The following is a 461,373-nucleotide window of genomic DNA, read 5'->3' as shown; positions in this document are numbered from 1 at the left end:
TTCGATCAGGCCGATCACGTCCTTCAATTGCTGGCCGACCACCGGGTAGGTCCAGCTAGCGGTGTTGTCGAATTCGGCAGCCAGCGCGTAGCGATTGGTGCGGCCCGGATAGCCGGCCACCATCACGAAGTCGCCAGCGCCCAGCGGCTGGTCGGCGAACTTCAGGAAGTGCTTGGGCTGATAGGGCACATTGTCCTTGGCGTAGGCAGCAGGCGTGCCGTCCTTGCCGACATAGGCGCGATAGAACGAGAAATCGCCGGTGTGGCGCGGCCACATCCAGTTGTCGATGTCGCCGCCGAACTTGCCCACGCTGCCGGGCGGTGCATAGACCAGGCGCACATCCTTGATCTCCAGGTTCTTGAACAACCGGTAGGCGTTGCCCCCGGCAAAACTGAAGAACTGGCAGCGGTAACCGGGCTGCGCTTCGCAGGACGCGATCTGTTGCTTGCTGAAATCCTCCAGGGCCAGCGTGCGCTTGAGCGCATCGTCGCCTGCAGTGGCCATCGCTGCCCTTGCCGGTGCCGTGACGTCGGTAATGGCATCAAGCACGTAGATACGCGCACTGGGACCTGCGCTGAGCTCGTCGGCGGGACGTGCAGCGTTGAACCCGTCCTTGATCAGGTTCTTTTGCGCGGTGGAGTTGAGCTGGATCGCGCCATAGGCACAGTGGTGGTTGGTGACGACCAGACCCTGCGGCGAGACGAAGCTGGCGGTGCAACCACCCAGGGCGACCACGGCGCCCATCGGATCGCCGGTCAGGTCGGCCAGCTGCTGCGGCGAAAGCCGCAAGCCTGCTTGCTGGAGGGGCCCGGCGATCTCGGGCAGCTGTTGTGGAACCCACATCCCCTCGCCCGCCTGTGCAGACGAAACGACAGCCAGCGTGGCCAGCACGGAAACAGCGAACAGGTTCGGACGCATCGACAGCCCCAAGGGTTAGTGTCGTTACAGTGTAACGCCAACGTCTGCTGGCAAACCCATGACCGATGACAGGATCGGCGCGCGCCCTTTCCCCACGCACGCACGTGTGCCGCACAGCAGGCGCCCGCGGTTCGCCTGCAGCTACCGCGGCCGGGCGCCCGCCTAGACGCGGCCGAACGCGGGGTCGCTGCGGCTGGGCCTGCCGGTTTCCAGATGCCCGGCCAGCCGGCGGCGGAACGCGCTGCCCGGCTGTTCCACCACCAGGTCGTACCAGTGATCGCTGGCGGCAAGCGCCAGGCGAATGGTCTCGCGCTGACCTGCGGCCAGCGGCAAGGTGCGCGCATCTGGGTCTGCGTAGTCCAGCGCACGCAGCTGCACGGTGCAGGCGCGCTGCCCGGCATTGCCGATTTCCAGCACCAAGGCGTCGCCCTCCTGCCGCGCCTCCACCCATGGCGCGGCCGATGGCGCAGAGGCACTTGGCACCTGCCCGGCGAACTCGCGCAAGAAGCCATTCGGCCCGTGCACGCGCAAGGCGTATGCACCCGCGTGCGTGGCCCCAACCGGCGCATCCTCCAGCTGCGTGCCGGGCAGCACCGTGTAATACCAGGGGCCGCCACTGGCCGCGCTGCTGTAGACATTGAACGCCGCGGCCGCCGCGCCGCTGTTGACGAACTGCAACTGCACGGGGGCGCCTTCTTGCACGCGTGCATGCACCTGCAAGGCATACGGCAATGCGCGCGCCGGCCGTTGCCCAGGTTCCTGCCGCGGCATCGCTGCGGCGGCAGGCACAGACGGTAGCGGTTTGTCGCGCACGGCAGCGGTACGTGCGCGATAGTCCTCGACCGACGGCAATGCGCTCAACGCCGAATCGTCCGGTTTGCGGAAGTCGAACACGCTGGTGAGATCGCCACTGACTGCACGCCGCCATGGGCTGATGTTCGGCTCGGCCACCGCGAAGCGGCGTTCCAGCAGACGCAGGACCGAGGTGTGATCGAACACCTGCGAGTTGACCCAGCCACCACGCGTCCACGGCGAGATCACCAGCATCGGCACGCGAATGCCCAGGCCGATCGGCACGCCATCGTAGACCTCGCCACGCGTGTCGACATTGCTGCGCCCCATGCGTGCGTCCACTGCCGGCAACGGCGCGGGCACGTGATCGAAGAAGCCGTCGTTCTCGTCGTAATTGATGATCAGTGCCGTCTTGGCCCACACCTCGGGATTGGCGGTGAGCGCATCGATCAGACGCGCCACCAGCGACTCGCCATAGGCAGGCGGCGCTTCGGGATGTTCGCAGTACGCGGTGGGCGGGATGACCCACGACACCTGCGGCAGGCGATTGGCCTGCACATCGGCAGCGATCGCGGCGACCAGATGCTCGGCCTGGGTGGTGGCGGCATTGTCCGCGGTGGACCCGGGCACGCACGCACGTGCACGCCGGTACCGTTCGTCGTCGGTGCGTAGATCGCGATAGTGCGAGAAGTATGCCAGCGAGTTGCAGCCGAAGTTGTCGTATTCCTGATACACGCGCCAGTCCACGCCGGCAGCCTGCAAACGCTGCGCGTACGTGGTCCACTGCAGTGCAGCGTAGCCGGGCTTGTCGCGCGCCATGTCGGCGGTCCAGTTGCCATCGTCGGCATTGGTCACCGCCTGCGCGCCGACGTTGCCCACGCTTGGGCCGCTGGTACCGGTGAACAGATACATGCGATTGGGATTGGTCGGCCCGTGCAGCGAGCAGTAATAGCCGTCGCAGATGGTGAACGCGTCGGCCAGCGCGTGGTAGTACGGGATGTCGTGACGCTGGAAGTATCCCATCGTCAATTCCCCCTTGTACGGCACCCACGCATCGTATTCGGCCCAGCGTGCCGGGTCCTGCCCGTGACCGGCCTTCCAGGAATGATCCAGGCTCTTGATCAAGGGCGCGCAGGTATTTTGCGAATCGAACGCGAACGGCAGCAAGCGTCGTCCATCGGACGTGGGTTGACTCCATACCGGATGGCCATCGCGCAGTTGCAGCGCGCGCGGATCGCCAAAGCCACGCACGCCACGTAGCGCGCCGAAATAATGATCGAACGAGCGGTTTTCCTGCATCAGGATCACCACATGTTCGAGATCGCGCAACGTGCCGGTCCGCGCGTTGGCCGGCAGCGCGAGCGCACGGCCGATCGAAGACGGCAAGGCGCCGGCAGCAGTGAGCGCAGCGACGCGCTTGAGGAAATCGCGACGCGAAGAGGAAGAGGAAGAGGTCATGGCGGCAGAACCTGCAAAAAATGGTGCTTTTTTCACCGCGCAGCGCGGTTGGACACGACACGTATAGCGGGCGAGCGCTACAGTTTTGCGACAGCGATCGTCATCAATGTTTCATGAGCCGTTGACACCCTGCGTCGCGAAACGCCGGCTTTGCACCGTGCGTCCGCCCTCAGCCGTGGCCGAACAGGACTCCCCCATGACTTCCGCTCGTCGCTTTCATGTCACACCGCTGGCGCTTGCCCTGGCAACGCTGCTTCCCGTCGTTTCGCAGGCCGCGTCGCCGGCTGAGCCGGTTGCCGTTGCTCCGGCAGCGGAGGCAGCGACACCTGTGGCCGACGCCGCCAATGCAACGCAACTGGATGCAATCAATGTGGTGTCGCAAGGCAGCACGCGCCAGGTGCAACGCATCAGCCAGCAGGACATCGAGCAGCTGACGCCCGGCAGCAGCGCATTCAAGGCAGTGGAAAAACTGCCTGGCGTGCAGTTCCAGTCCGCCGATCCATTCGGCACCTACGAATGGTCCACGCAGGTGACCCTGCATGGCTTCGACCAAAGCCGCCTGGGTTACACGCTCGACGGCATTCCACTGGGCAACATGAGCTATGGCGTGACCAATGGCCTGCACATTACGCGCGCCATCATTTCGGAAAACCTCGGTTCGGTGGAAATTGCGCAAGGCGCCGGTGCACTAGGCACTGCGTCCAACACCAATCTCGGCGGCACCATGCAGTTCTACTCGGCCGACCCGCAGACCACGCCTGGCGCACGGTTGGTGCAGACGGTGGGCAGCGATGCAACGCGCCGCACCTTCGTGCGCGCCGACACCGGCGATCGCGATGGGTTGTCGGCGTATCTGTCGTATGCCAATGCCAGCACCGACAAATGGAAGGGCTATGGCGATCAGACATCCGAACAGGCCAATCTCAAGACGGTGTACCAGTGGGGCGACGGCAACCGCCTGAGCCTGTTCGTCGATACCTCGCGGCGCAAGGAATACGACTACATGGATCTGTCGTTGACCAGCCAGCGCGCGCTCGGCTGGGACTACGATTACCTGCAACCGGATTGGGCCACCGCCGTGCAGATGGCGCGCGCCTACCAGAACACCGGGGCCACCAGCGGCGTGGCCAACGGCTACCCGCAATCGCTGGCCGGTCTGCCCAGCGACTACAGCTGGCTCGACGCCAGCTATTACGCTGGCGGCGGACTGCGTCGCGACAACCTGGCAGGCCTGTCGGGCACGTTCGTGTTCGGCGGCGCCACGCTCGATGCCAGCGGCTATTACCACGGCAATCGTGGCGAAGGCCAATGGGTGACACCGTATGTGCCCACCTCCGCACAGATGCCGCTGTCGATGCGCACCACCGACTACGGCCTGGACCGCTTCGGCGGTACCAGCGCATTGAAATGGTCGTGGGGCAACCACGACCTGGAAGTGGGCGCATGGGCAGAAAACGCGCGCACCACGCAGGGCCGCAATTACTTCGCGCTTGGTAACGAAGATTACACCTCGCTGTACAACGTATACGAGGCACAGACCCCGTTCCGTCGCGACTTCCTGCAGCGCTACACCACCCAGACCCGCATGCTGTATCTACAGGACACCGTGCGCTTGCTCGACGACCGTCTGACCCTCAACTACGGCGCAAAGGCGCTCAGCACCACCACGCGCGCACAATCGCTGGTGCCGACCACCGCACTGGCGCAAGGCCGCATTCGCGCCGAAGATAATTTCCTGCCGCAGGTGGGCATCAACTACAAGCTCGACGAACGCCAGGACCTGTACGCGTCCTACAGCAAGAACATCGCGGCGTTCGGCTTCACCCCGTTCGCCACCTCGCAGGCGGCGTTCGACCGCAGCCGCTCCACGCTGGAACCGGAACAATCGCAGACCGTGCAGGTGGGTTACCGCGTGCAGGATGCGCAGTTCCAGCTCTCGGCCGACGCCTATTTCACCAAGTTCTCCAACCGCCTGCTGACCACCTCGCCGTGCACCGCGGTGCAGACCTGCGCCTCGATCCTGAGCAACGTCGGTGCGGTGCACAGCGCCGGCGCGGATCTGGCACTGATGTGGCGCCCGACCGAAGGAGTGAGCTGGTTGAACTCGTTGTCGTGGAATCGCTCGCGTTACCAGGACGATTACCTCAACAACGGCGTGGTCGCCACCTCCGGCAAGGACGTGGTGGGCATCCCGGCGTTGATGTTCTCTTCCAGCGCCAGCTACCAGATCGGCAACCTGCGCCTGGATCTGGACGGCAAGTACGTGGACAAGCGCTACATCACCTTCCTCAACGATTCGCAGGTGCCGTCCTACTGGCTGTTCAATGCCGGGGCACGTTACGACTTCGGCCGTGTCGGCGGGGTGGCCGATGTGGCGCTGGCGCTCAACATCAGCAATATCACCGACAAGCGCTACTTCGCCAGCACCGGCACCAACGGCTATGTCGCCTCCGATCCGGATGGCTACAACCAGACCATGGTGGTCGGCGCACCGCGGCAGTACTTCATGAGCCTGGATGTGAAGTTCTAGGCGCGGCTGACAAGCATTGGAGCGGTGCTGGCGCCGATGACGCACGCCTGCCGTTTGGCCAACGCGCTAGCCCTGGCAGGCGGCGGCAGGTCTGGAGCGTGGCTCTCATCCTGCGCCTAGGTGCCAGCTTCTTCGCAACGGGCACGGGCCGGACCGGCCCTGCCCCACCCCACCGTGGATCCAGGGCGGCATCACGTCCATTCCCGCACCGCCGCATGGCATACAGGCCGCGACGCCTATAATCGCCGGCTTACTTTCACTCAGCAGGTTCCGCCAGATGGCGCAGACGATGAAGGCGCTGGTCAAGCGCGAAGCGAACAAGGGCATCTGGCTGGAACAGGTGCCAGTGCCGACGCCCGGCCCCAACGAGGTGCTGATCAAGCTGGAAAAGACCGCCATTTGCGGCACCGACCTGCACATCTACCTGTGGGACGAGTGGAGCCAGCGCACGATCAGGCCGGGCCTGACCATCGGTCATGAATTCGTCGGCCGCGTGGCCGAGCTCGGTTCGGCTGTGACCGGCTATCAGGTCGGCCAGCGGGTGTCGGCCGAAGGCCACATCGTGTGCGGCCATTGCCGCAACTGCCGTGGCGGCCGTCCGCACCTGTGCCCCAACACGGTCGGGATCGGTGTCAACGTCAACGGCGCTTTCGCCGAATACATGGTGATGCCGGCCAGCAACCTGTGGCCGATCCCGGACCAGATTCCGTCCGAGCTTGCCGCGTTCTTCGACCCCTACGGCAACGCCGCGCACTGCGCGCTGGAATTCGACGTCATCGGCGAGGACGTGCTGATCACCGGCGCCGGCCCGATCGGCATCATTGCCGCCGGCATCTGCAAGCACATCGGTGCGCGCAATGTGGTGGTCACCGACGTCAACGATTTCCGCCTCAAGCTGGCGGCCGACATGGGGGCCACGCGCGTGGTCAACGTCTCCAAGACCTCGCTCAAGGACGTCATGGCCGACCTGCACATGGAAGGCTTCGACGTGGGCCTGGAAATGAGCGGCAACCCACGTGCGTTCAACGATATGCTCGATTGCATGTACCACGGCGGCAAGATCGCCATGCTCGGCATCATGCCGCGTGGCGCCGGTTGCGACTGGGACAAGATCATCTTCAAGGGCCTCACCGTGCAGGGCATCTACGGCCGCAAGATGTACGAGACCTGGTACAAGATGACGCAGCTGGTGCTGTCGGGTTTTCCGCTGCACAAGGTGCTGACCCATCAGCTGCCGATCGACGATTTCCAGAAGGGCTTCGACCTGATGGAAGAAGGCAAGGCCGGCAAGGTCGTGCTGAGCTGGAATTGATCGGCTGACACTGCAGATCTGCGAAAGGCGCCGCGAGGCGCCTTTTGCGTTTTTAAGACATGCGCTTGCTGACAAATGCTGCGAGCGATTTTCAGGAGCTGGCGAAGCGTCTCAAGCAACGCGGGGTGGGCTAGGGTCTGGATAAACGCCTAGTGGGCCGATTGCGCGGTGCCCTCGCCGCTCGCGGGACACGCCGCAAGTACGTCCATGTAGGCGCGATGGCGGCATCCATGCCGCCAACGGTCCCGCAATCGGCAAGGACACCGCGCCGGATAGTTGCTGGTGGATTCATTGAAGAACGAACACACCGCGGCAGATCGTCTACTGAATGCCTCCTTGGAACTCGACGCACCGACCAGCTCAACTGGTCCTTGCCGCTCACCGTCGCGGGACCCGTGGCGGCATGGACAACGCCACGGAGCTTGCACGGACGCACGTGCCGCGTGCTGCGCGATGGTGGGCGGGCAAGGACCCTGCAGACGGTCCGCCGATCGGCAGCTCCACACGTGATCGATCCACAAGCTGCAGTCATTCAAGAATCGAACCAGCCAAGCCACGAGTCTTGACCTGGTTTGGACGCAGAGGCAGACAACCCAGTGCGCCGACGCTTCCCGCATGACGAGGACTCTGCACGTTGTCAGAGTCGCTTCAATCAGTCGCCATCACGGCCAGGTGACGGTCGCCGTTGCCACCAGATGGTTCTGCGAATTCTGACGACCGAAGCCGAATTCGGCGGCTTTGCTGGTGTCGTAATAACCCACGCTCAAACCCAGCGGGCCGAACGTCTTGCCGACGTTGACGCCGAAATCGTTGTAGTCGTGGTCCACCTGACTCAGCGACGAGGTGTAGACGCTGTGCCCTGCGTGCGCGCCGAGCGTAAAGTCGTACGGCAACGTCCAGTTGGCATCGAAGGCGTAGTAATAGCCATCGGTCTTGCTGCCGTACAGATCGTCGGTATAGGCGACCGTCACGCTATAGGTCTTCAGGAACGTGGTCTTGGTGATCAACTCGGCGTAGTTGGATGCGCCCGCTCCCAGATACTGGTAACGGTTGATCATGACGTCGAAGTTCCAGTGGGTGCCCAGGTCGGTGTTGTAGCCGACGAAACCATCCACTTCCCAATCCGGGTCGCCGGCGCCGAAATCGACGTTGGACGACCAGGTCCCCAGGTACAACCCGAATGGCGTCTTGTAGGTCAAACCGGCCTGAAACGCAGGCTCTTCATTTGTCTGCGAAATACCGCGGAACAGGTAATCGCTGGTCACCGCGAAGGTGCCACTGAACGGCGATGTAGACGCATCTTCGTCCTGCGCCTGCGCAAGCGGTGCAACGCCCAACAGGAGTAACGAAAGACAACAAGCGAGCGGGGACGACTTCATGGGCATCTCCTGGAGCGATGAACGGTGGGATGGCGCGAAGCGAGGCTGCAAGGACTTATTAGTCCAACTGTCATTGCAGCGCAACATGAAAGTCGCGTTCGCTTGATCCAGCGCACACACTCAAGAGCCCATGCGCGAATCAGGTGTCGATGTCATCGACCGCTTGCGCCGAATCTTGATGTTCGGGGTTGAAATCGGGCGGTGGGAATTGGTCGCAGCAAAGGCGAAACGCGCCTCGCTCATCCATTCCCGCGCCCTGCGATCTCAGCCGGCGCCCGCTTACGCGGGAAATATCCCGTACTGCCGTGCTGCCAAGCGCACTTGCTGCCCTGGCTGAAAGCTACCGGCAGAGGCCGGCAGTTCCACCTCCACTTCGTTGCCCGCCGGTTCCAGCGTTGCGCGCAGCCGCAGGCGTGGGCCGCTGCGCTGCGACCACGCCACCGTCGCCGGCCAGCCCGCCTCGTCGGGCACCAGATCTTCCGGCCGCACATATACCTCCACCGGCCCTGCAGCCAGCGCGGCATTGGGCAGGGGAAGTGCGTGCCCAGCCACCTGGATCTGCCCCTGCGCCAGCACCCCGGGGATACGGTTCACCGCACCCACGAACGAATACACGAATGGCGAGGCCGGCTTGTCGTAGATCATGGCCGGCGTGTCGAGTTGCTCGATGCGGCCGCGGTTGAGGATGGCCACGCGGTCGGCCAGTTCCAGGGCTTCTTCCTGGTCATGGGTGACGAAGACGGTGGTCAGGCCGGTACGTTCGTGCAACTCGCGCAGCCAACGGCGCAGGTCGCGGCGCACCTGCGCATCCAGCGCCCCGAATGGCTCGTCCAGCAACAGCACGCGCGGTTCGATCGCCAGCGCGCGCGCCAGCGCCACGCGCTGCCGCTGGCCGCCGGAGAGCTGGGTGGGATAACGCTGCTCCAGGCCCTGCAGCTGCACCAGCGCCAGCAATTCCTCCACGCGCGCACGGATGCGCGCTTCGGCCCAACGCGCGTTGCCGCGGCGCACGCGCAAGCCGAACGCGATGTTCTCGAACACGTCCATATGCTTGAACAATGCGTAGTGCTGGAACACGAAGCCGACCCGGCGCGATTGCACGCTCATGCGGGTGGCATCTTCATCGCCGAACAGCACCTGGCCGCCATCGGCATGCTCCAGCCCGGCCATGATCCGCAGCAGCGTGGTCTTGCCCGAGCCGGAGGGCCCAAGCAAGGCCAGCAACTCGCCCTGGCGCACTTCCAGATTGATGTCGTCCAGCGCGGTAAAGGTCTCGAACTGCTTGCGCAGGCGGTGAATGCGGATGCCCATGGTCACCTCAATGGCGGTGGTTGGCGGCCAGCGAATCGCCGTGTCGCCATTCCAGATACGTCTTCAGCGCCAACGTCAGCAGCGCGGTCAGTGCCAGCAGCGACGCGCAGGCAAATGCGGCGCTGTAGGCATATTCGTTGTAGAGAATTTCCACATGCAGCGGCAGCGTATTGGTGCGTCCACGGATATGCCCGGACACCACCGACACCGCCCCGAATTCGCCCATCGCGCGCGCCGCACACAGCAGCACGCCATACAGCAGGCCCCAACGGATATTGGGCAACGTCACCCGCCAGAACATCTGCCAGCCGTTCGCGCCCAGGCTCAGTGCCGCCAGTTCCTCGTCGCTGCCCTGCTGCTCCATCAGCGGCATCAGTTCGCGCGCGATGAAGGGGAATGTCACGAACGTGGTCGCCAGCACGATGCCCGGCAACGCGAACACGATCCGCGGCAGCTGAATTACCAACTCGCCCAGCACCGGCAGCTGCACATGCCAGCCTTCGTCGATCAGCGGCCAGGCCCAGCCGCTGCGGCCGAAGATCAGTACGAAGATCAAGCCTGCCACCACCGGCGACACCGAAAACGGCAGGTCGATCAGGCTGACCAGCAGACGTTTGCCCCAGAACTGATGCTTGCTGATGGCCCACGCCGCGGCCACGCCGAATACCAGATTCAACGGCAGCACGATCGCCGTCACCAGCAAGGTCAGCTTGATCGCCGACAACGCGTCCGGGTCGACCACCGCACGCAGGAAGGTTTCCCAACCGCCACGCAATGCCTCGGCGAACACCAGCACCAGCGGCAGCAGCAAGAACGCCAGCAGAAAGAGCACGGCCCCCAGGATCATCAGCCATTGCACCCAGCGCGGCTCATTGGTGGCCGAATCGCTGATGCGGCGCGCCTGCTTGGTCATGGCGTGGGTAGGCAACATGGAAGGCAGAGATGAAACGGCATCGTTCATACGGGCCTCCGTTGATAGCGCAGCAGCCGTGCCTGCAGCGTATTGACCACCAGCAGGATCACGAACGACAGCAACAACATGGCCGCGGCAATGGCAGTGGCGCCGGCGTAGTCGAATTCTTCCAGCCGGATGGTGATCAGTAGCGGGGCGATCTCGGTGGAATTGGGCAGGTTGCCGGCAATGAAGATCACCGAGCCGTACTCCCCCACGCCGCGCGCAAATGCCAGCGCAAACCCGGTCAGGACCGCTGGCCACAGCCCCGGCAGCACCACCCGCCATACCGTCTGCCAGCGCGAGGCACCCAACGTGGCGGCGGCAGCCTCCATTTCACGATCGCTCTCTGCCAGTACCGGCTGCACCACCCGCACCACGAAAGGCAGGCCCACAAAAACCAACGCCAGCACGATGCCCAGCTGCGTGTAAGCCACCTTGATCCCGATCGCCTCCAGCCAGCGCCCCACCCACCCGTTGCCGCCGTACAGCGCGGTCAGCGCAATGCCGGCCACCGCGGTGGGCAACGCGAACGGCAGATCGATCACCGCATCGAAAAAGCGCTTGCCCGGGAACCTGTAACGCACGAAGACCCAGGCCACCCAGGTGCCCATCACCGCGTTGAAGGCACCGGCCGCAAACGCGGTGCCGAAGCTCACCCGCAGCGCCGACAGCACGCGCGGCTCGCTCCATACCCGCCACAGGCCCTCCCAGCCCAGACCGCTGGTCTTGATGAAGATGCCCAGCAGCGGGATCAGCACGATCAGGCCAAGCCAGGTCAGGGTGATGCCCAGACTCAGGCCCAGCCCCGGCATCACGCGTCGGCGCGATGACGGCGCTGGGTGGGGTGCAACCGACATCGACATCGCCTACTTGTTGGCCTGGATCTGGTCGAACACGCCACCGTCGGCAAAGTGCTCCTGCTGCGCCTTCTCCCATGAGCCGAACGCCTGCTGGATGGTCACCAGCTTGATGTCCGGAAACCGCGCCATGTCGGCCGGGTCGGCAAATTCGGGATGCCGCGGGCGATAGAAATGCTTGGCTGCCAGCTTCTGCCCTTCAGGCGCATACAGATCGCGCAGGTAGGCTTCGGCCACCTCGCGGGTGCCATGCTTGTCGACGTTCTTGTCCACCAGCGCCACCGACGGCTCGGCCAGGATCGACAACTTCGGCACCACGATCTCGAACTTGTCCTTGCCCAGTTCCTCGCGCGCCAGCAGCGCTTCGTTTTCCCAGGCCAGCAGCACATCGCCGATGCCGCGCTGCACGAACGTCGTGGTGGCACCGCGTGCGCCGGTATCCAGCACCGGCACGTTGCGGAACAGCGCCTGCATGTAGCGCAGGATGCGCTGGCGGTCGCCCTTGAAGATGTGGTCGGCATACGCCCAGGCGGCCAGATAGTTCCAGCGCGCGCCTCCGGAGGTCTTCGGGTTCGGCGTCACCACCGCCACGCCAGACCGCAGCAGGTCCGGCCAGTCGTGGATGTTCTTCGGGTTGCCCTTGCGCACCAGGAACACGATGGTCGAGGTATACGGCGCACTGTTGTCGGGCAGGCGCTTTTCCCAATCGGCATCGATCAGCTTGGCCTTCTGCGCGATGGCATCCACGTCGTAGGCCAGCGCCAGGGTCACCACGTCGGCCTCGATGCCATCGATCACCGCGCGCGCCTGCTTGCCAGAGCCGCCGTGCGAGGTTTCCACGGTCACCGTGTCCTGCGGGTGCTGCTGTTTCCACTGCGCGGCGAAGGCGGCGTTGTAGTCGCGGTAGAACTCGCGGGTGGGGTCGTAGCTTACGTTGAGCAGCCCGATCTCGCGCGCGCCAGCCGGCCCGGCCAGGACCAGCAAGGCGCAAAGAAGGGAGGCAAAACGGAAACGGGGGTATGTCACGACGATCTCCTGGCCGGTTGAGCACAGCTGAACAGCAAGCATGCCATGCTGCGCAGCGGCACGCAGGCGGTGAAATGACATCAGCGCCGCCTCTTATGCCGATTTTGCATGACGTAGTGGTATGCCACCGTGATCGTTAAAATTGCGCTTCTTTCTGCCACTGCGACCGCCATGACCACCGCTCCCGCCGCGCTGACTGCCCATTACGCCGCCGAACTGGAGGCCATCCAGGCCCAAGGCCTGTTCAAGTCCGAGCGCATCATCACCGGTCCGCAGTCGGCCGAGATCACCCTGGCCGATGGCCGCCGCGTGCTGAACTTCTGTGCCAACAACTATCTGGGCCTGGCCGACCACCCGGACATCGTCCAGGCCGCCAAGGACGCGCTGGACAGCCACGGCTTCGGCATGGCCTCGGTACGCTTCATCTGCGGCACCCAGGATCTGCACAAGCAACTGGAACGCAGCATCGCCGAGTTCTTCGGCACCGAAGACACCATCCTCTACGCGGCCTGCTTCGATGCCAACGGCGGCCTGTTCGAACCGCTGCTGGGCGAGCACGACGCCATCATTTCCGACGCGCTCAACCATGCCTCCATCATCGATGGTGTGCGCCTGTGCAAGGCCAAGCGCTTCCGCTACGCCAACTGCGACATGGCCGATCTGGAGGCGCAGCTGCAGGCCGCCGACGCCGCCGGTTGCAAGACCAAGCTGATCACCAGCGACGGCGTGTTCTCGATGGACGGCTTCATCGCCCCGCTCGACGAAATCACTGCCCTGGCCCGCAAATACAACGCGCTGGTGCATATCGACGAATGCCACGCCACCGGCTTCCTCGGCGCCACCGGCCGCGGCTCGGCCGAGGTCAAAGGCGTACTGGACCAGATCGATATTTTCACCGGCACCCTGGGCAAGGCCATGGGCGGCGCACTCGGCGGCTTCACCACCGCAAAGCGCGAAGTGATCGAGTTGCTGCGCCAGCGTTCGCGCCCCTACCTGTTCTCCAATTCACTGCCGCCGCACGTGGTGGCTGCCGGCATCAAGGCCTTCGACATGCTGGATGCCGCGGGCGAGCTGCGCACGCAGCTGGTCGAAAACACCACCTATTTCCGCGCCCGCATGACCGCCGCCGGTTTCGACGTCAAACCGGGCGTGCATCCGATCAGCCCGGTGATGCTGTACGACGCACCGCTGGCGCAAAAATTCGCCGAGCGCTTGCTGGAAGAAGGCATCTACGCCATCGGCTTTTTCTTCCCGGTGGTTCCGAAAGGCCAGGCGCGCATTCGCACCCAGATCAGCGCAGCGCATACGCGCGAGCACCTGGATCAAGCGATCGAAGCGTTCATCAAGATCGGGCGCGAACTCAAGGTCATCGACGCCTGAGCATGCGCACGGTGCTGCGCCAACGGCTGCTGCTGGCGGCGCAGACCGATGCGCAGGCGCAGCTGCGCGACGGCCATTGGGAGACACGCTGCCTGCATTGCCGTCGGCATCTGCAAGTGCGCGCCGACGGCGAACCGCTTGGCCACACCACGCTGGAACACGTGGTGCCGCAGGCCTGGTTCGGTCGTCGCGCGGCGGCGGCGCTGTGCGCGCTGGTGGGCGGCGATGCCAACGATGCGCGCAATCTGGCGCTGGCCTGTGCCGGCTGCAATCACGCCAAGGGGCGCCGCCACGATGCCAACGGCGCCGGCGACGCACGCGCTTACGAAGTGGTGAGCGCCCTGCTCAGCGCGCGTCTGGCGCGCTGGCGCGCGCTGCCGGTACCAACGCCCTGACTTCCTCGGCGCTCAGCATCCGCCACGCGCCTTTGCCGAGCTCCCCCATCGCCAGCGGGCCGATCGCCACGCGCACCAGCCGCAGTACGCCGATATCGACTGCGGCCAACAGCCGGCGGATCTGCCGATTACGGCCTTCGTCCAGCACGATTTCCAGCCAGGCATTGCGCTCGCCTTCGCGCAGCACGCTGACCTGTTTGGCACGCAACAGCACGCCCTCCCCCTCAGGATCGGTATCTGCCACACCGGCCTGCAGCTGCGTCAGTTGCGCGGCACTGGGGCGGCAATCGATCTGCACGTGGTACGTCTTGTCCGGCCCTCTCGCCGGGTCGGTCACCGTCGCCGCCCATTGGGGGTCGTTGCTGAAAAGCAGCAGGCCTTCGCTGGCCTTGTCCAGGCGCCCCACCGGCGCGATCCACGGTAGGCCGGCGCCATCGAAGCAACGGTAGACAGTGTCCCTGCCCTGCTCGTCGCGCACGGTGGTGACCACGCCACGCGGCTTGTTGAGCATCAGATAGCAACGCGCCGGCCCCGCGAGCGGCTGCCCATCGACAGTGATGGACGATTGCTGATCGCCGCGGATCGGAAATTCGGGGTCGCGCACCACACGCGCCGACACGCTGACGCGGCCATCGGCAATCCAGCGCGCTGCCTCGGTGCGCGAACACACACCAAGCTTGGACAGCACACGCGCCAGCCCATGGCGTGGCGCGGCATTGGCGGATGGGGCAGCGGAGGTGCGCACTGCACCGGCCGCTCCCGGACCACGCTGACGCTGCCGGGACGTTGCCGGCGCAGGTCGCCGGGGCATGCCGTCCCGACCGCAGGGCTTACTTGTTTTCGACCGACTTGGCTTCGGCTGCAGGTGCTGCGGGCGCTGCCGCGGCAGGTGCCGCGCCAGCGGCCGGGCGTGCCTTGACCACGCGCACACCGCGGGCCTTCATCCAGGCATCGAATTCTTCTGCCGTCATGCGCTTGCCGTTCTGGCTCATGTCGAAGCGCCACGGGGTGTTGTCGAACGCGGTGGTCGCCTTGTAGGCCGCCGGGTCGTTCGGGTTGACGGTGCCGCCAGGCGGAATGACCTTGGCCAGATCCTGGCAGCCTTCCACGCGCAGGCGCAGCAGCACGCGATCCACCGACTGGTCGCTGCTATAGGGCTGTGCCAGCACGCCAGTGGGCATGCCCAGCTGCACGCTGCGGGTGTAGAACTCGGCAGCCGCCGGTGCAACCACGGTGGCGGGCAGCGGCAGTGGCTGGGACACCATGCTGCCGGCGCAGTTCGGAGCGGCGTAGGCGGCGGGGATCAGAGCGAGACAGAGCAGTCCTGCCGTAGCGGTACGCAGCATCGGGTTCTTCCAAGTATGAGTGTGGTATTGACGCGGCGAGTGTAGGCAGCGATGAACGCTGTTTCAACAGGAACCGTGCCTGGATGGCAACACAGACAGGATCGGCAGCGCCTGAGCGCGCTTTTCTAGGGCCTGCATAGACAAAACCCGGCGCAAGGCCGGGTTTTGTATGCAGCAAAGCTAGCGGTCCAATTAGTTCTGGACGTTCAGCTCGGTACGACGGTTCTTCGCACGACCTTCCGGATTGTCCGAACCATCCGGGTTGGTGTTCGGAGCAATCGGACGGCTCTCGCCGTAGCCGATCGGGCCGACCAGACGCGACGCATCGACGCCGTTCTTGGTCAGGTAGTCGTACACGGTGGTCGCACGACGCTCGGACAGCTTCTGGTTGTACGCGTCGGTACCCTTCGAGTCGGTGTGACCGGCAACCTCGACCTTCAGGTCGGGGTAACGCTTCAGGATTTCGGTCGCTTCGCTCAGGATCGAGACGGCATCCGGACGCAGGGTCGACTTGTTGAAGTCGAAGTTCACGCCCTTCAGGTCGATCGAGACAGGAACCGGGCAACCGTCCGGACCGATGGTCTGGCCAGGCTGCGAGTTCGGGCACTTGTCGTCGCAGTTGTTGACGCCGTCACCGTCGTCATCCAGATCGGCGCAGCTCGGAGCAACCGGAGCCGGAGCCGGCGGCGGAGCGGTCGACGGAGCCGGTCCCAACGGGATCACGACGCCGACCGAAGCCAGCACGTCACCGAACCAGTCTTCGCGCGGAGCGGCAACGCTCTGGTCGTTGAAGTCAGCGCGGTAGGCCAACTCGGCACGCACGGCGACGCGCTTGTCGAAGGTGGTCTGCAGACCGACACCAGCCTTGGCGGCAAAGTTGCCGTCCTTCTGCTGGCCCGGCGAAACCGGGTTCGGGGTCGCGTCGAATTCTTCTTCCGAACGCTGGTAGCCCAGGCCGAACAGCAGGTAGGGGTTCCAGCCGCGGCCTTCCTGGATGAAGTGGCGACGCAGGTCGAACGAGATGCCGTACTGGCTCCAGTTCAGATCCTGGTTGGCATCGAAGTTCGGGTTCTGATAGTTCAGCTCACCGTCGATCGACCAGTTCGGGCTGACGAACTTGCCCAGACCCAGGGTGACGAACGGGGCATCATTGGTCAGGCGATCGCTGTCCTGGAAGTTGAAGCCAGCGCTACCGGTCAGGTACCAACGGTCGTCGAACTCCTGCGCGGATGCAGCCTGGGCAACTGCCAGACCGCCGAGCAACGCGGCAGTGAGAATTTTCTTGTTCATTTATACAGCTCCTTCTTTGGGAGATAAAACCGATAGAGGCGTTGTGCTTGGTAAAGATGCTCGTCACATCCAGAGCCATCGGGGCGCAGATTAAGCCGGCCTCGGTGAAGATCGCGTTAACGGTCATATAACATGTGAAAGCAATCACCAGGTCCCGCAACGCCAAGCAATACTACGTATACAGCTTCATGAAGGAAAGGACCGCGCGCCCAATTCGGATAACGCGCCTGCATGAACCGCGGCCCAATTAAGTCACTTGAATACGCTTTCAGGCTGACTGGTTTTTAGCGTCCCAGGCGGCCTCGAAAACTACATTGGTGAACTCCAGGCCCCGTCCGAGCTGAATTGTGGGGTCGGTGGTTGCGGGCGACTTGCTCCACAACGCACCCTGAACCTCCCGCTCTGGAGCGCTCCAATGAAAGCTGTCGCCCTCACCCGCCATCTTCCGATCGACGATCCCGAATCGCTGCTTGACATGGAACTTCCGACACCTGCGGCGCCGTCGGGGTATGACTTATTGGTGCGGGTGGAAGCGATCTCGGTGAACCCGGTCGATACGAAGGTGCGCGCGCCCAAGCCGCAACCGCTGCACGCGCCGAAGATCCTGGGTTACGACGCCGCCGGGGTGATCGAGGCGGTTGGCCCGGAGGTCACCGCCTTTGCGGTCGGCGACGAGGTCTACTACGCCGGCGATATCGGGCGGCCGGGCAGCAATGCGCAGTACCAGCTGGTGGACGCCCGCATTGCCGGATGCAAACCGACCTCGCTCAGCTTCGCGCAGGCGGCCGCGTTGCCGCTGACCACCCTGACGGCATGGGAGCTGCTGTTCCAGCGCATGCCCTTTTCGTTCGACGGTGCACGCAATCGCGGCAGGCATCTGCTGATCATCGGCGGCGCTGGTGGCGTGGGCTCCATCGCGATCCAGCTGGCGCGGCATGCCGGATTCACGGTGATTGCCACCGCCTCGCGCCCGGAGAGCATCGAGTGGGTTCGCCAAATGGGCGCGCATCACGTGATCGATCATCACCAACCGCTGCAGCCGCAACTGCAGGCGCTGGGACTGGACACGGTGGACGCGGCGCTCAATCTGGCCGACACCGACCGCTACTGGCAGCCACTGGGCGAAGTGCTGGCGCCGCAGGGCCATGTGGGCCTGATCGTGGAGCCGCGCGGACCGTTGTCGATCGGCGACCCCTACAAATCCAAGTGCATCGGCATCCATTGGGAGCTGATGTTCACGCGCGCGCGCTACGCGACCGAGGACATGGTCGAGCAGCACCGTATCCTCAACCGGGCGGCCAGCCTGATCGATGCCGGCGAACTGCGCACCACGCATACCGAGACGCTGTCGCCGATCAATGCGCAGCAGCTGCGCGAGGCGCATCGTCGCCTGGAAAGCGGCAGCACGATCGGCAAGCTGGTGCTGGCCGGCTGGTAAGGCGGCCGGCGGGCCGCGGTCGCTGCCCCGATGCCCTGGTGCGAAGGCGCCTGCGCATCGGGGCGCGCCTGTGCGGGCGGCAGCACAGGCGTGGTGCCGAACGGGCGTCTGCAGCATCGGCGCGCCGCTGCATGCACCAGGACTTGCCGCCAGGCCGGTTTGCCGGCATCGTGCGCAATCCGTACGCCAGCGTATCCACATCATGTCTCCCGCCACCGGCCCCTCCGCCTTGTCTTTCCCGCACCTGTTCACCCCGCTCGACCTGGGCTTCACGCAATTGCGTAATCGGGTCCTGATGGGCTCGATGCACACGGGCCTGGAGGACCGCGCGCGCGACTTCCCCAAGTTGGCGGCGTATTTCGCCGAGCGCGCCGCCGGTGGCGTGGGCCTGATCGTGACCGGTGGGTTTTCGCCCAATGTGGTGGGCTGGCTCAAGCCATTCGGCGGCAAGTTATCCTGGCCGTGGGAAGTACGCCCGCATCGCCAGGTCACCCGCGCAGTCCACGAACACGGCGCCAAGATCTGCCTGCAGCTGCTGCACGCCGGGCGCTATGCGTACCACCCGCTGTCGGTTGCGCCGTCCAGGCTCAAGGCACCGATCAACCCGTTCACTCCGCGTGCGTTGTCGGCCGGCGCGGTGGACCGGCAGATCGCCGCGTATGCGCGTGCCGCGCGGCTGGCGCGCGAGGCAGGCTACGACGGCGTCGAGGTCATGGGCTCGGAAGGCTATCTGATCAACGAATTCACCGCCGCGCGCACCAATCGGCGCAGCGACGCCTGGGGCGGCGATGCCAGCAAGCGCATGCGCTTTGCGGTGGAGATCGTGCGGCGCATCCGCGAGGCCTGCGGGCCGGACTTCATCATCATCTACCGGCTGTCGCTGGTGGATCTGGTCGAAGACGGCAACCAATGGCAGGAAATCCTGGCGCAGGCGCAAGCGATCGAAGCGGCCGGCGCGACCATCATCAATTCCGGTATCGGCTGGCACGAAGCGCGCATTCCCACCATCGCCACCTCGGTGCCGCGCGCCGCGTTTGTCGGGGTCACCGCCAAGCTCAAGCCGCATCTGCGCATTCCGGTGGTGGCCACCAACCGCATCAACATGCCGGAGGTGGCCGAGCGCATCCTGGCCGACGGTGCCGCAGACATGGTGTCGCTGGCGCGGCCGCTGCTGGCCGACCCGCAGTGGACCAATAAAGCGCGCGCCGGGCAGTCGCACACCATCAATACGTGTATCGCCTGTAATCAGGCCTGCCTGGATCATGTTTTCGACAACAAGCTGGCCAGCTGCCTGGTCAACCCACGTGCCGCACACGAGACCGAACTCAACTACACCCCGACTGCCACGCCCAAGCGCGTCGCCGTGGTCGGGGCCGGCCCGGCCGGTCTGGCCTGCGCGACAGTGGCGGCAGAACGCGGGCACCGGGTGACCTTGTTCGAGGCTAGCGATGCGATCGGGGGGCAATTCAATGTCGCCAGGCGCATTCCGGGCAAGGAAGAATTCAACGAGACCTTGCGTTACTTCGGCCATCGTATCGAAGCGACCGGCGTGCAGCTGCGTCTGAACACCCCGGTACAGGCGGCCGATCTGAAAGACTTTGACGAAGTCGTGCTGGCAACCGGCATCGAGCCGCGCAAGGTGGATTTCCCCGGTGCCGATCATCCGATGGTGGTGAGCTACCTCGACGTGGTGCTGGGCCGCCACTTGGCCGCCGACAAGGTGGCGATCATCGGTGCCGGCGGCATTGGCTTTGATGTCGGTGAGTTTCTGGTGCACACCGGCCAATCGCCTGCGCTGGATCCGCAGCGCTGGATGGCCGAATGGGGCGTAGACCCGAACTTCGAAGCGCGCGGTGCGTTGACCAAACCGCAACCCGAGCGCGCCGCCCGCCAGGTCTGGTTGTTGCAGCGCAGCTCCGGTAAGCCTGGTGCACGCCTGGGCAAGACCACCGGCTGGATCCACCGCGCGACGCTCAAGGCCAAGGGCGTCAAGATGCTCGGCGGCGTGGAATATCTGGGCGTGGACGATGCCGGCCTGCGCATTCGCGTGGAAGGCAGCGAACAGCTGCTGGATGTCGGTACGGTGGTGGTGTGCGCCGGGCAGGAGCCGCGTCGCGAGTTGCTGGCTGCGCTGCAGGCCAATGGCCAGCAGCCGCATTTGATCGGTGGCGCGGACGTGGCGGCCGAACTGGATGCCAAGCGCGCGATCAACCAGGCAAGTCGGCTGGCCGCGACCCTGTAACGGGTTTTCGAAGACGGCGTCACCACGACGCCGTCGTTGTGTTCGCGTCCTGGCTGCACGACTGACGTGCATGCGGCGCGACCGACGCCGACATGCACGCGGATGTGGCGGTCTGCAACGCCCGTTCTTTTTCTTGTCGTGCGGCTCGGCGATATGTGCCCGATGCATCGTCACCGCGCGCACTGCCGCCTGCCATATTGCGTGCCTGCACGACAGCACATTTCGACACGCGCCTGCCTGGTAGACGGCCGGGCACTTCGCGCACCTGAAACGCGCTCGGGTCGATGCTTGTTTCTTGCGTTGTCGATTCGCAGTTACCGCGTGAGCATCAACGCGGTTATGGGATGCGAATACACCGCACGCTTTGTCACTTGGACAAGGAATTTCGAAAGCTGCATGCGCGCGCTGCCGACAGTGCGTGCTGCACTGACTGCAGCACCTGGCGCCTCATCGCCTCCTTCGCCTTGGCGTCCATTCGTTTTGAAACTTATGTGCCTGGCACTTCTGCACTTGAGCTTCTTCGTGCTCTTGCGCGCATAAGCAGGCGACCTCGGAACCCATCGCAACGCACTAGGGCGCATCCCTGGCGCATCGAATGATCGACGAGCTGTCGAAACATGGTCACGCATCCTCCGAACGTCATGCAGTGACGGAAATCGCGTCGTAATGGCAGATAGCTTTCGCTGCAGCGGATGGCGTCTGTGCTGCTTCCGATGGCGTTATCAGCAAGATGCGTCGAGACCGCGCATCTGTACGCATCCAAGATGATGTCTAAATCGCCAAGACTGCAGCACGACGATGTATCTCGGACACGTAGCACTTGCGCCATCGCTGGCGTCACCGCAACGCTCGTTTTTCTCGCGCATCCGTGGTCGATGTACGAAACCAATTGCGTAACTCAACTGGACAACACAACAACGCGTGACGAGCGCGTGTAAGAAAAATTCGCTTATGCGGAGGGTGCTTTTTTGGCCGCCAGGCGATCTTCCCAAACCAACGCGCAATGCCGCAGCGTGCGCGATGTGGCAAAAAATTCAGGCAACACAACAGTCGCTGCAACGATGCGACGCAGATGCGATGTTGCGATGCACGCGAGGCTTGTGTGCAGCGCCATGCGTTGCGGGCGGTTGCAGTCGTCAACCCCTCTCATTCAGCCGCGATTGTGTGATCGACGCCTACCTTGCGCCAACTTTTTGACCCACCGCATTTGGTGGGCGCCTTCGGCAGATGGTCTTTCGCCGAAGCATTTGGCGACCGGTGGCAGGTCGCCTCCCCATGACGCCAAGCCCTCTGCACTGGTGCATCCACATTGGATGCTCTGCGGACCGGCCCATACGGAGCAAGGAGTTCTATGAAACTTGTTTGGATACTCTGGCTGTCGCATGTGTTGCCGCAGCCAGCCGCAGATTCGCTGTGTTTGAGCACGACCGTCTATCTGGAAGCGCGCGACCAGACCTTGCGTGGCCAACAGGCCGTTGCAGAAGTTGCGTTGCGTCGCCTGGATAGTGGTTTGTGGGGCGATTCGATGTGTCAGGTGGTCACTGCACGCAAGCAGTTCGCGCCGACGATCGTCGCGCCAGGCACGCAGCTGAAGAACGACGATGCCTGGAACAAGGCATTGGGCGTGGCACTGGCGGCGCAGCGCAACTGGGCATTGCCGGTTGGCCAACGCAAGGAGATCGTGCCGGGCGCCAGCCACTTTGCCGCAAGCGCAATTGCGAGCCCCAGCTGGCGTAAGGCCTATCAGGTGGCCACCATCGGCGACCACACGTTCTATCGCGTGCAATCGCTGCGCCCGCGCAACGCGTCCTGAGCGCGGACTGTCGCGGTATCTCTGAGCGTCATACGTCGCTGGGATCGTTGATCATCGAGACGCAGTGCCGCTGCGTTTGACGTGTTTCAAGCGCCTATCTCAAGACGCTCATGCGTCGCATACAACGGACACACTGCACGCATGGCGATCGACCAGCGCGGCAGCAAGCCTTATCAGGCACCGACTCGCTTCCCGCGCCCGGACAGGTTGCAAAGAAGAGCCTGACCAGGCCGGAGCCGCCACGTGCGCGCTGCCAGTTCGGTGATGCCGTTCATATCGGCGCGACACCAGCGCGAGCGAGCCATGGGCCAATGAGCGGCGCCCTGCTGAAGCCCAATTCCCGCTGCGCGCTCCACACGGCATCGTCTGCCCGCTAAGCTTGGGTCTTCATTCCCGCGTGGATCGTCCATGAAGCTGTATACCAAGCCCGGCGCTTGTTCGCTGGCAGATCACATCGTGTTGCGTTGGTCGGGGCTGCCGTTCGACCTGAGCGTGGTCGATGCGGCAACGATGAAATCTCCAGAGTATCTGCGTCTGAATCCGGCAGGCTCGGTGCCATTGCTGATGGTCGACGATTGGGCACTGACCCAGAATGCAGCCATTCTCAATTACATCGCCGACATCGCACCACTCACCGGCCTATCCGGCGATGGCACCGCGCGCAGCCGTGCCGAGATCAATCGGTGGATCGCCTTCGTCAATGCCGACGTGCACCCCACCTTCAAGCCGATCTTCGGCAGCACCGCGTATCTGCAGGACCCGGCGCTGATTGCGCGCAGCCAGGACGATGCGCGCAGCAAATTGCGCACGCTGTACGAGCGCGTCGATGCGCATCTGCAAGGCCGCACCTGGCTCGCCAGCGACAGCCACACCGGTGCCGATGCGTATTTGTTCGTCACCTTGCTGTGGGCGCAGAAAGTTGCGGTGAATCTGGATGGATTGAATGCGCTGCAGGCGTTCGTGCAACGCATGCTGGCCGATGCCGATGTGCAGGCTGCACTCAAGGCCGAAGGCCTGGCCTGACCGCGCAGTCTCTGCCACGCGAGGCGCAATAAAAAAACGCCGGGCAATGCCCGGCGTTTTCATGACAGCAGTGACCGAATAACTCAGCCCAGCAGGTGCGCCACGCCGCTGCGCTCTTCTTCCAGCTCGGCCAGGGTCTTGTCGATGTACTTCTGGCTGAAGTCGTCGATCGGCAGATCCTTGACGATGGTGTACTTGCCATTTTCGGTGGTGACCGGGAAGCCGAACATCACGCCTTCCGGAATGCCGTAGGAGCCGTCCGACGGCACGCCCATCGTCACCCACTTGCCGTTGGTGCCCAGCACCCAGTCACGGATGTGGTCGATGGCGGCATTGGCGGCGGAGGCGGCCGAGGACAGGCCACGCGCTTCGATGATCGCTGCGCCGCGCTTGCCCACGGTCGGGATGAAGGTGGAAGCGTTCCACTCCTGGTCGTTGATCGCATCACCGACGGAGGCACCATCGGCGGTGGCGAAACGATAATCCGGGTACATGGTCGGGCTGTGGTTACCCCACACCGCCAGCTTCTCGATGCCGGCAACCGGCTTGCCGAGCTTGGCCGAGAGCTGGCTCAGCGCGCGGTTGTGGTCCAGGCGCAGCATGGCGGTGAAATTCTTCGGGTCCAGGTCCGGCGCCGACTTCATGGCGATGTAGGCGTTGGTGTTGGCCGGGTTGCCGACCACCAGCACCTTCACGTCGCGCTTGGCGACCTTGTTCAGGGCCGCGCCCTGTGCGGTGAAGATCTCCGCATTGGCCAGCAGCAGGTCCTTGCGCTCCATGCCCGGGCCGCGCGGACGCGAACCGACCAGCAGGGCGATATCAACGTCCTTGAAGGCCACTTCGGCGTCGTCGGTACCGACCATGCCGGCCAGCAGCGGAAACGCGCAGTCTTCCAGTTCCATCATCACGCCCTTGAGGGCGGCCTGGGCCTTCTCAATCGGCAGTTCAAGCAACTGCAGAATGACCGGCTGGTCCTTGCCCAGCATTTCGCCGGAAGCGATGCGGAACAGCAGGGCATAGCCGATCTGGCCGGCAGCGCCGGTCACAGCAACACGAACAGGTGCTTTCATGGGGTGTTTCCTCTGCTAAAAAACGTTGGTGGGGGTCGCACGCTGGCGGGGCGCAGGGCCTGGCGGCGCGCGTTGACAAGCGAACGGCCGCACATGGCGGCCGTTCGACGGGATGCGATCAGGCGGCGAGGATCTTGTTCCACTCCGCAACGCGGTCGGCTTTGGCGGCCAGCACGGCGTCGGTGTCGCCTTCGATGGTGAGCGTATTGATGGTGTCGCCCTGGGCAACGCTATCGACCACGTCCAGGCCCTGGGTGACCTTGCCGAATACGGTGTGCTTGCCGTCCAGCCACGGGGTGGCGGTGTGGGTAATGAAGAACTGGCTGCCGTTGGTGTTCGGGCCGGCATTGGCCATGGACAACACGCCGCGCTCGTGGCCCACGCCGTTGTTGGTCTCGTCTTCGAAACGGTAGCCCGGGCCGCCGCGGCCGGAACCTTCCGGACAACCGCCCTGGATCATGAAGTCGGCGATGACGCGATGGAAGCTCAGGCCGTTGTAGAAGCCGCGCTTGGCCAGGTTAACGAAGTTGGCAACCGTCAGCGGGGCCTTGTCCGGGTACAGCTCGACGACGATCGGGCCGCGGGAGGTGTCGAAAGTGGCGATCAGGGACATAGAAATCCTTGCAGGCTCTGGGGTGATCAATAGCCCGCTAGGATACACCCGGGTGCGTGGCCGGCCGCATGGGTACGACCATCGTTCAACGCTCCCGCCCGCCCGGCGCGCGGCCCGTCACGCTGGCTGAATGGGCGATCTGAATCGACTCCGGGCAATCGGCAACGGCAGCGCAACGAAACCGCTATAATGTCGGGCTTACCTCATCTCAAGACTGGCGCCAGACAGGGGCCCTTTCCGCATGTCTATCGAAAAACTCCGCAATATCGCCATCGTCGCGCACGTCGACCATGGCAAGACCACCCTCGTCGACTGCCTGCTGAAGCAGTCCGGCACCCTGTCCGAACGCACCGTGTTGGCTGAACGCGTGATGGACAGTAACGACCAGGAAAAGGAACGTGGCATCACGATCCTGGCCAAGAACACCGCCATCACCTGGCAGGGCAACCGCATCAACATCGTCGACACCCCCGGACACGCCGACTTCGGTGGCGAAGTCGAGCGCGTGCTGTCGATGGTGGACTCGGTGCTGATCCTGGTCGACGCGATGGACGGCCCGATGCCGCAGACCCGCTTCGTGACCCAGAAGGCCTTTGCGATGGGCTTCAAGCCGATCGTGGTGGTCAACAAGATCGACCGTCCCGGCGCACGCCCTGACTGGGTGATCGACCAGGTGTTCGACCTGTTCGACAAGCTCGGCGCCACCGACGAGCAGCTGGATTTCCCGATCGTCTACACCTCCGCACTGAACGGCTACGCCAGCCTGGATTCGGACGTGCGCGAAGGCGACATGACCCCGCTGTACGAAGCGATCATGCAGCACGTCTCGGCCCCGGACGTGGACCCGGACGGCCCGTTCCAGATGCGCATCAGCCAGCTGGACTACAACAACTTCGTCGGCGTGATCGGCATCGGCCGCATCCAGCGCGGCACGTTGAAGAAGAACATGCCGGTCAGCGTGATCGACCGCGAAGGCAAGAAGCGCCAGGGCAAGGTGCTGCAGGTGCTGGGCTTCCTGGGCCTGGAGCGTATCGAGCAGGACACCGCCGAGGCCGGCGACATCGTGGCCATCTCCGGCATCCAGGAACTGACCATCTCCGACACCGTGTGCGCGCTCGATCATCCCGAAGCGCTGCCGGCGCTGACCGTGGACGAACCGACCATCTCGATGACCTTCCAGGTCAACAACTCGCCGTTCGCCGGCAACAAGGACCTGTCCGGGGGCAAGTTCCTGACCAGCCGCCAGCTGCGCGACCGCCTGGACCGCGAGAAAGTGCACAACGTGGCGCTGAAGGTCGAGGAAGGCTCGGACGCCGACAAGTTCCTGGTCTCCGGCCGTGGCGAGCTGCACCTGTCGGTGCTGATCGAAAACATGCGTCGTGAAGGCTACGAGCTGGCCGTGTCGCGTCCGGAAGTGATCATCAAGGAAATCGACGGCAAGTTGATGGAGCCGATCGAGCAGCTGGTGGTGGACATCGAAGAACAGCACCAGGGCGGCGTGATGGAAAAGCTGGGCACCCGCAAGGGCCAGCTGAAGAACATGGAGCCCGACGGCAAGGGCCGCGTGCGTCTGGATTACATGATCCCGGCGCGTGGCCTGATCGGCTTCCAGAACGAATTCCGCACCCTGACCCAGGGCTCGGGCCTGCTGTTCCACGTGTTCGACCACTACGGTCCGAAGGAACAGGGCGCCATCGCCAAGCGCCAGAACGGCGTGATGATTGCCAATGCACCGGGTGCGACCCCGGCGTATGCCTTGGGGCCGCTGGAAGAGCGTGGCCGCCTGTTCGCCGCCGAAGGCGACAACGTGTACGAAGGCCAGCTGGTGGGTATCCACTCCAAGGACAACGACCTGACCGTCAACGCGATCAAGACCAAGCCGCTGACCAACATGCGCGCCTCGGGCAAGGACGATGCGATCAAGCTGACCCCGGCGATCAAGTACACGCTGGAACAGGCGCTGGACTTCATCGAGGACGACGAGCTGGTGGAAGTCACCCCGAAGGAAATCCGCCTGCGCAAGAAATTCCTGACCGAAAGCGACCGCAAGCGCGCTGGCCGTTCGGGCTGAGTTGTTGAGCTGACGCGTGAGTAACAAACCCTATAGCCCGGATCCGCGCGCGCATCCGGGACTGCATGTGATCGCCTTGCTTGAGGCGGTCAAGGGGACGCTTGCGCTGTTGGCGGCGACGGGCCTGGAAATTCTGGGCCCGCTCCCGCTGCAAAACGCGGTCATCACCCTGATCCGCCGCTTCAACCTGGACCCCGACCACGGCGCACTGCCGTCGTTGCTCAAGACCATCAGCCCCGATGCGGTGCATCTGGCCGCTGCCGCCATGCTGGCCTATGGCCTGCTGCATGTGGTGGAAGCCTGGGGTCTGTGGCGTGCCAAGGCCTGGGCCTCGGTGCTGGGCTGCCTGTCGGCGGCCATCTATCTGCCTTTCGATATCTACGCCATCGTGCGTCATCCCGGCTGGACCGCCTGGGGCGTGCTGGCGATCAACCTGCTGGTGGTCGGCGTGCTGGCACGCGACCTGGTGCGACGCCGCCGTCGCTGAGCCTGCCTGCCCGTTGGCGGGCACGTCCTTACGTTGTCACCCCGACGCAGCGCCGTTAGCCTGCGACTTCTCCCCGGGGACGACCATCCATGCGATCCACCCTTTTGTCCTTCGCGCTGCTTGCCGCGCTGTGCGGCTGTGCGCATGCCGATGATCCGTCGCGTTCTGCGGCCAGCGCTGCCGACGCGTCCACCGCCCACCCTCTCGATCTGAGCGAGGCCGACGTGGCCGGCCTGCAGGCGCGCATGGCCAGCGGCCAGAGCAGCAGCCTGCAACTGACGCGCGCGTATATGCAGCGTATTGCCGGCATCGATCGCGCCGGCCCCTGGCTCAACGCGGTGATCGAACTCAATCCACAGGCCGAAGCCGACGCACGCGCCCTGGATGCCGAACGCAAAGCCGGCCACGTGCGTGGGCCGCTGCACGGCATCCCGGTGCTGCTCAAGGACAATATCGACGCGCTGCCGATGGTCAACAGCGCCGGCTCCCTCGCCCTGGCCGAGTTCCGCCCCGCTCGCGATGCGTTTATGGTGCAGCGCCTGCGCACCGCCGGCGCGGTGATCCTGGGCAAGACCAACCTCAGCGAATGGGCCAATTTCCGCTCCACCCAATCCAGTTCCGGCTGGAGCGGACGCGGAGGGCTCACGCGCAATCCATATGCGCTGGATCGTAATCCCTGCGGCTCCAGTGCCGGCACCGGTGCGGCCATCGCGGCCAGCCTGGCCACCGTCGGCATCGGGACCGAAACCGATGGCAGCATCACCTGTCCGGCATCGGTCAACGGCCTGGTCGGGCTCAAGCCGACCGTTGGCCTGGTCAGTCGCGACGGCATCATCCCAATTTCCGCCAGTCAGGACACCGCCGGCCCGATGACCCGCAGCGTCGCCGATGCGGCTGCAGTGCTGCAGGCCATCGCCGCACCCGACCCGCAGGACCCCGCCACCGCCAAGGCACCGGCGACCAGCGTCGATTATCTCGCCTACCTGAAACCCGACAGCCTGCGTGGCGCGCGCCTGGGCCTGTTGCGCAACCCGCTGCGCGAGGATCCGGCAATCGCCGCGGCGCTCGACCGCGCCGTGCGCACCCTGCGTGACGCTGGCGCCACCGTGGTCGAGACCGCCCTGGTCACCGATGGCAAGTGGGATGCTGCAGAGCAGATGGTCTTATTGGTCGAATTCAAGGCCGGCTTGAACGCGTATCTGCAGAACCACCACGCGCCTGTGGCGAACCTGGAGCAGTTGATTGCGTTCAATCGCAAGCACGCGCAGCGCGAAATGCCGTACTTCAGGCAGGAATTGTTCGAACAGGCGCAGGCAGCGCCCGGTCTCGACGATGCGGGGTATCTGAGCGCGCGCGCCAACGCCAAGCGGTTGGCGGGGCCGGAAGGCATCGACGCAGCCTTGAAGGCAGATCGCCTGGATGCCTTGATCGTGCCCACGACGGGCGCGGCGTGGATCACCACACTCGGCAAGGGCGATACCTTCCCCGGCGCCGGCTATGGTGCCGCGGCGGTGGCCGGCTATCCAAGCCTGAGCGTGCCGATGGGACAGACCCAGGGCTTGCCACTGGGCCTGTTGTTCATGGGCACGGCCTGGAGCGAGCCGCGCCTGATCGAGCTGGCGTATGCATACGAGCAACACAGCCATGCGCGCTTTACGCCTGGCTATGCGCCGAGTGCGCCGGCTGCGCCAGGTGGGGCCACGTCAGGCACGATACCCGTCGCGCCTGCGCCCGGTTCGCACCAGCATGATTGACCGCCGTTATACCTGGCGCCCAAGAAGGATGCCCCGGCGGGTGCTTGTGCAACTGCCTGCCGAACACATTCGATGCCGGCAGTTGCGCAATACCACCCGATAAAAGCAGTCCCACAAACGCAACGAGCGTCGCCAGGCGGCGTGGGCGGCGCGCAAGAACCGCCTGTCCGCGGAATACATGCCGGTTTCGGGCACCGGCCGCACGCGCCTGGCAGGGATGCAGTCGTTTTCTTGGCGCGCTAGATGCTGGCCGCAGGCTCGCCGTCTTCTGCGCCCGGCGAGCGCACGCTCTCCTGTGCAATCGGCTCGGCAGGGCGTGATGGCGTTCTTTCCTGCGTTGCGATTTCGGCGCGCAGCCTCGGCAAGGCATACGCATGCTCGCGGGTCAGGAAATCGATCATGCGTTCGCGCACCAGGCAGCGCAGATCGAAGGCATCGCCGGAATTGCGCGCGCTCACCAGCAGTCGCACCTGGATGGTGTTGTCGCTGGTGTCGGTAATCTGGGTCACGCACACGCGGCCGTCCCATAGCGGTTCGCTGTGGCAGATACGCTCCAGTTCCGCACGTACCGCTGCAATCGGCGTACGGTAATCCAGCCACAGGAACGCGGTGCCGAGCAGATCGGCACTGCTGCGCGTCCAGTTCTGAAATGGGTTTTCAATCCACCAGGTCAGCGGCACCACCATGCGGCGCTCGTCCCAGATCCGCACCACCACGTACGAGCTGCCGATCTCTTCGATGCGGCCCCACTCGCCTTCCACGATCACTACGTCATCCAGGCGAATCGGCTGGGTCAGTGCAATCTGCAAACCGGCGATCAGGTTGCCGAACACCGGTTTGGCCGCGATACCGGCCACCAGCCCGATGATGCCGGCCGACGCCAGCAAGGTCTTGCCGATCTGGCGTACCTGCGGGAAGGTCAGCAGCACCACCGAAATGCCGAGCAAGATCACCGTGCCCATCAGCACGCGGCTCAGCACCCGCGTCTGGGTCTGGATGCGCCGCGCGGTGAGGTTGTCCGACACCTCGATCGGATTGCTGCGCAAGATCGCCGCCTCGCCGGCGGCCACCGCGCGTACCAGCAACCAGGTGACGCAGCCGACGATTCCCAGGTGCAGCAGATGCTGCACCGCTGCCAGCGCCTTGCCGGCCAACGGGGTCGCTTCGGTGGCAACCCCCAGAAACAACAGCGGCAAGATAAACGCCGCCGGTAGCGTGATCACGCGAATGATGCGCGCACGGCGGTAGTCGCGACCCTGCATGCGGCGAAACAGCCACAGCATCAACGACCAGGTGACGATGCCCGCCAGCAGCGAGGCACCGAGCGGAATTGCATATTCGCGGATGACGTTCCAATCGGCAGTCAAACCGTTCCTCCTGTGGGGGGGGAAAGAGGGATGGCTGCCAGAGCATGCCGCACGCGGCATGAGCATCACGTCATGCGCACACGTTGATCATCCGCCCAGCGGCTGCGAAGCCACCTGTTGTTGCTTGCGCACGATCGCCATCGCAATTTCCAGCGACTGTTCGTAGTTCAGCCGCGGATCCACGCTGGAGCGATACGCCCGTTCCAGATCGCGCTCGGTGAGCTCGCGCGCACCGCCGGTGCATTCGGTGACATCTTCGCCGGTAAGTTCCAGGTGCACGCCGCCCAGCCGCGTGCCGGCAGCCGCATGTAGGTCGAAGGAGGTCTCCACTTCGTTGCGGATATTGTCGAAACGCCGCGTTTTATAGCCATTTCCGGTGCTTTCGGTATTGCCATGCATCGCATCGCACACCCACAGCACCCGCCGCCCGTCGCGCTTTACCGCATCCAGCAACGGCGGCAACTTGTCGGCGATCTGCGCCGCGCCCATGCGATGGATGAAGCTCAAACGCCCGGGCTCGTCCTCGGGATTGAGCACATCGATCAGGCGCAGCAGCTGGTCCGGCTGCACCGACGGCCCCACCTTGATCGCGATCGGGTTACGCACGCCACGCAGGTATTCCACGTGCGCGCCATCCAGCGCGGCCGTCCTCATCCCGATCCACGGGTAGTGCGTGCTGAGATTGAACCAGCCCCACTGACGCGGCACCTGACGGGTCAGGCCTTCTTCGTACGGCAGCAACAACGCCTCGTGCGAGGTGTAGAAATCGATGCGATTGAGGTTGTACACCTCTGCCCCGGACAGCGTTTCCATGAAGCGCACGGCGTCGCCGATCGAGGCAACCATCTTCTGGTAGTCCGCCGCCAGCGGCGAATAGCCCACCCAGTCCAGATTCCAGTATTCGGGGTGATGCAGGTCGGCGAAGCCGCCGTCGATCAACGCGCGCACGAAGTTCATCGTCATTGCCGAGCGCGAATGTGCGGTGATCATGCGGCGCGGGTCGGGCACGCGCGCGGCCTCGGTGAAGGCCGGCGCATTGATCACATCGCCGCGATAGCTCGGCAAGGTCACGCCATCGCGCGTTTCGGTGTCGGCCGAGCGCGGCTTGGCGTATTGCCCGGCAAAGCGACCCACCCGCACCACTGGCAAATGCAGGCCGTGCACCAGCACCAGGCTCATTTGCAGCAGCACCTTCAAACGGTTGGAGATGGTGCCCGATTCGCAATCGCTGAAATTTTCGGCGCAATCGCCACCCTGCAGCAGGAAGCGCTTGCCTTCCTGCGCTTCGGCCAGCTGGCGCTTGAGCGCAAAGATTTCCCACGAGGTCACCAGCGGCGGCAGCCGCCCCAACTCGTGCATGGCCGCCTGCAGCGCGTTCTCATCCGGGTACACCGGCAGCTGCAATGCAGGTTTGCCGCGCCAGCTGTCCGGCGCCCACGCTGCGGCGGCCGAATCGGTAGCGGAAGTGGCAGCGGAAAGATTCATGAAAGGACTCCTAGGCAGCCTGCGATGTTCGCAGAGCCGGAACGCTACGCAAAGCGCCTGGAGGCCAATGGCACCGAATTGCCGCCGCGTCCGTCCGACGTGCGGTCGCGCGCCGGCCCTTTCGACCTGAACAGCAAACAACATCGCTCGTCGAGCCATGACTTTCGACCTACGCTAGCGCTCGCCAAAGCGCTCAACGTTACAAAATAACAACACCCTCCCCTCACCCGCCTCGCGAAACTGCCATGACTCCTCGTCTTCTGTCTGCTGCCACCGCCGCCGCCCTGCTGGCCGCCCCCATCGGTGCGGCGTTTGCCGCCGATGCCGACTCCGAACGCACGACCGATCTGGACACGGTCAACGTGATCGCCAAGCTCGAGGCGGCGCGCAATGCCCTGTCACCGGACATCGGCAGCAGCCAATTTGCCATCACCGCTGACGATATCGATCGCCTGCCGCTCGGCGCGGCGACTCCACTCAATCAGGTCCTGCTGCAGGCGCCGGGCGTGGTACAGGATTCCTACGGCGGCATTCACGTCCGCGGCGACCACGCCAACCTGCAGTACCGCATCAACGGGGTGATGATTCCCGAATCCATCTCCGGTTTCGGCCAGAGTCTGGAGCCGCGCATCATCAAGAACCTCAAGCTGCTCGATGGTGCGCTGCCGGCGCAGTTCGGCGACCGCACCGCAGCCGTGGTCGACATCACCACCAAGAGCGGTGCCGAACTCGGCAATGGCGGCAGCGTCGGCATCACCGCCGGCTCATTCGGCACCATCAACCCCAACGCCTCGCTGTGGGGCAGCAGCGGGCGTTGGAGCTGGTTCGTCAGCGGCGATTACGACCAGAACAAGAATGGCCTGGAAAACCCGGTCGACAGCCTCAACCCCATCCACGACAAAACCCATCAGGGCAAGGGCTTCGCCGATCTGACCTACCTGGTCAACGAGAACACCCGTCTCAGCCTGCTGGTCGGCTACGCGAACAACCGCTTCCAGATCCCCAACAATCCGGGGCAGACGCCAGCCTTCGATTACCTGGGCACCACCGATTTCGACTCCTCGCGCCTGGACGAGAACCAGCGCGAAAACACCCGTTTCGGCACCCTGGCCCTGCAAGGCACGCTCGGCGACACCAACTATCAGCTCTCCGCCGGCCAGCGTTACAGCAGCGTCGCCTTCTCCCCCGACGTCGCCGGCGACCTGATCTTCAACGGCATCGCCTCGCGGGTGGACCGCAGCAACCGCGCCAATACCGTGCAGGCGGACTTCGCAACGCCATGGGGCGGCTCGCATACGCTGCGCTACGGCGTGTACGGCAATTTCGAACACGCCATCGCCAGCAACAATTCGTCTGTCTTCCCTGCCAACGACGACGGCAGCCAGAGCAGCAACGTGCCGCTGTTCATTCCCGACGGCAGCCGTTTCCATGCCAGCACCTACGCGCTCTACCTGCAGGACGAGTGGAAGATCGGCGAAGATTGGACCGTCAATTACGGGTTGCGCGGCGACAAGTACAAGGCCTTCGGCACGACCGAAGGTCAGCTCAGCCCGCGCCTGGGCGTCATCTGGCGCGCCACCGACAGCACCACCGTGCATGCCGGATACGCGCGTTATTTCACCCCACCGGCCAGCGAGCTGATCTCCACCAGCGACATCGCGCTCTACGACGGCACCACCAACCAGCAGTCGGCCGGTGACGGTCCGACCACGCCACTGAGCGAACGTAGCGACTACTACGACCTGGGCATCTCGCAAGTGGTCACCGACCATCTGACGCTTGGCCTGGACACCTATTACCGCAAGGCCGACCGGCTGCAGGACGAAGGCCAGTTCGGTGCCGCCTATATCTATTCCACCTTCAATTACCGCTATGGCCGCATCCGCGGCGCCGAATTCAGCGCCGACTACACCAACGGGCCAGTGACGGCATATTTCAACCTCGCCTACAGCAAAGCCATGGGCAAGCGGGTCATGACCAGCCTGTACAACTTCGATCCGGATGCGCTGGCCTACACCTACGACAACTGGATCCACCTGGATCACGACCAGAAGCTGACCTCGTCCGGCGGCATCAACTACGCCTTCAGCGAAGGCAGCAAGGTCGGCCTCAACTATCTGTTCGGCAGCGGCTTGCGCACCGATACCGACACCGTGCCCAACGGCGCCTCGCTTCCGTCGTACTTCCAGTTGAATGCCAGCGTCGGCCACGACTTCGACGTCAATACGCATCCGCTGCATGTGCAACTGGCCGCGGTCAATGTCCTCAACCGCAGCTACCAGTTGCGCGATGGCGGCGGTATCGGCGTCTTCGCGCCGCAGTGGGCGCCGCGCCGCGGCGTCTATGTGAGCCTGCAGCAGGACTTCTGACGCGGTGCAAGGCAGCGAATGGACCGGAACAATACCGGCCCATTCGTTGCCGAAGTCCGATGACCAAGCCTGCAGCACGGCTGGCCACGCTGCGGACCGCCTGCATGGCTGATGCGCATCGTTTGGCAGACACGTAAATATCGGCTTATCGATTGAAGCAATGCCGCGATCCACCAGCGCTAGCCAGCGGAAAGAGCCAGGAATCAGTCACGTCTTCAATGTCGTTCTTGGCGCTCGCGGTCGACACGCCGCAGACGCATGCAAGCGGCAGCAACGGCATCCAGTATCAATGCCAGGAAGCAGACGCGTCGAGCAAGCGCAGCGCAGGGCGGGCGCCTTGCGACGAATCAAGCCGCCTGACCTGCAGCGGATCAGGCGGCCCTTCAACCGCAAACCGCGCAGCAGCCTCGCCTGAGCAGCGCACAGCGCCCGTTGCCCATCACGATCCCACTGCACGCCTACAAGGCTGCCGCAGGGCTTTGCGAGGCGCTAGACCTGCCATGCGTCAGTGATGGACCGAGCTACGCCGCGCCTTGAAGCCCGCGTACAGCGCCCACAACGCCAACCCCACGAACCACACCATGCTCCACATGGGCATGCTCAACCCGAGGAAGCGCCAATCGATATTGCCGCAATCGCCGGTGCCGGTCAGCACGGTGCGGAACACCTCGAAGGGCCCCATGGTCTCGCTCAGAAAGCTCAACGGCGGCCCGCACGAAGACATCATGTCCTTGGGCCGGATCTGCACCCACACATGCCGCGCAGCGATGCCCATGCCCACGCCCGCGGCGATGAAACTCAAGACCCCATAGACCTTGCGCCCGGCGGCGGCACGCGGCCCATGCAGCGCGCCGAGCAGAAAAAACATGGCCAGCGCCGCGAAGGCGATCCGTTGGAAGATGCACAGCGGGCAAGGCTCCAGACCCAGATGCAACTGCACATAGATCGCGTAAGCCAGCAATCCTGCGCATGCAAGAAAGCCCAGCAGAAACTGCGCCCGGAAACTCCAGCGAAATGGATTCATCGTCACTGCTTGCCTTGGGTCAAGTCGTCGATTATCAGCCATCGCCACGGCCGTGACCACGCATGACTGAGCGGGCAGTCCAATCGCGCGAGCGTCTGCTGCTTGTGCGCTGCAGCGCCGCCGCGGCACGGGGTGACACGCATGCGATGTCCGAAAGACCAGGGCCCACCGCACGCCCACCCGCGAGCGGCAATCCAGAGCCCGCAAGCCGTCGTCGACCAAGCGGAAGGAGATTGCAATTGGCCGAGCAAGCAGCAGTAGCTGCACTGGATCATAGGCTTTGGCGGCGTCGCCCTGCTTGCTGCGTAACGCACACATCCACGCGCACGCACGCGTGCCCGTGCAGTCGACAGCCGTCGGCAGACACGCAGTTTCAAGCAGCCTACAAAAAAGCCCGGCGTCAGCCGGGCTTCTTCGAGAATCTGTGCAGCAGCGATCCGATTACTCGGCCACTTCTTCGGCAACGACCGGACGGTCGACCAGCTCGACATACGCCATCGGCGCATTGTCGCCGGCACGGAAGCCGGCCTTCAGGATGCGCAGGTAGCCGCCGGGACGGGTCGCGTAACGCGGGCCCAGTTCGACGAACAGCTTGCCCACGGCTTCCTTGTCGCGCAGGCGAGCAAACGCCAAACGACGATTGGCAACGCCATCGACCTTGCCGATGGTGATCAGCGGCTCGGCGACGCGACGCAGTTCCTTGGCCTTCGGCAAGGTGGTCTTGATCAGCTCGTGCTTGAACAGCGAGGCGGCCATATTGCGGAACATGGCTTCGCGATGCGCGCTGGTGCGGTTGAACTTACGGCCGGATTTCTGGTGACGCATGAGTATGGTTTCCTAGGGAATGTTGAGACTGCTTGAGAAACGTTGTCGCCATCCTGGCGCTGTTGAATGGACTGCGGTTGGTCCGAGCCGGCCGTCCTTGAACCGGATGTCATCGCAGGCTTTAACCCGTCGATGTAGAAAACAAACATGGGCGCCCGAAGACGCCCATGCCTTGATGCATTAACCAAGCATGCCGTGCTGGGCGACACCGGCCGGCGGCCAGTTCTCCAGCTTCATGCCCAGCGCAAGGCCGCGCTGTGCCAGCACTTCCTTGATTTCTGTCAGCGACTTCTTGCCCAGATTCGGGGTCTTGAGCAGCTCGACTTCGGTCTTCTGGATCAGATCGCCGATGTAGTAGATGCTCTCGGCCTTGAGGCAGTTGGCCGAACGCACGGTCAGCTCAAGGTCGTCGATCGGGCGCAGCAGCACCGGATCCACGCCGCTGGCAGCCGGCTTGGCCGCACCGCGATCGCGGTGGGTGAAATCGCCGAACACCGACAGCTGATCGCTGAGGATGTCGGCGGCGGTGCGCACGGCTTCCTCGGCATCGATCGTGCCGTTGGTTTCGATATCGATGACCAGCTTGTCGAGGTCGGTACGCTGTTCGACGCGCGCAGCTTCCACGGCGTAGGCAACGCGACGCACCGGCGAGAACGACGCATCCAGCATCAGACGACCGATGGTGCGGGTCTCTTCATCCGGGCGACGACGCGCAGCAGCCGGCTGGTAGCCAAAGCCACGCTCGATCTTCAGGCGCATGTTCAATGCGGTGTCTTTGGTCAGGTGGCAGATCACGTGGTCGCCGTTGATGATCTCAACGTTGTGATCGGTCCTGATGTCTGCCGCAGTGACCGTACCCGGACCCTGCTTGGACAACGACAGCGTGGCGCTGTCGCCACTGTGCATACGAATCGCCACGTCTTTCAGGTTCAGCAGGACGTCAAGCACGTCTTCCTGCAAACCTTCCACCGTGGTGTACTCATGCAGCACGCCGTCGATCTCGACCTCGGTGATCGCAAAACCGGGGATCGACGACAACAACACACGACGCAGGGCATTGCCCAGCGTGTGCCCGTAACCGCGCTCCAAGGGTTCGATCACGACCTTGGCGCGGTTGTCGGTAAGACGTTCGATCTGCGGACCACGGGGGCGCAGAACCTGGTTGGCGGTAACCGTCATGTTGCGGGGTCTCCTGCGAACCTCCGGCAGTACCGGAGGTTCTCCAATGTGAATTACTTCGAATACAACTCGACGATCAGCGCTTCGTTGATATCCGAAGGCAGGTCAGCGCGATCCGGAACGGCCTTGAACACGCCGCTGAACTTCTTCGAATCGACTTCAACCCACGACGGCGTCATGTCGTGCTGCTCAGCCACGGTCAGGGCTTCCTGCACGCGGAGCTGCTTCTGTGCCTTTTCCGACAGCGTGATCGCATCGCCAGCCTTGATCTGGTACGAGGCCAGATTCACCGACTTGCCGTTGACCAGCACGCCACGGTGCGACACCAGCTGGCGCGCGGCCGGACGGGTGACGGCAAAGCCCATGCGGTAGCAGACGTTGTCCAGACGGGTTTCCAGCAACTGCAGCAGGTTCTCGCCGGTGTTGCCCTTCTTGGTCGAGGCCTTCTTGTAGTAGTTGCGGAACTGACGTTCCAGCAGACCGTAGATACGCTTGACCTTCTGCTTTTCGCGCAGCTGGGTTGCGTAGTCGGAGAGCTTGCCCTTGCGAGCCGCACCGTGCTGGCCGGGCTTCTGCTCAAGCTTGCACTTGGAGTCCAGCGCACGCGCCGGGCTCTTGAGGGAAAGGTCGGCGCCTTCGCGACGCGCGAGCTTACAGGTAGGACCGATATAACGAGCCATTTCTTATCGCTCCCTTTAGACGCGACGCTTCTTCGGCGGACGGCACCCGTTGTGCGGGATTGGCGTCACGTCGATGATGTTGGTGATCTTGTAGCCCACGTTGTTCAACGAACGCACGGCCGACTCACGGCCCGGACCCGGACCCTTGATACGCACTTCCAGCGACTTCACGCCGTAATCGAGCGCAGCGCGGCCAGCCTTCTCGGCGGCAACCTGGGCAGCGAACGGGGTCGACTTGCGCGAACCACGGAAACCGGCGCCGCCGGACGTAGCCCACGACAGCGCGTTGCCCTGGCGATCGGTGATGGTGACGATGGTGTTGTTGAACGAAGCGTGGACGTGAGCGACGCCGTCAGTGATGACGCGCTTGATCTTCTTCTTCGTTTTCTTTTCTGCTGGCTTGGCCATGATCTATCCCTTACTTCCTGATCGCCTTGCGCGGACCCTTACGGGTGCGGGCGTTGGTACGGGTGCGCTGACCACGCAGCGGGAGACCACGGCGATGACGCAGACCGCGATAGCAGCCCAGGTCCATCAGTCGCTTGATCGCGATACCGATTTCGCGGCGCAGGTCGCCTTCGACGACATACTTGCCGACTTCGGCGCGCAGGCGCTCGATTTCGGGTTCGGACAGATCACGAATCTTCGTGGTCGAGGTAACGCCTGCGGATTCGCAGAGCTTCTTCGAACGGGTACGGCCGATGCCGTAGATGCTTTGCAACCCGACCCAGACGTGCTTCTGGGCTGGCAGGTTGACGCCTGCAATACGCGCCATGACGCGATTCTCCAACTGAGTGATGGCCCGACAGCGCCCAGGCGCCATCCGGCAGGATGGATCAAAAGTGAACTCGGAATTATAGCAAGGCCTCGGATTGCTTTGAAGCCCGTGGAACCAGAGGTTCCATGGACCCGGCGTGGGGAGTGTGCCCTCGCTCCGGCGCCGGACGGTGTTGATCCAGAAAACTGCTCCGAATCGCCTGTGCTACTCCCGCACAGGACCACCCCGTCACACCCGCGCGCGAGACGTCGCGCGAGCCGCCCTTCTGATCGGAAGATCGTGGCCCGGGAACCAGGCCGTCTTCACGCAATGACGATCTAGTGTACCACTTAACCGCGCGCAAGACCGCCGCGTGAGCCGCCCTTGAGGTTGGCCTTCTTCAGCAAGCTCTCATACTGGTGCGACATCAGATGCGCCTGAATCTGCGCAATGAAGTCCATCACCACGACCACTGCAATCAACAGCGAGGTGCCGCCGAAGTGGAACGAGGTGCCGAGCTGCGTGCGCATGATTTCCGGCAACAGGCACACGATCACCAGGTACAGCGAACCGGCCGCGGTCAGGCGCGTCAGCACGCCATCGACGTAGTCGGCGGTGGCCTTGCCAGGACGGATGCCCGGAATCAGCGCGCCCGACTTCTTGAGGTTGTCGGCGGTTTCCTGCGAGTTGAACACCAGCGCAGTGTAGAAGAACGCAAAACCGATGATCAGCGCAGCGAAGACCAGCATGTGCACCGGCTCACCGGGCCCAAGCGCGTTGGCGATCTTCTGCAGCCAAGACCCCACCCCACCCGACGCCGCCTGGCCCGACCACATCGACAGCGTCGCCGGGAAAGCGAGGATGCTGGACGCAAAGATCGGCGGAATCACGCCGGCCATGTTGAGCTTGAGCGGCAGGAACGAGGTCTGGTTCATGTACGCATTGCGACCGCCCTGGCGGCGCGCGTAGTTGACCGTGATCCGGCGCTGCCCACGTTCGACAAATACGACGAACAGCGTGAACGCCAGGATCGTGATGACGATCAACAGCAGCGAAATGAAGCTCAGATTGCCTTCGCGAAAAGCTTCGACCGTCTGGATGGCCGCCGACGGCAGGCCAGCCACGATGCCGGCAAAGATGATCAGCGACACGCCGTTACCGATGCCGCGCTCAGTGACCTGCTCGCCTACCCACATCAGGAAAATGGTGCCAGCGGTCAATGCGATCACCGCGGTGAGCACGAAGCCCATGCCCGGCGCATACACCACCGGAGCGCCACCGGGCGCGGTCTGATTCTGCAGTGCCAGCGCGATACTGCCGCCCTGCACCACAGCCAGCAACACCGCACCGATGCGCGAATACTGGGTGATCTTGCGTCGACCCGACTCGCCTTCCTTCTGCATCGCCTTGAGGGCGGGAAAGATATGCGTGGCCAACTGGATCACGATCGACGCCGAGATGTACGGCATCACGTTCAACGCAAAAATACTGAAACGGTGCAGGGCGCCGCCCGAGAACATGTTGAACATGTCCACGATGCCGCCGCCCTGCGCCTGCATCAACGAAAGCATGGCATCGGGATTCACGCCCGGCACCGGCACATAGCAGCCGATGCGATAGACGATCAATGCCCCGAGGACGAACAGTAGCCGCTGGCGAAGTTCCGTGAACTTGCCGAGCCCGCCACCGAGGTTACCAATGCCAGCCTGCGCCATCTGCCGATTACTCCTCTACGCTGCCGCCGGCAGCTTCGATTGCCGCCTTGGCGCCTGCGGTTGCCGCAACGCCCTTCAGCACGAACTTCTTGCTCAGCTCGCCCTTCAGCACGATCTTCGCCTTCTTGGCGCGGCTCGGGACCAGATTGGCCGCACGCAGCGCTGCGAAGTCGACATCGCCGGCATCCAGCTTGTCCAGCTGGTAGGACAACACTTCTGCGGTATCGCGCGCCATCTTGGAGCGGAAACCGATCTTCGGCAGACGGCGCTGCATCGGGGTCTGGCCGCCCTCGAAGCCGGCCTTGATCTTGCCGCCGCCCTTACGAGCGAACGAGCCCTTGTGACCGCGACCAGCGGTCTTGCCGAGGCCCGAACCGATACCACGACCGACGCGGGTGCGCTCGGTACGGGCGCCGTCGGCCGGCTTGAGGTCATTAAGACGCAGAGTCATGGGATTACTCCTCAACCTTGACGAGGTAATGAACCGTATTGATCAGGCCACGCACCTGCGGGCTGTCCTTCAGTTCACGCACATCGTTCAGCTTATTCAGGCCCAACGCACGCACCGACAGGCGGTGACGCGACTGGGTTCCACGCAGGCCACGCACCAGGCGCACCTTCACGGTCTTGTTGGTGTCCTTAGCCATGGTTGAGCTCCTCCACCTTCTTGCCGCGCTTGGCCGCAACGCGTGCCGGCGACTGCACTTCCGACAGACCCTTCAGGGTCGCACGGACCAGGTTGATCGGATTACGCGAACCGACAGCCTTGGCCAGCACGTTCTTGACGCCAACCGCTTCCAGCACAGCGCGCATGGCGCCGCCTGCGATGACGCCCGTACCTTCCGAAGCCGGCTGCATGTAGACGCGTGCTGCGCCATGGCCCGACTTGACGGCATGCCACAAGGTGCCGTTGTTCAGATCGACAGTGGCCAGATTCTTGCGCGCCTGCTCCATCGACTTCTGGATGGCAACCGGCACTTCGCGCGCCTTGCCATAACCGAAACCGACCTTGCCCAGACCATCGCCGACCACGGTCAGCGCGGTGAAGGTGAACTGGCGACCGCCCTTGACCGTCTTGCTGACGCGATTGACCGCGACCAGCTTTTCGATCATGCCATCGTCGACTTTCTCTTCGCGGTTACGGTCGCGATCACGACCCCGCGGTGCACGTTCTTCTGCCATCTTGATTCCTTGATTGATTGAGTATGTACGGCTCGAAGCCGCTTATGGTTGTGAAGTGAAGCGGTGTTCCCGGCACCGTTGCAAAAGAACGGGACGGTCCGGCATCTCCCTGCCGGCGGTATCGCGAAGGTGGTCGATGACCACCTCCGCAGCAGTGCTTTAGAACTGCAGGCCACCTTCGCGCGCAGCGTCGGCAAGCGCCTTGATGCGGCCGTGGTAGCGGTAGCCCGAGCGGTCGAATGCGACCTTCTCGATGCCCGCAGCCTTGGCGCGCTCGGCGATCAGCTTGCCGACCTTGGCGGCCGCATCGCTGTTCTTGCCGTTCTTCAGGCCATCCTTGACGTCGGCCTGCAGGGTGTTCGCAGCAGCGATCACCTTGGAGCCGTCGGCAGTGAAGACCTGCGCATACAGGTGTTGACCGGTGCGCAGCACCGACAGGCGGGCAACGCCGAGCTCACGGATGTGCGCACGGGTGGACTTGGCGCGACGCAGACGGGCGATGTTCTTGTTGATGCTCATGATATTTATCCTACGAAAGCTGAAGGAAAACAGGCTTGTACATTGAAAAGTCCGGCCATTGATGGCCGGGCTCCTCGCAGAGGGACCTGCCTTACGCCTTCTTGGCTTCCTTGCGAATGATGACTTCACCGGCGTACTTCACACCCTTGCCCTTGTAGGGCTCCGGCGGACGGAAACCGCGAATCTTGGCGGCAACTTCGCCGACGCGCTGCTTGTCGGCGCCCTGGACCACAATTTCGGTCTGGGTAGGAGTCGACAGCGTGATGCCTTCCGGCGCCACGAACACCAGCGGGTGCGAGAAACCGAGCGCCAGGCTCAGGTCCTTGCCCTGCATGGCAGCACGGTAACCGACGCCGACCAGCTCGAGCTTGCGCTCGAAGCCTTCGGAGACGCCCTTGACCATATTGGCCAGGATGGCGCGCACGGTGCCGGTGAGGGCGATCTGCGACGGATCGTTAGCCGACAGCGTGGCAACGTCGCCATCGATGGCGATTTCGACACCAGCCGGCTTGGGCAGGGTCAACGTGCCCTTCGGGCCCTTGACGCTGACCAGCTCAGGCTGGACCTTGAGTTCAACACCCTTCGGGAGGGAGACAGGCTTCTTGGCTACACGGGACATGTTCGATTCCTTCCCTTAGGCCACGAAGCACAGAACTTCACCACCAACGCCGGCTTCGCGAGCCTGCGCATCGGTCATGATGCCCTTCGACGTGGAGATGATGGCGATACCCAGGCCACCGAGGACCTTGGGCAGCTCGGTCTTGCCGCGGTACTGGCGCAGACCCGAGCGCGAAAAACGCTTCAGGGTCTCGATGACCGGGCGGCCTTCGAAATACTTCAGCACGATTTCCAGTTCCGCCTTGTTGTTTTCGGTCTGGGTCACGCGCAGGTCGGTGATGTAACCCTCGTCCTTCAGGACCTGGGCGATCGCAACCTTAATCTTGGACGACGGCAATTTCACCGTCTGCTTACCAACCGCGGCCGCATTCTTGATGCGAACCAGCAGGTCGGCGATGGGATCAGTCATGCTCATGTGAGTACCTTTGAGTGCACCGATATCCGCTTTCGCGAAAATCTTGTGTTTTCCTGGGGACGGGCCAGGACCCTTGACGCCATGCCAAGCCCGAACGGGCAAGACAGAAGCGGAAGTATACGACAAAAGAGCCCGACTTGCGTCGGACTCTCTTGTTGAACAGAACCATCCTGTTCAAATCCGGCCGCGAACGGCCGGAATGCTGTTACCAGCTCGCCTTACGCAGGCCCGGAACGTCGCCGTTCATCGTGGCCTTGCGCAGCATGTTGCGACCCAGACCGAACTTGCGGTAGACACCGCGCGGACGACCGGACAGCTCGCAACGGTTGCGATAGCGGCTCGGCGACGAATCGCGCGGCAGCTTCTGCAACTTGGTCGACGCTTCGATCTTCTCTTCGTAGGACGCATCCTGACTGGAGAGGATCTTCTTCAGCGCATCACGCTTGCCGGCGAATTTCTTCGCCAGCTTTGCACGCTTGATGTCGCGGTGGATCATGGAGGTCTTTGCCATTTCGGATGTCCTCGACGGTCAGTTACGGAACGGGAACTTGAACGCTGCCAGCAGCGCCTTCGCTTCCGCATCCGTCTTGGCGGTGGTGGTGATGGCGATATCCATACCGCGAATCGCGTCGACGGCGTCGAAGTCGATTTCCGGGAAGATGATCTGTTCCTTCACACCCATGTTGAAGTTGCCACGACCGTCGAAGGAGCGACCGGACACACCACGGAAGTCGCGCACGCGCGGCAACGAGATGTTGATCAGGCGATCCAGGAACTCGTACATCTTGGCGCGACGCAAGGTGGTCTTGCAGCCGATCGGCCAACCGTCACGGATCTTGAAGGATGCGACCGAAACGCGCGACTTGGTGACCACCGGCTTTTGACCGGAGATCTTGGCCATGTCGGCGACCGCATTTTCCAGGATCTTCTTGTTGGTAGCGGCTTCGCCCACGCCCATGTTGAGCGTGACCTTGACCAGCTTCGGCACTTCCATCGGATTGGTGTAGCCGAATTCCTTCATCAGGGCCGGCACCACGTTTTCCTTGTAAAACTTTTCGAGACGAGTGTTCATGATCTCATTCCTCAGGCGTCGAGCGCCTCACCGCTGGAGCGGAACACACGCAGTTTGCGTCCATCCTCCAGCACCTTGAAGCCAACGCGCTCGCCCTTGCCCGTTGCCGGGTTGACGATATTGACGTTGGAGATATGGATCGACGCTTCACGCTCGACCACGCCGCCGGCAACGCCTGCCTGCGGGTTCGGCTTGGTGTGGCGCTTGATGACGTTGGCGTTGGAGACGATCACGCGATCGCCCTCCACACGCACCACTTCACCCTGCTTACCCTTGTCCTTGCCGGTGTTGATGACGACCTGGTCGCCCTTCTTGATACGGTTAGCCATGTGTATGTCCTCCGCTCACAGCACTTCGGGAGCGAGCGAGACGATCTTCATGAACTTCTCGGAACGCAGCTCGCGCGTCACCGGCCCGAAGATGCGGGTCCCGATCGGCTCCTGCTTATTGTTCAACAGCACAGCGGCGTTGCCATCGAAGCGGATCAGCGAACCGTCGGGACGGCGCACACCCTTGCGGGTACGCACCACGACGGCGTCGTAGACTTCGCCCTTCTTGACCTTGCCACGCGGAATGGCGTCCTTGACGGTCACCTTGATGATGTCGCCAATGTGTGCGTAACGGCGCTTGGAGCCGCCCAGCACCTTGATGCACATCACTTCCTTGGCACCCGAATTGTCGGCGACATCGAGGTAGCTCTGCATCTGGATCATGATTCAGATCTCCCTTATTCGGCCGAACGGGTGACGATTTCCACCACCCGCCAGTTCTTGGTCTTGGACATCGGAGCAATCTCGGTCACACGCACGACGTCGCCTTCGTTGCAGGCATTGTCGGCGTCGTGTGCGTGCAGCTTGGTCGAGCGCTTGATGTACTTGCCGTACAGCGCATGCTTGACCTGGCGCTCCACCAACACGGTGACCGTCTTGTCCATCTTGTTGCTGACGACACGGCCTTCGACCGTGCGCAGCGTTTGCTTTTCGTTATTGTCGCTCATCGCGGCCGTCCTTACTTGGTGCTGCCGAGCAGGTGCTTGACGCGAGCAATCTCGCGGCGCACCCGGCGGGTTTCGTGGGTCTTCGGCAGCTGGCCGGTGACCTGCTGCATACGGAGCGAGAACTGCTCCTTACGCAGATCGGTCAGGTGGGCCTTCAATTCGTCAGCCGACTTCTCGCGGAGTTGTTTGATATCCATCAGCGCACCGTCCGGGTCACGAAAGTGGTGGTCACCGAGAGCTTGGCAGCGGCAAGGCGAAACGCCTCACGTGCGGTCTCTTCGGGGATTCCCTCGATTTCATAGATCATGCGGCCCGGCTGAATCTGCGCGACCCAGTACTCCACGTTGCCCTTACCGGAGCCCATGCGGACTTCGATCGGCTTCTTGGTGATCGGCTTGTCGGGGAACACACGGATCCACATCTTGCCGCCCTTCTTGACGTGGCGGCTGATCGTGCGGCGTGCTGCTTCAATCTGGCGTGCGGTCAGCTGACCGTGCGCCGTGGCCTTGAGGCCGTACTCGCCGAAGCTGACGGCGTTTCCGCTCCATGCCAGGCCGTCGTTACGGCCCTTGTGCATCTTGCGATATTTGGTTCGCTTGGGTTGCAACATTGCCGTTACCTCGCTTCACGAGCCGGGCGCGACGGGCGGTCACCACGGTCGCCGCGATCGTTACGATCGTTGCGCGGGCTGTCGTCCTGCTTTTCCTGGCCAACCTGAGAGAAGTCGAAGACTTCGCCCTTATAGATCCAGACCTTGATGCCGATGATGCCGTACGTCGTGGACGCCTCGGCAAAACCGTAATCAATGTCGGCACGTAGCGTGTGCAGCGGCACGCGGCCTTCGCGGTACCACTCCGAACGGGCAATTTCTGCACCGTTGAGGCGGCCAGCCACATTGACCTTGATGCCCAAGGCACCCAGGCGCATCGCGTTACCGACCGAGCGCTTCATTGCACGGCGGAACATGATGCGACGCTCAAGCTGCTGCGCGATCGACTCGGCGACCAGCTGCGCATCCAGCTCCGGCTTGCGCACTTCGGTGACGTTGATGTGCGCCGGAACGCCCATCAGCTGGCTCACTTCCTTGCGCAGCTTTTCGATGTCCTCGCCACGCTTGCCGATCACCACACCCGGACGGGCGGTGTGAATGGTCACGCGGGCGGTTTTGGCAGGGCGCTCGATCAAGATCTTGCTGACACCTGCCTGCGCGAGCTTCTTGCGCAGCATTTCACGCACTTTCAGGTCGGCTGCCAGATAGGAGGCGAACTCGGCCTTGTTTGCGTACCACTTGGAATTCCAGTCCTTGGCGATGCCGAGGCGGATTCCAGTCGGATGAACTTTATGACCCATGGTCTTTTCCTTTCCGCTTACTTGGCGGCGCCCACAACCACAGTGATGTGGCTGGTGCGCTTGAGGATGCGGGTACCGCGGCCTTTCGCCCGCGCCATGAAACGCTTCAGGGAGGGACCTTCATCAACCATGATGGTCTTGACCTTCAGCTCGTCGACATCCGCGCCCTGATTGTTCTCGGCATTGGCGATCGCCGACTCCACCACCTTTTTGATCAGGTGTGCAGCCTTCTTGTCCGAGAACTTCAGCAGATTGACCGCACGTTCGGCGGACAAACCACGCACCTGGTCAGCGACCAGGCGGGCCTTCTGCGGGGAGATGCGCGCGGTGCGCAGGATTGCTTTCGCTTCCATCGTCATCTCTCCTTACCTGCCCGACTTCTTGTCGCCACCGTGACCCTTGAAGGTCCGGGTGACGGCAAATTCGCCGAGCTTGTGGCCGACCATATTCTCGTTGACGAGCACCGGAATGTGGTTCTTGCCGTTATGCACGGCGATGGTGATGCCTACCATTTCAGGCAGGATCATCGAACGGCGCGACCAGGTCTTGATCGGCTTCTTGCTACCCGCAGCGGACTCCACCTTCTTTGCAAGGTGGTGATCGACGAACGGGCCCTTCTTAAGTGAACGTGCCATGGTCGATTAGCCCCTACGATCGCGGACGATGAACTGCTGGGTGCGCTTGTTCTTGCGCGTCTTGTAACCCTTGGTCGGAACACCCCACGGGGTGACCGGATGCGGATTACCCTGACCAGCCTTCGCTTCACCACCACCGTGCGGGTGATCGACCGGGTTCATGGCCGCACCGCGAACGGTCGGACGAACACCGCGCCAACGCTTGGCGCCGGCCTTGCCCAGCTTCTCAAGGTTGTGCTCGTCGTTGCCGACTTCGCCGATGGTGGCGCGGCACTCGACCGGCACCTTGCGCATTTCGCCCGAGCGCAGACGCAGCGTGGCATAGATGCCTTCGCGAGCGACCAGCTGGACGGCTGCACCGGCGGCACGTGCGATCTGAGCGCCCTTACCCGGCTTCAGCTCGATACCGTGAACCGTCGTACCGACCGGGATGTTGCGCAGCGGCAGCGTGTTGCCGGTCTTGATCGGTGCGTTGGCACCGGCAATGACCTGGTCGCCGGCCTTCAGGCCCTTGGGGGCGATGATGTAGCGGCGCTCGCCGTCGACGTAGCACAGCAGGGCGATATGAGCGGTACGGTTCGGATCGTATTCGATCCGCTCCACACGCGCCGGAATGCCTTCCTTGTTGCGCTTGAAGTCGATGATGCGGTAGTGCTGCTTGTGGCCACCACCGACGTGACGCACGGTGATGCGGCCGTGGTGGTTACGACCACCGGACTTGCTCTGCGAGTCGAGCAGCGCCGCGTGCGGTGCGCCCTTGTGCAGATCGGGAGTAACCACGCGCACGGCGGAACGACGGCCGGGAGAGGTGGGTTTGAACTTCATCAATGGCATGGGATGGACCTCAGGCCTTGGCCGTTACGTCGATGGACTGACCATCAACCAGGCGGACGTACGCCTTGCGCCAATTGCCGCGGCTGCCAGCACGGTTACGGAAGGACTTGCTCTTGCCCTTGACGTTGACCACGTTGACTGCCTTGACCTTGACGTCGAACAGCTGCTCAACCGCGGCCTTTACATCGGCCTTGGTGGCTTCGTTCGAAACTTCGAAGACATACTGGTTGGAAATTTCCTGCAGGCGCGCGGTCTTTTCGGAGACTCGCGGAGCACGCAGCACGCTGAAGATTTTTTCGTTGCTGCTTTTTTCGTTGCTGCTCATGCCAGCCACTCCTCGACCTTCTTGACCGCGTCGGCGGTGATCACGACCGTATCGGCCCCGACCAGAGCGACCGGATCCAGACCCTGCACGTCACGCACCTGCACATACGGCAGATTGCGAGCGGACAGATACAGGTGCTCGGAAGCCTCTTCGGTAACGATCAGCGGGCGCTTGCCCACTTCCAGCCCCTTGAGCTTTTCGATCAAGCCCTTGGTCTTGGTCGCTTCGAGGTCGAACGCGTCGACGATCATCAGACGACCCTGACGGTTCAGCTCGGAGAAGATCGCGCAGATGGCCGCACGGTACATCTTGCGGTTGACCTTCTGCTCGAAGCTGCGCGGCTTGGCCGCGAAGGTCACGCCACCGCCGACGAAGATCGGAGCCGTCAGCGCGCCATGACGCGCACCGCCGCCCTTCTGCTTTTTCGACTTCTTGGTCGTGCCCGCAACTTCCGAACGCGTCTTCTGTGCCTTGGTACCGGCGCGACCGGCATTGCGATAAGCGACAACGACCTGGTGAACCAGATCTTCGCTGAATTCGCGACCGAACACGGCATCGGAGACCGAGACCTTGTTGTTGCTACCCGTGATAACGAGTTCCATCGTCATCTCTCCTTATGCCTTGCTCGCCGGACGGACGATCACATCGCCACCAGCTGCGCCAGGCACGGCGCCGCGGATAGCAATCAGACCACGCTCGACGTCGACCTTGACCACTTCCAGGTTCTGCGTGCTTTGCTGCACTGCGCCCATGTGGCCCGACATCTTCTTGCCCGGGAAAACGCGACCCGGGGTCTGGCGCTGACCCAGCGAACCCGGCGCGCGATGCGACAGCGAGTTACCGTGGGTTGCATCGCCCATACGGAAGTTGTAGCGCTTGATGGTGCCCTGGAAACCCTTACCCTTGGTGACGCCCTGGACGTCGACCTTCTGGCCGACCTCGAAGATGTCCGCCTTGATTTCGCCACCGACGGCGAAATCGCCGAGCTGGGCATCTTCAACACGGAATTCCCACAGGCCGCGACCCGCTTCCACCTTCGCCTTGGCGAAGTGGCCTGCAGCCGGCTTGTTGACCAGCGCGGCACGACGGGCGCCAACGGTGACCTGCACGGCGCTGTAGCCGTCAACTTCGACGGTCTTGATCTGCGCGATGCGGTTCGGAGTTGCTTCGATCAGCGTGACCGGTACCGAGCGGCCATCTTCAGTGAAGACGCGGCTCATACCAGCCTTGCGGCCCACGAAGCCCAACGAATATTTCTTCGTCATGGTCGTAGTCCTCAGGTCAACTTGATCTGGACGTCGACGCCAGCCGCGAGCTCGAGCTTCATCAGCGCGTCCACGGTCTTGTCGTTCGGGTCGATGATATCGAGCACACGCTTGTGCGTGCGGGTTTCGTATTGGTCACGAGCATCTTTGTCAGCATGCGGGGATACGAGGATGGTGTAACGTTCGATCTTGGTCGGCAACGGGATCGGGCCACGCACTTGCGCGCCAGTCCGCTTAGCCGTTTCGACGATCTCGCTGGCCGAACGGTCAATCAAGCGATGATCGAACGCCTTCAGCCGGATACGGATCTTCTGATCCGCCTTCTGACCGGTCTTTTGCTCCGCCATGACGGTGGGTTCCTTCGTTAAAAGAGCGACGGGCAAGGCCTCTGGGATACCTGCCCCGATATTCCTGACGTTGATGAAATCGCCGCGCATCCTGCTGGCGAGGGCATTTCCTCCGCCCAAAAACTGAGGCAGCCCGGTAACCCGGCCTGCCCAGGCGGAAAAGTATAATGCGCAACAAGAGCACGGTCAACAACGTGAGAGTTGTTGAGTGCTCCATGCAACGCGACCTTCCCGGTCTGGCGAACACGAGCGGCATCCTGCCGTTCTTTTCGCTGTAACTCAGCGCCCTACCCAGGGACACCGAGCCGCGCATTCTAGCGGCTCACCTCCGCTCCTGCAAGCGCGCTACTCTGATCCGGAGCTAGCCGGGTAGCAGCTGTGACGCATAAACCCGCCCCGGACACCGCCTTTGTCGGGGCGCTAGTCCGGACTGACCAAACTCAGGGCCGAGAATCAAACACGCCGGACATGGACAATCGCCGGAGTATAGGGCCTTGGTTCCAGGCAATATCGGACCCCAGCGGCGTTGCCGGGATACTGCAGTGATCGTTGCAAGGCTCTACTTTGCCAACGCGTTTGCATCACCGGTGTGCTGTTGCAGGCAAAGCCTGCCACGACTGCAGCAATGCTGCTTCCGAAGATGGCCCTGCAGATAACACCTAAGCAGCACGCCCCCGATCCGCCCGGTGGCAGGGTGTCGACCACCGGCAAGAATCCGCCCACTACACTGGGAACGCCATCCATATCGAACTCACCAAAGACGTCCGTATCCGCGCAAGCGGCGCGCCATTTGACGGCGCTGATGCTAGACCGTATCGCGGTGGACGCTTCCGGTCTCAGCGACATCGACGGCCCCACCGGCGCTTATCGGGTCGACCTCCGTCGCGGACCGGATTACCGACAGCTGCAAAGGCGGCATAAGGTAGACGTATCAACCAATACAAGTAACCAACCTTTCTTTCCCACCCGGCCTCGTCCTTGCAGGATTTCCCCACCGGACACCCCCTATGCCCCGGCACCCTCTCTTGTTTTGCGGCCTACTACTCTTCGGACTCGTCGCCCCGCCTTCCCGCGCTGCCGGCAACGATGGCAAGGCCTGCTCGCGTGCGTTGCACCAGACGTTTACTACCTCCGCCAGCGCGACCACGTTGCCGGTGGCATGCGCGCACATCGGTCCGCTCGCACTTGGAATGCGCAAGCAACAGGTACTGGCCGCGCTAGGGCAGCCTGACGTTACCCACACCGATGCGGTGGATCCGAACAGACTCAGCCTGCTGTATCTATACCCGCGCGACATCAAAGCACAGCTGGCGCAGCATCCGCGTCGAGCTGGCACCCTCGTGCAAGGCGAGCTGGCGGTGGGATTGCGCAATGACCGTGTCAGCAACCTGATCGCCTTCGCCGATCAGAGGGCGCCCCCGCCCTTCCATCTACTCGGCCATCCGGTCGGCACCCAGATCAACCGCATCCTCCAAACCATCGGCGGCAGCCCGCAATGGAATGCCAGCCGCGATTACGTCCAGTTCTCCGCCATGCCACTGGCCATTGACGTGGACCCGGACACTTTGGCCATCGTCGGGCTGAACATCGCAACCACCAAACAGGAGCTGGACAATTTCGAATTGCCCGGCCTGAATCTGCTCAAGAACCCGACAAGGGGCTTGATCAACGGCATTCGCTGAATGTTGCCGGCATCTGCGCGCCATGCCGCCTTACGTCATGACAGCCGGTTCGCCAATCCGCAATCATGCCTCCGATGCGACTTGCTCACGCACCATCTGCCCACCCGACGCAGCGTTATGAGTGGGGCAGGCGCCTGTTTTCTTCATCTCTCTCTTTGCATCGGCAAGCGCATTCTCGCGCCAGGCAGGGTCCCCGCCAACACGTGTACAAAGAAAAAGGCCGGCTCTCGCCGACCTTTTCTTTTCCAGCGACACGGCAGCCGAAGCTGCCGTGCTGCAGGTGTTGCTTACTTGATGATCTTGGCAACCACGCCGGCACCGACGGTACGACCGCCTTCACGGATGGCGAAGCGTAGACCTTCGTCCATTGCGACCGGGTTGATCAGGGTCACGACCATCTTCACGTTGTCGCCCGGCATCACCATCTCCACACCTTCCGGCAGCTGGCAGGCGCCAGTGATGTCGGTGGTGCGGAAGTAGAACTGCGGACGGTAGCCCTTGAAGAACGGGGTATGACGGCCACCCTCGTCCTTGGACAGCACGTAGACTTCGGCTTCGAACTCGGTGTGCGGCTTGATCGAACCCGGCTTGCACAGCACCTGGCCGCGCTCGACGTCGTCACGCTTGGTGCCGCGCAGCAGCAGACCGGCGTTGTCGCCTGCCTGACCCTGGTCCAGCAGCTTGCGGAACATTTCCACGCCGGTGACGGTGGTCTTCTGCGTGTCGCGGATACCGACGATTTCGATTTCGTCGCCCACCTTGATGATGCCGCGCTCGATACGACCGGTCACCACGGTACCGCGACCGGAGATCGAGAACACGTCTTCGACCGGCATCAGGAACGGACGGTCCACGTCGCGGGTCGGCTCCGGAATGAACGAGTCCAGCGCCTCGACCAGCTTCAGGATCGCCGGCACGCCGATGTCGCTCTGATCGCCGTCCAGCGCCAGACGCGCCGAACCGTGGATGATCGGGGTGTCGTCGCCCGGGAAGTCGTACTTGCTCAGCAGTTCGCGCACTTCCATTTCGACCAGCTCGAGCAGCTCGGCGTCGTCGACCATGTCGGCCTTGTTCAGGAACACCACGATGTGCGGCACACCGACCTGACGCGAGAGCAGGATGTGCTCACGGGTCTGCGGCATCGGGCCGTCAGCGGCCGAGCACACCAGGATCGCGCCGTCCATCTGCGCTGCACCGGTGATCATGTTCTTGACGTAGTCGGCGTGGCCGGGGCAGTCAACGTGCGCGTAGTGGCGGGTCGGGGATTCGTATTCGACGTGTGCGGTCGAAATCGTGATGCCGCGCGCCTTCTCTTCCGGCGCCGCGTCGATCGCGTCGTACGCCTTGAACTCACCACCGAAACGCTCGGCACCGATCTTGGTCAGCGCAGCGGTCAACGTGGTCTTGCCATGGTCAACGTGACCGATGGTGCCGACGTTCACGTGCGGCTTGGTGCGCTCGAATTTAGCTTTTGCCATGACTAACTACCTCTAATTGAAAAATTTGTGAGAAGCGGCTGAGCGAACTCAGCCCTTCTTGGTGACGGCGTCGGCGATGTTGGCCGGTGCCTCTTCGTAGTGGTCGAACTCCATCGAGAACGTCGCACGGCCCTGGCTCATCGAGCGCAGCGAAGTGGCGTAACCGAACATTTCACCCAACGGGATCATCGCGTTGATGATCTTGCCCGACGGGCTGTCGTCCTGACCCTGTAACACGCCACGACGGCGGCTCACGTCGCCCATCACGTCACCCAGGTAATCCTCCGGGCTGACGATTTCGACCTTCATGATCGGCTCCAGCAACACCGGGCTGGCTTTCGCGAAGCCCTGCTTGAACGCCATCGATGCAGCCAGCTTGAACGCCATTTCCGAGGAGTCGACGTCATGGTACGAGCCGAACACCAGCTTGACCTTCACGCCCACCACCGGGAAGCCGGCGATCGGACCACTGGTGATCGTTTCGCGCAGACCCTTTTCGACCGAGGGGATGAATTCCTTCGGAATGATGCCGCCGGTGATGTCGTTGATGAAGAGGAAATCGTCCTTGACGTTCTCGCTCTTGCGCTCTTCCTCGGTCATCGGCGACAGCTCGATCACGACGTGACCGTACTGACCCTTACCACCGGACTGCTTGGCGTGCTTATAGTCAGACTTGACGTCGGACTTGCGGATCGTTTCGCGGTAGGCCACCTGCGGCTTGCCGACGTTGGCCTCGACATTGAACTCGCGACGCATGCGGTCGACGATGATGTCCAGGTGCAACTCGCCCATGCCCGAGATGATGGTCTGACCGGATTCTTCGTCGGTCTTGACGCGGAACGAGGGATCTTCCTGCGCCAGACGGCCCAGGGCCATGCCCATTTTTTCCTGGTCCGACTTGGTCTTCGGCTCCACCGCCATCGAGATCACCGGCTCCGGGAACACCATGCGCTCCAGGGTGATGATCTTGTCCTGCGCACACAGCGTGTCGCCGGTGGTGACATCCTTCAGACCCACGGCAGCGGCGATGTCGCCCGCGCGCACTTCCTTGATCTCTTCGCGATTGTTGGAGTGCATCTGCAGGATGCGGCCCACGCGCTCCTTCTTCGACTTGACCGGGTTGTAGACCTGGTCGCCGGAGTTCAGCGTGCCCGAATAGACACGGAAGAACGTCAGCGAGCCCACGAACGGGTCGGTCATGATCTTGAACGCCAACGCCGAGAACGGCGCGGTATCGGTGGCAGCGCGCGTGTCTTCCTTCTCGTCTTCGTCGATACCCTGCACCGGCGGACGGTCAGCCGGCGACGGCAGCAAGTGCACGACGCCGTCGAGCATGGCCTGCACGCCCTTGTTCTTGAACGCCGAGCCGCAGAACACCGGCACGATCTCCACCTTCAAGGTGCGCTCGCGCAGACCCGACAGGATCTCCTGTTCGCTCAGGTCGCCCTCGTTGAGGTACTTGTCCATGAGGTCTTCGCTGGCTTCTGCAGCCGCTTCGACCATGAACGAGCGTGCCTCGGTCGCGACATCGACCAGGTCGGCCGGAATATCGCGGTATTCGAAGGTGGTGCCCTGCGATGCGGTATCCCAATGGATCGCCTTCATCTTCAGCAGGTCGACCACGCCCTCAAAGCCGTCTTCGGCGCCGATCGGCACCTGCATCGGCACGGCGTACGCACCCAGACGGGCCTTCAGCTGCTCAACGACCTTGTCGAAGTTGGCACCGGTACGGTCCATCTTGTTGACGAAGGCCATGCGCGGCACGGAATACTTGTTGGCCTGGCGCCACACGGTCTCGGACTGCGGCTGCACGCCACCGACGGCGCACAGCACGAACACCGCACCGTCGAGCACGCGCAAGGAGCGCTCCACTTCGATGGTGAAGTCGACGTGCCCGGGGGTGTCGATGATGTTGAAGCGGTGCTGCGGCATGGACTTGTCCATACCCGACCAGAACGCGGTAGTCGCAGCGGAGGTGATGGTGATACCACGCTCCTGCTCCTGCTCCATCCAGTCCATCACTGCAGCGCCGTCATGGACTTCGCCGATCTTGTGACTCACACCGGTGTAGAACAGGATGCGTTCGGAAGTGGTGGTCTTGCCGGCATCGATGTGGGCCATGATGCCGAAGTTGCGGTAACGCTCGATAGGGGTGGTGCGGGCCACGGGGAGCCTCTCAATTTCTTGGATTTCGGATGGCCGAACGCCGCCTTTCGGCGGCCTTCGGATTGGATGCGACGCAACATGCGTCGCAAACAGCACTCATATGGTGCTGAAGGGCCCCGTTACCAAGGCCCCCGAGGTCACCAGCGGTAATGTGCGAACGCCTTGTTCGCCTCCGCCATACGGTGGGTCTCTTCGCGCTTCTTGATCGCGCCGCCGCGGCTTTCCGAGGCGTCCAATAGTTCTGCAGCCAGCTTACGCGGCATGGTGTTCTCGCCACGCTTGCGCGCGGAATCGATCAACCAGCGCATTGCCAGCGCCATGCGACGGGAGGAACGCACTTCGACGGGCACCTGATAGGTAGCACCACCGACGCGACGCGATTTAACTTCGACAGCCGGGGCCACGTTGTCCAGTGCCTTCTGCACCAGTTCGATGGCATTCGGATTCTTTTCGCCAATGACGTCCATTGCGCCATAGACAATTTTCTCAGCAACCGACTTCTTGCCACTCTGCATCACCATATTGATGAAGCGGGCAATGGTTTCGCTGCCATGCTTTGGATCTGGCAGGACGGTGCGCTGCGGAGTAGAACCTTTACGGGACATTTGAGTATTTCCTTAGCTCTTCGGGCGCTTGGCGCCGTACTTGGAACGGCCTTGACGACGCTTGGCGACGCCGGCGGCGTCCAGCGAACCACGGACGGTGTGATAACGCACACCGGGAAGATCCTTGACGCGGCCACCGCGAATCAGGACCACGGAGTGCTCCTGCAGGTTGTGACCTTCACCACCGATGTAGCTGATGACCTCTTCCTGGTTGGTCAGGCGCACCTTGGCGACTTTACGCAGGGCCGAGTTCGGCTTCTTCGGGGTAGTGGTGTAGACGCGTGTGCAGACGCCACGGCGCTGCGGACACTTGTCCAGTGCCGGAGAGGCACTCTTGTAGGTGGTCGCTTGCCGAGGCTTGCGGACCAGCTGGTTGATCGTCGTCATCAGTTGATTCTTCTGATTGATAGGCCGAGACGGCCTGCACGAAAACAAAGGCAGGCCGAGACCGGCCCACCGAGACAGAGAAGTATAGCTGGCAGGATGAAACTCCGTCAACTTCACGAAATCTGAACCTGCTGGCCCATCCAAGGCCGGAAAACGGAGGGCCTCCTGCCCTCCTTTTCGCTTGGCTTACGACGGTCTTGCGACCGCCGTCGGAGCGCTTACTCCTCGTCCGCGCCAGCGTCGGCCACTGCAGCGACCGGTTCGGCGGCTGCCGGCTTGCCCGACAGCGTTTCCATTTCCGAGTCGGTCAGACCCGAGGCCTTGCGACGTCCGGCGTGATACGCCAGACCCGTACCGGCCGGGATCAGGCGACCCACGATCACGTTTTCCTTCAGACCGCGCAGGTTGTCGCGGGTGCCGCGGACGGCCGCCTCGGTCAACACGCGGGTGGTTTCCTGGAACGATGCCGCCGAGATGAACGACTCGGTGGCCAGCGACGCCTTGGTGATACCCAGCAACACCGGATCGTACTTGGCCGGCAGTTCGTTGCGCTTGACCAGGCGGGCATTTTCCTCGATGACGCGCTGGCGCTCGACCTGCTCGCCGTTGAGGAACTTGCTGTTGCCCTGGTCAACGATCTCGACCTTACGCAGCATCTGGCGCGTGATCACCTCGATGTGCTTGTCGTTGATCTTCACGCCCTGCAGGCGGTACACGTCCTGGATTTCCTTGACCAGGTATGCGGCCAGCGGTTCGACACCCAGCAGGCGCAGGATGTCCTGCGGACTCGGCTCGCCGTCCACCACGGTCTCGCCCTTGGTCACGTGTTCACCTTCGAACACGATGATCTGGCGGTACTTGGGAATCAGCTCTTCGTGTTCCGAACCATCGGTGTCCTTGATGATCAGGCGCTGCTTGCCCTTGGTGTCCTTACCGAAGCTGATGATGCCCGAGCGTTCGGCCAGGATCGCCGGATCCTTCGGCTTGCGTGCTTCGAACAAGTCGGCAACGCGCGGCAGACCACCGGTGATGTCGCGGGTCTTGGACGCTTCCTGCGGGATCTTGGCCACCACGTCGCCCACGCCGACGGCAGCGCCGTCCTGCAGGTTGACGATGGAGCGCGGCGGCAGCAGGTACTGGGCCGGCAGATCCGTATTCGGAATCGTCAGGTCGTTGCCCTTGGCATCGACGATGCGCACGATCGGGCGCAGTTCCTTGGCCTGTGCACCGCGACGCTTCGGGTCGGTGATTTCACGCGACGCCAGACCGGTCAGCTCGTCGGTCTTCTCGATGACGGTGACGCCGTCGACGAAGTCGATGAAGCGGATGAAACCGGCCACTTCCGACACGATCGGGTGGTTATGCGGATCCCAGTTGGCAACGCTCTGCCCGGCCTTGACCGCATCGCCGTCTTTGGCGGTGATGGTCGCGCCGTACGGCAGCTTGTAACGCTCGCGCTCGCGGCCATGGCCATCGAGCACGGATAGTTCGCCAGAACGCGAGACCGCAACCAGCGAACCGCTGGCATGCGCCACCGACTTGAGGTTGTTGAACTTCACCGAACCGGTGGTCTTGACGGTGATGTTGTCCACCGCAGCAGCACGCGATGCCGCACCACCGATGTGGAACGTACGCATGGTCAGCTGGGTACCCGGCTCGCCGATCGACTGCGCGGCGATGACGCCGACCGCTTCGCCGATGTTGACCTGGTGACCACGTGCGAGGTCGCGGCCGTAGCAACGTGCGCACACGCCGAACGAGGATTCGCAGCTGATGGTCGAACGCACCTTCACCGACTGCACGCTGGCGTCTTCGAGCTTGGCCACCCAGGCTTCGTCGAGCAGCGTGTTGCGGGTGACGATCGGCTCTTCGTCGTTGCCCGGCAGGTACACGTCCTCGGCCACCACGCGGCCCAGCACGCGCTCGCGCAACGGCTCGACCACGTCGCCGCCTTCCACGATCGGGGTCATGATCAACCCTTCGGTGGTGCCGCAATCGATTTCGGTGATCACCACGTCCTGCGCCACGTCGACCAGGCGGCGGGTCAGGTAACCGGAGTTCGCCGTCTTCAGCGCGGTATCGGCCAGACCCTTACGGGCACCGTGGGTGGAGTTGAAGTACTCCTGCACGTTCAGACCTTCGCGGAAGTTCGCCTTGATGGGCGTCTCGATGATCGAGCCGTCCGGACGCGCCATCAGGCCGCGCATGCCGGCCAGCTGACGGATCTGCGCCTGGCTACCACGGGCACCGGAGTCGGCCATGATGTACAGCGAGTTCATCGACTTCTGGTCGATGGTCTCGCCCTTGGCGTTCTCGACCTTTTCGGTACCGATGGTGTCCATCATCGCCTTGGCGATGCGCTCACTGGTACGCGACCAGATGTCCACGACCTTGTTGTAGCGCTCGCCGGCGGTGACCAGGCCCGACTGGTACTGCTCCTGGATTTCCAGCACTTCGGCTTCTGCCTCGGTGAGGATGCCCTTCTTCTCGTCGGGGATCAGCATGTCGTCGATACCGATCGACACGCCGGCGCGGGTTGCGTAGGCGTAGCCGGTGTACATCAGCTTGTCGGCGAACACGACGGTGTCCTTCAAGCCCAGCAGACGGTAGCTGGAGTTGATCAGACGCGAGATGTTCTTCTTGGTCATCTCGGTGTTTGCCAGCTGGAACGGCAGGCCTTCAGGCAGGATTTCGCTCAGCAGCGCACGGCCGACCGTGGTGTCCACGATCGAGGTGCCGCTGCTGCGCTTGCCGCCGGCTTCCACGTCCACCTGGGTGATGCGCACCTTGACCTTGGCGTGCAGTTCGACCACGCGGTTGTCGTAGGCGCGCTTCACTTCGCTGGTGTTGGCGAACACCATGCCCTCGCCCTTCTTGTTCTCCAGGGCGCGGCTCATGTAGTACAGGCCCAACACCACGTCCTGCGACGGCACGATGATCGGCTCGCCGTTGGCCGGCGACAGGATGTTGTTGGTGGACATCATCAACGCACGCGCTTCCAGCTGGGCTTCCAGCGAGAGCGGCACGTGGACGGCCATCTGGTCGCCGTCGAAGTCGGCGTTGAAGGCAGTACACACCAGCGGATGCAGCTGGATGGCCTTGCCTTCGATCAACACCGGTTCGAACGCCTGGATGCCCAGACGGTGCAGGGTCGGCGCACGGTTCAACAGCACCGGATGCTCGCGAATCACCTCTTCCAGGATGTCCCAGACTTCGGCTTCTTCGCGCTCGACCAGCTTCTTGGCGGCCTTGATGGTGGTGGCCAGGCCACGACGCTGCAGCTTGGCGAACACGAACGGCTTGAACAGCTCGAGCGCCATCTTCTTCGGCAGGCCGCACTGGTGCAGCTTCAGGTACGGACCGACGGTGATGACCGAACGACCGGAGTAGTCCACGCGCTTGCCGAGCAGGTTCTGACGGAACCGGCCCTGCTTGCCCTTGATCATGTCGGCCAGCGACTTCAGCGGACGCTTGTTGGTGCCGGTGATGGCACGGCCGCGACGGCCGTTGTCCAGCAGCGCATCGACCGATTCCTGCAGCATGCGCTTTTCGTTGCGCACGATGATGTCCGGCGCATTGAGCTCGAGCAGGCGACGCAGACGGTTGTTGCGGTTGATCACGCGGCGGTACAGATCGTTCAGATCCGAGGTCGCGAAGCGGCCGCCATCCAGCGGCACCAGCGGACGCAGGTCCGGCGGCAGCACGGGAAGCACGGTCATGACCATCCACTCCGGACGGTTGCCCGATTCCAGGAAGGCTTCGATCAGCTTGATGCGCTTGGTGAGGCGCTTGAGCTTGGTTTCCGAACCGGTGCTGGCGATTTCTTCGCGCAGGCGGGTCATTTCCGACTGCAGGTCGATCGTGCGCAGCAGCTCGTACACCGCCTCGGCGCCCATGGCGGCGTCGAAGTCGTCGTTGTACTCCTGGCGTGCGGTCAGGTACTGCTCTTCGGTCAGCAGCTGGCGGCGCTCGAGCGGGGTCAGGCCCGGCTCGGTGACGACATAGGCTTCGAAGTACAGCACGCGCTCGATGTCACGCAGGGTCATGTCCAGCATCAGGCCGATGCGCGACGGCAGCGACTTGAGGAACCAGATGTGCGCGACCGGCGAGGCCAGGTCGATGTGACCCATGCGCTCGCGACGCACCTTGGCCAGGGTGACTTCGGTGCCGCACTTTTCGCAGACCACGCCACGGTGCTTCATGCGCTTGTACTTGCCGCACAGGCACTCGTAGTCCTTGATCGGTCCGAAGATGGCGGCGCAGAACAGGCCGTCACGCTCGGGCTTGAAGGTACGGTAGTTGATGGTTTCGGGCTTCTTCACTTCGCCGTAGGACCACGAACGGATCAGGTCCGGCGACGCCAGCGCGATCTTGATCGCGTCGAAATCCAGCGTCTGGCGCTGCTGATTGAAGAGGTTGAGCAGGTCTTTCATTTGATATCTCCGGGTCGGAGGAATTTCGTATCTGAGATGAAACCGAGGGCGTTACGTTCCGGATCCCGGCAGCGCATTGCGGCGCCGGGATCCGTCTCGATCACTCTTCCAGTTCCATGTTGATCGCCAGCGAGCGGATTTCCTTCACCAACACGTTGAAGGATTCCGGCATGCCCGCGACCATCTCGTGCTCACCATCGACGATGTTCTTGTACATCTGGTTGCGGCCCTGCACGTCGTCGGACTTCACCGTCAGCATTTCCTGCAGGGTGTAGGCCGCGCCGTAGGCTTCCAGCGCCCAGACTTCCATCTCACCGAAGCGCTGACCACCGAACTGTGCCTTGCCGCCCAGCGGCTGCTGGGTCACGAGCGAGTACGGGCCAGTCGAGCGCGCATGCATCTTGTCGTCGACCAAGTGGTTCAACTTCAGGTAGTGCATGTAGCCGACCGTGGTCTTGCGATCGAACGCTTCGCCAGTGCGACCGTCGTACAGCTGGGTCTGACCGCTCTGCGGCAGGTCGGCCAGTTCCAGCATGCGCTTGATTTCCGCTTCGCTGGCGCCGTCGAACACCGGGGTCGCCATCGGCACGCCGTCGATCAGGTTCTTGCCCAGGTTGAGCAATTCCTCATCGCTGAACTGCGACAGGTCCACGCGCTGTGCATTGATCGCGTTGTCGTGGTTGTAGATGTCGTTGAGGAACTTGCGCAGCTCGCTGACGGCGGCCTGGGCTTCCAGCATGCGCTGGATCTTGCGACCCAGGCCCTTGGCGGCCCAACCCAGATGCACTTCCAGAATCTGGCCGATGTTCATACGCGACGGCACGCCGAGCGGGTTCAACACGATGTCGACCGACTCGCCGGTGGCCATGTACGGCATGTCTTCCACGGGCACCACGTTGGAGACCACACCCTTGTTGCCGTGGCGGCCTGCCATCTTGTCGCCCGGCTGGATACGGCGCTTCACGGCCAGGAACACCTTGACCATCTTCAGCACGCCCGGTGCGAGGTCGTCGCCCTGAGTGATCTTGCCGCGCTTGTCGGCAAAACGTGCTTCGAATTCCTTCTCGTGCGCCTGGATCTGCTTCTGCGCACGCTCGATGGCGTCGGCAGCGTCTTCGTCCTTCATGCGCAGCTGGAACCAATCGGACTTCTTCAGCCCGTCCAGGTACGCGTCGGTGACGGTGTCGCCCTTCTTCAGGTTGGCGCCGCCGTTGGCGACCTTACCCACGATCTGCGAGCGCAGACGTGCGTAGATGGCCGCTTCCAGGATGCGGAACTGGTCGTCGAAGTCCTTCTTGACCCGCTTGATCTCGTTTTCCTCGATCTGGCGGGCGCGCTTGTCCTTCTCGATGCCGTCGCGGGTGAAGACCTGCACGTCGATGACGGTGCCGTCCATGCCCGGGGGCACGCGCAGCGAGCTGTCCTTCACGTCGGACGCCTTTTCGCCGAAGATCGCACGCAGCAGCTTTTCTTCCGGGGTCAGCTGGCTCTCGCCCTTCGGCGTGACCTTGCCGACCATGATGTCGCCGGCGCGCACTTCCGCACCGATGTACACCACGCCGCTTTCGTCCAGACGGTTCAAGGCCTGCTCGGACACGTTCGGGATGTCGGCGGAAATTTCCTCCGGCCCCAGCTTGGTGTCGCGCGCAACGCAGGTCAGTTCCTCGATGTGGATCGTGGTGTAACGATCCTCTTCCACCACGCGCTCGGAGAGCAGGATGGAGTCTTCGAAGTTGTAGCCGTTCCAAGGCATGAAGGCGATCAGCATGTTCTGGCCCAGCGCCAGTTCACCGATGTCGGTGGACGGGCCGTCGGCCAGCACGTCGCCGCGCGCGATCACGTCGCCCACATTCACCAGCGGGCGCTGATTGATGCAGGTGTTCTGATTGGAGCGGGTGTACTTGATCAGGTTGTAGATATCCACGCCGGCATCGGTGCCGCCGCCGATTTCTGCCTCGTTGACCTTGACCACGATGCGGGCTGCGTCGATCTGCTCGATCACGCCACCACGCAGCGCATTGACGGTCACACCCGAGTCGCGCGCAACCGCACGCTCGATGCCGGTACCGACCAGCGGCTTCTGCGAACGCAGCGTCGGCACGGCCTGGCGCTGCATGTTGGCGCCCATCAGTGCGCGGTTGGCGTCGTCGTGCTCCAGGAACGGCACCAGCGCCGCTGCGACCGACACGGTCTGCATCGGCGAGACGTCCATGAAATGCACTTCGGACGGCGGCTTCAACAGCGATTCGCCCTGGAACCGGCACGGCACGAACTGCTCGGTGAGCATGTTCTTGGCATCGGTCAGCGCGTTCGCCTGAGCGATCACGTACTCGTTTTCTTCGATCGCCGACAGGTATTCGACGTCGTCGGAGACCTTGCCGTCCAGCACCTTACGGTACGGCGTCTCGAGGAAGCCGTACTGGTTGGTGCGGGCGAACACGGCCAGCGAGTTGATCAGGCCGATGTTCGGGCCTTCCGGCGTTTCGATGGTGCAGACGCGGCCGTAATGGGTCGGGTGCACGTCGCGCACTTCGAAACCGGCGCGTTCGCGGGTCAGGCCGCCCGGACCCAGCGCGGAGACGCGACGCTTGTGCGTCACTTCCGACAGCGGATTGTTCTGGTCCATGAACTGCGACAGCTGCGAGGAGCCGAAGAATTCCTTGATCGCAGCAGCCACCGGCTTGGCATTGATCAGTTCCTGCGGGGTCAGGCCTTCGGACTCGGCCATCGACAGGCGTTCCTTGACCGCGCGCTCGACGCGGACCAGGCCCACGCGGAACACGTTCTCGGCCATTTCGCCGACCGAACGCACGCGACGGTTGCCCAGGTGATCGATGTCATCGACCACGCCGCGACCGTTGCGGATTTCGGTGAGCACCTTGATCACTTCCAGGATGTCGGAGGTGTCGGCGTGCTCGGCGACCAGGCGCTTGGATTCTTCGTCGTTACGCTCGGCAAAATACTTCTTGTCGTACAGCACCGACTCGCCCAGCACGTCCTTGCGGCCGACGCGACGGTTGAACTTCATGCGGCCGACCGTGGACAGGTCGTAGCGCTCGAAGGTGAAGAACAGGTTGTGGAACAGGTTCTGCGCCGCTTCCTTGGTCGGCGGCTCGCCCGGACGCATCATGCGGTAGATTTCGACCAGCGCTTCCAGCTGCGTCTTGGTCGGGTCAATGCGCAAGGTGTTGGACAGGTACGGACCACGATCCAGATCGTTCACCCACAGGGTGCCGACCGCGTCGACGCCGGCCTTGCGGAAGGCAGCCAGCTGGTCTTCGTTGATCTCGTCGTTGGCATTGGCCAGCAGTTCGCCGGTGGAGCCATCGACCACGTCGTGCGACAGGATGCGACCGACCAGGTAGTCGTCCGGCACGGCCAGCGCGGCAACGCCGGCAGCTTCCAGTTGCTTGACGTGGCGCGCAGTGATGCGCTTGCCCGCTTCCACGATGACCTTGTCGCCATCGGCCAGGTCGAAGTTCAGCGTTTCACCACGCAGGCGCTCAGGCACCAGCTCCAGCTGCACGCCTTCGTCCGGGTTGATGTGGAAGGTATTGATCTCGAAGAACTCGGCCAGCATCTCTTCGTTGCTGTAGCCAAGCGCACGCAGCAGGATCGACACCGGCAGCTTGCGGCGACGGTCGATACGGGTGAACAGCGCGTCCTTCGGGTCGAACTCGAAGTCCAACCACGAGCCACGGTAAGGAATGATGCGGGCGCTGTACAGCAGCTTGCCCGAGCTGTGGGTCTTGCCACGGTCGTGGTCGAAGAACACGCCCGGCGAGCGATGCAGCTGCGAAACGATCACGCGCTCGGTGCCGTTGACGATGAAGGTACCGTTGCCGGTCATCAGCGGAATTTCGCCGAGATAGACCTCCTGCTCCTTCACGTACTTGATCGCCTTGGTCGACGACTCGCGGTCGTAGATCACCAGGCGCACGGTCACGCGCAGCGGCGCGCCATAGCTCATGCCGCGCTGACGGCATTCACGCTCGTCAAACACCGGCTGACCCAACTTGTAACCGACATACTCCAGCGCAGCGTTGCCGCTGTAGCTGGAAATCGGGAACACCGACTTCAATGCCGCGTGCAGACCGAGGTCCTTACGCTTGTTCGGCTCCACGTCTTCCTGCAGGAATTCGCGGTAGGAATCCACCTGGATGGCAAGCAGGAACGGCACTTCGAGGATCGAGCGCTGCTTACCGAAGTCCTTGCGGATACGCTTTTTTTCGGTGAACGAATAAGACGTCATGAGGTCTTCACCCTAGGCTGCGGGGGCCACATCGCGGCGGCCCTGAAATAACAAAATTGTCAGTTGGAAGTCGCTGGTATTGCCGGCACCAGCACGCCTTCTCCCGCTACTTCCAACTACCAACTCGGTGAGGCCGGGATCGGGAATCGAGAAATGGGAATCGGATGATCGCGCGATGCTGCACTGCGATTGTCCAATCCCGATTCCCCTCCGAAACGGCCAAAGGCCGGGAGCTTTACGCTCCCAGCCTTCAGTGCATCACCATGAAACGCTGGCGATGCAAGGTGCTGCTTACTTGATTTCGACAGTCGCGCCAGCTTCGGTCAGTTCCTTCTTGATCTTCTCGGCTTCGTCCTTCGAAGCGCCTTCCTTCAGCATGCCACCGGCTTCGGTCAGATCCTTGGCTTCCTTCAGACCCAGGCCGGTCACGGCGCGCACGGCCTTAATGACGCCAACCTTGTTGGCGCCACAGTTGGTCAGCACCACGTTGAACTCGGTCTGCTCTTCAACCACGGCGGCCGGGCCAGCTGCAGCAGCAGCGACCGGGGCAGCGGCGGAGACGCCGAACTTTTCTTCGATGGCCTTGACCAGCTCCATCACTTCCATCAGGGACTTCTCGGCGATGGCGTCGACGATCTGTTCGTTGGTAAGGGACATTGTGATTACCTTTAAATGATTTTCTGGATTGGGGTTCTAGCGAACGCTAGGACATCAAGCTTCGGCAGTCTCGGCGACCGGCGCGGCGGCTTCGTCGCCACCACCCTGCTTGTCGCCAACGGCCTTGACGGCACGGGCGAACATGGCAGCCGGTTCGGACAGCACGCGGGCCAGCATGGCCAGGGCCTGGTCACGGGTCGGCAGCGAGGCCAACACGTCGACGTGACCCGCCGGGAACAATTCCCCGCCGATGGACACGACCTTGGCCTGCAGCTTGTCGTTGCTCTTGGCAAATTCCTTGATCAGGCGACCGGCTGCGCCGGGCTCCTCCATCGAAAACGCATACAGCAAAGGACCGACCAGCTTGTCAGCAGCGACAGCGAAATCAGTACCTTCAACGGCGCGCGCGGCCAGGGTGTTCTTGACAACTTTCAAGAACACGCCGGTTTCGCGGGCCTGCTTACGCATCGCGGTCATCTGGGAGACCGTGGTGCCAGCGTATTCGGCGGCGATCAGGGAGTGGGCCTTGGCGGCGATGTCTGCCAGCTCGGCGACTACTTCTTGCTTCTGGGACAGATTGAGAGCCATTGCACTCCTCCGTTAAAGCCGGGATTCGGGATTGGTACTTCGGAATCCGTCACAGCAATCACGCCGTTGCCAGATCCCACATGCCGAATCGTCATCCCCGCTTCAAACTACTCCGCTCGCGGCTCCTGCCGGTTGCGGTCCAGGGCAGCCTCCTTCCTGGAAGCCGGGAACATCGACCGATGTTCCTTTGGTGGCCGTTCTAGACCTGGAGTGGACTCGATCCGGGATGTCCCAGACGCGCGTAAACCAGAAAGCTCCAGAAGGGCGACACCATCTACGCCGGCCGGTTCGACACGAACCAATTAAGCGATCCCGCTGCATCGACGGCGACTCCTTGCCAGTGCGAGCATCCGTGCCCGTCGTCGATCTGCGCTGACCGCGCCTGCGGTCTTTGACGGCTACCGCCGGACGTGCCGGCGATCGCCTTCAAAATGTCCGTTGCCCCAAAGGAGGGAACGGACTCCCAGCACACGGTGACCCGGGCCGGAAAAACAATGCTGTACTGCCAAATACGTCAGGCGCATGACGCCGGACGCATTCGCTTACTTCAACGACAGGCTCGACTGATCCACCGTCACGCCCGGACCCATGGTCGAGCTGACCGACACCTTCTGCAGGTAGGTACCCTTGGAGGTGGCCGGCTTGGCCTTGACCAGATCGAGCAACAGCGCCTGCAGGTTCGACTTCAGCGCTTCGTCGTCGAAGCTGGCCTTGCCGATCGTGCAGTGGATGATGCCGGCCTTGTCAGTGCGGTAGCGCACCTGGCCCGACTTGGCATTCTTGACCGCTTCGCCCGGATTGGCCGACACGGTGCCGACCTTCGGGTTCGGCATCAAGCCGCGCGGACCCAGCAGGGTGCCCAGCTTACCGACGACGCGCATGGCGTCCGGGGTCGCGATGACCACGTCATAGTTGAGATCGCCGGCCTGCATCTTCTCGGCCAGGTCGTCCATGCCCACCGCCTCGGCGCCCGCAGCCAGGGCTTCGTCGGCCTTGGCGCCTGCCGGTGCGAACACTGCAACGCGCACGCTCTTGCCGGTACCGGCCGGCAGCACGGTGGAACCGCGCACCTGCTGGTCGGACTTCTTGGCGTCCACGCCCAGGCGCACGGCGACGTCGATCGACTCGACGAACTTGGCCTTGGTGGCAGTCTTCAGGATCTTGATTGCGTCTTCGAAGGCATAGGTCTTGCCCGGAACGACAGCGGCCGTGATGGCCTTAACGCGCTTGCTCTGTGCCATGTCTTAGCCCTCCACCGTCAAACCCATGCTGCGGGCAGAACCCGCAATCGTGCGCACCGCCGCTTCCAGCTCGGCTGCCGTCAAATCGGCTTCCTTGACCTTGGCGATTTCTTCCAGCTGCTTGCGCGTCACCTTGCCCACCTTGTCGGTGTTGGGACGCTTCGAGCCGGAGGTCACGCCTGCGGCCTTCTTGAGCAGCACGCTGGCCGGAGTGCTCTTGGTGACGAACGTGAAGGTACGGTCGGAATACGCGGTGATGATCACCGGCGTCGGCAGACCCGGCTCCAGCTTCGACGTCGCGGCATTAAATGCCTTGCAGAATTCCATGATGTTCAGACCGCGCTGACCCAGTGCAGGGCCGACCGGCGGTGCAGGGTTGGCCTGACCGGCCTTGACCTGCAACTTGATGAAAGCAGTAATCTTCTTAGCCATTTCAATACTCTCCGGGTGCTAGCGCCTGACCTGCAGGCTCCCCATCGGACCGGGATTCACGTGTCCCGGCTTCACGTTGTTGACCACACACGCAGATGGCCGCCATGCGGCAGCCATTGGTTCCAGGCGGTTCGCCAGGACAGCCAGCCGCGCACTATAGCAGCATTTGGGGCGAGCGCCTAGCTGGCGCCCGCAGGGTCAGCCCTTCTCGACCTGACCGAATTCGAGCTCGACTGGCGTGGAGCGGCCGAAGATGAGCACGGCAACCCGCAGCCTGCTCTTTTCGTAATTGACTTCCTCGACAACGCCATTGAAGTCGTTGAACGGACCCTCGGTGACGCGCACCATCTGGCCCGGCTCGAACAACACCTTCGGACGCGGCTTTTCGACGCCATCCTGCACTCGCTGCAGGATCGCATCCGCTTCTTCGTCGCGAATCGGCAGAGGACGGTCGGCGGTACCGCCGATGAAACCCATCACCTTCGAAGTCTCCTTCACCAGGTGCCAGCTTTCGTTGTCGATGCGCGGAATACCGCCCTCTTCATGCGTTTCGATCTGCACCAGCACGTAGCCGGGGAAGAACTTGCGCTCGGACCGACGCTTCTGGCCGGCGCGCATTTCGATGACCTCTTCGGTCGGCACCAGCACGTCGCCGAAACGGTCTTCCATTTCGGCGCGCGCGATACGGTCACGCAATGCCTGCGCAACGGATTTTTCGAAGCCTGAATAGGCGTGAACGACATACCAACGCTTCACTGCTTGATTCTCCTCAACGAGCCAGGAACCACTGCGTGAGCTTCTGGATGACAAAGTCGAAGCCGCCCAACAGCAAACTCAGAATGATTACAACCGCAATCACGACCCAGGTGGTGCGGATAGCTTCCTGGCGCGTCGGCCAGACAACCTTACGCAACTCGAACCTGGATTCGGACAGGAATTCGCGGGTCTCCCGGCCCTTGCCGGTACCCAAAAACACAAATGCGCCCGCCACCAACCCAACGATGACAGCCAACGCACGCAACTGCGGCGTCCACGCGCCCAGCTGGGTCGCGCGCTCGGGAGCGGAGAACCAGAACCACACAAAAAGCCCCGCAACCACCAGGGCAGCGGAGACAACGTACTTAACGACATCAGCGCTAGAGGACGCGCTCTTGGAAGGCTCGATTTTGCTATTCATCCGGCTCTAGTTACCGATCTGACCCGAATCGCTGGGCCGGAAAGAGGAGTGGCACGCCAGGAGGGACTCGAACCCCCAACCTGCGGTTTTGGAGACCGCTGCTCTGCCAATTGAGCTACTGGCGTATGTACTCGTTTACCGCAAACCCCAAGACAACGAAGGCGGACCGCGGTTCAGCCGGCCCGCCATTCGTTTGAATCCAGCCGCCCATAGGCAGCTGGATACAGGCACTTACTTGATGATCTTGGCAACCACGCCGGCACCGACGGTACGACCGCCTTCACGGATGGCGAAGCGTAGACCTTCGTCCATTGCGACCGGGTTGATCAGGGTCACGACCATCTTCACGTTGTCGCCCGGCATCACCATCTCCACACCTTCCGGCAGCTGGCAGGCGCCAGTGATGTCGGTGGTGCGGAAGTAGAACTGCGGACGGTAGCCCTTGAAGAACGGGGTATGACGGCCACCCTCGTCCTTGGACAGCACGTAGACTTCGGCTTCGAACTCGGTGTGCGGCTTGATCGAACCCGGCTTGCACAGCACCTGGCCGCGCTCGACGTCGTCACGCTTGGTGCCGCGCAGCAGCAGACCGGCGTTGTCGCCTGCCTGACCCTGGTCCAGCAGCTTGCGGAACATTTCCACGCCGGTGACGGTGGTCTTCTGCGTGTCGCGGATACCGACGATTTCGATTTCGTCGCCCACCTTGATGATGCCGCGCTCGATACGACCGGTCACCACGGTACCGCGACCGGAGATCGAGAACACGTCTTCGACCGGCATCAGGAACGGACGGTCCACGTCGCGGGTCGGCTCCGGAATGAACGAGTCCAGCGCCTCGACCAGCTTCAGGATCGCCGGCACGCCGATGTCGCTCTGATCGCCGTCCAGCGCCAGACGCGCCGAACCGTGGATGATCGGGGTGTCGTCGCCCGGGAAGTCGTACTTGCTCAGCAGTTCGCGCACTTCCATTTCGACCAGCTCGAGCAGCTCGGCGTCGTCGACCATGTCGGCCTTGTTCAGGAACACCACGATGTGCGGCACACCGACCTGACGCGAGAGCAGGATGTGCTCACGGGTCTGCGGCATCGGGCCGTCAGCGGCCGAGCACACCAGGATCGCGCCGTCCATCTGCGCTGCACCGGTGATCATGTTCTTGACGTAGTCGGCGTGGCCGGGGCAGTCAACGTGCGCGTAGTGGCGGGTCGGGGATTCGTATTCGACGTGTGCGGTCGAAATCGTGATGCCGCGCGCCTTCTCTTCCGGCGCCGCGTCGATCGCGTCGTACGCCTTGAACTCACCACCGAAACGCTCGGCACCGATCTTGGTCAGCGCAGCGGTCAACGTGGTCTTGCCATGGTCAACGTGACCGATGGTGCCGACGTTCACGTGCGGCTTGGTGCGCTCGAATTTAGCTTTTGCCATGGGTGCGTGTCTCGGTAATCGTTTGGAGTTGAAGACGATTGAGTAATGGTGCTCACGAAAGGAATCGAACCTTCGACCTCCTCCTTACCAAGGAGGTGCTCTACCGACTGAGCTACGTGAGCGAGTTTTGCATTATGCCATGCATTTGCGTTCAATGGAGCGGGAGACGGGAATCGAACCCGCACCATCAGCTTGGAAGGCTGAGGTTCTACCGTTGAACTACTCCCGCGCCGGGAACTGCATGCCACAACGTGAAACTGGTGGAGGGAGGTGGATTCGAACCACCGAAGGCGTAAGCCAGCAGATTTACAGTCTGCCCCCGTTGGCCGCTTGGGTATCCCTCCAGCTTTTACTACCGGACCGGTGCGCCGCGAGGCATATTCGGTTCGGGGTGAAGCAGCCCGTTATTTTGTTGTGGGACGCATGCAGTGTCAACAAAAATTTTGAGCAATTCTTCACTTTCAACGATACGCGGCGTCAGGCGCCACGCACAGCCGATCACACGTTGAAGCGGAAGTGCAGCACGTCGCCTTCCTGGACGCGGTATTCCTTGCCTTCCAGGCGCAGGCGCCCGGCATCGCGGGCACCTGCTTCGCCGCGGTACCTGATGAAGTCGTCGAAACCGATCGTTTCGGCGCGAATGAAGCCCTTCTCGAAATCGGTGTGGATCACGGCGGCAGCCTGCGGCGCCGTCGAACCGGCCTTGACCGTCCAGGCACGCACTTCCTTGACGCCTGCGGTGAAATAGGTCTGCAGGCCCAACAGCGTATAGGCCGCACGGATGACGCGATTCAAGCCTGGCTCTTCCAGGCCGAGATCGGCCAGGAAGCTGTCGCGATCGGCATCGTCCAGCTGCGAGAGCTCCTCTTCGATGGCCGCCGAGACCGGCACCACTTCGGCACCTTCGACAGCCGCATGCGCACGCACCGCATCCAGGTATGGATTGTTCTCGAAGCCGTCTTCCAGCACGTTGGCGATGTACAGCACCGGCTTGAGCGTCAGCAGGAACAGATCGCGCACCAGTGCCTTTTCTTCATCGTCCAGACCGGCGGCACGCCCCGCCTTGCCGTCGGCCAGCGCGGCCTGCAACTTGGCCAGCACCGGCTTGCGCGCCGCTGCATCCTTGTCGCCGCCCTTGGCGCTGCGTTCGGCACGGTTGAGGGCCTTTTCCACGCTATCCAGATCGGCCAGCGCCAGCTCGGTATCGATGGTTTCGATATCGGCGATCGGGTCGACCTTGTTGTTGACGTGGATGACGTCGTCGTTCTCGAAGCAACGCACCACGTGGGTGATCGCATCGACTTCGCGGATGTGCGCCAGGAACTTGTTGCCTAGGCCTTCGCCACTCGCCGCACCAGCCACCAGACCGGCGATATCGACGAACTCGACCGCAGTAGGAATCAGCTTTTGCGGCTTGACGATGTCAGCCAGCTGATTGAGACGCGGATCCGGCACCGGCACGATGCCGACGTTCGGCTCGATGGTGCAGAACGGGAAGTTGGCCGCAGCGATGCCCGCCTTGGTCAGCGCGTTGAACAGGGTCGACTTGCCGACATTGGGCAGGCCGACGATGCCGCATTTGATACCCATGGGTTTTCCAGTGAATGGAGAATCGGGAATGGAGAATGGCAGGAGCAGCGCCCTGTCCATTCCCTATTCCCCATTCTCTATTTTTTTTCGGTATGCAGGCGTTTCATCGCCTCGTTGAAATTGCCTTCCATCGCCAGCGGCAGCACATCGATGGCGGCATCCACCGCAGCGCCGATCGCTGCGTCGTCCTCGCGCCCTGCCCGTCCCAGCACCCAGGGCACCACGCGGTCCTTGTGACCGGGATGACCGATGCCAACGCGTAGACGGTGAAATTTACCGTGCCCGAGCAGGCGAATGGTGTCGCGCAAGCCGTTTTGCCCGCCGTGACCGCCATCGAACTTGAGCCGCGCGATGCCCGGCGCAAGATCCAGTTCGTCGTGTGCAACGAGCAGTTGCTCCGGCTCGATCTTCCAGAATCGCAATGCGGCGGTGATCGACTTGCCGCTGAGATTCATGAAGGTGGCCGGCTTGAGCAGCCAGACCGGTTGTCCCGCGACCTGGACCTTGGCGGTCTCGCCGAACAACTTGCTATCCAATGCCCAGCGGGCGCCACTGCGCTCGATGAGGGCATCGACGAAACGAAACCCGGCGTTATGCCGGGTTTGCGCGTGTTCCGGGCCGGGGTTTCCCAGCCCGACGATCAGACGAAGTGCAGACATGCCAGTGACCGCAGCCGATCCCGCGCGCAATGCGGGGGACCGGCCAACGGATTACTTGGTCTCGGCGCCTTCGCTGCCTTCTTCGCCGGCAGCGTCGTCTTCTTCGATCCGTACATGCTTGGCAGCCACCACGGCAACGTCGTGTTCCTTGCCCAGCTTCAGCTCCGGAATTTCAACACCGGCCGGCAGCTTGATTTCGGACAGGTGGATCACGTCGCCCACTTCCAGTGCACCGAGGTCCACTTCGATGAACTCCGGCAGATCCTTCGGCAGGCAGACCACCTGGACTTCGTTGAGTTCGTGGGTGACGACCACTTCGCTCGACTTGCCGGCAGGCGAAGACGCTTCGTTGATGAAGTGCAGCGGCACGGCAGCACTGAGCTTCTCGTTGGCGCTGACGCGCTGGAAGTCGATGTGCATGATCAGCTGCTTGAACGGATGGCGCTGCATGTCACGCAGCAGCACCTGCTGCACGTCGCCATTGAGGTTCAGGTCCAGGATGGACGAGTAGAACCACTCGTTCTGCTGGGCGAGCCAGATCTGCTCGTGGTTGAGCTGGATGCTGACCGGCTCGAGTTCGCCACCGTAGACGATGGCCGGGATGACGCCAGCATGACGCAGGCGGCGGCTCGCACCCTTCCCCTCGTCAGCGCGGCGCTCGACCTTGATTTCATGAGTCTTTGCCATTGGATTTCACTACCTAGTTGGAACACCGCCTCGCGGCGATGAAGCGTCTCACCCGCGACCAGGTGAGACGTGTGGCGGCACCCGGGAATCCGGGCACCGGATGGGGCATCAGTCGACGTAGAGCGAGCTGACCGATTCGCCGAAGGCGATACGGCGGATGGTCTCGGCCAGCAGTTCGGCCACGCTCAGCTGACGAATCTTGGCGCAGGTACGCGCCGCTTCGCTCAGCGGAATCGTGTCGGTGACCACCAGCTCGTCGAGCTGCGAATTGTTGATGTTGTCCACCGCCGGACCCGACAGCACCGGGTGGGTGATGTAGGCCACGACCTTGAGCGCGCCGCGCTGCTTCAGCGCTGCGGCAGCGGCGCACAAGGTACCAGCGGTGTCGACCAGGTCGTCGACCAGCACGCAGGTCTTGCCCTGCACGTCGCCGATGATGTTCATCACGGTGGCCACATTGGCGCGCGGACGGCGCTTGTCGATGATGGCCAGATCGGCGTCGTCCAGGCGCTTGGCGACGGCGCGTGCGCGCACCACGCCGCCAACGTCCGGCGACACCACGATCAGGTTGTCGGTGCCGTAGGCGCGCCAGATGTCGGCCAGCAGCAGCGGCGAGGCGTAGACGTTGTCGACCGGCACATCGAAGAAGCCCTGGATCTGGTCGGCGTGCAGGTCGACCGTCAGCACGCGGTCCGCCTCCATGGCGCAGATCATCTTGGCAGCCACCTTGGCAGTGATCGGCACGCGCGAGGAGCGCATGCGACGGTCCTGGCGCGAATAACCGAAGTACGGGATCACCGCGGTCACCGACTGGGCGCTGGCGCGCTTGAGCGCATCGATCAGCACCAGCAGTTCCATCAGGTTCTCGGCACTGGGCGCGCAGGTGGGCTGGATGACGAACACTTCCTGCCGACGCACGCTCTCTTCGATCTCCACCTGCACTTCGCCGTCGGAAAAGCGCGTGACCAATGCTTTGCCCATGCGAACGCCGAGTTCCTTGCAGATGCTCTGGGCAAGCGGCTTGTTGGCATTGCCGGAGAACACCAGCAGATTACGTTGGTCTTGCATGAGATCTCTCGGGCGGCGGCGAAGAGCGTGCGGATCGATGGTGGAGCAGGACAAAGCCGAACCAATGCCGGGCTTTCGTTCGATTCCCGCGCAAGGATGCGCGAGGTGTTGCAGAAGGATCTGCAGTGAAACCTGGTGCAGGCGGACCTGCCTTTCTCGACAAACTGGCAGGGGCGGTAGGATTCGAACCTACGAATGCCAGGATCAAAACCTGGTGCCTTGGGCCTCTTGGCGACGCCCCTGCATCAAACCTGTGTCGCGTCCAGCGCATCGAGCAATGGCGAGTGCGCTGCACCCTCCACCACCCACGCCCGCAGACTGCCCGGCAACTGCGCCAGCGCCTGCTCTGCGGCAGCGCGCGTGGCGAACTCGACGAAACAGCCACTTCCCGACCCGGTCAAACGCGGTGTACCGACCCTGGAAAGCGCCTGGAACACGGCCTCGACGGCGGGTTCGCGGCGCCGCAGGACCGGCTCGAACGGATTGTCGAGCAGGGAACCGGAAGCGAAGTCCGCTATTTTCGCGGGCGCAGCATCCCGCGTCAATTCCTGTGATCGAAATAACGCCGGGGTCGGTACATGAACGCCGGGATCGACCAGCAGATACGCCGCTTCCGGCAGGGAAATCGGGGTCAGTTGTTCGCCCACGCCTTCGGCCCAGGCATTGCGGCCGCGCACGAAGACCGGCACGTCTGCGCCCAGCTGCAGGCCCAGCTCGGCCAGCACATCGGCCGCCAGGCCCAGGCCCCACAAGGCATTGAGCGCCACCAGCACAGTCGCCGCGTCCGAGGAACCGCCACCGAAACCGCCGCCGGCGGGGATGCGCTTGTCGACCCGAATCTCCGCGCCCGCCTGGGTGCCGGCTGCCGATTGCAGCAGGCGCGCAGCGCGGATCACCAGGTCATCGTCTTCGGATACGCCGGGCAGACTCTCGCCGAGGCGGCGGATCTGGCCGTCACGACGCACGCGAAGATGAACGGTGTCCCCCCAGTCCAGCAGCCGGAACACGGTCTGCAGCAGGTGGTAGCCGTCGGCACGGCGCCCGGTGATCTGCAGGAACAAATTCAGCTTGGCCGGCGCAGGCCACGCCGACCAATCAGTGCCCGGCGCGTCCATCAGGGCGACACGGTCCATTGGTCGACCAACAGGCGCACCTTTGCCTCGCCGTTGCGGGCTTCGATCCGCTGCGGCAGCTCGGGCTGGTCGGCGCCGGCTGGTGTCCAGGCCAAAAATTCGATCGTCCAGCCATCCTGCTGCACGGTGCGCGGGCGCCCGGCGGCATCCAGGTCGACGCGTGCGGCACCGGCGTCGGCGATGCGCAGCGCGCGCACCCAGTCAGGCATCTGATTGACCGGGATGGTCCAGCCGGTTGCTTCCAGCAGCACCTGCTCGGCATCAGGACCACTGCGCGGACCGCCGTCCAGCCCTTCCAGCCGGCCGGCGCCGCTGGTGGTGTCGCCGGTGAGCACCCAGCTTTGCCGGGTGACCGGCGCACTGAGTTGCACGCGGTAGCGTGGGCCATCCTGCTGCCAGTCGATGCGGCCGCTGCCGCCATTGCGGTCCTTGCTGATCGCCACCCGGCCCTGGAAGGACCAATTGGGGTGCGCCTGCAACCAGGCCTGGCGAGCGGCTTCGGCCTGGCGCGCACTGTCGGAGACGTGATCGGCCACGGCCGCCCCACTGCCCTGCCCGCGCGGCACGCTGACGCAGGCCGACAGCCCGACCAGCACCAGCCCGCCCAGGGCCAGCGTTCGAACCGCCCTGCTCATAGCCCGAACTTTTCCACGGCGCGCTGCAGCGCACGGTTGTCCGGGTCGAGGCGGCGCGCTTCATCGAAGTAGCGACGCGCTTCGTCCTGCTTGCCGCTGACCCACAGCACTTCGCCCACGTGGGCCGCGATTTCCGGGTCCTTGACCAGCGCCCAGGCGCGGCGCAGCTGCACCAACGCTTCCTTGGTGCGGCCCATCCGGTACAGCACCCAGCCATAACTGTCGACAATGGCCGGGTTGTCCGGGTCGGCGGTGCGGGCACGGTCGATCAGCGCCAACGCTTCCTTGTAGCGGGTGGTGCGGTCGGCCAAGGTGTAGCCCAGCGCGTTCAGCGCGGCGACGTTTTCCGGCTCGGTCACCAGGATCTTGCGCAGATCGGCCTCGGCACGCGGGACGTCGTCGCGCCGCTCCCAGGCCAGCCCGCGGGCGTACAGCAACGCGCTATCGTCCGGGTAGGCGGCCAGGCCACGTTCGAAGGCATCCAGTTCGCCCGGCGCATCGTCGGCCCGCTGATGCAGCTCGGCTTCGAGCACGTAGGCGTCGCGGCGCGCGTCGTCGTCGGCACTGGCGTCGCCCTGCAGGGCGCGGGCTTCGGCAAGCGCTTCGGGCTTGCGGCCCAGTTCGTACAAGGCACTGGCGGTGCGCAGACGCGCCTCGCTGACCTGCGGACCACCCGGCACGCCGCGATACCACTCCACCGCCTCGTCGTAGCGCTTGAGGAATTCGGCGATCTTGCCCAGCAGCAGACGGCGGTCCGGATCGGGCTTGGTAGCGTTGCTCTTGAGCTCGGCGTACAGCGCCTCCAGCGAGCTGCGGTCTTTCTCCTTGGCCAGCATCGAGGCACGCAAGCCATAGGTCTGGGTGTCCTGCGGCCCGGTCGAAAGCACGCGTGCAGCAGCTTCGGTCTGGCCCATGGCGTCGTAGGCAAATGCCAGCGCGCCGCGCAGCTCGGAGTCCTTGACCGCCTGCGGTTCGATATTCTTCAGCAGCGCCAGCGCTTCGTCGTTCTTGCCTTCCTGCTGCAACTGGGTGGCATGCAACAAGGCCACGCGCGGCTCTTCGGGGAAGCGGCGTACCACCTCGTCGACGATGCGCTTGGCCAGCGCGGGGCGCTCCATGCGCAGCGCGAGCCGGCCGAATTCCTGCCAGGCTTCGATCTGATTCGGGATGGCGCCGGCCTTGACCAGGTCTTCGAGCACATCGGCCGAGGCTTCCGGCTCGCGGCCGCCGTTGGCCAGGGCGATCAGCGCAAAGCGCCAGCCACGCGGATCGGGCTCCTTGAGCAAGCCGAGCAAATCGCGGCGCGCGGTGCGCAGGTCGTTGCGGCGCAGCGCCAACGAGGCCTCGGTGCTGCGCATGGACATCGACGACGGCGCGCGGGCGCGCCACAACGCCAGCGCTTCGATCGCGCGCGGGTCGTCGTTGGCCAGCATGGAGATGCGGGCGGCGCGCTCGGCCAGCCCGGCATCGCCGGCTTCGGCCTTGGCGGCGTCCAGGTAGGCGCGCGCGGCATCGTCCAGCTGCCCGGCCTGCAAGGCGAATTCGCCGGCCAGCACGGGTTCCAGCGACGAGGTGCCGGCACTGCCTGGGGGCGGAGCGGGTGGTGCTTTCTTGGGTGCTGCAGTGGCGCTGGCGGAGACTGCGACCAGCAAAAGAACACTCAGGATGCGAATCGGTACAGGCATCGGGGGCAACCGGGCCGTAAAATGGGGCCCTGAATGGCCGCCAGCTTATCGCAAGCAACTGAACAATGACGTTGTGGGTGCTCGGACTGAATCACCAGACCGCACCTGTGGACCTGCGCGAACGCGCGGCGTTCGCAGGTGATGCGCTGCCGCGCGCGCTCGAATCGCTGCGTGCGCTGCCCCAGGTAAGCGAGGCCGCGCTGTTGTCCACCTGCAACCGTACCGAGTTGTATGCAATGGCCGACGAGGCGCACAGCCTGGTCAACTGGCTGGAAACGCACGCGCCCGGGCTGAGCGGTCATCTGTACCAGCACCGGGAAGCCGAGGCGGTGCGCCACCTGTTCCGCGTCGCCACCGGGCTGGATTCGATGGTGCTGGGGGAACCGCAGATTCTGGGCCAGGTGAAGGACGCCTGGGCGGTGGCGCGGGCGCACGGCGCGCTGGGCAGCGGGTTGGACCGGCTGTTCCAACAGACCTTTTCGGTGGCCAAGCGCGCGCGTACCGACACCCGTGTCGGCGCAAATCCGGTTTCGGTCGCATCCACGGCGGTGCGGCTGGCACAAGACTCCTTTGCCCGGCTCAACGAGTCGACGGTGTTGCTGATCGGTGCCGGCGAAACCATCGAACTGGCGGCCAAGCATCTGAGCGAAGGCCGCGTGCGCCGCCTGCTGATCGCCAACCGCACCCTGGCCCATGCCCAGACACTGGCCAGCCAGCACGGCGGCTTCGCCTTGCCGCTGACCGATCTGGAACGCCACCTGGCCGAGGCGGATGTGGTGTTTTCGGCCACCGCTGCGCGTGAGCCGCTGGTGACCCGCGCACAGGTGGAACAGGCGTTGCGCACGCGCAAGCGCAAGCCGATGCTGCTGTTCGACCTGGCCGTGCCGCGCGATATCGAGGCCTCGGTAGGCGAGTTGGGCGACGCCTACCTGTACACGGTGGACGATCTGGAACGCGCGGTCGAAGACAATCGCCGTGGCCGCCGCGAAGCGGCCGACCAGGCCGAAGCCATCATCGACCTGCAAGTGGCGCGCTATGTCGAAACGCTGCAGGCCACTGCGCGCCAGGCACCCCTCAAACGGCTGCGCGCCTTTGGCGATAGCACCCGCGACGAGCTGCTGGCCAAGGCACGCCAGCAGTTGCACAACGGCAAGCCGGCCGACGAAGTGCTGGAACAGTTGGCGCATGCGCTGACCAACCGTTTGTTGCATCCGCCCACGGCCGCATTGCGCAATGCGGCGCTCAACAACGACCTGGAATTGACCACTGCGGCCGACCGGCTGTTTCCGGAAAAGCCGGGTTACCAACACCCCCCCATAGCTACCCCGATCGTGAGGACCGATGACGCCGACCCTGCGCCGTAAGCTCGAAGCGCTGGCCGAGCGCCGCGAAGAACTGCAGCACCTGCTCTCCGACCCCGATGTGGTGGGCAACAACGACACGTTCCGTACGCTCTCGCGCGAACTGTCGCAACTGGAGCCGGTGGCGATGGCGCTGGAAGAGGAGGCGCGCGCTAAGGCCGACCTGGCCACGGCCGAAGCGCTGCGCAACGACCCGGAGATGCGCGAACTGGCCGAAGAGGAAATCGCCGCTGCACAGGCGCGCCTGGAACAACTCGATGCACAACTTGCATCGCTGCTGGTACCGCGTGATCCGCGCGACGACGGCAACCTGTTTCTGGAAGTGCGCGCCGGCACTGGCGGTGACGAAGCGGCGATCTTTGCCGGCGACCTGTTCCGCATGTACGCACGCTACGCCGAGCGCCAGGGCTGGAAGGTGGAAATCGAATCCGACAGCCCCGGCGAGCATGGCGGCTACAAGGAAGTGGTGGCGCGGGTGGTCGGGCGCGGTGCGTATTCGCGCCTGAAATTCGAATCCGGCACCCATCGCGTGCAACGCGTGCCGGCAACCGAATCGCAAGGCCGTATCCACACCTCGGCTGCCACGGTGGCGATCATTCCCGAAGCCGACGACGTGGAAGAGATCACGATCAATCCGGCCGATCTGAAGGTGGACACGTTCCGCTCGTCCGGTGCGGGCGGCCAGCACGTCAACAAGACCGAATCGGCAATCCGCATCACCCACGTGCCCAGTGGCGTGGTGGTGGAATGCCAGACCGAGCGCAGCCAGCATGCCAATCGCGACAAGGCGATGAAGCGGTTGAAGGCGCAGCTGCTGGACGCCGAACGCAGCAAGGCGGCAGCGGCCGAAGCGCAGACGCGCAAGTTGCAGGTGGGCAGCGGCGACCGCAGCCAGCGCATCCGCACCTACAGTTTTCCGCAGGGTCGCATCACCGACCATCGCGTCGACGGGCTGACCTTGTACGACCTGCCCAACATCATCGAAGGCGATCTGGATGCATTGATCGGGCGGCTGCTGCACGAACATCAAGCCGACGAACTGGCACGGTTGAGCGATAGCCCGTGAGTGCGCAAGTCCCGCGCGAGCTGCTGCAGCTGCGCGAGCAAGTGCGACGCCAGCCCGGCGATTTCGTCGCCTGGTTGATGCTGGCCGATGCCGAGCTGGGCATGGGCGTCACCGCTGCCGGCGAGGCGGCCGTGCAGCGCGCGCTGGCGCTGCATCCGGGCCATCCGGAAGCGGTGGCGCGGCTGGGACGGGTGCGCTGGGCGCAGCAGCGCCATGCAGAAGCGGCCACGCTGCTCCAACAGGCCTCGGACCTGGTACCGCAGCATCCGGGGATCGCCCTGTGGCTTGGGCACGCGCTCGAAGATGCAGGCCAACCGGAACAGGCTGCGGCCGCCTACACGCGCGCCCACAAGCTGCTGCCCGACGAGCCCTACATCACCGCACAACTGCTCAACTGGCGACGCCGCTTATGCGATTGGCGCGAGCTGGACTCACTGGCTGCACAGGTGCGGGCCGCAGTCACACAGGGCGAGGCGGCCGTGGAGCCTTTCGCGTTCCTGAGCGAGGACGCCAGCGCCGCGGAGCAACTGGCGTGCGCCCGTACCCGTGCGCACGCCATTGCCTCCTCGGTGCGCCCGCTGCCAGCGTCCACGCTGCGCAGCCGCGGCGCGCTGCAACTCGGGTTCGTGTCCAACGGCTTTGGCGCCCACCCGACGGGCTTACTGACGGTGGCCTTGTTCGAAGCGTTGCAGCAACGCCAACCGGACCTGCACGTGCAGCTGTTTGCAACCAGCCCGGACGATGGCAGCGACATTCGCGCGCGCCTGGCGCAGGCAACGCGCATGCACGAGGTCACTGCGCTGGGGCATCTGGCAACCGCGCAACATATCCGCGACCAGGGCATCGATCTGTTGTTCGATCTGCGCGGCTGGGGCGGTGGCGGACGGCCGGAAGTCTTCGCATTGCGGCCGGCGCCGGTGCAGCTCAACTGGCTGGCGTATCCGGGCACCTCGGGCGCGCCGTGGATGGACTATGTGCTTGGCGATACCGTTGCATTGCCGACGTCGCTTGAGCCGTTCTATAGCGAGCAGGTGCTGCGCTTGCCGCGCGCCTTCCAGCCATCGGACACCTCGCGCACGGTAGCCGAACCGCCATCGCGTGCTCAGTGCGGGCTGCCTGAGCACGCTGTGGTGCTGTGCTGCTTCAACAACAGTTACAAGCTCAATCCACGCAGCATGGCGCGCATGCTGGCGGTGTTGCGCGCGGTGCCTGGCAGCGTGCTGTGGCTGCTGTCCGGCCCGGGTGAGGCGGATGCGCGATTGCGTGCAGCAGCGCAGGCACAGGGCGTGCACGCGCAGCGTTTGGTCTTCATGCCCAAACTGCCGCACCCGCAGTATCTGGCGCGCTATCGACATGCGGATCTGTTTCTGGATACGCACCCCTACAACGCGCACACCACCGCCTCCGATGCGTTATGGGTAGGTTGCCCGGTCTTGACCACACCTGGCCAGACGTTTGCCGCGCGTGTGGCCGGCAGCCTGAATCATCATCTGGGGCTGGATGAAATGAATGTGGCCGATGACGCTGCGTTCGTGGCCACGGCGGTGGCGTTGGCGAGCGATCCAGCGGCACTGGGTGCGTTGCGTGCTCGGGTGGCGGAGCGTCGGCGCGAATCGGACCTGTTCAATATGGACGGGTTTGCGGATGCGTTTGGAGAATTGGTGCGTGGGGTCGCGGGAAAGCATGGCTGGTTAGGGGTTTAGCAACGGCCGCTACGTGATGGATCGCTGTCTGCCGCCGCACCCTGCCCCCAACCTCCGCGCCCCGCCGTGGCCGGCGCTTGCAGCGCGGGCGCTCCGGGGCACGTGCACCCAGGGCGCGCAGCCGTCCTTCCCACCCCGGGCCGGAGAGGATTGAAAGGGCCATCAAGTTTCGTCGAGACCTTTTCAGGCCATGGAAGCCACGCGCCGAGTCGGCAGCGTGACCGGGGATTGGCGGAAAGCGGCACACGGATGTGCCGCGACGGCGAGCCAGACAGGATGTGTGCCGGGCCGAGGAGCCGATCCGCGACCGCGCTGTCGCCCTGACCGACGCCAGCAGCTGCGTTGTGCGGCTTCACGCCGTGGTGCTGTACCCGGTCGTCCCGGCTCGCTAGGCTTGTGGCATGCCTTCCACTCTCGACTTCATTCCCTTGCGCCTGTGCGTGCTGACGGTGTCCGACAGCCGCACGCTGGCCGACGATCGCTCCGGCGATTACCTGGCCGATGCCCTCACCCACGAAGGCCATGTGCTGCACGAACGTGCACTGTGCCCGGACGACCGTTACCGCATGCGTGCGATCGTGTCGCGCTGGATTGCCGATGCGCAGGTCGACGGCATCCTGATCACCGGCGGCACCGGCTTCACCGGTCGCGACAGCACCCCGGAAGCGATCACCCCGTTGCTGGACAAGGTCATGCCTGGCTTCGGCGAGATGTTCCGCGCGATCAGCGTGGAAGAAATCGGTACCTCCTCGCTGCAGTCGCGCGCCTTTGCCGGGCTGGCCAATCACAGCTTCGTGTTCTGCCTGCCCGGCTCCACCTCGGCCTGCCGCACGGCCTGGGAGAAGATCGTGCGTGCGCAGCTGGATGCGCGCACCAGGCCCTGCAATCTGGCGACATTGCGTCCACGCCTGGGGCAATAGCCTGCGCGCTCTCCACTGTTGCTGGAACGCGCATGTCGCATCTGAAACGCAAGGCCTATAAAAAGTTGCTGGCGCCGATGCAGCTGGAGCTGGTGGACATGGCGCGCTGGTTGCGCCACACCAACCAGCGCGCCCTGGTGCTGGTGGAAGGCCGCGACACCGCCGGCAAGGGCGGCGTGATCCAGACCATCGCCAGCCATCTCAACCCACGCCAGTGTCGCGTGGTGGCGCTGCCCAAGCCCAACGACCGCGAAAGCACGCAGTGGTATTTCCAGCGCTATGTGACGCACCTGCCGGCGGGCGGCGAACTGGTGCTGATGGACCGCAGCTGGTACAACCGCGCCGGCGTCGAGAAGGTGATGGGCTATTGCACCGACGCGCAATACGACCTGTTCCTGGAGCAGGCGCCACGTTTCGAACAGATGCTGGTCGACGACGGCATCCTGCTGTTCAAGTACTGGTTGTGCGTGGACCAGGCCGAGCAGGAAAAGCGCTTTGCCGAACGCCGCGAAGACCCACTCAAGGGCTGGAAGCTCTCGCCGGTGGACCTGCAGTCACGCACCAAGTACGACGACTACACCGCCGCGCGCGAACGCATGCTGGAGGCGACGCATACGCCCGATGCACCGTGGACGCTGGTGGATTTCAACGACCAGAAGCGTGGCCGCCTGAGCCTGATCCGCGATCTGCTGGACCGGCTACCGGACACCGCAGTGCCCGACGAGCTGGTGCAGCTGCCGCCATTGCCCGGCAAGCTGCACAAGGAACGCTATGGCGTGCTGGAGCCGATCGACGATTACGCCGCCCAGTCCTGAGAGATTTCGTCGCTGGCCGCGGTGGCACGCGGTAGCGGGTGCAGGCCGGCCTGACGTTCGGCCTGCTCGGCCTGCAGCACCAGCTGGCTCAGGCGCTGACTGAACAATTGCATGAAACCGCGATGCAGCGGGCGCATCGCTTCCATGTAGTCCACATCGTCGGCCTGCGCGCCGAGCGGGCTACAGGACGACAGCAGCACTTCGTCCAGACGCAGCGCGCTGTCGGGCAGGCGCACCAGCGCGGCGCGGCGCAGCCAGTCGCGCATGCCTTCGCGGTATTCGGCGGCCAGGATGTAGGCCACTTCGACCTGGTCCAGGTCCACATCCGGGTTCCATGCCAGCACCTGGATCACCTGCGAACGCTCGTCCAGCATGCGACCTTCGGCGACCAGCGCATGCAATTGCTGCAGCAGGCGCCATTGCACGCCGGCGGCCTCGCGCTGGGCGGTCGGCATGGCCTCGATGGCCAGTGCCAGGCGCCGTGCAAACAATGCCGGCACCTCGGACAGCACGATCGGGCCGGCATCGGCGCCCAGCAGGAAACGTTCGGTACGCAGCGCGGCGGTGTCGGGAAGGTAGCCGTCCTGCAGCGGGCGCATCACGCCGTGGTCGAGCAGCGACAACACCACATCCAGCCAGTAACGGCGCTCCTGCTGCAGCGTGCGGTTGGCGGCAGCGTTATGCCAGGCCTGACGCACATCGTCCAGACGCAGGATGCAGGACTGCGCATCCAGTCCGTCCCACGGCGCACGGGTGGCGTCGTTCGGGTCGAAGGTTTCCGCGCTGAGCATGCCGCCGCCGAAGCGATGCCAGGCTGCGCCACGCTGGGCGCCGGCCGGGTCCGGCCGGGCCGCGGCCATCGGAGCTGCCGTGGCCGGGCGCAGGAGTGCGGCGTAGGCATCGGCCCACGAATCGGGCAAGCGCGCCGACAGCGGGAAGCTTGCCGAGGGCTGACCCAACCCCTGGCGTGCCAGACGCAGGCTCCAAACCACTGCGCCGATCACGATGCCGCCAAAGATCCAGGCCAGCAGCCAGCTGGTTGCCGCCTGTCCGGTTGCTAGCACGCGGGTTTGCGGGTGCAGGAACAACAACCAGCCGCTGCCCAGCAGGACACCGAGATACAACCACGGCGCCAGCTGCGCCATCTGGCGGTGGCGGCGATGCGCGGGCAGGTCGTGCCCGTCGTTGCGGTCTTGAGATGGAGCGGCCATTACATTCCCCGTGCACGCCTGATCGCGTTGACAAGGTTATCGGCGAGGCAACCCAACTCTGTTGCCCCGCTTCAGTGGCGCACGCTCACCCAGTTACAAAGTCTTCAGTCGGCGGAACCGCGCAGGCAGTGCGCGTGACCGCCGCGACCGTGGCGGCCGGCGGGCCCTGCCATAGCCATGCTTCCAAGGCGTCCAGCGCCGCCGCGCTACCGGCGGCGACCACTTCCACGCTGCCGTCGGCCTGGTTGCGGGCATGCCCGACCAGGCCGAGTGCGACTGCGCGCTGGCGGGTGGACGCGCGGTACCACACGCCCTGCACCACCCCGCTCACCACGAAACGCGCCGCCTGCATCAACCCGCCTTGCCGGTGATGCCGACGGCGGCCTCGATATCGCGTGCGGTCACCGGGCCAAGGAATTGCTTGGCGACCTTGCCGTCCGGGCCGATCAGGTAGGTCATCGGCAGGCCGCGCGGGGTGGCGAAGTCCTGTGGCGGCTGGTACGGGTCGAGGATGGCGATCGGGTACGACACCGGGTGGTCCTTCAAGAACGCCTGCATGTCGGCGCTGGTGATGTCTTCGTAGGCCAGACCCACCACCTCGACGGTGTCGCGCATGGTGTGCAGCGCCGATAGTTCGGGCATTTCCTTCAGGCACGGCGCACACCAGGTGGCCCAGAAATTCACCACCACCCATTTGCCGCGGTGCGCGGCCAGGTCGTAGGTCTCGCCGGTCACGGTCGGCAGCGAGAGCCTGGGCATCTGGGCGGTCTGCTGCACCACCGAGCTGTTGGGCGGTGCAGCCGGGTCGGCCGGGGTGGCTGGCGTGGCTGGCGCCTGGGGCGTGGCGGCAGGCGCAGCGCCGTTGCCGGCAGCGGGAGTGGCCTCGCTGGCCGGCTTGCAGGCGGTCAGCAACAGCAGTGGCAACAGCAGCGCACAGGCGCTGCGGACAAGACGCACGTTCATGGAGGATCTCCGGGAAGGTGGGTGTAGAGGTCGCCGACCGGCTGCGCCAGCACGCTGCGCAAGGGTTGGCGCAGCTGTTCCAGCGCGGCGGCGGCGGCCTGGCCGTAGGCATCGTCGCGGCACGGCAACGGGCGGTCTTCGATCGGCACGCGCAGCTGGCAGTTTTCGTAGAGTTCGGCCAGCGGCACCACGTCAAGATCGCGCGCCAGCAGCCACTGCCCCCGCTCGTCGCGACGCAGCAGGCGGATGCGTTTGAGCTCGCACAGCAGTTCCTGCATCAGCGTGTCGGTGAGCATCGGCTCCAGCGCCAGGATGCGGTCTTCGTCCAGGCCATCGCCGTGGACGCGCGCCTGGCGGAACCGGCCGAGCAGACGCAGCAGGCCGTAAATCTCAAAGCCCGGCGGCAGCCGCATGGCCTCGGGCTGGTAGCGGAAGGCGGACATCGAGGAGGCCAGCGAGGCGCCCAGCAACACCGACACCCAGCTCAGGTAGATCCACAACAGCAGGATCGGCAGTGCCGACAGCGCGCCGTAGATGCGTTGGTAGGTCTGGAAATTACCCAGGTAAAAGCCAAACCCCCATTTGACGATTTCCATCAGGATCACCGCCAGCAGCGCGCCCGGCAGCGCATGCCGCAGCCGCACCACGTGCTGCGGCACCACCCGGTAGATCAGCACGATGCACACGAACTCCACCGCCATCGGCGCCAGCCGCCAGGCGAATTCGGCCAGCCACTGGCCCTCGGTGGTGCGGAACAGCGGCAGCGCGAACACGTAGGCCGCCATCGCCATGGAGGCGGCTGCCAGCATCGTGCCCAGCGTCAGCACCGTCCAGTAGATCAGGAAGCGCGTCACCTTGGGACGGGCGGCGGCAACCCGCCAGATGCTGTTGAAGGTTTGTTCGATGCTGTGCAGGGTGATCAGCAACGAGGCCACCAGCGCGACCATGCCGGCCACGGTGAACTTGCCCAGGTCTTCCAGCGAGCGATTGAGATAGTTCTGTACCGAGCGCGCCGCGCCTGGCACGAAATTGTTGAAGATGAAGTCGGTCAGCGCGTCCTTCCACTCGTTGAAGGCCGGAAACGCCGACAGCACGCCGAATACCACGATCGCCAATGGCACCAGCGCGAACACGGTGGTGTAGGCCAGCGAGGCGGCGACCTGGAACAGCCGGTCGTCCAGGAAGCGGCGCCACAGAAAGCGCCCGAAACTCACCGTCCGCGCGCGGTCGCGCAGACGTTCTTTCCATTGGTGGAGTTTGTTCACGCGCGACATCGCGCAAGGGTACCCGATGCGCCGTCATCGCGGCCTTGCCGCAGCTGCGGCGTGCAGCAACAGGCTGGCTTGGCCGATACTGCGGCAACTCACACAGGCGGCAACGACACGATGGCGGAGATTCTGGTGCTGTATTACAGCCGGGGCGGTTCGGTGGCGCGGCTGGCGCGGCAGATCGCACGCGGCATCGGCGAAGTGCCCGGCATGAGCGCGCGGCTGCGCACCGTCCCACCGGTGGCTGCGGTCACCCAGACCAGCGCCCCGCCGGTCCCGGACGAGGGCGCGCCCTATGTAGACCGCGCCGATCTGGCCGACTGCAGCGGCCTGCTGCTGGGCAGCCCCACCCGCTTCGGCAACATGGCCGCACCGATGAAGCATTTCCTCGACAGCCTGGGCGCCGAATGGGCCAGTGGCACCCTGGCCGGCAAACCGGCTGGCGTGTTCACCTCTACCGCGTCGATGCATGGCGGACAGGAATCCACCTTGCTGTCGATGCACCTGCCGCTGCTGCATCACGGTTGCCTGATCGTGGGGATTCCGTTTACCGAAGCTGCGCTCAGCCATACCACCAGTGGCGGCACGCCCTATGGCGCCAGCCATGTCTCCGGCGCTGGCGGCGACCCGCAACCGAGCGAGGACGAAGCGCTGCTGGCGCGTGCGCTGGGCCGCCGGGTGGCCGATGTCGCACGGCGGCTGGCAACCCCGTGAGCGTGCGCGCCACGCACTGGCTGCTGAGCGCTGCGCTGCTGGCGCTGGCGGCGTTGTTTGCGGTGTGGTTCCACGACGACCCGCGCCCACTGGCCGCGCTCATCGTGTTCGTGCTGCCGGCCGCGCTGACCGGTGTACTGGCAGTGCGCAGCGCGCGTGCGCGCTTCTGGGCCGGTGTGTTTGCGCTGGGCTGGTTCAGCCACGGCGTCATGGCCGCCTGGAGCCAGCCGCAGGCACGTGGAATGGCGTGGATGGAACTACTGCTCGCCCTGGCCGTGGTGGGCCTGGTAGGTGGTCCCGGCATGGCGGCGCGCTTGGGCAGGAAGCGCCCGCCACGTTGATCGGCGAGCCGATCAAACCGTAGGCGCAGCTGCGCGATGCAGCTGCGCATGCAGCTAGCCGAGGTGGTCAGCCGCGACTACCCCAAGGCAACCACGACACCAACTTCGATCATCGTCAGGCGAACGCGGCCGGCGATCAGGTGGCATGCACAGCCTGCACTCTGGCCCGAGCGCGCCGTCCACGCCACCTGACGAGGACGTGCGGCGTTTCGGCGGCCGCTGTCAGTTTCCGACCAGCGTGGCCACGCTCTGCGGGTCGACATACAGCGAGGTCTTGCCGTTGACCACGCTGTAGTTGCCGCCGAACCCGACATTGAGCGTGCTCGAGGTGCTGTATTTGGCGAACTGCGTGGCAGTGCCGGAGGGCAGCGTCAGGTCCAGCCGCTGATGGCCGCTGCCGGTGTTGACCGCCACCACCACCAACTTGTTGTCCGGCGTGCGGTAGGCGGTCACCGAGACATCGCTGTACGGGTGTTCAGTGGCGCCCACGCGCACCGACCCTGGCCGCACGAAGCGTGCGAACTGCGACATTGCATAGCCGCGTTTGCTCACTGCGCCGTTTTCGCTGATGAGCCCGTAGCTACGCCGGATGTACCACCAGATGTAAGCGTTGAAATTGGCCGCCATGCTGGCGTGCAGTTCGCTGGCCACTCCCAGTGCCGACGGCCATGCGTTGCCATCGGTGTTGTCGGTGTAATGCTCAGTCATCCACACCTGCTTGCCCTTGCTACGCGCCAAGGCATAGTCGCGCGGCTTTGCGCCATACAGATGGCCGGCCACGATGGAGGTGGCCTGACTGGCAGTGGCGTTGTTGAGGACCGGGTCGGTGATGGAGAAGTTGAACCCCACCGATTCGCCGACGATGACCTTGAGGCTGCCGAACCTGCTGCCTTGGCTCACGAGATAGTTGACGAAGTCGCTGCTGCTCCAGTCGGCCGATTCGTAATCCGGGTGCCAATCCGGCTCGTTTTGCAGGGAAATCGCATACAGCGGCGCGCCCTTGCCCGACATGTAATTGGCGAAATCCAGCAGGTGCTGGGTGTAGGCGCCGTAATAGTTCGTCAGCAGCTTGCCGCCATTGGTCAGGCTGTTGTTGGACTTCATGTAAGCCGGCGGGGTCCAGGGGGTTGCGAACACCAGCCCGCCCAGCGCATGCACGCGCGTTGCCGTCGGCACCTGGGTGGCCCAGCCGGAGCTGGAGGGGTCGATGCGCATGCGCAGGATCGACAACCCGATCTGCCCGGTGCCGCTGCCATAAGCCAGATCCACCTGCGCCGGTGTCAGGTCGTTGATCCAGCCGGCGCCATTCATGCCGCCGAACCCGCGCACCGTCTGGTAGGTCTGCGTGGGCGTGATCGTCACCGTCTGCGCAGCGGCATGACCCGCCAGCAGCACAGCCATCGCGCAGGTAAGTGCGCGTAACATCGACAAGGACTTGTTCATGAGGCTCTCCGGGAAGGGAATGCCGACGGCATGCGTACCGACGGCTCGCCGACTATCGACCGCACAAATGTCAAGTCAATTTACGTAATGTCTCTTTATTGAGTTCGTGACGTAGCACACGCACCCGGCGCAGCGGAGCGGTGCGTGGATCACACTGCGTTTTGCGCTGCGGCATGTGGAGGCTGGGCACGGGCAACGCTGAAGCAACGCGTTCAGTCGCAACTCCAGTTGCACGCTGACTTGGCGCAAGCACGCCAGGGGCAGGGCTACGCCCAGCCTGCACGACACCCGCTGCCCTCGAACATGCAGGCACCCTTGGGCATGTCGGCGTGCGCCTGCGCCAGGCCATCTCAATCGGATGCAGCGCCGCCACATAGTCGGCAGCCAGGCGCCGGTCTCGCCCCCGCTGGTCTATCGCGATGGCACCGTACTGCCAGCCCCCTGGCCGGGCGGTATCATGGCGGCCCGCGCGCGGCCTGCGCCGCGTTAGCCCTACAGGATCCGCAGCAATGGAAGACCTCCTGATCGTCACCACCGGTGGCACGATCGACAAGATCTACTTCGACGACAAATCGGACTACCAGATCGGCGACCCGCAGATCGGACAGATTCTGAAAGAACTGGGCGTGACGTTTCGTTTTTCGGTGATTCCGATCATCCGCAAGGATTCGCTGCACATCACCGATGCCGACCGCGAACTGATCCGCGCCACCATCGCCGCCCAGCCCACCCGCCACGTGTTGATCACCCACGGCACCGATTCGATGGTGGAAACCGGCAAGGTGCTGCAGACGATCGCCGACAAGACCATCGTGATGACCGGCGCCTTGAATCCGGCGCGCTTTCGCGGCTCGGATGCCGAATTCAATATCGGTTGCGCGGTGGGCGCAGTGCAATCGCTGCCGTCGGGTGTTTATATCGCCATGAACGGCCGCATCTGGAATCCGCAAAAAGTGCGCAAGAACGTGGCCGCCAACCGCTTCGAATCGGTCTGAGTGCATGAGCAAGGCCACCCGCGCCACCAAGGCACTGGACGCGGCCGGCGTGGGTTATGTGCTGCATCCTTACGACTATCAGGCCGATGCCGATGCGAAGGGATTGCAGGCCGCACATGCGTTGGGCCTGCCGCCGCATGCCGTGTTGAAGACACTGATGGCATGGGTCGACGACAAGGCGGTGTGCGTGGTGATTCCATGCGACCGCCGGGTGTCGTTGAAAAAACTGGCCAGCGCCTACGGTGGCAAGTCGGCACGCATGATGGACGTGGCCGATGCCGAACGGCGAACCGGCTACAAGGTCGGCGGTATCAGCCCGCTCGGCCAGCAACGGCAGGCGCCGGTGCTGGTCGAAATCACCGCGCTGGACGCACCGGCGCTGTGGATCAACGCCGGCCAGCGGGGACTGCTGCTGGAATTGCCCGGTACCCAGCTGGTGCATGCACTCGCCGCACGCGCTTGCGCGCTGTGCGAGTGAACGCGTAGACGCAATGCGCGCATGCCGCTTGGCATGCGCGTGACGCGTTTGGGACTTAACTCACGCGATGCCTCTCGACGGACCGCTTGCGTATTTCGATCTTCCGCCAGTGTCTTCGCACTTCACCCATGCACCACTGCCGCACCACAACACCATGTCGCGTGTTTCGGCACGGCAACGACGCCGCGCCGGCACCACTCAGTACGCTGCGGTGACACTGACGCCGGAAAAGCCCAGCGTTGCCTTCAAGCGCACGTAATAGACGCCCGCGGACGGCGCGGCCAGCGTGCAGCTGTCGCCATTGCCCGGCAACATGCTGCGGCAGCTGTACGCCGCGTCGGTCGGTAACGCACCGGCCCGTACCGAAAGGTCGGCATTGCCGCTGCCACCGGCAAGCGCGACCTTGAGCGAACGTGTGCCGGCCGGCACATTGACCTGGTAATACAGCGAGTCGGAAAGCGCTGCGCTCAGCCCGGTGCGTGCCACATTCCTGGCCAAGGTGGTCGACTCGATCACCGCCGCCACCGCGCCATCGGCATTCACCAGCCCTGCCCCGCAGCCCTGCGTGCAGGCGACCGGCATGGGCCGCGCGCTGGACTTGAGCAGGGCTTTCACCGTTGCCGGCGGCAGCGGATTCAGGGCCACCGACTGCATCAACGCCACCACGCCAGCCACATGCGGCGCCGCCATCGAGGTGCCGCTGTACACCGCATATGCCGCATTGCCCGGTGCCGTGGTGCCGGTATTGAGCGTGGACACGATCGATTGCCCGGGCGCGGCGATATCCACGCCCTTGCCGAAGTTGGAGAAGCCGGCCTTGGCGCCGGCCGAGGTGGTGGCCGCCACGGCGATGACGTTGGCGCAATTGGCCGGCACGCTGGTGGAGACGTCCAGATTGCTGTTGCCGGCGGCCACGACCACCGCGCTGCCGCGCGTGACGGCTGCGGCGATGGCGTTGTTCAACGTCGCCGAACAGGTGCCCGCGCCACCCAACGACAGATTGATCACCGTGGCCGGATTCGGGTTGGCCGGCACGCCGGCGACCTTGCCGCCGGACGCCCACACGATCGCATCGGCGATATCGGACATGTAGCCGCCGCAGCGGCCCAGCACCCGCAACGGCAGGATCCTGGCGTTGAACGCGGTACCGACCACGCCCACCGCGTTATTGCCCACCGCCGCCACGATGCCGGCCACATGCGTGCCATGCCAACTGGAATTGGACGCCGACGCTCCGGGCCCGCATTCGTTGGCCGCGGCCCAGTCGCCCTGGTCGGCCGCGTTCGCATCGCGCGCCGTGCCATCGCGCGCCGTGGCCGGATCAACGATGAAGTCGTAGCCGGGCAGCACATTGGCTGCCAGGTCCGGATGATTGGTGATGCCGGTGTCGATCACCGCCACCACGATGCCCTTGCCGGTGGAACGGTCCCAGGCCGGACGGATGTTGAGGCTGGCGGCGGTCGCGCCCATCGCCCACTGCTGCGGCACGCCGGGGTCGTTGGGAACCAGCAGTGGCCGCATCAGGATGTCCACTTCCACGCGTTTGACCGCCGGGTCGGCGGCCAGGCGCCGCATCAGGCTTTCCGAATCCACGCGGTCCAGCTTGCGGTCGGCCACCAGCAACATCGGCCCGCCACTGAGCCGGCGCGTGGCCGACAGGCCCAGCGCCTTCCCGCGCGCTTGCGGCACGGCACGCGCGATGTCGCCCCATGGCGCAGACAACCCGGTCGCCCGGCCGCTGCCGACGCTGTTCTTGTAGCTGACGATGAAGCGCTGATGGGTGCTGCTGGAATTCAATCCTTGCAGACTGACCTCGCCAGCGGCGGCATGAAACGTGCATGACAACGCACAGACGAATGCAACGCGGCGCAGTGCGCCCACTGAGTGATACGGCATGACTCCATCCCTCCCCAAGGATCTTGCAACCCGGTTGGCAACGCACTGAAGCCACTGCGCTGCGCCGTGCCCGTTGCGCGTGCATGCAGATGTTGCATGCCTCACGTGGGCTGGCTATCGGCGTGCTACCGGGCGCACTGAAGGCAGCCATGCCGTGCTGGCACGCGCTTCATTCAGCCAGCGCTGGCGGCCCTGGCCGGCGGTGCGGCCATTGCCGCTTCCCGAACGCACACTGCCCCGCGTAGAGCGGGGCAGTGCAGGTTTCAAAGCACCGACACCGGCGTCGGAAAAGACCCGACGCATTGCCGGCATCGCGCCGGCATCGCGGTCGTCGGCGCAGGTTTACGGGGTCTGGCTGACCGCGCCGGCCGCGTTGACGATGCCCGCGCCGCAGCCGCCCGAGCAGGCGCCCGGCAGCGGACGTGCAGTGTTCTTCAGCAGCGTTTCCACCGCCGCAGGCGTCAGCGGACGGCTGGCGACCGACTGCACCAGCGCCACCACGCCGGCCACGTGCGGGGCCGCCATCGAGGTGCCGTTGTAGCTGGCGTAGCTAGCCGAACCCGGCGTGGTGGTGCCGCTGTTCAAGGTCGACAGGATCGCCGAACCCGGCGCGGAGATATCGATGCCGGTGCCGTAGTTGGAGAAGCTCGAACGCGCGCCGGCCGAGGTGATCGATGCCACCGAAATCACGTTGGCGCAGCTGGCCGGGGTGAAGTTGGCCACGTTGGCATTACTGTTGCCGGCCGCCACCACCACGGTGGTGCCGCGCGACACCGCGCTGTTGATGGCGTTCTGGTAACTGCTCGAGCAGCTGCCGCTGCCGCCCAGCGACATGTTGATCACTTCGGCCGGGTTGGCATTGGCCGGCACGCCGGACACGGTGCCACCCGAGGCCCACACGATCGCATCGACGATATCGGAGGTCGCGCCGCCGCAGGCGCCCAGCGCACGAATCGGCACGATGCGCGCGTTGAACGCGGTACCGGCCACGCCGGTGCTGTTGTTGGTGACCGCCGCGATGGTACCGGCCACATGGGTGCCGTGCCAGCTGGAATTGGCGGCCGACGTACCGCTGCCGCACTGGCCGGCCGTGGTCCAGTCACCCTGGTCGGCCGGATTGCTGTCACGCCCGTTGTTGTCGCGTGCACGCGTGGCATCGCTGATGAAGTCGTAACCCGGCAGCACGTTGGCGTTGAGGTCCGGATGGCTGGTGATGCCGGTGTCGATCACGGCCACCACCACGCCGGTGCCGGTGGCGGTATCCCAGGCCGGGCGCACGTTGATGCTGGAGGAAGAGGTACCGAAGCCCCACTGCTCGGACAGGCGCGTGTCGTTGGGAGTCAGCACCGGGTACATGATCTGGTCCACTTCCACGTAGTCCACGCTGGGGTCGGCGGCGATGCGGCGCATCAGGGTTTCGGCGTCGGCGCGGTCCAGGCCACGATCGGTCTTGAGCACTTCCGAACCCAGCGCCGTGCGGCGCACGTGGTTCAGGCCCAGCGCACGGCCGGCGCGTGCCGGCATCGCACCGGCAACCGAATTGAGCGATGCGCGCATCGAGGTCGGGCTGACCGCCGCACTGGAACCGTCTTTGTATTTGACGATGAAGCGGTCCAGGGTGGGCTGCGAGTCCAACCCGGACAGATTGACCTGACCGGCAAACGCCGGCACGGCCAGCAGCGAGGTCAGCGCGGAAACACCCAGGACTACCAGCGCGCGCGTGGGCGCACGACGTTGCGACACATTGGACATCGATCGTTCCTTATTGGAGAGGTACCGCAGCTGCGGCGAGAGGGCCGGCCCGTTGCCGCACGCTGCGGTTCGGAGCCGGAAACTGCACGGGCGCCAGGCCCGTCGGGGCGACTGGCCGGTGTCCATTCCGGCCAAGCGGCAACACGTCGCCTGCGCCTGCCGAAACGGCAGACCTGGGCGAGGTATCGCAGATGGGGTTGAAGCGAGGAAGGCGCGTTCCCTGGCGGTCATGCCAGGGAACGCGTGCAGCGATCCAGCGTCAGTAGCTGGCGGTCAGGGTCACGCCGGAGAACGTGCTGTAAGCCTTGATCCGCACGTAATAGGTTCCCGACGGCGAAGTGATGTTGCAGGTTTCGGCATTGCCATCGAGATACGGACGGCAGGCATAGACGGTGTCGGTGGGCGCGCTACCGGCCCGCACGTACAGGTCTGCATCGCCGCTGCCGCCGCTGGTGGTCACCGTCAGCGTGCCGCTGCCGGCCGGCACCGTGATGGTGTAGTTCAACTCCGCGCCCGTGGCTGCACCCAGGCCGGTCACCGGCGTGCCGTTGGTCAAGGTGTTGCCGGTTCCGCCACCACCACCGCCACTGCTGCCGGCGATGGCCGCCGTCACTGCCGCATCGGCATCGACGATGCCCGCACCGCAACCGCCCGAACAGGCGCCCGGCAAGGCGCGTGCGGTGTTCTTCAGCAGTGTTTCCACTGCGGCAGGCGTCAACGTGGTGGGCGCCACCGACTGCACCAGGGCAACAACGCCGGCCACATGCGGCGCCGCCATCGAGGTGCCGTTGTACGAAGCGTAGCTGGCGTTGCCCGGCGTGGTGGTACCGCTGTTGAGCGTGGACAGGATCCCCGACCCTGGCGCGGAGACGTCGATCCCGCTGCCGTAGTTGGAATAGCTGGCCTTGGCACCGGCCGAGGTCGTGGCCGCCACTGCGATCACGTTGGCGCAGTTGGCCGGCAACGAACCGGACACGTTGGCGGCACTGTTGCCGGCTGCCACCACCACCGTGGTACCGCGCGAGACGGCGCCGTTGATTGCGCTCTGCATCGTGGACGAACAGGTGCCACCGCCGCCCAGCGACATGTTGATGACTTCGGCCGCGTTGGGATTGGCCGGCACACCGCTCACGGTGCCGCCGGAGGCCCAAATGATGGCATCGGCGATGTCCGACAGCGAACCGCCGCAACGGCCCAGCACGCGGACCGGCACCACCTTGGCGTTGAACGCGGTACCGGCCACGCCGGTGGTGTTGTTGGTCACCGCCGCCACCGTGCCGGCGACATGGGTGCCGTGCCAGCTGGAATTGGACGTGGCGCACCCGCTGGTCGAGTTCCAGTCGCCTTCGTCGGCAGGATTGTTGTCGCGCCCATTGCCGTCGCGCGCGGCGGTGGCATCGCTGATGAAGTCATAGCCGGGCAGGATGTTGGCGTCCAGGTCGGGGTGGCTGACGATGCCGGTGTCGATCACCGCAACCACGACGTTGGCACCGGTGGCCTTGTCCCAGGCCGGGCGGATGTTGAGCCCGGCGTTGGTGGTGCCGAAGGCCCATTGCTCGGACAGGCGGCTGTCGTTAGGGGTCAGCGTGGGGTACAGCATCTGGTCCACTTCCACGCTTTGCACGTTGGGGTCGGCGGCCAGCTGGCGCATCAGGGTTTCGGCTTCGGCGCGATCCAGCGCGCGGTCGGCCTGAATCAGCTCCGGTCCCACGGCCAGACGACGCACGCTGTTCAGGCCCAGCGGCTTGCCGGCCTTGGCCGGCAACGCACGTGCAGCGGTGCGCAACGAGGTGGTCAACACACTGGGGCTGCTCAGGGCGCTACTGCCGTCCTTGTAGGTCACGATGAACTTCTGGTGGGTCTGCGCGGTGGCCAGGCCACCCAGGTAGACATCGCCGGCAAATGCCGGCGTTGCCAGCGACAGCGAGGTGAGTGCCGAAGCACCCAGGATGCAGAGCGCACGGTGGCGCGGACGAAACGACGCGCTAGACATCGAATTCCCTTCCAGTCAAGAGAACCGCCGAAGCGGTAGTTCCGAAACCGTCGCGATGGCGACTGGCCCAGTGCCCCGGACCGCCCCTGTTATCGATCCGTTCAGCGAACCTATCCCAAAGAAACCGAACTGGACAATACGGAGTTGGTAATTTTCGAAATCAAAATGTCATTGCGTGACTTCAATCACACTTGACTCATGCTGAATTCGACCGGCTCCCAGGCGAAAAAGGGTCTTTTTGCTGTTGCGCAAACAAAAAGGCCCCCGTGCTGACACACGGAGGCCCTTGTTTGACGAATATGTCTGCTTACGACAAACGCACCAACCACCCGTGGCGGTCCGGCACGCGGCCGTACTGGATATCGGTCAGTTCCTGGCGCAGCGACATGGTCACCTCGCCCGCCGGCGCGGACAGATCGCCCACCGCGAACCCCTCGCCCTTCAGCTCGCCGATGGGGGTCACCACCGCCGCGGTACCGCAGGCAAACACCTCGGTGATCTCGCCCGAGGCCACGCCCTGCTTCCATTCGTCGATGGCGACCTTGCGCTCGATCACCTGCATGCCACGGTCGCGGGCCAGTTGCAGGATGCTGTCGCGGGTGATGCCTTCCAGGATGCTGCCGGACAGTTCCGGGGTCACCAACGTGCCGTCCTTGTAGACCAGGAACACGTTCATGCCACCGAGTTCTTCGACGTACTTGCCTTCCACCGGGTCCAGGAACAACACCTGCGAGCAGCCCTGGGCATAGGCCTTCTGCTGCGGCAACAGCGAGGCGGCGTAGTTGCCGCCGCACTTGGCCGCACCGGTGCCGCCCTTGGCCGCACGTGCGTACTCGGTGGACAACCAGATCGATACCGGTGCCACGCCCTTGGCGAAATACGGGCCGGCCGGGCTGGCGATCACGTAGTACGACGCCTTGTGCGCCGCACGCACGCCCAGGAAGGCCTCATCGGCAATCATGAACGGGCGGAAATACAGGCTGGTCTCCGGCGCCGACGGCACCCAATTGCCGTCCACGGCGACCAGCTGACGCAGCGATTCGACGAACAGGTCCACCGGCAATTCCGGCAGCGCCAGACGGCGCGCCGACCGCTGCAGGCGCTCGCCGTTGGCCTGCGGACGGAAGGTCCAGATCGAGCCGTCGGCGTGCCGGTAGGCCTTGATGCCTTCGAAGATCTCCTGGCCGTAATGCAGCACCGACGCTGCCGGATCCAGCTGCAGCGGGCCGTACGCGCGCACTTGCGCGTCGTGCCAGCCCTGCTCGTTGTTCCAGGAGATGGCGACCATGTGGTCGGTGAAATGCAGCCCGAAACCGGGTGCGGCCAGGATCACGGACAATTCGTCGGCGCTGCGCGGCGACGGAGAACGGGTGGAAGCGAAGGACACGGACACCGGGAGATTCCTGTATGGCGGGCGAAAGGACGCAGCGCCACATCGTGGACATGGCGCGTGACGATCAGAGCATGCCGGTCTCGAGACGGGCCGCTTCGGACATCATATGCCGGCCCCACGGCGGGTCGAACACCAGCTCGACGTCGGCCTCGGCGATGGTCGGGATCATCTCGACCTTGCTGCGCACATCGTCGACCAGGATTTCGCCCATCCCGCAACCGGGCGCGGTCAGGGTCATCTTGACGTCGACCCGGCGCTGGTCGTCTTCCTCGCGATGGCTGACCACCGCCTCGTAGACCAGGCCCAGATCGACGATATTAAAGGGAATTTCCGGGTCGAAACAGGTGCGCAGCTGCTGCCACACCAGCGCTTCCACCTCTTCGTCGCTGGCATTGGCGGGCAGTTCCAGCCCCGGCGGCGGCTCCTTGCCGATCGCATCGCCGTCCTTGCCGGCAATGCGGAACAGATTGCCTTCGACAAAGACGGTATAGCTGCCACCCAGCGCCTGGGTGATATAGCCGTAACTGCCTGCGGGCAGGGTCACCGAATCGCCCTGCGGCACCATGACGGCATCGCAATCGCGTTCGAACTGGACGGGTTCGCTGCTACGGGAATACATGGGCTGGATATGGGGCCGCGCAGGTCGCGCGCAAGTCGGCCATTCTAGCCGACCACGACGCCACCGCCGCCGGCCACCGCGCCAGCCGGGAACGACGCTGCATTCCATCAGCCGCACTGTCGTGGCGTGGCGTGCGTCGCAAAGGCCGGCGCGCGCTCTATCATGTGCGCACTGTCAGGAGCTCCAATGCCGCCCACCACCGCGTCCGCCAGAACGGCCCACTGGCTCTGGCCCCCGCTCCTGTTGCTGGGATGCGTCACCGCCCTCATCGCCTGGCTGCTCATCGCCCTGGCCCTGGGCAACCAGGCCGGCTGGATGGCCGTGGTCGCAGCACTGGAGATCGTCTGGATGCTGCGCCTGGGCACCCTGCATGCAGGCCGCCTGCGCATCGGCGTGGCCATGGTGGCGACGGCGCTGATCATCGCGGGCGCCAACTGGGGCATCGCCTCGGCGCAACTGGGCGGACCGCTGGGCCTGGACCCGTGGACCTCGGCACAGAAGATGGGCACCGGCCTGGCCTGGACGCTGCTGCAACTGGCCAACAACGGCTTCGACTTGCTGTGCTACGCCGCCGCACTGTTGGTGGCGTGGTGGGCGGCGCGTTGAGCCAGGCGCGATTGTTTCAGTAGCCAACATCGCACGTCGTTGAAGCTGATGCGTCAGCTGCACAGATTCGAGCGCCGGTGCTCGTCAAGCGCCATCGCTCCCATCAGAGATACATCGGAAAGCGCTGCGCGTTTGCCGCAGGATCCGTGCCCGCCCACCATCGCGAGCCACGCTGCAAGTACGTCCTTGTAAGCTCCTTGGCGGCATCCATGCCGCCGGGGGTTCCGCGACGGTGGGCGGGCAAGGACCAGTCACGTTGGTCGGGTGCGTAGCGTTCAAAAGAGCAGCAAGCAAAACTGCCCCGGTGCCTTTGTTCTTGAACAAGGCAATCAGCAAACTGTCTGGCGCGGTGCCCTTGCCGATTGCGGGACCGTTGGCGGCATCGATGCCGCCATCGAGCCTCCAGGCACGGATTGACGGCGTGTCCCGCGAGCGGTGAGGGCGCCGCGCCTTCGACTAACCCTGGCGTTGATCCGCGCGTGTAAGCGTCCCCTGTAACGCAACAGGACACGACCGACCGTGCGTTGCCTCAAGCATCCGAGCGCGCCTGACGACACACCAGCACTCAATGCCCGCCGCCATCCAGCGCTTTCAATTCGCTCACCAGCGCACCAGCGGCTTCTGCTCCATCGCCGTACAACATGCGCGTGTTGTCGGCGTAGAACAGCGCATTCTCGATGCCTGCAAAGCCCGTCCCCTTGCCGCGCTTGATCACCACCGTGTTGCGCGAATTGACCACGTCCAGAATCGGCATGCCGTAGATCGGGCTGGCCGGATCGGTTTTGGCAACCGGATTGACCACGTCGTTGGCACCGATCACCAGCGACACGTCGGTGCTGGCAAATTCCGGATTGATGTCGTCCATGTCGGCGATCAGATCGTAGGGCACACCGGCCTCGGCCAGCAGCACGTTCATGTGCCCGGGCATGCGCCCGGCGACCGGATGGATCGCAAACTTCACCTTGACCCCGCGCGCCATCAAGCGCTGCGCCAGCTCCCAGATCTTGTACTGTGCCTGCGCCACTGCCATGCCATAGCCGGGCACGATCACCACCCGCTCGGCAAAGGCCATCATCGCCGCCACATCGCCGGCCTCGATCGGCTTCTGCACACCGCTGATTTCCTGCGCCTGCCCGCCACCGCCGAAGTTGGAAAACAGCACGCCGCCGATCGGCCGATTCATCGCCTTGGCCATCAACCGCGTCAGCAAGATGCCGGCGGCGCCGACCATCATGCCGGCGATGATCAATGCCTCATTGCCGAGCACATAGCCCTCGAACGCCACCGCCAGCCCGGTAAACGCGTTGTAGAGCGAAATCACCACCGGCATGTCGGCACCGCCGATCGGTAGCGTCATCAGCACGCCCAAGGCCAACGCCACCACGAAGAACGCAATGATCGCCAACGGCTGCAGACTGCTCGCCGCCCAGACGGCCAGGGCCAGCACCGCCACGGCCACCACCAGATTGAACACCTGTTGACCGGGGAAGGTCACCCGCCGGTCCAGCCGGCCGTCGAGCTTGGCCCACGCGATGACCGACCCCGACAGCGACACCGCCCCGATCGCCGAACCGATCACCGCCAGCACCACCGTGGTGGTGTCCGGCTGCCGCGCCGCCAGCTGCGCAATCGCCTGCGCGCTCCAGTGCGCCGTGTCGCGATTGGCGAAGAACGAAAACCGCAGCAGCTCCACTGCACCGATCGCCGCCGCCGAGCCGCCGCCCATGCCGTTGTACAGCGCCACCATCTGCGGCATGTCGGTGATTGCGACCTTCCTGGCCGACCACCACGCCACGCCGGTGCCGATCGCCAATGCCGCCAGGATCAGCGGCACGTTGTGCAGCTCGGGCAGGAAGAACGTGGCCACGGTGGCGATCAACATGCCCAGCCCGGCCCAGCGGATGCCGCTGCGCGCGCTCAATGGAGACGCCATGCGCTGCAGGCCGAGCAGGAACAAGGTCGCTGCCACCAGATAGCTCGACTTCACCAGCCACGACAGCAATTCGGCAATAGACACGTTCATGGCGCATCCCCGCCCGGCGGCTTCTTGCTGGACTTGAACATCTCCAGCATTCGCTCGGTCACCACATAACCGCCCGCTGCGTTGCCCGCGCCCAGCGCCACTGCGACAAATCCCAGCGCTTTTTCCAGTGTGGTGTCGGCATGCCCCAGCACCACCATCGCCCCGATCAACACGATGCCGTGGATGAAGTTGGAACCGGACATCAGCGGCGTATGCAGGATCACCGGCACCCGCGAGATGATCACATGGCCGGCGATGGCCGCCAGCATGAAGATGTACAGCGCTACGAATCCGTCGCTCATCGTCTCTGGCTCCACTGGCCGGTGCGGCCCGCCGATCATACCCACGCCACGCCCGTGCGGGCGCCTGTCAACCGAATCCGCGCTCGCTCGTTGACGTCGTATCGTCTCCGCGGAAGCTACGCTGTGCTGGTGGGAACTCCTTTCGATCCGCAAGCTACCGCACCGGCCGCCACCACACCGGTGTCGCTGGATGCATTTCTGGCCGGCATCGGGCCGCGTGCCTTCCGTTTTGCCGAGGCCGGCTTGCGGCACCGCGAAGATGCGCTGGACGCCGTGCAGGACGCCATGGTGAAGCTGCTGGGCTATCGAGAGCGGCCAGCGGAGGAATGGACGCCGCTGTTCTGGAGCATCCTGCGCAGCCGCATCATCGACCTGCAGCGGCGACGCAGCTTTCGCCTGAAGTTCTGGGCACCGGCCGAGCGCGCCGACGACGAAGGTCCGATCGACTGGGCCGACCCCGGCACCGGACCGGTCGACGAACAACAGCATCAACAGGCCTACCAACGGCTGGTCGATGCATTGCGCACACTGCCGGCGCGCCAGCGCGAAGCCTTCACGCTGCGCGTGCTCGAAGACCTGGACGTGGCCACCACTGCCAAGGCGATGGGCTGCTCCGAAGGCTCGGTCAAAACCCACCTGTCGCGCGCGCGCGACGCGTTGCAAAAACAGTTCGAGGATTTCCTGTGAACCGCTCCCACGACCCCGCCCGGCTGGATGCGCAGCTGCGCCAGCTGCACGCCACCGCGCTGACCAGCCTACCGCCGCAAACCCTGGCGCGCCTGCGCCAGGCCCGCCACGCCGCGGCCCCGACGCGCAGCCGACGTGGCTACTGGTTGCTGGCCACCGCGTGCTCGGGCCTGCTGGCGATCGGCATCGGCCTGCAGCTGCATCCGAGCCAAAGCGTCTCCTATGGCACCGCGCCGACCTCGCCGGTTGCCAGCACCAGCGCCACCACCGAGACAGACGACCTGCTGGCCCAGAACCCGGACCTGTATGTCTGGCTCGGCTCCGACACCGCCCTGGCCATGGAATAAGCACGATGACCCACACCACCCGCCTGCTGTTGACCCTGTTGCTGTGCACCGGGCCATGCGCCTCCACGCTGGCTCAGGACGGCCCACCCGGACCTCCTCCCCCGGGTCCGCCCATGGACGCGCCTGGCCCACGCGGCCAAGGTCCGGGTGACGAGACGCCCATGCCCGAGTGGGACCAACTGACCAAGCAGCAGCGCCAGGTCATGATCGATGCGCTGCGCGAGCGCTGGAACGACGTGCCCGAAGAACGTCCCAGGATGTACCGGCACGCCCGCCGCTGGCTGGACATGACGCCCGAGCAGCGCAAGCAGGCCAAGGCCGGCATGGACCGCTTCCGCAACATGAGTCCGGAGCAACGCCGCGAGGCCAAGGCCTTGTTCGACCGCATGCGCACGCTCAACCCGCAACAGCGCAACGAACTGCAGCAACGCTGGCAGAAGATGAGCCCGGCCGAGCGCAGCGCTTGGTTGCGCGAGCATCCGCCGGTCGAGGACTGACGTTTCCCAGCACTGCGCAGCGGTCGCAGCAGCGGATTGCGTTTGCTCAGGCGCCGCGCAGGGTTGCGATGGGCGCTGGATATGATCCAGCCGTCGCGCTTGGCATCTTGCAGCATGCCAGGGCCAGTCGCTGCAGCGACGCGCACCCTGCGCACCCCGCGCGCGCGGCCGCGTAAGTGTGTGTAGCGCACGCAGCTGCATGACGTCGCGGCAACCAGATGCATGCCAGCACCCGTGCTGGCATCGGTGGCGTCGCTGGTCGCAAGGACAACCACGAAATCCCTGACCGCGCCAAACCTCAACCTGCCCCAAAGAGCGCTCTTCAGCGCCGGACCGACGACGGCTCGCGATGCGCAGCGTGCTGCCCTTGCCGCATTGCACGCACCGAACTTTCTGCGATGCCTACGCGTTGGTCGGCGCCGGCGCCGACCAACGCGTCTTCGCCAGCAACTCATCGTCCCAGTCGAGCGTCAACGCACCGTCCTTGATCAACAAGGCGGCGAAGGCGTACACGTTGCGCGCGAACATCTCGCTGGCTTGCACTGCGCCCTGGCTGGCCAGATTGAGCGGGCCAGCGATGACCACGCCGTCGAGCTCATACGTTTCGCCCGGGCGGGTGGCCGCGCAATTGCCGCCGGTTTCCGCCGCCAGATCCACGATCACGCTGCCGGCGCGCATGCCACGCGCCATCTCGGTGGTCACGATCTTCGGCGCCGGCCGGCCCGGAACCGCTGCGGTGCACACCACCACATCCACACCTGTGAGATGTTCGGCCAAACGGCGCTGCTGTTCGGCGCGTTCGTCGTCGCTGAGCTGGCGCGCGTAGCCGCCTTCGCCGGCAGCGCTCACGCCCAGGTCCAGAAATCGCGCACTCAGCGAGGCGATCTGCTCACGCGTTTCCGGCCGCACATCGAAGCCTTCCACCTGCGCGCCCAGCCGTTTGGCCGTTGCGATCGCCTGCAGGCCGGCCACGCCCGCACCGATCACCAACACCTTGCACGGGCGCATGGTGCCGGCCGCAGTGGTCAGCATCGGAAAAAAGCGCGGCGCCAGTTGCGCGGCAATCAGCACCGCCTTGTAGCCGGCCATGCCGGCCTGCGAGCTCAACACATCCATCGATTGCGCGCGCGTGGTGCGCGGCAGGCGCTCCAGTGGAAACGCGATCAATTGCCGCGCGGCAAATGCCTGCGCGCGCGCCGGATCCGTGTCCGGCGCCAGCATGCCGATCACCACCGTGTGCGGTTTGCAGCCAAGCAAGGTCCCGGTAGAGGGCGCCTGCACGCACAGCACCATCTCGGCCTGTGCCACGGCGTCGGCGCCGGCAAGCTGCGCACCGGCCTGCAGATACGCGGCATCGTCCATGCTGCTGGCCAGGCCGGCCCCCGACTCGATCCACACGCCGGCACCGAGCGCGACCAGTTTCTTGACCGTTTCCGGCGTCGCGGCCACGCGGCGTTCGCCAGCGGCCCGTTCTTTCAGCACCAGCACCTGCACAGCCATGCGTTGCTCCGGTCTTGCGCCCAGTCGCGGCGATGCTAGCAGAGCGCGGCGCCACTGCCGGCGGTACCGGCAACGACGCCAGTGCAGCGCGCGCGTGCCACATGTCTACGGACGCCGCAGCGGCTACCCATGCGCGTGGGACCGCTCAGTGCACCGTGCTGTTGTTCTGCAACGGATCCAGACGATCGATCACACCCTGCATGGCGCTGTCGAAAGCGCCGTCGTTGATGTGCTCGCGCAGGCGGCCCAGGCGCACCATCACCGCCAGTTCTTCCGGCGAGGCGACGCAGAAACGCACGCCACGTCGATTGACGAACAGCAGGCGCTGCGAAATCGGGCTCACCCACGACAGCTTGCCGGCCTGCACCTTGCCATCCTTGTCGACAAAATCCAGCCACGTGCCGATATCCATCGCGCGGAAACGTTCGGCGTCGGCACTGTCGATGCTCTGCGCGACCGCTTCGGCACCCAGCACCACGCTGACGCTTTCGGCGGCCGGTGGCGGCAGATTGACCTGCGGCAGTTCCGGCAGGGCTTTTTCCAGTTCCGGGCGCGCTTCGGCGATCGCCTGCAGGGTGTCGTGCAAGGCGGTGATCGCCACCACCACCGCATCCCCGTGCAGGCCTACGCTGGCGAACACGCGGTGCAGCGCCGGCTGCCACACCTGCAGCCATGGCTTGCCGACGATATGGCGGCGCGCTTCGGCCAGTTCTTCCAGCACGCCGTCGGCCAGCGCCAGGGCCTCGATGGTGCCGGGACCTTCCTCGCCGTCGCGCAGGATCGCCATGGTCAGGTGATGCAGCCACGGCTGGCGCAGGAAGTCGTCCACCGCCTTGGGCAGGCCCGCGTCTTCGGGGGCACGCTGCTCCAGTTCCGACAGCGCGCGGCTGCGCGCCAGTTCGAGCTTTTCCTGCCCGCGCTGGGTCTCGGTAGCACGACGCTCGGCAATTTCCACCCGGCGCCGGTGCTGCGACAGGAAGTCGCGGAATTCTTCCTCCAGGGTGAGAAAGATCGCCAGGTTCTCGTTGAATTCGGCCACCAGGCGGTCGACGATCTCTTCGACCTTGCCCATCAGCACGCGCTCGGCAGCGCTGTCGCCGTTGTTGCCTTCGCAGGCCTCGGCCAGCGAGTTGAGCAGGCGCCGCGCGGGGTGGGTCTTCTGCACGAACATCTTGCGGTCCAGCAGCGCGACCTTGACGAACGGCACCACCAGGCGGCCGATCATTTCGCGCGAGCGATTTTCCAGATCGCGCTCGTCCAGCATCACATCGAACAGCATGCCGACCAGGTCGATGGCGTCTTCGTCCATCGGGTCGAGCTTTGCAGTGGCCGGGTCCACGCCCAGCCGCGTGGCGCTGGAAAGCACCTCGTTCTTCAATCGCTGCGCAAGCGATTCGGTGTCGTCGCCGATGGCCGCCTGCAGCGTCGCGCTGGGTGTGGCCTGCAACAGCGACAGCACCGACATCATTTCGCGCTGGCTCAACGGGCGTTGCTGCCCCACCGCGACGGTGGCGGCAGAAGCGGCGGTGTCGCGCACGCTGCGGGTCTGTTGCAGCAACTCGTGCAGCGCCTCGAGCAGCATGCCCTGGCTACCGCCGGGATGGTCGGCCTCACCGTCCATGCCGCCAGCCCCGCCACCATCGGCATGCCCGCGCTGCGTCGCAGCCTGCATGCGGCCGCGGCTATGCGCCCAACGGTCAAGGAAACGGTTGGCCCAGGCCGGTGCGTACTGATCACCCTGATCGTCGCCACCTACCTCGGCGTGACCGCCCTGCGCCTCGACCTGGGCGCGCTCTTCCGGCGTTTCGCCACGCGGCTGCATGCGCGGCGGCGCGCGCTTGGCCTGTGAAATTTCCGGCATCACCCCGGCCTTGGCCAGGGTTTCGTCCAGGCGTGCGTACAACTTGCCGATCGGCTCGGCCAGATCGCGCTCGCACAGCTTGATCAGCACCAGTCGCACTTCCGGCGCCAGATCGCAGGTGGCGAAGGCTTCGTGGATCGCCACACCCAGATGTTCGGGGCCAATCGGGTTGGTGTCGGCCATCAGCTCCAGCCCGCCGGCGATCCAGCCCAGGCGGCGGTCCACCCGTGCCAGCACCTGTTTGAAATCGCGCAACAGCACCGTGGCCAGATTGCGCACAGCCAGCCGCGATTCAAGCACGTGCTCGGGCACCAGGCTCAGCGGGCCGCTGCCCATGTCGCCGGCCAGCACCACTTCGGCCGACAACGGCGTGCCGAGCACCAACGCCTGCCAGCCGTCTTCCAGCTGCTGGCGGAACTGGCGGGCGACCTCTTCGCGCTTGCGGCGCAATTCGCGCATGCCATCGAGAAACAGCAACTGCGACGCGCCAGCGGATTCGGCACGGTCGAACAGCACATCGTCGAAATGCGCAACTGCAGCAGCAAAAACCTGCGCGAGCGCCGGCACGAACACGTCGTGGGCCTGCTCGAGCAAGCGTTGGTCACGGCCCGGGTGTCCCGACGGACTGGGCTGAAAAGTCATGCGCAAAGGCTCCCCGCCTCTGCAGGCGTGAAAATTTTCGAACGAGAAAAAACAGACGCGGCCCCAAATTCCGCCCGTGCATGGTAGGCGGTTCGCGCATCCGTTAAGTGTGACATGTTACTCACTTTACTCGTGACCGCCCAGGGTTTGCGTGTCAAGCGGCCATCCTAGCTCGCCACGTCGCGGTGGAGCTTGCCGGCAGTCATTCTGCGCCTGCGGGTGTTAAGCCTTCAGCTTCGCGGGCGCTTCCGGACCATCAGCCACGCCTTGCATCGCGCCGCAGCGGCAGCGGCAGCGGCATCGCAGTGCAGGCGCAGGCCGTCCAGCAACGCCGTCATCGCCAGCTCCTCCGGTGAAGCGAGGCACAGCTGCCACCACGCCGGTTGGCGAACATCAGGCGCCCGGAGATCGGGCTGATCCACGACAGCGTGCCTACTTGTCCGAGAACGTCGCGGCCAATGAAATCCAGGTGGGTGCCATTACATGAGGTCGATCGCGGCGGCCACGGCCCCCACCGGCCATGCTGCGGCGAGCGTTGGGAAGCGGCCGTCTATAATTCAATGCCTCGTTGCCCCGACCCGGATTTATGCACGCACCGTATTCGCTCCAGGCGCTGGACGCGCGCCGTTCGGTTCCCTCCAAACAACTCGGCGCGCCCGGGCCGGATGAAGACACCTTGCTGCGCATGCTCACCTCGGCGGTGCGCGTGCCCGACCACGGCAAGCTGGTGCCGTTCCGTTTTCTGCGCATCAGCGGCGCCGCGCGCGCTGCGCTGGGGGATTTCCTCGCCGAGCGCACCCTGGCCGCCGACCCGCTGGCATCGCCGGCCACCCTTGCCAAGGAACGTGGACGCTTCAGCGACGCACCGGTGGTGATCGTGGTGATCGCCTCGCTGCGCCCCGAGCACAAGGTGCCCGTGCAGGAGCAACTGCTCACCGCCGGCTGCGTCTGTTTCGCGCTGCTGCAGGCCGCGCAGGCGCACGGCTTCGGCGCGCAGTGGTTGAGCGCGTGGATGGCCTACGACCCGGCGGTGACGGGCTACCTGGGCCTGGAAGACAACGAACGCATCGCCGGCTTCATCCACATCGGCACGCCGCGCATGCAGGTGCCCGAACGCGAGCGCCCGGACCCGCGTGCCTTGCTGCGCGACTGGACCCCGTGACCACACCGACCGCCCCGCTCGACGCTGCGCCGCTGGCCATCCGGCGCCCGACCCCGCTGTATCTGGTGGATGCCAGCCTGTACGTGTTCCGCGCCTGGCATTCCATCCCGGACGAATTTCAGGATGCGCAGGGCTGGCCGACCAATGCGGTGCACGGGTTTGCGCGGTTTCTGCTGGACCTGCTCGAACGCGAGGATCCGCAGCACATCACCATTGCCTTTGACGAAGCCCTGGACAGCTGCTTCCGGCATGCGATCTACCCGGCCTACAAAGGCAACCGCACGCCTGCGCCGGATGCGTTGCGCCGCCAGTTCGCGCATTGCAAGGCGCTGTGCGCAGCGCTCGGGCTGAGCGTGCTGGCCCACCGCGATTACGAGGCCGACGACCTGATCGGCAGCGCGCTGCACAGCGCGCGGGCGCACGGCTTGCGCGGAGTGATCGTGTCGGCCGACAAGGACCTGTCGCAGTTATTGCTCGAGCATGACGAGCAATGGGACTACGCGCGCAACCAGCGCTGGGGCATCGACGGGGTGAAGGCGCGCCATGGCGTGCATGCGCACCAGATCGCCGACTACCTGGCGTTATGCGGCGATGCCATCGACAACATCCCCGGCGTGACCGGCATCGGCGCCAAATCGGCGGCGGTGCTGCTGGCGCACTTCGGCAGCCTGGATGCGCTGTTGGAACGCATCGACGAGATTCCCTTCCTGCGCCTTCGCGGCGCGGCGCAAATGGCGGTGCGGCTGCGCGAACAGCGCGAACACGCATTGCTGTGGCGTCAGCTCACCACCATCGCGCTCGACGCGCCGCTGGCGCTGACCGAAACCGGCTTCACGCGTGCCCACGCCGATGCGGACATGCTCACAGGGTTGTGCGAGAGCCTGCGCTTCGGCCCGCTCACCCGGCGCCGTCTGTTGGCCGCCAGCACCGGCGCCGCCGCACCGTTTCCTCCCGTTTACCTGGCACAAGGTCCCCGCCCATGAACCGACACGACACCCCGCCCACCGTGGTTTACGAAGGCAAGTACCAGCGCATGGTCGTGCGTGGCACTTGGGAGTATTCCGAACGAGTGCATGCCGGCGGCCTGGCCGCGATCATCGTGGCGGTGACGCCGGACGATGCGATGTTGTTCGTCGAACAGTTCCGCGTGCCGCTGCAGGCGCGCACCATCGAAATGCCGGCCGGGCTGGTAGGCGATGTGCATGCCGATGAGTCGATCGAACTGTCGGCCATTCGCGAACTGGAAGAAGAAACCGGCTGGACCGCCGAGCATGCCGAAGTGTTGATGATCGGCCCCACTTCGGCCGGCGCCAGCAGCGAGAAGATCGCCTTCGTGCGCGCCACCGGTCTGCGCAAGGTCGGCGACGGCGGCGGCGATGCTAGCGAAGACATCACCGTGCACGAAATTCCACGCGCGCAGGTCGGCGCCTGGCTGGTGCAGAAGATGGCCGAGGGCTATCAGATGGACCCCAAGCTGTGGGCCGGCCTGTATCTGGCCGATCACGCATTGGACGGCACCCCGCGTGGCTGACGCAGCCATCGAACCCTTGCTCGGCGCCGACGATCCGGCGCCGTTCACCGTGCACAACGCGCAGGCCGCATCGCCGTGGGTGTTGATCGCCGACCACGCCGGCCAGCGCGTGCCGGCGCGGCTGGCCGACCTGGGCCTGCCGCAGGCTGAGCTGGATCGCCATATCGGCTGGGATATCGGCATTGCGCAGGTCACGCAGCGGCTGGCCGAGGCGCTGGATGCGTTGGCCATCGCGCAGACGTATTCGCGCCTGGTGATCGACTGCAACCGCCCGCACGACGCACCCAGCCTGATGCCGGCGGTCAGCGACGGCACCTTGGTTCCGGGCAACCAGCACCTGACCGACAGCGACCGGCAGCAGCGCATCGCTGCGATCTTCGCGCCGTATCACGCACGCATCGCCGCCGAATTGGATGCGCGTGCACAGCGCAGTCAGCCGACAATATTGGTGTCGATGCACAGCTTCACCCCGGTCATGGCCGGCAACGCGCGGCCCTGGCATGCCGGCGTGCTCTACCACCGCGATACGCGGCTGGCGCATCGCCTGTTGCAGGCGCTGCGTGCCGAACCCGACCTGGTGGTGGGCGACAACCAGCCGTATGCGGTCAGCGATGCCACCGATTACGCCATCCCGGTGTATGGCGAGGGCCGCGGCCTGCTGCATGTGGAACTGGAAATCCGCCAGGACCTGATTGCCGACGCGGCCGGGCAACAGGCCTGGGCAGCGCGCCTGGCGCGCATCCTGCCGCCGTTGGCAGATGCCTTGCTGGCGCCTTGAGCAGCAGCGTTTGGCGCCTGCATGCAGGCACGTTGAACATCTGCAATCTGTAGGAGCGCGCTTGCGCGCGATGGAGCGTTACCGGTAACGCCGCAGTGTGCGCACGCGCGCTCCTACACGTCATGCGTATGTCATCGCACCTCAGCGCGTGCCGCGGAGTGATCATGCACATCGACCAAAGCGAACTCTGATCGATGTGCATGCATTCGCTCACGCAAACCCGTCGGTGGCACACACCAAGGCATCGACGTTTTCCGGCTCGAACGCCGAATGCCCGGAAGCCGGGCTGATCTGCAACTGCGCCTTCGGCCACACCTTGTGCAGGTCCCACGCGCTTTGCAGCGGGCAGACCACATCGTAGCGGCCGTGCACGATCACGCCGGGAATGTCGGCAATGCGATGCGCGTCGCGCAGCAACTGGTCTTCGACCTCGAAGAAACCGCCGTTGACGAAGTAATGGTTTTCGATGCGTGCGAACGCCAGGGCAAAGTGCGCGTCTTCATGCCCGGTGACGAAGTCCTCGTCCACATGCAGGAAGCTGGTGGCGCCTTCCCACACGCTCCAGGCCTTGGCCGCGGCCAGGCGCGTGGCCTCGTCATCGCTGGTGAGGCGGCGATGGAAGGCAGCGATCAGGTCGCCGCGCTCGTCCTGCGCAATCGCGTTGATGTAGTGCTCCCAGGCATCCGGGAACAGCCGGCTGGCGCCTTCCTGGTAGAACCATTCCAGTTCGAAGCGGCGCAGCAGAAAGATGCCGCGCAGCACCAGCTCGGTGACCTGCTGCGGGTGGGTCTGCGCATAGGCCAGCGCCAGCGTGGAGCCCCAGCTGCCCCCGAACACCTGCCAGCGGTCGATGCCCAGATGCGTGCGCAGCCGTTCGATATCGGCCACCAGATCCCAGGTGGTGTTGTCTACCAGATCGGCATGCGGCGTGGACCGGCCGGAACCGCGCTGATCGAACAACACGATGCGGTACTTGGCCGGGTCGTGGAAGCGCCGCATCTTGTCGTTGCATCCGCCGCCAGGGCCGCCATGCAACATCACCACCGGCTTGCCCTGCGGATTGCCGCACTGCTCGAAATACAGCGTGTGGCGGTCGTCGACCTTCAGGCTGCCCTGCTGGTAGGGCGTGATCTCGGGATAGAGCGTGCGCATGCGTCGGTCCTGCGGGAAACCGCTAGTGTATCGGCTGCTGCGGGCGCACACGGGCAACGCCATGTGATCGAAAAGACCGGTGCGCGGTGATGGGCGAGGCGCTGAAGAGCACATCGACCTTGCGCGCTTGCCGGCAGGCGGGCGCACTCGGTGCGCGCAACCGCTCGATCGAACGCGCGTGCTCCGCTCCGGAACGTGCGGCCAGTCTGCCGACAATGACGCTGCGGCAATTGCTCAGCCGGCCTGGCCCGCAGCTGGCGACCAGCGCCCCAAGGTCACGCGATCACGCCGCTCCAGATCCTGATGCGTGGCCACCGCAGCGAAGCCGCGTGCGGCCAGCAGTTCGGCCACCGCCACTCCCTGGTCCCAGCCATGCTCCAGCAGCAACCAGCCGCCGGGCAGCAGATGCGCAGGCGCATCGGCCACGATCAGGCGAATATCGTCCAGCCCGTCGCTGCCCGAGGCCAGGGCACTGGCCGGTTCGTAGCGCAGATCGCCCTGCTGCAGGTGCGGGTCGTGGGCGGCGATATACGGCGGGTTGCTGGCGATCAGGTCGAAAGCCTCGCCAGCCAGCGGCGCAAACCAGCTCCCCTGCCGGCAGTCGACATTGCGCAGCCCATGGCTGTCTGCATTGCGCCGGGCCATCGCCAGCGCCGCGGCGCTGGCATCGGTGGCGATCACCTGCGCCTGCGGACGTTCACTGGCGATGGCCAGCGCGATCGCGCCGCTGCCGGTCCCCAGATCGGCGACACGACGGCCTGGCACGGTGTCCAGGCGCTCCAGCGCGAGCTCGACCAGCACTTCTGTATCGGCGCGCGGGATCAACGTGGCCGGCGAGACCGCTAGGTCCAGCGTCCAGAATCCGCGCGAGCCGGTCAGATAGGCCACCGGCTCGCCGGCCTCACGGCGCTGCACCAGGGCATTGAAGGCCTGCGCGACCGATAGAGGCACCGCATCGCGCCCGTGCATGAACAACCAGGCACGATCACGGCCCAGCGCGTGCAGCAGCAGTGCTTCGGCATCGCCGCGCTCGACCCGTCCGGCGGCGCGGCGAAGCAGCTGATCGGCGGGAATGGCGGCGAGATCGTCGGACATACGGGCTGTTCACCTACACGCAACATCGGCTGACCATTATCGACCATGGCGTGCACCGCGATTGCGCTAGATGCCATCTGACGAGTCGATAGCCTAAGACTATCTATGCAATTCCATCAATCGATTTGAGGAATCTATCGATCCTGTCTACCATGGCGCCTGTTCCATCCCCCGCCCCCTTTTCACCGCACGAGGAAACTCAATGTCTCTCATCAACACTCAGGTCCAGCCGTTCAAGGCGAATGCGTACCACAACGGCAACTTCATCGAAGTCACCGAAGCCAGCCTGAAGGGCAAGTGGTCGGTGCTGATCTTCATGCCGGCCGCGTTCACCTTCAACTGCCCGACCGAAGTGGAAGACGCCGCCGACAACTATGCCGCCTTCCAGAAGGCTGGCGCCGAGGTCTACATCGTCACCACCGACACGCATTTCTCGCACAAGGTGTGGCACGAGACCTCGCCGGCCGTGGGCAAGGCGCAGTTCCCGTTGATCGGCGACCCGACCCACAAGCTGACCCGCGCGTTCGGCGTGCATATCGAAGAAGAAGGCCTGGCGCTGCGCGGCACCTTCATCATCAATCCGGAAGGCGTGATCAAGACCCTGGAAATCCACGACAACTCCATCGCTCGCGACGTCACCGAGACGCTGCGCAAGCTGACCGCGGCACAGTTCGTGGCCAACAATCCTGGCCAGGTCTGCCCGGCCAAGTGGAAGGAAGGCGCCAAGACCCTGGCTCCGTCGCTGGACCTGGTCGGCAAGATCTAAGCCGGCTGTCACCTCCGGCCCGATAAGGGCCGGGGGTGAACCGGAGCCGGTGCCGGGCTGCCCGCCAGCCGCCGCCAGCACGCATCCCGACCTCGCGCCGGCTGCGGTTCACTCCCTTCCTTCCCGGCGACCTGCCTCAGCGCAGCGACGCCACGCCCTCCCCTTGCCCATTCCCAGGAGTTCTCCATGTTGGATGCCAATCTCAAGACCCAGCTGACCGCCTACCTGGAACGGGTGACGCGGCCGATTCAAATCAACGCCTCGATCGACGACAGTGCCGGCTCGCGCGAAATGCTCGACCTGCTGGAAGAGTTGGTCCTGCTCTCGGACAAGATCAGCCTGGACATCCACCGCGACGACAACCAGCGCAAGCCGTCGTTCGCACTGACCACGCCGGGCCAGGACATTTCGCTGCGCTTTGCCGGACTGCCGATGGGCCACGAGTTCACCTCGCTGGTGCTGGCGCTGCTGCAGGTGGGCGGCCACCCGTCCAAGGCGGCAGCCGAACTGATCGAGCAGGTGCAGCACCTGGAGGGCGACTACCAGTTCGAAACCTATTTCTCGCTGTCGTGCCAGAACTGCCCGGACGTGGTGCAGGCGCTGAACCTGGCGGCCGTGCTCAACCCGCGCATCAAGCACGTGGCCATCGACGGTGCCTGGTTCCAGGACGAAGTGGAGGCCCGCCAGATCATGTCGGTGCCCACCGTGTACTTGAACGGCGAGCTGTTCGACCAGGGCCGCATGACGCTGGAGCAGATTGTCGCCAAGCTCGACACCAATGCCGCCAAGCGCGACGCAGCGAAAATCGCCGCGAAGGAAGCGTTCGACGTTTTGGTGGTGGGCGGTGGCCCGGCCGGTTCGGCAGCGGCGGTGTATGCCGCACGCAAGGGCATCCGCACCGGTGTGGCGGCCGAGCGTTTCGGTGGCCAGGTGCTGGACACCATGTCGATCGAAAACTTCATCTCCGTGCCGGAAACCGAAGGCCCGAAGATGGCCGCCGCGCTCGAGCAGCACGTGCGCCAGTACGACGTGGACATCATGAACCTGCAGCGTGCCGAGCAGCTGATTCCGGCCGGTGCCGACGGCCTGATCGAAATCAAGCTGGCCAATGGTGCCTCGCTCAAGAGCAAGACCGTGATCCTGTCCACCGGCGCGCGCTGGAGGCAGATGAACGTGCCCGGCGAAGACCAGTACAAGAACAAGGGCGTGGCGTATTGCCCGCACTGCGACGGCCCGCTGTTCAAGGGCAAGCGCGTGGCGGTGATCGGCGGAGGCAACTCCGGCGTGGAAGCGGCGATCGATCTGGCCGGCATCGTGGCGCATGTCACGCTGGTGGAATTCGACGACAAGCTGCGCGCCGACGAAGTGTTGCAACGCAAGCTGCGCAGCCTGCACAACGTGCGCATCATCACCAGCGCGCAGACCACTGAGGTGCTGGGCGACGGGCAGAAGGTGACCGGTCTGGTCTACAAGGACCGCACCGGCGGCGATATCCAGCACATCGAGCTGGAAGGTGTGTTCGTGCAGATCGGCCTGCTGCCCAACACCGAGTTCCTGCGCGGCACGGTGGCGCTGTCGCCGCGCGGCGAAATCATCGTCGACGACCGCGGCCAGACCGATGTGCCCGGCGTGTTCGCCGCGGGCGACGCCACCACGGTGCCGTACAAGCAAATCGTGATCGCGATGGGCGAAGGTTCCAAGGCCGCGTTGAGCGCATTCGACCATCTGATCCGCACCAGCGCACCGGCCACTGCCGACAGCGTGGCCCAGGCGGCATAAGCGAGCGCCTGCTTAGCGCCCGGCCGACCCGGGCGCTAGGCTTGCAACACGCGCCAGTCGTTCCCCGTCACCGCAATGAAGGCTGCTGCACATGAATCTGCGTGACCTGAAATATCTGGTAGCCCTGGCCGACCACAAGCATTTCGGCCGCGCTGCGTCGGCCTGCTTTGTCAGCCAGCCGACGCTGTCCACCCAGATCAAGAAACTCGAAGACGAACTCGGCGTGTCGCTGGTGGAGCGTGCGCCGCGCAAGGTCATGCTGACCCCGGCCGGCCGCGAAGCTGCCGTGCGTGCGCGCAGCATCGTGGCCGAGGTGGAACAGATGAAGGAAGCCGCACGCCGCAGCCAGGACCCGGAAGCGGGCACGGTACGTCTGGGCATCTTTCCCACCCTGGCCCCGTATTTGTTGCCGCACGTGGTACCGCGCATCCGCGAGCGTTTTCCGCGTCTGGAATTGCTGCTGATCGAAGAAAAGAGCGACCAGCTGATGCACCAGTTGCGCGAAGGCCGGCTGGATGCCGCGCTGCTTGCATTGCCATTGCAGGACGACCAACTGCATGCCGAATTCCTGTTCGAAGAACCCTTCGTGCTGGCCGTGCCGGAAGGCCACCCGCTGTCGCGACACGACAGCATGACCCTGGACGACTTGTCCGAGCAGCGCCTGTTGCTGCTGGAAGATGGCCACTGCTTGCGCGACCAAGCACTGGATGTCTGCCACCTGGCCGGGGCGATGGAAAAATCCGAATTTCAGGCCACCAGTTTGGAAACCCTGCGCCAGATGGTCGCGGCGAATGTCGGCGTGACCTTGCTGCCCCTGCTGGCGGTCAAGCCTCCGGTTGCGCGCTCGGAAAACATCCGCCTGATCCGCTTCCGTGAAGACAAGCAGCCCAGCCGCCGCATTGCGATGGCGTGGCGGCGCAGTTCGGCCATGACCGCGTTTCTGGAGCAGCTGTCGCAACTGTTCAAGGAATTGCCCGAGAGCCTGTTCACCGTGGATCAGCCTACGATGGGACCGAAGGCGGTTGCGGCTTAGGGAATCGGGAATCGGGAATCGGGAATCGTAAAAGCGTATCGCGGTTGCGGTCGCTTTGGCTGCGGTTGGAGGTTTGGAATTGGGCGGCGCGCGAGCGTCGCTTTTTGTTTGTGTGCAGCCCTCTTGCCCAGCTTGTTTGTGTACAGCCCTCTTGCCCAGCATCAATCCGCCGCTGTCTGCTCGACGCGGCTGGCGAGGGCACGCTGCCCACGCGACCATGCGACCATGCGATTTACGCGTAGCGTCTTGTTCGCTTGCTTGAGACCGATAGTGCGGCGTTTGCGGCATGCGCTGGAAGCAGGCTCGTGTGCAGCGGCCGTCATGCCCTCCTCCAATTGATCCAACCGCAGCGCTTGCTCGCTGCACCAGGCCTGCAGCGCCTGCGTGGCGGCCCTTGCCAGGGCCTTGGGTTTGCCATCCATGCATTGCGATCAGCCGCCGGCGCCCTCATCTTGTCAGTGCTGCTTGCCATGTCGGCGAGCCGTTTCTATGAGGAGACTGCCATGACTTCGCAACACCACAGCGGCTTGCCGCCATCCATCCTGGTGTCCAGCCACGACCTTGCCCGGCTTGAGGCATTGCTCGATTCGCCAGCCTTCAACAAGCATCCCGCCGCCACTGCGCTGAGCGACGAACTGGGCCGCGCCCGCGTGCTGCCGCCCGACCAGATTCCCGGCGATGTTGTCACCATGCACTCACGCATCGAATGCGAGGACCAACTGCATGGCGAACGGCATACGCTCACCCTTGTGTACCCGCATGAGGCCGATGTGCAGCACGGCCGCATCTCGGTGCTCGCGCCGGTCGGCAGCGCGTTGCTCGGCCTGTCGGTCGGCCAGAGCATCGATTGGCGTACGCCCGACGGACGCGACCTGCGCCTGCGCGTGACTGCCGTGCACGACCAACCCGCAGCAGCGGGCGACTTCCGGCGCGCGGCGCGCTAACGTAGCGCGCTGCGCCATCCCCGACCCGTTCCACGATTCGAGAGAACCCGCATGACTGCATCCCCCTCCAAGCTCGCCCAGCTGCGTGAACTGTCCGTCGTCGTTGCCGATACCGGCGACTACGACGCCATCAAGCGCCTGCAGCCGGTCGACTGCACCACCAATCCCACCCTGGTCAAAAAGGCATTGGATCTGCCGGTGTATGCCGACCTGATCGAACGCGAACTGGCCTGGGGCCGCGAACACGGTGGCGAAGACCGCACCAGCACCGTCAACGAAGTGGCCGACCGCCTCACCGTCGGCGTCGGCGTCAAGCTGGCCGAGCTGGTCCCGGGCCGTGTCTCCACCGAAGTCGATGCCGACCTGGCGTACGACACCCAGGCCACCATCGCCAAGGCGCGCAAGTTCGTTGCGATGTACGCCGAGCGCGGCGTGTCCAAGGACAAGATCCTGATCAAGATTGCAGCGACCTGGGAAGGCATCGAAGCCGCGCGCCAGCTGCAACGCGAAGGCATCGACTGCAATCTGACATTGATCTTCAACCGCGCGCAGGCGCTGGCATGTGCGGAAGCCGGCGTGTTCCTGATCTCGCCGTTCGTCGGCCGCATCCTGGACTACTACGTCGCCCAGGGGCAGACCCCGGCCAGCATCGACGAAGACCCGGGCGTGGTCTTCGTGCGCACCGTCTACAACGAGTTCAAGCAGCGCGGCTCGTCCACCGTGGTCATGGGCGCCTCGTTCCGCTCCACTGCGCAGATCGAAGCGTTGGCGGGGTGCGACCGCCTGACCATTTCGCCGGACCTGCTGGAAAAGCTCGACGCCGAGCACGGCGAATTGCCGCGCAAGCTCTCGCCGGCCAAGGCCGACAATGCCCAGTTCACCCCGATCGACAGCGACAGCTTCGCTTCGGGCCTGGCCGCCGACCCGATGGCCACCGAGAAGCTGGCCGGCGGTATCGACACGTTCGCCAAGGACTTGCACGCACTGCGCAAGACCATCGCCGACAAGCTCGCTGGCTAATCACACAGCGAGCCTGTTCTGCATACAACGCCTGCAGCTGCCTGGCTGCGGGCGTTGTCGTTTTTGAGTCTGGTTTAGAGATGTGCGGCCAAGCCGGTCTGCATCGCGATAACGGGTAAGGATGCGGGCAGCTCGTGGACGTGGACGTGGGCGTTGCCGCTTCCGCAGCCGGCATTGGCGGGGATCGAACAGCAGCCGCCTGTCAGCGCCCCTGCACGACAGACAGAAGACCGCGCGGCACAGTACAGCCATGCCTGCGCCGTGTACCGCTTGGACCAAACCCCCTGCTCTCCACATATCGCTTACACCCGCTGCACGCGCACTGCCTAGAATCCGGATTCACTCAACTGGCGTAACGGACAATGGCAAACATTGCAGTGGTGATGGTCGATGGCGTGGCCGATTGGGAAATCGGCGTGGTGCTGCCGGCAGCACGCGAATGGTTCGGCGACCAGGTCGCCATCGCCAGTATCGACGGGCAACCGCTGCAGTCCATCGGCGGGGTGCGCATCACGCCAGAATTCGCCCTCTCCGATCTGGCGCCACTGCAGGCCGATCTGTGGATCCTGCCCGGCAGCGAACGCTGGCAAGCCGGCGAAATTCCCGGGCTGAGCGGCTTGCTGGTCGAGCGCGTGCAGCAGCAGCGCCCGGTCGCGGCGATTTGCGGCGCCACCCTCGCCTTCGCCTATGCCGGCCTGCTCGATGAGCGCGCGCACACCAGCAACGCGTTGGCCTTCTTGCAGGAGCACGTGGTGCCGTACGCAGGCGCCGCGCACTATCGCCACGAAAAGGTCGTCAGCGCCGATGGCGTCATCACCGCACCTGGCACCAGCCCGGTGAATTTTGCATTGGCATGCATGCGGCAATTGCATCCGGAGCGCACCGATACGCTTGCCCAGTTGCGCGGCATGTTTGCCGGAGAATTCGTTTAATCCAACGGATTTAAGCCGGTACAGCTGATGCCCGCCCTGGCTCACCGTGCTGATTGCTTGTATCGAGTCTGCATACCGTTCGCGGCCAATCACCAGGAGTATTTGCCCGCGCTGAGCAGCCTCCGATGATGTGCTGCCCGGCCCTCTGCGGCGCTCGCCGCAACAACTCACACCACCGATTCGCTGTACAGCGTCGCCGAGCCGGTTCACCTTACAGACATATCGTCCCATCGCCAGCGTGTGTTGCGATCTCCGTTAAAAAAATGGCCGCGCCGTCTCCGACGCAGCCATTCAAGTTGCCTAGCACGCACTCCCATGCAGTGCCTGATCGTGATAACGCTGCCGGTCACTGTCGGCCATCGGCACGCTGCCACGATCATGTGGACGACAGCGTTTCAATCCGGCCCGCCTTTCCGTCAGGCATCCAGCCCGATCGGGCAGCTCACTCCCGTGCCGCCAAGCCCGCAATAACCATTGGGGTGCTTGGCCAGATATTGCTGATGATCGTCTTCGGCGTAATAGAACGTGGGCGCCGGGAAACGGATCTCCGTGGTGATTGCGCCGTACCCGGCTGCAGTCAGTTGTTGCTGATACGCATCGCGGCTGGCAAGCGCGGCGTCGTACTGCGCCTGCGTGGTGCAGTAAATCGCCGAACGGTATTGCGTGCCGACATCATTACCCTGCTGCATGCCCTGGGTGGGGTCGTGGCTTTCCCAGAAGGTGCGCAGCAATTGTGCGAACGACACCGCTTGTTCGTCGAACACCACCAGCACCGCTTCGGTGTGGCCGGTCTGCCCTGAACACACTTCCGAGTAGGTCGCGTTCGGCGTCTGCCCGCCGGCGTAACCCACCGCTGTGGTGTAGACCCCTGGCACGTTCCAGAACTTGCGTTCCGCGCCCCAGAAACAGCCGAGCCCGAATTGCACCTGGGCCAGACCGATGAACTCTCCGCGCAACGGATGGCCGTTGACCAGGTGCGTGTTATGCAGCGGCAGCGCTTGCTCGCGCCCGGGTAGTGCCTCGCCCGGGCGTGGCATACGTTGTTTGAAGGCGCCGATTCCCAGCATGGTGCAACTCCGCAATCGTGAGGATTGCCTGCTGGATGGCGCCGGCCAGAGCCACTTTCAAGCCTGCCCGGCCAGCGCCTGTCGCCCGCGCCGCATTACTTCGCCTTGGCAACCGCCGCGCGCGTGTCCACTTCCGGCATCGCCGAGCTGTGGTGGTTGATGATCAACCACTTGCCGTCGCGCTTTTCGTACACGAAGGTGTAGCGGGCCTGCACGTTGCTCTTGTTGCCGTGCTTGTCGGTCAGCGTGAAGGTGTACACCCCGGCATCCACGGCGCTGTCGTCGTCGAGCACGCGCACGGTGCGGTAATTGACCACGCCCTGCGGCTTCTTGGTCAGGAACATCTCGAAGTAGTTTTCGATCTGCTCGCGCGAGGCGCGCACTTCGTTGGAGACCGTCGGCAGCAGCACGCCGTCCGGTGCGTACAGGTCGGCCACCTTGTGCGGGTTGCCCGTGGCCAACGCCGCGTTCCAGGTGTCGAACAGCGCAGCGACTTCGCGTTCTTCGCCGCCGGCCGGCAGCTTGGCCTTGTCGGTGTAATGCATCACGCCGCCAGCCAGCGCCGGGGTGGCAGCCAGAGCCAGTACCAGAGAGAAGAGGGTGCGACGCATGGGAAATCTCCGTGTGATTGATGGGGGTGCCTCAGCGGGCAGGCTCAGTATCGAAATCAAGCAGCCCCAACAATTCTGCCGGGTGGCATATACTCAAATATGCTGATCGGCCTAGAGCGAGCCTATGGAAACTCCCACCAATGCTGGCGATTGGCGCCTAGCCTTGCGCCGCGAGGCCTCCGATAGCGCGCGTTGGCAGGCGCTGTGGGAAGCTGCCGTTGCACTGCGCCATGTGCACAGCCCCGAGCAGGCCTGCGATGCGGTCCTTGGGCGGGTGCTGCTGCTGCTGGGCCTGGAACACGGCGCGGTACTGGCGCAGCGCGGCCCGCGCGCGCAAGTGTTGGCCAGCCGCGGCCGTGCATTGCCGCCCGGTGCCAGCGCCGCCGGCGACGGCCAGGAAGCGGCCTGGTTGATGCCACCGCGCCCGTCCGACATCCGCGAAGCCAGGGTGCCGATCCACGCGCTGGGCACCACGCACGGCATGCTCTGCGTGGCCTGGAGCGAAGGCCGCCCGGCCCCCGGCAATGACGACGTGCAGGCGCTGCAGGCGTTCGCGCTGCTGCTGCCGGCGATGGTGGCGGAGCCGGCCAAACCGGTTGCCACGCGGCGGCGCAAACCACTGCAGGACGACCGTCTGGGCGCGTTGAGCAAGCGCGAAAAACAGGTGTTGTCGTTGCTCCCGCGCGGACTCACCAACGCGACCCTCGCAGCTGAACTGGGGATTTCTCCCGGCACGGTCAAAGTGCACGTGGAGCGAATCCTGCAGAAACTTGAGGTAAAAGATCGCACCCAGGCCGCGGTGTACGCGGTCCAATCCGGACTTGCGCTATGAATGCATTGGCGGTGCGTTGGAACGATTGGCCGATTACCCGCAAAAGCCTGGCGGTGGTCACCCTGCCGCTGCTGTTGCTGGCCGTTGCGTTGATGGCGATCTACAGCGTGGAACGGCAGAACATCGCCGCCGAAAACGACGTGCGGCAGACCCTGGAAGTGCTCAGCGATCTGTATGAAGCGCACGCACTGTTGGCCGAAACCGCGGCCGGCGTGCGCGGATATCGGCTGGTGCGGCGCGATGAATTCCTGACCCCGTATCGCGATGCCGAGCCGCGGCTGCAGCGCGTGGCCGACCGTCTTTCGCAACGCATCACCGATCCCAGCCAAGCGCGGCGCTTTGCGCGCATCAAGCCGCTTTTTGCGGAAAAAATGCAGGGTTGGCGCCGATTGCTGGCACCGGATCTGAGCCGCGAAGAAGAGATCCGGCAACTGTGGGATGGCAAGTACAAACTCGACATCCTGCGTGCGGAACTGCGCGAGTTGCGCAACTACGAAACCGCGCAGTTGCAGGTACGTACCGCCAAGGCGCAAGGGCTGCGCCAGCGCAACCTCATCATCACCTTGAGCGCGGCGATGCTGGGCGGGCTGGGCGCGGTATTTGCCGTGGCATGGTTCGCCTCGGCATTGTCCGGGCGCCTGCGCACCCTGGCCGCCAACGCCGACCGGCTGGGCGAAGGCCTGCCGCTGGCACCGCAGCCGCGTGCCGGCGACGAACTGGGCCAGGTCGGCCAGCGTCTGGCGCAAGCCAGCGAATTGTTGGCCGCACGCGCAGCCGAAGCGCAACTGGCGCGGCGCGAGGCCGAAACCGCCAACCGCGCAAAAACCGAATTTCTCTCGCGCAGCAGCCATGAACTGCGGACTCCGCTCAATGCGATCCTGGGCTATGCGCAGGTGCTGGAAATGGATCTGCCCGAGCCGGGTCATCGGCGGCATCTGCAGCACATTCTGGGTGCCGGCAGGCACTTGCTCGGGTTGATCACCGAGCTGCTGGACATCGCGCGTATCGAAGCCGATCAACTTGATCTGAGTCCGGAGCCGGTCTCGGTACGCGCGGCCGCGCACGAAGCCCTGGGACTGATCGCGCCGGATGCCGACAAGCATGGCATTGCACTGCAACCGGCATCCATCGACGGACCGTGGACGGTGCGCGCCGATGCGCAGCGGCTGCGCCAGGTGCTGCTCAATCTGCTGTCGAACGCGGTCAAGTTCAATCGTACTGGCGGGCAGGTGCAGGTGAGCGCGCAGGCCGATGGCGAACAGGTGCGTATTACGGTTGCCGACCAGGGCGCGGGGCTGACCCCGGCGCAGATCGACCGCCTGTTTACACCGTTCGAGCGCTTGGGCGCCGAGCGCTCTGCGGTGGAAGGCACCGGGCTGGGGTTGGCGCTGAGCAAGCGCTTGATCGAGGCGATGGGTGGACAGATCGGCGTGCACAGCAGCAGCGAGGGCGCGCGGTTCTGGATTTCGCTGCCGCAGGGCGAGCATCGGCACAGTGAACCGGCGCGGCCGCTGGTACCGCCAAGCAGTGCCGGCAGCGGCGTGTGCCGGCTGTTGAGCATCGAAGACAATCCATCCAATCAGGCGTTGATCCGCACGCTCACCGAGCGTCGCCCGCAGTGGCAGCTGCTCGAGGCGGCCAGCCTGGCGCAGGCGCGTGCGCTATTGCAGCACGGCGCGCCGGATCTGATCCTGCTGGACCTGCACCTGAGCGATGGCAACGGCGAAGAGCTGTTGCGCGAATTGCAGGCGCAGCCGGCGCTGGCGGCCATCCCGGTGGTGGTGATCAGTGCCGATGCCACCACCGCCACACTGGCGCGCGTGGGCAATCAAGGCGTGCGCGCCTATCTGACCAAGCCGCTCGACGTGGCGGAATTCTTCACCGTGATCGACGGGTTGCTGGCATGACACGCGACGAAATTCTCGGTTCCCGCATCCTCATCGTCGACGACGAGCCGGCCAACGTGCGGTTGCTCGAAGACCTGCTGCAACGCGAAGGTTTCCAGCAAGTGATCGCCACCACCGATCCGCTACGGGTCATGGGCCTGGTCTCGGCATTTGCCCCGGACCTGATCCTGCTGGATCTGAAGATGCCCGAGTTGGACGGCTACGCGCTGCTGGAACAGCTGGCGCGGCTGTCAGACCCTGGCCGGTTCCTGCCCGTGATCGTGCTCACCGCCGACCCCAGCCGCAGCGCGCGCCACCGCGCCCTGGGCCTGGGCGCCAAGGACTTTTTGACCAAGCCGCTGGATACCTTCGAAGTCGCACTGCGGGTCTGGAACGTGGCCGAAACCACCGTGTTGTTCAAGCGTCTGCGCGCATTGGCCGCGCCGGATGCAGCGCCGCCGGGGTGGCGTCAGCAGGAATGACGCGCATACATCGCAGGAGCGCACCTGGGCGCGACGTGGCGTTTATCGGCAGAGCCTCGTCGCGCCCGGGTGCGCTCCTACGACTGGCGCTGCGCTACAGCGCCCGCGTGACCTGCCCGCACAAGCCGATCTCCGCCAGCACCGCCTGGGCCTGAGTCAAATGCATATCTGCCACGCAGACCTGCAGCACGCCGAAGGCGGGCAGCTCGCCGGCACCGCCCAGCAGCGATTCACCGAAGACAAACGCGGTGATGCCGGCATCTTCCAGCGCGTGCTTGGCCAGATGCGCATCGATGAGGTGACTGGCGCGGTAGGCGATCTGCATCTCAGCTGCGCTCTGCACGTTCGCGCTGCGCGCCATTGCGCCAGTCGCGTAGCGCCGGCAATGCATCCAGCGCCGCCACATAATCTCCGGCCGCTTCAAACAGCGGCACGCCGTAGCTGGAAAAACGCAGCGCCACCGGCGCATACATCGCATCGACAATGCCGAACTGCCCGCACAGGAACTGCCCGGCATGGCCGTGCTCGGCGCGCAGGCTGGCCCACAGCGCCTGAATGCGCGTGATGTCGCGCTCGGCCGCGGCATCCCACTGGGCAGGGCCCGGCGCGCGGGCCAAATTCATCGGCAATTGGCTGCGCAAGGCCGCAAAGCCCGAATGCATCTCTGCCGCGGCCGCGCGCGCCTGTGCACGCACGGCCAGGTCGGCCGGCCAGCCGCGGCCGTCCAACCAGCGCTCGTTGATGTATTCGCAGATCGCCAGCGAATCCCACACATGCAGGGCGTCGTCCCACGGCACCGGCACCTGGCGGGTCGGCGAATACCCGGCAATGCGCGCCTGGAATTCGGGCGTCGCCAGCGGCAGCGCGACTTCCTCGAACGGCACCCTGAAGTGTCGCAACAGCAGCCACGGCCGCAACGACCAGGAAGACAAGGTCTTGTCGCCGATCACCAGACGGGGCAGTGGCATGGGCAGGAGCGCTCCAACGGGGTCGGCGCAGCGTACGCGTCGCGGCCGATACCCGCCAGCCATGCCCGGCCGCAGGCACGCCTAGTCCTGCAGCACGCGCGCAAGGCCGCGCGTGCGGGCCAACAACGTGAAAAGGCCAAGCGTGAGGTGAGAGCGGGCCTTGCGCCGTGGTTGCTGCGCAATGGGCACGCCGACCGCGCCTGCTCGCCAGATCCGTCGGCGCCGCCTGGCGTGCCGTGGGTTGCATCGTGAAACCGGCGACGACAGATCCGCACATCGCCGGCACGGCCTGCAGGGGCTGCCCGGGACCCAACCCCGCGCAAACCAACGCCCGGAAGCCGCCCCGCCGCGCCCCGCGCCTACCCCTAACCGGTGCCACCGCCTAAACTTGCGGTTTACCCATTGCTGATGCGCGCATGTCCGAGACCCTAGCCACCGACGCCACCGCCCCGGCGGAGAAGAAAGACTTCATCCGCCAGATCGTCCGCGAGGATCTGGCCAGCGGCAAGCACACGGTCATCCGCACCCGCTTCCCGCCCGAGCCCAACGGCTACCTGCATATTGGCCATGCCAAGGCGATCTGCCTGGATTTCGGCCTGGCGGCCGAGTTCGGCGGGCTGTGCAACCTGCGCCTGGACGATACCAACCCGGCCAAGGAAGACCCCGAGTTCGTGGTGGCCATCCAGGACGACGTGCGCTGGCTGGGCTATGAGTGGGCACAACTGCGCCACGCCTCGGATTATTTCCAGGTGTATTACCTGGCCGCGCAGAAGCTGATTCGCGATGGCCATGCGTTCGTGTGCGACCTGTCCGCAGAACAGGTGCGCCAATACCGTGGCACGCTGACCGAGCCCGGCCGCAATTCGCCGTTCCGCGAGCGCAGCGTCGAAGAAAACCTGGAGCTGTTCGCACGCATGCGTGCCGGTGAATTCCCCGACGGCGCACGTACGCTGCGCGCCAAGATCGACATGGCCAGCGGCAACATCAACCTGCGCGACCCGGCGCTGTACCGCATCAAGCATGTGGAGCACCAGAACACCGGCACTGCGTGGCCGATCTACCCCATGTACGACTTCGCGCATTCGCTCGGCGATGCGGTGGAAGGCATCACCCACTCGCTGTGCACGCTGGAATTTGAAGACCACCGCCCGCTGTACGACTGGTGCGTGGACAAGGTGGACCTGGCCGGTCACCCGGAACTGCTGCAGCCGCTGCTGGACAAGGGCTTACCGCGCGAAGCGGCCAAGCCGCGTCAGATCGAGTTTTCGCGCCTCAACATCAACTACACGGTGATGAGCAAGCGCAAGCTCACCGCGCTGGTGGAAGAGCAGCTGGTGGACGGTTGGGACGACCCGCGCATGTACACGCTGCACGGCCTGCGCCGGCGTGGCTATACGCCGGCGGCGATGCGGTTGTTCGTGGACCGCGTGGGCATCAGCAAGCAGAACTCGCTGATCGATTTCTCGGTGCTGGAAGGTTGCCTGCGCGAGGATCTGGACGCCGCGGCGCCGCGCCGCATGGCGGTGATCGACCCGCTCAAGCTGGTGCTGACCAACCTGCCGGAAGGCCATACCGAAACGCTGCAGTTTTCCAACCACCCCAAGGACGAGAGCTTCGGCACACGCGAAGTACCGTTTGCGCGCGAGCTGTGGATCGAACGCGAGGATTTTGCCGAGGTTCCGCCCAAGGGCTGGAAGCGCCTGGTGCCGGGCGGCGAAATCCGCTTGCGCGGCGCAGGCATTGCGCGCGTGGACGAGGTGATCAAGAACGCTGACGGCGAGATCGTCGAACTGCGCGGCTGGCTCGATCCGGAATCGCGTCCGGGCATGGAAGGCGCCAACCGCAAGGTCAAGGGCACCATCCACTGGGTCAGCGCCGTACACGCGGTGGAAGCGGAAATCCGCCTGTACGACCGCCTGTTTTCGGTGGAAAAGCCCGACGACGAATCCGAAGGCAAGACCTACCGCGATTATCTGAACCCCGAGTCCAAGCGCAACGTGCGCGGCTACGTGGAGCCGAGCGCTGCGATGGCTGCGCCGGAGCAGGCGTTCCAGTTCGAACGCAGCGGTTACTTCGTTGCCGACCGTCGCGACCATAGCGCGGCCACGCCGGTCTTCAATCGCAGCGTGACCTTGCGCGATACCTGGGCCAAGTAACCACGCAGGACAGACAGCGGCGCTCTTGCAAGGCGGGCGTCGCTGCTCCCTAGGTTGGGCGGCGGCTGCACGGCTGCAGAGGCCGCACCTGCGTCGTCACGCACCCTTTCGGCCGCAACGCCGATGCGCAGCAAGCGGCTGCCACGCCGTGGACCGCTTCAGGCCATCACGATCGTGGCGGTGGCGCATGCGCTGCGATGGCATCCCATTGATTTGCGCAGCGCCATCGCACGCACGCGGCGCCATGCGTGTGACCGACGACATCACAGAAGCTGGAACAGCGCACTGATGCAGCGTGCGGCGTTGCATCCGTCTGCAGGGCCCGCCTTGATCAACGCCCTGCCGCACGGCACGCTGCAATGCATGCCCTGAGGAACAGCACGATGCGTGAACGCTTGATGGTGGGTGTCGCCTGCGGAATCGGTGCGGGCGCGCTGTGGGGGCTGGTGTTTCTGGCGCCGCAATTGCTGGGCGCTTTTACGCCGCTGCAATTGGCGGTGGCGCGGTATCTCTCGTATGGCGCCGTGGCGACCTTGCTGCTGGCGCCACGCGCGCGGCAGACCGCTGCCCGGCTGGGCGCTGCCGAATGGTGGGCGTTGGTGCGCTTGAGCCTGATGGGAAACCTGATGTATTACGTGCTGCTTGGCAGCGCCGTGCAGTGGGCAGGCAGCGCGGCAACGGCGTTGATCATCGGGCTGTTGCCGGTGGTGGTCACCGTGATCGGGACGCGTGCCGCCGGTGCGGTGCAATTGCGACGTCTGGCCGCGCCCTGCGTTTTGTGCGTGATCGGCGTGACATTGGTGGCAGTGGATACCGTGCAGGACGACTCCGGCCAGCAGGCAAGCGATCGCCTGACCCGGATCGCCGGCCTGCTGTGCGCGGCGGGTGCGCTGGTGTCGTGGTCGGCCTATTCGATCGCAAATGCACGCTGGTTGCGGCGGCGCCCGGATCTGTCCGGCGGCGACTGGTCGCTGCTGACCGGCGTGGTCACCGGCGCACTGGCGTTGTTGCTGGCGCCGGCGGCCCTGATCGGCAGTGCCGCGCATGCACCGCTCGAGTGGGCCAGTTTCTGGGGCGTGTCGCTGTTGCTGGGCATCCTGGCCTCGATCATCGGCAATGCGCTGTGGAATCGTGCCAGCCGCGTGCTACCGCTGACCCTGGTCGGGCAGATGATCGTATTCGAGACGGTGTTTGCGCTGCTGTACGGCTTCGCCTGGGAAATGCGGCTGCCCACGCCATTGGAGTTGGCCGCCATCGCCTGCCTGCTGGTCGGCGTGCTGTGGTGCGCAGCACTGCATGCGGAAGCGAAATGACCCCGGTACCTGATGCACGCAGCGGCCTAGATTTCAGGCTGTATCAGCCAGCGATGCCGCCATGTGCCTCCCGCAACCATGCTTACGCCCACCTGCAAATACCTTGCGCGGCGCGGTGTTTTCGCTGTCGATCGGCCTGGCGGCCTGCTCGCCGCAGCCGCCCGTCTCCAACGCGGCGACTCCGGCCGAGGTGTTCTGTACGCTGCTTCCGGGTCGGCCGGATGACGATCTGCCCAGCGATCGCCGCGACGAAAGCATGCAGCAACTGGACCTTGCCACGCGCTGCCACCGGTCACTGCGCAGACGGCGTTGACTTCACCAAGAGCAGCTGACAACACCTAGCGGGCAGTCGTCAGGCGGATACGACGGCGCGGAGCAACCGGAGTGGACGCGTGGTACATGCCGATTCCGGGCAGCGGCCGCGCCCGCCCGGCGGCTGCACAGTCGTTTCGTTAGCTGCTCCAAGGCTGCAGGCGTGTTTCGGTCACACGCGACGCCGTCGCCAGCGTCATCAGCCACAACGCGCGCACGATCTGGCTTGCGGAATTTTCTAGCTGATCCTGCGCGTGCCACATTCCGCGCACCCGGGGCTTACCATGGCCGCTCACCTATCCTGATCGGAGCGGCTGCATGTCCCGTCTTTTGTCCCGGTGTCTGAGCACGCTGTTGCTGCTGGCCTGTCTTGGGTCGATTGGCTGCGTGGCCGCACCACCGACCGATACCGCCACGCCACCTCCGGCGACCGGCTCGACACGCGGCCCGGCAGCCGGCAAAGCGGTGGTCGTCACCACCACTTGCCGCACCGATGCCGATTGCACGGTGAAGAACGTCGGCAACTGTTGCGGTGCGTTTCCGGCCTGCGTCAACGTCAACAGCGCCACCGACCCCAACGGCGTACTGGCGCAATGCCAGGCTGGCGGCATGATGAGCGTGTGCGGCTTCCGCGAGATCAGCGCCTGCCAGTGCGTGGCCGGTCAATGTGCCGCAAAGGACGCGCAGGCCGATACACTGCGCCCCGCCACTCCCCCTACAAAAACGGTCCACTGATGCTTTACGCGCACATCCACCTCACCCTGCCCGACTGGATCCACGCGCATGTCGACGACAGCCGCGCCTATCCCAGCGATGAGGACAAGGTGGCCCTGGCGATCGAGCTGTCGCGGATGAATGTGCGCGAACGCAGCGGCGGCCCGTTCGGCGCGGTGGTGTTCGGCCCGGACCATCGCATCATCGCCGCCGCAGTGAACCGCGTGGTGCCGCAGACCACCTCGCTGGCGCATGCCGAAAACATGGCCTACATGCTGGCGCAACAGCGCCTGCAGACGCCACGCTTGAACGATGTGCTGTCGCCGGTGACGCTGGCCACCTCCGCGCAGCCGTGCTGCCAGTGCTACGGCGCGACCGTATGGGCCGGCATCGACCGCCTGCTGATCGGCGCGCGCGCCGACGACGTGATGGCGCTGACGCAATTCGACGAAGGCCCGTTGCCGGCCGACTGGGTGGGTGAACTGAGCCGCCGCGGCATCGAGGTGGTGCGCGACGTACTGCGCGACCAGGCGTGTGCAGTGCTGCGCAACTATGGCGAGGGCGGCGGTGACCATTACTGATGTCGCCGGCGCAGCGGGCGCCCTCCTGCAGGTGCAGCGATGAGCGGCCTGCTGTGTTATTGCCGGCAGGGTTTCGAACCTGAGCTTGCCGCAGAACTGAGCGCGCGCGCTGCATTCGTCGGCATCGCCGGGTATGCGCGCACCCAACGCAACGACGGCTATGTGCTGTTCGTCTGCGACGAGGCTGCGCAACTTGCAGCAAAACTGCAGTGGCGCGAGTTGATCTTCGCCCGGCAAAAGCTGGTAGTGATTGCCGAGCTGAAAGGTATCGACCCCAAGGACCGCATCACGCCGATCCTGGCCGCGTTGGACGGGCAGCAGCGGTTTGGCGATCTGTGGGTGGAACACCCGGATTCGGACGCTGGCAAGCCGCTTGCAGGCCTGGCGCGCAGCTTCGGCAATGCACTGCGACCGGCCCTGCGCAAGGCCGGCCTGCTCACCGACAAGCCGCAGCCGCGCCAACCGCGGTTGCACGTCTGTTTTCTCGACGGCGACCACGCCTTGCTGGCGGTGGCCGACAACGCCGACAGCGCGCCGTGGCCGCTGGGCATTCCACGCCTGAAATTGCTGCCGGAAGCGCCTTCGCGCTCTGCCCTCAAGCTCGACGAGGCCCTGCTGACGCTGCTCACGCCCGAAGAACGCGACGCACTGGTCAAGCCGGGCATGCGCGCGGCCGATCTGGGCGCTGCGCCCGGCGGCTGGACCTGGGTACTGACGCGGCAGCACGTGCACGTCACCAGCGTGGACAACGGCCCGCTGCGCGAGCATGTGCTGGAGACCGGGCTGGTGGAGCACCTGCGCGCCGACGGCTTCCACTGGAAGCCCGCGCAGCCGCTGGACTGGATGGTCTGCGACATGGTCGAGCAGCCGCGCCGCGTGGCCGAACGCATGGCCACCTGGGTGCGCGAAGGCTGGTGCCGCAACACCATCTTCAACCTCAAGCTGCCGATGAAAAAGCGCTGGGACGAGACCCGCCTGTGCCTGGACCTGTTCGAGCAACAGGCAGAAAAATCATTGATCGTGCGCGCCAAGCAGCTGTATCACGATCGCGAGGAGATCACGGTACTGGCGATGCGGGAGTGAGGCTGGGATTCGGGATTTGGGATTTGGGATTTGGGATTCGGGATTCGGGATTCGGGAATCGTAAAAGCGGTTGGCCGGTTCGGCTGTATATTCTGTCGTCGATTCCTTCGACCACCGCGCGACGTTCACGGAGCGTTTTGAATCATTCCTGCACAGCGATGCTCTGAGCGTTTGAAGCGCGCCTGAGGCGTGCAACGGGAATCCTCGTGATGGTTGGTCCCGTGCCTTGTAGTAGAAATTGCTTCCCGACTGGCGCGACTCGCTTTTGCGAAATTGACGCTTGCTCTTCTCACTGAATCAACATTTCTGCGGCCGCTGGTTGCCGCTGGTGTGCTGCTTGCAGCTGTCGGCCATTGATTGCGGGCGTGACGCACCGCGGCCGGTTGGCCGCTTGCTCGCTCCACAGTCAGAATGTGTGTTGGCCGCTGTGTGCTGCCATGCCTGGCGGCCCTGGGCCGCTGCTTGCTATTGCGGTGGCCCCGGCGGCACTTGGCCGCCGGAACCAGCTCGTTTACAGCACGATGCGCTTGCTGCCCTCGCGCGCCGAGCGGTAGATCGCATCGACGATGCGGATGTCGCGCAGGCCTTCTTCGCCCGGCGCACGTAATGGCGTGCCGTTCATGATGGCCAGCGCGTCTTCGTCCATCTGCAGCGCTTGCTGATGCGGCACCTTGGCGTCGAACACGCGGCCATCGCTGGCCTTGCCGGTCACGCCCTGGTAGCTCTGGAACGGCGACAACTCGTACCAACCGCGCTCGCATTCGGCGCGCAGCACATTCATGTTCTTGCCGAAGCTGGTCTTGCACTCGGCGCGCACCGCATTGGGAAACTCCAGGGTGAAGTCCATGTGCTCGTCGACTTCATCGAACAGATCGGGTCGGTCGGTCCAGCGCTTGGCCGTTACTGCCAGCGGCTCGGTGCCCACGGTGTAACGCGCGGCATTGAGCGGATACACGCCCATGTCGTACATCGCGCCGCCACCGAACTGCGAGCGCAACCGCCACGGGCGGTCGGCCTTGGCGGTGCCTTGATAGCCGTTGTACCCGGCCTCGGCACGCACGCGTTGCATCGCGCCGAACGGTTTTTCGCTGGCCATCGCAATCACGCGCCGCGTGTTGGGCTCATGCTGCATGCGGTAGCCGATCGTCAGCGCCACCTTGTTGCGTTTGCAGGCAGCAATCATGGCCTCGCATTCACCGGCGTGCATCGCCATCGGCTTCTCGCACCACACATGCTTGCCCGCGGCAGCCGCACGCAGGGTCAGTGGCGCATGCAGATGCGTTGGCGTGACGATGTACACCACATCAATGTCGTCGTTGTCGGCGATACGATCGAAGTTCTCGTAGTTGTAGACATTGCGGTCGGCGATGCCGTACTTGGACTGCCACTGCGGAATCTTCGACGGCGTGCCGGTGACGATCCCGGCAAGCTTGCAATGCTTGGTCAGCGCCAGGCCGGGCGCGAGCTGTTCGCTGGCATAACTACCCAACCCGACCAACGCGACATTGAGCGGTTTTCCGGGCTTTTTCTTCGGCACTGCCCACGTCGGTGCAGCCAGCAGGATGCCTGCACCGCCAAAGGCGGCAAGCAAGCGGCGACGTGTGATCGATTCCACGGACATGCAAACCTCCTTCGCGAGTGTGGGCGTACTGCTCGCGCACCTTACTTGATCGGGTGTGATCACCGCCATGGTCGCGCTGCACGTTCTGGCACACTGCTGGCGATCACATCCGGAGCATTGCGCATGACCGTCGTTGCCCATCTTCGCTATCTGCCGCTGGCGCTCCTGTTGTCCAGTTCGCTCGCCAGCGCTGCCGACACTCCCTTCGTTGCGCGCGATCTGATCGGCGATGGCGCATTCACACACAATGCCGAAGGCCCGGCGACCGGTCCGGATGGCGCGCTGTACGCGGTGAACCTGGGCAAGGACGGCACCATCGCGCGCATCGCGCTGCAGGCCGACGGCGGCGCACGTGCCGAGGTGTTCGTCACCTTGCCCGAGGGAAGCACCGGCAATGGCATCCGCTTTCGCGACGGCACCATGTATGTCGCCGATTACACCGGCCACAAGATCCTGCAGGTCAACATGCAGACGCGTGCGGTCAGCACGTTCGCGGCATTGCCCGAGGCAGATGGCCCCAACGATCTGGCGCTGGCGCCCGATGGCAGCTTCTACGCCAGCGACCCGAACTGGAAGGACAATGGCGGGCGCTTGTGGCACATCGGCCGCGACGGCGCGGTGCGGCTGCTGGAGGCAGGGATGACCACGCCCAACGGCCTGGATGTCAGCCCCGACGGCAAACAGCTGTATGTCAATGAAAGCATGTCGCGCAAGGTGTGGGCCTACGACCGTGGCAGCGACGGCAGCCTGCGCAACAAACGGCTGCTGATCAGCTTCCCCGATTTCGGCATGGACGGCATGCGCTGCGATGCCGACGGCAATCTGTACATCGCCCGCTACGATGCCGGGCAGATTGCAGTGGTGTCGCCGCAGGGCAAGCTGCTGCGCACGGTTGCATTGAAGGGGCGCAAGGCCAGCAACGTGGCCTTCGGCGGCGCCGATGGCAAGCAGGTGTTCGTCACCTTGCAGGACCGCGGCGCAGTTGAAACGTTCAGGTCCGATCGTCGCGGGCGCGAAACCGGACACTGAAACTGGCGTGTGCGTCGCATTGGTTCTCAGGCCGCGCAACAGCGTCCTGGCATGCTGCAGGTCACCTGTGGAGGACTCCCCATGCAACCGATCGAATTGAAGGACGCGGCCGCCTTCGGCAGCGAATTTCTGCGCCTGACCCTGTTGCAGGGGTTCCAGTCGCTGACCAAGCGTGACCTGGAATTGTTGATCTTCGTGCTGCTCGAACGCGATGGCGCCATCTCGCGCAACAGCTCCAACGCTGCGGTCGCATTGCAGTTGCGGGTGACTTCGGCCAAGGTCAAGGCGCTGCGGCGCGATGGCTATGCGCGTTGGCGCTCGCTGGTGCCCGAAGAGGGCGACGCCGCGATGCAGCGCATCGTTGCCAACGTGCTCACCGAAGACAATCTGCGCTCGGGTGCAAAACATGTCAGCGAACGCAGCCGCAAGGAAGGCTTTTTGGCGGTGCGCATCGAACATCCCGACGACGCGCAACAGTTCGAGCAAGCCATTCTCGATGTCGGTGCGCTGCCGGTGTACGAACGCAACCGCGAAGTGGTCGCGGTGCGCTTCGACACGCTGCTGAAAATCGCCGAGCGCTGGGGCTACCTGCAACCGGATCCGCACGCCACTGTGCGCGCATTGCAGAAGCTCACGCCCACCGCAGAAGAGGTGTCGGATCTGCTCAAGAAGGACATTGCGCAGTTGCGCTGGGACGACGTGCGCCGCGCACTCAACAGCCTGGGTGCCAAGGCGGTGACAAGCACGGCGGAGGGCGGCCTGAAGGGACTACTGAAGATCGTCTTCCCCTTCATTCCCGGCTGAGTGGCGCCAACCAGAGCACTGCGCGATGCAATGCGCAGTGCTCGCTCAGGGCAACGATGCAGCAGCGCGACAAGACCCGTTCGCCGCCTCTGACACTCCAACAGCGTATCCCCATCGCCAAGCGGCGCGCCACCGTCACGCACAGCGCAAAAGGCCGCCAGGCTCTATGCTTGTGGGCTGTTCCGCATCAGGGGGATCTGATGACCAACCGCAGTCTTGCCACACTCGTCTCCACGCTGTCGCTATTGCTCTGCACTGCCGCACAGGCGCAGCAGGCGCCCACGCCGGCCAGCAGCATGCCGCTGATCGACGTGCCCAGTGCCATCCGCACCCAGCCGCTGTCCAGTGGCGAAGTCACCCATCAAACCGAACTGGAGCGCCCGCGCGGCGAATCCAGCGTGATCGTGCGTTCGATCCAGCCCAACAGCGTGGTCGGCAGCTACCGCATCGATTTTGAAGCCATGGATACCGATGGCGATGGCCGCATCAGCCGTGCGGAGGCGCAGGCCAACCCTGCCCTGGCCGATGAATTCGACGCGCTCGACACCCGTCACAGCGGTTACCTGACCCGCGAACAGCTCGCTGGCTGGCTGATCCGCTGATCCGCTGATCCGCTGATCGTCGTACGGCGGGCGCGGCTGTACTACGCAGCCGCGCACTGTGCTTCGCATCACGCCATCGCCCCCTCTTGCAGGGCCCGCTTCGGTCGGCTAGATTGTATTTAACGGATACAATCTGGACGGACCGATGACTGCTCGCCTTTCACTTGCCGCCGATCTTGGCTACCAGCTGCAACTCGCCGCCCTGGCCTCCAGCCACGCCGCGCGCCAGGAATTGGCCGAGCTACAGCTCACCCCGGCGCGCGTGACCGCGTTGATCCACATCCGCGATCAACCCGGCTGCGACCAGACCGAGCTGGGCAACCGTCTGCTGGTCAACCGCGCCGCCGGCATGAAGATCGCCAATGCGCTGGCCGAGCAAGGCCTGATCGAACGCCTTGCTGGCCGCGATCGTCGCAGCAAGGGCCTGTACCTCACCGACTCGGGCGAGCGCACGCTGCTGGTTGCGCAGGGCTGCCTGGCGCGCGCGGGCGAACGCACCTGCACCGGCCTGCAGGCCAGCGAACAACAGACCCTGCTGCGGCTGCTCTGCAAGTTGAACGCCAGCGCTGCACTGGAGCGCGCCGCCGCGCCAGACACCGCGTTGGCCGAAGCACTCTGAGCCCATCAACACACCAGCACTCTCACGACTCGAAGGAGACGCCGCTTGAACGAGCATGACGTGGTATCGGTTCGCATCGAAAACCGCATCGCCTGGGTGAAGTTCGCGCGCCCCGACAAGCGCAACGCGATGAGCCCGGCGCTCAACCGCCGCATGATGGACGTGCTGGACGAGCTGGAGTTCGACGACAACGTCGGCGTGCTGGTGCTCGGCGGCGAAGGCACCGCCTGGTCGGCGGGCATGGACCTGAAGGAATATTTCCGCGAAACCGAAGCGCAGGGCCTGCGTGGCGTGCGGCGCTCGCAGCGCGAATCGTATGGCTGGTTCCGTCGCCTGCGCTGGTATCAGAAGCCGACCATCGCCATGGTCAACGGCTGGTGTTTCGGCGGTGGCTTCGGCCCGCTGTTTGCGTGCGATCTGGCGATTGCCGCCGATGAGGCGCAGTTTGGCCTGTCGGAAATCAACTGGGGCATACTGCCCGGCGGTGGCGTCACCAAGGTCGCGGTGGAACTGCTGTCGATGCGCGATGCGATGTGGATGACGCTGACTGGCGAAATGGTGGATGGCAAGAAGGCTGCCGAATGGCGCCTGGTCAACGAAAGCGTGCCGTTGGAACGCCTGGAGGCACGCACCCGCGAAGTGGCCGAACTGTTGCTGCGCAAGAACCCGGTCGCGCTCAAGTACGCCAAGGATGCGGTGCGCCGCGTCGGCACCATGACCTACGACGAAGCCGAGGATTACCTGGTACGCATGCAGGAAGCGGCCAACTCGTTCGACAACAACGCCCGCAAGGAAGGCATCCGTCAGTTCATCGACGAGAAGAGCTACAAGCCCGGCCTGGGCGAGTACGACCTCAGCAAACACCGAGCGTAAGCGCGTCCTACGGCGTCCGAAGCGGTGCGCGTTGTGCGTGCATCGCTGGCGCTGCCAGTGGTTTTCTGCACCGAGGAGGGAGTATGGAAGCCTTATCCGAAACGCTGCGCGGCATCGCCGCGCGAGGTCCCCTGGGCCTGTTCATCGACGGGCAATGGCGCGCAAGCACCGGCGATCGCACGGTCGATGTGATCGCGCCGCATACCGAAGAACGGCTGCTGCGCTACACCGAACCCTCGCACGCAGACACCGAAGCGGCCATCGCCGCTGCACGCCGCGCCTTCGACCACGGCCCCTGGCCGCAGCTCTCCCCGCAAGCGCGCAGCGTGGCACTCAAGCGGGTGGCCGACCACTTGCGTGCACGCATGCCGGAGTTGGCCGAAGCATGGACGGGCCAGGTGGGCGCGACCCTTGGCTTCAGCAAGCGCGCCTCGCAGCAGGCGCCGGATTTATTCGACTACTATGCCGACCTGATTGCCACCCACGCATTCGTCGAACCACGTGTGCGCCCCAACGGTGGCCGCGTGCATGTGTGGTGCAGGAGCCGGTCGGCGTGGTCGCCGCGATCACGCCCTGGAACGCGCCGCTGGTATTGCTGTGCTACAAGGTCGCCGCCGCGCTGGCTGCCGGCTGCACGGTGGTGGCCAAGCCCTCGCCGGAAACGCCGATCGATGCCTATATCCTGGCCGAGTGCATCAGCGCCGCCGGCGTGCCCGATGGCGTGTTCAACCTGCTCCCCGCCGGCCGCGAAGTGGGCGAGCAATTGATCCGCCACCCGCACGTGGGCAAGGTCAGCTTCACCGGCTCCACCCAGGCCGGCCGCTCGATCGGCATCGCCTGCGCCGAGCGCCTGGCACGGGTTGGCCTGGAGCTGGGCGGCAAATCGGCAGCAATCGTGCTGGAGGACGCCGACATCGCCAAGGTGCTGCCCACCCTGGTGCCCTACTCCATGCCGATCGCCGGACAGGTGTGCTTCTCGTTGACGCGCGTCCTGGTGCCGGCGCAGCGCCGCGAAGAAGTCCTGCAGGCATATTGCGCGGCACTGAGCGCAGTGAAACTGGGCGACCCGTTTGCGGCAGACACCGGGATGGGCCCGTTGGCCCTGGGCCGCCAGCTCGAGCGTGTGCAGTCCTACATCGCCAAAGGCAAGGCGCAGGGCGCACGCCTGGCCATGGGCGGAGGCCGCCCGGCACACCTGTCGCGCGGCTTCTTCGTCGAACCGACGGTGTTTGCAGAGGTGACGCCGGACATGACCATTGCGCGCGAGGAAATCTTCGGACCGGTGGTGAGCTTCATCGACTACCACGACGAAGCCGACCTCATCGCCAAGGCCAATGCCAGCGACTACGGCCTGCACGGCACCATCTACAGCGAAGACGCCGAACGCGCCTATCGCATCGCGCGCCGCGTGCGCAGCGGCAGTCATGCGATCAACGGCATGTGGGTCGATATCAGCATGCCGTTTGGTGGCTTCAAGCACTCGGGTATCGGCCGCGAAGGCGGTATCGAAGGTCTGCATGCCTTCCTCGAAACCAAAACCCTCTACCTGAGCTAGCGCACAGCCGAAACAACGCGCGCCTGCGTGCGTACCGGCATGCACACATCGCCAACCGATAGCGCATTGCGTGCCTGCCGTGCGCAGGCGCACGCGTGGCTGCATCCGCCACGTGCGCATCACGTTCTCCGGGACGTCTAAACCTTTCGCACGCAGCACTCGCACTCACACCAGTCACTTCCCACTCTTCCAGAAGACCGCGCCATGGCCATGCCGACTGACTCGATCGCCTTCCACGCCCGTCTCTCGCCGCAACAGTTTGCCGCACGCGACCTAGTGCTGGGCCTGAAATGGACCTATGCCGAACTGGACGCCTTGGTGGGCCGCCTGGCGGCCTTGTTGCGCCGGCGTGGCTGCGTCGATGGAGAGCGGCTCGCCGTGCTGGCGCGCAATTCGGTGTGGCAGGTGGCCTTGCACTTCGCCTGCGGGCGGGTCGGCGCGATCTATGTACCGCTCAACTGGCGGTTGAGCGCGAGCGAGCTCGATGCGCTGCTGCAACGCGCAGAGCCACGCGTATTGCTGGGCGACGATGTCGCTGCCGGTCGCACGGACATGGAAGCCTTAGCAGGCTTTATCGCGAGCGCCGATGCACTGGAGCCTGCCGACACGCCATCGATTCCGCCGGATCGTGTCAGCCTGATCCTGTTTACCTCCGGCACCTCGGGTCAGCCCAAGGGCGTGATGCTCAGCGAGCAGAACCTGCAGCATGCCGCGCATAACTTCGGCGTCACCACACGCGTGGACGCACGCAGCAGCTTTCTGTGCGAAGCACCGATGTTCCACATCATCGGCCTGGTCACCAATGTGCGCTCAGCGCTGGCGGTGGGCGGTTCGATCCAGGTCTCCAATGGCTTCGATCCCAAACGCTCGTTGGGCTGGCTTGCCGATCCATCGCTGGGAATCACGCATTACGTCGGCGTGCCGCAGATGATGCAGGCATTTCGCAATCAGCCCGGCTTCGATGCGGCAGCGCTGCGCCATCTCACCGCATTGGTCAGCGGCGGCGCGCCGCACGCCAGCGACGATCTGCTTGGCTGGCTGGACGATGGCATCCCGATGGTCTGCGGCTTCGGCATGAGCGAAGCCGGCACGGCGTTCGGCATGTCGGTGGACTGCGATGTGATCCGCAACAAGCTGGGTGCGGCCGGCATCGCAACGCCATCGGTGCAGACGCGCGTGGTCGACGACCATGGGAACGACTGCCCGGCGGGCGTTCCCGGCGAATTGCTCTTGCGCGGTCCCAACCTCAGCCCCGGTTACTGGCGCGACCCGCAGGCGAGCGCCGACGTGCTCGATGGGCAGGGCTGGTTCCGTACCGGCGATATCGTGCAACGCGATGCCGACGGCTTCTTCTGGGTCGTCGACCGCAAGAAGGACATGTTCATTTCCGGCGGCGAGAACGTGTACCCGGCAGAGATCGAAGCGTTGCTCGCAGACCATCCGGACATCCGCGAGTGCGCGGTGGTCGGCCTGGCCGACCCGCAATGGGGCGAGGTGGGCTATCTGGCGATCGTGCCGGCCGCTGCGGCGCCGGACCTGGAGGAGATCCGCACCTACCTGACCGCACGGCTGGCCAAGTACAAGGTGCCCAAGCATCTGCGGCTGGTGGATGCCTTGCCACGCACGGCGACTGGCAAATTACAAAAAGCGCGCCTGAAGGACACCTTGGCCAGTGACACCTGAGGTGCCGTCGCATCGGGCGCGAATGCACACCGCCACAGCAACGGGCAGCCTGGGCTGCCCGTTGCTGTGGCGCGGCGCACGATCCACCGTGTGCAGCCGCGCGCGACAACCCGTTGCGCGTTGATGCAGCTCAGCAGGAATCGCGAAGTGCCGCGTGTTGCGCCGGCATTATGCGATCACGCAGAGGCATCCAGCAACACATCGTCTTCGCCAACACGGTCGTCCACCCACACCGCGCCCTGTTCGGCCATGAGGGCCAGCTGGTGCTCCAGCTCGCGCATCAGCAAGCGCACGCCCGGCTTGTGGATTGCGGCGCCATCGCGATAGATCACCCCGCCTGCGCGCGCCTGCGAGGGCTGCTGCAGCTGGAAGGCACGCAACTCGCCGCGTGCGATGTCGCCGGCCACCATCATGCTCGGCATCACCGCAATGCTGTCGGTGCCGAGCAGGATTTCGCGCGTGAAACTGGCCGAGCTGGAACGCAACTGGTCGCGCGTCGCAAGACCGTGCTCGCGCATGACCTGCGCCACGTCGCGTTCGACATGCTGGCTCAGGGTCGGCAGCACCTGCCGGTACGCGACCGCCTCGGCAACGCGCACCGGCCCATTGGCGAACAGCGGGTGGTCGCTGCGCGCCACCAGCGCAATCGGGTCCTGGTACAACACCTTGCGAATCAGTGCGTCGTAGCGGGCCAGCGGATACAACCGCCCGACCACCAGATCGATCTCGTTACCGGCCAGCTTGGGCAACAGCTCATCGGTGCGGCCGTGCAGCAGGCGCACCCGCAGCGTGGGCTCGGTGCGATACAGCGCGGCCAGCACCGCCGGCAGCAGACCGCTGGCCGCCACCGGCAAGGCACCCACGGTGATCGTGAGCGCATCGTCCTGCAGCAGCCCTTCGAAGGTGTCCTGCGCGCGTCGCAACTGCCCCAGTACCACATGCGCCGTCTGCACCAGCACCTCGCCCATCGCGTTGGGGCGGACGCCGCGCGAATGCCGCTCGAACAGCGGCGCACCGACGATCTCTTCGATCTCCTGCAAGGCCCGCGTGAGCGCAGGCTGGGTGACATTCAAGACGCGTGAGGCGCGCAACAGGCTTTTCTGTCGGTCCAGCGCCTCGATGACACGCAGGTGCCGCACCTTGATGCGGTGTTCGAAGAACACGGAGGACATGGTCATTGGGGGAGACCTTGGGTTGGGAAGTCGGGTAACGCGACGATGCGGCGCTGAGCCGATACGCCCGGCTCAGCGCGCATGGGGCACACGCCGCGTCTGCATGAAGTCTTCGAACGATTCGCCGCGCATGATTGCGTAGACCTGCAGATTGGTCATGCGCACCACGCGCGCGAATTTTTCGATGACGAAGAAGTTGGCGCCGTATTGCACCAGGCCCAGCCAGTCGCGTGCACGGATCAGCGCCTTCTCCTGCTCGGTGAGTTCGGCTTCCTGCATCAATGCTTCTGCATCCTGCAAGAAACGATCGCGCCACGGGGCGCGGATCATGTGCCAGAAAAAGCGGTTCAGGCGCAGCGCGCGATTGCTGGTACGCAGATCGAACAGGTACGTGCCGCCGATCTGCTCCATGCCATGGGTTTGCGGATTCATCAGCACCTCCTCAGGCCGCAGCGGCAGTGCGCGCAAGCAGCTCGGCCGAACGCGGCGCGCCGGCCGCTTCTTCGCCCGGCTCGTACAGCACCACGGTCATCGCCGTGGTGGTCATCAGGTAGTAGTTCTGATGCAGCTTGCGGATCGGCCCATCCAGCGCGCCGCGCATCGCCAGCCACATGATCTGCTCCACGCTCTCCGCACCGCCCAGGCGCACGTAATCGGTGTGGGTGAGATCGGTGAGTGTCTCGGGCGCATGCTGGAACCGGTCCAGAAATTCCATGTCCCATTCGGTGTTGTTGAAGCCCGTGCGCTCGCCATGGATCTGGTGCGATAGCCCACCGGTGCCCACCACCACCACCCGAAGATCTTCCGGATACGATTCGATCGCGCGGCGCACTGCCTGGCCCAGGCGATAGCAGCGCCGCGCCGTCGGCAGCGGGTACTGCAGCACGTTGATGGCGATCGGCACCACCGTGCCCGGCCAGTCCGGCACATGCGGCCACAGCAGCGGCAGCGGCGCTGCGCAGCCGTGGTCGATCGGCTTGTCCTGGAACACGGTCAGGTCGAATTCGTCATTGACCAGGCATTCGGCGATATGCGCCTGCAACTGCACGTCGCCGCGGATCGGCGGCAGCTCGCGCAGCCCCGCGCCTTCGTCGGCAACCGGAAAGCGTTCGCCCACGCCCAGCGCGAAGGTGGGATACAGATCGAAGAAGAACGTCGTGCAGTGGTCGTTGTAGAAGAACACCAGCACGTCGGCCCGTTGCTCGGCCAGCCACGCGGCCACTGGCGTGTAGCCGTCGAACAACGGTTTCCATACCGGGTCCTGCTGCTTGCCCTTGTCGTAGGCCACCCCGATGGTGGGAACGTGCGAGGTCCCGATACCGCCGATGATGCTTGCCATGTTGTGCTCCTGCGACGCGGGCCGGGCCCCGGTCGGGGCAGGCGCGCATCAGTGGGTGATTGGGATCTGCAACGCAATGGATCCCAACAAAGGACGACCAACGACTTCGGATCGCCAAAACGGTATCCTTGGGATCCAAATTGCCATCAAGCGATCTCATCCGCAAGGTTTTTATACACGTAAGTGCGAGTTTTCCCTGTCGAAGGAACGTGCGCTGCGGTATGGCGCGAGAGAATGGAGCCAATGGCGAACAACCACCGATTGCAAGCGATCCAGCAGCTACGCGAATTGATCCTGTGCGGCACCTTCGCGCCGGGCGAGCGCCTCACCGAGGCGGCACTGGCCGAGCGCCTGGCGCTTTCGCGCACGCCGATCCGCCAGGCCCTGCCGGCGTTGTGCCAGGAAGGCCTGCTGGTGCAGGCAGGCAACCGTGGTTACGCCGTGCGGCGCTTCAGCCAGCAGGAAAGCCTGGATGCACTGGCGGTGCGCGCAGTGATGGAAGGCATGGCCGCGCGCACCGTCGCCGAACGGGGCGCCCCCGCCGAGTTGCTCGCCACCTTGTACGCCTGCCTGGGCGAAGGCGACCGCATCCTGGCCAGCCGCAATCTCCGTGCCGACGACGAGCAGGCATATGGCGCAATGAATGCCCGTTTCCATCGCGCCATCGTGGAGGCGGCCAACAAGCCGATCCTGACCGAAACGGTGGAGCGCTGCACTTTGGTGCCGTTCGTCAGCCCGGTCAACGTCGTGTTCGGCCAACGCACTGCCGCGCTTGCCTACGACGATCTGTTTTACGGACACAGGCAACACGGCGCGATCGTCTCGGCCATCGAGCAACGCGATGGCGCACGCGCGGAATTGCTGTTCCGCGAACACGCCAACACGCAACGGCACAGCATGGGACTGTGAGACGGGCGCTTTGCTCGTCGATACCCCTGCGCGCCAGGCACCCGGCTTGAGCGATGAGGCCGGGCCTCCTGCGCAAGCATGTTCGCGTGACGCATCGCATCAGCGTCGTCCACATGCCGGCACCGCGGCACAGGCAATGCGGGACACATGACCGGCACACGTTACAGCGAGTGCACAATCATCAGGTTGTAGCTATTGCCCGCCACCGAGTTCTCGACCTCGATGGGGAGGTAAACGTTGAAGTTGAGAAGGTTCTTTTCGTCGAACCGCCAGGACAACCCGGGACCAACGTAGAACTGCCTGCGCTTGCTGTCGGGAATGCTCTGGTCGTTGGTGCGGTTGTTCTTTAACTGCTGCAGGTAATACCCATTGATGCCCAGACGCAATTGTTCGGTGACCTTGACCGAGCTGGCGAAGTTTGCCCACAGCACATCGCCGGCCTGGCCGTTGCGAAAACGGAACCCGGGAATCGGCGGCACACCGCCGGCGCGGCTGGTGCGGAAGTTGTAGAGGTAATTCAGCCGCCCGCTGATTTCCCAGTTGTCGCTGGGTTGCACGGTGAAGGCCCAATGCGGTGCGACCGACCAGAAACCGGTGCTCTGGTTGATGGCGATATCGCGATCGAACTTGCCCACGGGCGCGAAGGCGTCGATGGCAAATCGCTGGAAGAACAACACCCGCCCATCGCGCATCACCGGCGGCATCTGCAGCGCCGGCCCGAACGAGATATCGCCAATACCCAAGCCATTGCTGCTCAAGCGCACCGGGCTATCGGCAGCGACGGAGGTGTCGTAATTGACCAGCGGCACGATCGCATTGAAGCTCAACGAACCGCCCTTCCAGGTGTAGGGCGTGACGTAGATGAGCTGGGTCAACGCGACGCTGACCCCAACGCTGGGGTCGCGGAACGCCGGCGAATTATCGCCGTTGGCATTTTTGATCGCATCGAAATCGTAGTACCGCAGATACTCGATGGCCGTCCATCCAGGCTTCATGGAACTGAAGCCATCTAGAAAACTGGTGCCACCCAAATTGATGCCTTGCGGTGGCGCCGCGGTTTCCGGCACGGCCTGCGCCCACGCTGCTGGCGACGCTGCGGCCAGCAAGGCAGCGATGATCAATGCAGGTTGACGAGGCGACAGCGCATGCGGCAACACCGAACCACAACGAACAGACGAACGGACGCGTTCCACTAGGCGAATCTCCGATGCAAAGGGAATGGATGACTGCGACGCGACGCGACGGGGAGGGGGAGAAAACAGGACTCAAAGACGGCGGCACGCGACATGCGCCATCGGGACAGCGATGGGTAACGGTGTTGTCTGCAGCCCGGATGCGCCGACTCAGCCGGTGCCGACCCGCAGCAGCAGCGACCCGAGCCGTTGCTGGAACAACCAGCGCCCCTGCTCGAGCACCAGCACATCCTCGAAGCTGCCCAGCAATGCCGGCGATTGCGCCGTCCACGGCGGCGCTGCGGAGGTATCGCCGGCGGTGTAGAGCAGGACATGGCTGTGCGCGTGCGCCAGCGTGTGCGACTGGACGCTGACCAAGGTATTGAGCATCAGGTGGCACGTGGTGCGCGGCGCACGCTCGCGAAACGACTGCAAGATGGCCTCGCGCCCCCGCACGGGCGCATCCGGTGCACTGGGACGCGCGAACACACCATCGTCGGTGAACAACGCGGCCAGGCCGGCATGATCATGGCGGTCGTTGTACAGCGCGAACCGGCGGATCGCTTGCTCGCAGGCAATGATGATCGAGACGTCGCCGTGCATGCAGCGTTCCTCAAGGCGTGACCAAGGCAATCTCGACACCCGGCGAACTGCGTGTTTCGGCAGCAGTGGCCCCGTAGTCCCATGCGTTCGGCGGGCGCGCCATCACGCGGCCTGCAACCAGTCGCGCAGCGCGTCGCTGACGGCGGCAGGTGCCTCCACCGGCGCCATGTGCCCGCAGTGTTCGAAAATCGCCAGCCGCGCCTGCGGAATGTGTCGCGCCATGTCCTGATGCCGCGCCAATGGGCTCCACGCGTCCTGTCGCCCGACTCCCAACAACGTCGGGCATGTGATGTGCGCGAGCACCGGTGCCGCATCGGGGCGTTCCAGCAGGGCATTGGTCTGCCCAGCAAAACTTTGCGCGCTTTGCCGTTGCACCATGGCCATCAAGCCATCCATCAACGCGCCATCGGCGCGGTGATCGGGGTGCAGCATCGGCGGCAACCAGCGCTGAGCCAGCGCCTGCATTCCCTGGGCATGCGCCAGTCGCACCAATGCAAGCCGCTCTTCGCGTTCGCCGTCGCGGCGCGGCGCGATGCCTGTATCGAGCAGGGCCAGCCGCAGCACGCGCGCGGGCGCCTGGCGCATGATTTCCAGCGCGACCCGCCCGCCCATCGAATGTCCCGCCAGCGCAAAGTGCGGCGGTACAACGTCCAATACATGCGCGGCCATCTGCGCGATGCTGTCGAAGCCGGCGAAATCCATCACCTGCACATCGGCCAGATCGCGCAGCGCGACGCGCTGCGATTGCCAGATGGCGGCGTCGCACAGCAGGCCGCACAACAACAGCACTGCCGGCTTGGACGAAGGAGGCGCAGACGAGGTCATGGCGCGACTGTAGCCATGGCAGCCACGCACGTCGTATGGAAACTGCTGCCTTCGCTATAGCATCAAAGGCATATCAAGGCATGACAGACAGCCGCCGACGCCGATTCCGGCGGCGGGTGCGATTGGCTCACGCGCCGCCGGAGGCGCGCTTCCACAGCGCATCGACCAACGGCGGCAACGTGCCGGCCAGGCCCAATACCGATCCGCGCAACAAGGTCAGGTGCATTTCGTCGTTGGAAAACACCGTATTGATCGCATCGAAGCCGTAGGCGGCCACGGTGTTCTCGCTGCGCCGGGTACGTGCCCAGCGTTGCAGGCGATGCGGCGCGGCCCAATCGGCACGTTTGGCCATCGCCTCGCGCACGCTCTGCCGCAATGCCGCCACATCGCGCAGGCCCAGGTTGACGCCCTGCCCGGCCAGCGGATGCACCACATGCGCGGCATCGCCCAGGGTCAGCACGCGGCCGCTGACGTACTGCTGCACCAGCTGCCGTTGCAGCGGGAAGGCAGTGCGTGCCGACACCACGCGCACCTCGCCCAGGCGCGCGGCAAAGGCCTGGGTCAACTCACGCGAGAAATCGGCATCGTCCAGCGCCAGCACGCGCTCGGCGTCGGCATCCGGCAAGGTCCACACGATCGAACTGCGGCCATCGGCGAACGGCAGGAAGGCCAGCGGCCCGGTGGTCAGGAAGCGCTGCCAGGCGGTGGCCTGATGCGGGTGCTCGGTTTCCACGAAGGCAACCACGCCGCGCTGTGCGTAGGCATGCCGGGAGACCGGCAGCCCGGCGAGTTCACGCAGGGTGGAGGCCGCACCATCGGCAGCAATGGCCATTGCCGCTTCCAGCCGGCTGCCATCGTCCAGGCGCAGGCGCACGCTGGCGGCGTCCTGCTCCAGTTCGACCACGCGTGCCGGGCAATGCACTTCGATGCCGGCCGCATGCACGGCGGCCCACAAGCGGTCCGCCAGCACGTCGTTTTCGATGATCCATCCCAGTTGCTCGCGTCCCAGCGTGTCGGCGTCGAAGCCCAGCTCGCCACCGCCACCGGCATCCCAGACCCGCATGCGCCGGTAAGGCTGCACACGCGCGGCACGCACCGCATTCCACACGCCCAGGCTGTCGAGCAACGCGGCGTTGTCGGCGGCGAAGGCATAGACACGCAGATCGGGTTGATCGGCGTGCCAGCGGACAGGCTCACGCCCTTCGACCAGGGCAACGCTCAGGCCGGCATCGTTCAACGCCAGCGCGCAGGCGGCGCCGACGACGCCACCGCCGACGATCACCGCATCACGCGTGCTGCGCCGGCTCATGCGCTGCTCCGGCACAGCTGCGGCACATCGCCACGAAAGCCCATGGCACCGCCTACCAGCATCGATTGCAGCGGGGCCGCCTGCGACGTGGCAAACAAGCCCAGGCTACGCAACGGCCGCAGCAACGGCGCCGGGTTGCCGGTGAGTCGCGCCAGACCGCTGGAAAACCCGATGGTGTGCTCGCGGTCCACCCGCCGCCGCGCCAGATACTCGGCCAGCAACGCACCGGCACCGGCATCGCTGCGATCGTGCTCGATCAATTCGGCCAGCGTCAGCGCATCGCGCAGCCCCAGGTTGAAGCCCTGCGCACCGATCGGATGCAGCGTCTGCGCGGCATTGCCCAACAGCACCACGCGCTCGGCGATGAGGCTGTTGGCCAGCACCTGCACCAGCGGATAGGCACTGCGCTCGCCGGTGGCGACGAAGCGCCCGGCACGCCAGCCGGCGGCACGCTGCAGGCGCGCCAGCCAGCCGGCGTCATCGAGCGCAGCCACGGCCTCGGCCTCGGCGCGCGCCACGCAGTGGATCGCACCGTAATGGCGGTCGCCGCGTGGCAACAGCGCAGTTGGCCCATGTTCGCCAAAACGCTCCCAGGCCGTGCCATCGGGCGGTCGTGACGCACGCACGCGCGCCACGAACAGGGTCTGCAGGAAATCATGGGCATCGGTACCGATATGCAGCAGCTCGCGCACCGCGCTATGGCTGCCATCGGCGCCGACCACCAGTCTGGCCTGCACACGTTGCTCGCCCGCATCGGTGGCCAGGCGCACCGCGCGCACGTCGTCCTGCACCGGCTCTATGCCGATGCACCGCGCAGGCCGGTAACGCCGCAGATGGGTCAGTTCGTCCAGACGGGTCTGCAAGGCATCGCCGAAGTCGCGTGCCACCACCACCTGGCCGAAGGCGTCGCGGCCGTAATCGGCCGCGCTCAGTTGCACGCGGCCGAAGTCCCCGGCGCGGCTGACATGGATGCGCCGGATCGGCCCGGGCGGGCTGCGCAGCTTGGCCATCACCCCGAGCGCACCCAGCGCGTTCACCGTGGCCGCGGCGAAACTGAGGTTGCGTTGATCAAACACTGCCGGCGGCGTGCCGGCCGGGGTGGCCTCCACCAGCCCGACATCCAGGCCGAGGCGGTCCAGCGCAATCGCAAGGCTGGAGCCGACCAGGCCGCCGCCAACGATCAGAACGTCATGGGGATGTGTCATCCGCACATGATAAGCCTTCGCCCCCTGCGCGTTGCCGCCGGAGGGCGGGACATCTTGCCGCGCCCGCTGCCCATCTGCGCCTTGCCCGGCTCGCACGCAGCGCAGCGCGTCACGCGCCCCCCAAAATGCATGCAGCGGCTGGCACAGCGTGGCGGGCAGTCGCAAGGCGGGCGCGGACGGCGCACCCGGACGCGGCGATCTAGGCGTGGTGCAGGCCGATTCCGGGCGCCGCCCACGCGCGCCTGGCACTGCGCACTCGTTCTGCAGCTGCCGTGCCCAAGCCGCGGGCAGCACCACTTCCACGCTACACTCCAGGGCCTGTAATCCGGCCCGCTCCGCGCATGACTTCTCGCTCGCACGACACCCTGATTCTGAGTCTGCTCGCCGTATTGATGGCAGCCACGCGGATCAATCACTTCGCGCCGGTTCCGGATGCGTCCTGGGCGGTGTTCTTCATCGGCGGATTTCATCTGGCTGCGCGCACCAAGCTGGCATTTCCACTGCTGATGCTGCTGGCCGTGGCGGTGGACTGGCTGGTGATCACCGGCCAGGGCCTGAGCTTCTGGCAGCACTACTGCGTGTCGCCGGCCTACTGGTGCCTGATCCCGGCGTATTTCGCGCTGTGGGCCGGCGGCATGTGGCTGCGCCGGCACTATCATGGCGCACAGTGGAGCGCGCTGGCGCGGCTGGTGCCGGCCCTGCTGATCGCCGTGGCGTTGTGCCAGCTGATCGCCCAGGGCAGCTTCTACTGGATCAGCGCCAGCGTGGCCGACCCGACCGTGGCCGGCTGGTTCAAGAATTACACCGACTGGCTGGGGCCCTATCTGCGCAGTGCCGCGCTGTACGTGGCGGCCGCCGCGGTGATCCAGGTGGCTGCCGAGCGCCTGTCCGCACCGCGTCGCCAGCCCTACGCCGGCTAAGCCATGGGCAATCGACTCTCTCGTATCTATACGCGGACCGGCGACGACGGCAGCACCGGCCTGGGCGACGGCAGCCGGACCGGCAAGGATGCGTTGCGCGTCAATGCCTACGGCACCGTGGACGAAGCCAATTCGGCCATCGGCGTGCTGCTGGCCGCCCCCGGTGTGCCGGAGCCGATCGCCGCACTGCTGACCACCGTGCAGCACCAGTTGTTCGACCTGGGCGGCGAGCTCTGCATCCCCGGCCACGCGGCCATCGACGCGGCCGACATCCAGGCGCTGGAGACGCAGCTGGACGCCTTCAACCAGACGCTGCCCGCACTGCAGGAATTCATCTTGCCGGCCGGCGGTGAGGCCGCCGCGCGCTGCCATCTGGCCCGCACCATCGTGCGCCGGGCCGAGCGCGAGACCGTTGCGCTGTCGCGCCAGGAAGCGGTACGCAGCGAGGCGATCGGCTATCTCAACCGCTTGTCCGACCTGCTGTTCGTGTTGGCGCGCGTGCTGGCGCGTGCCGATGGTCGGCAGGAAGTCCTGTGGCGGCACGACCGCCGACGCGGTTGAGCATGTGCCCGGGTCGGCACAGAGGCTAGAGTTGCCCCATGTTGGTCTTTACCCATCCCGCCTGCCTCGGTCACGACGCCGGCCCTGAGCACCCGGAGAGCCCCGCCCGCCTGGAAGCGGTCGTCCAGGCCCTGCGCGGCGCATTCCCAGATCTGGACTGGCGCGAAGCGCCGTTGGCCAAGCTGGGCGACCTGTGCCGCGTGCACGAGCGCGAGCAGGTGGATGCGGTGCTGGAAACCGCCTTCGACGGCTATCGTCAGCTGGACGTGGATACACGCATGGTGCCGGCCTCGCGCGCGGCCGCCTTGCGCGCCGCAGGCGCCGGCATCGCCGCGGTCGATGCGGTGATGCAGGACCAGGCCCGCACCGCCTTCTGCGCCGTGCGTCCGCCCGGTCACCACGCCACCGCACAGGTGTCGATGGGATTTTGCCTGTTCAACAACATCGCCGTGGCCGCCGCCCACGCCCGCGACCGGCATGGGCTGGAACGCATCACCATCGTGGATTTCGACGTCCATCACGGTAACGGCACCCAGGCGATCTTCGAACGCGACCCCACCGTGCAGTACCTGAGCACCCACCAGTCCGGGCTGTATCCGCATTCGGGCAGCGTGTACGAGCGCGGCGTCGGCAATATCCACAACCTGCTGCTGCCACCGGGCAGCGACGGGCTGCGCTTCCGTAATGTCTGGGAAGACGAGATGCTGCCGCTCGTCGATGCCTTCCGCCCGCAATTGATCCTGATCTCCGCCGGCTTCGATGCGCATCTGCGCGACCCACTGGCCGACCTGATGCTGGACGACGACGATTTCGCCTGGCTCACCGGCGCGCTGCGCACACTCGCCGACCGCCATGCACGCGGCCGCGTGGTCTCGATGCTGGAAGGCGGCTACGACCTGCAGGCGCTGCGCGAAAGCAGCGTGGCGCACGTGGCAGCGCTGCGCTGAACCCCGGCCAGGGCGCCGGTCGCGTCACCGAGTGCGATGAACCTCGCCCTCCCGGCGCCGGCGCTCTTCATTGCCCCTATGCGGGGTATGCGGCAAGCTAGTCGCCATTTTATTGGTTGAACCCACGCGTGCGCCGAGCTCTCCGCCTGCTGCCCCTGCCTTTGAGCATCGCCATCTGCCTCCCGGCCATGGCTGCCGACAAGCCGTTGAACTGGGGACTGTGCCCGGCCGTAGACCCGCTACCCGGCTTCGACGGCGCCCCCGCCGCCGACCCCAAGGCCGCAGAAATGCGCCAGCAGTTGCCGACCGACATCGAAGGCGACCAACTCTCCGGCACCAGCACCACCCCGCAATACCAAGGCAATGTTGCGTTGAAGCGCGGCGACCAGTTCCTGGGTGCCGACAACCTGCGCATGGACACCGAAACCGGCAACTACATCGCCGAAGGCAATGTCCGCTACCAGGACACCTCTTTCCGCATGGTCGCCGACCGCGCCGAGGGCAATCAGGACACCGACACCCACAAGGTCACCAACATCCAGTACCAGTTGGTGGAGCGCCGCGGCAATGGCGACGCCGAATCGGTGGACCTGCAGGGCCAGGTCGGGCAGATGCATCGGTCCACGTACACCACCTGCGACCCCTCGCAGCCGATCTGGCGCGTTCGCGCGCCGGAGATCGACGTCGACAACGAGGAAGGTTTCGGTACCGCGCGCAACGCGGTGCTGCAGATCGGCAAGGTGCCGGTGCTGTACTTCCCGTGGTTCAAGTTCCCGATCGACGACCGCCGCCAGACCGGCCTGCTGTTTCCGCAATTCGGTCTGTCCGGCCGTAACGGCTTCGACTACCTGCAGCCGATCTATCTGAACCTGGCGCCGAACTACGACGCCACGTTGTTGCCGCGCTACATGAGCAAGCGCGGTTTCATGTTCGGCACCGAATTCCGGTACCTGTACGAGGGCGGTCGCGGCGAAGTCACCGGCAACTACCTGCCCAACGACAAGTTGCGCGACAAGGACCGTGGCAGCGTGTTCTACAGCGGCTACCACAACGTCAACAGCAATTGGCAGGCGCGCAGTAGCATCTCCTGGGTCAGCGACACGCGCTACGTGGAAGATTTCACCAGCCGCATCAACGGCATGGGCTCGGCCTCCAGCCTGCAGAGCACCGTGGGCATCTACGGCACCGGCGAGACCTGGACCGCGGGCCTGATGGCCGACCGTTGGCAGCTCACCGACTACACGCTGGACGAGCAGGCCCTGCCCTATAACCGGCAGCCGCGCGCGTATTTCACCTGGGAAAAGCCGCTGGGCATTTTCGAGGCCGGTATCTATGCCGAGGCAGTGCGCTTCACCCACGACGATTCGTACCAGGTGAATTTCATCCCGAACGCCAACAACAACAATGGCGACGAGTACGTCCGTACCAATATCCGCAACAAGCAATACGGCAGCGGCGCGCGCCTGGACGTCAAGCCCTACATCTCGATGCCGCTGTCGGGCGCAGCATGGTTCCTGACGCCTACCGTGGCGTGGCGCTACACCGCGTACCAGCTGGATTCCACGCTGGCCGATACCGCACCGCTGACCGGCAACCGCACGCCCACGCGCAGCCTGCCGATCGCCTCGCTGGACGCCGGCCTGTACTTCGATCGCGAAACCTCGCTGTTTGGCACCAACTATCTCAATACGTTGGAGCCGCGCATGTACTACCTGTACGTGCCGTACCGCGACCAGGACGATCTGCCGGTGTTCGACACCCGTCCGTTCACCTTCAGCTACGGGCAGCTGTTCCGCGACACCCGCTACACCGGCGCCGACCGCCAGAACGATGCCAACCAGCTGACCCTGGCAGTGACCTCGCGCTGGCTGCGCCAGGACGACGGCCGCGAAAAGCTCTCGCTGAGCGCGGGCCAGATCCTGTACTTCAGCGACTCGCTGGTCACCATCAACAACAGCAACAATTCGGCAGCCGGCAGCGAGCAGACCGTCGAACAGGGCAAGTCTGCCTGGGTGGCTGACGCCAACTACATGATCAACGACCGCTGGTCGATGGGCGCCACCTACCAGTGGAACCCGAACTCACGCAAGGAAGATCTGGCCAGCCTGCGCACGCGCTACCTGCTCAACAACGACGGCATCATCAACCTGGCGTATCGCTACCGTCGCAACCTCACCGACAACAGCGACCAGCTCAAGCAGGCCGATTTCTCCTTCCTGTACCCGATCAACCCCAGCTGGAGCGCGGTCGGTCGGTACTACTACTCGCTGCTGGACCGCAAGCCGCTGGAAATCATCGGTGGCGTGCAATGGGACAGCTGCTGCCTGGCGGTACGCGGGCTGGTGCGCCGGTTCGTGCGCAACCGCGATGGCGAGATGGACAACTCGATCCAGATTGAGTTCGTGCTGAAGGGCTTGAGCTCGTTCGGGCAGAACACGGACCGCACTTTGCGCCGTGCTATTCTCGGCTATTACCGCGACGACCTCTACCTGGTCCCGCCCAGCAACACCACGACCAATCCGGACGATTACGATCCGAACCTGATTCCATGACCAAGCCTTTCTCTGTTGTTCTTGCCTCGCTGCTGGCCATCACCAGCACGGTTTCGCCGTTGGCCTCGGCACAGCAATCCCAGCCGCTGGATCGCATCGCTGCCATCGTCGACGAAGACGTGGTGCTGCAGAGCGAGCTCGATCGCGCAGTCCGCAACGTCAAGTCGCAGTACGCCGGTCGCGAAAACCAGCTGCCGCCAGACGATGTGCTGCAGCGGCAGGTGCTTGAGCGCCTGGTGCTGGTCAAGCTGCAGGTCAGCCGTGCCGATGGCAACGGTATCCGCGTCAGCGACGAAGAACTCAACCGCGCCATCGCCAGCATCGCCCAGCAGAACGGCACGACCGTGGACGGCCTGCGCCAGAAGCTGGCAGCCGACGGGATGGGCTACGCCGATTTCCGCGCATCGGTGCGCGACGAGATCATCGTGCAGCGCCTGCGCCAGAGTTTTGCGCAAAGCCGCATCAGCGTGAGCGAAGGCGAAGTGGATACCGCACTGGCCCAACAGGCCGCCACCGGTAGCCAGTACCACCTGGCGCACATCCTGATCGGCTTGCCGGAAGGGGCAACTGCCGAGCAGATCGCCACCGGCCAGAAGAAGGTCGATGGCGTCAAAGCCTTGATCGACAAGGGCGAGCTGGATTTTTCGGCCGCTGCGGTGCGTTATTCCGATAGCCCCAACGCGCTGGAAGGCGGCGATCTGGGCTGGCGCAGCCTGGATGAAATCCCGAACGCATTTGCGCAGCTGATCCGCGACATGCAGCCCGGCCAGGTGGCCGGACCGCTGCGCGGCCCGAGCGGCTTCCAGTTGCTCAAGCTGGTGGAAATGCGCGACGCCAATGCCGGCGGCGAAAAGAAGATGGTCACCGAGTACCACGCACGCCACATCCTGGTGCGGATCGGCGAGAACCAGACCGAGGCGCAGGCCAAGGCCAAGATCGATACGATTCGCGCACGCATCGTTGGTGGTGCCGATTTCCAGGCGACGGCCAAGGAGTATTCCGAGGACACCAACAGCCGCGGTCAGGGTGGCGATCTGGGCTGGTTCCCCGCCGATGCGTTCGGCCCGGACTTCGGCAAGCAGGTCGAAAGCCTGACCGACGGCGCAGTCTCCGAACCGTTCCGGACCCAGGCGGGCTGGCACATCGTGCAGCGCGTCGGCAGCCGCCAGACCGACGTCAGCGCCGAGAACCAGCGCGCGCAGGTGCGTGAAACCATCGGTCGCCGCAAGCTGGAAGAAGAGTACAACCGCTATCTGCAGGAACTGCGTGGCGAAGCGTACGTGAGCTACCGCACCGGCGACCGCGCCGATGACAATGCCACTGCCGCTCCGGCCAAATCGGCAGACCCGGCAGCGCCTTCGCCGCCGCCGGCAAAGCCGACGCGCTGAGACCGGGCAGCCGGATAGCATGATGGTCCCGTCGCTCGCGCTGGTGCCAGGCGAGCCGGCCGGAATCGGGCCGGAGCTATGCATCCGGCTTGCGCAGCAGCCGCGCTCGGACGCGCATCTGATTGCCTACGCCGACCCAGACACCCTGCACAGCGCCGCAACGGCGCTGTCGTTGCCTGTACGGCTGCTCGATCCCGACCAGCCGGCACGTGCGCCCGGCGACCTGCCGCTGCATCCCGTTCGCCAGGCCGTGACCACGCGTTTGGGCGCACCCGACCCGGCCAATGCGGCAGCAGTGATCGCCGGCCTGCGCAGCGCCGCGGGTGACTGCCTCGCCGGCCGCCTGCAGGGAATCGTCACTGGCCCGGTGCACAAGGCAGTGATCAACGCCGGCGGCATTGCTTACACCGGCACCACCGAACTGCTGGCCGAACAAGCCGGTTGCCCGGTGGTGATGATGCTGGCCAACAGCATCGTGCGCGTCGCGCTGGTGACAACCCATCTGCCGCTTCGCGCGGTGGCCGATGCGATCACCGCCGATGCGCTGCTGCAATGCCTGCGCATTACCCATGCAGCGATGCAGCGCGACTTCGGTCTGGAGCACCCGCGCATCGCCGTGCTCGGCCTCAACCCGCACGCCGGCGAAGACGGTCACCTGGGCCGCGAGGAACTGGATATCGTCATTCCGCTGCTGGAGCAGCTGCGCGGCGAGGGCATGCAGCTGATCGGCCCGCTGCCGGCGGACACCGCGTTCTTGCCGCAGAAACTGCGCGGTTTCGACGCGGTGGTGGCGATGTATCACGACCAGGGCCTGCCGGTGCTCAAGTACAGCGGCTTCGAGCAGGCTGTAAATATCACCCTGGGCCTGCCCTACCCGCGCGTGGCGGTGGATCACGGTACTGCGCTGGAACTGGCCGGCCGCGGAATCGCAGACCCCTCCAGCCTGATGGCAGCCACTGCGTTGTGCGCGCGATTGGCGGCGCGCCGCTAACACCACGTGTGCTTGCTCGGCGCGGGCCTGCCGCATGGCGCACGCCGCCGATCCGCCAGGCCAGGCGGGCACGCGAACGACACCGCGTGCAGGCGCGGCCTCCGTTAAACTGCGCAGATGAATTCTTCTTTCAGCGCACCGGCCAAGAAGTCGCTTGGCCAGCACTTTCTTGCCGACCGGTATTACATCGACCGCATCGTGCAGGCGGTAGACCCGCGCGCCGGCCAGCATCTGGTCGAGATCGGCCCGGGCCAGGGCGCCATCACCTTTCCGTTGCTGCGCAAGCATGGCGCGTTGACCGTGATCGAATTCGATCGCGACCTGATCGCGCCGTTGACCGAAGCGGCGGCCCCGATCGGCGCGCTGAGCATCATCCACCGCGATGTGCTCAGCGTGGATTTCACTGCACTGGCCGATGGCACGCCGATCCGCCTGGTCGGCAACCTACCCTACAACATCTCCTCGCCGATCCTGTTCCATGCGCTGGACCATGCCGCTGCCGTGGCCGACATGCACTTCATGCTGCAAAAGGAAGTGGTCGACCGCATGGCCGCCGGCCCCGGCAGCAAGGTGTACGGACGGCTCAGCGTGATGCTGCAGGCGTATTGCGAGGTGACTGCGCTGTTCGTGGTGCCGCCGGGCGCATTCCGGCCGCCGCCGAAGGTGGACTCGGCCGTGGTGCGGCTGGTGCCGCGCGACCCGGCCACGGTGCAGATCAACGACCGCCGCCGCTTCGCCGATGTGGTGCGCGCCGGGTTCGGGCAGCGCCGCAAGACCCTGCGCAATGCCTTGTCCACCATTTGCGAACCGGCCCATTTCGACGCCGCGCAGGTGCGCCCGGATGCACGCGCCGAACAACTGGAGGTCGCGGATTTCATCCGGCTGGCCAATGTCGAGCTGGCTTGAGCGCCGCTCCCACACCGTTTTATTTAGACTTTCGCCATGCAAGATGATCCGCGCTACCGCGTCGAGGTCGAGGTATCGCCCCGCTTCCTCGCCCATCAATCCACCCCGGACGAAGGCCGCTACGCCTTTGCCTACAGCATCCGCATCCAGAATGCGGGCGCGGTGCCTGCGCGCCTGATCGCGCGTCATTGGCAGATCACCGATGGCAACGGGCGCACCGAGCAGGTGGATGGCGAAGGCGTGGTCGGCGAACAGCCGTGGCTGCGACCGGGCGAAGCTTTCCATTACACCTCCGGCGTACTGCTGGAGACCGAGCAGGGACAGATGCAGGGCCACTACGACATGGTGGCCGACGATGGCACCGAATTTATCGCTCCGATCGCCGCCTTCGTGCTGAGCGTGCCCAGGACGCTGCACTGATGAATGCCGGAGTAAGGGAGCGCGCGCAATGAGCGTCTGGGCCATCGGCGACCTGCAAGGGTGCTACGACATCACCCAGCGGTTGCTGGAGAAGATCAATTTCGACCCCGCCCAGGACACGCTGTGGTTCTGCGGCGATCTGGTCAACCGCGGCGGGCAATCGCTGGAAACGCTGCGCCTGGTGCATTCCCTGCGCGCGCACAGCGTAGTGGTGCTGGGCAATCACGACCTGTCGCTGCTGGCGATCGGTGCGCGTTCGGAAGAAGAGCAGCGCAAGGTCAACCCGGATCTGCTGCGCATCGTGATGGCCGAAGATCGCGATGCGTTGCTGGACTGGCTACGCATGCAGAAGCTGGCGCACGTGGACCGCACCCTGGGCTGGATGATGATCCATGCCGGGCTGGCGCCGAAGTGGACCACGCAGATGGCCGAAAAGCATGCACGCGAGGTCGAGCAGCAACTGCAGGGCGGCGGCTATCGCAAGCTGCTGCGCAATATGTACGGCGACCAGCCGGGCTGGTCGCCGGGCCTGAGCGGCTACGACCGCAGCCGGGCCATCATCAACCTGTTCACCCGCATGCGCTACTGCACCCCGCGTGGGCGCATCGCCACCGACGACAAGGGCACGCCGGGGACGCAGGCACAGGGCCTGTATCCCTGGTTCGAAGTGCCGGGACGGGTCGAGCGCGACCTGAAGATCGTCTGCGGGCATTGGTCCGCACTGGGCCTGACGATCACCCAGGGTGTGCATGCGATCGATACCGGCGCGGTCTGGGGCGGCAAGCTCACGGCGTTGCAGCTGGATAGCGAGGAGCTGCGCGTGGTGCAGGTGCCCGGACGGGAAGTGACCGGGCCGGCACCGGTCGCACGCGCACCGCGGCGTCCACGTGAGCGTCAGGGGCGTCAGCGCTCGCGCGGCAACCGCGGCAATGCGGGGAACGCAGCGGCCGGCCCCAAGCCGTCAGTCGATACGCCACAGGACTGAGCGCGCGAGGCGCCCGTCGCCATCGCGGTGCCGGGCGCGACCCTGCATCGCTCAGCGGCGTTCGTAATCCACGAACGAAAACGCATGGGCATGCCGGGCGTCGGCAGCATGTAACTCGCGCCTCGCCGGCGACCACACCGCAGGGTCGATCGGCGGGAAGTGCGTATCGGCGCCATCCACCGCGGTGTCCACTTCGGTCACGGCCAGCAGATCGGCGCGTTCCATGGTCAGGCGATACACCTCCCCGCCACCGATCACGCACAGCTCCTGCGCCCCCTCCTGCACGGCGCGTTCGATCGCCTGCTCCACCGATGCGACCGCCTGCATGCCGTCGAACGGCACCTGCCCCGAGCGGGTCAGCACCAGATTCAACCGCCCCGGCAACGCACGCCCCAGCGACTGCGCCGTCTTGCGCCCCATCAGGATTGGCTTGCCCAGCGTCAGCGCCTTGAAGCGCTTGAGATCATCGGGCAGCTTCCACGGCAGCTCGTTATCGCGACCGATGGCGTTGTTGCGGTCCAGCGCCACGATCAACGAAAGTTTCAAATCAATCACTCTTCTTATCTTCAGCAAAAGGACCACACAGGATTTTCATCCCGGCGACAGCGTTCAACACGTCTTGCTCCATGGGCGCTGTGCTGGGCCGGTTGAACTTGACCCAGGCAAACGAGGTAACTAATGGAATCATCCATTGCGTGAGCCGCGTACCATCTACACGCGAGGCATCGGTGCGATAAGCCTGAAGAGGACCGAACTTGATCCACTCGCCTTTTTCACGCTTTAGCTTTTTATCGAGATGAAACGTTGCCGCCGCCAATCGCTCCATGCCTGTTGCCGAATCCAACGGACCGATCGCCGGTGCGCAGCTCATCTCAACCGTGACCGGCCTGTTTGCATCGAACTGCGCGCTGTTCAACGTAATGATTGCGCTTCTGTCAATATCAGGATGCACCAGGTTAGACGGGGCTACCGTACCCGTAATGCCATTAGGAAGCTCAATGCTACCTGCCGGACCACGCACAGTCTCGGCAAAAACCAGTGTACTGGTCGAAGCCAACATGAGACCCGCAACCGAAAGGAACAGACGTCTCTGCATAATTTCTTCTTTGAGTAATGAGTTTTAAACCGCCACCGGCGCCTTGATCGCCGGATGCGGGTCATAACCTTCGATGGCGATGTCTTCGAAGCGGAACCCGAACAGGTCGGTGACCTCGGGATTCAAACGCAAGGTGGGCAGCGCGCGCGGCGTGCGCGTCAGTTGCTCGCGTGCCTGCTCGAAATGATTGGAATACAAGTGCGCATCGCCCAGCGTGTGCACGAAATCGCCAACGCCCAGGCCGGTGGCCTGCGCCACCATATGCGTCAGCAGCGCATAGCTGGCGATATTGAACGGCACGCCCAGGAAGATGTCGCCGCTGCGCTGATAGAGCTGGCAACTGAGCCTGCCGTTCACCACATAGAACTGGAACAGGCTGTGGCACGGCATCAGCGCCATCTGCGGCAGCTCGCCGACATTCCAGGCGCTGATCACCAGCCGACGCGAATCCGGATTGCGCTTGATTTCATCCACCAGCCACTGCATCTGGTCGATTTCGACACCGTCCGGGCCGGTCCAGCGCCGCCACTGTTTGCCGTACACCGGACCGAGATCGCCGTTGTCGTCGGCCCACTCGTCCCAGATGCGTACCTGGTTGTCGCTGAGGTAGCCGATATTGGTGTCGCCCTTCAGGAACCACAGCAACTCATGGATGATCGAGCGCAGGTGCAGTTTCTTGGTGGTCACCAACGGGAAGCCGTCGTTGAGATCGAAGCGCATCTGCCAGCCGAACACGCTGCGCGTGCCGGTACCGGTGCGGTCGGACTTTTCTGCGCCGTGTTGCAGCACGTGCTGCAACAACTCCAGGTACGGCTTCACTTGGCAGCCTCCACGCCTGCGGGCGCCGGCAGCACCGGCTGCAACACCGGCGCGCGGCGCGACATCGCCAGCAGCACCAGGCCAACCGCAATCAACGGCAGGCTCAGAATCTGGCCCATCGTCAGCCAATTGAAGGCCAGGTAGCCGATCGGCGCGTCGGGCACGCGCACGAATTCGACGATGAAACGGAACACGCCATACAGCAATGCAAAAAGGCCAGAAACCGCATACCGTGAGCGCGGCTTCATGGAGAACGTCCACAACACCACGAACATCACCACGCCTTCCAGTGCAGCTTCATAGAGCTGCGATGGGTGGCGTGCGAACTGGTTCAACGCGCCGGCGGCGTACTGCGCCTGGATCTGCGCGGGCAACCGGTCCGCCAGTTCCGGCGCGTGCGGAAAGATCACGCCCCAGCCGGCCTGGGTGAATTTTCCCCACAATTCGCCGCCGACGAAATTGCCGAGCCTCCCGAAACCAAGACCCAGCGGCACCAGCGGGGCGACAAAGTCCATCACATCGAAGAAGTGCAACCGGTGCTTGCGCGCCCACAGCCAGCAGGCGATCAACACGCCAAGCAGGCCGCCGTGGAAGCTCATGCCGCCTTCCCAGACCTTGAACAGGATCAGCGGGTTGGCCAGGAAGGTCTCGAACGCATAGAACAGCATGTAGCCGATGCGCCCGCCCAACACCACGCCGAGCATGCCGTAGAACAGCAGGTCGGAAAAACCATCCATGTCTACCCCGGGCAGGCGACCGCGCAGGATGCGCGAACGGCCCAGCGCCCAGGCCGAGAAAAACGCCGCCAAATACATCAAGCCGTACCAGTGCACCTGCACCGGGCCGAGCGAGAAGGCGATGGGGTCGATGGCGTGCAGATAGATCATGCGGACCGCGTATCACAAACAAGCGAGGCCGCTATTCTGACACCTCGCACGCGCTCAGCCTAAAATCCGCGGCCGGTCAGGTAGCTCGTCTTCATGCTGCGCGCCGTCTGTGGCCGGGAAATGCTCGGCCAACAGCTCGGTCACCGCCTCGATGCCGGCCAGGACAGCCGCTTCGTGCTGGCCTTCGCGCAGGAATTGCTGCATGCGCCGGCACACCTCTGCCCAGCGCGCTTCCGGCACCCGGCTGCGCAGACCGCGGTCTGCCACCACCTCGATGGCGTGGTCGGCCAGCAGCAGGTAAATCAGCACCCCGTTGTTGGCTTCGGTATCCCAGGTCCGCAGCTGGGCGAAGGCCTGCTCGGCGCGCTGCCGCGCGCTGTGCCCGCGCCACAACGCCTCCAGCGGCAGGTCGGCCTCGACCGCGACCATGATCTGGCCGGTGTGCGAGCGCTCGCTCGCGGTCACCGCCGCCGCAATGGCGTCCATGCATGCGGCTGGAAAAGTGCGCTGCGCCGAGGGCGCGAAGATATGCCTGAGCCACCGCATTACCAGCTCCCCGAGGCGCCACCGCCTCCTGATGACCCGCCGCCACCGCCCCAGCCACCGCCCCAGCCACCACCGCCGCCGAAACCGCCGCGGCCGCCGCCGCCAAATCCACCGAAGCCGCCGAAGCCGCCGCCCCAGCCTCCGCCACCGACAAAGCGGCCGGGCGAGCCGGAGGACAGGCCGGCCAGCAGGCCGATCAGCGCCGCGCCCGCACTGGCCAACAGCAACGACGTCAACAGCAACGCCGCACCGCCGGCGGCAACGCCGGTCAGCACGGCGCGCAGCGGGCGCGGTAGCGCGCCCAGGATGCCTCGCGCCACCATGGCCACCACGAAGCCGATGAACAGCGCCATGATCCAGCCACCGCCGCCCGCGCCGTTGCCGCCCTCGGCATGCCCGCTGACCGGCGCCGGCAGGGCCTCGCCCTCGATCAGGCCGGCCAGGGTTGCGGTCGCCGCCGTGATGCCGCCAGCGTAATCGCCCTCACGGAAGCGCGGCGCCAGATACTCCTGGATGATGCGGTTGGCGGTGATGTCCGGAATGGCGCCTTCCAGGCCGTAACCCGGCTGGATGCGGACGCGGCGGTCGTCCTTGGCCACCAGCAGCAGCACGCCGTCGTCCACGCCCTTGCGACCGATCTTCCATTGGTCGAACACGCGCTGGGTGTATTGCTCGATCGCTTCCGGCTGCGTGGTCGGCACGATCAAAATCTGCAACTGCGCGCCCTTGCGCTGCTGCAAGGCCAGCGCCTGTTGCTCGAGTTGCTGGATCTGCGCCGCATCCAGGGTGCCGGTGACGTCGACCACCGGCGAGCGCAGCGGCGGGATGGCAGCCAACTCCTGCGCCAGCAGCGATGCCGGCAGCAGCAACGCCATCATCCACACCACTCGCAAACACATTCGTCGCATTGCCAACTCCTACCTGATGCGCGCCGATCGTCCATCAGCGCGGGGTTTTGCGATTGCTTCTTCCCTGCGGGAGATTGCCTCTTACAGAGAACGTGTGCGCCTGAAGCGAATCCGCGGCTGGTCGAACGACTGCAAAGCCTGGCGACCTACCCTCACCAAGCCCTTCCCCGATGGGAGAGCTAGCTCTCGCCTCGACACGGTCTGTTGGCTTGGTCGCAGATTCGGGCTGATGTGCGGCTCGGCGCGCATCACCTGGCGCGTGCCCGTACGTTGCTCGACAGCGCGCGTACTGCGCTTGCTAGCGACCACTGCACAAGCGCCGTGCACGCACAGCAACTGATTACTGCACAGGCTGCGGCGCGGGCTGTTGCTGCGGTGCCTGCTGCGGCGTCTGCTGATTACCGAAATCCACCTGCGGGGCGCGCGAGATCTGCGCTTCGTTTTCCACGCTGAAATTGGGCTTGGGCTGGTAGCCGAAGATCTTGGCCGTGATCACCTGCGGAAACGAGCGGATGTAGGTGTTGTAGTCCTGCACGGTCTGGATATAGCGGCCACGCGCCACGGTGATGCGGTTTTCGGTGCCTTCCAGCTGCACCTGCAGATCGCGGAACGACTGGTCCGACTTGAGCTGCGGATAGTTTTCGCTGACCACCAACAACCGCGACAGCGCGCTACCCAACTCGCCTTGCGCCTGCTGGAATTGCTTCAACGACGCTTCGTCATCGGCGTTGACCTGGATCTGGCCGACGCGCGCACGCGCATTGGTCACTTCGGTCAGGACCTGGCGTTCCTGCTGGGCGTAGCCCTGCACGGTGCGTACCAGGTTGGGAATCAGATCGGCGCGGCGCTGATACTGATTGAGCACCTCCGACCAACCGGCCTTGACGCCCTCTTCCTTCTGCTGGATCGCGTTGTAGCCGCAACCGGACAGCGACGCGGTCAGGATCAGCAACACCAAGGCGCGAATCAGGACAGGCATGCAGGCGATTCCATTGGAAGAGAGCCCGAGCATGCCACGTGCCAGGTCAAGCCCGCATGCACACGCCCCTGCCCGGCTCGCCCTGCCTGCCGCGCGTCACCACAGCCGCGGCAACAGGATCAATCCCCAGCACAGCAGCACATTGATCAGCAGCACGAACACCGCCGCCGAGCCCATGTCCTTGGCACGCCCGGCCAATACGTGATGTTCCGGGCCGTAGCGTTCGATCACCGCTTCGATGGCCGAGTTCAACAGTTCGGCCGCCAGCACGATCAACAGTGGTGCAATCAGTGCAATGCGCTCGAGTCCCGACTGCCCGAGCCACAGACCGAGCGGCACCAGCACTGCCGCCAGACAGACCTCCAGGCGGAACGAGGATTCGTGCAGCCACGCCGCGCGCAATCCCTGCCATGACCAGATCGCCGCCTTGAGCATGCGACGCGGGCCGCGCGGGACGTGCCCCAATTGATCGGCCATGCGTCAGTGCGTCCTGCCGCATGGGCGAAGAGGGGAACAAATCAAACGCATGGCATGGTCGCTGCTGGGGAAAGTGCGAATCTTGCACCGTGGCGCCCCGCCCCGCCAGCTACCGGCAGGTTTGCCCTCAGCTTCCAGCCTGGCGCACCATGGCAGCCCGCTTCACTTTGAAGGTTCCTGCATGACCATCCATCGCCTGCGCAGCGTGCTGTGCGCCCTAGTCCTCCTGTCCGGCCATGCGTATGCCGACGCCCTGCACACCGCTCCGGCGGTGCCGGCGCAGGTTTCCAATGCCGCTTGGGAACAAGACATGCAACGCTTCGCCGAGAGCGACGCGCGTCAGCCGCCGCCCAAGCACGGCATCGTGTTCGTCGGCAGTTCATCGATCCGGTTCTGGGAGACATTGGCCCAGGATTTCCCGGGCAAACCGGTGATCAATCGCGGCTTTGGCGGCTCGGAAGTGCGCGACAGCACCTGGTACGCAGACCGCATCGTGATTCCATACGCGCCACGCCAGGTCGTGCTGTACGCCGGCGACAACGACCTCAACAGTGGCCGCACACCCGAACAGGTGCGCGATGATGTGCTGGCATTCGTGGCACGTGTACGCCGCGACCTGCCCGAGGCACGCATCAGCTATCTGTCGATCAAGCCCAGCCCGTCGCGCGCGCAACTGCTGCCGGCCGTGATCAAGGCCAACCGCCTGATCAAGGACGCGCTAGCCCCGCTGCCGCGTGTGGACTTCGTCGACATCTACACCCCGATGCTCGATGCCAGCGGCAAACCGCGCGCAGAACTGTTCCGCGCCGACAGGCTGCATATGACGGCCGATGGCTACGCGATCTGGCGCAAGGTCGTGGCACCGGTATTGGAACAACGCTAGAACGCAACCGAGCCGATCCGGCGCGCCTGTCGCCGGATCGGCCGGCCTGCAGGGGAGACCTTGGCTGCCGCTCCATGCCGGCGCGTTTTTTCAAGGCGGCAGCCTGCCGGCCCTGTTCCCACACACAACGGACGTAGGCGTCTGCGATTTGGGCACGTGGCGACCGCATTGGCGGTGTGGGCAAGAAATACCGGCAATGCCAAGCACCTGCAACGTCGCTAAAGGCACTGCAAACGTCCACGCGCCGGTGCACTGTTGGCACCACGTTGAGCGTTCCGGCTGCCGAGCGGTAAATAGGGTGATCGAAGCGGTTAGCCGAGCGCGTGCAGCAGCCGGTCGTCGTCTTCCTGCCATGCCGCGTGACTGTTGAGCGGCAGCAAGGCGTCATCAGCAAGCGCCAGGACCACAAAGTGACGCCTCAGGCGACGACCACCGCCACGGACGTGCCGACGCCGGCTTGGCTCTGCAGTTCGATACGCCAGCCGAAGCGATCGCATAGCCGACGGACGATCGACAGGCCGAGCCCAGTGCCTTGCGGGCGGGTGGGGTCGGCGCGGAAGAACGGTTCGAACGCGCGGGCACGCGCCTCTTCGCTCATGCCAATGCCGGTATCGCGGACCACGATGCGGTCGTGGGTCACCTCCACCTCGATGCTGCCGGTATCGGTGTAAGCGCAGGCGTTACGCAACAGGTTGCTGAGCACCACCCGCATGACCCTGGGCGGGGCGAACATCTGCAGGCTGCGGTCGCCGACCATGCGCAACGACACCGGTTTGTCGCCAAGCAATTCGCGCGCACTTTCCAGCTCTTCGCTGGCAAGCTCGGCCACATCGAAATTTTCGCTCTGCGGGTCGATCTCGGCTTCGCGCGCCAGGATCAGGAAGGCATCGATCACCGCTTCCATATCGTGGCCGGCGCGCTGGATGCGACGCAGGCTGCGCTGCGTGCGCGCCGACAACTCGTCGTCGGCCAAGGCCATGTCGCTGGCCACGCGGATCACCGTGAGCGGAGTGCGCAATTCATGGCTGGCATCGCGGGTGAAATTGCGTTCGCGCGCGACATGCTCGCTGACGCGCAGCCCCAGCGCATGCAGCGCGGCGGCCAGCTGGCGCGTTTCGCCCTGCAATTCGGCAGGCAGCCGCTCCGGAGCCAGTTCGTCCACATCCGGGTTGCGTGGGTCCCAATGCGAGACGCGCCGGGCCAGCCAGCTGATCGGCGAGACCAGCCGCTTGGAAACCCGATAGGTGAACCAGGACACGCCATAGATCGCCACCAACACCACGATTGCCGGCACCACACCGAACCACAGCGTCAGATGCGCCGCACGCGAGCGCGGAAACACCAGATACAGCCGCCCCTCCGGGCGTTGATCGACATACACCAGCGCATCGGCGGCAGCCACTTCGCTGAAACCCGGAGACAGGTTGCGCAGTGCGGCCGGTGCAGCCTCGGCGGCGGTACCGGCGGGCGAAAAATACCCTTGGATATTGCGAGTATTGGGCGGCCGGTTGTCCGGCACGCTCTTTTGCATCTGCCAGAAATGCACGGCCTCGTCGGCGAGCACGGTGCGCACCAGGCTGTATTTGATGACGAACGACACCAGATACCCGGCCAGCACCAGCGCCAGGCTCGCCAGCGCGACCTGCAACAGGAAGGCGAGACGTATTTTTCTCGGAAGCCCGTGTGGCATTACTGCATCCAGGGAAGAGCGCCGGAGTATAGGCAACGCTTCCGTGAGTCCTTCGTGCAACCAGCCGGCAGCACAGGAGATCGAGCGGCGCGTGAGCGCCTATACAGCAGCCGGCCGCCAGAACGGCGGCCGGCGCGTGACATCACGCCATCGGTTGGGCGATGTCGGCGATGCGATAGCCGGCGCTCTGCACGGTGTGCAGCAGCGGACGATCGAACGGCTTGTCGATGATCTTGCGCAGGTTGTACAGATGGCTGCGCAGGGTGTCCGAATCGGGCAAACCGTTGCCCCAGATTTCGCGCTCGATTTCCTGGCGGGTGACCACACGCGGCGATTCGCGCATCAGGATGGTCAAAAGGCGCAGGCCGATCGGCGAGAGCTGCAGCTCGGTGCCGGCACGGGTGGCGCGCATGCTCACCGGGTCCAGCACCAGGTCGGCGACCTTGAGCACTTCCGAGCCCACCTGGCGACGCTCGCGGCGGATCAGGGCACGCAGGCGCGCCTCCAGTTCCTGAATCGCAAACGGCTTGGTCAGGTAGTCATCGGCGCCAAAGCCCAGGCCGGTGAGCTTGTCGTCCAGCGTGTCGCGGGCGGTCAGCATCAACACCGGTGTGGACTTGCGTGCGTCGTTACGCAGGCGGCGACACACTTCGATGCCGTCCAGGCGTGGCAGCATGAGATCCAGCACGACCACGTCGTAGCTGTTCTCCGCGGCAAGACGGTAGCCGTCCAGGCCGTCCTGCGCGTAGTCGACCTCGAAGCCACGGCCTTCCAGGTACTCGCCGATCATTTCGGAGATATTGCGGTTGTCTTCGACGACCAGCACGAGGCCGGACGTTTCCTTGGTCTGACGCATGGACTTTCCTCGGTCTTCAGCTTTGTGAAACATGCCGGATCGACGGTGGAAAGAGCGTGAAGACCGGATAACGTTTCGTGTTCCGCGGCATTTAGCGGCCGAGCAGCGGGCGCAATGCCGGCCATACCGTCTCCAGCACCTTCGGTTGCGCGGCGGCGGTGGGGTGCAGACCGTCCGCCTGCATCAGGCCGGGCTGCAGCGCGACCTTTTCCAGGAAGAACGGCACCAGCGCGGTCTTGTACTGTGTGGAGAGGTCCGCATAGGTCGCCTTGAGCCGCTCGCGGTAGGCTGGGCCGTAATTGGGCGGCACGTCGATCCCGAGCAGCAGCACCTTGGCGCCGGCGTGCTGGCTGAGCTGGATCATCTTTTCCAGGTTGCCCTTGAGCTGGGCCGGGGTCAGCCCGCGCAGCGCGTCGTTGCCGCCGAGCTCGATGACCACCACGCCGGGGCGGTGTTTTTCCAGCAGGCCCGGCAGCCGGGTCAGCGCGCCGGAGGTGGTTTCGCCGCTGATGCTGGCATTGACGACTGCCGGGGGCGTCGCCATGTCACGCTTCAGGCGCTGGTCCAGCAAGGTTACCCAGCCGGACTGCACCGGGATGTTGTGCGCAGCGCTCAGGCTGTCGCCCACCACCAGGATCGGCGCAGTGGCGACCGGACTTCTGGCAGAGGCAATCCCCGGCGCAAGCAGGGAGAGTGTCAGCAGCCACAGGGCCAGCACGCCATATCGCAGTGTTCTTTCACGCATTCGGAGATTCCTCATCGACAGTCTGGCCCCCCGCTCCAGCACCCGCACCGCCATCGACGTTCGCGAGGTCGGCAAGTCCGTCAGTGGCCCGGAGGGAACGCTCCACATCCTCGACAACGTGAGCTTGACGGTCAGTGAAGGCGACAGCATCGCCATCGTCGGCGCGTCCGGTTCCGGCAAGACCACCCTGCTCGGCCTGCTGGCCGGGCTGGACCTGCCCAGCCGCGGCAGCATTGCGCTGGCGGGCCAGGACCTGGGCCAGCTCGACGAAGAAGCGCGCGCCGCGCTACGCGCCCGCGATGTCGGCTTCGTGTTCCAGAGTTTTCACCTGCTGCCGGCGCTGACTGCCGAAGAAAACATCGCACTGCCGCTGGAACTGGCCGGGCGCGAGGATCCGGCGCGGGTGCGCGAAGTGCTGGAGGCCGTGGGCCTGAGTGCACGTGCGCGGCATTACCCGCGCCAGCTGTCCGGTGGCGAGCAGCAACGCGTGGCGTTGGCGCGCGCCTTCGTGGCCCGCCCGCGCATCCTGTTCGCCGATGAGCCCACCGGCAGCCTCGACCAGGCCACCGGCGCGCAGATCAGCGACCTGTTGTTCGCGCTCAATGCCACCAGCGACACCACCCTGGTGCTGGTCACACACGACATGAGCCTGGCGCAGCGCTGCAGGCACATCTACCGCATCGACAGCGGCCGCCTGCACGCACAGACCGGTCCGGCGGCATGAACGTCGTGCGCCAAGCCGCGCGCGCCGTGCGCCGCGAATTCCTGGCCGGCGATCTGCTGACGGTGTTCGCCGCGCTGGTGCTGGGCGTGGCGGTGATGACCGCGGTGGGCACCCTGGTCGACCGGGTGACGCTCGCGCTGACCTCCAGCGCGGCCGAAGTGCTCGGCGGCGATCTGGGCGTGACCGGGCGGCAGGAGATCCCAGCCGACTTCGCCGCAGAAGCCCAGCGACGCGGCCTGCAGAGCACGCGCATGGTCAGCTTTCCCAGCGTGCTGTTCCATGGCGATGCCAGCCAGATGGCCAATATCCGCGGCGTTGGCCCCGGCTACCCGCTGCGCGGGCAGTTGCTGGTGTCCAAGGACGGCACCGGGACGGAAGGCAGCGTCGCCAGCGCACCGCCGCCGGGCCAGGCCTATGCCGATCCGCGCCTGCTCGAAGCGCTGGGCCTGCACGTGGGCGAGCAACTGGAATTCGGTGCCGGCCATCTGACCATCACCGGCGTGTTGCGCGCCGAGCCCGATGCCTCCGGGGAGCTGATGCAGCTCTCGCCGCCGCTGCTGGTCAATCGCGCCGATATCGACGGCGCCGGCCTGCTCGGCCCAGGCAGCCGCGCCTCCTATCGGTTGATGTTCGCCGGCGCACCGGATGCCATCGCCGATTTGCGCGCCTGGCTCAAGCCACGCGCCAGCGAGTATCGCCTGGTGGGTATCGAAGACACCCAACGCGGCATGCGTGCAGCGTTTGATCGCGCCGGCCGCTTCCTGGCCTTGTCGGCGTTGCTGGCGGTGCTGTTGTCCGGCGTGGCCACGGCCCTGGCAGCGAACCGGTTCGCGATGCGACGCATCGACACCGTGGCGGTCTTGCGCTGCCTGGGCGCCCGCCAGCGCGACATCCTGGCAATGCTGTCGCTGCAGTTGCTGCTGACGGCGATTCCGGCCTGCCTGGTCGGTATCGGGCTTGGCATGCTTGCGCAGGAAGGCCTGGTGCAGGCGCTGGGCAGCCTGATCCCGAACCGGTTGCCGCTGCCGCAGGCCACCCCGGCCCTGGCCGGTGCAGGCATCGGCCTGGTGCTGTTGCTGGGCTTCGGCCTGCCGCCGCTGCTGCGGCTGCGCAACGTGCCACCGATGCGCGTGCTCAACCGCAGCTTTGCTGCAGTGCCACCGAGTTCGTTGCTGGTGTATGGCGCCGCCCTGGCCGCCACGCTGGCGCTCACCGTCTATGCCACCGGCAACCTGGTATTGGCCGGCTGGGTGCTGGGCGGCCTGGCCGCGCTGGCACTGGTGGCGATGTTGCTGGGGCTGGGCCTGCTCGCGTTGCTGCGACCGATCCAGCACCGTCTGCGCGGTGCCTGGAAACTTGGCCTGGCCTCGCTGACACGGCGCCGCGGCTTGAGCGTGGTGCAACTGGTCGGGCTGTCGCTGTCGTTGTGCGCGCTGTTGCTGCTGGCGGTGGTCGGCCCGGGCCTGCTCGGTCAATGGCGCGACCGCCTGCCGGCCGATACGCCCAACTACTTCCTGATGAACATCCAGCCCGAACAAACCCAGCCGGTGCTGCAGACGCTGCGCGGCCTGGGGGTGAAGGATGCGGCCGTGGAGCCGTTTTCCACCGGGCGCCTGGTGGCCATCAACGACAAACCGCCGGTGCGTGGCGACCGCGACCCGGCCGACGATGGCGACGGCGACAACCGCCCGGTGAATTTTTCCTGGCGTCACGCGTTCCCGCCGGCAAATACGCTGCTGCAGGGCAAGTTCTGGGCGGCCGACAGCACCGCGGCGGAAGCCTCGGTGGAAGAAGGCTGGGCGCAGCGCTACCAGCTCAAACTGGGCGATCGCATCACCCTGCTGCTGGGCGAACAGCAACGCACGTTCACCGTGACCAGCATCCGCAAGGCCGACTGGGATTCGTTCCGGGTCAACTTCTTCCTGCTGCTCAATCAAGGATCGGTCGGCGATGCGCCGTACAACCTGATTTCCGCCTTCCACCTGCCGCCGGGCAATGCGTCCAAGCTGGCGGCGCTGAGTCGCGACTATCCGAACATTTCGTTGCTGGATATCGATGCCATCCTGGGCCGCGTGCGCGAGGTCATCGACCAGGTGGCACAGGCGGTGCAACTGGTGATGGGCTTCAGCCTGCTGGCCGGCATGCTGGTGTTGCTGGCCGCATTGCAGGCCACCGCGGGCGAACGCCGTTACGACAGCGCAGTGTTGCGCACCCTGGGCGCACGCCGTGGCCAGCTACGCGGTGCGGTGCTGGTGGAATTCGGCGCGCTTGGCTTGCTGGCGGCGACGCTGGCGGTGACCGCTGCGGCCGTGATCGGCGCGGTCGTCGGGAAGCAGGCGTTCGAGATGGCGTTGACACCGGATTGGCCGCGCCTGCTGCTCGGCGGCGCATTCGGGCTGGCCTTGAGTCTGTTGGCGGGTTGGTCGGGCACGCGGCGCATCCTGTCCACGCCGCCGGCATTGGCATTGCGGAGCGAATAAGCGCGGGTAAAACGCGTCGCATGCGGGCAACGGCATGCGACGCGCGGCCCGGTGGCTGTGCTGCAGGCCAGCTCACGGACGCTGTGGCGCGCAGCGTGAGGGGCCTTGCTCTTCTGTGAGTGCTGCATATGTCTGCAGCGCATAAGCACCTTGCAAATCGTACGTTCGCAGCGGTGGCACGACTGCCTAGAGTGGTATGTCCGGCCGCCGGCCCAGGCGGCCTTTCGTTGCCGTCGAGGTGCCACGTCATGGCCAGCATCACTTCCGCAGCGCGTGTGCACACGCGGCGCGATGCGTCTTCCCCCGTGCAGAGCTCCAGCGTCAGGATCGTGCCATTCGACGCTCCGCTGGGCGCCGAAGTGATCGGGCTGGACCTTGCGCAACCGCTGGACGCCGCCACCTTCGCGCGTATCCATCGCGCGCACCTGGATTACCACGTGCTGGTGTTTCGCGATCAACGCATCACACCGGCCCAGCAGGTGGAATTCAGCCGTCGCTTCGGGCCGCTGCAGATTCACGTGCTGCGCAACTTTCAACTGCGCGGGCACCCGGAAGTGCTGGTGGTGTCCAACATCAAGGAGAACGGCGAGCCGATCGGCCTGGGCGATGCCGGGCATTACTGGCACTCGGATCTGTCGTACAAGCAAACACCGAGCCTGGGGTCGCTGCTGCATGCGCAGGAGCTGCCCGGCGAAGGCGGCGACACCCTCTTTGCCAACCAGCACCTGGCATGGCAAACGCTGCCCGAATCGCTCAAACGCGCCGTGCAGGACCTGCGTGCCGAACACAGTTATCTGGCCAAGTACGAGGAGTTGCGCGCCCGCAATCCGTGGCGGCCGGCACTGACGCCGGAGCAGATTGCCGAAGTGACACCGGTGCAGCACCCGGTGGTGCGCACGCATCCGGAGACGGGCCGCAAGGCGCTGTTCGTCAGCGAGCATTTCACCACGCGCATCGTCGGCTTGCCCGAGGACGAAAGCCGCGCGCTGTTGCAGAGGTTGTTCGAACACTCCACGCATGCTGGGCTGGTGTATCGGCATCGCTGGCAGCCGCACGACATGGTGTTCTGGGACAACCGTTCGGTGATGCATCTGGCTGCAGGCACGCCGGATCATCTGCGCCGTCGGCTCAACCGCACCACCATCGAAGGCGATGCACCGTTCTGAGCCTGCACCTGTTCCCTCCCCTTCCCGACTGGAGCGCCGCATGCGTTTGACCGTCACTTCCCACGCTCCTGCGCCGCGCCGGCGTTTTTCGCGGCGCATCGCGCTGCTGGTGTTGGCCGCGCTGCCGCTGTTGCACAGCGCGCATGCGCAGGCCGAAGGCAAGCTGCGGATCGCCAAGCAATTCGGCATCGTTTACCTGCTGCTGGACGTGGCGCAGGACCAGAAGTTGATCGAACAGCAGGGCAAGGCCGCCGGTGTGGACATCGACGTGCAATTCCTGCAGCTCTCCGGTGGGGCGGCAGTCAACGATGCGTTGTTGACCGGTTCGATCGATATCGCCGGTGCCGGTGTCGGGCCGTTGTTCACCATCTGGGACCGTACGCGCGGCCGCCAGAATGTCCGCGGCGTCGCATCGCTGGGCAATTTCCCGTACTACCTGATCAGCAACAATCCCCGCATCAAGTCCATCGGCGATTTCACGCCAAAGGACCGTATTGCGGTGCCGGCGACGGGTGTCTCCGTGCAATCACGTTTCTTGCAACACGCCTCGCAACAACGCTGGGGCGACAAGGGCACCCATCAGCTCGACGCGCTACAGGTCGCCTTGCCGCATCCGGATGCCGCCGCGGCGATCATCCGTGGGCGTACCGAAATCACCGCGCATTTTGCCAGCCCGCCGTTTCAGGAGCAGGAACTGGCGCGCAACCCGGCCGCGCATATCGTCACCAGTTCCTACGAGATCGAAGGCGGCCCGTCGTCGGCAACGGTGTTGTACGCCACCGAAAAATTCCGCAAGGACAATCCCAAGACCTACCGCGCGTTTGTCGCCGCACTGGACCAGGCGGCGAAGTTCGTCACGGCCCATCCGGAGCAGGCGGCCGATATCTTCCTGCGTCGTAATGGCTCGGGCATCGACCGCGCGCTGGTGCTGCAGATCCTCAAGGACCCGAAAGTGCAGTTCACCGTGGCACCGCAGAACACGCTGGGGCTGGGCAAGTTCATGCAGCACAGCGGGGCGATCAAGCAGGCGCCGGGCAAGGTGGGCGATTACTTTTTCGACGACCCGCTGATTGCGGGCGGGAGCTGAGCGATGAGCACGCCCCTGCTGCAGGTCGATCATGTCAGCCTGGAATATGCCTCGGCCCAGCGCGTGGTGCGCGCGACCCATCGCGTGCGCTTCGATGTGCACGAAGCCGACCGCTTCGTGCTGCTGGGGCCCTCAGGCTGCGGTAAATCCACATTGCTCAAGGCGGTTGCCGGTTTTGTTGCGCCGCGCGAAGGACAGATCCGCCTGCAGGGTCATGCGGTCACCGGTCCCGGGCCGGACCGGGTGGTGGTGTTCCAGGAATTCGACCAGTTGGCACCATGGAAAACCGTGCGCGAGAACGTGGTGTTCGGGCTGCGTGCGGCGCGCAAACTCGGCCGTGCCGAGGCGCGCGAGCGGGCAGACGACAGTCTGGCCCAGGTCGGGCTGAGCGGATTTGCAGATGCTTACCCGCACACCTTGTCCGGCGGCATGAAGCAGCGTGTAGCCATCGCACGCGCCCTGGCGATGCGCCCGCGTGTCCTGCTGATGGATGAACCGTTCGCGGCACTGGATGCGCTGACGCGTTCGCGCATGCAGGAGCAGGTGCTGGAATTGTGGGAACAATTGCGCTTCACGCTGTTGTTCGTCACCCATTCCATCGAAGAAGCATTGGTGGTCGGCAATCGCGTGCTGCTGTTGTCGCCGCACCCGGGCCAGGTGCGCGCCGAACTCAACGCGCATGCCTTCGGCCCGCACAGTGCCGGCAGCGTGGCCTTCCAGCAGACCGCGCAACGCATTCACCGGCTGCTGTTCGATCTGCCCGATGACACGCTGGACGACGACAAGGTGGCACCGCTGCGTCGCCCGTCCCTGCGCCAACGCCAGGCGCTGACATGAGCCGCAGCACCGCAAGCGCAGTGCCGCCGATTCCACCGGTGCGGCCCGAGTACGAAGTGGCACTGACCCCGCTGGACCCTGCCCTGGGCGCCGCGACCACGCCCACGCGTTGGCACGCACCGCCCTGGCTGCGCAAGGCATTGGTGCTGGTGGCCTTGGTCGCGGCATGGGAGATCGCCGCGCGGCTGGTCGGCGACGATCTGATGCTGCCCGGCGCAGTGCAGACCGCGCGCGCGTTCTACGACGGGCTGCTGTCGGGCGAACTGCTGCGCCGGGTCGGTGCGTCGTTGCGTGTGCTGGCGCAAGGTTATGCGCTGGGCGTGCTGCTGGCGTTCGTGCTGACCGCGCTGGCCGCTTCCACGCGCTGGGGCCGCGATGTGCTCGGCACGCTGACCGCCATGTTCAACCCGCTGCCGGCCATTGCGCTGTTGCCGCTGGCCTTGCTGTGGTTCGGGCTGGGCACCGGCAGCCTGGTGTTCGTGCTGGTGCACTCGGTGCTGTGGCCGCTGGCGCTGACCACCTACGCCGGCTTCCAGGCGGTACCGGACACGCTGCGCATGGCCGGGCGCAACTACGGCCTGCGCGGCCCGCGCTATGTAGCGCAACTGCTGGTTCCGGCGGCGCTGCCGGCGATCCTGTCCGGGCTGAAGATCGGCTGGGCATTCGCCTGGCGCACCCTGATCGCCGCCGAACTGGTGTTCGGCGCCACCTCCGGCCAGGGCGGCCTGGGCTGGTACATCTTCCAGAACCGCAATGAGCTTTACACCGACAAGGTCTTCGCGGGGCTGGCGATGGTGATCGTGCTGGGGCTGCTGGTGGAGGGCGTGGTGTTCCAGGCGATCGAGCGGCTCACGGTGCGTCGCTGGGGCATGCAGCGCTAGCGCGGCCCCGGCGGCACGGTCGCGTGCGCTTAACGAAGTTGGCTTATGCTTCGGCCCCCCTTCTCTGCCGCTCGCCGCCATGCCCACTGCCCCCTTCACCGCCTACCTGTACCCGGTTCTGCTGCTGATCGCCAGCAACGTGTTCATGACCTTCGCCTGGTACGGGCACCTGAAGTACAAGACCACGCCGCTGATGATCGCCATCCTGGTCAGCTGGGGCATCGCGTTCTTCGAATACTGCCTGCAGGTGCCTGGCAACCGTCTGGGCAGCGCGGTGTATTCGGCGCCGCAGCTCAAGGGCATGCAGGAAGTGATCACGCTGCTGGTCTTTGCCGGTTTCTCCACCTTCTACCTGGGGCAGTCGCTGAAGTGGAACCATTGGGCCGCGTTCGGCCTGATCCTGGTGGCCGCGTTCCTGATGTTCAAGGAATAAAGGCAAAGCACCCTCTCGCTCGTAGGAGCGCACCCGGGCGCGACCTCGCAAGAGCCCCCTGCGGTGTGATTGGCCTTACCGGGAATGCCATATCGCGCTTGGATGCGCTCCTACGGCGTCAGGGTGCCTAGTTCGCCGGTTCGACCCACCGTGCGAACACCGCATCGATTTGCGCGTCCTTGACCGGCTTGCCCTTCTGCGCTGACTCAGCCTGCTCGAACATCGGCACGATCATCGCCATGCCGTCCGGCTTGGTTTTCAGATGCAGGCCCGGTGGCGTTTGCAGGAATGCGGCCCAGCGCGCGCGCACCTTGGCCCAATACCCCTGTGTGCCTTTCCAGTACGCATAGGCCGGGGCGAAGTCCACCTCGGTGGTCTTGCGGTAATCGTTGAAGCCGAACTCGCGTGCAATCGCTTCCTGGGTGCCGTCGGGCTTGCGCAGCACCTTGGTATTGAATTGTTCGTGGGTCCAGCCGTTCGGCGTCAGCGTGTGCCGGTTGATCACCGATAGCGCATTGTAGTCGCTGCGCCTGGTGTACTCGCGCCGCGGCAACGGGCGCCAGCTGGGATCGCTGGTCCAGGTGGGGTGGCCATCGGCGTAGTCCCAGCGGCCGGTGCCGCAATAACGCGGCGCGTCGCTGACTTCGTACACACATTGCGTCCAGGTGCCGCTGGTGATGGCCGGCGCCAGCGCATGCACCGTCCAGGTCTGCTCGGCGGTGAATTCAAACCGTTGCGGTGCCTCGAAGGTCCAGTCCTGCCGCCAATGCTTGGTCACGTGCCCGGTCTTTTCGTCGACCAGCACGTGCTGCAGCACCAGCCTGCGCGGCGAATCCTCCACCACGATGACCACTTCGCTGGCGCCGCTGCGCATCGCCGAAGCGCGCTCGTAGCCGGGCTTGAGCAGCACGGTTTCGTCGAACGCGAAATCCACCGCGTACTCGCCCTGCATCGCCAGGATGCTCTGCCGATCGCGCTGAGCATCGGCGGCGGCAATCAACGGCAACAGGCTCAGTGTGGCGGCGACACAGCGGGAGAACAATCGGCTCATCGGCACTCTCGGTAGTCATTGGGGAACATCAGGGACGCGCGCGCAGCAGCGACATCGTCATGACACGGGGTCGGCACCGCGGGCATTCACCGCGGCAGTACGCAGCACTGCAGCGCGCGCGCAGCAACAATCGTCCACGACCACGCGGCCGTCGATGCCCTCGTCGCGCGCCAACCGTGCAGCAACCTCAGCGCCCAGCGCAGAGACGGTGGCCAGGCTGGCGGTGATGGGGTGACCGTGGCTGGCCGCAGGCTGCAAGCGCAGTGCGCTCAAGCGCCATGCATCGCCGCGCATGCGTCCGGCCAGGCGGCGCCATAGCCGTTCGCCGACGCCCAGTTCATGCGTGTCCATCGGCAGTGGCGGCAGCCGAGAGACCAGGCGGTCCCAGCTCAGGAAATCGCTGTCGGGCAACAGGCAGAGCCGCCAGCAGCAGTGTCCTGCCGCATCGAAGAACCAGATGCCCTCGTGCACGCCGTCGCTGTCCACCCGACGGGACGCGGCTGCAGCGACCGCGTGCTGCCAACCATCCAGTTCGTTGCCCAACGCAGGCCGATACAGGCAAAGCACCGTCCCTAGCGCCGCCAACTGCCGTGGTCGCGGCAGTGCCGCGCGGGTAGCGCGTGCATGCAGGGGCAACGGGATGGCGCAGAGGTTGGGCATGGCCGCTACCAGCTCACGGCCAGGCTGAGCGAGGCAGTGCGCCCGGCGCCAGTGAAGCGGTCCAGCACCGTGCTGCTGGCCAGCGTGCCGTTGGGCAGCGCGTTCCAGTCCACGTAACGGCGATCGGCCAGGTTAAACACGCCTGCGGTGAGCTTGGCGCCGGGCGCGAATTCCCAATGCCCCATCAGATCCAGCGTGGCGTAGCCGGCCGGCACGTAATAGCTGTCCAGCTGCGGGCGATGTTTGCGGGCCACAAAGGTACCGATCACTTCTGCGCCCCAGCGATCACTGTCGAAGGCCATGCCAAGCGTGCCGCGCAACGGGTCGACCGAATTGAGCGGCCTGCCGTCGGTGAGGTTGTCGCCTTCCGCATAGGCAACGACACTGTTCAACGACCAGCCTTGCCAACCCGCCAGCATGCCCAGATCGATGCCCGCGCGCGCCTCTGCGCCCTTGATCACCACATCGTCCACGTTGCGCGACTGGAACAGCGCCAGCCCGTCGGCATTCACGCCAGCCGGCGCATACGATTCGATGAAGTTGCGGTAGTCGGTGTAGTACACGGCCAGCCCGAAATAGCCGACCGCATCGTTGAAACGCAGGCCCAGTTCGCCGCCGCGGCTGGTCTCCGATTTCAGATCCGGATTGGCGATGGCGGTGTAGCGCGCCTGCAGATTGGTGAAACCGATATTGACGTCGTTGTACGGCGGCGCGCGGAAGCCATGCGCGTAATTGACATACGCCGACCAGGCGTCCGAAAACCGCCACACCGCACCGAACTTGGGAGACACCTGGGTCTCGTCGATGGTCTCGGCGGCAACGCCGGGATTGTCTTCGCGGAAGATGTCGTCCACCTGCGGCGACAGCCGGAAATAATCCACGCGCACGCCCGGCGCCAGCGACAGCTGGCCATCGAGCAGGCCGATCTCGTCCTGCGCATACAACCCGAGCTTGGTGGTTTCGCTCATCGGGAAGTCGCGCACCGGAAACACGTCCTGACCGACGCGGTTGCTCACCACGCCATTGGCCAGATTGACCGAATAGCCGTCGCGCTTGGCGCGCGTATCGGTCCAGGTGCCATCCAGCCCATAGGTGATTTCGTGGCTGAGGGTGCCGGTTTCGATGGACTTATGCGCGTTGACCAGCAGGCCGTAAACACGCTGATCGAAATTATGTTCGTTATGCCGGCGCGTGGTGTTGCCGCGCAGTTCGTTGGTGCGTTGCAGGCTCTCGCTGTCCTGGCGATACAGCTGCCACTGCAGATCGTCGGTCCACACGGAATCCAGCGCATCGACTTCATGCCGCAGCGAGACCCGCGCACGTGTCTGATGATCGCGTCCTTGCTGCGACAGGATGCGTAGCGACGCCGTCGGACTCCGCGTATCGACGCCGGTCAATGCATCGATGCTGCCGTAGTCTTCGTTGCCTTCGACCGTGAGTTTGAAGCGCTGTTGTGCGCTTGGGGCGTACACCAGTTTGGCGAGCACACTGCGCCCATCGATGCGCTGCGGATTGGCCGCAGTGCGGGTGAAATCGCGGCTGCGGTCATCGCCCTGGTTTTGCGCCTCCTGGCCCTGGCGATGACTCACCGCCACCAAGCCGCTCCAGCGTTCGCCACCGAACGCGCCGGTGGCACCGGCAAACAGGCCGTTCCAGTCGCCTTCGTAGCCGAACTTCAGGCCGACGTAGCTGTGCTTGTCTGCGCTCAGATAGTCCGACGGATCCTTGGTGACGAAAGCGACCACGCCGCCCAATGCATCCGAGCCATACAACGAGCTGGCCGGCCCGCGTACCACTTCCACGCGCTTGAGCGTTTCCAGGTCGACGAAGTTACGGTTGGCGTTGAGATAGCTGCCGAAGCTGAAGGTGTCCGACACCGGCACGTTATCCACCAGCATCGCCACGCGGTTGCCATCCAGCCCGCGGATGCGGATGCCGTTGGCACCGGTGAAGCGGCCGCTGGTGCTGGTGACCGACACGCCCGGCGTGTAGCGGAACAGATCCTTGAGTTCGCGCACCAGTTGGTTGTCGAGCTGTTCGCGGTCGATCACATCCACCGTGCTGGGCACATCCACCAGCGCGCGCTGGGTGCGCGTGGCGGTGACCTGGAGCCGGTCGAAGTCGTGCACCTCACGCGCACCCTCCGCTCCGGCATCGCGTTCGGCAGCACGGGCACACAAGGAAATAGCGGGCAGCGCCAGCGACAGCGCGACCACCAGCGGATGCAGGCGGATCATCAGGAACCTTTACGCGTCCCCCGGCGGCGCGGGCGGCATAAGCCAAACGCGGCAGGGAAGATGGAGTTGAGTGGCGGGCGGCGGCGGCAGCGCCCGCTGCGACCTTGCGCACACGCGTTGAGCGAGTACGCAAAGATGGGATGCCATGGCAATCGAGCGTTGCGCGTGGAGCAGGATCGCGCCATCGGCACTGACGGCGCATGACGATCGTTGCGGCAGCGGCTGCGCACAGTGGCTGTGCGCAGCCGAGTGGCTGGAATTACTTGGTCAGGATCAGCTTATCGTTGCTGGTGTGGCGCAGGCGATAGACGCGATCGCCGTGCTGGATCAGCACTTCACGCCGGCCCTTGAGCAGCGCTTGGCTGCTGATGAGGTCTTCGGCGGGCACGGCGCGCGGCGTGGCGCGGTCGCGCAGATTGACCGGTTCGGAGCGAAGCAGCACGGGGTGGGCGGTCATGATCTGGTTCTCCAGTCGGTTGGCCAGACAAATAATAACCATTCTCATTTAATGATCAAGAGCCATTCTCATTTGAAAGGCCGGATGTTTAAATCGCTCTCTAGTCTTCGATTGATCGCGCCAATCGAACGGACGTGTGTCGCTGCCCTCAGCTGCGGTGACTACTACAAGCATCCACCGCAGCACTCGATCGACCCAATGGCTCAGCGCGTGCTCGACTCCACCTGTGCCCACCCGGCGTCATCGACCTGATCCAGGGTGTCCAGGGCACCGAGGTTCTCTTCCAACTGTGTGACCCGGCTCGCGCCCAGGATCACGCTGGACACATGCCGGTTGCGTAGGCACCAGGCGATGGCCAACTGCGCCGGCGACTGGCCAAGCTCGGCCGCCACCGCGCAGAACGCGCGGGCGCGCTCCAGCCGGCGCGCTTCCGGCGCGCCCAGCACTTCGTCCTGCAACCATTGGTTGCCCGGCTGGCCCAGACGGCTGTCGGCCTCCACGCCCGCGTTGTACTTGCCGGTCAGCAGGCCCGAGGCCAGCGGCGACCAGATCGTGGTGCCCAGCCCGTTCTCGCACAGTGGCGCGTATTCGCGCTCCAGCCGCTCGCGATGCAGCAGGTTGTATTGCGGCTGTTCCATCGCCGGCGCATGCAGATGTTCGCGTTCGGCAATCGCGATGGCCTCGCGCAACTGCGCGGCGCTCCATTCGGATGTGCCCCAGTACAGCACCTTGCCCTGGCGGATCAGCGCATCCATGGCGCGTACGGTTTCCTGGATCGGGGTGTCCGGATCGGGCCGATGGCAGTAATAGAGGTCCAGGTACTCCACGCGCAGGCGCTTGAGCGCGGCGTGGCAGGCATCGGTGACATGCTTGCGCGAGAGCCCGCGCTGGGTCGGCCGCGGGCTGTCGACCGCACCGAAAAACACCTTGCTCGACACGCAGAAGCCATCGCGCGGCAAACGCAGATCGGCGATCACATCGCCCATCACTTCCTCGGCGCGGCCGCGCGCGTAGACCTCGGCGTTATCGAAAAAATTGATGCCGTTGTCCCAGGCGGCGGCAATCAGATTGCGCGCTTCGCTGCGCCCGATCTGTTTGCCGAAGGTGACCCAGGCCCCGAACGACAAGGCCGATAGCTGCAGCCCGGTGGAACCCAGACGTCGGTAAAGCATGGCGAACTCCCGCAACCTCCAGGGCACCTGCCCTGGACCGGCGTGCGCAGTGTAGGCCGTGGCGTCGGGCAGGCACAGCGCGCGGCGTGTGCAGCGCCGTGCATCGACCTGTTCCCGGCTCGACTGCGTGTTCGCAGCACCGCCTGCACTGCGCATGCATCGTGATCGGCGCTTTTGTCGGTGTTGGTCTGCCGTTGGTGGTTATCTGCACCGAATGCCTCGGCTTGCATGGGCGTTTCCACGCCTATCCACACGTGACAGACGCGAGACCTTGCTGCAGCGACTGCTTGCCGATCAACAGGCAAAATCGCCGGCGTGTGGCGTCGCAACCAGGGTGGGGCCATTGGTGGCATGCATGCGCCAACCAGCCGCATGGACGGATTGACGGCGTGCCCCGACACCGGATGCGGCACCGTGCCTGGAGACACCAGCGCATGACGCCGGCGGACATGCGTGCAACGGTCAGCAGCACTCGCGCACAAACGCCAACTGTCCCAGGCCATCTGTGCCAAAGACACCGCGCCTAATGAAGCGGATGCAGCAACGACAGCCGTAGCAGTCGCAGCAGTAGATCCAATCACGCGCTTCAGCCGCTCCAGGCTGCGCGGCAGTTTCCCGAACGCTGACGCATGACGGTGAACACCGCATCCGGGCGGGCGTCACGACCGCCACCAGCCGCGCCGCCACGCGATGAAAACCGCCCACCTCGCCCATGCGAACTCCCGACTTTGCGCAAGCACGGTCCCACAGCGCGCCAGCGCGGGCCTGCCCGTGCCCGCCGCCTCTCGTCTGTGGGCCGACCGAGGCCATCTGAATGCCCCTCGCCTTGCCCCCTGTCACCCCCTGCTCTAGGCTTCCCGTTTTGCCGTCAGCAGCCCGGGGATTGGAATGGTCGAAGGTTTGGGAAGGATCGGTTTCGGCCTGTTCGGTCTGGCGGTGCTCATCGGCATCACCTGGCTGTTTTCGAGCAACCGCCGCGCGATCGACTGGAAGCTGGTCGCCACCGGTCTGGCCCTGCAGATCTCGTTCGCCGCACTGGTGTTGCTGGTGCCGGGCGGGCGCGACGTGTTCGACGCGCTGGGCAAGGGCTTCGTCAAGGTGCTGAGTTTCGTCAATGAAGGGTCCACCTTCATTTTCGGCAACCTGATGAACATCGACAGCTACGGCTTCATCTTTGCGTTCCAGGTGCTGCCCACCATCATCTTCTTCTCGGCGCTGATGGGCGTGCTTTACCACCTGGGCGTGATGCAGATGGTGGTGCGTGCGATGGCGTGGGCGATCACCAAGGTGATGCGCGTTTCCGGTGCGGAAACCACCAGCGTGTGCGCCAGCGTGTTCATCGGCCAGACCGAAGCGCCGCTGACCGTGCGCCCGTATATCCCGAAGATGACCCAGTCCGAGCTGCTGACGATGATGATCGGCGGCATGGCGCATATCGCCGGTGGCGTGCTGGCTGCATACGTCGGCATGCTCGGCGGCAGCGATCCGGCGCAACAGGCGTTCTATGCCAAGCACCTGCTGGCCGCCAGCATCATGGCCGCGCCCGCCACGCTGGTGGTCGCCAAGCTGCTGGTGCCGGAAACCGGCACCCCGCTGACCCGCGGCACCGTCAAGATGGAAGTGGAAAAAACCACCAGCAATGTCATCGATGCGGCCGCGGCCGGTGCCGGCGATGGCCTGCGCCTGGCGCTGAACATCGGCGCGATGCTGCTGGCCTTCATCGCGCTGATCGCGCTGATCAACGCACCGCTGACCTGGCTGGGCGAGGTCACCGGCGCCGCCGCGCTACTGGGCCGCCCGACCAACCTGTCGACGATCTTCGGCTACGTGCTGGCGCCGATCGCCTGGGTGATCGGTACCCCGTGGGTGGATGCGACCACGGTCGGGTCGTTGATCGGCCAGAAGGTGGTGATCAACGAGTTCGTCGCTTACAGCGAGTTGTCGCGCATCGTCAAGGGCGAAGTGCCGGGCGTAGGCCTGAGCGCAGAAGGTCGCCTGATCGCCACCTACGCGCTGTGCGGCTTCGCCAATTTCAGCTCGATCGCGATCCAGATCGGCGGGATCGGCGGGCTGGCGCCGGAACGTCGTCACGATCTGGCCAAGTTCGGCCTGCGTGCGGTGCTCGGCGGTTCGATCGCTACCTTCATGACCGCTACCATTGCCGGTGTGCTGTCGCATTTCGGTTGAGGCGGTGCGGGTTCATCGGCGTGACGGTCTAATCACTGCACGCCGCGTTTCATCCAGTCTTTCAAGTCAGTCATTCAAGGCAAGGTATTTATGAGTTCGGTCGTCGTTGTCGGGTCCTTCAATGTCGATCACGTGTGGCGCTGCGATGCCTTGCCGGTGCCGGGCGCGACCATCGCCGGGCGCTACAGCACCGGCCCGGGCGGCAAGGGCTTCAATCAGGCGGTTGCGGCCGCACGCGCTGGCGCCAAGACGCATTTCTTGTGCGCGCTGGGCGACGACGCCGGTGGTGCGTTGGCGCGCTCGCTGGCCGCGCAGGACGGCTTTTCGCTGATCGCCGAGCCCAGTAATGAACCGACCGGTACCGGCGGCATCTATGTCGACGGGCACGGCCGCAACACCATCGTGATCGGCGCCGGCGCTAACGCCGTGTTGAGCCCCGCCTTCATCGAGAACCAACGCCCGCTGGTGGCTGCGGCAAAGGTGTTGCTGGCGCAGCTGGAATCCCCGGCCGAGACGATCGAGTCCGCACTGGCGCTGGCGCACGAATGTGGCGTGCTGACCGTGCTCAATGCCGCGCCGGCCAATGCACCGACCTCGATTGGCCTGCTCAAGCTCTCGGATGTGCTGACGCCCAACGAAACCGAATTCGCCGCACTGCTCGGTCGCCATGTCGGCGAGCGCATCAATGCCGACGACGTCGCCGCGCTGGACGGCAATACGTTGCATTCGTTGTGCCGCAAGCTGCTGCCGGGCGGTACCGTAGTGGTGACCCTGGGCGCGGTGGGCGCCTTCATTTCGCACGCCGAAGAACAGCTGCGCGGCGATAGCCAGGCGCATTACCGCGTGGGCGCGGAAAGCGCGCAGACCATCGACACCACCGGCGCGGGCGATGCCTTCAACGGTGCGCTGGTTGCCTCGCTGGCGCAGGTGCCGGCTGCGAGCTTCGCAACCCACGTGCGCTTTGCCACCCGTTATGCGGCGCGCTCCACCGAGGTGGAAGGTGCGGCGGTGTCGATGCCGCGGCTGCGCGCGGACGACTGAGACCACGGTTCACTGCCATTGGCGTGCGCCACGCGCGCATGCCCTCGACACCGCACCCACGCAGGCGCCCAGGTTTTTTCCAGGAATGCGCGTGCATGTCCCGCGCCCAATGACGATCGCGACAAGCGGTTGGCCGCGTCGCTGCGCATCGCGCCGAACGATGTGACGCTGCAACGAGCGCATGTCTGCTTTCGCCACGCTGCGCACGCTCTGCTGCCAACGTCACACCACCGGCTGCGCCATCGCGACGCCACGTGACCCAGCGCTGTTTTGGGTGCTCGAAAAACGAAAGCGCATCGCATAAAGCGTGTTGATCGGCTGCACGCGCTAGCGCGCTATCTGCGCTTGCCTACTATCGCCGCACCACCGGGCGTACCACGACCATTGCCTGTTGTCATGCGAGGACGCTCCTGGCGGCGCGGCTTACCGAGATGCGTCTGCATCGTCGACTGGCGCATTACCGCCTCACGCAATGGCAGTGACGCGGTATGCCTGGCCCTGCCCCCCAAGCTCAACGGAACTACCGATGATCCTGCGTCGATCGCGCACGCCATTCCTGCTGCCCTGCGTCCTACTTCCCTGCCTGCTCAGCTCCTGTGGCGGCGATGCCGCCGATGCCGGCACCGCTGCGACCCCATCGCCGTCGGCGACGGTCACCGTGAGCGCCCCGCGCGCCATGGCGCCAACCGCCACGCAGGCGTCCACGGCAATGGCGAGCGCCAGTACCGACCCGGCATTCCGGCGCAGACTCGCGCCCGATAAGCCGATGTTCGTGATCCATGCCGACACCTGGAACGCCGCCGATCCGCAGAAGATCATCGACCTGATTCCTGCAGACCTGCGCCCCTACACGGTTCTGCTGATCTCGCTCTCGATCAGTCACAAAGGCGCCACCGACAATCAGTGCAACTGGAACCAGGTGGCGAACGGGATCGAGACGGCACGCTCGTGGATCAAGACAGCTGCGGCCAACGGTGTCTGGGCGATGGTGCAACCGTCCAGCGGCGGCTTCAGCCACTTCCCCGACTATCCCAACGGCACCGATCTGGAATCGACGGTCTACGGTGAGTTCTTCCGCGACTACCCGAACTTCCTCGGTTTCAACTACGCCGAGCAGTTCTGGGGATTCGACGAAGCCTGCTCGGTCTCGGCAGCGCAGCGCTGGGAGCACTGGGCCAACCTGCTCAAGCTGACCAACAAGTACGGCGGCTATCTGGCGGTGAGCTTCACCGGCGGCTTCTGGGGCGCAAACATCAACCCGCTGGCAATGGTCAAGCGCAACGAGGCCTTACGCACCGCCCTGGGCAGCTATGCCAAGAATTTCATCATCCAAGAAAAGTTCACGATGAACTACGGCTACCACGACATCGAAAGCGTCAGCCTGGGCATGTTTCTGTCGGGATTTGCGGGCCATTACGGCATCCGTCCTGACAGCAGCGGCTGGTACGCCGCCGATGGCAGCGCCTATCCTCTGGCCGCGGGCGCCCCGCATCTGATCGAGCACCTGACGCTGACCGGCGAAACCTATTTCGACGGCCCGGAACTGATCTGGACCGATACCGTTCAAAGCCTGCCAAACGGGACCACCGCCGACGGCTACAACACGCGGCGCTGGCAGTTCTTCCCGCAGTTCAAGAACATCCATATGGATGTCTACCGCAAGATTCTCGACGGCACCTTGCACATCCTCGATCGCCAGCAGGTGATCGACCGCACCAAGCTGGTAGTGGTCGACGACACCACCAGCGGCAACGATCAGAGTCTGTATGCATCGCCGGAAACGCTGTTCTCCGGCCTGTATCTGATGGACGACGACGGCACCTATCTCAACCAGCACAGCTGGTACAAGAAGACCGGGCGCTACCCCGCCATCCCGACCGTATGGCAGTTGAGCGATGACCTTGCAAAGTCCTTCCCCGTACAGGTCAAGCGCAGCGCGTACGCCACCCGCTGGCCCTCCATCGCCGCCAAGACCCAGGAACTGAATGCCTTGTTCCCGCAGGAATCCACCGGCGATCTCTATGTGGCACGTCAAGACAACACCTGGGTCACCTACAACCCCTACAAGACCAACAAGACTGCCAGCGGCGCGTTCAACCTGAAGTACAACAGTTGCGCCGCGCTCAACATGACCTACGGCCCCTACACGACGGGCGTGGTCAAGGAGTTCGCCGACGCGGTGTCGGTCTACCTGACCAATTTCGATTCGGAAACCGGCCCGCTCAAGACCGACACCATCGCCATCAGCGGCGCCAGCGCCACGCCGACCTATACCTTCGCCGATCGCGGCGAGCACCAGGCCAGTACCATCATCGCCACGCCCAGCGGCGATGGCCTGACCTTGAACGTCGCCCACAACGGGCCGCTGGACATCACCATCCAGTGCTCCGGCTCGGCCACCGGACGCGCTAGCGCCGCGGCGGTCACACCACTGCAGGCACCGGCCGCGCCACCCGCCTATACCGGCGTGCGGCAATACGAAGCGGAGAACTTCGACTTCCTGCGCATCGGCAGCCTTGTCGCCAATGGCGTCTCCGGCGCAGTGCACAACTACCAGGGGCTGGGCTATGTCGACTTCGGCGGCAACCCCGGCGCGCGTTTGCGGACCACCATCAACGTGCCGCAGGCGGGAAGCTATACGCTGACCACGCGCTATTCCGCACCGGGCGCAAGCGCCGGTAGCGTAGACCTGTACGTCAATGGCGTGCGTGTCGGCACCCCGGCCTTCGCCCAGACCAGTTCGGCCAGCGACTGGGCCAGCAGTCCGCTGACGGCGACCTTGCGTGCCGGCAACAACATCGTCGAATACCGCGCCAGTGCAGGCACCCAGGCCAAGCTATACCTGGATAATCTGGCCGTCTGGCAGTAGGCGATACCACAGCGGCGGTGTCGGCCATGCCGGCCCGCCTGCTGCCGGCCCGGCCGCCGCAAGGTTGGCAGCACGAAGGGCCGTCACCGCTGAAGTTACACTAGCGCCATGCAGATCGGCCCCTACTCCATCGCTCCCAAGGTGATCCTCGCGCCCATGGCGGGCGTCACCGACAAACCGTTCCGGCTGCTGTGCAAGCGGCTGGGCGCGGGCCTGGCGGTGTCGGAAATGACCATTTCCGACCCGCGCTTCTGGGGCACGCGCAAATCGCTGCACCGCATGGACCATGCCGGCGAGCCGGACCCGATCAGCGTGCAGATCGCCGGCACCGAGCCGCAGCAACTGGCCGAGGCGGCGCGCTACAACGTCGACCACGGTGCGCAGTTGATCGACATCAACATGGGCTGCCCGGCCAAGAAGGTCTGCAACGCGTGGGCCGGCTCGGCGCTGATGCGCGACGAAGACCTGGTGGCACGCATCCTGACCGCGGTGGTACAGGCAGTGAACGTGCCGGTGACGTTGAAGATCCGCACCGGTTGGGATTGCGACCACCGCAACGGCCCGACGATCGCGCGGATCGCGCAGGACTGCGGCATCGCCGCGCTCGCCGTACACGGACGCACCCGCGACCAGCATTACACCGGCAGCGCCGAGTACGCGACGATTGCGCAGATCAAGGCCGCGCTGCAGATCCCGGTGGTTGCCAATGGCGATATCGACTCGCCGCAGAAAGCCGCTCAGGTGCTGCGCGAGACCGGCGCCGATGCCGTGATGATCGGCCGCGCCGCACAAGGCCGCCCGTGGATCTTCGGCGAAGTGGCACATTTTTTGGCCACCGGCGAGGTATTGCCGCCGCCGTCGCTGGCGTTCGTGCGCGATACCTTGCTCGGCCACCTGGAAGCGCTGCACGCGTTTTATGGCCAACCGCAGGGCGTGCGCATCGCACGCAAGCATCTGGGTTGGTATGCCAAGGACCACCCGCAAAGCGCCGACTTCCGGGCGGTGGTCAATCGCGCCGAAACGCCCGAAGCCCAGTTGGCCCTGACGCGTGATTACTTCGATGCCTTGATCGCCGGCGTGCCGCCCGCACTATCGGACGCTGCCTGAGTTTTCCTGCCTTGCTGGAGCCGCACGCATGAGCGCACCGAGCGACACCCCCACCTATCTGCACGGCTTTTCCGCCACCGAACAGGCGCGTCTGCTCAAACAGGCGCGCTTGCTGGAAACCACGCTGTTCAATCAGATCGACTACAGCGGCGCGCGGCGCCTGCTGGAAGTGGGCAGCGGCGTCGGCGCGCAGACTGAAATCCTGTTGCGCCGTTTTCCCGAACTGCATGTCACCGGCGTGGATCTGAGCGAGGCGCAGCTGGGCGCGGCGCGGGCAAATCTCGAACGGCTGGCGTGGTGCCGCGCGCGCTACACACTGCAGCAGGCCGATGCGAGCGATTTGCCGTTCGAGGCGCGTCAGTTCGATGCGGCGTTTCTGTGCTGGGTGCTCGAACACGTGCCCTCGCCTGCGCGCGTGCTCAACGAAGTGCGGCGCGTGCTGCTGCCCGGCTCGCCGGTGTACGTGACCGAGGTGATGAATGCTTCGTTCCTGCTGCATCCGTATTCGCCCAACCTGTGGCGCTACTGGATGGCATTCAACGATTTCCAGCACGACCAAGGCGGCGACCCGTTCGTCGGTGCCAAGCTGGGCAACCTGCTGCTGGCCGGGGGCTTTCGCGATGTGCACACGCAGATCAAGACGCTGCATCTGGACAACCGCGAACCGGGCCGGCGCAAGACCATGATCGGGTTCTGGGAAGAAGTGCTGCTCTCGGCGGCCGATCAATTACTGCAGGCCGGCGCGGTCGAGGCCGCCACCGTGGATGGCATGCGTCGTGAACTGGCGCAGGTGCACAGCGACCCGGACGCCGTGTTCTTCTATTCGTTCGTGCAGGCGCGCGCCACGGTTTATTGAGTTGCCGATGCGGGCGCGACGACCGGAGCGCCGACAGCTTCCAGGTCACCGGTCAGCACGGTGCTGCGGGGCTCGTGCCAGATGCGGTGCCACATCTGCCCCAGCACTGCACCGATCTGGTCGCGTGCCACCGGCGCACGATATGCCGCCTGCACCTGCCGCGGCACGATCGGCTGCCACGTCCCGTTGTCGCGATGGGCCACCACGAAGTTGAAGTTGTAGTCCGGCTCCAGGCCCATGCGCAGGTCGCTGAGCATCAGGTCATCGTCGACCAGGCGCGCGCGCATGAAGCCGCGATTGAACCAGGTCAGCCGACGCACCGAATCGAACCTGGCCACTTCGCCCAACGCCTGGGTGTTGCTGGAAAACCCACGGAAGTGCATCGGGCCGGTGTCGGCCACAAGAGAGCGCTCGCCGATGACATAGCCGTTGGGCGTCATCGCCACCACGCGCCACAGCAAGGTGTTGAGCGGCATCGGCACCGAGAACCGCGGCGCATCGGCCAGGCCCATCGCCGCCAGCGCACGATCGGCCTGGCGGTCGACCAGTTGCTTGGCAATCAACGACCAGCCCAGATACGCGGTGCTGGCCACCAACCCGATCACCAGCACGTGTTGCGCAAATGGGCGCGCGCGCGCAAACCAGGCCACCACGCAGGCGAGCAACAGCCACACCGTGTATGCCGGGTCGATGATGAACACGCTCGACCACATCGTCGGATGCGGCTGCAACGGCCACCACAGCTGGGTGCCGTAGACGGTGAACGCATCCAGCAGCGGATGCGTGATCAAGGCCAGCTGGATCGCCCAGAACCAGCGCGTGGGTGCGCTGGCCACGCGTCCATTGCCGTAGCGGCGGAACAGCCACCAGATCAACCAACCCACCAGCGGCAGCACGAACAACGAATGGCTGACGCTGCGGTGCACGGTCATCAGGGTGACCGGGTCGTCGGTGAGCGGCAGCAATGCCAGCGAGTCGAGGTCGGGCAAGGTGCCCAGTGCCGCGCCGGCCAACAAGGCGGCACGCCGCTGTCCGGGCGGCGCGATGGCGGCAGCGATGGCGCCGCCGAGAACGATCTGGGTCAATGAATCCATCGGCCGATGCTAGCAGGCCGGACATGCACGGATCGGGATGTTTGAGGCGGGGTGCGGCCGGCCGGCACCGTTGCGTCACCGGGCAGTTAATCGTCACGGGCAACGCACAGGCGCGTGCGCCCGGGCGGCGGACCGACGTCGGCTTAACCCCAAACCGATCCATTCAGGCGCACAATGCAACCGACACACGGGGCGTGTATCATCCGCACCCATCTTTTCATCCGAATCAAGGGATATAAGCCTGATGTCCAGCTACCTGTTCACCTCCGAATCGGTCTCCGAAGGCCATCCGGACAAGATCGCCGACCAGATCTCCGACGCAGTGCTGGACGCCATCCTGGCCCAGGACAAGCGCGCCCGCGTGGCCTGCGAGACGATGGTCAAGACCGGCGTTGCGATCGTGGCCGGCGAAGTGACCACCAGTGCCTGGATCGATCTGGAAGCGCTGACCCGCAAGGTCATCCTGGACATCGGCTACAACAGCTCCGACGTCGGCTTCGACGGCGAGACCTGTGGCGTGCTCAACCTGATCGGCAAGCAGTCGCCGGACATCAACCAGGGCGTGGATCGCAAGAATCCCGAGCAGCAGGGTGCGGGCGACCAGGGCCTGATGTTCGGCTATGCCACCAACGAAACCGACAGCTTCATGCCGGCGGCGATCCACCTCTCGCACCGCCTGGTCGAGCAGCAGGCCAAGATCCGCAAGAAGAAGAACTCGGCGCTGTCGTGGCTGCGTCCAGACGCCAAGTCGCAGGTCACCCTGCGCTATGAAGATGGCGTGGCGACGGCGATCGATGCAGTGGTGCTGTCGACCCAGCACGACCCGGGCGTGAAGCAGAAGGACCTGATCGAAGCGGTGCGCGAGGAAATCCTCAAGCCGGTGCTGCCGGCCAAGTGGCTGCACAAGGGCACCAAGTTCCACATCAACCCGACCGGCAAGTTCGTGATCGGCGGCCCGGTGGGCGATTGCGGCCTGACCGGCCGCAAGATCATCGTCGACACCTACGGCGGCTGGGCGCGTCACGGTGGCGGTGCGTTCTCCGGCAAGGATCCGTCCAAGGTGGACCGTTCGGCTGCCTATGCCGCGCGTTATGTTGCCAAGAACGTGGTGGCCGCCGGTCTGGCCGACCGTTGCGAAGTGCAGGTCTCCTACGCCATCGGCGTGGCCGAGCCGACCTCGATTTCGGTCACCACCTTCGGCACCGGCAAGATCGCCGACGAGCAGATCGAAAAGCTGATCCGCAAGCATTTCGACCTGCGTCCGTTCGGCATCATCCAGATGCTCGACCTGATCCACCCGATGTATCAGCAGACCGCGTCTTACGGCCACTTCGGCCGCAAGCCGAAGGACTTCACCTACACCGACGGCACCGGCGCGCAGCACAGCGCGACCTCGTTCTCGTGGGAAAAGACCGACCGCGCCGACGCACTGCGTGCCGCCGCCAAGCTGAAATAATCGCCCCGCTCCTGCGAGAGCTAGGTAGACGCATAACGACTGGGCCGCTGATGCGGCCCAGTTGCGGTTTTGGGGTCGTCGGTGGGTTGCCCACGCCAGGAAGTGGCAGGTTGCGAAGGCTTCGGCTAACGGCGGACCCGCACGCGTACGGGCGTGACGAAATAGAGTCTCTTTCCCCGCGTGAGAGAGATTGGGATGAGGGTAAGGGGCGAAGCCACTCACCTGCCGGATAGCACGTGGCTGCGCACGCACCCTCATCCGCCCCTACGGGGCACCTTCTCCCGCCTTGCGGGAGAAGGGACAACGACGCCAACCGCCGCTCAAGCCCCTCTCCCCGCGGGAGAGGGGTTGGGGTGAGGGTACGGGGCGAAGCCACTCACCTGCCGGATAGCACGTGGCTGCGCACGCACCCTCATCCGCCCCTACGGGGCACCTTCTCCCGCCTTGCGGGAGAAGGGACAACGACGCCAACCGCCGCCCAAGCCCCTCTCTCCGCGGGAGAGGGTTGGGGTGAGGGCACGGGGCGAAGCCACTCATTTGCCCATAGCACGTGGCTGCGCACGCATCCTCATCTGCCCCTACGGGGCACCTTCTCCCGCCTTGCGGGAGAAGGGACAACGACGCCGCCGCCGCTCAAGCCCCTCTCCCCGCGGGAGAGGGGTTGGGGTGAGGGTACGGGGCGAAGCCACATGCCATGTGGACCACCGCAGAACAGCGGTCGCGAACCTGTTGCTACCGATCGAGCTGTAACTGCTGTTCGAGCGCCATCGCAAAATCCGCCAATGGGCAGGCCATGCGTTGCTCCGGAGCGCACAAGCCCAGCGATAGTTCCTGCTGCAGCGGCGGATGGGCCAGATCCAGCGGTACCAGCGTGCGCAGTTGATCCAGCGATTGCGCCAGGTAACGGGCGCGCACGAGCTGGCGGCCGTCGCTCTCGCGCCAAAGGCCGAGCACCAACGCGCCGCCCGGCGGTGGATCGTCGGCGCCGTAGCCGGGCAGATGAAAGTGCACGCCCAGCAAACTGCTCAACGCGGCGATATGCGTGTCACTGCCGACGAACACCGAGACCTTCGGCGCCTGCGCGTCACCGAAGCGTTGCAAGACCTCGCGCGCCAGCGGTGCGCCAGAACGCGAGGCCATGTAGTGCGGCCGTGCGTAAATATCGAACAGCAATGCATGCAGGCGTGAGACCTGGGCCAGGCGCTCGGGCGTCGCACGGCCCCAACCGACCTGCGACAGCGGCAGGCCTTCTGCGTATTGCAGCAGCAACACCTCGCCGGTGCCGGAGGTCAGGTCAATTGGCCCACCTAACTTGAGCCCGCGCCCGTTGGCCGACGGCGCCAGCGTCGAAGGCATCTGCGCGAACTCGCACGGCGTCCGCGTGCAGCCCAGAATCTGCTGCAATGCCTGCAGCTCGGCAGCATGGCCTTGCAGCAAGGCGGCAGGGCCTCCGGTCTGTTGCTGGATCGATGCGACCGCTGCCGCCGCATCGAACGGCACCGTGCCGGCCTCGATCGGTCGAAACAGCGGATCGTTGCTGCCAGCCTCCCGATGCCCGGCAAGAATGCCGCAGCCGGGTGTAAGCGCGTCGGCCAGCAGTGCGCCGCTATCGATGGTGCGTTGATCGGTATTGGCCCACACCGACACACTGCCGGTTACCGGGCAACCGTTGCTCGGCAACAACGCCTGCTGCACCAGCCACTGACGCAGGTACTCGCCACTCAAGCGCACGCCTTGGCGACCATGCGGAGTGAGCAGGCTGGCGGGCGTGGACCATTGCGGCCAGGGTTGGTCGGCATAGTGCGCGGCGGCGGCCTCGCCTTGCAGCGGTGCGCGCACGCCATGCCGGAACACCACCACCACGCGCTCCAGTTGCGCGGCCTGCGTCGATGGCGGCGCTCCGGTGCCCACCTGTTTGCCGGCGGTGCCTGTCGCTTGATCGCCACCGTGCGCTGTGGAGCCGCGCGCGGTGGACACGCTCGGGATCGACGTGGTGCAGCCGCCCAACGCCAGCGCAGCCGTCAGTACCAGGCACAGCACGCTGCCGGTTGCCACTGGCGTACTACGGGGCGTGCCAGACCTCGGTGCAATGCCGACGCACTGCCTGCGCCTGGCCTGCCGCGCAGGTGCCGCGATCCCCATCGCGGCACCTGCGCTCGCGACAACGCGGGCGGCCCATCGCGGCTCCCCACCGCTGGCCGACGGCGCGCGTTGCAATGCCCACTGCTCCGTTCCACCGCAGGCGCGTGCACGGCCTGCGCTATGCATCGCGTCCGTCATGACATCTGCATCCTGCTGCGCACCTGGAAGGTCGTCGGATGCGAATCGTGCGCGATCAGAACACATACTTGGCGGTCAACAGGCTGGTCATACCGGAATCGACGATGTCGGAAATCGCATCGGTGTCATGGCCAACGTGCGCCCAGTAGCTGTGCTGTTTGGTGAGGTTGGCCACCGACAGATCCACGCGCAGGTGATCGTTCGGTGCATAGCCCAGATGCAGGTCCACGCGGGTGATCGGCTTGATCCACAGGTTGTCCCAATTTGCGCCCTGGTTGAGATAGTCGTACACCGACACGTATTCGCCGGAGTAGTGATAGCTCAGGTTGACCGACCACGGCCCCTTTTCGTAGAACAGCTCCGCATTGGCGAGCAGGTTCGGCGCGTTCTGGATACGTTCGTGTGCGAAGCCTTCTTCTCCCAGGTCCACGCGCGTGGTCTGGCGGGTGATGTTGGCACCGATGCCGAAGCCGTCCAGCGGTGCGGGCAGGCCCTGGAAGGTTTGCCGCACGGCCGCTTCCATGCCCAGCACGCGACCGTCGCCACCGTTTTGAGGACGCACGAAGCGGATATTGCCGCTTTCGCTTTCGCCGGCATTGGCGGCATTCGAACCGCTTTCATAGATGTAATCGGTGAGGCGCTTGTAATAGCCGGCCAGCATGGCGTGGCCGCCGCTGTCGTTCTGCCATTCGCCCGACAGGTCCACGTTGAGCGACTTGATCGGTTTCAGATCCGGGTTGCCTTCGGTGATGGTGGTCTGGCCATCGCTGGAGATGTCGGTGGAGCGGCCGCCGCCCAGCTGCACGAAGGCCGGGCGCGTGTAGCTGGTCCACACCGAGCCGCGATACACCGCGCCATCGCCATCGGGCCGGTAATTGACGAACACGCTGGGCAAGGCGACGTTGTAGCGCGTGTGGTTGTTGGCGAATGCACCGACCTGCTCGGCACCGTTGATGGCGGCCGGCTGCGCCCAGAACGTGTTGGTGATGGCGGTATGTTCGAAGCGCACGCCCGGCAGGATTTCCCAGTTGCCGGTGCGCAAGGTGGCCATTGCATAGGCAGCGCTCACCGCTTCGGTTGCGCGCATGGTGTTGCAGTTGAGATTGTTGATGGCCAACTGGCCGCAACTGTCGAAACTGGCAGGGGTGAGGGTGCGTGCGATCAGGTCGTTGAGCGCTGCATTGCTCAGGCGCACGGTGGGAAACGCGTATTGGCCTGGATAGACCGCATCATAGCGCTGCGCGATCAGGCCGGTATCGCGCAACAAGGTGCCGTCGGTGTACTTGGCATTGGTCCAATCGCGATCGGTGAAGCTGCGCGAGCTGTCGACATACTTCACGCCAAAGGCAATGCGGCTGAGTAGCCCCGCATCGAAGTCATAGGCCACATCGAACTTGCCGCCGCCCTTGTCCTGGCCGCTGTATTGCTTGGAAATCTGCCCGGTACGTCGCGCATACAGGCTACCCACGTCCGAGGCCTGCGCCTGCATGGCCGGGGTGAGCAAGGGAACCGGGAAACCGTCGCCGTCGTAGCTGATGAAACGGTTGGCGCCATAGGCAAAGTTGGTCGAACTGTACTGGTCGTTGCGCGCGGAGATTTCCACGTGATCCGGCCGGTCGTTATTGCCGGTGCCGTAGAAGATGTTGGGGGCGAACGTCCAATGGCCGAGCTGCTTTTCTGCGCCGAACTGCACGGTGGCAAGGTCGGCCTCTTCCGGGTTGGTTTCGTACCAGTAACGCACTGCAACGCGGTTGATCTGCGGCTGATACACCCCGCTGCTGCCGATTTGCGTGAAGCTGACATTGGCCGGCACGAACTGCGTGTAGCCGGTGTTCTGCTCGGTCTTGGCAAAGGCGTAGGTCATGCGTGCATACAGATGCAAACTGGGATCCACACGCCAGTCGAAGGCCGCGTTGCCGCCGTAGCGTCGGGTCTGCCCCTGCGAGTAGCCGATATTGACGCCGGTGCTCTGCAGGACCTCTTGCGGGTCGGCGCCTGCGGCCAGATTGCCGCTGGCGTCGGCACGTGCGAATTTCCATGCGCCATCGTTGCGTGCAGCCGAGGCAGAGGCCACTTCGCTGTTCACGAAATGGCGCTCGTCGTAATACGCACTGACCGACACACCGAACTGCCCGGCATCGCCGAAACGCGCATGCCAGTCGCCGGCTGCGCCGCTGCCCAGCCCGGAATCGCCGTAGTCGCGTGCACGGCTTTCCAGGCGTCCACTCAAGGTCACGCTGCCGCCCTGGCGATCGGGCGAATCGAATGCGCTGGGCGTGCGGTAATCAATGGTGCCGCCGATCGCATCACCGTCCATGTCGGCGGTGGAGGTCTTGTTCAACACGATGGTCTGCAGGCCCGACGGCGGCAGCAGGCTCAATTGCACGCCGCGGCTGTACGGCATGCCTTGCGCGACGTTGATGCCGTTGATCAGGTTGACGTTGTATTCGGCATTGAGGCCGCGCACCGATGAAAACATGCCTTCGCCGCGCGCGGCGCCGTCGATGCCGCCGAAATACGATTGCCCGGTATTGATCACGTTGACGCCCGGCATCAGGCCCAGCGCTTCGGCGACGTTGTGCACGGCAGTGGTCTTGAGATCGTCGGCCGACAACACGTTGACGGTATTGGTGGCGGCCATCTGCATGTCGGTCGCGTTATAGCGCGTGGCAGCGACAGTGACCTTGTCCAGCGTGGCCATGTCGCCCTGTGCGGGCGTGGTGGCCTGCGTCTCCTGGGCCGCGGCATGGCCGCACAGGGCGCACAACGACAAACACAGCGCCTGCGACAACCGCGAAGGACGCAACAGCGAGCAACGAACGATCATGATCCAATCCGATGAATGCAGCAGCGCGCCATGGACACGCGCCAAGGCTGCGCCGCCGCGAATGTGGGGAAGCGAGGCAGCCCGCGCAGGCGGAACTGCATCACACCTGCAGGCAGGCGCCGCGCATGGTGGTGATGCGGTATGTCAGTTTGGTGACCGTGGTTGCGAACATGACAAATGCGCGCAACGCATGCGCAAGTCGGCACAGTCATTGCCGTATGGAGGCAAACATTGTCGACGCTGTGCGCTGCCTGCCTGGCGCATGCATCCACCGACAGCAGGGCATGCGCGCCGGCGAGGCGATGCCTGGACCCTGGATGCACGGGTCTAGGTGGTGGCGCAGACACACACCTCAATCATCTGACGGTTGCGCACGCGCCAACGGCAGGTGTGGCCGGCTGCCTTCGGCCGCCCGCCAGCCTGCGATCGACGCGCATTGCGGTGGCATGCAAGGCAGTCCGCACCAGCGCGCGGTCAAGCGCTCTCCCCTACCGTCACGCCTGCGTCAGGTACGCAGGAAGGTCTCCACCCGTCGATTGAGCTGCCGCCCGCCCGGATTGTCCTGGCCGTTGAGAGTATTGGGCGCCACCGGCTGCGATTCGCCATAGCCCTGCGCATTGGCCGACTGCGCGGCACCACGGGCGCGCAACGCTGCCAGCACGGCATTGGCGCGTCGCTCGGACAGCGCCTGGTTGTAATCGTCGCTGCCCTTGGCATCGGTGTGCCCGCGCACCTGCATGTCTTTTGCCGTGACCTTGGTCAGTGCGGCGCCCAGGGTGTCGAGCACGCGCGCCGCGTCGGGGCGGATGTCGGACTTATCGAAGTCGAACAGGATGCGGTCGTTCAAGGTGATCAGGTAACCGCAGGGTGCGCCGGGCGGTGCGAACTTTTGCAGCGGCGGGAAGCGGCCTGCTGGCGGCACTTTCGGTAGTGGCGGCATGCGCACTTCGCGCGGCGGCGTACCGACCGTGCCGGTGCCGTCGCCGTGGTTCTGCACCAGGCCATCGGGACCGTTCCAGGTGCCCGAGCCATCGGCGTTGATGGTGACCAGCCCGCGTGGCCCGTTCCAGGTGCCGCTGCCATCGCCGCGATTGTCGACAAGCCCGCTTTTTTCGCTGTTCCAGGTTCCGGCGCCCTTGCCGTCCAGACTGATCAAGCCGGCCGGGCCGTTGTAGGTGCCGCCACCATCGGACTGCACATCGATGAGCGCCCCACCGGACCCGCCTTCGCCGATCGCATTGATGGTACCGCTGCCGTCGGCATTGACGTTGACCAGCCCGCCCTCGAAGTTGGCGGTGCCACTGCCGTCGGCCTTGAGATCGAACAGACCGCCCTCGCCATTGCGCAACAGGTTGCCGTTGGCGTCGACGCTGGTGATGCCGGCATCGGTGATCAGGGCACCGCCATCGCCGCAGCGTGCCGGGGCGACGCTGACGCCTTGGATCGGGTCGAGAATGTCCTGCAGCGATGCTTCCAGTGCACGTTGCGCGGGAGTGACGCCGACGATCTCCGGCACCACGATGGTGGGGATGGCCGGAAATTCCGGTGCGGCCTGGTCGACGGCCGCTGCAGCGTTGGAGGTGCCTGCAGGCTGCATCGGCGCAGCACCCGTGGCACCGGCAGCAGTGGTTGCATCCTTTGGAGCTTCGCCACGCCCGCATCCGACCAACAACACCGGTACCCACAACATCGCCGACACCTTGCGCATCGCCTCTTCCCTGTTCGAGCCTGTACGAGACCCGCCTGATAGCACGGTCGCGGTCAACATGGCGCTAAGACCGGCAGCTTTCACGCTGCATGCCGGTGCCGCCAGTGGAGCACGCGAAACGGCAGCCGCCCCACCGGCAGGCTAGCGATCCGGCGCGTGCGAGGCCTGCTGCTCTGCCTGCAACTGCACATGCAGGATGCGACGAATTTCCAGAATGGCCTGCGGCGTTTCCTGCACGCTGTGCCAGGAGGTCACCACCAGCTCCGAGGCCGCGCCGTCCAGATGCGCGCTGCGATACGGCACCAGGCCGTCGTCGGAATCGGCCAGCGGCACCTGCGGTTTCTCGCGCCCGATGATGGTGTGGTACTGCACGTTTGGAGAGATCGGCAGATCCATCGTGGCACGCACGAACGGATCGGTGTCGCGCAGGTTGTCGATGCTGGTGGGCACCAACGCGCGGCCCTTGCGGCGGGGAGCGCCGCCCGGATCGTCGCGTTCGCTGTTGGCCAGGTCCTGCATCACATCGCCGAAGCGATCCAGCAACGCGCCCGGCAAACGGACCAGCTTGCTCACAAACCGCCCCAGCCCGCCCTCGGCCAACGGCGTACCGCGATGCGGCGCGGCGATGAAGATGGCGCGGTCCACTTGCGGCATCGGCGAAAAGTGCAGCAACGGCCACAATTTGGCGCGGATGCGCGCGCCGCGTTCGCCGTCCAGCCGGTAGTTCTGCAGCAGGGAATCCCACAATTGCTCGCCAGAGGACGACACCAGCAGCCGCCCGATCACCCCGCCCATGCTGTGCCCGACCAACACCATGTCGTGCGACGCGATCGCACTGCCGGACGGATCGAAGTGCTGCAGGCTGCGTTCCACCAGCGACTGGATTTCCGCACGGTTGATCGCCATCGGCGCGTTGGTCGGGTAATACACCTGCCAGATCTGGTAGCGCTGGCGCAGCGTTTCATCGCCCATCACTTCATTGGCCACGTTGACCCAGGCCTCCGGGCTGCTGGCCAGACCGTGCAGCATCAGCAGCACGCGTCGGTTGGGATCATAGGGCTGCATCAGATACAGGTGCGGACGATCGATACCGCGTGCGCTGCCCAGCATCGACCGCAGCGACTGCTCCGCAAATCCGGATTTGGCCAGCCACAATCCATACGCGGCAGTGAAGTTGCCTGCCAGCGGCACGCGTTGGCCATGCAGCACCACTTCGCTCTGGCGATACGGGTCGTACGGCACCAAGGTGACCAGGTGGCTGCGCAACACCTCAGCAAGCGTCTCGCCCTCGAAACGCAGCAAGATCGTTGCCGGCGCGTACGGCATTTCGCTGAACGTCGGCAACGGGCGATCGGGCGCCGCACCCGCCGCGACGGCCTGCTGCAATGCTAGCCCGGCGGGGTCGCCAACCACTTGCGGGTCCACTTCCGCGACCAGCTCGGCGCCGAATCCATCGCGCCGGTAGGTGCTGCGCAGGCCATTGAAGCGCAGCGCCGAGGCGGCGAAGATCGCACGTGGCGTATTGCCGTCGCCCGGCAGCCGGTAGGCGGACAGATCGACGTCGAGCTGCCAGCGCCCGACCGTGGTGGATGCCGGAGTGGTTTCGCCGGCTTGCTGCGATCGTGCGAACAGGCGCTCCACCACCTGCTGCACGGCGTAATTGTAGTAATCGCGCACCTGCGACTGGCGATTCTCGAACGCCCGCGCACTGGGCGCACGCGCGGTGAAGAACAGGTACGCATACGCATGCCGCGCGGCCTCCAACCAGGCCTCCACCGCGGCATCGCTCATCGTGGTGGGGTTGCGCCCGCTCAGCGCGATGGCGCGCGCGGTCCACAGTTCTGCCTGCGTGGCCAAGCGCCGCTCATCGCCGATACCGGCCTCGCTGGTGAGCTGCTGCAGGCACGGCAGCGGCGCAGCGCGGCAGGCCTTGGGTTGCAGGCCGGCAACCTGCAAGGTTTCGCTGCCGGACTGACTCAATTCACCGGTGCTCAGCACATCGCCACGCGTTTGCGCGATGTAGTCGCCGCTGTTGCGCGACTGCACCGTCACCATGGCGCAGCCGCTCAACCACATAGTTGCCAGCACTCCCGCCAGGAATGCAGCGGCACGCGCTCGGTGCATGCGCGGCCTCATCGCGGCGTGGTCGCGGTTGCGCCTGGCGCCGGCGCCAGCGGCATGCCGGCACGGATGCGCGCAGAAAAATCCGCGGCCTTGTCGGCGGAGATCGCACGCGCGGTGAAATGCCCGCGCTGCTTCAAGGTGGCGAAGGGATAACCGGGCATCAGGCCGTGATGGTCGTAGGCGTATTGGTCGACATAGCCGGACAGCAGCAGGCGATGATCCAGCGGCAGTGTGGGCTGCAGTTGCCGCACCAGCGCGAACACAATGGTGGTGCAGTTGCTGGTAAGCGTGTTGTAGAACGCCGGCTTGCGATCGAGTTCGTTGGCCAGTTCCACATATCCCATGAACATGCGGCGCAGCCCGGCCTTGGGAATCGCCAGGCGATACAGGTACATGTCTTCGCCACGCACGTTGGTGCGCACGCGCAGGATGTCGCGTTCGTCGGCGGCGACCAGGGTTTCTTCGAAACTGCGAAAGAATCCGCCCAACGCGGAAAACGCTTCGCCACGTTCCTTGCGGATTTCCAGCGAGAACACCACGTGCGAACCATCGTCGAAGCCGAACGACACCAGCGTGTGCGCGATCGCCGGGCCCATCCAGTACGAGAGCGCAAGATCTGCGCTGACCAGGCGGTTCAGATCGTATTGGCGCGTCTCCCAACGCGGCACATAGTCGGTCTCGCTGCGCCAATCGAAGTTGCGCACGTTGTGCAGGGTGACGATGTCGCCGTGCACCTGCGGCTGCAGACGCTGGGCGACATCGTCGGCCCAGTCGCGGTCCTGGCTGGGCTGCATCAGCCACCACGACACCGCCAGCACCACGAACGCGGCGCTGAAGATGCCCACCAGGGCCCAGTTCTCGCGGCCACGACGTACCCCCCACAACGCTGCCACCGCCATCGCGCACCACGAGGCCACCCACCCGGCGCGTACGAGGGCGTTGCCAGCCAGTGCGTAGTAGATCGCCAGGCCGCCCCATCCGGCGGCCAGCACCAGCGCAGTGCGCAGGGCCCAGCGACCGATGCGGGCGCGTGTGGCCGGTGTCATCGCGTGCCGCCTTCGGGTACCCGCATGCCCAGCGCATGCATCAACAGATCGGCCGAGCGATGCGCAAGCCGCTTGCGTTCGGCCTCATCGTTGCCGCGCAGACAGCTGCCCAGCATGTCGATCACCAACAGCACCTGTTCCTCGTCGACATCGGCGCGGCACAGCCCGGCGTCGCGGGCGCGATGGACGAACGGCAGGAAGATGCCGACCGCCCGCCGATCTGCCGCCTCCACCGCCGGATGCGCGCGTTCGATCGAGCGCCAGAAATCCACCAGCGGCGAAGACTGGGCGATGTGCTCGGCGACATCGTGCAGCAGCACCGCCAGGCCATCCGGACGGTCGGCGAGGTCGGCGGCAAGGCGCTCCAGCCCATCCAGGCCACGCACCATCAATGCAGTCATCAGTGCCAGCCGGTCGGGGAAATTGCGATACAGCGTGGCGCGCCCCAGACCGGCGCGCTCCACCACCAGCTCCAGCGGGGCATTGACGCCGTGTTCGCTGAACACCTCGTCGGCGGCATCGAGAATCTGCCGGCGGCGCAGCGCGGCATCGGGGCGGGACGTCATCATGCCGACATTATCGGACAGATTTGTCCGGTTACGCCAGAGTCCGCTTGCCGTTCGTGCGCGCTCTCCGACCAACGGCGTGATTGCCGTTGGCTTGCGGTGGTCTGTTCCCTACCCGCCCCTGCAGCCGGCCATGCAATCAGCCGGTGTTCTGCACGCCCTGCGAGACGCCGTTGACGCAGGCCACCAGCGCACGCAGCAGCGCTTCGTCTTCGCCATCGGTGGCGCGCCAGCGTTGCAGCAGATCCACCTGCAGCACGCTGATCGGGTCGATGTAGGGATTGCGCAGACGGATCGACAACGCCAGCCGCGGGTCGTGCTGCAACAGCGACTGTTGTTGCAGCAGCGCCTTCACCCAGGCCTTGGTCAAGGCAAGTTCGTCGCGAATCAGCGGGAAAAACCGCGTGTGCAGGTCGCCGGACAAGCGCGAGAACAACTCGGCGATATTCAGGTCGCCCTTGGACAACACCATGGCGATGTCGTCCAGAAAGGTGCGGAAGAACGGCCAGTCCTGCGCCATTTCGCGCAAGGTGTCTTCATGCCCGGCATCCACCGCCGCCTGCAGGCCGCTGCCCACGCCGTACCAGCCGGGAATCACCGCACGCGCCTGGCTCCACGCAAACACCCAGGGAATCGCACGCAGGTTGGACAAGGCCGCGTCCTGGCCCAGCCGCCGCGACGGACGCGAGCCCAGCGTCATGCGCTCGATCACATCGATCGGCGTGGCCAGGCGGAAGTACTGCATGAACTCCGGCGCGCCGACGAAGGCGCGATACGCAAGCGTGCTGCGTTCGGCCACCAGATCCATCACCGGGCGCCAATGCGCCTCGCGCGGCTCGGGCGCACGCGGGCGCAGGCTCGAGAGCAGCACCGCGCCGGTCATCTGCTCCAGCGAGCGCAACGCCAGAGCGCGGATGCCGTACTTGCGGTGGATCACCTCGCCCTGCTCGGTGACGCGCAGGCGGCCATCCACGCTGCCGCGCGGTGCGGCATCCAGCGCGCGGCTGGTCTTGCCACCGCCGCGCGCGATCGAGCCGCCACGGCCGTGAAAGAAGGTCAGCCGCACGCCCAATTCGGCGGCCGCTTCCAGTAGCTCGACCTGCGCGCGTTGCAGGCCCCAGCGCGAGGCGGCGATGCCGCCGTCCTTGCCGCTGTCCGAATAGCCCAGCATCACCATCTGCGTATCGCCGCGCGCGGCCAGATGCTGGCGATACACCGGGTCGGCCAGCAGGTCCTGCACGGTGCCGGTGCCGCCGCGTAGATCGTCCACGGTTTCGAACAGCGGCACGATATCCAGCGGCACCGCGCCGGCATCGTCGACCAAGCCACCACGCCGGGCCAGTGCCAGCACGGTCAACACGTCGGCGCGGTTATGCGCCATCGAGATGATGTAGCTGCCCAATGCATCGGCGCCATGGCGGGTGCGCGCATCGGCAAGCGCGGCGAATACCGCATCCAACCGTGCATTGCCTTCATCGTCCACGCGCGGCAAAGGTTCCTGCCCTGCGGCATACGGGCCGAGCACGGCAGCGCGCTGGGTGGCATCCTGCGCATCCCAATCGGTCTGGCCCAAGGCATCGGCCACCGCGCGCGCATGCACGCTCGATTCCTGGCGCACGTCCAGCCGCGCCAGATGGAAACCGAAGCTGCGCACGCGCCACAGCAGACGCCGCACCGCGAACCACCCGGCATGCAGGCCCTTGTTGGCCTGCAGGCTGTCCAGGATCAATTGCAGGTCGTGCTCGAGCTCCGAAGGTGCGCTGTAAGCGCCCTCGGCATCGTCCAGTGTGGCCTGCAGGCGCGCGCGCATCAGGTCGTTGAGCAGGCGGTACGGCATGTCGCCATGGCGCGGGCGCGAACGCGCGGCAGCATCGGGGAGCAGCGCGCGGTAGCGCTCCAGCTGTGCGGTGAGTTCGGCGCTCACCTGCACCAGCGTGGTCGATTGACTGAGCAGGCTGGCCAACTGCCAGAGTTCTTTCTGATAGCGGTCCAGCACCGCGCGCCGCTGCGCGTCCAGCGTCCCGGCGATGGTCTTGGCATCCACATTGGGATTGCCGTCCATGTCGCCGCCCACCCAGGTGCCGAAGCGCAGCAAACGCGGCAATGCCGGCACGCTGCCGTAGGTTTCTTCGATGGCGTGTTCCAGCGTTTCGTACATTACCGGGATGACGCGATAGAGCACCTGGGTGAGGTAGAAGCCCACGTGCTCGCGCTCGTCGTCCACGGTGGGGCGCACCGGCGAGGAATCGGCAGTCTGCCACGACGCGGTCAGGGCCATGCGGAAGCGCGCGGCGTCGCTGGCGCGTTCGTTGGGCGTGCGCATGCCGTCCAGGTTGTCGACCAGGCTGGCGACCATCAGCTGTTCTTTTTCCAGCAGCGCGCGCCGCACCGCCTCGGTGGGATGCGCGGTGAACACCGGCTCCACATCGATGCGCGGCAACCATTGGCTGAGTTCGTCCAGGGTCACGCCCTGCGCCTTGAGGCGGCGCAATGCGTCATGCAGGCCATCGGGCTGCGGCGTATCGGTGCCGCTGCGCTGGTATTCGCGGCGGCGGCGGATGCGGTGCACGCGCTCGGCGATGTTGACCACCTGGAAATAGGTGCTGAACGCCCGGACCAACGCTTCGGCGTCACGCGGCTGCCGTCCGGTGAGTTGTTCGCTCAGCGTGGAAGGTGGGGCATCGCTTTCGCGCCGCGAGATGGCGGTGGTGCGCACGCGTTCGATTTCATCGAGGAATTCCGCAGACACCTGCTCGGCGAGCAGATCACCCACCAGTGCGCCGAGCCGACGCACATCGTCGCGCAAGGGAAGATCGGGGGTAGCGAACACAAGACTGCTGCGGTACTCGTTCATCGGAAACGCACACCCTCTTCAAGCGCAAAGTCGTCGAAGACTAACCCAAAAGGATTAGATGATCGCGACCGGCACGACGGTTTCAACACCAACCATCGTGTGCTGGCGCACGTGGCGATGAATCTCGTCGTGGCGCGCTCGCGCGCGATGGGGCGTTACCGGTAATGCCCCATCGCGGGCAGGCCCGCTCCTACAGGTGATCGCGGCACCCATCTATACGGCTCGGCAGCCGTTGCCGGCAGCACATCAGCCACATCCTCATCCGCTGTAGGAGCGCATCCGGGCGCGACGAAGCTTCATCGGTAACGGCGCATCGCGCGCGAGCGCGCTCCTACCGTGCCAGCGCACCACCGATCAACGCGTGCGCATAGCGCCGGTCTCCTTTACCGGCTCGCCGACATTGGTCTTCAACCACTGCTCGCTCTCGGCCAGCATCTGCATGATCGATTGCCGCGCGCGGTAAGCATGCGATTCGTTGGGCAACATCACCAGGCGCGCCGTGCCACCCAGGCCCTTGATCGCGGCGAACATGCGCTCGCTCTGGATCGGGAAGGTGCCGGTATTGTTGTCGTCCTGGCCGTGGATCAGCAGCAGCGGGTCCTTGATCTTGTCGGCGTAATTGAATGGCGACATCGCCTGGTACACCGATTGCGCCTGCCAGTAATTGCGCTCTTCGGCCTGGAAACCGAACGGGGTGAGCGTGCGGTTGTAGGCGCCGCTGCGTGCGATGCCGGCCTTGAACAAGCGCGTGTGTGCGAGCAGGTTGGCGGTCATGAAGGCACCGTAGGAATGCCCGCCGATGGCGATGTGCTCGCGGTCGGTGACGCCACGCCGCACCACTTCGTCCACCGCGGCCTGCGCATCGGCGATCAGCTGCGGCACATAGGTGTCGTTGGGTTCGGCATTGCCTTCGCCCACGATCGGCATGCTCGGGTTGTTGAGCACCACATAGCCGATCGCCAGAAACGCCTGCGGCCCCCAGTAGCTGATCGCGTTGAAACGGTACGGCGAATCGGTGACCTGGCTGGCGGTGTCGGCGCTTTTGAATTCGCCCGGGTAGGCCCACATCAGCAACGGCCGTGGCCCGTCGCGCTTGGGGTCGTAACCGGGCGGCAGCAAGAGCGTGGCGGTGAGGTCCACGCCGTCGGCACGCTTGTAGCGGATCTGCTCCTTCTGCACGCCGCGCAATTGCGGCAGCGGGTGCGCGAAGTGCGTCAACGCGCGCGCCGCGGCGCCATCGCCCAACGACTGCACGACATAGTTGGCCGGTTCTTCCGGCGATTCGCGGCTGAGCAGCAGTTGCGTGGCCTGCGCGTCCAGCAGGGCCAGTGGCGCCGAATAGGTCGGCGCCTGCGAATGGAACAGCCGCGTGGCCTGCTTGCTGCGCAGATCGAATCGATCGACGAACGGGCGGTCGCCCTCCGGCGAAGCACCTTTGCCGAACAGGAACAGGCTGTTGCCGTCGCTGCTGGTCTGCAGCAGCGGGCGGCCCTTGCCGTCGGCCACCGTCGTCGGCGTGCCCGGGTCCTTGTAGCGGTCCTGCGAGGAGCGGTCCCACAACAGTTCGGGCGCGCGTTGCGGTTGATCCGGTGCGATGCGCCATTGCTTGGTGCGGCGGGTCTTCCACCAGCTTTCGCTCAAGATCGCCAGATCGCCGCGGCCCCACTGGATGCCTTCGAATCGGCTGCCCAATTGCGCCAGCGTGACCGGCGCGCGGTTGAACGGCGCGGCCTGCATCCGCACCGCGTCGCGGACTTTGCTCTCGCGTGCCGGGTCGCCACCGTCCTGCGCTTCAACCCACACCAGCGTGGCCGGTGCATCGTGCCGCCAGGCGATGTCGCGTACGCCGGTCGGCACCGCATCGTTTCCGGTCGGCAGGCCTTCCACCAATGGCAGCTGCGCGATCTGACGCACCAGTTTGCCCTGCAGGTCCAGCACCTGGATGCGGCGCGGAAAGTTGTCCACCGGCACCAGATACGAAAACGGCCGCTCGCTGCGTTCGCTCAGGATGTAACGGCCATCCGGCGACACCGACAGGTTGAGATAGATGCCTGGCGTGGCGATCGGGCGCACCTGCCCGGCCACCGTGACGATGATCGGCTGGCCGGTGGCGTAGTACTCGAACACGCGCGCATCGGCTTCGTTGCGCAGCAGGTCCTGATACGTGGGCAGCGAGCGCACCCCGGCAGCCGCACTGGTCTGCTGGGTCGCCGGGCCGGTCGGGGTCGCGTCGCGGGTCGGCGGTGTGCCCTGCCCTGCAACCTGTTGCTGCAACAGCAAACCACTGCCATCGGGCAACCAACGCAAGTCGTCGTTGACGCTGGTGTTCAAGCCGGCCAGCAGCCGCCGCGCCTGCCCGGCCGCCACGTCCACCAGCCACAGTTCGTTGGCGCCGCTGGCGGCATCTTCGCGGCGGAATGCCAGATGGCGTTGGTCGGGCGACCAGCTCAGATCGGCCAGCGACAACGGGGAGGGCAACCCGGCGATCTGCCGCTCGCTGCCGTCGGCCACCGACAGCAGCCACAGCTTGCTGGCGAACGAAAAGCGGCTGGCCGCAAAGGTCTTCGGATGGATGCGCAGGCCGGCCAGCTTCAGCTCCGGCTGGGCCACCTCGGCGATGTCCGGCAGTGCGGGCATTTGCAGCATCGCAGCCAGATCGCGCCTGGGCGAGAGCTGCAGCAGCGGCGCACGCGGGGCATCCACCACCGCCTGCAGCGCCTTGGACGGCAGTTGGTAACTGCTGCCTGGCGCGGGGCCTGGTGGAGCGACTGCCGCGTTGGTCGCTGCCGCGCGAGCCGTCCCGGCCATCACCGGTGCGCTCAATGCCAGCACCCCTGCCAACGCCCATGTGTGCTGCCGCAAGCCTTGCGCATGCCGTTTCGCCCGCATCGTCCGTCCCCGCTGATGATCGACTCCGGACCATAGCAGCCGCCTGTCGGCCGCTCCCCTGCCGTTGGTAGGGGGTCGGCCGCAATTCATGCCGCGCGAGGGTGCTGCCGATATAATCGGGCACTCTCGTCGAGGGGCGCTGCGACCGGTAGAGCGGACTGATCCGCTCACTGCACCACAGGTGCAGGTACACGGCCAGGCTCGACCAGCAGTTACCGTTCAACGGCGCCCGGCATTGCAGACATTCGTTTGCCTACCGGAGCCATTGCATGAACGCTGTCACAAAGATCACCCCGCATACCGACTACAAGATTGCCGACATCTCCCTGGCCGATTGGGGCCGCAAGGAGCTGGACATCGCCGAGCACGAAATGCCGGGCCTGATGTCGATCCGCCGCAAGCATGCGCAGACCAAGCCGCTGAAGAACGTCCGCATCACCGGCTCGCTGCACATGACGATCCAGACCGCCGTGCTGATCGAAACGCTCAAGGACATCGGCGCCGATGTGCGCTGGGCCTCGTGCAACATCTTCTCCACCCAGGACCACGCCGCCGCTGCGATCGCCGCGACCGGCACCCCGGTGTTCGCCTGGAAGGGCGAGACGCTGGAAGAGTACTGGGACTGCACGCTGGACGCGCTGACCTTCACCCTGCCCGACGGCACCCTCACCGGCCCGGAGCTGGTGGTGGACGACGGCGGCGACGTCACCCTGCTGATCCACAAGGGCTATGAGCTCGAGAACGGCAGCACCTGGGTGGACGAGCCGGCCTCCTCGCACGAAGAGGGCGTCATCAAGGCGTTGCTCAAGCGCGTGGCCGTCGAGCGCCCGGGCTACTGGGGCCGCGTGGTCAAGGACTGGAAGGGCGTCTCCGAAGAGACCACCACCGGCGTGCACCGCCTGTATCAGATTGCCGAAGCCGGCAAGCTGCTGATCCCGGCCATCAACGTCAACGACTCGGTCACCAAGAGCAAGTTCGACAACCTCTACGGCTGCCGCGAGTCGCTGGCCGATGGCCTCAAGCGCGCGATGGACGTGATGCTGGCCGGCAAGGTTGCCGTGGTCTGCGGCTACGGCGATGTCGGCAAGGGCAGCGCCGCCTCGCTGCGCGCCTATGGCGCCCGCGTGATCGTCACCGAAATCGACCCGATCTGCGCATTGCAGGCGTCGATGGAAGGCTTCGAAGTCAACACCATCGAATCTACCCTGGGCCGTGCCGACATCTATGTCACCACCACCGGCAACAAGGACATCATCACCGTCGAGCACCTGCAGGCGATGAAGGACCAGGCCATCGTCTGCAACATCGGCCACTTCGACAACGAGATCCAGGTCGATGCGCTCAAGGCGCTGAAGGACGTGCAGAAGATCAACATCAAGCCGCAGGTGGACAAGTACGTGTTCCCCAATGGCAACGCGATCTTCCTGCTGGCCGATGGCCGCCTAGTGAACCTGGGCTGCGCCACCGGCCACCCGAGCTTCGTGATGTCCAACTCGTTCGCCAACCAGACCCTGGCTCAGATCGACCTGTGGGAAAAGCGCGACACCTACGAGAAGAAGGTCTACATCCTGCCCAAGCACCTGGATGAAGAAGTTGCGCGTCTGCACCTGGAAAAGATCGGCGTGAAGCTGACCACCCTCACCAAGGACCAGGCCGATTACCTCGGCGTGCCGGTGGAAGGCCCGTTCAAGCCGGATCATTACCGCTACTGAGACGTGGGCGCATGTTCGCCCATCCTCGACAGTGTCAATCAACGGGCGCCGCAAGGCGCCCGTTGTGCTTCAAGGCCATGATCGGCACGACGTCGAAGCTGAATCTGCGCACGCGTTGCACTACGCGTTGTCGCCTGCGCTGTGGTCGGCCGAACGTGACAGACCGCGCGGCGGCCAGGGCCACGACACGCCGACATTTGCTGCAGCCGCTATTGACCGATCTTCGCCGATGGCACTGTCAGCCGCGTGCGCTCGCCTCGTCCGTATCCATCGCAGCAGGCTCATACACGGAGATCTGGCTACGGCTGCACGCAGTGTAGGGCTGCCCGCTCCAATCGCCCCATCTGGCCCGCAAGCGCAAGCCGGCGATCCGTGCCATCAGATCCAGCTCGGAAGGCCAGAGGTAGCGATAGCGATCGTTGAAGACGCGGGTCGCCGACTCCCCGATCATCACGATGCGCTGCTGGATCAGCTGCCGGGCCGGATCGGCGCTGGAGCACATCAGCATCACCGGCACCTCGCCCTCGTCCAGGGCCGGCGCCTCCAACGACCTCACTTTGCCGTCCGCCAGCAAGGTCTCCGCCTGCGGCACCATCGTCTGCAGGACGAACACGCCGGACGTTGCCAGGCGCTCGCGCACCGCGCGCAGGCAACGCAATTGGTCGTCCTGCGTCAACAGATAGCCGAGCGAATACACCGAATAGATCAGGTCGAACGGCCCGGCGACCGGGACATCGACAAAATCGGCGCAGACCAGGGTCAGTCGCTCTGCACCGGGCTTGGCACGCAGCATGTCCAACATGCCAGGCGAGTTGTCGATGCCGCAGACCGCCGCGCCGCCAGCCGCCAGCGGCAGCGCGATACGGCCGGTGCCGATCCCCAACTCCAGCGCCGTGCCACTGCCGACCAGTGCCGCCAATGCCTGCGCACACTGCGCTGCACTGGCAGCGGCCCAGTGGTCCCTCAGGCGATCGTAGTATTGCGACACCTGATCGTAGGCGTGCGCCGACGATGCATCCATGCCCCTCTCCGCGAAAGAGTCGCTGGCCACCCTAAGCAACCATCCCGGTCGTCGCATGCGCCGCCGACGCAACATCGCCGGTGGAGAGCCAATGCGCGCACTCGGTGCCAAGCTCGGCGACAACACGCTGGCGATAGGCCGCATCGACTGCCGGTGCCAGTCGGTCACGCCACCGCCCATTGAGACCTTGATTGAAGAAGGCTCGGCCGCCGTCGCGCCAGAAACCGGCGCCCTGTGGAACGTAGCGCGCCGCGTGCGCGCGCATGTAGTCCAGACTGCAGTGCGCCAGCACGCGCTCGCAGCACTGGGCATCCAGCGGGATATCCAGGAATGCGGCAATGCGCCGCACTTGCGCAGGCAGGTCATGCAGCAACGCGGCGTAATGCACCAGCAGCACGTTGTCGTAATCGCGCAGCGCCCACCAGGAACGCACGCCCTCCCAGAACGGCCACAGCGGCGCACCATCGGCGCGCATCCAGTTCTGGAAATAGTCCTCCACCGAGCACGTGGGCGGCGGCATGACCTTCAATTTACCGTTGCTGGAGGGCTCCGCATCCAGACGCGCCTGTGCATCCGCGCTGACTGCTCGCTGATGGTCGTACAGGCTCCAGACGATGTCGCGCGCATCGCGGCCGACGTAGAGATAGCGGGCGCGTTCGGATAGCACCAGCGCATCGGCGGGCAGATGGGTTTTCACGAAGCGGCGATGGCGTTGCTCGGCGAGCAGCCGCTGCTTGGTGGCCTTGTCCGGATACACCGAGTCGAACCAGGGCGACAGCCGCGAGACCTCGATCTCCTCGGCGCCGCCGAAGATCAGTTGCGCGACGATCTGCTGCACCCAGGTCGTCCCTGCCTTGGCATAGCTGGCGATGACGACATCGTCGTCGCGAAAGGCGAAGTCGTTCCAGACTGTCGAGTCGAAAAAGCGATTGGGATATTCGCGCTGCTTGGAGGGCATGCCCACATCGGCGTCCTGTCGGTTGTCATCGCATCGGGCTCATCGGATATGCACGAGTGAACACTTCGCAACCGCATGATCCGCATCCGCGCCTGGCTCCAAGTCCCGGCAAGACGGCATAACGTCTGCCGCACATCCGCACACTGCACTTGCAGCACATCGGTAACCTGCGGCAGCGCGCATCGCCGTCGCCGACGATGCGCGTGCATGCGGGCCATCCGGCAAAGCCTGCCCGGGCATTGCAGTCACTGCGTGTAGATATACGCCACCTTGCGCGGACCAAACATTTTTAGAATCTTCGAAAACACGAGTGACAGCATGGCTTTGGCAGTTTTCATCACGCGCACCTCTTCTGGAAGTTTCAGAAATGGCGAACTCTGACATTCGCCTTATTCAGGCTAGCAATAGTCATATGGCCAATCAACATTATGGTTGGTACTTTATTTTTAAAATCAAATTATCGGGCATGTGTCGCAGAATAAGCCACGCAATGTGCGTTTATCCGAACAGATCTTCGCGCAGGTACTCCAGATATTCGCGCACGTGTCGCTCGCGTGCGGCAACGTCGTCCGGCAGACGCAAGCCGCGCGTAAACCAACGCAGCCGCGGCCGTGCGTGCAAGTGTGGGTAAGGCTTGTGCGGCAGCGGTACGCCGAGGAAGCTGCATAGTGGCGCCCAGCCTTGCCGAGCCGAAAATACCAGCAGCCGTTCGGCTGGCACCGTATCGATCACCGCCTGATTCCAGCGATTGAAGTAGTCGACCATGAAGGCGCGGTCCTGACTGCGCCCGCCCATCTGCTGCTTCAAGAACGTACTGAATGTTTCGCCTTCGGGGCCGACGAAGGTGCTCTTTCTGCCCGGCATCAGGATGGTCTGGGTCACCGACTCGAACCAGCTGTCGGGATCGCGCACCGTCAGGACGACCTTGGCCTGCGGATATACCTCAATCAATTGCCGCCAGTAATAGCAACCAGGATGGTCGGTGCTCGAACGGTAGCCGGCGAAGATGGTCGACCAGTCTGCGGCACCGCGCTCGGCGGCATTCCACAGCGGCAGTGCCGTACGCATGTTCGCGGCGACCTCCGTGGCGTGATAACACGGTCCAAATCCCAAATGTTCCAGCGCGAACTTCAGCGACAGCGTCCCGGTTCGGCCTAGGCCAGCACCAAGCACTTCTAACGACATGGCGATTCTCCGATCCGTTACACGCAGGGCGGCAACCTAGCACGCAGCCGTGGCGTACGTCCCGGCATTGGCAGTCAGGATGGATGTGGCAACTACACGCGCCATGCGCGATTTAAGTGGCGGACAAGAACGCGGATCGCAACGACGCGCTCACCCGCGCCAATTGGCATTGCGCTCCCAGAACGCCACGCTACGCCGATATGCCTCGCGGTCCAGCGGCGTGCCCGAGCCGCCCTCTTCCACGCCCAGCGCATTGCGCAACATGGTGATCGGTGCCATCGGAATCTCGTCCGGCTCTGCGGTGTACAGACAACCCACCACACCCCAGTCTGCCTCGATGGGCGTGCCTTCCTTGGCCAACTGCTCACGGCTGTAGAGGATGGGCAGCAGATAGGCGGCCACCGGTGGCTCGACACCTTCGAACCAGCGCACCAGCACGGCCAATTCCTGCGTGCTGCGTGCCTCGTAGCCGGAACGCAGCAGGTGCCGGTTGTCTTCGGTAATGGGAATGGTGATGCAGCGGGTCGAGGTCCAGTTGCGGTGCACATGCAATTGGCAAAACGGCGCATAGCCCTCGATCACGCGTAGCGGCGCCTCGTCGTTGAGCCGCTGGATGAACTGCTCCGGCGTGCAGTCCTGGATGGCATTGCGACGCCCATCGCGCGGAAACAAGCGGGTGCGGGCGAACTGGGTCAGGACGATCGACATGAGTGGGGTATGCGGCGACAAAGAGCGCCAGGGTAGCGCGCAGGCGTTCGCACGACTACGTTGATCAGCATCAGCCGACCGCGCGGCGATCGGACTGGCCCGAGTGCCTGGCCTGGTTCCCGACAGTCACCGAACATGCACCGACAGCATGCAGGTACGCAGCATGCAGCGATGGCGCGCCTGCGGCGGAGCGGGAACCGTCCGCAATCACCCAACGCGGCCGTTCGCCGGCGCTACCAGATCAAATCGTCCGGCACCTTGAACTGGCTGTAGTACTCGTCATCGCTGTCGGCCGCAGCCGGCGCGCTGTTGCGTCCGTGGTCCAGCACCACCGCATCGGCATCGCGGCTGTAAACCTTGTCGGCGGCCGCACGCGGAATCAGCTCGAAACCATCACCGTACCGCACGATCACCAGCGCGCCGCTGGCCAACTGGCTGCGCAGCGTCGTGTTGACCAGCACGCTGCGGATCACGCTGCCGTCGTTGAAGCGGTAGTCGATCTCGCCTTCGCGCTTGACCTTGTTGGTCTCCACGATCTGCCGCACCTGCGCGAGCACTTCCTGCTGGCGCACCTGCACGTTGCGCTCTTGGGCCAGCGCACGATCGCGCTCGGCACGCTCGGCCTGCAGGCGCGCCGCATCGACCTTGTCCGTCGCCGCCGGCTGCACCGCCGCGCCCTTGGCATGGCGCTGTTTGACCTGCTCGCGCGCAACCTTGTCCACCTGGGCTTTTTTCACCAGGCCGGCCTTGAGCAGCTGTTCTTGCAATGGATTGCGCATCGGGAGGCCGGGCAGTGGACTGGCGACTAGTTTAACGCGGCCAGCACCGGCCCATCGTCGTGGCCGGGCCGAGCCGTTGGGATCGCCTGCAATCCAGATTGCAGCCATGCCGCTGCCAGGCGCAGCCAGCCGCAGGTTCGGGCTTATCGCCGCTGCGGCGGGCGATCGCTGCTCGGCGCGATGCGGATGCAGCGTACAAGCCGCGAATCGGCACCTCAGGCCTTGCCGCACGAGGGCAGCGCAGCGTGCAACGATGACGTGCACACTGCCGGCGGCGAACAGCGAAGCAGCTGATCTGTGTCACCCGCGACGGTCTAGCGAGATTGCGCCGGCCACGTTGCACGCGCCGCATGCTAACGATGAGCATTGCCTATCGCCAAGCCTTGATGTGACAAGGCAAGTGCAGGCGAGATTGCAACGGCCACGTGGTTCCCTGATTTTTGCGACCAATCGCGCCGTTGGCGCCCAACCCCGCGCCCAGATTGCTGGCCCGCTGCAGTGAATACGTATGCACAACCCCCATGCTGCGCCGCGATGCGCGCTTAGCATCACCGCGCGCTGCACGCCGTGCGCGCGCTTTCCGGAACAGGGGCCGGAAGCCTTGATGCGGGCATCGCGCACTGCGCGTCGGCCTGCGCTTACCACTGGAGATCGATCCGATGCGCAACACGCCTGCTCATGCCCCACCTTCCCTGATACAACGCGGTGCACGTCTCTTACTGACCGCGTTGGTCCTGCTGCTGACCACCGCCAACGCGCAGGCCGATGTCATCCTGCATGCCTTCAACTGGCCGTATGCCACCGTCGAAGCGCGCGCCAAGCAGATTGCCGATGCCGGCTATCGCAAGGTGCTGGTCGCCCCCGCGTACCGCTCCGAAGGAAGTGCCTGGTGGGCGCGCTATCAACCCCAGGACATCCGCCTGATCGACAACCCGCTCGGCGACACCGCTGCATTCAAGAAGATGGTCCAGGCGCTGGCCAACAACGGCGTGGAAACCTATGCCGACATCGTGTTCAACCACATGGCCAACGAAGCGGCCACGCGTTCGGATCTCAATTACCCGGGCAGCGCGGTGCTGTCGCAGTACGCTGCAAACCCCGGCCGTTACGATTCGCTGCGTCTGTTCGGCACGCTGCAGTCAAACTTCCTCAGCGCCAGCGATTTCGGCCCGGCGCAATGCATCAGCAACTACAACGACGCCTACCAGGTGCGTAATTACCGCATTTGCGGCGGCGGCAGCGATCCAGGCCTGCCGGATCTCGTGGGCAACGACTGGGTGGTGCAGCAACAGCGCGCCTATCTGCAGGCGCTCAAGAGCATTGGCGTGACCGGCTTCCGGGTGGATGCGGCCAAGCACATGACCTTCGACCATCTCAACCGCGTCTTCGATGCCGGCATCCGCTCGGGTGTGTATGTCTTCGGTGAAGTGATTACCGGCGGCGGTACTGGCAATGGCGATTACGACCAGTTCCTGGCGCCGTATCTGCAATCCACGCCGCATGCAGCCTACGACTTTCCGTTGTTCAATGCGGTGCGCAATGCGTTCGCCATCGGCGCCAGCATGCAGCAGCTGGTGGACCCCGCCGCGTCCGGACAGGCATTGCCGGGCAATCGCGCCGTGACCTTTGCAGTGACCCACGACATTCCCAACAACGCCGGCTTCCGCTACGCAATTCTCGACCCGGTGGATGAGACGCTGGCCTACGCATACCTGATCGGTCGCAACGGCGGCATGCCGATGATCTATACCGACAACAACGAAAGCGGCGACAACCGCTGGGTCAACGCCTATCTCCGCGACGACCTGCGCCGCATGATCGGCTTCCATAACGGCGTGCAGGGCACCGACATGCAGGTCTTGTCGTCCAGCTCCTGCCATATCCTGTTCCGTCGCGGCAGCCTGGGCATCGTGGGCATCAACAAGTGCGGCAACCCGGTCACCACCACGGTGGGAATGAACAACAGCGTGTTGTACTGGAATGCCGACTACGTGGACGCGTTGGGCTCGGGCAACGTGGTGCGCATTTCCAGCAGCTCGTACACTTTTACCCTGCCGGCGCGCGGGGCGCGCATGTGGCGCCGCTGAGCAGCCACCACAGCATGGCGGTGGCACTACCTTGCAGTGCTCCCATCGTTTGAAATGGTGACTGGCGCGTCGGCGTGCGACGTTGCACGCCACGCCGCAGTGCGATCAAGGCGAAGCCCCCGACGCAAACCGGCGTATGGGGGCTTCGTTGCCTCTACGTGCTGGCGCCGATCGACTGCACCAGGATGCCGCGGGGTGCAGTACACGCCCACTCGCATCGATGGACCGCCAACACGCCTTGCAGTCGGCCCGTTTCCTGCGCACCGCGCACCGCGGTGGGCGGACGACGCTGGCAGCGGCGCACGATTGTGTGCCCCGAACCCCGCTTCCATCGATCGCAGTCGGCCGCAGGACCGCTGGCATTGACCAGCGGTGTTCACCGTTGGCGAGCGGCAGAACGACTTACCAGGCGAACGCTGCGGTGACCTGGCGTGCGCCGAGCATGAACGCATCTGCCACGTGTACGAACGGTGCAATATCCACTTCCGATTGGCCCGCGCGTACCAGCTGCACGAAGCGCCCGTACAAGCCGTCGTATTCGCTGGACGCTGGCAGCGCCTTAAGTTGCCCATCGATGCTCAACTTGGCCCCGCCTTCGCTGAGCATGAGCAGGCCCGCGGTGGTTTCCACTTCGATGTCCCAGCGCTGGTGGCCGGTCTGCAGGAAATCGAATTCGGCCGTTACCGGGAGTCCTGCGGTGTCGACGAATGCGAGCCTGGCATACAGCGGCGCCTGGCGGTTTTCCGGGGTATGCAGCTCGGCGTCGCGCAGCGCCAAGCTGCGCGGCAGCAGATGGGTCGCGATGGAGAGCGCATTGATGCCGGGGTCGAACACCCCCATGCCGCCAGGTTCCAGAATCCAGTCCTGGCCTGGATGCCAGTGGCGAATGTCTTCCTTCCAGGTGATGTGCGCGCGCACGAGTTGCTTGTCGGCCAACCATGCACGGGCAGGCTCGACACCGGCTGCGCAACGCGAATGCCAGCTGGTGAACAGGCTACGTTGCGCACGCTGCGCCACGTCCTGCAGGTCATGAATTTCGGCGAGCGTGGCGGCCGGCGGCTTCTCCAGAAACACATGGCGGCCGGCCATCAACGCGGCCTGCGCCAATGCGTGCCGTCCGACCGGTGGCGTGCACAAGGCCACCGCTTCGATCTGCGGCTGGGCGGCAAATGCGTCTTCCAGGGTGTGATAGGCAGGCACACCGTCGACCGTGCCATGCCGGCTCACGGTGGCCACCAGCTGCACATCGTCGCGCGCGGCGATGGTCGGCACGTGCTGGTCGCGGGCGATCTTGCCGATCCCGACAAGGGCGATACGCAATGCGTCTGGATGCTTCATCGAAACCTTCGTGCTGGTAGGGGTGGCCCGATGCGAACGCCTGCACGCACACTGCCTGGCCAATGCTGCAGCGGCGCGATGCGGAGAACGCACGCGACAGCGCAGTGTACGGTCAGCGTGCAGCCCACTGCGAGACATCGCTCCTGCTTGTTTTGCTATACCTGTATGCCAGCCGCTGCCTATCCGGCCTGCTCAGTTGCGCCACGAAGGCAATGCGCGACGGCTGCAGATGTTGCCGGCGTGGCGGTTGGAATTGGCGGTACTCGACCACACGCCACTAGCCTCTTTTGCAGCATGCGATTGACGCCGGCGCGCGTGCAGATCAGCATCGCTGCCGGCACGCCGATGTGCCGTCGCCATCGAAGGCTGCACCGATGTTGCAGCACGTTTCGCTGGGCGTTCGTACGATCGGGATATCCGCCGAATTTTTCGACGCAACGCTGGGTGCGCTTGGCTATGTGCGGGTGTGGTCCGATCTGGAGCCAGGCACGCTCGACCAGGCGGTCGGCGATGGCAGGCCCGGTGGCGAGGATTGCCTGGCGTTGAAACAACGCCAGGCAACGCAATGTGCCCCGGGGGTCGGATTCCATCTGGCATTTGCCGCTACCGACGCGTCCACCGTGGACGCGTTTCACCGAGCCGCGCTACGGCACGGCGGTCACTGCAATGGCGCACCCGGCTTGCGACCGGCTTATGGCGATGACTATTACGCCGCGTTCGTCATCGACCCGGACGGCCACCACATCGAAGGGGTGGTCGACTGTACGCCGCCACGGTAACCAGCACCGCCGCTACGCAACGTTGGAATATCGGTGGATTAAGGCGCAGCGACAGCGAGCTCGCCATGCGCAGTGAAGGTCATGGCGCTGCCTGCGTCAGGAAGCGGTCGAAGTCGCCGATGTTCATGCTGCCCCAGCCCGACGCGAAGTCCCAACCGTAGCTCGCGTTGTATCCATCGCGATACAGGCCATTGCTGCCGACCACCACGTCATGGGCGCGCTGCGCATCGTGACGCTGGCTCGCGTACTGATAGATCTGCGGCGCAACGAAGCCCAGAGTGGGATGCGACTGCAACAGCCGGGCGATATAGCCGGCGAAGGTCGGGGTGGCGGCACTGGTCCCCCACACATACCAGGCAGCCTCGTTCCCTTGCGCATCGGTGCCGCGGATCTGCGCACTGCTGTAGAACGAGCCATTGAAGCTGACGTCGGGCACAGCGCGGTAGCCGGAGGCCGTCTGCCCCGGCAGCAGGGTGCGCTGCCACTGCGGCGCATAGGCAATCTTGCTGAGGCCGCCCTGGCTGAGGTGGCGGCCGACACCGGCATTCCAGACGCGCTCGGAGGCGTAGCTGCCGGGGTTGCCGCCCTGGGTCAGCAACTCGGTGGCGCCCACCGCAATCGCGTAGCGGTGCGAGGCCGGCCAACCGACCTGGCGCAGGTCCGGGCGCCCCGCCAGCGTGTCGTAATAAGGCGCGTTGGCGCGTGCGCTCAGCGGCAGGTAGACGCCGTCGTCGCCGCTGCAGATCAGGAAGTTCTGCCCCTGACGCACCGCCTTGGTCAGGCTTGCGTCCATGGCCTGGAAGACCGCGTCGTTGACCTGGATTTCCTGCCCATAGATCGACATGCTGACCACGCGGGCCAGATTGTCGTCGGCCGCGCGCGCCATGCCATCGATCATGCTCTTCCAGGAAAAGTCCGGGATGTTGTAGATGATCAGGCGCTTCAACCCGCCGGCGCTGCCGACCAGCAACTGGGTATCCATGTCCCACTCGACTTCCGAATCCTTGCTGGCGGCATCGGACTGGTAACCCGGCGCGCTAGGGTCGCCCACCGTCACCACCGTGACCGGGGTGTGCAGGCCGTGCAGGTCCTGGAGCTCTGCAGCCGCGCGAGGGTATTTTCCAGATTGCCGGCGGCAATGACCGCACCGACGATATCGCTGGCCGGTGCCAGCGTATCGGCGCCGTACGCGCTATTGAGCTCTTCGATGCTGTGGCGCACGACTTCTGCGCCGCCGCTGTTGGCGGCCGTCACGGCGCTGCTGTTCAACAACGATGTGCGCGCGGCGCCCAGCGGCGCCCAGTGCGGGGTGACCCTGGCGCCGGCCGTGCCGTCCAGGCCAACCACACCTTGCACCACCGCCTGCAAGCCGGCCGGCACTGCGACCGTGCCCTGCGCAGCGGCAACGCCGAGGCGGCCATCGGCACTCACTGCACGCAGCGGGGTGCCAAGGGCAGCCTGCAATGCCGCCGCTGTCGCGCGAACCTGCAGCAGGCGGCCATCGATGGCCGGGCGTACATCGGTGATGCCATACCGGCTCAGATAGGCCTTGACCTGTGCGATATCGCGGGTGGAAGCAGCCGATGCGCGTGCCAGTTGGCCGCGCAACACCGGATCGCCGCCATCGCGGGTCAACCACTGCTCCACCGCCGCTTGTTGCTGACGCATGGTCACCTGCGGCTTGAGCACCAATCCCACCTGCAGGATGCGTTGCGGCGCCAGCGCGCCACCGACGGCGAGTTGCGCAGGTGCCTGTTCGGCTGCCTGCGCGACACCGGTCATACCCAGCGCGACGGCGCAAGCCAGGACGGCCTGAGAGAAAGAGCGCGTCATCATTCGTGTGCCGCCATTGATCGTGAGTTAACAGGCTGCGGATTCTCACGAGGCGGCAGTGGTTTCAGGCGCAACAGTGCGAACTCTGTGTGCGTAAAACGATGCGGCCGCGAACTGCCACGCGAACCTCGTGCCGAGGTAGCTGTGCGATTGCGCGGTGGCGCGGCCGGCGCTTGTCGATCGCCGGGCGCACGGCGCCTGCAGCCGCTGGCGCCGAGCTGGTTGAGGCCAGTGGCTACGTGCTACATCTCCAGCACCACCTTGCCCAGGTGACTGCCCTGCTCCAGGTAACGATGCGCCGCAGCCGCTTCGCTCAGCGGGAAGCACTTGTCGAGCAGTACGCGCAGCTTGCCCTGCTCGATCCATGGCCACACCACGCGCTCCACTTCCGCCGCCAGCCGGGCTTTTTCGTCTGCATTGCGCGGGCGTAGCGTCGAGCCGGTGATGACCGCCTGCTTGCGCATCAGCACCGGAATCGGCACCTCGATGGTGGCGCCGGCCTGCGAGGCGATGTAGACGATGCGTCCGCGCGGGTTGAGCGCTTCCAGGGTGTCGGCGAAGACCGCAGCGCCCACCATGTCGAGCGCAACATCCACGCCGCCGTGCGCCTTGGCCACCTCGACAAACGACGCAGTGGTCGAATCGATCGCCACATCGGCGCCCAACTCGCGCGCCTGTGCCGCCTTGCTGGCCGAGCGCGCGGTGGCCAGCACGTGCGCGCCCGCCGCCTTGGCCATCTGGATCGCCGTGACGCCGATGCCCGAGGTCGCACCATGCAACAGCAGCCATTGGCCTGCCGCGAGCCGGCCGTGTTCGAACAGATTGGCATAGGCAGTGAAGATGGTTTCCGGTAACGCGGCGGCGTGCACCAGATCCATGCCGGCGGGAATGGGCAGTACGTGACGCGCATCGACGGCGGCGTATTGCGCGTAGCCACCGCCACCCAGCAGCGCGCACACGCGCTCGCCCACCTTCCAGCGACCAGCCGGCTCGACGATTTCGCCGGCGATTTCCAGCCCCAGCGTTTCCGGCGCGCCAGGTGGCGGCGGGTAGTGCCCGGCGCGTTGCAGCAGATCCGGGCGATTGATGCCGGCGGCATGCACGCGGATCAGCACCTGCCCCGGTGCCGGACGCGGGCGCGGTTGTTCGGTGGCGTACAGCGCGTCGGCGTCGCCCTTGCCATCGCGGATGGCGATGGCGGTCATCGTGGTATCGCTCATGAAAGCGCTCCATGGAAAGTGCGCCCAGTGTAGGCGTGCAGGCGTCAACGCCCGGCGCAGATGCACCCACGGTTTCCAGCAGGTATTGCCACGGCAGCGGCAAGCCAGCGATGGTGGGTCTTCGACAACGCCGCGGTGCTGCGTAATGTTCGAAGGACACCATGCGCATGGACAAGCGGTCTTCGCCAACCTCTTCCTGCATGTCGCATTGCAGCCCAATGCAACGAAACGCTTGCGCTCACCGAATGCGCCGCAACTTCAAACAGGCAAGCGGCGCGCGATTGCAACAACCCAGCCCCAGAACCGGATGCGATTGACCGCAAGCAACCCCAACCAGGCAGATGCTGCGCGGCCGCCCGCATCACGGTATCCCGGCCTATGCTGGTGCCTTGCTGACCACCAGGAGTCGCCATGCAACTGTCATGCAATGCGCGTGTCATCGCCGTCTGCGTGTTCGCACTGGTCGCGAGCACGCAGGTCAGCGCGGCGCAGGTGCGCATTGCGCAGGAAGCAGACGGCTACCGCCTGTTGGTGGATGGCGCTCCCTTCGTGATCAAGGGTGCCGGCCTGGGCAATGGCAGCATGGAAACGCTGGCCGCACGCGGCGGCAACGCGTTGCGCACCTGGCGCGTGGATCCGGACCCGCAACGCCAGCGCGCCCTGCTCGATCGCGCACAAGGCAACGGCCTGAAAGTGGCGGTCGGCATCGAGGTCGGCAACCAGCGGCATGGCTTCGATTACGACGATGCAACGGCAGTGAAACAGCAACTGCAACGCATCCTTGCGCAGGTACGGCAATCGGCGGCGCATCCGGCGGTGCTGATGTGGGTGGTCGGTAACGAGCTCAATCTGGATTACACCAATCCCAAGGTCTGGAATGCGGTCGGCGAGATCGCCGAGGCGATCCATGCCATCGACCCGGATCATCCGGTCACCACCACGCTGGCCGGTTTCGACAAGCAACTCATCGACCAACTCAAGACGCGCGCGCCGGCACTGGACCTGATCGCCGTGCAGCTCTACGGCGATATCGCAGCGCTCCCGCAAAAGCTGCACGAGAGCGGTTGGCGCGGCCCTTACGTGGTCACCGAATGGGGCCCCACCGGGCACTGGGAATCGCCGACCACCTCGTGGGGCGCACCGATCGAAGACGACAGCACGCGCAAGGCGCTATTGCTGGAACAGCGCTACCGCAGCGACATCGCCAGCGACACCCGCCAGGGGCTGGGCTCGTTCGTGTTCCTGTGGGGCGACAAGCAGGAGCGCACGCCCACCTGGTATGGCCTGTTCCTGTCTTCGGGCGAGGCCACGCCCAGCGTGGACACATTGCAATTGCTGTGGACCGGCCAATGGCCAGCCACCCGGGCGCCCACGGTAGCGGCGCTCACGCTGGCTGGCCAACGCGCCGCCGACAGCGTGAGCCTTCGCCCAGGCCAGGCCGTGACCGCACGCATTCGTGCCAGCGGCGCATCCGTACTGCGCTACGACTGGCACGTGCGCAGCGAAAGCACCGCGCGCAGCATCGGGGGCGACCCCGAGACGTTGCCACCGCTGGTCGATGCCGCCATTGCGCCGAACCGCGTGCCCGGTGGTCGCAACGGCGCACGCGCTACGGGCGAGGAGGTGCGTTTGGTCGCACCCCAGCCGGGCAATTACCGCTTGTTTGTGGAAGTGCGCGATAACGCCGGCCGCGCCGGCTATGCCAACCTGCCATTCCGCGTGCTGCCGCCCTCACCGGCCCTGCGACAGTGCGCATCGGAACCGTCGCAATCTGATATGCATTCATCGCGATGAAGCGATATTATCGCCAGACGATCCGCCGGAACCGCCGCGATGACGCATCTCAGTTTCGAGTTCTACCCGCCCAAGACCGATGATCAGCGCGCGCAACTGGACCGCACTGCAGCCAGGTTGAAAGGCTACGCGCCGGAGTACGTGTCGTGCACCTTCGGCGCCGGCGGCTCCACGCTCAGCTACACCTCCGAAACGGTACGCCACCTCAAGCAGAAGCATGGCTTCGAAGCGGCGCCGCACCTGTCCTGCGTCGGCGGCAGCCGGCAGGAAATCCGCGAGCTGCTCAAGCTGTATCGCGCCATCGGTTGCACCCGCATCGTTGCGCTGCGTGGCGACCTGCCGTCGGGCATGGGCCATCCCGGGGACCTGCGTTACGCCTCGGACCTGATCGCCTTCATCCGCGCCGAGCACGGCGCCGCGTTCCGGATCGAAGTCGGCGCCTATCCGGAAACCCATCCGCAGGCGGCCGACGCGCTCAGCGACCTGCGCTATTTCAAGGCCAAGGTCGATGCCGGCGCCGATGCGGCCATTACCCAGTATTTCTACAACGCCGATGCCTACTTTCATTTCCGCGACGCAGTGCAGCGGATGGGCATGGAGATACCGATCATTCCCGGCATCATGCCGATCTCCAATTTCTCGCAGCTGCGGCGGTTTTCCGAGCAATGCGGCGCAGAGATCCCACGCTGGATCGGCAAGAAGATGCAGTCCTACGGCGACGACGCCGACGCAGTGCGCGCCTTCGGCGCAGAGGTCGTGGCGGCCTTGTGCCAGCGCCTGATCGCAGGTGGCGCGCCGGCATTGCATTTCTACACCCTCAATCTGGCCAAGCCGACCACGCAGGTGTTGCAGCTGCTCGGACGCTGAGCACCTGCTTCGCATTCCAGTCGTCGCCCTCGCACACCCGCGCGCATGCATGTCGCCAGCTCACGCTTACCCGGCTACGCTGCGCCGATGCATCGCCTTCTGCCCCTGCTGTTCTTGCTCTGCGCCTGTCCCGCCGCGCGCGTGCAGGCGCAGGAAATCCATCGCTGCGTCGCGCCGGACGGGCAAACCCTGTTCACCGACCGGCGCTGCGAAGACGTCGGCGCGGCCAGCCGCGCACCGCCTGCCATCCGCCCGCAGGGCGATACCGGCCTGTATCGCTACGGCTGCCCGCGGCGGCTGAGCGAACTGGTGTCGTTGCTGCAATTGGCGGTGGACAGCCGCGACGTCAACCGCCTGTCCAGCCTGTACCTGTGGAGCGGTCAATCCGATGCCGCCGCCAATCAGGTGCTGAGCCGGCTGGAAGCCATCGTGCAGCGCCCGTTGCTGGATATCGTGCCGATGTATCCGCAAAGCGACACCCCCACCTGGGACGCCGACACCACCGCGCCCACATTGTCGCTGGATGGCAGCGCCATCGACGCGCCACTGCCTACCCCGCCCAGCCGCCCGCGCCCCTGGGGACTGCGGCTGGAACAGAACCTCGCCAGCGGCACGCCGGCGCGCAGCGTGCTGCGGCTACGCAGGCAATACAACTGCTTCTGGGTGACGTTCTAGCAGCGTATGCGTGGCATCCGGCGGCGCGGGATCACCGCAGGACCGCTGCACGCCGCAACAGGGATCGAAGGCATTGCGCTGGCGGTTCGGCCGTCAGACGCTGCGGTGCGCTCATTGCGGCCAGAGCGCGCGGATCGCCGCGATACCCTGCGCACCATGCGAGCGCGCCTGACGCACATCTTCGCCCTGCATGCCGCCGAGCGCGTAGATCGGCAGCCAGACCTGTTCGCGCAAGGTCTCGAAACCGTCCCAGCCGATCGGTGTGGCGCCCGGATGCGACGCGGTCGCCTGCACCGGGCCCAGCACCGCAAAGTCGCAGCCGATCCGTTGGGCGTGGCGCAGGTCGTCCAAGCCATGGCACGACGCAGCCACGAGTCGGTCTGCAGGCAGCGGGCGTTCCTGCAGACCGGCCAGCTGCTCCGATCCCAGGTGCACGCCAATACCCAGATCCGCAGCCAGCGCGATATCGCGATTGAGCAACAGTTGCGCACGCGCGCGACCACGCAGGCGCATCACCTGCTGCAACAACGCCTGCCAACGCGCCGGCGCAAGCTGCCGCGCACGCAGCTGGATCCGGGTGATCCCGTTGTGCAATGCGAGCTCCAGGCCCTCCAGCCAGCGCGCCTCTTCCTCCGGCTCGGGCGTGATCAGGTAACGGTCGGGCTGCCGTAGCGCGCCCACCACCGGCACGTCGGCCGGCGGCATCGAATAGCGGGCCAGCTTGTCTGCCGCCACCCAGGTCATGGCCTGGCCTTCGCGGCCGCGCGGGCTGCCTTTCCAGCTCGTGATATGACGTACTTCCAGGCGCAGCCGCTTGTCCGGATAGAGCTGCGGCACTTCCATCACCCAATCGCCCACCTGCGCCTCGATGCCGAGCTCTTCGTTGAGCTCGCGCACCAACGCTTGTTCGGAGGTCTCGCCAGGCTCGCGCTTGCCGCCCGGAAATTCCCACAGGCCAGGCATGTCGCGCGTTTCGGTGCGGCGGGTCAGCAAGATGCGCCCGCGGGGGTCGGTGATCACGCCGGCAACGACGTGAATGGATCGAAGAGAATCAGGCATGGCGGCAAGAGTGCCGCGAGTGAGCGGTACAGCGCAATGAGGCCGGGATCGGAGATTCGGGATTTGCTAACGCAGGCGTTGCGCAGGCATTGCCAATCCCCAATCCCAAATCTCCGCCTCGGAGCAACAGATCAACGCCGCACTTACCGCTTAACCTCGTAGCCCGCAAAGCATCGCGATAATTCCGAAAGCAAAGCCCCCCTTGGTAAGGGGGGCGCGCCGAAGGCGCAGGGGATTGGAATCAGCGCCGTGAGCCCGCTATCGGCAACGCGGATAGCGGGTGAGCAGCCCGCAAAGCGGGCTGCTCCACGGTCAACTCAGCCTCAGCTGAGTTGACCGTGGCAGTGCTTGTACTTCTTGCCGCTGCCGCACGGGCATGGGTCGTTGCGGCCCACCTTGGGTTCGTCGCGGGTGACCTGCGACACCGGCACAGGCGCGTTGCCGCCCTGCATCTGCTCCACTTCCTCCTCGGCGCCGTAGCCACCCACATCCTGGTGCTGGAATTGCGAGGCCATCAAGCGCGCCTGCGCCTGGAGACGTTCCTGCTCTTCCAGTTCGGCCACTTCTTCTTCGCTGCGAATGCGCACGCGCGCCAGCAGATTGATCACCTCGCGCTTGACGTTCTCCAGCATCTCGGAGAACAGCTCGAAGGCTTCCTTCTTGTATTCCTGCTTGGGCTGCTTCTGCGCGTAACCGCGCAGGTAGATGCCCTGGCGCAGGTAATCCATCTTGGCCAGATGCTCCTTCCAGCCCTGGTCGAGCACGGTCAGCATCACGTGCTTTTCCAGCGCGCGCATGGTGTCCGCGCCGATGGCAGCTTCCTTCTCGGCGAAGTGCGCATCCACCGCTGTCTGCACCTTGGCGGCGATCTGCTCGGCGTCGATTTCTTCCTGCGCACGCACCATGTCCGTCAGCGACAAGGTCATGCCCAGCTCCGACTCCAGCGTGGCTTCCAGGCCCTTCAGATCCCACTGTTCGTCGACCGAATTGGGCGGCACGAAGCGTGCGACCAGGTCGTAGATCACATCGCCGCGAATCCCGTCGACGTTGTCCTTGACCGACTCGGCGTCCAGCAATTCATCGCGCTGGGCGTAGATCACCTTGCGCTGATCGTTGTTGACGTCGTCGAAATCCAGCAGGTTCTTGCGGATGTCGAAGTTGTGCGCTTCCACCTTGCGTTGCGCCTTTTCGATCTGCCGGCTGACCAGGCGGTCTTCGATGACGTCGTCTTCCTTCATGCCCATCATGCGCATCGCCTTCTGGACCCAGTCCGAGGCGAAGATGCGCATCAGGTTGTCTTCCAGCGACAGATAGAAGCGCGACGAACCCGGGTCGCCCTGACGACCGGCACGGCCACGCAGCTGGTTGTCGATACGCCGCGATTCGTGGCGTTCGGTACCGATGATATGCAGGCCGCCTGCCGCCTTGACCGCGTCATGACGACGCTGCCATTCGGTCTTGATCTTGAAGCGCGCATCTTCGCTGGCGTCTTCGCCGAGGGCGTGATACTCCGATTCCAACGAGCCGCCCAGCACGATATCGGTACCGCGACCGGCCATATTGGTGGCGATGGTCACCGCGCCCGGCTGGCCGGCGTTGGCCACGATGGTCGCTTCGCGCTCGTGCTGCTTGGCGTTGAGCACTTCGTGCTTGACCCCGGCCTTGCGCAGGTGCTCGGACAGCATCTCCGAGGTCTCGATCGAGGTGGTTCCCACCAGCACCGGCTGGCCGCGCTTGGCGCAATCTTCGATGTCGGCCAGCACCGCGTTGAACTTGCCCTTGCGGTTGAGGAACACCTGGTCCGGATGGTCCTTGCGCACGGTCGGGCGGTTGGTCGGAATCACCACCACTTCCAGGCCGTAGATGCTCTGGAATTCGTAGGCTTCGGTATCGGCCGTACCGGTCATGCCGGACAGCTTCTTGTACATGCGGAACAGGTTCTGGAAGGTGATGCTGGCCAGGGTCTGGTTCTCGCGCTGGACCGGCACGCCTTCCTTCGCTTCGACCGCCTGGTGCAGGCCATCCGACCAGCGACGCCCGGACAGCGTGCGGCCGGTGAATTCGTCCACGATCACCACTTCGCCATCGCGCACGATGTAATCCACATCGCGCTGATAGATGGCATGCGCGCGCAGCGCCGCGTTGAGGTGATGCACAACGCTCAGGTTCTGCGCGGCATACAGCCCGTCTTCGGCGTTTTCCAGGATGCCGGCCTGCAACAGCAACTCTTCGGCGTGGCCCATGCCCGCCTCGGACAGATGCACCTGCTTGCCCTTTTCGTCGATCCAGAAATCGCCTTCGCCTTCTTCGCTTTCCTGCCTGGTCAGCTGCGGCACGATGCGATTGACGCGGATGTACAGCTCCGGCGATTCGTCGGCCGGGCCTGAGATGATCAGCGGGGTGCGCGCTTCGTCGATCAGGATCGAGTCGACTTCGTCGACGATCGCGTAATGCAGGTTGCGCTGGTAACGGTCTGCGCGCGACAGCGCCATGTTGTCGCGCAGGTAATCGAAGCCGAATTCGTTGTTGGTGCCGTAGGTGATGTCGGCGCCGTAGGCCTCGCGCTTGTCGCTATGCGGCATGCCCGGGTACACCACGCCCACGCTCAGGCCCAGCCAGTTGTACAGCTTGCCCATCTGCGCGGCGTCGCGGCGCGCCAGGTAGTCGTTGACCGTGACCACGTGCACGCCCTCGCCCTGCAGCGCATTGAGGTACACCGGCAGCGTGGCCACCAGGGTCTTGCCTTCGCCGGTGCGCATCTCGGCGATCTTGCCCAGGTGCAACACCATGCCGCCGATCAGCTGCACGTCGTAATGGCGCATGCCCAGCACGCGTCGGCTGGCCTCGCGGCATACCGCGAAGGCTTCGGGAAGAATCTTGTCCAGGGACTCGCCGGCGGCAAGCCGCTGCTTGAACTCCGGAGTCTTGGCTTGCAGCTCGGCGTCGGAGAGCTTCTCGATCGTCGGCTCCAGCGCATTGATCTGGGTGACGAGGCGGTTGAGCTGGCGCAGCTGGCGTTCGTTACGACTGCCAAAGACACGGGTAAGCAGACTGTTGATCATTGAAGAAACCGGTTGGAAAGGAACGGTTTGACCGACGCCGGTCCCCACAGACCCGACCGCCGTAAACGAAACAGGGCGCACTGCGCCCTGTCGATGGCAACACCCTATTGTAGCTTGGGGCGGGCCTTCACGAATCAAGCGCGGCCCGCGCCCCCGTCAACCGCGCCGCTGACGTCCCACCGGCGTGGCTTCGCCCAGGAATTTGCGCGGATTGACCACGCGCCCATCCGCCCAGACCTCGAAATGCACGTGTGCACCGGTGGAGCGGCCGCTGGAACCGGCACGCGCGACCTGCTGGCCGGCGCGCACCAGATCGCCCACCTTCACCACCAGGCGCGAGTTGTGCGCGTAGCGGGTCACATAGCCATTGCCGTGATCCACTTCGACCACGTTGCCGTAACCGCCGCGTACGCCGGCGTAGCTGACCACGCCATCGGCCACCGACAGCACCGGGTCGCCCACGTTGGCATGGAAGTCCACGCCCTTGTGGAAGGCCGAACCACCGTCGAACGGATCGGCGCGGCCGCCGAAACCGGAGGTGATGTAGGTGTTGCGGATCGGCATCCGCGAGGGCACCGAATTCTGCTCCAGCTGATGATCGAACATCAGCGAGGCCAGCACGTTCAATTGCTGGCCGGAGGCGGAGAACTGCTGCTCCACTTGCCCGAGCGTCTCCTTGAGGTCTTTCACCGGCATGTCGCTGACCGGCTCATCGCCGCCACCGACGCCGACCGGCTCGTCGAAGTCGAACTCGCCGTCCTTCAACTTGCCCATTTCGGTCAGGCGCTCGCCCAACGCGTTGAGGCGGGTGGCTTGCGCCTGCAGCTCGCCCAGCCGGGCGGCCAGTGCATTGACCTGCGCCTGCGAGGCGCGCTGCGCCTGGGCCAGCTCGGCCTGCTGCTGCGCAACCTTGGCCTGCAGCGCCGAATTGGTCACCATGCCGGTGGCGGTGCTGGCACCGACGCCGATCAACATGCCCAGGCCCAATACCGCGCCAAGCACCACCATCGGTCGATCCGCTGCAAAGTCCTGGAACTGTCGGGCCACACGCTGCGCCCGGGTCTGCCGCGATTTGATTACAACTTTTTTCAACGCCATATGAGTGTCATGTCCAAGCCCAAGTCCAACGCACGCAACCCTTCCACTCCACAACCGGCCATCGAGGCCGCGCTGGGGGAAAAGGCTGGCGACCCCTTGCGCCGAGCCTTGTGGCTCGATGCGCTGGACCGGCAGTTGCGCCCCCTGTTACCACCTCATCTGGCGACCCGTTGCCGGTTGGCCAATGTCCGAGGCGAACAGCTCGTTTTTCTGGTGGATTCGCCGGTCTGGCATGCCAAGGTGCGGCTTGCCGAAACCCAAATCCTGGATGCCGCCCGATCCGTCGGACTGAAGGCCACCGCGGTGACCGTCAAGACCGCAACCGTGCCGCTGCATTCCCCAACGCAGCAGAACCGCGACCGTCCCAAACCTGTTTCCGAGGCGACGCACAAAGGCTTGCGCGACGCGTTGGCTTCTCTGCAGGACGTGTTACCGACCAAACGGTGAAGCCATGCCGCCCATCCGGAGCGGCCGCCAGTGCGTGAAAGCGTTGCGAAGACCGCACACGACCCGACGCATCCTAGCGGGCATGTGGCCCGCAGGAGTTAGAGAAGTCTTAAATAAATGTTAAGAACGGGCCGGAAATCCGACCTAGTTCACACCTTGAACGCCAACCAGGGCATTCCCTGACATCAGGCGTAGACAGGACTGGCGTAGGTGACCGGCGGTTGTTCGGTGCCTTCCGGGAAGCTGACCCATTCCCAGGCGGCCTGGTCGGCCAGGAGCGCACGCACCAGTTTGTTGTTGAGGGCGTGGCCGGACTTGAAGCCTTCGTAGGCGCCGAGGATGGCGCCGCCAGCCAGATACAGGTCGCCGATGGCGTCCAGAATCTTGTGCCGCACGAATTCGTTGGTGTAGCGCAGGCCGTCTTCGTTGAGCACTCGGAACTCGTCCAGCACGATGGCGTTGTCCATCGAACCGCCCAGGCCCAGATTGCGCTCGCGCATGTACTCGAGGTCGCGCATGAAACCGAAGGTGCGCGCGCGCGAAATTTCCTTGACGTACGCCGAGGTGGAGAACTCGATTTCCTGGCGCGACTGCTTGGCCGGAATCATCGGGTGATTGAATTCGATGGTGAAGCCGAGCTTGTAGCCCTCGTAGGGCTCAAAACGCGCCACCTTGTCGCCGTCGCGCACTTCTACCGTCTGCTTGATCCGGATGAAGCGCTTGGGCTTGCTCTGTTCGACGATGCCTGCCGACTGCAGCAGGAACACGAACGGGCCGGACGAGCCGTCCATGATCGGCAACTCGGCCGAAGACAGCTCGACGATGACGTTGTCCACACCCAGGCCCGCCAATGCGGACATCAGATGTTCGACGGTCTGGATCTTGGCGCCGTTGCAGGTCAGCCCGGTGCACAGCGTGGTCTCGGTGACCAGTTCGGCATCTGCGGGGACTTCGACGACCGGTTCCAGGTCCACCCGTCGGAACACCACGCCATGATCGACCGGAGCCGGCCGTAACGTCATGTACACCTTGTCGCCGCTGTGCAGGCCGACGCCGGTGGCGCGAATGGTGTTCTTGAGAGTGCGTTGCTGGGTCATATGCGAAGTCTGGATGAACAATGCAGACAGACGCTGAACCGACTGTCTAATCGCTGAGATTATCCGAATTTTAACAAGTCGCGCGTGACGGCAACCGTAATCAGTCAGTCACGCGATAACAAAAGCTGCCGGATCGGCACCGATCCGGCAGGAATGACATGACATGGCAGTGCAACCCGAAGCGGGCCCCGGGCGGGACGGGCTGCGTCACCGTAGCAACGCAGCCGACGATCCTCAGTCGGCCTGGCGGCGCAGGAACGCCGGGATATCCAGATAATCGTTGGGCAGGTCCGCCGCCGGCGTCGAGGAGCCGCCGCCGTTGTGGCTGCCGCTGCCGACCGAGTCGCTGCTCGGACGGCGCAGGCCCAGCCCCATGCTGCCACCGACGGCCTTGGACACCGCATCGCCGCTGGTGGTGTCGAAGTCGCCGAATTCCGGCTGGCCGGTGGTGGCGTTACGCACCAGCTTGATCGGCGCGCGCTGGTCCGGACGCTGGGCCTGGCGTGCAACCGCGCGGTTCAGGCCGGTGGCCACCACGGTCACGCGCACTTCGTCCTGCATGTCCGGGTCGAGCACGGTACCGACGACCACGGTGGCATCTTCCGACGCGAACGCTTCGATGGTGCGGCCGATCTCGTCGAACTCGGACATGGTGAAGTCCGGGCCGGCGGTGATGTTGACCAGGATGCCGTTGGCACCGGCCAGGTTCACGTCGTCCAGCAGCGGGTTCTGGATGGCGGCTTCGGCAGCGGCCTGCGCGCGATCGTCGCCGCGTGCCGAACCGGTGCCCATCATGGCCAGGCCCATTTCCGACATCACGGTGCGCACGTCGGCGAAGTCGACGTTGATCAGGCCCGGACGCACGATCAGGTCGGCGATACCCTGCACGGCGCCCTGCAGCACGTCGTTGGCAGCGCGGAACGCCTGGATCATGGTGGCGTTGCGGCCCAGCACGGTGATCAGCTTTTCATTGGGAATGGTGATCAGCGAATCGCAATGCTGGCTCAGTTCCTCGATGCCCTTCAGCGCCACCTGCATGCGGCGACGGCCTTCGAACGGGAACGGCTTGGTGACCACGGCCACGGTCAGGATGCCCATTTCCTTGGCCAGCTGCGCAACCACCGGTGCCGCACCGGTACCGGTGCCGCCGCCCATGCCGGCGGTGATGAAGACCATGTCCGCACCCTGCAGCGCGTCCATGATGCGCTCGCGATCTTCCAGCGCGGCCTGACGGCCGACTTCCGGATTCGCGCCTGCGCCCAGGCCCTTGGTGACGTTGGTGCCGAGCTGCAGCTGCAGCTTGGCGCCGCAGTTCTTGATGGCCTGCGAGTCGGTATTGGCGGTGATGAATTCCACGCCGTCGACGTTGGTGTTGACCATGTGCGCAACGGCATTGCCACCGCCGCCGCCGACGCCAACCACCTTGATGACCGCGTTGGGAGCCATTTTTTCAATCAGTTCGAAATGTGCCATGTCAGTGTCCTCTTGAGCCGGGATTGGGGAATGGGGATTGGGGATTCGCACAAGCGAGGGTCCCTGCCCACTCCGCACCACGGCGAGTGTTGTTGTTTGAAAGTCGGGATTCGTGTGCCGGGGCCGTAGATTCGCTGTTGCGCTCCACGGCTCGTGTCACCTACTCCTCGACGCAATGCCTGCAAATAATTTTATCGCCTACCTGCTCGCCGCTCTCTACTTAATCTTCGCAACCGCCGCCGCTTTGCCTTTCGCTCTTGCTCTTTCCAATCCCGAATCCCGACTCCCGAATCCCGGCATTCAGAATTCCCCGCGATACCAATTCTTCAATTTCTTGAACAAGCTGCCTGCGCGCCCGGTCGGAATCGATGGTCGGCGCGGGTGTTCGATCTGGCTGCCCATCAGCAGCAGGCCTACGCCGGAGGCGTGTACCGGGTTGCCGACGACTTCGCCCAGGCCGGTAACGTGCTGCGGAATGCCCACGCGCACCGGCATCTGCAACATTTCTTCGGCCAGTTCCACCACGCCTTCCATCTTCGAGGCACCGCCGGTAAGCACCATGCCGGCGCGCACCATTTCTTCGAAGCCCGAACGACGCAGTTCGGCCTGCACCATCTCGAAGATTTCCTCGTAACGGCCCTGCACCGCCTGCGCGAGTGCGTGGCGCGGCATGCGGCGCGGCGGGCGGTCGCCCACCGACGGCACCTGGATGCTTTCTTCGGCGGTGGCCAGCTGTGCCAGCGCGCAGGCGTAACGCACCTTGATCTGCTCGGCTTCCGGCGTCGGCGTGCGCAGCATGTGCGCAATGTCGTTGGTGACATGGTCACCGGCGATCGGCAACGAAGCGGTGTGGCAGATCGCGCCTTGCACGTACACCGCCAGATCGGTGGTACCGGCGCCGATGTCCACCAGCACCACGCCAAGCTCGCGTTCGTCGGCGGTCAGCACTGCGACCGACGACGCGAGCGAGGACAGCACCAGATCGTCGACCTGCAGGCCGCACTTCTGTACGCACTTGGTGATGTTGGCGGCTGCCGACTGCGCGCACACCACCAGGTGCGCATGCACCTCCAGGCGCACGCCGGTCATGCCGACCGGGTTGCGGATGCCTTCCTGCGAATCGTCCAGCACGTACTCGCGCGGAATCGCATGCAGGATGCGCTGGTCGGCCGGAATGGCCACCGCCTTGGCGGCATCGAGCACGCGCTCCAGATCGCTCCAGGTCACTTCGCCATCGCGGATCGGCACGATGCCGGGCGAGTTCTTGCACTGCACGTGGTTGCCGGAAATCGAGGCATACACCGAGCGGATCTCGCAGCCGGCCATCAGCTCGGCCTCTTCCACCGCACGCTGGATCGACTGCACGGTGGATTCGATGTCCACCACCACGCCGCGCTTGAGACCGCGCGATTCATGCGAACCGATGCCGATCACTTCGATCGGATTGCCGGGCGAGTATTCGCCGACCAGCGCAACGACCTTGGAGGTGCCGATGTCCAGTCCAACGATGAGGGATTTGTCGCCTTTGCGATTCATGTCTTAAAGCCGGGATTCGAGATTCGGGATACGGGATTGGGAAAACGCGGAAATGCCTGGGCGACGGGAGGTGCGGAAGGTGCTGCGCGATGCCGGGGCTGCGCTTTTTCCAATCCCGAATCCCCACTCTCCAATCGCTGCCGTTCGACGGTAAATCCGTTGGTGTAGCGCAGGTCGGCGCGGGCGATCGGGCGCTGTGGATCGGACAGCTGCGGCAGCACGCGGGCGAAGCGCTGCAGCCGTGCGCGTGCATCGTCGCGGCCGACCACGATCTGCACGCCATTGCTCAGCCCCAGCGACCAGCTGCCGCGCGCGTCCATTTCAAGACGCTCCACATCCAGCCCGGTCGGTGCGAACAGGGCGCGCGATTCGTTGTACAGCGCCACCACGTCCTGGGTCTTGCTGTCCGGCCCACCGAGCTGCGGCAACTTGAAATCCTTCAACAGCGGCGGGGTGCGAAACAGCCGGCCCTGCTCGGACAGCATGCGGTCGGTACCCCAGCGCGCGAACGGCTTGTGCTCGGTCACGTGCACTTCCAGCACATCCGGCCAGCGCTTGCGCACCTGCGCACTTTCCACCCACGGCAACCGCGCAATGGCGTCCTGTGCCTGCTGCAGTTTCACCGCGAAAAAGCCGGCACGCGCATACGGCAACACCACCGCACGCAACTCTTCGGCCGGCACCCGCTTGAAGTCGCCGGACACGCGCAACTTCGCCAATGGCCAGCGCTCGGCACCGACCCAGCCATTGAGCACGGCCACCACCGGCAGCGCGACCAACGCCAGCGCGAGCAACCAGGCCAGGATGCGCAGGGTGGCGTTCATTGGTGTGCTCCGCACACGGGATTCGGCATTGGGGATTGGAGATTCGTCACGGCAGCAGCAACAGCAAGGGCGCGCATCGCGTCGCTGTTGGCCAATCCCGAATCCCGAATCCCCAATCCCCGCGTCACAGCGTCTGCTCCAGCACGCGCCAGACCAGTTCTTCGAAATCGATGTCGAGTTGGCGGGCAGCCTTGGGCACCAGCGAATGGCTGGTCATGCCAGGAGCGGTGTTCACTTCGAGCAGATACAGCTGGCCGCTGCTGCCATCGCGCATCACGTCCACGCGACCCCAGCCACGGCAGCCGGCAGCCCGGAAGGCGTCCAGCGCGAGTTGGCGAATCTGCGTTTCGGCCTCGCCTTCCAGGCCCGGGCACAGGTACTGGGTGTCCTCGGCGATGTACTTGGCGTTGTAGTCGTACCACTGGCCCTTGGGCACGATGCGGATGGACGGCAACGCGGTGTCGCCGAGCACGGCGACGGTGAGTTCGTCGCCTTCGATCAATTGCTCCATCAACAGCGCACCGTCGTAGCGCGCCGCCAGGGTCACTGCTTCTTCGAGCTGCGCCTGGTCGAACACGCGGCTGACGCCGACGCTGGATCCTTCGTTGGCCGGCTTGACGATGACCGGCAACCCGATCTGCTGTGCAGCGGCATGGATTGCCTCTGCGCTGGCACCAGCAGCCAACCGCGCGTAGCGCGGCGTCGACAGGCCCAGCGACAGCCACACCTGTTTGGTACGGATCTTGTCCATGCTCAGCGCCGAGCCCAGCACGTCCGAGCCGGTATAGGGCACGCCGAAGGCTTCCATCAGGCCTTGCACGATGCCGTCTTCGCCGCCGCCGTTATGTCCGTGCAGCACGTTGAACACGCGATCGAACTGCTGCGCGACCAATGCCTTGGCCAACGCCGGAATGCCATCCACCGGCTGCGCATCGACGCCGCGCGCGCGCAGCGCTTCCAGCACGTTGCTGCCGGAATTCAACGACACCTCGCGCTCGGACGAGGTGCCGCCGAGCAGTACGGCGACGCGTCCAAAGGCTGCCGGATCGCTGGTGCGAACGTTGCCGACCAACGCGCTCATGCCTGCTCTCCGACAAACCCGTTGCTGATGATGTGCTGGGCCACGTAACCGATATCGCCGGCGCCCATCATCAACAGCAGGTCGCCGTCCTGCAGGACGTCCGGCAACACTTCGGCAAGCCCGGCGATCTGGCCGACGACCACCGGCTCGCTGCGGCCGCGCGCACGGATGGCGCGTGCCAATGCACGCGAATCGGCGCCCGGGATCGGCGCTTCGCCGGCCGGGTAGACCTCGCTCAGCACCAATGCGTCGACCGTGCTGAGTACCGCGGCAAAGGCGTCGAACTGGTCGCGGGTGCGGCTATAGCGGTGCGGCTGGAAGGCGACGACCAGACGCTTGTCCGGCCAGCCGCCACGCGCGGCGGCGAACACCGCTTCGAGTTCGCGCGGGTGATGGCCGTAATCGTCGACCACGCGCACACGTGCCCCGCTGCTGGTGGTGACTTCGCCCAGATCGTTGAACCGACGGCCGATGCCGGCAAAGTTTTCCAGCGCGCGCGCAATGGTGTCCGGCGCCACGCCGAGCTGCCAGCCGATTGCGGCAGCCGCCAGCGCATTGAGCACGTTGTGACGGCCCGGCAGTGCGAGCGTCACCGGCGTGGTGGTGCCTTCGGGCAGGCGCAGTGTAAAGCGCATCCGTGGCCCGTCCTGCACGACATCTTCGGCGCGCACGTCGGCGTTTTCGCTCATGCCGTAGCTCATCACGTGGCGCGGCGTCTTGCCGGCCAGTGCAGCCACTTCCGGGTCGTCGATGCACAGCAACGCCAGGCCGTAGAACGGCAGGCGCTGCAGGAATTCGGCGAATGCGGCCTGTACGCGGGCAAAATCGTTGCCGTAGTTTTCCAGGTGATCCGCATCGATGTTGGTGATCACCGCCATCAACGGATTCAGGCGCAGGAAGCTGCCATCGCTCTCGTCGGCCTCGGCGACCAGCCATTGGCCGCCACCGAGCTTTGCGTTGGCACCGGCAGCCAGCAGCTGGCCACCGATGACGAACGTCGGGTCTAACCCGCCTTCGCTCAACACTGCAGCCGCCAGGCTGGTGGTGGTGGTCTTGCCATGCGTGCCGGCCACCGCAATGCCGCGACGGAAACGCATCAGCTCGGCCAGCATCGCCGCGCGCGGCATGATCGGAATGCGCTGGCTGCGCGCTTCCATCAACTCGGGGTTGTCTTCGCGGATGGCGCTGGACACCACCACGCAATCGGTACCCAGCACGTTGGCCGCCGAATGGCCGCGCATCACGCGCGCACCCAGCTTGGCCAGCCGGCGCGTGGCCGCGTTGTCGGCGTTGTCCGAGCCGGACACTTCATAGCCCAGCGTCAGCATCACCTCGGCAATGCCGCTCATGCCGGTACCGCCGATGCCGACGAAATGCACGCGCGGGAACGCCCGCACCAAATCGCCACTGTCTTGCAGACGGCGGATCACGGGGCACCTCCTGCGGAGGCGCCGGGATTGGGGAGTCGGGATTGGGGATTGGTGGCGATCAACTGCGCCGAACGGTCGCCATTTACGGATGTCTGCATGCTGCCCTGTTTGTGCGTTTGCTTGTTGCGAATCCCCAATCCCGCTCGCTCTTGGACAGCCGGAGGCCGGCCATCTCCACTCCCGGCCTCTTGAAGAATGATGTCGGCGATGCGCTCGGCGGCGTCCGGCTTGGCCAGGGTGCGTGCGGCGTTGGCCATCGAGAGGCGACGAGTCGGGTCGGCGAGCAACGTCTGCAGCACCTGCTGCAAGCGCACTGCCAGGCTGTCGTCCTGCTTGAGCAGCACGGCGGCATCGGCGCCGACCAGGTATTCGGCATTGCGGGTTTGATGGTCGTCCACGGCGGCGGCGAACGGCACCAGCACGCTGCCGACACCGGCGGCGCATAGTTCGGCCAGGGTGGATGCGCCAGCGCGGCACACGACCAGATCGGCCCACGCATAGGCCGCAGCCATGTCGGCGATGAAGGGTTCGACGCTGGCGTTGACGCCTGCCTGCAGGTAGGCCGCTTCGGCTTCGGCGCGCAGCTTCTCGCCGCACTGATGGCGCAACTCGACCTCCGGGTGACCCAGTGCAGCCAGCGCTGTCGGCACCGCCTGGTTCAACACACGCGCGCCCTGGCTGCCGCCCAGCACCAGCACGCGTACCGGGCCGGTGCGGCCCACCAAGCGATCGGCCGGCGCCGGCAATGCAGCGATTTCTGCACGCACCGGGTTGCCTACCGCTTCTTCGCCAGCAAAGCTGCCCGGAAACCCGGTCAGCACGCGGCGCGCGAAACGCGACAACACCTTGTTGGTCATGCCGGGGGCGCGATTCTGTTCGTGCACCAGCAATGGCGCACCGAGCAGGCGCGCAGCCAGGCCGCCCGGGCCGGCCGCAAAGCCGCCAAAGCTGATCACCGCACGCGGACGGCGCTTGCGCAGCACGAAGCCGGCAGCGCGCACCGCGCGCATCACCCGCACCGGCGCACCGAGCAGCTTCACCACGCCCTTGCCGCGCAAGCCGCTGATGGCCAGCGTATCGATAGGAATATCGTGCTGTGGCACCAGGCGGGTTTCCATGGCGCCATCGGCGCCCAGCCAGGTCACCGGCACGCCGCGCGCGCGCAGCACCTTGGCCACGGCCAGGCCCGGGAAGATGTGCCCGCCGGTGCCGCCAGCCAGAATCATGACCGGCCGCATCATCGCAGACGACGGTGCGGGCATTTGCGCGGCATGGGCAGAAACGCTCACGCAATCCTCCCGAAGGTCGGTTCCACACGCGGTTGCATGCGGCTGGTGCCGCGCAGGATGGCTGACGCCGGCGCTACGTAGGCGGCGGCAACCGGAGGAGCGGCCGGCGCAGGCGTAGCGCCAGTGTCGCGCTGCGGCTTGTGCGCAGGCGCGTACGCCGGCGGCACCGAATCGACCACCGGCTCGGCCGGCTCAGCTGGCGAGGTGGCCGCGCCCTGCGGAGACAACTTGCTGCGCAGGCGCTCGGCGCGATCGGCTTCGTAGGACACCCGCAGCAGCACACCCATCGCAAGACAGGTCATCAGCACCGATGAGCCGCCCGACGAAATCAGCGGCAGGGTCAACCCCTTGGTCGGCAGGATGCCCAGGTTGACGCCGATCGACACGAAGCTCTGCATCGCGATCCACAGGCCGATGCCGAAGGCGATATAGCCGGAGAAATGCCGCTTCATCTCCACGCAGCGCATGCCCAGCCAGAAGGCGCGACCGACCAGCAGCGCGTAGAGCCCGATCACGCCGCACACGCCCACAAAGCCCAGCTCCTCGGCGATCACCGAGAAGATGAAGTCGGTATGCGATTCGGGTAGGTAGTTGAGCTTCTGCACCGAAGCGCCCAGGCCCACGCCGGTCCACTGGCCGCGGCCGATGGCCATCAGGGCGTTGGACAGCTGGTAACCGGAGCCCAGCTGATCCACCCACGGGTCCATGAAGGAGGTCACGCGCCGCATGCGGTACGGCTCGAAGATCACCAATGCCACCAGGGCCGGCAGCAGCAGCAGGATCGGCAGGATGATGCGCCCGATCGGCGCACCGCCCAGCACGAGCATGCAGGCGGTCACGCTCAGCAGCAGCATCGAGGAGCCGAAGTCCGGCTGCAGCAGCAACAGGCCGACCAAGAAGCCGACCACAAATACCGGTTTGAGCATCGCCTGCCAGGTCGCGTTGACCTCGTCGCGGAACCGCACCAGATAGCTCGCAAGCCAGATGATGTAGAACACCTTCACCGATTCGACCACCTGGAACCGCGACACGCCCAGGTTGATCCAGCGCTTGGCGCCATTGACGGTGCTGCCCAGGCCAGGCACGAACACCACCACGAGCAGCACAAAGCAGGCCAGCAACAGCATCTGGTTGTGCTGTTCGATGGTCTTGAGCTCGGTGCGCATCGCCCAGAACGCCAGCGCGATGCCACCACCCAGGAACAGCAGGTGGCGGGTCAGGTAATAGAACGGGCTGGCTTCCAGTTCGATCGAGCTGGACGCCACCATCACCACGCCCAGCGAGGCGAGCGTGACTGCCGCCCCGAGCAGCCACGGGTCGTAGCGGCCGCCGATGGCGTCCAGTCGTGTGGCCTGGCGGGACATGTCGTTCATCAGCGCACCTTCAACGTGGCAAGGCCGATCAGCACCAGCACCACCGAAATGATCCAGAAGCGCACGATCACGCGCGGCTCCGGCCAACCCTTGAGCTCGAAATGGTGGTGGATCGGCGCCATGCGGAACACGCGCTTGCCGGTCAGCTTGAAGCTGGCCACCTGGATCATCACCGACAGCGTTTCGATCACGAACACGCCGCCCATGATCACCAGCACCATCTCCTGACGCACGATCACCGCGATGGTGCCGAGCACTGCGCCCAGCGACAGCGCGCCGATGTCGCCCATGAACACCATTGCCGGGTAGGTGTTGAACCAGAGAAAGCCCAGCCCTGCCCCGGCGATCGCCGAGCAGATGATGATCAGCTCGCCAGCACCGGGAATCAGCGGGATTTTCAGGTATTCGGCAAACACCACGTTGCCCGAGGCATACGCGAACACGCCCAGCGCGCAGGCGACCAGCACGGTCGGCATGATGGCCAAACCATCCAGGCCGTCGGTGAGGTTCACTGCATTGGAGAAGCCCACGATCCAGAAGTAGGCGATCACCACGAAGCTCACCCCGGCCAGCGGCAGCGCGATCGACTTGAACATCGGGATGTAGAACGTGATCGCCGCCGGTACGTCGGCGGTGTAGTACAGGAACAAGCCAGCGGCCAGACCGAAGATCGACTGCAGCAGATACTTCCAGCGCGACTTCAGGCCATTGGGATCGCGTTTGACGATCTTGATCCAGTCGTCGTACCAGCCGATCGCACCGAAGCAGATCATCACTGCCAGCACCAACCACACGTAGCGGTTGCGCAGGTCGCCCCACAGCAGCACCGACAAGGTGACGGTGAGCAGGATCAGCGAACCGCCCATGGTCGGCGTGCCGGCCTTGGAAAAATGCGTTTGCGGGCCGTCCTGGCGGATCGGCTGGCCGCCCTTGAACTGGGCGAGCTTGCGGATCACCGCCGGGCCCATCCACAACGACAGGAACAGCGCGGTCAGCGCAGCCAGGATGCCGCGGAAGGTCAGATAGTTGAACAGCCCGAACAGGCTCTCCAGTTGCTGCAGCCAACGGGCCAACTCAAGCAGCATGGGATGCGTCCTCCGCCGATGCGAGCAGCGCGGTGACGACGCGGTCCATCGCGCTACCGCGCGAGCCCTTGATCAGGATCGTGATGGAGGCGACGCCCGGAAGCGCGTTGGTGGATGGCGATTGCTGTTGGTGAATCACTGCATGTTCCTGCGTATTTCCTGATCCGTGCTGCGGCACTTGCTGTTGCTGGCTGGTGGCATCGACCAGATCCGCCTGCAAGGCGTCGATCAACTCGGCGTGCGTGGCGAACACACGCCCGCCCTCGCCGAACGCGTGCGCGGCAGCGGCGCTCAGTTCGCCCAGCGCATACAACCGCTGCAGCTTGGCCGCACGTGCGCGACGCCCCGCGGCGGCATGTAGTGCCACGCCTTCGGCGCCGAGTTCGCGCATGTCGCCCAGCACCAGCCAGCCTTCGCCCGGTGCGGCGGCCAAGGCATCGATGGCCGCATCCAGCGAGCCCGGGTTGGCGTTGTAGCTGTCGTCGATCAGGACCGCGCCATTGGGCAAGGTCTGCGCGATCTGCCGGCCGGCTACCGCGCGCGCCTGCGCCAGACCGTCGGCGATCACCGGCAAGGCGATGCCGGCACCGAGTGCAAGCCCGGTTGCCGCCAGTGCGTTGAGCACGTTGTGGCGGCCTGGCAGCGGCAGCGCAATCGGCGCCTCGCCCTGCGGCGTGACCAGGGTGAACTGCGCGCCGCCGGTGTGCAGACGCAGTTGACGCGCAGTGATCTCGGCACTGGCCTGCAAGCCATAGCGCAACACGCGACGTCCCTGCACCGGCTGGCTCTGCAACTGCTGTTCGAACCACATGCCGAACGCGTCGTCGGCATTGATCACCGCCACGCCATCGGCGGGCAGCGCGGCGTAGATGGCGCCCTTGGTCCGTGCGACGCCAAGCAAGCTGCCCAGACGTTCCAGATGGGCGGGCGCGATGTTGTTGACCAACGCCACATGCGGCTGCGCAATCTCGGTGAGATAGGCAATATCGCCCGGCTTGCCGGCGCCCATTTCGTAGATCGCAAAGTCCGCATCGTCGGGCGCGGCGATCACTGCCAGCGGCAAACCGATCTCGTTGTTGCGGTTGCCCGGCGTGGCGTACACGGTGGTGCCATCCACGCGCCCGGCTTCCTGCAGGATCGACAGCAGCAGCGCCTTGACGCTGGTCTTGCCGTTGGAGCCAGTCAGCGCAAGCACACGCGTGGCGCGGTCGCGCTGCATGCCGGCGGCGATGCGCGCCAACGCCAGCTCGGTGTTGTCCACCACCACCTGCGGCACGCTCAGCGCCGGCAGCAGGCGATCGACCAGCACACCGCTGGCACCGCGCGCGACCGCCTCGGTGGCGAAATCGTGCCCATCAAAGCGTTCGCCGCGCAGCGCCACATACAGGCTGCCGTCGGCAAGCGTGCGGGTGTCGTTACCGACCGCATCGATCATGGTGTCGTCGCCGTGCAGCTCGCCGCCCGCCCAATGTGCGATCAACGACAGTGGCGTGAGCTTCATGGCCGCACTCCCAACACGGTGCGCGGCAGCAGCGCCTGCGCCGCCACGAGGGCGTCGTCGAAGGCGTGCCGCACACCGGCAATTTCCTGATACGGCTCGTGGCCCTTGCCGGCGATCAACACGATGTCCGATGGGCTGGCCATGCCGATGGCCTGATGGATCGCAGCGGCGCGGTCGCGCTGCACGATGGCGGCATCCGGTCGCGCGAAGCCGCGCAGGATATCGGCCACGATCGCATCGCCGTCTTCGCCACGCGGGTTGTCGTCGGTCACGATCGCCACGTCGGCCTTGAGCTCGGCAATCGCCGCCATCTGCGGGCGCTTGCCGGTGTCGCGTTCGCCACCGCAGCCGAATACGCAGATCAGGCGGTCCTGCGCATGCGAACGCAGGCTGCTCAATGCCTGTTCCAGCGCATCGGGCGTGTGTGCGTAATCGACCACCACCAACGGTGCGCCATGTGCGCCGCCGAGGCGGTTCATGCGGCCATGGATGGGCTGCAACTGGCCGAGCACACTGGCGATCTGCGCAGGCGCAAACTCCATCGCCCACAACGCGCCGGCCACGGCCAGCAGGTTGTCCACGTTGAAACGGCCCAGCAGCGGCGAATGCACCGGATGCACTTGGCCCTGGACATTCAACGCAAAGTTGATGCCGTTGTGGTCCAGCTGCAGTGCCTGCGCGCTCACGCTGGCGTCGGCATGCGCGCGCGAGCTCACACCGATCGCGCGCAGCGCGGGATCGAGCGCAGCGAACAGCGTGCGGCCGAAGCCATCGTCCAGGTTCACCACGGCCGCTTTCAACCCCGCGCGGGTGAACAGCTTGGCTTTCGCCGCGCCGTATTGCGCCATGTCGCCGTGGTAATCGAGATGGTCGCGGGTGAGATTGGTGAACACTGCCACGTCGAAATGCACCGCATCCACGCGGCCCTGATCGAGCGCGTGCGAGCTGACTTCCATTGCCACGGCCTGCGCACCCTCATCGCGCAACTGCGCCAACAGGGCGTGCGTGGGCAGCACCAGCGGGGTGGTGAAACCGGTCGGCACGGTCGCGCCATACAGACCGACGCCCAGCGTGCCGAGCGTGCCGGTGGGCGTACCGAGCAGCGTCAAGGCCTGCGCCAGCAGCTGCACGGTGGAGGTCTTGCCGTTGGTACCGGTGACGCCGACCATGCGCATCGCCTGCGATGGCCGGCCATGAAATTGATCGGCCATCACGCCAAGGCGCGCGCGCAAGCCAGGCACGGCAATCGCATCGGCCGGGACCGGCAGACCGTCGGGAGCCGGCGGCTCGAACAACACCGCCGCCGCGCCATTGGCGCGCGCCTGTTCGACAAAGCCCAGACCATGCGCACCGAAACCGGCGATCGCCACGAATGCATCGCCCGGGCGCACGGCGCGGCTATCCATCACCAACCCGGACACCTGCACGTCGTGCGTCAATGCCACATCCGGCAGCAACTGCGAAAGCGCCATGGAGCGGCTCACTGGCGGCTCTCCTGCAACGGCGCGGGCTGTGCTGGCGCGGCAGCCGGCGCAGGCGCCAGTGCGGTCGGAATGCCGGCAGAGACTTCATCCACCGGGTCCGGCACCAGGGCCGGATCCGGATCGGCCGATTGCGGCTTGACCACCGGCTGGCCGGTCTTGCCGGCCGCCTGTGCGGCCAGCCACGACTGGATATCGTCCGGCGGCACGTCCATCAAGCGCAGCGCGCCTTCCATCACGCGATGGAAGACCGGCGCCGATACCAGACCACCGTAATACACCTTGCCTTGCGGATCGTTGATCACGATGACGGTGGCAAAGCGCGGGCGCGTGGCCGGCACCAGGCCGGCGAACAGGGCGTTGTAATGCCCGCGCTCGTAGCCGTTGGCGCCATTCTTGCGCGCCGTGCCGGTCTTGCCGGCCACGTGGTAGCCCAGAATCGCCGCGCCCTTGGCGCCGCCCTGGGTCACCACGGTCTCCATCATGTCGATGACCTGGCGCGCCACTTCCGGCGTGATCACCTGACGGGTTTCGTTGTGCTGGCCACGCACGAAGGTCGGCGGAGTGAGCTTGCCGCCGTTGCCCAGCGTGGCGTACGCCTGGGCAATCTGCAGCGGCGTCACCGACAGGCCGTAACCGTAGGACATCGTGGTCTTGGACGGGCCGCTCCAGCGCGCCGGCTGCAGCACCACGCCGGCCGATTCGCCGGGGAACCCGCTATGCGGCGCGCTGCCGTAACCGAAGTTGCGGATCGACTGGTAGAAGGTCTGGTCGGGCACCTTGGCCGCGATCTTGGCCGCGCCGATGTTCGAACTGCGGGTGATCACGCCGGTGACGTTGAGCACACCGTTGTTGCGCGGCACATCGCGAATGGTGAAACGCCCCACCGACATGTAGCCGGGGTTGGTATCGATGACGGTGTCCTTGGTCACCACGCCGGCCGTCAGCGCGGTGGCCACGGTCAGCGGCTTCATCGTCGAACCCGGCTCGACCAGATCGGTGACCGCACGGTTGCGGCGCGCCGACGGATTGATGCCGGTGACCGAATTGGGGTTGTAGGTAGGCAGGTTGACCATCGCCAGCACTTCGCCGGTGGCCACGTCCATCACCACCATCGAACCGCCGGCCGCGTTGTTTTCGACCAGTGCGTTGCGCAGCTCCTTGTAGGCCAGGAACTGGATGCGGCGGTCGATGCTCAGCGTCAGATCCTTGCCCGGTTGCGCCGGACGCACCAGGTCCACGCTTTCCACGATGGCGCCGCGCGCATCGCGCACCACTTTCTTGGAACCGGGCTTGCCGCGCAGCCATTCGTCGAATGCCAGCTCCAGGCCTTCCTGGCCGCGGTCGTCGATGTTGGTGAAGCCCAGCACATGGGCCATCGCCTCGCCTTGCGGATAGAAGCGGCGGAACGCGCGCTGCGAGAACACACCAGGAATCTTCAGGTCGACAATCGCATGCGCCTTGTCCGGATTGATCCGGCGCTGCAGGTACATGAATTCCTTGCCGGCCTTCTGTGCCAGCTTGGCGTTCAACTCGTCCAGCGGCTGCCCGAGCGCTTTTGCCAGCTCGGGAATGCGGTCCGGGTTGCGCAGCAGTTCCTGCGGATTGACCCAGATCGATTCCACCGGCGTGGACACCGCCAGCGGCTCGCCGTTGCGGTCGGTGATCATGCCGCGCGAGGTGGCGATGGGCAGTTCGCGCAGGTAACGCGCTTCGCCCTGACGCTGGTAAAAATCGCGATTGACCAGTTGCACGTAGGCCGCGCGGCCGATCAGCGTCACCGAGCACAGGCCAAGCGCGATACCGACCAGGGTCAGGCGACCACGGAGGTTAAAATTGCTACGGGGGCGGTTGCGGCCGGTTTTCATGGCGCACCTCCGTGTGCGCCACCCTGCGGGCAGCTGCGCTGTGCAAAACGGCTGTCCTGCCGTTTTGTCATGGCGGCACCTGCATAAGCGCCACCCTGCGGGCAGCTGCGCTGTGCAAAACGGCTGTCCTGCCGTTTTGTCATGGCCGCACCTGCATAAGCGCCACCCTGCGGGCAGCTGCGCTGTGCAAAACGGCTGTCCTGCCGTTTTGTCATGGCCGCACCTGCATAAGCGCCACCCTGCGGGCAGCTGCGCTGTGCAAAACGGCTGTCCTGCCGTTTTGTCATGGCCGCACCCACATAAGCGCCACCCTGCGGGCGGCTGCGTCGTGCAACGCGGTTGTCCTGCCGCAAGCTCATGGGCGCACCACCACGATGTCGTTGGTCTCGGGGAACTTCATCCCGATGCGCGCACGTGCGACCTGGTCGACCCGGTTGCTTTCCGCCCAGGTGGCCTGCTCCAGCTGCAGCCGGCCGAATTCGATATTCAATTCGTCGCGCGTGTGCTCGAGCTTGGACAACTGCACGAACAGCTTGCGATGCATGTGGCGCATGTACACCACACCGATCGCCGAGGCGATGCTGCAGGCAAGCAGCACGACGAGCAGCAAGCGGCTCATGCGGCGTCTCCTTGAGACGCCGGGATTGGGGATTGGGGATTTGGGATTCGCTTGGAGCGCTCTTCCAATCCCGAATTCCGAATCCCGACTCCCAGCTTTTCAGCTACCCGCAACACCGCGCTGCGGGCACGCGGATTGACGATCAATTCGGCGTCGTCGGCCTTGATCGCGCCGCTCACCAGCTGCAGCGCGGGAACGAACGGCTGGGCTTCGGGCAAGCGGCGGTTGCTCGGCGGGGCCTTGGCATAGCGGGCCATGAATTGTTTGACGATGCGATCTTCCAGCGAATGGAAGCTGATCACCGCCAGCCGGCCGCCCGGCTTGAGCGCGTCCAGGGCGGCGTCCAGCCCGGCTTCCAGATCGGCCAGCTCGCGGTTGATGTGGATGCGGATGGCCTGGAAGCTGCGTGTGGCCGGGTGGGTCTTGCTGTCGCCGCGCGGCATCACCGACGCGATCAGGTCGGCCAGTTGTGCAGTGCGCAGCAGCGGCTGTTCGGCGCGCCGCGCCACGATGGCGCGCGCGATGCGGCGGCTCTGGCGTTCTTCGCCATAGGTCCACAGCACATCGGCGATCTCGCGCTCGCTGGCCTGCGCCAGCCACTGCGCCGCGCTCTGGCCGTTGTCCGGGTCCATGCGCATGTCCAGCGGGCCGTCCTTGCCGAAACTGAAACCGCGCCCGGCCACGTCCAGCTGCGGCGAAGACACGCCCAGGTCCAGCAGGATCCCGTCGACGGTGGCCGCGGCCACCACCTGGCCGAGTCCGGCAAAACTGCCGCGATGGATGGACACGCGCGCATCGCCACCGAAGCTTTGTTCGGCCACCGCGATCGCTTCGGGGTCCTTGTCCATCACCAGCAGTCGACCTCCCGGGCCAAGGTGTTCCAGCACGCCGCGTGCGTGCCCGCCACGCCCGAACGTGCCATCCAGATACGTTCCGTTTTCGGTCACTTGCAGGCCATCCAGAACCTGCGTGTACAGCACCGGCACATGCGCCGCCGGCGGCTGCGACACCGGGTGACCGGGCTGCGCTTCACCGCGCATCCGGGCACCCCGGCTCACAACCTGAGATCGAGCAATTCATCGCCCAGATCCCCGTCAGACAATGTCTGCTGGATCAGTGCGCGATGTGCCTGCTCGCTCCAGAGTTCGAACTTGTCGCCCATGCCCAGCAGCACGGCCTTTTTTTCGATGCCCACCGCATTGCGGTGGCTGGCCGGAATGCTCAGACGGCCGTTGGCGTCCAGCTCCAGCACGGCGGATGAACCCACCAGCTTCTGTTGCAGCGTGCGGACCACGCGCTGGGTATTGGGCTTGGACATCACGTCGTCGCGCACCCGCTCCCACTCCTTTTCCGCATATAGCCACAGGCATCCGGCTTCGAAGGGGTTGTAGGTGAGGACCAGGCGATTGCCGCTGACACGCGCAACGAGGTCGCGGTATGCGGTTGGCACCGCCATACGCCCCTTGTCGTCCACCGTGATGGCAGTCTCGCCCTGAAACACCGAATGCAACCTCGAATACCCGCTGGGGGATCATTGAACCACGAAAAACCACAAAACACCTGGTTTTCCCTCCGTTGCCCACCTTAGCAGTGCGTCAAAGGTTGTCAACAGTTTTCAAGACCACAAATCGCCAGTTGCATCAATGAGTTGCGGCACTCTTTAGAGACTTGTTCAAAGGTTATCCACAAGTTGCTGTTTCGTCTCATATTTTGAGATTGAACGGAAATTCAGGGCGGTGAAGGCCATGTAAACCCGACTGCCGTCTCACTTCACATTGCGCCAGCTACGTATCCCAACTGCGCAAACAAGATGACAATCGGCGGCATGTGCTTGGTCGCTCTCGCCTGGAAAGCCCACCCGCGCTGGCGTTTGCTGCTGGTGGGCAACCGCGACGAATTCCATGAACGTCCCACTGCGGCACTGGCGAGCTGGGCGGCGCCGGCCGACAACATGCTGGCCGGCCGCGACCTACGCTCCGGTGGCAGTTGGGTTGGCCTGGGTCGGGACGGACGCGCTGCGGTGGTCACCAACGTGCGTGACCCGCTCGCCACGGCCTCGGGGCGCTCGCGCGGGCATCTGATCGCCGACTATCTGTCCGGCAGCCTGAGCGCTACTGCCTACGGCAACGCACTGGCCGGTGCCGCCCACGAGTTCCCACCTTTCAACCTGTTGCTGTGCGACGCCGACCGTTGCGAGCACCTGAGCAACCACCCACCGCTGGCACGGCGACTGGCTGCGGGCATCCATGGCATGTCCAACGGACCGCTGGATGCGCCGTGGCCCAAGACCGCCGCGCTGACCAGGGTGCTGCACCGCTGGTGCGCCAGCGGCGAGGAAGACCTGCAGCCGCTGTGGGCCGCCCTGGGCAACCCGGCCATCGCCCCCGACGCTGCGCTACCGCAGACCGGCGTGGACCTGCCCACCGAACGCCTGCTCTCGGCCGCCTTCATCAGCGGCCCCAGCTACGGCACCCGCGCCAGCACCATCGTTGCGGCAGACCATCACGGCCACGGCTTCATCCACGAACGACGCTTCGGGCCGAATGGGAGTTTCCAGGGCGAGACACGCCTGGAGATCCCTGGCTCGCGTTGACAAGCCACAGTCATGCGCATAGCGTGCGCATAACCAGGAGCCAATGCATGAATCGCTATTACGACGTTTCAGCGCAGAAGAAGCCGCTGAATCTGACCATCAATGCCGACCTGGCGGCGCAAGCCCGCGCGATGACTGGCAACCTTTCGGCAAAGGTGGAAGAGTTGCTGGCCGAGTACGTCACCAAGGAACGCGACAACCACAGCGCCAGAGCGCTTGAGCTGCAACGCGCCGCGAGCGAATGGAAGGTCTTCACTGAAGCGCACGGCTCCTTCGCCGACGAGTTCTCCACGCTATGACCGACCAGTTCGATGTCTATGCCAATGTCGGCCAGAACAAGAACATCCCGTACGTGGTGGTGGTCCAGTCGAAGATCTTCGACGCCTCTCCTCGCCGCGTCGTCGTGCCCCTGGTCATTAAGTCCGGCCACTCCCCGACCCCATCCCGTTTCACCCCGGAACTCACCGTCGCCGGCCACAGCGTCATCCTGCAGCCTCTGGAAATGACCTCGGTGCCGCTGGCCGTGCTCAACAAACCTGCCGGCACATTGAAGGACCAAGGCCAGATCATCATCGACGCCCTGGACGAGCTATTCACCCGCTCGTTCGGTTAAGCGCAAAACAGAAAAACGCGTCAAGCAAGGCCGCAGCAACGCACACAGCGTTCGCCGCGAGGGCAAAGCCCAAGCCAAGCAGTAAAGATCGAAGCAGCAATCGCATTGATCGCAGACAGCCGAAAGCACCAGACAACTTACCGAGTGCAAGCCCTCTTGAATCAAGGGGCGCGGCGACAACCGCGGGGATGTGGCAGACCCGGAGCGGGACCCGCGTCTTGTACCGCCTGCAGCGGTACCAAGCGTGGGCGCCTTCGAGAAGGGCGAACGCCCGAATGAAGGCGGCGACGCGTCGCGAGAGCCTCGACCAACGACCTACGCCTCGACCAACTGCCTACCTGCAAGCCCCCTTGAGTCAAGGGGGCGCGGCGACAGCCGCGGGGATGTGGAATGCCCGGAGCGGGACCCGCGTTTTGTATCGCCTGCGGCGGTAAAAAGCGTGGGCGCCTTCGAGAAGGGCGAACGCCCGAACGAAGGCGGCGGAGCCGGCCGATAAGCCGGGTTCTGTCGTGGACAGTCATTCGTCTAGGCGCTACGTCACCGCAGCGCTCAAGCAACCTACCCGGATCCAGCGCGGGCCACGCCAATGGATCCCTATTTGGTCTTGCTCCAGGTGGGGTTTGCCGTGCCGGTCCGTTACCGGACTCGCGGTGCGCTCTTACCGCACCATTTCACCCTTACCGGCTCCCCGAAGGGAACGTAGGCGGTATCTTTCTGTTGCACTGTCCGTCGGCTTGCGCCGCCCAGGCGTTACCTGGCACCTTGCCCTATGGAGCCCGGACTTTCCTCGGCACTCTTGCGAGTGACGCGACTGTCTGGCCGACTCCGCCGGGGCGCATTCTACGCTATCGCTGCAGTGCAAAACGGCGCGGCGATTTCACGCTGGCCGTTGCCTTGTAGGAGCGCACCCGTGCGCGAAAGGGGGTACCGACCCGCCACCGTCGCGTCCAGGCATGCTCCTGGGATGACCGCATTAGCCGCCATACAACGCCTTCCGCGGCGCGCCAGTCAGCTCGGCGGCGAGCTTGGCGGCGGTGGACGGGGGCAGGTGCTCGGCGAGCTTGGCGTAGACGCGGCGGCCTTCGGCGAGCTGGCCGTCGGCAGCGTCGGCGGCGCCCTGCACCATCACCACGAACTCGCCCTTGCGCTGGTTGTCGTCGGCTTCGACCTGGGCCTGCAGCTGCGCCAGGCTGCCGTCGAGCACGGTTTCGAACAGTTTGGTCAGTTCGCGGGCGATCACCGCCGGGCGGTCATCGCCGAAGGCCAGGCGCAGGTCGGCCAACGATTCGACGATGCGGTGGGACGACTCGTAGAACACCAGGGTGCGGGTCTCGCCGGCCAGCCGCGCCAGGCGCTCGCGGCGGGCGGCGCTCTTGGCCGGCAGAAATCCCTCGAAGCCGAAACGGTCGCTGGGCAGGCCGGCCACGCTGAGCGCGGCGATCGCCGCACAGGCGCCCGGGACCGGGCTGACCTTGATGCCGGCCGCACGGGCGGCGCGCACCAGCTTGAAACCGGGGTCGCTCACCAACGGGGTGCCGGCGTCGCTGACGATGGCCAGCGACTCGCCTTCGCGCAGGCGCGCCACGATGCGTTCGGACATGGCGTCTTCGTTGTGGTCGTGCAGCGCCAGCAGCGGGCGGTCGATGCCGAAATGGCCGAGCAACTGGCGGGTATGGCGCGTGTCTTCGGCGCAGATCGCGGCCACGCCACGCAACACCTCCTGCGCGCGCGGCGACAGGTCGGCCAGGTTGCCGATCGGCGTGGCGACCACGTGCAGGGTTCCAGGGGACGTCATCAGCGGTTTTCCGGGGGCAAAGGGTAGAATCGTAGCGTTTTTAACGGTCCGCCCCGGCGGCCCCTGTCCAATGGATCTGAAATGAACAAGCGTGTTGCAAGGATCTCTGCCCTTTCGCTGATGGTGATGCTGGCCGCAGGTTGCGCCACCAGCAGCGTCACGCCGACCGCCTCGCCGACGCAGAGCGCAGCGCTGGCACTGCTGGATCAGGGCAAACCGCGCGACGCCGCGCAGCAGTTGGAAGCCGAAGCCGCCAGTGCCAGCGGCGCGCAGCGCAGCCGGTTGCTGGCGGCCGCGGCGTTCGGCTGGCACGACGCCGGTGACGATGCGCGGGCCCGCACGCTGCTGGCGCAGGTCAACCCACGCCACCTGAGCGGCGAGGAGCGGGCCCGCTTCGGGCTGCTCACCGGCGAGCTGGCGGTGCTCGACAAGCAGGGCGCGCAGGCGTTGCAGGCCCTGGGCGACAGCCCGCAGGGGCTGACCCAGCCGCTGCAGACGCGCTGGCTGGTGGCACGCGCTGCGGCGCTGGAAGCCACCGGCGACCTGTTCGGCGCCGCAGCCGACCGCGCGCGTGCCGATGCCAGCCTGACCGGCACCGTGCGCAGCGACAACCAGCGCGCGATCGTGCGCCTGCTTGCCGCGCTCGACGACGCCACCCTCAAGGGCCGCACCGCTGCACTGCCGGCCGGCGACCCGTTGTACAACTTTGCCGGGCGCGCGTTGATCAGCCGTGGCCTGGCGTTGCCGCGCGCCTTCGAGCGCGATGCGCAGTGGGGCTTCGACACCAGCAAGCGCCCGCCGGCCGAGCGCGATGGCTACCGCCCACCGGTCAAGCTGGGCGTGCTGCTGCCGATCACCGGCAACCTGGCCACCGCCGCCGCGCCGGTACGCGATGGCCTGCTGGCCGGCTACTACGCCGAAACCCGCCGCCGCCCGGAAGTGCAGTTCTTCGACACCGCCGGCACCCCGGCCGGCGCCAATGCCGCCTACGACAAGGCAGTCAACGCCGGGGTGGATTACGTGGTCGGCCCGTTGGGGCGCGACGAGGTCAGCGCGCTGTTTGCGCGCGGCCAGTTGGCGGTGCCGGTGCTGGCGCTCAACCGCCCCACCGACAACAAGGCCCCGCCCACCGGCAGCGCAGGCTTCTCGCTGGCGCCGGAAGACGACGGCATCATGGCCGCCGAATACCTGCTCTCGCGCGAACGCCGCAACGTGCTGATCGTCGGCACCAGCGACGACAACGGCAAGCGCACCATCAAGGCCTTCCGCGACCGTTTCAGCGAACGCGGCGGCACGGTGGCCGGCAGCATCAGCGTGGCCGATGCGCCGGGCGATATCGGTGCGCAGTTGCGCAATTACGGCACTGCCGATGCAGTGTTTCTGGCAGTGCGCGGCAATACTGCGCGTGCGCTGGCGCCGCAGCTGGCGTTGGCCGGGTTCGCCGGCAAATCGCGCGTGGGTACCTCGCAACTGGTGGCCGGCACCGGCAAGGTCGAAGACGATCTGGCGCTGGATGGCATCGTCTACCCGAGCGAAACCTGGACCGCCCTGGGCGTGTCCGGCCTGCCGGCGGTCAGCCAGGTGGCCAGCACCCTGCCCAGCGCACGCGGCCCGGCCGCCCGCCTGTTCGCGTTCGGCTACGACGCCTGGAAGATCACTGCGTACCTGGAAAAACTCGCCACCGGCACCGATGGCGGCCTGCGCGGCGCCACCGGCACCCTGCACCTGGATGGCTTCGGCAATGTGTTGCGCACGCCGGCCTGGTCCACCTTCAGCGGCGGCCGCCCGACGCCGATCGCCGACGGCCGCTGAGCCATGCCGGCAGCGCGTCAGCAGCGTGGTGCGGCGGTCGAGGCGGCCGCGCGCGCGTTGCTGGAGCAGGCCGGGCTGCGGCTGGTGGTTGGCAATGCCAACTACCGTGGCGGCGAACTGGATCTGGTGATGCGCGACGGGCCAGCGCTGGTATTTGTGGAAGTGCGTTACCGGCGCGACGACCGCTTCGGCGGCGGTGCGGCATCGGTGGACTGGCGCAAACGTCGCAAGCTGCTGCTGGCCGCGCAGTTGTTTCTTGGCGCCCACCCGACCCTGGCCGCGCTGCCGTGCCGCTTCGATGTGGTCGATGCCAGCGGCGAACCGCCGGTATTGCACTGGATCCGCGACGCGTTCCGCGCCGACGATTGCTGACCGCCACCGACGCTCACGCCAACGTTTTTATGCCAACCGTCATGACCCACGCAGCCGTGCCATTGGCGCTGTGGTGCGCCAGTGAACGCGGCCGCATCTCGCCACGCCTGCTCGCGGCCGGCGTGGCGGCGGCGACGCTGCCCGATGCCGATGTGCTGGCGTTCGCGCTGCACATTCCCTACGCCGATGCGTTTGGTCATCGCGGTGCCAGCCACTCGCTGTTGTTCGCCGCAATCGTGGGGTTGCTCGGCGTTGCGTCACATCGCCTGTTGCGCGCGGATGCCGTGCAGGCGTCTGTGTTTTTGTTCGTCTGTGCCGCCTCTCACCCGCTGCTGGATGCGATGACTTCCGGCGGCCTGGGCGTGGCACTGGGCTGGCCGTGGAGCCAGACACGCTGGTTCGCACCATGGCGGCCGATCCGGGTGTCGCCATTTGCCACCGGCTTCTTCAATGCGCGTGGCCTGAGCACGCTGCTCTCCGAGCTGCGCTGGGTCTGGCTGCCGCTCACCGTCGCCGTGCTGGGGTGGAAATGCATCCAGCGCGCGGCACCACAGGATCGCAAGTCATGACCGATGTACTTCCCACCGCACTTGCCGAGGTATTGGCCACGCGCCTGGGTACCGATGGCTGGTTGACCGGCGACGATGCGCGCCGCCGCTATGGCGAAGACGATTCGCGCCGCTGGGCATTGCCTGCCGCAGTGGCGTTGCCGCGCGACACCGATGAGGTGGTGGCGATCGTGCAGGCGTGCCGTGCGCACGGCGTGCCGATCGTGGCGCGCGGCGCCGGCACCGGCACCACCGGCGCGGCGGTGCCGTTTTCCGGCGGCGTGGTGGTGTCGATGGCGCGCATGAACCAGATCCTGGCACTGCGTCCGCAAGACCGCTGCGCGGTGGTGCAACCGGGCGTGCTCAATGGCGACCTGCAGCAGGCGCTGCAGCCGCACGGATTGTTCTGGCCGCCGGATCCGTCCAGCGCGGAGATCTGCAGCGTCGGCGGCAATCTATCCACCAACGCCGGCGGCCCGCGCGCGGTGAAATACGGCGCCACCCGCGACAACGTGCTCGGCCTGGTGGCCGTCACTGGCACCGGCGAGGTGATCCGCTGCGGCGGTGCGTATACCAAGAATTCCACCGGTTACGACCTCACCCACTTGCTGGTGGGCAGCGAGGGCACCCTGGCGATCATCGTCGAGGCGACCTTAAAGCTGACCCCGCGCGCAATCGCGCAAGCCGGCCTGCGCGCGCTGTATCGCGATGCCTCCAGCGCCGCAGCCGCAGTGTCGCGGCTGATGGCACAACCGACCACGCCGACCATGCTGGAATTCATGGATGCCAGCGCGATTGCGCTGCTACGCCGCAATGGCAGCGACGTACCCGACGCCGGCGCCATGCTGTTGATCGAAGCCGACGGCGATCACGACACCTTGCCCTACGCGCTGCAAGTCCTGCACGAGGCGGCCGATGGCCAGGGCGTACTGGGCCTGGACGTGGCCGCCGATGGCAGCGCGCGCGACAGGTTGTGGGCCGCACGCCGTGCCTTGTCGCCGGCCTTGCGCACCATCAAGCCGGGCAAGATCAATGAGGACGTGGTGGTGCCGGTGTCGCGCATTCCCGAACTCGTCGCCGGCGTGGAAGCACTCGCTGCGGAATTCGCGCTGCCCATCGTCGCCTTCGGCCATGCCGGCAACGGCAACTTGCACGTCAACATCATGTACGACCCGGCCGATGCCGACGAAGATGCCCGCGCACACGCCGCCCTGCCACGGCTGTTTACGCTGGTGCTGGCGCTGGAGGGCACGCTCTCCGGCGAACACGGCATCGGCGTGGCCAAGCGCGATTTCATGAGCCAGGCGTTCAATCCAGCCACGCTGGCGGCCATGCGCGCGATCAAGGCGGCGCTGGACCCGGATGGCATCTTGAATCCGGGGAAGGTGTTGCCACCCGCCTAGCGATGCGCAGGACTCATCGCGTGCCCCCGATAAACCGCAGCCCCACGCCCGGCTCGGTGACGATGTAGTGCGGGTCGGCGGCGTCGTCCTGCAGTTTCTGGCGCAGTTTGCCGACCAGGATGCGCAGGTAGTGGGTGTCTTCTTCGTGGGTGGGGCCCCACACTTCGCGCAGCAACTGCGGCTGGGTGACCACGCGGCCGGCGTGTTTGAGCAGCAGTGCGAGCAAGGCGTATTCCTTGCGGCTCAGCGGCACGGCCTCGCCGTGCAGGGTGACCTCGCGCAGGCCCAGATGGATATGCAGCCGGCCGTCGTCGAACACGCTTTCTTCCACCGTGCTGCCGGCACCGGCCTGGCGCAGCAGCGAGCGGATGCGGGCCATCAATTCCTGCACGCCGAAGGGCTTGGTGACGTAGTCGTTGGCGCCGGCATCGAGCGCGGCGACCTTTTCGGTTTCGCCGGCGCGCACCGTGAGCATGATCACCGGCACGTTGGACCACTGGCGGATCTCGCGCAGGACTTCATGCCCATCGCGATCGGGCAGGCCGATGTCCAGCACCACCAGTTCGGCGCCCTGCCCGGCCAGCAAGGCCAGGCCTTCTTCGCCGGTGCCGGCCTGCAGCACGCGATAGCCCTGTGCACGCAGGCTGATGTCGAGAAAACGACGGATCTGCGGCTCGTCGTCGACGATCAGCACGCGGGCGGGCGGGATGGCGGTGAGGTCAGTCGGCATCGGGGCGAGGTGGCGCGGCGGGAACGAGCAACGGCAGCGTAATGCGGATTGTGGTGCCGTGACCATGCGCGCCTGCCAATGCCTCCACGCTGCCCCCGTGCGCGCCGATCATGCCCTGGCAGATGGCAAGACCCAAGCCGGTGCCGTTGCGCCCGCGGTCACCGCGCTCCACGCTGTAGAACATGTCGAAGATCCGCGCGCGCTCGTCTTCGGGAATACCCGGCCCCTGGTCGCCGATGTCGATCTGCAGCGCGCCGGCGCGCAGCTGCGCGTGCACGGTCACCGGCACGCCGGCTGGCGAAAATTTCGCCGCATTTTCCAGAACGTTGAAGATGGCCTGTTCCACCAGCGCCGGGTGCACCCAGATCGCCGGCAGGTCGGCGGCCAGGTCCAGTTGCAGGCGCACCTCCGGCTGGTAGCGCTGCAGGCGGCGGGTGGCCGAGCCGATCAATTCATCGACGCCGATCCAGTCGCGATTCAAGGTCAGGCCGGTGTGGCCGAGCCGGGTCATGTCGAGCAGGTTCTGGATGTAGCGATCCAGTCGCTCGCCTTCGAGCTGGATGGTGTCGAGCAGGCTGTGGCGGTCGTGCGCGTCCATCGCATCGCCGTAGCTGGCCAGGCTGCTGGCCGAGCCGATCATCGAGGCCAGCGGCGAGCGCAGATCGTGCGAGACCGACGAGAGCAAGGCAGAACGCAGGCGCTCGGTTTCGCCGCTGACGCGTGCGCCTTCCAGATCGGCGACCAGGCGCGTGCGCAGCGCGGCCTGGCCGATGTCTTCCACCATCGCTTCGGCCAGGCGGCGTTGCTCCAGGCCGGGCCGTTGCAGGGTCTGCCGAAGGCGCAGCGCGGCCACACCCAGCGTGCCGCGCTCGTGGCGCACCGGCAGGCACCACCATTGCGCGCCGGCCAGGGTATCGGTGAAGCGGCCGGCCGGTTGGCCGTGGCGCTGGGTCCAGTCTGCGGCGCTGCGATCGAGCGCACCGAAGCTGGCGGGTGCGTCGCTTTCGCGCTGCTCCAGGCGTAGCCAGACGTCGGCATCCAGCGCAGTGGTCAGCGCGCGACGGCCGGCTTCTAGCACCTGACCCAGATCGGCCGCGGTGCTGAGCTGGCGGCCCAGCGCCTGCAAGGCGTTGGCATGCGCATTGGCCGCGCGCAAGGCCAGTACCTGGCTGCGCAGGCGCGAGGCCAGCCGGCCGGCGACCAACGCGGCGATCAGGAACATGCACACCGTCACCACGCCCTGGCGCGCGCTGATCTGCAAGGTGAAACGCGGTTCGATGAAGAAGAAGTTGTAGGCGACAAAACTCAGCAATGCGGCAACCACCGCCGCAGCCATGCGTGTGCGCGAGGCCACCAGCACCACCGCGACAATGAACACCATCGACAGGTCGTCGATATCGGTCCAGCGTTGCAGCAACCACGCCACCCCCACCGCACTGGCTGCCGCGATCGCAGCGAACGCCATATCGTAACGCTGCAGCCATTGGCGCGGGTTACGCCAGCGCTGGCGCGCACGTGCGCGCGCATCGGCGGAGCTGACGATGACCAATTCGTAATGCGCGCCACGTTGCAGCAATTGCTGGGTCAACGTGCGGTTGAACATGCGCGCCAGCGGGCGCTCGCGGGTGCGCCCCAGCACCAGGGTGGAAATGCCGTTTTGCGAAGCGAAATCCAGCAAGGCATCGGCCACGTTGGTGCCGTGCAGCAGCGCGCTGTCGCCACCGAGACGATGGGCGAGCGCGAATGCGCGATCGATTTCCAGCTGCCAGGCCGCATCGGTCACGGTGCGGGTCTGGACGGTGACCACCGTCCACGGTGCATCGCGCCGCTCCGACAGGCGCCGCGCCACGCGCACCAGATAATCCGAGCTGCCACGGCCATCGATGGCCACCACCACGCGGCGTCGCAACGCAGCGGTGCCAGGCAAGCCGCGCGCGGCCTGGGTATCGCGCAGATCGCTGTCGACGCGGTCGGCAGCGGTCTGCATCGCCAGCTCGCGCAACGCGGTGAGGTTGGAAGGCGAGAAAAACGCCTGCAACGCCTGCGTGGCCTGCTCGGGCAGATACACCTTGCCCTGCTGCAGGCGCTCGATCAGTTCGCGTGGCGGCAGGTCCACCAGCACGATGTCGCGCAGGCGGTCGAACACGGCATCGGGCACGGTCTCGGACACGCGCACGCCGGTGATGCGCAGCACGATGTCGTTGAGGCTTTCCAGGTGCTGGATGTTGACCGTGGTGTAGACGTCGATGCCGGCATCGAGCAACTCCACGATGTCTTGCCAGCGCCGCTCATGGCGGCTGCCGGGCACGTTGCGGTGCGCCAGCTCGTCGATCAGGGCCAGCCGCGGTTTGCGTGCCAGCAGTGCATCCAGATCCAGTTCTTCCAGCATGCGGCCCTGGTAACTGACCCGGGCGCGCGGCAGCAGCGGCACGCCTTCCAGCAGCGCCGCGGTTTCGCTGCGCCCGTGCGTCTCCACCACGCCGGCCACCACATCCATGCCCTGGCGCAGGCGCTCGCGCGCCCGCGACAACATGGCGTAAGTCTTGCCGACTCCGGGCGCGGCGCCCAGGAACACCGTCAGCCGCCCACCATGTTCGCGCTGTAATTCGCCGATCAGGGCGTCGGCTTGCTGGGTGCGGGCATCGGACATGCGGGAATGGACAGTCGGGGATTGGGAGTGGGCGAAGCGGGGCCCGGGACCCGGGACCCGGGCCCCGGAAGAGCCTACCGCGCAATGCTGCATGATGACTGCGTTGGCAGGTAGCACGCTTGGCAACAAGCAAATGCGTAATCCTGCAGTTACTGCTTCGGCATTTCCCGGGTCCCCGGTCCCGGGTTCCGGCCCCCGGCCTCATCCAACGCGAGGTTCAAAGCCAACACATTCACCCGCGGCTGCCCAAGCAGCCCGAACTGGGGCGCTTCGGTCGCCGCCTGCACCAGGGCGGCAACGCGTTGCTCGGGCCAGCCGCGTGCGGCGGCCACCCGGCGGATCTGTACCTGGGCGCCGGCCGGGCTCAGGTGCGGGTCCAGGCCGCTGCCGGATTGGGTCAGCAGCTCGCCCGGTACGGCTTCAGGGGCGATGCCGTCGCGTGCGGCCACTTGTGCACGCGTGGTCGCGATACGGGCCAGCAAATCGGGATTGGAGCGGGCCTGGTTGCTGCCGGCCGCGGCGGTGAGGTCGTACTTGGCGGCCGACGGACGCGGCTGGAAATAGCGCGCATCGGTGAACGGCTGGGCCACCAAGGCCGAACCAACCACGCGCGCATCGACGCGCACCAGCGAACCGGTGGCCTGCTCGGAGAACAGCGCACCGGTGATGCCGGTGGCGATCAGCGAGTAGGCCAGGCCCAACCCGAACAAGATGAACACCGCGAGCATCAGCGAACCGCGCAGAATGCCGCCGTCGCGTAATGGCAAGGAAGAAGACATGGACATGTTCCCGGAAGTAGAAAGGGGCATCACGCGTGGCTCAGGCACCGAGGACGGCAACCAGCGCCAGATCGATCACTTTGATCGCCGCGAACGGCAGCAACACGCCGCCCACGCCGTAAATCAGCATGTTCCGGCGCAGCAGCGCGGTGGCGCTGGAAGGACGAAAACGCACCCCGCGCAACGCCAGCGGAATCAATGCCGGAATGATCAACGCATTGAAGATCAAGGCCGCCAGCACCGCATGACGCGGGCTGGAGAGCTGCATCACGTTGAGCGCTGCCATCGACGGGATGGCGGCTGCAAACAGCGCCGGCAGGATCGCGAAGTACTTGGAAACGTCGTTGGCCAGCGAGAAGGTGGTCAACGCGCCACGCGTGATCAGCTGCTGCTTGCCCACTTCCACCACCGCCAGCAACTTGGCCGGATCCGAATCCAGATCCACCATGTTGCCGGCTTCCTTGGCCGCCTGGGTGCCGGAGTTCATTGCCAGGCCCACATCGGCCTGCGCGAGCGCCGGGGCGTCGTTGGTGCCGTCGCCGACCATCGCCACCAGCCGTCCGCCCGTCTGTTCGGCACGGATGCGTGCCAGCTTGTCTTCCGGGCGGGCCTGGGCGATGTAGTCGTCCACGCCGGCTTCGGCAGCGATCGCCGCCGCGGTGAGCGGGTTGTCGCCGGTGATCATCACGGTCTTGATGCCCATCGCACGCAACTGCGCGAATTTTTCCTTGATGCCCTGCTTGACCACGTCGCTCAACTCGACCACACCGAGCACATGACGGCCTTCGGCCACCACCAACGGCGTGGCACCGCCACGTGCGACGTCCTCGATGCGGCCCTGCAATTCCGGCGAGACCGTCGCGCCCTGCGCCTGCACATACGCCACGATCGCATCGCCGGCGCCCTTGCGGATGCTGCGCCCACCGATATCCACGCCGGACATGCGCGTCTGCGCGGTGAACGCGATGAAATGCCCACCCTCGGCTTCCACTGCGACCGCACCTTGCTGACGCGCCAGCTTGACGATGGACTTGCCTTCCGGTGTGGGGTCGGCCAGCGAGGCGAGCATGGCCGCATCGCGCAGTTGTGCACGGTCGACGCCGGCCAGCGGATGGAATGTGGTGGCCTGGCGGTCGCCGTAGGTGATGGTGCCGGTCTTGTCGAGCAGCAGCACATCCACGTCGCCGGCCACTTCCACGGCCTTGCCCGATTTGGCCAGCACATTGGCCGACAGCGCGCGGTTCATGCCGGCGATACCGATCGCCGGCAACAGCCCGCCGATGGTGGTCGGGATCAGGCACACCAGCAATGCGATCAGCAGCAGCGGATCCAGCGTGACGCCAACAAAGCCCGCGATCGCCGGCAACGATGCCACCACGATCAAGAACGTCAGCGTCATCGCGGCCAGCAACAAGGTCAGCGCGATTTCGTTCGGTGTCTTTTGCCGGTTGGCACCTTCCACCAACGCAATCATGCGATCGAGGAAGCTGTGTCCCGGTTCGGCAGTGACCTTGAACACGATCTCGTCGGAGAGCACGCGCGTGCCGCCGATCACGCCGCTGCGATCGGTACCGGCCTCGCGCAGTACCGGTGCCGATTCGCCGGTCACCGCCGCTTCGTTGATGGTGGCCACACCGCGCACGATCTCGCCATCGGCCGGCACGAACTCGCCTTCGGATACCATCACGTAATCGCCCGGACGCAACTCCGCTGCCGGCACACGCGTTTCGCGGCCACCGAGTGCGGTTTCCACCCTGCGTGCCACCAGGTCCTTGCGCGCACGCCGCAGCGATGCAGCCTGGCCGCGACCGCGCGCTTCGGCGATGGCTTCGGCAAAATTGCCGAACAGCACGGTGACGAACAGGATCGCCGTCACCGCCCAGCCGAAGCCGGCATGCGAATGCCCGCTGGCGGTGATCACCGCCGCCAGCAAGGTACCGCCCATCACCACCGCCATCACCGGGCTGCGCAGCAGATGCCGCGGCGCCAACTTGGCGAACGCCGCACGCATCGCCGCAACCAGCACGGCGGCATCGAACAACGCTGCGTCACCGCGCTCGCGTTTTTCAGTCGTATCGATCGTAGACATTGCTCAAAACTCTCAGGACGCCGCCAGGGCGAGGTGTTCAGCGATAGGGCCCAGCACCAGTGCCGGCATGAACTGCAGCACGGTCAGCACGATCACGATCGCCATCAGGGTCAGCGCAAAGGTGGGCGTTTCGACCTGCAGGCTGCCGGCCGATTCCGGCGCACGCCGCTTGACTGCCATGCGGGCGGCCACCATCAGCGGCAGGATCAACGCCGGATACCGTCCCAGCGCCAGCACCGCCGAACAGCTCAGGTTCCACCAGTACGTGGCATCGCCCAGGCCTTCGAAACCCGAACCGTTGTTGGCGAATGCAGAGGTGTACTCGTAGAACACCTGGCTGATGCCATGGAAGCCGGGGTTGGAATTGGCAGTCAGTGCCGGGACAGCCAGCGCCACTGCGGTAAAGCCCAGCACCACCAGCGGCTGCAGCAGGATCAACAGCGCCAGCAACTGCACTTCGCGCGATTCGATCTTGCGGCCGAACAACTCCGGCGTGCGCCCGGTCATCAAACCGGCCAGAAACACGCTCAGCAACAGATACACCACGAACTGCTGCAGACCACAGCCGATACCGCCCCAGATGGCGTTGATCAGCATGTCCACCAGCGTGACCAGGCCACTCAACGGCGCCAACGAATCGTGCATCGCATTGACCGAGCCATTGGAGGTCTGCGTGGTCAACGCCGCCCACAATGCCGAGGCATCGGCACCGATGCGCACTTCCTTGCCTTCCATCAGCGCCGGCGAGTTGGCGCTGGCCGAATGCGCTTCGGACCACAGCAATAGCGCGGTGGACGCGGCCGACATCGTGAGCATCGTGCCGAACACCAATGCCGTCAGGCGCTTGCGCCCGGTCAGGTAGCCGACCATGAACACCACGCTCATCGGCAGCAAGACCAACGCGAGCGTTTCAAGCAGATTGCTCAACGGCGTTGGGTTTTCCAGCGCCACCGAACTATTGGGGCCATACCAGCCACCGCCATTGGTGCCCAGCTGTTTCACCGCCACCATCGCCGCAACCGGGCCCACCGCAATGGTCTGCTTGGGCATGCCCGCGCTGCTATCCAATGGCGTTGCCGTCGCCGCGCCCTGTAATGTCGACGGCACGCCCTGCCAGCCGAGCAGCACGGTCCACAGCAGGCACAGCGGCAACAACACGCGCACGCTGGAGCGAATCACGTCGGCCCAGTAATTGCCGACGTCCGCTTCAGGCAGGGCTTCCAACCCAGACCCGCCGTGCTGGCGCCCTGGACGCGACGGTTCCGGCTCCGAACTCTCCGCCACGGCCGCCGTGTCCGGATTCGTTGCGGCAATCGACGCCTGTTTGGCGGCACGCCCACCGAACAATGCGCGCAGCGTTGCAACCGCCAATGCCAAGCCCATCATCGGCGTCACCACCTGCAGGCCGACGATGCCGGTCATCTGCGACAGATACGACAGCTGCGCCTGGCCAGAGTAATGCTGCTGATTGGTGTTGGTGACGAACGACACCATGGTGTGCAGGGCGGTATCCCACCGCATGTTGGGGATGGCATCCGGGTTGAACGGCAGCCATGCCTGGGTCATGAACACCACCCAGGTCAGCAAACCAACAACAAGGTTGCTGAGCAGAAATGCCATGCTGTATCCGCGCCACGACATGCCCTGCTGCGGACGCGTGCCAAGCAAGGCATACAACGGCCGTTCGATCCAGCCGAACAGCGCATCGCCGCGCATCGGTGCACCGCGCATCACCGCAGCCATGTAACGGCCCAGGGGCCACGCCAGCACGATGGCCAGCGCGTACACAAGAAAAGTTTCAGTCATTGAGGCGCACTCGGATCAGAAGTCTTCGGGCCGCAGCACCACGTACAGCAGATACGCAGCAGCAACGAGTACGGCCACGCCGCACAACAGGGACAACCAGCCAGGCATGTCGGTCACTCCCCCGAACGCGCGCACGGCGGCGCGATAAGTGCGATGTGCAACGGCGTAGGAAGCGTGTGCGTGCCAACATGGCAAAGCGCTGCCGCACCGTGCGCGCAGCGCCGATGGAGCAGACAGGTCAAGGGATGCATCGGGATCGTCCACGGCGGAACCGCTCCGCCAACCTGCGCAGTCTCTGCCTGCGCCGCGTAAAGTCGCTATGGATCTGCCGCCGGCGCTGCGTAAAGTCCGCATAAAATGCGCGGGCCAGCGCTGCGCCTCAACCAGATGGCCCGCCGCGCGTTCCGACGGTTGGCTTGCCTGGCTGCGCCGGCTGCAGGCACGCAGATGGCAGCGACGCTGCGAAGTTCCATCTGCTCAAGGGTCGCGCCGGACAGGGGGACTCCAGGCACGCGCGTCCGCTGCGTGACCAGACCACACTCAATCAAACAGTGCTCACATGTCCATATACCTGCGCGACACAGTCGCAAGCATCATGCTGGCCGTGGCGATCGCGTCGTCGCATCTGGCGATAAGTTCAGCGGCCTGGTTCGGGATCGCAGCAGCCTGCGCACGGACGGCGGCAATGACCGGTATCTGCTCGCTCGGGAAGAGGCTCGCCGCCGCTGCAAGCACATCAAGGCTGCACAGGTAACGCACCGCGGCAGGCTGGTGCGGCAACGCCCCAGCCAACCGCCTCAGCACCGCAGCGCCGCTCTCTGTGCTGTCCAATGCGTGCACGGCGCGCGTCAATTCCCTGAAGGCAGCCTGGCGCACTCCCGGATCGGGCAGTCTGTTCAACAAAGCCACCAGGTGGGTCAAGGCTTCGGCTCCATCGCCGGAACGCGCGAGGTGCTCGGCAAGCTGCGCATACGCTTGCTGGAATCGATGGATCGGCTCCAATCCGACAAGATGCAGGCGTAGGGTCACCTCTGCCAGCAGGCGGGGGCCGGTCTGGAGTGCAGCAGCCTCGGTGATCGCCAGGTTGACTGCCTCCTCGGGCAGATGCCTGATCGCCGATGCCAGCAAATTAAACGGAAGCGCTCCGCCGATGCCTCCGGCAGCGCCACCCTGGGCCGGAGCCACTGCGCCTTGCGGCCCTGGCTCACCATCACCTTGCACGCCCCCTGCATCAGCCTCTGCGACTGCCCCTATGTGGCCAACGTGCGCTGCTCCGGCAGCAGCCTGCAGCGCTTGCCGGCGCGTGGCAATCAAACTGGGCAAGATTGCATGGAACGCGAGCGCGCGCAGGTCCTCGGGCAAGCATCCCAGGTCATCCGTCAAGCGCGCCACCACGCGAAATGCCATATTCCCGGAATGGCGGGTGGCGTGATTCAACACCGCGGTAAACGCCTCAAATCGCTGCGCCTGCGGCAATGATGGAATCCGCGCTGCAAGCCTTCCGTATCCGCGCAATATCTGCTCGCTGCGCTCCTCATCGTCCGGGTAGGGGAAATGCGTCACTTCGTCCAGGGCGACACGCATGCTTTCTGCACTATGGACGTCCCCGAACTCCAAGCTCGGGTCATAGCGCGGCCGCGCTGTCAGGAACGCTCGCACATCCCTGGTGTCTTCCGCCATCTGCCGCGAGACGCTGCCCAGGCGCACGAGGCTGCGCGGTCCACACCGCTGCGCAATCTCGCGGCGTAGATCATTCGGCAGCGCAGATAGCCCGTCGAACGTCTCGGCACGCCGGGGTGGCACTGTGCTTGAGTCGACGACTCCTTGACTCGCCGAAGCCTGCGACGTCTCCTGCGTTTGGCTGGTTGACGCCACAGCGTGCGGCAGACCGGTTCGGGTGATCGGCATCTCGGGTCTCCTGCGGTGTGCCGCAGCAGCGGCATCGAGTTAGGCTTCGTGCGTACTTTCCCGAAAGCGATCTCGTGTCCGCGCGCACAGCCAGAAATCGCGTTCGCCTGGGCGAACGCGACGTGACCGATGCAGATGCGGGTTCGGCGGATGGCACGCCACCCGCCGCTGTTCGCCAGTCTCGCGGCGGACGATCTGGGACGATGCAGATACGGCGTGCTGCCCTACCGAAGCGGCACGTTCAACACGGAGGGCGCTGCAACTGGCGAGGTGAATGTCACCGTGCCACCGCCCTCGCTGGCATCGGTGTAGCGCGCGTCGCGGGTGTCGATCACCAACACCAGTCGCTGCCCTGCGGGAATCTCGGTTGCCGCCGCCTGCAGTGGCCAGTCCAGGGTGACTGCACGGCCCGGTGTGGAATTGCGCAACGAGTACGGCGCATGCGTGATCAGTTGCGCGACGCCCAAGCCATCCATGCGGTACAGATACGCGAACAGACTGACGTTGGACTGACTGGGCACCACTGTCACGCGTAGCGACGGGCTACCGGTCAGGCGCCGGGTGCTGGTCAATGGCGAGCCGACCCACACGGCGGCACCGGCGCGGTTGACCAGCGGAATCGAGGTGCTCACCGGCAGGCCGATGCCTTGCAGCAAACCGCTGACCAGCACCACCCCGGAATCGGCCACGGTCGGCACGCCGGTGGCGATGCGCGATTGCCACCCGCTGGACGTCCCGCCGGTCAATCCACCGGTGGGACTAAGCAAGCCGGCTGGTGCGGACAGACCCAGCTGCGTGGTTGCCTGTTGCACCGATGCCCAGTCCGGATAGTCCAGCCATTGCCCGGCACGTGGCGATAGCCGCACCGGTGCTTCGGCATCTACGCCATTACGCACCTGCTTGAGATGGCGATCGAACCAGCGCGTGGTCGCGGTATAGATCTCATTCGGCAATCCCAATGCACCAGGCAGCTCTGCGGTGGCGTGATCGCCCTGGCTGAGCAGCAGTTGTTTGGGGCCACGCAACTGGTTGAAGAACGCGATGGTCTGGTTCGGCGGAAACAGACCGTCGTTGAAGGCATTACCCAACAAGACCGCGGTCCCACGCGCGTTGAGCGCTGCCACATCGGTCGCAGGGCTGCGCGAGGCGGCCTGCGGCAGGAAGCCCTGCACCGCGCCATCGTAATCGCCTTGCGCCACGCGTGCGCCGATCTGCGCCAGATCCGGGCCAGCCCGGCCGGTGAGTGCGCCCGCACCCACCAGCAGGCCGACGCCCTGCTGGCTGACGGTGCGATTGGAATACAGCGCCGCTTCCAGATCGGCCCAACCGCTGAGCGCGGCCACCGCCTTGATCCGCGGGTCGCGCTCGGCTGCCAGCAGGCTGATGCCTGCCCCGTACGAAATGCCCGACGCACCGATCGCATTCGGATTGGCCGGCGTATGCGCCAACGCCCAGTCGATCACCGCGCTGACGTCTTCCACCGTGTCCGGCCCGGCGATATCGATCTGCCCGGCCGAATCCCAGAATCCACGCGAGGTATAGCTGACCACCACGTAGCCGTCGCTGGCCAGTTGGGTGGCGCGCCCCAGATATTCCAGATTGGGCAACGACCAGCTGGCCGGCATCACGATCAGCGGAAACGGCCCGGCGCCCTGCCCTTGCGGCACCAACACCAATGCGCCCATCTGGGCACCGTCCCAGCCGGGAATGCGTTCATAGGTCTTGCTGAAGGCGCCTGCCACGGCCGACGCCGATGCCAACAGCAACGCCAGTGCGGCGATGCTCCCGATCCAACGCTTGCTCATGCTGCTGTCTCCCACGCGAGGCCAGGCCGGGATGGCCCAGCGGCAACTGCGATGCATCCGTGGTTCGGGGGAGAACGGGGCGAACGTACCAGACGGTACGGTATGGCTCAAGGGCCGGGATTCGGGATTCGGGATTCGGGATTCGTTGCTTGCGCAAGCGGGAGCGGCCGGGCAACTGGTTTGCTGCCTTCTCCCGCTCGCGGGAGAAGGTGCCCGGAGGGCGGATGAGGGCTGGCAGCACCCGTTGTTTCCAATGCGCTCCACCCAACTTCGCAGCAGGCGCCACCGCCGCCTCCGCTACGGCACCCAACGATCAGCGCAGCAGCATCGTCTCAGCGCAGCGCACCGGCACTGCCCGCATCCACTGCACGCTCCAACCCCACGCCTCAGCCGACGAAATGCTGGTAGCCGCGCTGCGGTGGGTGCCAGGGGTTGCCCTCGGCGTCGTGTACCACCACGCCTGGCGTGACGACAATCTGGCCGATGCGCGTTGCAGCCACCGTTGCAAATTCCATTGCCTGCGCCACGGCATCGCGATGCTGCGGCGCGGCGGTGAAACACAACTCGTAATCGTCGCCACCGCCGAGTTGCCAGCCCAGGCACTGCACCACGTCGATTCCGGCACTGCGCGGCATCGCCGGCAAGGCCGCAAGCACCAGGCGCGCGCCCACGCCGCTGCGTTCGCATAGATGCCCCAGATCGGCCAGCAGCCCGTCGGAGATGTCCACGCAGGCATGCGCAAGCCCGCGCAGGCGCAGCCCCGCCTGCACGCGGGGCTGCGGACGCAGCAGGCGGCCGCGCCAGCGCTCGTGCAACGGGTCGGCCGCCGCGCAGGTCACATCCAACTGGCCGGCCTGCCACAACGCCAACGCGGCGGCGGCTTCACCCGGCGCGCCGGTCACCCACACATCATCGCCAACGCGCGCACCATCGCGCCGCAGCGCGGCGCCCGGCGGCAGGCTGCCGATCGCAGTCACCGCGCACGACAACGGCCCGCGCGTGGTGTCGCCACCGACCAGCACAATGTCGTGTGCATCAGCCAGCGCGAAGAAGCCATCGGCAAAGCCATCCACCCATGCCGCATCGTCGTGCGGCAACGACAACGACAAGGTGCACCAACGCGGTTGCGCGCCCATCGCCGCCAGATCGGAGAGATTGACCGCCAGGGTCTTCCAGCCCAGATCGTCAGCGCGCGTCTCGTGCGGAAAATGCACGCCTGCATTGAGCGTATCGGCAGTGATCGCCAACTGTTCACCGGCCGGCGGCTGCAGCAACGCCGCATCGTCGCCAATGCCCAGCGGCACATCGGCACGCGCTGCAATGCGCGCACGCAGACGGGCAATTAGATCGAATTCGGGCATAGCGACGGGAATCGGGAAAAGGGAATCGGAAATCGCAAAAGCGCCTCAGTGAGGTATCGGAAACGGTGCTCTTACGATTGCCTATTCCCGACTCCCCAGTTCCCGCGGCGCTCAGGCGCCGCTGGCGCCCGACTCCACCTTGCGCCACTCCACCGCGGCGCGGTCCAGCACCCCGTTGACGTAGGTGTGGCCGTGCTCGGAGCCGAAGCGCTTGGCAGTTTCGATCGCTTCGTTGATCACCACGCGGTACGGCACATCCTGGCGGTACAGCAATTCGTAGGCGGCCAGGCGCAGCACGGCGCGCTCGATCGCATCGACCTCTTCCACGCTGCGATCCAGGTACGGCGTCAGCGCGGTATCCAGCTCGGCACGGTTGCTCAGCACGCCTTCAACCAGGTTCTCGAAGTACGCCAGATCGGCCACTTCGTGCGCCTGCTCGTGCGCGAACTGGGCGATCACCTGCTTGGCGAAGCCGCCGGAGATCTGCCAGGCATAGACCGCCTGCAAGGCGCGCCGACGTGCGCGCGAGCGCAGCACCGGGTCGATGCCGTCACGACGGCCGTGGCGCGAATGCCCACCGGGCTTGCTCATGGCAACAACTCCATCAAATTCACCAGTTCCAGCGCTGCAAGCGCGCATTCCTCGCCCTTATTGCCGTGGCTGCCGCCGGCACGGGCTTCGGCATCTTCCACGCGTTCGACCGCCAGCACGCCATTGAGCACCGGCACGCCGGTCTGCAGCTGCACGCTCATCAGGCCTTCGGCACACAGGTCGGCCACGTGCTCGTAGTGGCGGGTATCGCCACGGATCACGCAGCCCAGCGCGATGATCGCGCCGTGCTGGCCGGACTGCGCCACGCGATTGGCGGCGATCGGGATCTCCCAGGCGCCCGGCACGCGGATCACGTCGATGGCGTCTTCGCCGATACCGTTGCCGGCCAGGCTCTGGCGCGCGCCGGCAACCAGCACGTCGGTGATGCGGGCATTCCAGCGGCTGGCGACGATCGCAAAGCGCGCGGTGGTGGGGCGAAGATCGCCTTCGTAGTGGGTCATGCGGGTCGGCAACTCGAGGGGGCGGGAAGTTTAACAGCTGCCGGGCCCAGGCCTGGCCGACGCGTGTGGGCCGGGTCGGCCAAAGCAGACCCGGCCATGCGTTTCAGCAACACAGGGCGTGGCAAATGGCCCACTGCGCAAACGGCCGGGGGCGGGCCACGGCTGGAACCGGTAGCCGGCCCCGGGCCACTTCAGCGCCGCCACACGCAGCGCGCAGCTGACAGCCGCGCGCCGTCAGCTAACTGACAGTCCAGACCAACGGGACCGGCCAAGTGAGCTCGCAGCCATCTCAGGGAACGGCAGACGGCGGCACCGAGCGCACGCCTTCACCGGGGTGGCATTCCAGATACTCAACCACCTCCAGCCCGAACCCGGCCAACCCCACCTGGCGCCGAGGGGTGCCCAGCACGCGCAACTTGCCCAGGCCGAGGTCGGCCAGGATCTGGGCGCCGGCGCCGTTGCGCCGCCACTGACTCACGTCCTTGGCATTGGCGGCCGCTTCGGGCTGCTGGCGCAGCCGTGCCAGCAGCGATTCGCTGTCGCGTGGCGCCGACAGCACCACCATCACGCCCTGCCCTTCGGCGGCGATCGCGCGCAAGGCGTCGGTGGCTGCCACGCCGAAGTCATCGCGCTGCCAGTGCAGCAGGTCGGCCAACGGGTTTTCCACCTGCACGCGTACCAGCGTCGGCGTCTGCGGATCGGCGCGACCGCGCACCAGCGCAAAGTGCAGGTCGTGCGCGATGCGGTCGCGGTAGGTCACCAGCTTGAACGGACCGAATTCGGTGGTGATCTGCCGCTCGTCCACGCGCTCGACGGTGTGCTCATTGGCAAGCCGATATGCGATCAGGTCGGCGATCGAGCCCATCTTCAGGCCATGCTCGCGCGCGAACACTTCCAATTGCGGGCGGCGCGCCATGCTGCCGTCCGGGTTGAGCACTTCCACCAGCACACCGGCCGGTTCCAGCCCGGCCAGCATCGGCAGGTCGCTGGCCGCTTCGGTGTGGCCGGCACGGGTCAGCACGCCACCGGGCTGGGAGATCAACGGGAAAATATGCCCAGGCTGGCTCAGATCCTGGGGCCGGGCATCCGGGCGTACGGCGGTACGCACGGTGTGCGCGCGGTCGTAGGCCGAAATGCCGGTGGTCACCCCTTCGGCCGCTTCGATGCTGACAGTGAAGTTGGTCTGGAACTGCGCGGTGTTGTTGCGCACCATCGGCGCCAGACCCAGCTGCGCGCAGCGCTCGCGGGTCAGCGACAGGCACACCAGCCCGCGCGCGTGGGTGACCATGAAGTTGATGTCAGACGGCTTGACCAACTCGGCGGCCATGATCAGATCGCCTTCGTTTTCGCGGTCTTCGTCATCGACGATGACCACCATGCGCCCGGCGCGCAGTTCTTCGATCAGTTCCGGAACGGGTGCGAAATTCATGCTGCCCCCCGCGTGCCGAGCAGGCGTTCCACATAGCGCGCCACCAGATCGATTTCCAGGTTCACCGCCGCACCGACCGCAGTCTGCGCAAACGCGGTGTGGGCCACGGTATGCGGAATCAAGGCGACCTCGAAGCCGTCTTCGTCTACGTCATTGACGGTGAGGCTCACGCCGTCCACGCAGATCGAGCCCTTCTTGGCCACATAGCGCAACACCGACGCCGGCGCAGCAAACCGCCAACGCTGCGCACGTGCATCGTCATGGACCGACTGCACCTGGCCCAGGCCATCCACATGTCCGCTGACCAGGTGCCCGCCAAGCCGGTCGGTAGGCCGCATCGCGCGTTCCAGATTGAGCAGTGCGCCCTCTGGCAACGCGCCCAGGGTGGTCAGCGACAGCGTCTCGGTCGAGGCATCGGCCTGAAAACTGGCCGCGTCGAACGCGATCACGGTCAGGCACACGCCATTGACCGCGATGCTTTCGCCCAACTGGACCGCTTCGAACGGCAGCGTGCCGGTGGCGAAGGTGAAGCGCACATCGCCGCCCTGCGGCTGACGCGCGGCCAGTTGGCCGACGCCTTCAATGATGCCGGTGAACATCAGCGTGCCCCCGCTTGCAGCAGCACGGCTGCCGTGACGGAGCGCTGGAAGGCCGCGGCGCAGCGCGGCAGGTGGTGCATGGACATTAGTCGTTTCTCGCAGGAGTTGAGCGAAAAACGCCGCAAGGCAAAGCAAACAGGCGCGCGCGCAGCCGCAAGGCCGCGCGTTGGCCGTCTTCTTTCATCCGGACTATACCGTCGGCTCCGGCATCGGACCGGATCTGCTGACCTTGCCCGGCAGGCGTTTGGCGTTGATCCGCTCAACCCTGGAGTGCAAGCGCTCGCGGGCTCGCACGCTTGCGCATGCCTACCGCCGGTGGGGAATCGCACCCCGCCCTGAAGACGTTCGTGAGTACCGGCGAACCGGTGCGCAAGTTTAACAGGGCACATCGACGCAATGGCCGAGCGGGGACCAAGGCTGGCAGGACACTGCGTCATGTCGGGAAATCCCCCATAGCCAGGATTGTGAAGGATCTGTTAATTTACGCGCCGCGACGGGAGACGTCGTTCTTTTCCACCTCGCAACGGGGTGGAGACACGGACATCAATTCGGAGAGAGACATCCAATGCGTAACACCCTGATTCTGGCTGCCCTGCTGGCTGCCGCACCGTTTGCCGCGTCTGCGGAAGGCTTGAGCTACAACTACGTCGAAGGCGGCTGGAACCGTACCGAAATCAGTGTAAACAGCGACGCCGATGATCTCGACGGTGGCTACCTGCTAGGCTCTTGGCAGATTGCCGAGCCGGTTTACGTTTTTGCTGGCTATCAGCGCGCGACCGAGAATTACAGCCCGTTTGCTGGTATCACTGCAGAAATCACTGTGCAGCAGGCCCACGCTGGTATCGGCTATCGCCAGGAAATGACCGAGCGCGTGGATTTCAACGCCGAGTTCGCTGTCCTGCGCAACAAAGGCAAAGTCGAATCGCGCGTCAACGGCCGCAGACTGGGTGAAGCGTCGGACTCGAGCAACCTGGGCTTCGCCAACCTGGGCCTGCGTGGCAAGCCTTCGCCGCGCACCGAAGCCTGGATCAAGGCCGGTTACATCGACGGTAGCGACGTGGACAAGGGTGAGTTCGTCGGCACCCTGGGTGGCCAGGTCAACTTCACCCGCACCTGGGGCCTGGTCGCCGAAGCGCAGTTCGTCGACAACGCCAACCAGTACAAGGTCGGCGTGCGCGCGAGCTTCTGATCGGCGCCTCGCAGATACACCAAGGCCCCGCATGCGGGGCCTTTTTTATGCGCGCAACAGCACGGCCGCGCAGCATCGCACGCGCCATGCAGCTCTCACCCGGCAACAGCCGGCGCATAGCGCAGACGCAGATCCTGCCCCAGCTGGCGCACATCCAGCAGCTGCAGTGCATGTCGCTGCGCCATCGTTTCGATGCCAAGGCCAGCGACCAGCGGCCTTGCGGTGTCGCCCAGCAACACCGGCGCCATGTAGACCAGCAGTTCGTCCACCAGTCCGGCCTGCAGCAGCGCACCGCTCAGCATGGCGCCGGCTTCCACGTGGACTTCGTTGATGCCGCGCTCGGCCAGCAGCGCCAGCACCGCCGCCAGATCGAAGCGTCCAGCTTGCAACGGCATCGCAAGGAACTGCGCATCGTCCAGCGAAGGTGCGGCCACATTTTCGCCATGCAGATACAGCGTTGGCGCATTGCCCTGACGAATGTTCCTGCACGCCAACGTCCGCAGCCCGGCATCGAGCACCACGCGCAGCGGCGGCACGACCGGCATGTCCTCGCCCAGCCGCACCGTCATGGATGGGTCGTCGGCCATCACCGTACCTGCACCGGTCAGGATCGCGCCAGCACGTGCGCGCCAGCGCTGCCCATCGGCACGCGCGTGACTTCCGGTGATCCATTTGGATTCACCGCTTGCCAGCGCCGTCCGTCCGTCCAGGCTGGCGCCGAGTTTGACCCGCAGCCACGGCCGCCCACGCTCCACCCGCGACAGAAATCCCTGGTTGAGCGTGCGCGCCTGCGCGTGCATCACGCCGCTCAGCACTTCGATCCCGGCCTCGCGCAGCAGCGCAAACCCGCCGCCATTGACCTGCGGAAACGGGTCGGCCATTGCTGCAACCACACGCGCAACGCCGGCATCGATCAAGGCCAGCGCACATGGCGGGGTACGCCCATAGTGCGCGCATGGCTCCAGCGTCACGTACGCGGTGGCACCGCGCGCCAACTCACCCGCTGCACGCAGCGCGAAGACTTCGGCATGCGGGCCGCCGGCACGTTGATGAAAGCCCTCGCCCACGCAGACGCCATCGCGCACGATGACGCAGCCCACCATCGGATTGGGCCGGGTGGTGTAGGCGCCGCGCTCGGCCAGACGCAGCGCCTGCGCCATCCAGCGATGGTCGTCGGCGCTGGCGGTCGTTGTGGCCTCACGCATTGCGTTGCACTCCCGGCGTAATGCGCATCACCACGATCTGCATCGGACCCAGCAGGAACCCGGTATGTATCTGCCATCCCAGGCGCTGGTAGAACGGCGCCAAGCCCGGCTGGCAATACAGGTATAGCAGCGGCACGCCCAGCTGCGCTGCGGCCTGCACGCAGTGTGCGACCAACGCCTCGCCTATGCCCTGCCCGCGCGCCTGCGGCTGCACATACAACGACGCCAACCACGGCGACCATTGCCGGATGCGTGCGTCGTCGTTTTCGAGCAGGCTCACCGAGCCCAGCCACTGCGTTTGATCCAGCGCCACCCAGGTCGTAGGAATGACGCCATCGCACGCATGGCTGCGCAGTTCGCTCAGCGCCTCATCGATGCTCCACTCCGGCAGCAGCGCGCCGAAGGCCTGTAGATGCGCTTGCGCAATCGCAGGCAGGTACTGCGGCGTTTGCGCAACGCAGGCGATGCGCATCGCGCTCATCGCTTGCCGGGTTTGCCGGCGCGTTCCAATGCCGCTTCCAGCAGCGGCAGTTGTTCGCTGCCGACCGGCAGTTCGCGTTCGAGCTTTTCGATTTCCTCGCGGAAGTCGGCCACGTCCTGAAAGCTGCGATACACCGAGGCAAAGCGCACATAGCCGACATGATCGAGCTTGCGCAGCTCCACCATCACGTATTCGCCTACCCGCAGCGAACCCACTTCGCGCTCGCCGGACATGCGCAGCTGATGCACCACCGCGCGCACCGCCGCCTCGATCTGCTCTTCGGCCACCGGCCGCTTCTGCAGCGCGCGGTCGAAGCTGGTGCGCAGCTTGCGTGCATCGAACGCCTCGCGTCCACCATCGCTCTTGACCACGGTGGGCAGCTTCAGCTCGATCGTTTCCAACGTACTGAACCGCTCGCCGCACGCCTCGCACTCGCGGCGCCGACGGATCGTCGTGCCGTCTTCTGACACCCGCGAATCGATCACGCGGGTATCGTTGTGCTGGCAGAAGGGGCAATGCATCAGACGTCCGGGATTTGGGATTGGGGATTGGGGATTGGCAACAGCACAAGCAAGGACGCGCCGTTAGCGCATCCCGAATCCCGAATCACCAATCCCGGCACCTTAGCCATACACCGGATAGCGCTTGCACTGCGCGGTCACGGCATCGCGCACCTTCGCCAGCACGGCTTCGTCGGTTGGCGCGTCGAGCACGTCGGCGATCCAGTTGGCCAGGTCGATGCTGTCCTGTTCCTGGTAACCGCGCGTGGTGATCGCCGGGGTGCCCAGGCGCAGACCGGAAGTGACGAACGGCGAGCGCGGGTCGTTGGGGACCGAATTCTTGTTGACGGTGATGTGCGCCTTGCCAAGCGCAGCTTCGGCGTCCTTGCCGGAGACATCGCGACCGATCATGTCCACCAGCATCAGGTGGTTCTCGGTGCCGCCGGAGACGATCTTGTAGCCGCGCGCAATGAGGGTATTGGCCATCGCCTGGGCGTTCTTGACCACTTGTTGCTGATAGGTCTTGAACGCCGGCTCCAGCGCCTCCTTGAACGCCACCGCCTTGGCCGCAATGACGTGCATCAGCGGGCCGCCCTGGATGCCGGGGAACACGATCGACTGCAGCTTTTTCTGCAGCTCTTCGCTGGCGCCCTTGGCGACGATGATGCCGCCACGCGGGCCACGCAGTGTCTTGTGCGTGGTCGAAGTGACCACGTGCGCATGTTCCATCGGGCTGGGGTACACCCCGGCGGCGACCAGCCCGGCAATGTGCGCCATGTCCACGAACAGGTAGGCGCCGACGCTGTCGGCGATGGCGCGGAAGCGGGCCCAGTCGATCTTCTGCGAATACGCGGAGAAACCGGCCACCACCATCTTCGGCTTGTGCTCGGTCGCCAGGCGCTGGACCTCGTCGTAGTCGATCAGGCCCTGCTCGTTGACGCCGTACTGCACCGCGTTGAACAGCTTGCCGGAGACGTTGACCTTTGCGCCGTGGGTCAGGTGGCCGCCATGCGCCAGGCTCATGCCCAGGATGGTGTCGCCCGGCTGCAGCAGCGCCAGATACACCGCCTGGTTGGCCTGGGAACCGCTGTGCGGCTGGACGTTCGCGTAATCGGCGCCAAACACCTGCTTGATGCGGTCGATCGCCAGTTGTTCGGCAATGTCGACGAACTCGCAGCCGCCGTAGTAGCGCTTGCCCGGATAGCCTTCGGCGTATTTGTTGGTCAGCTGGCTGCCCTGCGCTTCCATCACCAGCGGGCTGCAATAGTTTTCGCTGGCGATCAGCTCGACATGATCCTCCTGGCGGCCGGCTTCAGCAGCGATGGCCTTGGCCAGTTCGGGGTCGTAGGTTTCCAGTCGGACATCGCGCGAGAACATTCCAAGCTCCGGGGCAGCTATTGCCAGTAGGGTCGCCGATTGTAAGCCCCTGCCGCACGGGTGACCAATCGCGCAGCCGGCGCCGCCCGTGTGCCCGCACTGCGCACATGACAAAGGCGCACCCGAAGATGCGCCTTTGCGTGATGACCGGCTTGATTGCCGGTCGCGGCCGGGGACGACCCGGCAGCCGCCCCGCGTTAGTTGTTGAGCACCAGGTCGGCAATGATGCCGGTGGCGATGGCCACCAACAGCAGATTGCCGCGGTCGTCGCGCTGCCAGCGGTAGCCGTACGGCGGGCGGCGCAGGTCGTAGCGGTCGTAATCGTTCACCACATAGACCGGGCCGTGGTAGCGCTGGCCACGGGCCCAATACGGACGCGGCGGCGGGCCGGCGCGGTAGTACGCGGGGCGATCGTAGACGTAGACGCGATTGCGGTCGTAGCGGCGGTCCTGGTAGCGGGCGTCGCGGTAACCCTCGCGATAGCCGTTGCTGTAGTAGCGGCGGTCCTGGCGCCACTCGCGACGGTCGTCACGGCGGGCGTCGCGCCAGTCTCTTCGATGATCGTGGCCATGGTGACGGTCATGGCCGCGGCGATCGTGGTCGCGGTCCCAATCCCCGGCGAACGCCGCAGGTGCGAAGGCACCGAGCGCCAGGATGGAGGAAAGCACAACGGTAACGATGCGTTTGCGGTTCATGACAGTTCCTGTTCGCGGTGTCGTAATTTCATTAAGGGGCGGGCCGCCTTAACGCATTCTTGCTGGAATCGATTACGAAAAAGCCTATTCAGGTCGAAAGTAAGGTGCGGTTTAGCTGCAAGGGTGCTGCCGCGGCTCAAGCCACTTGCCCGTATAATTGGCGCAACCCCTTTTCCGCTGCCTCCGGCCTCGGCCGGCGGGCTGCCTGCGTCCACGGAGCCCCCATGTCGCAATACATCTACACCATGAACCGCGTCAGCAAGGTGGTCCCGCCCAAGCGGCAGATCATCAAGGACATCTCGCTGAGCTTCTTCCCGGGCGCCAAGATCGGCCTGCTGGGCCTGAACGGCGCGGGCAAGTCCACGGTACTGAAGATCATGGCCGGCGTGGACACCGATTTCGAGGGCGAGGCGCGCCCACAACCGGGCATCAAGGTCGGCTACCTGGCGCAGGAACCGCAACTCAATCCCGAGCACACCGTGCGCGAGGCGGTGGAAGAAGGCGTGGGCGACGTGCTGCAGGCCCAGGCCGCGCTGGATGCGGTGTATCTGGCCTATGCCGAAGAAGGCGCCGATTTCGACGCGCTGGCCAAGGAGCAGGAGCGCCTGGAGGCGATCCTGGCCGCCGGCGATGCGCATACGCTGGAAAACCAGCTGGACGTGGCGGCCGATGCGCTGCGCCTGCCGCCGTGGGACGCCATCGTCGGCAAGCTCTCCGGCGGCGAAAAGCGTCGCGTGGCGCTGTGCCGCCTGCTGCTGCAGAAGCCGGACATGCTGCTGCTCGACGAACCCACCAACCACCTGGACGCCGAGTCGGTGGAATGGCTGGAGCAGTTCCTGGCGCGCTACACCGGCACCGTGGTGGCGGTGACCCATGATCGCTACTTCTTGGACAACGCCGCCGAATGGATCCTGGAACTGGACCGCGGCCGCGGCATTCCGTGGAAGGGCAACTACACCGACTGGCTGACCCAGAAGGACGAGCGCCTCAAGCAGGAAGACAACCAGGAAAAGTCCCGCCAGAAGGCGATCCAGAAGGAACTGGAATGGTCGCGCCAGAACGCCAAGGGCGGCCGCACCAAGGGCAAGGCACGTCTGGCCCGCCTGGAAGAGCTGCAATCGGTCGATTACCAGAAGCGCAACGAAACCAACGAGATCTTCATCCCGCCGGGCGAGCGCCTGGGCAACGCGGTGATGGAGTTCAAGAACGTGTCCAAGAAGTTCGGCGACCGCCTGTTGATCGACAACCTGTCGATGATCGTGCCGCCGGGCGCCATCGTCGGCATCATCGGCCCCAACGGTGCCGGTAAATCGACCCTGTTCAAGATGATCACCGGCCAGGAAAAGCCGGACTCCGGCGAGATCGTGGTCGGACCGACCGTGCAGCTGTCGTACGTGGACCAGAGCCGCGACGCACTGGAGGGCAACCACAACGTATTCCAGGAAATCGCCGGCGGCCTGGACATCCTCAACATCAACGGCATCGAAATCCAGTCGCGCGCCTACATCGGCCGCTTCAACTTCAAGGGCCAGGACCAGCAGAAGATGGTCGGTTCGCTGTCCGGTGGTGAGCGCGGTCGTCTGCACATGGCCAAGACCCTGCTGCAGGGCGGCAACGTGCTGCTGCTGGACGAACCGTCCAACGACCTGGACATCGAAACCCTGCGTGCGCTGGAAGATGCGTTGCTGGAATTCCCCGGCAACACCTTCGTGATTTCGCATGACCGCTGGTTCCTGGACCGTATCGCCACGCACATCCTGGCCTTCGAAGGCGATTCGCACGTGGAGTTCTTCCAGGGCAACTACCGCGAGTACGAAGAAGACAAGCGCCGCCGCATGGGCGACGACGCCGGCCCGAAGCGTTTGCGTTTCAAGGCCTTGAAGTAAGTCGTCGTAGTTCCAAAGAAAAGGCGCCGAAAGGCGCCTTTTTTGTGTGCGGAGTCAGCGGACGGAGACTTGGCTGTTGGCTGCTGGCGCCGTCCACCTGCGCGTGTGGAGTCCCCTGCCCGCCCGTCGACGGGATGCTCACTTGCGCTGCACTACCGTGCCGGCGTCATCCATCTGAGCCTTGCATATGCCTGTCAGCTATTCGATCAGCCTGCCCGATCCCAAGCTCGCCCGTGGCAGTGCGCCCTCGGTGAGCTTCACCGCCAATGGCGCCGAGGCCTTTGCCGAGCAATTGCAGGCAGCTTTGCGCGATCCGGCGTGGTTCGACCGTTGGCGCCAGCTACAGACCGACCCCGACGAAGTGGATCCCAGCCTGGGCATCACCGACCCGGCAGCGACGGTCACCGGCAAGCAGCACGACCTGCGCATCGATCTGGTTGCAACGACGAGCATTCCCGGCGACCTTTTCAAACAGCGCATGCAGGCCCTGGCTGGCTCGCACTGGGAACTGCGCGACGTTCGCTGAACTGCAATCCGTCGTGTGTCGGCGGCGCTGGCAGTGCCCAGTGCCACCGATGGCAGAGCGGGCGAGGGACGCCGCTCAGCCACACGTGAAGCCACGCACTGCATCGGCGTGGCCCCTGCCCCTCATCCACCGGACTGCATCTCCAGCGGCATACGCCAACAGCGGCACTCAACCACGCAAGGCCGCAGCATGATGCGCAATGTGCTCGCCAATAAAGCTCGCGATGAAGTAGTAGCTGTGGTCGTAGCCGGGCTGCAGCCGCACCGTCACCGGGTAGCCGGCGGACCTGGCCGCATCTTCGAACAATGCGGTTTTCAGCTGGGTTTGCAGAAATTCATCGGCATCGCCCTGATCGATGAGCAGCGGCAACCGCTCCTGCGCGTCAGCAATCAATGCAGTGGCATCGTAGGCTTTCCAGGTCGTACGGTCGTTGCCCAGGTACTGGCCAAATGCTTTCTCGCCCCACGGCACCTGGCTGGGCGCCACGATTGGCGAAAACGCCGACACGCTGCGATAGCGGCCCGGATTCTTCAATGCGATGGTCAACGCGCCATGCCCACCCATCGAATGGCCACTGATCGCACGTGCACCGGTGGTGGCAAAGGTCGCTTCAATCAAGGCCGGTAATTCGTTCACCACGTAATCGTACATGCGGTAATGCGCCGCCCATGGCGCTTGCGTGGCATCGACGTAAAAGCCCGCGCCCTTGCCGATGTCGTAACCGTCCGCATCGGCCACATCCTCGCCCCGTGGGCTGGTGTCGGGCGCAACCAGGATCACCCCATGCTCGGCCGCATAGCGCTGCGCGCCGGCCTTACTGATGAAATTCTGTTCGGTACAGGTCAAACCGCTCAGCCAGTACAGCACCGGCAACGGGCCGTCGGCGGCCTGTGGCGGCAAGTAAATGCCCACCTGCATGCTGCAGTTCAAGGTGTGCGACTGATGCCGATAGACATCCTGCCAGCCGCCGAAGCAGGCGCGGTGTTCGATACGTTCCATGAGATTCCTTACGAAGAGAAACCCTGCAGCCGGATCGCCGGCTGCAAGGTTGGACCATCAATGCAACAGACCCTTTTTGCGTGCCACATGCGCCGACAGGGCATCCATCAACGCCGGGGAAAGGCAGTCGTAGGGCGGCAAGCCCAGTTCGGTCAGGCGCGTGCGTATGCCATCCATCTGCTCCGGCGGCGTGCCGGTTTCGATGATCGACGAGACGAACGCGGCAAAGCCCGGTGCCGACCAGCCCTGTTGTTTCGACAACTCGGTGTGCACAAAATCCAGACCGTAGAATGCGTGGTCCTTGTTTTCGATCCGCCCATACAGATGCACGCCGCAACCGGTGCACGCATGGCGCTGGATCGTCGCGCTTTCGTCGACGATCTTCAGCTTTTCCCGGTGCGCGGTGACTTTGACGTTGTCGCGCGGAACCACCGCCACCACCGAGAACTTCGCGCCATCGGGTTTCCAGCATTTACTGCAACCGCAAGCATGGTTATGCGCGGTCTGCGCAGACACCTCGACGGTCACCTTGTCGCTGGCGCAGTGACATTCAAGCGTGCCGCCTTGAAAATCTTCTGCACCACCTCGCGCAACACCATCATCTACCGAAGGATGAATCGACACGTTAGTCATCACGCTCCTCCCGGAGTGTCGGGTACCACGTGCGCGGAAGCGGCCGCGCGCCGCTCCTGGCCGCCTGGTCAGAAATGGATCACCGTGCGGATCGACTTGCCCTCGTGCATCAGGTGGAAGGCCTCGTTGATCTCTTCCAACGGCATGGTGTGGGTGATGAATGGGTCCAGGTCGATCTCGCCCTTCATCGACTGCTCCACCATGCCCGGCAATTGCGTACGTCCCTTGACGCCACCGAAGGCGCTGCCGCGCCACACGCGACCAGTCACCAGCTGGAAGGGACGCGTGCTGATTTCCTGGCCGGCGCCAGCCACGCCGATGATGACGCTCTCGCCCCAGCCCTTGTGGCAGCACTCCAGCGCCGAACGCATCACGTTGACGTTGCCGATGCATTCGAAGCTGAAGTCCACGCCGCCATCGGTCAACTCGACGATGACCTCCTGGATCGGCTTGTCGTAGTCCTTGGGGTTGATGCAATCGGTGGCACCCATGCTGCGCGCCAGGTCGAATTTGCCCGGATTGGTGTCGATGGCCAGGATGCGCCCGGCCTTGGCCTGCACCGCGCCCTGGATCACCGCAAGACCGATGCCGCCCAGGCCGAACACGGCAACACTTTCGCCTGGCTTGACCTTGGCGGTGTTGTGCACCGCGCCGATACCGGTGGTGACGCCGCAGCCGAGCAGGCAGACCTTCTCCAGCGGCGCCTCCGGATTGACCACGGCCAACGAAATTTCCGGCACGACGGTGTATTCGCTGAAGGTGCTGCAGCCCATGTAGTGATAGATCGGCTCGCCGTTGTAGGAGAAGCGCGTGGTGCCATCCGGCATCAGGCCCTTGCCCTGGGTAGCGCGCACGGCCTGGCACAGGTTGGTCTTGCCGGACAGGCAGAACTTGCACTTGCGGCATTCGGCCGTGTACAGCGGAATGACGTGGTCGCCGACCTTGACGCTGGTCACGCCCTCGCCGACCGCCTCGACGATGCCGCCGCCTTCATGCCCGAGCACCGACGGGAAGATGCCTTCCGGGTCGTCGCCGGACAGCGTGAAGGCATCGGTGTGGCACACGCCGGTGTGGGTGATGCGGACCAGCACTTCCCCGGCTTTCGGCGGCGCGACGTCGATTTCGACGATTTCCAGCGGCTTGCCGGGTCCGAATGCGACTGCTGCACGGGATTTCATGGGATGACGCTCCTGACGATGAGGTTCGAGGACGGGGGCGCGACAAGCGCCGACCCGGTGGGAGATTTATTTGAGGTAGGACCGGACCAGACCGAGCAGATCCTGCACCCGCTCGGCGCGTTGCGCATCGGATGCGGCGGCGTGCCCGAAATCTTCACGGATATGCGCTTCAAGCACCTGCGACATCAGCCCGTTCACGGCGCCTCGGATCGCGGCGATCTGCTGCAAGACCGGAGCGCAGTCCGCGCCCGCCTGCAGCGCCCGCTCCAGCGCGTCGCATTGCCCGCGCAGCCGGCGCACGCGTGCTAGCGCTCGCTTTTTCTCGTGCGGCGAATGCGGCATGGCAGCTCCAGCAAAATACTGGGGGGCAGTATATGGATTGTTTCGAAAAAAGCTATGGCCAGCGGCCTGCCGACCGTGGTCTTGTCGAGCGCGATGACCGCCACGCGTTGGCACATGGCGCGATGCCCCAATGCCGCCGGTGGCACGGGGATTAAGAGCCCACCTGTTAGCCGCAGTGCAGCACGCACATTGCGCAGACGTGGCGACGCCTCGCGCGTCGCAGGCGCGCCAGGCACCCAGCGCAAGGATGGTTGCGGGCCATTGCCGCAGCATCTGACCCTTCGATCATCCCTACCGTTGCCGACCGCTAGGGTGGCGTGCCCGCATCAGCGCCGGGGCTGGAACGGCGGCGGCGGCGGAGCGAATCCTGCGGCATCCAGACATTGCGCCAGCAACTCGGGCGGCAGGTCCGGCGAAGGCGCCTGCGGGAACGGCGCTGCGCTGCCTTCGGCGGTCGCGCACGCCTGCAGCGCTGCGTCGAATTCGGAATCGTCTGGCGGCAGGCCAGGCGGTTCATCTGCGGCATCCGGTGCGTCGAATGGGTCGCTATCGAAGGGTGGCGGCGGTGGCGGTGCCACGCCCCTATGTACCAGGCAGCCGTCGCCGATTCCCCGATCCTGCCGCTGCGGCGCAGCGCGGTGCGCGACGTCGGCAGGCGGCGGCATTGGGATCACATCGTGTTCCGGCGCACAGGGCGGTAACGCATCGATGATTCCTGCACCCGGCGGTGGCGGTGGCGGTGGCTCGCGATGCGCGTAGGGCATAGGCGCATGGTGCCTAGCACCGCAGAAATTGGCACAACCTGCCAGGTTGAGCGCCGCGAGTATTGCAGTGGTAACGACAACGCGTGGTGGTGCGTGGACCATCGTGATCTCCCTGGCTGGATGGCACATCTGCGCACGGCCTGCAGACGGCGGACGCGGGCTGGGCCGCGCTGGTCCGGGAAGAGTTGCAGCTGACTGTGCTGCGCATTTGCCATCGCGCGCCGCGCGCCGGCGTGGATTGGCGCTTGCCGGCATCCGCAACGCAGATGCAAGGCGCGTGCAGCACCTGCTTCGGCTTACGCACGGGAAGATGCGGGGTCCGACAGTGGCGACGCAGGCGTTGTCGCCGTCAGTTTTCGACGGCAGCCGGCGCCGCGGCGACCGCAGCGTCCACTGCATGCTCCGGTAGCGAGGCCAGCACCGCAGCACGAAAGCGCGCGGCAAATGCCGCATCGTTGGCCTGGTAGAACGCGCGCGCGTTGGCCGACAACTGGTCCAGTTGGGCCTGTGGCAATGCCAGCGCGGTTTCCACTGCCTGCGCGATGCCTGCCGCGTCCACGTAGTAATACGATGCCAGACGACGCTGACGCACCTCGGCCACCGGGATCAGCACCCCGTGTTCGGGCCTGATCAATTCGTTCATCGGCTCGCCGTCGGTCGCCAACGTCACCGCGCCCACGCTTAGCGCTTCCATCAGGTAGTGCCCGAACCCTTCGGCCTCGGAGGGGCAGATATGGAACAGATGCGCGTTCTGCATGCGGCGCAGTTCGGCATCGTCCAGATACCCCACGCGGTGGTCGATGTTCGGGGCCACGACCGGCTTGCCGGCGGTGCGTGGGTTCTGCACCACCGTCAGCAGCGGCCACTCCGGATGCTGCTGCCAGGTGTCCAGCAAGACGCGCGTGCCCTTGGCGGTACTGCGCCCGGCCAGGTGGAAGAAAGCGCGCTGACGAAACACGCGTGGGTCATGGCGATCCGGGCTGGTGAAGCCGATGAAGCGCGTGGCGCACCCGAGGCTGCGGAAGATTCGCTCGGCATGGTGGGTCTTGCACAGCACCGCATCGAAGCGCGGCAGCAATGGCAGCCACTTGGGCAGCAGCCACTCCGGGTTGGGCACCAGCAGGTTGATCTGCCCCAGCGGCAGGCAGCGCTTGTACACGCGCTCGGAAAAGATCTGCAGCGGCACCCGCCCGAACAGCGTGCGGCTGGCCCACAGGCGTGCCTCGCGCCCAGTGTCGTGCAGGCGCTGACTGGTGAATCCCACTTCCTGCACCGGCACGCCGCCGGCGCGCAGCGTATCGGCCATCAGCACCATGTCGCGGGTCAGCCCCACGCCGTTGTCGCGACTGATCACCCGCATCATTGGAAATGCCTTGTCATGCACGCACGCGCCAGTACAACGGCATAGTGTCGATGCCGTGGCTTCCTGCGCGATGTCTTGGTCTGTCATGGTGCGTTACACGTGTGCCAATGGTTGACAAATTCGATCATTATGATGCGTGTTCCAGCCCTGCAATTGCGAGCACCATGTATCCGGCAGCCACCACCTTGCGCGGGCCAAGCTCCGCGCCACAGACGATGATCCCTATGGACCTGCAACAACCCTGCGTTCTCGTGGTCGACGACGATCCGGACCTGCGCAAGCTGATCGGCGAATTTCTGAGCGCTCACGGCTACCAGGTGGATATGGCCGAAAACGTGGCGGAGATGCGCTCTGTCATGGCGCAGCGCCGCCCGGACCTCATCGTACTCGACGTGATGATGCCAGGAGAAGATGGGCTGAGTGCAGCGCGCGCCCTGGCCAGCGAGCGCGGTTCACCTGCGGTCATCATGCTCAGCGCGCTGGGTAACGACACCGACCGCATCATCGGCCTGGAAGTCGGCGCCGACGATTACCTCGCCAAGCCCTGCAATCCGCGCGAATTGCTGGCCCGTGTGCGCGCCCTGCTGCGGCGCAGCCAGGCCAGCAACGAACAGGCCGACCAGCGCGGAAACGTCTACGAATTCGCCGGCTGGCGGCTGGACGTGGTGCGCCGCGACCTGCGCGACCCCACCGGCATCTTCATCAATCTGTCCGACGGCGAGTTCGCGCTGCTGCGCACCTTCGTCGAACACCCGCAGCGCGTGCTCAGCCGCGACCAGCTGCTGGACTACGCCCGCGGCCGCGACACCGACGTCTACGACCGCGCCATCGACAGCCAGATCAGCCGCCTGCGCCGCAAAATCAATGAGCGCGTCCATACCGAGTTGATTCGCACCGTACGCAACGAGGGCTACATGCTGCTGCCGAGCGTCTCGCGCCTGTGAGCAAACCGGCACGGCGCGGGCTGTCGATCTTTGCGCGGACCTTTGTGTTGTTGGCGGTGGCCCTGGTCACCGCCCAGGCGGTGGGCATCGCCCTGTTGATGATGCGTACCCCCGTCTACGAGCCTCCGGTCCATCCGCCGGAAGTGGTGGCGCTGCTCTCCACCCGCATGCCGGCCGGTACCCAAACCCTGAAAGTGCACGAATCGGCGCAAGCCCCGGTGCCGCCGACAGGCCAGGTGCGCGACCCCTTCGCCGAAATGCTGCTTGCGCACTGGCTGGACGTGCCCGAACGCCAGGTGCGGTTCTACCGCAACGCCAATGATCGTGAAGGCCCCCAGCCAGGCATGCTGCCGCCGCAGCGGTGGTCCAACCAGAACCACGCGGGCGAAGGCGGTGACGGGGCGCACGAACGCCCTGGCACGCAACCTCTGCCGCCGTTTCCGGACGACTGGCCGCGTGACGGCCACCCTGCTGCGCTGCCCGGCGACGGGCTGCGCCCGGACGAGTTGCCCGGCGCCTGGGAAAGCGAGCGCCTGACCCCCGGCGTACCGCTGCTGGACGGCTTCACCGCCGCCCTGCAACAACCCGATGGCCGTTGGCGTACGGTGGAATCGCCGCGTCGACGCCTCTCGGGCGAGTTCAAGACCCACGTCGTGCTGCTGTTCCTGGCCGGCCTGCTGGCCAACGTGCCGCTGGCATGGTGGTTTTCGCGCGCGCTGTCGGCACCGATCAAGCGCTTTGCCGAAGCTGCCGACCGCCTGGGCCGGAATCCCGATGCCGCCGCCCTGCAACGCAGCGGCCCGCCGGAAATCGTGCGCGCAGCCGATTCGTTCAACGCGATGCAGGCGCGCCTGAACCGCCTGATCAACGAACGCACGCACATGGTCGCAGCGATTGCGCACGACCTGCGCACGCCGCTGGCGCGGCTGTCGTTTCGTCTGGATGGCCTGCAGCCACCGCTGCGCGACAAGGCGCTGGCCGATATCAACGAAATGAAGGCGATGATTTCCGCAGCGCTGGACTTCATCCAGAACGATCGTCATCGCGGCGAGCGCGCGCCGCTGGATCTGCGCTTGCTGGTGGAGAGCGTGGTGGACAACGCCACCGATATCGGCGCCGACGCCGAGCTGCTGCCCGGCCCGGAAATCACCCTGGACGGCGACCCGCTGGCGTTGCGCCGCGCGGTCATGAATCTGCTCGAAAACGCGTTGAAGTACGGCAAGCGCGCCCGTCTGCAACTGCAGCGCGATGGCGAGGACGGCGTGTTGTGGATCGACGACGACGGCCCCGGCATCGACCCGACCCAGCGCGAACAATTGTTGCTGCCGTTCGTGCGTGGCGAGTCTTCGCGCAATCGCGACACCGGCGGCATCGGGCTGGGTTTGTCGGTGGCGCACAGCATCGTGCTGGCGCACGGCGGCGACCTGCGCCTGGACAATCGCCCGCGTGGCGGCTTGCGCGTGACCGTACGACTGCCCTGCATGCCCGAGCGGCGCTGACGTGTGATGGAGTGCGGCCTGCCGGGCCGGGCAAGCGGCAGCTGTCATGATCCGAGCCCACCACCGCTGTTCCGGCCATGGCCTTGCGCGTCTGGCCACATCGGCTGACGCGACGACTCCGGCACGCAATCGCCGACGGCCAACGGCTGCCAGCGCCAGCACGCGCTGGCGACCGGCCAACCCACGCTCAGTAGGCGAACTCGCGGAACACGCGGTCGATATCGCCCTTCCATGCGCCGTGATACAGCGCCAGCTTGCGTTCGGCGGCGGTGACACCACTTTCGGCGATCTCGGCGATCACATCCAGAAAGCCGGTTTCGTCCTGCCCGTCGCGATTCAGGCGTGCGCGGCGACGCAGGCCCTCGCGTGCGATGTTGACCGCCTCCACTGCCAGATCGCGCGCGGTGCCGTTGCGGAACGGCAGGCCCAACGCGTACCTGGGCACGCCGTCGCGCAGCGCATGCCGCTCGGTCGGACTGAAATCCTTGACCAGGTCCCAGGCCGCATCCAGCGCGGTCTGGTCGTACAGCAGGCCGACCCAGAACGCCGACAGCGCGCACAACCGATCCCACGGGCCGGCATCGGCACCGCGCATTTCCAGATACTTCTTCAAACGCACTTCCGGAAACGCGGTGGTCATGTGGTCGGACCAATCGCGCAGCGTCGGCAACGCACCCGGCAACGCCGGCAGCTTGCCCTGCATGAAAGCGCGGAAGCTCTGCCCGCTGGCGTCGTGATACACACCGTCGCGGTAGGAAAAATACATCGGCACATCGAGCAGGTAATCAACGTAGCGGTCGTAGCCGAAGCCGTCTTCGAACACGAAATCCAGCATGCCGGTGCGGTCGGCGTCGGTGTCGGTCCAGATGTGCGAGCGGTAGCTCAGGTAGCCGTTCGGCTTGCCTTCGGTGAACGGCGAATCGGCAAACAACGCGGTGGCGATCGGCTGCAATGCCAGCGACACACGGAACTTCTTCACCATGTCCGCTTCGGTGGCGTAATCCAGGTTGACCTGCACCGTGCAGGTGCGCGTCATCATGTCCAGGCCGAACGAGCCGACCTTGGGCATGTAGTTCTTCATGATCTGGTAGCGGCCCTTGGGCATCCACGGCATCTGGTCGCGACGCCATTTGGGCTGGAAGCCCATGCCCAGAAAGCCCAGCTGCAACTCGCCGGCGACCTGCGCCACTTCGTCCAGATGGGTGCCGGTTTCCACGCACGTATGGTGCAGGGTTTCCACTGCCGCGCCGGAGAGCTCCAGTTGCCCGGCCGGCTCCAGCGTGACCGATGCACCATCGCGCAGCAGCGCGATGGTGCGGCCGTTTTCCTGCACCGGCTCCCAGCCGAAACGGGTCAGCCCGGTCAGCAAGGCCTCGATGCCGCGTGCCCCTTCGAAGGTGGGCGCACGCAGGTCATCCAACTGAAAGCCGAACTTCTCGTGCTCGGTGCCGATCCGCCAGTCCGCACTCGGCTTCTCGCCGGAGGCCAGCACCTGGACCAGCTCCGCGCGTTCGGTGATCGGCGTTTCGGCAACGTGGCTGGGACTCGACAAGGGCAGGCTCGCAAACGAAAGGGGTGGGACGATGTGGGGGTCCTCCCCTGCCACCGCAAGGCCCGCACTATACCCGCCCGACGCGAAAGGATTGGCGACACCGGCGGGGCATGACATTTCCACCGATGCATGCCCGCCATCGATCGCGGCGATGGCGTGATCTGGATCAAATGACCGGGCTGCGCGTTCTGCAGCGCCGGCATCGTCCGACACAGCCCGGTCATCACCGCAAGCGTTGCCATGCGCGCCCCTACGCAATGCTCAGACCGCGCATCGCTGCGCAGGCGACCCACCGATCACTGCCGCTGGAAACGCAAACGGCAGACCGAAGTCTGCCGTCGTGACGAGGCGCTGGGCATCCACCCACGCCCGACACTCGTGTTGCACGGCATCATTCGGCCGCAGCGGTTTCCACATCCAGTCCCAGCCAAGCACCGACAATTGCGCGCAATTCGTCCACACCCTGGCGCGATTCGCCCGAGTAGGTCTGCACCGTCACGCTGTCGCCAAAGCGCGAGGTCACTTCCTTCTTGACCTTCTGCAGGGTCTGCATCTGCTGGCCACGGCCGAGCTTGTCGGCCTTGGTCAGCAAACCATGCGCGGGCAGGCCGCGTTCGGCGGCATAGCCGAGCATCTGCAGGTCGTAGTCCTTCAGCGGGTGGCGGATATCCATCACCACCACCAGCCCGCGCAGCGCCTCGCGGGTGCGGAAATAGCGGTCGATGAAGGCCTGCCAGTGCGCCTGCAGGTCCTGCGGCACCTTGGCGTAGCCGTAACCGGGCAGATCCACCAGGTAGCGCTCGGGCTGGATCTGGAAGAACACCAGCTGCTGGGTGCGGCCGGGGGTCTTGGACACGCGCGCCAGCGCGTTCTGGCGGGTCAGCGCATTGAGCGCGCTGGATTTTCCGGCGTTGGAGCGGCCGGCAAAGGCCACCTCGTAGCCGCCATCGTCGGGCAATTGCCGGGCGTTGTGGGCGGACAGGTGGTAGCGGGCTTGTTCGATAAGAAGCGACATCCGCCTAGGATCGCACGTTCGGGCCCGGCAGTTTTGCTGCACTGTTCGTTGACCCTGGCGCAAAGGCGTGTCGATAATCGAAGCACGCCTGCCACTGCCAGTACCCAACGCGCGCGGGCCGGGTCCATACGGAGCTTTAGCTGATGCGCCATGCTCGTGTGCTAGTCCTCGCCGCACTCGCCGTACCGGTCATTGCGGCCGTGGCGTTTGCGCAATCGGCAGTCACGCCGATCCCCGATCCGCCGCCGGTACGCGTTGCGCCGCTGGAGGTGGACCTGGCCAAGACCACCTGGGGAGATGCCAAGGCCGGCCAGACCAAGGCTGCTGCCTGCGCAGCCTGCCATGGACCGGACGGCAATCCGGCAGTGGCGATGTACCCGCGCATTGCCGGGCAAACCGAGCGCTACGTGGCGCATCAGGTGGCGTTGATTGCCAGCGGCGAACGTAATACCGGGATGTCGGCGGTGATGGTGCCCTTCGTCAAGGACCTCACCGCGCAGGACATGCGCGACCTGGGCGCCTACTTCGCCACCCAGAAGGCCTCCGCCGGTGTCGCCGACGACGCGGCGATCGCCGAGGGCCCCTACCAGGGCATGAAGTTCTACGAGGTCGGCGAGAAGCTCTACCGCGGCGGCGACATCGCCCGCGGCGTGCCGGCCTGCATGGCCTGCCATGGGCCATCGGGCGGCGGCAATCCGGGCCCGGCCTATCCGCGCCTGGGCGGACAGCATGCCGACTACGTGGCGCGGCGCCTGAAGGAATACCAGGCCGGCACCACCCAGGAGCGCAATCCGGCGCTGTTCAATATCATGGCGCAAGTGGCGCATCCGCTGACCGAGCAGGAGATCCAGGCGCTGGCCAGCTATCTGCAAGGCCTGCATGATCGTGCCGACGACGCGGCAGCGGCGCAGCCACCTGCAGGAGCGCCTGCACGTTCGTGATCTGATCCCTGCCGTCGCCACGCCGCTTCACGACGCCGGTCCCGCGACCGGCGTCGTCGTTTACCGCTCTCCCCTCGCCCCCACGGAGCCCGCATGAAATTGCTTTCCCGTCTGCCCCTGCTGTTGATGTTCCTGTTGCCGCTGGTGGCCTGCGCCGCCGACAAGAAAGCCGCGCCGGTCGAAGGCGAGGACTACACCCTGATCGACGGCGGCCAGCCGTACGCCCCGCTGGCCGGCAAGGTCGAAGTGACCGAAGTCTTCGGCTACACCTGCCCGCATTGCGCACATTTCGAACCAGTGCTGGAAGCCTGGGTGGCCAAGCAGCCGGCATACGTACGCTTCACCCCGGTACCGGCCGCCTTCGGTGGCTTCTGGGACGCGTTTGCGCGCGCCTACTTTGCCGCCGACATCCTGGGCGTGGCCAAGCGCAGCCATCGCGCCATGTTCGACGCCATCCATGAAAAGCAGACCGTGCCCACCCAGAACGTGGCGCCCGAAGAACTGGCCGCGTTCTATGCCGGTTACGGAATCCCGCAGCAGCGCTTCATCGAGACCTACAAGAGCGAGGCGGTGGAGGCCAAGCTCAAGGCCGCGCGCGAGTTCGCGCTGCGCAGCAAGATTCCCGGCACGCCGGCCATCATCGTCAACGGCCGCTACCTGATCGGCGCACGCAATTACCCGGACATGTTGCGCATTGCCGACTACCTGATCGCCCGCGAGCACGCCGCGCCGGCCAAGCGCTGAACCGCATAACCGCCAGCGACGGCCGCGCGTGGCATCATGCGCCCCGCGGCCGTCCGGCCCTTTTCTCGCCCCACGCTGGAGATCCAATCCGATGAAGACACGCTTCGCCCTGACGCTGATGGCGCTGTTGCCGATCCTGGTCGCCTGCAAGGCGCAGGACGGTTCGTCCGACACCGCACCTGCCGCCACCACCCCAGCTGCCGAAACGGCGCCCGCGCCTGCTGCCGCTACCCCGGCCGCAGACCCGGCCGCTCCGCCTGCAGTCGGCGAAAGCGCCACCACTCAACCGCCCGCCGCGCCCAGCGCTGCCCCGCGTGCACCCAATGGCCCCGAGCCGGTCGCCGGCACCGATTATCTGGACATCGACGCTGGCCAGCCCTACCAACAGGCCGCCGGCAAGATCGAAGTGGCCGAAGTCTTCGGCTATGTCTGCCCTGCCTGCAACGCGTTCCAGCCGCTGATCGGGCCGTGGAAGGCCGGTTTGCCGTCGGACGTGCATTTTGTCTATGTGCCGGCCATGTTCGGTGGCACCTGGGATGACTACGGCCGCGCCTTCTATGCCGCCGAAACCCTGGGCGTGCAGGAAAAGACCCACGAGGCCTTGTACAAGGCCATCCACGTCGACCAGACCCTCAAGGGCGAGCGCGGCAAGGATTCGGTGCAGGACATCGCCGCGTTCTATGCCAAGTACGGCGTGGACCAGAAGACCTTCATCGACACCATGAGCAGCTTCGGCGTCTCGGCCAAGACCAACCGCGCCAAGCAGTTCGCCACCCGCAGCAAGATCACCGGCACTCCGTCGCTGATCATCAACGGCAAGTACCTGGTCAAGGGCCAGAGCTTCCCGGACATGCTGCGCATTGCCGATCACCTGATCGCGCGCGAACGCGCCACGCTGGCCAAGTGAGTCGCGCGAACGCAACGTCGTGAACGCTTCGGACTCGCGCACCCTGCGGGTGCTGACCGCCAATATCCAGGCCGGTTCCAGCACCCGCCGTTACAGTGACTATGTGACGCGTAGCTGGTCGCACGCGTTGCCGCTGGGCAGCAAGCGCACCAGCCTGGACAGCATCGCCAAGCTGGTCGGCGAACGCGACATCGTCGGCCTGCAGGAGGCAGACCCCGGCAGCCTGCGCTCGGGTTTCACCAACCAGACCCACTATCTGGCCGAGCGCGCCGGTTTCGATTACTGGAGCCACCAACCCAACCGCCGCATGGGCGGGGTGGCCTCCAGCGCCAACGGCTTGTTGAGCAAGCTGGAACCGGTGGAAGTGCAGGACCACGCCCTGCCCGGCCGCATCGGCGGGCGCGGCATCCTGCTGGCGAAATTCGGTGAGGGCCGCGATGGCCTGGCCGTGGCGGTGGCGCATCTGTCGCTGGGCGCCAATTCGCGTATGGCGCAGTTGGCCTTCATCGCCGAACTGTTGTCCGACCATCCCAACGCGATGTTGATGGGCGATTTCAATTGCATGGCCGATCGCCCGGAGATGCAGTCGCTCTATCGCCATACCCGTCTGCAACCGCCCAGTTGCGAGGTGCACACCTTTCCCAGCTGGCGTCCGGACCGGGCGATCGACCACATCCTGGTCAGCGACAGCCTGGTGATCGAACATACCGAAGCCATTCCGGCCGCGTTTTCAGATCACCTGGCGGTGGGCATGGATATCCGCGTGCCAAGGCAATTGCTGCGTTAAGAGCAGCCAACACAACGACTGCGCAGCCGCCAGGCGGGCGCGGCCGGTGCTCGGAATCGGCGCTTACCGCTCGTACACTCCGGTTTTGAGCGCGCCGCCCACGCCCACCTAACGACTGCTCGCTACGTTGTGCTGGCCGCTTCAAGCAACCGGAAAAGTGACAACGGGTTCGCATTGGCGAACTCGACCGCTGACGCCCCCTCGACACCGCCTGTGCGATAACGCAGGCGGTTTTTCGCTGGGAGCACAACACGTGATACGCAGCGTATGAGTGCGTTGCCATGAGTGCGACAGCGCCGCACACCTTGCCGGTACGCACCCTGCGCCCGGTGTTCGTGCTGGCTGCCACGGTCGTGTGCACGTTTGCCTTGCTGGTGTCGTTGTTTCCGCTGGAATCGGGGCGTGTGCTGCTGGATGCGCAGACCTGGGCGTCGCGCAATGTCGGCTGGTATTACCTGCTGGCGATGACGCTGTATCTGGTGTTCGTGCTGGCCACGGCCCTGTCCAGCTACGGCAACATCAAGCTCGGCGCCGATCACGACGAGCCGGAATTCAGTTATCTCTCCTGGGCCGGCATGCTGTTCGCCGCCGGCATCAGCATCACGCTGTTCTTCTTCTGCGTCTCCGAACCGCTCACGCATTATCTGCAACCGCCCCAGGGCGGTACCGGCAGTGGCGAGGCGTCCGCGCGACAGGCGATGCAGGTGCTGTTCCTGCATTGGGGCATGCACGGTTGGGGCGTGTTCGCACTGGCCGCCATGGCGCTGGCGTATTTTGCCTTCCGCCATAACCTGCCGCTGGCGTTGCGCTCGGCGTTGTACCCGCTGATCGGCAAACGCATCAACGGGCCGATCGGCTATACCGTGGATGCGTTGGGCATCGTGGCCACCGTGTTCGGCCTGGGCGCGGACATGGGCTTTGGCGTGCTGCATCTCAACGCCGGCCTGAGCACCTTGATGGACGTGCCGCATACGCACTGGGTGCAGGTGGCGCTGATCGTGGCGATGATGGGCGCGGCCATCGTGGTGGCGGTGTCCGGCGTCGAAAAAGGCGTGCGCTGGATGTCGGACATCAACATGCTGCTGGCCATTGCGCTGCTGTTGTTCATGCTGTTCGCCGGCCCGACGCAGTACCTGCTCAATGCGCTGATGCAGAATCTGGGCGACTACCTGGGCAGCGTGGTCAACAAGAGTTTCGACGTGTATGCCTACGGTGGCCGCGCCGATTGGCTGGGCAACTGGACGGTGTTCTATTGGGCCTGGTGGATCGGCTGGGCGCCGTTCGTCGGGCTGTTCATCGCGCGCATCTCGCGCGGCCGCACCATTCGCGAATTCGTGTTGGGGGTATTGCTGATCCCGCTCGGGTTTACCCTGGCGTGGCTGTCGATCTTCGGCAACAGCGCGCTGGATCAGCTGCTGCATCACGGCCAGGCAGCATGGGCGCAGCAGGCCATCGATGCACCGCAGACGGTGTTGTATTCCCTGCTGCAGAGTTACCCCTGGAGCCGCACGGTGATCACGGTCACGGTGGCGATCAGTTTCGTGTTCTTCGTGACCTCTGCCGATTCCGGCACGGTGGTGTTGTCCACGCTCTCCTCCCACGGCGGCGAACCGCACGACGATGGCCCGCGCTGGCTGCGCGTGTTCTGGGGCGTGCTCACTGCCGTGGTCACGGCAGGCTTGTTGCTGGCCGGCAGCATGGACGCCCTGAAATCGGCGGTGGTGCTGGCGTCGCTGCCATTCTCTGCAGTGCTGCTGCTGATGGCCTGGGGCCTGTCACGCGCCCTCAGCGAAGAATCGCAGCGCAAACGCGCGCAGCTTTACAGCCCCAGCCCCTTGATCGGGCAATCGCGTCATCACGGCGGCTGGCGCCAGCGGTTGGGCCAGGCGATGCACTTCCCGGCGCGCGATGAGGTGTATCGCTTCATGCACGACCAGGTGCGCCCGGCCATCGAAGCGGTCACCGCACAGCTGCAGGAGGAAGGCTGGAAGGTCAGCAGCCGCATCGACGACGGCGACATGGAAATCAGCGTCGATCATGGCGAACAGCAGGGTTTCCGCTATCAAATCGTGATGCGCGGCTATCTGACCCCGTCGTTTGCCGCGCAGCGCTTCCGCAACCAGCGCTACTACCGCGCCGAGGTCTACCTGTACGAAGGCAGCCAGGACTACGACCTGGTGGGCTACAGCCGCGAACAGATCATCAACGACATCATCGATCAATACGAACGTCACCTGCAGTTTCTGCACCTCACCCGCTGAAGGTGCGTCGCTGCGGCGACCGTCCCACAGGAGGTTTGTCATGCCACGTTTTTCCGACCAGTTGCTGTATATCGGCGGCCGTTATGTTCCCGCTCGCGGCGGCCACACGTTCGAAGTGGTCAACCCCGCCACCGGTGAAGTGCTGGCCAACGTGCACAATGCCGGTGCCGACGATCTGGATGCCGCGGTCGATAGCGCGCAGGCAGGCCAGCGACAATGGGCGGCCCTGACGACGGTGGAGCGCTCGCGCATTTTGCTGCGTGCGGTGGCGTTGCTGCGCGAGCGCAACGATGCGCTGGCGGAATTGGAAACGCTCAACACCGGCAAGCCGGTGAGCGAGACCCGCAGCGTGGATGTGGTCACCGGAGCCGACGTGCTGGAGTATTACGCTGGCGTTGCGCAGGCGCTGCAGGGCGCGCAGGTGCCCTTGCGCGAAGGCAGCTTTTTCTACACGCGCCACGAACCGCTGGGCGTTGTGGGTGCGATCGGCGCGTGGAATTACCCCATCCAGATCGCGCTGTGGAAAGCCGCGCCCGCCCTGGCCGCCGGTAACGCGATGATCTTCAAACCCAGCGAAGTCACCCCGCTCACCGCGCTGAAACTGGCCGAAATCTTTACCGAGGCCGGCCTGCCCGATGGCGTGTTCAATGTGTTGCCCGGCGATGGCGCCAGCGTGGGCACGGCGCTCACCGAACATCGGCAGATCGAAAAGATCAGCTTCACCGGCGGCACCGCCACCGGCCGCAAGGTGATGGCCAGCGCATCGAGTTCGTCGCTGAAGGAGGTGACCATGGAGCTGGGCGGCAAGTCGCCGCTGATCGTCTGCGCCGATGCCGACCTGGACCTGGCGGCCGACATCGCCATGATGGCCAACTTCTACAGCTCCGGGCAGGTGTGCACCAACGGTACCCGCGTGTTCGTGCCGCGCGCCTTGCGTCATGCATTCGAAGCGCGTCTGCTGGCCCGCGTGCAACGGATCCATATCGGCGATCCGCTCGATGAGCGCACCACCTTCGGTCCGCTGGTCAGCGCCGCGCATATGCAGCGCGTGCTGGAGCATATCGAACAGGGCAAGGCCGAAGGCGCACGTCTGCTGTGCGGCGGCGAGCGCCTGCAAGACGGCGCACTGGCGCAGGGCTATTACGTGGCGCCGACCATCTTCAGCGATTGCACCGATGTAATGACCATCGTGCGCGAGGAAATCTTCGGGCCGGTCCTGAGCCTGCTCACCTACGACGACGAAGACGAAGCGGTGACGCGCGCCAACGCCACCACGTATGGGCTGGCTGCAGGCGTGGTCACGCCGGATCTGGCGCGTGCACATCGGCTGATCCATCGCCTGGAAGCGGGCATCTGCTGGGTCAACACCTGGGGCGAATCGCCGGCACCGATGCCGGTGGGCGGCTACAAGCAGTCGGGCGTGGGGCGCGAAAACGGCCTGGCGACCTTGCAGGCCTACACGCGCACCAAATCGGTCCAGATCGAACTGGAACGTTACGCGTCGGTGTTCTGAGGGCAGAGAGCCAGCGCACGCAAGCGTGGTGGCAATAACGCGCCGCTATCGCTCCCCGGGAGCACGCTTGCGTCTGTGCCGTATGCCTTGACCGCCACCGCACCGTTATCGCATCAGGAGAACACCATGCAACGCGAATACGACTACATCATCATCGGCGCCGGCTCGGCAGGCAACGTGCTGGCGGCACGCCTGACCGAAGATCCCGGCGTGACCGTGCTGCTGCTCGAAGCCGGCGGGCCGGATTACCGCATGGATTTCCGCACGCAGATGCCGGCAGCACTGGCTTTTCCGTTGCAGGGACGTCGCTACAACTGGGCCTATGAAACCGAGCCGGAACCCTATATGGACAACCGGCGCATGGAATGCGGTCGCGGCAAGGGCCTGGGCGGTTCGTCGCTGATCAACGGCATGTGCTACATCCGCGGCAATGCACTGGACTTCGATCATTGGGCCAAGCGCCCCGGCCTGGAGGACTGGAGCTACCGCGATGTCCTGCCGTACTTCCGCAAGGCAGAGACGCGCGACATCGGCGCCAACGACTATCACGGCGGCGACGGTCCAGTGAGCGTGGCAACGCCGAAGAACGACAACAACGTGTTGTTCCATGCCATGGTCGAGGCAGGCGTACAGGCAGGCTACCCGCGTACCGACGATCTCAATGGCTACCAGCAGGAAGGCTTCGGACCGATGGACCGCACGGTGACGCCACGCGGGCGCCGCGCCAGCACCGCGCGCGGTTACCTGGACATGGCCAAGCCGCGCGATGGCCTGCATATCGTCACCCATGCCACCACCGACCGCATTTTGTTTGCAGGCAAGCGTGCCATCGGCGTGCATTACCTGGTGGGCAACAGCAGCGAAGGAATCGATGCGCATGCACGCCGCGAAGTGCTGGTGTGCGCGGGTGCGATCGCCTCGCCGCAGCTGCTGCAACGCTCCGGCGTAGGCGCACCCGATCTGCTGCGCGCACTCGATGTGCAACTGGTGCACGACCTGCCCGGCGTCGGCCAGAACCTGCAGGACCACCTGGAGGTGTATATCCAGTACGCATGCACCAAGCCGGTGTCCTTGTATCCGGCATTGCAGTGGTGGAACCAGCCTGCGATCGGCGCGGAATGGTTGTTTGCCGGTACCGGCACCGGCGCCAGCAATCAGTTCGAAGCCGGCGGCTTCATCCGCACGCGCGAGGAATTCGACTGGCCCAACATCCAGTACCACTTCCTCCCGGTGGCCATCAATTACAACGGCAGCAATGCCGTCAAGGAGCACGGCTTCCAAGCGCACGTCGGCTCGATGCGCACACCCAGCCGCGGGCGTGTGCACGCCAAATCGCGCGACCCGCGCCAGCATCCTTCGATCCTGTTCAACTACCAATCCACCGACCAGGACTGGCAGGAATTCCGCGACGCGATCCGCATCACCCGCGAGATCATCGCGCAACCGGCGCTAGACCCCTACCGCGGCCGCGAGATCAGCCCCAGTGCGGACTGCAAGACCGATGCGGAGCTGGACGCATTCGTCCGCTCTCGCGCTGAAACCGCCTATCACCCCTCCTGCTCCTGCGCGATGGGCACCGACGACATGGCGGTGGTGGACGGCCAGGGCCGCGTGCACGGCATGGAGGGCCTGCGCGTGATCGACGCCTCGATCATGCCGCGCATCATCACCGGCAACCTCAACGCCACCACCATCATGATTGCCGAGAAAATCGCCGACCGCATGCGCGGTCGCCCCCCATTGCCGCGCAGCACCGCCGATTACTACATCGCTGGCGATGCACCTGTGCGCGGGTGACCTTTTCTCCGGGTCGAGCGTGCGGTGCCCTAACCCTTTTTGCATGTACCGTGAACCCTTCCATGAGCGCGTTGGCGGCGTCCTCGCCGCCAGTGGTCCCGCAAGCAGCCGGGAGAGCGCACAGACAGGCGCATGATTGCTCGGGCATCATGCGCTGATGAAGATCTATCTCGTTGGCGGCGCAGTCCGCGATGCATTGCTTGAGCAGCCGGCTGGCGACCGCGACTGGGTGGTGGTTGGCGCCGATCAGGCGCAGATGGAAGCGCAGGGGTTCAAGCCGGTCGGCAAGGATTTCCCGGTGTTCCTGCACCCGCGCAGTGGCGAGGAATACGCATTGGCGCGTACCGAGCGCAAATCCGGCCGCGGATATCGCGGCTTCGTGGTGGACGCCGACCCATCGGTGACCCTGGAAGAAGACCTGCTACGCCGCGACTTCACCATCAACGCGATCGCGCGCGATGAGGAGACGGGTGAGTTGTTCGACCCGTACAACGGTGCGCGTGATCTGCAGGCGCGCGTCTTGCGGCATGTCGGTCCGGCGTTTGTCGAAGATCCCGTGCGCGTGTTGCGTGCCGCGCGCTTCATGGCGCGGCTGGCACCGCTGGGCTTCACTGTCGCTGCTGAAACTGCGGCATTGATGCGGGACATGGCCGCCAGCGGCGAACTCGATAGCCTGGTGCCGGAGCGCGTGTGGCAGGAGCTGCGGCGCGCATTGAGCTGCGCGCAGCCCTCGGCGTTCCTGCGCACGCTGCACGACACCGATGCGCTGCGGGTCATCCTGCCGGAAGTCGATACGCTGTACGGCGTGCCGCAGCGCGCCGAATTCCATCCGGAGGTCGACACGGGCATTCACCAGGAAATGGTCAGCGATATGGCGGCACGTCTCGCGCCCGGCGATGCGCTGGTGGGCTTTGCCGCACTGACCCACGATCTGGGCAAGGCACTCACACCACCTGAGGAATGGCCGCGCCACGTCATGCACGAACAACGCGGCGTGGCGCCATTGCAGGCGCTGTGCGAGCGGCTCAAGGTGCCGCAGGACTTTCGGCAACTTGCCATCATCGCCTGCCGCGAACACTTGAACGTGCATCGCCTGGCCGAGCTGCGCGACCGCACCCTGCACGAGCTGCTGGTGCGCTGCGATGCGTTTCGCCGCCCGGAGCGTATCGCGCAGCTGGCACTGGTCTGCGAAGCCGACAAGCGTGGCCGTCTGGGCAGTGAAGAAGCCGCGTACCCGCAGGGCGAAGCACTCAAACGGCTACATGCCGCCGCGCTGGCGATCAATGCGCGAAATCTGGCGGCTGAAGGTCTGCAAGGGCCGCAGATCGGCGAGGCACTGACAAAGGCGCGCATTGCCGCGATTGCGGCAGCGCGACGGATCGGTGCATAGCTGCATGTCGCGCACCTGTGTCCAGGTGCGACGCGATGTGGGGACGCGAGCAAGGACGGAATTGCAGCACCCCATGGACCGAAACCTGCCCATTCGAAGTCAGTGATGTATTGGAGATCTGATTTACGCCGTTAAGAGCAGCTAACAAAACTACTGCGCAGCCGCAAGGCGGGCGCGGCCGGTGCTCGGAATCCTCATGTACCACTCGTACACTGCGGTTCCTGTGCGCCGTCCGCACCCGCCTGACGACTGCTCGCGACGTTTTGTTAGCCGCTCTAAACCAAGGCGGCTACACACGAGCAGCCGCCCCGGCCGGGCATCACAGCTTGAAATTCAGGCTCAACATGAAAGAGCGACCGTTCTTGTAGATGTAGTACGGCTGGTTCTTGTTGCCGATGTAGCTGAAATAGGTTTCATCCAGCAGGTTGGTGGCTTCCAGCGCCACGCGCAGCCGCTCGGTGGCCTGGTAGCCGAATGATGCATCTACCTGCGTAAACGCGTCGGTCATCTGCTGCCCGTTGAGCCGGCCAATCTGGGTGAAGTATTCCGAGCGCCACCCCAGGTTTACCCGTGCGCTCCACTTGCCCTGCTCGTAGTACGGGCTGATGTTGTAGGCATTGCGCGAGTTGTACGGCAGGCTGTAGTCGCCGTCGGTGTTGGAATCGGAATAGGTGTAGTTGGCCACCACGCCGAAGCCATTGCCGAAATTGTGCTGCAGATTGAGCGCCACACCGCGCACCGTGGCATCGCCGGCGTTGGTGGGCACGGATGTCTGGTAGGTGCTTGAGCCGCCGGTAGCGTTGTTGAAGAACACACGGTCCTGCACGGTAGTGAGGATGTAGTTGGAGATATCGCGCGAGAAGAATTCGCCACTGAGCAAGCTGCTGTCGGAGAAATACCACTCCAGCGATGCACCGAGATTGGTCGACTCGTATGGACTCAGTCCTGGGTTCCCCGTCGAGGCCGTCAGCGTGGTGTCGTCGGTGGCCACGTACGGCGTCATGTTGGTGTAGCGCGGCCGCGCGATCACTTTGGAGGCGGCAAACCGCAGCATCAGATCGTCGCGCAGGTCGTAGGCAATATTGAACGAAGGCAGCCATTTGCCGTAGCTGCTGAGAAAGTTGACCGGTGTGTAGCCGCCGCCCGGCGCATAGCTGTAGCCATCGGTGGAATCGCGTGAGTGCACATAGCGCACGCCGATGTTGCCGCGATACCGCTCGCCGGAGAAATTGCCTTGCAGGAACCACGCACGGTTCTGCTCCTGGATGCTGTAGTTGCCCGCATAGCTGATGGGCAACCCATCATCGCCTTCCAATTCGCCGATATACCGACCGATCGCACCGCTGTTGATGGTCGACCAGCGTTGCATGTCGGTGCTGGTCGACAGCCCATCCAGATAGCCCGACGGCGTGGTACCCGGCGAGAATGCCGCCAGCGTGCTGCCATCGTTCGGGGTCCAGGTACGGCTATAGGACGATTGCCCGGTGGCGTGATTGGTGAGCTTGATGCCGGTGAGGATCTGCGTGAATGGCCCCCACTCCACCGCATGATCGAAATCCAGCTGCAGATAGCGCTCCTTGTCGTATTGCGGGCTATGGCTGGCCGAGGCGTTGTTGAGCTGCATCGCCGCCGCATTGGTGGGATCGGTGCTGTAGTCCATCGCGGTCCGGCGCCCGTCGATGGCGTAGCTGTAGCCAGCCAGATTGCGGAACTGGATGCCGTAGATACGCTCGGCGCCGCCTTGCGAACTGGTGTAGCCCACCTGGCTGGAGGCGTTCCAACCCTCGCCATGCCAGTCGGTGCGCAAGTGGATGCTGCCGGTGCTGACCTGGCTATTGCGCAGATAGCCGTCGAGATAGGTGTTGGACTGATCGCCAAAGGTACCCGAAGTGGCGATACCGTTTTCGAAGCCCAAGGCCTGCGCATCGCCGGGCGTCGAGCCCCAGTAGCCGTAGCGGCTCTGGTTGTAGTTGTCGAAGCTTTCCTTGACGTACAAACCGGTCAGGTTGAGCTCGAAATCGCTGTCCGGCTTCCATTGCAGCGCCGCGCTGACACCGTCGCGCTTGCGCGTCTGCTGGAATAACGCCGTGTTGATCGACGTCGGAAACACGCCGGTGTTGTTGCCAACCACACCGGGCGGAAACCCGGCGCCCTGCACATTGTCGTAGCCGAAAATTTCCACGCCGTCGCGGCGCAGAACGCGCTGCGAATGCATCACCGAGGCAAGCACGCCCAACGTTTGGTCCTGATTCTTCCAGCTATACAGCGCCGATGCGTTCGGCTTGCCTTCGTCGGAACGATCGTTGTAGCCATAACTCACCGTGCCGGTGAGCGTATTGCGATCCAGATCGAGCGGTTTGCGCGTATGCACGATCACGGTGCCGCCGATGGAGCCTTCGTCGATGCGCGCTTCGGGCGTCTTATAGACCTTCATCAGGCCGACCACTTCCGGTGCCAGCGTGCTGTAGTTGAACGAGCGGCTGTCCGGGTCGTTGGGGTCTCCGCCCCAGCTGGTCGATGCAATGGTCTGACCATTGAGCAGCACGCGATTGAGCGCAGGATCGGTACCGAGGATGCTGACTTTTTCGCCCTCGCCGAATTGCCTGTCCACCGTGATGCCGGACAACCGCGACAGCGATTCGGCAACATTGGTATCGGGAAACTTGCCGATATCCTCGGCGCTGATCGCATCGACGATCGCATCGGCGTTGCGCTTGACGTTGAGCGCCTTGCCCAGGCTGGCCTGGTAACCCACCACCTTGATTTCGTCCAGGGTGGAGACCGAGGGACTGGTTTGTGGTGGTGTCTGTTGTTGCGCGGGTGCGGGCTGCTCCTGCGCAAATGCGGGAAGGCTTGCGATGCAGGCCAGGCTGGCGCCACCCATGAGCAGGCGCCTGACAGCAGCACTCAATGATGAGCGGCGCAGTGGGTTGACGGACGCAGATACCGGAACACAAGGGGATGACGCGAACAGACGGGAAAACAGCATTGCGTGGACCTCATCACTGATGTCGGATGGCAACCGCCTGGTTGCACAACGGCGCGCGACGCGCGTGCCATGCCCGTGATCCGTCCCCTGTGCCGGATACGAACAACTGCCCGCATTGCATGACCACATGCGGGTACACGCCGGACCGCTGGAACAACGGCCGGTTGTCGTCTTCTCAAACGTGGAGCAGACGTTTCTTCGCTGAGAACGTTACCAGCGAAGGTGCCTTCGGTGGGTTGCAGTGTCAACCCGCTGCTGCATACGTCTATTTTTATGCGCTAAACACCGGCTTCCCTGCAGATATCGGGATGACGGCGTGATCGCTGTCTCACTGCCCTTGGCGCCGATGCAGACCACTGCGCCTTGCGGCCTGTTCGCATAAGGCCGCACCACCCGAGTGTTGCGACGCAAAGCGTCTGCGCACGCGAACGGAGACGATGAGAAAACTTTCGCAGCATGGAACGCTGCGCTGTCGTCGGAAAGCCGATCGCCAGCTGCACGCGTGTCGGGTCAGACGACAGCCTGCCCACCGTAGGACTGGTTTCATCGCTGCCGCGGAGCGTGCACGGTGCCAGCGTCCGGCGCAGTTCCCTTGGCCCGGCAACAGCACTTGCACCTTATGTGCTGGCGGCAACGAGCGCATTTGTCAGGTGAGCAAGGCGAAGCATGCGGCATGCGCCGATTCGGTGCATGGGCCGCTGCACGACCCTGTATTTCCCAGATCAAACACAACACGCGCGCCGCATCACGCAATGCGGCGCGCACAATGCGTAGATTGGCCAAGTCATGTTGCCAGTGGCACCTAATCGCGCTGCCCAGCCACCCACGTGCTCAACACCTGCACATCGTCATCCACCAGTACCAGGTCGGCTTGGTAGCCAGGTGCGATGCGTCCCAGGCGTTCGCCCAGGCCAATGCATTGCGCGGGATAGGTGGAGGCCATGCGCGCAGCTTCGGCCAGGTCCACGCCCAGCCAGCGCACGCTGTTGCGCACGGCGGTGGCCATGTCCAATGCAGAGCCGGCCAATGCACCATCGGCATTGCGCACCACGCCGTCCACGGCGGTGATGGTTTCGCCGTAGAGGTCGAAGCTGGCGCTGTCGCTGCCGACCATCGGCATGGCGTCGGTGACCAGCAGCAATTTACCGCGTGGCTTGGCCGCCAGCGCCACGCGCAGGCTGGCCGGATGCACGTGCACGCCGTCGACGATGACGCCGCACCACACGTTAGGGTCTTCCAGCGCTGCGCCGACTGCATTGGGTTCGCGGCCAGCCAGCTGGGACATCGCGTTGTACACGTGCGTGAAGCCGCTGACGCCGGCGGCAATGCCCTCGCACGCCTGCTCGTAGGTGGCCGCAGTGTGGCCGGCGAACACGATCGCGCCACCGGCAACGAAGGCACGGATATCGTCCAGCGGCACGCGTTCGGGTGCGAGCGTGATCAGGGTGACGCCGTTGTCCAATGAGGTATCGACGGCAATCTCGTGCGCGTCCGGCACGCGGAATTTGCCTGCGTCGTGCGTGCCCTTGCGCGCAGGACTCAGGTACGGGCCCTCCAGATGGATGCCGAGCACTCCGGGCACGCCTTGTGCGATGGCCTGGCGCGTGGCATCGATCGCTTCGGCCATCACCTGCGCGGTATCGCTGATCAAGGTCGGCAGCATGCCGGTGGTACCGAAGCGGCGATGTGCGGCCGCAATGGTGGCCAGCGCCTGCGGGTAGCGTGCGTTGTTGAACAACACGCCGCCGCCGCCGTTGACCTGGATGTCGATAAAGCCCGGCAACAAGGTGGCGCCGCCCAGATCCACGCGCGTGTGCGCCTGCGCAACGCGCGCATCGTCGGCCGGCACGATCGCCTGGATCTGCGTGCCAGCCAGTACCACGACCAGGCCGTCCTGCAATCCGTTGTCGGTGAGCACGCGTGCATTACACAGTGCCTGAGTCGCGAGAGCGTGCATGATCAGACGGTTTCCGTGACCTTGTTCAGATGCGGCGGAAGATCGGGATTGTTGCCGCGCTGCAGCGCCAGCGCATTGATCGCGCGATAGAAGCTCTGCACGGTCAGCAGCGGCGCGCAAGCCGGATGCGCGGCCTCTGCCAGCGGCAGATCGCCACCGGGCGCGGCCAGCCACACTTGCGCGCCACGCGCGCGGAATTCTTCGGCCAGTGCGCGGGTGCCGGCACCGGTTTCGTCGGGCTGTGCGAAGACCAGCACCGGGAAGCCCGGCCCCACCAGGGCCATCGGGCCGTGCTTGACCTCGGCCGAACTGTAGGCTTCGGCGTGCAGGCCGCAGGTTTCCTTGAACTTCAATGCTGCTTCCTGCGCTGCGCCCAGGCCCAGGCCGCGGCCGAGCACGAACAGGTTGTGCGCAGGCACCAGGCCGGCGGTGAGCGCCGACCAATCGGCCTGCCACGCGCTGCGCAACTGTTGCGGCAATGCGTCGAGCGCGACAAGCAGGGCCGGGTCGTTTTTCCACACCGCGCCCAGATGCAGGACCGCGGCCAGCGAGGCAAGATAACTCTTGGTGGCGGCCACACTCTTTTCCGGGCCTGCGCCCAGCGGAATCACCACCTCTGCCAGTTGCGCCAACGGCGAATCTTCCACGTTGACCAGCGCGACCACGCGCGCGCCGGCCGCCTTGGCCGCTTCGGCATTGCGCAGCAGATCCGGGCTCTTGCCCGATTGCGAAATCACGATGTACAGCGCGCCACGCAGCTGCAGCGGCGCTGCATAGACCGAGCCCACCGATGGCGACGCAGATGCGGTGACGATGCCGAGCTGGGTTTCGAACAGGTACTTGGCATAGGTGGCCGCATGATCGGAGCTACCGCGCGCGCAGGTCACCACGAACGGCGGCGGCGTCTGGCGCAGCGACTGCGCGAGCGCGGCGATGGTGTCGGCATTACGCGCGAACTGTGCAGCAACCACATCGGCGGTCTGCGCCGCTTCGCGGAACATCAAGGTCTCGCTTTCGGAGGGAAGGCTCATCGTGGCTCAGGCAGATTCAGGAGGAAGGGGTTTGCCGGTGGACGCGGGCGCCGGCGCGGTGGAGCCGCGCACCACCAACTGCGGCACGAAACCACGGCTCTGCAATTGCGCCGGTTGGTCGTCGTAGGCGTCGCTGCGCAGCTGGCTGATCAACAAGCGTGCGGCATGCCGCGCGATGTCATCGGTGGCCTGCTTGGCGGTGGTCAATGCCGGCCACGACTGGCGCGAGAACGGGCTGTCTTCGAAGCCGGCGATCGACAATTGATACGGCACGTTCATGCCGGTGGACTTGGCTGCGGCCAGCACGCCTGCAGCGATCTCGTCGTTGCTGCCGAAAATGGCGGTGGGCGGTTCGCGCAGCGACAACAGCCGGCGTGCGCCGCGGAAGCCATCGTCGAAGGTGTAGTCGCCGGGAATCACCAGGTGCTTGTCCAGGCTGATGCCGTAATCCTTCAATGCCGCTTCATAGCCGGCGTAACGCTCGCCGCTGGAGCGATGTTGCGGGCCGCCCCACAGGAAGCCGATGCGTTGATGGCCGAGCTGGATCAGGTGCTCGGTGATTTCATAGGCGGCATCGCGGTCGTCGATGTACACGCACGGGCCGTCGCCGGGGTCGTCGGTGGAGGCGATGATGCGCACGCTCTTGATGCCGCGAGCAGCCAGACCGGCCAGCAATTCCGGGCGTTCGGACATCGGCGCGGTCAACACCACCCCGGCCAGGCGCGAGCGCTGCACCCATTCGGCCAGTTCTTCGGCCAGCAACGGCGAGGTGGAATCGCAGGGATGAATCTGCAGGCCAAAGCCGGTTTCCCGGCACGCGGCCAGCACGCCGTTCTGGATGCCGATGATGTGGTACGGGTTGGGGTTGTCGTACACCAGGCCGATCACGAACGGCGTGCCGCTGCGCAGATTACGCGCGGACGGGTCGGGTTCGTAATCCAGGTCGGCGATGGCGCGCAGCACGCGCGCGCGCGTGGCCTGCATCACCGACGGCTCGTTGTTGATCACCCGCGACACGGTCTTCAACGAGACCTTGGCGCGTTCGGCGACATCTTTGATGGTGGGCCTGCGCATGGAGGTACCTTGTCCGTCGGAACGCATCATGCCGCCGCGATCACTTGGCCTGGGCCGGCAGGCCCACGCGATGACCGCGCAGCGAATAGAACAGAATGTACAGATAGCACGGCACCATCAGCGCAGCGAACACGACCTGGAAGTCGTAATGCTGCTTGAGGATGGCGAACAGCTGCGGAATGATCGCGCCGCCGGCGATGCCCATCACCAGCAGTGCCGAGCCGATTTCGGTGAACCGGCCCAGTCCGCGAATGGCCAGCGGAAAGATCGCCGGCCACATCATGGCGTTGGCAAAGCCAAGCGCGGCGACGAAGCCCACCGACACGTAGTTGTGGGTGAACAAGGCACCGAGCGAGAACAGCACGCCCAGCACCGCCGACACGCTCAGGTAACGCGCCTGCGAGATCACGCGCGGAATCAGTACCAGGCCGGCGATGTAGCCCAGCAACATCGCGCCCAATGTGTAGGAGGTGAAGATCTTGGTGCTGTCCAACGGGAGATTGAAGCCGTGCCCGTAGGTGCCGATGGCATCGCCGGCCATCACTTCCACGCCCACATAGACGAACAGGCACAGCACGCCCAGCCACAGGTGCGGGAACTGGAAGATGCTGGATTTCTGCACGCCACCGGTCGCGCCCGGCGTGGCGTTGGCCTCGGAGGGCTTGAGCTCGGGCAATGGCGAGAACAGCACGCCGATGGCCAGCAGCAGCAGGACGCCGGACATCACCAGATATGGCGCGTGAATCTTGGCGGCGAAGGCGGTGAGCAAGGCTTCCTTGGTCGCCGCATCGGCGCTGGCCACCTGAGCGGACAGGTCGCCGATACCGTGCAGCACCAGCGAGCCGATCAGGATCGGCGCCAGGATGCCGGCGATCTTGTTGCAGATGCCCATCAAGGCAATGCGGCGCGCGGCACTTTCGATCGGCCCGAGAATGCTGATGTACGGGTTGATCGCCGTCTGCAGCAAGGCCAGGCCGCTGCCGATGACAAACAAGCCGCCGAGTGCGCCCGGATACCAGCGCTGCGTGGCGAACTGGCCGAAGCCTGCTGCGCCCACGGCCATCACCACCAGGCTCAGCGCCAGGCCTTTCTTCATGCCGGTGCGTTTGAGAATCCACGACGAGGGCAAGGCCAGAAAGAAGTACGACAGGTAGAACACCATCAGCACCAGGAACGCATTGACCTCGTTGAGGTCGAACGCCAGCCGCACGAAGGTGATCAGCGGCCCGTTGATCCAGGTAAAAAAGCCGATGATGAAAAACAGCACGCCGACGATGGCGATCGAGACAACGGGATTTGCGGGCCTGGCAGTAGTCATGGATCGGCTGGCTCTGAAGTTGTCGTGGGGGAGGCCGTTGGCGTCAGCGGCGCAGTTCGGCGACGAAATCGTAGAAATCGTTATGGCAATAGGTGTCGGTCAATTCGATCGCGCTGCCGTCGCGGGCGTAGCCCACGCGCACCACGTGCAGGATCGCCTCGCCGGTTTTCATGCGCAGATGCTCGGCCAGCCGCGCGGGCAGATTGATGGCGCGGAAGTACTGCAGCGCGCGCACCACCGGCGTGCCCTGGGCATCGAGATAGCTGTAGAGCGAATCGCCGATCTGCTGCGGGTCGGTGACGATGCGCTGCGGCAACACCGCGTGCTCATAGGCCATCACGCGGTCGTCGGCGCTGCGCAGACGCGTCAGCGAGGCCACCGCCGCATCCGGCGACAAGCCCAGCCGCAGGATTTCTTCGCCATGCGCCGGGCGCAGCCGCCGTTCCAGCCAGCGCGTCCCGGGTTCATAGCCCTTGATGCGCAGCGTCTCGCTGAAACTGGTCAGGCCGCTGAGCTGATGCTGGATCTGGGTGGTGACAAAGGTGCCGGCGCCCTGCCGGCGCGAGACCAGGCCTTGTTCGACCAGCACATCCACCGCCTGGCGCAGGGTTACCCGCGAGATCTGCAGGCGTTCGCACAGCTGGCGCTCGGCCGGCAGCGCCTCGCCGGCCTTCCACTGCCCGCCACGGATGGCGTCGCTGAGCTTGGCGGCCAATTGCAGATACAGCGGCGTCGGCGCGGAAGCCTCCAGCGCCAGCGCATCCATCCTGGGGTCGTCGTCCGTCCTGGCATTGGTTCTCGGTTTGGCCACTGCCTGTCCTCCGGACCGACTTGGATTTGTTAGGTCCAATATAGTACCAATTTGCCCCGCGCGCATCAGACCGCGTGCAATCGCGAAAGCGCCGGATCGGCGACGCATCCGGCCGCGGCAGACCGGCTGCACTCCTTCGGCCGCCAAAGTGCAGGCGTGCCGGAGCTGCTATGCAGGTTGCGTGCGCGCTGACGTGCCGTAACCACTCGCCACCGCACCATGACGACAGGTTTGTCGGCGGATGCCCCGGCGTGTCGCTTAATCGGCCGCAATGGATGCGCCAGCGGTGCCGCGCGCACGTGCATGGTGCAGAAAACCGGCACTACGGCGCGCAGCCAGCCACATCGCCACTAGCGCAATTGACCGTGGTCGTTGCGCACCATCCCGCGCTCCGGCGTGGCGGCGAAGCCCAGCAATTGCAGGCCGACGCCCAACACCGCGTCCTGCGCCGGATCGACACGCGACTGTAGCTGCCAGCGTCCGTCGGGCCACAGTTGCAGCTGTGCTTCGGCCTGCACGCCAGCGGGCAATGCGGTGTCGGGCAGCAAGGTCAGCACGGCGGTGTGATCCACGCACGCCGGCTGCCCGGACAAGCGCAGCGGCGGCAGACCGGGCAGCTCGCCCGCACCGCTTGCCAGCACTTGCAGGCTGACCCGCCCATGCGCCTGCACGCAACCGGTGGCATCGAAGAGCAGATCCACCTGCTGCAGCTGCAACGCCAGATCGATCAGCGCCACGCCACCGGGCTGGCGCACCAGCAATTGGCCCCGTGCATTGCGTATGCCGCGTTGCGCCCCATCCACCAACAGCAGGTGCAGCTGTGTGGACTGCAACTGCACCTGGCGTTCGCCACGCACCAGCGACCAGAGCCGCGGCCGCACCGCCACATCGCCGAAGGCGATGCCTTGCCATTGCACCTGCCGCAACGTGCCGGCCCAGATCGGGCCCTCCACATCCAGCACCGAGAACGGCAGTCCCTCGCGCGGCAGCACCAGGCGCAACGGGACAAATGCCAGCAGGGCGACCCCCACCATCGACACCAAGAGCAAGGCCCAGCGCATGCGTGTCACGGTTCCGATTCCGCAAACCCGCAGCGTACGCGGAGTTGGCCCTGCTCGCGTGCCACGTGCAGTTGGGTCGGCGCCAGGCCGTGCGCCTGTCGCAACCGCTCAAGCCAGCCGAACAGCGTGGCGGCACTGACGGCCTCGATCTGCACCTCCACCCCGCCTGCGGCGCTGCGCTGTTGGGAGGTGATGTTGACGCCGGCATCGCGTGCGCTGCTTGCGATGATCTTGGCCAAGGCCGCTGGTCCCGGTGCGGCGGTGCGTCTGGTCGATGCCGCCTGTGCAGATGCATCGAGCACCAGCTGCGCAGCGTGGGCATAGCGCGCCCAAGCCCGGTCATGCCAGTGCCGCAATGGCATGTAAAGTGCATACCAGCCCACGAATGCCGCCAGTGCGGCGCACATCACACCCAGCATGCGCCGCTCACGCGGCGCCCGTGTCTGCCACCAGTACGTGCCGCGTTGCACAGATGTCTTCATCGCAATGGCTCCAGCGCCAACGGTGTCCGCATGCGACCGTCTTCGACCTGGCTGCTGCCCGGATCCACGTGCCAGCCGGCATCCGCAAGCCGCGCCGAGAGCTGCTGCAGGCTGGCGTCATCGGTGTGCAGCAAGGTCGCGCGCAACGGCTGTGCGGCGTTGTAGTCCAGCTGATCCAGTTCTGCCGCTGGAAGGGTATCGACTGCGCCGAACAAGGTGCTCAGTTGCATCGCCAGGCGATCGGCCGCCGTGCCGGCCTGCCAACGCGCCTGCAATGCGGCCGGTACCGCCGCTGCATCGCGCACACCCAACTGCGTGGCGGCGCGCGCCTGCAGTACACGCGCACCGATCTCGTAGCGCAAGGTCTGCGCCAGCAACAGCATCCCCGGCGATAGCAGCACCAATGCGGCCAACACCGCCAGACGGCGCGAAGCGCGCCGTTGCTCAGCAGCGGCCTTGTTCGCGAACGGGTGCTGCAGGAGATCGATCGGCACGTGGGCAGCATTGCGCGCAAAGCAGGCAATGGACTGCGTCGGGTCGGGCACCGGCGGCACGGCCGGCACACGATCGCCCAACAGCAGACGCGCCGCCTCTGGCTCCAGGCTGCAGGCCAGCTGTGCGCCGCGGATCAGCCATCGGCCGTCCCAGTGCATCACTGCGGCCGTCGCATCGGCACCGGGCTCCAGCAGCAGGCAATCCGGCACCACCGCATCGGGAACGAAGCCCAGTTGCGTCGCGCGCGCCAGCCAGTGCTGCATCACCACGCTGTCCACTGCGGCGACCAGGCGCGTGCCATCGGCCTCAGCGCCAGCGGCGATCACCACATGCAAGGCCTGCGCGTCGACAGCCAGATGCTCGGCCAATTGCAGGCGCGCAGCGGCCCGCGATTGCGCAATGCTGCGGCCAGGCAAACTCAACCAGCGCAGATGGACATCCACACCCGGCACCACCAGGAGGTTGCGCGCGGAGGGCCCAGGCGGCGTGGCGGCCTGACCCATCGATTGCACTTGCCCCTGCGCATCCACACGCATTGCAGTGGCTTGGACGGCTGCATCGGCTGGCAGCAACAACAACGTCGTGGTCATTGGTCAGAACTCCATTGGCGCGCGACCAGTCGGACCCGGCCGGCCGTTTCCTGTTGCAGCAACGCTTCCAGCATGACCTGCGCGCCGGCATGGTCGACCTGGCTGTAGAGAGAGAAGTAGCGGGTGCGTAGTTCGAGCTGTTCCAATACCGCATTGGACAGCTCGGCCTGCATCAGCGCCGGCTGGCTGAGAAACATCCTGACATCGCGCCATCCTCCAGCCGGCCGTGCAGCGATGACGCGTCGCGCGGCCGGCAGCTCCAGCGCTCCTCCGGTCAACGCCACCAGCACCGGTGCATCGTCCAGGCGCAGCGTGTTGATATTGATCGGCGACAAGCGCCCCTCCGGCAATGCGCAGACATACGGCTGCAGTTGCGCGATCAATTGCGGCGTGTAACCGGCGATGGCGCGCAGTTCGCTGACGCCTGCCAGCAAGGTTGCACCGGTACGCCGCGGCGCGGCGACCTGCAGGTAGCGCTCGTCTTCGGCGCCGTGCACGCCCGGCTGTGTGTCGGAGTCGATCCAGTCCACCAATGCGTCGGTCAGCGCATATGCCTGTTGCGGGGCGATGCCCAACACCTGGAGCAATGCGCGATATTGGCGTGCTCCCTCATCGCTACGCTGCCATTGTTCGGGCGCACCAACGACCACGCTGTTGAGATTGAAGCAGCCGCCGCGATCGCGCAGGCGCACGCTCACCGCACCGTCGTCCAGCGGAAAGCGGACCGGCTGGTCGTTCCAGCCGCCGTCCAGCGTGGTGCGCAGCGGATCCCGCTGGGACAGCGCCTGCAAGCGCTGCCGCGCAACGGCCTCGCTGCCCAGGGCGTACCACTGCGCCTGCGTCATCGCCTGGCCATTGCCGCTGCGACGCAGACCAAAGCGCAGGTCTTCCAGCACGGCCGCCATCAGCAAGGTCATCACGGCAACCAGCAGCAATACCGTGAGCAAGGCCACGCCGCGTTGCCTGGCAGGTACGTGCAGTGCCATCACGTGCGCCCTTCCGGCAACAGGAACAGTTGGCGCACGCGCCCCCAGTGCTCCAGGTCCAGCTCCAGTGCGACCGCGTCCGGCAATGCTTCAAGCCCGCCGCTCCAGCCATCGCTCCACTGCGCCCGGTAATGGAATGCCACCGCCGCCGAACGCACGCCGCGCAACAGTACCTGCGGCGTGCCAGCTGCCGCGCCGTCGAGCGCAGAGCGTGCGCTGCGCTCCAGCCGCCCATCCACGACGCGGTATTCCACGTATTGCAGCGACGCACGCGGTGCCTGGTCCGGATTGCTCCAGCCACGTCGCACAAACCCGAACAATGGCCCGTACGTTCCGGGCGCACTGGCGACAAATGCACTGCGTGCGGCGCTGCCCTCGCTGTTGCGGGTGCGGCGCACGGCCGCCTGCTGCAGGTCGCTGCGCAGCAGGCCATGGGCCAGTTGAAAGTCGCGAATCTGTTGCAGCCGCGCGCGCACGGCATCGCGCTGGTCGATGCTCTGCCGCATCACCACCACCGCAGCTGCGGCCACCAACGCGAACACCGCCAGGGCCACCAGCAATTCGATCAAGGTGAAGCCGCGCGTGCGTTGCTTGCCGATCATTCGGCGCTCCGCAAGATATTCAGACCGGCAACTTCCTGCGCCTGGCCTGCAGGGCGCACGCGCACCTCGATTTGCACCAAACCTGCCGCGCCGGCCGGCATCGACTGGCGCTGCCACTCCCAGCTGCGCCCGCCGAGCACCACCTGCCCGTTCGCTGGTGCGCGGATCGCGGCAGCTGGCGCCAGCGTCGCCTCGATCGCCTGATTTTCCGCCACCACCGCGGCTAACGCGCGCTCCTCCAGCACCACGGCGGTGCGGGTACTCTCGCTGGAAAGGTTCAACAGGCCGATCACCGCCATGCCGAAGATCGCCAGCGCGACGATCAGTTCGAGCAGCGAAAATCCACTTGATGCGCGTGCGTTAGCGAGATGGCGCATCGACCTGCACCACGCCTGCGGCATCTACCACGACCTGCATCTGTTGCCGGCCATCGCCCAACGCGATGCGCTGCGGTGTGGCCGCACCGGTGGGGTCGAAGCGCACACTTACGTGTCTGCTGTCGGCAGGCAGCTGCGCCTGGATGCCCTGCGGCCAGCGGACCGCGGCAAATGGCGCCTGATCCAAGGCAACCCACTGCTGCTGGGCCTGACGACGGAAACCATAGCCGCCGGCATCGATGCTGACCTCCACCATGCGCAAACTCATGATCGCCTCGTCGCGTGCATGCATCAGCGCGCTGGCCAGGGTGTCGGTATGATCGTGCAGATCGCGCCGCGTATCCGGCAAGGTCATCACCGCCAACGTGCTAGCCAGCGCGGCAATGACCAACACGGCAAGCACCTCAAGCAAGGTGAAGCCACGCGCGCATCGGTTCGCCACGCGCATCGGCATGCGCGATGAACACGGCCTTGGAGGGCCCAGCATTGCAGACACGGCCGTCACTCAGCGCCAGTTGCCGATATCGGCATTGTCGGCATCGCCACCTTCGGCACCGTCTGCGCCAAACGAGTACACGTCAAAGCCGCCATGGCGGCCGGGGCGCCGGTATTGGTATGCATGGCCCCATGGGTCTTCCGGCAACCGGCGGATGTAACCGCCCTGCCGATAGCGCTCCGGCCGCGTCAATCCGACCGGCGGGTTGAGCAAGGCTTGCAGCCCTTGTTCGGTGCTTGGGTAGCTGAGGTTGTCCAGGCGATAGGTTTCCAGCGCCTGCTCCAATACCGCCACGTCGGCGCGGGCTTTTTCCACCATCGCGCGATCCTGGCTGGGCATCACATTGATCATCACCACCGTGGCGAGCAGGCCGATGATGACGATGACCACCATCAGTTCGACCAGGGTGAAACCACGGCTGCGTCGATGTGCCGTCAGCGAGCCAAGGCGTGCACGTGGATGGATGGACTGCATGACGATCTCCATGGATAAGCGGACGCGCTCAACCAAGCGCGAGGGTGTTGAATTGCAAGATGGGCAGCAGGATCGACAACACGATCACCGCCACCACGCCGCCGAGCAGCACGATGATGGCCGGCTCCAACAGGCTCATCGCGGCGGCGGTGAAGGTCTCGAATTCGCGCTCCAGGTAGTCAGCGGCACGCTCCAGCATCGGCGCCAGGCGTCCGCTGTTTTCGCCGCTGGAGGCCATGTACAGCAGCGTTGGCGGAAACACCCCCGCGCGCTTCATGGCCGCGGCCAGGCTGCCGCCTTCGCGGATCGCGGTGACCATGCCGTCGGTGGCCAGGCGTAACGCGCGGTTGTCCACGGTGCGTGCGGCAATCATCAGCCCCTCCATCAACGGCAAGCCGCTGTTGACCATGATGGCCAGGGTGCGCGCCATGCGCGCGGCGTGCAGATCGCGGAGCAACCGGCCCAGCAGTGGCGCACGCAGTAACGCGCGGTCCGCCGTCAGGCGCAGTGCCGGGCGTTTGAGCAGCTGCAACGCCGCAACCACCGCAATCACCAGCGCGATCAGCAGCGGGATACCGGCATGCAGCAGAAAATGCGACACGCCGATCACCGCGCGTGTCAGCCACGGCAGGGCACGGCCCATCGAATCGAACTGGTCCACCACCTTGGGCACCACGAAGGTCATCAGCACGATCACCACCGCACCGGCCGTCGCTGCCAGCGCCGCCGGATAGACCAATGCAGACTGCAACTTGCTGCGCACCTGTGCCTGGCGTTCGAGCAGATCGGCCAGTCGTTCCAGCACCTGCGGCAACGCACCCGCGCTTTCGCCGGCGGCCACCATCGCCCGATACAACGCAGGGAACGCCTTGCCCTGGCGTGCCATCGCATCGGACAGGCGGAATCCTTCGACCACCAATGCATGCGTCTGGCTGGTGACCCGACGCACGCCGCGGCGTTCGGACTGGGTGCCGATGGTGCGCAAGGCCTCTTCCAGCGGCGCGGTCTCCACCAGCGTGGCAAGCTGGCGGGTGAACAGCACCAGATCCTTGCCGCTGAAGCGCGCTGCGCGGCCGGCCGTGCTGCCGGCCGCGGCCGCAACTTCCAGGCGCACCGGCACCCATTGCCGCTGTTCCAGCAGCGCACGTGCGCCGTGCACGCTGTCGGCACTGATGACGCCGTGCCGGTTGCGCCCATGCAGATCGAGCACGGTGTAATCAAATTGCGGCATGCGCGTCGTCCTGTTGGCGGGTCACACGCAGCGCGTCTTCCAGCGTAGTCAGGCCTTGCAGCACGGCAGCGCGTGCGGCATCGCCCAGCCGCGGCGCGCGTGCGAAGGCCACAGCAGCCAGCGCGTCTTCGTCGGCGTTGTCGCCGATCAAACGGCGCATCGCATCGTCTACCGCAATCGCCTCGTAGATGCCTACGCGGCCGGCGTAGCCGCTGTGGTGGCAAGCGTTGCAGCCCACGGCGGTGTAGATCACTGCATCGGCCGGCGCATCCAGCAGTTGACGCGTGCCGGTATCGATCGAACGCTCGCTACGGCATTGCGGGCACAAGCGCCGCACCAGCCGCTGCGCCAGGATCAGTCGCAGACTGGAAGCCAGCAAGAACGGCTCGATCCCCATATCGCCCAACCGCGTGACCGCGCCCACCGCATCGTTGGTGTGCACGGTGGAGAGCACCAGATGGCCGGTGAGGCTGGCCTGCACCGCAATCTGCGCGGTCTCGGTATCGCGGATCTCGCCGATCATCACTACGTCCGGGTCCTGGCGCAGGATCGCGCGCAGGCCGGCGGCGAAGGTCATGCCGACACGTGCGTTGACCTGGGTCTGGCCGACGCCATCGATGGCGTATTCCACCGGATCTTCCACGGTGAGGATGTTGCGCGAGCCATCGTTGAGCAGGCGCAGCGCCGCGTACAAGGTCGTGGTCTTGCCCGAACCGGTGGGCCCGGTGACCAGCACGATGCCATTGGGCACCTGCAATGCGCGCTGCACGGTGTGCATCACCGCAGGTGGCATGCCCAGCTGCGCCAGCGACAGCGTGCCCTGCTCCTTATCCAGGATACGCAACACCACCCGCTCGCTGCCGCGCGTGGGCAACGTGGACACACGCACATCCAGTGCCTTGGCCCCCATCACCAGCGACACGCGCCCATCCTGCGGGATGCGTTTTTCGGCGATATCCAGCCGCGCCATCACCTTGACGCGCGACACCAGCAGCGGTGCGATGCGTCCGGGCAGCGTGGCTGCCTCGCGCATCACGCCATCCACGCGCAGGCGCACGCGCAGGCGCGACTCGTAGGATTCCAAATGCACGTCGGATGCACCCAGCCGCGCGGCCTCGGCGATGATGCCGTTGATCAAACGAATGATCGGCGCATCGTCCTGGCTGTCGAGCAGATCGGCGGTGGGGATGTCGTCGATCAACGAATCCAGGCTGCCATGCAGATCCAGCGCTTCCACCTGCACACCTTGCTCCAGCCCGGCATCGGCGTAGATCTCCGATACATGCCGGTCGAACACCGACGGCGCCAGCGTGCGCACCTGCAATGGCATGCCCAACGCGCGGCGCAACTCGATCAGGGCCTGCACATCGCCACCTTCGCGCAAACCGATCTGCGCGGTGGTGTCGCTGCCAAGCAGCACTACGCCGTGACGCTTGGCGAATGCATAGGAAATGCTGGCGCGGGCGCTGCTCATGGCATCAACGCTGCACGGGACGTGCGCCGGGCGCAGGTGGTGTTGCCGGTGCCGGCGCAACCGACGATGGACCGGCCGGCAGCTGCGGCGGCTGCGCACGCAAGTAGTCGCGCACCAGCGCATCCAGCGCCGCTTCCGGATCGCCATCGGCCAGCTGGCGCTCGCGCAGGTAGTTATAGCGTGGCGCGGTCATGCGCTGGGCATCGGCTGCATCGCGAATGATGGTAGGGCGAATGAACACCATCAGATTGGTCTTGTCGCGGTTGCGCGACTTGTGCCGGAACAACGCGCCCAGGCCGGGTACATCGCCAAGTAGCGGCACCTTCTCCACGGTCTGGCGGTCGTTCTGATCGAGCAGGCCGCCAAGTGCCACGATGGCACCGTTCTCCACCACCACGCGCGTTTCGATCTGGCGCTTGTTGAACACCAGCTCCGAGGATTGCGCGCTGACCGGCCCGGCAATGGCCGAGACTTCCTGCTTGATCGCCAGCGTGATGCCGCCGGCCGTGTTGATCTGCGGGCGCACTTCCAGCTCCACGCCCACGTCCTGGCGCTGGATGGTGCGGAATGGGTTGTCGTTGGCCGCACCGAGCACTTCGCCGGTGGTGATCGGCACTTCCTGGCCTACCAGGATGCGCGCCTGCTCGTTGTCCAGGGTCATGATCGAGGGCGTGGACAACAGGTTGGAGCCGGTGTCGCTCTTGACCGCGTCGATGATCATGCCGAACACCGCGTCGTTGCTTTGCCCGGCCAGGCCGATCAGGCCACCGCTCAGGCCCAGCAGCGATTGCGCAGCCACGTTGCGTGCCTGTTCCAGCACCGAATCGTCGTCGGCATTGCCGCTGCGCGTGCCAGCCGCCGCCGCAGCCAGCGGCACGATGCCTGGCGAGGCGCCGCCGTATTGCGTGGCGATCAGCGGCACCGTGCCATTGCGGCCAGCCAGCAGCAGCTGCACGCCCAGGCGCTTGGCAGCGGTGTCTGAGATCTCCACCACGATCGCTTCGACCAATACCTGCTCGCGATGCACATCCAGCTGCCGGATCACATCCATCAGAGCGCGCTGGGTTTCCGGATCGGCATTGATGATCAATGCATTGGAGCCCGGGTAGCGCACGATCACCGGGCGCTTGCCTGCTGCCGGCGCGATCACCTGCGTCTGCGCCGCGCCGCTCGCCGCAGCCACGTCCAGCGCAGTGGAACGTGTGTCCTGCCCGGCCTGCGCCTCGTTGCCGGGCGTCTGCCCGACCAGCTGCTGCAGCACCGGCAGCAATTGCTCGGCACTGGCGTGCTGCAGGCGCACCACGCTGACGTCGCCGCGGCGCTCGGCGCGCCCGTCCAGATCGACTGCGGTGCGTACCACGCGCTGCACCAGTGCCGGGTCGCCACGCACGATCAAGGAATTGCTGCTTTCCACCGGTAACACCGACAACACATTGCTGCGCTCGCCGCCTTGCCCGAACAGCGAGGTCAGGGTGCGCGCCAGTTCCTGCGCCGAGCTGTTGCGCAGCGTCACCGTGTCGATGGCCGCACGGTCGGTGTCGATCTGCGCCACCAACGTGCGAATGCGTCGCAGGTTGTCGGCGTAGTCGGCAATCAACAGGCTGTTGCCTTGCGGCATCGCCATGATCACACCACCGCGCCCGATCAGCGGCTTGAGGATTTCTGCCGCGCTGCGTGCGTCCACGCGCTGCAGGGTGAAGACCTGCGTTGCAAATCCCAGGTTGCCGTTGGCGGCGCTACCCGGCTGCTGCGCGGCGGTGTCGTCGGGAATGATGCGATAGGTCGATGGCCCACTGGACACCGCAATCAATCCATTGGCGCGCAACACGGCCAGCAGCATGCCCAGCAGATCGGCTTCGGACATCGCCTGCGCGCGCGCCACGTTGACCGAGCCCTGCACGCGCGTGTCCACGATGAAGGTAATGCCGGTGGCACGCGAGACGTCCTGGATGAAAGCGCGCAGGTCCACGTCCTGCAGGCGCACGGCCGGTGCATCGGCGGCATGCAACGCAGTCATCGGCACCGCGGGCAGCGCGAGCAACAACGTGGCCGAGAGCAGCCAGAGCGGGCGAACAGCAGTCATTGCGGGCGCTTCAAGGTCATGGTGTGGGTCTGGCCGTCGCGGCGGTAGGTCAGCGTGGCGCTCTGGCCATCGCGCAATTCGTCCTGCAGCTCGCGCAGATGTTCTGCATCGAGCGTGCGGCCGTTGATCTGGGTCAGCACATCGCCCGGCGCCAGACCGGCCTGACGCAGCAGTGCGCCATCGCCGCGCGGCATGATGGTGAAACCGCCACCATCGGCGCTGGCGCGCAAGCCGGCACTGGCGAGCAGCTGCTGCGCATCGACGGCGGTGGCTGCGCTCGCGCCTGCTGCCGTGGTGACATTCGATTGCACGGCTGCCGGAGCAACGGTCGGCGCGGTTGCGCTCGTTGCTGCAGGCCGGAGCGATGCACCCGCAGCAGATGCCTCGCCCAATGCAATGCGACGCACACTGGCGCCAGCGCGCAGCAGCACTTGATCGGCCGCGATCGCCTGCACCACCACGCCGGGCGCAACCGTGTCGCCGACGCGGTAGACGCCTTGCCGGCCATCGCTACCGCTGAGATAGGCGGCCGCCTGGGTGCCGCCAGCACGCACGCCATGCAGCACCATGCCATCGCGATTGGTGTCGGAGGCGCTGCGATGGAACACATCGCGACGCAATGCGGACACGTCGAGAGTAGTGACGCGACCGCGCTGCGCAGTGCCCAACGGCCCGATCGGCGTGAGCACCAGCCACAACAGGCGCACACCTTGCAGCACCAGCAACGCAACCACGCAACACGCCACCGCCGTGCGAACGCCTGGCGCCAGCAACAAGGAATTCAACGAGGGCCAGGCGCGCTGCAAAGCGGACATCCGTCTCAGGATTTCGATTGGATGACAGAATGCGGCTGCAATGTGTCAGTTCGAAGAAACCGATGACACAGACCGACACACGGCGCCATACGACTAAACGCAAACGCCCGCCATGCAACGCACAGCGGGCGCTTGCGACACTGGCAGCTGCACCTCAGATCAGAAGCGCGCTGTCACACTGATGTCATAGCTGATGCCAGGCTGGTAGGTGTACAGGTCCACCCGGTTGCTCCCTACCTTCTGGTACTCCTGGTACTTGGTCTTGAGCAGGTTACGCGCGGCAAAATTCACCGACACCGTCTCGCCGGACCACGTCAGGCCCTGCTTGATCACCAGATCCAGCGAGGTGCCCGGCTTGTCGATGTAATCCGGCTGCCCGGGGCGACCACGCGCGGACACCCGCTTGCCCACGTAGTTGGCGATCAACGTCGCCTGGCTGAGCGTGCGCTCGCTTTCCACCCCGATCTGCAGGTTGGCGATGTCATCGGACTGGCCTTGCAATGCCGAACCATCGCGGATGAACAAGGTCGCCTGCACCGGTGCGCTGAAGCCGAACGGCTGCACCGTATCGCCATCGCTGGCACTAACCTCGGACGTGGTTCGGGTGTAATTGCCGGACACGAACATGCGTTTGTCGCCCCACCAGTCGGCAGCGATCGGCAACTCCAGATACTTCTTGGCCTCCAGCTCCACGCCGTACAGCGTCGCCTTGGGCGCATTGATGAAGCTCTGCACGATGCCGCCGCCGGGGGCGTCGTTGACGATGGCTTCGATCGGCTTGTCGATGTTCTTGTAGAACGCGCCGACGGTGACGTATTGGCCCGGTTCGAAGAACCATTCGTAGCGTGCGTCCAGATTGACCAGCTCGCTGTCGACCAAAAACGGGTTGCCGAAGAACTGGCGGTCGATGTCCGGGTCCAGATACTGCTGTGGCGCCATTTCGCGAAACTGCGGGCGTGCGATGGTCTTGGAAGCGCCAAAGCGCAGCTGCTGGTTCTCGGCAAAATTCCAGGTGACCGTGGCCGACGGCAGCGCATAGCTGTTGTGCAACGGTGCCACACCGTCCTGGCGCGTGCCGCTGAAGATGTCGTACGGATGCACCGCCTGGGTGGCGTCTTCGTAACGCACGCCCGCCGTGGCGCGCAGCGTCGGCATGATCTCGCCCTCTGCCTGCAGATACGCCGCCTTGACCTTCAAGTTCGCGTCGTAGGCAGCCGCACCGAAACTACCGGTGGTTTCGCGCAGACGCAGCAGATCGTTGCTGAGGTTGTAATCGGAGAACAGATAATCCACGCGCTGGTACTGGTTCAGGAACGGCAGCGGCCCGTCCAGCGCCAGGAAACGGAATTCGCGGCTCCACGCGCTGCGGTCGTTGTCCAGATAGGCCAGCCCGCCCTTGACGGTGAGGTCGTGCTCCATCGGCAAGCGCCAGGTGACATCCACGCCACCGCTGGCCACCTTGTCGTCGACCTTGCTGAAACGCGTGTAGTTCTGCACGCGTGAGGCATCGTGCGCCCAGTAGCCGTCCAGCCGCTCGTAACGAATCCCGGTTTCGTAAGGCACATCGCGGCTGGCGTTGGCCACTGCAGCGCGCCATTCGATCTTCAGGTCGTCGTATTCGCCGAAGGCGTGCGTGCCGCGTAGTTGGTTGTTGATCAACTGCCGCGCGTACCACTCGGTGTTGTCGTCGCGCACGTCGAAACCTGCCAGTTCGTCGCGACCGGCGCGGCTGCGCGCCACCTTCAAGGTGTCGTGCACGTAGAGCGTGGTCCAGCCGATGGTATGCCGGCCATATTCCCACCCTAGCCCCAGCATGCCGTTGCTGCGCACGTTGTTGCGGGTGGTGGCGAAGTCGTAGTTGGAATTGAACTCGACGCTGTCGCCGACAAAGATGCCGTCCTGCTGCTTGCCGGTGCGCGTGCGCCATTCGTTGTCGTAGCTGGCCACCGCGATGATGCCCAGCTTGGCCTCGCCCACATCCATGCTGTAGCCGGCGCTGCCGCCGACATTGACGTCCGGAGCGATGCTGTCCTTTTCCTGCAGCACATACAGGTTGGCATCGTTCAAGCTGCGCCCGATGCGACGGATGTCCTCGCGCGAAAAGCTGCCCAGATCGACTCGGCGGCCGGTCCTGATCGCATCGCGCAAGGCGGTAGGCTGCTTGCGGATGCCATCATCAAAACCCCACTCGTCATCGTCGGAGCCGTAATAGGTCAGGCCTTTTTCGCCGGTGCTGACGCTGTTGGCCCCACCACCCACGGTCAACGACAGGAACGGCGTGTCGGGGATTTCCATCGATTGCAGATCGATCACGCCGCCGCCGAATTCGCCCGGATAATCGGCCGAATAGGTCTTTTGCACGGTCACGCTGGCCAGCACATCGCTGGGGAACAGATCCAGCGGCACCACGCGCTGCATCGGCTCTGGGCTGGGCAGTGGCGAACCATTGAACAACGCAGACGAATAGCGCTCGCCCAGACCGCGCACATACACATACTTGCCGCGCGACAGGCTCAGCCCGGTGACACGCGTCAGCGCCACCGCGGCGCTGCTGTCGCCGGTGCGCTCCATGTCTTCGCGCGTCACGAACGAGGCCACTTCGGAGGTTTGCAGCATCGGCTCGGGAATGTAGTCGCCACGCACCACGACCTGGTCGAGTTGCTTGGGCACACTGGTACTGGCCGCGCTGGACGTACTGCTGCCGGCGTCGGCGTCGCTGGTGGTCGACTGCGCCATGGCGGCGCCGGACATCAGCAAGGTGGAAATGGAAAGAGACAGGCCCGTCCGCGAGAGACGGGCAACAGCAGAGGTTCGCATCGTGGGAGCCCTGGCAACAGAAAGATGAAGCTGGACGCATCGCACGGCGACCGATGGCCGCCGTGCGATGCCATGCCTCAGCAGGGACGGTCGGCGGTCAGCCCGCAGGTCCAGCCCTGCCACCACGTATCGTTGGCATCGCGCACGCCACCGATGTAGTTCACCTGCTGGAAGAAGCTGCTCACCCCGTTCAGGCCCTGGAACGCCGGTACTGCCGATTCATTGGCGCCATTGACGAAGGTGTTCTGCAAGGTGGACACGCCGTTGGCGACATTGTTGGTGCCGGCTGCGAACTGGCTGGCCGCACGCGCGTCGCTGCCGAAGGCCGTCGGGCAGGCGAAGAACACCGAGTTGAAGGTGCCGAGCGTGTCGGTATCGGCCAGGTTGAAGCACACCAGGCCATCGCCGGTGCCGCCGGCTGGGCGCGTGACCACCGAGTTGTAGAACGCGGCCTGGGTGCCCTGGTTGAGCATGATCGCCGCACCGGCGCGCGCGTTGCCCACGTAGGTGAAGTTGGCCACTTTCGGGCGCGAATACGGCTGGCGGCGCAGGCTGCTCCACTCGTTCATGCGGTCGCCGCCACCGGCGCGCTGCACCACGATGCCGAACTGCAGTGCACCGCTCCAGCCAGCATCGGTATCCAGCGAATCGTCGTCGGCACCGGTGATGACCAGGTGGCTGCCGTTGACTGTCCCGCCGAACCATTCGATGCCGTCGTCGGAGCTGTTGTGGATCTGCACATAATCCAGCTTGGTGCCGCTTCCCACGCCCGCCAGAGTGATGCCCTGCAATTCGTTGTTGGGCGAAATTTCGAAGCCCGAATACATCACGCGCAGGTAGCGCATCGACCCGCTGTTGTCGGTGGCGTTGTTGCCGCCATAGAACGCGTTGGTCCCCTCGACCTGCGCCTGACATTCCGGCGTCCCCGACACGGTGGTGCCGGGGCAGTTGTTGATCGCCGCGCGCCCCAGCACCACGATGCCGCCCCACAGGCCGATGGTATTGGCACTGACCGTGCTCTCCAGCGCCTGACGCGCGGTGAAGACGATCGGCGCAGTCGCACTGCCTTCGGCAAAGATCTGCGAACCGCGATTGACCACGATGTAGTCGCTACCGGCCGACCCGAACAGGGTCACGCCCGGCTCGATGGTCAAGACACCCTGCGTGCTGCCGGCGGCCGGTGCGGTGGCGTTGCCGCCGCGGTCGGTGCCGACATTGACGCGGCCGCTGATCGAGTAAACGGTGCCCGCGCGCGCCGGCACCACCAGGTTGCCATTGATGGTTTCCGGCAACTGGCAGGCGCGTAGCGTGTTGTTGGCGATGGTGCCGACGTTGGAAAAACCGCTCGGGCAATCGGCGGCCGGACCGCTCGGTGCGGGTGCAGGCGTTGGTGCAGGCGTGGGCGCCGGCGTCGGTGTGGGGGCCGGTGCCGGCGGGAATGCGCCTTCACCTGGCGAGGCAACACGGTCGGCTCCGCCACCACAGGCCGACAGCGCCAGTGCGGTACCAAAGGTCATGAGAAGTGTCTTGCTGCTGTTGCGAACGGCCATGCGGCTGATCTCCAGGTCAAAGGTCGGTATGAAGAGGAGTCGTCAAGAATTGGTGGCGTTCCGCGCACTGCAGTGGCGAGCACGTTCAAGATCCCCGTCACTTTTATAGAGGGCATCTGTTTCATTTGTCTTACCACGACACAATTGACATACCAATGCCACATGCCGACATGCACTGTAGAGCGATGACACACACCGATATCCCGACCCCGCTGGCCGACTGGATCGTGGCGCAAGCCGTGGCCGGCCATCCGCCCGAGCAAGCGCTACAGCCGCTACTGGATCAGGGCTGGAACGAACAGGACGCCATCGATGCGGTCGAGGCACTGGTCCGTGCCCACATCCGGCAACACGCGCAAGCGAACGGCTTGCCGATGCCGGTGCGCGTGCCCGCGTTGCAACAAGACGCCGATGCCTCGCTGCTTGCGTTGGGCGACCGCGATGTGCGCGTGTTGGTCAGCCTGTTGCTGCCGCGCGTGGTGGTACTCGGCGGTTTTCTTTCAGACGAGGAATGCGATGCATTGGTCGCCTTGGCCCAGCCGCATCTGGCGCGCTCGCGCACCGTGGACAATGCAAACGGAGAACACGTGGTGCATGCCGCGCGCACCAGCGACAGCATGTGCCTGCGCCTTGGCCAGGATGCGCTGTGCCAACGTATCGAAGCGCGCATCGCGCGCCTGCTCGACTGGCCAGTCGATCACGGCGAAGGGTTGCAAGTGCTGCGCTACGCCACCGGTGCGCAATACCGGCCGCATTACGATTACTTCGATCCGGACGCAGCCTGCACCCCGGTGTTGGTGCAGGCCGGCGGGCAACGCGTCGCCTCGCTGGTGATGTACCTCAACACGCCAGAACGCGGCGGTGCGACGCGTTTTCCTGATGCGCATCTGGATGTCGCTGCGGTCAAGGGCAATGCAGTGTTTTTCAGCTACGACCGCCCGCACCCGATGACACGCAGCCTGCACGCCGGTGCGCCGGTATTGGCCGGCGACAAGTGGGTAGCCACCAAGTGGCTGCGCGAGCGCGCAGTGCGCATGCCCGGATAAGCACCGCAACACCGCGCCGGCGGGATCGACCCCGTCCGCCGCCAACGCGGAGCGACACGGCACCTGCATCGCCTGCATGCTGTGGCTGTTGGATGCAGCGCCATTGGCTGTTGGCTGTTCCCCACACCGCGAGCGGCGCATCGCCGACACGCAAGCGGCCCATCAGGCGTTGCAACACGATCACTTGCCGATCGTCCCCAAAGGCGGCAGCAGCGCGACGCGAATTGTATTTGTCAGAATATGTTATAACATGTCATTACTGACACGATTCCATTGGCCCGCAGGTATTGCCCGCTTCATGAAGATCCATCCCCTCGTGGCGACTGTCGCCGCTCTGCTGTTTGCTGCCGACGCATGCGCGCAGTCCTCCGATTCGGCGCTGACGCTCGGCAAGGTCGACGTCCACCAGCATCACGAAGGCCAGCTCAGTGCGCATCAGGTGCTGACGTCGGTGGATGTCCTGGGCGCCGACCAGATCGAGGACAAGAACGTGTCCTACAGCTGGGAATTGCTGGGGCAGATGCCAGGCATGCAATTGACCGAAACCCGTCAGGGCGCCGAATCGGGCAAGGTCAGCTTCCGCGCCTTCAACGGCGAGGGCTATCTCAATGCCATCAAGACCCTGATCGACGGCATTCCCAGCAACGTCAACAGCGGCAACCAGCGCTTCATCGACATGCTGTTTCCGCTGGAAATCAGCTACATCGAGGTGGTGCGTGGCACCAACGATCCGCGCTATGGGCTGCACAACATCGGCGGCAACATCAACTTCGGCACCCGCCAGGGCGGCAGTTACACCGATGCCCGCGTGGCCTACGGCAGTTACGCCAGCCGCGATGCGCAGATCGCGATAGGGCGCGAACGCGACGGATTCGCGCAGAACTACTTCATCGGCGCACAGGCGTCGGATGGCTATCGTGCGCACGATCGCTCCAGCAAGCATGTGCTGGGCGGCAAATGGTTCTACGGCAGTCTCGACGACGGCATGCGCATCGGCCTGACGGCACGTGCGTACCGCACCCAGGCCGACGAGCCGGGCTTCATGACCGCAGCAGAGTTGCAGGCGGACCGTCGCAGCTCGGACCGCCGCAACCGCAACGATGGCGACGACCGCGACATGCAGCAGCTCGGCGTGCATCTGGACCTGAAACTGACCGACACCCTGTTCCTGGGCAGCAAGCTTTACTACAACCGCTACGAGGACGACCGCCGGGTGACCTTCAGCGACCTGCCCACCGGCAATGCCCCGCGCCAGCGTCGGCGCTGGAACGAAACGCAGGTGGGCATGCTCAACACCCTGACCTGGCGCGCCAACGACCTGCTGACCTTGGAAGGCGGCATCAACTACGAACATCAGGACAATGCGTACCGGCGCGAACGCTTCAACTATGCCGAGCCCACCGACTTTGCCGCAGTGCCAGCGCGCATCCAGAACGACGACCGCTATACCTTCGACAATTGGGGCGCCTACGTACAGGCCATCTATCAGCCGGTCGAGGCCCTGAAGCTGGTGCCGGCCTATCGCGTGGACCGCTTCGACGGCGACACACAGCTACCGGGTGCGGTGCGCGCACCGCTGCAGCGTTACGGCAGTATCGGGCAGCCCAAACTCAGCGTGATGTACGCCCTGACGCCCAGCACCAACGTGTACGCCAACTGGGGCCGTACCTTCCAGGTGTTGACCGGCTCCACCGCCCCGGCCTATCTCACCCCAGGGCAAGCCGGCATCCGCCCTTCCACCAACACCGGCGTCGAGCTGGGTATGAAATTCAGCCCATTTGCAGGTAGCCAGGCGCGTATCGCCGTCTGGCAACAGGATGCGGAAAACGAGGTGTCGAACATGCCGGCCACCGGCACCACCGTCACCTTGGGCAAGACGCGTCGCCGCGGCGTGGATGCGCAGATCAGCGCACAACTGGGCGATCGCTGGACGCTCTGGGCATCGCATGCCTACCAGGAAGCCAAGATCACGCGCGACGACCGTGCCGCCGCGCTTTCGCTGCAAGGCAACGAAGTCATCGCCACGCCCCGCTACATCAGCAACATCGGCGTGGACTACCGCGCGACCGAGGCGCTGCAACTGGGCCTGCAGGGACGCGCCCAGGGCGACTACTACCTCGAAGAGCGCAACGTGGCGGGCAAGTACGGCGGCTTTGCAACGCTCGACCTCACCGCGCGCTATACGATCAACCCGAACTGGAGCGTGGACGTGCAGGTCCGCAATGCCACCGGTCGCGAGTATGCCTACGTGTGGTACGACAGCTTCTTCTGGGCACAGGCACAGCCCATGTTCTCGCCAGCGGCCGGACGGCAGCTGTATCTCGGGCTGAGAATGAAGCTGTAACGGCCGCGGCAGCGGTGGCGAGGTGCGAACCACGGGTCCGCGATGCAGCGTAGCGGCTGCACAAGCCGTCATCGCCAAGCCGGCACCTGGCGCCCCGCCGCGGCTTCGGCACGCTGCTTGGCGCAAGCGGTCCTGGCGTACGATGCTTCAGATCGCTGCGGAAATACGCTGCCAGGTTGATCAGGATCGCGTCGCCGCCTGGCTCCGTTTACGGCAGCAGGCAGGCGCCTGGCCTGCCGAGGCATCGTTCCGTCACCGTCGCCGCTGTCCAAACAGGCGCCGATCGATCCGCAACATCACACATCGCAACGGCGTCCATGCCAGACAGAGACCGGCGAGAATGCCTAATGTATCGGCCAATGCATCGTACGGGTCGGCGCTGCGATTGGTGGTCAGCGCGCCTTGCGCGATTTCGATGCCGATGCCCAGCAACACCAATCCGAACGCAGCCAACGCCAGCGCGCGCCGAGTCGCAAACAACTGCACCGCTCCCCAGCACAACAACGCGAACGTGATGAAGTGCTCGGCCTTGTCGCTGTTGGACGGCAACTCCGGAAACTCCGGCGGCGGCCCCAGGCACACGGCAATGACCACGACGATTGCGGCGATCCACACGCCCACCCACAACCGCGGCCGGTGAAACGGCCGGAGTGCCGAACTCACAACCGCCATGTGAGATCGCCGGACAGGAATGCCGGGGCAAAATCGACATCGCGCGAGAAGCCCATCACCTGGAAGCGCTCGCCCATCTCGCTGGGCAGGGTCAGCCGCTTGATCTGTTCGCGCAGACGCATGCGCCCCACTTCATCGGTGCGCGTATCGGCCTGCGCCAACAATGCGTCCAGCCCATTGCCGAGCAGGAAGCTTGCTTGCGTGCAATACCCGGCCAACTCGAAACCTGCGCCGGTGCCTGCCTCGGCCAACGCGGTGAAGTCCACCGATGCGGTCAGATCCTGCAGGCCCGGCCAACGGTAGAGATCTTCGTGCATGCGATGCCGGTAAAACGCACGCAACGTGCCGTCCTCGCGCTGCGCACGATAGAACTCGCCGCGCGGGTAACCGTAGTCGACGAACAACATCGCGCCACGCTTCAAACCGCCGGCTACCGCCTGGATCCAGTACGGCAACTGCGGCAGCAACTCGGAGCGATAGCCATCGGCGAACGGCTGCTCCAGATAACGCTCCAGGTGACGCACGGCCGCGCTCAGCAACGCATCGGCCGGTTGCTCGCCGCGCGCGAAGTGCTGCTGGGCATCCAGCACCACGGTTTCTTCATACACCTGCCCATCGCGCAGTGCGAAACGCGGCGTGGGCAAGGCGTCGATGACTTCGTTGGCAAACAGCACGCCATCCCAATCGTCCGGGAACGGCGCATCCAGCCATTCCACCAGATCGAACACCGGCGGAATCAGACTGCGCCCCAACCGCTCGCGTTGACGTTCGCGCAGGTCCGCGCTGGGCTCCAGGATCGCGTAGCGCTCGGGCAACGCGTCCAGTTCCAGCAGCCGCTTGAGCGTGACTTCGGCAAACGCGCCGCTGCCGCCGCCCACTTCCAGCACCCGCGCCTGCGGCCCGAGCTGTTGCAATACCGGCGCCAACGCGCCGGAGACGGTGGCCGCAAACAACGGCCCCAATTCCGGGGCGGTGACGAAATCGCCGGCCTCGCCGAACTTGCTGGCGCCGGCGCTGTAATAGCCCAGGCCAGGCGCATACAGCGCCAGCTCCATGAAGCGCGAGAACGGGATCGCACCGCCGGCGGCCTGGATTTCGGCGCGCACATGCGCAGCCAGCCGGTCGCTGTGGGCCAGCGCGTCCGGATCGGGTGTGGGAAGGTCGGCGTGCATGCGGGCACCGGTTGCGGGGACAATGCACAGGATAGCCGAGCCCTCCGCAACGCCGAGCGAGTACGCCATGACAGACAGTTCCAAGGTGGTGTTGATCACCGGTGCAGCCCGCCGCATCGGCGCGCAGATCGCCACCACGCTGCACGCTGCCGGCTACCGCGTTGCACTGCACGCACACCGTTCCGCCGAGGTGCTGGACGCACGCGTGGCCGAGCTGTGCGTCCAGCGTGCCGGCAGCGCACAGGCCTTGCACGCCGATCTGCGGTTGCCCGACGCACCTGCGCAGTTGGTGGCCGACTGCGTCGCCGCGTTTGGTCGCCTGGATGGGGTGGTCAACAACGCCTCGGCGTTCTACTCCACCGCCATTGGCGAGGCCACTGCAGCGCAATGGGACGAGTTGTTTGCGGTCAATGCACGCGCGCCGTTCTTCATCGCGCAAGCGGCCGCCGCACAGTTGCGCCAGCGCCGCGGGGCCATCGTCAACCTCACCGATCTGCACGCGCAGGCGCCGATGCGCAACCACCCGCTGTACGGCGCCTCCAAGAGCGCGCTGGAAATGCTGACCCGTTCGCTGGCGCTGGAACTGGCGCCGCACGTGCGTGTCAACGCAGTCGCGCCTGGCGCCATCCTGTGGCCGGAAGAAGGCAAGTCCGCCGATGCCAAGCAGGCGTTGCTCGCGCGTACGCCGCTGGCGCGCATCGGCACGCCGGAGGAAATTGCCGAAGCGGTGCGCTGGTTGCTGGACGAGGCCAGCTTCGTCACCGGCCATACCCTGCACGTCGATGGCGGCCGCCAGCTCAGTTGAACGACGCTTACGGGGCCTGCGCACTTTCGCTGCGCAGGGACGCCCCCCGTGTCATGCACGTGCGCCCGGTTGCCACCTCGCCGAATGCGGCATTGCCGGACGGTTGCACACGTCCTTGCGCTACGTGCGCGCGTGCTCGGCCGCGCTCAACCGCGCTGCCAGAACAGCACTATTGCGTGACGCTCAACTGCGGCGCAGCCGCATCCAGCTCCACCGTGGCAAACGCGCTGCCGTACTGCGGGTGCGCCTGCCACAGGGCTGCCAACGTCTGCCCGCTCAGCGGGTCGACGAAGTCCGGCGCGATGTCGGCCAGCGGTTTGAGCACGAATGCGTGCTTGAGCTCGGGCCGCGGGATGCGCAGATGCCCGGGGCCTTCGACGATACGGTCGCCGAAGAACACCACGTCCAGATCCAGGGTGCGGTCGCTGAAACGCGGGCCGCTGCGATCGCGCCCATGCGCATCTTCCAGTGCATGCAGCCAGTGATCCAGCGCGTCCAGCTCCAGATCGGTCTGCAAGACTACCGCGTTGTTGACGAAGTCCGGCCCTTCGAAGCCCACCGCAGGCGTGCGGTACGCGGGTGACACGACGATCTGGCCAAAGCGCGCGCGCAGGGCGGCGACAGCCAGGCGCAGGTAGTGGGTCGGCTGGACGTTGCTGCCGAGGCTGAGAAGCACGGTGGTCATACGTTATTCGCGCATGCGGCCGGCACGGACGTCAACTGTTGCAATCGCGTTGCACCCATCGACGCATGCGCCGGGTGCGCGCAAAGGTGGTGTCAGGCCACTTCCAGCGCATGCGAAACGGCGCGGAACACCCGGCGCATTTCCAGCGGTTTGCGCAGCACATGCACCGGCAGATCCGACGGGAAATGCGCACGCTGCAACGGCGCACCGACATCTTCCAGCACGATCGCCGGGCCCTGGTACCCCAGCTCCTGCATGCTCAGCAGCACGCTCACGGCCGAGAGCAGGATGATGTCGCTGTCGATGATCACCAGGTCCGGCATCGCGTGCTGCTGCACCAGCTGCAGCGCCGCGGCGCCATCGCTGGCCAGCTGCGGCTGATAGCCCTGGCTGGAGAGCGCATTGCCCAGCAGCGATAGGCGCGTTGCCTCGCCATCCACCAGCAAAATGCGCTGCCCATGGCCAAGCGGAAGCGGCAGTTCGGCTTCGGTCACCGCCGCCGACACCGCACGCATCGGCACGATCATGTCAAAGCGCGTCCCTTCGCCCAGCCGGCTATCGACCACGATGCTGCCACCATAGCTTTCGATGATGCGCTTGCACGAAATCAGTCCCAACCCGGTGCCATCGGCCTTGGTGGTGAAGAAAGGACTGAACAGGCGCGCGCGGGTTTCATCGCTCATGCCCACACCGGTGTCGGCCACGCTCATGCGCACGCGCGAGGCATCGTAGCGATCGGCTGCCAGGATCAGTCTGCCGCCCTCCGGCATCGCCTGGATCGCGTTCAAGCCGAGGTTGAGCAGGCATTGCTGCAATTCGGTGTAGTTGGCCTCGATGGTCAGATCCGCAGCGATGGTGTCCATCTGCAGGCGTACTCCGTCGGGCAGGCTGCTCTTGAGCAGCATCTGCACGGCCTGGAACAGGTTGGCGATGGACACCTGCTCGCGTGGCTTGTTGGAACCGCGCACGAACGACAGCATCGACTCGGCCATCTCATGCCCGCGCCGGCCGCATTCGGCCACCACGTTGGCCAGCTGACGCAGCTGCGGGTCGTCGGTGCGCCCGGCCAGCAGGTCCGGCACGATCAACAACGGTTGCAGGATATTGCGCAGGTCGTGGCTCAGACCGGCCGCCAGCATCGCCAGGCTTTCCAGGCGCTGCGCGCGCATCAGTTCGCTTTCCACGCGCTGGCGTTCCAGATCCGCGCGTGCTTCGCGGATCGCGCGGATCACCGCGCTCGGCAAGCGCGTCGGGTTGTGCTTGATGATGTAGTCGTTGGCACCATCCTGCAGCGCCTTGACCGCGGTCTCCTCACCCATGGTGCCGGAGACGAAGATGAAGGGCGTGGCGCCGTTCTGGCGCACCAGGCGCAGCGCCTGGTGGCCGGAAAAGCCCGGCATGCTCAGGTCCGACAGCACGATGTCCGGCTGGAAGTCATCCAGCGCGGCGCGCAGCGACGGCTCGCTGTCCACGCGCTCGAATGCCGCATCCAGTCCGGCCTCGAGCAACTGATCGGACAACAGCTCGGCGTCTTCCGGTGAATCTTCCACCAGAAGGATCTTCAGCTGCTCCAGGTTGCCCCCCCTCATGCGGCATGGTTCAGTCCAGCTCCGGTGCCTGGTTGATGACCGCCCAGAAGGTACCGAGCGTCTTGACCGCGTTGAAGAACTGATCCACGTCCACCGGCTTGACCACATAGGCATTCACGCCCAGGTCCCAGCTGCGGGCCAGATCGCTTTCTTCGCGCGAGGACGACAGGATCACCACCGGCAGGCGCTTGAGCGTTTCGTCGCTGCGCACCTGCTTGAGCACTTCCAGCCCGTCCAGGCGCGGCATCTTGATGTCCAGCAGCAGCACGGCCGGCAGGCCTTCCTCGCGGTCGGCGAACATGCCACGGCGCAACAGGTAGTCCATGGCTTCCACGCCGTCTTCGACGTGCACGATGGGATTGGCAAGGCGGGCTTCGCGCAAGGCGTCGACCGCCATCTCCGCATCGGCCGGGCTGTCTTCTGCCAGAAGAATGGTACGGATGGCGGTCATGCAATGAACTCTTGGTTGGGCGCTTCAAGCGCAGGAGGTAACACGAAATAAAACGTGGCGCCCTCGTCGACGACGCCTTCGGCCCACACCCGGCCGCCGTGACGCGTCAACACGCGCCGCACGCTGGCCAGGCCGATGCCGGTACCAGCGTATTCGCTGGCCTTGTGCAAACGTTGGAACACACCGAACAATTTTCCGCTGTATTCCATATCGAAACCGGCGCCGTTGTCGCGCACGCTGAACTGGTGGCCGCCGTCGGACATCGGCGTATAGCTGACCTCGATTTTGGCCACCTCGCGCTTGGCGCTGTACTTGACCGCATTGCCGAGCAGGTTCATCCACAGCTGGCGCATCATGTTTTCGTCGGCAACCAGTACCGGCAGCGGCGCGATATGCCATTCCACCCGGTGGCCGGTGTTCTCGCTCTGCACGTTGGAATCCAGGATCGCACGCGTTTCGGCCACCAGCGATTGCATGTCCACCGCCTGCAGGCGCAGCGCACCGCGGCCCAGGCGCGAATACACCAGCAGATCGTCGATCAGCGAGGCCATGCGCCGCGCCGAGCTGCTGATCACCTCCATGTAATGGCGCGACTTCTCGTCGGCCGCATCGCCCAGATGGCGCGCCAGCTTGTCGGAGAACCCGGCCACGTGCCGCAGCGGTGCGCGCAGATCGTGCGAGACCGAGTAGCTGAAGGCTTCCAGCTCGCGATTGACTTCCGAGACCTGCTCCACCTTGCCTTCCATCTGCCGGTTGAGCTCCTGGATACGCAACTGCGCGGCCTTCTGCAGGCTGATGTCGCTCACCGTCATCAGCACCACGTCTTCGTCTGTGCTGTCGGGCAGCGGCATGCGGCGTGCATTGATCAACATGGTGCGCAGCACGCCGTCGGCGGCGCGCTGCTCGTGTTCGAAATCCCACAACTCGCGTCCACGCAACAACACGTCCGCCAGCCGTTGATGGATCTGCGCATCGCGCCAGACGCCATCGCCCACCTCTTCCAGCGGCATCAATTCGTTGCCGCGCTCTTCCAGGCCATACAGGTCGGCGAAGGCCGGGTTATGCAGCACGATGCGCTGGCTGGCATCCAGCAGCACGATCGGCTCGCGCACGGTTTGCAGCACCGAGCTGGCGCGCCCGTTGGCGCGCAGGTATTCCTGCTCGGCCGCCAGCCGGCGGCGGATCTGCCGCTGCAGCAGCCAGGTCACCGTGCCCAGCAACAGCAACTGCACCGCCAGCGCCGCCCAGCTCAGCACCGCGTAATGCATGCGCTCGGTTGCGGCGCGCGCATTGCGCAGCGCCAGCAACCGGCCTTCGGCGCTCTGCAGGTCGTCGATCAGCACACGGATCGGGTTGTTCAGGGTCATGTCGTTGATCAGCGCGCGTATCTGCTCCGGCGCAGTGGTCACCGCAATGCGCTCGGCCAACAGCAGACGCCGTTCGATGGTGCTCTGGATGCGCCCCATGCGTACTTGCTGGGCGGGGTTGTCCTTGGTCAGTTCGATCAGTCGCTGCACGGCGGCCAGCGATTCGCGCCGGCCGCGGCGCATACGCTCGTTCAGCGCCTCGCGCTCCACGCCATGCGAGCGCATCAGCGCCGCCGATTCGGTATCGCGCATCGCCGCCTCCAGGCGCTGCGCGGTCTCCTGCACTTCCTGGCTATGCGACACCCAGGACGCGGCCTGGTTGGCGTTGCGGGCCATCTGCTGCAGCAACAAGGAGGGCACCACCACAATCAGGAACACGGCGGCCGCCAACAGAGGCAGGCGCCAGCGATCCCACTTGTCTGCTTGGACCGTTGTTTGCATTGCTGGACCGAATTGCACTCGCTGCAGGGCCAAGGGCTGACCGGCATTGTCTCCGATCACGCAGCTTGCCAGATTAATGATTCAGAGAAATCAGGTCAGTCTGTGACATAGCTGAATGGGCATAGCATACGTGCAGCATGCGTGAAAATGGCGCGAGCGCCCTGCCAGCTGTCGGCTTGCCGGCCGGTTCATCAAAAACAAAAAAGGCGCACTCCGTGGAGTGCGCCTGGTGCTCGGGTCGCCGCCTCGCCTCGGCGGCCCGGCATTCGCAGCAGCTGCGCTTACTTCTTCGCAGCGGTGACCTTCAGGCCGGTCGACTTGACGCTCTTGACGCCCTCGATGCCCTTGGCAACGGCAACGGCCTTGTCATGCTCGGCCTGGGTGGCAACCGCGCCGGTCAGGGTCACGATGCCGTTCTTGGTCTCGACCTTCACGTCGGTACCCGAGACATTGTCGGTCGCCAGCAGGTCGGCCTTAACCTTGGTGGTGATCCAGGTGTCGGTGACCGGCTTCTTGGACTCGTTCATGCCGGCAGCGTGGTCCTTGTGGTCGGCATGTTCCTGCGGTGCCGCAAATGCCTGCGACGCGCCGAGGGTCAGACCGAGCGACAGCGACAGAGCCAGCAGCTTGCGTGCATGCGTCATGTTCTTCATACCAAGCACCTCCTGTTGAATGTGGGCGCAGCTTGCGGTGGCGCTCGTCGAGCAGACGTGACCGTTGCATGCAGAGGTTGTGAACCCTGCGCACACGGGCAGGTGCAATACCATGCGGGCTCCCTCCGTCGTTGCGATGAACCGTTTTCAATGCCTAAACTGTTCAATCTGGCCGTCGTCGGCTATGGCTATGTCGGCCGCACCTTTCATGCACCGCTGATCGCAAGCACCCCCGGCCTGCAGTTGCACAGCGTGGTGTCGTCCAAGCCGCAACAGCCACAGGCCGACTTTCCCGGCGTCACCGTAGTGGCCGATCTGGACAGTGCGCTGGCCGATCCGGCACTGGATGCCGTGGTGCTGGCCACCCCGAACCACACCCATGCATCCTTCGCGCTGAAAGCCCTGGCCGCCGGCAAGCATGTGCTGGTGGACAAGCCGTTTGCATTGGATGCGGCGCAAGCGCAGCAGATGGTCGATGCCGCCGATGCGGCGGGATGCATCATCAGCGTGTTCCAGAATCGCCGCTGGGATGCGGACTTTCTCACCGTGCGCCGGCTGATCGAAGAAGGCCAGCTGGGCGAGGTGGTGGAATTTCATTCGCACTTCGACCGCTATCGCCCGCAGGTGCGCGACCGTTGGCGCGAGAGCGACAGCCCCGGTGCCGGACTGTGGTACGACCTGGGCCCGCATCTGCTCGATCAGGCAATGCAGTTGTTCGGTATGCCGCAGGGCATTGGCGCGGATCTGCAACGTCAGCGCGACCAGGCGCGCAGCGTGGATTATTTCCACGTCACCCTGCACTACCTTCGGCTGCGCGTGATTCTGCACGCGGGATCGCTGGTGGCCGATGGCCGCCTGCGCTTCGCCGTGCATGGCACGCGCGGCAGTTATCTCAAGCACGGCCTGGATACGCAGGAAGACCAGCTGCGCGCCGGCCGTCGCCCCGGCACGGTCGGCTGGGGCGTGGACCCGTTACCGGGCACGCTCACCCGCGTCGATGACGAAGGCCGCGTCCACACCCATCAGCCCGACAACCTGCCGGGCGACTATCGGCAGTGCTACGCCGCCTTTCGCGACGCGCTGGCAGGCACCGGCACAGCGCCGGTCAGCAGCAGCGATGCGGTGCAACTGATGCGGTTGGTGGACCTTGCGCAACGCAGCGCTGCGGACGGCCGAGTGCAGTGGCTGGATGCCGCGCGCGGTTGATCACGCTGCAACGGTTTTGCACTTCCAACAGCGCGCGCCGTAGTCCCGGCGCGCACCGTGGTTGCATCCAAGTCCTTACGCGTCCTTGCTACCGATAGTCGGCGCTGCCGGGGTGGTGGTCATCACCGCGTGGCCGCCGAATTGGTTGCGCATCGCTGCGAGCAGTTTGTCGGTAAACGAATCCTTGTCGCGCGAGCGCAGCCGTTCCATCAGCGACAACGTGATGACCGGTGCCGAGACTTCCAGATCAATCGCTTCGGCAACCGTCCAGCGGCCCTCGCCCGAATCGGCCACGAACGGCGCGATGCCGGCCATGGTCGGGTTATGCGTCAACGCATCGGCCGTCAGGTCCAGCAACCACGAACGCACCACGCTGCCATCGCGCCAGATTTCGGCAACCTGGTGCAGATCCAGCGCAAAATCGGCCTTGTGCTGCATCAGCGCGAAGCCTTCCGCATAGGCCTGCATCATTCCGTATTCGATGCCGTTGTGGACCATCTTGGTGAAGTGGCCTGCACCGCTCGGGCCAACCCGCCCCCAGCCCTTGTCCGGCGCCGGTGCGAGCGTTGCCAGGATCGGATGCAAGGCCGTCACCGCCGCTTCGTCGCCACCCACCATCAAGCTATAGCCTTCCTGCAGACCCCAGATGCCGCCGCTGGTGCCGCAATCGACAAAGGCAATGCCGCTGTCCTGCAGCAACGCCGCGCGCCGCTGCGAATCCTTGTAGTACGAATTGCCGCCATCGATGACGATGTCGCCGGCCTGCAGCAGGGGCAGCAGCTGCGCCAGCGTGTCATCGACGATCTTGCCGGCCGGGACCATCAGCCACACCACGCGCGGGCTCGGCAATGCGGACACCAGCGCTGCCAGCGCATCGGCGGTGACGATGCCCTTGGCTTGCGCGCTGGTGCGCGCGTTCGCGCCCGGATCGTAGCCATGCACGCGATGCCCGCCATTGACCAGGCGCTCGGCCATGTTGGCGCCCATGCGGCCTAGTCCCACCATACCCAGTTCCATAATCGCTCCTCATGATCTGATCAGTGCAGGGTGCCACGCTCGGCGTACGCTGGCGTGGCGGAATTCTCAATGGATTGTTCCGCGACGGTGGCGGCGCTGCACTGCTGCAGCTGCCAGTCGATCCATCGCCAGTACAAGGTGGTGCGCAGATTGTGCAAGGTCAGGTCGATGGCATACGGCGTGCGCGGGTTACGGTCGAGCAGGCGTGCCACGTGGTAGCCGATCGGCTTGGTGCCCTTGGGGTGCACATAAACCCAAAAGCCTTGGTAGAACGGGTCGTCCAGCAGCGCCTGCAGCTGCTGCAGCTGGGTCTGCTGCTGCGGGTCGAGCGTGGCGCGCAGCGCTGGATCACGCTCGTAAAGCAGGCGCTCGAAGCGGCGCTTGCCTGGCCCGCGCAACTGTTTGGCCAGCTCCCAGATCTGCCGGTTGCGCGCGTCGTAGTACGCAAAGCCACCGTGCTGCGCCAGCGCCTGCGCGGCTGCATCACTGACATCCACCACCACGAAATTCTCGGCCTGATTGTGGATGTCATCCAGGTAGGACTTATCGAACACATGCGCGATGAAGCCTGGTGCGCCCACGAACGCCTGCCGCCCGAGCTGTGAGGTTTTCACCGCCTTGCCGTCGGCAAAGAAGTCGCCGGCATGCGTACCGAGCAGGATGCTGTCGGTGTCGTGCAAGGTCAGGAACGTGCCGATCGACAATTCGCCAGGCGTAAATACGTCATCGAACCCGGCATCGCCGAACAATTCGCGCTGGGTGGCGAGCTGAGCCACTTGTCGGCCCACGCCGCACTCGGAACGCACCTGGCCGCGGTAGAACGCATCCAGCGCCCGCGCATTGCTGCCGCGCGGCTGATACCCGCGACCGAAACTGCGAAAACCGCTCCAGCCCTGCGCCGCTGCGCCACGCCAGCCGAATCCGACCCAACCCAGCTGCAGCGCCGAGAAGCGGTAGCGCGGGTTGTTCTGCAATTGCGTGACCGCGCGGCGGGTGGCTGCACCGAGTTCGAACGCGTAGGCGCAGTGCGTGGCTGCATCGTCCAGCACAGCGGTGAGCGCTGCGCCGCGCTGTCGCGTGTCCCAATCGGCCGGAAGCGTCAGGTGCAGATCGCCGGCGGCCTGCGCCTGCGCAAGCGTGCCGCGCGTACACGGTTCACCACGCTTTAGTACCGGTTCGCTCACTGCGGCCCGTTGGATGGTCCAGCCCAGCCGTCGCAGCAGCGCTTCCAGGCACTCTGCGCTGGCAGCACGTGCGGTCTGGCTCGGTGCAGCATCGGCGACCTGCAGCAGTTGCCCCGCCAGCAAACCGCTTGCACATGCCAGCGCAGCAAGCCGGCGCAGGCGCGCATACCGCGGAGGCATCGGCGCCGATGGTGCGCGCGATGACGAACTGCCATGCGCGTGGACAACACTCATCGATGGCATACGCAATGAATCGTCGGCACGACGTCACCCTCAAACGTAGCAAGCCCCGGCATGGCCGGGGCTTGCAGGACTCAACTTAGACCAATCGCCGCACCGAACTTCAGCGACGTTCGCAGACGCGCTCAACTTGGCGATTGCCGTTGGCCTGCTGGCGATTGCCCTGAATGGTGCGGCCTGCCGCGCCACCCGCCACGGCACCTGCCACGGTCGCCAGCTTCTTGCCGTTACCGCCGCCAACCTGGTTGCCCAACAGGCCACCGATTGCAGCGCCGGCCAGCGTACCGCCGATGCGGTTCGGGTCGGTCGAGTTCTTTTGCACTTCGACATTGCGGCAGCGCACGCGGGTGCCGTCATTGAACCTGCGACCTTCGTCCGCTTCCGTATAGCGCTGCTGATGCGCGTAGTTTTGAGCCTGTGCGAAAGTGCTCGTCGCCATCAGGCCGATCAGGGACATACCCAGCAGGGAGGTGCGCATTTTCATCGTTTTTCTCCACGTTTCTCGCTCGGCGAGGCATGGGCGCACTCTGGCCGCTGGGTCGAGAACACAACGTGAAGCGCGCAGTCGCTATTCAGGCTTTGGAGCGGAGCGTGAACCGCGCCGTCACGGCTGCGTGGCAGGCTCGGTTTGCGGCACCTTCGCCGGTGCCGGTGGGGGGTCTTGCGCTTCGACGGGCAATGGCGCAACCGGAGGCTGTGCAACCGTGGTAGGAGCTGCAGCAGGAGCTGCCGACGTCGTGGTGGTTGCGGCAGGCGCGGCCGGAGCCGCAGCTGCCGGCGCTGGTGTGGCTGCAGGCGCAGGCGGTGCACTCACCGCAGCAGGTGCCGCTTCGGTGACCTTGGGAAGATACGAATTCAGGCGTTCGAAAAAGCGCTTGTAGAAAGCCGCATCCTGCACCGTGGTGCTGGATACGCGCACCAGCGAATCGCCGCTGCTGCCGACCGGCAACGATAACGAGCCCAGCACGCCGACGCCCACGCTGGCCGAGGTGGAGCTCTTTTTCAGTGCGTAACGGTCCTGCAACGCACTGACGAACACCTGCGCCTTGTCGCCGTCCTGGCTGGCGCAGGAAATGCGCAGATTGAGTTGTTCGCTCTGGTCTGCTTCCTTGAGCTGAAAGTTCTTGCTGCCTTCCACCGCGGCGGCATCTGCGCGCGTGACGGCGTAGCCCTGACTCAACAGCACACGCCGCGCCGCCTCGCAGGCTTGCGGCGAACTGGCCGCCACGCTGCGCGAATAGGTGTCATCGGAATTGAACGACTCGCGCATCAGCATCGTGTCGCCCTTGCTGCCGCCGCAGCCAGCCAGGGTTGCCAGCGCGCCAAGCAGTGCGCCGCGCGCGATCAGGGAAGAACAAGACATAGGGAGATTCCGGCATCCAAAACCGGCACAGAGCATAGCGGCAACCCGTGTGCGCGCGGCGTCGCGCTGCCGGGTCAGGGCAACGGCGGTTCATCCACTGGCAATTGCAGGTCGACCTGCAGGCGGCGGCCATCGGCGCCGATGCGCTCGGCACGCAGGTAGTGGTGCGCACGCACCACCGCCAGTGCCACCGGCGCCCGGCACGGTTCGCCCCACAGGCTCAACGCGAAGCCCTGCTGCTGCAGCCAGAGGGTGAGGCGGTCCCACAGCGCTTGTTCGCCACGCAGCATCAGGTCCAGATCGGCCGGGCCTTCGGGCACCGAGGTCGGCGACGCCAGCCAGCGCGCGTAGCTGCCATGCACCACGACCGGCAGGCCCTGTGCCTGCACCGCCTGCAGCAATTGCGCAGCCTGCTGCAGATCCAGCCGGGCACGACAATGCTGAAAAATCAATGCGTATTCGTGGCTGCGATCGCTCTGTGTCTTGGCATGCGCCAGCGCTGCGGCCGGACGCCGATAGCACAGCACCCGCTCCTCGCGCAGGGTGAACAGGCTGGCCAGGATGCGGCCCAGATCCCAGGCCTGCGGAATCACGCGGCCGCCGACCACCACGTTTTGCACCATCGCCACGCCCACGCCGTCAGGCCGCATCTGCTTGCGCAGCGCATGGAAGACCGCGCGCATGCCGGTCAGATAGCTGGCGTAATCGCTGCTCGCATAAAGCTGCCCGGGCAGCACGTCGCCATGCCAGTGGCAGCCGAAATACGGCACGTTGGTCAGACACAGGTCGATCGGGGCCGCAGGCGCGATATCGGCCAGGCTGCCGACCACCACCGGCGCCGCCACCGCATGCCGCGCCAGACGCATGCGTGCCAACTGCGCGCGTGCCGGATCGATTTCCATGCCATGCGCGTTGCGGCCTTCCAGCGCGGCCGCCAGCAAGGTGCTGCCAAAGCCGCAGAACGGGTCGAACACCTGCTCGCCCGGCCGGCTGAAATGGCGCACAAACGGGCGCATCTGATTGACCCAGCCACAATCGCGCCCGCTCAGCGGGTCGGCCGCGCGCAGATCGTCGGGCAGCGCCCAGGCAGCATCGTCCGGGGCCGGCGTCCACCAGCTGCGCTGATCGAACTCATCCATCGGTGGGCTCCCACAGCACATCGGCATCCGGATCCCAGCCCGCACAGAGACGGCCGTTGGCGAAGAACACCAGCTTGTACAGATCGCCGGTCGCGTGGCGCGCATGCATCGCGGCGTAGTCGGCGCTTTCGAAGACCATCTGCAAGCCCGTCTGATCGCGCAGCCGCACATTCCAGAAGTAATAGCCTTCGGTCAGGCCATCGGGTTGCCAGCGCGACCACCAGGGCTGCTGCATGCACTCCTCCAGCAGTGTGTCCACGCCCACGCGGTGCTCGCCGATGTAGCGCAGCGTGCCGTTGCTGCGATAGGCATCGTCCAACCGCGACAATTCCCGAAAGATCACCTGGCTGGCGCCGCAGCTGCGCGCCCACGCGATGTACTGCGCAATGGCGTCGGCATTGTCCACGCCACCGCGCTGCACGATGCAGACCAGTCGCAGCGGCAGCCGTGCTGCCAGCCGCCGTGCCGTCTGCACGAAAGTCGCCACATCGGCGATCGGCTCGTCGGGGCGGAAACGCATGATCGCGTCGTTGCGCTCCTGCAGCCGATGGTGACGCGACAGCTCGACCCACGACAGCCCGAACGCGACCAGCGCATCGATCAACCGCGTACCGTGCGCACGCGCCAGCCCGGCGCCGTTGCTGTACAGCACGCGCTGCTCGACGCGCGGGCCGTTGGGCGTGGTTGCCAGGGTCTGCAGCAAGGTCTGCAACCACGCCGCATCGTCGGTCATTTCCAGACCGGACAGCGAATACGACAACGGCACATCGCGCAGCAGCTGCAAGACAGCACTCAACTGCTGGAAATACGCAGGCCCGGGTCGCAACGTCGCTGCCGCGCGACCGCCGCCGTGCTGCCGCAGATTTTCCGAACAGAACCCGCAGCGCGCCGAACACGGCCGCACCGAGGCATACGGGGTAAAGGTGATCGGCAACGCTGCGCGATAGGTGCGCGCGCCGATGCGCAGCGCATGCCAGCGGCTGGCCTCGTCCTGCAGCGGCACGCGCCGCTGCAGGTGGGGTGCTGCGGCGCGCAGGCGCGCCAACAGCGCCGAAGCAGGCAACAAGGAGATGTCGTCGATGGAAGCGTGCATGGCGAACCCTGCGCGCCGCGCGTCAGCGACGTGCGGCGTTGGCACGCGCGCGCACCTGCTCCAGCGTCCACTCCTGTTGCGACACGCCGTTTTCCCACACCGTCACCAGCGCGTCTTCGCTGTCGGGGTAGGCGTCCATCTCATCGAGCAAGGCGCTGCGGTAGCTGCCATCGTTGCGGTTGCGCAGCAAGGTCAGGCGGCCGCGCTTGCTCTGCTTGCCTTGGTCGGTGATCGGGTCCTTGTAGACATCGACCCACTGCCCGTCCACGCGCACCGCCGAGCACTTCAACGCAAACTTCTGCGTGTCCCGGTCCACCTTCTGCAGCAACGCACCGCCCATACCGAAGGCGACATTGTCGGCGGCGTATCCGGCGGCGGTGATGCGCTCCAAAATCGCGCGCAGCGAGGTGGGATTGATGCCATCGCCCTGGATCACCCGCACATGGTTGAGCACCTTGTAGCCCTTGCCATTGACCTGATGGCCGAACGCCTCGTCCAGCAACAGCAGGCACTGCTCGACCACATCCACCGGGTCGCCCGAATCCGGACGAATCACCACCGTTGCGCCGGAGGCGATCACTTCCTCGCGCAAGGTGGTACCCCAATGCTCGGCAATGGCGCGGTAGATGTCGTAGCTGTCCGACACCACCGCCACGATCGAACCCGGACGCGCGAACTGCCTCAGCATGTTGCGATACGCATCCACCTCGCGCTCGCGGCCCCAGCTGGTGATGGTGCTGTGCTCGGCAGCGGGAATCGAATACCCGGCCACCGGCGTGTGGTAATGCGCACGCGCCAGCAGCAACGCCGACAAGGTGTCGGTGCCGAGAAAGTTCACCAGATGCGCGGCACCGCCCAACGCGGCCGAGCCAAGACTGGACACGCCACGCGCGCCAAAATCGTGCAGCTTGAAAGGCAACTGCCCTTCCGGATCGTCGCTGGTGCGCTCCAGGTAGCCGCGCACGATCTGCTTCACCTGCCAGCTCACCGTGGCCACCGTCACCGGGTACCACACGCGCAGCAACAAGGTTTCCAGATACGACGGCACCCAGAATGCCTTGGCGTCGGTGGACTCGATGGTCATCAGCACGTTGTGCGTTGGCACCACCGCGCCCTCGGGCACCGCGCGGATGCGGATCGGCAACTGACCGCCAAGCCGGTCGACGATATCGCGCCAGCCGGCTTCGTTGAACGGCTCGCCATGCGCGGCCAGCAACGCTTTTGCATCGTCGATGTCGGCGTGCGTCACCGGCCGGTTGATCGCTTCCTTCAGGATCGACTGCAGGCCGAAGAACACGGTCTGCTCGTAAAGTCCGCCGCGTGATTCGACATAGAAAAACGACGCGTCGGTGCCGGGCGGATATTGCAGCCAGTGGCTGGCCTTGTAGCTATCGGTGTTGAGCAGCAGGTTATCGAGGTAATGCATGACGGAAGCTCCTTCGCGTCGAATGAACCGGCGGTCTGTCCGCCGGCGGGAGGTCACGGTTCAAGCGGTCACGGCATGTGCGGCCCTGGTGGTATCGCGGCAGCACGTCGTCGTTGCGCGCGTCAGCCACGGCCCAGGAAGAATTCAAGAATATGCAGGTGGTCTTCGTACAGGCGCGGGCCCATCGCCATCACTTCGGCGATCGGAATCCAGCGCGCCTTGTCGGCATCGTCGCCGCCGCGCACCGCAGGCAACTCGCCGGCCGGAAACTCGAAATGGAACGCATGGGTAATGGTGCGTCCGCGCTGACTGCGTTCGGGATGATCGAAGACCTGCTTGCCACGCAACGAGCCCTTGAGCACCGGCACCGGCAGCTTGAGCCGGGTTTCCTCGCGCAGCTCGCGCAGGCAGCAGTCCAGCAGTCCTTCCTCCTGGCCGACGAAACCGCCGGGCAATGCCCACAAGCCCTTGCCCGGTTCGGCGCGACGCCGCACCAGCAGCACGTGGCCCGAATGCACCACCACCGCATCGGTGGTCACGAACGTCGGCGGATATGGCGCGTCTTTCCACGCAGCACGGTATTGCTCGATGAAGCGGTATTCGGCCACCAGCTGCGCGTAGCTGGGGGAATTGCGCCGGAACGCTTCCAGCATGTCGTAGACGGGCGCCGGCACATTGCCGCGCAGCATCAACAGGCCGCCGTGAAAACCGATGTCGCCGGCTTCGAACAGGTAGCGGCGCAATTCGGTGGCAGACAGCGTTGCGGTGTGTTGCACATCTTCCAGCGGCCACTGCGGAAACTCACGCAGGTAATAACTGCTGGCATCCTTGTCCATGCCGATCAGGCCGATGTTCGCATCCAGCGAGCCGCCATCGGCTTGCACCGCTTCGGCAACCTGCCGCTGCACTTCGGCAATCCACAGGCTTTCGTTGTAGAGATGGTCGCGTAGCGGGCGCACGATCAGCCGCGCAGTTTCGTCCGGCAACGCGGATTCGATCATCACCGCACGTTCGGCGACGGTCCAAGGATTGCGAATGGTGCGCGGCGTGTCGGCCGAGCCGATCAGCACGATGAGCTTTTTCGCCTTGCCCAGCGCATGGCGGGCGACGGCGGCGTGGCCGTTATGAAAGGGCTCGAAACGCCCGATGAACACGAGATAGTCGTACGGTGTTGCCATGAGAATCCCTCACGGTTGAGTGGTGAGCCGGCGGTCTGTCCGCCTGCCTGGTGCAAATGCTACGCCGATGCCCGATGGCGTCAAGCGGCCAATTGCCTCTGCATCGGTGGTCGTCGCCGTGACGCAGCGGTCATCATCTCTGGCTAGACTCGGCGCTCTTGTTCTTCAAGGAATTTCCCTGCATGCCACGCTCCATCGCGCAGGTGCTGCGCCGCCTTCTCGCAATCGGTACACTGTTGTGTATCGCCTTACCCGCGCTGGCTGTCACGCCGGCTGCGCCACTGCGGGTCATGTCGTTCAACGTGCGCGTGCCGGCCGATACCGATGGCGACAAACGCTGGCAGGTGCGTCGCGCTGCCATGGTCGCGTTGATCAAACAGACGCATCCGGACGTGTTCGGCACGCAGGAACTGGTGAGCGAACAGGCTGCCTTTCTGGCCGAACAGTTGCCCGACTACCGCTGGTTCGGCCAGGGCCGGCGCGGCGATGACAGCGACGAGCACATGGGCGTGTTCTACGACGCGCGTGTACTGAAGGTGGTGGAGTCGGGCAACTTCTGGCTGTCCGACACTCCCGAACGCGCCGGCAGCATTACCTGGGGCAATGTGCTGCCACGCATGGCCACCTGGGCGCTGTTCGAGCGACGCAGCGACAAACGCCGCTTTTATCTGTTCAACACGCACTTTCCGTATCGCGATGAGGACGAGCCCGCCCGCGAGCGCAGCGCGCGCCTGATCCTGTCGCGCATCGCGCAGTTGCCCGCCACTGTCCCGGTGGTGCTGACCGGCGACTTCAACAGCGATCCGGACAAAATCACCTACCCCACGCTGACCGCGGTACTTCGCGATGCACGTGCACAGGCCAGCAAGCGCAGCGGGCCGGAAAACACCTTCCAGGACTTCACCACGCACCCGACTCGGCGCATCGACTGGATCCTGTATCGCGGATTGCGTCCTACCCGCTTCGCGACCCTGGACGATCGTCCCGGTGGCATTCTGCCGTCGGACCATTACCCGGTGATGGCCGAGTTCGACTGGCCACGCTGAGGACAAGAGCGCGCAAGAGCCAGCGGCCGGCAGCCGGCGCGCGCGCCGGCGGTGACACGGTCCAGCCGATGCACGCAGCGCTGCGGTGATCAAGCCGGGTGAATGCCGGCGTTCGCGGCGCTGGCCTGTAGCCATTCCAGCAAGGCCTGCAGGGTGGCCGAGGGGGCGTCGCGCCAGATGATGGACAGCTCGCGCCGCGCCCAGGTTTCCTCCAGCGGTACCGCCGCCAGCTGCTGCCTGACACTGGAGCAAGCCAGCGCCGCGTGCGGCACGATGGCCACACCCACGCCGCGTGCCAGCATGCGGCACAGCGTTTCGATGCCCGGCACGCGTGCGCGGATGCGCAGCTGCACGCCGGCACGGGCCAGATGCGTCCGCAGGTGGCGCTGCAAGGCGTTGTCGGCCGATAACGCCAGCAACTGCATCGGCGCGATATCGGCCAGGCGCAGGCTGCCGGCGCCGGCAAGCCGATGGCCGGCAGCCACCGCGACCACCAGGCGATCCTGCCGAAACGGGCGCCGTTGCAGGCCGGTGAAGTCGGCATGCCCGGCCACCACGGCCAGGTCGGCACGTTCGTCGCGCACGGCATCGGCCGCCTCCTCGCTGCCCCATTCGGCCAGGGTCAGGTCCACCCGCGGATGGGCCAGCAGAAAATCCGCGACGCACTCGGGCAGCCATTCGGAGAGTGCGGCGGTGTTCGCGGCCAATCGCAGGGTGACCTGTCCACCAAGACCGTAATCGCCAAGCTCGCTGCGCATCGCCTGTTCCTGCCGTGCCAGCACCCGTGCATGACGCAGCAGGACCTGGCCGGCGGCGGTGAGCGTCACGCCCCGCCGGCCACGCTCGAACAGGGCCGCGCCGACCTGCAGCTCCAGCGCGCGAATACGCGCACTGGTGGCCGCCAGCGACAGCGCCACGCGGTCGGCGCCGGCGGTGATGCTGCCGGTATCGGCCACCGCAACAAAGATCCGCAAGTCGGTGAATTCCACCTGCATCTGCACTTCCAGCCTTCGGTGTGGCCGAAGTCTGCCTCAAACAAAGACAGCTTGCCGGGCACCGCCACCGCGCCGATGCTGCTCCCCATGAATGAAGACGTCTCGCAGCTGGTCATGGTTGCCGCGGTATTCCTGCTCGCTGGCGCGGTCAAAGGCGTGGCCGGCATGGGGCTGCCAACGGTGGCAATGGGGTTGCTGGGGCTGTGGCTGCCGCCCAGCCAGGCCGCCGCGCTGCTGGTGCTGCCTTCGTTGGCGACGAATCTGCAACAGGCCTGGGGGCCAGCTGCGACCGAGCTGTTGCGGCGTCTGTGGCCGGTGCTGGCCATGGTAGTGGCGGGCACCTGGTTGAGCGCCGGGTTGATGATTGGCGGTCATCCGCGTTACTTGCGCGGCGCGCTTGGGGTCCTGCTGGTTGCCTATGCCCTGCTGGGGCTTGCCCGCCGGCAATGGACCCTGCCGCCACGTCACGAGCGCTGGAGCAGCCCGCTGATCGGCCTGGTCGGTGGCCTGCTCAATGGCGCCACCGGCGTGCTGGTCCTCCCGGTAGTGCCGTACCTCTCTGCACTGGGCCTGCCACGCGAGGTGTTGATCCGCGCACTGGCCGCGTGCTTCGGTACGGCAACGCTTGCGCTGGCCATCGCACTGGTCTGGCACGGTGGCGTGCCGCTCTCGGCCGGCCTCCCATCGCTGCTGGCGTTGCTGCCCACCGCGCTGGGAGTGTGGGCCGGTACGAAGCTGCGACGCCGCATCTCTCCCGAGGCATTCCGCCGGATATTTTTCGGCACCTTGCTGCTGCTCGGCCTGCAGGCCTGCTGGCCTGCTGGCAGGCCATCGCCTAAGACGCTGCCAGCGGCAACACTACTGTGCAAATGAAAACGCCACCGGCAAGCGGTGGCGCCCATGCATTGAATCGGCAGTCTGGCTCAGTCTGCCCAACGTCCCGGTGCGGTCGACTTCGGCAGCACCTGCGCCGACAACGGCTTGTCCTGCGACAGCAAGCCCAGCGCATCGGCCAGGATGGCCGCCGACTCATGCAGCAGCGGATCCGGACGCTTTTCGGCGGCCTTTTCGCGTGCAGTGTCCTTGACGATGTCGCGCTCGTTACCGGTCAGGCCGTCGTCGCTGTCTTCGGCAAGCGGATCCAGCGGCAGGCCGAGTTGCTTGCGAATCTGCTGGCGATCCTTGCGTTGCTGATCCTGCTTCTGTCGCTCGGCAACGCGCTCGGCCTCATTCAACGAAATGTACTTCTTGGCCTTTTCGTCGCGGAACTGCTTGACGTCTTCTTCCCACCACTGGAATTCCTTGTCGGTGGCGATGCGCGCAGTGTGCAGAGCCTGCAACTTGGGCAGCAGCGGTGCGAAGTTGCCGTACTGGGTGTGCGGCGCAGCGGCGATCCGCGTCCACGGCAATGCATTGTCGTAGGTGCTCTCACCGAACTCGGTGGCATCCACGCTGGCCGGGAAGGCGATATCCGGCACCACACCCTTGTGCTGGGTGCTCGAGCCGCTGACGCGGAAGAACTGCGCGATCGTCAACTTGACCTGCCCATACCGCTGTCCTTCGGCAGCAGGCCAGCGATCCAGGTCGACGATGTTCTGCACGGTGCCCTTGCCGAAGCTGGTTTCGCCGATCACCAGACCACGCCCGTAGTCCTGGATGGCACCGGCAAAGATCTCCGATGCCGACGCCGAGCCGCGGTTGATCAAGACAGCCAGCGGGCCGTCCCAGGCGACCTTGGGGTCGCTGTCGCCGTTGACGGTGACGCGGCCGCCGGATTCGCGGACCTGCACGACCGGCCCCTGCTCGATGAACAAGCCGGTCAGTTCGATCGCCTCGTCGAGCGACCCACCGCCGTTGTTGCGCAAGTCGAGCACCACGCCATCGACCTTGTCGGTCTTGAAGCCGGCCAGCAGCTTGGCGACGTCGCGCGTGGCCGAGGCGTAGTCGGTTGCGTTGCGGCGACGGCCTTCGAAATCCTGGTAGAAGCCCGGCAGCTTGATAATGCCGATACGGCGCTGCGGCTCGCTGCCGGTGGCCGGCAAGGTGATGGTTTCGCCCTTGGCAGCCTGCTCGGCCAGACGCACCTTCTGACGGGTCAGGGTCACCGTGCGGTGCTTGCCGTCGATGCCCGACTCGGCCGGGATGTACTCCAGGCGCACCTGGGTATCCTTGCTGCCGCGAATCTTGGCCACCACGTCATCGATGCGCCAGCCGATCACATCTTCGATCGCGCCATTCTTGGACTGCCCAACGCCAACGATGCGATCGCCCGGCTTGAGCGTGCCATCCACCGCCGCCGGACCGCCCGGGATCACCTCGCGGATCACCACCATGTCGTCCTGCTTCTGCAGCTGCGCGCCAATGCCTTCCAGCGACAGCGACATCTGCTGATTGAACGTTTCGGCAGTGCGCGGGGTGAAGTAATCGGTATGCGGGTCGACGGCATTGGTATAGGCGTTGACGAAGAACTGGAACACGTCTTCGCCCTTGAGCTGCTTGACCGAATCGGCCAGTGCCACATACCGCTTGTCCAGCGTCTTGCGAATGTCGTCGGGCTTCTTGCCGGCCAGTTTCAGGCGCAGCCAATCGTTCATCACCGACTGGCGCCACAGCACGTCCAACTGCTTGTCGTCTGCAGCCCACGGCACGTCCTTGCGGTCGTACTCGAACTTGTCGTTCCCGCTGAAATCGAAGTCCTGCTTGAGCAGGTCGCGCGCGTACTTGACCCGTTGATCGACGCGCTTCTTGTAGACCGAGAACACCTGGAACGCCGGCTCCAGGTTGCCGCCGCGCAACGCGTCGCCCACGCCGGCCTGGAGCGGCGCGAAGCTGTCGATATCGGCCTGGGTGAAGAACTGTTTGCCGCCATCCAGCGTTTCCAGGTAGCGCTTGAACACGTCCTTGGACATCGCCTCGTCCAGCGTGCGCGGCCGGTAGGCATAGCGGCTGTCGGAGAGCAGGCCGTAGACGAGTTTGGTGGCCGTCGCCTGGTCGGGCGTGGCAGCGGCGGGCAGCGCAGTATCGGCGCGCGCAAGCAAGGCCATCGGAGTGGTCAACACCAGCGCCAGCAGGCCGGCCTTCATGCACGAAGAAACGTTGTAGGTCATCGAATGGCTCTCGGCACGAGGCCGACGAAAGAAGGGCGGTGAACGGATCAGACAGCATGACAGTGCCGAAAGTTGCTGGCGTTGTCATCCGCTGGCTGAATCAGCCTAGCGCCGGGCCTGTAGCGGATTGTGAACGAGACCGTACCTTGCGGCTGCGCGCCGCATGGGCCAGAGACGACACAGCCCCGCGCGATGCACGGGGCTGTGGTTGATTGGCATCGCGATATGGCCGGCCGTAGCGCGTCGCCACTGGTCGATCAGTGGCCTACCGACAACACGCAGGACCGGCCTGCATCGACGCACCCGCACCGCGGGGCTGGTTCAGACATCGATCGCACACGGGCAGCGGCAGTCGCCCGATTGCCTGTTACCGACTCAGGCGGCGACGCCAGCGCCTGCAGCCTGCCGATCGGCGTGGTACGAAGAACGCACCATCGGGCCGGAGGCGACATGACTGAAGCCCAGCGCATTGCCGTAGTCTTCCAGCGCCTTGTATTCCTCCGGCGTCCAGTAACGCATCACCGGATGATGATGCGGCGTGGGCTGCAGATACTGGCCGATGGTGATCATGTCCACATCGTGCGCGCGCAGGTCGCGTAGCGTGGCCTGCACCTGCTCCATCGTTTCGCCCAGGCCCAGCATGATGCCGGACTTGGTGGCGATGGACGGATGCTGCGCCTTGAAGCGCTGCAACAGCGTCAGCGACCATTGGTAGTCCGCGCCGGGGCGCACGTTCGGGTACAGGTCCGGCACGGTTTCGATATTGTGGTTGAACACGTCCGGCGGGCTCAGCGCCAGGATCTCCAGCGCGCGGTCCATGCGACCCTTGCCGCGGAAATCCGGGGTCAGGATTTCGATACGCGTGTTGGGCGAACTGGCCCGGATCGCCGCAATGCAGTCGACGAAATGCTGCGCGCCACCGTCGCGCAGGTCGTCGCGGTCCACGCTGGTTACCACCACGTACTTCAGGCCCATGTCAGCAACGGTGGCGGCCAGGCTGGCCGGCTCGCTCGCGTCGGGCGGCTTGGGCCGGCCATGCGCCACGTCGCAGAACGAGCAGCGCCGCGTGCAGACCTCGCCCAGGATCATGAAGGTCGCGGTGCCGTGGCTGAAGCATTCGTGGATGTTCGGGCAGCTGGCTTCTTCGCACACCGTGACCAGGCGGTTTTCGCGCAGCTTGGCCTTGAGGTTCTGTACCGCATTGCCGGAGGGAATCCGCACCCGGATCCACGACGGCTTGCGCAGCACCGGCGCATCGACGAACTGCACCGGCGAGCGGTTGATCTTGTCGCCACCGATCTGCTTGACGCCGGTCTGCAGCGGCGCAGGCGCGGCGGTGTCGCCTGAGACGACCTGCAAGGGAATGGAACGGGCGATAGGCTGGGTCATGACGATACGGGGCGCTCAGGCCGGAAGCGAAAGGTCGGGCAATGCGGAAGTGGGCTGCAGCACGAGGCCGAACTGGCGCGCCAGCTGGTCGAGCAGCACCGCCTTGACGGCGTCCATCCCGGAGGGGCCGCCCAAGTCTAGCACCGAGGTCACCTGCAGACCCTGGTAGCCACACGGGTTGATGCGGTGGAACGGTTCCAGGTCCATCGCCACGTTGAACGACAACCCGTGGAAGGTGCAGCCACGCCGCACGCGAATCCCGAGCGCGGCGATCTTGGCCCCGCCCACGTACACACCAGGAGCACCGTCGCGGCGCTCGGCCACGATGTTCCACTCATCCAGCGTATCGATCAGCGCCTGCTCGATCTTGCACACGTAATCGCGCACACCGATCTTCAGCCGGCGCAGATCCAGCAACGGGTAAACGACCAATTGGCCCGGGCCGTGATAGGTGACCTGCCCGCCGCGATCGACCTGCAGCACCGGAATCTCGCCCGGGGCCAGCACATGCTCGGGTTTGCCGGCCTGGCCCAACGTAAACACCGGCGCATGCTCGACCACCCAGACCTCATCGGCCGTGTGTTCGCCACGCGCATCGGTGAAACGCTGCATTGCACGCCACACAGGCGCGTAATTCTGCTGGCCGAGGTCGCGTAATTGCGCAGGCAGGCCAGCCGTAGAGCTGCTCACGGGCTCGGCCGCTACAGCGTCCACTTCACTTCCGGATGATCGCGCAGCGCCTGATGTGCGGCCTCGAACTGCTCGCGGCTTTCGGCACGGAAGCCAATCTTGACCGAGACATACTTTCCGCTGGAAGAATGCTTCCAGCTCACGCTCTCCTGCAGCAGCTCCACGCCGGTGGCAGCAAGCAGGCGCGGAAGCTCGGTTTCCAGTCCGCGCTCGGCCGTGCCCATGGCGCTGAGCTCGAAGGTGCCGGGAAACTGAAAACCGTGATCGGGGTTGTCGGTGCTGATATCCATCCGCCCATTATCGGGCCGACGATGGGCAAACCCAAGCCCGCCCCGCGCGGAATGGGACAGCGGAGCCGCGCGGCCCCGCTGCGTTACGCCAGCGCCGTCACGCCTGGCGCCGATTGCATCCGCGGCTTACTTGGACAGTTCCAACATGGCCGAGGAGACCCAGCCACGGTTGCCCATCTCGTCCTCGACTTCCCACATGACGCCTTCCTTGGTCCCGGTGGGGTAGAGCATCATGCCTGGCTCCAGCGTGCGCACGGCCGCACCCGTGCCCTTGGCATTGGCCAGCAGACGCCCTGCACGCGTGACCGTGACCGCCTGCTGCGTGTTCGATGCCGCCGCATTGCCGGACAGCCCGCCGAGCTGGCTGACGATGTCGGTGTAGGCCTGCAGATATGCCAGCGTGATCACCTGGCCGATCTCGGTATTGGCGTAACCGCCCGCACCGGCCGCGCCGTAGTCGCCGCCGCTGAAGACGTTGCCACGCGCGCCCCAGCCCAAATCGGTCTTCTTGGCGTTACCTTCAGCCATGGCGACCTGTTCGGAAGAACGCACATCGGTGATGGTCAGCACCACGTCAGCGGTCTTCTTGCTGAGGTTCAGGCCTCCGACCAGGTTGCCGGCATTGCCGCCCACCAGGCCGCCCAACATGCCGGCAATGGCGCTGCCGCCGGCATTGTGGTTCTGCGAAATGAGGTCCGGCGTCATCACATAATCGGCCGCGCGGATCTGGCCCTTGCCCATGTTGGACCGGGCACGCAGATCGCCATTGGCCGCCATATCGCGCTCGCGCTGCGAGGCCGCCATGCCGGCGCCGCGATCCACCAGGGTGAAGCAGCGTGACTTGTTGACGAACACCTTGATCAACTTGGAAGGCGCCGGCAGCTGCTGGCCCGACCACCAGTTGACCGCGTCTTCCGGCTCGATGACCGACAGGCTACCCAGCGACTTGGTGCAGGTCGGGATCTGCGCCACACCCTCCTTGCGCTGATCTTGCGCGGAGCCCTTGAAGGCGTCCTTGAACCCGGCCGACGCCGGCGCGCTAACGCTGGCCAATGCAATACCCAGCACGCTGGACAGCAGCGCTGCGCCCACAGAAATCGTCTTGCTCATGTTACTCCCCTAAACACCTGCGCTGCCGTTGGCAAACGCGATCCGTTGGTAATGAATTGGCCTGCAAAGGCCGCCGTTCCTTGGGGCTGGTTCCCCGCGGCGGATCATATGCTATCGGCGCCAGCTTTTCATGGCAGCAGCGCTTGCCTGCTGCCTAGGGCTGTCACTGCCACACAGACATCGCACACGGCTGTGTTCGACGGCTGCTACAGCTCGCTTTAGCCGCGGCAAATGACGCGCGCGTTCACACGGCGCAACAGAAGACGCAGGCATTTTTCCGATTCCAGCTCTCCTCCCCAGGTCCTCCATGCTCCGACCGCACGCGTTGTCTGCTGCCTTGCTGCTTTCTCTTTCCGGGCTGTCGTTGCCGGCCCTGGCGGCGGATCAGTGCGATTCCAGCCGTCTTGGGCGCACGCCGCCTGCGGTGAACTTCCGTGTCGATAACGACTTGTTCGGCGGCGAGGATCAGGACCAGGGGTATTCCAACGGCGCGGTACTGACATTGGTGTCGCCGAACCTGGTCGATTACACCGACGATCCGTGCCTGCCGCGGACTGCGCGGTGGGTCAACAGCTATCTGGAGCGGCTGCACCCGGGCGAATTCGACCAGCAGAACATGGTGTTCTCCATCGGCCAGGCGATCTTCACCCCGACCGATTACACCCGCCGCGACGTCATCCCGGACGACCGCCCCTATGCCGGCATCCTGCTGGCGAGCTTCGGCTACAACGCGCGTAACGATGCGCACCTGCGCACCACGCAGTTGCAGGTCGGCGTTGTCGGCCCGTGGGCGCTTGCGAAGGAAGCGCAGGATGCGATCCACGATGCGCTCGGGGACGAGAAATTCCAGGGCTGGGACAACCAGCTGCACAACGAACCGCTGATCAACCTGGTGCACGAGCGCATGCATCGCTGGCCGGCCGATGCCAGCGGCAATGCCGGTGGGTTCGGCTGGGATTTCATTTCGCATTGGGGCGGCGCGGTCGGCAACATGGCCACGCACTTGAATGCAGGCGGCGAGGCGCGCTTCGGCTGGAAGCTGCCGGACGACTTCGGCAGCACCCCGACTCGCCCCGCGGGCGAAAACACCGCCCCCAGCCGGCTCGGGCGCGCCAGCGGCTGGTCCGGCCACCTGTTCGTCACCACCGACGCGCGCTGGGTGATCCGCGACATCACCCTGGACGGCAACACCTTCCGCAACAGCCACAGCGTGGACAAGCGCCCGTTCGTCGGCGATGTGGGCTACGGCCTGGCAGTGATGTACGGCCGCTGGAAATTCGCCCTCGCCCGCTACCACCGTACCCGCGAATTCGACACCCAGCGCGAAACGCCGGTGTATGGCAGTTTTACGATTAGCCGGATGCTTTGACGGCTGGGATTCGGGATTGGGGATTGGGGATTGGGGATTCGCAAGAGCGGGCCAGCGGGATTTGGAAGAGCAGCGCGGGGCTTCGCCGCTGCCCTCGCTTTTTCGAATCCCCAATCCCCAATCCCGCAAACAAAAAAGCCGGCAAACGCCGGCTTTTTTGTTTGGATCACTCCGATTCCCACCACATCCAGAACGCATCCCAGAGGCGCTTGAAGAATCCGCCCTCTTCGACGGCGTTGATGGCGACCAGCGGGGCCTGGGCGATGACCTTGCCGTCCAGGCTGACCTTCACGGTGCCAACCTGCTGCCCCTGCTTGATCGGTGCCTGCAGGTTCTTGGGCACTTCCATGCTGGGCTTGAGGTCGTTGTAGCGGCCACGCTGCAGGCTGACCAGCAACGGCTGTGCCACGCCGAGCTGCACTTCATCCTGCTGACCCTTCCAGACCTTCTGCTTGGTGACGACCTTGCCGGGCGCATACAGGCTGTGGGTTTCGAAGAAGCGGAAGCCCCAGTTGAGCAGCGCCAGGCTATCGGTGGCGCGCTGTTCTTCGGAGCTGTCGCCCATCACCACCGCGATCAGGCGCTGATCGCCGCGCTTGGCCGAGCTCAGCAGGCAGTAGCCGGCTTCGGAGGTGTGGCCGGTCTTGATGCCGTCCACCGCCGGGTCGCGCCACAGCAGCCGGTTACGGTTGCTCTGCTTGATGGTGCCGACCTGGAATTCCTTGATCTTGTTGTAGGCGTAGGTCTCCGGGTAATCGCGCACCATCGCGCGGCCCAGCAGGGCCAGGTCGTAGGCGGTGGAGTGATGCCCTTCGGCGCTCAGCCCGTGCGCGTTGACGAAGTACGAATCCTTCATGCCGATCTTGGCGGCGTAGCTGTTCATCAGCGAGGCGAAGGCTTCTTCGCTGCCGGCCACGTGCTCGGCCAGCGCGATGGCGGCATCGTTGCCGGACTGGATCGCCATGCCCTTTTCCATGTCTTCCAGACGCGCCGTCTGGTTGACCGGGAAGCCGCTGTAGCTGCCGTCGGTGCCCGCGCCGCCTTCGCGCCAGGCGCGTTCGCTCATCATGACCTGGTCGTCGCGCTTGACCTTGCCGTTCTTGATCTCGGCGGCGACCACGTAGGAGGTCATCACCTTGGTGATGCTGGCCGGCGCCAGCTGCTGGTGGATGTTTTCACCGGCCAGCACCTGCCCGGTGGCGTAGTCCATCAGGATCCAGGACTTGGACACGGCCGGTGCGGGCGCCGGCGGCACCGGCAAGGCGGCCGGGGCGGCAGCCACGGCAGGAGTCGGCTGCGGCGCAGGTGTCTGGGCGCAGACCAGGCCGAAGGCGAACGTGGCCACGGCAGCGGCGGCGAAGCGGAATTTCATTGAAGAACGACTCCTGACGGGCCCGAAAGCCGGGCAATGCGAAATTGTAAGGCGCCGCGGCGATCAGGGCGACGCGTTGCGCGATGCGTGCGCTTGCGCAGTTCAGCGATGGCAGCCAGGCGCACGGACGCTTGCGGTGCCCGAGGCGAACTGCCGAATGCGGCGACACGCGCACGTGCGGCATTGCTTGCAGCGCATTCGACGGGCGACGCCGGTGCGCAGGCGTGAGCTGGAGGCAGACGATGCGAGGCTCCGACGTGCGCGACGTGCATATCGAAGCCGACCTTGTTCGCATCCCTTGCAGATGCGCAATGCAGATGCACAATGTTTACCCGCTGACCGGGTGGGCTCAGCCGTTCCCGATAACGCCACTGCAGCCAGCGCGCAAGCGACGGATGCGCTCACGCTCGATCGGCGTCGCAGTGGCCCACCCAGCCGCGTTAATTGGCCACGATCTGCGGGCGACCGAACCCGAGGCCGGCAATGCGCTGGGCAATCTCCGACGCATTTGCATGGTCGCGTGCATTCACGCGTAGCCGCCACAGCGTGCGCCCGCCACTGACGATGTCGCTGACGCTGGCGCCGGCAATCCCCGCCGAAGCCAGTTGCGACAGTGCGCGATTGGCGTTTTCGCGGCTGGCGAAACTGGCGACCTGCAGCAGGATGTCGCCGAGCGCAGCTTCGGCCACGCTGGGCGCCTTGGCGGGCGCTGGGTCGGCCTTGAGCGGGCGCGAGGCAGTGCTTTCGGACGGCTTGACCGCCGCAACCGCCACTGGCGGCGCCGCGGCGGGCACGGCGGCGGACGCTGACGGGGCCGGTCGCGGGGCCGCAGCAGCCGGCTTGCCGGTGGCCACACGCACGCCCTGCGCCTTCATCCAGGCATCGAAGTTGTCGGCATTGCCGGGTTGGCGCGAATCGGCGACGCGGTAGCGCCAACGCTCGCCGGCCGCAGTGACCGGTGCACCGGCAGTGGGTGCAGCGGCAGTTGTGGCAACCGCGGTGGCGGTACCGGTGGCGACCGCACGCGGCGGCACGGTGCGGGTGGGCAAGCGCTGCACCAGGCCATCGATCTGGCTGGCGCCGGCAGCCGGCCGCGCCGCGGCAACGGCGGTATTCACCGGTGTCTGGCCACTGCGGCGCTTGGCGAGCAGATTGCCGTTGTCGGCTTCGGTCAGGCCGCGGACTTCGACATTGCCGGTGCCCTTGCCGGTGATGCCCAACTTCACCGCCGCGGCGTAGCTCAGATCGATCACCCGGCCGTCGTGGAAGGGGCCGCGGTCGTTGACGCGCACCACCACCGACTGGCCGGTGTCGGTGTTGGTCACCAGCGCAAAGCTGGGCAGCGGCAAGGTCTTGTGCGCGGCGGTGAAGGCGTACATGTCGTACACCTCCTTGTTGGAGGTCAGCCGGCCATGGAACTTGTTGCCGTAGTACGAGGCGGTGCCGCGTTCGACATAGTCGCCGGGGTTGTCCATCACTACATAGCGCTTGCCCAGCACTTCGTACGGCGAACGATTGCCCACCGCCGAGCGCGGCTCGTTGGTCACCAGCGGCTCGGGGATGCAGGCCACATTGGGCACATGATCGGGCGTGGAGTCTTTCACGCCGGGCTTGTACAAGCCGCCGGCGGTGTAGTCGCCGCGCGTGGACGGATCTTCCTTGGCGGGCGCATACGGCGAGGTGGACGGGCAACCGGTGGCGACATACGCCGGGCCCTTGCCTTCGACCTTCACACCCTTGATCGCGCCGCTGCCGGTGCCGCCGGCGGTCTTCTTCGGTGCGCTGCTACAGGCCGCCAGGCCGAGCATCAGCGCCATCGGGATCAGCCACTTGGGGCCTGCAATGTTGTTCATGCCGGGGGTAACTCCTTGCCGGCGATGGCCTCGGACAGCTGGAACACGGCCATCGCATACATCTTGGAAATGTTGTAGCGGGTGATCGCGTAAAAGTTCTGGAAGCCCAGCCAGTACTGCTTGCCGTTGGCGTCGTCCAGGCTGATCGGGGTGGCGGTGCTGCCGGCCACCACCGGTGCGCTCGGGTGATAGCCGCGCGCCGACAGGTCGGACAGCGTGTACACCGGCGACCAGTCGGTGGGATTGAATTCTTCGTGCCCGGCGGCCAGCGTGGCCGGTACCGCGACCTGCCAGCCACGCACCCAGCCGCCCTTCTTGACGAAGTAATTGGCGATCGAGGCGAATACGTCGTTGTAGTCGGTGAACAGATTACGCTTGCCGTCGGCATCGCCATCCACGCCGAACTGGCGATAGCTGGACGGCATGAACTGGCCCATGCCCATTGCGCCGGCATAGCTGCCGATCAGGGTGCTGACGTCGAGTTGCTCTTCCTTGCCGAGCGCGAACAACTGGGCGAGTTCGTCGCGGAAAAACAGTTCGCGGCGCACTTCGCGTTCGAGCTTGGCCGGGTCGCCGCTGCGCGGATAGCGGAACGCCAGCGTGTACAGCGCGTCCAGCACGCGGTATTTGCCGGCGTTGCTGCCGTAGCTGGTTTCCACCCCGATGATGGCCACGATCACCTGCGCGGGCACACCGGTGGCGGCTTCGACCTTGCTCAGCTCGGCGCGATGTTCGGCGAGAAACTTGCGGCCGCCATCGATGCGCGCCTGGGTGATGAACATCGGCCGGTATTCGTTCCACGGCTTGACCCGTTCGGCCGGGCGCGACATCGCAGTGACAATGGCGTCCTTGAATTGCGCCTGCGCCAGCACCGCTTCGATCTGCGCGGCATCGATGCCGTACCTGGCCGAGGTGTCGCGCACGAAGTTGGCGCGGGCGATCTCGAACGGCACCGGAGTCAGGTCGACTGGCGGAAGCGCGGGCGCCTCGGCGGCGGCGCTGGCCGGCGGTGCTGATGCCGATGGCGCAAGCGGCGGCTTGGCCGGCGGCGCGCTGGCAGCCGGTGGCGGCGACGGAGGACTGGGCTGGGTCGCGCAGGCGACAAGGCCGAGGGTGAGCAGGCAGGTCAGGGTGCGTCGAATCATCGGCCGAGGGTAACAGACATCAGATGAACTTCTGGCAATAAGGCCATGAAAACGAAGAACTTTGGCCAATGTCAAGGCTCTCCGCAGCATGCCGCCTCCGCCAGAGCGAACCGGCCAGTGATCTGCGGCGGGCGCTGAAGGCGCTCCCAAGGCCTGCGGCTGGCGGAGGTCGCATTACCGCGGCCTCGCGCAAATGGATGAGGCCGCTATCGTCGCGTGGCCCTGCCGATCTGCCGGGCCAAGCCTGGCGTCTGCACCCTTCTCCGGAGCATAGGCTGCCTTCTCGCAACCGGCCTGCGCTGCTGCGCAGGAGCGCTCGTCAGCGACACGACCGGCGAAGGTCGCGCCGCACCGCTTATAGATCTGGAAACTGTGAAGCGCCCGGGCAGGTAGGCACCGCACCGTCGAGCTGGACTGCGGTGGTCACCACGTTGCTGCCGCTCGGCGTCAACGCGCTATTGCTCAGACCGATCCGCGCATTGCCGGTGGTATTGCCGAGGTTGTCGGACGCCACGTTCGCCAGCACCAGATCGAGCGGAGCGCTCGCATCGGCGCCCTGCAGGACCCATCCCTTGCCGCCGCGCCCGTCGACGCTGCGCAAGCCATCGACCACGATCCTGCGAAAGGTCGGGACGTTGCCGCCGCGGGCGCTGCCGTAGAACGGATTGATCACCAGCGGGTTGCTCACTCCGTACAGGCAGGTGTTGCGGTAGGTCACCAGGTCGACCGCCCCTGCCTTGGCCAGGCTGGTCTTGATGCGCAGGCCATTGTTGTCGGTGCTGCGATTGCCGTTGGCATCGGTGGATACGATGACGTTGTTGTCGACCAGCACGTTGCTGACACCGGACATCAATTCGCTACCGATCGAGATGCCGTGGGTGCCATAGAAGCGCGAATTCAGCACGCTGATGTTGGCCGACCTGGACGCAATGGTCTTGATCGCCACGCCATCATCGCCGCTCATCACGTCGCTGTCCTGGATGGTGGCATTGAGCACACTGTCCAGGTCCAGCGCGTCGGTATTGGGACTGGTGGCCGGCGACTTCACGCGCACGCCCCAAATGGTCAGGCCGTCGACGATATGCGCAAAGAAATGGAAGTACGGTGCATTGACCAGGTTGATGTCGTAGAGCGTGAAAGCGCTGGCGTTCTGCAACTTGACCAGGTCCGGGCTGTTCTGCACCTGGCCTGCGCCTTTGGCGGCCTCGCCGAACTCCCACCAGGTGGTGGTCTTGCCCAGCATGGGCAGATCGCCGCGGCCATCGATGGTGCCCTGGTGGCCATTGCGGCGCACCCCCATCACGCCGGATCGAGCGCCCTTGATGGCGATCAACGGCTGGCAGCCTCCGCTTCTGGCGCCTGCCGTGCCGCAACCGTTGCCGTAGTCGGCCGGGTTGCGCGAGCCGTACACGGTGACGCCTTGATCGACGACCAGTGTCACGCCAGCGGGGATCGACAACGGGCCAGTCAGGAAGGCGTCGCCGCTGCCGGTGGTCAACAGCACGCTACCGTGCTTGCTGGCGCAATCGGTCAGCGCGGCCTGGATGGCCTGGGTATCGGGCGGCGCGCTTTCCAATGCCGGGTCGAATTGGCGATCGCTGGCGGTCCGGCCGGCACGCAGCAGCTTGCAGGTGGCCGGAACGACCGGCTCGGACAGCGGACGGGAATCGCCAGTGGCGAAATCGATGGCGGCGGCATGACCGGCCAGCGCCAGACAGGCACCGCCGATGGCAGTGGCGAGCAGTTTCATCGGGGAGATCACTCGAATGCGAAGGAATGTGTCGCCTGCACGTCGCGATCGACGCAGTGGCGCCAGCGTGCGGACTCTACAAGCGCCCGGCGCAGCTGGCGGCAGCGATTGCGAATCGGCCACCGTGGCACCGAACCAGTCGCCCAGGGAGCCGGTTTTTACAGGCTCCCGCAAAACTCCAGACGCCGACGCGACTTCAAGGTCGCCGGATCAAGAGCCCTCAGCAGAGTGGCGATCCTCCGTCTGAGCGCCGACTGCCATCGCCGTCGATGCCGACTGAAGCAGCCATGGCGATGCACTGCATCTGCCCGGCGGCGAGCGGCCGACGATCATCTGCGCTGGTGCTGCACAGGACTGCGCTCTTAGGTGCCTTGCACGCGCGATGGCATGGGTCTCGTTGAGCCTTCATTCCAGTCACCACACGCGGCCGGCTTGACCAGTTTATCCAAAGGTGCCAGTGAATTTAATTCACATAGTTTTCAGTGGCAAATAATACCCCGGCCCACCACTCCATTTAATCGAATTATATTAGATAAAAATCCCAGTCATATACATCCATATCCGACCCACACACTTTCGTGACTTTCTCCGCAATTCCATATTATCCATTAACTTCACCATAGACAAAATGCGCGACGCTCAGGCAACAATTAAATGCGCCACTCGCAATACCCCCCGCAGCCTGCAACAGGCTGCCCTCCTCCAACCGAAATCAAATTTAAATGACCATGTATTCGAACGCTCGTGATTTCAGGAAAGCCGCATGCTGTGCCTTGCTCGCATTGGCAGCGGGAGTCGCCACGACGGCCAGCGCGCAGCAGGCCGTTCCCATTTTTGCGACAAATAAAAACCCCGGCGTAAAAGCAATTTTCGTACAGAACGTCAAAGTTCGCAGCGGATGGAGCTGCACCCCGGTACCTTCGAACGGCAGGACCACAACCCTTGCCTCGGTTCTTGTCGGCTCCACATTTCAAGTAGGTGGATTCAGCACGACCGACTGCAGACTCGGCACTGCGCTGCGAACCCTGAACCAGCCGACTTTCACAGTCGGCAACGTGTTTCAGGTCTTTATCGACGTTAACGGCAGCATCCGGGTTTCCCAATAAGGCTGCAACGCTCAGCCACTGACACGCGCGGCAGCCTTCCAGCCACGGGCTGCCGCGTCGCCAGCAAAGGGACAATGTTCAAGGCGCACCTGCCGTACGAGCATATTTCCGGCACGGCTCAGTAACCGTGCACCGGGCGATGCGACTTTACTGCCATGACCAGGCCCAGGCCGGCCAGCAACGACACCGCCGAGGTGCCGCCGTAACTCATCAGCGGCATCGGCACGCCCACCACCGGTAGCAGGCCGGAGATCATGCCGCCGTTGACCAGCACGTAGACGAAGAACGCCAGGCCGGTGGCGCCGGCAACCAGGCGCGAATAGGTGTCGCGCGCCTGCGAGGCGATCCACAGGCAGCGGCCGATGACGATCAGGTACAGGGTCAGCACGGTGGCGACACCGATCCAGCCGAATTCTTCGCTGAGCACGGAAAACGCAAAGTCGGTGGTCTGTTCGGGAATGAAGTTCAGGTGCGATTGCGAGCCCAGACCCCAGCCCTTGCCGTTCAACCCGCCCGAACCGATCGCGATCTTTGACTGGATGATGTTCCAACCCGCGCCAAGCGCGTCGTTTTCGGGGTTGAGGAACATCATGATGCGGTCCTTCTGGTACGGCCGCAGCAGCCAGAACCACGCCACCGGCGCAGCCGCGGACACACCGCCCACACCAACGGCCACCCACCACCACGGCAGGCCGGCCAGCAACAGCACGAACACGCCGCTGGCAGCAATCAACACGCCGGTGCCGAAGTCCGGCTGCAACATGATCAGCGCGGTGGGCACGCCGATAATCACGCCGGTCACCAGCACGGTGGCAATGCGCGGCGGCAGCGGCATGCGGTGCAGATACCAGGCCGCCATCATCGGCAGGCTGATCTTGAGCAGCTCTGCCGGCTGCAGGTAGAACACTTTCAGGTCCAGCCACTGCCGGCCGTACTTACCGGTGCCCAGCGCGAAGACCGCCAGCAGCGGCAGCATCGACAAGCCGTACACCCACGGTGTCCAGGCGCGCAGGCGCAGTACCGACATGCGTGAAATGCCCCACATCGCTGCTGCCCCGATAATGAAGCGGATGCCCTGCGCCAGCATCAGGTGCTCGCCATTGGCAGTGCCGCCGGCGCTCTTGAGCACCGACAGGCCGATGGCCATCAGGCCGCCCAGCGCCAGGCACAGCACCCAGTCCAGGCTGCGCGTAAAGCGCGCAGCCATGTCCACCAACCAGCGCAGGATGTCGCTCAATGGTCGGTCTCCTGCACCGCGTCCGGCACATCCGGCACCAACGGTTGCGCGGGAGTGTTGGGGTCCAGCGCAACGGCGCTCTGGCCGATCACCACTGGCAGCTCGTCCAGCGTGGCAGCGGCGGCGTCGCCGGCGGCGCGCGCGTCGGTGACGCCGGCTTCGAACTGATTGACGCCCACGGCGGTCATGCCCAGCTCGCTGTCCAGCGGCTCCAGACCGGCGGGCATCTTGCCCAGCAGCCAGGCATCGAAGATCTTGCGTGCGATCGGCGCCGCCGAACTGGTGCCGAAACCGCCGCCTTCCACCGCCACCGCCACCGCGATGACCGGGTTGTCGGCCGGCGCGAAGCCGACGAACAGGCCGCGGTGACGCAGGTGCAACGGCAGGCTGCGCGGGTCCACTGCCGCCACGCCCTTGCGGCTGACCACCTGCGCGGTGCCGGTCTTGCCCGCCATCTGGTACGGCGCGCCCGGGGTGATCGCATAGCCGGTGCCGCCGGGCCGCATGGTGTCCATCATGCCCTCGCGCACCACCTGCAGATGCGCCGGGTTCTGGCTGAGCGGCTTGCCGGGCGGCTGGATCATCGGCTCCCAGGGATGATCGAAACCGGTGCGTTCTTCCAGCACCAGGTGCGGGCGCAGCAGCAGGCCACTGGCGATCGCCGAGACGCCGCGCACCAGCTGCAGCGGCGTGACCTTCCAGTCGCCCTGGCCGATGGCGATGTTGACCGTGTCGCCGGGATACCAGCGCTCCTTGCGCGTCTTGTACTTGTAGGCCGGCGACGGCAGGATGCCGCCGATTTCGCCCAGCAGGTCCACCCCGGTAGGCTGGCCGAAGCCGTACTCGGACATATAGTGGTCGAAGCGCTCGATGCCCATATCCACCGCCAGGCGGTAGTAGTAGGTATTGACCGACTGGGCGATCGACTTGCGCAGGTCGGTCCAGCCATGCCCGCCGCGGTGCGAATCGCCCCAACCGCGGCTGACGCCGGGCAGGTAGAACATGCCGGTGGACAGCACCCGGTCTTCCGGCCGGCGCAGGCCGCTGTCCAGGCCGGCCAACGCGATCAGCGGCTTGAGCGTGGAGCCCGGCGCCACGCCGCCCAGCACCAGCCGGTTGAACTGCGGCCGGGACGGGTTGTCGTTGAGCATCTTGAAATCGGTATGCGAGATGCCGTTGACGAACAGGTTGGGGTCGTAGCTGGGCAGGCTGACCATGCCCAGGATCTCGCCGGTGCGCGGGTCCATCGCAATGGCCGCCCCTTCGTGCTCGCCGAAGGCGGCCACCATCGCGCGCTGCAGGTCGGCGTCTACCGACAGGCGCAGATCCGCACCCGACTGCGGGGCGACCCGGCCGACGGTGCGGATGGCCCGCCCCTGCACATTGGTTTCGACCTGCTCGTAACCGACCTGCCCGCGCAGATCCTGCTCGTAGTAGCGCTCCAGCCCGGATTTGCCCATATGGGTGAGCGCAGCATTGCCCTCGCCCAGCACTGCCAGGTCTTTTTCGTCGATCCGGCCCACATAACCGATGATGTGCGCGAACAACGGGCCGTAGGGATAACGCCGGGTCAGATACGGCTCCAGCTCCACGCCGGGGAAGCGCCAGCGCTCCACCGCGAACCGTGCCATCTCTTCATCGCTCATGCGCAGCTTGAGCGTCACCGGCAGGAAGCTGCGGCGTGCGCGGCGCTCGCGGTTGAAGCGCTCCAGATCCTCCGGCGCGATCGGGATCACCTTGCCCAACGCGTCCAGCATGGCGTTCATGTCGGCGACCTTGTCGGGGGTCACGTCCAGACGGAAGGCCGGCACGTTTTCGGCCAGCAGCCGGCCGGTGCGGTCGTAGATCATGCCGCGCCCGGGCACCACCGGTTTGGGCTTGATGCGGTTGGCCTCCGAACGGGTGGCGTAGACCTCGTGGTCGAGCACCTGCAACTTGAAATACCAGCCGCCCAGGCCGACCAGGCAGACCACCACCATCACAAAGCCCAGCACCGCGCGACGGCGGAACTGTTCGGCCTCCGCATGCGGATTCTTGGGATGACGGCGCCCGTGCATGGCTTACTTCTTGCCCCGCTTGCCCAGCCGCACCGCATCCAGCACCACGAACAGCGGCGGCCACAGCGCCATGCCCAGCAGCGGCGCCCACCAGTAGCTCCACGGCAGGGTTGGCTCGCCCACCGCCAGATGCACCGCCGAAGACACGATGCGGTCGTTGAGCAGCAGCCCGCCGATGGCCAGCGCCTGTTGCGAGACCGGGAAAAAACGCATGCGCGCGCGGAAGCGCTGCAGGATGAAGGTCATGATCACCAGCCGCAGCGCCTGTTCGCCGAGCAGCCCGCCATACAGCAGATCGGCCAGCACGCCGGCCACGAAGGCCAGGCCCAGCCCAACCCGGTCCGGCTCCTCGATCACCCAATACGCCAGCACCAGCGCCAGCCAGTACGGCCGCAGCGGCTGCACCACCATCGGCAACGGCAGCAGACCCAGGACCAGCGCAATGAAGATGCTCGCCGGCAGGATCCAGGTGTTGCGCATGCGGGTCATTGGTCCGTCTCCTGCGGAGAAGAACGGGATTGGGGATTGGGGATTGGGGATTGGTTAGAAGCGGCCGCCTGTGCTGGTGCGGCGTTGCCGTTGCCGTTGCCCCTTCCAGCGTCTCCACTCCCTGAAGCCTGTGAGCCCTGCGATGACGCTGCGCGGGAACCGCGGGTCTGGAGTTCAGGGCCGTTCGACCCAGGAGGACTGGCCGGCAGGCTGGCGTGGCCGCTGGATGCTGACGCTGATGCGCGGGCCGACTGGACACCAGGCGCGGCAGGTGTCGACACGGACTGTGTGCGCGGCGCGGGAACAGTGCCGGTGCCCGATGCCGCAGCGGCCGTCGGACGCGCGGTATCAATCATTACGTTGGAAATCCCGCCCACCGGCGTGCGTGGCGTGGCAGCCACCGGCGCGCTGGCGGCTGCCGCGCCGCCGTTGCTGTTGTCGCTGTTGCGAATCCCAACTCCCGAATCCCCAATCCCGGCCCCCGGCACCAACCGCAACGGCTTGCCGGCACGCAGCAGCAACACATCCCGGCCGCGATCGAGCTTGGCGGCCGGGGTCAGTTCGCCGACCAGGAAGGCGTGGGTATCGTCCGGATGCAGTTCGGAGACCTTGCCGACCGGGAAGCCGGCCGGGAAGCGGCCGCCCAAGCCCGAGGTGACGATTTCATCGCCCACCTGCACGCCGGCACTGAGCGGGATGTCGCGCAGTTCCAGGCGGTCGCCGCGCCCGTAGACGATCAGCCGCACGCCATTGCGCGCCACGCTGACCGGCACGGCGTGGTCGGGGTCGGTGAGCAGCAACACGGTGGAATGCAGCGGGGTGACTTCGATCACCTGTCCCATCAGGCCGCCGGCATCGATCACCGCCTGGCCCAGCACCACCCCTTCGCGGCTACCGGCGTCCAGCAGCAGGCGTTGGCGCGTCGGATCCAGATCGATGTTCAGGATCGGCGCCAGTTGCACATCCAGACCGCGGCGCTCGGCCACGTTGAGCAGTTCGCGCAGTTGCGCGTTGTCCAGGGCCGCGGTCTGCAACCGGGTCAGGCGCGCATTGGCGACCAATAGCTGATTGCGCAGATCCCGGGTCTCTTCCACCAGTTGCGCATGCGTTGCGGCGTTGTCGCGCACCTGCGAGCCGATGCGCCCCGGCAGCCCGGCCACCGCCCAGATCGGCTGGATCAGCAGATTGGCCTGCATGCGCACCTGGCTCAGCCAGCCACCGCGGCTATCGAGCGCGATCAGCACCACCGCCAGCACCAGATAGACCAGCAGCCGCAGCGTGGAGGTGACTTCGCCCGGACGGGAGGCGACGGGAGGACCGGCGTAGGAGGGCACGTTAAGGCCGGGATTCGGGATTAGGTATTGGGGATTCGAGGAGCAGTTGGCGGCCCCCGGTACGACTAAGCGTTAGACAAACAGGGCTACACCGCAATCGGTCAAGGCCGAAGGCCGGGACACGCTTTGCGAATCCCGAATGCCGACTCCCTAATCCCGAGCGCTTCACTCCGGCGCGAAGAACTCGTTGCCGTGCATGTCCACCAGCTCCAGCGCACGGCCGCCGCCGCGGGCCACGCAGGTGAGCGGATCGTCGGCCACCTGCACGTGCAGGCCGGTTTCTTCGGAGATCAGGCGGTCCAGGTCGCGCAGCAGCGCGCCGCCACCGGTAAGGACGATACCGCGCTCGGCCACGTCGGCACACAGTTCCGGCGGGGTCTGCTCCAGCGCCAGCTTCACCGCCGAGACGATGCCCGACAGCGGCTCATGCAGCGCTTCGAGCACTTCGTTGGAGTTGATCTTGATCATCTTCGGCACGCCCTCGGCGAGGTTGCGGCCGGAGATTTCCATCTCCTGCACCTCGTCCTGCGGGTAGGCGCAGCCGATCTGCAGCTTGATGCGCTCGGCGGTGGCTTCACCGATCAGCATGCCGTGGTTACGGCGCACGTAATTGGTGATCGACTCATCGAAACGGTCGCCGCCCACACGTACCGATTGCGAGTACACGATGCCGTTGAGCGAGATCACCGCCACTTCGGTGGTGCCGCCGCCGATGTCGATGACCATCGAGCCGCGCGCCTCGGTCACCGGCATGCCGGCGCCGATCGCTGCGGCCATCGGCTCTTCGATCAGATACACATCGCGCGCACCGGCCTCTTCCGCAGATTCCTTGATGGCGCGGCGCTCGACCTGCGTGGAGCCGGCCGGCACGCACACCAGTACGCGCGGGCTGGGGCGCAGGAAGCGCGATTTGTGCACCTTCTTGATGAAGTGCTTCAGCATCGCCTCGGTGTAGGTGAAGTCGGCGATGACGCCGTCCTTCATCGGGCGAATCGTGGTGATGTGGCCGGGGGTACGGCCGAGCATCTGCTTGGCCTCCGCGCCGACGGCAGCGACCGAGCGCGTGCCGCCGATTGCGCGATCCTGCCGCACCGCAACCACCGACGGCTCGTTCAGCACGATGCCCTGTCCGCGCACGTAGATCAGCGTATTGGCCGTGCCCAAATCGATGGACAGGTCGTTGGAGAACATGCCGCGGAGTTTCTTGAACATCGAGGGAGTCGTTCCTGGGTGAGTCGCATGCCCGCCGCCAGACTGGCGAAAATTTGGGCAGAAAACGAAGTCGGCTAGCCTAGCAATCCCCCCCGGGGTGAGCAAGGAAAAATCGGCGATTTCGCCCCCGTTTTCATGTGGCGGTCACGCCGGCCATGGCATGCGGTTGTGGCCCTGATCGGCCGCAGCCGTTACCCTTTGCGCCGCGGCGCACGCGCCGTCCCGCTGCCATGCCCGGCAATTGGCGGGTTTTCCCAACGCAAAGGCCCGACTCGATGTCCGCACTGATCTGTGGTTCCCTCGCCTACGACACCATCATGGTGTTTCCGGACCAGTTCAAGAACCACATCCTGCCGGACAAGGTGCATATCCTGAATGTGTCGTTCCTGGTGCCGCGCATGCGCCGCGAGTTCGGCGGCTGCGCCGGCAACATCGCCTACAACCTGCATCTGCTCGGTGGCGCGCCGATCCCGATGGGCACCGTCGGCCAGGATTTCGGCCCGTACCGCGAACACTTCGAAACGCTGGGCATCGACCTGTCGCGGGTGAAGATCATCGACGACCTGTTCACCCCGCAGGCGTTCATCACCACCGACCACGACAACAACCAGATCACCGCCTTCCATCCGGGCGCGATGATGCGCAGCTACGAAAACCACGTGAAGGATGTGCCGGGCGTGACCCTGGGCCTGGTCGGCCCGGACGGGCGCGAAGGCATGATCCAGAACGCGGAAGAGTTCGCTGCCGGCGGCATCCCTTTCATCTTCGACCCCGGCCAGGCGATGCCGCTGTTCAACGGCCCGGAGCTGCGCCAGTTCATCGAACAGGCCCAGTACGTAGTGGTCAACGACTACGAGTCGAACCTGTTGCAGGAACGCACCGGCTGGGACGAAAAAGACATCGTCTCGCGCGTGCAGGCCTACATCACCACGCAGGGCCCGAAGGGCGCGCTGGTGCATACGCCGGAAAAGACCTACGACATTCCGCCGGCGCACGAGCGCCGCGTGGTCGACCCGACCGGCTGCGGCGATGCATTCCGCGCCGGGCTGATCTACGGCATCCAGGGCGGCTACGACTGGTTGACCATCGGCCGCATGGGCAACCTGATGGGCGCGCTGAAAGTGGAACACCCGGGCACCCAGAACCAGCGCTTCGACTTCGCCGAGTTCAACGACCAGTTCAAGCAGCAGTTCGGCTACGCGTTGTAGCCGGGAGGTGGGGATTCGGGAGTCGGGAGTCATAAAAGCTGGGTCCTGGCGCCTCGAGGCCACGAGGAACCGCGCGATGGCGCGGTTTTTTCGTTTTGGCCCAGGCGAAAAGGCAGCCGCCCCCAGCCGAGCCGCTTTTGCCAATCCCGACTCCCGAATCCGCATCCCCGGCGTTTGCTGCACCGCGGTTTGAGCCTCGCCCCGGTTTATGCGTCACTGCCGCTCTGGCCCCGGGTAGGGACCGAGGAAGCGCCACGTGTCGGAAGTGACTGTCGCCAACCTCCTGCAGGCCACGGCCGGGCCCTTGTCCGATGCCCAGGCCGAATCGGCGCTGCTGGCGCGGATGCGCCGCTTCCGCCAGATCGAACCGCTGCCGCCGGCGCTGGCGCGCTCGTGGCAGCGCTGCCTGGACGAGTATGGGCTGAGTCCGGATGCCCCCCCCGTTGCCGATGGTCCACGACGGCAGCGGGCTGCGCGAGCGCCAGCAGCGGCTCGAGGAAGTGCTGCGCATCGCCAAGGTGGAGATGGAGAACCTCTACGAGCAGATCGCCGGCGGCGGCTATGCCGTGGTGTTCGCCGACGCCGAGGCGACCTTGCTGCACAGCGTGCAGGACCCGGCACTGCTGCGCGAATTCCGCCAGACCGGGTTGTTTTGCGGCGCCAGCTGGGCCGAGCGCTACCAGGGCACCAACGGTATCGGCACCTGCGCGGTGGAGCGCAGCGCGCTAGGCGTACATCGCGGCGAGCATTATCTGGCCCGGCACCTGCCGCTGTCGTGCAGCGGTGCGCCGATCCTCGACCCGCACGGGCAATTGCTGGCGGTGCTGGATGCGTCCACGCCGGACGCGCGCGACACCAAGCTGGTACAGCGCCACACCAGCGCGTTGGTGCGCATGTCGGCGGCACAGATCGCGCGTTCGTATTTCCTGGAGCAGTATCGGCACGCGTGGATCCTGCGCTTCCACAGCCGCCCGGAGTTCGCCGGCCTGTTGCACGAGGCGCTGATGGCGATCGGCGCCGACGGCTGCGTGCTGGCCGTCAACGAAGCGGCGCTGGAACAGCTCGGCAAGGGCGACCGCAGCCTGCTGGTCGGGCGCGACATCTCGCAGGTGATGCAGCTGGACTTCGACACCGTGGAGCAGCGCGCGCGCAACGCTGCCAGCACGCTCTGGTCGATCCGCTGCGCCTGCCACGGGCGCCGTTTCTTCGCCCTGGCGCAGCCGCCGCGCCGCAACGCGGTTGCTGGCGGCGCACACGCCACCCCCGCCGACGATGGCGAGGCCGCTTACGCACGCGAGCACGTCGGCTCCGATCCGCGCATGCGCCACAACCTGGACAACGCGCTGAAGCTGGTCGCGCATCGCGTGTCGATCCTGCTGTGCGGCGCCACCGGCACCGGCAAGGAGGAGTTCGCCAAGGCGGTGCACCGCGGCTCGCCATGGGCAGCGCGGCCGTTCGTGGCGGTGAACTGTGCGGCGATTCCCGAGGCGCTGATCGAGAGCGAACTGTTCGGCTACGCGCGCGGCGCGTTCACCGACGCCGCGCGCGAAGGCCGTCACGGCAAGCTGCTGCAGGCCAGCGGCGGCACCTTGTTCCTGGACGAAATCGGCGACATGCCGCTGCCGCTGCAGACGCGGCTGCTGCGCGTACTCGAAGAACAGAGCGTGACACCGCTGGGCAGCGACCGGGCAATGCCGCTGGAGTTGCACGTGATCAGCGCCAGCCACCGCGACCTGGCGCAGATGGTGGCCGCCGGCGAATTCCGCGAGGACCTGTACTACCGCCTCAACGGCGTGGTGCTGCATCTGCCGCCGCTACGCGAACGCAGCGACAAGGCCGAACTGATCCGCACCCTGTTACGCGAGGAAAACAGCGAGCGCAGCGTGCGCATCAGCGAAGATGCGCTGCACAAGCTGCTCAGCTACGCCTGGCCGGGCAACCTGCGCCAATTGCGTAATGTGCTGCGCACGGCGGCCGTGCTGTGCAGTGACGAGGTGATTCGCCTGCCGAATCTGCCGCAGGAGATCGTCGACGCGGGCAGCGCACCTTGCCTGGTCGATGCGCGCGCGGTCGCGGCCGACGATATGCCCGGCCGCGTTGCATTGGATCAGGCCGAACGGCTGGTGCTGCAGCAACAACTCGAACGCCATCGCTGGAATGTCAGCCGCACCGCCGATGCCCTGGGCATCAGCCGTAACACCCTGTATCGCAAGTTGCGCAAGCACGGGCTGGAGACCGGATGAATCGGGAATCGGGAATCGGGAATAGATAAAAGCAGCGCGCTGACGCTCTACGATTCCCGATTCCCGATTCCCGATTCCCGATTTCCCGCGATCAAAGCGCCCAGCGCACGCCGATCAGGTACTGCCGGGGCACCCCCGGTGCGAGAAATCGTGCCGGGCCGGTTTCCACTGGCGCATCCTGCGGGCGTGCGAGTTCGCCGTCGGGAAACACGTCTTCGGCCACGGCGGCATAGGTGGCGTAGCGGCGGTCGAAGACGTTGTCGATCCGGGCGAACAGCGACACCCGCGCGTTGATGGTCCAGCGCGCCTGCAGGTCCGCCAGGGCATAGCCGGCGGTGCCGATGTCGAGACGCTCGGGCGCGGCCTCGCCTTCTTCGGCATTGTCGACCTGGCCATCTTCGTTGCCGCTGGCCACCCGCCCGGAGACCGCACGCACGCCCACGCCCAGCGTCAGCGCATCGCGTTGCCACTCCATCCCGAGCTTGAGGTTGTGCCGCGGTAGCGCGGCGATCCGCAGTCCCGGCCGCAGAGCGATCACACGCTCGCCGGACAGCAATTGGCCGTCGCTGCGGTAAGTGGCATCCAGGTAGCTGTAGCCGGCCGACCACTGCCAATCGCCGCTGCGCAGATGCAGTGCCGCGTCCACGCCCTGATAGCGCGTGCGGCCGACATTGTCGAAGTAACCCAACTGCGTGTCCGGTGCGCGCAAGAACAGAATGTCGTCGCGATTGTCGGCGCGGTAGACCGACAGCGTGGCGTTGCGATCGGCCGACGGCGTCCAGCGCGCGCCCAGTTCGTAGGTGCGCGAGATGATCTGCTCCAGGCGCGGATCGGCCTGCAGACCGGTCGGCAACCGACATGGCTGGGTGGGATCAGCGCAGCCCAATTCGATGGCGGTCGGTGCACGGCTGTTCTGCGCGACCGAGCCGTAGAGCGTCACCGCCGACGCGAGCCGCCGGGTCAGCCCCAGCGACGGGTTGGCTTTGGCATAAACGAAGCGCTCGCGTGGGCGGTCGCCGTCGTCGGCGGTGGAAAGAACGTTGTCCACCACCACATAATTCCAGCGCACCGCGGCGGTGAGATGGGTGGCATCGTCCAGTGCCCAGGTGTCGGCCAGGAACACGCCCAATGTCTGCGTACTGCCGCGCACGCCGGAAAAGAACGTGCGGTCGGTCGCCGGATCTGCAACGACCGAGCGGTCGGGCTGCACCCACCCGTCGCGGGCGAATTGCCGATAACGCACATGGCCGCGATCGAAGGTGGCGCCGGCGGTGAGCGCATGCGCACCCCATTGCATGCTCAGATTGAGCGCAATGCCCTGCGCGTGCTGACGCATCTGGGTGGTGTTGAGCGCGCCGGTGTGCAGCGTGTCGGCATCGGTGCGGGCGACGTCGCAATCGGCATCCAGTGCGCTGCCATCGGTGGCGTAACCGGAAGCGCACTTTTCGACGAATTCCTCGTAGTCCTGCCCGATGTCGCCATTGACGGTGTCGCGCCGCCCCATCTTCGAATAAGCCAGCGCGTGCAGCGCAGTGTCTGCATCGAAACGATGGTCCAACTGCACGCTTAATAGCGTATTGCGATTGCGGGTGAGATCGGGCGATGTGTAGACCGAGCGCCGATCGGCGCGATACAAGCCGGGCTCCGGACCTTCGTCGGTGTAGCGTGTATCGGGCAGCAGACCATTGCCGATCAGACGGCTGCGCCCGTGCAGCAGCGACAGGCTCCAATCGGTCTGCTCGCCTTGCTTACCGACCTTGCCGAACACGGTGCCAAGCCGGCCTTCGGAGGCAGCGCGCCAGCCGTTTTCGTCGAAGCCGGTCAGCGCGACAAAGCCATGCCAGCCGTCGGCGCCGGCAACGCCGTAACTGGCATCCAGCCGCTTGCGCGCGCCGCTGCCGATGCTCGCTTCCCCCTGTAATCCGGACGCGGTCAACCCGGAGGCGGTAGACAGCACCACCGCGCCGCCCAGCGTGTTCGGCCCGAACAACGGGTTGGAACCCGGCATCAGCGTCACGGCGCTGATTGCCGCTTCGGGCAGCATGTCCCAGCTGACGATATCGGCGAACGGTTCGTTGAAGCGCACGCCATCCAGATACACCGACACCCCTTGCGAGGCGCCCGGCAGCGCCGACGCACGAAAGCCATGGAAGGTGAGATCGTTCTGGAACGCGCTGCCCTGCACGTCGTTGCCGTCCACGCCAATGAAGCGGCGCTGCAGCAGATCGCTCAGGTTGTTGCTGCGCCCACGCGACAGTTCGGCATTGCTTGCCGACTGCACCATGTACGGCAATTGCGCCGCATCGATGGTGGTGCCCGGGATCGGCGTGGCGGTCACCTCGATACGGTCCAACCAGGTGACTTGCGGCGCTTCCGCTGCAACGGCCAGTGCGCTGCGTGCGAGCAAGGTCATGGCGCATGCGCCTGCCAATCCCCTGCGATGCAGCGTCGCTGTCCTGCATCTGCCTGCTGCCATGTGCGTCTCCTTCAATACACCACGATGGATTTGATGCCGCGTGCCGCACGCAGGTCCGCCAACGCCTGGTTGATGTCGTCCAGCGCCAGCGTGCGCGTGATCAACGGCGCCAGTTGAATGTCGCCGTGCAGATAGCGTTCGACATAACCAGGCAACTCGCTGCGGCCTTTGACGCCACCAAAGGCGCTGCCGCGCCACACCCGCCCGGTGACCAATTGAAACGGGCGCGTGCTGATTTCCTGCGTGTCCTCGGCCACGCCCAGGATGACGCTCTCGCCCCACCCCTTGTGGCAGCACTCCAGCGCGGCGCGCATCGCACCGACATCGCCGACGCATTCGAAGCTGTGGTCGGCGCCGCCATCGGTCAGGTCCACGATCACCTGCTGGATCGGCGCACCGTAGTCGCGCGGATCCAGGCAATCGGTGGCGCCCAGCGTGCGTGCCAGTGCGAATTTCGCAGGGTCGATGTCCACCGCGATGATGCGACCGGCCTGGGCCAGCACTGCGCCCTGTATCACCGACAATCCGATGCCGCCCAACCCGAACACCGCCACGCAATCTCCCGGCCGCACATGCGTGCTGTTGAGCACTGCACCGACGCCGGTGGTGACCGTGCAACCGAGCAGGCAGGCCTGCTCCAGCGGCGCATCCGGATGGATACGTGCGACCGCAATCTCCGGCAACACCGTGTATTCGGAAAACGTGCTGGTGCCCATGTGATGCAGAACCGGCCGCCTATGCAACGAGAACCGGCTGCTGCCATCGGGCATCAGGCCACGTTCCTGGCTGCTGCGAATCGCCTGACACAGATTGGTACGGCCGGAACGGCAGAATTTGCACACGCCGCATTCGGGCATGTACAGCGGAATCACGTGATCGCCGGCCCGCACGCTGGTGACGCCGATCCCGACGTCTTCGACAACACCGGCGCCCTCCTGCCCCAGGATCGCCGGGAAGCTGCCGGCGTGGCCATGCGCCAACGCATGCGCATCACCATGGCAAATGCCGGTAGCGACCAGGCGCACCAGCACCTCACCGGGACGCGGCGGCTGCAGGTCTACCTCTTCGATGGTCAACGGCTGGTGCGGACCCCAGGCCACCGCAGCGCGTGTCTTCATCCGGCCTCCCTGACGCGCGTCGGCCTGCCGGCCGCTCAGCGCGCGATGATCACGCCCCACGGCAGCTCGCCGACGGGGATCTGTTTGAGTTCGCGCAAGCTGGCGGTGTCGATCACGCTCACGCTGTTGGAACGCCCGTTGGCAACGTAGAGCTTGTCGCCGGCCGGCGTCAGCGCCGGATTCCACGGACGCTGCCCGACCGGGATCTCGGCCAGGGTGCGTGCGGTCTTGAGATCGATCACGCTGACCGTGCCGGCGCCCCCGTTGGAGGCATACAGCCGCGCGCCATCGGCCGACAGCGCGACGCCGGCGGTGCGCACGCCGGCCGGCAGGCTGGCGCGCCGCTGACGCGTCTGCAGGTCGATCACGTCCACCACATTGGCGGTTTCCTGGGCGATGTACACGCTGTGCCCGTCGGGTGCGAACGCCATGCCGCGCGGATGCCCGCTGGTGGCCACCACGCCGCGCGATCGATGCGTGGCCAGCTCGATCATGTCCATGTCGTTGGAGCCTTCATTGCTGGTGAGCAACCACTTGCCATCCGGGGTGTAGGCGCAATGCTCCGGCGCCTGCCCGCGCGTGGCGATCACCTGCTGCACGACAAATTGCGCCGCGTCGATCAGCGTCACCTGATTCTGGCCTTCCACGCATACCGCGAACTGCTTGCCGTCCGGCGACAACGCGATGCCTTCGGCGTTCTCGCCGATGTCCACGCTGCGCAACACCGCATCTTTTTCGGCATCGAGCTCGACCAGCCGGTGATGCTCGGCATCGATCAGATACAGATGCCCCTGTGGGCCGGGCAATAGCTGCTGCAAGCGCTTGCCGAGCTGGCCCTGCGCGCTGAGCGTGCGCACCACGGTATCGGTGTGCGTATCGATTACCGAGACGGTGCCACTGCGTTGATTGGGCACATACGCAAACACCGGCGGCGTTGCCGGCGCCGGTGCTGCAGGGCCCGTCGTCGCGGGTGCGGCGGTGGAGGCCGGCGAGGCAGCGTCGCGCTGGCAGCCGGCCAGCAGCAGCGTGGCCAGCAGCGTTGCTGCAAGCATGCATGGCCAGCGAGCAGGCGCTGGCCTCATTGCGCCTTGCCTGCAGTCTTGTTGATCGAGTGGATGAAGGCGAGCAACTTTTCGGTATCGCCGGGCTTGAGTACCGGCGCGAACGGCGGCATCTGCCCGACGACCTTTTCGTGCCCGACGCGGGTCTTGCCGTGGGTGATCATGGCCGCGGTGCCTTCATTGATCAGCGTACGCAGGGTGTCGTCGTCGCTGCCGTACACCCAGATGTCGTTGGTCAGCGGCGGGCACATGCCACCGCCACCGGTACCGCCATGACAGGCATTGCAGCCGGCCGAGAAATAGATCTTCTTGCCTTCGGCGACCAGTTCGGGCGTGACCTTGACCTCGGGTCCCTTGGGAATCGGCACGATCGTGGCAGGTGGTGCGGCCGGCGTCGCTGGATCCGGGGCAGGCCCGGCCGCCACATTCGGCATCCCTGCGGCCGCAGGCGCAGGTGCAGGTGCAGGCGCTGCGCTGCCGGCGGCTGGCGCAGGCGCCGGTGCGCTGGCCGCCGCCGGGGGCGCTGGCGGCGGTGTATCGGCGGCCGGGGCCGGCGGCGCGTCCTTGCCGCATGCCGCCAGCACGACGCTGAACATCAACGCGCACAGCGGTGCGCGGACGGAACGATCGAGATAACGTGTAGTGGACGTGCGCATGAACGAACCTTTTTGATCGGAGGGAACGCCGCGCACCCCGGTGCGCGCGACGGGTGAAGCAATCATTTGGGTGCCGGGCGCCGGGCCTCGGCGAGCAGCGTGGCCAGCGCGGTGTCGCCACGTGCCTGCGCCAGATCCGCGGCGCTCTTGCCGTCGCGGTTGCGCGCAGACGGGTCGGCACCTGCGGCCAGCAGGCGTCGGGCAACCGCTTCGCGCCCGGCCGCGGCAGCCAGCATCAGCGCTGTGACACCGGCCTGATTGGCGTGATTGACCTCGGCGCCGCGTGCCAGCACAGCCTCCACAATGGCCGGGTCGTCGCGCGCCACCGCAAACATCACCGGGGTGAACCCGGTGGGGTTGGCGCGCCGCACGGTCGCGCCCTTGTCCAGCAGCGCCTGCACCACACCCACGTCGGCATAGGACACCGCAAGATCCAGCGCGCTCCAGCCGTCGCTGGACACGGTGTCCACCGGCGCGCGCTTGGCCAGCAACCTGCCGACACTGTCGGCGTCATTGGCCCAGGCGGCTTTCATCAGTGCGGTCCAGCCGCTGGCGTCGCGCGCCTCGATGCGCGCGCCGGCATCCAGCAGCAGGCCGACCAGGTCCGGCTCCTGGTTGCGGATGGCCTGGTGCAATGGCGGCTCGCCCAGCAGGTTCGCGCGATTGGCATCGGCGCCATGGCGCAGCAGCCATGCCGCACGCACGGCGTCGCCCGCGTCCAGTGCATGCGCCAGTTCCTGGTTCGGGTCTGCACCGTCGGCGATGCGCAATTGCAGCTGCGCCAACTCTTGCGACGAGGCCGCCGGACTGGGTGCAGTGGATGCCGGTGTCGGCGTGACATACGGCCCGTGCGACGCCAGATCGCCGGCCACCACGCAGTCGCTACAGCGCACCAGCGGCACGTGATACCTGCGCAGGATCTGGTCGATCTTTGCCGCGCTCTGCTGCAGCGCCGTGTTCAACGCATCGCGCAGGTCTGCATTCTTGCGCGACACCGCCCAGGCCATCGAATACTCCAGCACCGCATCGTCGATGGTGTTCAAGGGCACCATTCCCAGACCGTTGCGCTGTGCGTAATACCCGGCCACCGGGCCCCAGGATTCGGCCGCATCCAGCGTGTTGGCGGCAACCCGTTCGACCAGCTTGCCGGGGTGTTCTTCCGGCGCAGTGGCCGAATCGTAGAACAGGTATTGCACCTCACCGCTGATGCCATGCTCGTACAGCGCCTGACGCGCAGGCGAGCTCTGGAACACGCCCAGGCGCAGCTTCTTCAGCGCCGGGTCGTCCAGCGAAGCAGGCCGCACATTCAAGCCTTTGCGTGTGACCAATACATAGGTCGAGCGATAGAGCGGGCGCGTGACCACCCCTTGCTCGAAATCGCTGTTGAGATCCATCAGCACATCGCAACGGCCCGCGTTGATCGTGCTGCGTGCCAGCCCGCGCTGGTAGTAGGTGCGCCATTCGTATTGCAGGCGCCGGCCCATGGCAGCGGCCACGACCTGGGCAATCTTGTTCTGGAAGCCTTCGCCGGCCTTGTTGGACAACGGCATGTTGCCCGGGTCTGCGCACACGCGCAGCACGTGCGGGTCGGGCGCTGGCGGCGGTGTTGCCGGCGAGTTGGTTGATGCAGGTGCCGCAGCGGGCACCACATCCGAACGAGAAGCGCGAGCCGTCGATGAAGACGGCTCGCGTGTGCAGCCTGCGGCGACGAGTCCGAGGCTGCACAGCACCAGCACCAGCACCTGCTGCAGGTGCCGGGTGATGCCGCGCACGCCGGCAGCACGCTGCCGAGGTGCGCGTCCAACGCCTTGCGTGCAGATCATCGTGCCGTCTTCGCTGCGGCATTGGCGGTACCGCCACCTGCGGCCGCAGTGGCGGTCGCAGTGGCAGTCACGGTCTTGCCGGCGCCATCGATACGGAAGCTGTGGACCATGCCGCCGAGCGGGATCTTGTCAAAGCCCGCACCGAACGCCAGCCCTGCCGCACCTAGCGCGCCATACGGATCGGACGGATCCAGGCCCGCAGTGACCGGCAGGCCGATCCACCCGCCGATACCGGAGAACACCGCCACGTACTGATGGCCGTTGGCCTTGTAGGCGATGGGGTTACCGATGATGCCGGACGGCAGCTTGGTCTCCCACAGCTTTTTGCCGGTGTCCTTGTCCACCGCGCGGAACCAGCCATCCAGCGTGCCGTAGAACACCAGCCCGCCGTCGGTGACCAGGGTGCCGCTCCACACCGGGTACTTCTCCTTGATCTCCCACTTGGACTTGCCTTCCACCACGTCGAACGCCTTGACGATGCCCAGCGCGCCCGGCTCGTTCGGCTTCATCATCACGTTGGCGAACACATACGGCAGGCCCATCATGGTGTTGCCGCGCTCCTGCGGTTCCAGCTCCATGTGCCAGTTATTGGTGCCGCAGAAGAACACCGCCGCATTGGCCGGATCCACCGAGCACGGCTGCTGGTCCTTGCCGCCCATCGCCGACGGAAACGCCTGCACTTTCTTGCCGCGTTCCAGCGGAGAATGCGCAGCCACCTTGACCGGGCGACCGGTCTTCATGTCGATGCGTTCGGCCCAGTTGGCCGGCACGAACTTGTGCGCGCGCAGCAGCGTGCCATCGCGCCGATCGAGCACGTAGGCAAAGCCGTTACGATCGAACTGCACCACCGAGGGGACTTGCTTGCCGTCGATGGTCAGGTCGACCAGGATCGGCTCGTTGATGCCGTCGTAATCCCACTGGTCGAACGGGGTCTTCTGGTAGCCCCACACCGCCTCGCCGGTATCGATCTTGCGGGCGAACAGGGTCATCGACCACTTGTTGTCATGCTCGCCGTTGTTGCACTCCTCCTGCGAGGTCTTGCCGCAACGATACGACGGGCTCCACAGGCCGGGATTGCCGGTGCCGTAGTACACCAGCTTCAACTTCGGGTCGTAGCTGTACCAGCCCCACGCTGCACCGCCGCCGCGCTTCCATTCTTCGTTGGGAAAGGTCTTGACGCCCAGGTCGCCGAGTTGGCCATGCTGCGGATTGGCCTTGTTGAAATCCGGACCCAGGCAGATCGCCTTGTCGGTGCCGGCCGCATCGCAGGACCAGGCCTGCTTGCCATCGGCGAGGTTGTAGGCGGCCACGCGACCGAGCACGCCGAATTCGTTGCCGCTGATGCCGGCCACCACCTTGCCGTCGGCGATGATCGGCGCCATGGTGATGGTTTCGCCCTTGTCCGGGTGGGCGAGTTTTTGCTTCCACACTTCCTTGCCGGTCTTGGCATCGAGTGCGATCACATCGCCGCTGAGGCTGCCGAAGACCAGCTTGCCATCGGCATAGGAGGCGCCCCGGTTGACCGTGTCGCAGCACGCCACCGCCACCGACCGTTCGTCCTGTTGCGGGGTGTATTTCCACAACACCTTGCCGCCGTCGTCCTGCGCCGCCAGATCGATGGCGAACACGTTGTTCGGATACGCACTGACCATGTACATGATGCTGCCGATCACCAGCGGCTGGCCTTCGTGGCCGCGCGTGGCGTCGGTTTTCATCTCCCACGACATCTTCAGATTCTTGACGTTGTCGCGATTGATCTCGGCCAGCGGGCTATGCCGGGTGAGTGCGAAGTCGCGCCCCACACCGCCCCAGTTGTCCGCATTGCTGGCATTGGCGGTGAACTCGCTATCGGTATCGACCGCGGCGGCAGGTGCAGCGGCGGGCGCAGCGGCAGGTGTTGCAGCCGTTGCCGGCGCCGCAGTTTCGGTCGGTGTGTCTTTCTTGCAGCCAGACAGAACGGCGCTCAGCGCAAGCATGAGCAGCGCAGTGCTGCATACGCTGCGACAGGAAGATTGGTGCATGTGCGTCTACCCCTCTCGTTTGAACAACCAGTCGGTTGAAACATCCCGCAGCGCAGGCGCTGTCACCGCCGTGGCGATGCGGACGTAGGAAACGTCGGGAGAGACCTGAGCAAACGTCATGCCAGCACACTGGTGCGCCGCACCACGTCGAGTCGGCAAGGGTTGGGGGCAATGACGGCGAGCTGGGCACTTGGCGCTGTCACGGTTTTGGCACAGTTTGCGCCGAACGTGCTGTGACACAGGTGGTGCAGACGGTCGGGAAGATGTTCAGCAAGGCCGGGCGTGTGCTGGACCCCGATCGCTGCGCCGCTGGTGCAGCGCGATGCGCTAAGGCAAGCAACACCGCGCGGTGGCGCCACGCATTTCTTCTTCCGCCGGGAGCAGGTGTCCGAAAGGCGGATGCGGATACGGCGAGCCCCCTTTGAGACGCGTCATGGCGTCGGCAGGCAGTTAACCATTCCGATGCCCGATCGGCTGCACGTTACCCGCGTTGCACAGGCACAACGCGCGCCTGGCCCGCCCATTGCGCGAGCAACTGCGTGCAATTGTGCAGGCGCCAGTCGGCGAAACCGGGCCAGGGATCGCCGGGTGTATTGACCAGCACAGTGCACGCACCGACGGCGCGGCCGCAGGCCAGGTCATTGTGATGATCGCCGACCATGACCAGCGCGCTGCCCTGCACCGACCAGCGCTGCGCGAAATAGTGCAGCCCGTCGGGCGCAGGTTTTAGGGCCGCCTCGTCGCGGCCGACGATGTCGTCCCAGGCGAACGCATCGTCCAGACCGATCGCCTGCAACGTGATCTTTGCCAGCTCGCGTGCGTTGCGGGTGAGCATGCCAAGCCGGCAACCGGCAGCATGCAGCGCGCGCACCAGTGCCACTGCGCCCGGCGCGGCGCGTGCGCCTTGGGCAAGCGCACGCTCGTGTTCGAGCAACCAGGCATGCTTGGTCGCCGCTTCGTCGGCCGGCAGCGCGGCCAGGTGGTGCAGGATGTCCGCCTCTGGCGGGATGTCCAGCGCGCGGCGGATCAAGGCGAAATCGTGCGCAGCCTCGGTCAGGGTGCCGTCCATGTCGAAGACCCAATGGCGGTAGTCGGACAACGTGGGAGCGCGCGCGGTGAGTGTCATGCTGTCCATCCGTGCAAAGACAAGAAAGTGATCGATTCGATGCGGCATGCGGCGGTGCGGCCAACTTGCAGGGCGCCATCAGCGACTTCGCCCAACGCGGTCGACATGGCGTCTGCACGCACCGCCAAGCCGGTGCGTGTGGCGCCCGCTCGGCATGTACTTGCGCGGACACTCCAACGCGCGCGCGCCTGCCACCGAACGAATGCGCGCCAGCTTTGCCGACCGCCCCGAGCGCGCAGTGCCGACGCGCTGCAGCGCCATCACACCGGGGTACCGCACAGTCGATCAAGCCCGCTAGTGCTGCACCAGCCCGCACACACATTCGATGTACGCCGGCATGTCATCGCGAGCCGGCCTACTTCCACCCGGGCATCTGCGTGGTGTCCAGGCCGCCGACCTCGAACTCTGCGGTGCGCGTACCGCCGGCCTTGACCGGGAACGTGATGCTGATGCGCTTGGCGTTGCGTACGAGCTTCCACAACGCCTTGTCATCGTCGATGAACATGGCAATGGCTTCGTCGGTGTCCGGGCGGTGCGCCGCCATGGCACGCGGCGCGCCGCCATCGGCCGCCACCTGCACCTTGCAGCCACCGTAGCAATTGAAATCGCCGGCCTTGAGCACGAGGTAGCTGTGGCGCTTCCACTGCGGATGATCGCGAAACACCAGGCTGACCGGCTTGGGCCCGCTGCCATCCACATCCACACGTTGCTTGGCCTCGATCATCGCCGAGCGCTGCGTACCGCCCTTGGCCGGCACCTGCGAGTACTGCCACAGCGCCTGCATGCGGCGCAGCTCGCGCGCCTGCTCGCCCTTGGCCTTGATATCGGCATAGCCCGGTTCGATACGCGTGGCAGCCGCGGTGCCGGCATAACCTTCGATCAAGGCCGCACCATGCGCACGCGCCATGTCCCAGTTCTGCGCTTTCACCGCTTCGTCGTATTGCTTGGCGAGCGCATCGGCCTGGGCTTCCCTGGCCTGCGCCTGCGCGGTGGCCTGCGCCTGACGTTGCGCCTCGCGGTCGGTGCAGGCACTCAAGGCGGCAACGCACAAGGCCGCGCTCAGCAGATACTTCATCGTCGACTCCGGAGAGAATTCAATGTCAACGATACCAGCCTGCCTGCCGTACCCGCGATCAAACCGCCGGCGACCGTAGGAGCGCACCTGGGCGCGATGGAGCATTCCCGGTAAAGCCACCTCGCGCCCGGGTGCGCTCCTACGGCAGCGATGGAGGTGGCCGGAGGGCGTCTGCAACGCCCTCCGCTGCCCTTACGGCTGCGCCGGCGGTGCCGCCTTGGCCTTGGCGATCATCTCGGCCACCGATGCGGTGGTGATCGGGTGATAGCTGGGCTTGGCCTTTTCGAAGGCCTGTTCGGCGAACGCGATGCCGTCGGGCGTCTTCAACAATTCGGCGTAAATCGGCAGCACCAGCTTGCGGCGGCCGACGCGTTCGATGAACTCGCCCGCGGCAGCGCGCGCATCGGTGTAGCCACTGCGAATGGCCAGCGGATACCAGCGCATGGCGATCTCGCCATTCGGCGTGCCGGTGAAGTGGTACGCCTCATCCAGCTGCTTGAGCTGCTCGGGCTTGAGCGTGGCGCCCATGCCGCTGAGGAAGTGCACCCATTCCTGCGTGCCCCACTCGCTGGTGACCTGCTTGTTCGGCAAGGTGCCGCTGCCGCTCCAGGCGATGCGTGCGGTATCCACGATCGAAAAGCTGCGCGAGCGCGCCTTGGCGGCGAAGGCCGGAATGCCCGGCTGCTTCAGCCACGCATCCACTTCGGCTGCGCTGACCGTGTTGGGATGCTTGTCCAGCAGGTTCTTCTTCAGGTAATCGACGAACTGGTCGGTGGTGGCGCTCTGGAAGGCATGATCGTCGAACCAGCCGCGCAGGAACGGGTCGAATACTTCGCGACCGAAACGCTGCTCCAGGAACTGCAGGAACCACGCGCCCTTGACGTAGGCAACCTGGCTCAAGGCCTCGTCAGGGTCGCGCTGGGCCAGCGGCGGCAACTCCAATACCTGGTCGGCCGGCGGCATGTCTTTGACTTCGGCCAGCAAATCGCCCTGGTCGATTTCGCGCTCCATCTCGGCCATCTCGTTGCCGTACAGCGCCTCGGTGATGCGGCCCTGCACGTAGGTGGTGAACCCTTCGTTGAGCCAGATGTCCTTCCAGCTGGCATTGGTCACCAGGTTGCCCGACCAGCTATGCGCCAGTTCGTGCGCGACCAGCGAGACCAGCGACTTGTCGCCGACGATTACGGTAGGCGTGGCGAAGGTCAGGCGCGGATTTTCCATGCCGCCGAACGGAAACGACGGCGGTAGCACCAGCATGTCGTAACGGCCCCAGCGATACGGGCCATACAGTTTTTCGGCGGCACCGATCATCTTTTCGGTGTCTTCGAATTCCTTGGCGGCCTTGTCGGCCATGGCCGGCTCGGCCCACACGCCCGAGCGCGCGGAAATCGGCTTGAACACCACGTCGCCGGCGGCGATCGCCAGCAGGTAGGACGGAATCGGCTCGGGCATCTTGAAGTTGTAATCGCCGTCGCGTGCCACCTTGGGGTCGTTGTCGGCGCTCATCAGCACCATCACGTCCGGGCGCGAGGTGACATGCGCGCTATAGGTGAAGCGCACGCTCGGGGTGTCCTGCAGCGGCACCCAGCTGCGCGCGTGAATCGCCTGCGATTGGCTGAACATGAAAGGCAGTTGCTTGCCTTCGGTCATCGACGGCTCCAGCCACTGCAGGCCCGAGGCGGTGGGTGCGGTGTGATAGGTGATCACCACCTTGCCCGGCTGATGCGGCGCTTCGATGGTGAGTTTGCTACCGAAGGTCTTGTCGGCCGGTGCCAGGGCGAACTGCAGCGGCGACAGGCCGCCCTTGCCATCGTCCGCCTGTACCTGCGCAATGCTCAACTCGCGCGTATCCAGCACCAGTTGTTTGGCGGCCTTGTCCTTCCACTCCAGCGTGTAGGTGGCAGTGCCGCCGATCTGCTTGGCATCGAAATCCAGCTTCAGGTCCAGCGCCAGGTCCTTGATGACCACCAGCTGCGGCTGGGCGTAGGAACTTTCGTCGTGGTTGCGGGCGTCTGCTTTCACGGGAGCCTTGGCAGTGGCGGTCGGCGCGGTGGGGGAGGCCGACGGCGTGGAGTCATTGGAACAGCCGGCCAGCGCGATGGACACGGCCAGGGACAGCGACAGGAACGGGAAGCGCATCGACGGCACCGCAGCTAAGGAGAATCAGGCATTTTAGCGCCCTGCGCCGCAGCCTGCCCGTGCCATCGGTGGCCATGCGCGCGATGGCCTGCCACGCGCTGTCGCAACCGGCTTGCCCAGGTCAGGCCACCGGATGGCCGCGCGGGGCGTCGTGCCCGTCGCGCACCAGACGCCGGCCGCCGGAGAACTTGGCGCGGTACATCGCCGCATCGGCGCGGCGATACAGTTCGGTGGCATCCAGCCCTTGTTCGCACACCGCACTGCCGGCGCTCACATGCAGCGGCGCCTCGTCGGCATCTTCGCGCTCGAGCATCGAGAGCCATTGGTTGAGCTTGAGCGTGGCGTCGTCTTCGCTGGCATGGATGCCGATCAGGAATTCGTCGCCACCCCAACGCCCGACCCAGTCCTGCGCGCCCAACCAGCCGTACGCCGAGTTCACCAGACGCACCAGCACGCGGTCGCCAGCCAGATGGCCGAAGCGGTCGTTGATCTGCTTGAGGTTGTCCATGTCCAGCACGAACAGCACGAACGGCCAGCCTTCGCGCTGGGAGGCGATCACCGAATCGCGCATCGCCTGTTCGCAGCCGCGCCGGTTCAGCGCTTCTGTCAACGGGTCGAACAAGGCGTGTTTCTTGAGATCGCGCATGCCGGCATCGATGCCGCGCAGGCTGCGGTTGATGCCGCGCAACAGGCGGCCCAATTCATCGTCACCCTGTTCGGGAAGCGTAGGCAGGCGTTGATCGGCGTAATACGAATCCAGCGCATCGGCAGCGATGCGCAGCGGCGCCAGCAGCCGGTACAGCGCGACCAAGGTTAGCGCCGTGCCGGCCAGGGTGGCCAGCAATGCCACGATCACCACCGACCACAGCGGGCGCCCGTCCAGTTCGCTCTGCGCTGCCAACCAGGCGATCAACAACAGCAACGGCAGATGGATGCCCAGGAAGGTCACCGCCAGCAGTTTGGCGCTGAAGGAGCGGGGAAACACGCGCGAGAGCCCGGCGTACAAGCGCATCCAACTCTCCGGCAAAAGAGCGTTTAGTGTCGCCGAGAGCGTGTGGAGCCAACGCGACGGAAGTCTCAGAACTTCGCTGGTGTATCCATGTGCGACACCGCTTCCACGCCACGCGCGATCCCGTGCACGCGGCGGGCGAGCGCCAGCGCACGCTACGCGCGCCGACGCCAACCAGGCTGAAACGACCTGCTTAGATCTTGTAGCCGGAGTGGATGGCCACGATGCCGCCGGTCAGGTTCTTGAAGTGGCAACGCGCAAACCCGGCCTCGCCCATCATGCCCTTGAGCGATTCCTGCGGCGGATGCTTGCGGATGCTTTCGGCCAGGTACTGGTAGCTATCGGCATCGCGCGCGAACAACTGGCCCAGCTTGGGCAGGATCTTGAACGAGTGGAAGTCGTAGATCGGCTTGAACCACTCGGCGGTGACTTCGGAAAATTCCAGCACGCGCGCCTGGCCGCCGACCTTCAGTACGCGGTACATCTCGCGCAAGGCGGCGTCCTTGTCGGTGACGTTGCGCAGGCCGAAGGAAATTGTCACCAGGTCGAAACTCTGGTCCGGGAACGGCAGCGCTTCGGCATTGCATTGCACGTAGTCGAAACCGGACACCAGCCCGCGGTTGGTCAGCCGGTCGCGGCCCACCGACAGCATGCCGGCATTGATGTCGCCCAGCACCACCGCACCTTCATTGCCCACGCGCTCCTTGAGCAGCACGGCGATGTCGCCGGTACCGCCGGCCAGGTCCAGCACGCGGTCGCCTGGCTTCACCTGCGCGGTCGCCACGAAGTAGCGTTTCCATGCGCGGTGCACGCCCAAGCTCATCAGATCGTTCATCAGGTCGTAGTTACGCGCGACCGAGGTGAACACTTCGCCGACCAGCTTCTGCTTGTCCTTGGCAGCGACATCGCGAAAGCCGAAATGGGTGGTACCGGAGGTATAGGGGGATTCGCTCATGGCTGGATTATCGCACTGCTGACGCCGCCATGACCGCAACCGGACCACAATCGCGTTTTCACCTGCGACCGCCCTGCGAGCACTCAGTGCGCGACAAGTACGTCCAGCGCGACTGGCAGCCCCACGAGCGGCCCACCCTGCCGGGGTCGGCCTCCCCCCCCCTGCACCCTATCCGGCGGCGTATTCAGTACGGCCTGGTGGGCGTGGTGGTGGCGCTCACCGGAGGACTGAGCAACGCCCTGGTCACTGCCAACCTCACCTACCTGCAAGGCACGCTGGGCGCCTATGCCACCGAAATGGCGTGGCTGCCGGCCGCCTATGTGATGACCAACATGTCGGCGAACCTGCTGCTGGTGAAGTTTCGCCAGCAGTTCGGGTTGCGCCGGTTCACCGAAATCTTCCTGGCGCTGTACGCGCTCATCGCCTTCGCGCACCTGTTCGTGCACAGCCTGAGCTCGGCGATCACCGTGCGTGCCGCGCATGGATTGGTCGGCGCCGCGCTCAGCTCGCTGGGTCTGTATTACGTGATCCAGGCCTTTCCCTCGAAATATCGGCTCAAGGCCGTGGTGCTGGGCCTGGGCATGACCCAGCTGGCGTTGCCGCTGGCGCGGGTGTTTTCCACCGACCTGCTAAAATTTGGCGAGTGGCAAGGCCTGTACCTGTTCGAGTGCGGGCTGGCGGTGTTCGCGCTGGCCTGCGTGCTGGCGCTCAAGTTACCGCCAAGCGACCGGTATCGCGTGTTCGAGCCGCTGGATTTCCTCACCTTCAGCCTGTTCGCCGCCGGCGCCGCCGGCCTGGCCGCGGTGCTCTCGCTCGGGCGCCTGCTGTGGTGGACCAGCACGCCGTGGCTGGGCGTGGTGCTGGCCGCGTCCATCGTGCTGCTGTGCACGGCGGCCTGGATCGAACACAACCGCCGTAATCCGATGATCAACACGCGCTGGCTGGCCAGTGCGGACATGTTGCGGCTGGGGCTGGCGATCCTGTTGATCCGCCTGGTGCTGTCGGAACAAAGCACCGGCGCCATCGGCTTCTTCCAGACGCTGGGCCTGGCCAATACGCAACTGCAGACCCTGTTTGCGCTGATGCTGCTGGGCGCGGTGGTCGGCGTGGCGGCCAGCGCGTGGCTGATCAACCCGGCGCGGGTTGCCGAACATCTGATCATCGCGGTGGCGGCCATCTGTGTGGGCTGCTTCATGGATGCCGATGCCACCAGCCTCACCCGCCCCGAACAGATGTATGTGAGCCAGTTCCTGCTCGCCTTCGGCAGCACGTTCTTCATCGGCCCGGCGATGGTGGCCGGCATCGGCCGGGTGATCGCGCAGCCGGGCAACCTGATCAGTTTCATCGTGCTGTTCGGCATGGCGCAGAACATGGGCGGCCTGCTCGGCAGCGCCCTGCTCGGCACCGTGCAGGTGGTGCGCGAGAAATACCATTCCAGCCAATTGGTGGAACATCTGGCGCTGACCGACCCGCAGGTGGCCGCGCGCGTACAGGCCTATGCAAGCCTGTATGGCCGCAGCATCGGCGACCCGGCACTGCGTCAGGCCCAAGGCGTGCGCACGCTGGGCACGGTCGCCACGCGCGAGGCCAATGTGCTGGCGTACAACGACGTGTTCCTGTTGATCGGCTGCATCGCCATCGCCACCGGCGTGTGGATCCTGTCCGTGCTGCTGTGGCGCCGCTATCTGCGCCCCTCGGTATCGCCCCCTCCTCCTCCTGCTCCCACTGCGCGCCCATGAAGACACCAGCAGATTCCTCCCCGCCTGCCGACCGGCAACGTCGTCGGCGTCGTCGTCTGGCCGGGGTCATCGGCTTCGGCGGGCTTGCCCTGATCGGCGTGGCGCTGGTGCTGTATGCCTGGCGCCTGCCGCCGTTCGTCAGTGCGATCGAACGCACCGAAAATGCGATGGTGCACGGTCAGATCACGGTGATTGCGCCGCAGGTGAGCGGCTATGTCACGCAGGTACCGGTGCAGGACTTTGCGCACGTCAAGCGCGGCCAGTTGCTGGCACGCATCGACGATCGCATCTATGCCCAGCAACTCGAACAGGCCAAGGCGCAAGTGCAGACCGCCCAGGCCAACCTTGCCAACTGGGATCAACAACGCCACAGCGCCGAAGCCACGATCGCCGAGCAACGCGCGGCGCTGAGCAGCAACCAGGCACAACGCGAGCGCACCCATTCGGCCTATGCACGGACGCAGCAGCTGGCCAGCCAGCAACTGGTCTCCGAGCAGGACCGCGACACCGCATTTGCCGCGCGCGCGCAAGCCGATGCCGGCGTGGCGCAGGCACGTGCCGCAGTGCAGGCTGCCGAAGAAAACGCCCGCAGCGTGACCGTCAACCGCGCCGCGTTGGAAGCCGCGCTCGCCAATGCACAGGCCACCGTGCAGCTGGCACAGATCAACCTGGACAACACGCGCATCCTGGCCCCGCGCGACGGCCAGCTCGGCCAGCTTGGCGTGCGCCAGGGCGCCTACGTCACCAACGGCACGCAGCTGATGTCGCTGGTGCCGGACACGCTGTGGATCGTGGCCAATTTCAAGGAAACCCAGATGGCCAGGATCCGCATCGGCCAGCGCGCCAGCTTCACCGTGGATGCGCTGGACAACGCGCGTCTGCATGGCCGCGTACAGGACATTTCGCCGGCTGCCGGCTCCGAATTCAGCGTGCTGCCGGCCGATAACGCCACCGGCAACTTCGTCAAGATTGCCCAACGCATTCCGCTGCGCATCAGCGTCGATCCGGACCAGCCGTTGGCGCCGCGGCTGCGGCCGGGCATGTCGGTGGTGGTGGCCGTCGATACCGACAGCGCAGTCGACTAGGCACAAACCGGTATCCGCGCGTGGGCACCAGTGTCGGCGCAGGTCAGGCAGCCAGTACCCCACACCGGCATGACGTCGCAGCTCAACGGCGGCACTGCCGCTATCATGCAGTGATGCCCACCATGCCCCTTCCTGCCCTGCACTGGCAGCACCTGCGGTTTGCGCAACTGAACACCACGCAGCTGTATGCGCTGCTGCGGCTGCGCACGGATGTGTTCGTGGTGGAGCAGCAATGCGCCTATCCGGAACTGGATGGCAAAGATACCGATCCGGCGGTGCTGCATCTGCTGGGCACCGCCAATGACGCCGCGTTGGCGGCTTACCTGCGCGTGCTGCCGCCGGGCTTGAGTTATTCCGAACCGAGCATCGGCCGTGTGGTCGTCGCCGCTGCATTTCGTGGCACTGGACTTGCGCATGCGCTGTTAGGCGAAGGCATCCGGTTGGTGCACACGCAGTGGCCGGGTCACGCGATCCAGCTCGGTGCGCAGGCGCACCTGCAATCGTTCTACGCGGCGCACGGGTTTGCACCTGCTTCCGCACCGTACCTGGAAGATGGTATTCCCCATCTCGACATGCTGCGCCCTGCCGGCGCGGCCCCTTTGGAGTTCGCATGATCACCACCCCCGACTACCGCGCATTGCTGGACACCGCCATTACCGAAGCACGCCAGGGCCTGGCCGAAGGCGGCATCCCGATCGGCGCGGCGCTATACCACAACGACGGGCGCCTGCTCGGCTGCGGCCATAACCGCCGCGTGCAGGAAAACGACCCCTCGGTACACGGCGAGACCGACGCATTTCGCAAGGCCGGCCGCCAGCGCCGCTACAAGGACACCATCATGGTCACCACGTTGGCGCCGTGCTGGTACTGCAGCGGGCTGGTTCGCCAGTTCAACATCGGCACGGTGGTGGTCGGGGAATCGGTCACATTCCAGGGCGGCATCGCGTGGTTGCGCGAGCACGGCGTCAACGTGATCGATCTGCAGAGCCAGGAATGCATCGACCTGCTTGGCGGCTATATTTCCGCCAACCCGGATGTGTGGAACGAAGATATTGGCGAGGATTGACGTCAGCGCCACTGCAGGTGCGTAGCCGTGCGCGGTGACAGATGACAGGCAATGCCACTGCGCAGTGGCGCTGCTGTTTGGCTTGCATCGCAGTGCCAATCTGCACCAAGACCTGGCTTGTTCGCAGTGCCTTCTGCAAACAAAAGACCCGCCAATGGCGGGTCTTTTCTAAACCGTTCGCACGTCGCCGTGCAGCACCGTCAGAGGATGTAGCGGCTCAGGTCCGGATCCTGTACCAGCTCACCCAGCTGCGCATCCACATAGGCGGCGTCCACGGTCACGCTCTGCCCATCGCGATCGGGCGCTTCATAGCTCAACACATCCAGCAGACGCTCCAACACCGTGTGCAGGCGACGGGCGCCGATATTCTCCTGACGCTCGTTGACCTGCGCGGCAATCTCGGCAAGCCGATCCACCGCGTCGGGTGCAAACGTCAATGCCACGCCTTCGGTCTGCAGCAAGGCCTCGTACTGCTTGATCAAAGCGGCCTTGGGCTCGGTGAGGATGCGCACGAAATCGGCCTTGGTCAGCGCGGTCAGTTCCACGCGGATCGGGAAGCGGCCCTGCAGCTCCGGAATCAGATCGCTGGGCTTGGCCAGATGAAACGCACCGGATGCAATGAACAGGATGTGGTCGGTCTTGACCGTGCCGTACTTGGTGGACACGTTGGAGCCTTCCACCAGCGGCAACAGATCGCGCTGCACGCCTTCGCGGCTGACATCGCCGCCGCTGGAGCCGGCTTCGCCGCGCTTGGCCACCTTGTCGATCTCATCGATGAACACGATGCCATGCTGCTCGCACGCCTCGATGGCCGCAGTGCGCACGTCGTCTTCGTTGACCAGTTTGCCGGCTTCTTCCTCGATCAACAGCGGGCGCACCGCCTTGATGGTGAGCTTGCGCTTCTGCGACTTGCCGCTGCCCAGATTGGAGAACATCTGCCGCAATTGCTGGCCCATTTCCTCCATGCCCGGCGGGGTCATGATGTCCATGCTGGCGTTCACCGCCACGTCCAGTTCGATCTCGCGCTCGTCCAGCTCGCCGTTGCGCAGCATGCGACGGAACTTGATGCGCGTTTCGTTGTCCTGCGACGAGGGCTCGTTGCGCGCCGCTTCCGGATCAAACCCAATCCCGGCCGCGCGACGTGGCAGCAATGCGTCCAGGATGCGGTCTTCGGCACGCTCTTCGGCCTGGTTGCGCACGCGCACCTTGGCCTGCTCGCGATACAGCTTGACGGACGTATCGGCCAGGTCGCGGATGATCTGCTCCACATCCTTGCCCACATACCCCACTTCGGTAAAGCGCGTGGCTTCGACCTTGACGAAGGGCGCATTGGCCAACGTCGCCAGGCGCCGCGCAATCTCGGTCTTGCCCACGCCAGTGGGGCCGATCATCAGGATGTTCTTGGGCATCACTTCGTTGCGCAGTTCTTCCGGCAACTGCATGCGGCGCCAGCGGTTACGCAGCGCGATGGCAACCGCGCGCTTGGCATCGTGCTGGCCAACGATATGACGGTCGAGCTCCTGCACGATTTCGCGCGGAGTCATGGTGGCGGTATCGGGATTTGGCATTAGGGATTTGAGATTCGTAAAAGCGGAATGGGAACGATCGATGGATATCCGGGCGGAGGGAAAGGAGCGCTTTTGCGAATCCCCAATCCCGAATCCCGAATCACAGCTCTTCGACCACCACGTTGCGATTGGTATAGATGCAGATATCGCCGGCAATATTGATCGCTTCGGTGGCGATGGTCTTGGCATCCAGCTCGGTGTGCGCCAGCAGCGCGCGTGCGGCCGACAAGGCGTACGAGCCGCCAGAACCGATGGCGATGATGCCGTCTTCCGGTTCGATCACATCGCCGGTGCCGCTGATGATCAGCGAAGTTTCCTTGTCGGCCACGGCCAGCAGCGCTTCGAGCTTGCCCAGCCGGCGCTCGGTGCGCCAATCCTTGGCCAGTTCCACTGCAGCGCGCGTCAGCTGGCCGTGCTTGTCGAGCTTGGCTTCGAACAATTCGAACAAGGTGAACGCATCGGCTGCCGCACCGGCGAAACCGGCCAGCACCTGACCCTCGCGCCCCAGCCGACGCACCTTGCGTGCATTGCCCTTCATGACCGTATGGCCAAGGGTGACCTGGCCATCGCCGGCGACGGCGACATGCCCACCACGCCGAACCGAGATGATGGTGGTGGCGTGAACGATATTGGGGTTCTGGCTAGGGTCCATGGATCCTCCGAGGGTTTCCAAGGAGGTGGGGACGCCCCTGCCGGGTTCAAGCACGCCGCGACCAGTCGCCGCAGGCAGGGATGGCGGCGCTCACTTGCGAGACAGCAACACGGTTGCACGCGACATGCAGACCGACCTGCGGCAATGAACCGCACGAATCGATGACGCCGGCTGCCGGCTGCTTACAGCTTGGCGCTCACTCTGCAGCTTTCTTGCGCCTGGCACGCGGATGCGCGGCATCGTAGACCTTGGCCAAGTGCTGGAAATCCAGATGCGTGTAGATCTGGGTGGTGGCGATGTCCGAATGGCCCAGCAACTCCTGCACGCCGCGCAGATCGCCGGACGATTCCAGGATATGGCTGGCGAAGCTGTGGCGCAGCATATGCGGGTGCACGTCCTTGAACATGCCCTGGCGCACGGCCAGCTGCTTGATGCGGATCTGCACTGCACGTTGCGAAATCGCACCGCCGGCACGGCCAGGGAAGACGTGGTTGTCGGCGCTTGCACCGCTGTCGCGCCGCCACTCGCGCAAGGCGGCGATCGCGTGCGAGCCCACCGGCACCAGGCGCTGCTTGCTGCCTTTGCCGAGCACCATCACCAGGCCGCTGTCCAGGTCCAGGTCGCGCCAGCGCAACGCGCACAACTCGCTCAGGCGCAGCCCGGACGAGTAGAACACTTCCAGCAGCGCGCGGTCGCGCAGGCCCAATGGCGCATCGGTCGGCACTTCCACCAGACGCACGGCTTCGTCGGCGTCCAGCACCTGCGGCAACTTGCGCGGCGCCTTGGGCGCACGCAGCGCCGCCGCCGGGCTGGCCGAAATGCGGCCATGCTTGAGCAACCAGGCGTAATAACTGCGGCATGCCGACAGGCGGCGCTGCAGGCTCTTTGCCGACAGCCCGCGTCGATGCTCTGCCGCAACGAATTGCCGCAAGTGCGCGCTGTCGAGCTGTGCAGTCTCGCCAGGCACTGCAGCGTCCTGCACGCCAGCTTCGGTCGCCTGCTCGGCTGCCCAGACGACCAGGGCCGCGAGGTCGCGCCGATACGCGTCCAGCGTGTGCGCCGATACTTGCCGCTCGACCTGCAGGTACGTCAGGAACTCGTCGACCGATGACACCTCAGCGCTCCCGATTGCGCGGGGTGACTGCCGTCATCTGCAACACGCGCGCGACGCGCGCGCCCTGCAGGTGCAGACAACGCAGAGACTCGACTGCCAACACCTCACTCTCCCTGCTGCAAAAGCAGCGCCACCACCAGCGCCCCATGTCGCCAACGTCGGTGTGCGCAGCCATGGCCTCACACGTCGAAGCGCTGCAACGCCACGCTCAACGATTCGCCCATCATGCGCAGGAACAGCGTGCCCATGCCGGGATAGAACCGGTTGGCATCGCTGCTCCCCACCGCGATCAGGCCGATGCCCGGCAGCGGCAGCAACGCGGTGGAGTGCACCTGCCCCGCTTGTGCGCCGTAAAGCAGCGTGTGTTTTTCAGCTTGCAGGCGGCCGCAGATGGGCTCGCCATCGTTGAGGCAATCGCGAAACGGCGCCAGCCGTGCATCGTCGATTGCGATGGTCTGCAGCCAGTCCGCATCCAGCGCATCGACGGGCTTTAGCAACACCAGCCGCACCAGTTCGCCGTTGAAATCTTCCGCCAGCGAGGCGGCCATCGCCTTGAGCGTGTCGGCCGCGCTGGTCTGGCGCATCAACGCAAGCGTGAGTTGATGCGTGCGCACTGCCAGCCGCTCGTTTTCCTGCGCATTGCTGCCGAGCTCGTGCAGGCGGCGCGAAAGTTCGCGGTTCTTGTCGCGTAGCACTTCCAGCTGGTAGGTGGCCAACGAAGCGGTGGGGCCGTCGTCGCGCGGCACCAGCAAGCTCACCGCCAGATCCGGGAACTGCTTGAGGAAGGTGGGGTGACGTCGCAACCAGGTGGCCACTTCGTGCGCGCCGAATTTGTCCGTGTTCTCGCTCATCGGTTCCATTCTCCATCGAAGACGAACACCGCCGGGCCGGACATGACCACCTGCTCCTGGTCGCCGGGCCAACGAATGCGTAACTCGCCACCGGGCAAGGACACCTGCACATCGCGCTCGACACGGCCGCGTTGCATCAACACCACCGCGGCCGCACAGGCGCCACTCCCACAGGCCAGCGTTTCGCCCACCCCGCGCTCGAACACGCGCAGGCGCACATGCGCGGGGTCGACCACCTGCACGAAACCCACATTGACCGAATCGGGAAACGCCGCGTTCTGCTGCAGCAGCGCGCCTACGCGTTCCACCGGTGCTGCATCGACGCGACCGACTTCGACCACCGCGTGCGGGTTGCCCATCGACACCGCGCCAAAGCGCACGGTCTCGCCGTGCACCGGCAGCGCATATTCGTCGCGCGCATGTGCAAACCCGGCCAGCGGAATCTGGGCGGGCTCGAACTGCGGGACACCCATCGCCACCGCGTAGCGGTCGCCGTCGAGGCGCTCGACCGCGTGCGCGGACATTGGGCTGTCGATGATGAAGCGCTCGCCCTGGGCCGTGCCGTCGCGCACCAGCCACGCGGCGACACAGCGTGCGCCGTTGCCGCATTGGCGTGCGGCCGAGCCATCGGAATTCCAGATGCCGTAGGCCGCCACGGCACCTTGGCTGCGCGGTGCCTCGATGGTCAGGATCTGATCGCAGCCCACCCCGAAGTGGCGGTCGGCCAGCTGCGCCGCCAGTGCGGCATCCGGTGGCGGCGTACCGTCGCGCAGGTCCAGCACCACGAAGTCGTTGCCGGCGCCATGCATTTTGGTGAAACGCAGACGCCCGCTGCGACCGTCAGCGCTCATTGCCGCTGCTAGCGGGCTGGTCGGTGGTGGATGCGGGCTTGGTAGCGCCATCCACCGGCGCAGGCGCAGGCGTGGACTCGTCCAGCGGTTGCGACGCATCCGCCGGCTGCGGCACCGGCTGGGCTTCCACCGGCACCGGCTTCTGCGGCATCACCAGCGGGCCCTTGTTGCCGCAAGCGGCAAGCAGGAGAAAGGTCGCACCAACCAGTGCGAGACGAACAGACGGTCGGGACATGATGCTCATGGGCCGAAGTATAGCCAGAACGCCGTTACGGCCGTGCGCTGGCAGGCGCGCTGCGTTCAGTGCGCACCTGGCAGCGGGCGCGGCGGCGGCTCCGGGCGCAACCACAGCCAGATCGCCACCACGGCCATGCTGCCGATCGACAGGCACTTGACCCAGAACACCGGCACGCACCACAGCATGATCGCGGCGCAGACCGTCATGGTCAGCGTCGCCATCCACTTGGCCTTGCGGCTGACTGCCCGGTAGGTCTGCCATTCCACGATCGCCGGGCCGAAGCGCGGATGCGACAGCAGCCAGTTGTGCAGGCGTTCGGAGCCATGCGAGGCCGCCCAGGCAGAGATCAGGATGAAGACCGTCGTCGGCAGCCCCGGGACGAAGATCCCGACGATGCCGGTAACCAGGCTGGCGTAGGCCAGCAACCACCAGGCCCAGCGGAATCGAGTCGGTCGCGTCATGCGCAAATGATACGGCCAGCGCTGCGGTTTGGTGAGTCGGCCCTGCAGCGATGATTCTATCGCTGCAGAAGGGCGCGCTCTGCGCAGCGGGCGGCGTGCAGCGCGCGCTGGCCGCCAGATCTGCCGCGTCGCCCCACCGCGCTGCGGTCAGATACGCAGCCCCAGCCGCAGCGACGCCTGACTGCGATGCCCGGCTCGCTGCAGGGCGAGGCAGCGAACGCACCACGCCGATAAGGAAAAACGAAGGCGGTGAGGCGGAAGATGGAAGACGCGCAAGCCGCTCGCATCCCAGCGAGCAGCCAGCTGCCGCCCAAGCCATCCGCTGTAACGAATCCCGAATCCCGACTTCCCAATCCCGCCCGTCCAGCTACTTCACGCCCAACTGATCCAGTACGAACGCATACGATTCGGCCAGCTCGCGGTAGCGGCGGAAGCGTCCGGATTTGCCGCCATGCCCGGCTTCCATATTGGTGCGGAACACGATCGGCTGGGTGCCGGTGTTGTCGTCACGCAGCTTGGCCACCCACTTGGCCGGCTCCCAGTACTGCACCTGCGAATCCCACAGGCCGGTGCCCACGAACAGCGCCGGGTACGCCTGCTTGCGCACGTTGTCGTACGGCGAGTACGACAGCATGTACTGGTAATCGTCCTGGGTTTCCGGGTTGCCCCACTCGTCGTATTCGTTGGTGGTGAGCGGAATGCTGGCGTCGAGCATGGTGGTGACCACATCGACGAACGGCACCTGCGCGACCATCACGCGATAGTCCTGCGGCGCCATATTGGCCACCGCGCCCATCAGCAGACCGCCCGCGCTCCCACCGGATGCGGCAACCCGGTCCTTGGCGGCGTAACCTAGCGCGACCAGACCGCGGGTGACATCGATAAAGTCATTGAAGGTGTTTTGCTTGTGCAGCAGCTTGCCGTCGTCGTACCACTGGCGCCCCATTTCCTGGCCGCCGCGGATGTGCGCGATGGCATACACCACACCGCGGTCCAGCAGGCTGATCGCCGGCAGATTGAATGCCGGGTCCATCGACATGCCGTAACTGCCGTACGCATACTGAAACAGCGCTGCGCTGCCATCCTTCTTGAAGCCCTTTTTGTACACCAGCGACACCGGCACCTTGACCCCGTCGCGTGCCGTCACCCACACGCGTTCGGTCACGTACTTGCTGGCGTCGTAGCCGATCACCGGTTGCTGCTTGAGCAACCGGCGCTCGCCGGTCTGCGTGTTGAGCTCGTAGGTGGTCGCCGGCGTGGTCAGCGAGGTGTAGCTGTAACGCAGCCAGACGGTATCCGGCTCGGCGTTGACAGATAGACCCATCGAATACGCCGGTTCATCGGCCTTGACGTATTCATGGCTACCATCGCGCATGAGCAAGCGCACACGCTCCAGTCCGCCCGAACGCTCTTCGATGGCGGTGAATCCATCGAACAATTCGAAGTCTTCGATGTAGACGTTGTCGTCGTGCGCCACCCAGTCGGTCCACTGCGTGCGCGTGGTCGCACCGGTGGGTGCAGTGACCAGCTTGAAGTTCCTGGCGTCATCGGCATTGGTGCGAATCACCCAGCGGCCATCGAAATGCTCGGCGTGGTATTCCACATCGCGCTCGCGCTTGGCTAGCACCGTGAAGGTGTCCGGCTTGGCGGCCAACGCATAGCGGGTTTCCGAAGAAACCGTGCTTTCCACCGCGATGGTGATGTACTTGTCGTCGCGCGTGCGGCCGATGCCCATGTAGAAGCTGTCGTCCTTCTCTTCGTACACCAGCACATCGTCTTTGGACGGCGTGCCGAGCACATGCTTTTTCACGCGCACGGTGAGCAGCGTTTCCGGGTCGTTTTCGACATAGAACAGCGTCTTGTTGTCGTCGGCCCACACCACATTGGCCGAGACGCCTTCCACGGTGTCCGGATAGAGTTCGCCGGTGTCCAGGTTCTTGAAGCGGATGGTGTATTGACGGCGGCCAACGGCATCGTCGGCCCAGGCGAGGATGCGGTTGTCCTGGCTCACCGCGGCATCGCCCACGCTGAAGTAGCCCTTGCCCTGCGCCATCTGGTTGACGTCTAGCAGGATCTGTTCCGGCGCCTCCATGCTGCCCTTGCGACGCGCCTGGATCGGATAATCCTTGCCGGTCTCGAACCGCGTGTAATACCAATAGCCGCGCTCGCCATACGGCACGCTGGCATCGTCCTGCTTGATGCGCCCGACGATCTCGGTGTACAGCGCTTCTTCCAACGGTTTCAGCGGCGCCATCACCTTGTCGGTGTAGGCATTCTCGGCGTCGAGATACGCCAGCACCGCCTTGTCTTCGCGCTTGTCGTCGCGCAACCAGTAATAGTCGTCGTTGCGGGTCGCACCGAACGGCGCCTTGACCACATGCGGGTGCTTGGCGACGTCTGGCGGCGACGGAAGGGCGGCGAAGGCAGGGGATGTGGTCATCAGGCTGGCGATCAGAAGAGTGAGGACGGCTTCATCAGATTGGGGTCCATTGGATGAACGCAATGCCATCCCGGCACCGGAGTGTGGAAGAGCCCCTTGTCGGGCGCCATGTGTCCTGGGTCATGCTGGTCTATCATCGAGCCAATGGATTCCACACTTCCGTACGCAGGCGGCTATAGCCGTCGCAGCCAGGACATCGCCCCGTTTCATGTCATGTCGCTGCTGGCGCGCGCCAATGCGCTCGAGCAGGCCGGCCACGACGTGATCCACCTGGAAATCGGCGAGCCCGACTTCACCACTGCCGCGCCGATCGTCGCTGCCGGCCAGGCGGCATTGGCAGCCGGCCACACCCGCTACACCGCCGCACGCGGGCTGCCGGCGCTGCGCGAGGCGATTGCCGGCTTCTATGCGCAACGCTACGCCTGCAACCTCGATCCGGAGCGGATTCTGGTGACACCCGGGGGGTCTGGCGCATTGCTGCTGGCCAGCAGCCTGCTGGTGGATCCGGGCAAGCATTGGTTGCTCGCCGACCCGGGCTACCCGTGCAACCGGCATTTTCTGCGCCTGGTCGAAGGCGCCGCGCAATTGGTCCCGGTCGGCCCGGACAGCGATTATCAATTGACCCCTGCGCTGGTGGAGAGCGCCTGGAACGCCGACAGCGTGGGCGCCCTGGTGGCCTCACCGGCAAATCCCACCGGCAGCGTGCTGTCGCGCACGCAACTGGCTGCGCTTTCGCAGGCGCTGCATGCGCGCGGTGGCCATCTGGTGGTCGACGAGATCTATCACGGCCTGACCTACGGCCTGGACGCGCACAGCGTGCTGGAGGTGGACGATGGCGCGTTCGTGCTGAACAGTTTTTCCAAGTACTTGGGCATGACCGGCTGGCGGCTGGGCTGGCTGATCGCACCGCCCGACGCGGTGCCGGAACTGGAGAAGCTCGCGCAGAATCTCTACATCAGTGCCTCGACAATTGCCCAGCACGCCGCACTGGCCTGCTTCACGCCCGAGAGCATCGCCATCTTCGAAGCGCGCCGCGGTGAGTTTCAGCAGCGTCGCGATTACCTGCTGCCTGCCTTGCGTGCGCTGGGCTTCGAGATCGCAGTCGAACCGCAAGGCGCGTTTTACTTGTATGCCGACATCAGCGGATTTTCAGATGATGCGCAGGCGTTTTGCGCGCATTTTCTGGAAACCGAACATGTTGCGTTTACGCCCGGCATCGACTTCGGCCACTACCGCGCCAACCAGCACGTCCGCATTGCCTACACGCAAAGCCTGCCGCGTCTGCAGCAGGCGGTGGAGCGGATTGCGCGTGGGTTGAAGCGGTTGTAGCAGGCTGCGTGACCCGCAGTGCGCTGCACGGACGTTTTGCGTAAGGCGCCGACGCCTCGCGCATTGCGTAGCACGCGCGTTCTCCACTGCGCACCCGCTGACCGCCAACGCCATCGGCAAGGCCAACATCGCACACGCTCGGGCATGTTGACCCACGACAAAACCCTCTAACGACACGAGGCCGCTGCAAACTGCCAGCGGCCTCGTGTCGCGCGACGCATCATGCCGCATGTGGACGGCGCCTCAGTCGGCCAACCGCTCCCACAGGAAGCTGTACGCCAGCGCGGCCATATGCGCGGCCTGCGCGTTGTTGGCCGCGCCGCCGTGGCCGCCTTCGATGTTCTCGTAATAGGTCACGTCCTTGCCGGCCTCGATCATCTTGGCGGCCATCTTGCGCGCGTGGCCGGGGTGCACGCGATCGTCGCGCGTGGAGGTCAGGAAGATCACCGGCGGATAGGTCTTCTTCGCATCGAACAGGTGGTACGGCGAGAAGGTCTGGATGAACTTCCAGTCGTCGGTGTCCGGGTTGCCGTATTCGGCCATCCACGAGGCGCCGGCCAGCAGGTGGCTGTAGCGCTTCATGTCCAGCAGCGGCACCTGCACCACCACCGCACCGAACAGCTCCGGATACTGGGTGAGCATGTTGCCGGTCATCAGGCCGCCATTGCTGCCGCCCTGCACGCCCAGATGCTTGGTCGAGGTGATCTTGCGCGCCACCAGATCCTTGGCCACCGCGGCCATATCTTCATACGCCTTGTGGCGGTTCTGCTTGAGCGCGGCCTGGTGCCAGCGCGGGCCGTATTCGCCACCGCCGCGGATATTGGCCACCACGTAGACGCCGCCCTTCTCCAGCCACGCGCGCCCCAGGCCACCGGAGTAATTGGGCGTCATCGAAATCTCGAAACCGCCGTAGCCGTACAGCAGGGTCGGCGCGCTGCCGTCGAGCTTCAAGGTCTTCGGGCGTACCAGGAAATACGGCACGCGGGTGCCGTCCTTGCTGGTGGCGAAGTGCTGCTCGATGGTGTCCTTGCCGGCATCGAAGAACGCCGGCATGGTCTTGAGCGGCTGCGGCGCAGAGCCCACCTCCACCCACGACAAGGTGGTGGGGGTCAGGTAATCGGTGACAGTGAGCCACAGCGCGTCGCTGTCGTCGCTATCCACCGCGCCGACATCCACCGTGCCGAAGCTCGGCGCACCGACGAACGCGCTCTTTTTCCAGCCATCGCGCGAAGGCGTGATCACGCTCAGACGGTTCTTGACGTCTTCCAGCACGTTCAACACCAGATGCGACTTGGTCCACGCCATGCCGGCCAGCGAGGTGGTGTCGGTGGGTTCGAACAACACATCGAAGTTGCGCTTGCCGGCCATGAAATCGTCGAAACGCGTGGCCAGCAAGGTGCCGGGTTTGTAGGTCTTGCCACCCACCGTCCACGGCTCGCGCAGTTCCAGCGTCAGCCACTGGCGCTTGACCGACTTGCTGGCCGAATTGGGCACGTCCACCTTGACCAGCTTGCCGTCGGCGCCCTTGAGATACAACTCGTCGTTGTAGAAGGCCAGCGTGCGGCTGACGAAATCGCGCTCGAAACCGGGCGTGTCGTCATGCATAGCCGCGATGTACATATCGGTCGGCTTGCCTTCGTACACCACGGTCGCGGCAGTCATTGGCGTGCCGCGCTTCCACTGCTTGGCGATGCGCGGGTAGCCGGAGCTGGTCATGCTGCCGGCGCCGAAATCGGTGAACACGTAGACGGTGTCCCGGTCGATCCAGCCCAGCCCGCCCTTGGACTCGGGGCGGAAGAAACCGTCCTTGACCCATTGCTTGCTGCCCAGGTCGAACTCGCGCGTGACATCGGCATCGGCACCGCCGCGCGACAACGCGATCAGGCAGCGCTGGTAGTCCGGGCGCAGGCAGTCGGCACCGTGCCACACCCAGTTTTCGCCTTCGGCCTTGTTGAGCGCATCCAGGTCCAGCACCGTTTCCCACTTGGGCGAAGCCTTGCGGTACTCGTCCAGCGTGGTACGCCGCCACAGGCCGCGCTCGTGCTGCTTGTCCTTCCAGAAGTTGTAGTAGAACGCGCCGATCTTCTGCACGCCGGGAATCTTGGCGTCCGAATCCAGCACTTCGCGGATGCTGGTTTCCATCTGCTTGAACGCCGGCGTGCTGGCCAGCCGCGCCTCGGTCTTGGCGTTCTGGGTCTTGATCCAGTCCAGCGGCTTGGCGCCGGTGACATCTTCCAGCCAGGCGTAGGGATCGTTGGACACGGGGGGTTCCTCTGCAGAGACGGCGCCAGCGGTGATCAGGCCGGCAACCAGGCAGATCGAGGCGAACTTGGACATGAATGTTTCCGGAAACACGAATGCCCGGAACGTAGCACAGCGCCCCGCCGGCCAACCCTGCCGAAGGTCAGGCTGCGCGCGCCTGTGTCGCCGTACGCGAAGCGCTGCGCCGGCGCTGGGCCTGCGGGCCACGCCGCCGGGGCGCAACCCGGCGCGCGCCACGCGTTGCCAACGAAGGCAGGGCAAACCGGTGCAGGCTCCACCACGCCAGCATCGGCATGCCGACCAGCCACAGCGGCAACCAGCCGATCCACTCGCTGCTGCCTCGCGCGGCCGGCCAGACCAGCACCAGGGCCAGCCCGGCCAGGGCGATCTGCCGCACCGGGCGCAGCACGCGCGGGTCGGGACGTTCGGAACGGGAAGCAGGACGATGCGACATGGCGGCACTCCGTGGCAGGAAGGATCACAACAGGCGCGCAGGATTGCCGCAGCCCATCTCACAGGCTGCGACCTTGACGCGGGCATCCTGCGGGGCGCGATTGCGGGCGCCTGCCCAGGCGCGTCACCGGCCTCCACGCGTGCTGCTGACCCCTGCAACGTCGGCGCGCGGCACCGGCCCGACGCCGCGCGGCGCAGCCAGCGGGTCGATCGCGGCGCCAGCGCCTGATCGGCGCCCGCCAGCCGGCCCCAGCCGCCCGGCGTCTGCCGCGGATTGCCCGGCTGCCGATGCCAGACCCGACCGTTGACGCGAACTTGCCCCCTGCATGCGGTAGTGTGCTGCTCCGATTGCCTCTTTGTGATGTTGCGATGCGCCTGACCGTTACGATCGCCCTCGCTGTTCTGCTCGTCCTCGGCCTGCCCGTGGCACACGCCAAGGACACGTCCGCCACGGAGCCGGCAATCGACCTGTCCAAGATCATGGGCACCTGGTACGTGATTGCGCGCATGCCCAACGCGGTCGAGCGTGGCCACGTCACCAGCCGCGACGAATACACCCTGGTCGAAGACGGCAAGGTGGCGGTGCGCTATCTGTACCGCGACGGGTTCGGCGAACCGGAAAAGCAAGTCAATGCGCGCGCCTCGGTGGATGCCGACAGCGGCAACCGCGACTGGCGCGTCTGGTTCTACAAGGTCATCCCGGCCAAGCAGCGCATCCTGGAGATCGCCCCCGACGGCTCGTGGATGCTGATCTCCTACCCGGGCCGCGACCTGGCCTGGATCTTCTCGCGCAAGCCGGACATGAGCCGCGACCAGTACCGCATGCTGGTCAACAAGATGCGCGACGACTATTCCATCTATACCGACAAACTCAAGCGGGTACCGCAGCTGCGCGAACAGGTGGACCGCCTAGGCTTTGAAGTGCCGAACAAGCGCTAGCGCGATCGGACGTCATCCGTTGGAGGTGTGGCTTGAAGGTTCAGTACCTGGAGATCGTTACCTGCAACACGGAGGAGGTCTGCGCCGCCTACGCGGTGCAGGGCGCCGAATTCGGCGAGCCGGTACCCGAGCTGGGTAACGCCCGCACCGCATACCTGGCCGGCGGCGGCCTCGTCGGTGTTCGCGCACCTCTGCGCGACTCGGAACGGCCCGTTGTTCGCCCCTACTGGCTCGTCGAAGACATCGAATCGGCTGTTTCGGCCATCATGGAGGCAGGCGGCACGGTCGCAGTCCCACCGATGGAACTTCCCGGCCGGGGTCGATGTGCCATCTACCTGCTCGGCGGAAACGATCACGGCCTGTGGCAGCGCTAGCTCCTGTGATCGAGCCTGTCGCGCGGCCTGGCAATTCGTCCAAGCCGACGCCGCGTCGCGGCTCGGCTAACCCAGGTATCAGGCTCCATGCCGGAGCAAACCACAACTGACAGCATCGGCCTGGTCGTTCGGGTCGGTACGCGCGTCCAGGTCACGCATCTCCGCCAGTCCACTGTCTGCCACCTGCCGCAACTGGAAAGAGACCGGCTTCTCTCGATGCTCGGCGAAACGTTCGAGGTTTACGAGGTGGATCGGTGGGGACAGGCCTGGGTAGAGCAGCAGTGGCATCAGGGTGAGGATTTGGTTGACTTCCACTGCCTGGGCTTGCAGCCGCAGCAGATGCTCGCGGTGCAAGATGGGGCCTGAGACGTCATAAGGCCGAATCCGCTTCGCACCTCGGCCACTTCAGGCCTTGGGCGCCATTGATCGCATCTGCGCCTACCAGGGCTGATGCAGCTTCCAGACGCGTGCACGTGCCTGCCGCAACTGCGGCCCTGCCGTATGCGTCAACTGTCTACCACGCTCAGTCGTAATTGCTCAGCGCCAGCGACAACAACGCCTTGGCCTGCTCGCGCAGCGACATGGGCTCGACAATTTCTGCGTCCGAGCCGTAGTGCAGCACGTCCATCAGCAGTTCGCGCGAGTTGCTGTAGGGCAACTTGAGCTCGTAGCGGCCATCGGGCAGAAAGCGGCCCTGCTGCTTGGAATGCCAATGTTCGTCGGCAACCCAGCGCGCGGCCTTGGAGCTGAACACGATGGTCGCCCACCCCTTGGGCGCCCCGGAAAAAATGCCGTAGCTGGCGGCAAGCTGCTCGTCCAGTTCGCTGTCGGGCACATCGCGCGGCGCCGCATCGAGCAGACGCGCGTGGTTGATGCGGTCCACCGCAAAGCTGCGCACGCCGTCGCGACCGTGATCCCACGCGTCCAGATACCAGTTGTCGCGGTAATGGGTAATGCGCTGTGGCGACACCGTCCGCTTGGTCGATTCGTCGGTGGAACGCGCACGGTAGTCGAAGCTCAGCTGCTTGCGCTCCAGCACGCCGGAGGCCACGGTGCGGAAGCTGGCTTCGTCCAGCTTGCGGCCGCGATGTGGAATGACCCGCACCCGATCCACTGGCCACTGCGAGACGCCGGCCTGGGCAGCCAGCAGTCCTTCGATGCGCTGCTGCAGCGGTGCCAGCATCGAAGACAACACGCCGCCGCCGGTGCGCGCGAGCAGCTGTTGCGAGGCCAGTAGTGCGTGCAGTTCTTCCGAACTCAGCCACAGGCCGGGCAATTCGAAGCGGTCGCTTTCGCCGGAGAGATAGCGAAAGCCCGATTCGCCGTCGCCTTCCACCGGTGCCATCAGCGCGTCGCGCAGAAACGCCAGATCGCGGTAGACAGTCGCGCGGGAACAGCTCAGCTCATCCTGCAGCCGCGCCACCGTGACCGGGTAGCGTGCCGATTTGAGCAAGCGATGCAGGGAGTTGATGCGTTCGTAGCGGTCCATGCGTCGATTATGTCCGAGTCTTTGCGCGGCGGGGTGAGCATCGCGATGTGACGGCTGGCAGACAGCGGCAAGCGCCCGGAGGATGTGCGATGCAGCGGCCTGGTCTGTTGGGTCGGTCGCACAGCCACTGCGTGCCGGGGTCGTGCGCGCGGTCGCGCAGGCCCCGGGTTGGCAGGCATCGCCGGTAGCGCTGACACGCGACCCGCGCGGGCCGCTGAGGCTCCTGCCACTTGGCTGGCCAGAAGTCCTGATGACATCGCCAGGCCGCCTGCCATGCGCACGCGCACCCGCGCAGGTCGCTGCGGTTCACGCCCGGCATTCGCCCCGAACCACCATTCATTCCCCTGACAACGACCTCGCAGGTCGCTCCAGCCACTGCGACCACATCGCCGACCACTTCAAAAATCGCCTTTCATCGCCGCACCCGTCTGCAGGGCCGCTCCGGTCCATGCCGCCTTCGGCGTCCCAACCGGCAATGAAGCGGATATTCACTTGGCGATGACGTCACCGCACAGTCCGTTATCATGAAATCGCTTCCACCCCTCTCCCGCCTTCCAAAGCGAGCTGCCCATGTCCCGCCGTGTCCCGTTGTCTGCCCTGTTGCCGCTGTTGTTGATCACGCCCTCCGTCTGGGCCCAGGCAGTCGCACCGGCGCCGGCAGACCCGGCCGCCGTGGTACTGCCGTCGCCGTGGAGCGGCAGCAGCGGCGAGCTCGGCTACGCAGCGGCGCATGGCAACAGCACCACCGACAGCCTCAACGGCCGCGTGCGCCTGCGCTACACCGACGGTGACTGGATCCATAGCCTGGATGCCACCGCGTTGCGTTCGAGTTCGGAATACACCAACACCAACGACGACGGCAGCACCACGCGCGAGCGCCAGACCACCGCCGAGCGTTACACCGGCAGCGTCGGCAGCGCACTGCAGCTGGGCGAACACCGCCAGCTCACGGCCACCGGCCGCTACGAACACGACGACTTCGCCACCTACGACCGTCTGGCCACCTTCGGTATCGGCTATGGCACGCGCCTGATCGACGCCGACCGCTTCTACCTGGATGCGCAGGTGGGCCCGGGTGTGCGCCGCGCGCACAACAGCGACGAAGACCGTAACGAAACCGGGTTGATCGGCCGCGGCCTGTTCGACCTGAAGTACACCGTCACCGACAACACCGATCTGATCAACACGCTGCTGGTGGAATCGGGCGAGTACAACACCTATGCGCAAAACGATTTCGGCGTGCAGGTCAGCATGAACTCGCACTTTGCATTGAAGGCGGCGTGGCAGATGCGTCACAACAGCGACGTCAGCGACGGCGACAAGAAGACCGATACGCTGACCACGGTCAATCTGGTCTACACGTTCAAGTAAACAACCGCGAACGGTAGGAGCGGACCTGGCCGCGAGGGCGTTCCCGATAAAGCCTCTCGCGCCAGTGCCGCTCCTACGAAGAGCGGGCGCTGCGTGGGGGCGGCATTGCGTGTGTAGCGGCTAGGTCTGGAGCTTGCGCTTGGGCGCCGGCGTCGATGTCGGTCGCGTTACACGTTGACGCGACAGCGTGTTACAGCTCGGCCAGCAGCTGCGCGGCGCCCTTGTCGAACAGCCCTTGCGCAACGCGGCGGCCAAGCGCTTCAGTATCTTCGGCGCTGCCGTGCGCATCGGCGTGGATCAGGCGGCCGTCGCTGGCGCTGCCCACCATGCCCTGCAGGAACAGGCCCTGCCCTTCCCAGCGCGCGAAGGCGGCTACCGGCACATGGCAACTACCGTGCAGGGCACGGTTCATGGCGCGCTCGGCTTCCACGCAGGCACGCGTGCGGCCGGCATCCAGCACCGCCAGCAGACTGTGGATGCGTGCATCGTCGCCACGGCATTCCACCGCCACCGCGCCCTGCGCAGGTGCCGGCAACCATTCCGGCGCGTCCAGCCGCGCGCTGATGCGTGCTTCCAACCCAAGCCGCTGCAGGCCGGCGCAGGCCAGCACGATGGCGTCGTAGCCGCCGTTGTCGAGCTTGGCCAGCCGCGTGTTGACGTTGCCGCGCAGGTCGATCAATTCCAGATCCGGGCGCGCGGCACGCAACTGGGCCTGGCGGCGCAGCGAGGAGGTGCCCACGCGCGCGCCCAGCGGCAGCGCCTGCAGGCTGGCGTAGAGATTGGACACCAGCGCATCGGCCGGGTCGCCGCGTTCCAGGATGGCCGGCAGCACGAACGGGGCGTCCAGTTCCATCGGCACGTCCTTGAGCGAATGCACCGCGCAATCGGCTTCGCCGCGCAACATCGCCAACTCCAGCTCCTTCAGGAACAGGCCCTTGCCGCCAATGGCGGCGAGCGATCGGTCCAGCACTTCGTCGCCGCGGGTGCTCATCGGCACCAGCACCACCTCCAGGCCGGGATGGTGCTGACGCAGCGCGGCGGCGACATGTTCGCTCTGCCAGAGGGCAAGCGGGCTTTTGCGGGTGGCGATACGGAGCGTGGTCATGCCGGCATTATCGCGGAGCCGGCACCGAACTCACAGTTGGCGTAGTTGATCGCGCAGGCTGGCCACGCAGCGACGACTCACTTCCAGGGTCTGCGGCACGTTGCGCAGCACCGCGTGGACCTGGCCATCGCCGCTGCGGCGCAGTTCAACCAGTTCATCGCGGGCCACCAGACAATTGCGATGGATGCGCACCAGGCGGTCGGCAAATTCGTCTTCCAGCGATTTCAGCGACTCTTCGATCAAGTCCTCGCCACGCGTGTGATGGACGATGACGTACTTCTCTTCGGCCTGCAGATAGCGAATGTCGCCGATGGCGATCAGCCGCAGGCTGCCGCGCAGGCGCGCGCACAGATGGGTGCGCAGCGGCCTGGGCGCGGTGCCGGGCACGCGGCCGGCCAGGAAGGTGGCGACTTTCTCCAGTGCAGATGCCAGCCGTTCCGGGCGCACCGGTTTCATCAGGTAATCCAGCGCGGCCGCATCGAACGCCGACAAGGCATGCTGGTCGTAGGCGGTGCAGAACACCACCGCCGGCGGCGGCTGGCCTTGCCGCAGCAGCCGCGCGGTTTCCAGGCCGTCCACGCCGGGCATGGCGATATCCAGCAGCACCAGGTCCGGGCGCAGCTGTTCGCACTGCTGCAGCACTTGCTGGCCGTTTTCGGCCTCGCCGATCACCTCGACCTGCGGATGCTCGCCCAGCAGCATGCGCAGGCGCTCGCGCGCCAGTGGCTCGTCATCGGCGATCAGCACCCGCACTTGCGTGGCCGTCATGGACTCCCCCTCGCTGCAGTGACTTTCCCCTCACGGCAGCGGCAATGTGATCTCACAGGCATAGTAGCCTTCAGCCCAGCTGGCCGCCATCCGTGCCCCGGCGCCGAACTGGAACGCCAACCGGTGCGAGATGCTGGCCTGGGCATGCCCGGCGCCGGCCAGCAGCGGCAACTGGGTGCCGGGCTGCGGCGCCGGATTGACGATGCGGATCTGCAGCTGGTTGCCGCGCTGACGCAGCGACAGGTATAGCGTACCGCCTTCGGGCATGCGCGAAACGCCATGCAGTACCGCATTTTCGACCAGCGGCTGCAGCACCAGGCGCGGCATCGGCAGCTCCCACGGCAACGGTTCCTGGCGGTGCCAGCGCACTTGCAGGCGCTCGCCCAGGCGCAGCGATTCGATTGCCAGATAGCGTTCGGCCAGTTCGCATTCGGCACGCAAGGTGGAGACGCCCTCGCCGGCGCCGAGGGCGGCGCGGAACAGATCCGACAGGTCCAGCACCGCCTGTTCGGCCACCACCGGATCGCGCCGCAGCAGGCTGACGATGAGGTTCATGCTGTTGAACAGGAAGTGCGGGCGAATGCGCGCCTGCAGGGCATCCGCCTCGGCGCGTGCATTGGCCTGCACCTGCGCCTCCCAGCGGTCGCTGACATAGAAGTAGCGCAGCGCCAGCGCAGTGATCAGCACCACCGTGGCCGCACTGCCGAGCGTGAACCGCCAGAAGCCGACCTGCGCGCCCAGCGGGACCTGCCCGAGCACCGCATACAGGCCGTGCACGATGCCGGCACCGAGCATCGCCACCACGGCAGCGATCAGCAAGGCGCTCAGCCCGCCCAGCCGTGGCGGCAATCGCGACAAGGTGGGCCGTAACACGCACAGCAGCACGGTGACCGCCAACGCCAGCCACAGCGCCAGGCCGCTGGCGGAGAGGAACCGCGACAACGTGATGCTGCGCGCGCCGGCGTCGGGGACCAAGGTCACCACCAGCACCACCAGCTCGGCCAGGCCCAGCATCGCGCCCAACCGCGGCAGCCGGCACAGGTCCGGCATCCAGGCGATCTGCGGTGCGCGCTGGGCCATGGGCTCAGGCAGCGGTGAAGCGCGCCTGCATCCAGTCGCGCAAGGCCTCGATCTCTTCCAGGCAGACCTGGTGGCCCATCGGGTAGGTGTGCCAATCCAGTGCGAAACCCAGCGTGCGCAAGGTCTGCATGCTGGCCTGGCCGGCCGCGAACGGCACCACCGGGTCGGCCGTGCCATGCGCCATGAACAGCGGTTGGCGCAGGGCGGCCGGCTGCAACTGGCTGGCGGCCGCGGCCGGATCCGGCAGATAGGTGGACATGGCGATCAGCCCGGCCAGCGGCACGCTGCGCTGCAGGCCAACGGCCAGGGTCACGGCGCCGCCTTGCGAGAAGCCGGCCAGCAGGATGCGCTCCGGCGCGATACCGCGGCTCTGCTCATGGGCGATCAAGGCCTCGACCTGGGTGACCGATTCGGCGATGCCGGCCTTGTCGGCGCGCTGGGCGAAATCCATGCCGACGATGTCGTACCAGCCGCGCATGCGCACGCCGTTATTGATGGTGATCGGGCGGATCGGCGCATGCGGGAACACGAAGCGCAGCGCGGGCCACTGCGGGCGTACCAGCTCGGGCACCATCGGGGCGAAGTCGCTGCCATCGGCGCCCAGGCCATGCAGCCACAGCACGCTCCATTGCGGGTTCGGTCCGGTCTCGCGTTCGATCACTTCCAGCATCATCCAGCTCCGCTTGCGGGCTGGGCATTATGCCTTGCGCGAGGGGTGGGCCAGATCAACCGGCGCCAGAGGCTTGAGGCCCGCCGATCGCCACGGGCCTCTGCAGGCGACCGCGCCACAGCGCCGGCCAATGAGGCCGGCGCCGACGCACACTCAGATCAGCGACGGTTCCAGCGCAGCGGCGCGGCGCAGCTCGGAGGCACGCACCAGCACCTTGGGCGGGTCGAGTTCTTCGGGGATGCAGAAAATGCCGGCGCGGCGTAGCGCCATGCCGGTGCGACGCAGCGAGGTCAGCGCCACCACCGGAATCGACAACGCCATGCCGACGATCACAGGCCCCATCCAGGCGGCCAGCGCGGGCGAGACCGCGTAGGCCACCGCGCCCATGAACAGGCCGAACACGGTCAGACCGCCATAGCTGCGAAACAGCGCCGGCCACGACAGCTTGCCGTCGTCGCGCACCTGCGCATCCCAGCCCGAATCCTTGCCCGCCAGGACCTCGAACACACCGCGCGACTGCAGGTACATCACCACCGGCGCCATCAGGGCGGCCAGCACGGTCTCCAGCAGGATGCTCACCGCAGCGCGGAAGGCACCACCGCAGGCGCGCAGTTCGCGCGGGTTGAGCAGCAACGCGATGTAGCCGAGCAGCTTGGGCGCCAGCAACACGAACATGGTGCAGATGAAGATCCAGATCGCATTGCCCTGGCTGCTGCCGTGCCAGTAACGGGCGGGCGAGAACGGCAGGTCGCCGGCCAGATCGATACCGCCGCCGGCCAGCGGAATGCCGATGCCGATCAGCATCAACAGACCCCACATCGGCGCGGTGAAGTAATGCCCGATGCCGATCAGCATGTGCATGCGGCTGATCCAGTGCAGGCCCTTGGCGCTCACCACCTTGGCGTGCTGCAGGTTGCCCTGGCACCAGCGGCGGTCGCGGATCAGCAGGTCGGTCAGCGTGGGCGGGCCTTCTTCGTAGCTGCCCTGCAGGTACGGCACCATGTGCATGGCCCAGCCGCCGCGCCGCATCAGCGCCGCTTCGACGAAGTCGTGGCTGAGCACATGCCCGCCGAACGGCTTGCGCCCGCGCAGCGACGGCAGGCCGGCGTGATCGGCGAAGGCCTGGGTGCGGATGATGGCGTTATGGCCCCAGTAATTGCTCTCGGCGCCGTGCCACCAGGCCACGCCGAAGGCGATGATCGGCCCGTACACGCGCCCGCCGAACTGCTGCATGCGGGCGAACAGGGTCTGCCCGTTGACCACTGCCGGCAAGGTCTGGATCAGGCCCACGTCCGGGTTGTTTTCCATTCCGGCGACCAGCCGCACGATGGTGTCGCCGGTCATCACGCTATCGGCGTCCAGGATCAGCATCTGCGGGTAGCTGCCGCCGAAGCGACGCACCCAGTCGGCCACATTGCCGGCCTTGCGCGCGGCGTTGTCGGCGCGGCGGCGGTAGAAGATGCGGCCGTGCCCGTCGACGCGATCGCAAAGTTCGTTATAGACCAGCTCCTCGGCGCGGCCGATGTGCTCGCGGGTGGTGTCGCTGAGCACGAAGAAATCGAAATGCTCCAACTGGCCGGTCTCGGCGACCGATTCGTAGATGGCCTGCAGGCCGGCCAACAGCCGGCGCGGGTCTTCGTTGTAGGTGGGCATCAGCAACGCGGTGCGCGAACGCAGCGTGGGCAGGGGTTGCTCCGGGTCGATGCCGAGCTTGCGGCCGGCGCGCGCCACCACGGTGACGAAACCAGCCACGGCGCTGGCGAAGGACATGGCGATCCAGGCGAACAGCAACACGAACAGGCCGAGCAGGCAGCCTTCCAGCACGCTGATGCCGTCGGGCCACAGCACGCTGAGCATCACCCACACGGCGATGGCGGTGGTGGCGAAGGTGCCGCCGATCAAATAGAAGCGGCGCACGCCGATGCCGGGCGGCGAAGTGCGCTGGTGGCGCACTTGCAGGCTGCCTTCGCGCAGGTTCTGTTCGGGCATCGCCAGCGGTGCTTCCGGCGGCAGCGTGGGCGTGCCGGCATCGAGGGCGGAAACGGGGGGCATTGCAGTCGTTGTCGGGGAAGGAGTCACGGTGCCATCCATCAGGGCTGCCCGTCGCGCGAGGACGACAGTGCGGGCTGACACGGGAGGTCCATCCCCGCCATGCAGTGCGATGTTGCCTGGCACGCGGCCGAGCGGGCGAGCCCGACGGTGTACGACCAAGACGCTCTGAAACCACTCCGATGCACAAGTTCTCCTGGCTGCAATCTCACCTCGCAGCTCATCCTAAAGAATCGATCGTTAAAGGAACGAACGCCGCGTACGGTCTTCGCCCTCCCCCACGAGGACCGCGCGGCAGACTACGCCGCACCGACCGAACGCAGCCCCAACAGATTGCAGCCTAGCGCAGACCCTGTCACGGACCGCTGGCCGGGCCATCCTGCCGGAGAGATGCAATTGGTGTGCCATGGCGTGCAATCGGTTGCGGCGACGGGGCGCTGGCGTTGCGTTGTGCCGATGCGGTCAGAGGTTGGGACAAGCGATTGGTTGGTCGCTCTGCATCGCTCAAGGCGCTCTGGAATTCCAGGCATTGCGGTGGTCGAACGTTCTCAAGGCCTGCGGCAACAGCTTGATTGGTCGAGTATGCGGCGTCCTCGCCGCACCAGACAGTTGCGCGATGCCCGGGAAAGCGGCTCATCGCACGTGGTTTGTTTGCTGATGCAACCGCTTGATCGAGGCATCAATGACGTCTGCGAGCGCTCGGCGATCCTCAGGCCCGCCGTGTCGCGTGCGCAGTGCCCTCGCCGCTCGCCGGACACGCCGTGAATGCATCTGGGGCGCGATGCGGCATCCATGCCGCCAGCAGGAGGGCATTGCACCGAACGTTCGCCGCTTGCTGTGACCGACAACGGCAAGCACAAGCCGCATGGCAGGCAAGGCTTATTCAAACGCGGCATATCGATATGGCACATGCGCCATCGCGCAAGGGCAGCCGCCCTGGTCCTCACGCAATGACGTTGTGAGCCGTCTTACTTGCGTGCCGCCGCGCTGGCGTCGCGGGTAGCGCGGAACTCCGAATCCTGGCTCCAGTTCGGCCACTGGCGCGAGTCGGCCAGCTGCTGGCCCAATGCATACAGCACGCCCAGGTCGCGGGCGGCGCCGGCGAAGGTCCAATCCGGCTTCCATTCGTCGCCTTGCTGGTGATAGCGCTTGGCGGTGTAGTCGTCGGCGGCCGCCTTTCCTGCCGCCACGCCGCCCACTTCCCAATCCTGGCCGGCTGCATACGACAGCGCCGGCACGCCGCGCTTGGCGAACGAGAAATGATCGGAACGGAAGAAATACCCGGCCTGCGGCTTGGGATCGGGCGTGTAACGCAGCTTGGATTGCGCGGCCACGCTCTTCAGTTGATCGAGCAGCTCGAGCTTTGCCGTGCCGTAGATGCCGAAGTCGCGCGAGGGCACGAACGGATTCATGCCGTCCATGTTGATCACCGCCACCGTGGTGTCCAGCGGGTACAGCGGCTTGGAGGCGTAGAACTCCGAGCCCAGCAGGCCCTTTTCTTCGGCGGTGACCGCCAGGAAGACCACCGAGCGCTCAGGCGTTGGCCCCTGGGCGAAACCACGCGCCAGCTCCAGCAGCGCGGCGGTGCCGCTGGCATTGTCCAGTGCCCCGTTGAAGATGGTGTCGCCGCGTGCATCCGGCTTGCCCACGCCGATATGGTCCCAGTGCGCGCTGTAGATCAGCGTCTCGTCCGGATGTTTGCTGCCTTCCAGCCGCGCCACCACGTTGTGCGAGGTGATCACATCGGATTTGACCTGGTAGCTGGCGCTCAAACGTTGGTCCTTGAGCTCGACCGGCTTGAACCCGCGCGTCTGCGCCTGCTTCTTCAAGGTCTCGAAATCCAGCCCGGCGTGCTTGAACAGCTCGGTGGCCAGATCGCGCTGGATCCAGCCTTCCAGCGTGGGATGCGCGCTGCGCGGGTTGTCGCGCACCACGTCGAACATGGTGTTGGTGTTGGAGCTGGCCACCGTGTCCCAGCCATACGAGGCAGGCGCGGTTTCGTGCACCACCAGCACGCCGAGTGCGCCCTGGCGCGCGCCTTCTTCGTACTTGTAGGTCCAGCGGCCGTAGTAGGTCATGCCGGTGCCGTCGAAGTCGCCCTTGCCGGTTTCGAAATCCGGGTCGTTGATCAGCACCACCGCGATCTTGCCCTTCAGGTCCACACCCTTGAAATCGTCCCAGTTGCGCTCGGGCGCCTTGACGCCGTAGCCGACGAACACCAGCGGCGCGTTGGCGATCTCCACTTTGGATGAGCCATCCAGCGCGGCACGGATGGCGATTTGCTTGCCTTGGGTCAGCGTTTGCGGCTTGCCCGCGTTCTGCACCGCAATGGTCGGCGTGCCGACGATATCGGCGCGCCGCAACGGCACCGCCTGGGTCCAGCCGCGCTTGCCGTTGGCCAGGTCGCCGCCCGGCTGCAGGCCGGCTTCGGCGAACTGCTCGCTCAGGTAGGCAATGGTCTTTTCTTCGCCGGCAGTGGCCGGGCCGCGGCCTTCATAGGCGTCGGAGGCCAGTTCCTTGACGTCGCGCGAGATGCGCGCGCCATCGAAACTCGGCGTGGCCGCCATCAGTGCGGTCGAGACCGCCATTGCCAGAAGTCCCACGGCAACTCGCTTCATTGCACACCCCGCATCATGGATAGCCCTGGAGTGTAGCCAGCATCGCGTGCAGGCCGATACCTGCGGCTGCGCCGAAGCATGCGATGCGGGTGCGATGAATACTGCAGAAGCTTCGTGTCTGCATCCACGGCCAAGAGCTCTGGCCTGTTTCAGCGCCGCGCTGGCGCCTAGAACAGATCGATGCTGCCCACTGGTTGCGCAACCTGCTGCAATTGCCCACCGGCAATCAGCTCAGCATAGACCGCCGCGCGATTGCGGCCGTTCTGCTTGGCCCAGTACAGCGCCTTGTCGGCTTCGTCCAGCATTTCGCTGATCAGCCGACCGTGCGTCAGTTCGACGATGCCGGTGCTGAGCGTGACCTGCCCCACCTGCGGGAACAGGTGCTCGGCCACCGCCAGCCGGAATCGCTCGAACAGACTCACGGCCGTGTCGCGGTCCACGCCGCGCAACACGATCACGAACTCTTCGCCGCCGAAGCGGAACAGCAGGTCGTCCTGGCGAAAGGCACGCTGCATCAGCTGTGCGACCAGCAGCAGTACCTCATCGCCATACAGATGCCCGAAGGTGTCGTTGACGCGCTTAAAGTGATCGATGTCCACGATGCCCAGCCACACGCCCTGCTCTGCGGCGGAGTCGGCACCACCGGCAAACAGCCGCAGGATCACATCGTCGAAGGTCTTGCGGTTGCGCAGGCCGGTCAGCGCATCGCGCTGGGCGTCGTCGAGCAGGCTGCGGTAGTTCTGGAAGAAGCGCGCAAAGCCCTGCAGCATCGCTTGCTCGGCAACGCCGGGAATACGCGTCCCGCCCACCCGCAGGCAGGTCCGGATGCCGCGCGCTTCCATCATCGGGTAGACCAGCAGGGCGCGGCCGTCTTCGTGCAGCTGCACCACATCGCCCGGCCCATGCACCTCGGCCAGCTGGATGCGCGTGCGCGCATCGTGGATCTCCGCCACCGTCAACGCCAGCCGGCCATCGTCGCGCAGGCGCGTTTCGGCGATGCTGTTGCTGTCCGGGGCGATGCGCAGCAGCGAAAGTTCTTCGGCCGCGCAGACTTCGCGCACGGTGCGCAACAGGCTCAGATCGAGCAGGTCCGCATCGCGGATGGCGGTCAGGTCCACCATCCGTTCCAGCAACGGTGCGTTGGTCACGGCTGCGCCCTCCGGCGGGCGGACACGAACCCGTCATGCCGGGCTTGGCACGCAGGTACACATCTCGGGCTGAAACCCACTGGCATCACAGCGACGACCGGCAATGAGGATGCCGAATCATCGGCGTCGCCCGCCGGAACTTGAATTCGCTCGCAGGCGCGCTCAGCGCACGGACAGCCCGGGATGACGCGCCGCAGGCGTGCCAGGCGCATTCCATCTCAACGTGAATAACACGCTCTAAGGCAGTGCCGATTCCAGCGCGTCTTCGCCCAAGGCATGCCGCTGCATCAGGCGGCGGCTGCCGGCATTCAGGCCTTTCACCTGCACGTCCAGCCCGTGATGACGCAAACGCTGCACCACCTTGTCCAGTGCCGCCACCGCGGTGATGTCCCAGAAGTGCGCGCGGCCGACATCGATCACCACTGCGCGGCCGGGCACCTCGCGTGCGTCGAAGGCGTCGATGAACACATCGGCCGAGGCGAAGAACACCTGCCCGCGCACGCTGTAGGTGCGCACGCCATCCGCGCCATCGTGATGCGCGATCTGCAGCAACCCGGCCACCTTGAAGGTGAAGAACACCCCGCTCAGCAGCACGCCGACCGCCACACCTGCCGCCAGGTTGTGCGTGAACAATGTGACCGCCACGGTGGCCAGCATCACCACGCTGGAGGTGCGCGGGTGGGTCGCCACGGTGCGCAGCGAGCGCCAGTCGAAGGTCTCCGCCGACACCATCACCATGATCGCCACCAGCGCCACCACCGGCACCTGCGACACCCACGGCTTGAGCAGCACCATCAGGATCAGCAGGAACACGCCGGCAAACAACGTGGACAGCCGGCCGCGGCCGCCGTATTTCACGTTGCCCACGGTCTGCCCGATCATGCCGCAGCCGGCGATGCCGCCGAACAGGCTGGCCGCCGCGTTGGCGATGCCCAGGCCGGTGCATTCGCGGTTCTTGTTGCTGGGCGTGTCGGTGAGCTCATCGACCACGCGCGCGGTCATCATCGACTCGAGCAGGCCCACCATGGCAATGGCCAGTGCCGGCAGCGCGATGATGCGCAGCGTCTCCAGCGTCAACGGCACCGCCGGCCATTGCAGGAACGGTAGCGCGTTGGGCAGCTTGCCCAGATCGGCCACCGTCTTGAGCGGCAGATGCAGCGCGGTACCGGCCACGCTGAGCAGCAGGATGCACAGCAGGGGCGAGGGAATCGCCGACAGCCCCGGCAGGCGCAGACGCGGCAGGCCGTAGATGATGGCCAGGCCTGCGCCCAGCATGACCCAGGTGGTCAGGTTGGCCCCGAGCAGATGCGGCAGTTGCGCTGCGAAGATGAGCACGGCCAGCGCGTTGACGAAACCGGTGCGCACCGAACTGCTGACAAAGCGCATCAGCACGCCCAGGCGCAACAACCCGAACAGGATCTGCACCATGCCAGCGAGCAGGCCGGCGGCCAGCAGATAGGGCAACCCGTGCGCGGCCACCAGCGGTGCAGCCACCAGCGCCACCGAGCCGGCCGCAGCCGAAATCATTGCCGGCCGCCCCCCGCAAAACGCGATCACGATGCCGATCACGAAGGATGCGAACAGGCCCACCTGCGGATCCACCCCGGCGACGAACGCGAATGCAATCACTTCGGGAATCAGCGCAAATGTGGCGACCGCACCGGCCATGAGTTCGCGCGCGGGGGAGGCGCGCCATTGCGCCATTTCGGCACGCAACAAGGACATTGAGGGACACTCCGGGGGACAAAAAGGACAGCCTGCGGACAGCACGCAGCAGCGATAGTGTGCGGGAAAGCGACCTCGCCCGCAGCTTGCGTGTGATCGGTGCGCCACTGCGCTCTTCTGTGGCAGCGGTCACGCCACACGGCGCAGCCGAAGACCAAGATGCCCCCCTCACCGCACTCGGCCGTCGAGTTCGGTCATCCAGGGAGACCATCATGTCCATTTTCAGGACTGCAAGTACCCTCGCATTGGCAACGATGTTAGCGCTCACAGCCGCACCGGCTTTCAGCTATTCGGTCAGCAACAACAAGATCGTCGACGACAACGGCAACGTGGTTCAGCTCAAGGGCGTCAACGTGTTCGGCTTCGAGACCGGCAACCATGTCATGCATGGCCTGTGGGCACGCAACTGGAAGGAGATGATCAACCAGATGCAGGGCCTGGGCTTCAACGCGGTGCGCCTGCCGTTTTGCCCGGCCACGCTGCGTAGCGGCCAGATGCCCAGCAGCATCGACTACAGCCGCAACGCCGATCTGCAGGGCCTGACCTCGCTGCAGATCCTCGACAAGGTGGTCAACGAATTCAACGCACGCGGCATGTATGTGCTGCTGGATCACCACACGCCCGACTGCGCGGCGATTTCCGAGCTGTGGTACACCAGTTCATATTCCGAAGCGCAATGGCTGGACGATCTGCGCTTTGTCGCCAACCGCTACAAGAACGTGCCGAGGGTGATCGGCGTGGATCTGAAGAACGAGCCGCACGGCGCCGCGACCTGGGGCACGGGCAACGCCGCCACCGACTGGAACAAGGCCGCCGAGCGCGGTTCTGCCGCCGTGCTTGCGGTGGCGCCGAAGTGGATCATTGCGGTGGAAGGCATCACCGACAACCCGGTGTGTTCGACCAATGGCGGCATCTTCTGGGGTGGCAGCCTGCAGCCGCTGGCCTGCACCCCATTGAACATTCCGGCCAACCGACTGTTGCTGGCACCGCATGTGTACGGCCCGGACGTGTTCGTGCAGTCGTACTTCAACGACAGCAAATTCCCCAACAACATGCCTGCGATCTGGGACCGCCATTTCGGCCAGTTTGCCGGCAATCACGCACTGCTGCTGGGCGAATTCGGCGGCAAGTACGGCGAAGGCGATGCGCGCGACAAAGCCTGGCAGGACGCGCTGGTGAAGTACCTGCGTGGCAAGGGCATCAACGAAGGGTTCTATTGGTCGTGGAACCCCAATAGCGGCGATACCGGCGGCATCCTGCGCGACGACTGGATCAGCGTGCGCGAAGACAAGATGACCTTGTTGCGGACGCTGTGGGGAACGGTAAGCAACAGCACACCGACGCCAACGCCGACCCCCACGCCGACACCGACGCCAAGCCCGACGCCAAGCGCGGGCTTCAGTACCAAGGTGATCCCGGACAGTAGGTGGAACGGAGGCTACTGCAACCGCGTGCAGGTCACCAATACCGGCACCGCCAGCGGCAACTGGTCGATCTCGCTGACAGTCACCGGCACCGTCAACAACGCCTGGAACGTTACCTGGTCACAGAGCGGCACCACACTCCAGGCCAGCGGCGTGGACTTCAACCGCACGCTGGCGCCCGGCGCCACTGCCGAGTTCGGCTTCTGCGCTGCAGGTTGATGCAATGCGGCGGACACGCAGTGCGTGTCCGCCGTTGCATCGATGGACCAATGCTGATGCTTCCATAGCAGCGCGCGGGCGCGAGGAACGTTACCGATACGTCTTGTCGCGGCCGGTGCGCTCCTACATTGCATTGGCACGTTGTTGCATCGCCTGAGCGGACGCTGCCGCAGTTAGTATTCAACCTGCATGTGAATCAGCCGCTATCCATGATGTAGCGCCGTGCGCGCGTTCTGGATGTCGTTGTCATGCCTGTTGTTTCCCTCTTGCGTCGTTCTGTTGCCAATCTCCCGCTCACCCGAAAGTTCGTCCTGTTGTGCACGCTATTGACCGTGGGCGTGATCCTGCTGGCGATGGCCGCCGCGCGCCTGCAATATCTGGATCTGGTGGAGGCGCGCAAGCTCAGCGTCAAGACCGAGGTGGAGATGGGCCTGACGGTGATGCAGCACTATGCCGACAAGGTCAAAGCCGGCGAGCTGAGCCTGGAGCAAGCCAAGGAAGCCGCGCGCACCACGCTGGCCGACATGCGCACCAACGACGGGGTGGATTACTTCTTCATCGTCGACCCGCAGATGCGCATCCTGATGCATCCCAAGCGCCCGGTCGGCACCGACATGACCGACTACAAGAGCGATGCCGGGCAATACGTGTATCGCGACATCAAGACCGCCATCGATAGCGGCGACGGCTTCAGCTATTACGACGCGCCCAAGCCGGGCAAGAAGGAACAGCTACCGAAGATCAGCTATGCCAAGACCTTTCCGGCCTGGAACTGGGTGCTGGTGATGGGCGTGTATGCCGAAGACATCCAAGTGCAGGCGTGGGGTTTCACGCGCACCCTGACCTTGATCGGCGGCGCCCTGGTGGCGCTGGTGATCGGGCTGTGCTGGCTGATCGCCTCGGCCATGGCCGCGCCGCTGCGCGCTGCCTCGCGCACTGCCGAAGCCATCGCCTCGGGCCGCTTCGACAACGACATCCGCGTGGAATCGCGCGATGAAACCGGCCAGCTGATGCACAGCATGCAGCAGATGCAGACCCAGCTGCAGCGCTTCAACGGCGAGATGCAGACCATGATCCGCCTGCAGCAGGGCGAGAACATCGCGCACCGCATTCCGGAAGATTTCCCCGGCGATTACGGCACGCTGGCGCACGGCGTCAACACGGTGGTATTCGAACATCTAGATGCCATCAACGAAGCGATGGACGTGATGAGCGACTACGGCCGTGGCGATCTGCGCCGCGACATGCGTCGCCTGCCCGGCCAGCGCGCAGCCTTGCATCAGGCGCTGGATACGGTGAAAGAGAATCTGTCTGCAATCAACAGCGACATCGCGCGCCTGGCCGATGCAGCTGCGCGCGGCGATTTCTCCGCACGTGGCGACCAATCGCATTACCAGTTCGCGTTTGCGGAAATGGTGCAGGCGCTGAACCGGCTGATGCAGCAGGCCGACGCCGGGTTGGACGATGTGGGCCGCATCATGGCCGCGATCGCCGACGGCGACCTGTCGCAGCGCGTGGAGTCGCATTACGAAGGCGCGTTCGGTCGCCTGGCCGATGCAGCCAACCGCACCGCCATCCAATTGACCAGCATCGTGCAGGGCATCCAGCACTCGGCCGAGATGATCAATACCGCGGCAGGCGAGATCGCCAGCGGCAATGCCGACCTGTCCACGCGCACCGAGCATCAGGCAGCGAACCTGGAAGAAACCGCCGCTTCGATGGAAGAACTCACCTCCACCGTGCGCCAGAACGCCGACAACGCGCGCCAGGCCAACCAACTGGTCAAGGGCACCGGCGATGTGGCCGAGAGCGGCGGCCGCGTGGTGCAGGAAGTGGTGAGCACCATGCAGGCGATCACGCAATCGTCGGCGCGTATTTCCGACATCATCGGGGTGATCGACGGCATCGCCTTCCAGACCAACATCCTGGCGCTGAATGCGGCCGTGGAAGCAGCGCGCGCAGGCGAGCAAGGCCGCGGCTTTGCCGTGGTCGCCACCGAAGTGCGCGCCCTGGCGCAGCGCTCGGCCGGTGCTGCCAAGGAAATCAAGCAGCTGATTTCCGATTCGGTGGAAAAAGTGGCGCAAGGCTCGGAGCTGGTGCAACAGGCCGGCAGCACCATGACCGAGGTGGTCAGCTCGGTGAAGCGCGTGACCGACATCATGGCCGAGATCACCGCGGCCAGCACCGAACAAAGCGCCGGCATCGAACAGGTCAGCACCACGGTGATGCAGCTGGACGAAATGACCCAGCAGAACGCCGCACTGGTGGAAGAAGCCACCGCGGCGGCGCGCAGCATGGAAGACCAGGCGGCAGACCTGACCCACGCCGTGGCGGTGTTCCGGCTGACATCGGATGCCGGAACACCGCCGGTACGTGGCGCAACGAACGCGCTTGCCGCTACGAAGCCGGCGGCCGCCAAGCACGCTGTGCACGAGCACAGGCGACGTGCGTGAGCGATATCGCCTGCCACGCACACGAGCGCTCGCGCCTGTGCGGCAGGCGATGTCGGTGGCATGTGCAGCAATCACGGCGACTGATGGTCTGGGATTGGCACAATAAGCCCGCCATCTGCCATGCGTCCGCATCAGGGTTCGCCGCAATCGTGGGCCGACCCCACCACGCCAGCCTGCGCGAAGCGATGGTGGGGTGCTGTAAAGCGACTGACCGGGCACCTGAGCATCAACCGCGGCGCGCAACGTGCCGGGGTCGGTCTCGACGCGCTCTATCGAGCGTTCCCCAGGCACGGACGCGTATCGTTGCCTTTTTGCGACGCGGGCGCGGCGTCTTCCCGGCGAGGCTGTCCCACGCGATAGCCCGTTGGCGTGTGCCATCGGTGTGCTCTGCGTCGTCCCACTCGCTTGACGCCGCCGGCAACCGTTGGCTGCCGCGCCGATCCGATGCCCGCCATCATGCAGTCAGGCACTGGCTATTCGCGGTTTGCGGTTTGCGGTTTGCGGTTTACGTTTGCACCTAACAGCAGAAGTACGCAGTTTCCGGCAGTGCGCATGAGCTGCCCCGCACCCACACCACACCACGCCTAAGATCGAGGCGCTTGCCCCTCTGGCTGCCGCGCGCGCTTGGCTGCATACATCGCCTCGTCAGCGGCATGCATCAAACTGGATGCCTCGGCCTGTGCGCCGTGTTGCCAGGCCACACCGATGCTGGGCTGGATCGGCAGATGCTCATCGCCAAACGTGGCGCCTTCCGCGGCAAGCGTGCGGATACGCTCTGCCACCGCGGCGCATTCGGCCTGCGCATCTTCCAACCCATCCAGCAACACGACGAATTCGTCGCCGGCCAGACGCGCCACCAGATAGCGCTCGCCTGCCGCGCGTTGCAGGCAGCTGCCGAACGCCACCAGCACCGCATCGCCGGCACGGTGTCCGTGGACATCGTTGATGCGTTTGAAGCCGTCCAGGTCCAGGAACATCACGGCCACCGCGCGTTGCTGCTGTTGCGCCTGCGCAACCGCCACCTGCAGCGCTACGGACCACGCGTGCCGGTTCGGCAGGCCGGTCAAGGCATCGCGGGTGGCGCGCTCGTGCATCAGGCGGTGCAGGGTCTTGTGCGCAGTGACATCGTGCGCCATCAGGAAAAAGCCCTGCGTGGGCGTGGCAGTCTGCGTTTCGGGCACCAGGGTGACTTCCACATCGCGCGGCGTGCTGCCGCCCAGGACATGTTCGAAACTGGCGCGCTGCCCGGCCACCACCTGTGCCAGCGCAGCGCGCGCGGCGGCGCTGAGGTCTTCGCCCAGTACCTGGGTAATGTGGCGACCGACCAGGCTGGCAGGCTCCACGCCGAGCCAGTGGCGATGCGCTTCATTGGCGAACAGGTAGCGCTGCCCGGCATCGAACTGGGCCACCAGGGTGGGCGTGGCGTCGCTGATCGCGCGCAGGCGCGCTTCGCTTTCGGCCAGCCGCTCGGCGGCCACGTGGCGCTCGGTCACGTCCTGGATCTGCGAAACAAAATGCACCGGCGCACCGCTGCTATCGCGCACCAGCGACACCGACAGCTGCGCCCAGATCACCGCGCCGTGCTGGCTGATGTAGCGCTTGGCCAGGCTGTAACTGTCGCGTTTTCCGTCGATCAGGTCCTGGACCAATTGCAGGTCCATCTGCAGATCGTCGGGATGGGTGATCTGCTGGAAGGTGGTGCGCAGCAATTGCTCGCGCGAATAGCCCAGGATGCCGCACAGCGCCGGATTGACGTCGCGCCACTCACCTTCCAGCGACACGATGGCCATGCCTTGTGGCGCGGTTTCGAATGCACCGGTGAACCGTTCGGCGGCCAGCTGCGCGGCCGCCTGCGCCTGCAATTCGGCGGTGACGTCGATGGCCATCGCCAGATACCCGGCCAGGCCCTGCTGCGCATCGTGGATCACGTTGAAACACAGGCGCACGCGACGCAGATCGCCGTCCTTGCGTACCAGCGTCCAGAGTTCTTCGGCCAGCACATCGCCAGCCGCGGCCGCAGCCAGTTTCAGGTACGAAGGGGGCGACAACGCCAGCGTCGCCATGTGCCGCTCCAGTTCGGCCGGCAGATGGAACTGCGCCGGGCAGGTGCCCAGCACCTCCTCGGCACGGTAACCGAGCAGGCGCTCGGCGCCGGGATTGAAGAGTTCCAGACGGCCCTGCACGTCGAATACCATGATGGCCACGTCCTGCGAGGCGTCCACCAGAGCCTGCAGGCGCGCGCGTTCGCCGGCCAGTGCGGCCGAGGCATCCTTGAGCTGGGTGATGTCGTGCATCACGCACACCGCGCCCAACGCCGTGCCCTTGTCGCCGACCACCGGGTCCGCATTGCAGAGCACGCTGCGCGGCGGCTGGTTGGTGGCGCGAATGACCAGTTCGGCATTGCGCACGTGTTCGCCACGCCAGGCACGTAGCAGCGGGATTTCCTCGGTGGGCAGCAGGCTGTTGCCATCGGCGGTGTACAGATCGAAATGCAGCGCCCATTGTTCAGGTGGCAGCAGGCGCGGGTCGGTGCCATGCCATTGCCGGGCGGCGTGATTGAACTCGCGCAGCAAGCCGTCGGTGCCGCAGGCCACCACACCGTCGGGCATGGCTTCCAGCAACATGCTCAAGGTCTGCCGCTGCGCCTGCGCGTCCAGCCGGTCGCGGCGCGCTTCCAACTGGTTGACGGCCTGGCGTGCCAGGCGGACCAGGGCCTGCTTCTGGCTGTCCTCGAGCATGCGCGGCTGGGTGCTGAGCGTGCACAAGGTGCCATAGGCGTAGCCTTCGCGCCCGATCAACGGCACCCCGACATACGAGCGCACGCCGGGGGCAGCGATCACCAGTGGGTTGTTGACGAAGCGCGGGTCGGCTTCGGCATCGGGCACTTCCATCAACTCGGTGCCCATGATCGCGTGGGCGCAAAACGAGGCGCTGCGCGGGGTGCCTTCCAGATCGGTGCCGCAACGCGCCTTGAACCACTGGCGGTCGGCATCCAGCAGCGACACCAGCGCCATCGTGGCGCCGCTGACGTGTGCAGCCAGCCAGGCGATATCGTCGAATTCGGCCTCGGCCTCTGTGTCCAGCACGCCCAGCCGGCGCACCGCCTCCACGCGCAGGGCGTCATCGACGGGCATCGGCACGGGCGGCAACAGGACGGTCATGGCGTGATCGGCAGGCGGCGTCTGGTCAGGATAGGTCGCCCCAGGTAACGGCGAGGCGACGAGCAACTTGAGTCGTGGCGCTGGCGCTCGCCTGGCCGTCGTGCCGTGGCAATGCGCCGCGCGAGCGACGCGCCGGCGCCCGGCTCCTGCCCGGCACCGAACGCGGTGAGCCGCCAGGCCGGCTCCTGCCGATCCGCATTTGCCCCGCCGCCAAGCAGCCACTACCCTCGGCCGATTGCCCTGTCCTGGAGTGTCACATGCTGCGTCCGCTGTCCCTGTTGATCGCCGGTGTGCTTGGCGTCGCTGCCGGTTCCGTTGCCCCCGCCGTTGCTGCCGCCCCGGCCAGCCTGTCCAAGAGCGCGGCCAGCAGCGCCATTCCCGATATCGCCTATACCCGCTTCACCCTGCCCAACGGCCTGACCGTGGTGGTGCACGAAGACCACAAGGCGCCGGTGGTGGCGGTGAGCATCTGGTACCACATCGGCTCCGGCGACGAGCCGGCCGGCAAGACCGGCTTTGCCCACCTGTTCGAGCACCTGATGTTCTCCGGCTCGGAAAACAACAAGGGCAGCTTCTTCGCGCCGCTGGAAAAGGTCGGCACCACCGACATGAACGGCACCACCTGGTTCGACCGCACCAACTATTTCGAGACCGTGCCGACCACCGCGCTGGATACCGCACTGTGGCTGGAATCGGACCGCATGGGCCACCTTCTCGGTGCGATCGGCCAGCAGGAACTCGATACCCAGCGCGGCGTGGTGCAGAACGAAAAGCGCCAGGGCGAGAACCGCCCGTATGGCCGCGTGGACCAGAACATCCTGTCCAACCTATTCCCGGCCAACCATCCCTACCAGCACGACACCATCGGCTCGATGGAAGACCTGGACGCGGCCTCGCTGGCCGACGTCAAACAGTGGTTCAACGACAACTACGGCGCCGCCAACACCACCCTGGTACTGGCCGGCGACATCACCGTGGCGCAGGCGCGCGCCAAGGCCTTGCAGTACTTCGGCGATATCCCGTCCGGCAAGCCGGTGGCGCGCCAGCAGCCGTGGGTGACCCCGCTGGCGGCGCAGAAGCGCGGCGTGCAGCACGACCATGTCTCGCAGCCGCGCATCTACCGCACCTGGGCCGCACCGCAACTGGGCACCGACGACCTCATCCAGCTGGATCTGGCCACCACCGTGCTCGGCGGCGGCAAGACCTCGCGGCTGTATCAGCGCCTGGTCTATCAGGACAATCTGGTGGACGACGTCTCCGCCTCGGTGCAGCCGTTCGCGCTGTCCAGCCAGGTACAGATCCAGGCCGACGTGAAGGACGGCGTGGACCCGGCCAAGGTCGAGGCAATCATCGACGAAGAACTTAAGAAATTCATCGCCCAGGGCCCCACCGCCGACGAACTGCAGCGCGCGCAGGTGGCCTACCGCGCCGGCTTCGTGCGCGGGCTGGAAAAGGTCGGCGGCTTCACCGGCAAGGCGGTGATCCTGGCCGAGGGCCAGGTCTATCGCGGCGACCCCGGCGCCTACAAGAAAGATCTGCAGCGCGCCCAGGCCGCCACCGCCGACAGCGTCAAGCAGGCCTCGGCCACCTGGTTCGGCAAGGGCGATTACCTGCTGACCGTGCTGCCGGCCGGCAAGGACTTCGACCCGGCCGCCGAAGACAAGGCGGTGGTGGCACGTGGCGAAGAACCCGGCAAGCCGGCGCCCAAGCTGCCGGCCGCGGGCACGTTCAAGGTCACCGCCTCCACGCAGGACCGCAGCAAGGGCGTGCCGCAGACCGATCGATTCCCGGACCTGAGCTTTCCGAAGCTGCAGCGCGGCAAGTTGAAGAACGGCATCGAGGTGATCCTGGCCGAACGCCACACCATCCCGGTCACCCAGGTGGAGTTGCTGTTCGACGCCGGCTACGCCGCCGACCAGGGCCACAAGCTCGGCACCGCCAGCTTCAGTGCCGCGCTGATGAACGAGAGCACCACCGCACTGGATTCGGTGGAAGTGGCGCAGCGCCGCCAGCGCCTGGGCGCGATCACGGCGGTCGGCTGCGATCTGGACAGCTGCAGCGCCTCGCTGGATGCGCTCAACGACCAGCTGCAGCCCTCGCTGCAGCTGTTCTCCGACATCGTGCGCAACCCGGCATTCAAGGCCGCCGACATCGAACGCGTCCGCGGCCAGTGGCTGTCCGGCATTGCCCAGGAAAAAACCCAGCCCAACAGCCTGGCGCTGCGTGCGTTGCCGCCGTTGCTGTTCGGCAACCAGCACCCGTACGGCATCCCGCTCACCGGCAGTGGCACCGAGGCGGCGATCAAGAGCCTCAAAGCGCAGGATCTGCAGAATTTCCACAGCCAGTGGCTGCGCCCGGACAACCTGCGCATCCTGGTGGCCGGCGATACCACGCTGGCGCAGATCATTCCCCAGCTCGATGCCGCCTTCGGCGACTGGAAGGCCCCGACCACGGCATTGCCGAAGAAGAACCTGGCCAACGTCGCCGCCCAGCCCAAGCCGCGCGTGTACCTGATCAACCGCCCGGACGCACCGCAATCGGTGATTCTGGCCGGCTTGCTGGCTCCGTCCACCAAGGCGCCGGACAACCTGGCGATTGGCGTGGCCAACGGCGCCTTCGGCGGTACCTTCACCTCGCGCCTGAACATGAACCTGCGCGAGAACAAGCGCTGGGCCTATGGCGCCGGCACCCGCATGATGGACGCGCAGGGCCAACGGCCCTATCTGTTCTCGGCACCGGTGCAGACCGACAAGACCGCCGAATCGGCCAACGAGATCTTCAAGGAAGCCACCGCCATCATCGGCGACAAGCCGCTGACCAGCGAGGAAATCGAGAAGATCAAGAACCAGCGCATCCGCGCCCTGCCCGGCAGCTTCGAAACCACCGGCGCGGTGCTCGGGGCGATCGAAGGCATCGTGCAATTCGACCGCCCCGACGACTACGTGCAGACGCTCAAGCCGCGCCTGGAAGCGATCGACCAGCCGGCCGCGCAAAAGGCCATCAAGGAAATCATCAAGCCGGAGGCGATGACCTGGGTGATCGTCGGCGACCTGAAGAAGATCGAAGCCCCGGTGCGTGCACTCAAGCTGGGCCAAGTGCAGGTGCTGGACGTGGACGGCAAGCCGGTCAAACGCTGATCGCACCTGCCGCACCGGCTGCGCTGCTGCATGCAGCGTGGTCGGTGCCGGCAGGGGGTATGTGTGATGCAGCGTGTGGTTGTCCGCCGCGTCAGTCGTTGCCCGAACGAGCGTCGCCACCGCGAGTGTTCCCGCGTGGCTGTGGCGCGACAGCACCAGGGGCACATGCACCGCTGCCCTGAGATCGCGGCCTGCAGGCGTGCTCGACAGCAGCAGGGATACGGCAGAGTGCCTGTCATGCGCTGTGCTGTTGAAGCAGCAATCGCACTGGCCCGCCACTGCAGGGTGAGCCCGTCTGCCGCTGTGTGCAATCTTGCTACAGACGGCCCGGGCGAAAAACTCGCCAGAGCGTGCGGTACACCCAGCACATGCTGAACACCTCGCCTATAGCGAGTTCGCCATGGCAGCCCTGCCCGCTCGGCACGCAACCACGACACACGCGGTCGTTGTCAGCGTGCGGTGTTGGTGTCTCACGCTGCGCGCTCCGCAGGGCGGCATCCACGCCGCATTACCGGCGCTGCCGGTATGCTTGCGGCTTTCGCGTTCGCGCTTGCCTGGCTTATTCGATGAAAGACATGCCCGTGGCTGACGAAGCCTCTCGCCAACAGGTCCTGGATGGCTATCGCATCGTCGACAGCCTGCCGGAAGACACCTATCAAGACGTCGTGCAGGTTGCCGCGTCCCTGTGCGACACACCGATCGCGCTGATGTCGCTGGTGGACCGCGACCGCCAATGGTTCAAGGCGCGGCTGGGGCTGGGCCTGCAGCAGACCGAACGTAGCCAGGCAGTGTGCGACCACGCCATCCGCAGCCCCGATCAGTTGATGGAAGTACCCGACTTGCGCAAGGACAGCCGGTTTGCCGACATCTCGGTGGTCACCGGCGACACCGGCGCGCGGTTCTATGCCGGCATGCCGCTGGTCACCGAAGAAGGCGTTGCACTGGGCACGGTCTGCGTGCTCGACACCGAGCCACGCACGCTCACCGAGTTGCAGCGCACCGGCCTGCAGGCGCTTGCACGGGTGGCCATGCGCCTGCTCGACGAGCGCAAGCGCGAGCTGCAACTCGAGCGCGATGCCATCCTGCAGCCGGTCGTCCCGGTCGCCAGCCAGGCCGTTGCCGACACGGGTTATCACCTGGTGATTCTGGAAGTGCAGGAATTGGCCGCACTGGCCGAGCGCCAGAGCGAACGTCTGCTCGGGCGCAACCTGCAGCAGCTCGACCAGGCATTCGCTGCATTGGTGCAGGGGCCAGGCAACAGCATCGACCGCGTCACCGACAGTGCGGAATTCATCGCCGTGCTGCGCGGCCCCGACGCCGAGCGCACCTTGCAGAGCCTGCGCGAGATCGCCCAGCAACAACATGCGCTGGGCCTGACCGTCTTGTTGGGCCAAGCGCAATCCACTGCCCCGGACGAGCCGATCGGCCAGGTGTTTCTACGTGCCGAGGTCGCGCTGAGCGCAGAAAAGGACCGTTACCGGCAGAGTCTGGCCTGAGGCCTGCGAACCGGTCTGCTGCGTCGCAGACGTACCCTCACCCCAGCGCGCACTGCTTCAACTGGCGATCGGCGTACCACAGCGCGCGGCGGGCCAGGTCGTAGGCGCTGTCGGCCTGACGCGGCAACATCTGTGCGGCCATCACCGGGTCGGCGCCGTTGTTCAAGGCGTGCTCGGCGCGTTCCAGATCCGACAGGTGCGTGCGTACCGGCGACAACAGCGATGTGCGCCTGGAGGCATCGCAACGCGCACTGCGCTGTTCCAGCGCCGCCAATGCCTCGCGGATGCGACGGCTGGCTTCACCCTTGAGGTCGGGCAGCGTTTCATGCGCAATCGGCGCCGATTTATAGGCATCGCCCGTCGCCTCGCTGCCCATCTCGGCCTGATTGCCGGCAAGCGCGGGATTGAAGCGCACATCCGGCGGCGGCCGCGCCTTGGCGACCTGGGTCTGCGGCCCGTTGAGCATGTCGTTGAACTTCTTCATGCCGCGATTCATTTCCTGCACCGCCACATCGCCCAGGGTGCCATCGCTCTTCCAGTCCTTGGCGAAGCGGGTTTGCTGGTACTGCACCGGGTTGACCCGCTCCATGATCTTGCGCGCCTTGGCCTGCGCGCGTTCGTCGGCCATCCCCGGCGGCACCGCACTGCCGGTCTGCGCCATGGGGTCCACCTGCGCCATGCGCAGGCGCCCGTCACGGGTATACAGCTGGGCGGACATCGAATCGCTGGCAGGGGCAGTGGCGGCGGCCGGCTCCCGCGGCGGTGGCGGCGTGTGCGTGGCCGGCGGCGTCGCACGCGCGGCCGATGCAACGCGCGGTTTGCGCTCGGGCTCCTGCGGCGGTTGCTGCGGTGCCGGCGGCGTCTGTTGCGGCCGCGGCACGAAATACACCTGCAACGTGTCCTCGTGTTGCGCGGTTTCGCGCGGCGGCGGCATGTACAGCAACAGGCAGGCAAGAAAGAACAGGATGGCGCCCGTGCATGCGACAGCGGCGACATGCGGGACAAGCGCTTCCTTCCTGCGGGTAATCACAATGCGGGAGACCGATGAGATGAGAGTGCCGATGCCGCACACGGCGAACCCTGGTGTGCGACGCGCAAATCTAGCGGGCGCCGCGCCGGCGCGCGTTTGGAATTCGTTGTTTGGCCAGGAAGGGCCAGCCGCCATTCACATTGCGCCGCAGGTTGCGCAAGCGAATTGCCAGTGCGCCACGGGCCAAACAGAGGGCGCGCCGCTGAGCGCATTCGACACCAGCATCCGAAACAGGCAAGGCACATCGCCGGCCATGCGATGCGCAGGCCAACCGCCAGCACCGCGAAAAACTGCACACCCGGGCGACGCCCAACCGCGCAGTGCATCTGCCCGAACGCTGTTGCACCGGTACGCCAGCACTCCCACCGAAGACGCATCGCCATCCGCTCATTGGCAAGCCAACGACAGGCGCACGCAGGTCTCGGCTAGTGCGAGCTGGTGCTGAGTGACCGCAATCCGTCGGCAGGCCTTACCCGATCTGCCCGCCGCTTTCCCGGCCGCGGCGCGGCGCAGCTCAGGCCTCGTCGGCGCGGTACAGACGCTGGCAGACCTCGCAGAAAAACGCGCGACGCCCGGCCTTGCCCAGATGCTTGCGGTACTGCAGCGGCGCGCCGTCGCGCGGGCAACTGGTCTTGGTGTGCACCTGATAATGCTTCTTCAGCACGAAGGCTTTTTTCCAGGTGTAGAAGTCGAAACTGTAGTCGCGTGCCTGGGTGACCAGTTCGCCCAGCTTACGCGCCGGTAGTGCGCCCACGGTGCTTTCCGGATGCACGCGGATACGATGCAGCACCTCGTTCTTGATGATGTTGCCCACGCCGGCAAAGATGGTCTGGTCCAGCAGTGCATCGGCCGCCAGCAGTGCCGGCGCGGCGCGTAATTTGCGGCGTGCCTGCGCGGGGTCCCAGAGCGGGTTCATCACATCCGCCGTCCAGTCGTAGACCTCGTCCAGCGGGCGCTCGATGAACTGCACCGAGCAGGCATAAAAGTTCAGCCGCTGGCCGTTGGAAAATTCCAGGCACAAGCGCGGCACCGCGTTGGGCTTGTCTTCGTTGATGCGGTAGCTGCCGAACAGCAGGAAATGGATGCGCACGCTGAAGTGCGCAAATTCGATCAGGAAGTGTTTGCCCCAGCTGCGCAGTGCCAGCACTTTTTGCTGGTCCAGACGGGCGATGTCCTGCTTGCTATTGCCGGACACGCGCACGATCTTGCGACCGACAAACGCTTGGGTATCTTCGCGCAGGATGACAAGTGAGGGACCTTCTGGCATGCGCCCAGTATCGAAGCGCTGCGTGATTCGCCCGTGATCGCGATGCACACGACATCCTGACGCACGCGCATGCATAGAGTGCTGCCACCCTCCGCTTGCCTGCCATGCCAGCTCGTCCATCCGGTGCCATTGCACGTGTGCGTTGTGGTTGCGCGGGCTGGTCGATTCCTGCCGCCGACCGTGCACAGTTCGGCGAGGGCGCCAGCGTGTTGCAGCGCTACGCCACGCGTTTTGACGCGGTGGAAATCAATTCCTCGTTCTATCGCCCGCATCGCGCCAGCACCTACGCACGATGGGCCGACAGCGTACCGGAGGACTTTCGTTTTTCGGTCAAGCTGCCGCGCAGCATCAGCCACGACGCGCGCCTGCACGGCACCGGGCCGCTGCTGGATGCCTTCCTGGCGCAGGCCGGCGCGTTGGGAACACGACTGGGCTGCCTGCTGCTGCAACTGCCGCCCAGCGCGGCCTTCGATGCCGCGGTGGCCTCGCGGTTTTTCGCGATGCTGCGCCGGCGCTGGGACGGCGGCGTGGTCTGCGAACCACGCCACGCCAGTTGGTTCGCCGCACCTGCGCAGGCGCTGCTGGCACGCCATCGCATTGCACGCTGCGCCGCCGACCCGGCGCCGGTGCCCGCGGCCTCCCTCCCGAGCCTGGCTGCTGCGCCGCTTTACTGGCGCTGGCATGGCGCCCCGCGTATCTACTACAGCAGCTACGCGCACACCGCACTGCAGGCGCTGGCCGCCACGGTGCGCGCCAGCCACCCGGATAGCACGCCGCCACCGCCCGAACGCTGGGTGATCTTCGACAACACCGCAGCCGGGTGCGCCACCTCCAATGCGCTGGAATTACAGCGCCTGCTGAAGAACGAGCGCTAGCGCAAGCGGGCAGGTGGCGGTCTTCCGGCACGTCACTGGCGCGCATCTTGCAGCAGCCAGACTGCAGGGATGCCGGCGCGCCACCATTCAAGCTGCCTGAGTGCCGCGCCGATATGCCTGGACAGACGCACGTTGCGGCACCACGCCGATCAGCTTGCTGAATCCAGTCGTCCCCGTGCGAAGCCTGTCGGCGTGCCGGCACCCCGCTCGGTCCCGCCCGCCACATCGGTCGTTTACCATGCCCTACGCCACTGCCCGTTCTGGAGATGTCATGAGTTCTGCCGCGCCCCCGTGCTGCACGTCGCTGCTTGGCCTGTCGCTGAGCATGTTTGTTGCGCCGGGCACGCTGACCGCCGCGCCGCTGGACCCTCCGGTCGTCAATGCGCCGGCGCCCACGCCGCCCACGCCCGACCTGGCCTACCCGGAACTGTTCCAGGCCGTGCAGCGCGGTGAGCTGTTCGACGACCAGAAGCACTTTGTCGACTTCCTGCCGCTGCGCGACCCGGCGCTGATCAATGCCGACTATCTGGCGCAGCGCGATCACCCCGGCTTCGACCTGCGCAAGTTCGTGGATGCCAATTTCGAAGAATCGCCGCCGGTGCAGACCGACGCGATCCGCCAGGACACCGCGCTGCGCGAGCACATCGACCTGCTGTGGCCCAAGCTGGTGCGCAGCCAGAACCACGTGCCGCCGCACAGCAGCCTGCTGGCGCTGCCGCATCCGTATGTGGTGCCGGGCGGGCGCTTCCGCGAGGTGTATTACTGGGATTCCTACTTCACCATGCTGGGCCTGGTGAAGAGCGGCGAAACCACGCTCAGCCGCCAGATGCTGGACAACTTCGCCTACCTGATCGACACCTACGGGCATATTCCCAACGGCAACCGCACCTACTACCTCAGCCGCTCGCAGCCGCCGTTCTTCTCCTACATGGTGGAGCTGCAGGCCGGCGTGGAAGGCGAGGCGGTGTATCAGCGCTACCTGCCGCAGTTGCAGAAGGAATACGCCTACTGGATGCAGGGCAGCGATGACCTGCAGCCCGGCCAGGCCGCGCGCCACGTGGTGCGCCTGGCCGACGGCAGCGTGCTCAACCGCTATTGGGACGAGCGCGACACCCCGCGCCCGGAGGCCTGGCTGCACGACACCCGTACCGCCGCAGAAGTGAAAGACCGCCCGGCCGCCGAGGTCTACCGCGACCTGCGTGCCGGCGCCGAAAGTGGCTGGGACTAGACCAGCCGCTGGCTGGCCGACGGCCAGAACCTGCGCACCATCCGCACCACGGCCATCCTCCCGATCGACCTCAACAGCCTGCTCTACCACCTCGAGCGCACGCTGGCGCAGGCCTGCGCGCAAGCCGGCGCAGAGTGCACCCGCGATTACGCCGCACTTGCACAACAGCGCAAGCAGGCCATCGACGCGCATCTGTGGAATGCCGCCGGCTACTACGCCGACTACGACTGGCAGACGCGCACGCTGAGCAACCAGGTCACCGCCGCCGCGCTGTACCCGCTGTTCGCCGGCCTGGCCTCGGACGATCACGCCAAGCGCACCGCCAGCACCGTGCGTAAAACGCTGCTGCGCCCCGGCGGCCTGGCGACCACCGCAGTGAAGACCGGCCAGCAATGGGACGAACCCAACGGCTGGGCGCCGCTGCAATGGGTGGCCGTGGATGGCCTGCGGCGCTACGGCGAAGACGCGCTGGCACGCACCATTGGCGAACGTTTTCTGGCCCAGGTACAGGCGCTGTTCGCACGCGAGCACAAGCTGGTCGAAAAGTACGGCCTGGAGACCGATGCGGCCGGCGGCGGCGGTGGCGAATACGCCTTGCAGGACGGCTTCGGCTGGACCAACGGCGTCACCTTGATGCTGCTGAACCTGTATCCGGGCAAGGATGCCAAAACCGCACCCGCCAAGCGCGTGCGCAAGCCCGAGGCGGCCGCGCGCTGAGGATGGTGCCGCTGCCGCGCAGTGCGTGGCAGCGGCAGGGTCGGATCATTGGCGTCGGGTCTCGGACGGTGCACGTCACCGATGCGCAGCACCGCCGTCGCGGCGACATGACGCGCTCTGCCTTTGCTGGCAACACGTTGCGAACAGGCGTGCGATGGGGCATTGCCCGCACGAGCCGTGGCAGACGGGCCACCATGGCGATCCTGCGCACCGGCGACGCGCTCTGATGGTGTGCGCAGCCGCGTGGAGCGCAGCTCTTCGATCCGCACCTGGTTCGCCCGCAAGCGTAGAGCGCGATTGCTGATCGCCACATTGCCGCTGTCATCGCGTGCGGCGATGCGCAGCACTTATGCTCCCGGCGCCGGCCCGCGACTGCACCGCAGAGGGCCGCGTATCATACGCACTCTTTCACTCCAGGACGGACCCATGGCCGTACGCACGCTCAACGAATTTCTCGCCCATTCCAAGGAAAAGGACGTCAGCCCCGATCCGTTCGAACTGGAAAACCCGCATCTGCTGGAAGTGCGCCTCGACGGCATGGTGTGGTCCAAGGCCGGCGCCATGGTGGCGCGCACCGGCAACGTCAAGTTCACCCGCGAGGGACTGCTGGAACAGGGCCTGGGCAATCTGCTGAAAAAAGCCGTGAGCGGCGAAGGCATGCAGTTGATGAAGGCCGAAGGCCAGGGCCGCGTGTATCTGGCCGATGTCGGCAAGATGATCACGCTGCTGCGCTTGAACGGCGAGGCGATCTTCGTCAACGGCAACGACGTGCTGGCGTTCGAATCGGGCGTCGAACACAAGATCACCATGATGCGCAAAGTGGCCGGCATGCTCTCCGGTGGGCTGTTCAATGTGCGCCTGAGCGGCCACGGCATCGTGGCGATCACCTCGCACTACGAGCCACTGACCTTGCCGGTCACCGCCGCCAGCGGCCCGGTGTTCACCGACCCCAACGCCACCGTCGCCTGGTCCGGCACGCTGACCCCCGAGCTGGTCACCGACGTCTCGATCGGCACGCTGTTCGGCCGCGGCTCGGGCGAAAGCCTGCAGATGCGTTTTGCCGGCGAAGGCTGGGTGGTGGTGCAGCCGTACGAAGAAGCCAGCTTCCAGGCCAAGGGCTGACCAGGCCGCCCGACAGCAGCAAGCACTGCACATTGCCCGGTTGCACGCCATGCACCCCGGGCAGTTTTCCGGCCAACCCCGTAGGAGCGCCCTTGGGCGCGAGGGCCTTCCCGGTCACGCCATAGCGCGCCCAGCAGCGCTCCCACGGTTTACGGGCGCTGATTCGTCACACCCAGCCACGCTTGCGAAACCACGCCAGCGGCACCACTACGCTCAGCGCGATGATGCCCAGCGCCCAGAAGTAATGGTCGTGCCCCTTGAGTTCGGGCATGTAAGAAAAGTTCATGCCCCAGATGCCGACCAGCACGGTGGGCGGAATGCCGACGACCGACGCCACCGCCATCACCTTCATCACGTTGTTCTGGTCCATGTTGATCATGCCCAGCACGCTGTCGAGCAGGAACTCGATGCGGTCGTCCATGTGCTGCTGGAATTCGCTCAAGGTGGTCAGGTCCTTGTGCAGCAGGGTGATGCGTTTGGCTGCATCGGCCCCGAACCAGTCCGGGGCGGCGCCATCCAGATAGGTGACCAGGCGCAGCATGCCTTGCCCTGCGTTGTGCAGGCCGCCAAGCTGGCGGCCCATGTCGCCGACCTGGTGCAACATGCGCTCCAGGCCCTTGGTCTTGTGTGGGCTGTCGAATACCAGCCGCGTGGTTTCGGTGACCGCCGCTTCCAGTCCCTCAAGCCGGTCCGCCAGACGCCCGACCAGTTGATCGAACATGCGTAGCAGCAAATCGTCAGAGCTGTGGCAGGGCTCGTGTTCCAGCCGCGTCGTCAGGGCCTCCAATGAGCCGATGCGCTGCTCGCGCAAGGTCACCAGCATGGTGGGCGACAGCGCAAACCCCAACGGCGCCGTGGGGCCGTCCTCGTCCTGGAAACGCGGCACATTGAGAAACAACACATCGCCCTGGCGACGCACCCGGCTGCTGAATTCGATTTCGCCGATCGCCGCACGATCAGGCAAGGCAAACCCCACTTTCTCAGCGGCTTGCGCCAGCTCCTGCGGGCTTGGCTGGCACAGGTCGACCCAGCAACCTGGGGTGTGCCGGGTTCCGGCAATCGGGTGGATCGTGATCATGCATCGACTGTGAGATGAAAGAGCCCAAGCATCCTCCGCGTCCACCATGGCGTCAACGCCGGCACATGCCCATCGGCGACGGCGACGACGGCCGTCCCTGGTCACACCTGCAATTCGCCGTGCGGTTTCTGCAAGGCAGCGAAAGCGTTCGCCAAATCGCACATCGATTCTGCTGTGCGCGGTATGCAGTTTCTGGCTGTCTTACATTTTCCGCTCACGCATTCTAGGAGTACGCGCATGAAGATCTCCGGCTCGGCGTCTGGCGGGCTACACGAGCCTATCGGTCATGTGGATCCGCGACATGCCCCAGCGGTGTGCGACGACATCCAAATCGGCGTCCATTCCCAGCTTCGCGAGCTGCCCCGCCTGCGCCGAAGCGCATCAGCCAAGGGGCGATCGCCGGCGTTCGTCGCAGACAGCAGCCATCTCGATACGCTGTTCGGCAGCACCCAGCCTGCGCGCGGAAAGCATCTGAAAGACGGTACCCACCGGACGCCGATCCAGGCTCAGGAAATAACGGAGGCTCCCGAGCACGTCAAGATCAATCCAACACGCCTGTTCGTCTCGACCGGTCCGGCACTGAAGACGCTGCATCGTCTCGATCCAGCCAAGCTATCCAACGATCTCGGGCTGAGCGAGGACGCCATCGATCGCATCAGGAGCACCCCGACGTTCCGCGGACAGACTGCAACCGACGTCCCGCCCAGTACGCCACTGGCTCAGCGCCTGCGCCTGGACGATCTGCGCGACAAGAAGGTGGAGTACAAATGGAACATCGCCAGCAATGGCAGCTTGGTCATCGGCGAAGGGCATCCTGGCGTGGTCCTGGACGAGCCGATGACAAGCAAGGACGCGCGCAAGAAGAAACAGCCGTACGCGCAAGGCCATGTCACCCTCGTGGGCGGCCAACCATGGAACAAGACCCCCTGGCAGGAAAATCGCCGGATACCGGAGGCGCGCATCAGCGGTACCCTGTACTACAACACGGACGGCGAGCTCTGCATCGATAACGATTCGGGGCGATTCAGCGAATATGCCGACCGAACGTCAGACCATCTTGAAAACGTTGCCAAGCTCTTTCAGCACTACGGTCTGCCGGTCACGCCGGAATGGAAAGCAAAGAAACAGATTCCGTTGCAGCGTGTGCCCGCCGGGGCGGCCATCGCGTCACCGAGCCCGGCAGAGAAAGGCGAAGCGGCGCATCCTGACCCAAGCGGTGAATGATCCACCGGCCACGCGCATCGCCATGACGGCTCGCAGCGTGCGGTCACCGCCGCACGCTGCACACGCGATGAGTTCCGCACCGATCGCTCAACGCTGCCGGTTCCCGCGGCGTTTGACTGCATAGCCAATGGCCAGGAGCAGGAACCACACCGGGCTGGCCAGCAATGCCTGACGCGTGTCGTCCTGCAGGGTGAGCAGCACGATGACGAAGGCGAAGAATGCCAGGCAGACGTAGCACATCAGCACGCCGCCGGGCATCTTGAACGCCGAGGCGGCGTGCTGCTCCGGGCGCTTGCGGCGGTAGGCGATGTAGGCGCACAGGATCAGCGACCACACGAACATGAAAAGCACCGCCGACAACGTGGTGACCAGCGTAAACGCAGTGACCAGGTTGGGAATCAGATACACCAGCATCGCGCCCAGCAGCAGGCACAGGCAGGAAAACAGCAGGCCGCGCGCCGGCACCGCCGCGCGCGACAGCTTGGCAAAGCCTTTGGGCGCATGCTGTTCTTCGGCCAGGCCGTAGAGCATGCGGCTGGTGGAAAAGATGCCGCTATTGGCCGAGGAGGTGGCCGAGGTCAGCACCACGAAGTTGATCAAACTCGCCGCCGCCGGCACGCCGGCCAGCACGAACAACTCCACGAACGGGCTCTTGTCGGCCACCACCTGTCGCCACGGCGTCACCGCCATGATGGCGATCAGCGCAAGCACATAGAAAATCAAGATGCGCACCGGGATCGAGTTGATCGCCTTGGGCAGGTTGCGGCGCGGATCGGCGGTTTCTGCAGCCGTGGTGCCGACCAGCTCGATACCGACGAAGGCGAACACCGCAATCTGGAAGCCGGCAAAGAACCCGCCGATGCCCATGGGGAACATGCCACCGTCGTTCCACAGATTCGACAGCGAGGCCACGTTGCCCGACGGCGAACGGAAGCCCCAGGCCACCAGCCCGGCGCCGGTGATAATCAATGCGGCAATGGCGATGATCTTGATCAGCGCAAACCAGAATTCCATCTCGCCGAACAATTTCACCGTGACCAGATTCAGGCTCAGCAGCAACAACACGCACAAGATCGCGGGAATCCACGGCGCCAATCCCGGAAACCAGAACTGCGCATAGGCCGCAATGGCAATGACATCGGCAATGGCGGTGATGATCCAGCAAAACCAGTACGTCCACCCGCAGAAAAACCCGGCCCACGGCCCGAGTAGGTCGGTGGAAAAATCGATGAACGACTTGTATTCCAGATTGGAAAGCAGCAGTTCGCCCATTGCGCGCATCACGAAGAACAGCATCGCGCCGATGATGAGATAGACGAACAGGATCGACGGCCCGGCCAGACTGATCGTCTTGCCAGAGCCCATGAACAGGCCGGTACCGATCGCCCCGCCGATGGCGATCAACTGCAGGTGGCGATTGGACAGGCTGCGTTGCAGATGATCGGGCACGGACGGGTCAGACATGGGCACGGCACCGGCAAGTGAACAAGCCGTCAAAAATACGAGATCGCGCCGACGCATACCAGGGGTTTGCGCCGCGGCAACCGCAAGGGCATGGATGCGCCAGCGCATGGTGGGCAGCTCGCCCCATCATGGTGCGTCGGTGGTGGCGTGTAGACACCCACTGTCGAGACAAGCACCGAACGCGTGGGCGCTGTGCGCATTGGGCACCCGGGTACCCAGTCGCTGCGCATCGGACAGCTGGCTCGCGCCCGCCTGATTCGCCAACTCGTGCCGGTCGGAACTGCGCTGACGGATCGCTTGCCGCAATGCCCGTTGTCGCCAGGTCATCGCCGGGGCAGCAAGGCAGTGCACGGCATTGATGACGACGCCAACAGCACCACATGCAATAGATCAAGCCTGCAGCCGCGCCTCAGATCACAACATGGCGCCGCTAGCGCTGCCCCATTGCAGCGCAGCCGCACGCGGCATGCACTTGCCATGCTCCCGCCCGCTTTCCCGACCGCACGCGTGACAAGCAACGTCGAGCGCACAAGACGGAGGACGAGCACGCAGAGACACGACGCCAGGCGAAAAAATGGCCAACAGGAAGCAGGGACAAACGCGACACTGACCTACTCTTCGTTGGCGCTACTATCAAGAGAACAAAACGCGGTACAGGCGTGGACGCCCGTGTCTTGAAAGACACGCGCCGACAAGTGGGACCGGCATGCGACGTGCTGTCACGGTGACGGCAGGTAGAGCTCATACCAGCGCAGTCGCACCGTCAGTACTCAACCACCCGCAAGGCCGCCGCCTACCCGCCCCGGCAGCGCTCCGTCGTCCTCCTGCTCCGGGTCGCCCACCTCATCGTTCAGGCCACCGCGTTGCGGCGGCTGTTCTTCCAGCGGCGTGTCTTCTTCGTTGGTATCGGGATCGGGCGTGCCATGTGCCAGAACAGCGGCGTCGGCGTTGGTCATGGTGCGCGCGGTGCGTGGATTCAGATGCATGAGCAGCTCCGATGGAATTCGACAGGAGCGTTAACGCTAGGCTGCATCGCGCTACTCCGCCGTGAGCCTGCAATGAGCCTGCGTGACATGCTGTTGACGTGGCGCAGTCGGCATGGCGCGAATGATCACACTCGACATCGCACGGCGCACAAGGCCCTCTTGCGCGGTCGCGCATCCACAACCGCAGACGGCCACGTCCAAGCCGGTAAGCAAGCCTGACCTGGCGCGCATGCGACGCCTTGCAGCGCAGGCCGCCGCAGCCACCGCTATCATGCCCAGACCTCGCCGAGACCATGCCATGCGCCATCGCATCTGCCTTGCATTGTTGTTGAGCTGCGGCACGGCGCACGCCGCCACACCGGCGTCGCGCCTGGATGCGGTGCTGCAATCGGGGGTGCTGCGCGTATGCACCACCGGCGACTACCGTCCCTATTCGTTGCTGCGCGGCGACGGGCAGTTCGAAGGCAGCGACATCGACCTGGTGCAGTCGCTGGCCGCCAGCCTGGACGCACGCGTGCGCCTGGTGCGCACCAGCTGGCCGCAACTGATGCCGGACTTGCTGGCCGACCGCTGCGATATCGCGGTCGGCGGGATCTCCGTCACCTTGCAGCGGCAACGCCAGGCCAGCTTTAGCGCGGTACTGGATGTGGACGGCAAGATTCCACTGGTGCGCTGCGCCGACCAGGCGCGCTACCGCAGTCTGGAACAGCTCAACCGGCCGGAGGTGCGCCTCATCGAACCACCGGGCGGCACCAACGAGGCTTTCGCGCACCGCCAGTTACCGCAGGCCACGTTGCGGCTGTTCGCCGACAACACCACCATCTTTCAGGAACTGCTGGCGCATCGCGCAGACGTCATGATCACCGACGCCTCCGAAGCGCTGTATCAGCAGGCAAGGCTGCCAGGCCTGTGCGCCATCGCACCGGAGCAACCGCTGCAATACAGCGAAAAAGCCTTCCTTCTCCCGCGCGACGACCACGCCTGGAAAGCCTATGTGGACCAATGGCTGCACCTGAGCAAGGCCAGCGGCGACTATCAACGCATCGTTGAAGGCTGGCGGCAGCCGCGCTGAATGAGCCGGGATTAGGGATTCGAAAAGCAGCAAAGCTGCACGTCAAGTCGACTAACGCTGTTACAAATCCCCAATCCCGACTCCCCAATCCCCGCCGTCAAACAATCTTGGTTCGCCGCCACCAACGCGACACCTGTTCCTCGCGCACCAGGGTGAACAGACCGGCGCCCAGGATCAGCGCGATGCCCACGGCCATCGGCCAGTCCAGATGATCGTGAAACAGCAGGTAGCCGAAGGCGATGGCCCATAGCATCTGGCTGTATTGGGTCGGTGCGACAAGGCTGACCGGGGCCATGCGCGTGGCGTACATCATGCAGATGGCAGCCAGCCCGGCGAGCAAGCCGTAGCCGGCCAACAAGCCCCACTGGGACAGCGTGGGCCAGACGAAGCTCGGCAACATCATGATCCCGCCCATCACCAACGGGCCAATCACGCCAGCGCCGTACAAGGTCAATCGCTTCTCGCTATGCCCTGCCATGCGCAAGGCGATCACCGAGATGGCGCCGACCAGGCCGCACACGATGGCCGCCACATGCCCGTGGGTGAGATGACGAAATCCAGGGCGCAGCACGATCAACACGCCGATGAACCCGACGATCACCGCCGACCATCGCCGCCAATGCACTTCTTCCTTGAGGAAGATCACCGACAGCACAGTGACGAAGATCGGCATCAGGAAGATCAGCGCGAATGCTTCGGCCATTGGCAAGGTGGTGAAGGCGATCACCGAGGTGAGATTGCCGATGGCGCCGGTGAGCGCACGCAGCAGCCACAGTGCCGGCTGCTTGGCCATCACCAGCTCGCGCAGCTGGTCGTCGGGCTTTTTCAGGAACTGCACCGCCAGCAGCATCAGCAGCGCGCCGAGAAACAGCACTTCATAGACCGGCAGCGTGCCCTCGAGCAGTTTCACGAACGCATCGCTGATCGAATAGGCCGCATAGCAGGCGAACCCCAACAACACACCTTTCAGCATTGCCCACACTCCACGGTTGACGCCGATCCGACGAGGTGTCGATACGGACTGCCTGCAGTATGCGTTGCAGCGTGTGTCAGCGAAACGGCGCGGGCAGTCGACCTCGGTGGCGAGCGCATGGTGGTGGCCCGGCAGCAGATGCCGCAACAGGTCGGTTACGATGCCGCTCCCTTCCTTGCAGCGGTGCGGCACGTGCCGCACGCCGCACACAGAGCTGTCAGCCGTGCCCCACTACTCCGGCCCCCTACTCGTTCTCGCCGATGCCCAAGCCCTGCTTGCCGCGCGCGGCAGTGGTCTGACTCACTGGACCGGCTCGCTCGACCTGGGCCGCAGTACCGACACTGCCCAGCTCGATGCACAGACCTGGCAATGGCGCGGCCGCGGTTATCCCTATCCGGGCAAACTCAAGGAGCGCACGCTGTACTTCTGGGATGGCGAGGATTTCGCGCCGATCTCGCGCTACAGCGGCGCATTGATCAAGCTGGTGCCCACCGAATGGGGCGCGCCCACGTTCGAGATCGATGGCATCAAGATGCTGCCGTCCGCGCAACTATCCCCATTCGAGGATGCGCGGCGCAAGGTGGCGCTGGTGGATCCGCGCGGCAAGATCGTGCTGGACACCTGCGGCGGCCTGGGCTACTTCGCCGCCTGCTGCCTGGAGGCCGGGGTCGCGCAGCTGCTCTCGTTCGAAAAGAATGCCGACGTGCTGTGGCTGCGCACGCTCAACCCGTGGTCGCCAGATCCGCAGGGCGCCGCTGCCGGCGGGCGTTTGCAGCTGACCCATGCCGATATCGCGCAGCACATCGCCACGCTGGCCGACGATTCGGTCGATGCCATCCTGCATGACCCGCCCCGCTTCGGCATTGCGGGCGAGCTGTATTCGCAGGTTTTCTACGGTCAGCTGGCACGCGTGTTGCGCCGAGGCGGGCGGCTGTTTCATTACACCGGCGCGCCGAACAAGCTCACCAGTGGGCGCGATGTGCCCAACGAAGTGAGCAAGCGCCTGGCCAAGGCCGGCTTCACCACGCAACTTGCCCTGGATGGCGTGCTGGCGAGCTTGCCTGCACGGCGCTGAGTGGCGCCTCCACGCCATTGACGCTGGCGATACGGCCCGCGCGATCATCGCGTGGCGAATGCAAGACGGCGTGCACTCGCGGCACGCATGCGCACTGCATGATCACGCGAGGCCGGCATGACGGTTACCGCGGCGGTTGCAGCGTGCCGCCGGCGGGATCTGCGATACTGCCGCGCCCTCGACACGGACGTTGCATGCGCGCCCATTTGATCATTGCCCTGCTGGTCTGGCTACTGCCGGTCACTGCGACACCAACACACGCGCAGACGGCATCGGCAAGCGCAGCATCGCAGCCGATGTCGGAAGTGACCACGCGCTATCCGGTGACCACCGCAACGGTGGGCGGGCGTGTGATCCGCCTGGGCGAGCACCAGGGCAAGTGCGCGGTGTCGCGCGACGGCGACATCGTGGTACTGAGCATCGGTGCACCTTGCTACTTCAGCACCGATCGCCAACATGCCGCGCAGGTCCATCGCTTCCATGGCAGCGACGTCGTGCTGGTACAGCACGCGCATCCAACGTCGCGACCAGACTGGGATGTGGCCGTCTACGGGCCCATCTGCGCCTTCGAAGCGCAGGCGGTACGCGAGATCGGCGGCGTGCTGGAACCCGGCGGTGTCGCCGGTTCCTGGCATTGCGACCCGACCGTGGGGGCCGACCAGAAGCAGTTCGTCTACAGCTACGACACCTGGCCCAGGCACGGTGCGCGGCGACCTTCGCGCAAGCAAAAAGCGCATTGATGGTTGCGCGAGCGCCGCGGGCCGATGCGAATCCGGCCTGCTTTTGGTCAGCGCTGTTTGCCCGACACGCCGTTTGCGCCGCGCACCAGCATTTGCACGCTGCAGACGATTGCCTGCCGCCGCGCCTTAACCGCTGGGTATCGGATGGCAGCGACGTCGCATGATCGGTGGCCACGCACACGCCGGGTCATGCAGCACGAAGACTGCAATCGCCGCCAACCGTGCCATCACCGCACGTGGCGGCGCGCGCGCCAACTTGCATATGCAAACCCGCCGACGATCAGCAACGGTACGCAGCTCAGCAGTGCATCCCAGCCAACAGCAATCCAGAAGCGATGCGGGTCGCTGTCGACCAGAAAGATCCGTGCCGGCCGGCCACGAATAACGCTGACATAGCGTCCTTCGAAGACTGCCTCACCCAATAGCCAAAAACGTCCGCAACATGCGATCACCGCGATACCAACCACGCCGCGCACGAGCCAGTCGATCAGGCGTGAACTCTTGCGTTCAGAGGCCGGCGGCGGTGATGGACGAGGTGTTTTCAAGACTGAATTTCTATCCACATGGCAGCGAAGTTTACGCGCCCCCACTCAGAGCGACCAACCGCTGCGCAGTCGTCAGGTGGGCTTGGCCGTCATTCGTCACCGGCTACGGCGCTCTTGCACTGCTGTTTTTCGCCAGGCACAGGATTCCAATGCAGGACCTGCGTCAGTCGGGGATGCGGCGCTGAGTCGCAGCCCGCACACCGCTGGCGTGCACGCGCGTCGCTACTTGCGCAATCGTCAGCTACCCAGGCCGAAGATCAGGCTGCGATGCGTTGCAACGCCGGCCATCGCGCCGCCGGCTGCCGCCAACACCACCGATGCGGCCGGGTTTGCGATATCGCCACAGGCAAATACGCCCGGCACCGTCGTTGCCTGCATGGCGTCCACAGCGAGAAGGCGACCGAAAGGCCCCTCGCTGGTGGCACATCCAAGTTGCCTCACCAACGGGCTGATCTCGGTCTGGGTGGTGATGAACACCCCGTCCAACGCGAACCTCTGGCCGTCGTGCAGCACCAGCTCCAGCGCATCGCCCTCGCCTTGCAGCGCCGCCACTGCGCCGGTCACCACATGCACCGCGCGCGTCTCCAGTTGCGCCCGCTGGGATTCGTCCGGCACCAGCGTGTCGTTCAAGAACAGCCAAGTAGGGCCCCAATCCGGCAGCATGGCGGCTTGATGCGCAGCAAGCGCAGAGGTCGCGATCACACCGATGCGCCCCTGCTGCAGTTCGTAGCCATGGCAATACGGACACACGAACACCTGCCTGCCCCAACGTTCGGCCAGACCGGCCAGCGCAGGGAGACGATCGACCACCCCCATGGCCAGAATCAGCCGGCGGGTGGCATGCACGCTGCCATCGGCAAAGACGACCTCGAACGCATCCGCCTGCCCGCGGACCTGGACGACCTCGCCATCAGCCCACTGCACGCTGGAATACGACAGCACCTGCGCACGCGCCTCATCGGCGATGCGCGCGGGCGATGCGCCATCGCGGCCCAGCAAGCCATGCGAGGTTTCGGCAAAACGATTGCGCCGCCGGCCGCTGTCCACCAGCAAGACGCGGCGTCGCGCCCGCGCCAACTGCAAGGCGGCTGACAGCCCTGCATAACTGCCGCCAATGATGATCACCTCGTGCTGCATGGTCGCTCCTGGGTGCCGCCACCGATTAATGCATCTTTCGATGTTACATTAATCGACGGCGGAGACACCACGGGTATCGCGCCGCGCATCCAGTGACGTGATTCAGCGCTGCCGCGTGCGCTTGCCCGCCGCGTTGCCGCCAGATGGCGCCCTCGCGCTGCACAAGGCATCGAACTCGCTCGCCAGTGCGGCAAGCGTCACCGTGCCCAGGCGCTGCAACAGCAGCGCTTCGGCGTGGGCCAGCGCATCGGCGATTGCCGCATTGACCACACGCTCCACCCCACATTGCGGATTCGGGTGATCGGCACCGATCGCGAACAGGTGCGGGCCGCCAACCGCGCGATGCACATCCAGCAGCGTCACCTGCGCAAGATCGCAGCCGATCTGCCAACCGCCGTTGTGCCCGCGGCTGGATTGCACATAGCCGGCACTGCGCAGCCCGGCCATGGTCCGGCGCACCACCACCGCATTGGTCGACAGCATGCTGGCGATCTGCTCGGAGGTCATCGGCTGCGGGCTTCTGGCCATGTGGAGCAACACGTGCAACATGCGGGAAAGGCGGCTATCGGTGCGCATGCGGTCCTGGGTGGTTCGATCGGTTCACGGCAACCAGCGGTCGCCATCGGCCGGCAGATTGTGCCGCAGCATCGCCTCGATGTCGCAGCGCGGGTGCGTGCACCAGGATCAGCACACCGCCCATTGATCGCGCCCAGCGGTCTTGGCGGCGTACAGCGCAAGATCGGCCTGGCTCAGCAACACATCCAGCCCGGTGTCGGCGACGATGCGCACCGCGCCCATGCAAAAGCGCACCGGTTGGTCGGGCGGCAGGCCGGCGATGTCGATCGCTGCCACCGCACTGCGCAGGCGCGTAAACACCGCGGGAATCTCCTCTTCGCCACAGCCCGGCAGCACCAGCAGGAATTCTTCGCCGCCCAGGCGGCCCAGGCGATCCTGCGCGCGCAAGGCGAGCCGGGACGCACTGGCCAGTGCCTTGAGCACCGCATCGCCGGTGGCGTGCCCATGCACGTCATTGATCTGCTTGAAGTGATCCAGATCGATCAATGCCAGCATGCCCGGCGTGTGCGAGCGCAAGGCCTGCTCGATCTGCTGCTGCGCCTCGGTGCGAATGGCGCGCCGGTTGGGCAGGCCGGTGAGTTCATCGCGCATCGCCAGCCGCGACAACTGCCGCCGGTGCCGTGCGCCGAAGGCCAGCACCACCAGTGCACCGAGCAGCAACAGGCAGGCCGCGCACAACGCGATCCACAGTGTCCGCTGGCCCGCTTCGCGCGCCTGCAGTGCCAGCTGCGCGGTCTCGCTGCGGCGGCGCCGCTCGGCCGTTTCGGCACCGCGACGTGCGTCTTCGTAGCGCGCCTGCAACCGCAACATCACCGTATCGCGCTGGCGGTCCAGGCTCTGCGCGCGCAGCGCGTTGGCGCGTTGCAGTTCCTGGTAGGCCTCTGCATGGCGGCCGCGGAATGCCAGCGCCTGGGCGATCGCGTCCACCAGTTGCGCACGACGGTTCAAGGTCAGGTTGGGATCGTCCGCGGCCTTGGCGGCGACGATTTCGGCGTCCAGGCCCTCAGCCTTCAACGCGATCAAGGCCTGCAGCAAGACGGCATGACACGCCGCAACGCGCCCGATATTGCCTTGCTGCTGCATCAACGGCAGGGCTTCGCGCGCCATCGTCAATGCAGAAGCGGCATCGCCGGTTTCGATCAGGGCTTCGCTGGCGCTGGTCAGCGCCGCAGCCACGCCGGCCTGGTCGCGCAGTTCGCGGCTGAGCGCCAAGGCGCGCCTGAAATGCAGCAGCGCCGCTTCGGGTTGCCTGGTTGCCAAGGCAGTGCCGAACTCGTATTCGATCAGACTGCGCTGGAAGCGCGCCGGCTGGTCGTGCAGGCGTGAAAGCGCACGCTGCAGATAGTCTTCGGTTTCGCTGTCTTCGGCGGGCCGACCACCGACGCGGCTGGCCAATGCGCCCAGTTGCGTCAACGCATCCAGCTCCAGCCCCAGGAGTTTTTCGCGCGCCGCACATTGATAGCTGGCCTGCGCCGCACTCCAGGATTCATCGCTGCTGCCGGAGGCGAGCATGCTCCACATGTCGACCGCCTCGACTTCGCACAGCAGATCGTTGCGGCCCAGCGCGCTGGCCCGTTGGCGCAGCGCTTCCAGCCGCGCCACCATGACGCGATTGGGGTTTTCGCGCACGTCGCTGAGCGCCTGCACGATATCCAGCCACAGCTGCGCCTGCGAGGTGCTGCCGTGCAGCTGGTCGAGCTTTCCGCGCGCCTGCGTCAGCGCCACCTGGCGGCGTTCGCTGTCTTCCAGCGAAATAAGCACGCGCGCCTGCGCCAGCAAGGCCCAGAACTCGGCCTCCACGTCGTGGTCGCCGCTAGCCCGCTGCAGTGCGCCCTGTGCGATCTGCAAGGCGACCACCGGGTCGTCGATGGTCGCCGCTTCGATCGTCTTCCACGGCTGAGGCTGCGCCGACGCCATGCCACTGCCCAGCAGCAAGGCAAACGCAGCGAGCCCATGTCGCCACCGGACCACGCACATGCTCATCGCGTCATCACGTCGAGGACGGGCCGCAGCGTGCGCACGCCAAGCCGATGCCATCTGCGCATACGTGGCGGCTTGCTGGTTGCTGCGGCATTTCAAGCACTCCCACGGTTGGATGGCGATGGAATCCAGCGGAATTTCAGGCCAAACGCCCATTTCCCGATGTGATGCGACTGTCATGATGACCAACGCACACGACAGCGCACGTGATCGACGCAAGCGGTCGCGTTCGTTATCGGCCCAGGGGGGCCACTCTTGAATCCGGATGACGGGAGAGCCCAGCACATCGCATGGGCGCGCAGACGGCAGCCAGACCCGCATCGTCGCCTGGCTATCGCGCGATGCGCCTGAGGCACGGCGACACGCAGTCCACCCCATCTGCTCGATCGCCTGCCATCGCGATGCGACGAGACGGCAACCCCACGCGCCGGTGGGTGAAGCTCCCCCGGCGCGGCCGCGTACACTGCCGCACGGCAGCTGCCGCCCCTCGATCTTCCGGAGACGCCGTGATCTCACACCTGCCCCGCGCGCTCACCCTGCTCGCCATCGCCTTGCTGTCGGCCTGCGCCACACAGGCCCCGCGTGCCCCGCAACGCTCGCCCGATGCGGTCAAGGCCGATATCGCGCAGCGCCTGCCGGCAACATTGCCCGACCGCGCCGGCTGGGCCCGCGATGTGTATGTGGCGCTGTCCTCGCAGGCGTTGGACACCAGCGCCGAGCACATCTGCGCAGTGCTGGCGGTGACCGAGCAGGAATCGACTTACCAGGCCAATCCGGTCGTGCCCAACCTGGGCAAGATCTCGCGTGCCGAGATCGACCGCCGCGCCAGCGCGCATCACATTCCCGGCTTCATGGTCGATGCCGCCCTGCGTCTGAGTTCGCCGGATGGGCGCAGCTATGCCACGCGCATCGCTGCCGCGCGCACCGAACAGGAACTGAGCCGCATCTTCGAAGACTTCACCGGCAGCGTGCCGCTGGGCGCGCGGCTGTTCGACGGATTCAACCCGGTGCATACCGCCGGGCCGATGCAGGTGAGCATCGCCTTCGCCGAGCAGCATGCGCAGCGCTACCCCTACCCGCCCGGCGATTCGATCCGCCACGAAGTCTTCAGCCGCCGTGGCGGGCTGTGGTTCGGTACCCAGCATCTGCTGGGCTATCCCGCCAACTACGACGCGCTGCTGTACCGCTTCGCCGATTTCAACGCCGGCTGGTACGCCAGCCGCAATGCCGCCTTCCAGGCCGCGCTGAGCAGGGCCAGCGGCATCGCGCTAGCCCTGGACGGCGACCTGCTCACGCCGGGCGCCAGCCTGGATGCGCCCGGCAGCACCGAGCGCGCCGCACGCAGCCTGGGCAGCCAGTTGGCGATGAGCGACCGCCAGCTCCGCCGCGCACTGGAGGCCGGCAACACCGCAGATTTCGCCGACTCCGACCTGTATCGCCAGGTGTTCGCGTTGGCAGAGCGCAGCGCCGGCAAGCCGCTGCCGCGTGCCGTGTTGCCCGGCATCACCCTGGAAAGCCCAAAGATCACCCGCACGCTCACCACCGCGTGGTTTGCGCAGCGGGTGAACGAACGCTGGAAGCGCTGCATGAGCAAGTAGACGAGCGGGCCACCGCGCTGCCGGCGCTGCGCTCTGTCGCCTCATTCGGTGCTCAGGCGATTGGTCAACACATCGCCGACAACCGGGCCGTCTTCCACCTTGCCATCGCTGCCGCGTTGATACCTGATGCCGGCACGACACGCGGCGAGGTCCATCTCCCATACCCAGCCAACCAGGGCACGCCCTATGCCTGGTGGCGAGCGTAGCGGCATGTTCATGCGCAGGCCATCGTCCTGGCCGCGGTCCAGCGTGCACATGACGGTGCCGGCGCCGTCGTCTTCAGCGTCCGGGTCGACCTCGTCCACATGGGTGATGGTGGCGATGATCGCCTCGGCATTCACCTGTTGCTGCAACACGTGTGGAAGATCGGCAAGCGGTGGCGCGGCGCGCCCGCCGGATGGCTCCGGGACGAACGCATCGGTCAACCTCACCTTGCGGAAGTAGTACTCGCTGCGTCCGAGTGTTTTCGAGCCCTCCATGGCCGTTGCCATGTCTGCCAGTTCGTCGGTGCGCAGCAGGAACATCTCCGTACCCGAGCGCATGACCAGCAGTTGCGCATCGTTGGCATCGCTACCGCTCGAATCACGGCGCAAGCGGATGTCCAGGGTGAGGTAGCGATCGCCCATTTCGGTCTGCGTCACCTCAAAGCGCCCCGAATACGCACGCACATCGGTACGGGCATGGCTGCGATGATCGATCTTCCAGAACAGCAGGCGATACTGCCCGCCGGGTTCCAGTGACAGCATGCGATGCCAATCGATATAGGACGACAGGTACAGGCCGTGCAGGTCGCCGCTCGCCTGTGGTTGCTGGAAGATGCCCTCGAACACAGGGCGCTGCTCTGCAGGCAATGCATCGGCAATGGTCGCGGGCGCGTCGGCCACGGGTGCGGGGGCATCGACAGCGTCGCGCAGCCGGGTGTGCAGCGCCAACGCATCGACCTTGTCGACCCGCAGCATCTGCATCGAGAGCAGCAGTTGGTCGATCTGGTAGACCTCGCCCGCAGCGAGTGGGCCGCACTCCTTGCGCGCGGCGGCAAGCCGGGCCGATGGAATCAGGGAATCGCAGAACGCCGCATCGCAGAGGGACTGGTTGAAGAAGTCCTCGAGGTTCCAGCTCAGATCGCCGGTGGCTTTGGAGACCGGATCCACATAGACCACGTCTTCGTCGGTGGCAGTGAGCTTGCGGTAGTACAGCAGTGCGCCGAAGGGCGTGAGCGCGATCGGAATACGCTGTACTGCGTCAGGTGGCGAGACGATCCAGCGATCCAGCACCGGCTGCCAGTGCCGGGGGTCGATCAGCGCCAATTGCATGCGTCCATAATGCCCCAGCCCTTTTTTACGCCATAGCTCGAGCAGACTGGCAGGCAGCACTGGCGCATATGCGGCAATCAGATCCATGGCGGCAGGCTGCGTCCTGACTGGCGGATGCGCCTTGAGGAAGGGGGACAGTGCCAAGCGGCGAAACCAGGACATCAGGCGGCCTCCAGTCAACATTGCGTGCGTGCAACACCCCATATCGTGCCGCATGGCCATGCCGGGGCACGGGAGAAGCGTAGTTCATCGCGGAAGGGCACGTCGTCGGTGGCTGATCGCGCAGCGGCGCACGTGCGGGCCGTGGGTGTCTTCGCCCACGATGGCGATGGCGATGGAGATCGACCCCGCGCCGCCACGCAGCGGTGGTGCAGGGCCTGGGTGATCCGCTGGGCAACCGCTCGATTGCCGGCCCGCTTTCTCGGCCACGCGGCGTCCGTTGCGAGCCGGGTGCGGCTCGCAACGGACGCCACCACGCGGGCACGACTTCTGGCAGAGGCGCCCAGCCCACGTGGCGGGTAGCATCGGACGGTCGCGCCGACCGCATTGCGCGCTCCTTTCATCCCGGAGAATCTTCATGCCCACCACCCCGTTGCCGCTGCGGCACCTGTGCCTTGCCGTCGCCCTGGCCGCTCTGCCGGCACTTGCCGGCGCGCAAGCCCCTGCCGTCACCGAGGCCGACTACGCGCGCGCCGAACGGCTGATCAGCTATGCCGCACAGCCACTGGTGGACCACGCCCTCACCCGCATCGACTGGCTGGATGCCACGCACGTGGCGTATGTCGATCACGATGCCAAGGGCAACCGGCTGCTGCAGCTGGACACCAGCACCGGCAAGACCGCACCGCTCTTCAAACAGGCTGCGCTGGTTGCTTCGCTCAACAAGCTATTGAAGACCGGCGACAAGCCGCTCAAGGCCAACACCTTCGCACCGGTGGTCAAGGTCACCGCCGATGGTCGCTACCGCCTCAACGTGCGCGACACCGCCGTGGTCTGCGATGCGCGTGCGCGTTGCAGCAAGCTGTACGCCAAGGACAAACCGGAACCGGGCGTGCTGTCGCCGGACAAGCGCAGCGAAGCCTTCATACGCGACTGGAACCTGTGGATACGCGATCTTGCCAGCGGCCAGGAAACCCAGCTCACCCGCGATGGCGTGGAAAACTTCGGTTACGCCACCGATAACGCCGGCTGGCAGCACACCGACAATGCCATCTTGGCGTGGTCGCCGGACTCCCGCAAGATCGCCACCTTCCAGCAGGACCAGCGCAAGACCGGCGACATGTACCTGGTCAGCACCAAGCTGGGACATCCGGAACTGCAGGCGTGGAAATATCCGCTGGCCGGCGACAAGGACGTGACCATGATCGAGCGCGTCATCATCGACGTGCCCACCCGCAGCGTGCTGCGCCTGAAAACACCGCCGGATCAACATCGCTCCACGCTCTGCGACGACGTGAGTTGCTCGCCTGGCCTGTGGGACGACGTGAAGTGGGCACCGGACAGCAAGACGCTGGCATTCGCCTCCACCTCGCGCTTCCACAAGCAGACCTGGTTGCGTATTGCCGATGCCAGCACCGTCGCGGTGCGCACCGCCTTCGACGAAACCGTCAAGACCTATTACGAAAGCGGCCAGGTCGCCGCCAACTGGGCGTATCTGCCGGCCAGCAACGAGGCGGTGTGGTTCTCCGAACGCAGCGACTGGGGCCAGCTGTATCTCTACGATCTGGCCACCGGCAAACCCAAGCGCGCCATCACCACGGGCGAAGGCAACGTCACCGAATTGCTGCGCGTGGACCCGGTCACGCGCACCGCATGGTTTGTCGGCGTCGGCCGCAGCGCAGGCGTGGACCCGTACTACCAGCAGCTGTGGAAAGTCAGCCTGGATGGCGGCGATCCGGTGTTGCTCACGCCCGAACCGGCCAATCACAACATCGCGCTGTCGCCCGACGGTGCACGTTTTGTCGACACCTATTCCACCTCGGTCACGCCGCCGGTCACGTTGCTGCGCGAAGCCGGCGACGGCCGCACCGTCAGCACCCTTGCGACAGCCGATATCACCCGTCTCAAAGCCGCGGGCTGGGTGCCGCCCGAGCCCATCACGGTGAAGGCACGCGATGGCAAGACCACGTTGTACGGTTTGATGTTCAAGCCCGCCAATTTCGACCCGACCCGCAAGTATCCGGTCATCGATTACGTCTACCCGGGCCCGCAGACCGGCTCCGTACGCGGGCGTAGTTTCCTCGCCGGCCATGGCGACAACCAGTCGCTGGCCGAACTGGGCTTTATCGTCATTGCCATCGATGGCATGGGCACGCCGTGGCGCTCCAAGACCTTCCACGACACCTGGTACGCCGACATGGGCGACAACACCTTGCCCGATCAGGTCGCCGGCTTGAAGGAGCTGGGTCAACGTTATGCCTGGATCGATCTGGATCGCGTCGGCATCTGGGGCCATTCCGGCGGCGGCAACGCCTCGACCGGCGCGATGCTGCGTTATCCGGATTTCTTCAAGGTGGCCTGGTCGGAAAGCGGCAACCACGACAATCGCGGCTACGAAGACGATTGGGCCGAGAAGTATCACGGCGAGCACATCGTCAACACCGACGGCACCTCCAATTACGACGACCAGGCCAACGCCAATCACGCCAGCAAGCTCAAGGGCCGGCTGATGCTGGTGCACGGCACCCTGGACGACAACGTGCCGCCGTACCTCACCTTGCTGGTGGCCGATGCCTTGATCAAGGCCAACAAGAACTTCGACATGCTGATGCTGCCCAACGCCAAGCACGGCTACGGCGATCTCACCCCGTACGTCACCCGCCGTCGCTGGGATTACTTCGTGCAGTACCTGCTCGGTGCGACCCCGCCGGCGCAGTATCAGATGCAGCCGATGCCGGCCAATTGAGCGGCGTACAGGCGGTACGGTGGCCGCTGCTGCGCCATGTCCGCAGCTAAAGCGTCATCGCGCCTAGGCGCCGCACCACATGTGTCATCCGGTTAGACCCGGATGACACGGCGGCCACTCGCTTGGCCGTACTGCCACCCAAGTGCTTCCTCAAAAACGCCAGCACGCGCGTGTCGTACCCGCGTCGATGCGGCTCGATGAAGAACCCGTGGCCCTCGTTGGGGAAGTACAGCGATTACGCGGGCATCCTTGAGTGCGCACTCCATCCGTTGGGTGTGTTCGACCGGCGCGCTCGTCCTTGCCACCGGCCATAAGAAGCACCGGCATCTTGATCGGATTGGCCGGTGTCAGCGGCGAACGTGCTGCCAGGGGGCTGCGCGCGCCGGGCGCGCAACGGTTCAGTGCGCAACAGGTTGCCGCTGGCCCAGCAAGCCCAGACGCCGGAACCACATCTCCAGCGGCACCGTCACCAGCGGCGGCAACGCCGCCAGCAGACTCAAGGCCCATGCCCACCACGGCCAGCGCAGCCGCAGTGCGGCAATCATGCTGACCGCGACATAGAACAGGAACGCCGCGCCATGCAGGCGCCCGAATACCCAGACCACGAGCTCGGTGCTCTGCAGCCCATACTTCAGAAACATGCCGACCAACAATCCGGCCCAGGGCAGCCCTTCGAAAAATGCAGCCAACGCAAACAGACGGCCGATCGGCGACAACGCAGAAGACACACGCATACAACACTCCAGACGGACAGGGATTGCCGCGACGCGATGGCGGCGGCGACGCCCGCTGGCAAGGCCAGTCTACAGTCCAACCCAACGACACTGAGGTTAAATGGCCAGGCAAGCGCATGCGCCTTGCGACCGATGCGCGTGATACGTGCCCAGTGCCCACATGCGTTTGGCACCGCCGCCGCACATCCCGGCGATAATGCCGGCTCCGTCGTCCTCAAGCCTCGCACCATGCGCATCGCACTGCTGTTGTTCCTGCTGGTCGCCTTATTGCCCGCCACGGCGCTGGCGCTGAAGGTGCGCGATGGCGATCTGCTGTTCGTCACTGCGGCGCACACTGGCCTCAGCGGCGCCATCGACGATGCAACTTCCACCCAGGGGCAACCCAGCTTCGACCATGTCGCGCTGGTGGCGCATGCAGGCGACGTTGCGGTGGTGCTGCATGCCGACGAATACGGTTCGCGCGAGCAACCACTGCAGGCATTCATCGATGAGGCCACCGCCAAGCAGCGGCAGATCTTCGTGTATCGGCTCACCCCCGAACATCGTCCTGCCATCCCCGATGCCATTGCCCAGGCACGGCGCATGCTTGGCAAGCCCTACAACGACACTTACGTGCAGGACGACAACCGCTATTACTGCTCGGATTTCATCGAGCGCGCCTTCCGCGCGCATCACGTGTTCGCCCTGCAACCGATGAACTTCAAGAACCTGCAGACCGGCAAGATTTCGCCATACTGGATCGATTTCTACCGCAGCAAGGGCATGCCTGTGCCGCAGGACATGCCGGGCACCAATCCGAACGATATGGCCACGACGGCGGCGTTGACCTCGATGGGTCGGCTGAACTAAACGCCGCGTGCCGATGTCCCCAGACGATTCCGGGGTGACCCTGCAGGAGACTGCTTTGAAGAATGCGATGTTGGCAGGATTAGGGATCGCGCTGTTGGTCGGCTGCGGCAAGGCACCAGCGCCGACGCCGGCTAAAGCAGCAACGCCGCAGGCAGCGGTCGCAGTGCGCACGCCTGCCCACGCCCCGGGCAGCCAGCGTGGCGAGGGCCACCCTTATGAGCTGGCCGATACGCAGGTCTGGGACGTACCGGATCCAGTCTCGGGGCGTCGCTATCAGGTCTTCGTCGCCCTGCCACGCGCTTATGCGGAAAATCCGCAGCGGCGTTACCCGGTGCTGTACGCCACCGACGGCGACTACGCGTTTGCGCTGGTCAAACAGATCGCACGTCGCTTGAATGGCGAAGGCCCGGCCATCGAGGATTTCATCCTGGTTGGGCTGTCCTACGCCGTCGGCGAGGAACCCATGCCCAGCCGCAGGCGCGACTATACGCCGACGCCGGAAGACGGCCCTAACGCGGCGCCGGTGGCGACCCACGGCAAGAGCGCTGCCTATATCCGCTACCTGCGCGAGCAGGTCTTGCCGTTTGTGGCCAACCACTACCGAACCGACGAACAGCGGCGCCTGTATCTGGGGCATTCGTACGGCGGCCTGCTCGGCACGGACATCCTGCTCAGCAGCCCGGAGATGTTTTCTGGCTATATCCTCGGGAGCCCGTCGTACTGGTATGGCGAACATGCCATGGTGGCGCAGGAAAAGACCTTTGCAGCCACGCATCGCGATCTGCCGGCGCAGGTGTACATGTACGTCGGTGAGTACGAGCAAGTGCGTTATCACCAGACCTACGACATGGTCATCGATACCCAGAACATGGCGCGTGCGTTGCGTGCGCGTGGCTATCCGTCGTTGCATCTCACGCTTGAGGTTCTCAACGATGAGGACCACCTGAGCATCGGGCCGCGCGGCATCACCCACGGCTTGAAGGTGTTGCTCGGGAGCAAGGCTGCCGATCGGAGCGAGCGCTGACGCAAGGCATGGCCTCGGGATATTCAAGTGCCCAAGGCAATGGCATGCACCGCAGCGGTCAGCCACGGACACCACCGGTTGCTGCGCCAGCGGTTTGCGCATGGCAGCGGCCGGCATGCGAGCACAACCGATGCGTAGCGTGCACAACATCTTGCCAACTCCCACACACGCCACGCCCTAGTCTGCGCAGATCGATGACAGCGTGCCACGCGCAG

397 protein-coding genes, 5 tRNA genes, 4 other RNA genes, 9 pseudogenes and 2 riboswitches (1 of these 417 only partly in view) are annotated in these 461,373 nt (G+C 65.4%); of the genes and pseudogenes, 143 read left to right on the top strand and 272 right to left on the bottom strand.

Annotated features, from left to right (window positions below; all coding sequences use genetic code 11):
• A protein-coding gene (locus tag ACCQ15_RS05125) for a S46 family peptidase (protein ID WP_372381542.1) crosses the window boundary here: on the bottom strand, positions 1–843 show its start. 1,242 nt of this gene lie to the left of the window's left edge; 843 of the gene's 2,085 nt are visible here — the first part of the coding sequence; the start codon lies at positions 841–843; the stop codon falls past the left edge of the window.
• A 237-nt stretch (positions 844–1,080) separates the two neighbouring features.
• The gene (locus ACCQ15_RS05120; RefSeq protein WP_372381277.1) at positions 1,081–3,168 is read right to left on the bottom strand and encodes a phosphocholine-specific phospholipase C; all 2,088 of its coding nucleotides are present in this window, start codon (positions 3,166–3,168) and stop codon (positions 1,081–1,083) included.
• Between the two features lie 106 nt (positions 3,169–3,274).
• Here ACCQ15_RS05120 and ACCQ15_RS05115 point away from each other — a divergent pair, with 106 nt between their 5' ends.
• Positions 3,275–5,698 carry a TonB-dependent receptor gene (locus ACCQ15_RS05115; protein WP_372381276.1) on the top strand — a complete coding sequence of 808 codons (2,424 nt, stop codon included), beginning with the start codon at positions 3,275–3,277 and terminating at the stop codon, positions 5,696–5,698.
• Positions 5,699–5,975: 277 nt separating this feature from the next.
• On the top strand, positions 5,976–7,010 hold the full coding sequence (tdh, locus tag ACCQ15_RS05110; RefSeq protein WP_008571638.1) for an L-threonine 3-dehydrogenase: 1,035 nt from the start codon (positions 5,976–5,978) through the stop codon (positions 7,008–7,010).
• 662 nt (positions 7,011–7,672) lie between these two features.
• On the opposite strand, the gene ACCQ15_RS05105 is transcribed toward tdh, so the two are convergent.
• The 5 genes from ACCQ15_RS05105 to ACCQ15_RS05085 all read right to left on the bottom strand — a co-directional run bounded on the left by ACCQ15_RS05105 (position 7,673) and on the right by ACCQ15_RS05085 (position 12,619).
• Entirely contained in the window at positions 7,673–8,389 is a 717-nt protein-coding gene (locus ACCQ15_RS05105) for a TorF family putative porin (RefSeq protein ID WP_011346562.1), read from the bottom strand.
• 279 nt (positions 8,390–8,668) lie between these two features.
• Complete coding sequence (locus tag ACCQ15_RS05100; protein ID WP_008571641.1) at positions 8,669–9,700, bottom strand: sulfate/molybdate ABC transporter ATP-binding protein; 1,032 nt, start codon at positions 9,698–9,700, stop codon at positions 8,669–8,671.
• Between the two features lie 7 nt (positions 9,701–9,707).
• Positions 9,708–10,661, bottom strand: coding sequence for a sulfate ABC transporter permease subunit CysW (gene cysW / locus ACCQ15_RS05095; RefSeq protein WP_011346560.1), 954 nt, complete (start codon positions 10,659–10,661; stop codon positions 9,708–9,710).
• Positions 10,658–11,518: a sulfate ABC transporter permease subunit CysT gene (gene cysT / locus ACCQ15_RS05090; RefSeq protein ID WP_011346559.1), complete on the bottom strand. Its 861-nt coding sequence runs from the start codon at positions 11,516–11,518 to the stop codon at positions 10,658–10,660. Before cysT ends, cysW begins: the two co-directional genes overlap by 4 nt.
• Positions 11,519–11,521: 3 nt before the next feature.
• Positions 11,522–12,619, bottom strand: a complete 1,098-nt coding sequence (locus tag ACCQ15_RS05085) for a sulfate ABC transporter substrate-binding protein (RefSeq protein ID WP_014089499.1) — start codon at positions 12,617–12,619, stop codon at positions 11,522–11,524.
• A 90-nt stretch (positions 12,620–12,709) separates the two neighbouring features.
• Here ACCQ15_RS05085 and kbl point away from each other — a divergent pair, with 90 nt between their 5' ends.
• Both kbl and ACCQ15_RS05075 read left to right on the top strand, forming a co-directional pair.
• Entirely contained in the window at positions 12,710–13,918 is a 1,209-nt protein-coding gene (gene kbl, locus ACCQ15_RS05080; protein WP_218495993.1) for a glycine C-acetyltransferase, read from the top strand.
• A gap of 2 nt (positions 13,919–13,920) precedes the next feature.
• On the top strand, positions 13,921–14,313 hold the full coding sequence (locus tag ACCQ15_RS05075) for an HNH endonuclease (RefSeq protein WP_122273214.1): 393 nt from the start codon (positions 13,921–13,923) through the stop codon (positions 14,311–14,313).
• Here the strand turns inward: ACCQ15_RS05075 and ACCQ15_RS05070 are convergent.
• The 3 genes from ACCQ15_RS05070 to ACCQ15_RS05060 form a co-directional block, all read right to left on the bottom strand.
• Positions 14,264–15,124 (bottom strand): pseudouridine synthase, encoded by an 861-nt coding sequence (locus tag ACCQ15_RS05070; protein WP_372381275.1) that lies wholly within the window; start codon positions 15,122–15,124, stop codon positions 14,264–14,266. The two genes, ACCQ15_RS05075 and ACCQ15_RS05070, sit on opposite strands and share 50 nt — an antisense overlap.
• Before the next feature lie 19 nt (positions 15,125–15,143).
• Positions 15,144–15,659, bottom strand: a complete 516-nt coding sequence (locus ACCQ15_RS05065) for a hypothetical protein (RefSeq protein WP_372381274.1) — start codon at positions 15,657–15,659, stop codon at positions 15,144–15,146.
• Positions 15,660–15,851: 192 nt separating this feature from the next.
• Positions 15,852–16,949 carry an OmpA family protein gene (locus tag ACCQ15_RS05060; RefSeq protein WP_008571649.1) on the bottom strand — a complete coding sequence of 366 codons (1,098 nt, stop codon included), beginning with the start codon at positions 16,947–16,949 and terminating at the stop codon, positions 15,852–15,854.
• 415 nt (positions 16,950–17,364) lie between these two features.
• On the opposite strand from ACCQ15_RS05060, the gene ACCQ15_RS05055 reads away from it, so the two are divergent.
• The 4 genes from ACCQ15_RS05055 (at position 17,365) to ACCQ15_RS05040 (ending at position 23,465) form a co-directional block, all read left to right on the top strand.
• Positions 17,365–18,387 carry a zinc-binding alcohol dehydrogenase family protein gene (locus ACCQ15_RS05055; RefSeq protein ID WP_014089494.1) on the top strand — a complete coding sequence of 341 codons (1,023 nt, stop codon included), beginning with the start codon at positions 17,365–17,367 and terminating at the stop codon, positions 18,385–18,387.
• A gap of 202 nt (positions 18,388–18,589) precedes the next feature.
• Positions 18,590–20,629, top strand: a complete 2,040-nt coding sequence (locus ACCQ15_RS05050; RefSeq protein ID WP_372381273.1) for an FAD-dependent oxidoreductase — start codon at positions 18,590–18,592, stop codon at positions 20,627–20,629.
• Between the two features lie 1,351 nt (positions 20,630–21,980).
• Positions 21,981–22,442: a cell wall hydrolase gene (locus ACCQ15_RS05045; RefSeq protein ID WP_372381272.1), complete on the top strand. Its 462-nt coding sequence runs from the start codon at positions 21,981–21,983 to the stop codon at positions 22,440–22,442.
• 408 nt (positions 22,443–22,850) lie between these two features.
• Positions 22,851–23,465, top strand: a complete 615-nt coding sequence (locus ACCQ15_RS05040) for a glutathione binding-like protein (RefSeq protein ID WP_008571654.1) — start codon at positions 22,851–22,853, stop codon at positions 23,463–23,465.
• Between the two features lie 83 nt (positions 23,466–23,548).
• Here the strand turns inward: ACCQ15_RS05040 and ACCQ15_RS05035 are convergent, their stop codons facing one another.
• Complete coding sequence (locus ACCQ15_RS05035) at positions 23,549–24,535, bottom strand: malate dehydrogenase (protein WP_008571655.1); 987 nt, start codon at positions 24,533–24,535, stop codon at positions 23,549–23,551.
• A gap of 118 nt (positions 24,536–24,653) precedes the next feature.
• The gene (locus ACCQ15_RS05030; RefSeq protein ID WP_003486644.1) at positions 24,654–25,148 is read right to left on the bottom strand and encodes a peptidylprolyl isomerase; all 495 of its coding nucleotides are present in this window, start codon (positions 25,146–25,148) and stop codon (positions 24,654–24,656) included.
• A 241-nt stretch (positions 25,149–25,389) separates the two neighbouring features.
• On the opposite strand from ACCQ15_RS05030, the gene typA reads away from it, so the two are divergent.
• The 3 genes from typA (at position 25,390) to ACCQ15_RS05015 (ending at position 29,460) form a co-directional block, all read left to right on the top strand.
• Positions 25,390–27,219 (top strand): translational GTPase TypA, encoded by a 1,830-nt coding sequence (gene typA / locus ACCQ15_RS05025; protein ID WP_003486646.1) that lies wholly within the window; start codon positions 25,390–25,392, stop codon positions 27,217–27,219.
• 67 nt (positions 27,220–27,286) lie between these two features.
• A complete protein-coding gene (locus tag ACCQ15_RS05020) occupies positions 27,287–27,706 on the top strand; it encodes a DUF2127 domain-containing protein (protein ID WP_008571656.1) in 420 nt (139 codons plus the stop codon).
• A 104-nt stretch (positions 27,707–27,810) separates the two neighbouring features.
• Positions 27,811–29,460 carry an amidase gene (locus ACCQ15_RS05015; RefSeq protein ID WP_372381541.1) on the top strand — a complete coding sequence of 550 codons (1,650 nt, stop codon included), beginning with the start codon at positions 27,811–27,813 and terminating at the stop codon, positions 29,458–29,460.
• Between the two features lie 239 nt (positions 29,461–29,699).
• Here ACCQ15_RS05015 and ACCQ15_RS05010 read toward each other — a convergent pair whose 3' ends face one another.
• Together ACCQ15_RS05010 and ACCQ15_RS05005 are read right to left on the bottom strand one after the other, a co-directional pair.
• Positions 29,700–30,827 carry a mechanosensitive ion channel family protein gene (locus ACCQ15_RS05010; RefSeq protein ID WP_008571659.1) on the bottom strand — a complete coding sequence of 376 codons (1,128 nt, stop codon included), beginning with the start codon at positions 30,825–30,827 and terminating at the stop codon, positions 29,700–29,702.
• An 87-nt stretch (positions 30,828–30,914) separates the two neighbouring features.
• Complete coding sequence (locus tag ACCQ15_RS05005; protein WP_071118679.1) at positions 30,915–32,312, bottom strand: class II 3-deoxy-7-phosphoheptulonate synthase; 1,398 nt, start codon at positions 32,310–32,312, stop codon at positions 30,915–30,917.
• Between the two features lie 24 nt (positions 32,313–32,336).
• On the opposite strand from ACCQ15_RS05005, the gene ACCQ15_RS05000 reads away from it, so the two are divergent.
• The 3 genes and pseudogenes from ACCQ15_RS05000 (at position 32,337) to ACCQ15_RS04990 (ending at position 35,041) form a co-directional block, all read left to right on the top strand.
• Entirely contained in the window at positions 32,337–32,522 is a 186-nt protein-coding gene (locus tag ACCQ15_RS05000) for a hypothetical protein (RefSeq protein ID WP_071118680.1), read from the top strand.
• A 35-nt stretch (positions 32,523–32,557) separates the two neighbouring features.
• Positions 32,558–34,681 carry a TonB-dependent receptor gene (locus tag ACCQ15_RS04995; protein ID WP_372381271.1) on the top strand — a complete coding sequence of 708 codons (2,124 nt, stop codon included), beginning with the start codon at positions 32,558–32,560 and terminating at the stop codon, positions 34,679–34,681.
• A gap of 59 nt (positions 34,682–34,740) precedes the next feature.
• A pseudogene (locus tag ACCQ15_RS04990) lies at positions 34,741–35,041 on the top strand (hypothetical protein).
• Between the two features lie 145 nt (positions 35,042–35,186).
• Here the strand turns inward: ACCQ15_RS04990 and ACCQ15_RS04985 are convergent.
• The 28 genes from ACCQ15_RS04985 to rpsJ form a co-directional block, all read right to left on the bottom strand.
• Positions 35,187–35,705, bottom strand: coding sequence for a disulfide bond formation protein B (locus ACCQ15_RS04985; RefSeq protein ID WP_011346545.1), 519 nt, complete (start codon positions 35,703–35,705; stop codon positions 35,187–35,189).
• A gap of 441 nt (positions 35,706–36,146) precedes the next feature.
• Positions 36,147–36,530, bottom strand: coding sequence for a 50S ribosomal protein L17 (rplQ, locus tag ACCQ15_RS04980; RefSeq protein WP_003486665.1), 384 nt, complete (start codon positions 36,528–36,530; stop codon positions 36,147–36,149).
• A 180-nt stretch (positions 36,531–36,710) separates the two neighbouring features.
• The gene (locus ACCQ15_RS04975; RefSeq protein WP_002811635.1) at positions 36,711–37,709 is read right to left on the bottom strand and encodes a DNA-directed RNA polymerase subunit alpha; all 999 of its coding nucleotides are present in this window, start codon (positions 37,707–37,709) and stop codon (positions 36,711–36,713) included.
• A 53-nt stretch (positions 37,710–37,762) separates the two neighbouring features.
• Positions 37,763–38,389: a 30S ribosomal protein S4 gene (rpsD, locus tag ACCQ15_RS04970; RefSeq protein WP_002811641.1), complete on the bottom strand. Its 627-nt coding sequence runs from the start codon at positions 38,387–38,389 to the stop codon at positions 37,763–37,765.
• A gap of 15 nt (positions 38,390–38,404) precedes the next feature.
• Complete coding sequence (rpsK, locus tag ACCQ15_RS04965) at positions 38,405–38,797, bottom strand: 30S ribosomal protein S11 (protein WP_003486671.1); 393 nt, start codon at positions 38,795–38,797, stop codon at positions 38,405–38,407.
• A 10-nt stretch (positions 38,798–38,807) separates the two neighbouring features.
• Entirely contained in the window at positions 38,808–39,164 is a 357-nt protein-coding gene (gene rpsM / locus ACCQ15_RS04960) for a 30S ribosomal protein S13 (protein ID WP_003486672.1), read from the bottom strand.
• A gap of 332 nt (positions 39,165–39,496) precedes the next feature.
• On the bottom strand, positions 39,497–40,861 hold the full coding sequence (gene secY / locus ACCQ15_RS04955; protein ID WP_008571664.1) for a preprotein translocase subunit SecY: 1,365 nt from the start codon (positions 40,859–40,861) through the stop codon (positions 39,497–39,499).
• Positions 40,862–40,868: 7 nt separating this feature from the next.
• Complete coding sequence (gene rplO / locus ACCQ15_RS04950) at positions 40,869–41,312, bottom strand: 50S ribosomal protein L15 (protein ID WP_003486676.1); 444 nt, start codon at positions 41,310–41,312, stop codon at positions 40,869–40,871.
• Between the two features lie 4 nt (positions 41,313–41,316).
• A complete protein-coding gene (rpmD, locus tag ACCQ15_RS04945) occupies positions 41,317–41,508 on the bottom strand; it encodes a 50S ribosomal protein L30 (protein ID WP_003486678.1) in 192 nt (63 codons plus the stop codon).
• Positions 41,501–42,043 (bottom strand): 30S ribosomal protein S5, encoded by a 543-nt coding sequence (gene rpsE, locus ACCQ15_RS04940; RefSeq protein WP_003486682.1) that lies wholly within the window; start codon positions 42,041–42,043, stop codon positions 41,501–41,503. The genes rpmD and rpsE overlap by 8 nt, the downstream gene beginning before the upstream one ends.
• Positions 42,044–42,202: 159 nt before the next feature.
• Complete coding sequence (gene rplR, locus ACCQ15_RS04935; RefSeq protein WP_003486684.1) at positions 42,203–42,562, bottom strand: 50S ribosomal protein L18; 360 nt, start codon at positions 42,560–42,562, stop codon at positions 42,203–42,205.
• A 91-nt stretch (positions 42,563–42,653) separates the two neighbouring features.
• Positions 42,654–43,181: a 50S ribosomal protein L6 gene (rplF, locus tag ACCQ15_RS04930; RefSeq protein WP_031421274.1), complete on the bottom strand. Its 528-nt coding sequence runs from the start codon at positions 43,179–43,181 to the stop codon at positions 42,654–42,656.
• Between the two features lie 15 nt (positions 43,182–43,196).
• On the bottom strand, positions 43,197–43,595 hold the full coding sequence (gene rpsH / locus ACCQ15_RS04925) for a 30S ribosomal protein S8 (protein ID WP_003486688.1): 399 nt from the start codon (positions 43,593–43,595) through the stop codon (positions 43,197–43,199).
• Positions 43,596–43,800: 205 nt separating this feature from the next.
• On the bottom strand, positions 43,801–44,106 hold the full coding sequence (gene rpsN, locus ACCQ15_RS04920; protein ID WP_008571667.1) for a 30S ribosomal protein S14: 306 nt from the start codon (positions 44,104–44,106) through the stop codon (positions 43,801–43,803).
• Between the two features lie 18 nt (positions 44,107–44,124).
• On the bottom strand, positions 44,125–44,667 hold the full coding sequence (gene rplE / locus ACCQ15_RS04915) for a 50S ribosomal protein L5 (RefSeq protein WP_008571668.1): 543 nt from the start codon (positions 44,665–44,667) through the stop codon (positions 44,125–44,127).
• 11 nt (positions 44,668–44,678) lie between these two features.
• The gene (gene rplX, locus ACCQ15_RS04910; RefSeq protein WP_008571669.1) at positions 44,679–44,996 is read right to left on the bottom strand and encodes a 50S ribosomal protein L24; all 318 of its coding nucleotides are present in this window, start codon (positions 44,994–44,996) and stop codon (positions 44,679–44,681) included.
• Positions 44,997–45,011: 15 nt separating this feature from the next.
• Positions 45,012–45,380, bottom strand: a complete 369-nt coding sequence (gene rplN / locus ACCQ15_RS04905; protein WP_003486699.1) for a 50S ribosomal protein L14 — start codon at positions 45,378–45,380, stop codon at positions 45,012–45,014.
• A gap of 14 nt (positions 45,381–45,394) precedes the next feature.
• Entirely contained in the window at positions 45,395–45,664 is a 270-nt protein-coding gene (gene rpsQ / locus ACCQ15_RS04900) for a 30S ribosomal protein S17 (RefSeq protein WP_003486701.1), read from the bottom strand.
• An 11-nt stretch (positions 45,665–45,675) separates the two neighbouring features.
• Entirely contained in the window at positions 45,676–45,861 is a 186-nt protein-coding gene (rpmC, locus tag ACCQ15_RS04895; RefSeq protein ID WP_003486703.1) for a 50S ribosomal protein L29, read from the bottom strand.
• Positions 45,861–46,274 (bottom strand): 50S ribosomal protein L16, encoded by a 414-nt coding sequence (gene rplP / locus ACCQ15_RS04890; RefSeq protein WP_003486706.1) that lies wholly within the window; start codon positions 46,272–46,274, stop codon positions 45,861–45,863. Before rplP ends, rpmC begins: the two co-directional genes overlap by 1 nt.
• 5 nt (positions 46,275–46,279) lie before the next feature.
• Positions 46,280–47,014: a 30S ribosomal protein S3 gene (gene rpsC, locus ACCQ15_RS04885; RefSeq protein ID WP_008571670.1), complete on the bottom strand. Its 735-nt coding sequence runs from the start codon at positions 47,012–47,014 to the stop codon at positions 46,280–46,282.
• A 17-nt stretch (positions 47,015–47,031) separates the two neighbouring features.
• The gene (gene rplV, locus ACCQ15_RS04880; RefSeq protein WP_003486710.1) at positions 47,032–47,367 is read right to left on the bottom strand and encodes a 50S ribosomal protein L22; all 336 of its coding nucleotides are present in this window, start codon (positions 47,365–47,367) and stop codon (positions 47,032–47,034) included.
• Positions 47,368–47,379: 12 nt separating this feature from the next.
• Positions 47,380–47,649 carry a 30S ribosomal protein S19 gene (rpsS, locus tag ACCQ15_RS04875; RefSeq protein WP_005917128.1) on the bottom strand — a complete coding sequence of 90 codons (270 nt, stop codon included), beginning with the start codon at positions 47,647–47,649 and terminating at the stop codon, positions 47,380–47,382.
• Positions 47,650–47,655: 6 nt separating this feature from the next.
• A complete protein-coding gene (gene rplB / locus ACCQ15_RS04870) occupies positions 47,656–48,483 on the bottom strand; it encodes a 50S ribosomal protein L2 (protein WP_003486715.1) in 828 nt (275 codons plus the stop codon).
• A 10-nt stretch (positions 48,484–48,493) separates the two neighbouring features.
• Positions 48,494–48,808, bottom strand: coding sequence for a 50S ribosomal protein L23 (rplW, locus tag ACCQ15_RS04865; RefSeq protein WP_014089487.1), 315 nt, complete (start codon positions 48,806–48,808; stop codon positions 48,494–48,496).
• On the bottom strand, positions 48,805–49,410 hold the full coding sequence (gene rplD / locus ACCQ15_RS04860) for a 50S ribosomal protein L4 (protein WP_005917124.1): 606 nt from the start codon (positions 49,408–49,410) through the stop codon (positions 48,805–48,807). The genes rplW and rplD overlap by 4 nt, the downstream gene beginning before the upstream one ends.
• A gap of 12 nt (positions 49,411–49,422) precedes the next feature.
• A complete protein-coding gene (gene rplC / locus ACCQ15_RS04855; protein WP_005917121.1) occupies positions 49,423–50,073 on the bottom strand; it encodes a 50S ribosomal protein L3 in 651 nt (216 codons plus the stop codon).
• Positions 50,074–50,084: 11 nt separating this feature from the next.
• A complete protein-coding gene (gene rpsJ, locus ACCQ15_RS04850) occupies positions 50,085–50,420 on the bottom strand; it encodes a 30S ribosomal protein S10 (protein WP_008571672.1) in 336 nt (111 codons plus the stop codon).
• A 1,007-nt stretch (positions 50,421–51,427) separates the two neighbouring features.
• Here rpsJ and ACCQ15_RS04845 point away from each other — a divergent pair.
• Positions 51,428–52,102: a secreted signal peptide protein gene (locus ACCQ15_RS04845; RefSeq protein WP_372381270.1), complete on the top strand. Its 675-nt coding sequence runs from the start codon at positions 51,428–51,430 to the stop codon at positions 52,100–52,102.
• Between the two features lie 287 nt (positions 52,103–52,389).
• Here ACCQ15_RS04845 and tuf (ACCQ15_RS04840) read toward each other — a convergent pair whose 3' ends face one another.
• The 25 genes from tuf (ACCQ15_RS04840) to ACCQ15_RS04720 all read right to left on the bottom strand — a co-directional run bounded on the left by tuf (ACCQ15_RS04840) (position 52,390) and on the right by ACCQ15_RS04720 (position 78,397).
• Positions 52,390–53,580, bottom strand: a complete 1,191-nt coding sequence (gene tuf / locus ACCQ15_RS04840) for an elongation factor Tu (RefSeq protein WP_003486726.1) — start codon at positions 53,578–53,580, stop codon at positions 52,390–52,392.
• Between the two features lie 48 nt (positions 53,581–53,628).
• On the bottom strand, positions 53,629–55,746 hold the full coding sequence (gene fusA, locus ACCQ15_RS04835) for an elongation factor G (RefSeq protein WP_008574200.1): 2,118 nt from the start codon (positions 55,744–55,746) through the stop codon (positions 53,629–53,631).
• Between the two features lie 137 nt (positions 55,747–55,883).
• The gene (gene rpsG / locus ACCQ15_RS04830) at positions 55,884–56,351 is read right to left on the bottom strand and encodes a 30S ribosomal protein S7 (RefSeq protein ID WP_005917592.1); all 468 of its coding nucleotides are present in this window, start codon (positions 56,349–56,351) and stop codon (positions 55,884–55,886) included.
• Between the two features lie 12 nt (positions 56,352–56,363).
• Entirely contained in the window at positions 56,364–56,738 is a 375-nt protein-coding gene (gene rpsL, locus ACCQ15_RS04825) for a 30S ribosomal protein S12 (RefSeq protein WP_002811712.1), read from the bottom strand.
• 218 nt (positions 56,739–56,956) lie between these two features.
• Positions 56,957–61,171, bottom strand: a complete 4,215-nt coding sequence (gene rpoC / locus ACCQ15_RS04820) for a DNA-directed RNA polymerase subunit beta' (protein WP_011346539.1) — start codon at positions 61,169–61,171, stop codon at positions 56,957–56,959.
• A gap of 100 nt (positions 61,172–61,271) precedes the next feature.
• Positions 61,272–65,423: a DNA-directed RNA polymerase subunit beta gene (gene rpoB, locus ACCQ15_RS04815; protein WP_029818764.1), complete on the bottom strand. Its 4,152-nt coding sequence runs from the start codon at positions 65,421–65,423 to the stop codon at positions 61,272–61,274.
• A 291-nt stretch (positions 65,424–65,714) separates the two neighbouring features.
• Complete coding sequence (gene rplL / locus ACCQ15_RS04810; protein ID WP_008574194.1) at positions 65,715–66,080, bottom strand: 50S ribosomal protein L7/L12; 366 nt, start codon at positions 66,078–66,080, stop codon at positions 65,715–65,717.
• Between the two features lie 54 nt (positions 66,081–66,134).
• Positions 66,135–66,668 carry a 50S ribosomal protein L10 gene (gene rplJ / locus ACCQ15_RS04805; protein ID WP_005930748.1) on the bottom strand — a complete coding sequence of 178 codons (534 nt, stop codon included), beginning with the start codon at positions 66,666–66,668 and terminating at the stop codon, positions 66,135–66,137.
• 542 nt (positions 66,669–67,210) lie between these two features.
• Entirely contained in the window at positions 67,211–67,909 is a 699-nt protein-coding gene (gene rplA / locus ACCQ15_RS04800; RefSeq protein ID WP_003486747.1) for a 50S ribosomal protein L1, read from the bottom strand.
• Positions 67,910–67,912: 3 nt separating this feature from the next.
• Entirely contained in the window at positions 67,913–68,341 is a 429-nt protein-coding gene (gene rplK, locus ACCQ15_RS04795; RefSeq protein ID WP_008574191.1) for a 50S ribosomal protein L11, read from the bottom strand.
• A 198-nt stretch (positions 68,342–68,539) separates the two neighbouring features.
• Positions 68,540–69,097 carry a transcription termination/antitermination protein NusG gene (gene nusG, locus ACCQ15_RS04790; RefSeq protein ID WP_011346537.1) on the bottom strand — a complete coding sequence of 186 codons (558 nt, stop codon included), beginning with the start codon at positions 69,095–69,097 and terminating at the stop codon, positions 68,540–68,542.
• 13 nt (positions 69,098–69,110) lie between these two features.
• A complete protein-coding gene (secE, locus tag ACCQ15_RS04785) occupies positions 69,111–69,518 on the bottom strand; it encodes a preprotein translocase subunit SecE (RefSeq protein ID WP_372381269.1) in 408 nt (135 codons plus the stop codon).
• Between the two features lie 49 nt (positions 69,519–69,567).
• Positions 69,568–69,643 (bottom strand) — tRNA-Trp (locus ACCQ15_RS04780).
• A gap of 106 nt (positions 69,644–69,749) precedes the next feature.
• The gene (gene tuf / locus ACCQ15_RS04775; protein WP_003486726.1) at positions 69,750–70,940 is read right to left on the bottom strand and encodes an elongation factor Tu; all 1,191 of its coding nucleotides are present in this window, start codon (positions 70,938–70,940) and stop codon (positions 69,750–69,752) included.
• 46 nt (positions 70,941–70,986) lie between these two features.
• A tRNA-Thr gene (locus ACCQ15_RS04770) sits at positions 70,987–71,062 on the bottom strand.
• Between the two features lie 33 nt (positions 71,063–71,095).
• Positions 71,096–71,169, bottom strand: a tRNA-Gly gene (locus ACCQ15_RS04765).
• Positions 71,170–71,198: 29 nt separating this feature from the next.
• Positions 71,199–71,284 (bottom strand) — tRNA-Tyr (locus tag ACCQ15_RS04760).
• A gap of 154 nt (positions 71,285–71,438) precedes the next feature.
• On the bottom strand, positions 71,439–72,530 hold the full coding sequence (gene ychF, locus ACCQ15_RS04755; protein WP_372381268.1) for a redox-regulated ATPase YchF: 1,092 nt from the start codon (positions 72,528–72,530) through the stop codon (positions 71,439–71,441).
• A 77-nt stretch (positions 72,531–72,607) separates the two neighbouring features.
• Entirely contained in the window at positions 72,608–73,189 is a 582-nt protein-coding gene (gene pth / locus ACCQ15_RS04750; RefSeq protein ID WP_008576043.1) for an aminoacyl-tRNA hydrolase, read from the bottom strand.
• A gap of 51 nt (positions 73,190–73,240) precedes the next feature.
• The gene (locus ACCQ15_RS04745; RefSeq protein WP_372381267.1) at positions 73,241–73,876 is read right to left on the bottom strand and encodes a 50S ribosomal protein L25/general stress protein Ctc; all 636 of its coding nucleotides are present in this window, start codon (positions 73,874–73,876) and stop codon (positions 73,241–73,243) included.
• Between the two features lie 108 nt (positions 73,877–73,984).
• A complete protein-coding gene (locus ACCQ15_RS04740; protein ID WP_003486761.1) occupies positions 73,985–74,944 on the bottom strand; it encodes a ribose-phosphate diphosphokinase in 960 nt (319 codons plus the stop codon).
• Between the two features lie 165 nt (positions 74,945–75,109).
• A tRNA-Gln gene (locus ACCQ15_RS04735) sits at positions 75,110–75,186 on the bottom strand.
• A 3-nt stretch (positions 75,187–75,189) separates the two neighbouring features.
• On the bottom strand, positions 75,190–76,077 hold the full coding sequence (gene ispE / locus ACCQ15_RS04730; protein ID WP_071117516.1) for a 4-(cytidine 5'-diphospho)-2-C-methyl-D-erythritol kinase: 888 nt from the start codon (positions 76,075–76,077) through the stop codon (positions 75,190–75,192).
• Positions 76,059–76,712 (bottom strand): lipoprotein insertase outer membrane protein LolB, encoded by a 654-nt coding sequence (gene lolB / locus ACCQ15_RS04725; RefSeq protein ID WP_029818760.1) that lies wholly within the window; start codon positions 76,710–76,712, stop codon positions 76,059–76,061. The genes ispE and lolB overlap by 19 nt, the downstream gene beginning before the upstream one ends.
• Complete coding sequence (locus tag ACCQ15_RS04720; protein WP_011346532.1) at positions 76,709–78,397, bottom strand: tetratricopeptide repeat protein; 1,689 nt, start codon at positions 78,395–78,397, stop codon at positions 76,709–76,711. Before ACCQ15_RS04720 ends, lolB begins: the two co-directional genes overlap by 4 nt.
• 65 nt (positions 78,398–78,462) lie before the next feature.
• On the opposite strand from ACCQ15_RS04720, the gene hemA reads away from it, so the two are divergent.
• The 5 genes from hemA to ppk2 all read left to right on the top strand — a co-directional run bounded on the left by hemA (position 78,463) and on the right by ppk2 (position 84,262).
• The gene (hemA, locus tag ACCQ15_RS04715; protein WP_011346531.1) at positions 78,463–79,761 is read left to right on the top strand and encodes a glutamyl-tRNA reductase; all 1,299 of its coding nucleotides are present in this window, start codon (positions 78,463–78,465) and stop codon (positions 79,759–79,761) included.
• A complete protein-coding gene (prfA, locus tag ACCQ15_RS04710; RefSeq protein WP_071118249.1) occupies positions 79,739–80,824 on the top strand; it encodes a peptide chain release factor 1 in 1,086 nt (361 codons plus the stop codon). Before hemA ends, prfA begins: the two co-directional genes overlap by 23 nt.
• Positions 80,821–82,527: an O-linked N-acetylglucosamine transferase, SPINDLY family protein gene (locus ACCQ15_RS04705; RefSeq protein ID WP_372381266.1), complete on the top strand. Its 1,707-nt coding sequence runs from the start codon at positions 80,821–80,823 to the stop codon at positions 82,525–82,527. The genes prfA and ACCQ15_RS04705 overlap by 4 nt, the downstream gene beginning before the upstream one ends.
• Positions 82,528–82,928: 401 nt before the next feature.
• Positions 82,929–83,447, top strand: coding sequence for a molybdenum cofactor biosynthesis protein B (gene moaB / locus ACCQ15_RS04700; RefSeq protein WP_011346528.1), 519 nt, complete (start codon positions 82,929–82,931; stop codon positions 83,445–83,447).
• Positions 83,448–83,479: 32 nt separating this feature from the next.
• Positions 83,480–84,262 carry a polyphosphate kinase 2 gene (gene ppk2 / locus ACCQ15_RS04695; RefSeq protein ID WP_008578152.1) on the top strand — a complete coding sequence of 261 codons (783 nt, stop codon included), beginning with the start codon at positions 83,480–83,482 and terminating at the stop codon, positions 84,260–84,262.
• Here ppk2 and ACCQ15_RS04690 read toward each other — a convergent pair.
• The 4 genes from ACCQ15_RS04690 to ACCQ15_RS04675 all read right to left on the bottom strand — a co-directional run bounded on the left by ACCQ15_RS04690 (position 84,244) and on the right by ACCQ15_RS04675 (position 87,710).
• Complete coding sequence (locus ACCQ15_RS04690) at positions 84,244–85,473, bottom strand: hypothetical protein (RefSeq protein WP_008578151.1); 1,230 nt, start codon at positions 85,471–85,473, stop codon at positions 84,244–84,246. The genes ppk2 and ACCQ15_RS04690 overlap by 19 nt on opposite strands.
• Positions 85,474–85,558: 85 nt before the next feature.
• A complete protein-coding gene (locus ACCQ15_RS04685; RefSeq protein ID WP_008578150.1) occupies positions 85,559–85,825 on the bottom strand; it encodes an acylphosphatase in 267 nt (88 codons plus the stop codon).
• Positions 85,825–86,436 carry a TlpA family protein disulfide reductase gene (locus ACCQ15_RS04680; protein ID WP_372381265.1) on the bottom strand — a complete coding sequence of 204 codons (612 nt, stop codon included), beginning with the start codon at positions 86,434–86,436 and terminating at the stop codon, positions 85,825–85,827. Before ACCQ15_RS04680 ends, ACCQ15_RS04685 begins: the two co-directional genes overlap by 1 nt.
• Complete coding sequence (locus tag ACCQ15_RS04675) at positions 86,433–87,710, bottom strand: YihY family inner membrane protein (RefSeq protein ID WP_372381264.1); 1,278 nt, start codon at positions 87,708–87,710, stop codon at positions 86,433–86,435. The genes ACCQ15_RS04680 and ACCQ15_RS04675 overlap by 4 nt, the downstream gene beginning before the upstream one ends.
• A 111-nt stretch (positions 87,711–87,821) precedes the next feature.
• Between ACCQ15_RS04675 and wrbA the strand changes: the two genes are divergently transcribed.
• Both wrbA and ACCQ15_RS04665 read left to right on the top strand, forming a co-directional pair.
• A complete protein-coding gene (gene wrbA / locus ACCQ15_RS04670; protein ID WP_033837399.1) occupies positions 87,822–88,418 on the top strand; it encodes an NAD(P)H:quinone oxidoreductase in 597 nt (198 codons plus the stop codon).
• Entirely contained in the window at positions 88,415–88,759 is a 345-nt protein-coding gene (locus ACCQ15_RS04665; protein ID WP_008578146.1) for a DUF2069 domain-containing protein, read from the top strand. Before wrbA ends, ACCQ15_RS04665 begins: the two co-directional genes overlap by 4 nt.
• Before the next feature lie 222 nt (positions 88,760–88,981).
• On the opposite strand, the gene ACCQ15_RS04660 is transcribed toward ACCQ15_RS04665, so the two are convergent.
• Positions 88,982–90,202, bottom strand: a complete 1,221-nt coding sequence (locus tag ACCQ15_RS04660) for a glycoside hydrolase family 30 beta sandwich domain-containing protein (protein WP_011346524.1) — start codon at positions 90,200–90,202, stop codon at positions 88,982–88,984.
• Between the two features lie 509 nt (positions 90,203–90,711).
• Between ACCQ15_RS04660 and ACCQ15_RS04655 the strand changes: the two genes are divergently transcribed.
• Positions 90,712–91,197 (top strand): asparaginase domain-containing protein, encoded by a 486-nt coding sequence (locus tag ACCQ15_RS04655; RefSeq protein ID WP_008578144.1) that lies wholly within the window; start codon positions 90,712–90,714, stop codon positions 91,195–91,197.
• A gap of 4 nt (positions 91,198–91,201) precedes the next feature.
• Complete coding sequence (gene ybaK / locus ACCQ15_RS04650) at positions 91,202–91,675, top strand: Cys-tRNA(Pro) deacylase (protein WP_008578143.1); 474 nt, start codon at positions 91,202–91,204, stop codon at positions 91,673–91,675.
• A gap of 198 nt (positions 91,676–91,873) precedes the next feature.
• On the opposite strand, the gene ACCQ15_RS04645 is transcribed toward ybaK, so the two are convergent.
• The 5 genes from ACCQ15_RS04645 to sufT all read right to left on the bottom strand — a co-directional run bounded on the left by ACCQ15_RS04645 (position 91,874) and on the right by sufT (position 99,328).
• Entirely contained in the window at positions 91,874–93,571 is a 1,698-nt protein-coding gene (locus tag ACCQ15_RS04645) for a S8 family peptidase (protein WP_184420331.1), read from the bottom strand.
• A 342-nt stretch (positions 93,572–93,913) separates the two neighbouring features.
• Positions 93,914–95,323 carry a S8 family peptidase gene (locus ACCQ15_RS04640; protein ID WP_008578141.1) on the bottom strand — a complete coding sequence of 470 codons (1,410 nt, stop codon included), beginning with the start codon at positions 95,321–95,323 and terminating at the stop codon, positions 93,914–93,916.
• 259 nt (positions 95,324–95,582) lie between these two features.
• Positions 95,583–97,316 carry a S8 family peptidase gene (locus tag ACCQ15_RS04635; protein ID WP_372381263.1) on the bottom strand — a complete coding sequence of 578 codons (1,734 nt, stop codon included), beginning with the start codon at positions 97,314–97,316 and terminating at the stop codon, positions 95,583–95,585.
• 307 nt (positions 97,317–97,623) lie between these two features.
• Positions 97,624–98,709 (bottom strand): branched-chain amino acid aminotransferase, encoded by a 1,086-nt coding sequence (locus ACCQ15_RS04630; protein ID WP_184420332.1) that lies wholly within the window; start codon positions 98,707–98,709, stop codon positions 97,624–97,626.
• A gap of 64 nt (positions 98,710–98,773) precedes the next feature.
• Complete coding sequence (gene sufT, locus ACCQ15_RS04625) at positions 98,774–99,328, bottom strand: putative Fe-S cluster assembly protein SufT (protein ID WP_003488784.1); 555 nt, start codon at positions 99,326–99,328, stop codon at positions 98,774–98,776.
• Between the two features lie 186 nt (positions 99,329–99,514).
• On the opposite strand from sufT, the gene ACCQ15_RS04620 reads away from it, so the two are divergent.
• Positions 99,515–99,934 (top strand): hypothetical protein, encoded by a 420-nt coding sequence (locus tag ACCQ15_RS04620; RefSeq protein ID WP_014089469.1) that lies wholly within the window; start codon positions 99,515–99,517, stop codon positions 99,932–99,934.
• A gap of 565 nt (positions 99,935–100,499) precedes the next feature.
• On the opposite strand, the gene ACCQ15_RS04615 is transcribed toward ACCQ15_RS04620, so the two are convergent.
• Positions 100,500–101,957, bottom strand: a complete 1,458-nt coding sequence (locus ACCQ15_RS04615) for an NAD(P)(+) transhydrogenase (Re/Si-specific) subunit beta (protein ID WP_372381262.1) — start codon at positions 101,955–101,957, stop codon at positions 100,500–100,502.
• The gene (locus ACCQ15_RS04610; RefSeq protein ID WP_008578134.1) at positions 101,954–102,259 is read right to left on the bottom strand and encodes an NAD(P) transhydrogenase subunit alpha part 2; all 306 of its coding nucleotides are present in this window, start codon (positions 102,257–102,259) and stop codon (positions 101,954–101,956) included. The genes ACCQ15_RS04615 and ACCQ15_RS04610 overlap by 4 nt, the downstream gene beginning before the upstream one ends.
• Positions 102,260–102,382: 123 nt before the next feature.
• On the opposite strand from ACCQ15_RS04610, the gene ACCQ15_RS04605 reads away from it, so the two are divergent.
• Genes ACCQ15_RS04605 through ACCQ15_RS04595 form a run of 3 tightly spaced genes read left to right on the top strand, consistent with a single transcriptional unit; the run spans position 102,383 to position 103,790 of the window.
• Positions 102,383–102,946, top strand: coding sequence for an RNA polymerase sigma factor (locus ACCQ15_RS04605; RefSeq protein WP_008578133.1), 564 nt, complete (start codon positions 102,383–102,385; stop codon positions 102,944–102,946).
• Positions 102,943–103,293, top strand: a complete 351-nt coding sequence (locus ACCQ15_RS04600) for a hypothetical protein (protein ID WP_372381261.1) — start codon at positions 102,943–102,945, stop codon at positions 103,291–103,293. The genes ACCQ15_RS04605 and ACCQ15_RS04600 overlap by 4 nt, the downstream gene beginning before the upstream one ends.
• A gap of 5 nt (positions 103,294–103,298) precedes the next feature.
• Positions 103,299–103,790, top strand: coding sequence for a DUF3106 domain-containing protein (locus tag ACCQ15_RS04595; protein ID WP_372381260.1), 492 nt, complete (start codon positions 103,299–103,301; stop codon positions 103,788–103,790).
• Between the two features lie 402 nt (positions 103,791–104,192).
• Here ACCQ15_RS04595 and ACCQ15_RS04590 read toward each other — a convergent pair whose 3' ends face one another.
• From ACCQ15_RS04590 to ACCQ15_RS04580, 3 genes and pseudogenes are all read right to left on the bottom strand, one after another.
• Positions 104,193–105,290, bottom strand: a complete 1,098-nt coding sequence (locus tag ACCQ15_RS04590) for an NAD(P) transhydrogenase subunit alpha (protein ID WP_372381259.1) — start codon at positions 105,288–105,290, stop codon at positions 104,193–104,195.
• A 145-nt stretch (positions 105,291–105,435) separates the two neighbouring features.
• Positions 105,436–107,793, bottom strand: a complete 2,358-nt coding sequence (gene pacR, locus ACCQ15_RS04585; RefSeq protein WP_011346511.1) for a PacR family protein — start codon at positions 107,791–107,793, stop codon at positions 105,436–105,438.
• Positions 107,794–108,015: 222 nt separating this feature from the next.
• Positions 108,016–108,271, bottom strand: a pseudogene (locus ACCQ15_RS04580) (DUF1631 domain-containing protein); the annotation flags it as partial.
• Positions 108,272–108,379: 108 nt separating this feature from the next.
• Here ACCQ15_RS04580 and ACCQ15_RS04575 point away from each other — a divergent pair.
• The 4 genes from ACCQ15_RS04575 to ACCQ15_RS04560 are packed head-to-tail and all read left to right on the top strand — an operon-like array spanning position 108,380 to position 111,264.
• Positions 108,380–108,955: a nitroreductase family protein gene (locus ACCQ15_RS04575; RefSeq protein ID WP_008578127.1), complete on the top strand. Its 576-nt coding sequence runs from the start codon at positions 108,380–108,382 to the stop codon at positions 108,953–108,955.
• Positions 108,952–109,938 carry a 5'-3' exonuclease gene (locus tag ACCQ15_RS04570; RefSeq protein ID WP_372381258.1) on the top strand — a complete coding sequence of 329 codons (987 nt, stop codon included), beginning with the start codon at positions 108,952–108,954 and terminating at the stop codon, positions 109,936–109,938. The genes ACCQ15_RS04575 and ACCQ15_RS04570 overlap by 4 nt, the downstream gene beginning before the upstream one ends.
• Positions 109,935–110,486 (top strand): NUDIX hydrolase, encoded by a 552-nt coding sequence (locus ACCQ15_RS04565; RefSeq protein ID WP_029818743.1) that lies wholly within the window; start codon positions 109,935–109,937, stop codon positions 110,484–110,486. Before ACCQ15_RS04570 ends, ACCQ15_RS04565 begins: the two co-directional genes overlap by 4 nt.
• The gene (locus tag ACCQ15_RS04560; RefSeq protein WP_122273230.1) at positions 110,479–111,264 is read left to right on the top strand and encodes an N-formylglutamate amidohydrolase; all 786 of its coding nucleotides are present in this window, start codon (positions 110,479–110,481) and stop codon (positions 111,262–111,264) included. Before ACCQ15_RS04565 ends, ACCQ15_RS04560 begins: the two co-directional genes overlap by 8 nt.
• 210 nt (positions 111,265–111,474) lie before the next feature.
• On the opposite strand, the gene pip is transcribed toward ACCQ15_RS04560, so the two are convergent.
• Together pip and prmC are read right to left on the bottom strand one after the other, a co-directional pair.
• A complete protein-coding gene (pip, locus tag ACCQ15_RS04555) occupies positions 111,475–112,416 on the bottom strand; it encodes a prolyl aminopeptidase (RefSeq protein WP_122273231.1) in 942 nt (313 codons plus the stop codon).
• A 234-nt stretch (positions 112,417–112,650) separates the two neighbouring features.
• On the bottom strand, positions 112,651–113,511 hold the full coding sequence (gene prmC / locus ACCQ15_RS04550) for a peptide chain release factor N(5)-glutamine methyltransferase (RefSeq protein WP_109291194.1): 861 nt from the start codon (positions 113,509–113,511) through the stop codon (positions 112,651–112,653).
• A 202-nt stretch (positions 113,512–113,713) separates the two neighbouring features.
• Here prmC and ahpC point away from each other — a divergent pair, with 202 nt between their 5' ends.
• The 3 genes from ahpC to ACCQ15_RS04535 all read left to right on the top strand — a co-directional run bounded on the left by ahpC (position 113,714) and on the right by ACCQ15_RS04535 (position 117,089).
• Entirely contained in the window at positions 113,714–114,277 is a 564-nt protein-coding gene (gene ahpC / locus ACCQ15_RS04545; RefSeq protein ID WP_003488826.1) for an alkyl hydroperoxide reductase subunit C, read from the top strand.
• 186 nt (positions 114,278–114,463) lie between these two features.
• Positions 114,464–116,056 (top strand): alkyl hydroperoxide reductase subunit F, encoded by a 1,593-nt coding sequence (gene ahpF / locus ACCQ15_RS04540; RefSeq protein ID WP_008576352.1) that lies wholly within the window; start codon positions 114,464–114,466, stop codon positions 116,054–116,056.
• A gap of 91 nt (positions 116,057–116,147) precedes the next feature.
• Positions 116,148–117,089: a LysR substrate-binding domain-containing protein gene (locus ACCQ15_RS04535; protein ID WP_014089459.1), complete on the top strand. Its 942-nt coding sequence runs from the start codon at positions 116,148–116,150 to the stop codon at positions 117,087–117,089.
• A gap of 161 nt (positions 117,090–117,250) precedes the next feature.
• Here the strand turns inward: ACCQ15_RS04535 and ACCQ15_RS04530 are convergent, their stop codons facing one another.
• A complete protein-coding gene (locus tag ACCQ15_RS04530; protein ID WP_008576350.1) occupies positions 117,251–117,511 on the bottom strand; it encodes a hypothetical protein in 261 nt (86 codons plus the stop codon).
• A gap of 81 nt (positions 117,512–117,592) precedes the next feature.
• Between ACCQ15_RS04530 and rnk the strand changes: the two genes are divergently transcribed.
• The 3 genes from rnk to ACCQ15_RS04515 all read left to right on the top strand — a co-directional run bounded on the left by rnk (position 117,593) and on the right by ACCQ15_RS04515 (position 119,985).
• A complete protein-coding gene (gene rnk, locus ACCQ15_RS04525; protein WP_011346504.1) occupies positions 117,593–118,033 on the top strand; it encodes a nucleoside diphosphate kinase regulator in 441 nt (146 codons plus the stop codon).
• Between the two features lie 51 nt (positions 118,034–118,084).
• A complete protein-coding gene (tal, locus tag ACCQ15_RS04520; RefSeq protein WP_008576348.1) occupies positions 118,085–119,053 on the top strand; it encodes a transaldolase in 969 nt (322 codons plus the stop codon).
• Positions 119,054–119,415: 362 nt separating this feature from the next.
• Positions 119,416–119,985, top strand: a complete 570-nt coding sequence (locus ACCQ15_RS04515; RefSeq protein ID WP_008576347.1) for a type 1 glutamine amidotransferase family protein — start codon at positions 119,416–119,418, stop codon at positions 119,983–119,985.
• Between the two features lie 416 nt (positions 119,986–120,401).
• Here ACCQ15_RS04515 and msrA read toward each other — a convergent pair whose 3' ends face one another.
• On the bottom strand, positions 120,402–121,052 hold the full coding sequence (msrA, locus tag ACCQ15_RS04510) for a peptide-methionine (S)-S-oxide reductase MsrA (protein WP_011346502.1): 651 nt from the start codon (positions 121,050–121,052) through the stop codon (positions 120,402–120,404).
• Positions 121,053–121,147: 95 nt separating this feature from the next.
• On the bottom strand, positions 121,148–121,663 hold the full coding sequence (locus ACCQ15_RS04505; RefSeq protein WP_031421213.1) for an SgcJ/EcaC family oxidoreductase: 516 nt from the start codon (positions 121,661–121,663) through the stop codon (positions 121,148–121,150).
• 124 nt (positions 121,664–121,787) lie between these two features.
• Here ACCQ15_RS04505 and ACCQ15_RS04500 point away from each other — a divergent pair, with 124 nt between their 5' ends.
• The 3 genes from ACCQ15_RS04500 to ACCQ15_RS04490 are packed head-to-tail and all read left to right on the top strand — an operon-like array spanning position 121,788 to position 124,863.
• Entirely contained in the window at positions 121,788–122,495 is a 708-nt protein-coding gene (locus ACCQ15_RS04500) for a helix-turn-helix transcriptional regulator (protein WP_065628070.1), read from the top strand.
• A complete protein-coding gene (locus ACCQ15_RS04495) occupies positions 122,492–124,402 on the top strand; it encodes an ATP-binding protein (protein WP_372381257.1) in 1,911 nt (636 codons plus the stop codon). Before ACCQ15_RS04500 ends, ACCQ15_RS04495 begins: the two co-directional genes overlap by 4 nt.
• Positions 124,399–124,863 carry a response regulator gene (locus tag ACCQ15_RS04490; RefSeq protein WP_008572608.1) on the top strand — a complete coding sequence of 155 codons (465 nt, stop codon included), beginning with the start codon at positions 124,399–124,401 and terminating at the stop codon, positions 124,861–124,863. Before ACCQ15_RS04495 ends, ACCQ15_RS04490 begins: the two co-directional genes overlap by 4 nt.
• A 94-nt stretch (positions 124,864–124,957) precedes the next feature.
• Here the strand turns inward: ACCQ15_RS04490 and ACCQ15_RS04485 are convergent, their stop codons facing one another.
• Complete coding sequence (locus ACCQ15_RS04485; protein WP_014089453.1) at positions 124,958–125,188, bottom strand: putative signal transducing protein; 231 nt, start codon at positions 125,186–125,188, stop codon at positions 124,958–124,960.
• Between the two features lies 1 nt (position 125,189).
• A complete protein-coding gene (locus ACCQ15_RS04480) occupies positions 125,190–125,831 on the bottom strand; it encodes a glutathione S-transferase family protein (protein ID WP_372381256.1) in 642 nt (213 codons plus the stop codon).
• A gap of 416 nt (positions 125,832–126,247) precedes the next feature.
• Between ACCQ15_RS04480 and ACCQ15_RS04475 the strand changes: the two genes are divergently transcribed.
• The 4 genes and pseudogenes from ACCQ15_RS04475 to ACCQ15_RS04460 all read left to right on the top strand — a co-directional run bounded on the left by ACCQ15_RS04475 (position 126,248) and on the right by ACCQ15_RS04460 (position 129,613).
• Entirely contained in the window at positions 126,248–127,987 is a 1,740-nt protein-coding gene (locus ACCQ15_RS04475; RefSeq protein ID WP_372381255.1) for a glutamine--tRNA ligase/YqeY domain fusion protein, read from the top strand.
• A gap of 123 nt (positions 127,988–128,110) precedes the next feature.
• Positions 128,111–128,359: pseudogene (locus ACCQ15_RS04470) on the top strand (hypothetical protein).
• An 11-nt stretch (positions 128,360–128,370) separates the two neighbouring features.
• Positions 128,371–129,300: a DMT family transporter gene (locus ACCQ15_RS04465; protein ID WP_014089450.1), complete on the top strand. Its 930-nt coding sequence runs from the start codon at positions 128,371–128,373 to the stop codon at positions 129,298–129,300.
• A 103-nt stretch (positions 129,301–129,403) separates the two neighbouring features.
• On the top strand, positions 129,404–129,613 hold the full coding sequence (locus ACCQ15_RS04460) for a hypothetical protein (RefSeq protein ID WP_162012997.1): 210 nt from the start codon (positions 129,404–129,406) through the stop codon (positions 129,611–129,613).
• A gap of 13 nt (positions 129,614–129,626) precedes the next feature.
• Here the strand turns inward: ACCQ15_RS04460 and ACCQ15_RS04455 are convergent.
• Positions 129,627–129,701, bottom strand: a non-coding RNA gene (locus ACCQ15_RS04455) — sX9 sRNA.
• Between the two features lie 265 nt (positions 129,702–129,966).
• On the opposite strand from ACCQ15_RS04455, the gene ACCQ15_RS04450 reads away from it, so the two are divergent.
• The 3 genes from ACCQ15_RS04450 to rlmM are packed head-to-tail and all read left to right on the top strand — an operon-like array spanning position 129,967 to position 131,990.
• Positions 129,967–130,347, top strand: a complete 381-nt coding sequence (locus tag ACCQ15_RS04450) for a hypothetical protein (protein WP_372381540.1) — start codon at positions 129,967–129,969, stop codon at positions 130,345–130,347.
• On the top strand, positions 130,347–130,907 hold the full coding sequence (locus tag ACCQ15_RS04445; RefSeq protein WP_008572602.1) for a nucleoside deaminase: 561 nt from the start codon (positions 130,347–130,349) through the stop codon (positions 130,905–130,907). Before ACCQ15_RS04450 ends, ACCQ15_RS04445 begins: the two co-directional genes overlap by 1 nt.
• A 39-nt stretch (positions 130,908–130,946) precedes the next feature.
• Positions 130,947–131,990 (top strand): 23S rRNA (cytidine(2498)-2'-O)-methyltransferase RlmM, encoded by a 1,044-nt coding sequence (rlmM, locus tag ACCQ15_RS04440; RefSeq protein WP_008572601.1) that lies wholly within the window; start codon positions 130,947–130,949, stop codon positions 131,988–131,990.
• A 511-nt stretch (positions 131,991–132,501) separates the two neighbouring features.
• Here rlmM and ACCQ15_RS04435 read toward each other — a convergent pair.
• Positions 132,502–133,611 carry a Gfo/Idh/MocA family protein gene (locus ACCQ15_RS04435; RefSeq protein ID WP_011346492.1) on the bottom strand — a complete coding sequence of 370 codons (1,110 nt, stop codon included), beginning with the start codon at positions 133,609–133,611 and terminating at the stop codon, positions 132,502–132,504.
• Between the two features lie 123 nt (positions 133,612–133,734).
• Between ACCQ15_RS04435 and ACCQ15_RS04430 the strand changes: the two genes are divergently transcribed.
• The 7 genes and pseudogenes from ACCQ15_RS04430 to ACCQ15_RS04400 all read left to right on the top strand — a co-directional run bounded on the left by ACCQ15_RS04430 (position 133,735) and on the right by ACCQ15_RS04400 (position 140,776).
• Complete coding sequence (locus tag ACCQ15_RS04430; RefSeq protein ID WP_008572599.1) at positions 133,735–134,640, top strand: SMP-30/gluconolactonase/LRE family protein; 906 nt, start codon at positions 133,735–133,737, stop codon at positions 134,638–134,640.
• 81 nt (positions 134,641–134,721) lie between these two features.
• Positions 134,722–135,444 (top strand): hypothetical protein, encoded by a 723-nt coding sequence (locus ACCQ15_RS04425; protein ID WP_014089445.1) that lies wholly within the window; start codon positions 134,722–134,724, stop codon positions 135,442–135,444.
• Positions 135,445–135,644: 200 nt separating this feature from the next.
• Complete coding sequence (locus ACCQ15_RS04420) at positions 135,645–136,046, top strand: EF-hand domain-containing protein (RefSeq protein ID WP_031421198.1); 402 nt, start codon at positions 135,645–135,647, stop codon at positions 136,044–136,046.
• A gap of 145 nt (positions 136,047–136,191) precedes the next feature.
• Entirely contained in the window at positions 136,192–136,665 is a 474-nt protein-coding gene (locus ACCQ15_RS04415; protein ID WP_008572595.1) for a MarR family winged helix-turn-helix transcriptional regulator, read from the top strand.
• A gap of 45 nt (positions 136,666–136,710) precedes the next feature.
• Positions 136,711–137,538 (top strand): p-hydroxycinnamoyl CoA hydratase/lyase, encoded by an 828-nt coding sequence (locus tag ACCQ15_RS04410; RefSeq protein WP_008572593.1) that lies wholly within the window; start codon positions 136,711–136,713, stop codon positions 137,536–137,538.
• 83 nt (positions 137,539–137,621) lie between these two features.
• A pseudogene (locus ACCQ15_RS04405) lies at positions 137,622–139,093 on the top strand (aldehyde dehydrogenase).
• Between the two features lie 204 nt (positions 139,094–139,297).
• Positions 139,298–140,776 (top strand): AMP-binding protein, encoded by a 1,479-nt coding sequence (locus ACCQ15_RS04400; protein WP_372381254.1) that lies wholly within the window; start codon positions 139,298–139,300, stop codon positions 140,774–140,776.
• A gap of 176 nt (positions 140,777–140,952) precedes the next feature.
• On the opposite strand, the gene ACCQ15_RS04395 is transcribed toward ACCQ15_RS04400, so the two are convergent.
• The 3 genes from ACCQ15_RS04395 to ACCQ15_RS04385 form a co-directional block, all read right to left on the bottom strand.
• Positions 140,953–141,954: a LysR substrate-binding domain-containing protein gene (locus ACCQ15_RS04395; RefSeq protein WP_008572588.1), complete on the bottom strand. Its 1,002-nt coding sequence runs from the start codon at positions 141,952–141,954 to the stop codon at positions 140,953–140,955.
• Positions 141,955–142,020: 66 nt separating this feature from the next.
• A complete protein-coding gene (locus ACCQ15_RS04390) occupies positions 142,021–142,380 on the bottom strand; it encodes a protocatechuate 3,4-dioxygenase subunit alpha (RefSeq protein WP_011346487.1) in 360 nt (119 codons plus the stop codon).
• Positions 142,381–142,390: 10 nt separating this feature from the next.
• The gene (locus ACCQ15_RS04385; protein WP_011346486.1) at positions 142,391–143,287 is read right to left on the bottom strand and encodes a gallate dioxygenase; all 897 of its coding nucleotides are present in this window, start codon (positions 143,285–143,287) and stop codon (positions 142,391–142,393) included.
• Positions 143,288–143,521: 234 nt separating this feature from the next.
• Here ACCQ15_RS04385 and ACCQ15_RS04380 point away from each other — a divergent pair, with 234 nt between their 5' ends.
• Positions 143,522–144,196, top strand: coding sequence for a GntR family transcriptional regulator (locus ACCQ15_RS04380; RefSeq protein WP_005917283.1), 675 nt, complete (start codon positions 143,522–143,524; stop codon positions 144,194–144,196).
• A 161-nt stretch (positions 144,197–144,357) separates the two neighbouring features.
• Here the strand turns inward: ACCQ15_RS04380 and ACCQ15_RS04375 are convergent, their stop codons facing one another.
• From ACCQ15_RS04375 to ubiH, 5 genes are all read right to left on the bottom strand, one after another.
• Positions 144,358–145,389 carry a SphA family protein gene (locus tag ACCQ15_RS04375; RefSeq protein ID WP_372381253.1) on the bottom strand — a complete coding sequence of 344 codons (1,032 nt, stop codon included), beginning with the start codon at positions 145,387–145,389 and terminating at the stop codon, positions 144,358–144,360.
• A gap of 150 nt (positions 145,390–145,539) precedes the next feature.
• Positions 145,540–145,971 (bottom strand): nuclear transport factor 2 family protein, encoded by a 432-nt coding sequence (locus ACCQ15_RS04370; protein ID WP_372381252.1) that lies wholly within the window; start codon positions 145,969–145,971, stop codon positions 145,540–145,542.
• 102 nt (positions 145,972–146,073) lie between these two features.
• On the bottom strand, positions 146,074–146,796 hold the full coding sequence (locus ACCQ15_RS04365; RefSeq protein WP_372381251.1) for an alpha/beta fold hydrolase: 723 nt from the start codon (positions 146,794–146,796) through the stop codon (positions 146,074–146,076).
• Positions 146,797–146,923: 127 nt separating this feature from the next.
• Positions 146,924–148,105: a UbiH/UbiF family hydroxylase gene (locus ACCQ15_RS04360; RefSeq protein ID WP_372381250.1), complete on the bottom strand. Its 1,182-nt coding sequence runs from the start codon at positions 148,103–148,105 to the stop codon at positions 146,924–146,926.
• Complete coding sequence (ubiH, locus tag ACCQ15_RS04355; RefSeq protein WP_218506751.1) at positions 148,102–149,310, bottom strand: 2-octaprenyl-6-methoxyphenyl hydroxylase; 1,209 nt, start codon at positions 149,308–149,310, stop codon at positions 148,102–148,104. The genes ACCQ15_RS04360 and ubiH overlap by 4 nt, the downstream gene beginning before the upstream one ends.
• Positions 149,311–149,651: 341 nt before the next feature.
• On the opposite strand from ubiH, the gene ACCQ15_RS04350 reads away from it, so the two are divergent.
• From ACCQ15_RS04350 to ACCQ15_RS04310, 9 genes are all read left to right on the top strand, one after another.
• The gene (locus ACCQ15_RS04350) at positions 149,652–150,230 is read left to right on the top strand and encodes a hypothetical protein (RefSeq protein ID WP_008576405.1); all 579 of its coding nucleotides are present in this window, start codon (positions 149,652–149,654) and stop codon (positions 150,228–150,230) included.
• Positions 150,231–150,233: 3 nt separating this feature from the next.
• Complete coding sequence (locus ACCQ15_RS04345) at positions 150,234–150,791, top strand: cob(I)yrinic acid a,c-diamide adenosyltransferase (protein ID WP_008576403.1); 558 nt, start codon at positions 150,234–150,236, stop codon at positions 150,789–150,791.
• A 38-nt stretch (positions 150,792–150,829) separates the two neighbouring features.
• Positions 150,830–151,738 carry a histone deacetylase family protein gene (locus tag ACCQ15_RS04340; protein WP_008576401.1) on the top strand — a complete coding sequence of 303 codons (909 nt, stop codon included), beginning with the start codon at positions 150,830–150,832 and terminating at the stop codon, positions 151,736–151,738.
• 128 nt (positions 151,739–151,866) lie between these two features.
• Positions 151,867–154,290 (top strand): LPS-assembly protein LptD, encoded by a 2,424-nt coding sequence (gene lptD, locus ACCQ15_RS04335; RefSeq protein ID WP_074053464.1) that lies wholly within the window; start codon positions 151,867–151,869, stop codon positions 154,288–154,290.
• Positions 154,287–155,678 (top strand): peptidylprolyl isomerase, encoded by a 1,392-nt coding sequence (locus ACCQ15_RS04330; protein ID WP_122273242.1) that lies wholly within the window; start codon positions 154,287–154,289, stop codon positions 155,676–155,678. The genes lptD and ACCQ15_RS04330 overlap by 4 nt, the downstream gene beginning before the upstream one ends.
• A 19-nt stretch (positions 155,679–155,697) precedes the next feature.
• The gene (gene pdxA / locus ACCQ15_RS04325) at positions 155,698–156,669 is read left to right on the top strand and encodes a 4-hydroxythreonine-4-phosphate dehydrogenase PdxA (protein ID WP_014089436.1); all 972 of its coding nucleotides are present in this window, start codon (positions 155,698–155,700) and stop codon (positions 156,667–156,669) included.
• Positions 156,670–156,786: 117 nt separating this feature from the next.
• Complete coding sequence (rsmA, locus tag ACCQ15_RS04320) at positions 156,787–157,575, top strand: 16S rRNA (adenine(1518)-N(6)/adenine(1519)-N(6))-dimethyltransferase RsmA (RefSeq protein WP_122273243.1); 789 nt, start codon at positions 156,787–156,789, stop codon at positions 157,573–157,575.
• Between the two features lie 36 nt (positions 157,576–157,611).
• Positions 157,612–157,995, top strand: a complete 384-nt coding sequence (gene apaG, locus ACCQ15_RS04315; RefSeq protein WP_007965232.1) for a Co2+/Mg2+ efflux facilitator ApaG/CorD — start codon at positions 157,612–157,614, stop codon at positions 157,993–157,995.
• A gap of 28 nt (positions 157,996–158,023) precedes the next feature.
• Complete coding sequence (locus ACCQ15_RS04310; RefSeq protein WP_011346478.1) at positions 158,024–158,980, top strand: symmetrical bis(5'-nucleosyl)-tetraphosphatase; 957 nt, start codon at positions 158,024–158,026, stop codon at positions 158,978–158,980.
• A gap of 51 nt (positions 158,981–159,031) precedes the next feature.
• On the opposite strand, the gene ACCQ15_RS04305 is transcribed toward ACCQ15_RS04310, so the two are convergent.
• From ACCQ15_RS04305 to ACCQ15_RS04270, 8 genes are all read right to left on the bottom strand, one after another.
• Positions 159,032–159,526, bottom strand: a complete 495-nt coding sequence (locus ACCQ15_RS04305) for a dihydrofolate reductase (RefSeq protein ID WP_029818724.1) — start codon at positions 159,524–159,526, stop codon at positions 159,032–159,034.
• Position 159,527: 1 nt separating this feature from the next.
• Positions 159,528–160,040 (bottom strand): hypothetical protein, encoded by a 513-nt coding sequence (locus ACCQ15_RS04300; RefSeq protein WP_372381249.1) that lies wholly within the window; start codon positions 160,038–160,040, stop codon positions 159,528–159,530.
• Positions 160,041–160,100: 60 nt separating this feature from the next.
• Entirely contained in the window at positions 160,101–160,895 is a 795-nt protein-coding gene (locus ACCQ15_RS04295; RefSeq protein WP_031421181.1) for a thymidylate synthase, read from the bottom strand.
• A complete protein-coding gene (gene lgt / locus ACCQ15_RS04290; protein WP_008576385.1) occupies positions 160,892–161,782 on the bottom strand; it encodes a prolipoprotein diacylglyceryl transferase in 891 nt (296 codons plus the stop codon). Before lgt ends, ACCQ15_RS04295 begins: the two co-directional genes overlap by 4 nt.
• A 54-nt stretch (positions 161,783–161,836) precedes the next feature.
• On the bottom strand, positions 161,837–162,328 hold the full coding sequence (locus tag ACCQ15_RS04285; RefSeq protein ID WP_014089431.1) for a TPM domain-containing protein: 492 nt from the start codon (positions 162,326–162,328) through the stop codon (positions 161,837–161,839).
• Positions 162,328–163,236 (bottom strand): TPM domain-containing protein, encoded by a 909-nt coding sequence (locus ACCQ15_RS04280; RefSeq protein ID WP_372381248.1) that lies wholly within the window; start codon positions 163,234–163,236, stop codon positions 162,328–162,330. The genes ACCQ15_RS04285 and ACCQ15_RS04280 overlap by 1 nt, the downstream gene beginning before the upstream one ends.
• Before the next feature lie 340 nt (positions 163,237–163,576).
• Complete coding sequence (locus tag ACCQ15_RS04275) at positions 163,577–164,215, bottom strand: LemA family protein (protein WP_008573598.1); 639 nt, start codon at positions 164,213–164,215, stop codon at positions 163,577–163,579.
• A 96-nt stretch (positions 164,216–164,311) separates the two neighbouring features.
• Positions 164,312–164,692 (bottom strand): diacylglycerol kinase, encoded by a 381-nt coding sequence (locus ACCQ15_RS04270; RefSeq protein ID WP_005910722.1) that lies wholly within the window; start codon positions 164,690–164,692, stop codon positions 164,312–164,314.
• Positions 164,693–164,873: 181 nt separating this feature from the next.
• Here ACCQ15_RS04270 and ACCQ15_RS04265 point away from each other — a divergent pair, with 181 nt between their 5' ends.
• Positions 164,874–165,575: an SGNH/GDSL hydrolase family protein gene (locus ACCQ15_RS04265; RefSeq protein ID WP_014089428.1), complete on the top strand. Its 702-nt coding sequence runs from the start codon at positions 164,874–164,876 to the stop codon at positions 165,573–165,575.
• A gap of 418 nt (positions 165,576–165,993) precedes the next feature.
• On the opposite strand, the gene ACCQ15_RS04260 is transcribed toward ACCQ15_RS04265, so the two are convergent.
• The 3 genes from ACCQ15_RS04260 to ACCQ15_RS04250 form a co-directional block, all read right to left on the bottom strand.
• Positions 165,994–167,265 (bottom strand): sensor histidine kinase, encoded by a 1,272-nt coding sequence (locus ACCQ15_RS04260; protein WP_039417740.1) that lies wholly within the window; start codon positions 167,263–167,265, stop codon positions 165,994–165,996.
• Positions 167,266–167,407: 142 nt separating this feature from the next.
• The gene (locus tag ACCQ15_RS04255) at positions 167,408–168,121 is read right to left on the bottom strand and encodes a response regulator transcription factor (RefSeq protein ID WP_002811889.1); all 714 of its coding nucleotides are present in this window, start codon (positions 168,119–168,121) and stop codon (positions 167,408–167,410) included.
• 91 nt (positions 168,122–168,212) lie between these two features.
• Positions 168,213–168,881, bottom strand: a complete 669-nt coding sequence (locus ACCQ15_RS04250) for an arylesterase (RefSeq protein ID WP_372381539.1) — start codon at positions 168,879–168,881, stop codon at positions 168,213–168,215.
• Between the two features lie 109 nt (positions 168,882–168,990).
• Here ACCQ15_RS04250 and ACCQ15_RS04245 point away from each other — a divergent pair, with 109 nt between their 5' ends.
• The 7 genes from ACCQ15_RS04245 (at position 168,991) to ACCQ15_RS04215 (ending at position 176,474) form a co-directional block, all read left to right on the top strand.
• Positions 168,991–169,590 carry an ABC transporter ATP-binding protein gene (locus ACCQ15_RS04245; RefSeq protein WP_005910777.1) on the top strand — a complete coding sequence of 200 codons (600 nt, stop codon included), beginning with the start codon at positions 168,991–168,993 and terminating at the stop codon, positions 169,588–169,590.
• Positions 169,587–172,070, top strand: coding sequence for an ABC transporter permease (locus ACCQ15_RS04240; RefSeq protein WP_008573586.1), 2,484 nt, complete (start codon positions 169,587–169,589; stop codon positions 172,068–172,070). Before ACCQ15_RS04245 ends, ACCQ15_RS04240 begins: the two co-directional genes overlap by 4 nt.
• 248 nt (positions 172,071–172,318) lie before the next feature.
• Entirely contained in the window at positions 172,319–173,236 is a 918-nt protein-coding gene (locus ACCQ15_RS04235) for a TauD/TfdA dioxygenase family protein (protein ID WP_372381247.1), read from the top strand.
• 40 nt (positions 173,237–173,276) lie between these two features.
• Positions 173,277–174,323 carry an ABC transporter substrate-binding protein gene (locus ACCQ15_RS04230; RefSeq protein WP_029818714.1) on the top strand — a complete coding sequence of 349 codons (1,047 nt, stop codon included), beginning with the start codon at positions 173,277–173,279 and terminating at the stop codon, positions 174,321–174,323.
• A gap of 3 nt (positions 174,324–174,326) precedes the next feature.
• Positions 174,327–175,160: an ABC transporter ATP-binding protein gene (locus tag ACCQ15_RS04225; RefSeq protein WP_008573580.1), complete on the top strand. Its 834-nt coding sequence runs from the start codon at positions 174,327–174,329 to the stop codon at positions 175,158–175,160.
• Positions 175,157–176,041: an ABC transporter permease gene (locus ACCQ15_RS04220; protein WP_372381246.1), complete on the top strand. Its 885-nt coding sequence runs from the start codon at positions 175,157–175,159 to the stop codon at positions 176,039–176,041. Before ACCQ15_RS04225 ends, ACCQ15_RS04220 begins: the two co-directional genes overlap by 4 nt.
• Before the next feature lie 79 nt (positions 176,042–176,120).
• Positions 176,121–176,474 (top strand): DMT family protein, encoded by a 354-nt coding sequence (locus ACCQ15_RS04215; RefSeq protein WP_005910790.1) that lies wholly within the window; start codon positions 176,121–176,123, stop codon positions 176,472–176,474.
• A gap of 127 nt (positions 176,475–176,601) precedes the next feature.
• On the opposite strand, the gene ACCQ15_RS04210 is transcribed toward ACCQ15_RS04215, so the two are convergent.
• The 5 genes from ACCQ15_RS04210 to ACCQ15_RS04190 all read right to left on the bottom strand — a co-directional run bounded on the left by ACCQ15_RS04210 (position 176,602) and on the right by ACCQ15_RS04190 (position 182,051).
• A complete protein-coding gene (locus tag ACCQ15_RS04210) occupies positions 176,602–177,525 on the bottom strand; it encodes a DUF6607 family protein (protein ID WP_029818711.1) in 924 nt (307 codons plus the stop codon).
• A gap of 57 nt (positions 177,526–177,582) precedes the next feature.
• Positions 177,583–178,185, bottom strand: a complete 603-nt coding sequence (locus ACCQ15_RS04205; RefSeq protein WP_338338764.1) for a Hemin transport protein — start codon at positions 178,183–178,185, stop codon at positions 177,583–177,585.
• Positions 178,186–178,190: 5 nt separating this feature from the next.
• On the bottom strand, positions 178,191–180,422 hold the full coding sequence (locus ACCQ15_RS04200) for a TonB-dependent hemoglobin/transferrin/lactoferrin family receptor (RefSeq protein ID WP_372381245.1): 2,232 nt from the start codon (positions 180,420–180,422) through the stop codon (positions 178,191–178,193).
• A gap of 259 nt (positions 180,423–180,681) precedes the next feature.
• Positions 180,682–180,921 carry a hemin uptake protein HemP gene (gene hemP / locus ACCQ15_RS04195; protein ID WP_029818708.1) on the bottom strand — a complete coding sequence of 80 codons (240 nt, stop codon included), beginning with the start codon at positions 180,919–180,921 and terminating at the stop codon, positions 180,682–180,684.
• Positions 180,922–181,082: 161 nt separating this feature from the next.
• Entirely contained in the window at positions 181,083–182,051 is a 969-nt protein-coding gene (locus tag ACCQ15_RS04190) for a potassium channel beta subunit family protein (protein WP_014089419.1), read from the bottom strand.
• 888 nt (positions 182,052–182,939) lie between these two features.
• On the opposite strand from ACCQ15_RS04190, the gene ACCQ15_RS04185 reads away from it, so the two are divergent.
• The 5 genes from ACCQ15_RS04185 (at position 182,940) to ACCQ15_RS04165 (ending at position 190,111) form a co-directional block, all read left to right on the top strand.
• Positions 182,940–184,238: a NupC/NupG family nucleoside CNT transporter gene (locus ACCQ15_RS04185; protein WP_008573564.1), complete on the top strand. Its 1,299-nt coding sequence runs from the start codon at positions 182,940–182,942 to the stop codon at positions 184,236–184,238.
• Positions 184,239–184,328: 90 nt separating this feature from the next.
• Entirely contained in the window at positions 184,329–185,279 is a 951-nt protein-coding gene (locus ACCQ15_RS04180; protein WP_008573562.1) for a ribokinase, read from the top strand.
• 526 nt (positions 185,280–185,805) lie between these two features.
• Positions 185,806–188,148 carry a glycoside hydrolase family 98 domain-containing protein gene (locus ACCQ15_RS04175; protein WP_372381244.1) on the top strand — a complete coding sequence of 781 codons (2,343 nt, stop codon included), beginning with the start codon at positions 185,806–185,808 and terminating at the stop codon, positions 188,146–188,148.
• 108 nt (positions 188,149–188,256) lie between these two features.
• The gene (dusB, locus tag ACCQ15_RS04170; protein WP_014089415.1) at positions 188,257–189,255 is read left to right on the top strand and encodes a tRNA dihydrouridine synthase DusB; all 999 of its coding nucleotides are present in this window, start codon (positions 188,257–188,259) and stop codon (positions 189,253–189,255) included.
• A gap of 28 nt (positions 189,256–189,283) precedes the next feature.
• Complete coding sequence (locus tag ACCQ15_RS04165; protein ID WP_008573555.1) at positions 189,284–190,111, top strand: class I SAM-dependent methyltransferase; 828 nt, start codon at positions 189,284–189,286, stop codon at positions 190,109–190,111.
• Here ACCQ15_RS04165 and ACCQ15_RS04160 read toward each other — a convergent pair.
• Positions 190,105–191,205: a metal-dependent hydrolase gene (locus ACCQ15_RS04160; protein WP_011346451.1), complete on the bottom strand. Its 1,101-nt coding sequence runs from the start codon at positions 191,203–191,205 to the stop codon at positions 190,105–190,107. The two genes, ACCQ15_RS04165 and ACCQ15_RS04160, sit on opposite strands and share 7 nt — an antisense overlap.
• A 244-nt stretch (positions 191,206–191,449) precedes the next feature.
• Between ACCQ15_RS04160 and metK the strand changes: the two genes are divergently transcribed.
• Positions 191,450–192,661, top strand: a complete 1,212-nt coding sequence (gene metK, locus ACCQ15_RS04155; RefSeq protein WP_005910819.1) for a methionine adenosyltransferase — start codon at positions 191,450–191,452, stop codon at positions 192,659–192,661.
• A gap of 732 nt (positions 192,662–193,393) precedes the next feature.
• On the opposite strand, the gene ACCQ15_RS04150 is transcribed toward metK, so the two are convergent.
• Together ACCQ15_RS04150 and ACCQ15_RS04145 are read right to left on the bottom strand one after the other, a co-directional pair.
• The gene (locus ACCQ15_RS04150; protein WP_209261698.1) at positions 193,394–195,007 is read right to left on the bottom strand and encodes a histidine-type phosphatase; all 1,614 of its coding nucleotides are present in this window, start codon (positions 195,005–195,007) and stop codon (positions 193,394–193,396) included.
• Positions 194,997–197,768, bottom strand: coding sequence for a TonB-dependent receptor (locus ACCQ15_RS04145; protein ID WP_127167635.1), 2,772 nt, complete (start codon positions 197,766–197,768; stop codon positions 194,997–194,999). Before ACCQ15_RS04145 ends, ACCQ15_RS04150 begins: the two co-directional genes overlap by 11 nt.
• Between ACCQ15_RS04145 and ACCQ15_RS04140 the strand changes: the two are divergent.
• Positions 197,767–198,099: pseudogene (locus ACCQ15_RS04140) on the top strand (hypothetical protein). The gene ACCQ15_RS04145 and the pseudogene ACCQ15_RS04140 sit on opposite strands and share 2 nt — an antisense overlap.
• A 174-nt stretch (positions 198,100–198,273) precedes the next feature.
• Here the strand turns inward: ACCQ15_RS04140 and ACCQ15_RS04135 are convergent.
• The 6 genes from ACCQ15_RS04135 to ACCQ15_RS04110 all read right to left on the bottom strand — a co-directional run bounded on the left by ACCQ15_RS04135 (position 198,274) and on the right by ACCQ15_RS04110 (position 208,955).
• Complete coding sequence (locus ACCQ15_RS04135; RefSeq protein ID WP_496561803.1) at positions 198,274–199,476, bottom strand: OmpA family protein; 1,203 nt, start codon at positions 199,474–199,476, stop codon at positions 198,274–198,276.
• A 141-nt stretch (positions 199,477–199,617) separates the two neighbouring features.
• Complete coding sequence (locus ACCQ15_RS04130) at positions 199,618–201,612, bottom strand: esterase/lipase family protein (protein ID WP_136733603.1); 1,995 nt, start codon at positions 201,610–201,612, stop codon at positions 199,618–199,620.
• Complete coding sequence (locus ACCQ15_RS04125) at positions 201,609–202,646, bottom strand: Lnb N-terminal periplasmic domain-containing protein (protein WP_011346446.1); 1,038 nt, start codon at positions 202,644–202,646, stop codon at positions 201,609–201,611. Before ACCQ15_RS04125 ends, ACCQ15_RS04130 begins: the two co-directional genes overlap by 4 nt.
• The gene (locus ACCQ15_RS04120; RefSeq protein WP_218504905.1) at positions 202,643–203,215 is read right to left on the bottom strand and encodes a TetR/AcrR family transcriptional regulator; all 573 of its coding nucleotides are present in this window, start codon (positions 203,213–203,215) and stop codon (positions 202,643–202,645) included. Before ACCQ15_RS04120 ends, ACCQ15_RS04125 begins: the two co-directional genes overlap by 4 nt.
• A 136-nt stretch (positions 203,216–203,351) precedes the next feature.
• Positions 203,352–206,066 (bottom strand): phosphoenolpyruvate carboxylase, encoded by a 2,715-nt coding sequence (ppc, locus tag ACCQ15_RS04115; protein ID WP_014089409.1) that lies wholly within the window; start codon positions 206,064–206,066, stop codon positions 203,352–203,354.
• Positions 206,067–206,420: 354 nt separating this feature from the next.
• On the bottom strand, positions 206,421–208,955 hold the full coding sequence (locus ACCQ15_RS04110; protein ID WP_506187852.1) for a S9 family peptidase: 2,535 nt from the start codon (positions 208,953–208,955) through the stop codon (positions 206,421–206,423).
• Positions 208,956–209,080: 125 nt separating this feature from the next.
• Positions 209,081–209,193, top strand: a riboswitch (S-adenosyl-L-homocysteine riboswitch).
• A 31-nt stretch (positions 209,194–209,224) separates the two neighbouring features.
• On the opposite strand from ACCQ15_RS04110, the gene ahcY reads away from it, so the two are divergent.
• Complete coding sequence (gene ahcY, locus ACCQ15_RS04105; RefSeq protein ID WP_031421135.1) at positions 209,225–210,667, top strand: adenosylhomocysteinase; 1,443 nt, start codon at positions 209,225–209,227, stop codon at positions 210,665–210,667.
• 238 nt (positions 210,668–210,905) lie between these two features.
• Here ahcY and ACCQ15_RS04100 read toward each other — a convergent pair whose 3' ends face one another.
• The 5 genes from ACCQ15_RS04100 to ACCQ15_RS04080 all read right to left on the bottom strand — a co-directional run bounded on the left by ACCQ15_RS04100 (position 210,906) and on the right by ACCQ15_RS04080 (position 215,318).
• Positions 210,906–211,688: a class I SAM-dependent methyltransferase gene (locus tag ACCQ15_RS04100; protein WP_372381242.1), complete on the bottom strand. Its 783-nt coding sequence runs from the start codon at positions 211,686–211,688 to the stop codon at positions 210,906–210,908.
• Between the two features lie 31 nt (positions 211,689–211,719).
• Positions 211,720–212,652 (bottom strand): sulfotransferase domain-containing protein, encoded by a 933-nt coding sequence (locus ACCQ15_RS04095; protein ID WP_372381241.1) that lies wholly within the window; start codon positions 212,650–212,652, stop codon positions 211,720–211,722.
• 492 nt (positions 212,653–213,144) lie between these two features.
• Positions 213,145–213,831, bottom strand: a complete 687-nt coding sequence (locus tag ACCQ15_RS04090) for a sulfotransferase family protein (RefSeq protein ID WP_005910850.1) — start codon at positions 213,829–213,831, stop codon at positions 213,145–213,147.
• Positions 213,832–213,981: 150 nt separating this feature from the next.
• Positions 213,982–214,539: a DUF3228 family protein gene (locus tag ACCQ15_RS04085; protein WP_372157085.1), complete on the bottom strand. Its 558-nt coding sequence runs from the start codon at positions 214,537–214,539 to the stop codon at positions 213,982–213,984.
• Between the two features lie 233 nt (positions 214,540–214,772).
• Positions 214,773–215,318, bottom strand: coding sequence for a DUF2058 domain-containing protein (locus ACCQ15_RS04080; RefSeq protein ID WP_039417995.1), 546 nt, complete (start codon positions 215,316–215,318; stop codon positions 214,773–214,775).
• 659 nt (positions 215,319–215,977) lie between these two features.
• On the opposite strand from ACCQ15_RS04080, the gene ACCQ15_RS04075 reads away from it, so the two are divergent.
• Positions 215,978–217,405, top strand: coding sequence for an alpha-amylase family protein (locus ACCQ15_RS04075; protein WP_046932400.1), 1,428 nt, complete (start codon positions 215,978–215,980; stop codon positions 217,403–217,405).
• Between the two features lie 402 nt (positions 217,406–217,807).
• On the opposite strand, the gene ACCQ15_RS04070 is transcribed toward ACCQ15_RS04075, so the two are convergent.
• Complete coding sequence (locus ACCQ15_RS04070; RefSeq protein ID WP_372172253.1) at positions 217,808–218,743, bottom strand: Gfo/Idh/MocA family protein; 936 nt, start codon at positions 218,741–218,743, stop codon at positions 217,808–217,810.
• Positions 218,744–219,117: 374 nt separating this feature from the next.
• On the opposite strand from ACCQ15_RS04070, the gene ACCQ15_RS04065 reads away from it, so the two are divergent.
• The gene (locus ACCQ15_RS04065; RefSeq protein ID WP_372381240.1) at positions 219,118–219,522 is read left to right on the top strand and encodes a VOC family protein; all 405 of its coding nucleotides are present in this window, start codon (positions 219,118–219,120) and stop codon (positions 219,520–219,522) included.
• A 79-nt stretch (positions 219,523–219,601) separates the two neighbouring features.
• Here the strand turns inward: ACCQ15_RS04065 and ACCQ15_RS04060 are convergent.
• Together ACCQ15_RS04060 and ACCQ15_RS04055 are read right to left on the bottom strand one after the other, a co-directional pair.
• Positions 219,602–221,358: pseudogene (locus tag ACCQ15_RS04060) on the bottom strand (S53 family peptidase).
• Positions 221,359–221,597: 239 nt separating this feature from the next.
• A complete protein-coding gene (locus tag ACCQ15_RS04055) occupies positions 221,598–222,575 on the bottom strand; it encodes an NAD(P)H-quinone oxidoreductase (RefSeq protein ID WP_014089399.1) in 978 nt (325 codons plus the stop codon).
• 411 nt (positions 222,576–222,986) lie between these two features.
• On the opposite strand from ACCQ15_RS04055, the gene ACCQ15_RS04050 reads away from it, so the two are divergent.
• The 3 genes from ACCQ15_RS04050 to ACCQ15_RS04040 are packed head-to-tail and all read left to right on the top strand — an operon-like array spanning position 222,987 to position 225,911.
• Positions 222,987–224,369, top strand: coding sequence for a glycoside hydrolase family 2 TIM barrel-domain containing protein (locus ACCQ15_RS04050; RefSeq protein WP_372381239.1), 1,383 nt, complete (start codon positions 222,987–222,989; stop codon positions 224,367–224,369).
• A gap of 39 nt (positions 224,370–224,408) precedes the next feature.
• Positions 224,409–225,236, top strand: coding sequence for a methylenetetrahydrofolate reductase [NAD(P)H] (gene metF / locus ACCQ15_RS04045; protein WP_218506738.1), 828 nt, complete (start codon positions 224,409–224,411; stop codon positions 225,234–225,236).
• Between the two features lie 45 nt (positions 225,237–225,281).
• Positions 225,282–225,911 carry a hypothetical protein gene (locus ACCQ15_RS04040; protein WP_372381238.1) on the top strand — a complete coding sequence of 210 codons (630 nt, stop codon included), beginning with the start codon at positions 225,282–225,284 and terminating at the stop codon, positions 225,909–225,911.
• Between the two features lie 111 nt (positions 225,912–226,022).
• On the opposite strand, the gene ACCQ15_RS04035 is transcribed toward ACCQ15_RS04040, so the two are convergent.
• From ACCQ15_RS04035 to ACCQ15_RS04025, 3 genes are all read right to left on the bottom strand, one after another.
• Positions 226,023–226,970, bottom strand: a complete 948-nt coding sequence (locus ACCQ15_RS04035; protein ID WP_277573148.1) for a Nudix family hydrolase — start codon at positions 226,968–226,970, stop codon at positions 226,023–226,025.
• 323 nt (positions 226,971–227,293) lie between these two features.
• Entirely contained in the window at positions 227,294–230,032 is a 2,739-nt protein-coding gene (gene secA, locus ACCQ15_RS04030; RefSeq protein ID WP_011346428.1) for a preprotein translocase subunit SecA, read from the bottom strand.
• A 156-nt stretch (positions 230,033–230,188) separates the two neighbouring features.
• Positions 230,189–231,130, bottom strand: a complete 942-nt coding sequence (locus tag ACCQ15_RS04025) for a M23 family metallopeptidase (protein WP_008571813.1) — start codon at positions 231,128–231,130, stop codon at positions 230,189–230,191.
• Here ACCQ15_RS04025 and ACCQ15_RS04020 point away from each other — a divergent pair, their 5' ends adjacent.
• Positions 231,131–231,577, top strand: coding sequence for a DciA family protein (locus ACCQ15_RS04020; RefSeq protein ID WP_008571812.1), 447 nt, complete (start codon positions 231,131–231,133; stop codon positions 231,575–231,577).
• 185 nt (positions 231,578–231,762) lie between these two features.
• Here ACCQ15_RS04020 and lpxC read toward each other — a convergent pair whose 3' ends face one another.
• The 15 genes from lpxC to mraZ all read right to left on the bottom strand — a co-directional run bounded on the left by lpxC (position 231,763) and on the right by mraZ (position 249,735).
• Complete coding sequence (gene lpxC / locus ACCQ15_RS04015; RefSeq protein WP_011346426.1) at positions 231,763–232,674, bottom strand: UDP-3-O-acyl-N-acetylglucosamine deacetylase; 912 nt, start codon at positions 232,672–232,674, stop codon at positions 231,763–231,765.
• Between the two features lie 234 nt (positions 232,675–232,908).
• The gene (ftsZ, locus tag ACCQ15_RS04010) at positions 232,909–234,147 is read right to left on the bottom strand and encodes a cell division protein FtsZ (protein WP_008571978.1); all 1,239 of its coding nucleotides are present in this window, start codon (positions 234,145–234,147) and stop codon (positions 232,909–232,911) included.
• A gap of 300 nt (positions 234,148–234,447) precedes the next feature.
• A complete protein-coding gene (gene ftsA / locus ACCQ15_RS04005) occupies positions 234,448–235,683 on the bottom strand; it encodes a cell division protein FtsA (RefSeq protein WP_003485272.1) in 1,236 nt (411 codons plus the stop codon).
• Positions 235,680–236,507 carry a cell division protein FtsQ/DivIB gene (locus tag ACCQ15_RS04000; RefSeq protein ID WP_071117963.1) on the bottom strand — a complete coding sequence of 276 codons (828 nt, stop codon included), beginning with the start codon at positions 236,505–236,507 and terminating at the stop codon, positions 235,680–235,682. Before ACCQ15_RS04000 ends, ftsA begins: the two co-directional genes overlap by 4 nt.
• A 124-nt stretch (positions 236,508–236,631) precedes the next feature.
• A complete protein-coding gene (locus ACCQ15_RS03995) occupies positions 236,632–237,588 on the bottom strand; it encodes a D-alanine--D-alanine ligase (protein ID WP_029818682.1) in 957 nt (318 codons plus the stop codon).
• Positions 237,585–239,018: a UDP-N-acetylmuramate--L-alanine ligase gene (murC, locus tag ACCQ15_RS03990; protein WP_011346425.1), complete on the bottom strand. Its 1,434-nt coding sequence runs from the start codon at positions 239,016–239,018 to the stop codon at positions 237,585–237,587. Before murC ends, ACCQ15_RS03995 begins: the two co-directional genes overlap by 4 nt.
• Positions 239,015–240,307 (bottom strand): undecaprenyldiphospho-muramoylpentapeptide beta-N-acetylglucosaminyltransferase, encoded by a 1,293-nt coding sequence (gene murG, locus ACCQ15_RS03985; protein WP_372381237.1) that lies wholly within the window; start codon positions 240,305–240,307, stop codon positions 239,015–239,017. The genes murC and murG overlap by 4 nt, the downstream gene beginning before the upstream one ends.
• The gene (ftsW, locus tag ACCQ15_RS03980) at positions 240,304–241,680 is read right to left on the bottom strand and encodes a putative lipid II flippase FtsW (RefSeq protein ID WP_008571985.1); all 1,377 of its coding nucleotides are present in this window, start codon (positions 241,678–241,680) and stop codon (positions 240,304–240,306) included. The genes murG and ftsW overlap by 4 nt, the downstream gene beginning before the upstream one ends.
• Positions 241,680–242,765, bottom strand: coding sequence for a phospho-N-acetylmuramoyl-pentapeptide-transferase (gene mraY, locus ACCQ15_RS03975; protein ID WP_003485285.1), 1,086 nt, complete (start codon positions 242,763–242,765; stop codon positions 241,680–241,682). Before mraY ends, ftsW begins: the two co-directional genes overlap by 1 nt.
• Complete coding sequence (locus ACCQ15_RS03970; protein ID WP_008571986.1) at positions 242,755–244,266, bottom strand: UDP-N-acetylmuramoyl-tripeptide--D-alanyl-D-alanine ligase; 1,512 nt, start codon at positions 244,264–244,266, stop codon at positions 242,755–242,757. The genes mraY and ACCQ15_RS03970 overlap by 11 nt, the downstream gene beginning before the upstream one ends.
• A complete protein-coding gene (locus ACCQ15_RS03965) occupies positions 244,263–245,738 on the bottom strand; it encodes a UDP-N-acetylmuramoyl-L-alanyl-D-glutamate--2,6-diaminopimelate ligase (protein WP_206212875.1) in 1,476 nt (491 codons plus the stop codon). The genes ACCQ15_RS03970 and ACCQ15_RS03965 overlap by 4 nt, the downstream gene beginning before the upstream one ends.
• 8 nt (positions 245,739–245,746) lie before the next feature.
• Complete coding sequence (locus tag ACCQ15_RS03960; RefSeq protein ID WP_372381236.1) at positions 245,747–247,615, bottom strand: peptidoglycan D,D-transpeptidase FtsI family protein; 1,869 nt, start codon at positions 247,613–247,615, stop codon at positions 245,747–245,749.
• Between the two features lie 355 nt (positions 247,616–247,970).
• A complete protein-coding gene (gene ftsL / locus ACCQ15_RS03955; RefSeq protein WP_005910928.1) occupies positions 247,971–248,234 on the bottom strand; it encodes a cell division protein FtsL in 264 nt (87 codons plus the stop codon).
• On the bottom strand, positions 248,231–249,274 hold the full coding sequence (rsmH, locus tag ACCQ15_RS03950; protein ID WP_372381537.1) for a 16S rRNA (cytosine(1402)-N(4))-methyltransferase RsmH: 1,044 nt from the start codon (positions 249,272–249,274) through the stop codon (positions 248,231–248,233). The genes ftsL and rsmH overlap by 4 nt, the downstream gene beginning before the upstream one ends.
• A 14-nt stretch (positions 249,275–249,288) precedes the next feature.
• Positions 249,289–249,735 (bottom strand): division/cell wall cluster transcriptional repressor MraZ, encoded by a 447-nt coding sequence (gene mraZ / locus ACCQ15_RS03945; protein ID WP_003485296.1) that lies wholly within the window; start codon positions 249,733–249,735, stop codon positions 249,289–249,291.
• 309 nt (positions 249,736–250,044) lie between these two features.
• On the opposite strand from mraZ, the gene ACCQ15_RS03940 reads away from it, so the two are divergent.
• From ACCQ15_RS03940 to ACCQ15_RS03930, 3 genes are read left to right on the top strand one after another with little or no spacing between them, the layout of a single operon-like run.
• A complete protein-coding gene (locus ACCQ15_RS03940; RefSeq protein ID WP_008571281.1) occupies positions 250,045–250,827 on the top strand; it encodes an NRDE family protein in 783 nt (260 codons plus the stop codon).
• A gap of 47 nt (positions 250,828–250,874) precedes the next feature.
• Positions 250,875–251,126 carry a type II toxin-antitoxin system CcdA family antitoxin gene (locus ACCQ15_RS03935; RefSeq protein WP_008571282.1) on the top strand — a complete coding sequence of 84 codons (252 nt, stop codon included), beginning with the start codon at positions 250,875–250,877 and terminating at the stop codon, positions 251,124–251,126.
• On the top strand, positions 251,123–251,440 hold the full coding sequence (locus ACCQ15_RS03930) for a CcdB family protein (protein ID WP_011346416.1): 318 nt from the start codon (positions 251,123–251,125) through the stop codon (positions 251,438–251,440). Before ACCQ15_RS03935 ends, ACCQ15_RS03930 begins: the two co-directional genes overlap by 4 nt.
• A 477-nt stretch (positions 251,441–251,917) precedes the next feature.
• On the opposite strand, the gene rnpB is transcribed toward ACCQ15_RS03930, so the two are convergent.
• Together rnpB and rsmI are read right to left on the bottom strand one after the other, a co-directional pair.
• An RNA gene (gene rnpB / locus ACCQ15_RS03925) (RNase P RNA component class A) lies at positions 251,918–252,267 on the bottom strand.
• A gap of 146 nt (positions 252,268–252,413) precedes the next feature.
• The gene (gene rsmI / locus ACCQ15_RS03920; RefSeq protein ID WP_029818675.1) at positions 252,414–253,235 is read right to left on the bottom strand and encodes a 16S rRNA (cytidine(1402)-2'-O)-methyltransferase; all 822 of its coding nucleotides are present in this window, start codon (positions 253,233–253,235) and stop codon (positions 252,414–252,416) included.
• Between the two features lie 120 nt (positions 253,236–253,355).
• Here rsmI and ACCQ15_RS03915 point away from each other — a divergent pair, with 120 nt between their 5' ends.
• From ACCQ15_RS03915 to ACCQ15_RS03900, 4 genes are read left to right on the top strand one after another with little or no spacing between them, the layout of a single operon-like run.
• Complete coding sequence (locus tag ACCQ15_RS03915; RefSeq protein ID WP_014089390.1) at positions 253,356–255,047, top strand: penicillin-binding protein activator; 1,692 nt, start codon at positions 253,356–253,358, stop codon at positions 255,045–255,047.
• A gap of 3 nt (positions 255,048–255,050) precedes the next feature.
• Positions 255,051–255,419 (top strand): YraN family protein, encoded by a 369-nt coding sequence (locus tag ACCQ15_RS03910; protein ID WP_057682280.1) that lies wholly within the window; start codon positions 255,051–255,053, stop codon positions 255,417–255,419.
• A 29-nt stretch (positions 255,420–255,448) separates the two neighbouring features.
• A complete protein-coding gene (locus ACCQ15_RS03905) occupies positions 255,449–255,988 on the top strand; it encodes a metal-dependent hydrolase (protein WP_042773797.1) in 540 nt (179 codons plus the stop codon).
• A complete protein-coding gene (locus ACCQ15_RS03900; RefSeq protein WP_029818671.1) occupies positions 255,985–257,370 on the top strand; it encodes an FAD-binding oxidoreductase in 1,386 nt (461 codons plus the stop codon). The genes ACCQ15_RS03905 and ACCQ15_RS03900 overlap by 4 nt, the downstream gene beginning before the upstream one ends.
• Before the next feature lie 13 nt (positions 257,371–257,383).
• Here the strand turns inward: ACCQ15_RS03900 and ACCQ15_RS03895 are convergent, their stop codons facing one another.
• The 13 genes from ACCQ15_RS03895 to ACCQ15_RS03835 form a co-directional block, all read right to left on the bottom strand.
• The gene (locus ACCQ15_RS03895; RefSeq protein ID WP_014089386.1) at positions 257,384–258,100 is read right to left on the bottom strand and encodes a response regulator; all 717 of its coding nucleotides are present in this window, start codon (positions 258,098–258,100) and stop codon (positions 257,384–257,386) included.
• Entirely contained in the window at positions 258,090–260,750 is a 2,661-nt protein-coding gene (locus ACCQ15_RS03890) for a DUF4118 domain-containing protein (protein ID WP_109291954.1), read from the bottom strand. Before ACCQ15_RS03890 ends, ACCQ15_RS03895 begins: the two co-directional genes overlap by 11 nt.
• Before the next feature lie 149 nt (positions 260,751–260,899).
• A complete protein-coding gene (kdpC, locus tag ACCQ15_RS03885) occupies positions 260,900–261,529 on the bottom strand; it encodes a potassium-transporting ATPase subunit KdpC (protein WP_014089384.1) in 630 nt (209 codons plus the stop codon).
• A gap of 40 nt (positions 261,530–261,569) precedes the next feature.
• Positions 261,570–263,618, bottom strand: coding sequence for a potassium-transporting ATPase subunit KdpB (gene kdpB, locus ACCQ15_RS03880; RefSeq protein WP_057682279.1), 2,049 nt, complete (start codon positions 263,616–263,618; stop codon positions 261,570–261,572).
• Positions 263,619–263,630: 12 nt separating this feature from the next.
• The gene (kdpA, locus tag ACCQ15_RS03875; protein ID WP_209242118.1) at positions 263,631–265,424 is read right to left on the bottom strand and encodes a potassium-transporting ATPase subunit KdpA; all 1,794 of its coding nucleotides are present in this window, start codon (positions 265,422–265,424) and stop codon (positions 263,631–263,633) included.
• Positions 265,425–265,439: 15 nt separating this feature from the next.
• Positions 265,440–265,532 carry a potassium-transporting ATPase subunit F gene (locus tag ACCQ15_RS03870; protein ID WP_005910961.1) on the bottom strand — a complete coding sequence of 31 codons (93 nt, stop codon included), beginning with the start codon at positions 265,530–265,532 and terminating at the stop codon, positions 265,440–265,442.
• Between the two features lie 447 nt (positions 265,533–265,979).
• Entirely contained in the window at positions 265,980–267,332 is a 1,353-nt protein-coding gene (gene xopI, locus ACCQ15_RS03865; RefSeq protein WP_218554247.1) for a type III secretion system effector F-box protein XopI, read from the bottom strand.
• A gap of 224 nt (positions 267,333–267,556) precedes the next feature.
• Positions 267,557–269,137 carry a CocE/NonD family hydrolase gene (locus ACCQ15_RS03860; protein ID WP_057682277.1) on the bottom strand — a complete coding sequence of 527 codons (1,581 nt, stop codon included), beginning with the start codon at positions 269,135–269,137 and terminating at the stop codon, positions 267,557–267,559.
• A gap of 386 nt (positions 269,138–269,523) precedes the next feature.
• On the bottom strand, positions 269,524–270,498 hold the full coding sequence (thiL, locus tag ACCQ15_RS03855) for a thiamine-phosphate kinase (RefSeq protein ID WP_029818663.1): 975 nt from the start codon (positions 270,496–270,498) through the stop codon (positions 269,524–269,526).
• A 111-nt stretch (positions 270,499–270,609) separates the two neighbouring features.
• Positions 270,610–271,089, bottom strand: a complete 480-nt coding sequence (nusB, locus tag ACCQ15_RS03850) for a transcription antitermination factor NusB (RefSeq protein ID WP_003490336.1) — start codon at positions 271,087–271,089, stop codon at positions 270,610–270,612.
• On the bottom strand, positions 271,086–271,550 hold the full coding sequence (ribH, locus tag ACCQ15_RS03845; protein WP_104622012.1) for a 6,7-dimethyl-8-ribityllumazine synthase: 465 nt from the start codon (positions 271,548–271,550) through the stop codon (positions 271,086–271,088). Before ribH ends, nusB begins: the two co-directional genes overlap by 4 nt.
• A gap of 289 nt (positions 271,551–271,839) precedes the next feature.
• Positions 271,840–272,979: a 3,4-dihydroxy-2-butanone-4-phosphate synthase gene (gene ribB / locus ACCQ15_RS03840; RefSeq protein ID WP_011346403.1), complete on the bottom strand. Its 1,140-nt coding sequence runs from the start codon at positions 272,977–272,979 to the stop codon at positions 271,840–271,842.
• Positions 272,976–273,578 carry a riboflavin synthase gene (locus ACCQ15_RS03835; protein WP_005920959.1) on the bottom strand — a complete coding sequence of 201 codons (603 nt, stop codon included), beginning with the start codon at positions 273,576–273,578 and terminating at the stop codon, positions 272,976–272,978. Before ACCQ15_RS03835 ends, ribB begins: the two co-directional genes overlap by 4 nt.
• Before the next feature lie 168 nt (positions 273,579–273,746).
• Positions 273,747–273,925, bottom strand: a riboswitch (FMN riboswitch).
• Positions 273,926–274,143: 218 nt separating this feature from the next.
• Between ACCQ15_RS03835 and ACCQ15_RS03830 the strand changes: the two genes are divergently transcribed.
• Entirely contained in the window at positions 274,144–274,767 is a 624-nt protein-coding gene (locus ACCQ15_RS03830) for a hypothetical protein (RefSeq protein ID WP_109291960.1), read from the top strand.
• Between the two features lie 95 nt (positions 274,768–274,862).
• Here ACCQ15_RS03830 and ribD read toward each other — a convergent pair whose 3' ends face one another.
• From ribD to ACCQ15_RS03805, 5 genes are all read right to left on the bottom strand, one after another.
• Positions 274,863–275,972: a bifunctional diaminohydroxyphosphoribosylaminopyrimidine deaminase/5-amino-6-(5-phosphoribosylamino)uracil reductase RibD gene (gene ribD, locus ACCQ15_RS03825; protein WP_218533552.1), complete on the bottom strand. Its 1,110-nt coding sequence runs from the start codon at positions 275,970–275,972 to the stop codon at positions 274,863–274,865.
• Positions 275,965–276,453, bottom strand: coding sequence for a GNAT family N-acetyltransferase (locus tag ACCQ15_RS03820; protein WP_008576777.1), 489 nt, complete (start codon positions 276,451–276,453; stop codon positions 275,965–275,967). The genes ribD and ACCQ15_RS03820 overlap by 8 nt, the downstream gene beginning before the upstream one ends.
• Positions 276,450–276,974, bottom strand: a complete 525-nt coding sequence (gene nrdR, locus ACCQ15_RS03815; RefSeq protein ID WP_003490311.1) for a transcriptional regulator NrdR — start codon at positions 276,972–276,974, stop codon at positions 276,450–276,452. Before nrdR ends, ACCQ15_RS03820 begins: the two co-directional genes overlap by 4 nt.
• A gap of 102 nt (positions 276,975–277,076) precedes the next feature.
• Positions 277,077–278,330, bottom strand: coding sequence for a serine hydroxymethyltransferase (gene glyA, locus ACCQ15_RS03810; protein ID WP_057685076.1), 1,254 nt, complete (start codon positions 278,328–278,330; stop codon positions 277,077–277,079).
• A gap of 197 nt (positions 278,331–278,527) precedes the next feature.
• Positions 278,528–279,025 (bottom strand): RcnB family protein, encoded by a 498-nt coding sequence (locus ACCQ15_RS03805; RefSeq protein ID WP_008576772.1) that lies wholly within the window; start codon positions 279,023–279,025, stop codon positions 278,528–278,530.
• 224 nt (positions 279,026–279,249) lie between these two features.
• On the opposite strand from ACCQ15_RS03805, the gene ettA reads away from it, so the two are divergent.
• Together ettA and ACCQ15_RS03795 are read left to right on the top strand one after the other, a co-directional pair.
• Positions 279,250–280,911 carry an energy-dependent translational throttle protein EttA gene (ettA, locus tag ACCQ15_RS03800; RefSeq protein ID WP_005910999.1) on the top strand — a complete coding sequence of 554 codons (1,662 nt, stop codon included), beginning with the start codon at positions 279,250–279,252 and terminating at the stop codon, positions 280,909–280,911.
• A 187-nt stretch (positions 280,912–281,098) separates the two neighbouring features.
• Positions 281,099–281,437, top strand: coding sequence for a hypothetical protein (locus ACCQ15_RS03795; protein WP_008576771.1), 339 nt, complete (start codon positions 281,099–281,101; stop codon positions 281,435–281,437).
• Positions 281,438–281,605: 168 nt separating this feature from the next.
• Here the strand turns inward: ACCQ15_RS03795 and fghA are convergent, their stop codons facing one another.
• The 6 genes from fghA to ACCQ15_RS03765 form a co-directional block, all read right to left on the bottom strand.
• Positions 281,606–282,436, bottom strand: coding sequence for an S-formylglutathione hydrolase (gene fghA / locus ACCQ15_RS03790; RefSeq protein ID WP_277570067.1), 831 nt, complete (start codon positions 282,434–282,436; stop codon positions 281,606–281,608).
• A gap of 57 nt (positions 282,437–282,493) precedes the next feature.
• Positions 282,494–283,069, bottom strand: coding sequence for an S-(hydroxymethyl)glutathione synthase (gfa, locus tag ACCQ15_RS03785; RefSeq protein WP_029818656.1), 576 nt, complete (start codon positions 283,067–283,069; stop codon positions 282,494–282,496).
• A 68-nt stretch (positions 283,070–283,137) separates the two neighbouring features.
• A complete protein-coding gene (locus tag ACCQ15_RS03780) occupies positions 283,138–284,247 on the bottom strand; it encodes an S-(hydroxymethyl)glutathione dehydrogenase/class III alcohol dehydrogenase (RefSeq protein ID WP_008576768.1) in 1,110 nt (369 codons plus the stop codon).
• 66 nt (positions 284,248–284,313) lie between these two features.
• On the bottom strand, positions 284,314–284,589 hold the full coding sequence (locus ACCQ15_RS03775) for a metal/formaldehyde-sensitive transcriptional repressor (protein ID WP_005911021.1): 276 nt from the start codon (positions 284,587–284,589) through the stop codon (positions 284,314–284,316).
• A gap of 326 nt (positions 284,590–284,915) precedes the next feature.
• On the bottom strand, positions 284,916–285,254 hold the full coding sequence (locus ACCQ15_RS03770; RefSeq protein WP_039417284.1) for a hypothetical protein: 339 nt from the start codon (positions 285,252–285,254) through the stop codon (positions 284,916–284,918).
• Between the two features lie 448 nt (positions 285,255–285,702).
• The gene (locus tag ACCQ15_RS03765) at positions 285,703–286,803 is read right to left on the bottom strand and encodes a glycosyltransferase (RefSeq protein ID WP_014089370.1); all 1,101 of its coding nucleotides are present in this window, start codon (positions 286,801–286,803) and stop codon (positions 285,703–285,705) included.
• Positions 286,804–286,940: 137 nt separating this feature from the next.
• Here ACCQ15_RS03765 and ACCQ15_RS03760 point away from each other — a divergent pair, with 137 nt between their 5' ends.
• Positions 286,941–287,660: a response regulator gene (locus tag ACCQ15_RS03760; protein WP_011050505.1), complete on the top strand. Its 720-nt coding sequence runs from the start codon at positions 286,941–286,943 to the stop codon at positions 287,658–287,660.
• Complete coding sequence (locus ACCQ15_RS03755; RefSeq protein WP_057682141.1) at positions 287,657–289,159, top strand: ATP-binding protein; 1,503 nt, start codon at positions 287,657–287,659, stop codon at positions 289,157–289,159. Before ACCQ15_RS03760 ends, ACCQ15_RS03755 begins: the two co-directional genes overlap by 4 nt.
• A gap of 187 nt (positions 289,160–289,346) precedes the next feature.
• On the opposite strand, the gene ACCQ15_RS03750 is transcribed toward ACCQ15_RS03755, so the two are convergent.
• Complete coding sequence (locus ACCQ15_RS03750) at positions 289,347–290,711, bottom strand: glutamate--cysteine ligase (protein ID WP_372381235.1); 1,365 nt, start codon at positions 290,709–290,711, stop codon at positions 289,347–289,349.
• Positions 290,712–291,102: 391 nt separating this feature from the next.
• Entirely contained in the window at positions 291,103–291,726 is a 624-nt protein-coding gene (gene yihA, locus ACCQ15_RS03745) for a ribosome biogenesis GTP-binding protein YihA/YsxC (RefSeq protein ID WP_209261680.1), read from the bottom strand.
• A 143-nt stretch (positions 291,727–291,869) separates the two neighbouring features.
• Here yihA and ACCQ15_RS03740 point away from each other — a divergent pair, with 143 nt between their 5' ends.
• The 10 genes from ACCQ15_RS03740 to ACCQ15_RS03695 all read left to right on the top strand — a co-directional run bounded on the left by ACCQ15_RS03740 (position 291,870) and on the right by ACCQ15_RS03695 (position 302,338).
• Positions 291,870–292,667 carry a c-type cytochrome gene (locus tag ACCQ15_RS03740; protein WP_162300941.1) on the top strand — a complete coding sequence of 266 codons (798 nt, stop codon included), beginning with the start codon at positions 291,870–291,872 and terminating at the stop codon, positions 292,665–292,667.
• Between the two features lie 93 nt (positions 292,668–292,760).
• A complete protein-coding gene (locus ACCQ15_RS03735; protein WP_008576757.1) occupies positions 292,761–293,411 on the top strand; it encodes a thiol:disulfide interchange protein DsbA/DsbL in 651 nt (216 codons plus the stop codon).
• A gap of 91 nt (positions 293,412–293,502) precedes the next feature.
• Entirely contained in the window at positions 293,503–294,318 is an 816-nt protein-coding gene (locus ACCQ15_RS03730; protein WP_008576756.1) for a thiol:disulfide interchange protein DsbA/DsbL, read from the top strand.
• Positions 294,319–294,367: 49 nt separating this feature from the next.
• A complete protein-coding gene (locus tag ACCQ15_RS03725) occupies positions 294,368–295,105 on the top strand; it encodes an endonuclease/exonuclease/phosphatase family protein (protein WP_010377815.1) in 738 nt (245 codons plus the stop codon).
• A 62-nt stretch (positions 295,106–295,167) separates the two neighbouring features.
• Positions 295,168–295,243, top strand: a non-coding RNA gene (locus ACCQ15_RS03720) — sX9 sRNA.
• Between the two features lie 143 nt (positions 295,244–295,386).
• Positions 295,387–297,366, top strand: a complete 1,980-nt coding sequence (betT, locus tag ACCQ15_RS03715; RefSeq protein ID WP_372381234.1) for a choline BCCT transporter BetT — start codon at positions 295,387–295,389, stop codon at positions 297,364–297,366.
• A gap of 40 nt (positions 297,367–297,406) precedes the next feature.
• Entirely contained in the window at positions 297,407–298,879 is a 1,473-nt protein-coding gene (betB, locus tag ACCQ15_RS03710; protein ID WP_372381233.1) for a betaine-aldehyde dehydrogenase, read from the top strand.
• Between the two features lie 126 nt (positions 298,880–299,005).
• Positions 299,006–300,676 carry a choline dehydrogenase gene (gene betA / locus ACCQ15_RS03705; RefSeq protein ID WP_209261679.1) on the top strand — a complete coding sequence of 557 codons (1,671 nt, stop codon included), beginning with the start codon at positions 299,006–299,008 and terminating at the stop codon, positions 300,674–300,676.
• Between the two features lie 157 nt (positions 300,677–300,833).
• Positions 300,834–302,066, top strand: a complete 1,233-nt coding sequence (locus ACCQ15_RS03700; protein ID WP_372381232.1) for a multifunctional CCA addition/repair protein — start codon at positions 300,834–300,836, stop codon at positions 302,064–302,066.
• A gap of 196 nt (positions 302,067–302,262) precedes the next feature.
• A non-coding RNA gene (locus ACCQ15_RS03695) (sX9 sRNA) lies at positions 302,263–302,338 on the top strand.
• Between the two features lie 47 nt (positions 302,339–302,385).
• Here the strand turns inward: ACCQ15_RS03695 and ACCQ15_RS03690 are convergent.
• The 20 genes from ACCQ15_RS03690 to ACCQ15_RS03595 all read right to left on the bottom strand — a co-directional run bounded on the left by ACCQ15_RS03690 (position 302,386) and on the right by ACCQ15_RS03595 (position 326,779).
• Positions 302,386–305,055, bottom strand: a complete 2,670-nt coding sequence (locus ACCQ15_RS03690; protein WP_372381231.1) for a TonB-dependent receptor — start codon at positions 305,053–305,055, stop codon at positions 302,386–302,388.
• An 802-nt stretch (positions 305,056–305,857) separates the two neighbouring features.
• Positions 305,858–307,012: an N-acetylglucosamine-6-phosphate deacetylase gene (gene nagA, locus ACCQ15_RS03685; protein WP_372381230.1), complete on the bottom strand. Its 1,155-nt coding sequence runs from the start codon at positions 307,010–307,012 to the stop codon at positions 305,858–305,860.
• 2 nt (positions 307,013–307,014) lie between these two features.
• On the bottom strand, positions 307,015–308,043 hold the full coding sequence (locus ACCQ15_RS03680; protein WP_218540264.1) for an SIS domain-containing protein: 1,029 nt from the start codon (positions 308,041–308,043) through the stop codon (positions 307,015–307,017).
• Between the two features lie 6 nt (positions 308,044–308,049).
• Positions 308,050–309,117 carry a LacI family DNA-binding transcriptional regulator gene (locus tag ACCQ15_RS03675; RefSeq protein ID WP_003482633.1) on the bottom strand — a complete coding sequence of 356 codons (1,068 nt, stop codon included), beginning with the start codon at positions 309,115–309,117 and terminating at the stop codon, positions 308,050–308,052.
• Between the two features lie 40 nt (positions 309,118–309,157).
• Entirely contained in the window at positions 309,158–310,435 is a 1,278-nt protein-coding gene (locus tag ACCQ15_RS03670; RefSeq protein WP_008576740.1) for a sugar MFS transporter, read from the bottom strand.
• Between the two features lie 43 nt (positions 310,436–310,478).
• Positions 310,479–311,201 carry a GntR family transcriptional regulator gene (locus ACCQ15_RS03665; protein WP_008576739.1) on the bottom strand — a complete coding sequence of 241 codons (723 nt, stop codon included), beginning with the start codon at positions 311,199–311,201 and terminating at the stop codon, positions 310,479–310,481.
• Between the two features lie 395 nt (positions 311,202–311,596).
• Complete coding sequence (gene gspN / locus ACCQ15_RS03660; protein ID WP_372381536.1) at positions 311,597–312,307, bottom strand: type II secretion system protein N; 711 nt, start codon at positions 312,305–312,307, stop codon at positions 311,597–311,599.
• 5 nt (positions 312,308–312,312) lie between these two features.
• A complete protein-coding gene (locus ACCQ15_RS03655) occupies positions 312,313–312,789 on the bottom strand; it encodes a type II secretion system protein M (protein ID WP_277572431.1) in 477 nt (158 codons plus the stop codon).
• The gene (gspL, locus tag ACCQ15_RS03650) at positions 312,786–313,874 is read right to left on the bottom strand and encodes a type II secretion system protein GspL (protein ID WP_372381229.1); all 1,089 of its coding nucleotides are present in this window, start codon (positions 313,872–313,874) and stop codon (positions 312,786–312,788) included. Before gspL ends, ACCQ15_RS03655 begins: the two co-directional genes overlap by 4 nt.
• Complete coding sequence (gene gspK / locus ACCQ15_RS03645) at positions 313,871–314,860, bottom strand: type II secretion system minor pseudopilin GspK (RefSeq protein WP_338334736.1); 990 nt, start codon at positions 314,858–314,860, stop codon at positions 313,871–313,873. The genes gspL and gspK overlap by 4 nt, the downstream gene beginning before the upstream one ends.
• Positions 314,860–315,462, bottom strand: a complete 603-nt coding sequence (gene gspJ / locus ACCQ15_RS03640) for a type II secretion system minor pseudopilin GspJ (protein ID WP_008576733.1) — start codon at positions 315,460–315,462, stop codon at positions 314,860–314,862. Before gspJ ends, gspK begins: the two co-directional genes overlap by 1 nt.
• Positions 315,459–315,839, bottom strand: coding sequence for a type II secretion system minor pseudopilin GspI (gene gspI / locus ACCQ15_RS03635; protein ID WP_122273287.1), 381 nt, complete (start codon positions 315,837–315,839; stop codon positions 315,459–315,461). The genes gspJ and gspI overlap by 4 nt, the downstream gene beginning before the upstream one ends.
• Complete coding sequence (locus ACCQ15_RS03630) at positions 315,823–316,287, bottom strand: GspH/FimT family pseudopilin (protein ID WP_122273585.1); 465 nt, start codon at positions 316,285–316,287, stop codon at positions 315,823–315,825. Before ACCQ15_RS03630 ends, gspI begins: the two co-directional genes overlap by 17 nt.
• A gap of 57 nt (positions 316,288–316,344) precedes the next feature.
• Complete coding sequence (gspG, locus tag ACCQ15_RS03625) at positions 316,345–316,809, bottom strand: type II secretion system major pseudopilin GspG (protein ID WP_014089352.1); 465 nt, start codon at positions 316,807–316,809, stop codon at positions 316,345–316,347.
• A gap of 28 nt (positions 316,810–316,837) precedes the next feature.
• Positions 316,838–318,040 (bottom strand): type II secretion system inner membrane protein GspF, encoded by a 1,203-nt coding sequence (gspF, locus tag ACCQ15_RS03620; RefSeq protein WP_046932238.1) that lies wholly within the window; start codon positions 318,038–318,040, stop codon positions 316,838–316,840.
• Complete coding sequence (gspE, locus tag ACCQ15_RS03615) at positions 318,027–319,514, bottom strand: type II secretion system ATPase GspE (RefSeq protein ID WP_496561802.1); 1,488 nt, start codon at positions 319,512–319,514, stop codon at positions 318,027–318,029. The genes gspF and gspE overlap by 14 nt, the downstream gene beginning before the upstream one ends.
• A 4-nt stretch (positions 319,515–319,518) precedes the next feature.
• Complete coding sequence (gspD, locus tag ACCQ15_RS03610) at positions 319,519–321,597, bottom strand: type II secretion system secretin GspD (protein WP_122273290.1); 2,079 nt, start codon at positions 321,595–321,597, stop codon at positions 319,519–319,521.
• A complete protein-coding gene (locus ACCQ15_RS03605; protein WP_008572136.1) occupies positions 321,594–322,412 on the bottom strand; it encodes a type II secretion system protein N in 819 nt (272 codons plus the stop codon). The genes gspD and ACCQ15_RS03605 overlap by 4 nt, the downstream gene beginning before the upstream one ends.
• 159 nt (positions 322,413–322,571) lie before the next feature.
• Positions 322,572–325,229, bottom strand: coding sequence for a TonB-dependent receptor domain-containing protein (locus tag ACCQ15_RS03600; RefSeq protein ID WP_122273292.1), 2,658 nt, complete (start codon positions 325,227–325,229; stop codon positions 322,572–322,574).
• A gap of 77 nt (positions 325,230–325,306) precedes the next feature.
• Positions 325,307–326,779, bottom strand: a complete 1,473-nt coding sequence (locus tag ACCQ15_RS03595; RefSeq protein ID WP_011346363.1) for a beta-helix domain-containing protein — start codon at positions 326,777–326,779, stop codon at positions 325,307–325,309.
• 185 nt (positions 326,780–326,964) lie between these two features.
• Between ACCQ15_RS03595 and ACCQ15_RS03590 the strand changes: the two genes are divergently transcribed.
• Positions 326,965–327,825: a 2OG-Fe(II) oxygenase gene (locus ACCQ15_RS03590; protein WP_280295080.1), complete on the top strand. Its 861-nt coding sequence runs from the start codon at positions 326,965–326,967 to the stop codon at positions 327,823–327,825.
• A 298-nt stretch (positions 327,826–328,123) separates the two neighbouring features.
• Positions 328,124–330,169, top strand: a complete 2,046-nt coding sequence (locus ACCQ15_RS03585; RefSeq protein ID WP_372174073.1) for a TonB-dependent receptor — start codon at positions 328,124–328,126, stop codon at positions 330,167–330,169.
• A 252-nt stretch (positions 330,170–330,421) separates the two neighbouring features.
• Here ACCQ15_RS03585 and ACCQ15_RS03580 read toward each other — a convergent pair whose 3' ends face one another.
• Positions 330,422–330,841, bottom strand: coding sequence for a VanZ family protein (locus ACCQ15_RS03580; RefSeq protein WP_008572126.1), 420 nt, complete (start codon positions 330,839–330,841; stop codon positions 330,422–330,424).
• Positions 330,829–332,082 carry a class I SAM-dependent methyltransferase gene (locus tag ACCQ15_RS03575; RefSeq protein WP_029818631.1) on the bottom strand — a complete coding sequence of 418 codons (1,254 nt, stop codon included), beginning with the start codon at positions 332,080–332,082 and terminating at the stop codon, positions 330,829–330,831. Before ACCQ15_RS03575 ends, ACCQ15_RS03580 begins: the two co-directional genes overlap by 13 nt.
• On the opposite strand from ACCQ15_RS03575, the gene ACCQ15_RS03570 reads away from it, so the two are divergent.
• Positions 332,081–332,818, top strand: coding sequence for a pteridine reductase (locus ACCQ15_RS03570; RefSeq protein WP_280295074.1), 738 nt, complete (start codon positions 332,081–332,083; stop codon positions 332,816–332,818). The genes ACCQ15_RS03575 and ACCQ15_RS03570 overlap by 2 nt on opposite strands.
• A gap of 169 nt (positions 332,819–332,987) precedes the next feature.
• Here the strand turns inward: ACCQ15_RS03570 and folK are convergent, their stop codons facing one another.
• The 5 genes from folK to ACCQ15_RS03545 all read right to left on the bottom strand — a co-directional run bounded on the left by folK (position 332,988) and on the right by ACCQ15_RS03545 (position 338,004).
• Positions 332,988–333,503, bottom strand: a complete 516-nt coding sequence (gene folK / locus ACCQ15_RS03565; protein ID WP_011346357.1) for a 2-amino-4-hydroxy-6-hydroxymethyldihydropteridine diphosphokinase — start codon at positions 333,501–333,503, stop codon at positions 332,988–332,990.
• A gap of 92 nt (positions 333,504–333,595) precedes the next feature.
• Complete coding sequence (locus ACCQ15_RS03560) at positions 333,596–335,092, bottom strand: ATP-binding response regulator (RefSeq protein ID WP_372381227.1); 1,497 nt, start codon at positions 335,090–335,092, stop codon at positions 333,596–333,598.
• 10 nt (positions 335,093–335,102) lie between these two features.
• The gene (locus tag ACCQ15_RS03555; RefSeq protein WP_003482689.1) at positions 335,103–335,543 is read right to left on the bottom strand and encodes a response regulator; all 441 of its coding nucleotides are present in this window, start codon (positions 335,541–335,543) and stop codon (positions 335,103–335,105) included.
• On the bottom strand, positions 335,540–337,351 hold the full coding sequence (locus tag ACCQ15_RS03550; RefSeq protein ID WP_008572116.1) for a sensor histidine kinase: 1,812 nt from the start codon (positions 337,349–337,351) through the stop codon (positions 335,540–335,542). Before ACCQ15_RS03550 ends, ACCQ15_RS03555 begins: the two co-directional genes overlap by 4 nt.
• A 281-nt stretch (positions 337,352–337,632) precedes the next feature.
• The gene (locus ACCQ15_RS03545; RefSeq protein ID WP_008572114.1) at positions 337,633–338,004 is read right to left on the bottom strand and encodes a BON domain-containing protein; all 372 of its coding nucleotides are present in this window, start codon (positions 338,002–338,004) and stop codon (positions 337,633–337,635) included.
• Between the two features lie 150 nt (positions 338,005–338,154).
• Between ACCQ15_RS03545 and ACCQ15_RS03540 the strand changes: the two genes are divergently transcribed.
• Positions 338,155–339,210, top strand: coding sequence for an oxidoreductase (locus ACCQ15_RS03540; RefSeq protein ID WP_372381226.1), 1,056 nt, complete (start codon positions 338,155–338,157; stop codon positions 339,208–339,210).
• 75 nt (positions 339,211–339,285) lie between these two features.
• Here ACCQ15_RS03540 and gnd read toward each other — a convergent pair whose 3' ends face one another.
• The 8 genes from gnd to ACCQ15_RS03500 all read right to left on the bottom strand — a co-directional run bounded on the left by gnd (position 339,286) and on the right by ACCQ15_RS03500 (position 347,850).
• Positions 339,286–340,227 (bottom strand): phosphogluconate dehydrogenase (NAD(+)-dependent, decarboxylating), encoded by a 942-nt coding sequence (gene gnd, locus ACCQ15_RS03535; protein ID WP_011346352.1) that lies wholly within the window; start codon positions 340,225–340,227, stop codon positions 339,286–339,288.
• 20 nt (positions 340,228–340,247) lie between these two features.
• On the bottom strand, positions 340,248–341,591 hold the full coding sequence (locus ACCQ15_RS03530) for a hypothetical protein (protein WP_372358451.1): 1,344 nt from the start codon (positions 341,589–341,591) through the stop codon (positions 340,248–340,250).
• 163 nt (positions 341,592–341,754) lie between these two features.
• On the bottom strand, positions 341,755–342,135 hold the full coding sequence (locus tag ACCQ15_RS03525; protein WP_008572108.1) for a glycine zipper 2TM domain-containing protein: 381 nt from the start codon (positions 342,133–342,135) through the stop codon (positions 341,755–341,757).
• Positions 342,136–342,255: 120 nt separating this feature from the next.
• On the bottom strand, positions 342,256–343,014 hold the full coding sequence (locus ACCQ15_RS03520) for a DUF2242 domain-containing protein (RefSeq protein WP_014089337.1): 759 nt from the start codon (positions 343,012–343,014) through the stop codon (positions 342,256–342,258).
• Between the two features lie 74 nt (positions 343,015–343,088).
• Positions 343,089–344,153 (bottom strand): DNA methyltransferase, encoded by a 1,065-nt coding sequence (locus ACCQ15_RS03515; RefSeq protein WP_372381225.1) that lies wholly within the window; start codon positions 344,151–344,153, stop codon positions 343,089–343,091.
• On the bottom strand, positions 344,146–345,246 hold the full coding sequence (locus ACCQ15_RS03510) for a hypothetical protein (RefSeq protein WP_372381224.1): 1,101 nt from the start codon (positions 345,244–345,246) through the stop codon (positions 344,146–344,148). Before ACCQ15_RS03510 ends, ACCQ15_RS03515 begins: the two co-directional genes overlap by 8 nt.
• Before the next feature lie 22 nt (positions 345,247–345,268).
• Positions 345,269–346,672, bottom strand: a complete 1,404-nt coding sequence (locus ACCQ15_RS03505; protein ID WP_014089334.1) for a nicotinate phosphoribosyltransferase — start codon at positions 346,670–346,672, stop codon at positions 345,269–345,271.
• 122 nt (positions 346,673–346,794) lie between these two features.
• The gene (locus ACCQ15_RS03500; RefSeq protein ID WP_008577907.1) at positions 346,795–347,850 is read right to left on the bottom strand and encodes a bifunctional nicotinamide-nucleotide adenylyltransferase/Nudix hydroxylase; all 1,056 of its coding nucleotides are present in this window, start codon (positions 347,848–347,850) and stop codon (positions 346,795–346,797) included.
• 182 nt (positions 347,851–348,032) lie between these two features.
• On the opposite strand from ACCQ15_RS03500, the gene ACCQ15_RS03495 reads away from it, so the two are divergent.
• Positions 348,033–348,896 (top strand): endonuclease/exonuclease/phosphatase family protein, encoded by an 864-nt coding sequence (locus ACCQ15_RS03495; protein WP_122273587.1) that lies wholly within the window; start codon positions 348,033–348,035, stop codon positions 348,894–348,896.
• Positions 348,897–348,985: 89 nt separating this feature from the next.
• Here the strand turns inward: ACCQ15_RS03495 and ACCQ15_RS03490 are convergent, their stop codons facing one another.
• Complete coding sequence (locus ACCQ15_RS03490) at positions 348,986–349,891, bottom strand: LysR substrate-binding domain-containing protein (RefSeq protein ID WP_042774056.1); 906 nt, start codon at positions 349,889–349,891, stop codon at positions 348,986–348,988.
• 87 nt (positions 349,892–349,978) lie between these two features.
• On the opposite strand from ACCQ15_RS03490, the gene ACCQ15_RS03485 reads away from it, so the two are divergent.
• On the top strand, positions 349,979–350,764 hold the full coding sequence (locus ACCQ15_RS03485; protein ID WP_372381223.1) for a sulfite exporter TauE/SafE family protein: 786 nt from the start codon (positions 349,979–349,981) through the stop codon (positions 350,762–350,764).
• Positions 350,765–350,814: 50 nt separating this feature from the next.
• Here the strand turns inward: ACCQ15_RS03485 and ACCQ15_RS03480 are convergent, their stop codons facing one another.
• The 5 genes from ACCQ15_RS03480 to ACCQ15_RS03460 all read right to left on the bottom strand — a co-directional run bounded on the left by ACCQ15_RS03480 (position 350,815) and on the right by ACCQ15_RS03460 (position 356,477).
• A complete protein-coding gene (locus ACCQ15_RS03480; protein ID WP_029818618.1) occupies positions 350,815–352,974 on the bottom strand; it encodes a tail-specific protease in 2,160 nt (719 codons plus the stop codon).
• 399 nt (positions 352,975–353,373) lie between these two features.
• Positions 353,374–354,387, bottom strand: a complete 1,014-nt coding sequence (gene lipA, locus ACCQ15_RS03475) for a lipoyl synthase (protein ID WP_218211122.1) — start codon at positions 354,385–354,387, stop codon at positions 353,374–353,376.
• 15 nt (positions 354,388–354,402) lie between these two features.
• On the bottom strand, positions 354,403–355,101 hold the full coding sequence (gene lipB, locus ACCQ15_RS03470; RefSeq protein WP_218556712.1) for a lipoyl(octanoyl) transferase LipB: 699 nt from the start codon (positions 355,099–355,101) through the stop codon (positions 354,403–354,405).
• Complete coding sequence (locus ACCQ15_RS03465; protein ID WP_008577897.1) at positions 355,089–355,367, bottom strand: YbeD family protein; 279 nt, start codon at positions 355,365–355,367, stop codon at positions 355,089–355,091. The genes lipB and ACCQ15_RS03465 overlap by 13 nt, the downstream gene beginning before the upstream one ends.
• 126 nt (positions 355,368–355,493) lie before the next feature.
• Complete coding sequence (locus tag ACCQ15_RS03460) at positions 355,494–356,477, bottom strand: CsgG/HfaB family protein (RefSeq protein ID WP_014089329.1); 984 nt, start codon at positions 356,475–356,477, stop codon at positions 355,494–355,496.
• Positions 356,478–356,784: 307 nt separating this feature from the next.
• Between ACCQ15_RS03460 and ACCQ15_RS03455 the strand changes: the two genes are divergently transcribed.
• The gene (locus ACCQ15_RS03455) at positions 356,785–357,846 is read left to right on the top strand and encodes a lipid A deacylase LpxR family protein (protein ID WP_011346341.1); all 1,062 of its coding nucleotides are present in this window, start codon (positions 356,785–356,787) and stop codon (positions 357,844–357,846) included.
• A gap of 166 nt (positions 357,847–358,012) precedes the next feature.
• Here the strand turns inward: ACCQ15_RS03455 and ACCQ15_RS03450 are convergent, their stop codons facing one another.
• From ACCQ15_RS03450 to ACCQ15_RS03435, 4 genes are all read right to left on the bottom strand, one after another.
• The gene (locus ACCQ15_RS03450) at positions 358,013–359,218 is read right to left on the bottom strand and encodes a D-alanyl-D-alanine carboxypeptidase family protein (protein WP_003482723.1); all 1,206 of its coding nucleotides are present in this window, start codon (positions 359,216–359,218) and stop codon (positions 358,013–358,015) included.
• Between the two features lie 440 nt (positions 359,219–359,658).
• Complete coding sequence (locus tag ACCQ15_RS03445; RefSeq protein WP_277574367.1) at positions 359,659–361,071, bottom strand: septal ring lytic transglycosylase RlpA family protein; 1,413 nt, start codon at positions 361,069–361,071, stop codon at positions 359,659–359,661.
• On the bottom strand, positions 361,068–362,216 hold the full coding sequence (mltB, locus tag ACCQ15_RS03440; protein ID WP_372381222.1) for a lytic murein transglycosylase B: 1,149 nt from the start codon (positions 362,214–362,216) through the stop codon (positions 361,068–361,070). Before mltB ends, ACCQ15_RS03445 begins: the two co-directional genes overlap by 4 nt.
• Positions 362,217–362,571: 355 nt before the next feature.
• On the bottom strand, positions 362,572–363,966 hold the full coding sequence (locus ACCQ15_RS03435; protein ID WP_209261663.1) for a glycoside hydrolase family 28 protein: 1,395 nt from the start codon (positions 363,964–363,966) through the stop codon (positions 362,572–362,574).
• Positions 363,967–364,688: 722 nt separating this feature from the next.
• On the opposite strand from ACCQ15_RS03435, the gene ACCQ15_RS03430 reads away from it, so the two are divergent.
• The gene (locus ACCQ15_RS03430) at positions 364,689–365,072 is read left to right on the top strand and encodes a hypothetical protein (protein WP_241238106.1); all 384 of its coding nucleotides are present in this window, start codon (positions 364,689–364,691) and stop codon (positions 365,070–365,072) included.
• Positions 365,073–365,190: 118 nt separating this feature from the next.
• Here ACCQ15_RS03430 and rodA read toward each other — a convergent pair whose 3' ends face one another.
• The 5 genes from rodA to ACCQ15_RS03405 all read right to left on the bottom strand — a co-directional run bounded on the left by rodA (position 365,191) and on the right by ACCQ15_RS03405 (position 371,401).
• Positions 365,191–366,309, bottom strand: coding sequence for a rod shape-determining protein RodA (gene rodA / locus ACCQ15_RS03425; RefSeq protein WP_008573354.1), 1,119 nt, complete (start codon positions 366,307–366,309; stop codon positions 365,191–365,193).
• The gene (gene mrdA, locus ACCQ15_RS03420) at positions 366,306–368,366 is read right to left on the bottom strand and encodes a penicillin-binding protein 2 (protein WP_372381221.1); all 2,061 of its coding nucleotides are present in this window, start codon (positions 368,364–368,366) and stop codon (positions 366,306–366,308) included. The genes rodA and mrdA overlap by 4 nt, the downstream gene beginning before the upstream one ends.
• A gap of 3 nt (positions 368,367–368,369) precedes the next feature.
• Entirely contained in the window at positions 368,370–368,855 is a 486-nt protein-coding gene (gene mreD / locus ACCQ15_RS03415; RefSeq protein ID WP_005911183.1) for a rod shape-determining protein MreD, read from the bottom strand.
• Positions 368,852–370,189 carry a rod shape-determining protein MreC gene (mreC, locus tag ACCQ15_RS03410; RefSeq protein ID WP_029818611.1) on the bottom strand — a complete coding sequence of 446 codons (1,338 nt, stop codon included), beginning with the start codon at positions 370,187–370,189 and terminating at the stop codon, positions 368,852–368,854. Before mreC ends, mreD begins: the two co-directional genes overlap by 4 nt.
• Positions 370,190–370,354: 165 nt before the next feature.
• A complete protein-coding gene (locus tag ACCQ15_RS03405) occupies positions 370,355–371,401 on the bottom strand; it encodes a rod shape-determining protein (protein WP_003482734.1) in 1,047 nt (348 codons plus the stop codon).
• Between the two features lie 275 nt (positions 371,402–371,676).
• Here ACCQ15_RS03405 and ACCQ15_RS03400 point away from each other — a divergent pair, with 275 nt between their 5' ends.
• Complete coding sequence (locus ACCQ15_RS03400; protein WP_008573357.1) at positions 371,677–372,609, top strand: carbohydrate kinase family protein; 933 nt, start codon at positions 371,677–371,679, stop codon at positions 372,607–372,609.
• A 256-nt stretch (positions 372,610–372,865) separates the two neighbouring features.
• Positions 372,866–374,852: pseudogene (locus tag ACCQ15_RS03395) on the top strand (sigma-54-dependent Fis family transcriptional regulator).
• Positions 374,853–374,943: 91 nt separating this feature from the next.
• Here the strand turns inward: ACCQ15_RS03395 and ACCQ15_RS03390 are convergent.
• The 11 genes from ACCQ15_RS03390 to ubiE form a co-directional block, all read right to left on the bottom strand.
• The gene (locus tag ACCQ15_RS03390; protein ID WP_372381220.1) at positions 374,944–377,328 is read right to left on the bottom strand and encodes a TonB-dependent receptor; all 2,385 of its coding nucleotides are present in this window, start codon (positions 377,326–377,328) and stop codon (positions 374,944–374,946) included.
• An 11-nt stretch (positions 377,329–377,339) separates the two neighbouring features.
• Positions 377,340–378,446, bottom strand: a complete 1,107-nt coding sequence (locus tag ACCQ15_RS03385) for an S-(hydroxymethyl)glutathione dehydrogenase/class III alcohol dehydrogenase (protein ID WP_127167578.1) — start codon at positions 378,444–378,446, stop codon at positions 377,340–377,342.
• 35 nt (positions 378,447–378,481) lie between these two features.
• Positions 378,482–379,528 carry a beta-propeller fold lactonase family protein gene (locus tag ACCQ15_RS03380; RefSeq protein ID WP_218498740.1) on the bottom strand — a complete coding sequence of 349 codons (1,047 nt, stop codon included), beginning with the start codon at positions 379,526–379,528 and terminating at the stop codon, positions 378,482–378,484.
• Entirely contained in the window at positions 379,525–380,199 is a 675-nt protein-coding gene (locus tag ACCQ15_RS03375) for a c-type cytochrome (RefSeq protein ID WP_029818604.1), read from the bottom strand. The genes ACCQ15_RS03380 and ACCQ15_RS03375 overlap by 4 nt, the downstream gene beginning before the upstream one ends.
• Positions 380,200–380,225: 26 nt before the next feature.
• Positions 380,226–381,986 carry a quinoprotein dehydrogenase-associated putative ABC transporter substrate-binding protein gene (locus tag ACCQ15_RS03370; protein WP_372381219.1) on the bottom strand — a complete coding sequence of 587 codons (1,761 nt, stop codon included), beginning with the start codon at positions 381,984–381,986 and terminating at the stop codon, positions 380,226–380,228.
• Positions 381,983–384,007 (bottom strand): methanol/ethanol family PQQ-dependent dehydrogenase, encoded by a 2,025-nt coding sequence (locus ACCQ15_RS03365; RefSeq protein WP_080721041.1) that lies wholly within the window; start codon positions 384,005–384,007, stop codon positions 381,983–381,985. The genes ACCQ15_RS03370 and ACCQ15_RS03365 overlap by 4 nt, the downstream gene beginning before the upstream one ends.
• A gap of 481 nt (positions 384,008–384,488) precedes the next feature.
• On the bottom strand, positions 384,489–385,142 hold the full coding sequence (locus ACCQ15_RS03360; RefSeq protein ID WP_372381535.1) for an HAD family hydrolase: 654 nt from the start codon (positions 385,140–385,142) through the stop codon (positions 384,489–384,491).
• 346 nt (positions 385,143–385,488) lie between these two features.
• Positions 385,489–386,208 (bottom strand): hypothetical protein, encoded by a 720-nt coding sequence (locus ACCQ15_RS03355; protein WP_031420956.1) that lies wholly within the window; start codon positions 386,206–386,208, stop codon positions 385,489–385,491.
• Between the two features lie 192 nt (positions 386,209–386,400).
• On the bottom strand, positions 386,401–388,347 hold the full coding sequence (locus ACCQ15_RS03350; RefSeq protein ID WP_372381217.1) for a M1 family metallopeptidase: 1,947 nt from the start codon (positions 388,345–388,347) through the stop codon (positions 386,401–386,403).
• Positions 388,348–388,468: 121 nt separating this feature from the next.
• Positions 388,469–389,359 carry a GGDEF domain-containing protein gene (locus ACCQ15_RS03345; protein ID WP_008577298.1) on the bottom strand — a complete coding sequence of 297 codons (891 nt, stop codon included), beginning with the start codon at positions 389,357–389,359 and terminating at the stop codon, positions 388,469–388,471.
• Between the two features lie 190 nt (positions 389,360–389,549).
• Positions 389,550–390,311 carry a bifunctional demethylmenaquinone methyltransferase/2-methoxy-6-polyprenyl-1,4-benzoquinol methylase UbiE gene (gene ubiE / locus ACCQ15_RS03340; protein ID WP_008577300.1) on the bottom strand — a complete coding sequence of 254 codons (762 nt, stop codon included), beginning with the start codon at positions 390,309–390,311 and terminating at the stop codon, positions 389,550–389,552.
• Positions 390,312–390,397: 86 nt separating this feature from the next.
• Here ubiE and ACCQ15_RS03335 point away from each other — a divergent pair, with 86 nt between their 5' ends.
• The 4 genes from ACCQ15_RS03335 (at position 390,398) to ACCQ15_RS03320 (ending at position 394,201) form a co-directional block, all read left to right on the top strand.
• Positions 390,398–392,050, top strand: coding sequence for an MFS transporter (locus ACCQ15_RS03335; RefSeq protein ID WP_372381216.1), 1,653 nt, complete (start codon positions 390,398–390,400; stop codon positions 392,048–392,050).
• Positions 392,047–393,135 (top strand): HlyD family secretion protein, encoded by a 1,089-nt coding sequence (locus tag ACCQ15_RS03330; protein ID WP_008577304.1) that lies wholly within the window; start codon positions 392,047–392,049, stop codon positions 393,133–393,135. The genes ACCQ15_RS03335 and ACCQ15_RS03330 overlap by 4 nt, the downstream gene beginning before the upstream one ends.
• A 113-nt stretch (positions 393,136–393,248) precedes the next feature.
• Positions 393,249–393,749, top strand: a complete 501-nt coding sequence (locus ACCQ15_RS03325) for a GNAT family N-acetyltransferase (RefSeq protein WP_008577306.1) — start codon at positions 393,249–393,251, stop codon at positions 393,747–393,749.
• Positions 393,746–394,201, top strand: coding sequence for a nucleoside deaminase (locus tag ACCQ15_RS03320; RefSeq protein WP_008571705.1), 456 nt, complete (start codon positions 393,746–393,748; stop codon positions 394,199–394,201). The genes ACCQ15_RS03325 and ACCQ15_RS03320 overlap by 4 nt, the downstream gene beginning before the upstream one ends.
• A gap of 200 nt (positions 394,202–394,401) precedes the next feature.
• Here the strand turns inward: ACCQ15_RS03320 and hslU are convergent, their stop codons facing one another.
• The 8 genes from hslU to ACCQ15_RS03280 all read right to left on the bottom strand — a co-directional run bounded on the left by hslU (position 394,402) and on the right by ACCQ15_RS03280 (position 402,376).
• Positions 394,402–395,769: an ATP-dependent protease ATPase subunit HslU gene (gene hslU, locus ACCQ15_RS03315; protein ID WP_372381215.1), complete on the bottom strand. Its 1,368-nt coding sequence runs from the start codon at positions 395,767–395,769 to the stop codon at positions 394,402–394,404.
• A 100-nt stretch (positions 395,770–395,869) separates the two neighbouring features.
• Positions 395,870–396,421, bottom strand: a complete 552-nt coding sequence (gene hslV, locus ACCQ15_RS03310) for an ATP-dependent protease subunit HslV (protein WP_005997221.1) — start codon at positions 396,419–396,421, stop codon at positions 395,870–395,872.
• A 196-nt stretch (positions 396,422–396,617) separates the two neighbouring features.
• Positions 396,618–397,535 (bottom strand): tyrosine recombinase XerC, encoded by a 918-nt coding sequence (xerC, locus tag ACCQ15_RS03305; protein ID WP_218506693.1) that lies wholly within the window; start codon positions 397,533–397,535, stop codon positions 396,618–396,620.
• 179 nt (positions 397,536–397,714) lie between these two features.
• Positions 397,715–398,386 (bottom strand): DUF484 family protein, encoded by a 672-nt coding sequence (locus ACCQ15_RS03300; protein WP_011346312.1) that lies wholly within the window; start codon positions 398,384–398,386, stop codon positions 397,715–397,717.
• The gene (gene dapF, locus ACCQ15_RS03295) at positions 398,383–399,237 is read right to left on the bottom strand and encodes a diaminopimelate epimerase (protein WP_014089309.1); all 855 of its coding nucleotides are present in this window, start codon (positions 399,235–399,237) and stop codon (positions 398,383–398,385) included. Before dapF ends, ACCQ15_RS03300 begins: the two co-directional genes overlap by 4 nt.
• Positions 399,227–399,481 (bottom strand): LPS translocon maturation chaperone LptM, encoded by a 255-nt coding sequence (lptM, locus tag ACCQ15_RS03290; protein WP_014089308.1) that lies wholly within the window; start codon positions 399,479–399,481, stop codon positions 399,227–399,229. Before lptM ends, dapF begins: the two co-directional genes overlap by 11 nt.
• A gap of 56 nt (positions 399,482–399,537) precedes the next feature.
• Positions 399,538–399,936: a YbaN family protein gene (locus ACCQ15_RS03285; protein ID WP_078591314.1), complete on the bottom strand. Its 399-nt coding sequence runs from the start codon at positions 399,934–399,936 to the stop codon at positions 399,538–399,540.
• 367 nt (positions 399,937–400,303) lie between these two features.
• Entirely contained in the window at positions 400,304–402,376 is a 2,073-nt protein-coding gene (locus tag ACCQ15_RS03280) for a S9 family peptidase (protein ID WP_372174063.1), read from the bottom strand.
• Between the two features lie 144 nt (positions 402,377–402,520).
• Here ACCQ15_RS03280 and ACCQ15_RS03275 point away from each other — a divergent pair, with 144 nt between their 5' ends.
• Positions 402,521–403,705, top strand: coding sequence for a pyridoxal phosphate-dependent aminotransferase (locus tag ACCQ15_RS03275; RefSeq protein ID WP_372168602.1), 1,185 nt, complete (start codon positions 402,521–402,523; stop codon positions 403,703–403,705).
• A gap of 243 nt (positions 403,706–403,948) precedes the next feature.
• Here ACCQ15_RS03275 and ACCQ15_RS03270 read toward each other — a convergent pair whose 3' ends face one another.
• Both ACCQ15_RS03270 and ACCQ15_RS03265 read right to left on the bottom strand, forming a co-directional pair.
• Entirely contained in the window at positions 403,949–406,042 is a 2,094-nt protein-coding gene (locus tag ACCQ15_RS03270; RefSeq protein ID WP_372381214.1) for a prolyl oligopeptidase family serine peptidase, read from the bottom strand.
• A 67-nt stretch (positions 406,043–406,109) separates the two neighbouring features.
• On the bottom strand, positions 406,110–406,421 hold the full coding sequence (locus ACCQ15_RS03265; protein ID WP_014089304.1) for a hypothetical protein: 312 nt from the start codon (positions 406,419–406,421) through the stop codon (positions 406,110–406,112).
• A 368-nt stretch (positions 406,422–406,789) separates the two neighbouring features.
• Between ACCQ15_RS03265 and ACCQ15_RS03260 the strand changes: the two genes are divergently transcribed.
• From ACCQ15_RS03260 to ACCQ15_RS03250, 3 genes are all read left to right on the top strand, one after another.
• Positions 406,790–407,359, top strand: a complete 570-nt coding sequence (locus tag ACCQ15_RS03260; RefSeq protein WP_008574341.1) for a lipocalin family protein — start codon at positions 406,790–406,792, stop codon at positions 407,357–407,359.
• A 32-nt stretch (positions 407,360–407,391) separates the two neighbouring features.
• Positions 407,392–407,733 (top strand): VOC family protein, encoded by a 342-nt coding sequence (locus ACCQ15_RS03255; protein ID WP_372381213.1) that lies wholly within the window; start codon positions 407,392–407,394, stop codon positions 407,731–407,733.
• A gap of 87 nt (positions 407,734–407,820) precedes the next feature.
• On the top strand, positions 407,821–408,099 hold the full coding sequence (locus ACCQ15_RS03250; protein ID WP_008574343.1) for a hypothetical protein: 279 nt from the start codon (positions 407,821–407,823) through the stop codon (positions 408,097–408,099).
• A gap of 157 nt (positions 408,100–408,256) precedes the next feature.
• Here ACCQ15_RS03250 and ACCQ15_RS03245 read toward each other — a convergent pair whose 3' ends face one another.
• The gene (locus ACCQ15_RS03245; RefSeq protein ID WP_005916857.1) at positions 408,257–409,222 is read right to left on the bottom strand and encodes a helix-turn-helix transcriptional regulator; all 966 of its coding nucleotides are present in this window, start codon (positions 409,220–409,222) and stop codon (positions 408,257–408,259) included.
• A gap of 570 nt (positions 409,223–409,792) precedes the next feature.
• Here ACCQ15_RS03245 and ACCQ15_RS03240 point away from each other — a divergent pair.
• Positions 409,793–410,593: a DUF481 domain-containing protein gene (locus ACCQ15_RS03240; RefSeq protein WP_008574344.1), complete on the top strand. Its 801-nt coding sequence runs from the start codon at positions 409,793–409,795 to the stop codon at positions 410,591–410,593.
• Positions 410,594–410,783: 190 nt separating this feature from the next.
• On the opposite strand, the gene hemC is transcribed toward ACCQ15_RS03240, so the two are convergent.
• The 8 genes from hemC to ACCQ15_RS03200 all read right to left on the bottom strand — a co-directional run bounded on the left by hemC (position 410,784) and on the right by ACCQ15_RS03200 (position 421,756).
• On the bottom strand, positions 410,784–411,698 hold the full coding sequence (hemC, locus tag ACCQ15_RS03235) for a hydroxymethylbilane synthase (RefSeq protein WP_008574345.1): 915 nt from the start codon (positions 411,696–411,698) through the stop codon (positions 410,784–410,786).
• A gap of 30 nt (positions 411,699–411,728) precedes the next feature.
• Positions 411,729–412,466, bottom strand: a complete 738-nt coding sequence (locus ACCQ15_RS03230; RefSeq protein WP_014089299.1) for a LytR/AlgR family response regulator transcription factor — start codon at positions 412,464–412,466, stop codon at positions 411,729–411,731.
• Positions 412,467–412,496: 30 nt separating this feature from the next.
• Entirely contained in the window at positions 412,497–413,546 is a 1,050-nt protein-coding gene (locus tag ACCQ15_RS03225) for a sensor histidine kinase (RefSeq protein WP_031420931.1), read from the bottom strand.
• A 4-nt stretch (positions 413,547–413,550) separates the two neighbouring features.
• Positions 413,551–414,219 (bottom strand): alpha/beta hydrolase, encoded by a 669-nt coding sequence (locus ACCQ15_RS03220; RefSeq protein ID WP_011346301.1) that lies wholly within the window; start codon positions 414,217–414,219, stop codon positions 413,551–413,553.
• 150 nt (positions 414,220–414,369) lie between these two features.
• Complete coding sequence (mdoH, locus tag ACCQ15_RS03215) at positions 414,370–416,268, bottom strand: glucans biosynthesis glucosyltransferase MdoH (RefSeq protein WP_008574349.1); 1,899 nt, start codon at positions 416,266–416,268, stop codon at positions 414,370–414,372.
• Between the two features lie 965 nt (positions 416,269–417,233).
• Positions 417,234–418,883 carry a M28 family metallopeptidase gene (locus ACCQ15_RS03210; protein WP_014089297.1) on the bottom strand — a complete coding sequence of 550 codons (1,650 nt, stop codon included), beginning with the start codon at positions 418,881–418,883 and terminating at the stop codon, positions 417,234–417,236.
• Positions 418,884–419,050: 167 nt separating this feature from the next.
• Positions 419,051–420,031, bottom strand: a complete 981-nt coding sequence (locus ACCQ15_RS03205) for a GGDEF domain-containing protein (RefSeq protein WP_011346297.1) — start codon at positions 420,029–420,031, stop codon at positions 419,051–419,053.
• A 237-nt stretch (positions 420,032–420,268) separates the two neighbouring features.
• The gene (locus tag ACCQ15_RS03200; protein WP_372381212.1) at positions 420,269–421,756 is read right to left on the bottom strand and encodes a SulP family inorganic anion transporter; all 1,488 of its coding nucleotides are present in this window, start codon (positions 421,754–421,756) and stop codon (positions 420,269–420,271) included.
• A gap of 212 nt (positions 421,757–421,968) precedes the next feature.
• Here ACCQ15_RS03200 and ACCQ15_RS03195 point away from each other — a divergent pair, with 212 nt between their 5' ends.
• Together ACCQ15_RS03195 and ACCQ15_RS03190 are read left to right on the top strand one after the other, a co-directional pair.
• Positions 421,969–423,399, top strand: coding sequence for a cellulase family glycosylhydrolase (locus ACCQ15_RS03195; RefSeq protein WP_372381211.1), 1,431 nt, complete (start codon positions 421,969–421,971; stop codon positions 423,397–423,399).
• A gap of 266 nt (positions 423,400–423,665) precedes the next feature.
• Complete coding sequence (locus tag ACCQ15_RS03190) at positions 423,666–425,852, top strand: methyl-accepting chemotaxis protein (protein WP_372359731.1); 2,187 nt, start codon at positions 423,666–423,668, stop codon at positions 425,850–425,852.
• Positions 425,853–426,436: 584 nt separating this feature from the next.
• Here ACCQ15_RS03190 and ACCQ15_RS03185 read toward each other — a convergent pair.
• Positions 426,437–429,235 carry a PAS domain S-box protein gene (locus tag ACCQ15_RS03185; RefSeq protein WP_372381210.1) on the bottom strand — a complete coding sequence of 933 codons (2,799 nt, stop codon included), beginning with the start codon at positions 429,233–429,235 and terminating at the stop codon, positions 426,437–426,439.
• A 35-nt stretch (positions 429,236–429,270) separates the two neighbouring features.
• Between ACCQ15_RS03185 and ACCQ15_RS03180 the strand changes: the two genes are divergently transcribed.
• Complete coding sequence (locus ACCQ15_RS03180) at positions 429,271–432,150, top strand: M16 family metallopeptidase (RefSeq protein WP_372381209.1); 2,880 nt, start codon at positions 429,271–429,273, stop codon at positions 432,148–432,150.
• A gap of 566 nt (positions 432,151–432,716) precedes the next feature.
• The gene (locus ACCQ15_RS03175; protein WP_218492369.1) at positions 432,717–433,646 is read left to right on the top strand and encodes a GAF domain-containing protein; all 930 of its coding nucleotides are present in this window, start codon (positions 432,717–432,719) and stop codon (positions 433,644–433,646) included.
• 37 nt (positions 433,647–433,683) lie between these two features.
• Here the strand turns inward: ACCQ15_RS03175 and ACCQ15_RS03170 are convergent, their stop codons facing one another.
• Positions 433,684–434,589 (bottom strand): hypothetical protein, encoded by a 906-nt coding sequence (locus ACCQ15_RS03170; RefSeq protein WP_171309880.1) that lies wholly within the window; start codon positions 434,587–434,589, stop codon positions 433,684–433,686.
• 601 nt (positions 434,590–435,190) lie between these two features.
• A complete protein-coding gene (locus ACCQ15_RS03165) occupies positions 435,191–435,943 on the bottom strand; it encodes a DNA-formamidopyrimidine glycosylase family protein (protein WP_008577537.1) in 753 nt (250 codons plus the stop codon).
• Between the two features lie 104 nt (positions 435,944–436,047).
• Here ACCQ15_RS03165 and ACCQ15_RS03160 point away from each other — a divergent pair, with 104 nt between their 5' ends.
• The 3 genes and pseudogenes from ACCQ15_RS03160 to ACCQ15_RS03150 all read left to right on the top strand — a co-directional run bounded on the left by ACCQ15_RS03160 (position 436,048) and on the right by ACCQ15_RS03150 (position 439,885).
• Complete coding sequence (locus ACCQ15_RS03160; RefSeq protein WP_014089288.1) at positions 436,048–436,818, top strand: DUF72 domain-containing protein; 771 nt, start codon at positions 436,048–436,050, stop codon at positions 436,816–436,818.
• 271 nt (positions 436,819–437,089) lie between these two features.
• A pseudogene (gene treA, locus ACCQ15_RS03155) lies at positions 437,090–438,763 on the top strand (alpha,alpha-trehalase TreA).
• Positions 438,764–439,189: 426 nt separating this feature from the next.
• Positions 439,190–439,885: an AIM24 family protein gene (locus tag ACCQ15_RS03150; protein ID WP_014089286.1), complete on the top strand. Its 696-nt coding sequence runs from the start codon at positions 439,190–439,192 to the stop codon at positions 439,883–439,885.
• A gap of 166 nt (positions 439,886–440,051) precedes the next feature.
• Here the strand turns inward: ACCQ15_RS03150 and ACCQ15_RS03145 are convergent, their stop codons facing one another.
• On the bottom strand, positions 440,052–440,963 hold the full coding sequence (locus ACCQ15_RS03145) for a CorA family divalent cation transporter (RefSeq protein ID WP_055026658.1): 912 nt from the start codon (positions 440,961–440,963) through the stop codon (positions 440,052–440,054).
• Between the two features lie 237 nt (positions 440,964–441,200).
• Between ACCQ15_RS03145 and xopV the strand changes: the two genes are divergently transcribed.
• On the top strand, positions 441,201–442,187 hold the full coding sequence (gene xopV, locus ACCQ15_RS03140; RefSeq protein WP_218488918.1) for a XopV/AopV family type III secretion system effector: 987 nt from the start codon (positions 441,201–441,203) through the stop codon (positions 442,185–442,187).
• An 87-nt stretch (positions 442,188–442,274) separates the two neighbouring features.
• Here the strand turns inward: xopV and cycA are convergent, their stop codons facing one another.
• Both cycA and ACCQ15_RS03130 read right to left on the bottom strand, forming a co-directional pair.
• The gene (gene cycA / locus ACCQ15_RS03135) at positions 442,275–443,651 is read right to left on the bottom strand and encodes a D-serine/D-alanine/glycine transporter (protein WP_277574358.1); all 1,377 of its coding nucleotides are present in this window, start codon (positions 443,649–443,651) and stop codon (positions 442,275–442,277) included.
• Between the two features lie 770 nt (positions 443,652–444,421).
• Complete coding sequence (locus ACCQ15_RS03130; protein WP_011346280.1) at positions 444,422–444,637, bottom strand: hypothetical protein; 216 nt, start codon at positions 444,635–444,637, stop codon at positions 444,422–444,424.
• A gap of 298 nt (positions 444,638–444,935) precedes the next feature.
• Here ACCQ15_RS03130 and ACCQ15_RS03125 point away from each other — a divergent pair, with 298 nt between their 5' ends.
• Positions 444,936–445,709, top strand: coding sequence for a transporter substrate-binding domain-containing protein (locus ACCQ15_RS03125; RefSeq protein ID WP_014089280.1), 774 nt, complete (start codon positions 444,936–444,938; stop codon positions 445,707–445,709).
• Between the two features lie 97 nt (positions 445,710–445,806).
• Here the strand turns inward: ACCQ15_RS03125 and ACCQ15_RS03120 are convergent, their stop codons facing one another.
• Complete coding sequence (locus ACCQ15_RS03120; protein ID WP_372381208.1) at positions 445,807–446,682, bottom strand: DMT family transporter; 876 nt, start codon at positions 446,680–446,682, stop codon at positions 445,807–445,809.
• A gap of 160 nt (positions 446,683–446,842) precedes the next feature.
• Here ACCQ15_RS03120 and ACCQ15_RS03115 point away from each other — a divergent pair, with 160 nt between their 5' ends.
• Positions 446,843–447,757 carry a class I SAM-dependent methyltransferase gene (locus ACCQ15_RS03115; RefSeq protein WP_051876350.1) on the top strand — a complete coding sequence of 305 codons (915 nt, stop codon included), beginning with the start codon at positions 446,843–446,845 and terminating at the stop codon, positions 447,755–447,757.
• A gap of 194 nt (positions 447,758–447,951) precedes the next feature.
• On the top strand, positions 447,952–448,497 hold the full coding sequence (locus ACCQ15_RS03110) for a hypothetical protein (RefSeq protein ID WP_218534384.1): 546 nt from the start codon (positions 447,952–447,954) through the stop codon (positions 448,495–448,497).
• Positions 448,498–448,724: 227 nt separating this feature from the next.
• On the opposite strand, the gene ACCQ15_RS03105 is transcribed toward ACCQ15_RS03110, so the two are convergent.
• From ACCQ15_RS03105 to ACCQ15_RS03090, 4 genes are all read right to left on the bottom strand, one after another.
• Positions 448,725–448,919: a hypothetical protein gene (locus ACCQ15_RS03105; RefSeq protein WP_029818569.1), complete on the bottom strand. Its 195-nt coding sequence runs from the start codon at positions 448,917–448,919 to the stop codon at positions 448,725–448,727.
• 360 nt (positions 448,920–449,279) lie between these two features.
• Positions 449,280–450,179, bottom strand: a complete 900-nt coding sequence (locus ACCQ15_RS03100) for an NAD(P)/FAD-dependent oxidoreductase (protein ID WP_372172144.1) — start codon at positions 450,177–450,179, stop codon at positions 449,280–449,282.
• A 102-nt stretch (positions 450,180–450,281) separates the two neighbouring features.
• Positions 450,282–450,755 (bottom strand): Rrf2 family transcriptional regulator, encoded by a 474-nt coding sequence (locus ACCQ15_RS03095; RefSeq protein ID WP_011346273.1) that lies wholly within the window; start codon positions 450,753–450,755, stop codon positions 450,282–450,284.
• A gap of 108 nt (positions 450,756–450,863) precedes the next feature.
• Positions 450,864–452,738: a GGDEF domain-containing protein gene (locus tag ACCQ15_RS03090; protein ID WP_372381207.1), complete on the bottom strand. Its 1,875-nt coding sequence runs from the start codon at positions 452,736–452,738 to the stop codon at positions 450,864–450,866.
• A gap of 503 nt (positions 452,739–453,241) precedes the next feature.
• On the opposite strand from ACCQ15_RS03090, the gene ACCQ15_RS03085 reads away from it, so the two are divergent.
• A complete protein-coding gene (locus ACCQ15_RS03085; protein WP_372381206.1) occupies positions 453,242–454,333 on the top strand; it encodes a DUF1615 domain-containing protein in 1,092 nt (363 codons plus the stop codon).
• A gap of 41 nt (positions 454,334–454,374) precedes the next feature.
• Here the strand turns inward: ACCQ15_RS03085 and ACCQ15_RS03080 are convergent, their stop codons facing one another.
• Positions 454,375–455,808 carry a GAD-like domain-containing protein gene (locus ACCQ15_RS03080; RefSeq protein WP_372381205.1) on the bottom strand — a complete coding sequence of 478 codons (1,434 nt, stop codon included), beginning with the start codon at positions 455,806–455,808 and terminating at the stop codon, positions 454,375–454,377.
• A gap of 415 nt (positions 455,809–456,223) precedes the next feature.
• Here ACCQ15_RS03080 and ACCQ15_RS03075 point away from each other — a divergent pair, with 415 nt between their 5' ends.
• Positions 456,224–458,551, top strand: coding sequence for a S9 family peptidase (locus ACCQ15_RS03075; RefSeq protein WP_372381204.1), 2,328 nt, complete (start codon positions 456,224–456,226; stop codon positions 458,549–458,551).
• Positions 458,552–458,597: 46 nt separating this feature from the next.
• Here the strand turns inward: ACCQ15_RS03075 and ACCQ15_RS03070 are convergent.
• A pseudogene (locus ACCQ15_RS03070) lies at positions 458,598–458,902 on the bottom strand (alpha/beta hydrolase family protein).
• 47 nt (positions 458,903–458,949) lie between these two features.
• Positions 458,950–459,285, bottom strand: coding sequence for a DUF3817 domain-containing protein (locus tag ACCQ15_RS03065; RefSeq protein WP_372381203.1), 336 nt, complete (start codon positions 459,283–459,285; stop codon positions 458,950–458,952).
• A gap of 228 nt (positions 459,286–459,513) precedes the next feature.
• Between ACCQ15_RS03065 and ACCQ15_RS03060 the strand changes: the two genes are divergently transcribed.
• Entirely contained in the window at positions 459,514–460,134 is a 621-nt protein-coding gene (locus ACCQ15_RS03060; RefSeq protein ID WP_209261642.1) for a YiiX/YebB-like N1pC/P60 family cysteine hydrolase, read from the top strand.
• Positions 460,135–460,219: 85 nt separating this feature from the next.
• Positions 460,220–461,158: an alpha/beta hydrolase gene (locus ACCQ15_RS03055; RefSeq protein WP_041470000.1), complete on the top strand. Its 939-nt coding sequence runs from the start codon at positions 460,220–460,222 to the stop codon at positions 461,156–461,158.
• The last annotated feature ends 215 nt before the right edge of the window (positions 461,159–461,373 follow it).

The organism is Xanthomonas sp. NCPPB 1754, from assembly GCF_041475725.2.
GTDB classification, from domain to species: Bacteria; Pseudomonadota; Gammaproteobacteria; order Xanthomonadales; family Xanthomonadaceae; genus Xanthomonas; species Xanthomonas euvesicatoria.
This window is presented reverse-complemented; position numbering and strand designations above follow the sequence as displayed.

Coding starts and splice junctions, on each gene's coding strand:
- xopV (WP_218488918.1), top strand. CDS start 441,201: ATGAAGATCTCCGGCTCGGCGTCTGGCGGGCTACACGAGCCTATCGGT.
- ACCQ15_RS03680 (WP_218540264.1), bottom strand. CDS start 308,043: ATGAGCCTTCCCTCCGAAAGCGAGACCTTGATGTTCCGCGAAGCGGCG.
- ribH (WP_104622012.1), bottom strand. CDS start 271,550: ATGACCCACTACGAAGGCGATCTTCGCCCCACCACCGCGCGCTTTGCG.
- ACCQ15_RS04100 (WP_372381242.1), bottom strand. CDS start 211,688: ATGGATGCATCGTCGGCGCACGCCTACGATCAGGTGTCGCAATACTAC.
- ACCQ15_RS04235 (WP_372381247.1), top strand. CDS start 172,319: ATGGCCAGCATCACTTCCGCAGCGCGTGTGCACACGCGGCGCGATGCG.
- rplN (WP_003486699.1), bottom strand. CDS start 45,380: ATGATCCAGATGCAGAGCTACCTCGATGTCGCCGACAATTCGGGTGCC.
- ACCQ15_RS05085 (WP_014089499.1), bottom strand. CDS start 12,619: ATGTCATTTCACCGCCTGCGTGCCGCTGCGCAGCATGGCATGCTTGCT.
- ACCQ15_RS04205 (WP_338338764.1), bottom strand. CDS start 178,185: ATGCCCAACCTCTGCGCCATCCCGTTGCCCCTGCATGCACGCGCTACC.
- pth (WP_008576043.1), bottom strand. CDS start 73,189: ATGTCTGCACTTCGTCTGATCGTCGGGCTGGGAAACCCCGGCCCGGAA.
- ACCQ15_RS05005 (WP_071118679.1), bottom strand. CDS start 32,312: ATGAATCTTTCCGCTGCCACTTCCGCTACCGATTCGGCCGCCGCAGCG.
- ACCQ15_RS03775 (WP_005911021.1), bottom strand. CDS start 284,589: ATGCCGCATTCGCCGCACGAGAAAAAGCGAGCGCTAGCACGCGTGCGC.
- ACCQ15_RS03300 (WP_011346312.1), bottom strand. CDS start 398,386: ATGAGCGAGAACACGGACAAATTCGGCGCGCACGAAGTGGCCACCTGG.
- lpxC (WP_011346426.1), bottom strand. CDS start 232,674: ATGACCCAGCAACGCACTCTCAAGAACACCATTCGCGCCACCGGCGTC.
- ACCQ15_RS04085 (WP_372157085.1), bottom strand. CDS start 214,539: ATGTCGATCGTCCTGACCCAGTTCGCCCGCACCCGCTTGTTTCCGCGC.
- ACCQ15_RS04380 (WP_005917283.1), top strand. CDS start 143,522: ATGGAGCCAATGGCGAACAACCACCGATTGCAAGCGATCCAGCAGCTA.
- rplX (WP_008571669.1), bottom strand. CDS start 44,996: ATGGCTAACCGTATCAAGAAGGGCGACCAGGTCGTCATCAACACCGGC.
- ACCQ15_RS03600 (WP_122273292.1), bottom strand. CDS start 325,229: ATGCGAACCTCTGCTGTTGCCCGTCTCTCGCGGACGGGCCTGTCTCTT.
- ACCQ15_RS03480 (WP_029818618.1), bottom strand. CDS start 352,974: ATGAAGGCCGGCCTGCTGGCGCTGGTGTTGACCACTCCGATGGCCTTG.
- ACCQ15_RS03525 (WP_008572108.1), bottom strand. CDS start 342,135: ATGAAAATGCGCACCTCCCTGCTGGGTATGTCCCTGATCGGCCTGATG.
- ACCQ15_RS03110 (WP_218534384.1), top strand. CDS start 447,952: ATGCGCGCCCATTTGATCATTGCCCTGCTGGTCTGGCTACTGCCGGTC.
- ACCQ15_RS04575 (WP_008578127.1), top strand. CDS start 108,380: ATGCACGCACCGTATTCGCTCCAGGCGCTGGACGCGCGCCGTTCGGTT.
- ACCQ15_RS05035 (WP_008571655.1), bottom strand. CDS start 24,535: ATGAAAGCACCTGTTCGTGTTGCTGTGACCGGCGCTGCCGGCCAGATC.
- fghA (WP_277570067.1), bottom strand. CDS start 282,436: ATGGAACGTATCGAACACCGCGCCTGCTTCGGCGGCTGGCAGGATGTC.
- ACCQ15_RS05115 (WP_372381276.1), top strand. CDS start 3,275: ATGTTTCATGAGCCGTTGACACCCTGCGTCGCGAAACGCCGGCTTTGC.
- ychF (WP_372381268.1), bottom strand. CDS start 72,530: ATGGGTATCAAATGCGGCATCGTCGGCCTGCCCAATGTCGGCAAGTCG.
- ACCQ15_RS03390 (WP_372381220.1), bottom strand. CDS start 377,328: ATGGCAGCAGGCAGATGCAGGACAGCGACGCTGCATCGCAGGGGATTG.
- ACCQ15_RS04020 (WP_008571812.1), top strand. CDS start 231,131: ATGAGTGTCATGTCCAAGCCCAAGTCCAACGCACGCAACCCTTCCACT.
- ACCQ15_RS04655 (WP_008578144.1), top strand. CDS start 90,712: ATGGAAGACCTCCTGATCGTCACCACCGGTGGCACGATCGACAAGATC.
- betB (WP_372381233.1), top strand. CDS start 297,407: ATGCCACGTTTTTCCGACCAGTTGCTGTATATCGGCGGCCGTTATGTT.
- ACCQ15_RS04610 (WP_008578134.1), bottom strand. CDS start 102,259: ATGAGCGACGGATTCGTAGCGCTGTACATCTTCATGCTGGCGGCCATC.
- metK (WP_005910819.1), top strand. CDS start 191,450: ATGTCCAGCTACCTGTTCACCTCCGAATCGGTCTCCGAAGGCCATCCG.
- ACCQ15_RS04620 (WP_014089469.1), top strand. CDS start 99,515: ATGCCGCCCACCACCGCGTCCGCCAGAACGGCCCACTGGCTCTGGCCC.
- gspI (WP_122273287.1), bottom strand. CDS start 315,839: ATGCGCCATCTCGCTAACGCACGCGCATCAAGTGGATTTTCGCTGCTC.
- rsmA (WP_122273243.1), top strand. CDS start 156,787: ATGAATTCTTCTTTCAGCGCACCGGCCAAGAAGTCGCTTGGCCAGCAC.
- ACCQ15_RS05120 (WP_372381277.1), bottom strand. CDS start 3,168: ATGACCTCTTCCTCTTCCTCTTCGCGTCGCGATTTCCTCAAGCGCGTC.
- gspF (WP_046932238.1), bottom strand. CDS start 318,040: ATGCCGCAATTTGATTACACCGTGCTCGATCTGCATGGGCGCAACCGG.
- nagA (WP_372381230.1), bottom strand. CDS start 307,012: ATGCACGCTCTCGCGACTCAGGCACTGTGTAATGCACGCGTGCTCACC.
- ACCQ15_RS03905 (WP_042773797.1), top strand. CDS start 255,449: ATGCCAACCGTCATGACCCACGCAGCCGTGCCATTGGCGCTGTGGTGC.
- ACCQ15_RS03585 (WP_372174073.1), top strand. CDS start 328,124: ATGAAGATCCATCCCCTCGTGGCGACTGTCGCCGCTCTGCTGTTTGCT.
- secA (WP_011346428.1), bottom strand. CDS start 230,032: ATGATCAACAGTCTGCTTACCCGTGTCTTTGGCAGTCGTAACGAACGC.
- tuf (WP_003486726.1), bottom strand. CDS start 70,940: ATGGCAAAAGCTAAATTCGAGCGCACCAAGCCGCACGTGAACGTCGGC.
- ACCQ15_RS04265 (WP_014089428.1), top strand. CDS start 164,874: ATGACCATCCATCGCCTGCGCAGCGTGCTGTGCGCCCTAGTCCTCCTG.
- lptM (WP_014089308.1), bottom strand. CDS start 399,481: ATGAGCATCATGTCCCGACCGTCTGTTCGTCTCGCACTGGTTGGTGCG.
- ACCQ15_RS03145 (WP_055026658.1), bottom strand. CDS start 440,963: ATGATCACGATCCACCCGATTGCCGGAACCCGGCACACCCCAGGTTGC.
- nusB (WP_003490336.1), bottom strand. CDS start 271,089: ATGAGCAAGCCCGGTGGGCATTCGCGCCACGGCCGTCGTGACGGCATC.
- ACCQ15_RS05075 (WP_122273214.1), top strand. CDS start 13,921: ATGCGCACGGTGCTGCGCCAACGGCTGCTGCTGGCGGCGCAGACCGAT.
- ACCQ15_RS03280 (WP_372174063.1), bottom strand. CDS start 402,376: ATGACCACATCCCCTGCCTTCGCCGCCCTTCCGTCGCCGCCAGACGTC.
- ACCQ15_RS05055 (WP_014089494.1), top strand. CDS start 17,365: ATGAAAGCTGTCGCCCTCACCCGCCATCTTCCGATCGACGATCCCGAA.
- ACCQ15_RS04535 (WP_014089459.1), top strand. CDS start 116,148: ATGAATCTGCGTGACCTGAAATATCTGGTAGCCCTGGCCGACCACAAG.
- ACCQ15_RS04275 (WP_008573598.1), bottom strand. CDS start 164,215: ATGCCTGTCCTGATTCGCGCCTTGGTGTTGCTGATCCTGACCGCGTCG.
- rplO (WP_003486676.1), bottom strand. CDS start 41,312: ATGACTCTGCGTCTTAATGACCTCAAGCCGGCCGACGGCGCCCGTACC.
- ACCQ15_RS03655 (WP_277572431.1), bottom strand. CDS start 312,789: ATGAAGACATCTGTGCAACGCGGCACGTACTGGTGGCAGACACGGGCG.
- ACCQ15_RS04515 (WP_008576347.1), top strand. CDS start 119,416: ATGGCAAACATTGCAGTGGTGATGGTCGATGGCGTGGCCGATTGGGAA.
- ACCQ15_RS03355 (WP_031420956.1), bottom strand. CDS start 386,208: ATGAAGTATCTGCTGAGCGCGGCCTTGTGCGTTGCCGCCTTGAGTGCC.
- ACCQ15_RS04110 (WP_506187852.1), bottom strand. CDS start 208,955: ATGCGGGCGAAACGGCATGCGCAAGGCTTGCGGCAGCACACATGGGCG.
- rplJ (WP_005930748.1), bottom strand. CDS start 66,668: ATGGCTCTCAATCTGTCCCAGAAGCAAGAAGTAGTCGCCGAGCTGGCA.
- ACCQ15_RS04415 (WP_008572595.1), top strand. CDS start 136,192: ATGACTGCTCGCCTTTCACTTGCCGCCGATCTTGGCTACCAGCTGCAA.
- ACCQ15_RS04475 (WP_372381255.1), top strand. CDS start 126,248: ATGTCCGAGACCCTAGCCACCGACGCCACCGCCCCGGCGGAGAAGAAA.
- rplQ (WP_003486665.1), bottom strand. CDS start 36,530: ATGCGTCACCAGAAATCCGGCCGTAAGTTCAACCGCACCAGCGCGCAT.
- ACCQ15_RS03320 (WP_008571705.1), top strand. CDS start 393,746: ATGATCACCACCCCCGACTACCGCGCATTGCTGGACACCGCCATTACC.
- ACCQ15_RS05070 (WP_372381275.1), bottom strand. CDS start 15,124: ATGCCCCGGCGACCTGCGCCGGCAACGTCCCGGCAGCGTCAGCGTGGT.
- ACCQ15_RS04090 (WP_005910850.1), bottom strand. CDS start 213,831: ATGTCGTTAGAAGTGCTTGGTGCTGGCCTAGGCCGAACCGGGACGCTG.
- ACCQ15_RS04505 (WP_031421213.1), bottom strand. CDS start 121,663: ATGCGTCGCACCCTCTTCTCTCTGGTACTGGCTCTGGCTGCCACCCCG.
- ACCQ15_RS03115 (WP_051876350.1), top strand. CDS start 446,843: ATGCCGCTCCCTTCCTTGCAGCGGTGCGGCACGTGCCGCACGCCGCAC.
- ACCQ15_RS04685 (WP_008578150.1), bottom strand. CDS start 85,825: ATGCAGGCGGCGCGTTTCGTGGTGAGCGGGGTGGTGCAGGGCGTGTGG.
- ACCQ15_RS04680 (WP_372381265.1), bottom strand. CDS start 86,436: ATGAACGTGCGTCTTGTCCGCAGCGCCTGTGCGCTGCTGTTGCCACTG.
- hslV (WP_005997221.1), bottom strand. CDS start 396,421: ATGGACCCTAGCCAGAACCCCAATATCGTTCACGCCACCACCATCATC.
- ACCQ15_RS04340 (WP_008576401.1), top strand. CDS start 150,830: ATGTTGGTCTTTACCCATCCCGCCTGCCTCGGTCACGACGCCGGCCCT.
- ACCQ15_RS03195 (WP_372381211.1), top strand. CDS start 421,969: ATGTCCATTTTCAGGACTGCAAGTACCCTCGCATTGGCAACGATGTTA.
- thiL (WP_029818663.1), bottom strand. CDS start 270,498: ATGCCCGAATTCGATCTAATTGCCCGTCTGCGTGCGCGCATTGCAGCG.
- ACCQ15_RS03665 (WP_008576739.1), bottom strand. CDS start 311,201: ATGGATGCGCTGGCGCTGGAGGCTTCCGCGCCGACGCCGCTGTATCTG.
- prfA (WP_071118249.1), top strand. CDS start 79,739: ATGACGCCGACCCTGCGCCGTAAGCTCGAAGCGCTGGCCGAGCGCCGC.
- ACCQ15_RS03970 (WP_008571986.1), bottom strand. CDS start 244,266: ATGAAGCTCACGCCACTGTCGTTGATCGCACATTGGGCGGGCGGCGAG.
- ACCQ15_RS04430 (WP_008572599.1), top strand. CDS start 133,735: ATGACCGTCGTTGCCCATCTTCGCTATCTGCCGCTGGCGCTCCTGTTG.
- ACCQ15_RS03590 (WP_280295080.1), top strand. CDS start 326,965: ATGACACACACCGATATCCCGACCCCGCTGGCCGACTGGATCGTGGCG.
- ACCQ15_RS04745 (WP_372381267.1), bottom strand. CDS start 73,876: ATGGCAAAGACTCATGAAATCAAGGTCGAGCGCCGCGCTGACGAGGGG.
- ACCQ15_RS03820 (WP_008576777.1), bottom strand. CDS start 276,453: ATGAGCGCGATGCGCATCGCCTGCGTTGCGCAAACGCCGCAGTACCTG.
- ACCQ15_RS04530 (WP_008576350.1), bottom strand. CDS start 117,511: ATGGATGGCAAACCCAAGGCCCTGGCAAGGGCCGCCACGCAGGCGCTG.
- ACCQ15_RS03210 (WP_014089297.1), bottom strand. CDS start 418,883: ATGAAGCGAGTTGCCGTGGGACTTCTGGCAATGGCGGTCTCGACCGCA.
- ACCQ15_RS03500 (WP_008577907.1), bottom strand. CDS start 347,850: ATGGCAACACCGTACGACTATCTCGTGTTCATCGGGCGTTTCGAGCCC.
- tuf (WP_003486726.1), bottom strand. CDS start 53,580: ATGGCAAAAGCTAAATTCGAGCGCACCAAGCCGCACGTGAACGTCGGC.
- ACCQ15_RS03485 (WP_372381223.1), top strand. CDS start 349,979: ATGAATGAAGACGTCTCGCAGCTGGTCATGGTTGCCGCGGTATTCCTG.
- ACCQ15_RS03915 (WP_014089390.1), top strand. CDS start 253,356: ATGGTGATGCTGGCCGCAGGTTGCGCCACCAGCAGCGTCACGCCGACC.
- ACCQ15_RS03780 (WP_008576768.1), bottom strand. CDS start 284,247: ATGAAATCCCGTGCAGCAGTCGCATTCGGACCCGGCAAGCCGCTGGAA.
- ACCQ15_RS03770 (WP_039417284.1), bottom strand. CDS start 285,254: ATGCCGCCGCCTGCCGACGTCGCGCACCGCGCTGCGCCGCAGCGGCAG.
- ACCQ15_RS04675 (WP_372381264.1), bottom strand. CDS start 87,710: ATGTCGCGCGTGAACAAACTCCACCAATGGAAAGAACGTCTGCGCGAC.
- rpmC (WP_003486703.1), bottom strand. CDS start 45,861: ATGGATATCAAACAACTCCGCGAGAAGTCGGCTGACGAATTGAAGGCC.
- ACCQ15_RS04050 (WP_372381239.1), top strand. CDS start 222,987: ATGCAACTGTCATGCAATGCGCGTGTCATCGCCGTCTGCGTGTTCGCA.
- ACCQ15_RS04660 (WP_011346524.1), bottom strand. CDS start 90,202: ATGAACAAGTCCTTGTCGATGTTACGCGCACTTACCTGCGCGATGGCT.
- lipA (WP_218211122.1), bottom strand. CDS start 354,387: ATGACCCAGCCTATCGCCCGTTCCATTCCCTTGCAGGTCGTCTCAGGC.
- ACCQ15_RS05045 (WP_372381272.1), top strand. CDS start 21,981: ATGAAACTTGTTTGGATACTCTGGCTGTCGCATGTGTTGCCGCAGCCA.
- ftsW (WP_008571985.1), bottom strand. CDS start 241,680: ATGAACGACATGTCCCGCCAGGCCACACGACTGGACGCCATCGGCGGC.
- gspN (WP_372381536.1), bottom strand. CDS start 312,307: ATGCGCTGGGCCTTGCTCTTGGTGTCGATGGTGGGGGTCGCCCTGCTG.
- ACCQ15_RS04260 (WP_039417740.1), bottom strand. CDS start 167,265: ATGCCACACGGGCTTCCGAGAAAAATACGTCTCGCCTTCCTGTTGCAG.
- hslU (WP_372381215.1), bottom strand. CDS start 395,769: ATGCCAAATCCCGATACCGCCACCATGACTCCGCGCGAAATCGTGCAG.
- ACCQ15_RS03895 (WP_014089386.1), bottom strand. CDS start 258,100: ATGCCGACTGACCTCACCGCCATCCCGCCCGCCCGCGTGCTGATCGTC.
- tal (WP_008576348.1), top strand. CDS start 118,085: ATGACTGCATCCCCCTCCAAGCTCGCCCAGCTGCGTGAACTGTCCGTC.
- ACCQ15_RS04065 (WP_372381240.1), top strand. CDS start 219,118: ATGTTGCAGCACGTTTCGCTGGGCGTTCGTACGATCGGGATATCCGCC.
- ACCQ15_RS03605 (WP_008572136.1), bottom strand. CDS start 322,412: ATGTCCGCTTTGCAGCGCGCCTGGCCCTCGTTGAATTCCTTGTTGCTG.
- gspJ (WP_008576733.1), bottom strand. CDS start 315,462: ATGATCGGCAAGCAACGCACGCGCGGCTTCACCTTGATCGAATTGCTG.
- ACCQ15_RS03200 (WP_372381212.1), bottom strand. CDS start 421,756: ATGTCCTTGTTGCGTGCCGAAATGGCGCAATGGCGCGCCTCCCCCGCG.
- ACCQ15_RS04145 (WP_127167635.1), bottom strand. CDS start 197,768: ATGATCGTTCGTTGCTCGCTGTTGCGTCCTTCGCGGTTGTCGCAGGCG.
- ACCQ15_RS04120 (WP_218504905.1), bottom strand. CDS start 203,215: ATGATGACGTCCCGCCCCGATGCCGCGCTGCGCCGCCGGCAGATTCTC.
- ftsA (WP_003485272.1), bottom strand. CDS start 235,683: ATGAATCGCAAAGGCGACAAATCCCTCATCGTTGGACTGGACATCGGC.
- ACCQ15_RS04310 (WP_011346478.1), top strand. CDS start 158,024: ATGAGCGTCTGGGCCATCGGCGACCTGCAAGGGTGCTACGACATCACC.
- dusB (WP_014089415.1), top strand. CDS start 188,257: ATGCAGATCGGCCCCTACTCCATCGCTCCCAAGGTGATCCTCGCGCCC.
- ACCQ15_RS03380 (WP_218498740.1), bottom strand. CDS start 379,528: ATGAGGCCAGCGCCTGCTCGCTGGCCATGCATGCTTGCAGCAACGCTG.
- rplE (WP_008571668.1), bottom strand. CDS start 44,667: ATGAACACTCGTCTCGAAAAGTTTTACAAGGAAAACGTGGTGCCGGCC.
- lolB (WP_029818760.1), bottom strand. CDS start 76,712: ATGAGCAGGGCGGTTCGAACGCTGGCCCTGGGCGGGCTGGTGCTGGTC.
- ACCQ15_RS04270 (WP_005910722.1), bottom strand. CDS start 164,692: ATGGCCGATCAATTGGGGCACGTCCCGCGCGGCCCGCGTCGCATGCTC.
- rpsE (WP_003486682.1), bottom strand. CDS start 42,043: ATGGCAGAAGAACGTGCACCGCGGGGTCGTGATCGCGACCGTAACCGC.
- sufT (WP_003488784.1), bottom strand. CDS start 99,328: ATGTATTCCCGTAGCAGCGAACCCGTCCAGTTCGAACGCGATTGCGAT.
- ACCQ15_RS03225 (WP_031420931.1), bottom strand. CDS start 413,546: ATGGCCCAGCGCGCACCGCAGATCGCCTGGATGCCGGACCTGTGCCGG.
- ACCQ15_RS03275 (WP_372168602.1), top strand. CDS start 402,521: ATGGATTCCACACTTCCGTACGCAGGCGGCTATAGCCGTCGCAGCCAG.
- ACCQ15_RS04465 (WP_014089450.1), top strand. CDS start 128,371: ATGCGTGAACGCTTGATGGTGGGTGTCGCCTGCGGAATCGGTGCGGGC.
- ACCQ15_RS03765 (WP_014089370.1), bottom strand. CDS start 286,803: ATGACAGACCAAGACATCGCGCAGGAAGCCACGGCATCGACACTATGC.
- ACCQ15_RS04595 (WP_372381260.1), top strand. CDS start 103,299: ATGACCCACACCACCCGCCTGCTGTTGACCCTGTTGCTGTGCACCGGG.
- ACCQ15_RS04615 (WP_372381262.1), bottom strand. CDS start 101,957: ATGAACGTGTCTATTGCCGAATTGCTGTCGTGGCTGGTGAAGTCGAGC.
- rpoB (WP_029818764.1), bottom strand. CDS start 65,423: ATGACGTCTTATTCGTTCACCGAAAAAAAGCGTATCCGCAAGGACTTC.
- rplL (WP_008574194.1), bottom strand. CDS start 66,080: ATGTCCCTTACCAACGAACAGATCGTCGACGCCATCGCCGAGAAGTCC.
- ahpC (WP_003488826.1), top strand. CDS start 113,714: ATGTCTCTCATCAACACTCAGGTCCAGCCGTTCAAGGCGAATGCGTAC.
- ACCQ15_RS04180 (WP_008573562.1), top strand. CDS start 184,329: ATGAGTTCGGTCGTCGTTGTCGGGTCCTTCAATGTCGATCACGTGTGG.
- rpsD (WP_002811641.1), bottom strand. CDS start 38,389: ATGGCTCGTTATATCGGTCCTACCTGTAAGCTCGCGCGTCGCGAAGGC.
- metF (WP_218506738.1), top strand. CDS start 224,409: ATGACGCATCTCAGTTTCGAGTTCTACCCGCCCAAGACCGATGATCAG.
- ACCQ15_RS03090 (WP_372381207.1), bottom strand. CDS start 452,738: ATGAGCATGTGCGTGGTCCGGTGGCGACATGGGCTCGCTGCGTTTGCC.
- ACCQ15_RS04165 (WP_008573555.1), top strand. CDS start 189,284: ATGAGCGCACCGAGCGACACCCCCACCTATCTGCACGGCTTTTCCGCC.
- ACCQ15_RS04240 (WP_008573586.1), top strand. CDS start 169,587: ATGAACGTCGTGCGCCAAGCCGCGCGCGCCGTGCGCCGCGAATTCCTG.
- ACCQ15_RS04445 (WP_008572602.1), top strand. CDS start 130,347: ATGCTTTACGCGCACATCCACCTCACCCTGCCCGACTGGATCCACGCG.
- ACCQ15_RS04420 (WP_031421198.1), top strand. CDS start 135,645: ATGACCAACCGCAGTCTTGCCACACTCGTCTCCACGCTGTCGCTATTG.
- ACCQ15_RS04075 (WP_046932400.1), top strand. CDS start 215,978: ATGCGCAACACGCCTGCTCATGCCCCACCTTCCCTGATACAACGCGGT.
- ACCQ15_RS04035 (WP_277573148.1), bottom strand. CDS start 226,970: ATGCCTGATTCTCTTCGATCCATTCACGTCGTTGCCGGCGTGATCACC.
- ACCQ15_RS03160 (WP_014089288.1), top strand. CDS start 436,048: ATGCCAGCTCGTCCATCCGGTGCCATTGCACGTGTGCGTTGTGGTTGC.
- ACCQ15_RS04995 (WP_372381271.1), top strand. CDS start 32,558: ATGACTCCTCGTCTTCTGTCTGCTGCCACCGCCGCCGCCCTGCTGGCC.
- ACCQ15_RS04250 (WP_372381539.1), bottom strand. CDS start 168,881: ATGAGGAATCTCCGAATGCGTGAAAGAACACTGCGATATGGCGTGCTG.
- cysW (WP_011346560.1), bottom strand. CDS start 10,661: ATGAACGATGCCGTTTCATCTCTGCCTTCCATGTTGCCTACCCACGCC.
- ACCQ15_RS03325 (WP_008577306.1), top strand. CDS start 393,249: ATGCCCACCATGCCCCTTCCTGCCCTGCACTGGCAGCACCTGCGGTTT.
- ACCQ15_RS03435 (WP_209261663.1), bottom strand. CDS start 363,966: ATGAAACTGCTCGCCACTGCCATCGGCGGTGCCTGTCTGGCGCTGGCC.
- rpsM (WP_003486672.1), bottom strand. CDS start 39,164: ATGGCGCGTATTGCAGGCGTCAACCTGCCAGCCCAGAAGCACGTCTGG.
- ACCQ15_RS03595 (WP_011346363.1), bottom strand. CDS start 326,779: ATGGCCGTTCGCAACAGCAGCAAGACACTTCTCATGACCTTTGGTACC.
- ACCQ15_RS04425 (WP_014089445.1), top strand. CDS start 134,722: ATGCAACCGATCGAATTGAAGGACGCGGCCGCCTTCGGCAGCGAATTT.
- ACCQ15_RS03910 (WP_057682280.1), top strand. CDS start 255,051: ATGCCGGCAGCGCGTCAGCAGCGTGGTGCGGCGGTCGAGGCGGCCGCG.
- ACCQ15_RS04130 (WP_136733603.1), bottom strand. CDS start 201,612: ATGAGGCCGCGCATGCACCGAGCGCGTGCCGCTGCATTCCTGGCGGGA.
- rplW (WP_014089487.1), bottom strand. CDS start 48,808: ATGAGCAGCAACGAAAAAAGCAGCAACGAAAAAATCTTCAGCGTGCTG.
- ACCQ15_RS03180 (WP_372381209.1), top strand. CDS start 429,271: ATGCTGCGTCCGCTGTCCCTGTTGATCGCCGGTGTGCTTGGCGTCGCT.
- ACCQ15_RS03445 (WP_277574367.1), bottom strand. CDS start 361,071: ATGAACAACATTGCAGGCCCCAAGTGGCTGATCCCGATGGCGCTGATG.
- ACCQ15_RS04495 (WP_372381257.1), top strand. CDS start 122,492: ATGAATGCATTGGCGGTGCGTTGGAACGATTGGCCGATTACCCGCAAA.
- yihA (WP_209261680.1), bottom strand. CDS start 291,726: ATGTCGCTTCTTATCGAACAAGCCCGCTACCACCTGTCCGCCCACAAC.
- ACCQ15_RS03940 (WP_008571281.1), top strand. CDS start 250,045: ATGACAATCGGCGGCATGTGCTTGGTCGCTCTCGCCTGGAAAGCCCAC.
- ACCQ15_RS04975 (WP_002811635.1), bottom strand. CDS start 37,709: ATGACGGTTACCGCCAACCAGGTTCTGCGCCCCCGTGGTCCGCAGATC.
- ACCQ15_RS03760 (WP_011050505.1), top strand. CDS start 286,941: ATGGACCTGCAACAACCCTGCGTTCTCGTGGTCGACGACGATCCGGAC.
- moaB (WP_011346528.1), top strand. CDS start 82,929: ATGCCTTCCACTCTCGACTTCATTCCCTTGCGCCTGTGCGTGCTGACG.
- ACCQ15_RS03580 (WP_008572126.1), bottom strand. CDS start 330,841: ATGGCGGTTGTGAGTTCGGCACTCCGGCCGTTTCACCGGCCGCGGTTG.
- folK (WP_011346357.1), bottom strand. CDS start 333,503: ATGACCACCGTGCTTCTCAGCCTCGGCAGCAACGTCCAGCCGACCCAC.
- ACCQ15_RS03360 (WP_372381535.1), bottom strand. CDS start 385,142: ATGGACAGCATGACACTCACCGCGCGCGCTCCCACGTTGTCCGACTAC.
- hemC (WP_008574345.1), bottom strand. CDS start 411,698: ATGACCACGCTCCGTATCGCCACCCGCAAAAGCCCGCTTGCCCTCTGG.
- ACCQ15_RS04350 (WP_008576405.1), top strand. CDS start 149,652: ATGACTTCTCGCTCGCACGACACCCTGATTCTGAGTCTGCTCGCCGTA.
- rpmD (WP_003486678.1), bottom strand. CDS start 41,508: ATGGCTAAGGACACCAACAAGACCGTGAAGGTGCGCCTGGTGCGTGGC.
- ACCQ15_RS03890 (WP_109291954.1), bottom strand. CDS start 260,750: ATGTCCGATGCCCGCACCCAGCAAGCCGACGCCCTGATCGGCGAATTA.
- ppk2 (WP_008578152.1), top strand. CDS start 83,480: ATGTCGCATCTGAAACGCAAGGCCTATAAAAAGTTGCTGGCGCCGATG.
- mrdA (WP_372381221.1), bottom strand. CDS start 368,366: ATGCACGGGCGCCGTCATCCCAAGAATCCGCATGCGGAGGCCGAACAG.
- ACCQ15_RS04190 (WP_014089419.1), bottom strand. CDS start 182,051: ATGCTTTACCGACGTCTGGGTTCCACCGGGCTGCAGCTATCGGCCTTG.
- ACCQ15_RS04740 (WP_003486761.1), bottom strand. CDS start 74,944: ATGCAAGACCAACGTAATCTGCTGGTGTTCTCCGGCAATGCCAACAAG.
- ACCQ15_RS03270 (WP_372381214.1), bottom strand. CDS start 406,042: ATGTCCAAGTTCGCCTCGATCTGCCTGGTTGCCGGCCTGATCACCGCT.
- ACCQ15_RS03125 (WP_014089280.1), top strand. CDS start 444,936: ATGCGCCATCGCATCTGCCTTGCATTGTTGTTGAGCTGCGGCACGGCG.
- ACCQ15_RS03265 (WP_014089304.1), bottom strand. CDS start 406,421: ATGTCGCATCGTCCTGCTTCCCGTTCCGAACGTCCCGACCCGCGCGTG.
- ACCQ15_RS03795 (WP_008576771.1), top strand. CDS start 281,099: ATGCCTGTCAGCTATTCGATCAGCCTGCCCGATCCCAAGCTCGCCCGT.
- rpoC (WP_011346539.1), bottom strand. CDS start 61,171: ATGAAAGACCTGCTCAACCTCTTCAATCAGCAGCGCCAGACGCTGGAT.
- nrdR (WP_003490311.1), bottom strand. CDS start 276,974: ATGCATTGCCCCTTCTGCCAGCACAACGATACCCGCGTGATCGATTCG.
- ACCQ15_RS04640 (WP_008578141.1), bottom strand. CDS start 95,323: ATGTCCAATGTGTCGCAACGTCGTGCGCCCACGCGCGCGCTGGTAGTC.
- rnk (WP_011346504.1), top strand. CDS start 117,593: ATGACTTCGCAACACCACAGCGGCTTGCCGCCATCCATCCTGGTGTCC.
- glyA (WP_057685076.1), bottom strand. CDS start 278,330: ATGTTCTCGCGCGATGTCCGACTGGAAACCTACGACCCCGAACTGGCC.
- ACCQ15_RS03345 (WP_008577298.1), bottom strand. CDS start 389,359: ATGCGCTTGTACGCCGGGCTCTCGCGCGTGTTTCCCCGCTCCTTCAGC.
- ACCQ15_RS04150 (WP_209261698.1), bottom strand. CDS start 195,007: ATGTGTTCTGATCGCGCACGATTCGCATCCGACGACCTTCCAGGTGCG.
- gspK (WP_338334736.1), bottom strand. CDS start 314,860: ATGGCACTGCACGTACCTGCCAGGCAACGCGGCGTGGCCTTGCTCACG.
- ACCQ15_RS03545 (WP_008572114.1), bottom strand. CDS start 338,004: ATGAAGAACATGACGCATGCACGCAAGCTGCTGGCTCTGTCGCTGTCG.
- ACCQ15_RS04985 (WP_011346545.1), bottom strand. CDS start 35,705: ATGAATCCATTTCGCTGGAGTTTCCGGGCGCAGTTTCTGCTGGGCTTT.
- tdh (WP_008571638.1), top strand. CDS start 5,976: ATGGCGCAGACGATGAAGGCGCTGGTCAAGCGCGAAGCGAACAAGGGC.
- ACCQ15_RS03365 (WP_080721041.1), bottom strand. CDS start 384,007: ATGCACCAATCTTCCTGTCGCAGCGTATGCAGCACTGCGCTGCTCATG.
- ACCQ15_RS03690 (WP_372381231.1), bottom strand. CDS start 305,055: ATGCTGTTTTCCCGTCTGTTCGCGTCATCCCCTTGTGTTCCGGTATCT.
- ACCQ15_RS04300 (WP_372381249.1), bottom strand. CDS start 160,040: ATGTTGGCTTCGACCAGTACACTGGTTTTTGCCGAGACTGTGCGTGGT.
- rpsN (WP_008571667.1), bottom strand. CDS start 44,106: ATGGCAAAGACCTCCATGATCCACCGCGACATCAAGCGTGCAAAGCTG.
- ACCQ15_RS03505 (WP_014089334.1), bottom strand. CDS start 346,672: ATGCATTACCTCGATAACCTGCTGCTCAACACCGATAGCTACAAGGCC.
- ACCQ15_RS04635 (WP_372381263.1), bottom strand. CDS start 97,316: ATGTCTAGCGCGTCGTTTCGTCCGCGCCACCGTGCGCTCTGCATCCTG.
- ACCQ15_RS03835 (WP_005920959.1), bottom strand. CDS start 273,578: ATGTTCACCGGCATCATTGAAGGCGTCGGCCAACTGGCCGCGCGTCAG.
- ispE (WP_071117516.1), bottom strand. CDS start 76,077: ATGGACCGTGTCGCCCTGATGGACGCGCCGGGCACTGATTGGTCGGCG.
- ACCQ15_RS03450 (WP_003482723.1), bottom strand. CDS start 359,218: ATGAAATTCCGCTTCGCCGCCGCTGCCGTGGCCACGTTCGCCTTCGGC.
- ACCQ15_RS03550 (WP_008572116.1), bottom strand. CDS start 337,351: ATGCAAACAACGGTCCAAGCAGACAAGTGGGATCGCTGGCGCCTGCCT.
- ACCQ15_RS03530 (WP_372358451.1), bottom strand. CDS start 341,591: ATGCCTCCGCGGTATGCGCGCCTGCGCCGGCTTGCTGCGCTGGCATGT.
- pip (WP_122273231.1), bottom strand. CDS start 112,416: ATGCGCACGCTCTATCCCGAGATCACGCCCTACCAGCAGGGCAGCCTG.
- hemP (WP_029818708.1), bottom strand. CDS start 180,921: ATGGTTATTATTTGTCTGGCCAACCGACTGGAGAACCAGATCATGACC.
- ACCQ15_RS05040 (WP_008571654.1), top strand. CDS start 22,851: ATGAAGCTGTATACCAAGCCCGGCGCTTGTTCGCTGGCAGATCACATC.
- ACCQ15_RS04590 (WP_372381259.1), bottom strand. CDS start 105,290: ATGGCTGTGCAGGTGCTGGTGCTGAAAGAACGGGCCGCTGGCGAACGC.
- ACCQ15_RS03730 (WP_008576756.1), top strand. CDS start 293,503: ATGAAGACACGCTTCGCCCTGACGCTGATGGCGCTGTTGCCGATCCTG.
- ACCQ15_RS03575 (WP_029818631.1), bottom strand. CDS start 332,082: ATGGCGTACTCGCTCGGCGTTGCGGAGGGCTCGGCTATCCTGTGCATT.
- ACCQ15_RS03385 (WP_127167578.1), bottom strand. CDS start 378,446: ATGAAGACACGCGCTGCGGTGGCCTGGGGTCCGCACCAGCCGTTGACC.
- ACCQ15_RS04485 (WP_014089453.1), bottom strand. CDS start 125,188: ATGCAGATCGCCTACCGCGCCAGTCACCTCATCGATGCGCATCTGGCC.
- ACCQ15_RS03460 (WP_014089329.1), bottom strand. CDS start 356,477: ATGAGCAAGACGATTTCTGTGGGCGCAGCGCTGCTGTCCAGCGTGCTG.
- msrA (WP_011346502.1), bottom strand. CDS start 121,052: ATGCTGGGAATCGGCGCCTTCAAACAACGTATGCCACGCCCGGGCGAG.
- ACCQ15_RS04255 (WP_002811889.1), bottom strand. CDS start 168,121: ATGCGTCAGACCAAGGAAACGTCCGGCCTCGTGCTGGTCGTCGAAGAC.
- ACCQ15_RS04220 (WP_372381246.1), top strand. CDS start 175,157: ATGAGCCGCAGCACCGCAAGCGCAGTGCCGCCGATTCCACCGGTGCGG.
- rplK (WP_008574191.1), bottom strand. CDS start 68,341: ATGGCTAAGAAGATTACTGCTTTCATCAAGTTGCAGGTCAAGGCCGGT.
- ACCQ15_RS03285 (WP_078591314.1), bottom strand. CDS start 399,936: ATGACGCGACCGACTCGATTCCGCTGGGCCTGGTGGTTGCTGGCCTAC.
- ACCQ15_RS05060 (WP_008571649.1), bottom strand. CDS start 16,949: ATGAACAAGAAAATTCTCACTGCCGCGTTGCTCGGCGGTCTGGCAGTT.
- ACCQ15_RS03405 (WP_003482734.1), bottom strand. CDS start 371,401: ATGTTCAAGAAACTCCGCGGCATGTTCTCCAACGACCTGTCCATCGAT.
- ACCQ15_RS03560 (WP_372381227.1), bottom strand. CDS start 335,092: ATGAGGGGGGGCAACCTGGAGCAGCTGAAGATCCTTCTGGTGGAAGAT.
- ACCQ15_RS04645 (WP_184420331.1), bottom strand. CDS start 93,571: ATGCCGTATCACTCAGTGGGCGCACTGCGCCGCGTTGCATTCGTCTGT.
- ACCQ15_RS04070 (WP_372172253.1), bottom strand. CDS start 218,743: ATGAAGCATCCAGACGCATTGCGTATCGCCCTTGTCGGGATCGGCAAG.
- ACCQ15_RS03900 (WP_029818671.1), top strand. CDS start 255,985: ATGACCGATGTACTTCCCACCGCACTTGCCGAGGTATTGGCCACGCGC.
- cycA (WP_277574358.1), bottom strand. CDS start 443,651: ATGTCTGACCCGTCCGTGCCCGATCATCTGCAACGCAGCCTGTCCAAT.
- ACCQ15_RS04480 (WP_372381256.1), bottom strand. CDS start 125,831: ATGCCACTGCCCCGTCTGGTGATCGGCGACAAGACCTTGTCTTCCTGG.
- rpsK (WP_003486671.1), bottom strand. CDS start 38,797: ATGGCCAAGCCAGCAGAAAAGAAAACGAAGAAGAAGATCAAGCGCGTC.
- ACCQ15_RS04720 (WP_011346532.1), bottom strand. CDS start 78,397: ATGCCTGTACCGATTCGCATCCTGAGTGTTCTTTTGCTGGTCGCAGTC.
- ACCQ15_RS04210 (WP_029818711.1), bottom strand. CDS start 177,525: ATGAGCCGATTGTTCTCCCGCTGTGTCGCCGCCACACTGAGCCTGTTG.
- ACCQ15_RS04160 (WP_011346451.1), bottom strand. CDS start 191,205: ATGGATTCATTGACCCAGATCGTTCTCGGCGGCGCCATCGCTGCCGCC.
- mltB (WP_372381222.1), bottom strand. CDS start 362,216: ATGATTCGACGCACCCTGACCTGCCTGCTCACCCTCGGCCTTGTCGCC.
- ubiH (WP_218506751.1), bottom strand. CDS start 149,310: ATGACACATCCCCATGACGTTCTGATCGTTGGCGGCGGCCTGGTCGGC.
- ACCQ15_RS03370 (WP_372381219.1), bottom strand. CDS start 381,986: ATGATCTGCACGCAAGGCGTTGGACGCGCACCTCGGCAGCGTGCTGCC.
- ubiE (WP_008577300.1), bottom strand. CDS start 390,311: ATGAGCGAATCCCCCTATACCTCCGGTACCACCCATTTCGGCTTTCGC.
- ACCQ15_RS03080 (WP_372381205.1), bottom strand. CDS start 455,808: ATGTCCTGGTTTCGCCGCTTGGCACTGTCCCCCTTCCTCAAGGCGCAT.
- mraY (WP_003485285.1), bottom strand. CDS start 242,765: ATGCTGCTTGAGTTGGCCCGTTGGCTGCAGCAACTGGAGAGCCTGTTC.
- ACCQ15_RS04565 (WP_029818743.1), top strand. CDS start 109,935: ATGAACCGACACGACACCCCGCCCACCGTGGTTTACGAAGGCAAGTAC.
- xopI (WP_218554247.1), bottom strand. CDS start 267,332: ATGCCGATCACCCGAACCGGTCTGCCGCACGCTGTGGCGTCAACCAGC.
- ACCQ15_RS03870 (WP_005910961.1), bottom strand. CDS start 265,532: ATGCCTGGCTGGTTGTCCCTGTTGTGCGGCGTGGCCGTACTCGTTGCT.
- apaG (WP_007965232.1), top strand. CDS start 157,612: ATGCAAGATGATCCGCGCTACCGCGTCGAGGTCGAGGTATCGCCCCGC.
- ftsL (WP_005910928.1), bottom strand. CDS start 248,234: ATGAGCCGCTTGCTGCTCGTCGTGCTGCTTGCCTGCAGCATCGCCTCG.
- ACCQ15_RS03120 (WP_372381208.1), bottom strand. CDS start 446,682: ATGCTGAAAGGTGTGTTGTTGGGGTTCGCCTGCTATGCGGCCTATTCG.
- gspD (WP_122273290.1), bottom strand. CDS start 321,597: ATGACTGCTGTTCGCCCGCTCTGGCTGCTCTCGGCCACGTTGTTGCTC.
- ACCQ15_RS03740 (WP_162300941.1), top strand. CDS start 291,870: ATGCGCCATGCTCGTGTGCTAGTCCTCGCCGCACTCGCCGTACCGGTC.
- ettA (WP_005910999.1), top strand. CDS start 279,250: ATGTCGCAATACATCTACACCATGAACCGCGTCAGCAAGGTGGTCCCG.
- ACCQ15_RS03330 (WP_008577304.1), top strand. CDS start 392,047: ATGAAGACACCAGCAGATTCCTCCCCGCCTGCCGACCGGCAACGTCGT.
- ACCQ15_RS03065 (WP_372381203.1), bottom strand. CDS start 459,285: ATGCGTGTGTCTTCTGCGTTGTCGCCGATCGGCCGTCTGTTTGCGTTG.
- gfa (WP_029818656.1), bottom strand. CDS start 283,069: ATGACTAACGTGTCGATTCATCCTTCGGTAGATGATGGTGTTGCGCGA.
- rpsS (WP_005917128.1), bottom strand. CDS start 47,649: ATGGCACGTTCACTTAAGAAGGGCCCGTTCGTCGATCACCACCTTGCA.
- ACCQ15_RS04080 (WP_039417995.1), bottom strand. CDS start 215,318: ATGCGCAATCCATTGCAAGAACAGCTGCTCAAGGCCGGCCTGGTGAAA.
- ACCQ15_RS05030 (WP_003486644.1), bottom strand. CDS start 25,148: ATGTCCCTGATCGCCACTTTCGACACCTCCCGCGGCCCGATCGTCGTC.
- ACCQ15_RS04400 (WP_372381254.1), top strand. CDS start 139,298: ATGGCCATGCCGACTGACTCGATCGCCTTCCACGCCCGTCTCTCGCCG.
- ACCQ15_RS03520 (WP_014089337.1), bottom strand. CDS start 343,014: ATGTCTTGTTCTTCCCTGATCGCGCGCGGCGCACTGCTTGGCGCGCTG.
- betT (WP_372381234.1), top strand. CDS start 295,387: ATGAGTGCGACAGCGCCGCACACCTTGCCGGTACGCACCCTGCGCCCG.
- ACCQ15_RS04225 (WP_008573580.1), top strand. CDS start 174,327: ATGAGCACGCCCCTGCTGCAGGTCGATCATGTCAGCCTGGAATATGCC.
- rplA (WP_003486747.1), bottom strand. CDS start 67,909: ATGGCACAGAGCAAGCGCGTTAAGGCCATCACGGCCGCTGTCGTTCCG.
- ACCQ15_RS04125 (WP_011346446.1), bottom strand. CDS start 202,646: ATGACACCGGCCACACGCGCCCGCATCGGTCGCTGGGCCCTGCGCACT.
- rplR (WP_003486684.1), bottom strand. CDS start 42,562: ATGAGCATCAACAAGAACATCGCCCGTCTGCGTCGCGCCAAGTCCACC.
- kdpC (WP_014089384.1), bottom strand. CDS start 261,529: ATGTCTTCTTCCTTGCCATTACGCGACGGCGGCATTCTGCGCGGTTCG.
- ACCQ15_RS04135 (WP_496561803.1), bottom strand. CDS start 199,476: ATGCGCAAGGTGTCGGCGATGTTGTGGGTACCGGTGTTGTTGGTCGGA.
- ACCQ15_RS04285 (WP_014089431.1), bottom strand. CDS start 162,328: ATGCGGTGGCTCAGGCATATCTTCGCGCCCTCGGCGCAGCGCACTTTT.
- gnd (WP_011346352.1), bottom strand. CDS start 340,227: ATGGAACTGGGTATGGTGGGACTAGGCCGCATGGGCGCCAACATGGCC.
- ACCQ15_RS04435 (WP_011346492.1), bottom strand. CDS start 133,611: ATGTCCGTGGAATCGATCACACGTCGCCGCTTGCTTGCCGCCTTTGGC.
- ACCQ15_RS03095 (WP_011346273.1), bottom strand. CDS start 450,755: ATGCGCACCGATAGCCGCCTTTCCCGCATGTTGCACGTGTTGCTCCAC.
- ACCQ15_RS04390 (WP_011346487.1), bottom strand. CDS start 142,380: ATGAATCCGCAAACCCATGGCATGGAGCAGATCGGCGGCACGTACCTG.
- rpsL (WP_002811712.1), bottom strand. CDS start 56,738: ATGACGACGATCAACCAGCTGGTCCGCAAGCCTCGGCAAGCGACCACC.
- kdpB (WP_057682279.1), bottom strand. CDS start 263,618: ATGTCTACGATCGATACGACTGAAAAACGCGAGCGCGGTGACGCAGCG.
- ACCQ15_RS03540 (WP_372381226.1), top strand. CDS start 338,155: ATGCCTAAACTGTTCAATCTGGCCGTCGTCGGCTATGGCTATGTCGGC.
- mdoH (WP_008574349.1), bottom strand. CDS start 416,268: ATGCCCCCCGTTTCCGCCCTCGATGCCGGCACGCCCACGCTGCCGCCG.
- hemA (WP_011346531.1), top strand. CDS start 78,463: ATGACGTTGTGGGTGCTCGGACTGAATCACCAGACCGCACCTGTGGAC.
- ACCQ15_RS05050 (WP_372381273.1), top strand. CDS start 18,590: ATGTCTCCCGCCACCGGCCCCTCCGCCTTGTCTTTCCCGCACCTGTTC.
- ACCQ15_RS04490 (WP_008572608.1), top strand. CDS start 124,399: ATGACACGCGACGAAATTCTCGGTTCCCGCATCCTCATCGTCGACGAC.
- ACCQ15_RS03150 (WP_014089286.1), top strand. CDS start 439,190: ATGGCCGTACGCACGCTCAACGAATTTCTCGCCCATTCCAAGGAAAAG.
- ACCQ15_RS04345 (WP_008576403.1), top strand. CDS start 150,234: ATGGGCAATCGACTCTCTCGTATCTATACGCGGACCGGCGACGACGGC.
- dapF (WP_014089309.1), bottom strand. CDS start 399,237: ATGAGCGCTGACGGTCGCAGCGGGCGTCTGCGTTTCACCAAAATGCAT.
- betA (WP_209261679.1), top strand. CDS start 299,006: ATGCAACGCGAATACGACTACATCATCATCGGCGCCGGCTCGGCAGGC.
- rplP (WP_003486706.1), bottom strand. CDS start 46,274: ATGTTGCAACCCAAGCGAACCAAATATCGCAAGATGCACAAGGGCCGT.
- kbl (WP_218495993.1), top strand. CDS start 12,710: ATGACCACCGCTCCCGCCGCGCTGACTGCCCATTACGCCGCCGAACTG.
- ACCQ15_RS03490 (WP_042774056.1), bottom strand. CDS start 349,891: ATGCAGGTGGAATTCACCGACTTGCGGATCTTTGTTGCGGTGGCCGAT.
- ACCQ15_RS04395 (WP_008572588.1), bottom strand. CDS start 141,954: ATGACCATGTCCTCCGTGTTCTTCGAACACCGCATCAAGGTGCGGCAC.
- prmC (WP_109291194.1), bottom strand. CDS start 113,511: ATGTCCGACGATCTCGCCGCCATTCCCGCCGATCAGCTGCTTCGCCGC.
- rplF (WP_031421274.1), bottom strand. CDS start 43,181: ATGTCCCGTGTAGCCAAGAAGCCTGTCTCCCTCCCGAAGGGTGTTGAA.
- ACCQ15_RS03630 (WP_122273585.1), bottom strand. CDS start 316,287: ATGCGCGTGGCGAACCGATGCGCGCGTGGCTTCACCTTGCTTGAGGTG.
- ACCQ15_RS04175 (WP_372381244.1), top strand. CDS start 185,806: ATGATCCTGCGTCGATCGCGCACGCCATTCCTGCTGCCCTGCGTCCTA.
- rplC (WP_005917121.1), bottom strand. CDS start 50,073: ATGACGAAGAAATATTCGTTGGGCTTCGTGGGCCGCAAGGCTGGTATG.
- gspE (WP_496561802.1), bottom strand. CDS start 319,514: ATGAGCAGCGCCCGCGCCAGCATTTCCTATGCATTCGCCAAGCGTCAC.
- secE (WP_372381269.1), bottom strand. CDS start 69,518: ATGAATAGCAAAATCGAGCCTTCCAAGAGCGCGTCCTCTAGCGCTGAT.
- ACCQ15_RS04040 (WP_372381238.1), top strand. CDS start 225,282: ATGCATGTCGCCAGCTCACGCTTACCCGGCTACGCTGCGCCGATGCAT.
- ACCQ15_RS03250 (WP_008574343.1), top strand. CDS start 407,821: ATGCCGGAGCAAACCACAACTGACAGCATCGGCCTGGTCGTTCGGGTC.
- ACCQ15_RS05100 (WP_008571641.1), bottom strand. CDS start 9,700: ATGGGCATCCGCATTCACCGCCTGCGCAAGCAGTTCGAGACCTTTACC.
- ACCQ15_RS03860 (WP_057682277.1), bottom strand. CDS start 269,137: ATGAGCAAGCGTTGGATCGGGAGCATCGCCGCACTGGCGTTGCTGTTG.
- ACCQ15_RS03260 (WP_008574341.1), top strand. CDS start 406,790: ATGCGCCTGACCGTTACGATCGCCCTCGCTGTTCTGCTCGTCCTCGGC.
- ACCQ15_RS03430 (WP_241238106.1), top strand. CDS start 364,689: ATGACCATGTATTCGAACGCTCGTGATTTCAGGAAAGCCGCATGCTGT.
- rpsJ (WP_008571672.1), bottom strand. CDS start 50,420: ATGGCGGAGCAAAAGACCGGTCAGAAGGCGGATCAGAAGATCCGTATC.
- cysT (WP_011346559.1), bottom strand. CDS start 11,518: ATGTCGATGTCGGTTGCACCCCACCCAGCGCCGTCATCGCGCCGACGC.
- ribD (WP_218533552.1), bottom strand. CDS start 275,972: ATGCGTGAGGCCACAACGACCGCCAGCGCCGACGACCATCGCTGGATG.
- ACCQ15_RS04360 (WP_372381250.1), bottom strand. CDS start 148,105: ATGAGCCGGCGCAGCACGCGTGATGCGGTGATCGTCGGCGGTGGCGTC.
- ribB (WP_011346403.1), bottom strand. CDS start 272,979: ATGAATTTCGCACCCGTTCCGGAACTGATCGAAGAACTGCGCGCCGGG.
- ACCQ15_RS04200 (WP_372381245.1), bottom strand. CDS start 180,422: ATGATCCGCCTGCATCCGCTGGTGGTCGCGCTGTCGCTGGCGCTGCCC.
- ACCQ15_RS03805 (WP_008576772.1), bottom strand. CDS start 279,025: ATGAACCGCAAACGCATCGTTACCGTTGTGCTTTCCTCCATCCTGGCG.
- pdxA (WP_014089436.1), top strand. CDS start 155,698: ATGATGGTCCCGTCGCTCGCGCTGGTGCCAGGCGAGCCGGCCGGAATC.
- ACCQ15_RS03165 (WP_008577537.1), bottom strand. CDS start 435,943: ATGCCAGAAGGTCCCTCACTTGTCATCCTGCGCGAAGATACCCAAGCG.
- kdpA (WP_209242118.1), bottom strand. CDS start 265,424: ATGACTGAAACTTTTCTTGTGTACGCGCTGGCCATCGTGCTGGCGTGG.
- ACCQ15_RS03960 (WP_372381236.1), bottom strand. CDS start 247,615: ATGAAAACCGGCCGCAACCGCCCCCGTAGCAATTTTAACCTCCGTGGT.
- ACCQ15_RS03075 (WP_372381204.1), top strand. CDS start 456,224: ATGCCCACCACCCCGTTGCCGCTGCGGCACCTGTGCCTTGCCGTCGCC.
- ACCQ15_RS04690 (WP_008578151.1), bottom strand. CDS start 85,473: ATGGCCGCTCCATCTCAAGACCGCAACGACGGGCACGACCTGCCCGCG.
- ACCQ15_RS03060 (WP_209261642.1), top strand. CDS start 459,514: ATGCGCATCGCACTGCTGTTGTTCCTGCTGGTCGCCTTATTGCCCGCC.
- rlmM (WP_008572601.1), top strand. CDS start 130,947: ATGAGCGGCCTGCTGTGTTATTGCCGGCAGGGTTTCGAACCTGAGCTT.
- ACCQ15_RS03965 (WP_206212875.1), bottom strand. CDS start 245,738: ATGGCGCTTTCGCAGTTGCTGCCGGATGTGGCATTGACGCACGACGTG.
- secY (WP_008571664.1), bottom strand. CDS start 40,861: ATGGCGCAGGCTGGCATTGGTAACCTCGGTGGCGGGCTCGGCAAGTTC.
- ahcY (WP_031421135.1), top strand. CDS start 209,225: ATGAACGCTGTCACAAAGATCACCCCGCATACCGACTACAAGATTGCC.
- ACCQ15_RS05065 (WP_372381274.1), bottom strand. CDS start 15,659: ATGCTGCGTACCGCTACGGCAGGACTGCTCTGTCTCGCTCTGATCCCC.
- ACCQ15_RS03100 (WP_372172144.1), bottom strand. CDS start 450,179: ATGCAGCACGAGGTGATCATCATTGGCGGCAGTTATGCAGGGCTGTCA.
- typA (WP_003486646.1), top strand. CDS start 25,390: ATGTCTATCGAAAAACTCCGCAATATCGCCATCGTCGCGCACGTCGAC.
- ybaK (WP_008578143.1), top strand. CDS start 91,202: ATGAGCAAGGCCACCCGCGCCACCAAGGCACTGGACGCGGCCGGCGTG.
- ACCQ15_RS03220 (WP_011346301.1), bottom strand. CDS start 414,219: ATGATGCTGGAAGTGATCGAACGCGAGACCGGACCGAACCCGCAATGG.
- ACCQ15_RS04230 (WP_029818714.1), top strand. CDS start 173,277: ATGCGTTTGACCGTCACTTCCCACGCTCCTGCGCCGCGCCGGCGTTTT.
- ACCQ15_RS05000 (WP_071118680.1), top strand. CDS start 32,337: ATGTTCGCAGAGCCGGAACGCTACGCAAAGCGCCTGGAGGCCAATGGC.
- rsmI (WP_029818675.1), bottom strand. CDS start 253,235: ATGACGTCCCCTGGAACCCTGCACGTGGTCGCCACGCCGATCGGCAAC.
- mreD (WP_005911183.1), bottom strand. CDS start 368,855: ATGACCCGCATGCGCAACACCTGGATCCTGCCGGCGAGCATCTTCATT.
- ACCQ15_RS04385 (WP_011346486.1), bottom strand. CDS start 143,287: ATGGCAAGCATCATCGGCGGTATCGGGACCTCGCACGTTCCCACCATC.
- ACCQ15_RS03700 (WP_372381232.1), top strand. CDS start 300,834: ATGAAGATCTATCTCGTTGGCGGCGCAGTCCGCGATGCATTGCTTGAG.
- ACCQ15_RS04000 (WP_071117963.1), bottom strand. CDS start 236,507: ATGAACGCCACCCTGCGCATCCTGGCCTGGTTGCTCGCGCTGGCGTTG.
- ACCQ15_RS03245 (WP_005916857.1), bottom strand. CDS start 409,222: ATGGACCGCTACGAACGCATCAACTCCCTGCATCGCTTGCTCAAATCG.
- ACCQ15_RS04365 (WP_372381251.1), bottom strand. CDS start 146,796: ATGACCTCGTCTGCGCCTCCTTCGTCCAAGCCGGCAGTGCTGTTGTTG.
- ACCQ15_RS03175 (WP_218492369.1), top strand. CDS start 432,717: ATGAAAGACATGCCCGTGGCTGACGAAGCCTCTCGCCAACAGGTCCTG.
- ACCQ15_RS03555 (WP_003482689.1), bottom strand. CDS start 335,543: ATGACCGCCATCCGTACCATTCTTCTGGCAGAAGACAGCCCGGCCGAT.
- pacR (WP_011346511.1), bottom strand. CDS start 107,793: ATGACTTTTCAGCCCAGTCCGTCGGGACACCCGGGCCGTGACCAACGC.
- ppc (WP_014089409.1), bottom strand. CDS start 206,066: ATGAACGAGTACCGCAGCAGTCTTGTGTTCGCTACCCCCGATCTTCCC.
- ACCQ15_RS04330 (WP_122273242.1), top strand. CDS start 154,287: ATGACCAAGCCTTTCTCTGTTGTTCTTGCCTCGCTGCTGGCCATCACC.
- ACCQ15_RS03350 (WP_372381217.1), bottom strand. CDS start 388,347: ATGCGCTTCCCGTTCCTGTCGCTGTCCCTGGCCGTGTCCATCGCGCTG.
- ACCQ15_RS05105 (WP_011346562.1), bottom strand. CDS start 8,389: ATGAAGTCGTCCCCGCTCGCTTGTTGTCTTTCGTTACTCCTGTTGGGC.
- ACCQ15_RS03995 (WP_029818682.1), bottom strand. CDS start 237,588: ATGAGCGCGTTGGTCGGCAACGTTCGCACCAGCGATCCGGCAGCCTTT.
- rpsG (WP_005917592.1), bottom strand. CDS start 56,351: ATGTCCCGTAAAGGTTCTACTCCGCAGCGCACCGTCCTGCCAGATCCA.
- ACCQ15_RS03510 (WP_372381224.1), bottom strand. CDS start 345,246: ATGCACGCTTCCATCGACGACATCTCCTTGTTGCCTGCTTCGGCGCTG.
- ACCQ15_RS04845 (WP_372381270.1), top strand. CDS start 51,428: ATGCCCCGGCACCCTCTCTTGTTTTGCGGCCTACTACTCTTCGGACTC.
- gspL (WP_372381229.1), bottom strand. CDS start 313,874: ATGACCACGACGTTGTTGTTGCTGCCAGCCGATGCAGCCGTCCAAGCC.
- gspG (WP_014089352.1), bottom strand. CDS start 316,809: ATGCAGTCCATCCATCCACGTGCACGCCTTGGCTCGCTGACGGCACAT.
- ACCQ15_RS04025 (WP_008571813.1), bottom strand. CDS start 231,130: ATGGCGTTGAAAAAAGTTGTAATCAAATCGCGGCAGACCCGGGCGCAG.
- ACCQ15_RS04215 (WP_005910790.1), top strand. CDS start 176,121: ATGCCCACTGCCCCCTTCACCGCCTACCTGTACCCGGTTCTGCTGCTG.
- rpsQ (WP_003486701.1), bottom strand. CDS start 45,664: ATGAGCGACAATAACGAAAAGCAAACGCTGCGCACGGTCGAAGGCCGT.
- rplV (WP_003486710.1), bottom strand. CDS start 47,367: ATGGAAGCGAAAGCAATCCTGCGCACCGCGCGCATCTCCCCGCAGAAG.
- ACCQ15_RS03465 (WP_008577897.1), bottom strand. CDS start 355,367: ATGGATATCAGCACCGACAACCCCGATCACGGTTTTCAGTTTCCCGGC.
- rpsC (WP_008571670.1), bottom strand. CDS start 47,014: ATGGGTCATAAAGTTCATCCGACTGGAATCCGCCTCGGCATCGCCAAG.
- ACCQ15_RS03230 (WP_014089299.1), bottom strand. CDS start 412,466: ATGACGGCCACGCAAGTGCGGGTGCTGATCGCCGATGACGAGCCACTG.
- ACCQ15_RS04370 (WP_372381252.1), bottom strand. CDS start 145,971: ATGCACGGCGACGTCTCGATCATCATTGCCTGCGAGCAAGCGATCCGC.
- lgt (WP_008576385.1), bottom strand. CDS start 161,782: ATGATCTATCTGCACGCCATCGACCCCATCGCCTTCTCGCTCGGCCCG.
- ACCQ15_RS03495 (WP_122273587.1), top strand. CDS start 348,033: ATGCCACGCTCCATCGCGCAGGTGCTGCGCCGCCTTCTCGCAATCGGT.
- ACCQ15_RS04185 (WP_008573564.1), top strand. CDS start 182,940: ATGGTCGAAGGTTTGGGAAGGATCGGTTTCGGCCTGTTCGGTCTGGCG.
- ACCQ15_RS04280 (WP_372381248.1), bottom strand. CDS start 163,236: ATGCGACGAATGTGTTTGCGAGTGGTGTGGATGATGGCGTTGCTGCTG.
- ACCQ15_RS03830 (WP_109291960.1), top strand. CDS start 274,144: ATGCGTAACACCCTGATTCTGGCTGCCCTGCTGGCTGCCGCACCGTTT.
- rpsH (WP_003486688.1), bottom strand. CDS start 43,595: ATGAGCATGACTGATCCCATCGCCGACCTGCTGGTTCGCATCAAGAAT.
- ACCQ15_RS03455 (WP_011346341.1), top strand. CDS start 356,785: ATGCTCCGACCGCACGCGTTGTCTGCTGCCTTGCTGCTTTCTCTTTCC.
- ftsZ (WP_008571978.1), bottom strand. CDS start 234,147: ATGGCACATTTCGAACTGATTGAAAAAATGGCTCCCAACGCGGTCATC.
- ACCQ15_RS03930 (WP_011346416.1), top strand. CDS start 251,123: ATGACCGACCAGTTCGATGTCTATGCCAATGTCGGCCAGAACAAGAAC.
- ACCQ15_RS03515 (WP_372381225.1), bottom strand. CDS start 344,153: ATGGATGAGTTCGATCAGCGCAGCTGGTGGACGCCGGCCCCGGACGAT.
- ACCQ15_RS03400 (WP_008573357.1), top strand. CDS start 371,677: ATGTCCGCACTGATCTGTGGTTCCCTCGCCTACGACACCATCATGGTG.
- ACCQ15_RS04500 (WP_065628070.1), top strand. CDS start 121,788: ATGGAAACTCCCACCAATGCTGGCGATTGGCGCCTAGCCTTGCGCCGC.
- ACCQ15_RS04055 (WP_014089399.1), bottom strand. CDS start 222,575: ATGAGCGATACCACGATGACCGCCATCGCCATCCGCGATGGCAAGGGC.
- ACCQ15_RS03670 (WP_008576740.1), bottom strand. CDS start 310,435: ATGACTACTGCCAGGCCCGCAAATCCCGTTGTCTCGATCGCCATCGTC.
- ACCQ15_RS03240 (WP_008574344.1), top strand. CDS start 409,793: ATGTCCCGCCGTGTCCCGTTGTCTGCCCTGTTGCCGCTGTTGTTGATC.
- rplD (WP_005917124.1), bottom strand. CDS start 49,410: ATGGAACTCGTTATCACGGGTAGCAACAACAAGGTCTCGGTCTCCGAT.
- rsmH (WP_372381537.1), bottom strand. CDS start 249,274: ATGCGCGGTGAAGCGCAGCCCGGTCACCCGGTGTCGCAGCCGCCGGCG.
- ACCQ15_RS03675 (WP_003482633.1), bottom strand. CDS start 309,117: ATGCGCAGGCCCACCATCAAAGATGTCGCCGAACGCGCCAAGGTCTCG.
- rplB (WP_003486715.1), bottom strand. CDS start 48,483: ATGCCATTGATGAAGTTCAAACCCACCTCTCCCGGCCGTCGTTCCGCC.
- ACCQ15_RS03735 (WP_008576757.1), top strand. CDS start 292,761: ATGAAATTGCTTTCCCGTCTGCCCCTGCTGTTGATGTTCCTGTTGCCG.
- ACCQ15_RS03935 (WP_008571282.1), top strand. CDS start 250,875: ATGAATCGCTATTACGACGTTTCAGCGCAGAAGAAGCCGCTGAATCTG.
- wrbA (WP_033837399.1), top strand. CDS start 87,822: ATGGCGGAGATTCTGGTGCTGTATTACAGCCGGGGCGGTTCGGTGGCG.
- ACCQ15_RS03570 (WP_280295074.1), top strand. CDS start 332,081: ATGACAGACAGTTCCAAGGTGGTGTTGATCACCGGTGCAGCCCGCCGC.
- ACCQ15_RS03130 (WP_011346280.1), bottom strand. CDS start 444,637: ATGCATCTGAATCCACGCACCGCGCGCACCATGACCAACGCCGACGCC.
- ahpF (WP_008576352.1), top strand. CDS start 114,464: ATGTTGGATGCCAATCTCAAGACCCAGCTGACCGCCTACCTGGAACGG.